Raw genomic sequence first — 461373 nt, forward strand, 5'->3', positions numbered from 1 at the left:
CGTCTGGATCTGCCAGCCAAGTTTAAATATGCTGTCAACGGTTGTCCGCGGAACTGTGCAGAAGCATGTACAAAAGATATCGGTATCGTTGGTAACGACGGAGGCTGGGAAATATTCATCGGTGGTAACGGCGGTATTAAAGCTAGACTGGCTGATTCCTTATGCAAAGTGAAAACAGATGAAGAGTTGATTGAACTGTGCGGCGCCATCATGCAATATTACCGCGAGACAGGTAACTATCTGGAACGGACTTCCGAGTGGGTGGAACGCATGGGTCTGGAGCATATTCGTTCGGTTGTTGTGGATAACCTTGAGGAACGTAAAGCGTTGATGCAGCGGATTGAATTTGCACTTGAGCATGTTGAAGAACCTTGGCAAAAAGCGATTCGCAATGAAGAAGGCCAGAGTAAAATGTTCCATGGCATCGAAGTATCAGCTCGTCCATAAGTAAGCTTGCAGATTAATACTGCCGGAATGTTAAATATAGATAAGGAGTGGTTTAAGATGACGACAAAACAATCAGGCACCTACTTCCCTGCCGGAGTAGTTGAAGAATTCCTGCCACGAATCGGAAGAGTAGTTGAGATTAAGGATCATCAACTTGCTGTCTTTCTTGCATCGGATGGTACCATCTTCGCTGCGGATAATCACAACCCCCATCCTAAGGGTGGGCCGCTGGCTGAAGGCATCGTGTCCGGGCATTATCTGTACGATCCGCTGTATGATTGGAAAATTGACCTGACTACAGGTCTTGTGCAAGCACCGGACGACGGTCAAGTACAGATGTATCCGGTAAAGGTAGAGAACGGCCAGGTTTGGATCGAAATATAGCGAAACGTTCAAAGATTGATGCAAAATAATGGGGGAAACCGTGATGTATACACCAAGTGTTGAGGGAATTATTGAAGCTGCGGTTAAAAAACGGGATCAAATGAACGCAAGCCTGTCACGATATATGGTTGCTGCCTTGATGGCTGGTGCCTATGTAGGGCTTGGCATCGTTCTGATCTTCAGTATTGGTGCTCCGCTCCTAGCGGCACAGTCACCACTGCAAACTATGTTGATGGGTATGTCCTTCGGACTCGCGCTCACGCTGGTTATCTTTGCCGGATCGGAACTGTTTACAGGTAACAATATGTTCTTTACCATGAGTACACTGGCAGGCCGAACCACAGTGAACGAAACGCTGAAGAACTGGGGGCTCGTCTTTGTTGGTAACCTGCTCGGCGCAATTCTATTAAGTCTACTTATAGTCGGTAGCGGCCTGTTCAAAACGGCTACGCCGGAACATCTGTTATTCGTTGTCTCTGCCAAAAAGATGGCGGCACCCATGTCTGAGTTGTTCTTCCGAGGCATTCTCTGTAACTGGCTCGTCTGTCTGGCGATCTGGATGGCAGCTCGCTCCAAAGAAGATATCGCCAAACTTGTTCTCATCTGGTGGTGTCTGTACGCATTTATCGCAAGTGGTTATGAGCACAGTGTTGCCAATATGACTTTGCTGTCTTTATCCTGGTTGCTGCCAAACCGCCCGGATACAATCACGATGGCAGGCTGGTTCCATAACATGATTCCGGTAACGCTTGGTAATATTATCGGCGGTGCCCTCTTTGTTGGAATGGCGTACTGGTATACTTCTCCGGTACGAAAAAAAGCATAATTCTTGATTCAACTGCACTTATGTAGCCTAGAGCACAACATCTACACACACTGAAGCCACGATGGATGCCGAACTCACGTTCAGTCACACATCGTGGCTTTTTATTGTTTGTCGATAACCTGCGTGCTCTCTCGTACGGTTACCTTTAATCCTCCCGTAATCCTCTCGTCCTTCTATAGAGAATTAAAACTTCATTTTACCTTCGTCGCTATCCGCGTTAATCCACAGTTGACATAACTGGCGTATAGTCGACTCATACTCACACTTATACTCAACCAGCAAAGGATGAACGCTTATATGGGAATTCACACGTACTTCAGGTCACTAAACGATCTTGAACGTATTATTCGTACACCTGGCAAATTCAAATTCGAAGAACACAGCGTATCCGCCCATTCCTGGAAAGTGGTACAGTACGCCAAAACGCTCGCAGATATTGAGGAGCAACATGGAGTCACCATCGATTGGAAGAAGTTATACGAAATCACCAGCAGTCATGATTATGGCGAAATCTTCATCGGTGATATCAAAACACCCGTCAAACATTATTCACTGGAGCTGCGTTCGATGCTGCAAAAGGTGGAAGAAGGCATGGTTGAACATTTTATTAATGAAAATATCCCTGAAGAGTTCCAGCCTATTTTCCGCAGACAGCTGCGTGAGGGCAAAGACCAATCGGTTGAAGGACTGATTCTCGAAGTCGCAGACAAGATGGATCAGGTATATGAAGCCTTTGCTGAGCTCCAACGTGGCAATACGGAGAAGGAATTTATCGTTATGTACCGTTATGCCTTGGTCAAAATCAAAAATATCAACCTCCACTGTGTGCAGTATTTCCTGGAACAGATTCTCCCCGACATGATCGAAGAAGGTATCCGCTCCCCGTTTGATATTCGCAAAATAACCGAAGAAGCTCTGGCCCAGTAATCAGCTCAAGTCAACATGGTGCTCATCATCCATGGACAGGGCTTTTTTTCGTTCCTGCAATTGCAGTCGGTACTCGCTAGGGTACATGCCCGTTTTGTTTTTGAAGATCCGGCTGAAATAGTGGGAATCACTATACCCTACCGCTCCACCAATAGTTTTGATATCCATATTCTCGTGCGTGACGAGCATACGTTTTGCTTCATTAATTCGCAGACCTGTCATATATTTTAGCGGAGTCTCACCCGTTACTTTCTTAAAACACTTTCCTAGATAGTCCACACTAAAATGCATCTGTCCCGCCATGTCCTGAAGTGTAATCTCATGCATGTAATTCTGCTTCAAATACAGCTTAACGGCCTCTGCGATATCCTCCGGCTTCACCTGCTCATCCAGCACGGCACTGACATGGGCAAGCGAATCCACTGCACTCCCAAGCTTCAATTCCATTGCATCCAGCAATGTACGAAGCTGTTCTTCCGATAATGGTTTGAGCAGATAATCCTCCACCTTGTAACTGATCGCCTGCCGTGCATATTCGAATTCATGATAACCACTCAGAATGACAATTTTCACATGCGGATAGGCAAAGTACAGATGTTTGGCGAGTTCCAATCCATTCATTACCGGCATCTGTATATCAGTTACAACCAGATCAGGTACGGAATGTTCAATGAGCTGTAACGCTTCCTGACCGTTCCGCGCTTCACCGATCACCTCGAACCGGGTGTCCAACTCTCTGAATTTGCGCGAGACATTCCGGCGAATCAGGGCTTCATCTTCCACAATAATCGTTCTATATTTGATTGTCACGGGTTCAGTCATGCTCCTTTCGAATGGAACCACCTATGGTAATCTGGACACCGCCGCAAGGCTTGTTCGTAATCTGCATGTGGGCTGCCGTGCCATACCATAATTTCAATCGGACCCATATATTCTTGAGTCCCATGCCGTTAATTTCGAGGTCAGGCATACGCTCCCACTCCTGTGACTGTTCAATGTAATGCATGATTTTGGCAAGTGCCTCGGGTTCCATGCCAGGTCCGTTGTCTTCCACGTGGATCTGCCAGGTCTGCTGTAACTCATCCATATCTCCAGTAATATTCAGTTTCCATGGAGGGGTATCACCCAATCCATATTTCATGGCATTTTCGAGTAGTGGTTGTACCATAAGCATCGGAACCTGGATATACTTCATCTCTTCCGGAATATGAAACTCGTAGTGCAGATCATCCTCAAACCTAATCTTCATACACTCCAGATATCGCTCACAATAATTCAATTCTTGAGACAGGGGAACCCCGTTCTTACCCGGAGTAGAAATATAACGCAGCATAGACGCAATATTGGCGCAGAACGCGACAATCTGCTCATTCATGCCTTCTTCCGCCATGATGCTAATATTAGTGATGTTGTTATAGAGAAAATGCGGGTTCATCTGGGATTGCAGCGCCAGTAATCTCGCTTCTGTCTCCTGAGATTTCATCGCCAGCCTGTCCTGAAACGATTGCACAAGCTGTTGATTCAGCCGGATAAACGTATCATTCAGCTCATCCATCTCCCGAATAGAACCGGGATGCTCCAGCTTGAACAACTGACCCGAATCCTGACCCGATACCAGATCATTCTCACCCGTTTTCTGAATAATACGCTGCAAACGATGCAGCGGCAAAGTAACCCGTTTGGAGATCAGATACGAGAGAATCAGAATCAGCATGAGAGTAGTTAACATGGCACCGATAAACATCACAGCCATCCGGTTGAGACTCGCGAAAAGGGACTGTTTGGACTGCATGACAATAGCGGTCCATCCCGTCTCCTGTGACGTCATGTACGTCATCATTTGTTTGGACCGACTCAAAGGATCGATGATCTCCTGCATCGTATCAGGCGGAAATGAAAGATTTTGAATCAAGTCCACATCATCCAAATGGCCTGCTTGAGAAGCATCGGCAGCCGAAGAAAGTGGAAACAACCTTGTATTTTGTTCATCCACTACATAGATCCGAAGATCGTTGTTACTCGCCTGCAATTCATTCAAATGCTGAAACAGGGTTCCGGCATCCTGCAAAATCTCAACGACACCTTGGCTGACATAATTGCCATCTTTGTATACACGGGTAAGCGAAATGTAAGGTTGATCTGATTTTCCCTCACCGGTCGGCATGGGCAAGGCTCCGCCCTCTAACAATTGGATCACTCGCCAGCCACTCCGCTCCCAGGTTTCCTTGTACCACGGTCGCTGAGTCAGGTCTACCGACAGTTGACCGTTGAATGCACCCGCTCCCAACATCTTGCCATTCACGTCATAGATATTGGCCTGCTTGGCTGTATTGGAACTGCTGATGATCGCGAGAATGACGTCAATTAGTGTGGTTGTATCCTTATACAATGCCGGGTCACTCGTCATTGTCTGCTCACTGTCTTCCGCTGGTGCCAAGTAGTGACTGAAGTGTTCTTTGACCAGATTGGAGTACACGATATTCATGGAAAAGTTGTTCATTTTCACCACTTCCTGATCCAGGTTACTGACGATTGATACCCCCAGTTGTCTCTGCTGTTCTTCACTTCGATGACGAATGTCACTTGCGAGAAAAACATACAGAAGCCCCGCCACAATGAGCGAAAAGATAATAAATACCGCAGAGTAATAGGCAAACAGACTTTGCTGAAGCGTTCCAAATCGATATCGCAATCCCCACACACCTCGTCCTATGATGATATCTGTCACACCATTCGAAAATGTCCACCCAACAGAACGCTTTTGTCTATTGAGCACATCCGCTGTTCACAGTAAAGTTATCCACATAAGAATACGCTTACATTAAGCGTTTCGGCAAGTGACAATTTTCTTTATATTCCGGGAGGTTTAATGATGAGAAAACGATTTCTATTTTCGCTTGCAAGTGTGCTCCTGCTCTCCACTCTGCTGCTTGCCGGGTGCAACTCAGGTAAAAGTACGGAAGGTTCGGGTAAGGTGACACTCACGTTTGGAACAAGCCAATCGGGTATTCCGCGTACAGGCATCATGCAGACGATGGCCAAGGAATATGAGCAGGAGACGGGTGTCAAAATTGACTTCCAGGTCGTCCCTGACGCACAGTGGCGTGACCTGATCAAGGTGAAGCTGGCCTCTGGCGAAGCACCTGACATTTTCAATGTCGATGTGGACCCACTGAGCATGCCGGCTAACGTAAGACCGGAGGAAAATGCCATTGACTTGACCAATGAGGAATTCACAGGTCGGATGTCTGAAGAGATTTTGCCAACTGTCAGTCACAATGACAAGGTGTACGGGGTTTCTTTTGCACCAACGAAAATCTGGTATGTGTACTATAACAAACGTATCTTCCAAGAGCTCGGCATAGAGCCTCCTACATCCTATGCCGAATTCAAGGCCATCAGCCAGAAAATTAAGGATAAAGATATTATTCCATTCTATCAAGCACCTGCCAGCGGGTGGTATCAGGTTCTGCCTTTGTTTGAAACGGGGCCCAACTATGAGCAAACAACAGCAGGAACCTACGAGAAGCTGAACAATAATGAGATGAAAGTAGCTGATATGACGCAACTCAAGACGGTCATTGAACAATTGAAGGAATTTGCGGATCTCGGTTATTTCGGCAAAGACTTCTTGTCCAATACGGTAGAAGCGGGCATTGAGTCGTTTGGTCAGGAGAAAGCAGCGATGTTGCTGCGGGTGCCAGGGACGGAGAAGGAAGTTTCCGAAGCGTATCCGGAAATGGAAGACAATATGGGATTCTTCGTCATGCCATGGGGAGATAATCAGACGATTGGTGTGAATCCGGGCGGATCGGCTGCGATGTTTGGTAACAAAAACAGTAAACATCCCGAAGAAGTGCTGAAATTCTTCCGCTGGATTACCGAGCATGATCATCTGCAACGTGTGTTCGATGAAGGTGAAGGCAATCTGACGATCTGCTGGCCGGAAATCGAACCAAAGCTGACACAGGACTATATTGATTATGAGAAAAATCATGAAAAAGGTACGGTTATGCAGGCCGCTGTGAAATATATTGATCCACAATGGATGGATATTGGCAAGGACTTATCAGGCATGTTCGCTGGCGCAATGACACCGGATCAGATTCTGCAAAATATTGATAAACGTCGTGCTGAACAAGCCAAAGTACTGAAAGATGAGAAGTGGCATTAACATCGCATATTGCAGATAAACATAAACGCTGAACAGCGTTACATGCAGCGGGCATTTGCCCGCTTGTGTATTTTGGCAGGAAGGAAAGGTGTTACGGATTATGAATGCAAACAAAATCTATCCCTGGTATTTCTCATCTGGAGCGATTGTATTATATCTGCTGTTCATCGTTGCTCCCGCCCTACTGGGCATCTATTATTCCTTCACCGACTGGAACAGTTATAGTTCGGAGAAGAACTTTATTGGTCTGGAGCATTTCCGTACTATTCTGGCGGGTGATCCGACCTATCTGCTTTTTATCAAAAACACAGTCCTGTTCACCCTCGTTACATCCATCGCCAAGACGGTTCTGGGCCTGTTCCTGGCTCTACTGTTGGTCAGCGGTGTAAAAGCCGCGAATCTGCACCGGATGATTATCTTCTCTCCACAGGTGCTGTCGTTCCTGATTGTTGGGCTTGTGTTCAAAAGTCTACTCGATCCCAACAACGGGTTCGTTAACGTGAACCTACGTTCCATGGGACTAGACGTTCTCGCCCAGAACTGGCTGGGCTCCCTGACCTGGGCCATGCCATCCATTATGGCAGTGGATACGTGGAAAGGCATGGGGTACATCATGGTGCTGTTCATCGCCGGACTGCTCGCGATTCCACGTGATTATTACGAAGCAGCATCCATTGATGGCGCCGGGTTCGGGCAGAAGCTGTTCCGAATTACGATTCCGATGCTGATGCCTACCATTACCATCGCCACGGTGCTTAATATTACATATGGGCTGAGAGTTTTCGATGCCGTATACGTGTTAACCAATGGTGGCCCCGGTAACGCGACAGATGTGATTAACACGGCGGTCTATTCCTCTTTTGCCAAAGGGTATTGGGGACTGGGGAGTGCGCTATCTACCATTCTGTTTGTCATCATGGCAATCATCTCCTTTTTCATCATTCGTTTGATGAACCGAAAGGTGGAATACTGACATGCGATTGAGAAAAAGATTGGCTTCGATCGGGTTAAATGCACTCGCCTGGCTGCTTAGCCTGGTGGTCTTGATTCCTTTTGTGGTCATTGTACTGAATTCATTCAAGTCGGACGCCGAGGCCAAAGTGCTGAAGCTGACGCTGCCCGAGAAGTTTATCTTCGAAAATTACAAAATCGTGTATGAACAGGGACACTTGGGAGGTTCTTTTTTCAACAGTCTGCTGCATTCCGGGGCCTCCTCCCTGTTATTGGTGTTTGTTGTGGCCTTCTCGGCCTTCACGTTATCCCGCAACCATTCGAGGCTCAGCAAGTTTCTGTACTTCTTCCTGATTCTTGGTATCACCCTACCGCTTAACTACATTCCGCTGATGGAAGTCATGAAGTCCATGGGCATGATCAATTCACATGTCGGCATGATTCTGCTCTATACGGCTATGGGTATTCCAATCTCGCTGTTCATTACGTATGCGTTTGTGTCTAACATCCCGAAGGAGCTGGATGAAGCCGCGATCATGGACGGATGTAATGGGATCAAGCTGTTCCTGAGAATCATTGTACCTTTGTTAACCTCGGTGCTGGTAACGGTATTTGTTCTTAATTTCCTGAGTGTCTGGAATGAGTTTACTGCCCCACTCTATATGCTGAATACAGTGGAGATGTGGCCGATGACGCTGGCTGTATATAACTTCTTTGGACAATTCAGTGCCCAGTGGAATCTGGTCAGTGCCGATATCGTGCTTACGTCATTGCCTGTGTTGATTGTGTTCCTCATTGGGCAAAAGTATATTGTAGGAGGACTAACTTCTGGGGCGGTTAAAGGGTAAGCTCCACCGACAATCCAAATACACAAACCCATCTTGTCTAAGTACATCTGCTGACTCCTCAGCACAAAAAAGCCCTTGTCTGCTCATCGTGTGAATAACTTCTTCGTACAGAAGAAGTATCACACGCTGCTGCGGACAAGGGCTTACGCTGTTGGATTCGAATTAATCGTGCGCCAACCCGCCAACATCGGATGGAGCCGCTATATCTGGGCTCTGCTCCAAAGATTTGATCATTTTCAAACGGGATGTGATTATTGCGATCAGAATAACAAACAGACCCGCGATGATAAACAGAAAGGCAATACCTCTGCCTGGCCCAGTTCCAATAATTTGACCAACAGACGAAGCCAGTGCTCCCCCCTCCATCAGTAACGGATTAAACACATGGTCGGCCAGAAAACCAGCCAAACTGTACGCGATAATAAACCCGAGTTGTGACAGAATACCAATGATTCCCCATACCCTGCCCTGCTTATCGTTTGCGATATTGTTTCGCACCAGCACATCTGCGCTCATATTGACAAACGGCAGTGATGACAGGAACAGAAAACCTGCGAAGATAATAAAATAAATGTTGGTGGATATCCCCAGAAGCGAGAAAGACAAGCCGCACAAAATCAGACCCATCACAAGTACACTTGCATATCTCTTTGTTATTGTAAATATGCCGATGCACAAGCTGCTAATCAGCATGCCGATGGCACTAACAGACTGAAACGTTCCAAGTGTCTTTGCATCCGTGAATGACAGAAGCATCGGACCAATGAGTGTCTCCAGGAATCCCAGATAAAAGGTGACAAGTGAAATAATCACCACCAGCAACAGTACTCCCTTGTTGGTTACAACTTCTCTCCAGCCCTCTTGAATATCGGTGATCCAGTTTTTTCCTTCTCGATCCTCTCGCTCCACCTTCATGCTCTTCCGAATAACCAGCACAGCCAGAATGGCAACCAGGAATGTCAGAATATTAATGACCAGAATGACTTCAATGGTTGTTATACTAAGCAGAATGCCCGCAATGATGGGTGAAAACAGAAACTTCGAGGATTCAGCCAGTTGTACAAGACCGCTGCCTTTTGAGAATTGATCCTTATCCAGCAGGTCCGTAGCAGAGGCCTTATATGCCGGGCTCTGCAACGCGGAAAACACCGAACTAAAGGCCACTCCCACATAGATATGCCATAATTGGATATCACCTGTGAGCATAATGGACAGAATGAAAATCAAACCGGCTGCCGACCCCAGGTCGCCGATAATCATCATCGTTCGACGGTCGAATCGGTCTGCCAGTACACCTCCAATAGGTCGAAGCAGGATATTCGGCAGAAACGTGAATAAGGTAATCAATGCAACACTTGTTGCCGTATTCGTTTTTTCGAAGGCATACACCCCCAGGGAGAAGGCTGTAAGTCCAATCCCAATCATGGAGATGAGCTGACCAAACCATACTACCAGAAACTTTTTAAATGATTTTTGAACGGTATGTTCCATGGATGATACTCCTTTCTCGGCTAACCTTGATTCGGAAAATAGAGACGAGTGACGTAGGCGAAGCTTCCTTTTTCTGCTCCCAGCACACGTTCCATAATATGTGTGAATGCTTCAACCTTTTTTTGGAGTTCTTCCTCCTCCCATTGAAAGATGCCTCGATCCAGCAAAAATTGTGAAGATACGAGCAGGAATTCGATGGATTCCTTTGGGTTAGGTGTATGAAATACCCCCTCCTGAATGCCCTGCTCTACCACCTCGGCCAAGATGGGACTTAATCGAATTACCGTCTCTACAAGACTCTTTTGGTGCATCTCCACATTATGAACACTGTGCAATTGCTCGATGAGATCATGTTTTCTGCCGTCAGGCTGATTCTGCGCCATCATGATGCGAAAAATTTTGTCATGGGCGTCCAGTTTGGGGTCGGACACCACGTGCCTGGCTGATGCCTCCCCGCTCAGAATAAAACGCATAACGATGGCGTTCATAACCTCTTCCTTGGACTGAAAATAATAATAAAATGTACCCTTGGCAATGTTGCATGCCTGTAGGATATCCATGACCGTAGCTTTGGTATATCCCTTTGTTACAAACAGAACCTCGGCAGCATCCAAAATCTCGTTCCTGCGTTCTTCCGGGTTTTTTATCAGTCTCATATCCTGGCCTCCGATACGTTCGACCGACTGTCGGTCTATTGTAGTCATGGAGTTCTTTTTTTAGAACCCCATTTCAGTCAACCATTGCGCCAAATGGCTTTCCCTTGTTTTTAGATCCTGACGCTCTCTTGCATATTTTCCAATATTTCTGTCTGCAACCAGCTTACCGTCCATCATAAACAGTACACGTTCCGATCTGGCAGCGACTTTCACATCATGGGTCACCAGCAGAATGGTTGTACCCGTTGCATTAATATCGCCCAGAATATCCATGATCTCATACGTTGATTTGGAATTCAGCGCCCCCGTTGGTTCATCGCCGAATAAAATATCTGGATTATTAATCAGCGCACGGCAGATGGCAATCCGTTGAAGCTGTCCGCCTGAGGCTTGGGTGATGTTATGCCCAGCCAGCTCATCAATCCCCATTTTTTTCATTAATGACATCGCCCGTGTATTAATCGTTTCTCTGCTGCTATTCTTGGCCAGATACGCGGAAAGTACGATATTGTCTAATAGATTCAGATTCTTGAGCAGATGAATATTTTGAAAGATGAATCCCATCTTGGTCAAACGTAGACTTGCCAGATCCCTCTCCTCAAATGCCGATATTTTTTTGCCATTAAAATAGACACTTCCAGCACTAATCTGATCCATACCACTTATGTTGTACAGTAAGGTAGACTTGCCTGAGCCAGATGGCCCCATGATGGAAACAAATTCTCCCTTTTTTAATTGAAGGTTGATATCTTTTAAGATGTTATGTTCTTCATTCTCGCCGATCGCTACGGATTTATTCACGTCTTTAGCCTCAAGTATAGTTGTCATCGTTGATCCTCCCTATTCGACAATCATTTTGGATATGCTCGTTTCCTTGATCGATTGGATGCTAATCCATGCTGTCAGTACAATCGTGCCTGCAAGTAACAATGGACACAAAACATATGCCTGTAACGGGTCAACAACAAAAACAATATTGGAAGCACCGAACGTCGACATAATGGCACTAACTAGCAACGGACCCAGCGTATTGGACAATATCGTTCCAGTAACAACCCCTAAGATTAATATGACAAGTGACATCACGACATACTTGAACTTGATTTTAGACAAGGCAAACCCAAGACTTCTTAGTACAGCAATGTCGTTGTTGTCCTTGGCTACTAACATCTGAAGGAACAGTGCTGTAATTAAAATAGATATGAAGACACCGATGACCAAGGCCAGCATCGTCACCATTTTCAATTGTTGGATGGTTCCGCCTAACGTCTGATCCAGATAACCTTGAAGATCGGTTACTTTGGCTGGCGAGAAAGCCGCCTCATATTCAGCAATTTTGGTAGCCATGTCCCCGCGATTATTCAGATCCATACTGACCACGTACCACAACACACTATCCTTGTTGTAAGGCAATAAGGCCTTCGCCGTTTTCCCACCATTCGTAACGTCCTGGTATATTCCGCTGACCGTCATCATCTGGTCCTTGCCATTAACCAGCAAAGTAAGTTGCTCACCAGTCTTCAGGCGCAGCTCGCTACTGTTGGCATCAGATAACGCAATTTCATTCTCGGTTGTTGGCGCATTACCGCTAACATAAGACAATGGGAAAATACTGAAATCCCCAGTTTCTACACTCAGATTGTCGTAACTTCCTTCCGCATTTTTAATCTTGAACTGGCTTGTTACCAATGGGGAATACGTTTTGATGTCTTTATCATTTTGGATCTGAGCAACCAGATTGTCATAACGCTGCTCCACATCATCTGTGTGCCTCAAGTCAATGCGAATATCACTTTGTCCAACACCCATATAAGAGATAAAACTTGGCGCCTGCAAAGTGTTCAGGAAGTTGACCGGCACAATCATGATAAATGAACTGACTACAAAGACGAATAACAATAATCGGAACATCTTGATTCGCTGTATCACTTCCTTCAGACCAAGAAAGACAGGTACGGAAGACCAGCGATTGCGGGACAAACTAAGCCGGTTTCGAATGATCTGGGTATCTCCCAGGCTCCCGGTACGGAGAGCATCCACCGCGGAGATGGAACGAAAACGCCGCAGTACCGTTCGACAGAACAGAACAACCATGGCAAATATTATTCCAGCGGCTAATAACGGAATCGCGAAATGCAACAGGGTTGCAGGTGCTTTTCCCATATACAACATGATGTTGGAAACAAATAGTCTGTTAACGCCAAGTGATGCAATGTAACCAAGCACGGATGCAAATCCGGCCATAAATACATACTTCATCAGATACAGTCTCTTAATATCCTTCTCTGCGATTCCAATCGCTTTCATGACACTAATCTCACGATAATCCTCTTCGATGGTCGCAAGCATCGTGAATCGGATGCAAAGCATCGCAATCAGAATCAGCACAAGACTGACCAAAATAATAACGGCTGCAATAACTCCGTCGGTCATGGCATTCAATACCTGGAACAGCCCATAGGTTACGACTGGACCCGCGTTGGGAAGTCCGGCATTTTGGTAAGCCTGGGTAAATTCACTTGTCAGTCCGGGATCGGTCAACCGGAATTCAATGAGATACTCCATCTCTCCGACGCTCTGCTTCAGTTCCTGCAAATTCCCTGTACTCACAATAAAACGTTTGGAGTGCACAACCGATGGATTCATCTGAGCATCACGGACAAAATCAACGATGGTGTAAGAACGCTCAAATTGACCATTATCGATCCGAACCTGGTCGCCCACGCTCAATTTTTTTTGCTGCATGTAATATACCGGAACCGCGATCTCGCCATCGTTCACCTGAATAATCTCACTGTCCAGATTCAACAAATAGTCGAAACCCTGATTCTGTGTAACAAAGTCAATGTCCATAACACTGTTCTTTTCGGACTCTGCTCCGAGAAACAGATTAGAGCCGTCAATGTTGACCATTTCCACAATCTGATGCTGCTGGACCATGGCATTTTCTTCAGCCCATGTGTTCACTTTGGCCTGATCGATCTCTCCGGCATGCATTTGCACAAAGTGTGGTGTTTTGGATTCAGAAAATAGATATTGGATGGAACTCGTCAGTTCCATAATCATTCGTGACCCCGAAGATACCAGCAAGGCGGCCAGCAGTACAAAAATAAACAACGCAGCCGTAATCCCTTTTTTTCTCGTTATATCGTTTCTCAGCATTCGTAGCAGCATAAACGAACATGGCTCCTCTCATCTACAAGTTGTTCCTATTTATCTGGAGTCATAAAGCTTGTCAGACAATGCGCCACCGTTGAAGGTTGATGCATCATGAACATGTGAGCACCCTCTTTGATGGTTTGAAGCTTCATGGATGTGCCAAAATATCGGCCCCATCTCAACGCTGATTGAAGGGTAACGGTACGATCCCGTTCTCCCCACAGATACAATACCGGCAATGAGAGCGGCTCATATTCAAGCGTTGCTGCAGATTCCAGCATCCTGAAATCCGCCCGGATGACGGGCAGAAAATAATTCAATAATTCTTTTTCATGTATCAGTTCTTGCGGAAGAGCTTCATAGGAAAACAGATGATCAATCAGATTCTCGTCTGACATCTGATCATAATTCTGCATCCCGCATTCGTCAGGCGTGTTGCAGGCAGATAACACAAGCCGTAGCGTTTTAGCTACATCTGGACGTTCCTGACATAAGCGCTGCGCAACGAAGTAGGCTGTAATTCCTCCCAGACTATGTCCAAATAACAGACTGCCGGGCTGTATAACATCCAGCAGTTTGCTGGTATACAGTTCTACGAGTTGCTGCATATGCTCCAGGGGAGTTTCGGTGTTCAGACCATGACCCGGGGGCGTAAACGCCCAAATTTCCGTGTCAGGAAGGTACGGCACTAGGGGCTGAAAACTGTTGGAGTTGCCACCGAGATAAGGAAAACAGACCATTTGTCTGTTTCCCTCCCCCTTTTGTAGCTGCTCCAAATAGATCGGTTCCATCACTTATCCACCACCATAACCAGGCTTACTTTCTTTCCAGAACATATGCAGGGAATGTCTGAAGTGAAGTATCCACATTTTTACGCTTGAAAATGACATGTATGACAATAGCCGATATTGCAAAAAAGAAGAATTGCATAATTTGAACTTGCGGATTAAAGTAGTACAAATCAATTTGACTTCCTGTGGCTACAAGCCAGAATGCAAGCAGATAAAACAGAAGTGTACCTTTGGTTGCATTGAAGATATAACTTTGGAACACGATAAATGCCATAAGCTGAACAACGTAGTATATGTAAGTGGTTGAGGTGCCAAAAGAGGAAATCAAGTATCCCGGAAGCACCCATAATCCGAACAACAGGCCGGTAATCAGACCACTTGTTATATTATTTTTTAACTTCCCTTGCAAGAATGGAAGCAAAAATCCGATCCAGCCAAACAGCCCACCAATCAGCCCCGTCTCCTTGATCAGATTCACAATCCCCAACCAGATCATTTCAGGTACACTATATGTCAGTTCAGGGACCGGTATGCCGAATAACAAGGAACCAAAGTGCATTGTTGATGCAAAGATGATTGAAATTCCAATAATGAGCGGTATCCAGAACAGGTCCTGTCTGCGCGGAACCAACTTCATAAACATTCCTTTTAATGCTTCCGTTCCGCCCATCACATAACATGTAATTAATCCGGCAATGGAAGGTGAATACAGAGCAACGATCGCAAGTGGATGCATCAAGGTTAACTCACCTGTTATGGGTACAATAAAATCCGCAAAGAACATGAACAAACTTGCGATTCCATAACATGTGCCAAAGGAAATTCCCAAAAACAAATACATATATTTGTTGGACGGGCTGGTTGCCGGACTTGTGACTGGACGAATGGATGCCTGATTAGCTGTAATCATAGTGCCGCCTCCTTCTCAGTCAACTTTCTCTCAATAAGATCATGCAAACGGTTAATCGTGCAGAAATTAGCCAAATCCAGATCTTCATTTGCTATCTCAATCTGGAATCTACGCTCTACAAAGTCCACCAAACGCATCGCAAAGAGCGAATTGACGAACCGCTGCTCAAAATAATTGTCATTATCATTAATTTGAGTGTCCTCATGATCCATGGTGAGGTTGTTCCCGATAAACTCCCGAATTTCCTGACGATAATCCACTGCCCTTCCCCCTTGTTATTGATGTTGCCCCTCGGGCACTAAAACCTCAATGTAATCTGGAAAATCTACAGCCTGCTGCAAATCATGATGAAACAGTACTCTTCCTTCCTGATCTGCAGATTGCTGCTGGAAACCGGCAAAGCGATAGCTGATATTCATCATCCGGTTCCTTCCGGTATCCCTGAAGTCCGCAAGCATCTGTTTGCCCTGCTTCTGAGCTTCACGCATGATATACGTTAGCAGTACACTCCCTGCTCCCCTGGACATCACTCTGCAAGACATCAGAAGCATGTTTAGCCGCCATACCTTCTGCTGCATGTGAATTAGTGCAAGCCCAATTTTGCCATATGTCCCGTATTTGTCTTCGAGTTCACACACCAATAACATATGGTCCTGCGAGGTCATCAGTTGGTGCAGCTCCTCGTAACTGTAGGTAATTCCCGTTGCATTTAGTTGATTGGTGCGAACGGTAAGTTCCTCTGCACGTTGAAGATCATCCTCAGTAGCCTCGTAGATGGAAAATTTCATGCCAAGCGTAGCCAGAAATTGTTCTGAAGGTCCCTCATACTGTTCCTCAGCCTGTTTACGGAGCGTATCCGCCTGGTACATCTGCCTTCTGCACGCAGAGTCGGCTGTAATGAATCGAGGCATCAGCCTTGGGTCATCAAGCATGGTTTCATATTGATCCGCATGAAGTACCTGGATGTCAGCATGTACACTTTGCACTTCTTCCAGTTCAAAAGGTTGATCATCCACAAACAGAATGGCATCCATGCCGATATTAATGTTCTGCTGAATCCGCTGAACAGAGACGGACTTCGCATCCCAATGGATTTCGGGATATAGAAAATATTCGGCGATGCCCAGTTCGTTTAGTTTCGCCCAAGCCAGCTCTGCATCATTTTTACTGGCAACAGAGTGCAAAATACCTCGCTGGTCCAGTTTTTCAATCACCTCCTTTAAGCCCGGCTTCAGTTGCACATCTGCAGATTCAAGCAAAACCCCATCCCATATGGTGTGGTCCAGATCCCAAACGATACACTTGATATCCTTGAGCTTTTCCATGGTCATGCCACCCTTCATCATTAGTAGGCATAGAATCCTTGACCCGTCTTCCGCCCCCACTGTCCTGCATCAACCATTTTCTGCAACATCGGACAGCATCGGAATTTGGGGTCCTGATAGCTGTCGTACAATACTTTCAATGAATGCACGACCGTATCTAGACCAATCAGATCCGCCGTCTCCAGCGGCCCCATCTGATAATTGAAGCCCTTCTTCATAATGGCGTCCACCTGCTCGGGTGTAGCGATTCCATCCTGTACAATGTACGCCGCTTCATTCATTAACAAGTGCGAGAGGCGATTAGAGACAAACCCGGGCAGATCCTCTATGACAACTGGACTTTTATCAAGAGTTTCCAAAAACGCTACCATCTCATGTTCCGTACCCTGTGTTGTATGATGTCCTTTGATCACCTCCACCATGGATTTAACGGGAACCGGATTCATCAGATGCACCCCAATGACTCGACCTGGGTCAGGCAAAAATGAAGCGAGCTTTGTCACGGAAATACAGCTTGTATTTAGCGCAAATAAAACATCCGGACGAACCTTGTGGGATAGTCGTGCATAAACTTCCTTTTTCAACTCCAGGTTCTCGGTTACATTTTCAATAATGATACTTGCCTCTTCCACACCTTCATCTTGTGTCTGGAACGAGATCCGTTCCATGATCTGATCCAGGGGCACCTGACCGTACCCTTGCTTCAGAAAGCAAGCTGAACGATATTCACGACGTATAACATCAGGGGCGTGTTCGATGACCGACGCCGAAATATCCTGCAAAATTACACGATAACCAGCCCTCGCGACATCCAGTGCTGTGGCACATCCCATCACCCCTGCGCCAATGATTGCAATGAGTCGATTATGCATACCTAATCACCTCCTTATTGAGCTACCATCAGATCAGCTCGTCGTAGATCTCTTTCATTTCTGCAAGTGCTGCAGGGACACGCTCACGGAACCAGGCAACATCTTGCATATCAAGCAGGATATTCGGATACATCCGCGAGAGCGTAGATACCAGAACACCGTGCTCAGCAAGCTTGCTATTTAACAAAATATCAAAAGACATCAATTCAAACGTATAATCAGCCGTATCCGTAAGCGGCTCCGTGCAGCAGTGATAAGAAGCACAGCCAGACGGCCCTTGAACAATTAAAGGCAGACCTACCTTCACTGCTTCCTGGCAGAGTATGTCATGCATCATCTCAGCGTGGCGGTTCATGCTGTGCATCGCCTGTCCTCCATTGCGGCCCAACATTTCCAGCGTAGCTTTTACAGCAGCTGTACCTAATGGATAGCCATTAAACGTACCCGCATGAATGACTTTTTTGTCTACAAGCAACTTCATGATATCCGCTCGGCCAACCAGGGCTGACACCGGAACTCCGCCACCCGCGATTGCCTTCCCAAGTGTAGTCAGATCGGGCGTTACACCGAATAACTGTTGGGCACCACCGAGACCCATACGGAATCCTGTTATAATCTCATCAAAAATGAGCACGACCTGGTACTGATCACATAACTGTCTGACTTTTTGCAGATAACCCGGAGCAGGCATGACTCCGCCTCCATTTACACAAACCGGCTCCATGATTACTGCTGCAATGTCGTCTCCATGCTGGCGAAATAGTTCCTCCAGACGGGGTGCGTCATTCCATGGCAAGAGGTAGGATTGAGATTCCATGGCATCCCTTGCCCTCCCCTTTGTTCCTTTCATGTCACCAGGATAGTCTGAAGGTACAGGCAGACCTGTACGTGCAGTCTTGCCACCCATAATATTGTCCGCATTGCCATGATAATGGCCTTCAAAACGTACAAAGCGATTTTTACCTGTCCACGCCCGGGCAAGACGAAGTGCATTCTGGACAATCTCCGTGCCTGATAACCCAAAACGAATCATCTCTGCTGAAGGTACATATTGATGGATCAGTTCCAGAGCCTCTGCATCCAGATCGCAATGACTTACGGAAAGAACACGGTCAATGGTATCCTTCAGACACTCGTTATACTCCTCGTTGCCGTGGCCAACAATGAGGGCACCAAAGCGCGCATATAGATCCAAATACTCGTTGCCGTTCATGTCCGTCACTCTGCTTCGGGAAGCATGCTTGAAATGGAGCGGCGTCTCTTCCCAAGGAAGGTGAAAATTATAGTGCACACCTCCAGGCAGCCATTGTTTCACCCGCTGATTGTACTGCATCATCTCCGTGATCATCCCTTATCGCCTCCCCCACTTGTCTGGTTTACTGCTTCATATAGCTCCAGTAACCTGGACCGATCTTGCGGATCATCCAGCGAATAGGCTGCAGGCAAGGTCTTATTCTCAGCCAGCATATTTCTTACGCTCTGGCCTGGACCGATATCGATCCATACCGTCGCTCCCAGATTTTGAACGCGTGCCAATGCCTGATTCCAACGAATGGGTTGCAAAAGCTGGCTACTCAACAGCTTAGGAATGTCCTCGGCTCCGCGAATGAACTCACCATGTACTGTAGAGCAGATGGGAAACACCGGTGCAGAGAAGGAAATCCCTGCAAGCATCTCTTCAAGCTCAGGCTGAATGAACTGCATCAACTCGCTATGATAAGGTGCATCTGCCTTCATTGGCATCATGCGAAAAGGAATGAATTCCCCACCGTAGCCATCCACCTGATCATCCAGCAGTTGAAGACCCTTCACAGTACCTGCGACGACAAACTGTCCCGGTGAATTATAACCGGAGATCGTCACATACTCGTTCTGACGAATATTCCCGACTAATTCTTCAAGCGCTTCTTGGGTTACATCAACGACAATACCCGCTCTTCCTTTTTGCTCCTGAATGGAGCGATGCATCAATGCACCACGCTGAGCTGTAAAACGGATGCCATCAGCAAATCGCAATGCTCCCGCCGCTACTAAAGCCGAAATCTCACCCAAACTGTGACCTACTGCATAATCTGGAGTCATTCCAGTCCGGCGAACAAATGAGTCAAATAAAACGTAGCTTGCCGTCAGTACAGCAGGCTGAGCATATTCAGAGACCGTCAATTGATCCAGGGTCCCTTCCATAACCAGTGCCTTCAAATCAAATCCGATCACCTCGCTCGCTTCCGCAAAGATCTGATTCGCCTCCGGCTCACTGCCCAACAACTCGCTGCACATTCCGATATACTGGCTTCCCTGGCCGGGAAATAGCGCACAGAACGTCATACGCTACCGCCACGCTTGTAATAGGCTTTTAATCCGTAATGCGAGATCATCTCCTGCTGCATCTGAGAGGAACCTTCAATAATCTCCAGAATTTTGGCTTCCTTATACAGCCTGGCAACAGGATATTGGTTACTAATTCCGTTCGCACCATGAACCTGTAGCGCATCACTTGCAACTTCAACAGCAACTTTGGACGTAAAATATTTGGCGATCGTTGTCTCCATGGCGGCCTGCGGGTCCTTGGCTTCTCTCAGCTCGGCTGCCCGTAAACATAATGCTCGTGCTGCATGGACTTTTGTCACCGCATCTCCAATCATGCCGCGAATCAGCTGAAAATGACTCAGCTTCTGATCAAATTGCTTCCGCTTCCTTGAGTAAGTCACCATGGCATCCAGCGCTTCCTGCGCAATCGCCAACCCTGCCCAGGCAATGCTATATCTGCCCTGGTCCAGCGCCCCGGTTACGATGTACTCAAAACCTTCATTCAGACGTCCAATAATGTGATTCTTTGGTACACGCACCTCATGGAGATCAATCTCAGCTATACCTGTCTCTCCCGCAACCATGACACCTTCAATAGGTTGGGTCTGTACACCCTCAAACTGGCGTTCGACCCAAAAAGCAGTGCTTCGTCCCTGATTCGAGGCAATAATGATAAATACATCTGCCAGATGTCCAAACGTGATCCACTTCTTTTTTCCATTCAAAACATAACAGTCCGATTCTTCTCTCCACTCGGTCTTTACACTTTTGGCATCCGAACCAACTTCCGGTTCAGTCAGGCCAAAGGCAGCGATCCATTCTCCCTTCACCAACTTGGGCAGCCAGGACGATTTTTGCTCAGGCGTTCCGAAACGTACCAAAGTTTCACTTACAAGTGAAGTATGTACCGTTAACAAGCTGCGAACGGCTGGAAGAGCCTTGCCAAATACTTCAGTCAACAGCCCGTACGCCTTAGGGCCGAGACCCATGCCGCCATATTCAGCCGGGATCGAGGCAGCCAAGTAACCTTTTTCAGCCATGGCACGGATCAACGTTCTGGGAATGGCTTGCTGCTCTTGAATTTGTTGAGCATAAGGACGAATTTCACGGGCAGCAAACAATTCAGCTTCATGAATGATCTCTTGCTCTACATCCAATTCAATCATTCGGCAACCCCCTCTTGAAGAAGAGATTCATTGAGATAAGCGGCGAATTCGGCAATTGTTTTGTATTCAAACAACGCAACCGGACTGATGTCAACTTGAAGATGCTTACGCGCACGATTAATGATCTTGAGCGCCTGCACAGATGAGACACCAATTTTCAAAAAATTCATCTCTTCATCGATGTCCTCTGGCTCCTGATTCAACGCTGCAGCAATCTCGCTTTTGAGAAAAAGCTCAATTTCTTCTTTTGTCATATCATGACCTCCGTTCCCTGATTCACATCTATCCAATGTACATACGGCTCGAATGGGTGTGCTGGCAGATGTACGATCTGGCCAGAGCCATTTGGATGTAACTGTTCCCAATCCAGGGCAGCACCACGTACATAAAGCTGTCCCAGCAATAAAGCAAGCTGATCCTCCATGGTAAGTGTCGGCTCGGCAGACAGGCGGATGAAGCTCTCCTTGCCACTGTATTCAAGCTGCTGCACTGTCTGATCTGCAGCAATCATAATTACAATGTCGGCGTTTGGCATCTTGCCAGGTGTGTCTTGCAGACTGTCTAACGTCACTCTGTTGTTCACTGGAGTGGATTGGCTTGCATGAGCGCTGTGATGTTCCTCGCCATCCAGATGTAAACTGGATACAAGTTCCTCTCCTGCAGCTATTCCTCGAATCTCTTGAATGGAAGGGACCAGACGTACAAGTGTCTCAAGCAAAATCACCCAGTAGTTCAAGGTTGATACCGTATCTTCATTAGAATCGTCTGGCCTGATTACCTTACGAGCTTGAGCCTCATCTTCTCCGCGAATCTCATGCCCCCCAACCACAATATTGACACGAGCAGCTCGGTTTCTAGGCTTGAAGCCAAATTCCATCTCTTCGATGTTCCACTCTCCGGTTGAGCTGACAGCTACTGCTGCACGATACCGATAATGTTTTCTATATCTGTTCCGGGTAAAACAAAGATCCTCTAGTGCCAGGTCCGCATGTTTCTTCACATATTGCTCCGTGTTATCAATCAGCTTTTTTAAAGCCTGCTCTGATTTGGCAGAGAACGTTAATAATTGGCCGCGTGCCGGGGCAGCTGCACGGACAGGGGCTTTCCATTCTTCCAGCACAATGTGGGCATTCGTACCTCCCAGGCCAAATGAACTGATGCCTGCCTTCCGTGTTTTTCCTTCAGGTACATCCCACGTTTTATGCTCGCTAACGATATGGAACGGCGATTGCTCCAGTCGGAGGGCCGGATTCGGATTATCCATATGCAGACTTGGTGCCAGTTCCCCATGCTGCATACTGAGAAGAACCTTGGCAAGACTGGCTCCACTGGAGGCTGCAAATAAATGACCAATATTGGTTTTGACTGAACCTAACCCAATCGAATTGTCGCTTGTATATCCCTTTTCCCGGAACAGTCGGAGCAAGGCATTCACCTCAATTGGATCTCCAATCCTTGTCCCCGATCCATGTGCTTCAATATAAGAAATCTCGCTGGGGTTTAGGTTGGCGTCGCGATAAGCGGCACGGAGTACCTCATATTGCCCCTGAGGGTTGGGTGCCATAATGCCCAGGGAATATCCGTCGTTATTCACCGCTGTCCCGCGAATCACACCATAAACATGTTTATTGTTGCGAATTGCCTCTGTTAGCGGCTCCAGATATACAACAACAGCACCTTCTCCCAAGACTGAACCATCTGCTTCCCGGTCAAATACCTTCGTATGTTGAGTGGAAGAACAGATTCCAGCATTGCGTGATAGTTGATGAACATGCGGTGTAGCCAAAATGTTCGCTCCGCCTACAACTGCCCCAGAGATACGCTTGTCCTGAATGGCCGCCACAGCTTGTGTCAGTGCTACCAGAAAAGAAGAACATGCTGTATCTATGGACAGTGCCGGCCCTGTAAAATTGTACATGTGTGAAATGGAGGCCGCTGCAATATTGGACATATTGCCTACCATAGCGTGAGAATGAACAGCCTTTCCAAGACTCCGGTTCATATAATCAATAACCAGATCGAAGTATGTGCTTGGGTTAATCCCTACATACACACCCACATCACGCTTATCCTCATGATCCACGAGCATACCTGCATCCTCCAGCGCCTCATGAGCAACTTCCAGCAGCTTCCGATGTTGCGGATCCATAAATGCAGCTTGTTCAGACGGGATCTCAAAGAACTCATGATCAAACGTATCCGGTTGCTTCAGTTCCCCAATCCAGTCATCCCAACCGGGTTGCTTGGAACGTGTTGCACGCTCTAAGCTAACCCGGTCAACACTATCTAACCCGTTAACCAGATTGCTCCAGAACTGCTCTTGGGTGTCGGCATCAGGCAGACGCAGAGACAGTCCGGTAATAGCAATAGCACGATGTACATTCAGGTGATTATCTGTTGTTTCAACTTGTTCAAAGTCCTTCGTTTCTGCTGGAAGTTCCTGCAGATATTCCACCATCTCACGTACTGTACTGCAAAAAACAAGTAGTTCTTGTCCTAATTCACGTCCCATATGTGCAGACAGCTTGTCAAGTAATTGATAAGAGAGAATGGAATTGCCTCCAAGTGCGAGAAAAGAAGTATCCATCTCAATCTTTCCTGCGGGCAATTGAAGAATTTCGGCCCAGGCTTTACGTACGGTATATTCCAAAGACGATGCGGAAACCGTCTCGTGTCCTTGCTGTTGTGAGTTTTCGCGAATCAGCTCTTCAATGGCCGCGATGTCCTTGGTAAATACTCCACGCTCATATTCGTTTCTCAGCATGAAGCGCTGGACCTTGCCACTCGTCGTTTTGGGAATAACCTTGATTGGGAGAACATGGGTGATCTCAATACCCAATCCAGCCCTCATACGTTGGATCAGATCCTGTCGTACCTCCAGAAACTGTGGAGCGCCCGATTTGTATTTAACAAATACAAGCAGCTCCTCTACTTGTTTGAGGCTGTTAAAGTGCCCGACTACCGTCAGATTGCCTCTCGGAATGCTGCTATTCTGGTACAAAATCTCTTCAAGATCATGCGCATAATGGTTCTGTCCCCGAATAAACACAATGTCCTTGATTCGTCCGCTTACAACAAGGGAACCATCAGCCATATAACCCAAGTCTCCAGTGCGAAGCCACCCATCCACATACATTTCACGATTGATCTCGGGAAGACTGTAATATCCGGAGGTTACCGATTCCCCACGGATCTGGATTTCGCCAACAACCCGCTCATCCAGCACTTCCCCCTGTTCATCCGCAATCCGGATCTGAATCCCTGTCATGGGATATCCTTCATGGACAAATTCGATCACATCCGAAGTATGGCTATCACTGCTAGGCAGCTGGACTGGCACAGCCAGTCCTTCCTGCACCAGTCGCGAACGCGAAATACGTTCAATTCGCGGCTCTTCCCCCAGTCTGGAGGTACATACACCTACTGTCGCTTCTGCCATGCCATACGCAGGAAACATCATATTGGAACGATAGCCACAAGAGCTGAATTTTTTGACAAATCGCTCGATAACAGACGTTGATATAGGCTCTGCACCATTCAAGGTCATACGCAGTGAAGACAGATCAAGCGTTGAGAGCTTGGAATCCGGGATCTTCTGAACCATCCATTCGAAACCGAAATTGGTACAGCAAAACCATTTTCCCTGATGCTCCGTAATCTTGCGCAAGAACAGATAAGGCGACCGTACGAAGGTATAAGGTGACATCACCATGATGTTGGCTCCACTCAGGACGGGTGTCAGATGCTGTCCAAATATCCCCATATCATGCGTATGCGGCAACCAGGTAAACACATTATCTCCTTCTTCAGCTCCAAGAAAAGTCTTGCATGCAATACTGTTGGCGATAATATTGTGATTGGTTAACTGCACACCTTTGGGAATTCCCGTGCTTCCTGATGAGAATTGCAGGAACACAATGTCATCAGGAGAGGTTGGGCATAGATCAGCCATCTGCTGGCCTGCTTGAAGCTGGTTCACGCTAATCAACATAAGACCTTTGAATACCGGACTTTCCGCAAGTTGCTTATACTTGGGCATGTAGGCTTCCTCGACGATAACGACTGGACGCCCGAGTACCTCCCACACTTTCGTGAATTTCTCCAGACCGGCTGAGCCTGGTTCCCAGGCAGCCGGAGGACTAACCGGGGCGACAATAATGCCCCCCAGCATACAAGCCCAAAAGGTACGGTAAAATTCCTGTGACTGGTCAATTTCCAAAATAACAACCTGTCCTTGTTGAATGCCTTTCTCCTGAAGAGACTGCAGGTACTTGCGCGCCTGCATCAGTAATTCAGGATATGATTCAAACTGTTCGTCACCTGAAGAGCTGATATAGGTCATTCCCTTTTCTGGATGAGTATCTGCAATGTAGATTAGCATCTCAGCCACTGTTGAATAATGTTCTGGCACAATCAGCTCGGGTCCTCGCTGTATGGATTTACTGGACATGTTGCACCTCCATTGCCTCATTGTGAACTACCACTCTCACATCGCTACCAAGCTTGTCATCAATCAGCTGTTTCATACGTTTGATGTCCAGACCAGCCTGACAGGCCAGATGTACGTACAGACACTCTTCGTCGTAGCGAATAACCCATTCGAATTGGGCGAGTCCCGAATTCGAATCTTGGTCATCCGACGACTGAGACGACATTGGGATCGCTTCGCTACTGGAGATGAAGCCTTGATAATTAAACAGAATCATCTGACGCGGCTCCTGTTCTGCTTGCCTGTAGGCAGTTCCCAATTGTTCCTGTATGCCATCATATTGTGCCGAGAGGGAAGAATCATGTGTAAGTGCCATAAAGTTAATGCTGTGTTGCTTCGTAAATTCCAGACGTTTCAACAGATCTTCCTGTGTGAATTCACTGTCTACCAGCACTGGAATCAGATCAAGGAATTCTCCCACATAATCGTAGTAGGATTCTTCGCCATACTCCCTTCCGTAATGGACCAGGGCTATTGGCAATTGGCTTATATTCAGATAAGCCGCAATGATGTTGGAAAAAGTTTCAAAGCATGTCCACCAAACCTCTGCAGGCTCCTTCCCTGCAAGGGACAACTCGACAGTCATCGCTGAAGGCGACAATGTTTCTGTTTCCTTCAACTTGTTCATGACGATGGCGTTACATCTCTTCCATGTTTGAAGTGAAAATTGTTTCTCTATTTCATCTTCTGATACCCCTATGGGGCCTTGAGACAGAAAATTTACATAATCCTCATAATTTCGTACTTGGTACAGAAGATCACTCTCGATCTCTATACCTTGCGGTCTATATAATGCCTTCGACTCAAGTTGCTGCTTGATGATCTGGGCACTCATACCATCAAATGCAAGGTGATCAAAACTCCAAATCAGCTTATGCTCCGTGGCTCCTGTACGCAAAATACACAGACGCCAAGGTAGTTCATTCAACGTATACGTTTTGTGTAACAGAGACTGAACCAGTTTGTACTCCAACTGCTCAATCGTAGCCGAAGCATAATGACGAATATCAAGATATGGGATAAGCTGTTGCAGCATGTCCGCCGCTAACGACATATCACATGGATGCCAATACAACTGTTCTTCCTCATATATCATGCTGTGCAGCAACTGATGCCGGGATATAACCCCAAGAATCAGGTTTTTTACAGCTTGTTCATTCAATTCGCCTTCCAGCGTTGTTGTAAATCCGCTTGCTCGTGAAATCGTAGAAGCATGTGCTTGTTGAATTGGAGATAGTGGGAATTGACCCATAGGGGTCATGCCCGCCATAAAAGATGAAACCTGATTGCAGCTGTTTAAGACATGCAGGACCAGGCTGTCCAGTTGTTTCTCATGAAGTGTTATGTCCTGTGGTATGACTATCGGGGACTGAATATGCAGGCTATCTTCGGACCAAACTGACGCCGGAGGATTAATGTCTACCAATTTGGCAAGTCCTCTAACTGTCGGATATTGGAATAATTCGTTCACATTGATGGCAATTCCTTCTTTTGCCAAAATTTGAGTGAATGCAATCGCTTTGAGCGAATGCCCCCCATTTTGAAAGAAGTGATCTTCCACACCAATGCCTGGATTACCCAGAATCTGTCGCATGGCGGCAAGAATGACACGCTCTGTTTTTGTTCGAGGTGAACTCACCTCCAGAGACCTCTGCTGCTCCTCAACCAAATGCTCGGACAATGCCCTTCGGTCCACTTTGCCATTGGCATTAATCGGAAGATGATCCATTCGAATAATGCGTGCAGGCACCATGTACTCTGGCAGCTGCTGGTGAAGTTCTCTTCGAATATACTCAGCATCTGTCCCAGTATCGGTTGTATAAAAAGCGGCAATGTATAGACTTCCTGATGGTTCTGTAACTGTCATGACAAAGGCATCACGAACTCCCGAAAGACGCTCCACGCAGTTGCCTATCTCCGATAACTCAATGCGGAAACCTCTAATTTTGACCTGGAAATCCGAACGTTCAATAAAAATCAGACTACCATCAGCCAGACGTTTGACGATGTCACCTGTCCGATACATTCGTTCTCCCTTGCGGAAGGGATCATCAAGAAAGTGTTTTCGGGTAAGATCCTCACGGTTAAGATATCCAATACCTACCGCATCCCCACTGATATACAGTTCACCTGGAACGTTGGGTGGCACAGGCTTCAGCTCATCATCCAGAACATACAAGGCTGTGTTAGACAGGGGGTAACCTATGGGCAGTGAGCCAGTATAAGGCTCTGTTTGCTGTAATAAGTGGTAGGAGGCAAAAAAGGTTGCTTCCGTTGGCCCATATCCATTTAACAGCCTGCCCGGCCCCACGCATGCAAGCGCTTTGTTGGCATGACTCACCGATGCAGCTTCACCACCAAACATCACTCTACGCACATTCTTCAAACAATCAGCATCCCAATCTACCAGCATATTAAACAAGGATGTCGGAATATAAAATACTGAAATCCGTTGCTGTTGGATGACATCCGCCAAACGAGCCATATCCAAAATGGTCTCTTTTGAGATTAATACAAGAGTAGCGCCATTCATTAATGAAGCAAAAATATCGAAAATGGAACCGTCAAACGCATAGTTAGAAATTTGCAGGATACGATCCTCTGGCACGACGGTGACAAAATTGCTATTTTTCATGACTTTGGTCACATTGCGATGACTCATCACAGTCCCTTTTGGGGTTCCTGTTGACCCTGATGTATAAATGATATAAGCCGGGTCAAGAGCAGTCTTGTTCATATGTTCAACGGACTCCTGCATGTCTCCTGAATCAAATGCTGCCAGTTCATCTGCCGGCACGATACAAGGAACTACAGATTGCCATGTGGAGGCATAAGCCGTTTCAGTCAATAACACAGCCGCATCGCAATCTTGCAAAATAAATTCAATTCTCGATGGCGGCGAAGCCGGGTCGATCGGGACATAACTGCAACCCACTTGGAGTGTAGCAAGAATACTGATCATCTGGTTCGGTCCACGGTCCAGAATGAGAGCAATACTGGAGCCTGATTTCACCCCTTGTCCAAGCAATCTGAACGCCAGCCACTGAACACGTTCATACAGATCCGCATAGCTCCATTCACCGTCTTCCCAGACCAATGCTGTCTTCTGTGCATGCACATGAACTTGTTCCTCGAATAATTGGGAAATGGTCGCATCTCGCGGATACTGGGCGGCATTATCGTTGACTCCGTACAGCAGCCATTCCTCTTCCTCCGGTGTAGTGATCTTAATCTGACCAATTCGTTCAGTATCCCCTGTTGTGATCTGAGACAGGATATACCGGAATTTATCCAGCATCAGTTCCATGGACTCGGCTTTAAACAAATCTGAGCGATAGTCAAGTTCAACCGTGTAACATTGTTTATGTTCGACCAGTGTCCAAGTCAGATCAAATTTGGCATCCACCTTACCTTCGACCCATGGTTCAAGCATCAGTTCCCCGGCTTCAGGATCATCGGTTCCCATATTAATGTAATTTAGCACCACATCAAATAAGGGGTTGCGGCTTAAATCACCGAATAGACCAAGTTGTTCCACTAGTGCTTCATAAGGATATTGTTGATGCTCATAACAGGATAACAGCTTGCCTCGCATCTCATTCAAATACGCCTCTGTGGAGCATTCTCTGTCCATGCTGGTGCGAATGGCAAGCATGTTCACGAACATACCCATAACGTTATTGAGTTCTGGCTTCTCACGCCCCGCAACCGCTGTACCAACGACCAAGTCGTCTTGACCCGTATACTTCCAGATTAATAGATTCAAAGTTGCCATAAACAACATATAGGGTGTAAGCCCTTGTTGAGTACAGAAGTCATTGACCTGTGTGCTTAACGACTCACCAAGTTCAATGGAACGTCTGTCTCCGCTGTAGGATGACGCGCCATGTCTTGGGAAGTCTGTAAGCAATTCAACCGGTGCAGGCATGTCCTCGAATTCCCGTATCCAAAAATCGGCGTCTTTAACAGATTGTCCATGTGACGTAGCTTCATCACGCCATTCCGCATAATCCTTATACTGAATATCAAGAGATTGCAATGTTTCTCCTCTGTACATGCGTGCAAAATCCTGCATCAGGATCGCAATGGAACTCTGATCCGAAATGATATGATGCATGTCGATGAATAAGATGTGTTCCTCTTGAGAAAGGCGAATGAGCTTAACACGAACCAATGGTGCGCTGGTCAGATCAAAAGGCTTGATCCATTCCATGACCTGTTCTAACCCTGCCGTTTCTAATTCCAGCAACTCCACCACGCTTGGAACCTGATCCTCCACAATTTGGAAAAGATCACCGTCAATCATTTCAAATCTGGTACGGAATGCTTCATGTCTCTCTACCAGTGCATCCATTATTAATCTGAATTGCGTAGGGTCAAGTTTTCCCCTTACCCTATAAGAGCTGGCGAGATTGTATGCCGTACTCTCACCTTTCATCCACTCATGCACCACATACATTCTTCGCTGTGCAGAAGTGGTCTTGTATTTCTCTTTCTTAGTTACAGGCAAGATTGGGTCCACTGAATCAGAGTCACTTGTAACCTGATGTTCAGCAATCCATTGAACCATGTGTTCAAATACAGAATGATCAAAAACCTCTTCCAGCCCCAAATTTAATCCAAACATTTCTTTAATCCTCGACGTCAAGGAAATCGCTTTTAATGAATGACCTCCAAGCTCAAAGAAATCATCTTCAAGGCCGACTGCTCCATTACCAAGCAACTCCTGCCACAATTGCGATAATACATGCCTTATCTCATCATCAGTCCGTTGAACCCTGACTTTCCCGGATGGAGATTGGTCTAATGTTGCGATAGAACCCGCTGCAACCTGCGACATACCTGCAAGCTGATACAACGCAACATCATGTTGATGAACAATGGGATCAAAGGAATACGTCGGCAGGGAGATTTTTTGCCTACGGCCCGTTCCGTTTAACTGTTCCCAATCCAACTCCATGCCAGAGCACCAGCAAAAAGCAAGTACTTTCATTAAATACACGTCTGCCTCAAGCAAGCTCTGACGATCTCCAGTAAGAGCAATGATGTTTGGCTCTGAAAATGAATCCGGGGCTGTTTGTTCTGTATCCTGCAGCTGATTCGAAACGATCCACAGCGTATGCCCAGCAGATTCAGAAAGCCTCTTGCGATTTAGCAGCGTAAACAGGAAATTTGGAGATAACAGTGGTGCAATACTCGACGCAAGATCTGTTACAGTTGCATCTGTCATCCTTCCTGTCAAAGCATCTGACAATGCTCCTTCTTCTAGTGACCAATGCTCCAGATTGTATAGAAGCCCCACGGCATGTACTGGATCAAGTGCATCACTAATAACCAACCCCACGAGTTCGCCAACGCCTTGTCCACAGACAGCATCTGGCTTGACACCAAGCTGCATCACGGTTTTATAAAGAGCATATTGCACAACAAAGCACTGCATGCGCTCAAGCCTTGAATCAGTTAACGATCGCCCTATGCCTTGGCGAATGGCATACTGTTCCTTGGACTCAAAGAGGTTCAGTATCTCTTCAAAGTGCTGTTTGAATATCTCTGAGACCTGGCTGCGATACACAGAAGCATATAGTTCCCGAATCTTGCGCGCTTCCCAACTTGCATTTCCGCTGAGATAAAACATGACCTTAGGCTTCCCATTCATCACACTTGCCTGTGTCTCAAACTCCACAGTTTGCTCGATTGACGGAATATAACCGTCTACAACGATTAGTGCTTTACGATGAATGAATCTGCTTCTTCCCTTCTGTAGCGTCCACGCAGCATTGGGCAACTGCTCCGGCAATGCATGGATCGCCTGTAGAACCGAATCGTATGTGCGTTCCAGCGCAGATTCACTCTTGGCTGAGAAGGGCAGCAGCAGCAAAGATTCATAACTCGCTTGGCTCTCCTGGACGGGCGGCTGCTCCAGAATGACGTGAGCATTGGTCCCCCCGATCCCAAACGAACTGACACCTGCTCGCAGGATACGCTTCGCGTCTTCTAATGGCTGTGGCTCCCTGTTGATATAGAAGGGACTATGCTCCAGCTCCAACATCGGATTCGTCCGATTCATGTGAATCTGTGGCGGAACCACCCGGTGATAAAGCGTCAGTACGGTTTTAATAAAACCGGCGACACCTGCTGCCGCATCAAGATGCCCAATATTGGCTTTCACAGAACCTAGAGCACAATAATTTCTACGATCTGTTCCCCATGACTGCCTGAGCGCTTCAATTTCAATCGGGTCCCCCAGTTTGGTTCCTGTTCCATGCGCCTCCAGATAGGAGATCTCTTTTGGAGACACTCCCGAACGATGCAGGGCTGATTGAATAACCTTGACCTGTCCGGCCACACTCGGTGCCGTATATCCAATCTTGTCCATGCCATCATTATTAATTGCTGAACCTTTAATGACTGCATAGATATGATCTCCATCTCTCTGCGCGTCGCGGAGTGACTTGAGCACAACCATTCCGCATCCATTACCAGACACCGTACCAGATGCCTGCTCATCAAACGGTCTGCAATGACCATCCTTTGAATAAATCATGCCTTCATGCCAGTGATAACCTTCTTTGAGCGGATAGGAGATAGAGACACCTCCCGCAAGTGCCACATCACACTCCCCCCGAATCAGCGATTCAGCAGCTTGGTGGATAGCGACCAAAGAAGTCGAACATGCGGTCTGTACGGCCATACTCGGCCCTCTCAGATTTAATTTGTGAGATACTCGGGTTGTAATATAGTCCTTTTCATTTAAAGTCATGGCTTCAAAAGCCTGTAACAAATTACCGGAGCGACCGAGAAATTGCACCATCCATGGTAAGCTCAGTCCACTTCCGGCAAACAATCCTATAGCTCCCTCATAACTGTAAGGATCACACCCGGCATGCTCAAGCGCCTCCCATGAGCACTGATGCAGCAGCCGTATTTGCGGATCCATCATGTTGGATTCCTGATGCGGATATTCGAAAAATCCGGAGTCAAAATACTCAGTATCTTGCAGTACACCTTTGGCCCGTACATAATCGGGATGTTTGAAGTCTTCCGGTCGTACACCCGCAGCGGTTAGATCCTCCTCATTCAGACGGGTGATACCGTCCTTACCTGCCATTAGGTTATCCCAGAACTCCTCAATATTTCTTGAGCCGGGAAAATGCCCTGCCATACCAATGACTGCGATATCCGACGAAGAAGAAATTCTGCTACTGTGTTCTGAAGCAAACGGAATACTCTGTTCCGGTCTGCTCTGATCTGGTCTTCTCTGTTCCACTTTGCTGTGTTCAACTGTGCTCATTACATACTCTTTTGGAGCTGTTGTCGGGTCCGGGTTCGTAACAGGATATCCAGCCGAAGCGATATGTCCGCTCTCCTCTTGTACCTGTTGTGTAACTGTCGGCAGCATCTGCTCAGCCACCAGATGATTGACCAGTGATGCAATGGAGGAATGCTCAAACAATTGCACCAGCGGAACGCTTTTATCCAGATAGGCATTCAGGCGATTATTGATCAGAATAAGCCCCAGTGAATTGCCTCCGATGTCAAAAAAGTGATCATGGATATTAATCGTATCCAGATTCAGTATTTCCTTCCACGTTGCAATGAGCATCTGCTCCAGATCAACTTTTGCCCGCTCCATTCCTTGAATCGATGAGCCATAGACCAGAGCCGGATTAGCCTTCTCTCCCGTTTCAAAATCAGCCAGACGCAGGGCATTGCGATTCAGTTTTCCATTAGGCAGCACAGGCAGATTTTCCAGACGAATCAAGCGAGAAGGCATCATGTACTGTGGAAGCCGCTGCTTTAACCAGGTCCGAAGCTGTACGTCTTCATCTCCCATAACGGAAGGCCCAATCCCAGGCTTCAGACTGTAGAAAAGGATTAATTGCAATGAATGTTGCTCGGCCCCTTCTACCTTAACGACAGCTTCTCTTACACGTTCATAATTCATCGCTGCCTGCTCAATCTCGTTCAGTTCAATCCGGTAGCCACGAATCTTCACCTGCTGATCTAACCGTCCCATTAACTCAACATCCCCATCCGGCAGTATACGGGCCAGATCGCCAGTTCGGTACAAACGGCCTCCCAAAACATTGGGGTTTGCAATGAATCGAGCATCGGTCTCAGCAGCATTGTGCAGATAACCGCGAGATAATCCTTTTCCTGCAATGCACAGCTCTCCATAACTTCCAGGTGGCAGTATTTCACCTTCATCATTCAGAATATAAATCTCTGTATTGGTAATGGGCTTGCCAATGGTAATCGCGGCTGTGTCATTCAATTCTTTTGTCGTTGACCAGATCGTAGTTTCCGTTGGTCCATACATGTTAAAGACTCGAGCGGGCGTAAGCCGCCTCAGATCGGTGAGGAGTCCCACAGGGACATTTTCCCCTCCGGTAAGAACACACCGCAGATTGCCCAGCGCCTGAGCGAATTCTGGATTTTCGACAAATGCCTTAATGCGTGAGACCGTGCTAAGAATGTGCGTAACACCATGTTCACGTATTCGACGTGAAGCAAGAGCCGGGTCAAGTTGCTCCTGCTCATTGGCCAGATACAGCGAATATCCGGTGCATAATGGTGTCCACACTTCAAATCCGAAAATATCAAAAGATATGGTCGTTACACTGATGATGCGATCTGTCTCATGTGCAAAAATATGTCGGTGCCTGATGTCCTCAACAAAATTGACCATCGCCTCATGAGTAATCATGACCCCTTTGGGACGCCCTGTTGATCCTGAGGTAAAAATCACACAGGACAGGTCCGAAGACAGGAGGCTTACGTCCGGGTTAACGGATGAGCGCACATCCTGGGCAGTGGGATCATACACAAATCGCTCTCCGCTAAAAGTCACTGTGCCTTCTTCATCAGGCGTACACAGCAATACGTTCATTCGGCTATCTTCGATCATATTCACGATGCGCTGCGGCGGAAAAGCAGGGTCCAGAGGCACATAAGCCGCCCCAGCTTTCAGCACCGCCAATAGCATAATGATCAACGATTCATCTCGTCTGGATAATATGCCTATAGGTTCATCCCGGCGCACACCTTGATCAATCAGCTTCCAAGCCAGCGTATTAGCTTTTTCATTAAGCTCCTTGTAGGTAAAAGAGGCTCCAGATGATACAAGGAGAGCTTTCTTGTCTGGTGTGTGTTCTGCCTGCAGCTCGAACAGCCGATGCAGACCCACCGCAGAAGTGTAATCCAGACGTGGACCAGCAAGCAGATGGACTGGGTGCTCATGAGAAATGTTTCTCTCAAACAGTTCGCTCAGAGACAGATTAGGCTGTTGTACAACCTCTTGGCAGAGTCCGATAAACTCCTGCATCATACCTTCAACTGTGTCCTGGCGGAACAGATCCAGCGAATATTCGATATATCCTTCAATCACCTGCTTCTCCCTGTTTTCTTGACAGGTCATTAACAGATCATAAGTAGACGTACCCGTCTCCACCGGAAAAGAACTGAATTGCAAACCATGAAGTTCAAGTCCATGCAAGTCCATGTTCTGATAATCAAAACAAACATCAAATACCGGATTTCGGTTCAACTCACGTGTCACGCCCAGTTGTGCCACAAGCTCATTAAACGGATACTCCTGATACGCAAAAGCATCCAGTGTATGTTGTTTGAGTTCACGTAAAAAATCAGTGTACGTACGATCAAACGTTGGAAAATTCCGCATCGCAATCATATTGACAAACATGCCTACCGTCTCTTTCCACTCCTCTTGCATCCTTCCTGCAACAGGCGTTCCTACCACAATGTCCTGCTGACCTGAGCGGTGTGCGAGAAGAAGATTCCACACACTTAGCATTACCATATACATGGATGCTTCGGATGAGGAAGCCAGCTCGTGCAAGTTTTGTGTTAACGAACGATTCAACGTGAAATGGAGACGTCCACCTTGCATGGATCGCTGTGATGGACGTTCATGGTCAAGTGGAAGCTCCAGCACAGGTAAAGAAGGGCCAAGATGGTCCAGCCAGTACGTTTGATGTGAAATGTATTCCTGTGAAGAGAGACGTTGCTGCTGCCATACCGCGTAATCTTTGTACTGCAATCGGACTGCATGCTCTTTGCCAAAATATAAATCATTGAAGTCACGAGTAATGATTTCGACAGATGTACCATCCGCGATAATATGGTGAATATCAAAGAATAGCAGGTGCTTGCGCTCGCCTATCTTAATCAGTTCAACCCGCATAAGCGGAGCACTCCCCAGATCAAAAGGACGAATCAATGTCTCGATCATCGCAGGCAACTCTTGGTCATCTGCCACATGCTGCTCTGCATAGCCCATACTTAAGCGAACCGAAGTTTGGATGATCTGAACGATCTGACCACCCCGTATCTCAAACGATGTTCTGAGCGCCTCATGATGCTGCATCAACTTCTGCAAAGCAGCCTCAACTCTTATACGGTCCAATTCACCTTCAATAATGGTTGCAGACGGTAAGTTGTAGGCCGTATTGCCTGGATCAAGCATCGCTTGTGTGAACATACGCATCTGTGCAGAAGAGATTGGATACGCATCCATAGTGGGTGCAGATTGAATGGTCTGTTGGTCCACTTTTGGTTTCGCCATGACGTAGAGATGCTCCGCCAGTTGAATAGGCGTTGAATGATTGAAAACATCTGCTACCTCAGGCTGAATTCCTAAATGAGACCGGATCCATGCAGACAAGCTGACTGCTTTGAGAGAATCTCCTCCAACCGCAAAGAAATTAACCTCTTCATCTAGATCATCGATGCCAAAAATCGTTCGATATGCGTCCAGGACAATCTGTTTCAGTTGGTCTGAACCACCAGTATAAACTGTCCCTTTTACTAGAGTAGAGCCACTTCCCTTACCCTGATCTGCATGCTGCCTATCATCCCCGGTACCCATTCCTTCCACTGCTGATGAGCCAGAAAGAGAAACACTGACAGGATAGGATTGTTTGTTGAAAACATAAGTAGGCAGAGAGCATTTGCGCCGTACCGCCTGCCCTTTGAGCACCTTCCAGTCCGGTTCAATGCCTTCGCACCATAACTCCGCAAGTCTGCGGTTCACATAGATACTATCCTGCTCCGTTTCCCTTACGTGACGTAGCATATTCAGTACCGTCTGGGAATCTCTTGATTGACTGTGCTGTCTGGCAAAGGAGCTTAGTGTTCGTCCTGCACCTACTTCAATTAATACAGCCCGCTCATCCTTCAACACTTCAGCCAGGTTTGATTCAAACAACACCGGCTGTAAAATATGACGGGACCAATAGTCAGGTTGTGTGATTTCATCTCCAAGCGCCCATGTTCCACTGGTATTGGACAGTAATGGGATCTGTGGCGTATGAAGTGAATGCTCTGCTAAATAACGTCTAAATTCCTCGGCGGCCTGATTCATCATTGGCGTATGGAATGCATGGGAAGTCTTCACACGAATGCACTTCCAGCCCAGTCCTTCAGCCTTGGTTTCCATCCGTGAAATGGCTTCAGCTGTCCCACCAATCACACTGGAACCTGTAGTATTCACCAGGGCAAGCCACACGTCTTCCTCCAGTTGTGACTTCACCTGCTGTGCATCCGCCATAATGGCAAGCATGACCCCGGGTTGTTGTTGCTGCATCAGACGTCCGCGAAGTCGAACTAACTTGACAGCATCTCCAAGTTCGAATACACCCGCTACCGCTGCGGCAGCCAACTCACCAATGCTGTGCCCGATCATGCCATCTGGCTTGATGCCCAGATCCAGCAGCGACTTGGCCAGCGCATAACTTGTCATGAACAGTGCGAATTGGCTGTACTCTGTCTGGTTTATTCGCTCAGGCTGCTGATCTCCGTACACAACGGACAGCATTTCTTCTCGTTCTTCCGCAGGCAGAAGGTCCAATATTTCCTGAATATAACTTCTGAAGATTGGAGCCAGGCCTGTTTGCTCTGTAGATCTGTATAGTTCTGCACCCATTCCCTGATACTGACTGCCCTGTCCGGGGAACATAAAGTATACGGGACGAGTGCCTTGAGCCGAATAGTATACGCGTGCTTTCCCCAGCTCCTGTATCAGCTTGTCCGGATTATCCTTCCATGTCTTATCCAGAGTGAGTGCCTTACGATACGCAAAAACAGATCTTCCTGATTGCAAGGTCCACGCTGCGTTGGATACAGATTGATCCGGCTGCTGAGTCAGATGTTCCATAATCCGTTCAGCGGTGCGGTTCAGCGAGTACTCCGTTTTGGCGGAAAAAAGCAATATATTAACGTCATCATCCGGACTGCACTTCTCCATCTCGGGAGCCTCCTCCAATACCATGTGAGCATTCGTGCCCCCCACACCAAATGAATTGATTCCTGCGCGCATGACTCCAACATTGCCCTGTTTCCAGTCCACCCCTTGTGCATTAACTTTAAAAGGCGTATTCAAAAAATCAATTTTGGGATTAGGCTGCTCATAATTCGCTGTTCCAGGGATATAACCTTGTCCAAGACTGAGCGCTACCTTGATTAAACCAACCACACCTGCGGCTGTATCCATATGTCCCACATTGCCTTTGACCGAACCCAGATAACAAAATTGCTTTTGGTCGGAAGCAAAGGCCCGAGTTAACGAGTTTACTTCAATTGGATCACCAAGCAACGTTCCCGTACCATGCGCTTCGATATAACTCACCGTTTCCGGGTCTACTCCAGCTACCTTATAAGCATCCTGAATGACTTCAGCCTGTCCGCTTACGCTAGGAGCAAGAAAACTGAGTTTCTCTTGTCCGTCATTGTTAATTGCTGAGCCTTTGATGACCCCGTAGATATGATCTCCATCCCGCAGAGCATCGGTTACCCGCTTCAACACCACAATTCCCATACCATTGGAGAAGACGGTTCCACTGGCTGCGGCATCAAATGGACGACAGTGTCCATCTGTGGAGAACATCATGCCATCCTCAAATATGTAACCCCCTTCATTGGGCAACTCCACGGTAATCCCACCAGCCACGGCCACATCACATTCTCCAACGATCAAAGATTGACATGCCAGATGAGGTGTAACCAATGAAGTAGAACATCCCGTCAGAGCGGTGTAGGCCGGCCCTTTTAAGTTAAGCTTATAAGCCATTCGGGTAGCGAGAAAATGATTGGTGCTGAGGGTAAATGCTTCGTATTTACTGCTATAGTTAGCATCGTTAAAAAGCACTTGACGGTACCATTCGAAGTCATCGGACCCGCCAAGGAACACACCCACCTTACCCGCTTCATCCGGTCTGCAGCCCGCATCCTCCAGTGCTTCCCATATTCCCTGATACAAAAGTCTGAATTGGGGAGACATCATTTTGGCTTCACCGGGAGTATAGTCAAAGAATCCTGCATCAAACTCATCGATGCCGTTGGCACGTCCTTTTGCCTTGACATAACGAGGTGAACGCAGCAGCGCTTCCTCCACACCAAGCTCCCTCAATTCATCATCACTATAAAAGTGAATGCTTTCCCGCCGTTCAACAAGGTTACTCCAGAACTCCCTTATATCCTCAGCGCCCGGCACATTCACCGCCATGCCCACAATTGCAATGTCCTCACGCATAATGCCGTCTTTTCGTTGAAACAATTGTTCCCTTTCAGTCGGTATCCGAACTCCCTCATCTTTCGGGCCCAGCGCGGCAAATTGACGCAATGTGGGGCATTCAAAAAAACGAGGAACAGGGAACTCCACATCGGTATAATGCTTTAGTTTATTGTGAGCCTGAATGACAGAAAATGAATTTCCGCCCAATTCAAAGAAATGGTCGTCGCGCCCTACTCTCTCAACTCCGAGCACTTCGGCCCACACTTCGGCTATAACCTTCTCAAGCTCAGAAGACGGGGCGGTATAGAACGTACTGGAAGCGTGAGCATGCGTGATATCTGCCATAAGTGCCTTCCGGTCAATCTTCCCACTGCTATTCAATGGAAATTCGGATTTATGTACAAAAACGGATGGTATCATGTATGCCGGTAACAAACGAGACAGGTGCTCTCTCAATTCGACAGAAGGCAGCTCCTGCTCTGACAGATAGTAGGCATACAGCAAGCCGGACCTACCTTCAAATGATTTCATGACTACCACGGTCTGGATGACACCCGGATAGGATGACAGGGTATTCTCAATTTCGCCTGTCTCCAGTCTGGCTCCCTGAATTTTAACCTGAAAATCAATGCGTCCCAGATATTCGATCATACCGCTTGGGAGTGAACGTACCAGATCCCCTGTGCGGTACATGTACCTGAAATGCTCTGCGTCCTGTCCTTCTTGAAAGAAAGGATTAGGGACAAACTTCTCTCGGGTCATCTGTTCCAGATTCAGATATCCACGTGCAAGCCCAACACCGCTAAGACAAAGCTCCCCTGGAATACCTAACGGCTGAAGCTCATCATGATTTCCGACGACATACCATCTGGACTCATTGAGCGGGTAGCCAATCGGTACATTGCCCAAGCCTTCGTAATGGCTTAACGGATAATGAGAAACCCATATGGTGCATTCGGTTGGACCATAAACATTTTCAAGACTTGCTCTAATGCCTAACCTGTTAAATTTCTCAATGATGTCTGGCGTGACTGCCTCTCCGCCAACAAACATCCATTTCAGCGTTTCCAATGCTGACAGATCGGAGCGAAGCTCCATCGTTTCCAGAAAAAGACGGAATAACGTTGGAACAAAGTTGATGTGCGTAACCTTATGTGATGCCACCGTAGACACAATACGAGCAGGGTCTTTTTCTGCTCCAGGCTCAAGAATACTTAGTGCGCCTTCACCCATGAACCAGCCGAAAAGTTCCGTGGCGGACACATCAAAGGTATATGCCGTTTTCAGCAAGTAAACATCCTGCGCCTGCATTGGAAAACGACGCTCCAGATCAAGCAGTGTATTGACTACGCTATGATTTTCAAGCATGACTCCTTTTGGCTTACCTGTTGATCCGGACGTGTACATGATATAGGCAAGGCTATGCGGATTCAGCGCCTCTTCGAGGTTTGAGACATCCCCCGTATAGGCCTGATCGCCCTCAACGTAGATGTACTGGACATCCAGAGTCTCGTCATCTTTTTCGGGCTGCATAGCCAGCACTATGGATATGTCTGCATCCGATATAATATAGTCCTTTCTGGACAAAGGATAGGAAGGGTCTACAGGTACAAAAGCACATCCGGCTTTTAATACAGCCAATAGGGCAATGACCATATCCGAGGAACGTGGCATCTGCACGCCAACTGCTGCGTTATCGCTTTTTTTACTCGCAACGATCTGCCTAGCCAATTGATTCGCTTTTGCATTGACCTGCGCATAGGTCTGATGCTGCTTGCCTTCCATTAGAGCTACCCGCTCCGGGAAACGTGCTACTTTATCGTGAAATATATCCATAATATGTTGTGGAGTGTAGGGAAAATAAGAAGTTTGATTGAATCGGTACAGTAGGTTTTCTTTCTCATCTTGCATCAGGAGGCTGAACTCACTGATTTTTTGATCAGAATTGGTTACTAGTTGATTCAGCAAATATAGAAATCGTTGGCCCATTCGCTCCATTGAATCTTCACGGAACAAGCTCGGTTTATATTGCAGCTTCAACTGAGCACCTTGCGGTAAACGACTCAACACGACCATCAGATCTCCTGGGAACGTAACCTTATCCTGATCCAGAATACGAGTTCCGAGCATATCTTCCTCATAGGAATCATAAACAAAGGAGATATCAAACAACGATGGTGATCCGGGTTGAGCCTGTAACATACTGTCTCTGACAATGAGGTTATTGGGATATCCGATGTTCCTGTACGTATCCATCCAGGTTGTGGCTACTTGTTGCAGCAGAGGTTTTAGAGTTGATTCGAGGTCAATATGGAATCGCATAGGCAACATATGGACAAAACATCCAATCGTTTCTTCCAAGTCCATACCGGGACGATGAGAATATGGGGAGGCAAAGGTGATATCGTCTGTACCGACATATTTACTCATAAGAATGCCAAAGGCACCCATAAAGAACATAAAAACGGTTACTTCATTATCTTTGGACATCTGTGTAATATCAGCCATTAACGATTCCGAAATATCAAATCGCAGTTCATGACCAATTCCTTCTTGTACAGAACCTGCTGGAAAGTCGTGCTTTAGAGAAAGAGGTTCCGCTCCCTTCATTTTGTTTAACCAGTATTCCCGCTCTTTGGAGTACTTGTTTTCGTGCAGTTTCTTGTTCTCTGCCTCAACATAAGAGATGAATCCTTCATCCAGCTTGACATCCACAGGCTGATCTTCAAGAAGACACGTATATGACTGAATAAGTTTGTTTTTCATCAGTTCAAGCGACATGCCATCACATATTAAATGATGAATACATAAGGTCAGAATATATCGGCTTTTATCCATCTGAACAATCATTATACGGAACAGAGGACCTTTCTCCAGCTCAAAAGGTGTCCCGATGCATTCATCCACCAGTGCTTCTAACTGTTGTTCCTTTGGATTCTCCTGACTCTCGCTACTTAGGTCCCACAAGGCAAGTGAATAATCCATATCTTCATGAACGGATAACACAGGTACATCATTTTGAATCTCAATCCGAGTACGCAACACCACTTGCTCATACATAAGCAATTCGATGGCCCGGCGAAATATCTCCATTTGAAGATGATCAAATTGCATTGAAGCTGAGATGTTATACGAAGTGGGATCATTCACCTGACAATCAAAATAGATTCCCTTTTGTGTTTCGGAAAGTTCAACGGTTTTTTGTACCATCACGACCACACCTCATCGTTTAATTGAGATTCAAGCTGTGTAAGGCAAAAAATCAGTTACAGCTTAGTGCATTACCCAGATTCCACCAGCCAATACGGAGAGCACCGTGATAAACGTTTGATACACCACATCCATAATGAGATTCCCGATACTGTCTCCATCTGCCTTGCGATTTTTAATCATGACATAAGTATGAGACCAAAGACCACTTAATCCGTATATGTACATCGTTACCAATACACCAACCCAAAAGTTCCCCTGGAACCAGATGGCCATAATCCCCATAACTCCAAGCCCTACCTGGGAAAAACCGTATTTAACCTGAAATGGTCCACCAGGCCATCCTAACATTTTGGCTGTCTGATCCGCTCTGGCAATGTTGACAACATAACCAATCACTCCAACCAATCCAAACGTAACCACAAACTGATGAAGCAGCAATACTCTGCTAATCTCGCTCATTTCCCCGGGAAAACCTAACACATATAGGTGTACTCCCCCTGAAATTAGACCTAACAACCATAGAACCAAAAACCACATGCCTGTTCCACTCCCGCCGTTTGTTATTTGGAATCATTTGTAACTAAATGTACAATCTTGTAGTTAAACACATTATATAATCGCTTTTACATTTGTCAATTCATACATAATTTTCTAGTTTGTCGAAGCTTTTGTCATTTTTCTTCTTCTGTACGCAAACAAGAAAACCATATAGTTCCATTTAACTTGAAAATAATAGGAATTTAGCCCTATTATTACATTAAAAGGTTTGAAACCTACTTCTTTTTTAACGCTTCAAAAGAACCACAACTCATTTATTTGACATAGCTGATAGTTCAATTATCATCTGTTTGATCATCTACGATTACAGAACAACAGCAACTATCCATTAAAATATAATATAAAAGAATTGACATCCGATCTCTTTGTAACTATTATAGTTACAACGGTGGTGATTATCCCATGAGACAAATCAGCAGTCGCTTTTCCATTGCGGTGCATACCCTGTCCCTGATCGCTGTTATGCCCAATGAATGCACCGGAGATGTGATCGCGCAGAGTGTGAATACAAATCCCGTGATTATTCGGCGGATTATGTCCAAGCTGAAACAGGCTGGTCTGATTGACGTCAGACCCGGTGTGGGCGGTGCTTCCTTGTTGAAAGATCCGGCGAACATTACCCTTCTTGATGTATATCGAGCGCTTGAGGTCGTGGAGGATGGGGAATTGTTTAACTTTCACAAACATCCGAATCCGAAATGTCCGGTCGGAAACATGATTGAACACACCTTGCGTGCCGAACTCATTGAGGCTCAGACAGCCATGGAACAGCGCTTGAATCGTGTAACCATACAACAGATGATGGATCAGATTCATGTCTCTGAATAAAAAAGCTCATAATGAGCTTTTTTTTAACCCTTTCGTTGTAATCACACCTGTTATAACAATTTTGATTACATCCATATGCAAACAAAACACATATCTAGGAGGAAAAGAAAATGAAAATTTTGGTTACTGGCGCAACAGGTCAATTGGGTTCACTGGTTGTAGAGCCATTGTTAAAAACGGATTCTGCCAAAGGTTTGGCAGTAAGTGTACGTAATCCGGAAAAAGCGGAAGCACTCCGCACTCAAGGGGTTGACGTGCGTCACGGTGATTTCGATCAACCGGAGACGTTGAAGAAAGCTTTTGCCGGTGTAGATCGTCTGTTGCTCATCTCAACTGATGGTGACAATGAAACGCGTATTCGCCAACATCAGGCTGCCATTGACGCTGCCAAGAGCGCAGGTGTGGGATTCATCGCTTATACAAGCGTTGTGAATGCAGAAAAAAATACCCTTTCCCTGGCGGAAGTTCACCGCGCTACAGAAAAAGCTATTCGTGAATCCGGCATTCCGTATTCCTTCCTGCGCAACAACTGGTACCTGGAAAATGAAGCAGGCAGTGTGCAAGCAGCTACGCAAGGTGCACCTTGGGTTCATGCCACCAACAACAGCCAAGTAGGCTGGGCTACCCGCAGTGACTACGCCCATGCTGCAGCAGCTGTACTCGCAGGCGAAGGACATGAGAATACCGTATATGAATTGTCCGGCAAACTACGCACACAAGCTGAACTGGCTGCCATTGTTGGTGAAGTGCTTGGGCAGGAAATCAACGTGCAAAACGTGGACGATGCCGCTTACGCCGACATCATGAAAGGTGCAGGTCTACCAGACTTTGTCGTATCGATGCTTGTTGATATGCAAAGTGCCATCCGTGAAGGCGCATTGGCTGTAGAGAGTGATACTTTAGAGAAATTGCTTGGCCGTCCGGCTCAGCCACTTAGCGAAAGTATTAAAGCAATTGTAGGCAAGTAAGTTTTGAATATGAGAAAGGGACACACCAACAAATGTTGGATGCGTCCCTTTTTTTGGTTTGGTGTAGCTAACGATCAATACAACGATATCCCCGTTGAACGGATGACTGTACACTCAACCCATTCATTGTGACTGCTGTAATTCGAGATAGGTATTTATGTTTTCCACAACAGTTCATCGCTCACTGCTCACTGCTCAACAATATAACGTGCGGGAATGTGATCGGCCAGCCAGATATTTTCGTTTCCATAATAAAAAAGGATTCCGTCTGTGGCCGCTTGAGCAGCATTGATTCTCAAAATGACAGGCTGATCATCCCGTCTTCGTCCCACCTGATTGGCCGTATCGATATCTGCGGACAGATGTACATATTGCCTTTGCCGTGGCTGTAAGCCATGTTCCATAATAGAATGCACTGCGCGTGCCGGGGTCCCATGGTACAGGGTTTCCGGTGGCTCAGCAGATAACTTTGATATCTTATGGGGGGTCGAATGTCCATACAATGCCCGAATGCGGCCAGAACGGATTTCATGTCTCTTTTTCTCCGAGGCTTGAATCATCTGCTCCAGATCAACTTGCGTGACTCCCTTCCACTGCGGACTTTCATGTAAAGCCACCAGCAATTGCGAGATCTCCACCCAACCCTCTTCGTCCAGTTCCAGTTCATACTCCCATGGTGAATGTCGCAGAGCGTATGAGAGTTCCTTGCTTAATTTCATCAGATCCAATGCAATCATCTCCCACATCTAATAAAACCGTCTATTTTTGCGATTGAACCGCGGTTAAAATCTCCTGAATGTTACGTTCCAATCCTTCATCATCTTCCTGATTGAATTGGCGGTGTCCATCAATCCCACGTTGGATAATCGTATTCATCACCGGATGAACCTCACGATCAGAAGCCACCCGAATCAGATCATCGGCAAAATCAACCGCCTGCTGTTCACTGTAATTAAACGGTTTAATCAGCATCCGAATGCTCAAGGCATGGGCCTGCGGCTCCGCCAGCTGATCCCGATGAGTGATGCCATACACCGCGCCAAAACCAAAAGCAGCCATGACCTGACGCTCCAGTTCTGTTGTCTGTTCCAAAGGCGTGCCGATCAGCTCACACATTTTGTCCACCATCTGCTCCAGCTCGTTTGCTGCCGCAGCCAGAATTACGTCATTAATATCGTCAGCGTTGATAAATTCAGTCATATTGGTTTTCTCCATTTCTGCACCGTATTTGATCCATTCTCTCAGACTCTATGAGAACATTGTATCGGAGTTGGGGTGTTCGTTTCAAACCACTCATAGGTCGTCGACACTTCTCTTACTCTTATATTACCCTTATATAAGTGAAGTCGCTTGTGATTCGAAACGATTTTTTGCAAGCCTGAGCGCCTTGTCCTTCTCACCATGATCCATATAATAATGAAACAATATCTCTTCATAACGTTCAGCAAGATACTGGGAACCAAGTTCACGATAATAAGGAAGAATTCGCTCTTCTATCATTTCATAATACGCTTGCTCCTGCCCTTGTAAAATGACAGACTGGAGTTCCAATTCCATATAACTTGCGTCTGAAATAAGTTTAGAATTATGCAAAGCTTCCAAAGACATGTCCAACAGTTTGTTTGCAGGAATGAGGTTCCCTAGCCTATTCGATTCTATGTAATTATTGAGTACCATCAGGTATAACGGTTGTTTCTCCGGAATGATATCAAGCGCTTGCCTGTACCAGTGAGCAGCATCCTCATATTGCTTCCGCCGGTTATATTCATAACCCAGATTGTTCAACAGCTTTGCTTTTCGGTCAGGGAGCCCACAATCATCACTAATTCGAATCAGATTCTCATATCTGCGTTTCGTCTCAGGAAAATCATGATACTCACGGGAATTGAGCTGAACCAGCATAATGGTTTCAGTGTCAATGATCCGCACCATATTGAGCGTTTTCCGAAAATGCTGGATAGCTTTCTCGGCGTAATAGTACGACGTAATGTTCGAATATATCGAGTGATATGCCAGGGACAGATGATAGAAGTACTCATGATTCGTATATTTGGACTGATTAATTGAAGTTAACGTCTGGATGGACTTGCTATAATGTCCTGTAAGGAAATAATAAATCCCCATCACATGGTGATAAAAATAATGTTCATATGAATGCTCCGATTCATCCGGAATCTCAACTTCGGCTATAAGTCTCTCGGCTTCAACGATATTATTCATAAACAAGTAAAATCGGATCTGCAGCAAGTCATAGGATAAACGCAGGTCAGGAATACCTTTTAACGGTTCCACTTCCAACTTGTCTTTGAGACGAATAGCTTCGGCAGTTCTCTGCATAATAATGGACTCTTGCCATGAATCCAGCAGATCATTCATTTGATGATATCTCGCTACTTCCCTTGCCATATCAATACATAGTCGATCACAGAGCATGTCCATAATTTCTTGGGAATACTCTGTCATTCCCCGTTCAATTTTGCTCAGATGTGTGACTGAACAGATTCCTTTCACCAGTTCGCCTTGAGTTCGTTTATTCTTCTCCCGGTAAAATTTAATAATCTTCCCTTCAATCATCACTACACCTCATTTTAATCCATCATTTTATTCCTAATTATAGGGTTCGAATATGGACTCTGCCAGTTATATATTGGAGTCTGATGTACTTGGGAAGAGAATTTTAGAAGCTCACTTAGATAAAAAAACAAAAAAATAAGAGGGCCTCCTAATGCTGGAGGAACCTCTTATCCTTGTACTTCTTATTTCAGCAATGAAAGTAAATTGTGAACCGTTTGGGCCGTTTCGGCACGTGTAGCACTATTTTTCGGTTTGAATTGCCCACCAGTAGAACCGTTCATTACACCAAGCTCGGAAGCTTTTGCCACAGCTTCTTTTGCCCAAGATGCAATGTTTGCTTCATCCGTATAACCGGCAACAGCGGACTGGATATGGTTGGATTGGGATTGATATTCGTATGCTCTCATCATGAGCACTGCCATTTCTTCACGTGAAATAGTTTGGGTCGGAGCAAATTTATCATTCGCTATTCCCTGAACCAGACCTGCTTGATATGCCGCAGCCACGCTGTCTGCATACCAGGCATCCTTACTCACATCACCAAATGGTAATTCGTTACCTTTCACCTCTAAACCAAGGGTTCTCACGATTAAAGCGGCGAATTCGGCACGAGTCGTTTGACCTTGTGGATCAAACGCAGTCTCTGTTTTGCCTGTCAGCACATGTTTCGCCGAAAGAGACTTGATGGCTTCACTTGCCCAATGAGTTGGCGCCACGTCTTCGAAGGATTTATCGTAAGCGAACGGTGCATACGTGCCCATATCAGACAATTGGGAAGTAACGGTACCCTTCTCTTCATCAACGCTCCCACCTGCGTAATCCCATTGATCCGCAGATGAATCTTCATTATACATTCCAATCAGATCGCTGTTTAACCTTCTGTCGTAAAAGAGTGTCAGCGTAACATCTTCAGAAAGCGAGGACAGAGATAATCTCTCACTGGAAACCTGGAGATACAGTTCAACGTCATAAGCAACACCTGCGGTTGTCCATGTGAGACCTTGTTTTGTTTCTGGTGCTTTCACATCTTGTTTCATTATATCCAAAATGATCTTGCCACCAGCAGCACCAGAACCTCCTTTGGTTTGCAGTTCTTTCAATACGCTAGATGGAATGGTGAGTGATAGTACACCTTGCTGAGAAAGTGTGAGTGAATTCGCACCCAACAAATCCCCCGCATTAACAGGCAGCTCAATCTTTTTACCGACTATAATATCCACATTTGCGGTACCGTTTGTCACTGCTTTCAATTCTTTTTCTGTAATGACCTGATTTTGGCTTGGATCTGGGTCTGTGGTTGGTGCAGGTGTTGGGACAGGTGCAGGGGTCGTAGACGATCCGCCGCCACCGTTATTTCCCGAACCGCCCCCATTATTACCAGAACCACCATTGTTCATTTCCTGAATTTTATTGAGGAAGTACCCTAAGTCTTTGTCCCCAATTTGCAAAACAGGCTTCTTGGTAGAATAGTTAGCAGTCATTCCAAAGTTATTCGTAATATAATTCACTTCGGCGTCTCCTACAGAGCCATCCTGGTCAATATCGGCGATTTCATCCGAAGTATGATAATGTTTCGTTACAAGCTCCATGTCATAGATATCGATGACTCCATCCCCATTAATATCTCCTGCATACGTAAAGTCGGACGAGTTCATTTGATTGATGCCATAATATTCGCCATCAATCGTCTTGCTCAGAACCACTGCCAGCTTGGAAGGTAAATGACCCGGAACTCGTGTGTAGATGGTCGTCATTTCTCCTGTTGCCGGAATCCCATCGATAAGGAACTCACCATAATTTTGCACAGTCCCCTCATATTTCTCACCGGAAGCCGTCTCGGCATAAACTTCAATGCCCATTTCCGAATAGTCATTTTCAAAATCCAGATACTCTCCATCGACCATAAAAGCTTCTGGACGTACAAAACCATATGTTCTTGATGATTTGGAGATCACTTCATAACTGTCTGTGTTAAACGCGGTTAATGCCAATTTCTCTTCGTTCTCTTTCATACCAACAGTCGTATATTTCACTTCAAGTAATGGTACGTCGCTTTTCTTAAAATAATATTCATCCTTGGTTACATCAAAGACAACATGGAACAAATCAAGATAACCTGTGATTCCTTCAAAGGACCCACCTGAGATGGATGCCTCAAAGCTGAGTTCTCTTTGGTCCACTACAGGATCACTGAATTTCACTTCGGCACCTGTTGCATCCAGTAATGCCTGCAGTTCAGGCGTGGGTTCAATCCGGTTAAATTGTTTGTAGTCATACATCGATTCCAGAGTAAACGAAATACCGTTCAACTTCTCCACATCGTTCAATTGAATGGTCTGGGTAATGGTATCTCCTTTACGGACTTGGTCTTTGTCATATTTACTGGTCACATAAGGTTTGCCTTCAGAGATAAACCCATAGCGATGGTCCTTAACGGCATTTGCCGCTGTACCCGCATCCAATCCAAAGAGTCGAAGTTCGTAACCATTATCATATTCTTCTTTGGTAATACCAAATGATATGTTTCCATCTTTGGAAACAGACAATTCGCCCGAATAGAAAGGACTGCCATTCTCGTAGAAAATGATACGATTGGAAGATTGATCATACGCAGTGATCCCATTATCAACAAAGGTTTGAACTGTTGAATCGATAGCTGTGCCATCATACCAGACGCCCTGTCCACCTTCCCTTTCCGTGAGCATACTATCATTGAGCTCGTATACGCCAGGCTCTATACCCAAATCAATCTCGGGGGCTGTATTATCCACAACTACCAATGTTTCGTATGAATACTGCTTGGCGTCCGAATCCGTCCCGATGAACTCAAGTGTGTAGCTGCCCTCAGGGACAAATCGCGCAACGTTGGAGATCTCCCCGTTTTCAATCGGAAATGCATAACCTCTAAACACATTCAGCATCAGATATTCCACTCCCGGAAGCATGGACTGCGAATTCAAGGTACCTACAAACCCGATTTCCTCGTTTGTTTCGCGATCCTTCAGTAATACATCCACAGAATCAATGGGACTTCCCAATTGAATAGCACTCAGTGTAATACGATTCAGGAACTGGTGAAATGGAGTATCATTTGTGATGGATGGTGGAATCAATTCCACGGAGTTAATGCCCTTTTCACTAATACGGATGGAGAATGGGATCTGAATATGATCCGCCGCATTTTCCGTATCCAGATATACATATCCTTCATATCGACCACTTGGCGTGTCCTGTGGTATATCCACTGAAACAATCATCTCTTCCGTACTTCCGCCACTTACAGTAATGGATTCTGGAAGATGAACATTTAAGTTCATATCGTTTAACAGCTTCATGGAAGTGTTATATGTTTTGGTACGGTCCCCTTTATTCTCGATCTTAACTGTCCGGCTGTCAGATACGTTTTCCCGGCCGTTTTCTTCCAGATATGCACTATCAAATACGATGGAACCTGTAATTTCATCAATCAGGATGGATTCGTCATTCGAGAAGTGAATCGTTTTATCCTGAACTTTGGCAAATACGGATGTGTGGACTGCCCGGTACGGATCTACTCGGCCTGCACCTACTTCATACACGGAATAATTCCCGTCCAGATCGACAGCCGTATTCATAAGAGCAGTCTTCACATCAAAAGGTGTATATTCTTCATGTGCCTGGAGCATAAGTGCAGCAATACCCGCCATATGCGGGGTTGCCATGGAAGTACCCGAAATTCGTGCATAGGCAATATTATAATTCTCGCCCGTATGATCATTCACAAATACAGGATAGGTTGAAAAAACAGCTACGCCCGGAGCTACGATATCAGGTTTAATATCATCATTCACGGCAGCTGGACCTCGGGAACTGAAATCGGCCAGTTTATTGCCTTCCGTAACGGTTTGGCCTGCTGCGCCAAAGGTGACCGTCACACCGTTCAACTCTTTTAGTTTTTCTCCAAGCTCTCTCATCATTTGGAATGTAGGAATATACCCGTTCATTTCACCCAAATAATTAGGGATTGTTCCTTCAACATTATTATATATAATTGCTGCTGCCGCCCCTGCTTTTCTTGCGTTGACAATCTTGGCATCGAGTGCTATATCTCCCCGAGTGATTAGGGCCACTTTGCCTTGCACATCAATACCTTCAAAATCAAAAGCATTACCAAGCCCTGCATAAACAAGTTCGTAGGTTTTGCCTTCAAGCGTGGTCAGATCGTCAGTAAAATCTTTACCAAACAGAGGTAACACCTCAGTATAAGTTGCAGCAGGTGTTTCTTTCGTTGGTGCTTCTTCTCCTGCTATAGGTGTTTCATCTTCTTCTGCCGGCGCTTCTTCTTCTACTACAGGTGTTTCTTCTGCTGCTGGTGGTGCTTCTGCTTCTGCATCAGGTGCATCTTCTACTGATAGTGGAGTTTCTACATCTGCTGCTGGTGTCTCTTCTCCTGTTGCCGATGCTTCTACATCTGCTGCAGATGGTTCTTCTGCTGTTGGTGGCGCTTCTTCTTCCTCTGCGGGTGCCACTTCTTCCTCTACAGATGTTTCCTCACCCTGAGCAGGTTCTTCTTCTTCCATTACAGGTGTTTCCTCTGTCTCTCCCTCACTTGGATTGTTATACACATCCATAGTCACAGTAGCCGTAGGAAGGGTTAACGGAACATCGGAAGCACCAATCGTAATGGCCAGCGCGCTCGCTCCCGGTGTACCTAAAGTACCTTCATTGGGTCCATCATTACCAGCTGCTACCATACTCACCACGCCTTGCAGCATCGCATTATTCAGTGCGATCGAAGAAGGATCCAGTGGATCATTCGTGGCAGCCCCTAAGGATAGATTGATAACATCAAGTTCATCTTCAATGGCCTTGTCAATTCCGGCAATAATGCCACTCATCTCACCACTTCCACCAGGGCCAAGTACACGGTACACATATAAGTCTACGTCCGGAGCAACACCTTTTACAGCATACCCCACGTCATTTTTGGCCTGCCCAGCGATGGTTCCCGATACGTGTGTTCCATGGGAAGTATAATAATCTTCTGCTAATACACCTTGCTCCTTATAGCCCGAATCTTCCCAATCTTTATAGGTCGTCTCCATCGGGTCAGCATCGTTATCAACAAAGTCCCATCCTTTAACTGTCGTTGGATCTACTTGCTTTGGATCCTCACCCGCATGAGCGCGATACCCTTTATACGCCCCTGTTAAATCTGGATGATTATAATCAATTCCGGTATCCAGTACACCCACTTTGATTCCCTTACCAGTGATGCCCTCTTCATGAAGGTTGTCTATGCCAAGATATGGCACACTATCAGCCATTCGAGGTTGCATTCCGGATGCAGATGCAAATTCACTTGATGTGTCTGTCTCTGGCAGATCAAGTACCACTTCCTGGTCAGCCCATACTTTTTTCACAACCCCGGATTTCATCAAGTCTTCTATGGCTACGCCAGGGACTGTTAACGCAACACCATTTAGTGCGGTTTCATACTCCTGAGTGATTTGGATCGAGGCAGCATCATAAGATAGCCCTCTCTTCTGCTGCAATGACTTAATGTGCTGCTTGAATTGCTGATGATTTTGTTTTACTCTGCTTGCGGCCGTAAGCTCTGACAACTTCTCATTGTTTAATCCAGCCCGTTTCAATGCAACGGCAGCGGGTTCGCTTTTGAATTGGATGATCACTTGGACCAAATCGTTACTTTTGGTATTCACCTTGGGGTCGATAACTTCACCATCCATGACTTGAAGCTGGTTCAAAGCTTGTCTTTCTTCTGGCGTGAGTGATTGTAGAATAGACTTAACGCTTTCACTCTGCTGTAGAGGACCATAAGAGGGCGCCGCGTAAGCAGGTAAGGAGAACATAGAAGACAACATGACTCCTGCTGCTAATAAACCGGATAACCATCGGGTTGATTTTCGTTTCATTTCATACCTCCTGCGATTTACGATCAGATTAGGCTTATCGTATTCCGCAGCGTAGGGGATGTAAATTGGGGTAATTGAGTATGTTAATAGATGAATCAGTTTGTTACCCTTCGGAAAAGTTTACATATAAATAGACCGAATTATCTAATTTAGTGACTTTATTTAACAAATTCAGGATTCTATTCTTTTATTCACAACTTAAACTGATAAACAAGTTTCTTTAGACCTAAAATCACTTTCGAAAATGAAGAGTTTTTTCAAAAATAAATTACTTTTTTTGTTATTTTTTGATTGGATTCAATTTAAAATCTTTATAAAAAACGCAAAAAAGCTCACACAATTGTTCTAAACAGAACGAGGCATGTGAGCTTTTTTAACGTATATCTCGAATGGATGACATTGGTAAACGATGATGTATTCTATAAACTATAAAAGAAACAAGCCAGTTCGCCCCATATGTACGGGTAAGAACTGGCTTGTTTCTATTTTACACCTATTTAACGGTTATGCTTTCATTTAAGCGTATCTACTTTAGTAACATAGGTCATGACTGCTTACGCCGTCTCATGTTGCTTTTTCGACTCCACTTCATAGACCTGCGTATGTTCATTCTCGGCTAAAGACCATTCCACTGTACCTGGCTTGCGCACTTTCCATACCCAGGCTTGAACTCGCAGCGAGCTTCTGACCCAAGCTAAGGAAGCACAGCGTTTCTCAGAACGAACCGTCAACCCCCAATGAATAACACGAGCGAGCCAAGGATTCACATACTCATTATGTGAGCGAACAGATGGCAATTCATCCTGGAACAACCGCTGTTTCACGTCCATAGGAGGTTGCCCGCATGTCCAATAATGGAGCAGAGCTGCCAAACTATAGATGTCCGACATCGGTCCTTGACTGGATTTCTCCGAATAAAACTCTAGCGGAGAATAACCTGCCGATGTAAATATCACCTGTTTCTCTCCAGATTGCATCGGCCAACGGGTAGCTGAGCCAAAGTCCAGAAGTTTGGGTGTACCATCCTCCATAACCATAATGTTGGAAGGTTTCACATCCCGGTGAAGAATGCCTTGCTTATGTATGTAATCCAATGTATCCACCAGTGGAAGCAGCGTCTCCGTTATGAAGGCAGCATCAAGAGCATGATTATGTTCATTCAAATACTCGGTCAATGTGATTCCCGTGCAGTATTCCATAACCAGATACCCCGTACCATTCGCTTCAAAATGATCCAAATACGATACAATATGAGGATGATCCAGTTTCGATAATAGTTCACCTTCGAGCAGAAATGCAGCCAGTAACTCCTGATATTGCCCACCGTATCCTCGTGAAGAGCAGAACACCCCTCGCTTGTCTGCCTGCCGTTCAGCCATTCTCTGTGGAAAAAATTCCTTAATGGCTACTTTGGCACCTGTATTACGATCTCGCCCTGCATATACAATAGCCAACTCACTGCTGGCTAATACCTGCCTTACCTGATATGTATCATTTATAATCACATTGCGCTGCAATGCCATTTTGCAATTGTCTTTTCTCATAACAGACCTCTTTTCAACCTTGTCGATCGGAAGACTTTCCGCGTAAATGCATCACTTGGTTTAACCAGTCAGCAATTCATCGCCAACTATACATATAAACCAAATGATGCAATTTGAAACACCTTAACGCGAAATATTTAAATATTAATGATATCAAGCCTTCTGCGATATACTGCTAATCCCTATCCACACTACTCTATAGAAGAAAAGCATTCTCTTATATAGAGTATCGACAGATGGATGTAATTACTTTATTAAACTGGAGAATAACATTTCTCATCCTTCATTTACAGCTTTTATTAATAATTATTCTGTAAAAAACGCCCGATTTCCTCGTTCATCTGAACCAATACGTCCTGTGAAGGAAAATGTCCTGTATCATACTTGATGGCTTCTACATTCGTAATAATCTTTTGAGCTCGCTCAATACACTTATCCGCTGGGAAAAAGACATCCTTCTCCCCCACCAATAACAAGGTTGGTGACGTGTAGTTCACCAGTTCTTCCCGCTCCGTAAGCTTGGGCAGATCCTGATCTATGCTGACGTATTTAAAAAGTTTGCCGATAATGTTTTTATCCATTTCTTTCATGCAGTTGCATGACATGTTGTCCGTAATTTTTTGCAAAGAAGATGGTGAAGACGTCATACGATACTTGACGAGTGGCAGCGTGATATCCTGAGCTGTTTTAATTTTGGAATTGACCGCAAGACCCGCAGGAGCAACCAATACGGCACACGAGATGCGTTCCGGAATATAGGTAGCCAGTCTGAGGATAATGCCTCCTCCAAACGATGGACCGATAAATGCACTCTTTTCAATATCATAGTGATCTAACAGATCCGATACCCATAATGCCAAGCTATCAAACCGTGTCGAAATACTCGCTTCCTCACTATAACCAGGATGACCAATCGTATCAGGAGCTATAATCCGGTATTCTTTAAATAAAGAAGAGAACCATGACAATGTCATCGGATTCACACAATTACCGCCCTGGAGAATAAATAACGGCTTACCATCTAGAGGACCCGTCAGTAAAACATGCGTCTTTCCAAAACGCGTCTCTACATACTCCCGAGTAAATTTCTCACCCAACTCGTTCAAATAAATCTCATACTCTTCAAGTATGCTGCTCTTGCCTTCTTCACTTCTATAAATGGAACTCATGTCTGCCTCCTGCAATATATACTCAAATACCCCATTCTATTGAATGGACTTGCTAATCAGTGGACCAAAAAGATAAAGAGGGCCTGCAGATGACAGGCTCCTCCATATGTTTAACTAATCATATTCAGATGATTATAGAGCGGAAACTGGAAATTGTAAATAACGATTCTAATAGACCAGAAATAAAGGAGGCATCCTTTGGAAAAATCAATTTCATAACTCACTAAAAATGGATTTTTGTAACTAGATATAGACAAATTAAACCGCATTTATCTATATCTAGCCTTGATTGAAGCAGCGAAAGGTATTATGAAATTGATACGGAAAAATTCCTACTTCCGGCCGTAATCTGCCTTGATTTCGCCCCACTGTTTGGTCTGCCATTTTAGCACTTTATTGCTGTACGTATTCGTCTGGAGCCACTGCTCCGCACGATCAATCATCAGCCAGATCTCTTCCGTGGAGTTGTCCCGTGCTAATGTCGTGGCTACTTTTTTCTGCTTTAGCCATTTCATGGCATTGACCGAGTCGGTATACACCGTTTTGGTACTGCCTTCTTTTTTCAGATGTGCAAGGGCATGTACAATGGCCAAAAATTCGCCCAGATTGTTCGTGCCTTTGGAGATCGGTCCGACGGAGAAAATAACCTCACCGGTGCGGGTGTCTACTCCTTTGTATTCTACAGGTCCGGGGTTACCACGTGTGCCCACATCAACAGAGACGCTGTCGTAATCCACTTCCTCTGACGTTTCCATGCCAGCACTTCTTCCGCTACCAGCCGACTTTGTCTTCGACGCTCCGCCTGCACTTGAACCCCAGTTCCCTTTCCAGCCAGCACGATACGCTTCTTCTGCGGCTGTTTTGGACTCATAGGATTTATATTTTGCTCCAGTATAATGATCCGTCTGCGCTTTGCAATCTGCCCATGTGTTATACACACCCGGCTTCTTGCCTTCCCAGACAACATAATATTTCTGTTTTGCCACTGTAACCCGCTCCTTTGTTCACTTCATCAATACCCTATTGTAAACGATCTGGTGGGCGGAATGAAAGCTATGGATTTGGCCATCTGCATAATTCCTCCAACTCCAGAACAGTCTAAGAAACAAAGCGCATACTGGAATAGAAAGGAATATACGTATGGACTGGATATGGAAATCTGTTTTACTTGTACTTATCGGCATGATTCTGCTGCGAATTGCAGGACGCAAGTCGATCTCACAGATGAGTGTCGCCACAACGGTCATCATGATCTCCATCGGAACAACGATTGTACAACCCATCGCAAATCATGAGCTTGGCAAAGCGATTGGATCAGCATCGGTATTCATTTTGACATTGCTTGTAGTGGAACAACTGCAATTGAAATTTAATATTTTTGAACGGTTAATGAGTGGCAGTTCCAAAATCGTGGTAGAGGACGGAAAGGTCATTATAGCGAATCTGAAACGTATGCGTTATACGATGGATCAGCTTGAGATGCATATGCGACAGCACGGAATTACAAGTGTAGATGATCTGGAGACGGCGACGGTGGAACCCAATGGTCAACTTGGTTATGTCCTGAAACGACATGCTCGTTCCGTAACGATTGGAGATCTGGAAGAGATCCTACGAAGTTATGCAATTACAGGCAGTAGTCCAGCAACGGGAGAACACCCACAACAAGACAACAGCAACAATTCTTCAACGCATAGCGATAATTCCTCAGATATTTTCCAAGAAGTCAGTAAAGGTGCTCATGTTCATCCCGTTGATCCTAAGCTTCAATAGATGCGTCCTCCCCTCTAAAAAAAGACCGCACCTATGAGCTCTTATCAACATCGCTCCAACAGGTACGGTCTATGTTCACTTCAATTGATTATTTCGAAAGATTTCTCCACGTCATCCAAACAAAGATATAGTCCCAATCAACGTGTACTCAGGTAAGCAATGCCTAAGCCGCCCGTAACTGGATTTGTATAGATTTCACAATCGACATCAAATACCTCACCAATCATCTCGCGAGTCAGAATATCAGCCGGTTTGCCATGGACCACAATCTGGCCCTTTTTCACCACATAGAGATAATCGCAATATTCTGCCGCGAGTTCGAGATCATGCAGCGCTGCCAATATGCCAATGCCGAGTCCACGGACAATATTTAGAATCTGAAGCTGGTATTTGATGTCCAGATGGTTCGTCGGCTCGTCCAGGATCAGGAATTGGGGTTGCTGTGCCAAGACACGTGCCAAGACCACACGCTGTTTCTCTCCACCAGACAGAGACACGTAATTGCGGTCTGCATGTCCAGTCAGATGTACTTTTTCCAAAGCCTGCTCGACGATTTCGTGATCCCGTTCATTATCCGTCTCCAGCATTTTTTTGTGTGGGGTACGGCCCATCATGACCATCTCGCGTACTGTAAAATCAAAACTCAATTCATTAAACTGGCCAACAACGCCCATGTGTCTGGATACAAGCTTTGGACTGGATTTGAGAATATCGGTATTGTCCAGAAAAACCTTACCTTGCTGCGGTTTGATCACTTTATAAATGCTCTTGAGCAGCGTTGACTTGCCACAACCATTGGGTCCGATCAGTCCGACGAACTGTTTACCGTTCACCTGTAATGAAATATCTTTGATGATGTCCGTGTTCAGCACAGAGATGGATACATTTTCTACGTTCAGCTTCATGTTTAATTTCCTCCAAAACCGTAGCCTTTTTTGACCAGCATATACATAAACATTGGTGCGCCAATCATGGCCGTAATAATACCGATTGGCAACTCCACGCTGGATATGAGGGATCGTGCAATAACATCCGTCCAGATGAGGAAAATAGCTCCAAACAGCACGGATACAGGCATCACCTTACGATGGTCGGAACCCACGAGACCTCTGACGATATGCGGAATAATGAGGCCGACAAAACCAATCATGCCACAGCTCGCCACCATAACGCCTGTCACCAAAGCGGTTAACAGCATGTACACCCTGCGGTACACACTCAGATTAATGCCCAGCGTAACCGCTGCTTCATCCCCCAATAACATCGTATTAAGAACTCTGGACTGTAAAAGGAAGAATAGAATCGCCACCAGCACGACGATACCCACGAGTGGAAGCTTGTTCCATCCGGAAGCCGCCAGGCTGCCCATGGTCCAGAACGTCACCGTTTTGATGCCATCAGCATTGTTGGCAAAATAAATAATAAAGTTCGAAAAAGCGCTGCATAACGCGTTAATCACCATTCCCGCAAGCACCAGCTTGACCGACGTCATTTTCCCCCGAATCCCTGCCAAAGTCAGGACCAGTAATGACGCACCCATCGCACCGGCAAAGGCCCAGAAAGCCACCCCCGTCTGACCTAGCCACCCAATCGCACCGAATCCAATAAGAATTGCAAAGGTTGCTCCAAGTGAAGCGCCTGAGGATATACCCAGTATGTAAGGATCAGCGAGCGGATTCTGCACAGCAGCCTGCATAACAGCACCGCACAAGGCCAAGCCTGCACCGATAAACATCGCCATCAGCACACGCGGGAAACGAATCTGCCAAATGATATCGGTAAAGGAACCTGCCTCAATGGGTGTTGTCCCCCACTGAAATCCCGTTAATTTGTATAAAAGAATACGATATGACTCCACCAGCGGGATACGAACCTGTCCAATGGAAACTGCAATACCTACGGATATAAGCGTAATCATGATTAAAGCTGCAATCAGTAAAGCAAACCCGGATTTACTATGAATCAGAGACTCTCTTTTCCCCATACGCTGTGTCTGAACCTGAACCGTCTGTGCCATCTCTTCCCCCATCAATTCGCGTAAAATGTAGAACAAATTAAATTTAGCTATTTACAACTTGTTTTCTCGGATTATAATTGAGAATGATTATCTTTGTCAATTTAAAACACATAGAAAAGGGGTTCATCATTTAATGAAATTCACATCCAGAACCATTGGCATCGCTGCTCTAAGTCTCCTGTTACTGCTGCTTGCAGCCTGTTCGAACGCTTCAACTTCTTCCCCTGCCGAAGAAACAACTTCAACTACTAACACGACAGAAACTTCAGCTCCTGCTGAGAATACAAATAAAACGACGTACCCGCTCACCATTGAGAATTTCACGATCTCGGGTGAGGGCGGCGAGTGGAAACCCAAAGTGCAAGTATTCGATAAAGCACCTGAACGTGTTGTTGCGAATACCCAATCTGCGGCTGAGATGCTCATCAAATTAGGTCTGACCGATAAAATGGTCGGTGTTGCTGCTCTATACGGTTCCGTTACACCCGATGTGGCTGATGATTTCGCCAAAATTCCGGTATTGTCCAAGGATTATGTAGGTAAAGAGCTGGTTGTAGGCGCAAGCCCGGATCTGGTACTCGGACGGGGCGACCTTTTCGCTGATGCAGACTGGGGCGTGGGTACCGTCGATGGATTGAATGACATGAATATCCGCACGTTTCTGCAAACGACGAATCACAAAGGCACACTCGAAACCCTCTATAGCGATATTGCACAACTTGGAAAGATCTTCGACGTTCAGGATAATGCCGCAACATTCACCGAAAGTCTGAAGACTCGTGTTGAAGCTATTAAGGCAAGTGTAGCCGATCAGCCTGAGCATAGTTTTGCCTATATCGTACCCGCTACGGAAGACACCATTACGGTAAGCAGCATGCAAAATGATACGTATCAGCTTGATGCACTTGGCCTGTTGAGGCTGAAAAATACGTTTGATGGTGTGCAAGGTGAGGTAAGTGTTGAGCAACTGATCACAGCGAACCCGGACTACCTGCTCTTGTCCGCGTATGCCGGTTCACCGGATATCGATAAGCTGATTCAAAATCTGTATGCCAACCCTGCCCTGCAAAGTATGAACGCAATCAAAAACAAACAGATCTATGTCACAGATTTCAGCCAGTTCTGGGGTTATGGATATCAAATTCTGGACGGTATTGAGAAAATGGGACAGGAAATGAAAGCTAATCCGATGAAGTAATGACTTGAGCCAATGAGCAGGAGAAGACATTCTCCCTGCTCATTTTTTCAGTCCACTTTAGAACATACTAAATTAACGGATAAACTCACAAATTAAATTAAAAATCATGTTAAAACGTCCTTCTTACCTTTAATCCTGTATGCAAAAGTTTGATTTTTTCAGATAAGCTTATATGCATAGTTCTGGATAGGATTAAAATATAAGAAATGAGGTTTTATTCATGACCGCTCACACATCCCTCCCAAACCAAGGGGAGATTCCTTCCATATCTTCAAAACGCCTTCCGTGGGCTGGGCTTCTTGCATTAGCCATGGCGGGATTTATTTGCATCCTCACCGAAAGCCTGCCTGCGGGACTGCTGCCGCAAATTGCAAAAGACTTGGGGATCACAGAAGCCCTCACCGGACAATTGGTGACTCTTTATGCCATTGGATCACTTGTTGCTGCCATTCCCTTGACTGCTGCTACACGCGGATGGAGACGCCGACCTCTACTGTTAGTATGCATTAGTGGTTTTCTTGTCTTTAACACCGTTACCGCCTTATCTTCGGATTATATCCTGACACTTGCTGCTCGTTTCATGGCGGGAGTCTCTGCGGGTGTGTTATGGGGAATGACAGCAGGTTATGCTCGTCGGATGGTCCCGGATTCGTTAAAAGGTAAAGCCATGGCCGTGGCTATGATCGGCACACCGGTAGCATTAGCCCTGGGTGTTCCAATCGGTAGTTTTCTCAGTTCTTATGTCGGCTGGCGCCTCATCTTCGGAATAGTATCTCTTCTAACCGTAGCTTTAATCGTATGGGTTCTCTGGAGAATGCCGGATTTTGCCGGAGAGCCAGCTGGTGAACGTCTTCCGCTGCATAAGGTGTTTTTAATTCCGGGAGTTAGGCCTATTCTGTTTGTTGTTCTGGCCTGGATGCTTGCCCATAACATTCTATATACCTATATTTCTCCCTACCTTGCCCAGACCGTATTTGCTAACAGAGTCGACTTGATTTTGCTCATTTTCGGTTTTACTTCCATTGTTGGAATTTGGTTAACCGGCATGCTCATTGACCGATTTTTGAGGAGATTGGTTATCATTAGCTTGGCATCATTCGCTCTGGCCTCTGTCGTGATGGGAATCGCTACTCATCAACCTGTGATTATTATCCTTGGCATCATGATCTGGGGACTTACGTTTGGCGGAGCCGCGACACTGTTACAGACTGCCATCGCTCAAGCCGGAGGCAAAAGCACAGATGTCGCTCAATCGATGCTGGTTACAGCATGGAATCTGGCGATTGGCGGAGGAGGCATCATCGGGGGCATCCTTCTTGAAGTATTTGGAGCAGGATACCTTTCTGGGGTGCTGTTTATCTTGCTCATTCCTGCGTTGCTTGTAGCTATGCGGGCTTATAGATATGGATTTACCAGAGCAAATTAACAGGAAGGCATTTTGCATGAGTTACACGCAGGAGGAAAGAGGAGTTCACTTGATGTGGACTCCTTTTCTGTTTTTCATTTTATAGTTTTATAGACTGCGGTTTATTCTGCCTGTGCCAACAGATTTGGTCCTTCCACGAGATTCTTATGTGCAATTGGAGAAGACATTGTGATTAAAGTCATATAAGTACCGTACGGATCACACTTGTTCTGAAACTCCTCGAGTCCCTGAATGGTATCTGTGAGGATTTTTAGCAAGTAATTGTACTCCCCGCTTATCCGATAACATTCCACAACTTCAGGTGATGCACGACAGAAATCCAGGAAAGGATAACAATCCCGGGTACGAAAAAGAACATAGGCAGTGCTTTGCTTGCCCAATTTGGAGGGGGAGATTACGGTTCGATATTCCTCGATAATTCCCTTTTCTTCCATTCGTTTGACTCGTTCAGTAACGGCGGGCTGAGATAATCCCACCAATTTGCCTAGTTCGGTCATGGATAATCTCGCCTGATTCTCCAAGTGATACAGAATATGCTGATCTATTTCGTCCATGTGATCCACTCCTTTAAATACATAAGATATATTCAGAAATTACCTTAAGTATATTCGAAAATTCATTATAATGCCTTTAACAAACCATGTATTACAAGATCAATCATTTATATAATAAACACAGTTATCACGAGAAATCAAATACATCAGTTGGTGAGAGGAAGATAAGCATGGGAAAAAAAGACATGACGACATTGCATACTTATGTGGATGAAGCCATTGACCGCGCTCTAAGCGAAAAAAGAATCGTAGGAACAGTTGTACAAGTTGCTTTAAGAGGGGAACTGATATACAGCCGGGCTGCTGGTTTCGCGGACAGGGAGCAAAAACGCACCATGTCGGAAAACGCTCTGTTTCGACTTGCTTCCGTAACCAAACCTATTGTCTCGACAGCAGCTCTGGCATTAATCTCACAAGGAAAGCTGAGTCTGCATGATCCGGTGACACGCTGGCTTCCTGCATTCCGGCCCAAACTTGCCAATGGTCAGGACGCTTTAATATCAGTACATCAGTTGATGACACACACCGCAGGCTTGACATACCGTTTCTTCCAAGAAGATCAGGGAACCTATGAGCTTGCAGGAGTATCGGACGGAATGGATTGGTCTGAAATTAGTCTGGAGGAGAATCTGCAAAGGCTGGCTTCTGCTCCTCTTCTGTATGAGCCTGGAAACATGTGGAGATATTCCATTGCGACAGATGTACTTGGTGCTGTTATCGAAAAGGTAACTGGGATGTCACTACGAGAAGCTGTTCAAATGCTGGTTACTCATCCACTCCACATGTCCGACACTGACTTTGTTGCGGTGGATTCGGAACGATTGACAGCCGCATATGCTAATGGTTCTGAAGAACCACGTCTCCTTCATAAGGAGTTGGAGCAGATTCCTTTTATTGAGGGTACTGCTGGCTTCCGACTGGCACCCAATCGTGCGAATCATACTTCTGCTTACTTATCGGGCGGAGCAGGTATGGTTGGAAGTACCGGAGATTTCCTTACCTTACTTGAAGCATTGCGACAAGGAGGACAGCCTCTCCTTACAGAAGCCGTTGCGGCTGAGATGTCTACAAATCAAATCGGTGATCTCGTGATGCCATACTGGCCAGGCAGAGGGTTTGGCCTTGGTTTTACCGTACTTAAAGATCCTGTCGCAGCCGGTACACCGGAATCCCCGGGTACGTGGCAGATGGGTGGAACTTACGGTCATTCCTGGTTTGTTGATCCAAAAGAAGAACTTAGTGTTGCAGCATTCACCAACACGGCACTTGAAGGGATGTCGGGCCAGTATACCACCGATATCTGTGGTGCAATCTACGCAGGCATTCGTGAAGGCAAAGAGGCTGCAAGAATATAAATACGAATAACCGCCCAATATCATTGGGCGGCTTTATTTGGCAAGGATGGTAAGGTTACTGTCTGTTATTACTCAAATTTTTCTTTTTAAAAAGGTAGATCCCCGCAACAAGAATAAACCACACTGGCGTGACAAAAAGTGCCACACGCGTATCTTCGGCCAATGCCAATACCACCAGCACAAATGCCAGAAAAGCCAAAATTAAATAGTTCGAAAACGGATATAGTGGCAGTTTGAAGCGGCTACGACTCGCCAGTTCCGGCTGAGTACGACGATATCTGAGATGACAGATCACCATGATGCCCCAGACAAAGATGAAACACACGGTCGACACGCTCGTGATCAGCGTAAATACGCCTTCTGGCATGATATAGTTCAGCAGAATCGCGATCAAAATAACAATCGTGGAGAAAAACAGCGCGTTGGAAGGAACCTTCCTGTTATTCAGTCGTGCAAACGATTCGGGTGCGTTGTGATCCTTTGCCATGGAGAACACCATACGACTTGTACTGAAAATGGCACTGTTACACGCTGACGCTGCGGACGTCAGTACCACGAAATTCACAATGCCGGCGGCAGCTGCAATACCCACAGCGGCAAACACTTGTACAAACGGACTTTCAGTAGGCACAATGGCGTTCCACGGGTAAATACTCATAATAATCAACAGTGCGCCAACATAGAAGAGCAGTACCCGGATCGGAATCTGGTTAATTGCTCTCGGAATAACCTTCTCCGGGTTCTCCGTCTCCCCCGCTGTCAGTCCCACCAGTTCCATGCCTACAAAGGCGAATACCACCATCTGGAACGATATGATGAACCCATGCAGTCCATTCGGAAACCATCCCCCATGACTCCACAGATTGGTGAAGCTCGCTGGACCCTGATCCGTCGTAAAACCTTTGAAGATCATATATAAACCAACAACAATGAGTGCCAGAATAGCCACGACCTTAATCAGGGCAAACCAGAATTCCATCTCCCCAAACAACTTGACCGTTGCCAAGTTCATGATTAATAAAATGACTAACGCTATTAACCCTGGCATCCACTGAGGTACATTTGGAAACCAAAACTGTGTATACAATCCAACGGCCGTAATATCAGCCATGGCAATGGAGATCCAGCAGAACCAATAGGTCCAGCCTGTAATAAATGCCGCCATATTTCCCAGGTAATCACGCACAAAATCGACAAAGGAATGATACTGCAAGTTGCTTAACAGCAGCTCCCCCAATGCACGCATGATCAGGAACAATACAACACCCGTAATAATGTAGGCCAGCAAGATGGATGGCCCTGTCAGCTGAATCGTTTTGCCTGCCCCGAGAAACAGACCTGTACCGATCGCACCTCCGATCGCCATCAACTGTACGTGCCTGTTCTTTAATCCCCTTGTTAACGTTTCTTGCTGCATGATCAACCACCACTCTCTTTCTGCAAATGCTCTCTACGATGCAAAATATTATTACTCATCATATAATAATCTGCCCAGAATACATATCCTCTTTTATATATTTTTTTGCACAGCAAAGAGGTCACCTTTGTAAAAGGTAACCTCTTCATATGCTCCTATTTCATGCCCTTGGCTTTTATTAATCTTAAGTTGCATCCGATCCATACTATCATCAGCCTATGTACATTCCTTTGTTATTCTCATACCACGTCATGCTGATAATACATATCTATAGAAGTATTTTAAAATATAAGCCAAGCATAGAGCGGCAACAACTAAAAAGGTAATTGCTAATGAACGTTCGTTTTTCCAAATTCGAATAGCATTAGCAACATTAATTATGAATAATGCAAGCAAGTTAATGGTACCCGAGTTTGATTGAAACGAGTTGAACACGATCATCATAAATCCTACAATCCAGATTAACAAAAACCACAGTGGAGTTTTCTGAAAAAGCTGCTTCATTATGATTTACTCCTTATATATTAAATTGGTCTGTGTACAAGATATTCTTCAACGGGAATGGAAATTCCTTTATTTAGGTCATAACCCCAAATAATTAATACTATTTAGATCCAGTTTTAAGTATCTTCACAGTAAAAAGGGCTCCTGATAAAGGCGCCCTCTGGTCTGTTAATCTATTCCTTTTTCTTTTCCAATCTGTTTTGAGGATATCAATTAGTGTAATTTCATTGCCCTCTTTGTCCGTGCCATTTTCAGAGAGCGCAGTGTATCAAATTTTCGATCTTAATGCATCTCCCTACAAATGCGGAAGGTTCAGAAAGCACCATCTTTTTAACGAAAAGCGCTATCTATCCAACAACTACTTTTGCTTATAAAACTCATGATACAATTTCATTAACGCTCGTTTCTCAATCCGTGATACATAAGAACGTGAGATGCCCAGTTCCTTCGCAATTTCGCGTTGAGTTCGTTCCTCCCCGCCTGCTTCCAGGCCAAATCGACCGATCACTACTTCCTTCTCCCGATCATCCAGAATGTCGAGATTACGATAAATTTTGCTTTTTTCAATCTTCAGCTGCACTTTATCTACAACGTCGTCGGCTTCTGTTCCGAGGATATCGATCAGCGTAATTTCGTTGCCTTCTTTGTCCGTACCAATGGGGTCGTGCAAGGATACGTCTTTGCGTGTTTTCTTCAGGGAACGCAAATGCATAAGTATCTCGTTTTCAATACATCTCGCCGCAAATGTGGCAAGCTTCGTACCTTTGCCTTGTTGAAAGCTTTCGATGGCTTTGATCAAACCAATGGTTCCGATGGAAATCAGGTCTTCCTGATCTTCACCCGTATTGTCGAACTTCTTGACGATATGCGCGACGAGGCGCAGATTGTGTTCAATGAGCAGATTGCGAGAGTGAGCATTGCCTTCAGCCATAAGGCGCAAATGTTTGGCTTCATCACCCTCAGCCAGTGGCTGGGGGAACGCATTATTTTTGACATACGAGACGAGTAACGTTAACTCTTTAATGAATAGAGCAATTGCGGTAAACAATCCGGGCACAGATGACACCTCCTGCAGTTTTACAACGATCTGGCCTGAGCACATGTGGGAACAGGGTCGATCTATTGTATGTAGGCAGTGGCCCAGAAGTGCACGTACACTTGAAAAAGGGGATGATCTTGCGAAGATTTCACAGACTCACAGAAACTATGGAGCCCACCCGCTGAAGCAGGAGAAATTCTTTTTCCACACTTTCGATAAAATACTTCTTTTCACCAAATAGGACAACATCATTCTGGGCTAATGAAACATCGCTTTTAAAATAAATCACATTGTCCGTTTCCCGGAATGCACCTTTGTAATAGAACATCCTATTTCTCTCCTTCATGTATCTACCTATGTAATTAACTACCCGCTCCATGTGGATCTGCTTCCTTTATGCTAACATATTCTCTCTCACTCATCATGTCATATTCGCACACTAACCAACATAAAGCCCCAGCTCTGTGCAGAACAGAACTGAGGCTACATATCGATATGAATTCCTGTTTCTCCTGTCGATTGCTTCAAGAAGCTAATTCAAATTAAATTATTTGAAGATTCGTTGTGAGAACTGATACAGGCCGCTGTTCCAGACAGATGGTTCGTGTCCACCTACATCCAGATAAAAGGTATGCGGAATATTCATGCTGCTCAAGCCGTTTTTGAAGTTCTGGCTGACCCATAACAGACCGTCACTTGATCCACAGGAGATCCACAACAATTTGAGTTGGCTGGCTACTTGTCCCGGGTTGGAAACCAGCTGTGATACAGATTGCGTATTCGGTGCAGCCGAGAAGGCCCCTACCCAAGCGAAGGTATTCAGATTTTTCAATCCGAAGTTAAGCGACTGCCCACCACCCATGGACAGACCGGCCAACGCACGGCTATTCTTGTCTTTGTATACCGGATAATTGGCCTCGATATGAGGAATCAGATCCTTGAGCAGGTCTTGCTCAAACCGTTCAAACGCAGCCACTTTGTCCGGAGCAAAAATGTCACCGACTGGACGGTCGTCCTTCATGGCACGGCCATTCGGCATGACAACGATCATCTGGGACAGCTTGCCTTCCGAATACAGGTTGTCCAAAATGTTCTTGGGTTTCATTGCATTGACCCACTCATGCTCATCCCCGCCGATGCCGTGCAGGAGATACAAGACGTTATACTTTTTATTCGGAGAATATCCTGGCGGTGTATACACGGTCGCTTTCCGTGTATTGCCCACCGTTGTGGAGTAATAGGATATCAGATTGGTATTTCCGTGCGGAATATTGTTTCGATAGCCATCAAAACCCGGTGGTGCAGGCACCACCGGAGTGTTAGCCAGCGCATTGTTTGCGTCATTTCCGGATACATTCATAGATTCATACGCTGTGTTCTGAGCACCAACCTCGCTGGAATCCGTAGCAAAAGCCATTGTTGGGGCAATCATGGCAACGATCATCGAAAGACTTAAAAGGATTGTAATACGTTTTTTCATCTCAATTTCTCCTCTCAATTTTGTCAAACTTAAGTATGCGTTTCTCGAAGTTTCACTGGATTACGCTTGATGCTGAAGTTCAACTTTTTTCTAACGCGGTGAAGCAAGCTTCCTCTCAATCCAATATTGAAAGCCCTTACAACAAACGAGTTAGATCACCTCCCTTCCCTTCAGAAAAACACTGAAACATGTAGATTCCACTCTGTTTTTCCGACATAGAATTACTTATATAGTATATTTAAACTTATTTATCCATTTTTTGCAACAATATTTTCATTTCTAGCGATTCAATTCAATGATCTTATAGCATCAGAGTTTTTCTTCTTTCTTTTTTATTCTCGAATCATAATTAAAAATTGTAAAATACTGTTGTTAAATTGAATATTTTACCTTATTATAGCTTCCATAGGGGGGGTGTCTATGAACAATTTCAATAGATTCATAGTATTTTTCTTCTGAGATATGCTTACGCAAAAGTTTCAACGTTTCGGCTACCAATATCTTTTGCAACTACTTTATTTTCTGGGAGGAAAATGATGATGTTCAATGTACGCTTTTCGATCAAAAAAGCATGGGCTTCATTCCTGGTTATTACATTATTGCTGCCTTTACTTGTGGGGTTATGGCCATCCAATGTCTATGCTGCATCTAACAATGAAGGAAAAATATCCATAACCGCAGATGATGAGTTCACACTTTTTATAAACGGCAGACAGACGGGAAAAGGCACCGACTGGGCCAAAGCCTATACGTTCCCTGTGCCGATTCAATCTGGCATCAATGTGATTGCAGTTCAAGCGAAGGATATAGGCCTCTATGCGGGACTGCTGGCAGACCTTAGCTACGGAGATGAGAATCTGGTTACGGATTTCAACTGGAAAGTATCTGAACGATATATCGAAGGTTGGGAGCAACCCAAATTCGATGATTCGTCATGGTCACGTGCTACTGACTTCGGACGGTATGGCAGTGATCCTTGGAAACAGATTAGTGGCATGCCTGAGGAGACCAGTGCACGCTGGATCTGGGCAGGCAAGACCAATGTGAATGCTCCAGTTTCAGAAGCATATTTTCGAATCTCATTTAACGTCTCCGAAGATGGACTGGCTATTAGCAATCCCATTTCTTCTTCAGGTCAATTCGAGCAAGTCGATTATCAGTTAAAACCAACCCAACCCATGCCTGCTTCCATGGTGAAGAGACTTCCCGTGGTAAATGCCGTCTTTGAAACGGTGGAAGAGAAAGGTTCTATAGAACTTAGCACCCAAGAGGCTGCCCAAATCGGTAATAACCTAGCTCCTGGTCAGATCTTTCTCGATCAGTCCTCTGCCCGGGCTATCAAAGTTACAAGCGTCAATAGAAGCTCTGGTGGTATGCGGGTAGATTACACCACTCCGGGTGTGGAGGAATTGTTCGATTACTATGATATTCCCGAGCAGGAGGTCTCGTTCGAAGAGCGTAATATCGTCATGCCTGATCCTGAGATGGTATTGGATAGCAAGGAATGGCTTGTTCAGGAAACCCCTTCCTTGTTAGAGACCGATATAAATGACGATGCTGAAATGCGACAGTTCAACATCGACAACACGATTCAAAATGATTTGGATGCAAATATGGACATGGTTGCGGATGCGGAAACAATGGATATCGCTTCCACGGATATCGCACCCATGGATCTGAATGATGCGAATTCCATGGACATGAATGATACAAATGATATGGATCTGAATGAAATAAACTCCACGGAATTAACTGATATTAATTCAACGGACATGAATGATGTGATTCGTGCTGCTGGAGCAGGTGATTTTGCCAATTGCAAAAAATCCGGCAATGAGTTTGTCTGTGATTTCAAGAAGGTACTTGTAAATCAACAAAATGCAAACGGTAACAAAGTGTTCGTTGAAGCAGGTGGTAAGCTCACCTTGATTGCACCCAAAGTTACGGGGAAATACGGATTTTGGGGAAAATATGATCTAAAATTTACTGCTGGTGAGAAAGCCAACATCTATATCAAAGGTGATGCCAAGTTCAAAAAAGAAGTCAAAGTTCCAATCATGGGCTTCAACATTGGTGCTGGCAATCTCGGAGCCGTATCTGTCGGCGTTTTTCTGGTCATTGGTATTGACGGCAACGTCACCTTTGAATTTCAGGTCGATCAGGGATACACGGTTACCGCGGGAGTCAAAGGGAAAACACGTGTCTTTATTCCCGTGAAGATCCAGCCTTACAGCAGTGTGAACAGATATCTTACGGTAACCCATAAAATTGAAGGACAGATCACTGCTTGGGCAGGAGCCAAAGCGGAAGTCGGTCTGAAAATTGCCGGCAAAAAAATACTTGAGGTAAGTGTTTTTGCCGGCATTGAAGGCACAGGGAAATGGACAAGCAGCAATAATGTGCCCAGTACCATGTCTCTAAAGATTGATGCTCTCGTCAAAGGAGAAGGAGCTGTATTTAATAAGTCCTTCAAACTCTTCGAGCTGCGCTGGAATTTGGTGAATCTTGTGAAAACCCCTACCAATCCGGGAACCGGACAGAACCTGGCACGAAATGCTGCCATAACGGTAACTTCCACCTATCCCGGGTATTCAGCAGCCCGAATCAATGACGGGGATCGTAACACGGCCTTGGGGGAAAATTATAGCTGGGCCAATAACCGTAATTCCTCACTTCCCCAATATGTCGTCATTGATTTGCCGGCATCGAGTTCAATCCAGCGAATTGATCTGTATACCACCCAGGGATACCCGCTTGCCAATTATGATCTGCAATACTGGAATGGTTCAAATTGGGTGAATCTTGTACAGATTACAGGCAATCAAGAGTTAACGCGTTCACACACATTTTCAGCAGTCAGTACTTCCAAGATCCGTGTCGTAGCGAGTAAAGGTCCTTCCCATCAGCCAACCTATGTGCGAATCAATGAGCTTGAAATCTATTAAAACAGCATACCCAAAAAGCCTCAGCCCCTGGTTACACAGGATGGCTGAGGCTTTCTTGACATCTGTTTAGTGTACGGATACTGGATTAACTACCTCTGCACCCTCGGGTGAAGTCTGTCTGTCTTTCATCAACAGACTGATGAACAAACCCAGCAAACCCAGTGCAGCAATAACTGCGGCATACAATGGCACTGAGATAAGTCCCGTATGCGTAATTGCATACCCACCCATATAGGCACCAGCGGCATTTCCCAGGTTAAATGCCGAATGACTTGAGGTTGTCGCAAGTAGCGGTGCTTCGCGGGTCATATTCATGATTCGAATCTGCAATCCTGGCATAATACCAAAAGCGGCAACCCCCCAGAAAAATATCGTGAGCACTGCCAGATACGGATTCTCCAGCGTCAGCGTGAGCACTGCCAGAAGAACAGCAAGGATACCAAAGTTGACGATTAACGAAGGCATCAGCTTCCAGTCTGCCAGACGGCCGCCAACCAAATTGCCCAAGGTTACACCGAAGCCAAACAACACCAGAATCCAGGTCACACTTTGCTCCGCAAAGCCACTAATATCCACAAGCATCGGCGTAATATAGGTGAAGACTGTAAACAAACTTCCGCACCCCAACGCCCCAATAAGCAGAACCAGCAACACTTGTGGACGAACCAGATTCCGAAATTGCTGTCCGAGGTTCGCTGGTGCTCCTTGCGGAAGGACGGGAATGAAACGAATGATACCAATCAACGAAATGATGCCCAAGATCGTAATCGCCCCGAAAGATGACCGCCATCCAAGCTGTTGCCCGATAAATGTACCAAACGGAACGCCAATGATGTTGGCAATCGTTAGCCCCGCGAGAACAACCGATACCGCTCCTGCCCTTCTCTCTGGCGCAACAAGCCGCGTCGCCATGATTGAACCTACACCAAGGAACGTACCATGAGCAAATGCCGTTAAGATCCGTGCTGAGATTAACAACCCATAGGTGGGAGCAATAACGGACAATGCGTTTCCGATAATGAAAATGCACATCAGCAGCACCAGCAATTTTTTCTGCGGAATCTTGTGTGTAAATACGGTCAAAATCGGCGCACCTACCGCTACACCAAGTGCATATCCCGTAATGAGTTGTCCTGCCTGCGGAATACTTACATTCAGGTCTGTTGCTACATTAGGCAGTAAGCCCATAATAATAAATTCAGTCATACCAATCGCAAAAGCCCCTATCGTCAGGCATAACAGGGATATTGGAAACGCCCCTCGTTTACCTGACGGTGAAAACTGTGGTTGTACTGTGTGTCCAGTCGTGCTCATAGATGTTCTCTTCTCCTGTCTCTTAATCAACGATTTTCTGTCGCCTTCAACCACAAGGCATCTGTTAGTTGTTCGAACGTTTCACGCATAGCCAGCTTGTTCCGCCAGTGTGCCGGAATACCACTCAATCCATAATAAGCACCTGCGATCTGCCCATACACCGCACCTGTAGTGTCCGCATCATCACCCAGATTAACAGCTAACAACGCGCCTTCTTCAAAGCTTGATGACTTATGAAACGCCCATAGTGCTGCTTCAAGTGAACGAACCACATAGCCGCTGCCCTTAATTTCCGGCGGTTCTTTGCTCTGATAGGAACCCATAACAACCTCTTCAATAGCGGGCGAAAAAGCAGGTTCTTCCCTCCACTGTCTGCATGTCTCCGGCATCAGCATGACGCTCTTGTCCGCTCCGCGCAGACCGGCAACAATTATGGCGGCCAGCACTTCACATGCTTCCACGCTTTCTGTTGCAGCATGTGTTGTCCGGGAGCTCAGCCCGGCATAACGAACCGCCTCGTTTGGTTGATTAGCGTAAGCCATCGCGACAGGCGCAAGCCTCATAATAGAGCCATTGCCCGCCGTCATCGGGTCAGTTGATCCGCTGTAAGCTTCTCCAGTTATCTCAAACCTCTCCAAGGCACTTCGCGTGGCCCCGCCGATATCAAAGCAATCGCCTGTGCTGCTCATATACCCGACCTTGTACCAATTGGTGTATCTGCGCATCTGATCCGCAGGATCAAAGTTTTCATTGCGTACCAGACTTTCTGCCAGACACAGAGCCATGGATGTATCATCTGTCCACTGCCCTGCCTCCAGTCCGAATACACCGCCACCCACGATATCCGTTACGGGTTCAAATGTGCCCGGGCTGCTGAATTCCACGGTAGTTCCCAACGCATCACCCACTGCAAGCCCGATGAAGCAGCCATTGAAACGGTCCTTTTGCAACATGCTTGTCTTCCTCCCTTACTCCATATACTTTCACAATCTTTCTTCCATTCTCCCACAGGGTCTGATCTGGCGTAAAGCTAATAAAATCCAATAAATTCAGCTCCATTTCTTCTATTATAAAAGTGTCGAAAGCTGTTGAACGGCCAGAATAGCAAATTTTCATAAAAAAAGTTTTATTTTTTTGAGCTGTAAAAACAGTTTATTCAGTACACCGCTTACATGCAAAAGGGTTAACGGTTTGCAACGTTCATCATTTTCTGAAAACAAATCATACATGTGAAAATTTTCAATGTAAACAATCATAACACGCTTGACCCTTCGGTTTGTCCTATGATACGGTTTTATTAGCTTCAAACGCATACTTTTTCCCAAATTAATATTCATTTTCGGTGTATTGCGTCAACTAATATCCCGCAGGTTAATGAATACAGGGAATGAATTTGCAGAAAATTTTCATTTTTCGTTTTATCCCCAAACTAATTCTGAAACAGGAGGAACAAATTTATGATTAAGGCACTGGTGTTTGATTTCGACGGAACGATTATTGATACAGAGACAGCATGGTATATTGCTTTTCGTGATGCTTACAAGGAACACGGCGTAGATTTAACCCTGGAGATGTATTCACAATGCATCGGTACCAGTCTGAAAACATTTAATCCGTATGAGTACCTCATCACAGATTTGAATCTTCCGATCGATCGGGAAGCGTTCAGGGAATCCGTTCAGTTGCAGCACGCTGCATTGATGAATAAAGAAAAGGTGCGTCCTGGTATTCAGGAATATCTTGAACAAGCACGTGAAGCCGGACTGAAACTGGCTGTAGCATCCAGCTCCAAACGGGAGTGGGTTGAACAGCATCTGGAACAACTGAAACTGAAAGATTATTTTGAAGTTATTCGTACGGCAGATGATGTTGCAAATGTGAAGCCTGACCCGGAACTCTACACTCAAGCGCTTGAAGCCCTTGGAGTAACTGCAGACGAAGCCGTAGCGATTGAGGATTCACCTAACGGCGCGCGTGCAGCTGCTGCGGCTGGTATGCACTGCGTAGTCATCTCGAATACCATCACAGGAACACTGGAATTCGATATGCCTCACCAACGGCTGTCTTGCTTGACCGACCTTACATTTAATGATTTGATTTCGAAGCCACTCGTCACTACCGTCTAAGGTCTGCACGAATTTCGCGATTTAATCCTTAAAGGGGGAGTTCACACATGAAAGCTGTACATTTTGGTGCGGGCAATATAGGCCGCGGTTTTATCGGTCATATGTTGTCCGCTTCCGATTACAAAGTCTGCTTTGTCGCACGTAACCCGAAGAAAATCTCCATGCTTCAAGAGAGACAGGAATATCCGATTACACTTGCCAATAGCGATCAGGACACTACGATTGTCAACAACGTGACGGCTATCAATGTGAGTGAGCAGAATCTGGTTGCTGAAGAGATCGCTTCAGCCGATGTGATCACAACCGCGGTGGGAGTATCTGCACTCGGAGATATCGCCGAACCGATCGCCAAAGGCATTCAACTTCGCATGAAAAACAATAATCAGTCTCCACTGCATATTATCGCTTGCGAGAATGCCATCGGTGGTAGCACCAGGTTGAAGAAACGCATCTATCCGTTTCTGGATGAACAAACTCGCAAAAAAGCCGAACGTTATGTTTCTTTCCCCAATGCAGCTGTGGACCGGATTGTTCCGGCTCAAAACCACAAAGACCCGCTGCAGGTCACTGTTGAACCTTTTTACGAATGGGTCGTTCATCGTCCAGCACTTCTGGATGGATTTAAGAAAATAGATGGCGTCCACTATGTGGATTCGCTTGAACCTTATATCGAGCGTAAAATGTTTACGGTCAATACAGGCCATTGTGTCGCCGCATACTTCGGCTATCTCGAAGGATTCAAGACGATCCGACAGGTGATGAGTAATTCCACCCTGCGGGCCAAAGTGCGCCATGTTATGGAAGAGACCGGTCAGATGCTCATCCAGAAGCACGGATTCAACGCTCTGAAGCATAACAAATATATCGATACCATATTGGAACGCTTCGCCAATCCCAACCTGACGGATCAGGTCACCCGAGTCGGACGTTCCCCCCTTCGCAAGCTTTCGCCTCATGATCGGCTTGTTCGCCCAGCGATGCAGGCCAGTGAATTCGGAATTGAAATTCCTCATTTAACTTCTGCTATGGCGGCCGCAATGCTGTTCAATGACAAGCGCGACGAGGAAGCCATGAAGCTACAACACATGATTCGCGAAGATGGCGTCTCCGCCTTCATCCGTGAACGCATGGGAATTCCCGACGAACATCCCGTTCATCAGAATGTAATCGCCCGTTATCAGGAACTCAGAGGGCGCAAGGCATCGACTATACTAACCTGAGCAAATGATCAGGACATGGGTTCGATCCTGCAAACTGAATAGAAGCACGGTAAAGAAGCCGGGAGGAACCTATGCAGCTGCATCGCTCCTTCCGGCTCTTTGTCTATGCACGACGCGGCGCGACACGGTACATTCTATCTCTATTGTAGTAACGTTAATAAAACAGCGTATCTCCTCTCTCAAGGAAACACGCTGTTTAGGGAATCTTTTTAATTTACTACATCGTTTGGCTCAGCCTTGTGGCTCATCCCTTTTCTACTCATTCATAATGGAATTGAGGGATGCATATGCCATGGGCAGGAAACCTTCCGAAGGTTCACCAATAGGCGCTTGGATGTGGAAAATGAAACCATTGCCATCCAGTTCTTTGACAATAAAGTACTCTGTTTTCTTATCATTCTGGGACATCATATACAATCTTGCATCCTTCATCGGACCGTTGCTGAGTTGTTCAGCCGTTAACTGCTTCACTTCTCCGGTCTCGGACAACTCTTCCTTGGCATCCATCTTCAGCGCATCCAGATTGTAATTCGCCGGCAGCTTCTCAATCTCTACCTCATAATCCGGATCAATCTTCATTGTTAATTCATGGTCTTCGGCGTCAAAAGCCATCGGTTCAAACACATAAAGTGAATAACCTTTCGCTTGTGCCAGTGTTACTGGGCGTTTCTCGGTCATTCCTTCTACCGTCACTTCCAGCTCTGATGTCTTCGGACGATCGGACGTTACTGTACCGCCTGCATTGGAACCGTTATTGTCATCACTCGATTCAATCTTTGCAATCTCTGTAAGTACCAACTGTTTCGTTGTTGCATCAATGGTTTTCTCTACATATTTGAAACGAACGGAATCTTCGTCATCGATATCATCCAGAGACTTTTGCAGATCTTCGCTCACCTGGAATGACATCGGCTTCTCATTCACTCGAATCTCAACGGTATGCGGATCAGCCCATCCAGTCAGAATACCTTCTGCTTCTATTGCAGCACTTTCATTTGATTGTTGCTCCGGTGCTGGTGACTGTTCTTCCGTATTATTCACTGGTGGCTGTGCAGCAGGATTACTGTTCCCACAGGCCACAAGCGAGAATCCCATAAGTAAAACTAGGAGTGATGCACTGACTTTCATTGTATTTCCTTTTCGCATATGAACACCTCCGTTAGCTTATACGCAATGATGCTTGTCCATGTTGCTTCTCATCCATTGGCTTGGCTGTATACTAGTACTTACACGGGAGACAGGCAGCTCAATCATGCAAAATATCTGAATCGTTGCTCAGATCCTCTGCTCAGCTGGCCTGATCCATCTGTACCAGTTTGGCATTGGCTCCGTTAAACGCTTTGGTCTGGAGGTTAAATTGCTTTCGGAATTCAGCAAGCTTCGCATATTCGCTATTCCGTACCCGAATGGCTCGCTTAATCTTAACCAGATTAGGTTCTGCACTTTCTCTCATCAGATCATACAACTGCTCATCGGCACTCAGACTCAACTGATACGAAGCAACAAAGTTTTCCAACGCACGTGCTCTTGCTTCATATTGATCCAGCACCTTTTCAGCCTGTGCCAACGTTTCTTCTTTTTCAAATGATAGTTCTTTCAATGAACCGCGCAGGGCCACCGTCTTCTCGTTGGTCTGTTTCATGGCCTCTTCCGCCTGTTTCAACAACGTTCTTCGTTCATGGATATGATCTGCTGCCTGATCCAGCAGTGCTTCGAGATCACTGTTTTTGTTCTTGCCTTTGTCTAAAATAGACTTGTATAACTTCATATCTTCCTGCTCGTGATTGGTCAGTTTGTTCAAACTCTGATCGATCTCCTGACCGCTGAGCACCAATTGGTTTACCTGATTTGCCGCAGGCTCCTGCGGATCTCCACAACCACTCGCCAACAGAATTAGCAATACACTAACTGCCGCAAGCGCCACTTTTTTACTCGTTAGCACCAAAGTCCTTCCTCTCTTGCATCATCTTGTTGTTATATTACAAGCGGGTATCTCCGCTAAAATTGGCTACCCAGTGTGCATCCGGATCGTATACTTCGAACTCGTAACCCCGATCTTCGAGTAACTTCAGAATGCGTGGTAAAGCCTGAACCGTCTGCTCCCGCTCATGCATCAGAATCACTTCCTTATCCCGATGTACACTTTTGCTCACCCGGGCCACAATCTTGTCCGGCTGACCTGGAAGATTCCAATCGAGTGAATCTGTCGTCCAGTCCCACATTTTGAATCCGGCCGCCGCAATGTCACCTCTGAACTTTTCACCGATCTGTGGACTGCTGCCATAAGGTGCACGAATAAGATGAGGTGTAAAACCAATCAGGTCCTGCACCATCTTCTGCTCTTTCTTGAACTCTTTCACAAAGTTTGCCGAGTTGCCGCTCTTATACAGCTTTTTATAGTTATGCGTCATGCTGTGAAGTCCAGGATAACTGCCTTCCTTCAACAGCCGTTTGACTGCTTCTGGATGCTGATTCAACTGACGTCCGATCATAAAAAAGGTAGCTTTCGCCTCATGCTGCTTCAATATATCCAGCAGTTGTTCCGTATATTCAGTTGGCCCATCATCAAACGTTATGTATGCCAATTTGCGAACCTGGCCCTGAAACCGTGCCGGCTCCTCCTTCGCATCCGGAGTAACTTGTATCATGCCGAGCTTGGCCGGCTGTTCGATTACAGTGATCGGAGGCGGCGCCACAACGCTTTTGATCCAATGCGTCATGCCAAAGAATACATATGTAATACCGGTAACGAACAGTACCAAGAGCATTAGAGCTATGATTACCCTTCCATACCGGATTTTTCTTCGTTTATGTGTTTTCGTGCGACTTGTGCTAGGCGGAATACTGCCACGCTCTCCCGCTCTCTCTTGTTGAACTCTCACTGTCATGCCACTTCCTTACTTTCATTTTTTCCCGATTATTGGTATATTATCTCGTTTCATGTCTCTATATAGAAGATTAATAGAAAAATGGATCGGGAGAATGACAGAATAGTTACAAGCCCGGTTACAATCTACTTATCTCTTCGTTCTCTTTATCTTTCCTGCGGTTGTCTTCTCCTGTATAATGAAGTGATTTACGCTATCAGACTTCAAGAAGGAGCTACACCCATGACAAGCTTGAACCGTGCCGGCAGATCCATCTATCTGTTATTCTTTGTCGGCATTATCGCCATTTCATTCTCTTCGATCTTTGTACGCTGGTCTACCGCAGATGTTGCGGTCATTGCCATGTACCGTCTATTTCTGACCAATCTGCTAATGCTCCCTTTTGTCTGGAAATACAGACATGAGATGATACGCCTGAGCTTACGGCAGTGGGGCTTGCTACTTGCATCCGGTGTGATGCTGGCCCTTCATTTTCTGCTCTGGATGGGTTCGCTACGGCTCACCAGTGTTGCCAGTTCCACAGTTATTCTCGCGCTGGAGCCTATACTGATTCTTGCCGGTTCGGTATGGCTGTTCAAAGCCAAAATTAACCGCATGATGATCATCGGCATGGGCATCGCCCTGCTTGGATCAATCGTCATTGGCGCAGGAGATTTCCAGTTGGCAGGTACTGCCCTGCAAGGTGATGTCCTGTCTTTACTTGGCACAATCGCAGTCGCCGTTCATATGCTGCTGGGTCAATTTTTGCGAGCGGGACTTAGTGCATTTTCGTATAACTTCTGGGTTTTCTTCGTAGCTGCTTGCACGCTGGCGGTATATAATCTGATTATGGGCCACCCGTTCGGGGGTTACGCTGCGTCAGAGTGGGGAATCTTCCTGCTGCTCGCCATTGTGCCGACAATCTTCGGACATTATCTTTTCAACTGGCTGCTTCAATATATGAATGCCACGACGGTATCCATGGGCGTACTTGGGGAACCCGTATTCTCTTCATTACTGGCCTGGATGCTGCTCGGCGAATCCCTCAGTGCATTACAGATGTCTGCCGGGGTCGTCATTATATTCGGGGTATGGATCTTCATTCGATATGGCAAAACCAAACCTCAACCCATTCCTGCTGATGCTCCTATCGCTGGCAAAGGGCCTGTTGAACCTACTACGGTATAACGTATTCATACGTAATGCATAGTTATAAACGACTCTACCACTCTCATAAGGCGGTGTATTTTGATGAAAAATATTGTATCCATGCGCTGGCTGCTCGCCAGAATGTATGAACCGGATGTAGTTATTGCAGATTGCCGATTCTTGCTCGGTCAGCCGGAGGCTGGAAGACAAGCCTATGAAGCTGGACATATTCCAGGAGCTGTCTATCTCGATTTGGAAAAAGATCTGTCTTCTCCTGTGTCTGCGCACGGAGGACGTCACCCGCTTCCTGATCCGGCTGTGCTCGCAAGTCGTCTGTCCAAAGCTGGCATCGGCTCCAATAGTCGTATTGTTGCTTATGACGATCAAGGCGGGATGAATGCATCTCGGCTATGGTGGCTGCTTCGCTATATCGGTCATGAACAAGTGTATATCATGGACGAAGGTTTCTCCGCTTGGAAAAACGCCAAATTTCCGGTGACTACGGATGTGCCGGTTCAGATCCCGTCTTCCTTTGATGTGAACGTACAGCCAGCTATGCTGGCAAGTGTTGAGGATGTTCAGCAGGCTTCGACAAGTGGCAGCTCCGTGTTAATCGACTCCCGTGATGCTCGCCGTTATGCGGGTCTGGAGGAACCGATTGATGCCAAGGCTGGGCATATTCCGGGTGCGGTGAATTATTTTTGGAAAGATGTGTTGGATTGGGATGGACGTTGGACAGATACTGCGGTGTTAGAAGAGCGTTTCAGTAAGCTGGACAAGGATGGTGCGATTATCGTGTATTGCGGCTCCGGCGTATCAGCCTGCCCGAACGTGATTGCACTGGAAGAAGCGGGATATACAAATGTGAAGTTGTATTCTGGAAGTTGGAGCGACTGGATCAGTTATGATGAGAATCCGGTGGCTACCGGGGATGCGGAAGTGCACAAAGACGTATAGCAGTGTATCGATGTTGAATACATCGCCAGGTGGCTTATCTGCCCCGGCGATGTATTTTTCTCTTTTTGGTCAACATCGAGTCAACAATACAACCCTTTAAGTATTTAAAAGCACACAGAAGTAGACATCATGTGGCAGCTTTTTTTGATTCATGATAACAATAAAACCGTGATGGACAACTGTCCACCACGGTTGAATAATGAAATCTATTATTACTTTTTACTCAACGATACATTAGCTGTTAACGTCTTGTCGATCGTCGTCCAGTTTACATAAGCACCTAGTATTTCATTAATAACAGAAACCGGAACTACGGTTTCGCCATTAAAAAGCTTTGGTACGTTACTATTGAACACTAGTTTATCGTTAATTGAATACACATCTGAACCAATTTGAGCACTTATATTTTTCGTACCTAATTGGATTTGCGTTGTACGCGTCTTATTATCCCACACTACTGTACCGCCCAATAGCTCGGAAATTGTTCGAATCGGTACGTAGAACTCATCGTTATGAACAACCGGTTTGATTAACGTACCACCTACGTTCATTGCAACGTCAACATGTTCAAGGAAATCGGTTTTTCGAATGAGTCCATGAACCCCTTTTGTTCGGTCTACGACCTGAGATACTTCATAATCCGTTGCGGCCGATAGGTACGCATAAGCTACACTTCTATCCATATCAAGCTTATCAGATAAGAATTGAATCGATTCACGTACTGATTCTTTCATGGCTTCATCCAAATCAGGGTCCAGTCCAATTGGAATCCAATAATCCTCTGTTTCAGCAAAAGGTTGCGTGAATTCTCCACTGTGTGGTAGTGATGGATCACCTTTCTTTAACACCGTTAACCGAACTGTCCCCCTTAAGGAGGCTTCCAATGCAGTTAACGCTACTTCTCCATCTCCTTGAGCAAAGTGTGGATCTCCAGTATAGAATAGCCCTCCTTTAACTTGAATCGGATAATAAATAGTTGCACCAACACCCAACTCATTAATATCCATATTCCCTCCTGTTTCAATAGGTGGGATAGAACTCACAACTTCACTGGTATTTGGCGCAACCCCCATAACACCTAGAAACGGGTTAATTGGGAAACGTACATTTTTGCCAGCTTTTGTTGGTAATACTCCATACCAATTGCCGTTGATTTCTTCAATAGGCGTAAATATAGATACATTATTATATAATTCCGGTTTTGTTGCGCTAGCTCCCTCTTGTGGGCCTGTATTTTCTGGAAATTCGTTAGGAAGGGCTCCTTTACCATGGCGGTTAGAAATGACACCATACGGAACTCGAGTCTGCAACGAAAGGACTTCTACTTTAAGAACATCTCCTGGCTCCGCTCCCTCAACCGCTACTGGCCCAGTGATAATATGAGGTCCGTCTTTTACATAATGATGCTTAATGCCAGAAGCCGCAATGACCTTCGCATCATCCAACACTCCATCGGGTGAGATACCGAATTTGCCGAAGTACTCCACTGGATTTCTCCCTTGATCCTCGATCAGTCCCTCATGCGATACCGTATCAAATGTTACAGCACTTCCTGATGCTACAGTAAGAATCGGAGAGCTGTCTCGATTAGGCAGTGATCCCCAGCGAATGTTCTCAATCGCAGACGTTACATAATAATCACCTTCTACCTTATCGATGGTTGTTGGTTGCAGCGGCATACTAAAGCCCACTGAAGGTAGAGCAAATGTAAACATACTTATAATCCCTACTGAAACTCCAAATTTCCTAATCGTTCGGTTAATAAACATTACGCTCCCCCTCTGTGCTATGTAATATTCTATAACATGAATAAACACTAACATATAAATACATTTACAACAATATCTTTTTTTGTAAACAAACATGACACAATAGAGATAAATATCAAGAATAAACTTATAAGCATAAATAATACGTCAACATACTTGTCATATGAAAGATATGTAAAACTAAAATACTTCTAGCAAACTTAAGGATCCTTCTTCAGAGATTTGAACAAATGAAATAAGTTTTAGGAAAATTATGTATGTATTTCATGTTTCTGAACCCGCCGCAGGAATACTACTGCACTCCGGTTCAGGCTTAATCACCTGTCCGCACGTGATTGCACTGGAAAAAGCGGGATACTCAAATGTGAAGTTGTATTCCGGAAGCTGGAGTTACTGGATTAGTTATGAGGGGAATCCGGTGGCTATCGGGGAAGAGTAGGTACGGATCACAAGTCTGCAGGATCTCAAAAACAAATACACCGCCATGCAGGCTGATGCCTGGGGCGGTGTATTTTCAGTGCCTGAGCGTCACCCGAGAATACGGGAGAGATAGAGGTATCGTTGGACGCGAAGACTGATCCAACAAGATCTTTTCCCGCTCAATGAAACAGGATCTGCAAAAGAAAATGAGGAGAAGCATTCATGAGTCCATGAATCAAGATAATCACCCATATTTTACGATAGCGGGCCCATAAATAACCAAGAAACAGACCTGTAACCCCATGATTTGCAATTACTGTTGCCACATCAATATCCCAATGACCATTTCCTTGAATGGCGACATGCCAAATGGACCATAGTATTGAAACTAGTAGTATGGCGGGCCATCTTCCAAGCAACGTCTCCAATCGGGTTTGCAGCCATACCCGATAAAAAACTTCCTCCAATACGCTATTGATCATAAAACCAATCAACACCAAGAGAAGTAATTCTGTCATATCGGTTACTACGATTGCTCCTTCTGGTTGTGCAATTGGAGAATAGAACTTTAGATAACCCCAGACCAAAATAACGATTAGTGGTACGATGACGTGTCTGCGAGTGCGAGGTTTTACCGAGATAATGTCTTGATGCCCGCCAGCCATTTTGCGATAAATCAGAAATAAAATCAACGGAGTGAACATTAATGTCGTTAACTTGAACGCCAAATAATATAGCTGGAAATGTAATCCTTGCTGGTCTATCGTTATCAGAGAAACCGTAAATAAAACGCCTGACAGCAATAATACAATCGATTGAACGAACAAGTGATGTTTCTCCATTTGTTGGAAAATCGAGGAATCATGACTTTGATAAGGAATCATATGGATTAGAAAAATACCAAGGAATGCCGGTAACATACTATGCCATATTGGAATCACTTCCTCATGATCAGCCGTGTACCTTATATTCAAATTTCCGGTCCACACTAACCACAATACAGCAGCAAATATAATGATCATACATAATAAGCCGATTACCTTTCCCCATGCTGGAAGCATTACTTTGAATTGCTGATTCATTCCAATTGCACTCCTTTGAGTGGCATGTTGCGTTTGCCCCATTCTTTTTTTAATTCAGTTGAGTTAAATAAATTCTAGCACATCCCTTCTTCATCGTCTATTTATTTCAGTTGAGTTAAATAATATGATATTCTGTGTGTATGCCAAAAATCGTGGACCATGAGAAGATGAAGAATATTATCGCTGAAGCTACTTGGAAAATCATTAGTGAGAAAGGCATTCATCATGCAACGTCAAGAACGATTGCGAAGGAGGCCGGATTATCACAAGGCGCTTTAAGACATTACTTTTCAAAACAAGAGAGTCTATTAGCGTTTGCAATTGAGTTAGTTAAGGAAAAGGTACTTACTCGAATAAAAAATCTGAATGCAAGAGAACTTTCGCCTCAAGAAAGAATTGTTGAATACTTGCTCGAACTAGTCCCGACGGATGAACAAACATTATTGGAAATGGAGGTTTGGTTTGCATTTGTAAGCTATGGAAAAACACAAAAAGGGTTCGACGCCAATTATGAGGACCTGCAAAACGCAATCAAGAACTGCATCATGTACTTGAAAAATGAAGGTCTTCTGCGTACAACCGATGAAGAGAAGGAACAAGAAAAACTGTATGCCTTTATGAATGGGATGGCTCTCAATTTGTATCTAGAGCCGGATAAGATAAATAGAACACGAAGCAAAGAAATGATACAAGACTATATCAATTGGATTATACGTTAAAGGAAAACTTGATGCATAGATCAGGGAGCTAAGTCAGCTGACCCGCGCCAAGCAAAATACACAAGAAAGTCCGGTGGCTACTGGGGAAAAATAAAGACTAAGAGCCCACGTTTTGCGCGGGCTTCTCTTTGCTTTCATTATATTCATGTAGCATTTTAGATGCTTTCATTTTCGACTTCTGTCACGTTCAGATTTAGCTTATGTTTTCGGCATACTTCGTAAAAATCTTTTGAAACAATAGGTTTGAAGATATTTATGTAATCCAGCATAAAAAATTCATGCTCGCCAATTCGCTCTTCATGAAGGCAGATTTGAGATACAACTTTGACGATCTTACGTGGAGGCTGTTGTACAGATGCAGCAATGACCGCTTTGCGCCCATATTCCGAACGTTCATAATCAAAAACATCCAAACGATCAAGCTGATGTGCAGTCCAATAGGTTTTTTCAACCGAACGACCATCGTGGTAACACACCGTTGTCGGAATAAACTGTGTGTTTGTTTTCGTTTCCTCCAATAGCATTTTAAAACGATCTGATACGTGTCTCGTTCCTGTGATCGTCTCAAAATAATCTACGTTCAGGTTACGCACCGTAGGCACTAACTCAACCTCTGCGGTTGTCCCCTCGGGCAACGGATTCTCTATCGCCAAATAATTCATATCTAATTGGGGAGTGAAGGTTGTTCCGCCACTAATAAACCCTCTACGTGGATATTGAGATTCCAGAAAATAATAGTTCAAAGAATGATGTCCCCTTCCGAATGAAGTGCATTTTAATCAATTATACGGGTCAAATAGCGATAAATAAAACACCATGACAAGTTAGATTCATCTTTTGTTGGTGTACTTTTTCATTTTTATAGACTACATAGAGGCCCACATCGAACGATGCGGACCTTCGTTAGGGTTATATTGTTTTAATGAATAGCGTTACTGAGGTTTGTTAAACCTTGTAGTCTTTCATAATCCACCATTTAAGATGTGCTAGATTCGTTAACGCATGGAACGAGGGGGAATCGATAGGAGTGAAGTACCTCCTTCCTTTGCATAGTTATATGGCGAATATCCATTATTTTAATAAATGCCTTGTTCCATAATAAAAGATGTTCATTGAAATGTAAGATGGCTTCCCAGCTTCTTAAAATCATTGGTCATATATTAGTCAATAGAGAGTCAACTTGCATGCAAAATAGGGGCCGGATCACCCACTAACGTGAGTACCCGACCCCTTGCTTTGATATACATATGAATATACAGACCTTAATCAACACTTTAACAGATCGAAAAGAAACAGTCTATATTTTTGGGAAAATGTTCTATATATTTAGGTTGCTGGCCGGTAAAATACAGTTGAAACGGAGTTTAAGTCGATGATGTCCAACAACCATCTTACTCGTGAAGAATTACAGGATTATGTGCAACATGTAATTGGCGCCAGTTACCTCATAACGCAGAGCGCAAGAATACATGGAGGTGCACAAAAAGTCATTTACAAAATTGACTGCACGAATGGTTTTACTTGTATGCTGTACGTTTGGGATATTTCCAGCAACTATTTTCAGGAAGAGATCTTGAATGAACCCACTTTCCACAGTTCCTATGGCAGCGAACTTTTCTCTTTGAATACTCGCTTTCTCGCTCAACATGGAATTCGAACACCAATCTTGTATGATCTAAATAACGATAGAGACCAGCACTCTTATGATTTTGCTCTTGTTGAGTATGTGGATGGACAGAAAGCCGAAGCGCTTTTCCAGCATAGAAATCACAAAGATCGGGATGAGTTGTTTCAACGGATCAGGGATATGTTGTCTAATATGCATGGAATCCAAAGAAACGTTTATGGAAACGCCAACGATTACAGCAAAAAGGCTGGGCCCTGCTACCAAGTTCAGCGGTTAGATGCCGAAACAGCCTTATCCTATGCATCCAAACACATGACAGATATAAGGAAAAATGACGAAAGGTTGCTTGAGAAACTTTACGAATTGGAAGCAGCAATTCAACCTAGAGATCTCTATAGTTTCATTCATGGAGAGTTAGGTCCGGATCATATATGGATAGATCATGCTATGGAACCATGCCTTATTGATATTGAGGGCGCAGGATTCTTCGATCTAGAACATGAGCATAGCTTTCTGGAGTTTCGATTTGGAGACTTTTATCATTACTTAAAAAATAACGATCTCGACCCGGAGCGGATGACATTTTATCGATTTTGCCATCACTTGTCCTTGATATCAGGAGGATTGAAACTGCTTCACAGACAATTCCCCGATCAGCAATTCGCTAGGGGGCTTGCAGAGTATCATGCCAGATGTGCAGTTCAAATGCTTTCATGAATATGGATATAAGCCTGGAAGGAGATTGGCGCATGGAGTTTATTCACGAAGATGAAAAACTTGCAGTCAGCGTTATTCAAGCCATTCACACTGGAGATATTCCAACGTTAGAGCAACTGCTTGCAGAGAATCCGGGATTGGCAAACATAAGAATATTGGAAAGAAAGCCTGACAACGTAGATGCAGACTCTAATATCTCTCGAACGCTGCTGCACGTGGTGACGGATTGGCCGGGGCACTTCCCTAATGGAGCGGATGCCGTGCGAGTATTGACCAAGTTTGGTGCGGAAGTGAACGCTCCTTTTGTCGGTCCAAACATCGAGACACCTTTGCATTGGGCTGCAAGCTCCAATGATGTTCAAGTGCTTGATGCCCTTCTTGATGCTGGCGCAGACATTGAAACGCCTGGCGCGGTGATCGCCGGTGGCACGCCGCTGGACGATGCTATTGCTTTTGCACAATGGGATGCAGCACGGCGCTTGGTTGAGCGCGGCGCGATCTTTGCCCTTTGGCATGCGGCAGCCCTTGGAGATATTCACGCCATACAAGAACATTTTAAAGGAGCCAAACTCCCGGAACGTTATCCTTGGGGAACAAGCATCTCCCCTTCTCCTCCCAATGCAGTAACCGTTGCTTTCTGGTGTGCTTGCCATGGAGGACAAAGAGAAGCAGCCGAGTACCTTCTTGACCAAGGCGCAGAACTGAACTGGATAGCCAGCTGGGATGGAATGACTCCACTAGACACAGCAAAACGCAATTTATCAACTGAACTGATCCCTTGGCTTGAAAGTCAAGGTGCCAAATCCGCTAGCGAGATTCACATGTAGATGAATAGCTAGCATGGAATTGCCAATCGCCAGCAGCTGCGGATACAGTTATGAGGAGAATCCGGTGGCTACTGGGGAAGTGTAGAAGACTCCAACAAATAAACACAACGAAAAGGAAATTGCCACTTGAGCGATGTCCTTTTCGTTGTGTGGTGATTCTAGAACCGTGAGAGGCGACAAGGGTCTAATTCATTTCTTGATTTGCCATCAATAATTTCACTTGCAGCCAGATTCGCAATCAGCGGCGCCAGCGTAATTGCAGAATGCATTACCGTCAGATAAAGTCCATTCATGTGATCATGGAAGCCCACAATCGGATAACCGTCTTCAGGCATGGGTCTCCATCCAACCTTTATGCTCTCCAGTTCCAATTGATTACCGTGCTTGAGACTGCGACGCAATGTGTCGTAAGCTCGCTTACCGACCGCCTGTGGTCCGTTTTCCTCCGACTCGTCGATATAATCTTCCGCAGCCAGCAGCGTATAATCTGTCAGTTGACGCGCTTCAAATTGCGCATTGGAGATTAATGTGTGTATCCGTTTATTAGCAGTTTTCATCCGAATCAGAATCGAAGGTGACGAAGTTATTGGCACGTGACAACCTAACGGGTTACAAAGTTCGGGTGTACCTGTTCCTGCAGCCAATACCACAACATCCGACTCCACAAAACCCTTGGATGTATGAACACCAACCAGATGGGAACCCTCTTGCTTCAGCTGTGTAACGTTGGTGTCGAACTGAATCTTTGCTCCGTACTCTTGCGCTTTGCTCAACAACAGCTCCGTTACCGCAATAGGGTCCACCGCACCTTCTTCGCTGACAAACATGGCTTCATCCGGATATTCCTTCAGATTGGGCTCCAATGCCTCAAGCTGCTCCCGGTTTAATTTTTGAAAGTGTTGCTCCCTTAGAGGCGGAGTGTCCCAAGTTAGCGCGCCATGCCAATGAATTTTCAGTTCGGACAACTCTTGCTGAAGTGTGTGATATTCTTCCACAGCTGCATCGTACAAATGCCAGTATTCAGGAGCCACTCTATGCGTCGTATGTATCCAGGCAAATGATTTTTCTGTGACTTCACGCGCCGCGGCTGAGTGCCGTTCAATAACCGTTACATCTTGATTTCGTTTGGCTAGATGATAGGCCATACACGCCCCAACAATCCCTGCACCAATGATCACAATTTTTTGTTTATTCAAAACTAACTCTCCCTTGTCACCCTATCCCCCCAAGGAATCGATTTTCCGAAGTTCGGATGGGTTTGCTCCTTTTTCGTCTTCTTCGCCGTACAGCTTCTCCATATGCTGCATATGGCCGGCTCCCCAGTCGCTCATTGTCTGGAGCACAGGTTTCATGAGCTGTCCGTACTCCGTAATCGAGTATTCGACCTTAGGCGGAATTTGAGCATATACTTCGCGATGCACAATATCGTGATACTCCAGTTCTTTTAACTGCTGGGTCAGCATTTTTTTCGAAATATCTGGAATGGCTTTTTGTAATTCGCTGAACCGCATTGTACCGTTGCTAAGCAGTCGTAGAAGAATCAAAGATTTCCATTTACCCGTAAGAATATCCAAGGCCGTTCCGAATTTGCAATATACCGTCATTCTTATTCCTCACTTTCTGACCATATCCGGGTATACTTTTGGTTACCTGGTTAGGTTTAAGTGCCTACTTCCAGATTGGGCCTTCTCACCTTAGTATAGAGGCAGATATTAAAATCGAGCAAGTGAGAGGATAAGAAAAGATGAATGTAACGTTATGGATCGTACAACTTATATTGGCGCTAGGTTTCGTATATTCAGGATGGATGAAAACCATTCGTATCGAGTCGTCAAAAAAGACCTGGGCCTGGGTCAATGATGTGCCAAAAAGTCTAGTTATTTGGATCGGTATCGCGGAGCTACTAGGAGCGCTGGGCCTTTTTTTGCCTTGGGCGCTGAACATCACTCCGGTGCTTACGCCGATCGCCGCAATCGCTTTGGCTGTTGTCACACTGCTTGGAATGCTGTTTCATGTTTGGCGTAAAGAGTACCGGGAGCTCAGCGTAAATATCTTTTTTATAGTTCTGGCATTGATCGTAGCCTTTGGAAGACTATAAAGGAAACGGGGAACGTTCTGGAAAGTGACAAAAAGCCACTAATATTATTATATAATAACCTCACCACATAAAAGGCTGGCTTCAACAGCTCATGGAAGGAAGACAACTCTCTATTGAAAGCAACCTTGAATGTACAAGAACACATACTCATCTGGAATTGTGCATCGCTCAAAATCATGGATGTACGACATATTGTCATACAAGCCGACGAGTGCGTACGTCCTTACCTGTTCCCTGCCAGCGCCTTTCTGTACGTAACGAATGGCAATGCAACCGTGATCTTAGACGGAAATGAGCATGCTACCAAACCATTTTATATGCTTCATGGGGGCAAAAACACCCGTCTGGACATCATCCCAACGGACGAATCCTTTCATTATTACCTAATTTTCTACAAAGCCTCCTTAGCGCTATCTGGCAAGCAGCATACACTTCAACAACCGGATCAACCATTGCCATTCCACCTCCAGTACGGTTTTATTCCATATCATCCTGCCATCCTCTACGAAATCACTGAGCGAATGCTGGGCGAGTGGAATAAACCGGGACGCTTGGAGCGACTCCATACCAAAACACTATTCTATCAATTTGTATATGAATTGCTCAGACAAATGGATCAACAGCAGGTAAGCATTGTTAGGCCTAACCTTGCTTCTCAGCTTATTCGCTATATGCAGGAGCACTACGCCAAGCCGCTGACGCGGGAAACCCTCGCTCATACATTCCATTACAGCGTCCCTTATCTGTCCAAGTACTTCCGACGTGAAACTGGCGCAAGTCTAATCGATTACTTAATCGGTATTAGGATGAACAAAGCAGTAACGCTGTTGCAAAAGACCGAGTTATCTCTGCAAGAAGTCGCTGCAAGCGTCGGATATGCTGATGTATCCTATTTTATAAGAATGTTCAAAAAACATACGGGAGTCACACCAAAGCAATTCAAGGATGAGTCCGGACAAGTGACAAAAGGTTCTTATCGTCCTATCCTTAGGCTTCGATCATCCATTGCTCCGCGTAAACTCCGTCGTTATATTGATATCAGAGATGATAATCATTATCAACATAGCGAAAAAGGAGATTTACGGATGTATAGAAGCAAACTACCTGTAGGAATTACCCTACTGTTGTGCCTAACTCTATTGGTTAGCGCATGTTCCAGGCCAGCAAACACGAATGGAAGCACTGGCAGTACGCAAAGTCCAACTGTAGGTGCAGAGAGTAATATCAGTAACACCACAAACGGAAGCTCGGAGATGGTAACCTATTCTGCGGTTAACGGTGAAGTACAAATCCCCAAAAAACCTCAAAGGGTAGTAATGGTTGCAGGAGCCTTTACCGGTCATTTGCTAGCTCTTGGCCTTAAGCCTGTTGGAACTGGTGATGAGTCCTTTAACAGTTATACAGAAGGAAAGCTCGATGACGTTGTCAACATCGGTAACGATGTACCCTACGAGAAAATCATGGAGTTGCAGCCGGATTTAATTGTCGTTTGGAATGACCCTGAAACGATCGAAAAGCTGTCCAAAATTGCGCCGACCGTCGCTGTTGAATATGGAATACCTCTACGGGAGCAATTGATGGATTTTGGCAAGATGACTGGTAGAGAAGAGCAAGCGAAGGCCTGGATCGCAGAGTGGGATGCTAAGATCGCTGAATATAAACCACTCGTGGAGCAAGCGGTAGGTGATCGCACGGTTTCGATTTTTGATACGGGAAGTGCCAAAGAATTTTATGCCTACGGGAGCTTTGGTAGAGGTGGAGATATTATTTATGGAGAGTTTGGCCTGAAGGCACCGCCGATCATTCAGAAGGAAGCCATCGATAGCGGCAAAGGTTGGGCCAAGTTATCACTTGAATTGTTACCACAATATGCAGGAGATTATATCTTTGTAAGTGGATGGACAGGTGATGAGAGTGGGGATTCCGTTTTTGAAGGTCCTATCTGGGATAACCTCCCTGCTGTCCAGAATAATCACGTTTATCGCGAGGAAAGCCGTGGCTTCGTGTTTAGTGACCCAATTTCGTTGGAAGCCCAACTTAAATTTGTCGTAGACAGCCTAACCAAAACAGAGTGAAATTGAGTAGGCCACGGTATGTACGAGGCGAGGAGCAATCCTCGTCTTTTTATGTTTTTGTATAGTCCTTATCTTTCATTTGAAGAGAGTTTGAAAACAAAAGCACACACATAAACAGGGACCTCTCACCATGTTGGCAAGAGTCCCTGTCTTTAAACTTGTTATATAGCCCATTTTCCGTTAAGTGATGGTAAGGCCGCCACTTGCATATCCCGCTACCGTTGTAGCCACATCAATTCCGGCTGTTACTGATGCTGAGAACACCATAAGCAGGCGGTCACCGGCAGATACCGGAATACTCAGTCCTGTAGTCACCCCGCTGGATATTGTGCCCAGTGCCAAAATGCCAGTCAGTGGAGGAGCTAAGGTTACCAATGCACCCGGTACAGCTGTAAAGGAGTTATTAGGTGTAGTGGATCGGAATAATTGTGCAGTTAAGGTTACTGTAGATCCAACCAAACTAAGTCCGGCTGTTGTGCTGAAATAAGCGGCCAGTGAAGTAATCGTTCCTGCACGCGATGCTGAGAAAGCAAAGTTAAGCAATGTGCCTGCAGCGCCTGTGAGATCAATAATTCCTCCGTTAACACTTACTCCGGTAGAACTGTTACCAAAACCAACTAAACTGGAAGTATTCAAAAGTCCACCCAAAACTGTAGTCAACACAACAGGAAGTCCTGATGCATAAGGAATAATTGTTCCAGAACCACTCGCACCCGTAGCCCCGGTTGTACCTGTTGCTCCGGTTACTCCCGTTGTACCTGATGCGCCTGTTGCTCCCGTTACTCCGGTCGTACCTGCTGTGCCTGTTGCTCCCGTTACTCCGGTTGTACCTGCTGTGCCTGTTGCTCCGGTTACTCCCGTTGTACCTGGTGCGCCTGTTTCTCCTGTTGCTCCTGTTGTACCTGCTGTGCCTGTCGCTCCTGTTACACCCGTTGTACCTGCTGTGCCTGTTGCTCCGGTTACTCCCGTTGTACCTGCTGTGCCTGTTGCTCCGGTTACTCCCGTTGTACCTGCTGTGCCTGTTGCTCCGGTTACTCCCGTTGTACCTGCTGTGCCTGTTGCTCCGGTTACTCCCGTTGTACCTGCTGTGCCTGTTGCTCCGGTTACTCCCGTTGTACCTGCTGTGCCTGTTGCTCCGGTTACTCCCGTTGTACCTGCTGTGCCTTGTGCTCCTGTTGCACCTGTCACTCCAGCTGTCCCTGGTGTGCCTGTCGCCCCCGTAGCCCCAGTTGCGCCTGTAGCTCCGTTGATGCTTGGGGTTTCACCCAGCAATTCGGAAGAAACCAAACGATGGGCTGTTACCAATGCGCCTGTGCTGCTCTTACCCCATACGGATACTTGCACAGGATCATTAACCGTCGCTGTTGTTGTAAAAGTAAACTCGAAGGCATCTAAATTGGCAAAATAGTTGTTGGTTACTATTTGATTAGGTGCGATGTCAAAAGACTCACTGACATACAGAACCCTCATTCCACCACTCATGTAATACCCTTGTATTTGTATGGTTGAGGTACTCACATCACTACGGTTATCAATTTTGACTGTAACTGTCTGAGTCGGCCTTACACCGCTAACAGCATTATTTTCTATTGGCCCTGTTGATAAAAAGCTCATCGCTACATCTCCTCTTTTGGGGATTTCTGATCTCCTAGATGTCATTAACTGTTTTTTCGTGCTCCACCACCCGGTGTGCATCTACCAATTGCCCAGAGGCTTGTTTGCCCCACACTGAAATCCCTACTTCCTCCACACCTTCCACGTCTGTTCCAAAAACAAACTCAAAAGCAGCTAAATCTGCAAAATAAGTTCTGGTCACTGCTTCATTAGGAGCAATACTGATTACTTCACTCACATACAGCGTTCTTGTTGTGCTTAGCACATACCCCTGAATGGATACTGTTACAGAGTCCACCTCAGCCCGACTTACCAATCTAATCGTTACCTGTTGGGTCGGTCTAACCCCGGAAACCGGATTGTTTTCAATCGGCCCAGTTGACAAAATAGCCATTTTTCCCATCCCACCTTTATGAACCTCTGACTCTAGCAGTATTTGGCATAAGCTCACTCGATAGTAATATTCAAACACTCAATCAACGGTGTGGACAAAACACAGGGGGCACCCCACCATTATCACTTAACAACCTTCTACGCTCAGGGCTTTAGCTATACAAAAACTGGAATATGTAATGCAATGTCAAAGTTGGTCAGCAAGTAAGAGTAGATTTTGTTATATAACCAGGATCGATTCCCGAAAAAAACGAAATGACCGTCCCCCTGGGAGATTCCAGGGAAACGGTCACAGCTTAAGACGTCTTTTTCTCGTATCTAACTCATGGGGCGAGTAAAGCTATGCTTGAAAGTGTAGTTTTATAGAATACGAGATCGTATTTTACCATCAAGCCCAATGTTAAACACATAGAATAATAATGGTCTTCTTCATCCTCTACTAAAAAATAGAAAAAGATTGTATTATCTTAAAATTGTGATATGATATCGTCAAGTTAATAAACATTTAAAAGAAAATATGAAAAATAATTACATTTAAATGTGACCAAATCTCTTTCTTCGCCAAATTTCAGTGTTCTAACCCATTTTATTGAAAGCGATTACAAAAAGAAACCTGACAGATTATAGCTTTTCTAATCGCACCACAGATGCAGGCTTACTTCGGGTTATAGCCACTCCCCTTGCTGCCGTGACCACATACCCGGTGCACAGGTTGTCTGGCTTAAACCATATATGACAACATGAAGACTTATCCTAACAGCCAACCTAACCATTATTTCAAGAAGGGGGTGACATGAGGAAAATCTTTTCGTTTTTTCGGCATTTCATCATCTCAGCTATTCTGAATTTCAGCTCACCAACTAATCCAATCTCATGGAGGCGAAACGTATGATTCGTAAACCGCTAGTTTTGTTGTTGTCGTGTCTGTTAATCTTTGTCACCCTGCCCATGGAATCAAGCCATGCAGCCAATGCAGCCGTTGCCAAACTTCCTGGAAACTCTAACCCCCTCATCGATCATAAACTGGGAGCCGATCCTTATGTGCTCGTCCATAACAATCGGGTCTATGTCTACATGACAGGTGATGCATATCTGTACAACAGTGACGGCTCTGTCCGAGAGAACCAGTACAGCACGATTGGGAAAATTAACGTCATCTCCTCAGCTGACATGGTGAACTGGACAGACCATGGTTCCATCCCGGTAGCGGGTGCGAATAATGCCAATAATGGACAAGGAATTGCCAAATGGGCTACTCAGTCCTGGGCTCCTGCCATGGCGAAGAAAACCATTGCTGGCAAAGAAAAGTTTTTCCTGTACTTTGCCAACTCGGGTGGAGGTATTGGCGTACTCACGGCTGATTCCCCCATTGGACCGTGGTCCGATCCAATTGGTCGTGCCCTCCTGACTCACGGTACACCGGGTATGTCCGGCGTAACATGGCTCTTTGATCCGGCTGTACTTGTCGATGATGATGGCTCTGCTTACTTGTATGCTGGAGGCGGCATCCCGAACGATACCAACGCTGCTTCCATTGCCAATCCCAAAACAGCTCGGGTCATTCGTCTCGGTGCCGACATGACCAGTGTGGTGGGCAGTGCTGTGACTATTGATTCTCCTTATATGTTCGAAGATTCTGGCATCCACAAGTATAACGGCAAATATTATTACTCCTACTGCATCAACTTCGCGGGAACACACCCCACTGCATATCCAAAAGGTGAGATCGGATACATGGTCAGCGACAGCCCGATGGGGCCTTTCACGTATAAAGGACACTTTCTGAAAAATCCCGGCACGTTCTTCGGTGTAGGCGGCAATAACCACCATGCCGTGTTCCAATTCAACAACGAATGGTATGTGGCGTACCATGCGCAAACGGTAAGCAAGGCATTCCTCGGTGATGGTAAAGGGTACCGTTCCACACATATCAACAAACTGACACATAATGCGGATGGAACAATCCAGGAAGTTCAGGGGAATATGACAGGTGTACCTCAGACCACTAACCTCAACCCGTATGTCCGCGTGGAAGCCGAAACCATTGGCTGGCAAGCAGGAATTAACACTGAACCGAGTCAAGCGAGCGGTGGACCTGTAGCCAATCAGAATGTCACTAATATTCATAACGGGGATTGGATCGCGGTTGGCAATGTTGATTTTGGCTCAGCTGGAGCCTCCAAGTTCAAGGCCAATGTCGCTTCTACCGGAAATGGCAACATCGAGGTTCGACTGGACAGTCCGACAGGCCCACTAGTTGGAACACTTAACGTAAGTTCAACTGGCGGTTCGCAAACTTGGCGCGAGATGGAGACCAATGTTACCAATGCTACAGGGGTGCATCGTTTGTATCTGGTGTTTACAGGCTCGGGCAATGGAAATCTGTTCAAACTGGACTACTGGCAGTTCACATCCGGTTCGGGCGGCAACCCTAACCCAAACCCAAATCCTAATCCCAATCCAAACGTTACGCGTTACGAAGCCGAGAATATGACTCTTGGCGGCCAATACGCTGGCGTAATCAGTTCCCCTTTTAATGGAGTCGCTCTTTACGGGAACAATGACTATGCAGCATACAATCAATATTTTGCATTCCCAACCCATCAATTCTCTGTCCGCGGCGCTTCCAACAACAATAATACAGCTCGTGTTGATCTGGTCATCGGGGGTGTAACCGCTGGTTCTTTCTACTTCACGGGAACGGAGCCGACCGTTCAAACCCTCACCGGCATCACTCACGCTACAGGCAATCAGGAAATCAAGCTGGTCGTAACAACGGATAACGGCACTTGGGATGCTTACATTGATTATCTGGAGTACTCGCTTTAATTCCTAGGACATGATCAATTGGGAGGATAGAATATGTGGAAAAAAATCAGTGCTCTTCTACTCGCTCTTCCTTTGCTTATAACATCATTCCCTTTGACAAGTCCGGCAGCTTCAGCCGCAACGTTCAGCAATCCGGTTATTTACGCGGATGTTCCTGACAGTGACGTCATTCGGGTAGGCAATGCATTTTATATGACAAGCACAACGATGCATATGAATCCGGGAGTCCCGGTCATGAAGTCTTATGATCTGGTCAACTGGAGCATCGTAAACTACGTATACGATACGCTTGGAAACGGGGATATACAGAATCTGAACAATGGACAAAACGAGTATGGGCGTGGTTCCTGGGCGAGCAGTTTGCGGTACAACAACGGTATATATTATGTGGCCTTTGGATCGCTTTCCACGGGCAAGACGTATATTTACCAAACCAGCAATATTGAAACAGGACCATGGACACCTTACACATTGAACAGTTATTACCATGACCCCTCCCTTTTGTTTGACGGGAATCGAACCTTTCTTGTTCATGGCAGTGATAACATCAGTATCGTTGAGCTGACACCTTATGCCAAAGCCGTTAAATCCGGCGGGCTCAATCAGGTCCTGATTCCAAACGCAAGCAGTGTTGCCGGCTCCAACATGATTGTAAAGGCAGAAGGAGCACACATTCAGAAGATCAATGGTATGTACTATGTATTCCTGATTGCCTGGCCTTCGGGTGATGGTCGCATTCAGCTTGCCTATCGTGCAAACACATTGACAGGTCCATACACAGGTAAAGTTGTACTCAGAGACTCGGGAATCGCCCAAGGAGGCATCGTGGATACCGCATCCGGCGCTTGGTACGGCTTGCTGTTTCGTGATAGCGGAGCCATTGGACGCATCCCCTATCTCGTTCCTGTGACGTGGTCTGATAACTGGCCTGTGTTTGGGGTGAACGGCAAGGTTCCCCTTAACATGAATATGCCCGTTGAAGGTCAGCCTGCTGCCAAAATCTACGGGTCCGATGAGTTCAACGCAATCACATCAGGCACACCCTCAGTAACGCAACTGTTAGTGAACGGCGGCTTTGAGGAAAGCAGCATTCAGCCGTGGACCAGCAACAATACGGCGAACATCACCGTAACAAATGCCGAAGCATTCAGCGGTACAAAAAGCCTGCTCGTCAGCGGCAGACAGCAGACAGCAGGCGGAGCCAAACAGATGGTTACAGGCAAGCTGGTACCTGGAGGAACGTACTCTTTTTCGGCAAAGATCAAATACACTACTGGTCCTGCAACCAAAACGTTCAATCTTAGCATCCAGAACGGTGCAAGTTATACCGGAATTACCATTATGGGCAGTGCGACGTTAACCCGTGGACAGTGGGGTACCATTCAAGGTACGTATACCGTTCCGTCAAATGCAGACCTGTCCCAAAGCTTTATTTTTGTGGAAACACCGTATAACTCGAATCCGGACCCGACCAATGATTTGATGGCGTTTTATGTAGATGACGTCTCCCTGACGAGCAATTCATCTTCCGGTACATCCAGTCTCGCTACTTTCTGGCAGTGGAATCATAACCCTGATGTTGCCAACTGGTCCCTGCTCCAGCGGCCCGGTTTCATGCGGTTAACCGCAGGCAAAATCAGCAAAAACCTGTTAGAAGCCCGCAACACGCTGACACAACGAACCTTTGGTCCAAAAAGCACAGGGATGACCGCTTTGGATACAGCCGGCATGAAGGATGGTGATTACGCTGGACTCGCTGCTTTTCAGGCCAGATATGGTTTTGTCGGCGTAAAAATGACGGGCAGCACTAAATCAATCGTTATGGCTAATGCCAGCTCCGGCACCATGACTGAAGTAGCAACTGTGCCATTAAACCAGAACAGAATCTATCTCCGCGTCATCTGTGATTTTACGAACCAAACCGACAAAGCCTACTTTGCTTATAGCCTGAATGGCAGCAACTGGACAACCATTGGCAATACACTTCAAATGTCTTACACCCTGCCACACTTTATGGGATATCGGTTTGCACTATTCAATTATGCAACGAAGTCTACTGGGGGATATGCAGATTTCGATTATTTCCGCGTAGAATAAATGTAGTTTTATTCGGTTATTAATTTTTCACTTATTGATCAGGACCTGGACTTCACTATGTGTGGAGCCAGGTCTTTTTCAGTACATTTTTTATGAAGAGATTCACCTTTTAACTTCAAAAATCCCGGAACAAGTGTTAATTCAACAATTGCGCGAGCTGGAGCGGGACGGCCTTGTCACCAGACATGTCTACCAACAGATGCCTCCCAAAGTAGAATATGGACTTACAGAATATGGCGTTACCGCCAACACCATCGTGGATGTCATGTGTGCTTGGGGGAGGGACAATATTGCTCACAGGCAACAACGGGGCGAAGATATCGTATTGTTGGAGAACAACGATTCCGAATCTTGATTTCACAGTTGCACATTCCCCATACATTATGTAGGACATATGTCTCTTTTTCCACGAAAACGATTAAAAAACCTTTATATTCCAGACAAAATGATCGATATACAAAATGGGGCACCTGAATATCCCGTGTTGAGCATTGGATTCACATCTCACAAAAGCAACATGGGAAACAAAATGATACATACGGTAGCGAGAAAGAGAAGAAGAGAAGCTCTGTCTGGTGAGATGGCAAGGGCTAACAAAGGAGTAGTCATATGAAGGTACGAACGAGTCAAAGAGGAAAAACACGCAACATCTACATGAACTTGCTGTTATCTGTTCTGTTGTTGATTAGCAGCATCCCGCTGTGGCCGGTCTCAAAAGTGAACGCCGCAGATGAGGAACATCATCTGTTATCCCTGAACCGGCCTGTGTACAGTTCCTCATCTCTGGGCGGCAATACGGCAGATCTTGTGGTTGACGGCAACAAAAACAGCCGCTGGGAAAGCATATGGCAGCAAGATCCGCAGTGGATCTATGTTGACTTAGGCACGGTGGCCTCCATCTCGGGCATCTCCATCCAGTGGGAAAATGCGTATGCTTCCGCCTTTGATCTGGAAGTATCCAACGACGAGGTCAACTGGCAGTCTGTTTACTCGACAACGAAGGGGCAAGGCGGCCTGACAGAAATTGAGGTCACAGCGGAGGCACGATATGTGCGCTTGTTCAGTCATCAAAGAGCACAGCCAGCCTATGGCGTCTCTGTATACGAATTCAATGTATATGGGACGGGCGGAGCAAATCCACCTCCCAAACCATTAGCAATGAACCTTGCACTAGGACAACCGGCTACAGCGTCTTCGGAAGAAATTGATGAGCCCAGCCGTTCAGCCGAGGATAAAGCCAAAATGGAAAAAGGGAATTACGAAGCACGGAATGTAACGGATGGCCGTCCGGATACACGCTGGTCTTCCATCTACAAGGATCAGGAATGGATTGTTGTAGACCTTGGACTAATCCGGGAAATCGGGAACGTATCCCTACAATGGGAAAACGCCTTTGGACGTGCATACGATATTCAAGTATCAAATGATGCAGACCAGTGGACTACATTATACCGGGAACTGCACAGCGACGGTGGACGGGATGAGATTCCGGTATACGCCGAAGCACGGTATGTGAAATTAGCCGGACTTGGCAGAGGAACAACCAACGGATACTCCCTGTACGCATTCGACGTCTACGAGTATATCGAAGGCGATGCCAAACCTGTGCATACAATTCCGAATATCCCTGAACCGTCCTCGGTAAAGGTGGGTTCCGGCAGTTACGCTGTAAATGACATCACCATGCTGCAGCCGAAAAACCCGAAAAATCGCACGGCTGACATCACAGCGCCCCTCCCTTCCAATGACTGGTGGCAGTCTATTCTTGTATCCGATCTGGGGGATGGCAACAGTCTGGTCACACTCCCGCTTAAAAGCAGATATACCAAACAAGGACTTCAACTTCTGAATCCCGGAGCTGGTTACGTTTCGGCTGATGGTGGTTCTATGGACGCTGACGGTGAACCGGATCTGATCATGAGCACCAGCAATATGAACCCGGCGGAGGTAAATACCAAGGTGGCGGGATATGGGGATTATTCCGCAACGATCATCATGAGCGATGATGACACAGCCAAAATGAATACCACGTTTGTGAAAGGTTCCCCTTTCCTGTACAACACCTTCGATAACCCGGATACCATTATTGTTCGTTCTCCCAACATCACACGTCTCTTCGATGATCAGAACCGTGAAATTGTTCTGAATGATGGAGAATCTCTGACGGCCGATCATATCGGTGTTGAAGTAACCAATCAGGACAGAGCGCCCACGCCTCAGACCTTTACAAGAAACTACGGGATCTTTGCACCTGAAGGAACCGTATTTATGAAACTTGGCAATACGCTCAAAATCAAGCTGGGCCAGAGCGAAAACTATCTGTCACTGGCTACCCTGCCGTCCGCGGCAGAACTGTCTTATTATTACCAGCATGCCTACGCCTTTGTAACCGATACAACAGTGGACTACAATTATAATGAGAGCACTTCACTGGTAACGACTACCTTCAACTCGGTAACCCGGACGAAGCGGGCAGGCTTTTCCTCCGAGACACTGATGGCCTTGTTGCCGCACCAATGGAAACTAGCGACTACTCCGGTAACGGAGCTTGCTTACCCTTCCATTCGCGGCATGATGAAAGTAAGTGAAGGCAATACGTTTACGACACAGGATCGATTCTATGGCATTATTCCGCAATTTGTGGAGCCAGATGATCCAACCTACTCGCGTGCACAATTAATCAGCTATCTGGATCAGCTTGACGCGGATACCGCAGGCAATCTGATGAGCGAGGATCCTTACTGGCAAGGGAAAAAGCTTCATCCACTTGCACTGGGTGTACTCATCAGCGACCAGATAGGAGATACGGTACGACGAGACAACTATCTGTCCCTGCTTCGAACCATTTTGACAGATTGGTATACCTATTCGCCGGACGAACCTTTGCACTCGTATTATTTTTATTATTCGGATGAATGGGGAACCATCTTCCCTTACGGTAGTGGATTCGGTGTTAATACCGGATTGACAGATCATCATTTCACCTACGGTTATTACGTTTTTGCATCGGCTGTACTGGCCACATATGACAAAACATTCTTGCAAGATTACGGCGATATGGTTGAGCTTCTGATTCGGGACTATGCCAATCCTTCACGAACAGATGATCAGTTTCCATGGCTTCGCAATTTTGATCCGTACGCAGGCCACTCCTGGGCAGGTGGTTACGCCGATAATCGCAGCGGGAATAACCAGGAGGCCGCAGGTGAAGCGCTCTTTAGTTGGGTCGGCCAATATATGTGGGGTGAGGTGACAGGCAACAAAGCCTATCGTGACACCGGGATCTGGGGCTTCATGACCGAAGAGAAAGCTGCCGAGCAATACTGGTTTAACTATGACGGGGATAACTGGCTGGAGGAATACCAACATGCTACGGTAGGTCATGTGTACGGCAGCGCCTACCTGTATGGAACGTACTTCTCTAATGAGGCGGAGCATATTTACGGTATTCACTGGCTGCCGCCAGCAGAATGGATGACCTATTATGGACGTGATCCGCAGAATACTAAGGCTCTCTACAATGGTCTCATTAAGGACCTGGGTGGTCAGCAGGAGCGCACATGGCAGCATATTATCTGGCCATTCCAGTCCATTGGAGACCCGCAAGGTGCTCTAGCCAAATGGAATACGAGCGAGATGCAGCAAAATGAAGTCTTTAACGCGTACTGGTTCATGCACAGCATGGGTTCTACGGGAACACGCACGATGGATATATGGGCAGATGATCCGGCAGCAACCGTGTATGAAAAAGACGGCGTCTATACAGCGCAAATCTGGAATCCGTCCGACACTGTCAAAACAGTTCATTTCTACAATGCCCATGGCGCTTTGGGTTCGGCTACCGTGTATGCCAAAGCGCAAGTAAAGGTTAACCCGCTGGAACATTCCGTCGTTAAACAGCCGGATGCCTCTCAGGGTGTAGTCTATCTCGATCGGAGCCAATGGACCATTACGGCATCCTCCAGTTCGGAGCCGGTAGAGCGCATGGTGGACGGTGATCTGACTACACGCTGGTCATCCGGACAGATTCAGAAGCCCGGCGATTGGCTGCATATCGATCTGGGTAGCGAACAGACTATGGATACGGTATTCATGAACTCCGGCAACAACGGCGGTGATTATGCTCACGGGTACGAAATCTACGTATCCAAAGATAACGAGAACTGGAGCGAGCCTATCGCAGAGGGAGCAGGAACATCTCCAAGTCTGTCCGTTGATTTGGGCATGCAAACCGCCCGTTATGTCAAAATTGTATTGACTTCCTCTGCAGACAGCTGGTGGTCGATCTCTGAACTAAAGCTTGCCCGATTTGGCAAACTTGAAGCAACACCAGAGCTCCCACAGCCCGTACCGCCTCCAGATCGCTCTTCATGGATCGTAACCGCCTCCTCTACTCAAGGAGCAGATGTTACAGCCAATATGCTGGACGGAAGTTCAGATACACTATGGACAAACGGTAGGAAGCAAACCAAAGGACAATGGATTACCATTGACCTCGGCCAGAAGAGTTTTTTCGATGCCATAGAATTGGACCCGGGCCATGCGAAAGAAGACTATCCGAGACAGTATCGGATTTATGTCTCGGATGACGGTGAACACTGGGGCACATCCATTGCGGGCGGCGAAGGCACGCCTGGACGCATGTCCATCACTTTCCCTGAACAGCAAGCACGTTATGTGAGAATGGTGCAGATCGGGGATTCCGATCAATGGTGGACGATCTCCGAGTTGTTTGTTCATCATAATGGAACGGGCAAACAAAAGAGGCTGCTGCCAGATGGCTGGTCCGTGACAGCTTCCTTCGGAGACGATGCAGCGGCTATACTCGACGGCTCGGACCAAACACGCTGGACCTCCGGTCAGACTCAAACAGGCGGCGAATGGATTCAGCTTGATCTGGGAGCCTCGCAGCCAGTGAATCGGATTGTACTGGACAGCGCGCACAGCCGGGAAGACTTTGCTCGCGGTTATGAAATATATACTTCTCTGGATGGAGAGCATTGGGGAAAATCCTTGGCTTCAGGTGAAGGATCAGATGCGCTACTTTCTATCGCTTTTACACCGCATGAGGCACGTTATATTAAGGTCGTACAGACGGGTACCGATTCTCATTGGTGGTCCGTGGCTGAATTAGAGGTCTATACCGCTGATCAGACACCTTGGATATCCGGGGAACAGGATCATCTGCTACCTGCTGAACTGGATCGAACATCATGGACAGCGACTGCCTCCACCTCTGAAGATGTTGCGGCGATGCTCGACGACGATCTGAATTCACGCTGGACCTCTTCATCTGGTCAACATGCCAATCAATGGGTCCAGATTGATCTGGGAAGCAAGCAGAGCTTCAGCCGCTTGACAATGGACTCAGGCAGCAGCAGCAACGATTATGCTCGCAACTTCCAGTTTTTCACTTCTGATGATGGCGAACGTTGGGAAGGGGTTACGGAAGCACTGGGAACAGGACCTGTCATCTCACATAGGTTCTCCAGACAAACGGCGCGATACATCAAAATTGCCTTGACCGCGGACACTCCCGAGTGGTGGTGGTCCATCGCCGAGTTAAAACTTTACCATTAATGTCATCATGATCTCTCCAACCATCTCTCTCCCGTCCTTGCGGGGCAGAGGTGGTTTTTCTTGATAAGGATGAAGCATACCTCATGTAAACTTCATGTTCCATATATCACCTTTATAGTAAGATATAGATTAATGTAAATATTATTAATTTCTAATCGATAAGGAGGGCTTTAATTGAAAAATATAATTGTCTTTGGTGCAAGCAAGGGATTGGGCGATGCATTTGTCAGAGGTGTGCCACAATCCGGTGATAAGGTCTGGGTGGTCTCTCGCAGCAAGCCGGAAAGTCTATCCGTGGAGGATGGCGTCGAGCGAATATGGATTCAGGCTGATCTTTCCGAGCTTCAGGCCGCAGAGCAAGTTGCCAGCCAACTTCAAGGCGAGACGTTGGATGTGCTTATTTATAACGTGGGGATCTGGGAAAAGGAAGGATTTGAAGAGCACTACACGTTTGATAAGGATGAACCCGCAGATATCAGTCAGCTGATCCATGTGAATGTGACTTCTACAATTGTATGTATACAGGCTTTACTGCCTCAGCTCCGCCATTCTGAAGCAGGCAAGATCATCCTGATTGGTTCAACAGCCGGTTTGAGCAATGCAGGCAGCAGCCAGGTTTCTTTTGTCGCCTCCAAATTTGCCATACGGGGTATTACGGAAGCTCTAAGAGAACATACGAGGAATGACCGCATCGCGGTGACATGCATCAACCCGGGAGAACTGGCGGCAGAAATTCCATATGAAGACGGGATGGAACGTGCATTGGCCGAGTATGATGGGACCCGCATTCCCTTGCAGGATATGGTCGCCATCGTTCGATGTATCATCAGCTTGTCCAAAGCGGCCTGCGTAAAAGAGATCAACATGCCTGCATTAACGGATACGAACACCTAGATAGCAATGACATCTACACGCCTCAATCGGTCCGTTCACCGGAGTGCGCTCTGTATACACACGCTGGACAGAAGCCCGTTTAGATTAATACATGCGATAAGTGCGCAATACCTATAGAATTCAGGCGTTCATGCTCAGGGATATTTTCATATAACAAATGGGATTTTCCGGCCTTGTCCAGGTGATCACGCATAGCTGCAATTCGTCCTTTGTTAACATCAATAAAACGAAAATCGATTTGGCGCAAATGCTCCAGCCCGGTTAGTCCAGCAAAAGAATCCGCCTTGAGTGCTGTATTCATCTCTTTCAGTTCAATAGACTCCAAAGCACGGGCTGTCCATAGTAATGTGGTATCCCGTAACGATTTCATATAGTCCAGTTCGAGCTGTCTGAGAGAGGTCAGAAGGGAAAAGTCGCATAACTGCTCCAGCTTGGGCAAGGACAGGTGCAGATATTCCAGCCCGCGCATCTGTTCGAGTCCCTGAATACTCGTCAGTTTGCGAACAGAGCTGAGCTTCAACATCGAGATGGTCGACTGTGTCAATACATCCAGTCCCCCTTTTAACTCACAGTGATCCAGGGATAGATACTGAAGCATAGGCAGTTCCGCCAACACATCAGCACTTTCGACCGTGCAGTTCAGAATGAGCGTATGCAGTTGGAGGCATGCCGCAATGGAAGCAAATCCGTTGAATTTGCCACGCAGTTCAAGAAAGGTTAATCGTTTGTAGTGTTTAATAAAATCGAGCACGGTCGCCTTTGCAGGAGAATTCAATCTTAGAAACTGCAGTTGCTCCATCGCACCCAGAATCGTCAAATCCTGTGCCTGCGAAAGATCAAGCTGCAAGGCAGACACATGTTTCAACTGTGCCAGTCGCCCCAAAAATCCGGATGAATATACCCCTTTAGGGTCCATATGTGATATGTGTAGAATCAGATCCGGCCGGGCAAAGAATACTTTGGCATCGAGCTCGGCAAGGTCCTCGTATGTATCCGCGTCAACGCGAAAATGAACCGTTGCTCTGCGACGCAACAGATGCACCGCCTGGTGCATCTTTTCGGCATTCCATGGAACCCCCTGTATTGAAGCATGCCATAACTCACTCACAGATAATCCCCCTTTTCCATCCATAGTTCCAATTCATTCCATTATAAACAAGATCGCCTGGATGAACCACCACCGATCCCGTTTTTTCATTCCTTTCCTCTTTTTTCATCCCTCCCCTTTCACCCTGCTCATACTCATGCCTTTCCTTTCCGTCGCTTTCAGGATTATTCGACAGAAATCTACATAAAACTATAGATTAAGCCGACATATAACTTAGGCGTTTTGAGCTTTTTATTAATCATCTGGGGAGATGGAATATGTCGAACATGTTGAACAAGTGGGGGAAAACGGGAGCACGGACATCCAGTATGGCAAATACGTTGTCCATTGTGCTGCTGATCATTATCGTAGTTGTCTTTGCCGTGCTGGGAACATTTATGTTTGCAAGCACACGAAACATTCTGGTGAAACAGCAGGAATCCATGCTCCAGACCAAGACACAAGCCATTGTTAGTGAATTTGATGCACTATTCAAGGAAAAGGGCGCACTGGTCAAGCAAATGTCCACCAACACATTATTTCAGCAATACATAGAAACAACAGCATCTGCTGCGGATGCGAAAAGTTCAACCTACGCTGCGGAAACACAGGCGACACTCGCCGCTATCGTTAAGGCAGAGCCTTCGTTTGCCGATGCCTGGGTCGCGGGCCTGGATGGAAAAGGCTTTTGGATTCAAAATGATGGTGTCGTATCTGCACCGGACTTTGATATCCAATCACGTCCATACTACAAGCCGGTTACCGATGCAGACGGACTTTATTTCTCCGATCCGTACATTGATATTGCAGCAGGCGATGTACTCATGGGTATCTTTTATCCAATCAAAGACGAAAACAACACCATGATCGGCTTTGCGGCAGCGGATATTGCATTCAAGGATATCCCGGCGATTATGGAGAGTTATTCCCTTGGAAGCACAGGTTATTCCATGTTGCTATCCAAGAGCGGGGAAATTCTGTACCATCCGGATCAAGAGAAGGTATTGAAGGAGAACATCCTGAACAGTACGGGGGATATGGGAGACATCGGCAAGAAAATGCTTGCGGGTGAAAACGGCGTACAACTTATGAACGACAATGGGGAACGTCGATATATCGGCTACGCTACCAGCAAAGATACGGGATGGTCCGTTGGTCTGACCATATCCGAAGAAGAAGTTCTTGCAGAATTAAAAACATTCACGTGGATTACGCTTGGCGGTTTTGCTGCAGCCACCCTTCTGCTTGTGATTATCTGTTACATTACCCTTCGCCGTCTGTTACGCTCCATACCACAGCTGCTGGCCAAGATTAAACAGATTGAACAAGGTGACCTGACTGTCAAACTGGATATCAAATCTAATAATGAAATTGGACAGATCGCCACCGGCTTGAATTCCATGGTGCAGAAAATTCAGGGCATGCTGCAAATGGTCGGCAGCTCGGCGCAAATCCTGAACCAGTCGTCGAATGATCTGCAAGCCATCTCCTCACGAACGGCTGTGACCATGAATGACACATCAACAGCCATCAACGAGATTGCCAATGCTACAAATTATCAGTCCATCGAAACGGAAAATATCTTACGCAAAACAGGCTCATTATCCAGCCAAATTGATGAAATTGCTACCGATGCGCAGGCTATGGGAACGGTCGTGCAGACATCTGCTGATCAAAGCAGCCAAGGACTTGCGGTCGTGGAACAATTATCGAAATGGTCCGAGGAAAACCACCTGTCCACCCAAGCAATGTCCTCTATTATCCAGGAGATTGACCTGAGTCGGAATGAAATATCCAGTTTTGTGGATACAGTCAAACAGATTGCCTCTCAAACGAACCTGCTCGCCCTGAATGCCTCCATCGAGGCTGCACGTGCTGGCGAACATGGAAGAGGATTTGCCGTCGTTGCCGAAGAGGTCCGCAAACTTGCAGAACAGACGGCTCAGGCAACAGAGGAAATCAACAAAAAGGTGAATGTTATTGAAGAGAAAACAACCCTGTCGGTTGAACATACCATGCGCGGTATGAAGATTGCGGAGGAGAATGCCAAATCCGTAGAAGATACCAAACATGTTTTCTTCAGTATTAACAAAGACCTGAAAGATCTACAGCAACGTATGATGCAGATTACCACTAATACCGCCAATGTACACAAACACAAAGATGAGATATTCCAGGCACTGGAGATTATCTCATCCACCACAGAGGAGAACTCGGCATCGACGGAAGAAGTAAGCGCCAGCACGCAGGATCAGCTGGATAGTATCGAACAGGTAGCGGATCTGTCGAAACAGTTGAACCAGCTATCTGGCAAACTGCAAGACGAACTAAGTCAGTTTAAAGTAAAGTCATGATCCGCAAGCTTTCCCCTGCTCTTCTCTTTTAGTCGCTGTCCATTTATTATTAATGAATATGCGTACGAAGAGGATTGGAGGCTGAATCATCATCATGAACTTTGCCAAACGAATGGATCATTTCAACGAAGGAATTTTCACCAGGTTGCTGGAGATCAAACGCCGCAGACTGGAGAACGGTCAGCCCGTTATTGATCTCAGTGTGGGTACGCCGAATATCCCACCTGCGCAGCATATTATAACTGCACTATGCGAGGCCGCTGCTGATCCGGCTAATTATATATATGCTGTGAATGATCAGAGTGAGTTGCTGCAAGCTACAAGCGATTGGTACAAGCAACGCTATCAGGTCGAGTTAGACCCAGCAACACAGATCTGTTCCTTGCTCGGTTCACAGGAAGGGCTGGCACATATATCCCTCTCCATTGTCGATGAAGGTGATCTGGTGTTAGTCCCTGACCCCTGCTATCCAGTCTTTGCGGATGGACCGTTACTGGCAGGTGCAGAACTGTATTATATGCCGCAAAAAGAAGAAAACGGGTATGTTATTCAGCTTCAGGATATACCGGAAGATATCGCTCATCGAGCAAAATTCATGCTGGTCTCCTATCCTAACAATCCGACAACTGCGATGGCACCGGATCAGTTCTATCTTGACCTGATTGCCTTTGCCAAGAAGTATGATATTATCGTGCTTCACGATAATGCGTACAGCGAGCTCGTGTTTGACGGAAAGTCATGTGGAAGCTTCCTCGCATTCCCTGGCGCCATGGACGTCGGTGTGGAATTCAATTCCCTGTCAAAAACGTACGGACTGGCAGGAGCTCGAATCGGCTTCTGTGTGGGCAATACAACCATGGTCTCCATGCTGAAAAAGCTAAAATCCAATATGGATTACGGGATGTTCCTACCGATCCAAAAAGCAGCAATTGCCGCCATTACCGGAGATCAATCCGAGGTTGAACGGGTCAGAGCAATCTATGAACAGCGAAGAGACATCCTCTGTGATGGATTCAGCAATCTCGGTTGGCCCATCGCTAAACCTGAAGCAACGATGTTCGTCTGGAGCCGGATTCCGGCGCACTACGACAGCTCGGAGCAATTTGCCATGGATCTGGTTACACATGCAGGAGTCATCGCAACGCCAGGCAGTGCCTTTGGACCTTCAGGTGAAGGGTATGTGCGCTTCGCCCTCGTTCAGGATAATGAAATATTGCAACAAGCGGTACAATCCGTCGATGACAGCGGGATTCTGAAATCCAGCTAACGGGAGCACAATTCGAATGTGCTCGAGCCAAAATCCCCTCAAGGTCCACAGGGAGTAAGAGTTTCACGTTTGATAAACGTGGTCTCTACTTCTTGTAGACGTGAGGGGATTTTGTCATTTGGTGCGGGAGTAGACATTCATTGGGTGATTTAAGATTGCGGCTGAATGGTGCCAAGTGACAGCAAAAAGCCTGCTCGGGGAGCAGGCTTTTGGTTTGAACTTTTTATACAGACTTGCGCCAGTTAGAACGATACATCAGATACAGGAAGTACGGTGTTCCGATGATCGCAATGAGTATGCCTGATGGAATCTCTGTTGGCGCCATAACGGTTCTGCCGATTGTATCGGCGAGCACCAGCATGACTGCACCCGCTAATGCGGATAGGAACATGGATCGTCTTAACTTATTCCCCGTCAGTAACCGAACCATATGTGGTGCAATCAGACCGATAAAACCAACGGTTCCTACACAAGCAACCGCACCTGCTGCAAGTAATACACCCACTGTCATGGCCAATAATCGTGTACGACGTACTCCGAGACCAAGCCCGGATGCACTATTGTCGTCGAATACCAGCAGTTCGAATCTGCGTGCCAGCCACCAAGCTACCGGTACCAGAATAACTAAGAATACTCCGATAACCTTCACCTGTTCCCAGGTACGAGCATAGGTGCTTCCTGTCAGCCAGATATATCCGCTGCTACCGTATACCGCACCACGGACAATCAGAATCTGAATACCTGCTCCAGCAATGGCAGACATTGCAATCCCCAGCAACACAACCGCCGAAGGGTTCAGTCCTTTCTTCCAGGCGAGGGAGAACACCACCACTGCAGCAATGGCTGCACCGATGATTGCCGCAATTGGCAGCAAGTATATCGGAAGACCCGGCCATAAGATGATGACCATCATCGCTCCAAGCCCTGCACCTGAGGACACACCAACAATTGAAGCATCTGCCAGCGGGTTACGTACCGCCATCTGAATGAGTACACCACTGATTGCCAGTGCAGCTCCTGCACCTGCGGCAACAAGTGTACGCGGAATCCGAAGCTGAATCAGCGCGGAGAACAGTCCATCCGATTGGAACAGACTTGGTAACCAATCGGCCAGGGGAATTCGCATACCGCCAAACATCGTACTGAGCAAGATAAGCACGACCGTTATGACTGAGAATAATACAGCCATCGGGCCAAATGCAAAGCGACGCGCAGCTCCTCCTGTGCTCATTGAAGTTGACATGCCTGATCCGTTTGCAGCCTTCATGCGTGTAAGAACAAGCCAGATGAGCCACGGTGCACCAATGATCGCCATAACAGCACCCGTTGGCAGTTCCATGCTGGAGTTATGCACCATCTTGGCGAGGACATCTGCTCCAACCAGGAGCGCTGCGCCCCATATGAACACACCGGGTAAAAGTAATCGGTTAGAACGTACACCACTCAATCGAACCAGATGTGGTGCGACCAGTCCCACGAAGCCAATCGGTCCGATTACACTTACAATCACAGCAGCCAGCAATACAGCAAGAATTAACCCTACTGCACGAGCCAATGTAACCTTTTGTCCCAAGGAAGAGGCCGTTGATTCATCCAACTCCAGCATATCCCACTGTCTGGACAGGATTAACGCGAGAAGGGTAATACCAACCACCCAAGGCAAAGCATAAAACACACCACTCCAGTCATTCTGGACAAGTGTTCCGGAGCCCCAAAGGAACAACCCTTGTGTCTCCATGGAGAAAAAAATATGTAATGCACTTGTAAATGAACCAAGCACCATCGATACAATCATACCGGACAACGCAAGTCGAACCGGGCTTGATGTTCGTCCGCCGCCCATGAAATAAGCCGCAAATGCTGCCAGCAAACCACCTAGTGCTGCGAAAAGAAAAGGTGACTGACTTAATAGACCTGGAAAAGCGATAGCTCCCAGCACCACCACAAAGTACGCTCCCGCATTAATGCCCAGCGTATCTGAAGCAGCCAATGGATTACGAGTAATCGTTTGCAGCAAAGCGCCCGCAACAGCCAGTGCGCCACCCGCAAGAATACCAATCACTGTACGCGGCATGCGCAAGTCCCAGACCATATTGTGCTCTAATGAATCCTGTCTGCCTGTAAGAGCGTCCCAAACGACATGCAAAGGAATGGAAGCTTCTCCATAACACAGACTTACAAAAAAAAGCACGATGAGAGCGGTTAGACCGCCCCCATATATGCTTATTGTGCGCCAATTCATAGCTGGCTTAGATCCTTGAACCGAACTCATTTGGTAATCGCCTCGACTACCCCATCAACCAATACTTTGGAGGAGATCGGTCCACCAAATGTCCATGTTGTGCTATCGAGTTGATATGTGCGTTTTTCCTTCACAAAGTTCAGTCCGTTCCATACCGAGTTATCTTTCATGGCTGTGCCAAAGACGTCATCGTCTGGTTGTGTAATATAAATGAAGTTACTGTCCTTCACATCGGTTAAGGATTCAATACCTACTGTAGAGAAGCCATAGTTCTCAACTTTATCCGGCTTCCATTCGTTAACCAGTCCGATTTTGTCCAAAGTACCAATCACAACCGAGTTATCGGTAAACATACGCAGGCTGACTGCATTTTGATATGTGAACGCTTGTGTCAGTGCAAAGTTGAAGTTTTCTTTCCCCGCAGCAGCCAGTTTTTCTTTGGCTTCTACATAGTGCTGATCGAGATTACTCAGAACTTCTTTCGCTTTGTCTTCCTTACCGAGAGCTGTTGCAATGTTATTAAAGATCTCTGTCATCTTGTCATAATCATAGCCGTCACCATCATACGGATCATATTCAATCGTTGGAGCAATCGCGTTAAGCTGATCGTAGACCGCTGTGTTATTATCTGCATTAGCAATGATGAGATCTGGCTTCAATGCAGCAATAGCTTCCAGATTTGGTTCACTGCGTGTTCCGATATCCGTTACACTGTCATCCAGTGCTGCTTCGGATGTTACCCACACTTTATAGTTAGCGTTATCTGCGTTACCTACTGGTTGAACACCCAGGGCAACAACATCTTCCGTATATGTCCATTCAAGCGTAACGACACGTTCTGCTGGCTTGTCCAGCTTAAGCTCTCCACGTTTATGCTTCACGGTAACAGGACCTGCTGTCTCTTCAGCCGGAGCACTACCCGAGTCACTACCTTGACTTGTATCTGTTGTAGTCGTGCTTTTACCACAACCCGCCAAAACCAGCACAAAGGCCAGCATAATCAACAGTCCATTCAACCCTTTTTTCATATCTCTTTTCTCCCCTGTTAATATGTATTTATATGATAACAATTATCATTATCACTATTGGATTATGCCGTAGGAATGGATTTTTGTCAATGGAAAGTACCTTATTCCCATTCTTTTATCAAATAAAAAAGGAAAGGATAGCTCAAAAGCCATCCTTCCCTTCTATTGATTGCTGTTAACTCAACTGCATCGTAGTGATGCATGTATTATCATTTTCGTATGTAGACAATTGCGTCTCTGCAACCTTTCCATCTCCAACAATACGAATCAGATAGGTTCTGTCTCTAGGCACCCAAAAATCCATAAATCCGTTCGCACCAGACTTAATCACTGCATCTTTCATAAAAGTGTTGCCTTGAGAATCGTGAATGGTAACGCTGAATTCCTTATTGCTCATTTCCCCCTGACAACCGGTCAAGCTATGAATTGCACAGGGATGGGTCTGGTCCACATAGGGTGCAATGGAAAGGAAAAATTCGTTCTCAGGCAAATCATATGTAATGGTTTTTTCATCTTGATCGGTGACGATTAACTGTTTAGCATTGATGGAGGCAGATTCCGGTGTCTCTTTGCCTGTGCTGATATCTTCCACCAATTTTCGGATGTTGGGTGCATTGGCTGTACCCGCCTCTTCCTTGCCCGTATTGCTTGCAAACAGATAGGTTCCGATTACAATCACAACTGCAACACTTGCAATGATCCACATTTGTTTTTTCATCTGGAGTCCATCTCCTCGTCCGTTTTGGTTTATTATAAGGGAGAACACAGTGATACGGACAGTTTACGACACCAAAGTCACCATATATTCACATTTTTGTATTGTAGCAAGATTAATCTGCTGCCTGTGCACTGTATCATTGATAAGTAAGGGAGGTTGTGTATATGTTTAAGTCTCCATCTGTATCTGACACCGATCGAAGAGTACACAAATCCAAACTGGCTCTGAAGACAGCCCTTCTGGAATGGATGTCCCGTAAGCCATTAGCCAGTATAACCATCACCGATATTGTCAAATCCGCCGATTTGAACCGCAGCACATTTTACAAGCATTATGTATACAAAGAAGACCTGTTTGATGAATTGTTAAATGACGTGATTGACGATCTAAAATTAGCCTATCGAGCACCCTATCAGCATTTCCGAGATTTCGATATTAAGGACCTTAACGCCTCAGCAATTCAAATTTTTGACCATGTGCTGGCTCATGCTTCCTTCTATACATTGCTGGTTCATTCTAATGTGCTACTGGATTTCAGGGATACGCTCTATATAACACTTAAGAACTTGTATCTGGAGGATGTGACCGATCTGTCGCCTGATCCACGGTTGGATAAGGAACTTCTCGCCTGTTATCAGGCCAATGCCGTTCTTGGGTTAGTTACGGGTTGGGTACAAAGCAACTTCAAATACAGCGCCTCCTATATGGCTGAACAACTGTTGGAATTCACACGTATGAACCGATCCCAAGAGATTTATCGGTCTAATCTCCATTCTGCAACGAGTCCAGCAGGATAAAGTTACGCCATAACTCTGTAGTGGGATCTACTCTTAAAAAGAGGTACTGTCTCTCCTGAAGCTTGAGAGACAGTACCTCTTTAGTATGTCGAAACATTTATTTTAATTAGTTGCTGATCCAGCCACCATCTACAGGCAATTCAACACCTGTTATGAATTTGGATTCATCAGATGCCAAAAACAGGTAGGCGTAAGCAATATCCATAGACTCACCAGCATGTGGAGGCAGTGGAGCAAGATTTTTGTAATTCTCCCCCATCTCCACCTGGGATTTGATGCCTGCTTTCTCCACCATACCCGTAAACACAGCACCCGGATGTACGGAGTTCACACGAATATTGTCTTTGGCAAACCACTGTGCCCCGTGTTTGGTCAATGAACGTACAGATCCCTTGGAAGCACTATAAGCCGCGCCCTGGGCATCCGCTATTCCACCAATGATTGCTGCAATGGAAGAGGTATTAACGATCGAACCTTGTCCATTCTTCTGCATATAAGGAATGACTGCCTTCATGCCGAGCCATACACCTGTACCATTAATGGACATAACCTTGTCCCAGTCCTCTAGCTCAGCTTCCAAAATGCCTTTGGCCATATGAATTCCAGCATTATTGACCAGAATATCTATTTTGCCGTATTTCGATACGGTTTCTTCCACAACAGCGTTCCAGGACTCTGGGCTGGACACATCCAGCTTCAACGCAATGGCTTCACCGCCACCAGCTACGATCTGTTTAACCTGTTCCTCCAAAGCTTCGACTGCCACATCGGTAGCCACTACCTTGGCTCCTTCTTTTGCAAATAATTGAATACCTGCCAATCCCATTCCACTTGCGGCACCGGTTATAATTGCAACTTTTCCAGTTAATCTGCCCATTCATATCATCCTTTCCTATTACGATGAGTGCCTCATTACGACACCCAACCTGTTAACACCTTTAGTATACGGATGAAATGAAAGCTCTTTCAATCAGCAAATAGACAGGCTTTTGTGGGATAACCGATAATGTGTGCTTCCTTTTGTCTGTTATGTCAAAGTTAATCCACAAATCTAAACCAATCTGTTGTTTTCACTCTCATACTGTATTCCATCTCAACGTGCCATAATTCGGTCTGCCATTTCCTCGGCTTGAAGTACCGCAGACAATGGGTCGGAGAGGAAATATCTTTTCCAGTCAAGGCCAATAACACGGCAGTGATCTATCTCGATGGACCCTGCCATGGTTTGCCTGAAGCTTGATCAAGTCCGTGTCTTGGACCATTATCGTGGATTCAGGGTCGTTCTCTCGGCTCGCCGCCGGTTAGATCAAAACATGGAGCGAGCGCTAACGACTCTGAGGCGTCTTATTCAACGATTTGAAGCGCCTACAGAAATCGAAAGAACTTGAGACACTCTATATCCGATTAAAAAGCCGTTTTCAGTGTTTTTATAAGGGGATTTTGGTAGAAAACGTGTCTGATGTTCCTTACAATTTTAAAAAAGGACATGAAGGCCAAATAAGATGTCCTGAGCTCCTTAGAAAATCATCTATCCATTTCGCCAAGATCGGCAGTCTGGTGATTCAAGACTCTTTATCCATCTCGGCGTATCCTTATTGATAATAGTGACATGTTCAAACCAAATAAAACAGCGCCACCTGAATCCCTCTGGTGGGCGCTGTTTGTGTAAACTTTTTTTGAAGCCCGACACAAGTTCGAGGAAATCTCGAACTTGTTCGGGCTCTTCAGATTGCCTTCCATCTGTATAAACCTATCTACGTATTGGAGAGCGCTTTGTTTTTTTCATAAAACCGGGCATTGTGAGAAGATACACCGGCCATATCGGAAGCAGCAGGTTCCAGATACGTCTTGGCACTGTTGACTGCGAGCACCGCATCGTTAAAAGCACCTGCGATCAGTCGAACTTTGCTTCCATAAGTGATAAAGTCACCTGCTCCAAATATGCCTGGAATGTTGGTACGCATGCGCTGATCAACGGATACGCCGTAATCTTCACGCGCCAGTCCCCATTGCACAAGGTTACCAAAATCACGATCATATCCGTGGCTTACGACAACTTCATCCACTTCAACATGTGTGATCTCACCAGTTTCTACATGGGCTAGCTCAACACGATCGATTTTGTCACCTGTACCGTATAAGCGTGAGATGTTAAATGGCGTCATGACGCTCGCTTGAGCTTTCATCTGAGCAACTGGCGACTCGTGTCCGGTAAACTCACGACGTCTGTGTGCTACCGTAACTTCACTTGCGATCTTGCTCATTTCATTCGCCCAGTCGACTGCGGAATCGCCGCCACCCGAGATCAGAACACGCTTCCCGGCAAATCGGGACAAGTCGGTTACGGTATAGTGCAGATTCGTCAGCTCATACCGATTGGCACCCTCGACATCCAGCTTCTGCACCTGAGTCATGCCTCTGCCCGCACATAACAGGATGGTACGTGTGTAGTGACGTTCGCCTGTTTTGGAAATGAGTACAAATACACCATCCTCACGTCGTTCAAGCTCGGCTATTTCCTGCCCAAACACAATCGTTGGATCGAACGTTCTCGCCTGTCTCTCCAGCGATTCAATCAGCTTCTCACAGCGAATCGGATCAACCCCGCCCACATCCCAGATCAGCTTCTCCGGGTACGTACGCATGAATCCACCCAGTTCCTGTTTGGCTTCGATGATCTTGGTACGCATGGCTCTCATACCACTATAAAATGAGGCATACATGCCAGCAGGCCCACCACCTATAATCGTAATATCGTAGATATCCAATTGTGTCTCGGTTGTCATTTAAGGCACCAACTTTTCAACAACATAGTCCATCAATTTTACAGAGCCAATCGGACCCACACCCGATACGAATTGGCTTGTCTTCAACGGGAAGACATGATCATTCTTCACAGCCTCCAGATTCGACCACACTTGGCTTGCTTTCAGATCTTCCATAGATTTCTTCGTGTCATAACCTACGAGGGTCCTGTCTTCCAGGAAAATATAATCCGGATTCATCTCAGGCAAGAATTCCAGTGAGAACTGGCTAAACCAATCTGTAGAGTCTTTGATCGCTTCAGGGCTATTCAGACCCAGGATATCATAGAAGAAAACACTGCTACTTCCTCCTTTGGGACCCATGAAACGGTAACGATTGTGCTCCACCCGGAGAACCAATACGGTCTTGTCTCCCAGGGCTGCCGCAATTTTCTCTTTCGCTTGTGAGGCTTTCTCATCGAATTCAGCCAGTACTTTGGCAGATTCTTCGGTCTTGTCAAATATGGCAGCCAGCTTTGGCATAGCACGCTTCATTTCACTGTTAGCATCCAGTGCCACCGTAGGAGCGATTTTGGACAATTCATCATATACGCCCTGTTCCATACCTTCGCCAGCGGTAAGAATCATATCCGGTGACAACGCAAGCAACTGCTCATAATTATATTGATATTGCTCGACTTCAATGATCTGGACCCCGTGTTCTTTCAAATAATCAGGGCGGTATTCCGCTTCAACTTCTGGAGTTAACAAAACGATTTGGGGTGTAACACCCATTTCAATCAGATACTCGGCATAGATCGAATCAAACACAACCAGATTTTGAGGATGGGTTGGAATCGTTACTTCTCCAAACTGATCCTTCACCACCTTAGTCCCACTTTCAGTCGCTGTTTCTTCTGCAGTACTCGCTGCTCCTTCAGTTGAAGCCCCTGCTGTTCCAGCTGTAGCATTCTCTTCCTTGGTTCCACCGGAACATGCCGCCAACATCATACTGATCACCAACAGCATGATACCCAACCCTTTAAATCTTCGTGACATGATATACTTCGCCCCTTATGTATATTGATAATGATAATTATTATCAAATAGTATCAAATAAGAAGTGTTGCTTCCATAGCATATCGTGCGTATTCAGTTGGATTATTGTGCTCTCTCATGAAAAGATTCCGTAAAATGGCGAATGATCTGATTAAGAATCAGAGTGTGTCCCGTTATTCCGTGACCGTCTACCCACAGGTGAGTATCTACGTAAAATACCCGATTATTTTTCACAGCCTTCAGCTCGTTCCATTGCGGACTCTCCCATAGTTTCCTCATATTCTCTTCAGCACTGAAGTGCTGCATAATCCGCTTCTCCACAAAGAGGTAATCGGGATTGGCTTGTGTGAGCAGTTCAAGCGAACAAGGGTTAAACCATGCTGTACCTGAATCCAGTGCTTGCGGCAGTGTTAATCCAAGCTGTTCATATAACAAGTGTGATACCCCGTGTGAATGCCCACCCAGATATCGATAACCAAACGCTTCTACCCTCAGCAGCATGACAGTGGACGCGGATTGGATGAAGGGTTGCAACTGTCGCTTAGCTACGCTGACTTCGTGTTTCATCTGCTGATGCAGTCTATAAGCCTCATCTTCTTTATAAAACCAGGCTGCCATTTGATTGAGCATTGGTTCTACATCTTGATGAAGTCCGGTTAGAATCGGTGCAATTGTGCGCAACTCCCTTTTGACCTCTTCCGTCAATACGTTTCCTATCAACATCTCCGGTTGAACTTGTCGAACAAGTTCTATCTCCACCTCATACTGTGTTACCTCCAGCATCTGCACTCCATGCGCTATAAATTGTTCATGGTGATGTGGGGACAGCAGGATTGGGGTGACCACTACGGCATGAGGGATGACACCCAGATGAATCATACTTTCTGCACAGATTGGAGAAAGTGATACGATCTTGCGCTGCGTCATCGTTTGCCTATATTTTTTAGGTGATATGCCAGTCAGTTGTTTGAAGCGTCGGCTAAAATAATGAGCATCTTCAAATCCAGACTTTTTGGCAATATCCTGTGAGGTTGCAGCGGTTAATATCAGTTCTTCCTGCGCGCGATAGATCCGGTAGTGGGCCAGATAATCCAGAGGTGGCTTACCATATCGCTCACTAAATTTGCGGGAGTAATGCCATGGACTGATTCCGGCAATCTGAGCTAACTGTGTACGTGTAATGACCTGATCATAATGCTGCTGCATGTAGTCAATGGAGCGAAGTATACCGTGTTCTGGCTTCAACTCGTTATCCGGCTGTTTCCGATATAGATTACTTAACAACTCATATAACAAATGCTGATGGCCAACTCTTTCTGCACTCTGATCCTGTGTATGCACTTCACTCCAATGCTGAATGATACTTGCCAGACTTCCACCGGACAGTTGCACTTTCTGATACGCCTCTCCTGACGGTAACCGCCATTCGAACTTCTCAGCTTCCCGTCTATCATGCAGCACCGAATATGTATCGAACTGAACATGCCAGCCTGCCAGATCCAGGTTGCCACCTTCAATGACCTCCATTACGGAGTTCTCTTCAAGCGCAATTAATTCTCCATAGGAGACGTGAACTCGGTGTCCATTTATATTCCAGATCGCTTTTCCATCAATGATAAATATCAAGGTGTGACTGAAAAAGTGATGCAGCTCGCCTTTCGTTATCCATGCGTTGCTTAGTGCATTCGTTGACTTCCATTGAGCAATCCATTCCATGTTGTCAGACATAGGTTATCCTTTCAAAGGGATTAATAATCCAGATTTATAGTTTTCACTATATCAAAATACATGACAACTCCATAACCAACAAGCTATGGCTTGAATAAAATGGTGGACAGCGATTGTACATTCCATACTTACATTAATCAGAAAAACACAACAAAAAAGCCCGCACCATAAGGTACAAGCTCTTTCTTACAACTTTAATACTACTTTTTCAATTAGTACGTTTTACGTATTACTCAATGCTGGGTTTCGGTGACCCCTGTCCCCGTTTCTGTCCTTTTCCTGCCATCCAATACGTTAGTCCACCTGAGACACCAAACGCAATAACCACACCAATGCAAGTGTGTAACAGATTCAAGCCACCCTCTTCGATGAAGAGCGGGAGGCTGACCAAGCTCGGATTCCCCACCATAGCAAATGCCTTGACAGATAACAATCCGAAATATAGTCCACCCGCAGCTCCACCCAGCATTGCCGCGTAGAAAGAGGATCTTTTTCTCAAGTTGACCGCATACAATGCAGGCTCTACCACTCCAAGGAGGGCTGTTCCAGTAGCCCAGAAAGCCAGGCTTCTGGATGTTGGCTCTTTTGAGCGCAAAGCGTTTGCAAGCGCGGCCCCCGCTTGTCCAACAATCGCCACTAACATGGCAGCAATCACCATAGAACCACCATTCATAACCATTTCATTAATAATGATGGCAATCAGCCAGTAGTGTAATCCTATAATTAACATCAGTGAGAAGACAGCTCCCAGTAACATCACCGACAACACTGGAGCATTAGCTACTAGTGAATTCAATGCCTCCGGCAGATATTCATCAATCCAGGTGCCAACTGGACCAAGTATCATCAATACTAGCGGAACAAGAATCAGTAACGTCAGGAATGGAGCAAACATCCCTTTGGAGAATTTTGGACTCCATCGTTCAACGACTCTTTCCAAGAAGGCGGCTGCACAGATCGTTAAAATGACCCAGATGGGCGTAGAGTAAAAAGCAGGCTGGGACACAAGTGGCATACCCAGGAAATGCACCTCTTGTTCCCCTGACATCAGCATGGTCATCTCCGGATAAAACATGAGTCCGCCAATAGATGCTGCAACATAGATATTGCTCTTCAACCGATACGCTGTGCTGATTGCTACCAATATAGGCAGTACATAAAATACACCGTCTCCAATGATCCTGAAGATCGTAAAGGTCTGGCTGTCCATCAACGCAGAAGAGTCCGCAGAACTGTACGTATCCATTAACGCAATAATGGCGACTATAATTTTAATAACAGCGGCTCCGAGAATCGCAGGCATCAAGGGCCTGAATACATCGGATACAAAATGTAAGATCGAGAACCTGTTCTTCTTCGCGTGTCCCGCTTCCTGCAATGCTGTTCCTTCCTCTTCCCCCACGCCCTGAAGCGCATTGTAGATCAGAGAAGATTCATCTCTAATTACCAGATGACACTGCTCACTTGTTACCCGAATATCTACCACATACTCTGTGGAGGCAAGTACCGACATATTCAATCGGGTACTGTCCTTCAGCGCCAACGTCGTTGTACCCTTATCGTGTTCTACGAGCTTAATGTTCTCCTTGCCACCTGCGAGTTTCAACCAATCTTCAATCTGTGTGTCATGCATTATGTACGATCTCCTCATATTACGGTAAACCCGTGTTTTGTGATGTGTTATGATCTAATATGCCTCTATCTATATACACATTTCCATGAAAAAACTTCAATAGGATAAAAAAACTAATTTCCCTGACATTTCATGTTCATTTATACAAGGTATATGGACCTATGAAAGTCGAAAAAGCAAAAAAGCCTACTTTTATGTAGGCTCTTATCCATCTGTACTTATGAGTCATACTCTTCATACTCACAACCGACATTCGCAGTCATCAGATGATGTTGCACGTAAATATACATCCTCATCCTATGACAGTGCCAACATTGCGTTCATATCTTCTTCTGCCGTTGTAATTAACTTTAGACCAAACATATCTACGAGTACATCCAAGACACCTTCCGATATAAACTCAGGCGGTTTTGGTCCAATACGAATGTCCTGAATGCCAAGGCTGAACAGGCCAAGCAGGATCGCAACTGCTTTTTGCTCAAACCAGGACAGCACAATACTGACAGGTAACTCGTTTACAGTACAGCCAAAAGCATCCGCCAAAGCCATTGCAATTTTCACCGTAGAACCGGAATTGTTGCATTGACCCAGATCGATATAACGCGGTATACCCGTGTCTCCAACCGTACCATAATCCACATCGTTGAAGCGGAACTTACCACAGGATGTCGTCAGGATTACAGTATCATTCGGCAATGATGTCGCGAGTTCACGATAGTAGTTGCCGCCTTTGCCTGGTGCATCACAGCCTGCAATAACGAAGAACCGACGGATATGACCGTCTTTCACCGCTTGAATAATCTCTGGCGCAAGCCCAATCACGGTCTCATGATGGTACCCTGTCGTTAAGACTTGCTCGGACTGTATATCGGCCGCAGGCAGGGACAATGCACGTTCAATCAGAGGTGAGAAGTCATCATCCATAATCTTGGCAACACCCTCCAGACCCGCCACTTCGTATGAGAAAAAGCGGTCTGCATATGTGCCTTTGATCGGCATAACACAGTTCGTCGTTGCGAGAATCGCACCCGGGAATTGTTCGAACAGTCTGCGCTGATCGTACCAGGCTTTACCGATATTACCCTTGAGATGGGCATATTTCTTCAGCGCCGGATAACCGTGTGCAGGCAACATTTCCGAGTGCGTATAGATGTTAATTCCTTTTCCTTCGGTTTGACGCAGCAACTCCTCCAATGCATACAGATTATGCCCTGTCACCACGATGCACTGTCCTTCGATCTGGTTCTGGCTAACCGTAATCGGTTGCGGTACACCAAAGCGGTCCGTGTGCGCACGATCCAACACATCCATAATGCGGATTGCTGCATTACCTACCTTCATCGCCATCTCCAGATGTTCCTGTACATTAAAATTCGAGTTCGTTAATGTCATATATAATGCCTCATGTGTAATCCGATCCACCTCAGGATCAGAATATCCCAACTGGAGTGCATGTGTGGCATAAGCAGCGATGCCTTTTAACGCAAAAATCATCGTATCCTGCAAACTTGCGATTGTTTCGTTTTTGCCGCATACTCCTACCACGGTACACCCGCCACTCGGCGTCTGTTCGCATTGATAACAAAACATATGGTTTCCCCTCCAAACTTAGATTAAACGCAGTTCGTTATGTAATAGCGTAACAGACCTTGATATGAGCTAGTGTGATGGTGCACACAGTTTCTGATCCAACATCTATATATGGTTCTCCAGACTATCATCCAAACTGGAAATAATAACATTCAAAAAAAGGCATATCTCGGATCATTATGAAAAATACTGTGTACAGCTAAAAACGTATAAATCCATAATCTTAAAAAAATACGAAAATGAAACGATTCTAGATTTTGCCCGTAAGGGTAATACACAGAGAAATCTAATATTCAAGGAGCTGGTCAATTGCAACATTACAGACACAGTGCGGAGGAAACCCTTCAGGATGTACAGAGTTCCTCCAAGGGACTTACGACCTCCGAAGCTGCCAAGAGAATTGAAACGGAAGGATATAACGAGTTAAAAGGTAAAGATGCAACACCAGTCTGGACATTGTTCCTCGAAAATTTCAAAGATCCGATGGTCATCGTGCTGCTGATTGCAGCCGCGGTACAGGTTGTACTTGGACATCTGATTGAATCATTGATCATATTCCTGGTTATTTTGCTCAATGCGGTGATCAGTGTAGTGCAGACCAAAAAAGCCGAGAGTTCGCTTGACGCGCTGAAACAAATGTCTGCACCCGAAGCCAAAGTCATTCGTGACGGGCAGAAAAAAACCATTCCAGCGAGGGAACTCGTTCCCGGTGATATTGTTATGCTGGATGCAGGTGATTATGTCCCGGCAGACGGACGTATCCTGGAATCAGGAAGTCTGAAAATCAACGAAGGCATGTTGACCGGAGAATCCGAAGCTGCGGAGAAACACGCCGATACCATCCCGGATGAAGCGCCTATTGGAGATCGTCGCAATATGGCCTTCAGTGGCTCACTGGTCGTATATGGACGGGGCATGCTTGTCATTACAGGTACGGCTCTCAAAACCGAAATCGGCAAAATTGCCGAATTGATTGAAAATGCCGAAGCCAAGAACACCCCATTACAGCGCAAGTTGGAATCATTCAGCAAAAAACTGGGCTTTTTCATCCTGGGCTTGTCGATTCTCATCTTTGGCATTGAAGCGGGTCGTGTATGGTTGACCGAAGGTACGGAGAATATCGGACCATCCATCGTGAATGCACTGATGTTTGCTGTAGCTGTAGCAGTTGCTGCCATTCCTGAGGCGTTATCCTCCATTGTGACTATCGTATTGTCACTAGGAACAAATAAGATGGCCAAACAACATGCGATCATTCGCAGACTGCCTGCCGTTGAGGCGCTCGGCTCTGCCAGTATCATCTGTACGGATAAAACAGGAACGCTAACTCAGAATAAGATGACTGTCGTGGATTATTACATTCCCCATGGCACCAAGGACGAATTCCCGGATGATCCCGATCAGTGGTCGGAAGAGGAACGACGTCTGTTACATATTGCAGTGCTCTGCAATGATTCGAATATTAACCAGGAAGGCAAGGAACTGGGTGACCCAACCGAAGTGGCTCTCATTGCCTTCAGCAACCGGGTGAACAAGGATTACAATGAAATCCGTGACCAGTTCCCGCGTGAAGCTGAGCTTCCTTTTGACTCGGATCGAAAGCTCATGAGTACGGTGCATACCTTCGAGGGACAGACGGCTTTGCTGACCAAGGGTGGACCTGATGTGCTGTTCAGCCGCTGTAGTCATGTATTTATCAACGGTGAGGTTCAGCCCCTCACACCCGAGATTCGCACACAATTTGAAGAAAAAAATGAGGCCTTCTCCAAACGTGCCTTCCGTGTGCTGGCCTACGCGTACAAAAAATTCGATGATAAAAACCAGGTCACCATTGATGACGAGCATGATCTGACACTGGTTGGTTTGACAGCGATGATTGACCCACCGCGTGAAGCGGTATACGGTTCTATTGAAGAGTCCAAAAAAGCGGGCATTCGCACCATCATGATCACTGGAGATCACAAAACAACGGCTCAGGCCATCGGTGTGGATATCGGCCTTGCCGAACCGGATGACCTCGCCATTACCGGAGCCGAACTGGACAAAATGTCTGATGAGGAGCTGGATCAACAACTCGAACATATCTCGGTTTACGCAAGGGTATCTCCTGAAAACAAAATCCGGATTGTTCGTGCTTGGCAGCGTAAAGGCAAAGTGGCAGCCATGACCGGAGATGGAGTTAATGACGCACCTGCGCTGAAACAGGCCGACATCGGCGTAGCGATGGGTAGCGGAACAGATGTCGCCAAGGATGCGGCTGCCATGATTCTGACGGATGATAACTTTGTCTCCATCGTGAATGCGGTCAGTGTTGGACGGATGGTATTTGATAATATCAAAAAAGCCATCGCATACCTGTTCGCTGGTAACCTCGGTGCCATTATCGCCATTTTGTTTGCCTTGATCGTCGGCTGGGTTAATCCGTTTACTGCCCTTCAGCTGCTGTTCATCAATCTGGTGAACGACTCCCTGCCTGCCATTGCTTTGGGTACAGAGAAACCCGAGCCAGATGTCATGCGGCGTAAACCGCGCGATATCAACGAAGGCATCTTCGCAGGCGGAACCCTGCAAGCTGTGATTACACGTGGTGTCCTGATTGGTGCGGCTGTTATTGTGTCCCAATATATCGGACTTGGCATCTCGGAGGAAATCAGTGTGGCTATGGCGTTCACAACCTTGATTCTGGCACGCAGTCTGCAAACTTTTGCAGCACGTTCCAACACACAGACCATCTTCCAAGTAGGCTTTATGACCAATAAATTCGTGCTTGGCTCCATTCTGGTATGTCTGTGTCTCTATGCAATCACACTGATTCCAGGTGTTCGCGGTGTATTCGCAATCCCGGATACATTCGGCTGGAATGAGTTCCTGATTGCAGGCGGACTTGCTCTTGCTGCCGTCATTCTGATGGATGTCATCAAGTGGATTCGTAATCGCGGCAAACAAGTTACTGCGGCGTAATATCTGCAGTTATAACATGCACAAACAGGCGCCCGTTATCGGAGCGCCTGTTTCTGTATCTAATTATCCCTGTTTGATGCCAAAAGCGATCCAGCGTCCATCGATATCCTCGATCACAAACTCCTTGTTATTATAGTCTGTATGATTGAGGGCACGTACGATTTTCACATCTGCGTTGATTAATTCCTGTTGAAGCTCTTCCTGGTTTTGGGTAATAAAATATGCGTCATATCCATAGCCATATAATTCTCTGTTGGGTATAACTTTCTGTCCATTGCTTTGGGTTAAAATAATCTCGGTAAGATCACGATACAGGCAGATGTGAGGTTCCGCGGCATCGAGATATTCGACGACCCGAAAGCCCATCTTTTCTTCATAAAACTGCGCGGTTCGCTTCATATCCAGCGTCGGAAATACGCTATGGGACATTAATAATGCATGAGTCATGGGTATAATCTCCTTCATTTTCAATTCAACATGCTAATTCCTTACATATCTAGTTACCTAACCGCTGATCCATCTGCTTATGTATGTTCAATGATCATTTTAGTTAAATTCAGGAAATCCGTCTATTGTTTATTATTAAAATCTTACTATGCTCATCACATCCGAATCCGAATGAATTAGTATGACATTATTGCCATATGATAAATTTGGGTGTAAAATGATATATTGCTTTTCATCACATATCTATTAAAAGTTCTATCCGAATTCATATTCATACCCAAGACAGGAATGGTACCGTGAAAGATAAAATTGTCATGCCACTCTGGACGTGCTGCTTGTTCATCGTTGTGATGAATACCACCATGTTCAATGTTTCTTTGCCAGTCATTATTCATGATCTGCAGATTACCTCGGACCTGGGGTCTTGGGTCATCTCAAGTTATTCGATTGGTTACGCCCTGTCGACGGTGATCTACAGCCGATTGTCAGACCGTATCCCGGTACGCAAACTGTTAACGGTCGGGCTTCTGATCCTGGGGTTATCTTCATTGCTGGGGTTGTTCGCGCATAACTTCGCTATCTTGTTACTGACACGCATTCTGCAATCTGCGGGTGCAGGAGTTATGGCAGGTCTGGGTCTCGTCATTGCAAGTCGTTACATCCCGGTGGAACGACGCGGAGCTGCCATCGCGCTGATCTCATCAGGTAGCGCCATGGCTTTTGGACTTGGCCCCATTGTCGGCGGACTCATTAGCGAATACTGGGGCTGGAACGGACTTTTTGCCATAACGGTGCTTGTCTTGCTCGCCCTGCCTGTATTGCTCTATTTCCTTCCACGGGAAACAGTCAAAACAGATCAGCCGTTCGATGTTATTGGTGCCATACTAACCGTCATTAATGCCACTACACTTCTCGTCGCGATCACCCAGCAATCCTGGTTATGGTTTGCCGTGGGCGTTATTTCACTTGTTGCACACCTCCTGTATATTCGAAAAGCGAGTCTTCCGTTTGTGAATCCACAAGTATTCCGAACGCCAGGATACACCCGGTTAATCCTTATCGGATTCTGCGTGCTGGTGGTGAATCTGGGAAATCTGTTTTTGATGCCGCTTGTGCTCGCTGATTTATATGGACGCTCTTCGCTCGCCATTGGTTTGCTGATTGCTCCTGGGGCAATTGTTGCAGCATTCTGCACCCGTTTCGTTGGACGCTGGATCGACCGTTATGGCAATATGCGATTTATGATCATTGGACACATCCTGCTCGCAGCGGTACTTGCCTTATTCATGCTCGGACTGGATCAATCCGCCTTGATCATTACCAGTGGTTATCTCTTTTTCTCACCGGCACTGTCAGCCTCCATGGCTTCCCTGAATAATGAAGCGTCACGAGTGCTGCCCAAAGCGCAGATAGGTTCCGGTATGGGCATGTTACAACTGATTCAATTCTTCGGTGGTTCGGTGTCTGTAGCCGTGTGTGGGCTGCTGCTACACAGCATTCCGGGAGTCTCGGTCGAGCAAGCTTATCATGTAGTGTATGCTTGTCTGTTGCTCGTCTGCGTTGTTTCACTCGGGTTAACCGTCTGGCATAGCAGAGCTTCACGCTCAGGCATTAAACCTGTTACATTGGACAATTGATAATTGAGTTTAAAGTTCAGAACAAAAAGGCCCGCACCAAGCGCGAGCCTTTTTTAGTTTGGAACAGAATGCCGTTTTTTTTAAAGTAGATCACTCAATGAACTTGAACTTACCGGTTAATTTCCTGATTTTGTCCTACAGCAGCATGCCAACTATTTCCCGTCCAGTGCAAACTTCCAGGCCTCCATTATGCTAATTGGGGCTTTACTACTGCTCTCGCCGTCACCTTCCTGCGTCCAAAGTGGTGGGTAATACGCAAATACTTGTCCTGTCTGGAGCTGAGACATATCCTCTTGCCAGCCTTTCCAGCGAAAGGTCCGATAGAACTGCTCCAGATCACCATTCGCCAGCCAGTTGATGAAACCTGAATATGCCAGTTCTGTCGATTCCCATTCAAGTGTATCCGGTGCAAAATAATATATGTGTCCCGTGCGGCCATACTTGCCTGTATCCAGTCCGAAGAAACCGCCTGCCGCATCATATGCAACGACCATCATACCTTCCAGCACATCTACCCAAGGTTGCTCACTCACACCATTCCAACTGGTGAGACTCCCCGATGTACTGTCACCACCCGCACCAAGCAGCGTGATCCAGCCATGGTCCAGTACAATACCTTCTGTCTCATAAGCAACAGCCCCCAAATAGGATTTGGTGCTTATTTGCAGACGATAGAGGGTATCCTCTCCAGCCTCTTGTTTTGCTGGAACATACACATATGTATTTTGCCCACTATCCAGGAGTTCCTTGAGTTCTTCCCATGCGTGATTCTCCCGATCTACTAATTCAGCTATCGTTAATGTATTCATGAGCAGTCTCCTCGCTGATTTTATAAGAGCATATCATGGGTTATTAACCCGTTCAAATCTGCTATAATCTATCTTCAAAGCTAAATTCAAGGGGGAAACGATTTGATTCGCGTAGTTATACTTATGATTCCGATTCTGATGGTGCTTGTATCCGGTTGTCAGAATCATACATCTGCCATGAAGGAACCCGTTTCTGTTCAAAAGTCTGATCCCCAGGTCATCCATTACATATCACCCCAAGGAAACGACTCGAATAAAGGAACGATTCAATCTCCGTGGAAAACGTTGCAGCACGCAGCAGATCATGCTTCGCCGGGAAGTACGATCTATTTGCGTGAAGGGGTCTACCATCAGAAAGTCAAAATCACCAAAAGCGGTAATTCTTCCGCTAATCCAACCCTATTTTCAAGTTATCCTCAGGAGCAGGTTATCATTGATGGTAAAGGTTTATCTGTCCGGGGCATTGAAGGGTTGATTGAAATTGAAAATGCCAGTTATATCACGATTCAGAATCTCGAAATTCGTAATTTTACAACCAAACTTGGGGGCCAAGTTCCATCCGGGATCTATGTCCACGGAGCAGGTGAGCATATTCAGCTGTTAGGCAACACCATACACGCGATTGCTAGTTACGCAACTCCTGAAGGTCCCGATTTGCGGGGCAGGGATGCCCATGGTATTGCCATATATGGCACAGAGCACCCTCAAGCTTTACGCCATATCATCATCAAGGATAATGAATTGTATGATCTTACACTCGGTTCAAGCGAGTCACTCGCAGTTAACGGTAATGTTGATACCTTTGCCATACAGGACAATATCATCCATGATTCCGATAATATTGGTATTGATCTGATCGGGTACGAGGGTACGTCCGAGGACGATACATACGATCAGGCTCGGAACGGCATTGTACGAGGCAACGAAGTATACGATATTACGTCCAATAACAACCCCTCCTACGGTAAAGACCTGCCCAATGATACCAACTCGGCGGGCGGCATCTATGTAGATGGCGGGAAAGATCATATCATCGACCAGAACCGGGTATATCGGAGCGACATCGGAATTGAGATTGCCTCTGAGCATGCCGGACGTTCAACCAGCAACATTACCGTGCGTGATAACCTGATTTATTCCAACAGATTGACGGGTATTGCCATGGGAGGTTATGACGAGGAACGAGGAGCTACCGAGGACAGCAAGATTATGTACAATACACTTGTGGGGAATGATACCCTGAATGCAGGCAATGGACAGTTATTCATGCAGTCACGGACAAAGAACAATACGTTCATGCGTAACATTCTCGTATCGGGCAGCTCGGAAGTACTGATATACAACGAATATACTAGCAATACCGGCAATATGTTTGACCATAATGTCTATTACTCACCAGGTGAGCAGGAAGATGCCCTGTGGGTTTGGAAAAATAAAGCCTACTCCGGCATCGCTGCCTACATCAAGGGATCTGGCAATGACGCACACTCCATATATGTGAACCCGGCATTTATGGATGAACCGAGCGAAGATTTTCGTCCTCAGGCGAACTCTCCGGCTAAGGCGTATGGTTACCTTGCTCCGCGATAGATTAACCCTGAGTCTGCCATCTCAACTTAGTCAATCTGTGTCACGCAAATAAAAGGAACCTGTGCATGTGGGATCATCTCCCTCATCATACACAGGCTCCTTTTTGCTTTCTTTTGATGCAATCCAATCCTTAACTTCTCACCATCTGAGCTGCATGTGTCACCCGGTTTCGTCCTCCGGTTTTGGAGGCATACAGGGCGTTGTCCGCTCTTTGGAACAAGGACTTTTCCGTATCTTCCTCTACTACAGTGGCAGCACCGATACTCACAGTAATGTTATATTCACCCCAGTCGGCTGAAGCAACCTGTGAACGATATCGTTCTGCAATACCGATCGCCTGCTCCTCTTCACAATCTGGAAGAATGACAACAAATTCCTCTCCACCGTAACGTGCAACCACATCCGTACTTCGCGATACCGTTTGCAGCAGCCCTGCCAGATTGCCAAGCACCAGATCTCCGATCGGATGTCCGTACGTATCATTAATGCTTTTGAAATGATCAATGTCCACAACCAGAAGGGAGAAATAACGTTGTTTCTCCTGGAACATCATCAAACTTTCAAGCATTTTTTCCTGGAAAAACCTGCGGTTCTTCAATCCTGTCAACAAATCGGTGGAGGCCAGTGTCTCCAACTGATCATTCACTTTGATTAACGCCTGCTCTTTAATTTTATATTCCTCATGCAGTCGTTCAAGCTCCTTGTTCGCTTCTTGCGTCGCTTGATACAACTCTTGTAGCTTCGTTTTGGTATGCAAAATATCCTTCTCATGTTCGATTCGCTTACGCATGACTACAACGACACAATCTACCACGCTTTCTCCGTTACGGGTCTGACGAACACCGTTAAGCAGAACGGGAACAGCCTGCTGATCACGGGTACGGAACGTGAAGTACATCTCGTCCACATGTCCATATAACTGGATGTAGGGATAGAAATACGTATGGAAAAACACCTTGTTGCTTACCGACATGGTGGATTCAATATGTTGCCCTATGAGCTCATCGCGTTCATATCCAAGCATCGTAAGCATAGTTTGATTAATCGACTGTACGACGCCCGAATCAGAGATAGAGAAGTATCCACAGGGAGCCAGATCTAATTGTATATCCATGGAATAACTGCCTTTCTTCCGCGTTTTATGCGCTCGTTAAATAATCCTTAATCATTCGGATGGTTTCTTCCGGTTGACTTAGATGCGGATAATGTCCCTTGGCCGTCATCTGTTGCAATCGGCTATTCTTCAGATGAGCGTGTAAATAATCCCCTACTTCTACCGGGGCAATGCTGTCATCCGAGCACTGAAGAATCAATGTTGGCACAGTTGCCTGCTCCAGATCAATACGACAGTCCGATAAAAACGTCACTTCGGCAAATTGTCTCGCAATATGCGGATCTCTGGAGCAGAAGCTTTTCTCCAACTCTTCCGTCAGCTCTTTCCGTTCCGGATTGTTCATCACAATGGGTGCCAGATAACTCGCCCACCCAATAAAATTCATCTGCATCATCTCAAGTAATTCATCGATATCATTCCGATCGAAACCTCCATAATAATTCGGCAGATCATTCACGTAACGTGGGGAGGGCCCTAACATTATAATTTTTTTGAAATATTTGGGGTTCTGAATTGACGCCAGCATACCAATCATACTACTGACGGAATGCCCGACAAATATGGTGTCCTTTAGTTCGAGCGCTTCCATAACTTCCAGCACATCCTGGGCGTATCCTTGAAGGTTGCTATATTTGATAGCATCATAATAGTTAATTTGAGATTCGCCAGATCCAACATAATCAAACAGCACCACACGGTAGTTCTCCATAAAACCTGGAATAATGTAACGCCACATATCCTGATCGCATCCAAAACCATGAGCAAATACAATCGTTTGGCTACCCGAGCCAAGTACCTTAACATTATTTCTTACAAGTATATCAACCGTCATTACATATCACCTCTCCGAGGTAGTATTCGCTTGAATCATTTTATCTGATTATTATACCGGAAAATGTTGGGATATGAATTAAAAATTATTAATAATTTCTCTCATCCACCAAAAAATCATGAACCCGTGCTCTGAATATGAGCTTTACAATCTGACCATCGTCAGGTAAAATCAGTTCAACATGTCGCGCGACAGAGATCAACATTACGGAGGAAAACCATGAGTACTTCAACACATAGTTCTACACCTCAGCAACTCTGGGGAAGATCATTCCTATTTATCATGTTAGCCAACGCATTATTGTTTATGGCATTTGAAATGTTGCTTCCCACCTTGCCTTTGTTTGTCTCAAGTCTTGGTGGCGAAGCCTCCCAAATTGGGCTTGTTACCGGCGTATTTATGTTTTCTGCCATCTTGATTCGACCCTTCACTTCTGTTTTGGCAGCTCGAATAGATAAAAAATATCTATTGATTATCGGCATCACCATCTGTGCATTAATGACAGGCGCATACTACCTATCGTCAGGTATTTGGATGATTCTTGTATTTCGAGTGATCCACGGATTCGGATTTGGTTTGGCAACGACATATTTTGCAACGATTGCCACTGAAAACATACCAAGAGATCGCCGGGGAGAAGGTATGGGGTATTTCGGCGTAGGGGAGACGGTCGCCATATCCATCGGTCCATTGATTGGAACAAGCCTGTTGTTTAGGTACGACTACCAGAGCCTGTTTATGGGAGGCATGTGCATTTTGCTGTTAGCTCTCCTGATGACTGTGTTTGTATCCAGAAAGCCGAAAACAGGAGGTAGTAGCGAGTCTATACAAACTCATGTCCCTTCGGTGAAACTGATTGAAAAGAAGGTACTCTTCCCTTCCCTTCTCATTATGCTCGTTGGCATTGCAGCGGGTTCAATCATGTCCTTTGTGGCTTTATTTGCCGCCGAAAGAGGGTTCGAGAATATAGCCTGGTTTTTCTTCATCGTTGCCATCGCCAGCTTCGCCGTTCGACTGTTTTCGGGGAAAATGTTTGATCGATGGGGACCAGGTTCCGTGTTGTTACCTTCTGCCGTGTTTGCAATCGCGGGGCTACTGGTTCTGATTATCGCCCAGAGTGATGTGCAATTCCTGATCGCCGGTGCGTTATACGGCTTTGGTTTTGGTGCCATATTCCCGGCGATTCAGACCTGGTGTGTGAATCTTGTAGAAGAACATGAGCACGAAAGTGCGATGGCTTCCTTCTTTAACTTCTTTGATCTCGGAATTGGCGGTGGTTCGTTGATCCTGGGCGTTGTGGCTTCTGCATTTTCCTATACGGTGGTGTATGCTATCTCTATAGGCATTTTTGTGGTATATATCTTGTTATATTTGGTATACTCCCAAAAACAGCAGAGGTATACAGCTCGCCAACTGGAGGTAGACATTGAGTAAAAAACGAATCAAAGAAATTGCCATTCAACATTTTAATCGTCTGGGTTACGAGGGGACCAAGATGGCGCAGATTGCCGAAGAGGCAGGCATTCGCAAACAATCTCTGGCTTATCATTATTCATCCAAAAAAGCGTTATTGCTGGAGTTATATGAGGAAGTTGTGCAGGAGGAACAACAGTTTGTACGCCAATTTTTCAGCGAGTCTGTTACCCAAACTCTGGATCAGCAGCTATATGCCTTTTTGCATGAACACAAAAATCGCTTTCTAACTCATCCAAACGTCGCTTTTATGTATATCCTGTCCTTTATCACACCGCTGGAGGTGCATGATTTTGTGCTGGCCCAGTATCGAACGTACCTCGGGACATTGAAAGAAGAGCTGGCAGCCGTATTTACCAGACATTCCGATATACGCCTGAGTCCGGAAGAAGCCACTGTAGCTTTTGTCACCGTGATGGATGGATTGGATGTACAGCTCGTGTATGAGACACGGCAATCCTATGAACAAGCTTTGGCGATCACCTGGAATGTCTTCTGGTCAGGCATCCAGCGTTAACGGATCAATTACGATCAGACTACACAAATAAGAGGGGCGTCCCTCCAGCCATGTTGATGACTTTTGGGACCGCCCCTCTATTTCTTTATTTCACGGTTAGGATCACACGTTGATAATGCTTCAACTGATGCTCTCCATCATCCTGTACTTCGGCAACGATATGAAGAGTATCACCCGATTTGGCATCGTCAGGAACGGTAAATGTCACCGCTTCGGTGTCACTGCCCTGCAATTTTATCGTATCCACCTGCTCATCCTTGGCAAGCTCACGATGTAATCCAAGCTGCAGATCACCCGCCATTTCAGGCTGAACTTTGTTTGGTGTTACTTTGGAATCTTCATACGTGTCCGCTTCGAAATATCTCCACCACGTATACGTCAGTTGATCTCCATCCGGGTCTGTGCCTTCCGCGTGAAGAGTAACTTCCTCCCCAGGACTAACACTCAGATCCAGCCCTTCCTTAATCGTTAATGACGGATTATGGTTGGCACCTTCGTAAGTGTCTGCAACTGCCCAGTCTGCACGTGCTGCAAAATCATCCTGCACATCGTCAAACCATCTCATCAGAGAGTATTCGGCTTCATAGCGTTTGGTGTAGGGATCGTAATCAAGCACATTGTTTCTAAACAGCTTGTCGTTCACAACCCCAAAGCGTCCACCCCAACCGCCGTAGGAAGGGTCTTCCATACTGCGCAGCCCATTATCAATCAGATAAAAGAAGGAAGGAGAGTCACCCTCGGATATAAAATCGTACTTGTCATATTGTGGATTGTTCTTCAGATACTCAGCACTTCCCCGTTGTTCTTCGGCTAGTTCGCCTTCGATCATTTTACCATCACCCATCGATGCATACATATCCATCAGCTTGCCATGTCCGTTCAGAATATTCTTGACCATCCAGTCGCCATGAAGCTTACTGTTCACTTCTTCGGCATGCATCTTCCATGCATAGGCAAAATGCCAGAAGTTCGATTGATCATTGAGAATTCGGATATCCGGCCAATTCTTCGCAATGTATTCGTTGTAACTGTCATCCTGATCGAGGATGATGTACAGGACCAGTTTGTCACTGACTTTTTTGCGAATCGTATCCCACTCAGCCGTGTCTTTGTACTGTTCCTCAATCGATTTTAGCGCTCTGGCTGTGGTATTGGTGCCCCCCCATGTCTGAACAATCAGGTCTCGGGAATCATCGTCGAGGAAAAGAGTTTCAAGGAATTCGGAACCTTCCGTTTCCTTCTCCATCTCCCCTTTATCGGAAATATTACCGATCTTGGTCATCGCTCGAAGCTGTTCCGGCTCCGGGTACCCATCCGCATGTTTAGACAAGTTCGGGTAGATCTCGCCATAGGCATCAATCATGTCGTATACCCACTGTGTGCCTGTCCAGCGGAATGGTTGGATCCCTGCTTCCTCATCTCCAGCATAATGATATACCGAACTGGTTAGTACAATTCCGGCAAGGTCCATCTCATTCGAATACAAGAGGAAACGAATCACGGAGTTCATATCATCCACTTCACCGTCGGTTGTAATCACTGTTCTGCCTTTGGCAGCTTGGTTGTTTGCAGATTCCTGTGTTTCATTCTCTGTCTGTTCTGTCGGCTGATTCGGTGTGTCACTTGCGGTTTGTGGCGCTTTGGATGCACACCCACTAATCACCAGGATGATACTGAGACAACCTGCGGCAAAACCGTTTAACCATTTTCTCTTGTTCATAATGCTCCCCTTTCTTCTGTACAGCGTGATGTTAGTTGGGTTGAAATAAGTACGTCTTCTGTTTTTCTATCCTTAATATGGACCGTAGAATGCAAAAAAACCCGAACAACATTATGAATGGAACAAAGTCCACGCATAGTGATGTTCAGGTTTTGCCTGCCCGAAGCAGTAACAATCCTTATTTGAGTGAAAGTATATCATGTCCACTCATGAATGTAAACGTATTCAAATGTTTTTTTGAATTTATCTTTGATATAGTATAATGCTTATAGCCAAGAATCAAACGAATCGGCCAGTTATTATATCAATGTTATTAGGAGGACTCAGACATCATGCAACAACTGGATGCGGCCTTGAGCCGTTTTGTGGAACAGCAGGATTTATATAATGAAGCTTATGGACTTTTCAAAAATCATGATCTGCGTCCCCGCGAACAACATCACCAGCCGGAAGTGGATACACGAATACCTCTTTCTCCAGAACTTCAGTATCTGTACAGTCATTATGAAATGATGGATGCGGATGCGGAAGGTACACTCAAAATGAAAAATGCCGCCGTCGAAATCGGTGATGCCGCACTGATTTCCTTTGTTGCACCTGAACATCTGCTTCGTCAGCAACTGGGGTTCCGCTGGATTGGCATGAATGAACCTTATGAGGAGTCCTCCACTTGGCCAAAAAATCACGTCGTCATCGCAAACTTTAACGATGATCCGTTAATCGTAGATACTGAATCGCCGAACTCTCCTGTATATGCGGCTTTTACAGGGGGAGAACCTAATCGCGTCGCTGACTCGCTGTCAGACTTTTTCAGTGCACTAGCCATCCTGATTGAAGCGGCGCGCACCTATGCCGGAGAAGTAAAAGATGAAGAAACTTATGAAACCAAGCCCGAGTATCTGGAGCATGCGGAACCTTTATTGCAAGATCTGTTGGGAGATGAGTATACTGCTCATCTTTTCGAATATCTGTCCTTTTGTTAAAACGGTGAATTAAAGGAATTGGAGGGGCGCCCATATGATCTATGTGGCTTTGTTACGAGGCATTAATGTAGGCGGGAACAATAAAATCAATATGAAACAGCTGAAAGAAACGTTTGAACAAGCAGGCATGCTGGATGTCGTTACCTACATCAATTCTGGCAATATTATTTTTGCCGATCATCAGGAACGTGCCGATGCAAATAGGGAGATATCCCATGTGTTAGAACAGGCCATCGCCGCCGATTTTGGCTTACAGATCAGGGTAATGGTGCGGAATATGGATGAAATCCATAGCGTTATTCAGGCGCTGCCAGAAGAATGGGTTAATGATGACACAGCCAAAAGTGATGTGATGTTCCTATGGGATGAGATCAATGATCCCTCCGTGCTGGACCAACTGCCCATCAAACCGGAAATCGGCACACTAATCTATGTTCCCGGAGCGATTTTATACTCAGTCAGCAGAGAAGATGCATCCAAAAGTGGCATGAACAAGCTTGTGGGATCCAAAGTATATGCCTATATGACGGTTAGAAATGTGAATACCACACGTAAGATTTATGCCCTGATGCAAACAGCAGCAGAGAAATAACTCGGAACCAGCAAAATGAATAGTCAGTTGTGTATCGTCCAATTCATATGAAAAAAAGCATGCAGAAAACATCCTTATGGATGTCTCCTGCATGCTTTATGCCATGTAAGGAAACTATTTTTTCCACTGTGTATTAGTCAATCTGAATGCGTCTGCGAGATTGATCATCACCAGGACGTTTTGGAATCTCGAGCTTCAGCACACCTTCTTCCAATCTGGCCTTAATGTGCTCCTCATCAATATGATCAACATAGAATCGCCGGATAAACTCGCCGGAACGGCGTTCCTGCCGTATGATTCGATTGGAGTCATCCTTCTGCTCCACTATATCATTGCGTTTGGCACGAATAATCAATTCATTACCTTGAACCTGAATGTCTATGTCCTCTTTGGCGATGCCCGGAAGCTCGGCTTCTACCGAATATTTGTCTTCTTCCTCACGAATGTCGGTCCGGAATGGCTGGGAGCCAGTTCCAAAAGGGGAGAGGAATGAGTTCTCAACCATGTCATTGAAGGATTTCAACATGTGTCCGAACGGGTCTTCATTTCGTTTACGAAACGGAATCAGATCAAACATGAAAATCAGCTCCTTTTGTGTGGTTGGTTTATTGGTGTTGCTTACATTGATTATTATAATACCGGTGCAAGTAAGGCTCAAAGTCCGTAAAAGACGAATAAAACCGATTTTCTTTCATCATGGTTCACTATTTTAAAATAGATCCTTTTTTCTTTTATTTTGACCTTATTTGATCTTCTGACTTTGTCTGACTATAACGAATGAATGGGGTCCGTTACAGTATTGGATTCATTTTTCCTCATTCCCAGCATCATGATTGCCAGCAAGACAACCAGAACAGCTACGAGCATAAATGGAACATGTTTGTCCACCTGATAAAGTGTCGTTGTAAGTAAAGGCGTAATGACGGCGGATATCCCCTGAATCGCTGCTACCAATCCCGCTGCACCTCCCTGCTGTTCTTTGCTAACTGCCAGCGAAGCACCTGCCATGAACCCCGGCATCATCAGACCTGCACCCATGCCAAACAGGAAAAACGAGAAATAATACATGGATAACACATTGAAAACCAAAAACAGGATCATGCTTGCGATCAGGAAAAGGGAACCAAGCAAAATCATCGGACGTGGCTGCCATTTCAACCATTTCATCTGAATGACCTGCATGATCAACATCGCTGCTCCAGAGAACATGAGTCCAAACGAAACCATTCGGGCCGTCGCCGCTGAGGATAGAGCCAGTTGATCCTGAAAATAAAATCCCCCGACAACCTGTAGTGTCATGATACCCATCATCGTGACCAAGCCGGCAGCAAGGTACATTCGTAAACCGCGTTGGAACGGGTTGACTTTAGGCGGTTTTGCCTGAATGACCGGTTTGGCTGACGGGATTAACAGCAAGGCAATAATAAACGCAGCTATCGCTATAAAAATGCCGAAATAAAGCGGCCAGAGCAGACCGATAAGGGTAAATGCTCCTGCAATCGCAGGTCCAAATACTAGGCCAAGTCCATTCGCAGCACTGATAATCGCCATCCCGCTTCCCCGCTCCTCCCCTTCTGTCACATCACCCATATAGGCCTGGGCAGAAGAAAGTACGGCCGGAATAAACATGCCAATCAGACTGCGCGTCACAATCAGAAGGGTTAACAGTAGCCCTCCTCCGATCCATGCATTTAATCCCCCGTACAATGCCAGTGCAAATAATGCACAGCTCACAGACATTCCTATGAACCCAATCAATATGATGGGTTTTCTACCCTTCAGATCACTCCATCTGCCCCATACCGGAGCCATGACAGCCATCATAATGGACCCAAGCGAGATAATAAGACCGGAATGACTTTCTTTCATGCCCAACTCGCGAATAAGTGGTGGCATAATGGGTGCAATTAGCATCAGACCCAACATGGCTGCAAATACGCTAAAAAAAATACTTCCTCTGATTCTATTCATGTTTGTACACTCCTCTATATTTCAGTACAGTACCCACTGTACCTGGAGTATACAAGGCTGAATGAATCCCCACTGCCTCTATACGGAACAATTCACGGCAAGCCGGATTTATTAATCTTATTTTAAATAAGATCAACCCTTAAAACTTTACACCAGACCACTACGATTACAGTACCATCTTCCGATCGCTGTTATCACCGGATTTCCGTGATTCCCTTCTATTAAAGGGAGAAATCCGTTGATAAAGGCGAACGCTCCGCTTCTCCAGACTGGTTCTGCACTCTTCGTTCTCGTGTAAAGTTTCTGTTCATCTTATTTAATAAATTTTTTTCATCTCTGAGGGCTTCACGCCGAATTTGCGATAAAATTGCTGCGAAAAGGCACTGACATTACTGTAACCGACCGCAATCGCGGCCTCGGTGACGTTGTTATCCTGATTGCGCAGCAACTTCATGGCGTTGTCGAGACGAACCTGACGCAAATATTCGAACACCGTGCTTCCGAAAAGTGCCTTGAATCCTTTTTTTAATTTAAAATCGTTAAGACCTACCTGTCTGGACAATGCTAGCAAAGATGGAGGATCTACCATACAAGCCTCCATAATCTCCCGTGCCGTATGTAACTTCCGGATGTCCTCTTTGGAGAATCCCGCGGGGATTGGCGCCAGATCAAACAGTTGGATCATAAATCGATTCAAGATCTCCAAGGCTGTTGCTTCCATCATTAAGGATGATCGATAACTATTGTTTAATTCCACAATCAAACTGTCGATCATTGTTCGTATCCGGTTATCCAATTGAAATACAATCGGCTTGAACACTTTTCGTCCCAACACCTGATTAAACGCAATCGACTTGAAACCGCCCAGTTGCGCCGCAGCATAATTGAACAGAGAAACTGGAATCCCCAGCGAAAAGGACGTATACAGTTCCCTTGCCGGAGGATGAAACCACGCTTCGAAATCATGCATAAAAATAAGGGCCCCTTGCCCTATCGATAATGAATAATCCTGACCGGATATATCCACATTTCGCTCTCCTGACAAGGCAAATTGCAATTCCACAATGGGCGTTTCGGACGCAAAATACGTAGGATAAGGCTGATGATATTCAACCTGGGAATATAAAATCTCAATGCCACTGTATGTCGTTACTCTTTTAATATTGCCACTGCCCGCCTTGGGAGAGAGCAGATACGTGTGTTCATCTTGCTGACTGTAAGGCTCCTGGGTCAGGTAATGCTGATATACTACGCCTAATGCATCATCCGTGCGCACGGGTATTCACCTCGCCTATATCTTGATCAGACTTGTCAGTAAAGAAAGCCTGAATTAATTGATAATGATTCTCAATTATAATTTTAGCGTATTTTCTCCCGTTCGACCAGTCCTATATATATGAAGGTTCACTTCTGCTTTTTTCTTCATGTGGCAACATCATTTTATACGCTAACTTACATATCCAATTTGGAAAAATATCTCTTCTCTAACCTTTTACACAAATCGCAGACTTCTCTTACCTTACCTTAACATTAGCTCCCTATACTAAAACAATTGTATAACTCATTACACACGAAACGATAAAGGGGATCTGGAACATTGAAAAAGAGAAATCAATGGCTTGCCGTTCTGTCGATGACTGCCATTCTTACCGCAGGAGCAACCAGCTACACATCCATGATTCATGCCGCTGACGCAACTAAACCCGCCAACGATCATGTCGTACTGCGCACAGCCATCCAAAATATGCAGGGTACGGTCACATGGAACGGAAGCAGTCGCAGTGTTGATATCCAGATCGCAGATACTAAAGTACAACTTCCAATAGGAACGTCTTCAGCCACCATCAACGGTGTGAAAACCCCTTTGGACAGTAAAAGCTACATCACCAAAGGTACAACGTATGTATCTTCCCAAACGCTAAAATTAATTACGGATCAACTGATCCTGAAACAAAATAAAATCGGTTTTGAACAGACCGCATCGTTTCAGATGCCCGGTGGCAAAGCAGAAATATCAGCCTCCACGCCAGATGGACAGCGCCTGCTCGTAACCGAAGCGGACAATGGTAGCATTGCCATACTGGATATTGCTGACTTGAAAAACATTAACGTATTAAAGACAGTCAGCTTCCATGACCTCTCCGCCAAAGCTGAAGTCACAAGCGTAACCGTGTCCAAAGATGGCAAATACGGTCTTGCTGTTATTCGTACAGGGGATACAGACAGTGAAGCAAACAAAGGATTGCTTGCCATTGTCGATCTAACAACCTACAAAACCGTAAAAACGTATGAACTGGGCATTGGTCCTGACTCGATTGCACTGTCACCTGACGGTCTGCATGCGGTGATCGCGATAGAGGATGAGGAGCTGAATACAGCTGCGGATGAAATTGACTATGCCAACACCAAACGTCCGGGTAGCATTATGGTAGTATCTTTTGCTGGCGGGAACGTATTGGAGGGTGAGATCACCAACTTACCGGTCTCTCTGGACAAAGTAAAAGGTGCCATCTATCCTCATGATCCACAACCAGAGTATGTTGCTATTAGTCCAGATAGTAAAACAGCAGCCATCACGCTACAGGAAAACAATGTCGTTGCCATCGTAGATCTGGAGACAAAAAAAATCAGCTCAATCTTCGCTCTGGGTACCACTTCACATCAAGCAGATCTGAAAGATGATGGTATCGTTCAGTTTAAAGAGACATTGACCGCTCGTTATGAACCGGATGGGATTGCTTTCTCGGCAGATGGCAAATACCTGCTGACAGCTAACGAAGGGGATTTGGGCAAGAATGAATTTGAGGATGGTGTAAAAGCAGGCGGACGTAATATTGCTGTCTGGAATTTGCAAGGCCAGCGGATGTACGATAGTCAGAATCTCATTGACGAGGCAACCGCTATGGTCGGCTTGTATCCGGATGATCGCAGTCCCAACAAGGGAAGTGAAGTGGAGAACCTGACCGTTGCTACTGTAGACGGCACTACGTATGCAGCCGTAGCTTCCGAAAGGGCAGATGCCATTTTGTTCTTTGATCTTGCTGATCCGGTCAATCCGGACTACCTGGGTCTGATTCCTACAGCCGGAGAATCACCAGAGGGAATTCATCGTGTTAACGGACGTAGCCTGTTTGTGAGTGCAGATGAAAGCACGGGAACACTTAGTTTTTTTGCCAAGAAATAGTTCGAGTGCCCTCAGTATGTAAAGGCTGAACTGAGCGGTGTCACGTTGTATTGAGTAGGTGGGGCGAAAAGCCCCTATCCTCTCATACTATTGTACGCGCTATTCCACGTACCCACATATAATGCTGCAAAGGTTATCGACGCTTCATATTTTCCAATTCCCGCCTGTTCCGCTCTACTTCCTCTTGTAACACTCGTACTTCCATCCTTAATGCGGATACTTCCTCTTTGACGCCAGACCTCTTCATCCCAAGATAGAAAACCAGATATAATACAACACCAATCATAATAAAGAAAATTAATAGCGTTATAATACCTGCAATACCAAAATTACTAACTCCATCCATAATGTACGTTCTCCCCTTTCCCATATCTTATTAATTTATATTTACAACAATACCATATTTAAGTATAACGAACAGTACAAAAAGCCAAGAGAGCATGCTCCCTTGGCTTTCAATTTATCTATATATACCTTCCTATCCGGTGATCCTTATTCCCAGAAGAAACGCCCTGCGAACACTTTTTCCGTCAACAGTTTATACGTTTCTTCAGGCAATTCTTTTTTCATCTTTGCCATAACGGCTTCTTTGCCTTGGTTATATTGTGTCGACATGCCAATCTCTGCCGTTGTATTGCTCGCATCCAGACGCATGATTGGGGCTTGAGCATCTTTCGTCCAAGGTGTCCATGCCGCTAGATCAGGTGATCCACCCGTACCTGGATTGCCTGTGTACAGGAACTGCTTCAGATATGCTGCCATCGCGGCGGACAACTGATCACGTCCTGGTTTGTTTGTATCGCTAAAGTACCCATCAGGGAAGTAGGCAGCAATTCCGTCTGCGTGTCCTGTATAGAAGTCCATATCCGCACCATGTGGTGCGCCCAGTAACGTGAGCAAACGCTCAGAGATGACCCCAGGTTGTGTGCCCCATGCAAAACGATACGCATATACCGGTGGCTGACCTGCTTCACTGGTCAATTGCTCCGCTACACGCTCTGCATTAAAGCCTGCATAAGCTTCGCTACCGTATTTCAACGCAGCAGCATATTGTTCCGCCTTGGTTTTATCAGTAAACAGAGTCTCATCCGTGATGGATGGAGAGAAGTTTGGATCACCGAAGGCAAAACCGGAGAACTCCGTTTCCAAGCTGCCGAGCAATACCGGTACTTTTTTATAATTGCCATTATTGATGGCGTCAAATCCTTCTTTTGGAATCACTGTGCCATCACGGAATAGATGCGGGAATGGGTCCATACGGATTGCGGTTGCACCAAACGCTGTGACCAGCTTGTCCGCAGGCAGTGCACGCAGGTAACTCTCTCGCTGTGCCTGAGACTGCTTGCCAATCCACGCTTTTGCTTCTTCTGCGGTAGCCGCTTTCCCCTCTTGCACCAGTAGCTTCACAAGTACATCCTCGGATTTTTGCTCGCCTTCTTCTGGTGATGCTGTCGTCAATCCTCCGCTAAAAGCAACTGCTTTTTGATACAATCCTTTGCTAAGTGGCGAGATCAGCGTTGCCAGTACATCACGTGCACCAGCAGATTGTCCGGCCAATGTAACATTGCCTGTATCTCCGCCAAAACCTTCAATATTATCCTGTACCCACTCCAATGCACGGAATGCGTCAAGCAGACCATAGTTACCTGAGTCATCCAGGGCATTGCCTGTTTTCAGCGCTGCATTTTCGAAGAATCCAAGGGCTCCCAAACGGTAATTCACTGAGATGATAATGCTGTTGGTGCTCCGTGCAAGCTGTTCACCCTGAAAATCTTTGCCTGATCCGGTCATATTCCCACCGCCGTGCAGGAACACCATAACCGGAAGTTTCGAACTGGTTGTGTCGGGACGCCAGATATTGAGATACAACGAATCTTCGCTTCCCGCTGTAGTCTTGCCGGAGATCTGCAAGCTGTTCGCTGCAAATTCCTTAGCCGATCTCGTTCCTGTCCATGATTCCGGTTCTTGCGGGGCTTTCCAGCGCAGTTCCCCTACCGGAGGGGCCGCGTAAGGAACACCGAGCCAACCGAGCGTCCCATATTGCTCATAGGTTTTGCCATCAATCGCGCCATACTTGGTCTGTTGCACCGTATGAGGTTGGAACGCCCCAGCTTCTTTATGTTTCAACCAACTCTGCTCCAAAGTTCCACTGCCATTCTTGAGCTGTATCTGCAAAGCCTGTGCGGTTGCCTCTGCCATCAGGCGGTTGGTAAGTTGACTCACTCCCTTCCCTTGAAGCGCCATGATTCCTTTCCCAGCCGCATAGGTGGAAGCCGATCCCTGCTCATAATCCGTACCTGCTTCATATCCAAGCACCTTCAGTAGCATTTCGGCATAACCTTCCGCTGTAAGGGGGGCATTAGGTTCAAACTTCTCCGTTCCTGTTACGATCTCAGACACATATGGATGCTGCTTCAAGTAACCAACGACCGGTTGTAATACTTTGCCTGCCTGAGCCGCATCGTCATACGTTTCCGTTCCCTGATAAGCGAGTGCTTCTTTCTCCAATCCGGACAAACGCAAGTAAAGTATTGCGGCCTGAATGCGTGTGGCCTTTTTGTTCAGATAAGCTGCATTAACACCTTGACCGCTGCCGCGAATAAGCTCGGATTGGATCAGCTTGTCCATCGCTGCTGAAGAAGAAGGTCCTGTATTGCCTGCTGCATAAGCTGGTAGAGCGGATACACATAACCCCAGAATGGTTGCTACAGCAATCGAACGTTTAATGGTTTTCATGTCATAAATCTCCTCGCTGTCGAATAGTGTGTGATGGGATAAGTTCATTGGAATGTCCATTTGAGATGCGTATCTAAGAATCAGTATTCCAATGTCTGGATGAGTCTATATCTCTATTTAGGAAAAAATTAAATCTGCTGCGCTCCTTTCTGTTCGAAATATCTGCTACGGCGCTTGCGGTCATGCCATCAGGCATTTTTTTATATAAAAAAACCTGAACCGAAGGCAAACAGACATCGCTTTAGCGTGGTCTACTGCCCTCAATTCAGGTTTTGCCTGCAATCAGTAACAACCCTGAGGAATGAGGTTCATTCCATATGAAAATGTAAACGCAATCAATCGTTTAATGAACAAAGAACCAACGAATGAACTGACACAGGTATTGCCCTAAACACGGTTACAATCCTGTTGTTATGGTGATGTTAGCACATAATGTAAGCGTTCGCAATATCTTTTTTTAATCGTCACTATATGATCTTTGAACTGTCTCTTAATTCGTCGACTCCTCATTTTGTCCAGTTCACCTGAATTCCAGCATCCATCACTAATCGTAAATTTTACATATAGTTAACCCATTTCATACGTTAGTTTAGCAATTGTTGTATACACTTGGTTTGGGATACCAACTATACATATATTCTAGGAGGATGCATTCATGTTAAACCGGTTTAATGTCCGTGCAGCCAAAATGATGCTCGCGGTGACAACAATTGTTACGGCTACACTCGGAGGTAGCAGTGCAGCATGGGCTGTGGAAGACACCACCTCAACAACATCTGCATCACCGATCAAAAATGTGATCATTCTGATTCCTGACGGTATGGCTAACGATGCTACCGCTCTGGCTCGCTGGTATAAGGGCTCGTCCCTGACACTGGACTCCATGGCAAGCGGCATGGTTCGGACACACTCCGCCGATGCGCCGATTGCCGACTCAGCTCCTGCCGGAACTGCTTTTGCAACAGGTTATAAATCTCATACCGGATTTGTTGGTGTACTGCCGGACAAGGCTACCATGCCTGGGCAAAAGGCTATTGCGCCTGGAGACGAAAGAAAACCGATCGCTTCCGTGCTGGAAGCTTCCAAACTGGCGGGTAAAGCAACTGGCATTATCGCTACATCCGAGATTATGCACGCCACACCAGCGGACTTCTCCTCTCACTATCCGGACCGTAAAAACTACGATGCACTCAGCAAACAACAAGTCTACAATGGTATGGACGTTGTGTTGGGTGGAGGTAGCAAATATCTTGAGCCAGCCGGACGTAAAGACGGCGAGAATCTGATTTCGTCCATTAAGGCACTGGGTTACGATTACGTCACTACACCAGCTGCAATGAAAGCATCCGATTCGAACAAACTGTGGGGTATGTTCGCACCCGCAGGTATGGCTTATAATATGGACCGTGATCCTGCGAAGCAGCCAAGTCTTGCCGAGATGACATCCAAAGCCATTGAAGTTCTGTCCAAAGACAAAGACGGCTTTTTCCTGATGGTCGAAGGCAGTAAAGTGGACTGGGCAGCTCACGCCAATGATCCGATTGGCATTATCAGTGACGTGCTGGCTTTTGATGATGCCGTAAAGGTAGCCATGGATTTTGCCAAAGCCGATGGAGAGACTGCCGTTGTGGCTGTTACGGACCATGGTAATGGTGGACTCACCATTGGTAACAACGCAACTTCCGGCACTTATGACAAAGAGCCGTTGTCCACATTTATCGGACCTTTGAAAAAGGCCAAGCTGACAGGCGAGGGCGTTGAAGCGAAGCTGAATGCCAAGCGTACAAACATCAAAGCAGTGATGAAACAATACTATGGCATTACGGACCTGACTTCCGAGGAGATCGCCACCATTAAAGCGGCCGAGCCGGGCAGTCTTAACTATGCAATCGGTCCAATGATCAGCAAACGCGCAGGGATTGGCTGGACAACCGGTGGTCATACAGGTGGAGATGTTGTGCTGTACACGTATGCTCCGAACAATGACCGTCCATTCGGTGTGATTGATAACACGGATGTCGCCAAATATATGGCACGTGTACTGGATCTGGATCTCGACAGCGTGAGCAAACAATTGTTTGTACCTGCCAAACAGGCATTTACAGCCAAAGGCGCGACGTACAAGCTGGATCTAACCGACACCAAAAATCCGAAGATCCTCGTAACAAAAGGCAACACCAAACTGGAACTGCAAATCTACAAAAATATTGCACTGGTAAACGGCAAAAAGACAGCATTGGAAGGTGTAATTGTTTACAACGGTGTAGAAGCCTTTGTTCCACAAACGGCCGTTGATCTGATTCAATAATTCGTTAGAATGACCGGAGATTACACCATTTGGCTGCCGAATATTTCGGCAGCTATTTTATTGTTTACTGATAAGGAGTAGGTTCCTGCTAACACCTATCGTATAATGAACGTAACAAAAATACATATCATGCAAGAAAAAGGAGAGATTCACCCATGTTGATCAAATTAAACTGGATCACGCTGAGGGTCAGTAATTTGGAAGCTTCGCTCGGGTTCTATCACGACATGCTCGGACTTACCATTCAGCGCAGATTCGAAAGCCGTGGACGGCAGATTGCCATGCTGGGCATGGAAAATGAAGCCAGACTGGAACTGATTGAGGGCAGTGAATCCATTCTTAAAACAGAGGCTGGCGTGTCGATCGGTTATGAGGTGAACTCGCTGGATGAAGCCATGGAACGACTGGCAGAACTGAATATTCCGATTGTGCGTGGCCCCATCCAGCCCAATCCGCATCTGCGGTTTATTTACATTACAGATCCAGATGGCTTTGAGGTGCAACTCGCAGAGCATGTCTAATTAGGCGATTGCGCACAAATGTGCGTATCACAATAACCAGTTGTTAGTGCGTGTTTGCAGTCAAACCAGATGCAAGCTCATACCTGCATCGGGCAGCGTAAGCACGTTTTTGTGTCTGTTTACAGCTTCATGCGGCGCATCAGCGGCACACCTATGCGATTCAACAACCGATCAAGCAGCAGCCAACACCAGCGTCTGCCCCACGAAAGGTGGCGCTCATACACAGCCGAATATTCAAAATCCGCCACAGCACCGCGATTGCGCTTGAACTGCGCAGCCCCGGCGCTCTCATGTAACAGATTGCCGTTCTCGCGGGCCTGTCCGATCAGACAAGCCGATAACATGCGGTATAGTCCGACGGATTGGGGCACCGCCGTATCGTAACCAAACAGCGGCGTAGTCATGATTCCATTTCGGCAGAAATAACCCATCACCGCGTCCAGGCACCCTTCCTTCCGCAGTCCATAGAGTCTGAGTGTTCCTGATGCCATCGCAGCAGCAATGAATCGCTCGGTGAATTGTGGATTGTGATAGGAGTATTTTTCAAGGTATAACAGCTTGTATAACTCCACGATTCGCGGAATATCTGCATCCGTCATATCTGACTCGGAAACGAATTCGTAGTCGTGCTTGGCCAATAACTCGTAATCCCGCTTCAACAGCCAGCGTGACTTCGAGTTGCCAAAATTCGGATCATGCGCATGGTACAGGTAGATTTGTCGGCTCGGAATTAGTCGACACCCCACTTCCGTTAGCCTCGCCGTCAGATCGGGATGAAGTCCAGGGCACAAGGAGCGAAATACAATGACATGCTCAGGGTATCGCTCTTGTACCGCTGCAAGCAAACAAGCCGCCTGTTCACCTGACATGGCTGGATACAGATTGGTGGAGAACAGCCAGTTGTTCACATGCACAACTTTGTTGATCTGTGATTGCTTCATTCCCCAACCTATTAAACTGAGCAGCACAGAAAGACCTTTTTCCAACACAGGCTTCTGCAACATGGTCAATTCCTGCTTGGCGTAACTCACATAATGCGTATATGGCGAACAAACGTAAGCATTATCATACTCTGTATCATTCACCGTCAGCGGAATAACGAGATCATCAATCCGGGCGAGCAACAATGTCGTTTCCACGTTAGACATAAAGCTTTGGGTCCCGTCCAGCATCATAGGTTCCAGATAAGCTCTGGCATATCTGCCATCCTCCGTATCGGGCCAGTCCATGTCATTGAACGATTGCTGATCATAAAAACGTACGCGTGCAGCCCTATTATCATTCCTAACCTCATATGTACTGTCATCACAGTCCAATCTATCTTTCATTCCTTTATCCTTCAACCTTCTACTCCCCCATGAGGTTACATCTTCTTTTAACTACTATTTACAGTTTCAGTTCTACGCTCTTCATACTCTACACATCACTGTATAGGAAAAAAATGTCGGCATCAAGCTGTATTCCAGATAAAAAAAGCCCGTCTAGTACGCTAAATACGTACCGACAGGCCCTCAACTATTAATATTAAAGTTTATTCTCAACGGAAGAAGCCTGATGATCCGAGACTAACTCATTCAGGTCTACAATCAGTTGCTCCAATTCTCCAAAGCTCTCTACCATCTTCTGTGTCAGGTTACGTTGTTCTTCCATGCTCGCCAGAATCTCTTCTGTCGCTGCACTGGATTGCTCCGTTACACTCGAAATCTCGGAAACTTCATTCACAACTCTGGTGGAAGATTTCTTCATTGTAGCCGAACTAGTCTCGATATCTGTCGCTTGATTCAACACATGCTGAGAGTTGCTGTTGATCGTACGGAATACTTCCTCTGCTGTATGGACACTATCTCTTCCTTGTTGTAACGATAGACGAATACGTTCGAATCGATCTGTCAGTGCCTGCGTCTGTCCTTTTAATCGAGACAGGATGGTTCCGATATCACTTGCGGACTGACCCGAGTTCTCTGCCAACTTGCGAACTTCCTCTGATACAACAGCAAACCCGCGTCCATGCTCACCCGCACGAGCGGCTTCAATGGCTGCATTAAGCGCGAGCAGGTTGGTCTGACTCGCAATATCCGCTATGCTGTTCAGCATAAGCGTCATGGATTCACTTTCCTCGTTGAACTTTCGCATGTCATTTGCAGTTGTATTGATCGTTTCATATAGATCTTGCATCTGGATGTTTAGCTGGTCCATCTGTGTGCTTCCAGTTTGCGTGCTCGTTGCCATACTTGCGGACAACTCTTTCATCTGCTGGGAATACGAAGCAACGTCCTTGATATGCTGATCCGATACAGATAAGGATTCCGAGATCTCGGCCACACTGGTCGCCTGGAACTCAACACCTTTTGCAACCTCACTGAACCCAAGCGTCACCTCATTGGTGATAGAGCCGGTCGCATTCACTTTTTCCTTCAATTGATCCGTATAACGTGATAGACCTTCGACCGATTCCTTCACACGCTCCAGCATGGTTTCCACTCTTTGCTTAGAATGCTCCACCTCATTCTGGCGTACTTCACTTTCATGGAAGAGCCTTTGATTCAGCTGTGAGACCAGCATCAGAATGGCCCCCGTGAGAGCGAATAGTCCCACATTAACGATATTGCCTATTAGCTCAACAGAGTCAACGGTATTCATAACAAATAACTGAAGAACACTGTTGATTAGTAATACCGAAAATCCAACCACAAAAAATTTCTTGTTAGGAAATAACAGTAGAACTGCGGTTATAACCAAACTTAAGGCAAAATTGACCGTTCCCCAACCGACATATACTCCACATATTGTAAGTAATACAGTAATCAGCCATGGAATGAGATGAATATGTTTCTTTTTCGCATTAGCGTATGTAATCCAAACTACAAAGACTAGAGCTACTCCATTGGACACAAGTAACTTCGGCATCGTAAAGGCCAGCCCCATACCAATGGCAATAATAATCCACAAAATGATACCGATTAATTTGTTCCTTTTCCAAATAATTTCGTCCATACGATCCATGCATACCCCGTCCTTTTATGTAGGTTAAATGTAAGTTGTAGGGCCTTTCTGTACTACATCTAGTAGTCTTTGGTCCTGCTTATGTGCAAATCGCAAATACGCAGCGCCTTAGCATAGTACATATTAACTTCATAAGTATGAAACCAGCGCTACTTTATGTATATCGGTATTCAACATTTAAAATGAATATGAAATGTAAAATGATATGTAAGCATATCATTTTACAAATAAAAAAAGGCCTGTCTTATGCGTTGTGACGCACAAGACAGGCCTTTTTGGTCATGAATCGATGTGTAGCAGCTCTTACTTTCCGAATACAAGTGTTGTATTGGAGGAGCCTGCATACTTGGTGACGAACTCACGCGCGTAGCTGGCACTTTCTACCTGATAACTGTAATTGGAGCTTGGTCTCCAGTTCGTTTTAGGAGAAATCGGACTATTAAGCGCTGGTGTACTGCCCGTATCCGTAAACTCACCTTTTCCTTTGTCATCCAGGATGCCTCCCTTTTCAGCGCCAGCACCAAAGTAGTTGTTTTCGGAATAAATCCGTGCTTTTTCACCAATTGTGATGGCCTGATTAAAGTTGTTTGCATAATTGTTTTTGAGATGGAAGTAACCATATCTTAAAAGCCCAGGACCACGTACATATAAATTTTCGAAGTAATTGTTGGACATCGTCACATGAGGTACTCCATTGTAACTGCTGTTACCATCATTTGGATGACCGAGGATGACGCCATACTTATGGTTCGCAAATTTGGAATTGCTAATCGTAATATAGTCGGCGCGATCGCCAATATACAGAAGTTTGTCCAGATCACTACCGCCAGAGCTGTAGCTGTGACCAGCAAACGTCACATGATCAATCCAGTAATTGGAGCCTGAAGTGATATACATCTGGATATCATCATTGGCATTAATATTGGAAGCGTGTTCAAAAGTCAGATTCTGAAAAATCACATTGTTTGAACTGCTTGTGGATCTGAAATGAATATTCGTTAATGTATGTTTGCCAAAGGAACCTACAAGTGTCTTGTTCGCTCCGAATTCAACCTTTTGCAGCGTGGAGGAAGAAATATTCTGTTCAACGACGACAATCTTGGCTGTAGAGCCCGCCATATGTGTTCTCAAGTCATTGAGATTACTAACGTAAACCACCTGACCGTTCTTGCCACCTGTCGTAGCTGACTTGGATACACCATTTTCATTCTTGGCACTGCCTGCAAAACCAGTCAACCCGTTCGTACCTGTGTTTGGATAACTGGCCGCACCATATGTAGACGGGGCTGTGGAGACAGTTAACAACAATAGAGTTACAGCGAGTAAAAGCATCGAAAATTTCTTCAAAATTTCACCATCCTTTATAATATTATCCTCAAAGACAACTCGATTATATCGTGTAACTTTGGCTGTGACAATACAAAAATTGCAAAAAGACAATAATTATCATTTTTATGCAACAGCAGATCAGATATAGTGAAAAAACATAAAACCAGGCCATTCGTTCACACAAAATTGAGCCGCTAATTAGCGGCTCTATTAACGAGTACTATGTGATACAACTAGGAACCGATCCGCCCTCGGATCAGATCCTAAAGCCTCTGACGAAAAACCATTCGCTTGCGAATAATAATATGTCACGACTTCTGATAGCTACGGCGGAAGGCGCCAGGTGTGATTCGTTCCAGCTTCTTGAAGATGGCTCCATAATAGCTGGTCGATTCGAAACCGACTTGACGAGCGATATCCTCCATCCCGCGTTGCACATTATCGAGCAGCAGTTCCTTGCTCTTGTTGACTCTTACCTGATTAACATAGCTGATGGGACGAATACCTGTCGTTTTCTTAAACAAATGACAGAAATATTCTGGTGTGACACATATCAATCCAGCAAGCGTTGGCAAAGTAATCTCTTCAGCATAATGTTGTTCAATATAGTCCAGAACCGGCTTTATTCGCTCATACTGCTGTCCGACGGTATCGCTGCCCTCAACAGATACGCGTTGAATAATCTCTGTCAATAAGGTATAGAGGACAGCGGAGCAGGCGTAATTGCTTAATGTCTGCTCTTGTGGTGTTAAGGCAGCTTGCAGCAGCTCCCGCATTCGGGATAGAAGGTATTCAGGTTGTGCAAGCGTGTATACGCATGTGTCGACAATGCCCACGGTTTCAAATAAGTTTGCTGACCCGTTGCCATCGAAAATGATCCAGTCGACTTCCCAACTGTCGGATAGCGCATAGTATTCGTGCTTCTGTCCAGGGAATAACAACATGCCCATACCTGGCTTGACGATATGTTCCGTTTCACTTAACTTGAGCTTACCCACACCGCTGCGGCATTGTATCCACTGATAATCCTCAATGCCTTGGTCTCGGCGGATATGCTCCTGTTCATGATGCAGGCCGATGCCAAGTAAATAAAAAGGGAGCAGCTTGTCTCGGGCAGATAACACCGGAAAATTACGATTGGGATGAGGCATACGACTAACTCTCCTGATCTTAATATTGTTATATTATATTAATTATTTAAGATATTCACTCGAATTAATATAACATATAATCGCAATATATTGATAAATAAAGGAGATCACAGGATGACAATTAAGATCGGAATTGATTATTATCCAGAGCAATGGACCCCGGAGTTATGGGAGAAAGATGCCATACTTATGCAACAGACAGGGGTTGCAGTTGTGCGAATGGCGGAGTTCGCCTGGAGCCGAATGGAACCGACTGAGGGTAATTATCAGTTTGAATGGCTGGATGCGGCTATAGAAGTATTCGCTTCGCGTGGTATGGAAATTGTGTTATGCACTCCCACCAATACCCCGCCAAACTGGATGACAACCCGTTATCCGGATGTGCTGCCCATGGATGAACAACGCCACATCATTCGGCCAGGTGTGCGTGGACATCGTTGCAACAACAGCCCTTCCTTGAGAATGCTGGGCTCCAAATTTGTGGAAGCGATATCACAGCGCTACGGTAAGCATCCCGCCGTTATTGGCTGGCAAATCGATAACGAGATGCACTACCAGGAATGCCATTGTGATACATGTAATCGTTCGTTTGTCGCTTGGCTGCAAAAGCGTTATTCCAATCTGGAGGAGTTGAACCGGGAGTGGGGTACGGTCGTCTGGAGTGGTGAGTACAGCAGCTGGGCTGAGGTAACAACGCCACTCGGTGCCAGCAAACCGATGAATCCTTCTTATCTTCTGGAGTACAAGCGGTTTTGTTCTGACAGCGTAGGCTATCTGCTGGGATGGCAGCTTGAGATTTTACGCCGTAACTGTCCAGATCAATTCGTGACGCATAACATGTGGCAATATCCGAATAGCCTGGACTATTATGATATGCACAACGAATTGGACTTCGTCTCTGTTGATTATTATCCGAATGAGCTGTATCGCGATTATGGCGATCGGTTTCCGAGGAACGGAGCGCTTACGCTGGACTTGGTTCGCGGCATCAAACGCCGGAATTTCTGGGTAATGGAACAGCTCAGCGGAGCGCAGGGCGCCTGGATGCCGATTCAGCGCACCCCGTATCCTGGACTGATCCGAGCTCGCTCCTGGCAGACAATCGCCCGCGGTGCGGATATGGTCGTCCATTTCCGCTGGCGGAGTGCAACCGTCGGAGCGGAACAGTTCTGGCATGGGCTGATCGACCACAGCAATGTTCCTGGACGCAGGTTCAGGGAGTTTGCAGAGCTTACTCGCGAGGTGAACCGGTTAGGAGAAATGCTCGCCGACTCAACCATTGTTACCCAGGTTGCTATTCTGCATTCGCATGATCAGCACACAGCGCTTTCCCTTCAGCCGCAGGCGGAAGGGGGAATGCACTATATAGACAACCTTTCCTCTATGCATAATGCATTTCTGAAAATGGGTGTAGGTACAGACGTTATCAACTGGACTGAGGAGCTCGATGGGTACAAGCTGGTCATTGTCCCTTCCCTCTTCCTGTTAAGTGAAGAAGTAGCACAGCGGCTGGAGCGATTCGCAGCCAAGGGTGGTACGGTTGTCCTTACCAATCGGACTGGCGTGAAGAACATGAGGAATGTATGTGAGATGCTGCCTCTTCCGGGGCTACTGGGTGAAGCGGCGGGTGTTGTCGTAAGTGAATATGATGCCATCGGCAACAGTGAGCATCGGATACGGAACGCGGAGGGCAAGACTTTCGCTGCGAAGCAATGGTGTGATCTACTGGAACTGCGAGGTGCAGAGCCGATCGCCTGGTATGACAACGACTTTTACGAGGGTGTACCGGCGATTACTGTCAATAAGCTTGGTGAAGGTGAAGTGTATTATGTCGGCACTTGGCCGGAGCCATCGTATTTCTATCAGTTGTTTGAAGACATATTGAAGGAAAAAGGGTTGACGCCCGAGATCCAGCTTCCGGAAGGTGTCGAGCTTTCGATTCGAACGAAGGGGGAGCAGAACTTCCTGTTCCTGATCAATTTGACGAATGAGCAACGAGAGATTACGTTGGACGTTCCTTATCATAGCTTGTTGACTAGCGAGAGATTGAATCAGAAGTTGACCCTTCCAGCTCTGGGAGTAGATATTCTAACTGTATAAGATCAGCAGCTTGTCATATTTAAGAAGGGATGTCTCACAAGGCTTACGACCTTGCGGGACATCCCTTCACTTACTTCACTAACGTCTACCAATTCGAATAAGAGTTATTCCAGTTAGTTCATCTTATTTGATTTTGATTTTCAGTTCATCCTTCTTGGCTTCTTGTAAATCATCGTAGACCTTATCTGGTTTGCCACGAAGTATTAATATCATTGACTCCGGATTGTCCAGCAGATTGCTGCTGAAAGAATACATCATTCCGTCTTCCGTTCCGCTCCCGCCTACCATGGATAACTTGGTCTGCTTCCCATTCCTGGAGATCGAAATGATTTCGATAGGCCAAACGATCTCGTTGAGCGACAACTTCGTTTTGTAGTCCATCTCTTGATCAGGTGCATGGACAAATTTGACCCGCGTTACTAGCGGAGACATCTCCACCTCCGACAATAAGACCTCATAGCCTCCAACGGTAAAGGTCCGATTAACGTTGATGATTTCCGTTTTGGGGATAGAGAATTTGGGATCCAGTGCAAAAGAAAGATTCATTTTTTTGGAATATTTATATTTCCGTTCCTTTTCCCCTTTTTCTGAATTTCCCACCACATCTGGAACAACGGAAGAAAGCTGGAACTGAAGATTCACTTGCTCAGGGAGCGGTTTATTTCGATTACGCTCAATTGTATTCCGGCCATAAATGGTATGCTTATCCTTCGAAAAATGCATACCTCCTATATTTCCGTTATCAAGGACATAACCTGTTCTTGCATCCGTCATCTTGGTATTGACTATCGAATAAATCTCTTGCGAAGCATCCGTTCTGGCGGTATACAATACCGTTATCCTGTTCTCATCTGCCAGAACCGCATTCACGGTAAACTGATATATGCCCGATGTAACCGTCCGATCCACGAGTTGCACATAATCATGATTTAGCGTTGAAGTAATCGTGGCACTATCCATATCCGAAGTTAGCAGGCCACGAAAGGGCTCTAGTACACCCCAATGGGTGACAGGCTCAGTATATGTTGCCGGTTGTTGCCCATAGTTTCCAAGCGGGCCCGTAAGAAACCAACCTGCAGCAAGGACCGTGACCAGCACTGCCGTAATCCATTTGACACGAACGATCCTACCTGATCGTCTTGTTCTGGCCTTTGCGATACCACGTTGAATCGCAGCAGTCGTGTCCGCCGGATTCCACTGCTGTTTCTCTCTTTTCACCTGATATGCGTCTGCAAGAAGTGCTTTCTCCTCCGGGTTAGTGGTCATGCCAATCCCTCCTGTTCTTCATCAACTTGCGCAACTGCTGGAGTCCCTTGTGCTGCCAGGTCTTGATCGTCCCTTCTGGTTTGCCAAGGATCGAGGCAATATCCGTCAGTGTCATGTCGTTATAATATTTCAGCAGTAGTACATGGCGATATTTCGGTTTCACCTTTTGCAAAAGAGATTCCATAGCGATTCGATTATCGTCAACACTAATCATCCAAGATGCCGGAATGCTGTCCTCCATATCCTCCTTCGCCAGAGGTGTCGCCCGCTTGCGGCGCCTCTGTTCATCGATGCAGACATAGATGAGAATCCGAATGATCCACGACTTGAACGCCTTCTCATTATTCAGCGTACGACGTTTGATCCAAGCCCGGCACGTCATCTCCTGCACAGCTTCCAGCGCATCTTGCCGGTTACGCAGGTAGCTATAGGCAATAGAAATGAGCGTATCTTGATGTTCCATAATGGATTGCACAAATGCCGTCTCGTCTTCGGTCTGCACATAGATCCTCTGGTTTATCTCTGCTTTTGTTTCCACCCCGCATCCCTCCTTCTCTCTCTTTCTGTGGTATAAGACGGGTGAGTGAAGCAAACGGTTTTTATTCATCAAAAAAAGCTCCGCCATCATCATGAGGGAGCTTGATTACATAGCACTTCTGCCGCAGGTATACTGAATTACGTACACGCATGACAATCCAAGATCAACTAACTTACAAGTTGCCGGTAACTTCGATCCCGTCAGCCAATTGCAGATGGTTCCTCACCCAAGCTGTGAACTGATTCAAAAACATCCGGAATTCCGGCTCTGCAACCACCTGTTGATCCAACTCTGATAAAATCCCCACCCACACTTCCTTTGTAATCGGATTCTCCCAGCAGGGATCAAATGTCTTCATCTCTTCTCCAGTTCGCGGGTCAGTTAAGGGAAATGCGCGATCCAATGCAGGACGAATGTAGTCAAAGTCTTCATTATATATGAACAGCATGTCTTCCATCTCTACTTCAACCGATTCTTCTATGTATAAAGGGGATAAAACAAAACCCACATTCCGCTGTGGACCTTGATACTGATAGATGAGCGCAGGAATTGTTTTCTTTGATTTTTTAGCCATATATGCTCCTCCTGTTTCAGGCAAATCTTCTACCGATCAGAGTTCAAACCAGATTAATCCACCACCAACCTGCCTGCCTTCTTGCTCCATCTGTTGCATCCAGCTCCGCCCCTCTTCACCCCAGATATGGAACAAACAGTAGATATACAATTCCCCATCCACAATCTCTTCTAAACCAGAGGCCTCTTCTATGCACACTTCAAGAGCTATAGGCCAGGAAGGATCTTCACGTTCCAATACAAAGCCTTTGGTTTGGTGTTCCAAACTATACATGTCGGTAAACGTTAATGCACCTGCCAGACGCTTCACAACTTCAGGTAAAATCACAGGCTCTGTTGCTCTGATTCCATATTCCCAGCCCATATGTACAACCTCCTTCAGACTTCGTTCGCTTCAGAATTTTGCTTTTGTTCGTGCATTTGATGAATCGAACGATCCAACCACAACTCATACCAGTCCAGAAAATGCAGTCGATTCGTATTACCCCAATACTGATCAGGATATATTCCATTTCGGTTAGCCCGGTCATCAACCCAGATTTCTCCGTAGGAAGCTCCTTTAACGATCAGATTCATGGAGATGCCACACCCAAAATCACTGATGCGCAGCATGCCTGCTGACCATTTTGGATCAAGATATTCGTGTTCCATCACTTCCCATTCCTCTTCTTCCTTGCTGTCATCAAACCAATCATAGTTCCAGTTCCATGCTTCCGTGAATTGAAAAGGGTCCGAGATTTCATTCAGCTCATCATCATAACCAAGCACAGCGTATACGCCGTCATCCGGGTTTTCCAGACCATAATAAGGTCCTGCACCACCCGCTCCCATATGAAGAAGCCATACCTTATACTCCTCCGGCAACTCAATTCGCCATTTCTGTTCAAATTGCGCGATATCCTCCTGCGTCCATACAGGTGCCATTTCATATTCATGGTTTTCTGCACCAAACAGCTCCAGATCCGGGTCCAGACTTCGGAGAGTGATCAACTTTTCACGCATACGCTCCAGTTGCACTTTGTACATGGCTTCCCTACCTCCCTTCTTTACTCTGTTAAGTTTGTTCGACGGGGTACCCGCGTTGCTGCAACTCACCCAGTGTGGCTGCCACATCTCGCTCAGGACACAACTGCTTAATCAGTCTGGCGGTCACCGGTTTTCCTTCATATACTTCAGCTACGGCTTCCAACGGCAGATCCGGCAAGTCATAGTACCCTTTGGCCCAATCAGCGTAATCTTCCGGGTTTTTTTCCAAATATCCCAGTAAAAATTCTGCGCCACCTCTGGCGTCCGCTTTGTCTTCCTTGGCCATCGCCATCTGAATCCAGTTACCAACCTTCCATGGCAAGTCGTTCCCTTCCTGCCATAGGCAAAAGGTCACATCCTCCATATCCAACGTTTCCTCATGATCTCGCAGTACAGCCATCAAGGCCTCCGGCACTTCATCGTACATGCCCGGATAGATTTCTCCGTCCTCACGAGCATGTGGGCTCAAGGGTGACTCATGATCAAATCCTTTGATCAACGTGCCTGAGTTCGTAAACAAGACATGCAGATGATCACCTGCGCCGTTATTGATGTTTCCCCATGCCAGACCTGGCTGAATTTTATCTTCATAATGATGAACGCGTAGCCATTCTTCCTCCGAAAAAATGATATCCAAAGCAGCGAGTATTCTCATCCGTTTACGCAGGGCATCTGCATTCATCATCGTTATCTCGTTCCATTCCTGCATATGAATCCCTCCTGTTCGTATATGTACACTATATCCGGATTAATTCATCCAGCGTGTTATTTCCCTGAATACTTGGTGTCATGACAATGGTGATCCGACTGGCTTCTCTGGAGACGATACACGCATAATTTCCCGGCTTTAACTGAAACAGAACCCCTTCACACGTCTCATCCGGCTCCAATTCACCGCCAGTGACATCATCCGCCGCTCCCAGATAGACGTGCCCAGACGGAACTTGCAGATGATACACCTTTTCCCGTTCCGCTGCGTGATCTGGATCTGAATCCTCCTCCACATCCTCCAGGCTCCATTCCACCTCATACACTCCATCCGCACCCAGATTCAAGAACAGACAATGACCTGCATTCACCTCAGCCAGCTCATCCACTGGAATGGACCACCAGTCCGAAGTATCCTCAAGCCGATGTTTTAACGCTGCCAGATCATACAGGCACAATGTTGCCGTATCTGTAACCATTTGAAATGTTCCTCTCATATTCACCCGTCCCTTCTGTCTGATCCAAGTCTGACCTCAGAAATATATTCCATCATTATATCAAGCCTGATGCACGTGTAAAAGGAACCCACGGACCATCTCTGCTTGCGCAACTCTTCATTTCTCGCTCCAAATGGTCGATATAAGCATAACTGACTTTTTTTGAACCTGATGGAGGAAGCCAAGCCATGTCAATTAACAATAGAAAAGAACCCTTTCGATACACATTGAAGGAACCGATCCACTTTGAGATCTATATTCTCAGCATCAACGGGGTTAACGCACCAGCCAAGCCCATTCAGGCTGAACTCTGTGACATCAGTCGATCCGGCTGTCAGCTGTCATTTCCGCTATCCCTTCCTGTAGAGAATAACGATATTCGGATTGGAATGAATATGCTGCTCTTTGAAGACCCTCTATATATGGAAGGCACTCTCCGTTGGGGTCAAGAAAAAAATACCTCATGGCACTATGGTGTTCAACTCGAAATGCAGGATGGGAACCAGGACCGTCTATCTAGAGAGATGCGAATGCTTGCAGGACAAGGCAAAATTATCGTGAAATAGCCATATAGCCTGATAACAAAAAACAAAAAAACAGCCCAATCAAATTGGACTGTCGCAAGTGAAACTCTTTATGCCGCTTTACTTACTGTCGCTGGTTGTTCCATTTTGGACCAGTTCACGGTTTTTTCAAGAACCAGTGAGACCAATACCCCAATGACGAGACCATTACTTATGATCGGAATGAGGTACATGGGCAAGGTTTGAAAGGCCTCAGCAGGAATATTCATGACTGCAACTCCCGTGAGGACCGGCAGCGCTACACGATAGATCGTTTTAGAATTAAACGTTGTACCTTCAAGCGTTCTTAGTGCCGTGCCGAACATCTGAAGATAAGCCACGAACAAAACCGCACTGCCGACGCTTGGTGGTATTTGTGCAAAAAATGCTGTCACTGAAGGTGTAAGACCTATCACACATAACATCCCCGCTCCAATTATCAAGGCAGCACGACGCAGAATGCGAGTACTCTCCAGGAATCCGATCGATGATGCAAATAAACCAAAGGGCAGCACACCTACACAGGCTGACAACATCGTGAACAGACCCGTTAGTGCATAGGAATGCCTATACTGACGGCTTGTTGTTTCTGTCCGGTATAGTTTCTCAACTGTGCTTAATGTGGTGATCGAATTCGTCATGTTCACCAACCCCACGAAAAATGCAGTAATGACAATACCCGGTTCCCATCTGGGTGCTCCCCACGGAAACAGTTCGAGTCCAGCCGGGGCCTGATTAGGCTGTCCGCTATGCTGTCCAGGAAACAATAGACTATAAGCGATCCAGCCTGCCACAATCCCAATCAGGATCGCGTAGTTCCCCAATTTCCCCCTACCCTTTAATTGAATCCATGCCACCAAAAATGCAATGACAACGGACAATGCGGCAACAGGCAGATCGAATCGGCCAAACTCCGTATATCCAATCATACCTTTGAAAAAATTCATGGTTAATTGAATCGTCATTAAGAACAACATGGCACTCTTCACCATAGGTGTGAACAGCTTTTGCAGCACTTGCGCTGCTCCCAGCCAACCCAGAATCACCATCGTTAATCCCGCTAACAGAAAACCTGCAGCCAGCCCACCGCCAATACGCTCCAGACTCATACCGGCCGATGAAGCAGATACCGTCAAACTTAGCGTCAATCCCCACCATAATCCTGACGGACCATCCATAATCGCATATCGATGACCAAATACGGCTTGAAGAATGCACACTGCTCCGGTAAGGATAAATGCGTGCTGCATGGAGGCAGCGATGGCATCCGGAGACAGATGAAAATTATGTCCAATGGATAGCGGAACAACAACGGTATTGGTAAACAGGAAGAAAAACCACTGTATACCTGCCAAAATCAGTGATGATACGTCCTTCATATTCTTTTGTAAAAAATGCTCTTGATGTCTGTTCATTCGTTTGGAATATCCTTTCACTGTCTGTTTCATAAATGTATAAGTCTCTTCAGGCTTGGGTTAGTAGTCGTTCCATCTCGGCATACCGATTCCGGCTCGCATGTGCAAGCGGTGTAATCCCGTCCCGATCCGCGATCTTTGGATCTGCACCATATTGCAAAAGCAAGGCAACAATCTGCTGGTGACGCGGCCCACCATCTCCCAAAATGACCGCTTCCAGCAAGGCTGTCCACCCCAGGTTGTTGATATGGTTCACATCCACATCACTGCGTGTCAGCAGAAGCTCCACAATGTCCACGTGGCCCCGATCCGCTGCTGGGATAAGGGCTGTGCCGCCAAAACGATTCGTTAACCTCGTATCTGCACCTGCTGTGATCGCCAATTCGACCATGTCATACATACCCTCAGCACTCGCGTATAACAGCAGGTTGTCCAATCGTGCATCCCGAAGATTAATGTCGGCTCCGGCGTCCACTAACATCCTTGCCGTGTCTATCTTGTTACCGTGCACCGCAGCCAGCAGAGGTGTTCGCCCCAATGCATCCCGTTCATTCAACCGGCTACCCTGTTGTGTGATAAATCGAATGACCTCATCGGTATGGCCCGCTTGAGCAGCATCATGTATTGTTCTAACCACGTTGTTTTATCCTCCAATTCAAGGTCTTTCTCATGCAGTAATATTCATATAGAAACCAAACCCTGTTAGTCAGGTATGCAAATCTAATGTATGGTAACATAAGATCGTAGTATATTAAAAATACATGTTTTGTTGCCTTTCCATACGAATTACATATACATTGCAGGCGAAGGAGAACAACCACTTGGATATCAAACAATGTCGCTATTTCATTGCCATTGCTGAGGAGAAACAGATTACAGCAGCAGCCCGAAGACTTCACATGGCTCAGCCACCCTTAAGTCAGCAGCTTAAGTTAATGGAGGAAGAGCTTGGCGTAATTTTGTTTGAACGCAAAGGGCGCATGATGGAGCTAACGCAGGCGGGTCGCAGCTTCTATGATTATGCAGTTACCTTGACCAAATATATGGAGGAAGCTGTAATGGAGATGCAAAGTTTCCGTCACGGCATACGGGGCAAACTCGCCATCGGCATCAATACCATATCGGATCGCCTGATCCCGCAAGCACTGCAACAGTTTCGCACCACACATCCACAGGTTACCTATAAAATTCAACAAAATGAATCTGCGCAATTATGCCGATTGCTGGAAGATGGCAAAGTTGAACTTGCCTGTGTACGCATGCCTGTACAGACTGAACGTTATGAGGTGCTGCATCTGCCACAGGAGCCCCTTTTCTATATTTCTTCAACACCGCTTGATAGTCCGACAGAGATGGGACCAGGAGTGGAGATGGGGACTTATTTTGAGCAGCTTACAGGTATCCCCCTACTGCTTCCAAGTACAGAGGGACTCGGCATGTTCGAGTTGATTCTGGACAAGTTCCGGGAGCATCAGGTTACCCCCTCCATCATGGGTGAGTGCTCAGACATTAATATGTTGCTCGAGCTGGTCCGACTCGGCTTCGCCAGTTCCATCGTGCCTCACACGGTACTACAGCTATATCACGAGCACCCATTCCACGTATATCGTATCCAGGATCAGCATTCCACGGTTGGCTCGGCGCTGGTCTGGTTGCAGAACCGTTATCTGTCCAAGCCTGCACAACACTTTGTACAACTGGTTCAGGGAATGCTTCCCGTGGTGTAAAAGGCTATAAGCAAAAAACAGCAGCTTTACCGGATTACATTCCGGTGAAGCTGCTGTTTCATTTTATGGTTAAGCTTTAGCTGTGAACAACAAGTCTTTTTCTTTGATCGTAGTGCGACCAGCAGACTCAATGGACTCATACTGATGCATGTTTGTAATAATGACTGGTGTAATCGTTGTGTAACCGGCTTTTTCGATCTGTTCCCGGTCAAACTCCATCAGTACATCACCTACAGATACCTTTGCACCTGCTTGAACTTTAGGAGAGAAGAACTGACCTTTCAACTTCACTGTATCAATCCCGATATGAATCAACATTTCTGCGCCTGTATCACTTACCAGACCAATGGCATGTCCACTCTTCGATAACGAGAACACGGTTCCGTTGATCGGAGATACGACGCGGCCTTCAGATGGTTGAATCGCGAATCCTTTACCCATAATCTCTTCAGAGAACGCAGGGTCTGGAACTTCGCTCAGCGGTTTAACTTCACCTGTGATCGGGCTGAATACTTGCTCATCTTGCGCTTTTGCTTCTTCAGTTACAGCAGCAGAAGTTGTTGCTGCTGGTGTTGCCGGCTCAGCTGCTGGTGCAGCTACTGGCTCCGATGCATTTTCTTCTTGGAACCCAAGAATGTACGTCAGTACTGCCGCAGCTACGATGGCAATCAAACCACCAGCCAGAGCATAGAGCAGTGTGCTAATTGCTGGACTGATAAACGCTGCCACACTCGGCAGACCTGCAAGTCCTGTAATAACGTACGATTTAACATTGAAGATACCCATGAACCCACCAGCAATCGCTCCCCCGATAAGGGCTGCAATAAACGGTTTTTTGAACTTCATGTTGATACCATACATCGCTGGTTCCGTAATCCCCATGATAGCCGTAAGACCTGTGGAATATGCGAGGGATTTGGTTTTGCTATTTCTCGATCTGAGACCTACACCAAATGCTGCACCACCTTGTGCCAAGTTAGCTGCAAACATCAGTGGAATGATAAAGTCGTAACCCAGTGTTGTCATTGAACCAACAACGATTGGCAGCAACGCATAGTGCATACCTGTAATGATCAGCAGTGACATCGTACCACCAATCAGGATACTTGCGAAGATGGACATGTTATCGAACAACCATGAAATACCACCGGACAAACCATTACCAAGAACCGTACCCAATGGACCTACTGTCATCAACGTCAGTGGAACCATAATTAACAGGGTTACTGTTGGAACAACCAAGAGTTTAAGTGAAGCATGTGTTACACGATCAACGGCTTTCTCTACATATGAAGCAATCCAAACTGCCAGAACAATCGGAATAACTGTAGAAGAATACGTTGCCGCTATGACTGTAATCCCCATAAATGATGAGTTGTGACCATCCGCCAGCAGTGCTGTAATGGTCGGATGCATAATCCCTGCTGCGAGCGCTGCGGCAATATACATATTGCTACCCAGTTTACGGGCAGCACTGATTGCCAGAATGATCGGCAGGAAGTAGAATGCACCGTCACCAATCGCCGACAAAATGATATAGGTTGAACTAGTGTCGGACAACCACCCAAGTGCGACAAAGATGGCCACGATACCTTTGATCATACCTGCACCCGTAATTGCAGGCAGGATTGGTGTAAACATACCTGAGATGAAGTCGAACAGCGCACTTATCGGATTTCTCTTTTTCTTCTCCCCAGTTGAAGCGTTTGAGGTTGCATTATCTGCGGTTGGTGATTTGGACATGTTGCCAACGAGTGCGTTATACACGATAGGCACATCGTTACCGATGATAACCTGGAACTGCCCACCGTTCTCCATCACGCCCATAACGCCTGGTGTATTTTTTAGCGTCGCTTTGTCCGCTTTTTGGTTGTCATTCAGGTTAAATCTGAGTCTTGTCATACAGTGTGTGACTTGATCAATATTCTCTTCGCCACCAACAAGCTTCAAAATATCCTTGGACAATTGTTGTTTATCCATTGTGTTTTGCTCCTTTTATGTGTAATGAAGGTTAAAAAAAAACCTAAACACTGAATAATGACAAAGCAGAAAAGCTTATCATTATTCAACGTTTAGGTTTTGCCTTTTTAGCAGTAACAATCCCAACTTTATTCAATTGTTTGTTCATTTCTGACAACTCGTTCAATATGAATGGTCAGATACAGTATTTCTTCCTTGGACAACACCCGATTATAAATCTTACGCGTATAGTCACTGATCCTTACGGCACATGCATGTGCTTCCGGATACTGCTTGCTCACCAAGTCATGAAGCGGGTTATCTTCTTCTTTATCTTCAATCGCCGTTCCTTGCAATACACGTTGGGCAAAGAACTTCAGATGAGTTAAAAACCGATAATAACTCAATGAATCTTCATCAAGTTCAATCACAAAGCTACGTCTTACGATGTTAAGTATGTCCTTAACGATGTTCGTAATACTGATCGTTTCCCTCATCTCACCGTTCATCTGGGCATTAACCAGATGCATTGCAATGAATGCGCATTCGTCTTCGGGTAGCAGGACACCTAACGTTTCCTCAATAATCTGTAGCGCCTTGAGTCCAATGGCATATTCCTTCCGGTACATGCGCTTGATCTCCCAGAACAATGCGTTACGGATCTGCAATCCTTGACGATGTCGATCAATGGCAAAATGAATATGATCCGTCAGTGAAATGTAGATGCTTTCATGCAGCTTCTCACCTAACACCGTCTCGGCATAACGGATAATCTCATCCGAGCACTCGACATATTCAACCGGGATATCAGACAGAAGTGTTTTAAGTTTCTGTGATACTTCCTTACTTTCAAGCGAGAATATTTTTTCGACGAGACTCTCGTCAATCGATTCACCAGTATGCTTTTTGAAGGCAATTCCACGTCCCATAACGACCAGTTCGTTTCCTCCCGGATCAATTACGGTAACTACGTTGTTGTTCAGCACCTTCTCAATTTTCATTTCTTCACATCACCTTGCACCGTCAAAGTAGTAAAAGGCAAAACCAAAGCAGGTCACGAAATATGCCCCGCTTCTGGTTTTGCCTGATTGAACAGTAACAATCCAGTATTCATTAGCCTTAGGCCCATCTTACCATATAATTATCCATATGACAATGTTTTTGTGAAAGCGGTTAATGTGCGTTAATGTGACATCAGAAGGTGCTTGCACAACTATGCTTATAGAACTAGTATTTACTCGTTGTTATTCTTAAGACTTGCGCCATTTGTACTAATAACTTCCTTGTACCAATGGAATGATTTTTTCTTGTAACGATCCAATGTTCCTGAACCGTCATTGTTGCGGTCTACATAGATGAAACCATAACGTTTCTTCATCTCTGCCGTTGAAGCACTTACCAGGTCAATACAGCCCCATGACGTATAACCCATCACTTCTACGCCATCCTCAAGAGCTTCGCCCACCTGTACCAGATGGTCATTCAAGTATTGAATACGGTAATCATCGTTCACCGTTTTATTGCCATTTTCGTCCGTAATCAGCTCATCGACTGCGCCCAAACCATTTTCGACAATAAACAATGGTTTTTGATAACGGTCCCAGTATTTGTTCAAGGTTACGCGCAGTCCTTGCGGATCGATCTGCCAGCCCCACTCACTCGCTTTCAGATAAGGGTTTTGCACACCTGCGAACAGGTTTCCTTTTCCTTCGATACGTTTCTCGGGATCACCAGTCTCACAGATACTTACATAATAACTGAACGAGATAAAGTCTACGGTATGCTTCAGAATTTCAGCATCGCCATCTTCAAACTTAATATTGATATTATTCGCTTTGAAATAACGATTAATGTATTTCGGATAATACCCACGTGCATGGATATCAGCAAAGATATCATTGCGCTGTTCCGCATGCATCGCTGCAACCACATCATCCGGGTTCGGAGTTAACGGATACGTAGGCATGCTCAGTACCATACAGCCGATTTTGGCTTCAGGCATAATTTCATGACCCAGTTTCACAGCCAGGGCACTGGCTACCAATTCATGATGAATTGCTTGGTACAGATCCTGTTTGGACAGTTCTGCTTTTGGTGTATAGATGCCGCCACTCATGAATGGCTCCTCCAGGATGGAGTTGATTTCATTAAACGTCAGCCAATATTTCACTTTGCCTTTGAAACGGTTGAACAGCACTGTTACATAACGCTCGTAGAAATCGATCATTTTACGGTTAACCCAGCCATCATATGTTTTGGACAAATGCAGCGGTGTCTCATAATGAGAGATCGTTACGAGTGGTTCAATCCCGTATTTGTGGCACTCATCGAACAGGTCATCATAGAATTGCAGACCTTTCTCATTTGGCTCCAATTCATCACCTTTAGGGAAGATACGGGACCAAGCGATAGATGTACGGAACACTTTGAAGCCCATTTCAGCAAACAGTTTAACATCCTCTTTGTAGCGGTTGTAGAAATCGATACCGATCAGTTTCAGGTTATCTTCTGTAGGTGCTTCCGTTCTAGGCGTTGTAATCCCGTGTGGCATTACATCTTGAACAGACAGGCCTTTACCATCTGTATTATAAGCTCCTTCAAGTTGGTTGGCTGCTACAGCGCCGCCCCATAGGAAGTCTTTCGGAAATGGTGTTGTCATGTCAATCATTCCTCTCATTATTTATCATTATAAAGTTGTTTATTGAACTTAGTTTGTTGGCAATTGTTCCAATCGTTGCAGAATCAGCTCCAGCTGAGCACCTGTAACCGACTTCGATGACTCAAATTGATCTTTGGACATACCGGACATAATACCGGCTTTGGCACTATTTTGAACGGCTTCATAAGCCCAATGCTTATCATTCAAATCCTTGAACAATACTACAGTTGACTCGTCTGCATCATTCCAGCCGCGACTCGTCAAAATATGGTCTACGATCACTGCCATCTGTACACGTGTTACTTCCTCTCCCGAGGCAAATATCTGATTGCTGACACCTTTCATCAATCCTGCCTTAGTCACTGTTGCGATGGCCTGACGAGCCCATTCAGGAGCAGAATCTGTGTACGGGTAAGCAGATTCGGATACTTCAGGAAGATTTAACTTGTCGGCAAGCACGAGGGCGATCTGCGCTCTTGTCACAGGCACAGTCGGTTTTGTTTCCTGCTCTATGTTACCTCCATCCTGTTCCCCTGAAGTACCTTTGCTTAGTTGGAACAGGTCGGCAAGTACTTCTTTATTGTCAAAAGCCGGTATCCATGACCAATGCTTCATGCCACCATACAGTCTTTGGCTATCCATGTATGCATCGTCATACAGCGTCATATTGACATGCTTGGCTCCAAGCTCAGTCAAAGCCTGATAAGCCAAAGAGCTTGTCCGGCTGTCAGTGGTTGGATCATTTTTGGCATGCATAATCCATACTGGGACATCCACAATATCTTTCAGTTCTTTTTTGAATGCTTCTACAGATCCGGTATAATCCGCTACCGTATCCTTGGCCGCTACAATAAACGCTCCAGCAAACAGATCAGGATATTGTGTCAAGAAACGGAAGGCACCACCACCGCCACTGGAAACACCAGACAGATAGATCCGATTCGGATCAACTTCACCTTCAGCAACCAGCTTCTGGATTAACTCATATTGTGCAACAAAATATGCTTTCATTTTAGCCAGTTGTTCAGGGTTATCGTAAATTTTGAAACTGTAATTCTCGGGATACTGTACAGCAAGCACGGAAGTATCATACCCCGATTCTGTCCAGACTACTGCTCCACGATTAGCCGTAAGATGACTTCTACCATCCGTACCTACTTCTCCCCCGCCATGAAGCCATACGACAAGCGGTTGTGCGTTGGTGGAAGGACTACGCTTCAGACGGTAAGACAACGCTTCACCGTTGCTGCCCGTGTACGTACCTTTTTCAAAATCATCGACGGTTCGGGTAACAACCTTATCCACATTGGTCTCATCAAAAGATAGCTCTGGATACGTTTTGTTCGTAACCTTAAATTTTGAAATCATACCTCCAGGATATTTAAACGGCTCGACCTCCATATGGATGGTATGATCCTGAATCGTCAATTTTATCCCGTCATCTTCATACTCATTCTGTATGATCTCTTCCGCTTCATTTAAAGGATAGCCATCATAATTGCCAGTAATTTCGAAGTCTGAAGCTTTCAGATTCTGATATTTCTCCGGATTTGCTACAGTAATGTCAAAGGACTCTACCATCTCTCCAGGATCACCAACATAGGTATTGGCCTGGATTCGAGTAACCTGGTTGCTTTCCGCACCAACGGTTGCTGGCCAGATCACACTCAGACTTAGTGTCAGGGCAAGCATCCATCCCATACTTTTTGTGTTCATGTTCCATCTTTTCAAAAGATATCCCTCCATATGTAATGTTTGCAGCACATAAAAAAGCGGACAAACGCTAATCAGCAGGCCCTCAGGAACATTAAATTCCATTAAACACTAACTGTTATATCAGGTTTGCCCGCTCAGAAAATGTGAGAACTACAGTTGCTCACCATTACTGGAGATTACGTTTTTGTACCAGTCGAATGAATCCTTTTTGGAACGTTTGAGTGTTCCGTTACCTTCGTCATCCAGATCCACGTAGATGAAACCATAACGTTTGGACATTTCGGAAGTGGACATGCTCACAAGGTCAATCGGGCCCCATGCTGTAAATCCAATCAGATCGACGCCATCTTTGATGGCTTCTTTCATTTGTTCGATGTGTTTTTTCAGGTAATCCACACGATAGGAGTCATGGATCGAACCGTCTTCTTCAACACGGTCATATGCACCCAGACCATTTTCTACGATGAACAATGGTTTCTGGTAACGATCCCAGAAGTTGTTCAAGGTTACGCGCAGACCGATCGGATCGATCTCCCAGCCCCAGTCGGATGCTTCCAGATAAGGGTTTTTCACGCCGCCAGTCAGGTTACCCGATGTTTCTTCCTTGTCTGCAGATGCAGATTTGGTTACGGACATGTAGTAGCTGAAGGAGATGAAATCAACGGTATTGTTCAGCAAGATCTCGTCATCGCCTGCTTCTTTTTGGATCACGATGTCGTTTTCTTCAAAATAACGAGCCATGTAGTTCGGGTATTTACCACGAGCATGCATGTCCGTGAAGAAGAGGTTAATCTGATTCTCGTGTTGAGCCAGACGAACATCTACCGGATTACATGTTGCTGCATAAGTTTCCATACGAGCAAGCATACAACCCACTTGGGATCCAGGCATAATCTCGTGAGCAAGCTTCGTTACCAATGCACTTGCTACAAATTGGTGATGCAGCGCTTGATAAGTGGTTTGCAGTTTGTTGTCCACTTTATCGATCAGAATGCCGCCGCCAGTGTATGGGCTGAACAGCATTACGTTAATTTCATTAAACGTCAGCCAGTATTTCACTTTATTTTTATAACGGTTGAACACCGTTTCTGCATATCGAACATAGTGCTGGATTACTTCACGGCCAGCCCAACCGTTATATTTTTGCGTCAAGCCAAGCGGTGTCTCATAGTGAGACAATGTAACGAGCGGCTCGATGCCATATTTCAACAATTCGTCGAATACTTCATCATAGAATTTCAAGCCTGCTTCATTTGGCTCTTGATCATAACCGTTCGGGAAAATACGTGCCCAGTGAATGGACAAACGGAATACTTTGAAGCCCATTTCAGCGAACAATGCAATATCTTCTCTAAAGTGATGGTAGAAATCGATACCAAAACGTTTCGGGAAACGTTCTTCAAATTTGCCGGAGAGGATCTCTTCGATTCGGGAAGAGGAAATTTCCATAGCATGTCCGCCTGTACGCTTCTCTTTGGGAACATGAGCGATCATGTCCGCTGTGGAGAGGCCTTTGCCGTCCTTATCGAATGCACCCTCCAATTGATTGGCAGCTGTAGCGCCGCCCCATAGGAAGTTTTCGGGGAATCCTTTTTTTGCCGTGGTCATGAACAACAACCTCTTTTCGAAATTTATTTTGGTTTTTCCAGGTAAAAAATGGTGTGATTTAGAGCAGAAAACAAGAAAAACCTAAACTCAAGGTAAAATAGCACCAAAAAAAGGAGCTTTCATTTCACCATCAGTTTAGGTTTTGCCTGTCTTCACAGTTACAATCCATCAAAAGATGTTATTGCATATTCTGTTGTGTTTGCTCTTGTAATGTAAGCGTAACATATCTATTTTGCAAAATCAACTTCACTGGATCATATGATCGTTCACACACTCTCACCATCGAAAAAATTAACGCGGCATACGCATAATCGCTGCCCTTAATGCCTGCGCTCCTTCCTCCGTTTCCAGGTAAACAGCGGGACTTTGGTCCCCTAAAGCCGGGATATCTTTCGCCATCCATTCAAAAGCGTACTCCCCCATTTCACACAAAAGCACCCGACTTATATCTGCCGGAATCCCTTGTAATCGCGCACGTTCTACCCACGCAGGGTCCATCTGTTGTCCAAGTTCTTCGAACAATTCGGAAAATGAGTCCCAGCTTGCCTGATTAAACTCCTTTAAATAGATACCTTTCATACTCATGTAATTTCACTCCCTGGATTGCAATTAATAACACCGAAGTCCTATCTGACACAATTCATCCTTAAGCCGCTTGAATCCGTTTCTGTAACAGGTAGACTTAATTTTAAATGTTTTTCGGGGGAAAGAACAGTCAAGGAGGATTCAATAATGACTCAGGAAGAAAACACATCCGGTTGGGATGCGATTGATCAATCCATGCGTGAATTGTATGGGGAACAAGAGCCAAAACACTACGGCACTGCCCTTCCATATATGCTAGGCGGCCCTGATCCACTTGATGGTATCAGCGTTTATGAGGTGAACACACCTATGCCTCACTGGCATTTTGTTACCTACGGTTTCTCTGAATTATATGAAAAAGAGATGCAGGATGCATCCAAGAGCGGGTATGGATTTGAGCTCACCTTTCGGCTTACACGCAGTGAAGCAGAGACTGATCCGCCAGCCTGGGCGATGAATCTGCTACAGAATGTAGGACGATACGTGTTCAACAGCGGAAATATCTTTCAGCCAGGAGATTACATGGACGCCAATGGCCCCATCTGTCTGGAATCCGATACTTTGCTGACAGCTCTCTCGTTTATTGAAGACCCGGATCTACCCGCGATCTCTACGCCTAATGGTTCAGTGCAATTTATTCAGATGGTTGGCATTACAGGTCGGGAACTGGAAATGATTCAAAGTTGGAATGCTCGTGGCTTCCTGTCTGCCTCCTCCATGTTCATGCCCAAATATGTGACGGATCTGATGAGAAATTCGTACGCAGATATTCCTTCGGTTATACAAGCGGTTGAGGATGGAATGGAGCAGGACGGGTCCAGCACAGCATTTTTATTCATACAACAACTGGCTTGGGAATCTCCTCGCAAAAAATTGCTGCAAAAATCGGTTCCGGCCAAACTCCAGCTTGGAGCCAAACAAGCCGTACTAGTTGGCACCATCCTTCGTAGCCGAATTTCGAAAGGTGCCTCTCTATCCTTGATCGGACCGGATACTAATATTCTGTTCGAAGCAGGAGAACATCCAGCCGTATTGGAGTCGGACAGACAAGTTACCCTGACGGTGAACAAACAAATTGTTGATGAGCTGGCAGAGAACCTTCGCCCGTTTGAAGGAACATTCGAGATAACTTCATTGGATCATATTCTCGTTCAGATTGTTAGAACAGAAATCAAGGACCAGGAAGGACACGTCATTCAAACGATTGGATGAGAACTGTGCAGCAAGGAGGAAACAACATGCCTGCCATTACATTTGCCTCACGACACGAAGAGTCTCCGACTTGCTCACATACAGCAGGAACGGCTCCGTTCGACTATTTACCAAAATCCAGTCTGGACAGGCTTCGTAAAATCAATCATTTCCTGATTCATGCATTCCAGAACAGTATCTCGGTTATCCAAGAGAATTTAACGGGCACTTATCTTTTTTTACTCACAGATAGCAACGGTGTGCTCCTCTCGATGAATTACAGTTCAGATCTTAAAGCTGTAGTAGAAGATTCCCCCATTCGTCCGGGCATGTTCTTCACTGCACAGAGCTGTGGAGTTAACGCCATATCTGTAACGATGGACAGCAACGAGCCTGTAGTGCTGCTGCCCGAGCAGCATGAAAGTCCTTATTTTCAAAGCTGGCATTGTTACGCCGCACCTCTGTTCATGGGATCGCAACATGTAGGTTATCTGGATGTGTCCACCATTAATGCAGATATGCAAGGTGAACTGATTGCCATTGCCAAGTTAATTCCAGCGTACATGCAGAACTGTTGCCAGAGTCAACAGACTGCTGAAGTGTGCGACAAACCGGCGGTGGAGTTCACCGAGCGTCAGTTAACCATTCTGGAGATGATAGCCGGAGGCCTCACGGTAAAAGCCATTGCTTTGAAATTAAAGATCAAGGAATGCACCGTGAATCATCACAAAAAAGTGATTTTTAACAAATTAGGTGTGCAATCCAGCACAGAAGCTGTTTCAATTGCCAGCCGAATGTCTTATGTATAGAAGACCCCTATAGATTCCTATAGGTAGTATATGAGAACGTTTGTGCTACAATTTAGGAAGCAGGCAACATGTAGAGAGAGAAACAAACACACACATTTCAGGAGGGTAATATGACAATTCCAAAAAAAGCTTCTTTATTCGCCATGCTCATTATGATTATGCTGGTTGCAGCCGCTTGCGGTGACAAAGCAGATAACACAGCCGAAACAGAAGAGACTACCCCGACAGAAACAACGACTGGTACTGATTCTGATACAGCGAATACAGAAGAAACAGAGAACACAGAACCAGCAAGCGAAGAGCCCAAAGAAACTGATAATTCCCAAGACGTTGAGCTGGGGACTACGGAAAAAGGTTCTTACACCAATGACTATTTTGGCGTATCTCTGAAATTCCCGGAAGCATGGGAGTTCCAGGATGCTGCAGGCATGAATGAGCTGACAAGTGCTTCATCCGAAGCGATTGCTGGTGATGATGAAACGAAGAAAAAACAAATTGAACTGTCTCAGACCAAAACATTGAATCTGCTTATGGCTTCAAAGTACCCATTGGACGGAGGTCAAGTTGGCCCTTCCGCTATGGCCATTGCTGAGAAAGTAAGCTTGTTGCAAGGCATCCGTACAGGTAAAGACTACCTGGAAGCAACCAAAAAATTCATGGTGGATAGCCAGTTCCCTTACGATTATAAGGAAATGACAACGGAAACCATCGGTGGTAAAGAGATGGATCTGATGCAAATCACGATGGATCCAGGTGACGGTTCAACCGTTACTCAAGATTACTATAGTACAATTATTGAAGGATATGCTTTCAACTTCATATTCACTTACGTGGATGATAAGACCAAAGCCGAGATTGATACCATCAAGAAATCGGTTCAATTCAAATAATCGCTTTTGATTACTGCCATTATACGAAGAACATATAACTAAACCCCGATAACGATCTGTGGAGATCATCGTCGGGGTTCTTTTGTCGTTGAAACAGACTATATATTTCACTATCTAACTAGATATGGCTACCCAGTGCCCTTCCGTGACTTCTACCCACTTGGAATGTTCGAGATTATAACGGTCCTCTACTTCAACATTCTCTCTTGTTGTTTCTTTCACAACATGTCTCTTTTTCTTCGCTTCTACCGCCGGATCAGGCACGGGAATAGCAGATAGCAAAGCCTTGGTGTAGGCATGTTGCGGGTTGGAATAGAGTTCTTCACTCTTTGCAAGCTCCACAATTTTCCCATTATACATCACAGCCACTCGGTCACTGATATGTTTAACCATGGACAAGTCATGCGCGATGAAGAGATACGTCAATCCGAGTCGCTGCTGCAACTCTTCAAGCAATTGTACGATTTGAGCCTGTATCGACACATCCAGTGCAGACAACGGCTCATCACATACGATGAATTCAGGTTCCACAGCCAGAGCTCGTGCAATACCGATCCGCTGTCTCTGTCCACCCGAGAATTCATGTGGATAACGCTGCGCATGGGTAGGATCAAGACCCACCATCTCCAGTAGTTCCTCTACCCGCTTCTCCCGCTGAGATGCTGTACCTGCAAGTTGATGAATATCAAGGGCTTCTCCAATGATATCCATAATCCTCATTTTGGGATTCAGAGATGCATAAGGGTCCTGGAAAATAATCTGCATATGTCTGCGCATCGTTTTCATCTCCGAAGCCGACAAGCGATTGAGCGGGACTCCTTTAAACAGTACATCTCCACCTGTTGGCTCATGCAATCGCAGAATCGCACGGCCCGTGGTTGATTTTCCGCTACCGGATTCCCCTACAACCCCAAGCGTCTCTCCTTGACGAATATGAAAGCTAATATCATTCACGGCCTTTAAGGTATTGCCTTTCCCCAGATTAAAATGTTGTCTGAGTGATTTCACCTCAAGCAACGGCTGATCATCCTCCAAATCTCTCGGGACCAACGATACCGGTTTGGGCTTTTTCTTCTGATCCAAACGTGGTAATGCATTCAGAAGTCTGATGGTATACGGGTGTTTGGGATTAGCAAAAATCTCTGTTGTTGTCCCAGTTTCCACAATCTGTCCTTCTTTCATAACAACAACCCGATCACACATGCCTGCTACTACGCCCAAATCATGCGTGATCAGGATAATCGATGTGCCCAGTTGGTCCTGCATATCTTTCATCAAATTCAGAATCTGAGCTTGAATTGTAACGTCCAGTGCGGTTGTCGGCTCATCGGCAATGAGCAATTCAGGACGACAAGCAAGTGCAATACCAATCATGACCCGCTGACGCATGCCTCCGGAGAATTCGTGTGGATATTGGTTGTAGCGTATTTCACTGCGAGTTATCCCCACCCGCTCCATCATGGCAATCGCCTGTTTCTTGGCTTCCCTTTTGGATACCTTCTGGTGTTTGATCAGACTCTCGGAGATCTGTTTCCCTACTTTAATGGTCGGATTAAGAGAACTCATCGGGTCTTGAAAGATCATGCCCATATCACGCCCACGAATGCTCTCCATCTCTTTCTGCGTTTTATTCGCCAGATCGACCCCTTTGAACAGAATCTCTCCATTTTTCATCTGTGAAGGCGGCGATGCAAGCAGCCTCATAATGGAACGTGCGGTTACACTCTTGCCACTGCCCGATTCGCCTACAATGCCTAGTGTCTCTCCTTTGCGCACTTCAAAACTTACCTCTCGTACTGCATGAAACTCACTCTCTCCAGAATGAAAAGAGACCGATAGATCATTAACTTTCAATAAAGGTTCCATGTTATCACCAGCTCTCATCCGTATTTCACATTCACTTATCTCATATGTATACCATTTAATTCCTTGACAATTGTTTAGACCCTAAATAATATATACTATATCAATCGGAATAATGCAATTTAAACCTGAATGAAAGGAGGCACGCTTGGTTTGAATCTTGCAGAAAGCAGCAGACTCTCGCGGTTGGTGCACAATTTAAGTTTTATTTATGGCAAAATGCTGCTTCATCCTTCCTACCGATATGTTCTGTTCATTCTTGGATTACCGATCAATCTGGTCGTGTTTCTAATATGGCGTTCGAATCGAAAAAATGACGGCTGGGTAGCTGCCATGCAGACGGCTGAGCAAGAACTGCTCGCTTCTTCCTATCGGAACAAGATGAAGTTGGAAGTCGAAGAACAGCTGCGACGCAAACATCGTTTTTTCCAGCAGCAGGTCAGTGAGGAAGAATTCAGACGTCAGACCGAGGAATGGTTGGAAGAAACGGTTCAGAAAGAGTTGAAGGAGCGGACTTCTCGCATACTTCAGGAACAGGGAAGTCAACGTCTTACGATGGCCGATACATTCCACACCCTTATCGACAAACCGTGGTTTTTCGCGATATCCATTATTCCTGGCTGTCTGATGTATGGCATCCTCTTTTTGTATGGAAATCCTTATCTAAAGTACATATTTGAAAGAATACTGATGACGGTATTTGTCATTCTGGGCGTAGCCACACTCGTATTTACGATTTTGTATATGTCTCCGTTCAACCCGGCAGCTAACATTCTCGGAGAGACAGCAACGCAGGAACAGATTGCAGCATTCAATCAGGTGTATGGCTTGGATCAGCCTTATCTCACACAGCTCTGGAACAATATTAAGGGAGTTGCTCTCTTCGATCTTGGCAAGTCTTTTGCAGGAAATGAAGACGTAACAGCAACGATTGCAAGGAAGTTTCCAATTACATTGACGCTGGCGGTTATCTCCCTGCTGCTAGCACTCGTCATCGCATTGCCCATCGGTATCATCTCAGCGATTAAGCCTAATTCATGGTTCGATTATACGTTTATGTTCATCGCTCTGATTGGATTATCGATCCCGAATTTCTGGCAAGGACTTATTTTCATTCTGAACTTTTCGATCAAATTACAGTGGCTTCCCGCTACCTTCAACCCGCAGAACTGGCTGTCGATCATTATGCCAACCATTGTGCTGGGCACAGGACTTACGGCTGCGGTGGCACGGATGACCCGGTCTTCTACACTGGAAGTCATTCATGAGGATTATGTGATGACCGCCCGCGCCAAGGGGTTAAGCGAACGTCAGGTCATGCTGAAACACGCTGTACGTAATGCATTGATTCCAATCGTAACTGTGGTTGGACTTCAATTCGGAGCCATGCTTGGCGGGGCAGCAGTGACGGAGAAAGTGTTTAATATCAGCGGTCTCGGCAGCTATATTGTGGATAAACAATTCATCCCCGATATTCCGAGTATCATGGGCGGAGTAATCTACACAGCAATTACGATCTCCATTATCAATGTAGCGGTTGATCTGCTGTACGCTTTTATTGATCCAAGAGTGCGCTCCAAGATGAAACAATATTAAAGTGTGTGTTGAACTACCTCTTAAAGCAGGTGTATTATGACAAACTCGTCCTTAACACAAGAAATGCGTTTCCGGCTTAAGTCTTCTCGAGAATACAGTCAGGCAAGCTTCGCTTGGATCACGTCCCTTCTCTTGACTGCCCTGTTGCTGTTCAACAGTTATGACTGGAACGGGCAGACGTTCAAACCATTTCTGCTAACGATACTTGGTATCTATGTATTCTTCACACTGGTCCAAAGTGTCATCACCCTTCGGATTCGAAAAGACTTGATCCGTACGGGTACGATCTCTACTTTGACCCGCAGGTTAGCCTGGGTTCAGCTACTTGCCATCATTTCTGGCAATATATTTATCGTAACGGCAGCCTTTCATCTGATTCGAAAAGCCAGGAATGTGGAGTACACCTTTGCGGTATATATGCTGTTAACCCAGCTGTTCGTCATCGGTGTATCTGCGTTAAATGTTTTCAAACCTTATGTGGCTGATAACTTTTTGCCAGCCATGGCGGTGCTCATATTTATTCTGGTCATCGACCTGGTCGTACTGATTATCGTATCCCGATATAACGCGACTTCTATCCTCCCTCGCTGGATGATCGGTGTCAGTGTAGTACTGATTCTGACCTCGATCACAGGCAATGTATTTGCTCTATTGCTCGGCATCTCCATTATTGGGCGCATTCGCAGACAGGGGAAACAAAAATCAAACTTCTGGAATGATCTGTGGGAGCGACTTGCTCCAAATATGACTGCCATGTCCGGTTTGTTTTTTATCATTTTTCTGTTCTCGATATCGATTTGCAGCTTTTTGACCTTTGACTACAGCATGGCTGTGGAAAATAACTACTCGGCGCTGCTCCAACCGCCTTCCCTTGCGTATCCCTTGGGAACGGACGACTTCGGACGATGTTTATTTTCCCGGATTGTATTCGGTGCCCGGATCTCCTTGATCGTAGGATGCATGTCGACCATCATTCCTGTGTTGATCGGTGGAGTCCTCGGAGCATTCTCCGGCTTCTACGGAAGGCATACGGATAACATCATTATGCGGCTGCTCGATATTCTCTATGCGATTCCGGGAATTCTGCTTGCCATTGCCATTATTGCAGCGTTTGGAGCCAATACGATCAATCTCATTCTGGCGCTGAGTCTGGGTTCGATCCCAACTTACGCCCGTACCATGAGAGCCAGTGTGCTCTATGTATCTACTTTTGAATTTGTGGAAGCTGCACGTGCACTGGGATACAACAATCGTACGATTATTTTCAAACACATTATTCCCAACTCCCTTGCGCCCATGATTATCAAGTCCACACTCACGATTGGTGGAGCGGTTATTGCTACCAGCAGTTTGAGTTATCTGGGACTCGGCGTGGAGCCGCATATTCCGGAATGGGGTAACATTCTGAAGCTCGGCAGTACATACCTGGAGACCCACTCTTATCTGGCAATTTATCCAGGCTTGGCTATTATTCTGCTGGTTCTTTCGTTTAACTTTCTCGGTGACGGTCTGCGTGATGCGCTTGATCCCAAGCTGGAAAAGGCATAACTGATTCGTTATTGAAATGAATGATATAGAAAAAAAATTCACACATCACACATTCAAGATATGGAGGGTAATCCCATGAAAAAACGTACACTGATCTCATTACTATTAATTCTCGTCATTGTGATTTCCGGCTGCAGTGTAAAAACGAAAACCGAATCCCAGGCGGAGACCACACCAGCGGATACAACAGAAACTGCACAAAAACCGGCAGACATTGAACTGCTCGCCATGAGTTCTTCCGAAAATGATGTAAACATTGTGCGCGACCAGCTGACTAAAAACGGCTTCAATGTGAAGCTGAACCTTCAGCCGGATTACGGCAGCTTCAAATCCCAGCAGGATGCAGGGAATTATGACATTGCCTTGTCCAGCTGGACAACGGTAACGGGAAATCCCGATTATGCGGTGCGCTCCCTTTTCAAAACAGGTGGAGATTACAGTATCCTTGCCGATGGGGAACTTGATAAGCTCATCGATCAGGCAGCTACTCAAACTCCAGATGAGTACAAAGACACGTACAAACAATTGGAAGATCGCTTGGTAACGGATCAGGCGTATATCGCTCCTTTGTACATTTCCCTGAAAAGTCAGGCTGTGAACCAAGACATTCTGAATGTCGACACCGTTCGTCTCTCCAAATCCCGCGCCATGGCTTGGGAACCGATTGAGTTCAAGGACAGCTCCAAAAATGCCAAAGATCCGTTGATTCTGACGCAAAGTGCATCCGTACTGACTTCCCTTGATCCAATCAAAGGAAACGACGGCTCCATCAACCAGTTGAACACCAATATGTATGTACGTCTCGTTAACTTGACGGATGACGATCAGCTGACAGCAGATGGATCACTGTCCCATAATTTCAGTATTGCTGAAGGTAATTCGGACTACTACTTCATTCTCAGAGACGATATCAACTTTGCGAAGATTGATAACAAAAAAGCCGTAGATACAGGAGAACGTGTCGGTGCAGATGATGTGATCTTCTCCCTGGATCGTGCTAAAAATAAAGATTCCGTTCCGGATCACCGGACGTACAGTCTGCATGAACACATCAAAGAAGCTGAGGTTGTAACGGATCTGAGTGCATTACAATCCATCAAACAATCCAGTGGTAATGGCACAATCCTCGAAGCATTGGAACAAGGATTGGGCAGCAAAATTACAGAACTCGTGACGGACAAAACCAAAGCAGATAATAGCGCAGGTAAATATCAGGTCGTTAAACTGACCACAACTGAACCTTTCCCGCAAGTTCTGAACTACCTAGCTCACCAATCTGCGGGTATCGTGTCCAAAAAACAGGTGGAGAGCATCAACACATATGATGTAGCTTCCTTTGACGTCAACAAAGATATTCCTTACGGTGATCAGAACACGGTGACTGAAGGCGCAGCATACAATAACACCCTTTATACTAGCGGACCTTATATTTTGTCTTATAAAAATGACTATGAAGGTGTATTCTTAAAAAATCCGGCCTACCGTAAAGGCACGAAAGATGAGCCAAAAATTGCTCAGGTTAACGTCCGATTCATCGCGGATGCAGACAGTGCCCTCTCTGCTCTTCGCAGCAGTGAAATTCACTTATACTACGGTGTACCTGAAACCAAGTATGACATCATCGAAAATGACAGCAAACTGAAACTGCAAAGTCTGCCAAGTAACGCTGTCTCCTATCTGTTGTTTAATACGGCCAATCGTGAAGTTGCCAAGAGCAGTGACCTGAGAAAAGCCGTGCTGTACTCCATTAATCAGGATGAGATTTTGAGCTTCTACAAGAACAACAAACTCAAAGCATACTCTACAGTAAGCCCGCTCGTTCAGACCGGGAATGAATTGAAAGCTGATCCTGCAAAAGTAAAAGAATTCTTGAGTAACTACAACGCCTCCAAGTAAACGCATAACAAAAAAAAGGTTGTCACCAGGATCATCTATTTGATCCTGATGGCAGCCTTTTTTATTCTTCCAGCACACGGCAATCTGCCAGAACATCGGGGTAGTTTCGCATGCTGTCCGCATCAGTAATTTTACGAATAACTTTGCACGGTACGCCTGCTGCAAAAGAATGCGGTGGAATATCACGAGTCACCACGCTACCTGCTCCAATGACACAGCCGTCTCCAATCGTTACGCCCCCGCACACTGTGACGTTTGCCGAGATCCATACATCGTTACCAATCGTGACCGGTTTGGCATAACATAGCGACTTCACATCACCGTTCTGGTCCACCATCTGTCTCCGCTCGCTGGCAATCATGGGGTGAATGGGGGTAACAATCGTGACATTGGGTCCAAAACTGGTATAGTCTCCGATCGTCACTTGTGCGTCGTCTTGTACCGTCAGATTGTAATTACCGAAGAAATGCTCGCCTATCCGGGTATGCACACCATAATGAAAGAAGATGGGGCCTTGCATGAATCCGCCTTCTCCAATCTCTCCCAGTAGCTGTTGCAATATCTGATTCCTTTCCTCAGTCTGTTCTTCAAAGGTCTGACTGTAACGCTGACTGAGATTATGGGCCCGCCTTTTGATGACCTTTAATTCGGGATCACTTGGACTGAACAACACGCCCTTCATGATTCTCTCTTCTTCACGCATCATAAATCCTCCTCTACAAGAGTAGCTTATAAAATAAAAGCCACAGACATGAACTGTGGGTTATAAGGCTTCTGATAAAATGCCTGACTTCAACGCCTGAAGCACCATTCCTCGTAACCCAGCATCAAAATCATGTTGGAACGAATCCTGATGTACAATCTCGGGCAATGACGGCATGGGGTGATCCTTCCCGTACTGCTTCCACGCCAAATCCAGCTCTTCTCTCTCCACCCGTTCCTGATAAATGACAATCTGGTGCGGGGCAACGACGGCATTAATCGTTTGCAAGATATGACATACCTGCACTACAAAATCATCTTTGCTCATGTCACGTTTCCAATCAGGTGAATAAGGAAGATACTTGATCTCACCAAACATCCCGTTTTTCCCACGGATCATCTGTCCATTCAACATCATGCCCATACCCGGCGGGTATCGGTTCGGAAAATAAATTCCCGCTACACTCCGTTCCTTCATATCCGCATGCTGTGTGCAGTATCCGCTAATCGCTGCATTAACATCATTCTCCACGAGAACGTTCAATTGAAACTCGCTCTCGATCTCCCGTATCAGATGTGAATGGATAAGCTCTTCATGACTGCTCACCGTGATGTCCCCATCCACCGCTTGCCCCGGAATACCGATGCCGATCATATCAATGGAGGGATATTCCTTAATGAAACGCGCGATAAGTTGCAGCATATGCTGTTTATCAAAAGCAGGCAAGATGCGCTCTTCCTTCAACACAACCTTATTCTCCAGATTCATGACCGTCGCCGAAATCAACTCCTGGCCTTTCATCTCTTTGATGTAAAGAACCAAAGCAAGCTTGAAGTTATAATTATATCGATATGCCTGAGCAGGACGACCGCCGTTAGAGGGAACCACTTTATCCTGGAACAACTCTCCGCCATCACATAATTCCTGAATCAGCGCATTAATGGTAACAACACTAAGATTGGTTAATAAAGCTAATTGCGGTTTGGTCGCCGTCTCAATCTGCTGCATGACTTCACGCACATTATTCAAATTGATGTATTTCATCATTGTAGCGTTGGCTTTTTTCATAACCCTCTCGTTTCTACTCTGGTTCAATTGAGCCAAAGCAATGGTATGGATGTCATTCACACCATATCATAACATAATGCCTTACTCGAACACATGAGTTCCATCGTGCTGGAAAAGGATCGAAATCGGCCGAACTACTTTGTTCACTCAAACAAATCATCCATCGATTTCACAGGCTTCACTTCAATCGGTTGCTTTGACAAGACCATACTTGCATAGGTACCTGCCCATATTATAACTGCCATAATAACGTAGACCATCCATACTTACCTCCCTGTTTCATGCGGATTATGATTTTGCGATACTTACCACATGTGACTATTCCTCTAGTTAATAAACAAACTTTATAAAGTATATTACGTAAGTATGCGAGGATAATAGTTCTTTGTCAATATGATTTAGATTTATCCGAGCCCTTTTCAGTCCAAGGAACATGTGGACAACAAGACTACAACAACGCGTATTATCTCGATGCCCATAAAAAATAACTGCCGAAAGAATCATTCAACGATTCTTTCGGCAGCCGTTTGTTCAATATACAAGCAGTTTATTTTGAATATATTCGTTGTACCCCGGGCAATAAGGTCACAACTTGAATACCCACTCCCCATGCAAAATAGACCAAGTGAATGATAGAGACATCCTGAATCCAGTACACCTGCACCATAATCCAGATGATGAGAGCAAACCCCGTATACAACGAAAAAGTCCAAGCCCAATAGCGGTCAGGATAGAGATTCAGTCTCTCACCCAGCCCCCAATGAACGTAGCGGATGAGCGAAATAGCAATCATTGTAGGCATCACGCCAAGAACCAGCAATAAGATGATCCCCGGGAACAAAAAACTGGAAAACGGGGAATTCCCCAACAAAGATGCGGGCAAATTCACCATACTTCCGGATGGGTCTATGATTAAAATGCCGCCTCCAACAATCGCCCCAATCCCCAGCATTCCATGCATCAACATAAGTAACCACGATCTGCCTATACGCTGCTTCATCATGAATGGCTCCTTCCGTTCTCTCGTTACTCAACCTCATATATGGACGATTATGCTCAAACCCTTTAGTACCATTCTCACACATGCCTCGTATTGTTCCTGTGCTTCTTTTCACTATATAGATCTCGAAAATCATTCATAATGGAAAAACTTGATAAAAGAACGTACGTTCGGTATAATGAAATTATCCTGAATAAGCGAGAGGCAGATATGGACGACAAATTTATTAAGGAATTACGCGAGATTAGTCGGGATGACAGACGAAGATCGGAATTTATGATTCAAGGTTTGAAGGAAACACTGCAAGAACGCAAAGAAGAAGGCATACTTAAGCGCTGGATACGGCGTAAGAAAACAGAGAAAAAAATCTCTCAAAGATTTAATCAAGATCCTCACTCGGATCAAAAGTAACAACATAAAAAGGAGGCGGAATACGCCTCCCTTGCTATTTACATATTTGAATTATTTAGAATTCATTAGTTGTGACTTAACCCATAAGTTTGCCAAAGCACACATTTATACTTCTAAATAAATCAAATCCTAGCTGAACTTGGTTCCTCATAAGCTTACTTGCCTCTTGCCAGTTAGCTAAATGAAAAAAGAGCAGCCTGCCATCCTGCAGTCTGCCCCGTGCTTTATGAACTAACGTTTCCCGTTAGCTTATAAGTAAGGGTCTCTATAGCTCTTTTACCATCTTCACAACTTCAATTTCATAATTTAAATGCTTATAGAAATTTACGGCACGAAGGTTATTGTTAAAGACATTCAGTATAAGCTGTCGATAGCCTTTTTGCCTTGACCACTCTTCTGCTTTGGTCATGAGTCCCTTGCCGACCCCTTTTCCTTCTCCTTGTGGAGAAACCGCAATCGCCACAATATAACCTTGTTCTATATCGTTCAATTTATCTTTATGCGGCTGTACTTCAAGGAAACCCAGTAGCTCTCCTGTTTCATCTTCCGCCACAAAAATCTCCGTACCAGGAGAAAGATTGTCTACTGATTCTTGGGCTAGGCTGAGCTGTGATTCTTCCATTTTGTCTGGATCACGCCAGCTCATCAGCTCAAAGTCCATAAATCGTAAAGCCAGACTTACAATGAAATCTTTATCGGACTCTTGAAAAGCTCTAATCTGCATACACTTACCCCTTATATATAATATAAATTATGGAATACCTGTTCTAATCTTAAAATTAATGCCGTTATTTCTCCCAAAGCTCGACCAGTCGACCTTCAGGAACTTCATTCAAAATAAACTTTCCAAATTCACTAATCTCTTTTTTCTTTGCAAGAAGTACACTAATCTGTTCAAGATGCTTCATAGTCTCGTTTAGATTATGTACTTGGAAATTTAACATCACTTGTTGTTCTGTTGGAAAATAACTGTCATTCTCGATAAAGACTGTACCTTTTTTTATAACTTCAAGATTCTTAGTTCTCCAAAATACTCCTCCGAAACCTTATATCATCGTATCTAACTCCTGTCTATCATCAAATTTTTAGCTAGCCGATTACATTAAATATTCGAGGTTTAAATTAAAATACCTTTTTCAACTATTCTGCCCCTTAGCTGAAAAACAGCCGACTATTTAGCCGGCTGTCTGCTTGAGTATCATTCTGAGTTCTGTGCCTGATTTAACTATTTCAGCTTTTGATCTACCCCGTTTTACGGCAAAATGGCAAAAGACCGAACTGGAAAACCAGAAGCTCTCTCCGCTTTGGGTACAATGTTGAAGATTACCGCGCCTTTAGCCGGCACCTGATCCAGGTTTGTTAACAGCTCGACCTGGTATGTATCCTGGGCAAGTACATAATATTCTGCCAGAAGTGCTCCATTCTTCTGATAATCCACGGCTGAATCCGTGTCAAAGGTTTCATGCCCAATGGCTTGCACTTTTCTTTCCTCAAATAAAAACATGAGCGCACGAACCGACCATCCAGGTGCATGACTGTTGCCCTCCGCATCCTTGTTATCAAATGTTTCATGGTTAGGCCAGCGTTTGCTCCAATCGGTACGTAAGGCTACAAAGCTTCCAGCTTCAATCACGCCATGCTGTCTTTCAAATTCAAGAATATGCTCCACATCCAGTGTAAAGTCCGGATTGTTCTCTACTTCGGCGGACTGGTCAATGACCACAAGTGGCAATACAAGCTCCTTCAAACCTAGTTCATCCAGATACCGGGTATCCCGAACGAAGTGGATCGGCGCATCAAGATGTGTCCCGTATTGACCGGGGAACTTGAAGCTCTGGGCAAAGAAACCTTGATCGTGATCAAACAGTGTATCGAATTGTGCTGCCTCAAAAGCTGAAAAATGTGGAGAGCCTGGACCAAACGTATGGGTCAGATCCACCCATTTCTTTTCTTTTAACAATTGAATGGCTTGAATGAGTTCGTTGGACATCCTAATCACCTCATGCACAAAATGGAATAAATTTCTCCTATTATATCTTATTCCACTACAATTGGGGAGCAGTCCCTATATTGGTTCTTAGGGCTGTTAATTTTCAAATTTAAAAACTTCACTGACCGTAGATGTCAGTGAAGTTAATTTATAATACAAGAGTAATCCATTCAATCATGAAAACAAAAGGAGCATGTATGATGCAAACGAAGAACGTATATCTATATGTATTTGATACGATGGCAGACTGGGAGATAGGATATCTAACTGCTGAATTGAACTCGGGAAGGTATTTCAGGAAAGAGATCCAGCCTTTACAGGTCGTAACCGTAGGCGTGGATAAACATCCAGTAACTACCATGGGCGGATTGAACATCCTTCCTCATATTTCTATTGATGAATGTACATTGAAAGGTGACGACCTCATCATTCTTCCAGGAGGAAACACCTGGATGGACACCATCCATGATCCCCTATTGAACAAAGTTGCTGCCTCTATAGAAGAGGGTACGGTTATTGCGGCGATTTGCGGTGCGACAGTTGCACTTGCAAAAATAGGGATACTGGATTCCAGACAGCATACAAGCAATGATTTAGAATACCTGAAGATGATATGCCCAGATTATACTGGAGAAACCTATTATGTAACGGAGCCTGCAGTAACCGATGGAAATCTAGTTACTGCATCGGGAATAGCTCCGTTAGAATTTACAATGCATGTGTTGAAGCTGTTGAATGTCTTTGCACCAGAAACATTACAGGCCTGGTACAATCTATATCAGACTCATGAGTCCAAATACTTCTACGAGTTAATGAATTCTATTGCACCTGAATAACCAGTTTCCCGCGGGTATGATGGGTTTCACTCTTCTCATGTGCTTCCCTTACTCCCTGTTGAGTTAGCGGGTACGTTCCATCAATAATCGATTTGAGCTTGCCTTCCGCAGCCAGTTCAGCCAGCTGATCCAGTTGATCCCCTTTGGGCTCCATCATGAAGACGTTGGCCGTTACTCCGGCTTCCTTGGCAAGCTTCTCATCCGGTTGTTCCACTAAGGATACCAGATGCCCGCCAGACTTTAACACCTTGAAGCTATTGCGCTGAATATCACCGCCCATGGTGTCCAGCACAACATCATAACCGGAGAGAATCTCCGAGAAATCTTCTTTTTTATAGTTGATAAAATGATCCACACCCAACGAGCGAAGCAACGCTTCGTTTGATTCACTTGCCGTGGAAGCCACTTCAGCGCCGAGGGACTTGGCGATCTGAATGGCATACGTTCCCACACCACCTGCACCAGCATGAATGAGTACCTTCTGCCCTTTGCCTAAACGTCCGTGATCCACAAGTGCCTGCCATGCCGTCATCGCCGCTAGCGGGATCGCTGCTGCTTCCTCGAAACTCAGTTGCTCCGGTATACGGGCAATAATATCCGCATCAACAGCAACATATTCTGCATAGGTTCCGAATTGACGCGGACGCGCAAATACCCGATCACCTTCTCTGAACCTCGTGACATTTGAGCCTGCTTCAGCCACAATACCGGCAACATCGCCGCCCAGAATCAACGGAAAATTCTCCGCTGCTTCTTTCATATAACCTTGTCTGATTTTGAAGTCTACCGGATTCACCGACGTGGCATACGTTTGGATTAATACCTGATTCACTCCACATGTTGGCTTGGCTACTTCTTGTTCCTTCAATTGTTCCGCTCCACCAAATTCCTTAATCACAATTGCTTTCATTAGAAATCCCAGCCTTTCCATTGATTATCGTTATACTCTCTCTCCCTTCATTACCCTTTCCCGGCGATCACTTGACCTATTCATTCAAAATTCACAGCAATCTGGGATTCACAAGCCCGTTCAACAATCGTGATATAATGTCGATTATCGATTACGTTAAATCTTAACCCAATAACTGAACAAGCGGGGTAACACGATGGAAGTAAAAGTAAGTACATTACATGCATTTTCGGACAAGGCTCATGGCGGAAACCCCGCAGGTGTTGTTTTACAAGCAGCGCATTTGTCTGAAACCCAGATGCAGGAGATTGCCAGACAAGTCGGTTTTTCAGAGACTGCGTTTGTCATGCCGTCGGATCAGGCTGATTTCAAAGTGCGTTATTTCACCCCAAGTGATGAAGTTGATCTATGTGGACATGCCACAATTGCATTATTTTATCTAATGAAGACACAGCAGCTCGTTAATGTTGGTACATATACACTGGAGACACTGGCCGGAATTCTTAAAGTTGATATCGAAGTCAATGGAGAAGTCTATCTGTCTCAGACGTTGCCGGAGTTTGGGGAGATCGTGGATCGACAGCAGATTGCCGATTCGTTACGTATTTCTAAGGAAGATTTGCATTCCGAGCTACCTGTGCAGATTGTGTCTACCGGGCTACCCGATATCATGATAGCCGTTAAAGATGTTGATATTCTGACCAAAATCGACCCTGACTTCCAGCGTATCACTGAAATAAGCAAGGCTCATCATGCCGTAGGTTATCATGTGTTTACACTCGAATCAGATGCTGAGGACGTTCTGGCAGAATGCCGTAATTTTGCACCGCTTTATGATATACCGGAAGAGAGCGCAACGGGCACATCCAATGGTGCCATGCTCTGTTATTTATCCCAGTACAACCAGCTTACAGATCCTCACCTTCACACGTACACGATCAGACAAGGTTATACCATGAACCGCCCCTCTGAGATCCGAGCCAGATTAACACTGGACAGCTCTAATGAAATCACACAGATTCAGGTTGGCGGTAATGCAATTCATATCGAAAACATTCAAATACACCTCCCTTAATGGGAGGTGTTTTACGTACGTAGGATATAGAATTATGTAATTGAAGCAATATCATGATCTTAAATCATTGAATTTGTTGTAAAAATCGTAGTACCGCTACCTCCAACTGGTTCAGTCCTGGCTGCTCTATAGGAAAATGACCTGCCCCTTCCAAGATCACACATTCCTTGTCCACCACCAGACGATCAAAAAAAGATTGGCTGAACCTGATCGGTGTCATGGGATCCAGTTCAGGGTGAACCAACAGGACCGGACACTGGCTGAACTGTTCCGGGCTTACCTCCGGTTTTTTATTAAGGAATGTTCTTAATAATTCCAACGGAATACGTGTAGCTGCCGCTTGTGGATCATCCATAATAAGCCGGGTTAAGTCCTTGTTATTAGTAATCAGTTGCATTCGGGATACCTGTTTGACCGAAATACGTACATGATCCAGCAAACCTGGGAACAGATCCATCATCCGTTTTCCCACCCGGCTCACCAGACGATTCGGTGCAAGTTGATCACGCATTTCCTGATTACTCGTGTCTACAAATGTAGTTGCGATCAAACCCTTAACACGCTTACTGCGTGCACTGGTGTGATAGGCAAGCATCCCTCCGATGCTACTTCCCAATACAACGATTGGCTTGCCATCTTTTTTGTGTTCCCGTTCTATGAGTGACACAAGCAGCTCTATCCAAAGTTCGTAGTTAATACGTGTACCAGACATTGCGTAACTTAACCCATACGGCGGAAGATCTGGCGATACCACCTCGTATCCATGTCGCTGCAACATGCGGGCATACGGAGCGAGCAACCTGCCATTGCCTCCCGCACCATGAATGAACAGAATTTTGATTGAAGACTCCGGCGCAGGCAAGCGATCGATATGCAGATGAACCCCATTTGACTCCCACCATTCTTCCTCAGGAGCTGTATGCTCCCCTAACCTCACTTCTTCCGGGAAAAAGCCCTGATACTGTTTCCAATAGGGATGTGTTGTCTGATATGAAGGCAAACTTTTTTTCATACGTTACATTCTCCTCTTTTTGTATACAAAAAAAAGCCGTACAGTGTACGACTTTTCGTTAAGAATACGTCTATGACCATACTTCTTTTTATAACAACTCCGTATATCTGTCAATCGGGAAACTGTACATTGCCCGGTACGATATAGGCACCACCTGACCCATCATTAGGCAGAGCCGGGATCGTGTCATTTAATACCTGACCGCGAATATCGGTAATACGAACGTTTAATTTTTCTTTGCCCAGTCCAGTTCCGAGGAAATGATTATAGTCTTGCTTTTCAAGATTGAGCCACGTGCCATCCTTCTGTTTCACTTCGAACTTCAGCACCGGATATTTGTGATTACGAACCTGAATGGCTGCCCACCACTGACTGCTGCCTTCCTTGATCCGATAGGAGACGTTGCCTTGAATTGGAGCTTTGACCACTTTCCAGCTGATATCGATTTTACCTGCCTTTGGGTCACCGATCAGGTTAAAGGCATTCGGTGAGAGATCCAGCGCTCCGCTGGCGCCTTCTGGATAGAGGTCTGTTACATAGACGGTTGTTTTGCCTTTAGGACCCTGCACCTCGAGATAGGCTCCCGCTAAAGCGGCTTTGACACCGTTATAATTGAGTTGGAACGGATTAAGTGCAGTAATCTTCATGTCTGCCGGGATGGGATCAAGCAACACTGCACCTCCCGAGTAACCTGAGCCTGTATACGTCGCGTAACCCTGATATGTATCGTTCCATGCGGCAGATGCAGGCAGAGCAAATAATACGAGACTGAGCAACATCCCTGTACCGGCCCATTTTAACCGTTGAAATCTACTTTTCTTGTTCATGAGCTATTCCTCCTCGTTCGTTCTCGTGTACATAGTGCGTTCAACTGCTAGATTTGAATATAACATTATTTTACATAATAACTTCTTATTTTCAATCCCTCTCTACCAAATCACATCTATAGTCCTGCCTCTGGACTTGAACATTCACGACCACGCACAAGATATGGATACATACCATAATTTGGTGGAATAGGTATAATAACAAGGCTGTATTCGATGGGTTCCCCGTAATAAAAAAACGCCACACCCCGGAGTAATTTCGCTCTCCAAATGGTGTGGCGCCTATTAAACACTACGGTCAGAATACCCTATCTGTCCTAGGACAGACAGCGTTTGACTCAACCCGTTTCCCTTCGTTTCATCCGCTTCCTTAGCCGCGCATACGATGCGTAAATCCGCGGAGATTCTTTGGTCAGGATAGGCCCCAGCACAGCCAGAATTAACACATACAACACGGCAAACGATTGGATGGATGCCATCAGCCCTCCGGCCTTGCCGATGTTCGCCATGATAATGGAGAATTCGCCCCGGGAGACCAGGGTAAAGCCCACATTCAACGAGGCCTTAGGGCTCATTCCAGCCAGTCTGCCAGCGATCATACCTGCACCATAGTTACTGGCAATCGTCAGAATAACGGCAATAATCGTCATCCCAACAGCTCCGCCAAGTGAAGCCGGCTCGATGGTCAGGCCAAAACTGAAGAAGAAAATTGCACCAAAAAAATCTTTGAAAGGCATGATCTGATGTTCAATCCGACTCACATGTCTTGATTCGCCCAAGACAAGCCCCATCATCAACGCTCCAATAGCTTCCGCTACGTGCAGCGTCTCCGAGAAACCTGCTACCAGGAAGAGCAGTGTCATGACGGTAAGCAGAAACAACTCTGATGACTTGATATTCAGTGCCTTATCAATATATTTGATGCTTTTCCTGCCAATAATCAGGAACAGCACAATAAACAGCAGGGCAGACAGCGATACTAACAGAACACTTAAGAATGAAGTTGCCCCGCTGAGCACAAGCCCGGTCAGGATGGAGATATGAATCGCGATGAACAAGTCATCAAACATGATCATGCCCATAATAATCTCTGTTTCAGGGTTTGCCGTGCGTTTCAGATCAACGAGCACTTTAGCTACAATGGCTGTAGAAGAGCTGGTCATGATTCCGCAGACAACAAGTGTCTCCTGAAGGGGCAGATCCATGAACCACCCCAACAGCAATCCAGAGACAAAATTCAGGCCCACATAGAACATGCCCCCGGTCAGAATGGCTTTGCCAGACTTTAATAACCGGGAGACCGAGAACTCCAAACCCAGATAAAATAGCAGAAACAAAATGCCAAGCCTGCCCATAAATTCAATAAAGGTCGAACTTTCGATAAAACGTAAATCCACTATGCCAATCTGTGGTGCATGTGGTCCAACAGCCATACCAATCAGGATATAGAAAGGAATGACCGAAAATCGTAATCGTGAAGATATCAGCCCAGTAAGTGTAATCAGCGCAACGGCAATTCCCACTTCGAATATGAGCATATCCATAGGCTAAGTCCGTCCATCAGTTAACAATTGTTTGAGATGTTTGATCTGATTCCGTTCACCGGCAACTACAATTGTAGCTCCAGCGGTAAAAGCATAATCCGGGCCTGGATTAAAATGCTTCTCCTTATCCTTGGTCACAACAGCGAGAATTACGGCGCCCGTGGCCTGACGGATATCTAGTTCACCAATCGTCATGCCTACGCTTGCGGCGTGAGGCTCAATCCGTAGCCATTCAATTAACAGCCCTTCAAGCATCACTTCACGCTCATCCTGAAACTTCGGTTTATAGGTCATACCACCAACAATAGCGGCTACCGCCCGGGCTTCATCGTCGTCCAGGGTGACAAGAGATACCATATCACCCACCTCTTCAGGTGTATCCCCTGACTCCATATGGAACAGGTCACGTCGCTCGTCGTTATGAATCACAATGACCAAATGCTCACCACTACGGGTATGCAGCCAGTATTTACGTCCAATCCCTGGTAAGTCCGTCTCTTTAAAGTGCATGATCTGCACCCCCTAAGACAGCCCCGTTTAAGGTGTCGCTCCTCAGCTCGATCCCCGTGATGCGTATCCTCATGGAACCTGATGGTGTATGAACAGACCTAACTTCCCCTACACTGCCAAGCAGTAATTGACTCCCTACTGGAGAGAGGAAGGAAATACGCCCCTCATCAGGATTGGTATCCTCTGGCATGACAATCATGAACGAATCCGATGTATGAAAATCGATATATTCAAAATCAATATGACTGCCGATCAATACCGCCGAGTCCAGATCTTCATCCGGGCCCAGGAGCAGTTTTTCCACATACTCCTTATATGCCGACAATTGTTTTTCCAATTGTATCCGCTCTGGATCACGCACGTCGAAATAGGCGTCGAGAAATGTTCTTTTCTCTTCACCGAATGTAAATAGCTGGCTCACCAGCTTCTCTCTGCAATTATGGCGGGAAGTCCTATGGTTCATAATAGATTTCACCCCCTATACAAGCCTTGTTCTCCATGTTGATTGGCATGTTTCTCTTCATCATCTTGTTTTCCTCCTTTTTATTTTAAAAAGACCCCGGGATACGAGACCTTCTTACCATCTTACCAAAACTAATATTTTAATCCAGTATATTCGTCTAACTTGCTTTTTTATTATCATTTGTGGTCATATCTTCCATTTAATAACTTAATTCTTCACATCATATGGTAGATCCATAGAACATTTTAATTACTGCATAAAAAACATTTTATGAATTTTCATCTCGTATTTTTATTTGCTTTCCTGTATATTTAACTACAAACTTTTATTCAATTTATGCAAATAAGCCTCTACAGACTTTAACACAATAAAGGAGTGCATCGAAAAAGTGTCCACGATAACAAAAGAAACTACAGAGTCCGTTCAAGTTACTGCCGCAGAATATGTTCATTCCGTTTACGAGTCGGTTGTCGCCAGAAATCCGCACGAAGATGAGTTCCATCAGGCTGTCAAAGAAATTCTGGATTCCCTTATTCCTGTTATTGAAGCACACCCTAAGTATAAGAACCATAGTCTGTTGGAACAGCTTGTTGAACCTGAACGTGTAATCACATTCCGTGTCCCATGGGTAGATGATCAGGGCAAAGTTCAGGTTAACCGTGGATTCCGTGTGCAATTCAACAGTGCCATTGGCCCTTACAAAGGCGGACTTCGCTTCCATCCTTCTGTATACTCGGGCATCATCAAGTTCCTTGGCTTCGAACAGATCTTCAAAAATGCTTTGACCGGTCTGCCCATTGGCGGTGGTAAAGGCGGTTCTGACTTCGATCCCAAAGGAAAATCGGATCTGGAAGTCATGCGTTTCACGCAAAGCTTCATGACTGAACTTTACAAATATATCGGTTCCGATACCGATGTACCAGCAGGTGACATTGGTGTAGGTGCACGGGAAATTGGTTACATGTTCGGCCAATACAAACGTATCCATGGCGGACATGTGGCAGGCGTATTGACAGGTAAAGGACTGCTGTACGGAGGAAGCTTGGCACGTAAGGAAGCGACTGGCTTCGGCTGTGTGTACTTCGTGAAGGAGATGCTGCAATCCAAGGGACTCAGCTTCCAAGACAGCACAGTCGTTGTCTCTGGCTCTGGTAATGTGTCCATCTATGCCATTCAGAAGGCACAGGAGCTTGGAGCTACAGTTGTGGCGTGTAGTGACTCAGGTGGCTACATACACGATCCACAAGGCATCAACCTGGATACCGTGAAACGTCTGAAAGAGGTTGATCGTCTTCGCATCAGCGAATACATCAAAGAACACCCGCATGCTACATATACTGAAGGCTGTGAAGGCATCTGGTCCATCCCTTGTGATATTGCTCTTCCATGTGCAACGCAAAATGAGATCGATGAAGAAGCTGCGGCCCTTCTAATCAAAGGTGGCGTGAAGGCCATTGGCGAAGGCGCCAATATGCCTTCCACCCTGGCTGCCATTGACGTCTTCCACGGTGCAGGCGTGCTGTTCGGTCCAGCCAAAGCGGCTAATGCCGGCGGTGTAGCCGTGTCTGCTCTTGAAATGTCACAGAACAGCATGCGGTTGTCCTGGTCATTTGAAGAAGTAGACGCCAAGCTGCATGACATCATGAAGAACATCTACACCAGCTGTGTAGAAGCTGCTGAAGAGTATGGCTGTGAAGGCAACCTCGTAGCCGGAGCGAATATCGCCGGTTTCCTCAAGGTAGCGGATTCCATGATCGCTCAAGGTGTAGTTTAATTTAATACGTGATTCTCCACGATCAAAGGGCGTTCCCATCCATTTGGGTAACTGCCCTTTTTTCCTTGTCTTCAATTGCTCTAATCGCAAGGCAATGGTAAAGTGGTACTGACGTAATTCCATCTATTTGTACTATTATAAGGAAGTGTTTACATTGTCTAACCAACCATTTGTCAGCACTGCGAGTCCTCATCTTAGCGCAGACTGTGAGCAATGTTTTGGCCTGTGCTGTGTTGCCTTGCCCTATGGCAAGTCATCTGACTTTGCTTTTGATAAAGCCAGCGGCACACCCTGTCCCAATCTGCGCACGGACAATCGCTGCGGTATCCATACTCAGCTTCGGCAGAAAGGGTTCAAAGGTTGCACGGTATACGACTGTTTCGGAGCTGGACAGAAGCTGTCCCAAGTGACCTACGCGGGCAAAGATTGGCGTGATCATCCAGAGTCTGCAAACGAGATGTTCGATTGTCTGCCTGCCTTGCGACAACTTCACGAGTTGCTCAGTTATATGAAGGAAATGATGATGAGACCGGAGACGTCATCCCTTCACTCGTCATTTGGTGAGTTATATGAGGAGATTGAGCGCTTGAGCAATCTGGAGCCTGCGGCACTCCTCCGTCTGGACATCGCCAATTATCGGTCCAGTGTGAATCAACTCTTGGTCCAGGCAAGTGAGATGGTGCGCGCGAATGTGCCACCCACCGCTCATGGACAAGGGAAGTCGAAGAAGAGTAAAAAACGTACCGGAAGTGACTTTTTTGGTGCCAATTTAAAAGGGGCTGACCTGCGGGGCGCAAGCTTCCGAGGGGCTTTAATGATCGCAGCCGATCTCCGAAATGCAGATACACGAAATGCGGATTGGATTGGCGCGGACTTGCGGGATACGGATCTGGGCGATGCAGACCTGAGAGGTGGCATCTTCCTGACGCAATCCCAGATTAATGCAGCCAAAGGTAATGTGAATACCAAGTTGCCGGATCATCTTAACATTCCCTCACACTGGGTGTAGGGTGCCATTTCCACAAGAACACGAGCAGGGATACAGGCAGGATAGTACCTGCCATTCATATGAATGTATGAATCGTATACAGAACAGCAAAAAAAACAGCTCGTCCTATACATCCAAGGACGAGCTGTTTCTATAAAATCACTGGAACGAATCAGAATTATAACAAGTCGCGGCGGAGATCTTCAGCCGATTTTGGAGACAAGTGACCGAGCGGAATATCAAATACCGTTTTCGCTCCCTTATGTCCTTCCACGCTCAAGCGTTGTGCGGCTCTTGCATACGCTACAAGTACGCTTGCTGTAAATTCAGGATTGCTGTCGAGTTTCAGACCAAATTCAATAATTTGCTTTTGACCTGCACCCGTAACCCCACTGCGAATAACAAATCCACCATGCGGCATACCTTCATGCTCGGATTTCAATTCTTCTTCGCTAATGAATGTTACAGTTGTATCGTAATCTGCAAAATAGTTAGGCATCGACACAATCGTCTCACGGATCTCATCCTGATTAGCACCATCTTCTGCTACCACATAACATTGACGCAGATGTTTCTCACGTGTAGACAGCTCTGGTGTCTCCCCTGCACGAATGCGGTTGATCACCTCTTCAACAGGTACAGTATACTGTACACCAGCCTTAACGCCTGGAACACGACGAATAGCATCCGAGTGGCCTTGGCTCACACCTTTGCCCCAGAACGTGTACTCTTTTCCTTCTGGCAGGATGGACTGTGCAAGCAGACGGTTCATGGAGAACAAGCCTGGGTCCCAACCTGTGGAAATGACACTTACGTGACCGCCAAGCTCTGCCGCAGCATTAACTTCTTTGTAGAATTCAGGAATCTTCGCATGTGTATCGAAGCTATCTACCGTATTGAACAACTTGGCGATGGCTGGTGTCTGCTCTGGAAGGTCGGTTGCAGAACCACCACAGAGGATCATAACATCAATCTTGCCTATGTATTGCTCCGCTGCAGAGATATGCTCAAAACGTACTTCTGTGCTTTCAGCGACCATCTGCTCCGGATTACGACGTGTAAACACAGCAATCAGTTCCATATCCTCGTTTTGGGAAATGGCTTTCTCTACACCTTTACCCAAGTTACCGTAACCAACAATACCCACTCTAATCATGTTCAATCCTCTCCTGTCTTCTTCTATAGTTGTCTATTACTCTGTTTATAATGATATAACATACCATGTAACCTGTCAGGTTTCCAGTTCGAAATAAAAATACCTTGCAGCGGTGCAGCAATAATGCGGCTCCGTATGCAAGGTATTTTGGCGTTCATTCGTTATTTTAGGAAGAAAAAAGCAGGAAAGAAAAATAGCCCTTATCTTCTGCTTATGATTCTGTCCAGGTCAACGTCAGTTCAATGACGCCTTCCTGTCCCGCCAATGTTCCACCGATCAGGGACCAGACATCCTGTGTCTCCGGGTCGGTTCCCTGAATAATAATATTTTTGTCATCGATCGTCTGACCTGCATCCGTCAACTTTTTGGCGTTGAAGTAATCTTTATACAGCTGGGATACGGTTTTCATATCTTGTTCAGTGGAGAAAATCACCATCGCCGATTGCTTGCCTTCATTCTCACCAGAATTGGCTAAACGAATTGTTGCATCTTCCGGCAATGGGAAATCACTTGGCAAGTTCTCCGGCAACTCATTGGTTCCAGCAGACGTTTCTTCACCACTATCCGAGTCCGAGTCGGTTGGTGCAGTCGTACCCTCCGTTTCGGTCACTGCACTTGTTGTTGCTTCGCTTGCACCTTCATCAGTCGCTTGTTCACCAGTTCCGGAGGAAACTTCAGTGTCCACCTTCTCCGTATCACTCGGTTCGTCTGCCGCGCTACTGCAAGCACTCAAGGCCACTACCATCGCCAGTGCCGCACAAGCCAATACATATTTCCTTCTCTTTACCATCCGTTACCACTCCTTCATCTTCATTTTATGTGCTAATAACGTTCAAACGGCTGGATCACAGGCACCGCATGAACGTTATTCTTAACCCATATCACAGATACAGATAATACACTTAAAGACAATAGACAACTGGCTACAAGAATGGACAGGAAGCGGGTGATTACTTTAAACTTTTTCATCCATCCCTCCTCCTCATCCTGTTCATCATGTGTTTGTGGAATCATGTTACTCATAGGTCACTGGACGGTGTCACTAATTTCATGATCTCGGCGGCGACAATATCCGGTTGACTGTTGTGGATACTGTGTGTCGCTTGTGGAACTGTCAGCTGTGTTCCGTGTCTTGACCATGAAGCAAAATTCGCTTGGTCGGCCTGCCATGCATGACTGTCCTCATCCAACTCCTCCGAACCGGCTGTGAGGATCGTCAGGGGAAAGCCAAACTTCGTTTTGTTCTCAAGCACACACGCTGCATTTGTTCTGGAATTCCGAACCTCTTCCATGACATTGTCATTGTACGCATGTCTCAGCGTGGATATCGTGACGGCTTTTTTCATCGGTTCCGTTACCAGACTTGGGTCAATGACCAGAGATGCCATCATGCGATCCGATTGCAGCAATGTTCGTGCGATGCCTGTTTTCACCAGAAAACGGGACCCATCCATCATCCATTCCGGTGTATTCAGATCCGTACGACTGTAATACTCTGGGCTTCCGCCATCGATCATGACCATGCCAGCCACTTCATCAGGATACCTTTGCGCAAACCGCAGTGTCTCCAGCGCACCCAGGGAGTGACCGACCATGATGTAAGGTGGACGTTGACCGGATGTTCGCAGCAATTGGTGGATCTCTTCCGAGATGGTATCAACATCACGAGGGTCATCCGTATAGTCGCTGTATCCATACCCGAACCGATCATATACCGCAATTTTCACCTGTGATTTCAACTTGTCATATAGCGGACTGAAATCCACATACGGATTGGGTGTACCCCAGCCTGAGGCAAACACCACGGTTACCTCTCCTTTGCCGGCGGTGTAGAGGTGCATGTTGCGACCACTCACTTCATAATACTTGCCTGGCGGGGGATAGGACTTCATATCCTGCGTGGATTGATACGCTTCATACGCTGTACCTGCCAGCAGCAAAAGTCCTGTGGCAAGCATGATGCCTCCCAGCACTTTTAACCCTCTCCGTAACCCCTTCTTCATCTTCTCTACCCCTTACCCCAAAGGTTCATCTATATATGTATGCTTCAATCGTACCCAAGAAATAGCGGGATTGAAACAATCCCGAGTCCAGTTCTTTCCCCAACCAAAGTCCAGTGTCCCTCCCCTACCTGTGACGCAAAAAAAAACTGCAAATCTCCCATTCAGGAAACTTGCAGTTCATCTATACTTGTATTCTAAAACTCTTACCTCAATCTATCTCACAACGATCCTTACCTATAGTTGCAACGTAAGACCCACCGGGCAATGATCACTGCCCATCACATGACAGTCGATATGCGCATCTGCCACCTTAGGTGCCAATTGATTGGATACTAGAAAATAATCAATGCGCCAGCCCACGTTCCGTTCTCTAACCTTCGGCATATAAGACCACCAGCTGTATACATCCGTACGATCCGGATAGAGATGGCGGAAGCTGTCTACATACCCGGAAGCAAGCAAATCGGTCATCTTGCCACGCTCTTCAAGGGTAAATCCGGAATTGCCCAGATTGGGCTTCGGATTCTTCAGGTCAATCTCCTGATGAGCCACATTCAGGTCACCACAGACGATAACCGGCTTAGTCTGCTCCAATTGTAGAATGTACCCCCGGAATCGATCCTCCCATTCCAGACGGTAAGGCAGCCGGGTCAGATCCCGCTTCGCGTTAGGGGTATAGACGTTCACCAGATAAAACTCATCATACTCCAGTGTAATCATCCGTCCTTCCGGCTCACTGTCCTCCTCCATCCCATAACGAACGGATAAAGGTTTAATTCGGCTAAATACAGCCGTACCGGAATATCCTTTTTTGATTGCATAATTCCAATATTGATAAACATCTTCCCCCAGGTCCATCTCAATCTGTCCGGCTTGTAATTTGGTCTCCTGAAGGCAGAAAATGTCTGCCTGACTCTCCTGATAATAATCCATGAATCCTTTGGTAACACATGCCCTTAAGCCATTCACATTCCAGGACACCAGCTTCATATCCTCATCTCCTCACATCTCTCCAATATAGCACGGGCTCATTCAGAGGGACAAGCCTTACGGCTCTGGAATGAGATGGAGTCATTGGAATCCTTATGGGGCTAGCTTGCCTATATTTCGCTTCGTAACTTAGAGAACACCGCAAGGTCAATATATCTGCCTTTCTCAAACTCATGCTGCCGCAGTACACCTTCCTGTTGGAAATCAAGTTTATGTAACAGGTGAATTGACGCCTCGTTCTCCGGTTCAACCTTTGCTTCGATCTTGTTGAGCTGCATGCTTGTGAATCCAAAATGTAACACAGCACGGGCCACTTCCGTCATAACACCGCGGCCCCAGAAAGAGGAACGCAAATCGTATCCAATCTCTGCACGGTTATGTACATCTTCATAGTTCAGGAACCCACAGGTTCCGATCACTTTACGAGTTTCACGGTCTTCAATCATCCAGCGTAATCCCGTGTTTTCCTTGAAAATCTTCGTATACCAATTCATCTCACCCTGTGCATCCTCCACGGATTCAAAGGGAGTGAATGGCATATATTGAACCACAGCTTCATCGGAATATAACGCGAGCAGATCATGGCTGTCTCCAGCCTCAGCTGACCGGAGGATAAATCGTTCTGTCTGAATTAATGGAAATAGATCAAACCTAAATTGCTCACTCATGCGAGGTCTCCTTTGCAACATTCATTGTAGAAGTCCATTTTACTACACTTGCCTTCATCAAGCTTTTACTATTAATATGTTCTATTAAGGCATTACTGTAGAAAAGGATACATAGGAGAGGACGTGCTATTATCACACAATCATATGACGTTATTATCGTTGGAGCCGGCTCCATGGGTATGAGTGCTGGGTATTATCTATCGCGCAGTGGATGCAAAACTTTATTAATCGATGCCTTTGATCCTCCGCATACGGAAGGAAGTCATCACGGGGATAGCAGACTGATGCGCCATGTGTACAGTGGTGGGCCTGACTATATTGCCATGGCATTACTTGCACAGAAGTTATGGCACGAGCTGGAGGAAACGACCGGAGACCAACTGTTTGTTCCTTCCGGTGTAATAAATGTGGTTGATCCGGAGATTCATTCCTTCCACAACCGATTGAGCCATGCAGATGATGCAGGTATTCGGTATGAAACGTTGCACGCAGCCGAGGTGATGAAACGCTGGCCAGGTATTACAGTACCTGAACATTACGAGGGCATGTATGAGCCTGATGCGGGTTATCTGTATAGTGAACCCTGTATTCGTGCCTTTCGCAAGGCAGCCGAGGCTCATGGTGCCACCTTGTTAACACACACACGGGTGGAGCATATCGAATACGGACCACATTCCGTCGCAGTTCAGACTTCAAATGGTGAGACCTACCACGCGAATCAAATCATCCTGAGCGCTGGTGCCTGGTTTCAGACATTAAAACCTTTCGTGGATCTCCCCATCCAGGCAGTGCGTAAAACGGTTGGATGGTTTGATGCACCAGAAGCTTTGTATGGCGAGGCACACTTCCCCGGTTTTACACTGGCGGGAAAAGAAGGTACATATTATGGATTTCCAAGCATTGGCGGATCAGGTCTGAAGATGGGTCGTCATGATACGGGTCAGGTGTGGACACCAGGAAGTACAATGGCTCCTTTTGGTACGGAAGAAACGGACGAGGGGGATCTGCGCAGGCTGCTCGAACTTCATATGCCTCAGGCAGCAGGAGCATTGAAGCGTGGTAGTGTATGCAAGTATGAATTCACTTCGGATGAAGATTTTATCATCGACCGACACCCTGCCCATGAACGTGTGTGGCTCGCAGGCGGTTTCTCCGGTCATGGCTTCAAGTTTGCAAGTGCCATTGGGCAGATTCTATCCGACTTGGTGCAAACGGGGCACACCGATCAGGATATTAGCAGGTTCGCCCTATCCCGTTTTCGTTAAGTACCAGCTGGGTGGATGAATATATGTATGTATGTCTAAAATAGCTACTTTCCTTGAGGGTGCAGTGTTGCTTAGAGCACTGCACCTCCAAGAAAAAAGGACACGTAATAACGTTTAATTCATGCGTACTCACACTAATTAACTTTGACTAGGCTCCATTGCTGATTGGCCCCGCCATTGTCGGCCCACTGAATGGTTGAGGCACCCGCGGTTAGAGACCCTTGATTGATGTCAACCGTCAGGCCACTGTTTCGATTCGCAAGTACCACATATCCTCCCACATCAATTGGCAGCCATTGCTGATTGTTGCCCCCGTTATCCTGCCACTGAATCAGAGCGGCTCCGCCTTGTGTGGAACCCGAATTCACATCCAGCAAAAGCCCACTGCCCACATTGCGGATGTTGTAATATCCGTTACCTGCGGACTCCAGCTTCCACTGCTGGTTGGCTGCTCCATTATCATTCCACTGAATGATTGTTGCCCCACCCGTAGAAGAAGCACCGTTAACATCGAGTGCAAGTCCACTATTGCGGTTGATTAATTTGTAGATGGCCCCGGATTCATATCCTGTACCGCCATTGTAAGTTGCACCGGAAATGACGTAGGTTGTGACCGAATTGGCCTTTGCCGTAGCGGTAAAGGTTTTGTTTTGCACCGAAATATTGGTCAGTTGCTGCAACTTCTCCGTTGAAGAGGTCCGATATACTTGAGCAGACGTGCCTGTGTTCGTAAAACGACTGAGATCATAGGTTACCGTTGTATCCGTCGATTCCGAATTGGTTGTAACCAGTACTACTTTGCCGGAAGCTGCATCATAGGCTGCAAGGGTATTGGCATCACTCATGCCGATAATCTTGTACCCAGGACGAATAAATTTGCTGTAATTGCCCATGACATAATATTTTTGGTTCACGGTGTAACTGGTCGTTTGTGTATTGTTCAACACGTTCTTGAAAAATCCCCATCCTTCTGCACTATCGACGGCTTGCCAATACACCCATCCACTTGCGCCCATATTGCGAATATCCTTGAGGATGGTACGTGACATGGTAAGTCCACTTGCATCCCCGTCTCCATATTCCGAGGTCCACAGATGTTTGCCCGCAGACGTCGCTGTGTTGCGCAAAGCAGTACGATTGCTTCCGCCATACGTATGAGTGTTGATCTGAGTGATCGCTGATTTAACCGCATTACTGTAGCTGTTGAACGACACATTGGTATCATCGATACTGTATTCTTCCGGTGCGCTCAGCTTTGTGGACAGGCCCTTTGCATTCAACGAAGCTTGTACCTGACTCAGAATTGTGTTCTGATCCGCCCGGTCAAAGTGCATGCCCTCCTGGTCATTGCCCTGCTTCCACCATGTCGAGATCGGTTCATTCAGCGGAGTTACACTATCAAATGTGATCCCCCAGTTATCCCGAAAATGCTTCACAACCTCAGTTAAGTAATCGGCAAAATCATCGTAGTAATCGGGCTTGAGGTTGTTACCACCATTGGCCGAACCGGACACATTACCACTGATCGTCATCCAGTAAGGTGCGGAATTCGCAAAAGCTTCGATGACATTCACGCCTTGCGCTTTGGCAGCTTGCAGCATATAACGCTGGTTCGCATCTGCATTCCAGTCATACACACCGGGAGAAGGCTGGTAACCAGGAACGGCTTTGCGATATTCAAGGATATTGGACGCTGGATTATCCCCGCCTCCAATGTTGTACCGCAGAATATTCAGCCCCAGTCCGGTATTTGCATTGAACATTTTCTCCACATACTCATCCCGATTGGAATATTCTCCAACCACTTTGCCCCACCACGCGAGGGATGTTCCCCAGCCTTCCATCGTCTGATATTGCTTCGATGGATCGGCAACAGCCGTGTAGGCTCCCGCAGCAGATACCTCTGTTCCCAGACCCAAACTGCCTGTTAGCAGGCTTCCTGCCAGCAACAGCGAGCTCATTCGTTTTAACCACTTCATCCGCTTCACTCCTTATCATTTTTCAAAACACGAACACCCATTATTGCCCGATCTCTCGGAAGGTCGCGTCTGACTTATCGAGTGCGGTAACGACAGCTTCCAATTTCAGTACGTTATTATAATGTCTCAGGTACAGGTTCGGATTACTAAACGAGGTATACGATGTCCAACTAGCATTAGCAAGTCCATTTACACGTTTGAACGTGGCGTCATTTCGGAATGTAGTGCTGCCGTCATTTTTCACGAGTGTGATGCTGCCATTATTATTGCGCAGGAAATAACCCGGATAATTCATGGACTCAAACGAAATGCCTGTTGCATTTGACAGCCCAGGAACGATACGGAATTGTGCATCTTCCGCCGGACTGACATTGGCATCAATCCGTGCCTGATAGTTGTAATGACGAATGAAGCTGCCTGGTACATTGAATGACTCCAACTTGCGGATATCCCCCGGTTGTCCGGACTCTTTCAATACGGTCATATGCCGGACGAGTCCGGTAAGACCTGCAATCTCTTGTTTGGCACCCCAAGTCTGGAAGTTATCAGCAGAGTCGCTGTAATAATATTTTTGTGTTGCATAGCCGTCAAAGTAGATTCGCCATGAACCATTATCCAGCTGAACAAGCGCCGGACCTTCCACCCAAGAACCCCAACCTGCCCAATCCCCTGTACCTTTAAAGGTATAAGGACCCGTTAGCGAGGTTGCTGTCGCATATTCAATGTATTTGGTGGTCTCGTTCTTGGTAAAAGCATGATAGGTTGAGCCTGTCTTCACGATAAAAGTGTCGATATAATTGGGAGCAATGCCTGCCAGTTCAGTAGGTGCAGACCATGAGGTAGATGTTAGATTGCTGCCTGAAGCTGTGAGTACATAAGGTTTGAAATTCTGATAGTTGCCTGGTGAGAGGGACACGATAATGTTCAGACTGCCGTTGCTGTCTTTGAACCATTCTGGTGCCCAGGTGTGTGCAATTGTGGTAGGTGTGGATAATGTAATATTACGGACAAATGTCCAGTTTACCTTATCCGGGCTGGAGGCGATGCCAATGGTGTTACCCGACCAGTTCGTGGTGTAAACAACGTAATATAGACCATCTGTGTGCTTCATGATGCTGGGATCGCGGATCAGATCGGCCGGAGGTGTATAGGCTGGCCCTTTTAGCAAACCATAGTGGGTTGCATTATACGATTCATAGATGTACATATTGGACTCACTTGTGTTCGTAAAAGCGGATATCGTATATACACTTGTCGCTGCTCTGGCTGTATTGGGGAATAACATTGTTAATAGAAGTAATGTTCCGAGCAGCAGAATCATTCCACCCTTGAAACCTTTGGACTTTCCTACTCTTACTCCTACTCCTCCTATTCCCTCTTCCTTCTTCGTCAACATTGGGTCATCTCCTTATCCATGAGTGATGAACAGAGGAATACCTCACTGTATTACCAAAGACAAAGCGTACCTGGGACTGCCACTGATGAGCAATACCTCACAACTACCTGTTCAAATTCCAATTACATGAAGCATCACTCCCTTCACAGATCATGGATGAACACTCTTTATATATGTAAACGGTTACAATTAATTAAACTACAAGTGTTACCTTAGTTCGTTGTACCAACCTGATCACCACAGCTCCCCCATTCCCTTAGCTAATTCACTCACAAGACTGAATCCAAAGATTCACAAGCTCGAGTTATTTGACTAAGAAAATGAGGTAGTGTGACTGTAGTAAAAAAGGTGAAATGCTGCGCCCAACTCGAACTATCTCGATCCAGTTATTGTTCTCAACCATAGTTGGATCGGTAAGACAGCTATCGATCCATACATGAACTATTCCACCACAACCCACGGATAACGGGATAATGCGCCCAACAGGAATCGTACCCGTTCTGGTGTTCTGCCTTCTTCATCGAACAAAAGTAATTCATTCTCTTCCTGTAGCCATGCTACTGGAATTTTGTAATCCTCTTGCGGACCAATCTGCCAGTAACGGCCCAGATGATGTCCGTTTAAGTGAATGGTTCCTTTGCTCATTCCGGTCAGGCGAAGCATCAGGTTCACCTTATGGTGCTCGGAAATAGAAGGTTTCGCGAAACGCCAGCGGTACCAGACCGGCTGACCATACGATCCTCGGACTGGAGTATGATTGGATACAGGGTGAAATTTCTCACTCAATGTAGCACTATTGACCGATTCATTCGTGGTGTCGGGCACCAGATTGGCAGTACAATTGCCACCTGCGGCGATACCAGGCTGTCCTGCACGCTGGATTGACCCCTGTGCTCCAGGATGGATCGATTCCTGTCCTACCTCGTAGCTCTCCCATTGTTGCGGAAGCAATGCATCCGTCCCTGCCATACGCCAATCCTTCAGTTCTCCCTGACTCGGATATGTGATCAGTTCCAGTCGATTCAGCGAAGAGCGGCTATACGGCATTTCCAGTGTATTTGTCTCTCCGGTCTTGATATACAAGGATATGTCTAACGTCTGGAAGGCAAACCAATCCTGATATCCTTCCATCGGAACTTCGATGCCATTGATACAAAGACCTTTGCTCAAGGCACCCACAAGAATCGCCCGATCCATGCTATCCAGTGTAAAGCTTCTGCTCAGCAGTGGAGATTCTTGGAGAGAGTTCACCTCATCGAGATGCACAAGTCCACGCTCCATACGCCAATCCCGACGAATATCCTGAACCTTGCCATCCAGATACACAGCACCAGCCAGACCTTTGCTCTCACCCAAATACGGGGAGAAGTTCAATCTGCCCATATGCTGTACCAGAATCTGAAGTGTATTCTTCCCTTTGGCCACCTGCAACTGCACACCTGCTGCCCCTACCTGACGAACCAGTGCCTGCTGAACACCATTAACGATGATTCTGGCAGTATCCTGGATATCCGGCAAAATGAGGTTAGTGACCCCTTCGGTTGGACTCTCGAAATCACATTCGTACAATAGATAACCAAAATCTTGTCCGTATCGGGAAAAGTCTTCTGGTTGTCCACTCGCCGGACGCTGCTTCGCAGTTAACGTAACACGTGACAGCTCAGGAGAATCAGACAATGTCGGCGCACTCGGTAATGTCCACGGAAGCTGCTGCTGTTTGCCTGCAATAGGCTTCTCGCTGGTATAGAACTCGTGACCTGTTAACGTCCGTTCTCCATCGGTCCAGTCACCAAGCAGCGTAATTGTGCGATCTGGGTCAGTAATCATACCCTTGACCTGACCAGTTGGCAATACGTCCACGTCATCGAAACCGATCACATAACGTAGTCTCTTCTGATCTGTTGCTTCCAATCGCCATGTTCGATTCATCGTCTCTTGATCCAGAATGACGAAACGGATCGGTGTGCCGTTTGCTTCCAATTGGATCATTCCCGGCTCTTGGAAATGGAACAAATCGAAGCGGTATACGTTCCTGGCTGAATCATGTTCGACCAGCACTTGCACTGTACTGCCCGTGACGTTTAATACCTCGGCTTCCAGTTCAACAACAGAACGCTGCCCGGCAGCCGCCACGATGAACAGAGTCAATTCTCCATTTATCATTTCATTGCCCGTAATCATCGTACCCGCAGTCAGGTATACGTGTTCAGCAATCTGTACTCGATCCAGCAAAGGAACAATCTGTCCTGGATTCAGCGATACGGGAAGAGTACGGCCTTCCTCCAAAGTAATGTGCATCGTCTCGCGTTCATCCTTGTGACTCTCCAGGAACCAAATCTTCTGGTTGTCAGCCTGTCTGCCTCGTACAGATATGCCTTCAGGATGACGTACAACGATCTGTTCTTCTGGAATTTCCTCTGTTTCCATCAGAAGGGCCCCGAAAGCATGGACGAAATAGGACAAATTCTTGGTTACTGCATATTTCGGTGTCACCCGTCCATATTCGTTCAGCGGTGCATCATAGTCATAGGACGTAATCATGAAGATGTCACTGCTACCCATCGTTCTGCCGCCATATCCACCAAAGTTCGTGCCACCATAGAACATGTAGTTACTGATTCCGGTATACCCGGCGCGCAGGATTTCCATGATACGTCTCTCTAGTAAAGGGGCTGTCTTCTGAATGGCTGAAGGTCCTCCCCAATTCTCAAACCATCCGGTCCAGAATTCCGTGACCATCTTCGGGGTGTCCGGCTGTTTGGCTCGGAGTTTCTCATAATGCCCGTCAGCACCTGACCAGAAATTAGCCCCTTCGATCGTGCCTTCCGCCCCGCCAACGCAAGTGATCAGTGTAGCGTCAATGCCACGTTGCAACAATCCATCTCTCAGCGTATTCATATGGTCACTTGCAGCAGCGTCATCCATCAGATACCCGTATTCATTTTCCACCTGAACCAGAATGACCGTGCCCCCGGCGGATAACTGGCGCTCCCGAATAATCGGCACAAGCTGGTCAAAATACAAATTGACATAGTGCAGATACGTCTCATTGTTTTCCCGGAATTTTACGCCGTCCTTCGTACCAAGCCAGTATGGAAAGCCGCCAAAATCCCATTCTGCACAGATAAACGGACCCGGACGCGCGATGACCCACATGCCCAGTTCTGCGCACAAATCCAGAAATGCTCCGCAATCGTTGTCCCCTTCAAAGGACCACTGTCCTTCTTCCGGTTCATGCACATTCCACGCAAAGTAAGTGTCGATGCAGTTCATACCTGCCAGCTTCGCCTTCAGCAGAACCTCACGCCATTCCTCCTTCGGCATACGGAAATAATGGATCGTGGCACTGTTCAGAAATACACGCTCTCCGTTTAGGAAAAAGCTGCGTGCATCGTATGTTAATTCTGATAGAACACCATTCTCAGCCCTTGCGATGTTCTTCTCCTGTTCCTGCAGCAAAAGGGATGCTTTCTTTGTCAAAGTTATCCCCTCCTTCTCTTTATTTAGGTTCATATGTCCTGTAACTAATTTAAGGTGAACCATATCCGTTAAACTAAAAGCCATTTACACGGGTACTACGATTACAGAACAACTTTCCGATCGCTGTTATCCCCAGATTTTTTTGATTCCCTTTTCTCAAAGGGAAAATCCGGGGATAAAGGCGCACGCTCCGCTTCTTCAGGTCCTTTCTGTCCTCTCCGTTCGGTGTAAATGTTTAGTTCAATTTATATAGGTTCATATGTCCTGTAATCTTTTAAAAATATGAGTTCAACTAATGAATATTTACACTGCACACTTCGATGACAGAACAACCTTCCGATCGCTGTTATCCCCAGATTTTTTTGATTCCCTTTTCTCAAAGGGAAAATCCGGGGATAAAGGCGCACGCTCCGCTTCTTCAAGTTATTTCTGTCCTCTTCGTTTCTGTGTAAATGATTAGTTCAATTTATATTGTTCATATTCACACCAGCACTCAGATGACCGAACAACCTTCCGAGTACTATTATCAGTTCCCCTGCAACGTCACGTCTTCCAGTACAACCGTTGTGATGGAATTGTCGGCCGTAGGCACTTCAAGTCCGTTGGCATACACCGGGATGTCTTCAAGCTGTTCCATGTTCCGTTCCGGTGAAGTTTGATACACCTGAGCGGTGGATGATTTTCCATATGCATACCCTTCCAGTTCAAACGCCGTTGTACCCGCTGACAATTCGTTACGAATCACCAGCACCAGTCTCTGACGTTCCGCGTCATAGGCAGCCAGTGTGCGTCCACCATCCGTTGGAATAATCGTCGCGCCGGGACGAATAAACTTTGTGAACTGGGCCATGCCGTAATACTGTTTGGTCATCTCGTACTGCTCTTCTCCGTTGAAATTGGCATGAATGAATCCCCAATTGTTATTGGCGCCTTCATCTTCAACGGCCTGCCAGTATACCCAGGCGGATGGCTGCATGATTTTCAGATCAAACATGATCCGCTCCGCCAACTCCTGCACCGAGGTCATATCCTCATGACTGTGCGGCTCGCTGCCGCCGGTTCCGTACTCCGACATCCACAGCTTCTTGCCCTGGCGTTCTGCCAATGTGCGCAGCTCTTCCATTTTGCTACCATTATAGGAGTGGGTATTGATCTGCTGGATTACGTCCAGCGTGTCCTGATCATAGAGGTTGAAATTAAACACCGTCTCATCAATGCTGTTATCGTCCGCGGCACTAATGACGGTTCCATCCAGTCCTTTGCTCTTCAACGATGCAGCAACTTTCTTGATAATCTCGGCCTGTTTCTCATTCGTAAAATGACTGCCTTCCTGCATATTGCCCTTCTTCCACCAGTCGGAGGAAGGTTCATTGAGTGGATTCAGTGTGCGGAAGGTGATCCCCCACTCGTCCCGATAATGCTTCACGACTTCAGTCAAATAATCGGCAAACGCATCATACTGGTCGTCACGCAGATTATTGCTGCCATCCACAGCTCCGGTAACGGATCCACTGATCGTCATCCAGTAAGGTGGTGAATTGGAGAATGCTTCGGCAATGTTCACACCACGCTCCATCGAACCTTGTAATACAGCCCGCTGACCTGCATCAGCATCCCAGTCCCACTCTCCAGGTTCAGGCTGGAAGCCAGGTACATCCCCGCCGGGACGAAGGGCTTTCATCTCCGGATTTTCCTCACCGCCAATATTGTAACGAACGATGTTCAGACCTAATCCTTTCTCCGGGTCAAAGACCAGATCCATCACTTCACTAACCTTCGCCTGATCCTTCCATCCGCCAAGATCGTTGGCCCACCAGGCAAGTGACGTACCCCAACCTTCAAAATGATCATAGGATTGGTCCAGCTTCAGACGTACCGGTTCCCCTTGGAACTCAAGTGTTTTGGATGATTCATTGGCAAAATGATTGATAACAATTCCTCCTCCTGCCAGCAGCGCAATCAGAGCGACACCCATGAGGATATAACTCCGTTTGCCTCTGCTGCGTTGTTCTTTATGCGCCATGGGCTATACAATCCTTTCTCCATGTACGTTGATTACTCCATTGACCTTGAACATCAAGTTCAGCACATACAACCACTACAGACACTTCGGTTACTTGATTCCGCTGCTTCCGCCGCTAATGTTGGCTTCATAGACATAACGCTGTCCGAACAGATATACCAGCACCATCGGAATGGTGAGGAACAGGGAAGCAATCATCACAAGGTTCCATGGCGGCATCTGTCCGCCACCTACCGTAGTCAACAGCTGCACCCCAAGTGCCAGCGGCATTTTCTCCGGATCATTGATATAGATGAGCGGCCCCATGAAGTTGCCCCAGTTATAGGAGAATGAGAAGATCGCAATGGCCGCTAGTATCGGATAAGTCAGTGGCATGATGATCTTCCAGTAGATTCCCGGGTGCCCCATACCGTCGATCATGGCGGCTTCATCCAGTGATTTTGGAATACTCATGACGAACTGCCGAATCAGGAATACGTTGAACGCTCCGGCGAAGAAACTCGGTATGATCAGCGGGTAAAATGTATTAATCCAGTCCAGGTGACGGAAGATGATAAACTGCGGTACCATCGTCACCTCACCCGGAATCATCATCGTACTGAGCAACACAATAAACAGGAAACGGCTGCCTTTTGCCTTGATTCGGGCAAAGCCGTAGGATACGATCGAAGCTGATAATACCGATCCGACAATCGTAAAAACGGTTATGATGACCGAGTTTTTGAGATACGTGCCAAGATTGTTATTCGTGAAGATCGTATAAAAGTTCGACCATTGGAACTCCATTGGTACGAAGGTAAAAGCTGATTTGACGGTTGTTGCGTCACTTGCCAGTGCAATAGAGATCATGTACAGGAAAGGCGAAGCAAGCAGCACCCCGACCAGAATCAGAAAAATATAGGATATCGTCTTCTCCACAGTGGATGGATTACTCATTGGCTTTTCCCTCCTCGTAGTGCACCCATAGCGCCGATGAACGGAATACAACGAGTGTCAACGCCATGATGATGATGAATAGTACCCAGGCAATCGCCGATGCATATCCCATTTTGTAGAATTGGAACGCATTCTGGAACAAATAGGGAACAACCATCTGGCTTGAATTGTCAGGTCCCCCGGCAGTTACGATGAATACCTGCGCGAAGGTCTGGAGCGCTCCAATCATGCCAGTCACGAGATTGAAGAAAATGACGGGAGTTAGCATTGGGAATGTAATATGGAAGAACGATTGTGTACTCTTCGCTCCATCAATGGCAGCGGCCTCGTACAGCTCCTGCGGAATGCCTTTCATCCCTGCAAGCAGCAATACCACGCCACCACCTACACCCCATAAGGACATGAGAATCAATGCAGGCTTAACCCAGTTCGGATCAAGAAGCCAGGCGGGACCCTGAATACCGAAGATCGCAAGTGCCTGGTTGATCAACCCTTCCGTCGGTGCAAGCAAGTGGATGAAGAGCAATGAACTCGCAACCACCGGAACAACCGACGGCAGATAGAACAGAATACGGAAGAAGGTGATCCCTTTGATTTTTTTGTTGAGGTAATATGCAATCCAGAGCGAGATCGACATGCCCAGCGGAATGGATATTAGCGCATAGAAGAATGTATTGCCGACGGATTTCCAGAAGATCGGATCATCGGTCAGTAATGTTTTGTAGTTGTCGATACCGATGAATTCAGGGGACTGGAACAGATCCCAATTCGTGAAGCTCATATAGATGGAAAACAGGATCGGACCCAGGGTCAGCCCCAGAAACCCGATCAGCCAAGGCGAGATGAAGATGTAGAACCATTTCCCGTCCTTTTTTCTCACGTTAAGCCCTCCCATGACGCAGAGAGCAGATGGAACCCGCATTCACGCCGATTCCACCTGTCCTGCTGTCGCTGCTATTTGTGCATGTTCAGAAAAATCCTCTATTTGTAGAGTCTTTCCAGTCCACTCTGAATTTCGGTTACGGTATCATCAAGCGAGGCTTTGTTGTTGAAGTAGACACCCAGCTTATCGTTAATGAGCTTCATCATTTCGTTCCATTGCGGGTTGAATGGTTCCGCATAGATCGTTGATTCACTGAACGCAGCCATGTTGATTTTTTTGCCGCCATATTCTGCGTTCAGGAATTCATCACTGGAAAGACCTGCTTTGGTTGCAGGAGCATCCTGACCGGCTTTGACCATTGGCATCTGTGCTTCCGGTGTGGTCAGTGCTTCAATTACTTTGAATGCTTCTTCCTTGTGTTTGGAAGCGTTGGTAATCGTTAACCCGTTAAAGAATGCGTTTGTTTCGCCCCATACCGGAGAGATATCCCAATTAATGCCTTCCACCTTGGCAAGTGAACCGATGTTCCAGAACCCTGTCGTTTCCATGGCGATCTTGCCTTGCGCGAACAGCGGATCGGCTCCGATATTCCCCATGTCGGCAATCTCGGTTGGCGTTGGTCCCGCACCGTGTGTGAAGGTCAGATCATTCATGAATTGTAATGCTTTCCGCACAGGCTCTGTATTAAAGGTTGGTTTGCCACTCTCATCGAACAGTGAGCCACCGTTCTGGTAGATCAGCTGCATCCATTGCGGCCACCAGCTGCCAGGGTAGTAACCCCATTGAGTCGTCTTGCCGTTCTCCTTCACCGTCAGCTTCTGAGCTGCCGCCATCAGATCGTCCTGCGTCCAATCTTTGGTTGGATATTCCACCCCAGCCTTGTCGAACAGATCTTTGTTATAAAAGAGGACCATCGCGCCTGCCCGATCCGGCAAACCAAATTGTTTGCCATCATACTTCATCAGGTTGGCAATATCATCGGAATAACGCTCGGACATGTTCACATTGTTCGCCTGAATCATGTCATCCAGGGGTATAATCTGATTCTTGGAGGCGTAAGCCTGATAGTTCTCGGCAATCATCATGATGTCCGGTGCCGTTCCTCCGGCGATCATGGTCTGTACCTTCTGGTCATAATCCCCTGCAACCACGTTCAGCTTCACGTTAATATCGGGATACGTCTGCTTCACAATGTCGAGTCGTTCCTGATAAATTTTCTTCTCATCCTCTGAGCCCCAGATTGTCATGCTCAAATCAACCTTGCCACCGGACTCACTGGAAGAACCGTTTTTACTCCCACTGCTACAGGCTGTCAGACCCATTACCATGACCAGCATCAATAACGAAATGACCTTTAAACTTCTTCTCATACGTTACGCCCCCTTGATATAATGAATGGATGACTACACTGAAACCCGTTTCATGAAATGGGTTTCATTAAGCTGAAACATAAAACCCGTTCCACTTTATGAAAGGGGTTTCATTCACGCACTCATTATATTTCACCCTTCGAGGAAATGTCAACGCTTTCTTTTCCAATTACAGGCCCCTTTATCTTGCAGCAGGTCCTGTACTTTGACGCACAATCAGCTCCGGTTGCAGAATGATCTGCTTCTTCGGTTTGCCTTGGTTAATCAACTCATGCAGCACATCCACAGCCTGTTTGCCAAGCTGATACGTGTTCTGGGATACAGTTGTCAGTTCCGGTATAACGGCACTGGCGAGCGGCGTATCATCAAAACCTACAATGGATATATCTTTCGGAATCGAGAGCCCATGCTCAATCGTCGACTTGATCGCACCAATCGCTGTGTTGTCATTCACGCAGATGACTGCGGTGGGTGGATTGTCACGATCCAGCAGTTTGGACATCTCCCGTTTGCCGTCGTCGATGGAGAAGCTGCCGAGCAGTTGCCGTTCTTTTGGTATTTCGAGCCCATGCTCCCGAAGTTTCTTCTGCACAGCTCTGACCTTGACCATGGTGGTGGACAACTCTTTCAGACCGCCAACAAAGGCGATATCGCGATGCCCCAGTTCAAGCAAATGCTCAGCTGCAAGGGCTGCCCCTGCACCTTCATCCGTGTATACCCGGTGGAACCCACCTTTGGCAATATTGCCATTGACCAGCACGATCGGCATACGTTTGCCCATATCAATCAATTCCTGAGCCATGTCATCCGGACAGACCTGCATGTTAATACGCCCGCCGAGAAAAATAATCCCGTCTACCCGCTTCTCTCGCAGGATGGACAAATATTCAGATTCCCTGTTGTAGTCGCCTGCGGTATTGCACAGAAAGAACGTATACCCCAATCCGCGAGCCTCATTCTCCGCGCCCCAGAACACTTCCGGGAAGAAGGGATTGGTAATGTCCGGCAGGATGATGGCAATGGTGCCCGTCTCTTTTTTGATCAGACTGCGCGCCTGCGCGTTGGGCTGAAACTGGTGTTTTTCAATGATGGACATAATCTTCTCTCGGGTGCTTGCACGCACAGGTGCCGTATCATTCAGTACCCGGGAGACCGTCGCTACAGATACATTTGCTTCTTTGGCGATGTCGTATATCGTGATCGGTGTCATAGCGGAACCTTCCTTTTTCTCTAATTTTCCCTATTTTCCCTGCTTATCATACCAGATAAGGAATGGCGATGAAATGGGTTTCATTGATGGGCGAATGATTTCACACTGAACCCATAGAAATTCCGGGTATAACATTCATACGTAAATTGTTCGTTGCATTACGCATTAGCGTCAATATTTTTACAGGACATGTTTGCTTTTCTTTATTTCACCTTCTAATCTGCGTTTATGGTCCATATATTAAATTGTAAGCGAATTCATTGGAGATTAGAGGAGTGTGAACGACGTCATGATCATTCAAGTCAGTCCGCTGGCAGAAGCAAGACTTACTGAAAAGCTGGGAGATCGACCAGGCTATTTCAAATTGTTTTATGATACCGATGGATGCGGTTGTGACGGAATTGCGGTACTTCTGATCTTAAACGAGCCGGATAGCGATGATGTTACCGTAGAAGCGGGGTCGCTTCCCTTTGTAATCAACAAACAGCAGCAGATTTACTTTGAACCGTCTCTGCGTCTGCAATCCGAGCACAGTTTCCCTTCGTTTCGATTGAGCAGTGATTCCATGATCTATGGCAGTAACGTCAAAGTCCATGATTTACGAGATACCGCAGACGTAGCCCCTCAGCCCACTGGATGGTTTGTACGATAAACGTTGAATTTGCACTATAATCAAAACCTCCCAAGCCCAGATGTCATGTGGGACGGGAGGTTTTTTATCAATTTTAATGAGTTTATTAGGCACTATTCTTGTAAACATTTCATGTGAGCTAACGTTTGCTGTCAGTTCAATATTACTAAAATTACTTCACAACAATTTCAATCGGATTCATGGTTAAAGAGATATCCGCGGTCATATCCACAATGAGATTTTGTTTCCCTTTCTTGGTTACCATAAATTCATCTTCAACCTCAACCACTTGACCTGATTTAAATTCAGTTACATATCCCACATCCGTATAATTACGCTCCTCGCCACTACCGGAGAAGGAGAAACGAATTATAGGTTTTCCATGGGAAACTTCAACGGGTTTCATACCTGTATATTTTAATGTTCCTTTTACTTTCAATGTCTCACCCGTACTTAAAACTGTTGGTGTTGTGACTTCGAGAATAAAATCAGTTGCTACTACACGTTCAGTAACATTATCCTCATTTTTATCGGTTGATGAACACCCAGCTATTGTCATGGATACCGCTAATACCAACATTAAGATGTTATTACTCATTTTAATAATTTGATCTCACCTCTCTCATACTCTAACGAATGATGTATAGAAAGGGTTGCTCAATTTGTTCCTTGATTTTCCTGAATCATAGCTTACTGTTAGTTCAATCCTGTATCACACGAATTCAATTAACTTCTTATCTATTTCTGCGATATCACCAATTTCTGATGTACCATCCCAAAGTACAATTGAAGAAGCTTCATCGTTTTCAACAAAATCATCAAGTTGGCACAATTCACCCATGAACAGAGCTCCATACTCCATCCGCTCGGGTCCATGAAAACTTGGCTGGAGTCTGAACTTCATTAGCCCTTTGAATTCAGCCGAATTAATATTTTGATTGGTTTCCTCAAACAATTCTCTAATTACACATTGCTTTGCATTCTCTCCAGCTTCAATAATACCACCTGGAAGTTCCCAGTTGTTTCTCCACTTATTATGCATGAATAGATACTTCCCTTCGCACTTCACCACAATTAGAGCATGTGTTAGTGGAGCATCCAGTGTGCTTGTAATGACCTTATCGTACTCGATACGAATAAATTCCAAAAAAATGTTACCTCTTGAATCTGTCATGATTGCCATTTTTACTCCTCCATTTCTTTTGTAACAAAAATAAAAAAACGCGCTAGACCTAAGTCCTGCGCGTCATATATCACAGGATGGGAAGCGCGAATAGCGTTAACCCACCCCCAATTTTTCAGGAATGTATTAACACTTTTCATAATGGTGTGATTGTTTTAATTCTTGAATTAACATCGGCCATTCTCCTAATCATCAATATATGGAAATAATACCCACCTTAGTGCTTTAGAGTCAAGTATATAATTTCGCTCATTTACCAACTTCCGTCTAATAAAGTATTCACCTTTGATTCATGGTCTCTCTGTGCGCCGTTTTGAAATTTGATGTGAAAGAAGAAGGGAATAAGTAGAATAATATTGAACAACTACATAATCATTAAAATAATCGATGAACATATAAATGAGGTTGGCAAAATGAATAATGATAGAAACTGGACAGTTTTATTTATTGGTGGAGCATCAGGAATAGGTAAATCAAGTATTGCTTATGAGATTGCTCGATATTATGGTGTGAATGTCTTGGAAGTAGATGATGTTCACCTATCCGTAAAAACAGTTACAACAAAGGAGCATTTTCCTGTAATTCATTATTGGGATTCTGATATAGATGGGAAATACTTTGGAGTTGACGGCACGGTAAACTGGCTGATTGATGTCAGCAAAGAAATGGTTCCAGTATTAAAAGAGCTTGTACACCGGCATATTGAAGATAAATTACCTATCATTATTGAAGGCGATTTTATCTATCCCGAATTAACATTATCTTTCGATAACCCACAGGTGAAATCAATATTTGTACATGAATCAGATAAAAATCAAATAGTGCAGAATTTTTTAGCAAGAGAAGGTGGCAAATTACAACATGATAGAGCTGAAGTAAGTATTTCATATGGAGATTGGATAGCAGATACCTGTAAGAGGAATGGAATTGAATTGATTGAATCAAGACCTTGGAATACTACTTTAAAAAGAGCAATAAAGTGCTTATTGTAGCTCTATGGAAATTAATGGAACTTATTGAACTAAACTGCCCATTAGTTGAATAAAAGCAGCCAATCAAAAATGATCGGCTGCTTTCTTTGTTTTTTTCAGCTAACGTTCCCGCTAGCTTAAGAGTAATTCACTTTTTTAATTGAGTCATCTTTTTCAGGAGTACCGCAGTGCAAACAGATATAACACTGGCTAAGTATAAAAGAGCATATGCTATGGCAGCATAATATGTAAGTTCAGCTTCAATATCGGAGCTTGTAAGAAGCAGAATAATGGAGAAGCCAACAACAAAAACTACAGTACCTAACAGAACATTTTTAATTCCTTCTTTCACATACTCACCTCCCAGGGATTTTTGACAGTTCCCGACCTGCTATTTTAGCATTTATAATTTTTCCTCCCTTAGGCTATTCTCGATTGTGATCTAGCCCTTTCCCAAAACAAGTCTTTTGGTTGTATGATTCGAAAAATTCGGAATGAATATCCAGTGTTTTAATAGTGAGTAGATATCCATTTATCGTGTTAGTAATCATTTCAATTTCAGATACATTGTATGAAGTTATATCCATTTTCGAAATGATCACTTGCTTACTAAGCACTTTTGATAAAGAAGAGGTAATTTGTTTCTTTATATCGTCATTTAAACTTTCAAACTGGAGTACAAGGTTTTCAAGGTCATCCTTGCTATCTTTCATAAAACTGTGGGATTGGATAGCACTATGCTTTGGAGATGAAGACTTGATAGCATAAATCTCAATGATGTCATCTATATTAAATTTAAAGTTTATACCTTCTTCTGTTTCAACAATTAGGTAGCCTTCCTTTAATCCTTTAGCAACACCACGGAAAAATTCATCTCGATTATTAACTTTAAATACTACAGAATGTTGTTCTTTAACTGTCATCTCAATAAATTGTCTCTTATTCATCATATTATGCAATGTGCTCCCCTCCCTTTTAAAGATAAAGTATTCTATATGAGATGGTATATTATTCCATTGTCCTTACACTAACCTGCCCGTTAGTTCAATAAGTTAGATGAACAGTATCGTCCGGGTCTGCACCAGCTGATCCCCATAGTTCCCCTTCAACGCGATAACCGCCACCACTCCATTGAAGCAAGTAGTCTCCAGTACTCATACCCTGTGTGAAACCTTCTTTACTATCTATCCAATCCAAAGATTCCCCGGGAGCAATCGTTCTAGCGAAATACAATTTACTAGTATCTAAGTGCGTTAAACTAACATTGACTTCATGGCTACTATTGTTTTTCATAAGCAGTTTTATATGTACAAATTCCGGATTTACGGAAAAGGGTTGCTGTACCGTTGCGCCTCCAGAAGCAATATAGTGGGAGGGCTTGCTCTCTTGTTCGCTTAAAGAATTAGAAAGGGTTGTACTTTCGGACTTGCTTGATAATACACCAGATTTTGGAGTAGACATATTCTCATGAGTTGGACTTGTTGTATCACAGGCAGTCACGGTCGCTGTTGTTAAAGCTAATGCTACAACAGTAAAAAACAGTCTCTTTTTTTTCATTACTTCATTCCTCGTATTCTTTTATTAGTTATTCTAAAAACCTATAAAAATTCCTCGTTATGAACAACGCTATCAATCAATAAAAGTTACACCTGTAATTCACAAGATGGCATTGAGTTACCTGCCCGTTGCTGAACAAAAGCAGCCGATCAGGTTGATCGACTGCTGTCTGAGATTTATTGAGTTACCGTATAGTGTAACTAATGACGACTAATATAATTTGACACTTCAGTATCATCGAAAACCGAAATGCTTTTCAACTTCCAATAACATCTGATCTTTATTGGACTGAGATGTTCTCATAAACCATTTTAATTGATACTGCTCTGCTTGTTGCAGGTAATGATTCGATGCTCGAACCACCGTGTTTAATGTTTCGTCCCGTGCACGTTGTGGATCTGATAAATTAGGGAACACATCCTCCATGCCTCTCAGATGATCTCGATCCAGATACTCCGCTCGAATTAGGTCATCTTCTGCAAACATATAAACAACGCGATTGGGGTTAACAATCTCCCTTAGATAAGCAGGTTCCATAAAAGTATCTACTACGATTGGCTTCTCTTTCCCCATCTGTAACAAATCCAAAATAATAAACTCAACGCTTTCATCAAACACTGAATTTAACCAGTGACTTCTATCGTTCCCACGCCCTAAAAAGAACCATTCCCAATCAATGAAGTGTCGTAAAATTGCTGGATGATCCTGCGGATTAGCCTTTTTTTGATAATCGAAAGTGTGGTCATCGGAGGAATAATAATTCAGTTCCCATTTTGAAGAAAGTAAATTAGTCATCGTGCTCTTTCCGCCGCAAGGGCCTCCACATATCCAATAAACGTGATCTAGATATTCTCTTAATAGTCGGTCTGAAATTTTCATTATATAAATATCCCCCTTGTCTAAGATTATTTCTCAAAAGGGAGCACGTCTATTCTTGTTTGCACTAAATGTCCAGGTCGCTGGCATTCCCACACCGCCTTTCCGATCTTAATTTCCGATAAATTTATTCCTCGGAATCGCTTTTTATAAAGTAATTACCGTGAGAAAAAATCTGTTTGGTATCAGCAGTTAAATGATCTAAGTTATCCACCGTTTCCTTCTCGGAAATGAAGGCATCTTTCTCGGTTACCCTATTAAATGTTCCAAAAGATGTCGTTATACTACTGACATTTTCTAGAGCTCTATTAATTTCCTCTTCTGATAATTTTACTGCAGGACCAAAATCCGGATAGTTTGGATTATCCGCTTTAGCATCATCATAATAATTACTCGCATAAATACTCAAAGCAGTCACTGCAGAAACAGTCATTATAAATGCCGTACTGATAAAGAATTTTTTCATTGGAGATCACCCCTCAATCGTTTCTATAATGTGTGTGCATTCATAAATTCTTTGCCTTCAAGTTCAACTGGGCCTTTGTTTTAGTAGATACCAGACACAACAACTAATGATCTGTATACTGCAAAGCGTGAATCGGTGTACCTTTAGTGACTTCACCTGTCACCGTATTGATTTCTAGTGGCTCTACTAAAACCTTCCATCCATTTTCATTTTTGAAAATTTCATACGGGAGTGGTGGTGACTGTTCGTAGTCTTGTCCTGCATACTTTTGAACCACATAAAGTTGAACTTCATCCGTGTTGATTTGTTTGCTTTCCACAATTTCATACCCTGTAGTTGGATTGGTTTTAAAATCCTTCACATATCCTTCTTCACGACTTTTCTCATCCAAATAATTTGTATCTTTAGAATAGAACATCATTCCTTCTACATCCCTAGCAATGTAAGCCTGAAAGTACTCCGTTGCTGCTTCCATCGGAGTTTGGGCTACGACTCTTTCCGCAGTAGTAGTCGATGCTACTAAAATAGAACCAGCAACAACACCAGCAAGTAAAAGCGATACTATTCTTTTTCCTTTCATGGATTGAGGACTCCTTTTTTTTGTGAGAGAGTTGGTAATAATGATCAAATTTTATATAGACCTACTTAGTATAACGCATTGAATTATTGGAAAGTTTTTATATTTATGAGAAATTTGTTTACATCTATCTTTTAGCCGCTTTATCCAAACTCTTCTTTACGCCTACCTCACTTAATGTTAGATTTTATAACATATCATTATGAAAGCGAGTGGGTTGAAGATGGATCTGCAACAGTTATTGACTATCCCCATTCTCTCGAAAGCAAAGGTTATTGCCGGACATCGTGGCCTTGATCGCTTGGTGCAATCGATTAATATTATGGACGCACCAGATATTGTACAATTCCTGAAGTCGGGAGATATGCTGCTGACAAACGGTTATATCCTGAAAGACCGCCCTGATGCTCATCTTGGATTCATTACAGACATGCATGCAATTGGTTGTGCAGCGCTTGCTGTCAAGACACAGCGTTTCTCTCTTGAATTATCTCCGCAATTGCTTGAAACAGCCGACAGACTGGGCTTCCCGATCATCGAACTGTCTGAGATAGACAATACACTTGGTGAAATATTTCAACATTCGATCAGTGCCATCCTTCAGAACAAAACCCATGAGCTACACTACGCCTTATCTATTCACAAGCAATTTTCCACGATGGTGATGCAGGGAAAAGGCATACCCTCCATCGTAGATACGTTGTCTCAATTACTATCCTCACCTGTACTTCTGCTTGGTTCGAAGAAGCAGATTACGGCAAGCTCCCATTATGCACAACAGATGGATCACCAGTCTCTCGCCGCGCCCTTACTGACATTTATAGATGAGCATCCTTCCTTCCAAACCGCAATCTCGATCTGCCTGCTTACTGCTGATAAATATCGACACGCCGAGCTTCATCCCATTTTCACGGATCGGCACGAGGGCTATTTAATCGCACTATATGACAGTTCCGCAAGCTCTAAGCTCTCCACTCTGGCACTGGAGCAAGCCGTTAATGTGATCGGCCTGGAGTTAACCAAGAACCAAGCCGTCAAAGAGCGTTCCCGCCGTTACAAAAATGAATATTTCTCCGATCTCATTCAGGGTTTCATTCGTTCGGAACAAGAAGCGCTGCATCGCGGCAAGAAATATGGGCTGCAAGCCAAAGGAAGTTCCGTTCTGATCATTGCCAAAAAGGATGAATCCTTAGCGGGCATACCTAAACAGAACTCTACTTCCTCCGGGGAAGAGCGATTAATCTCGGAACGAGACGCTAATTATGAGCTGATTAAACAGGAATTCGCCAGATTGGATCTCTCCTTTGTCATGTTCACTAAGAACGACCAGTTCGGCATACTCGTTTTTTTGGCTGAATCGTCTTGGGACGAACACACCGTTGTTCAGCAGCTTGAGCGGATGGCGAGTAATCTGTATACAGAGTCGCAGCTCAGCCTATCCTTCGGCATAGGTAATTCCTACACCAATGTATTGGATATTGGACTCTCCTATAAAGAAGCAGTCAAGGCGCTCCAATCCGGTTATCAGATGCGAAAGACACGCTTCGCTCATTCCTATCAAACCATGGATATAAGCCGTCTGCTGCGCATGATCCCCCACGATGAGATGCTGCAGTTCCATCAAGAAACCTTTAAGCCCTTCAACGACCGAGATCCAAACGAGCGTAACGAGCTGATGAAAACCTTGTCCTCCTTCTATGAGAATCATTGCCAGATCGTTGATACAGCCAAAGAGCTGTTCGTACATCGCAATACAGTGATCTATAGGTTGGAGAAATGCGAGAAACTAACCGGCAGGAACATTAAGGACCCGATGGAGAGCCTGCGCTTTCGACTTGCCTTCGCACTTGAGTCCCTTTTGAATGTTAATCCAGCCCCTAGTGAAACTAATCATACGTCTTAAATCGAGAACGTGTCATGTTTAATGACACGTTCTTTAATTTTTCTTTTCATATTCAATTCATGTTCAATCTTCATTTGTGCATTTTAACTGATTTAATTCTATTTTTATGTTCAGAGTAACTAATGACAATTATGCAAACAGTCTATATGATTAGGAATATATTCATTAATGTCATGTTAATTAACATCAAATTACATCAAGAAACGAAAAAACATCAGGCTGTAGGAAAGGGGCTACCTATCATGGCTATACAGATACAAGGCGTATCCAAATCATTTGTCAGTGCAACTGGAGAAGATATTCAGGTCCTGGCTGAGGTTTCAATGCAAATCAAGAAACAGGAGTTCTTCAGTATCGTGGGACCGAGCGGGTGTGGCAAAAGTACGATTTTCAATATTATCGCAGGTCTGCTTAAGCCAACAAATGGCAAGGTTATCGTCTGTGGCGAAGAGATCGATCAGACCACCGGGCATGTCGGCTATATGATGCAGAAGGATCTGCTGCTTCCTTGGAGAAGCATCCTGGATAATGTCACGTTAGGCTTGGAAGTGAAGGGCATGTCCAAAAAGGATCGCGGCGATATTGCCATGGATTATCTGGATCGTTATGGCCTGGCCTCATTCGCAGAAGCCTATCCCTCCACACTATCAGGCGGTATGCGCCAACGTGTAGCCCTCATACGTACCCTCGTTACCCAGCCCGATATTATATTACTGGACGAACCCTTCTCCGCACTTGATTATCAGACCCGACTCATTCTGGAAGATGAAATCTTGTCCATTCTCAAATCCGAGGGCAAGACAGGCGTTCTGATCACGCATGACATTGAGGAGGCCATCGCCATCTCCGACCGTATTGCCGTTATGAGTAAACGACCAACAACTGTGAAGCAGGTGTATGACATTGGTCTCGCCTCGCAATATGGCTCAGCACTGAAAGCCCGCTCCGACCAGAAGTTCAAACAATATTTTGAATCGATCTGGTCAGAGCTTGATATCCAAATGGGGAGGATCAGCTAATGAAGAGCACATCACCTGAAATTACCCTTGCCGGAAAGCCTGCTGGAGTTACGAAGAGCAAGAGCAAACGCAGACAGTCCACCTTCTCCAAAGAATGGCTGATGACGATGCTGTGGCGGTTCATTATTGTAGCGGTCATCCTGGTGATCTGGGAATCCGCTGTTCGCTTGAAACTCGTTAACGGATTCCTCATGGGATCACCAAGCGCCATTCTTGATGCCGCCATCACCATGGCTAGCTCAGGACAACTGCTTACAGACGCGTTTGCAACGGTAAATGCCACCGTTATCGGCTTTGTAGCCGGAAGCTTAATTGGCTCATTGGCAGGACTACTCATGTGGTATTCCAAGTCCGTTGCCCGTGTGCTCGATCCATTCATTGTAGCGATGAACGGTATTCCGAAGATCGCACTTGCTCCCATGATTATCATCTGGTTTGGTTCAGGCATCTTCTCCAAGATTGCTCTGGCCTCCGTAGCAACATTTATCGTAGCGCTATTATCCGCCTACCAAGCGACTCATCAAATCGACGAATCCCAGATTAATCTGATGAAATCCTTCGGTGCGAAGAAATCACAAATTTTCCGCAAAATTATCGTTCCTTCCTCTCTGCCATGGATCATCTCGGCCTTCCGGATCAATATCGGTTTGGCATTGGTGTCTGTCGTAGGTGGAGAATTCATCTCTTCTGACAAAGGACTTGGACACATGGTATTCGTCGAAGGTAACCTGTTCAACCTTCCGGCCGTATGGGTCGGCGTGTTCATGCTTATGCTGGTCGCCATGCTCCTCTACACCTGTGTCGGTTATATCGAATCCCGTCTCCTTCCATGGAATGACAACAAGACCAGCAGCAAATCCACATCTGTATAGCTGACCTACAACGATTAAAGGGGACTGATGACTAATGCGTACATTCAAAAAGATAGCTTTTCTAGCAACCATGACGGTTATATTGACTTCACTGCTCAGTGCATGCGGCAGCAATGCCACAACTCCTGCGAGTGGCGCAGGTGCATCTGATAGCGGGAGGCAAGCAAATACGCAGGTAGACAAAATTATGGTCTCCGAGGTGTATCACAACCTGCTCTACCTTCCCTTGTATGTAGCGAACAACCAAGGTTTTCTAGAGGAGAATCGCATTGAGCTATCTTCCATCCGTGCTGCCGGAAGTGGCCCAACAGCATTGTCTTCGGTGATCTCAGGCGAGTCTGCATTCTCCTTCCACGGTCCTGAGCATGTCGCATTTGCTAATGCAAAGGGCGGAGATGCTCGCTCACTGGTCCTTCTATCCGGCAGTGCTCCAGTATGGGCAGTTGCGCGAGAAGGAGTAACCGTGAACTCGACAGCGGATTTCAAAGGTAAAACCATCGTTGTGGGCTTGGCACCTACAAGCTCGAACAGCTTACTGCGGAAACTATTCGCTGACAATAACATCGATATCGACAAGGATGTGACGATCACTGAGGTTCAGAATGGCTCCGAGCTTGGTGCTGTATTAGCCGGCAAAGCCGACATTGCCATCGTTTACGAGCCGCAGCTGGATCAAGGCATTGCTGAGGGACTGCATATTGTCCATGATTTTACGAAGGATTATCCTGACTTTGCCTTTGCAACCATGAATACAACTGCAAGTTTCATTGAAAAGAATCCTGATCTCACCCAGCGCTTTGTCACCTCTATTGAGCAAGCTCTGGACTACATTCAATCGAATCCTGAAGGCGCAAAAGCAGTTGCCGTGAAGGAATTTCCGAATCTGGACAAAAACGTCGTGGAGCAAGCGGTACAACGCATGATCGACAGCAAGGTATATCCTGCGGAGGGGCTCATCAATGAATCAGCCTTCGAGACCGCAATCGACATGCAACGCTTCATCGGCAATCTGAAGGAAGACCTCGCTTACGAGGAGATTATCGATTCAAGCTTCACCACCAAATAGAGAGAGAAAGGGTGATTACTCTGAACCAGGACGACTATCTCACACACCGCCGTACAGAAAGCGCCAAATATGCGGACGGAGTTATTACAAGCGAGGAGCTTGCCCTATTTACAGCAGACTTGGAGCTGATTCGAAACTTCAAGTTGCCAGAAGAAGTAGGGCCCAATCCCCCGCATAGGAGCGTGCCTCTGCGATGATTACGAAACCACTTAACGAGCTGACGATTGCTGAAGCCGCAACACTGATTAAAAATAAGTTGATATCTCCTGTCGAGCTTACAAAATCCTATTTGAATCGCATTGAGAAAGTAGAGCCTTCTGTGCAAGCCTTTGTTACGGTCACCGCCGAACAGGCTTTGCAGGCCGCAAGAGAGTCTGAACAAAAACTGATGAATGGCGAATATCTCGGTCCTCTGCATGGTATTCCCTATGGAGCCAAAGACATTATCCATACCGCTGGCATACGCACCTCCGCTGGATCAAGTACCTTTCCAGACTTCGTACCCGGAACGAATGCAACAGTGATTGATAAGTTGCAAGCTGCAGGAGCTATCCTGCTCGGCAAGACAACAACGACGGAATACGCCTTTCAGGGAGGAGAACCACCAACCCGCAACCCATGGAATATAGAACATACCCCGGGCGGTTCCAGCTCCGGCTCTGCCGCTGCAGTAGCGGCTGGCATGGCTTCCTTCACACTCGGGACACAGACCTTTGGATCTCTGCTTAGACCCGCAGCTTACAACGGATTAACCTGTATGAAACCCACTTACGGCAGGGTTAGCCGTAATGGTGTCATCACAGCCAGTTGGAGCCTGGATCATATTGGCGCCTTCACTCGATCGGCACAAGATAACGCAATCGTTCTGGAAGCAATGGTCGGACAAGATGAGCTGGACCCCTTCACGCTCCCTCATGGCAAGCCAGACTTAACAAGTGCTCTTGAGCATCCTATTTCAGAAATGGTGATCGGGCTACCGAGCAGCTTCTTCCTAACCGATGAACCGGCGATCTTGTTAGCAGTGGAGTCAGCAATCGCTGTACTTGAGAGGCTGGGCATGCAATGGAAGAAAGTTGACCTGCCTTCTTATATGAAAGAGACCGTTGCTGCTCATCGTACGGTGATGCGGGCAGAAGCTGCCGCCTTCCATCAGGAACGCTTCGCGGAAGCCTCTGATCGTTACGGTCACACGATGCGGGAGCAGCTTGAACTCGGTTACCAGACGAGTGCCGTTGATTATTTGCAGGCACAACGCATCCGAACGATATTCCGGAGCGAGATGATGATGCTTTTCGATGAAGTGGATGTGTTATTAACTCCATCAACACCTTATGTGGCCCCATATGGCTACAAGACAGGCAGCCCAATTTTCAACGGACCGTTCACCAATACAGGTCTACCGTCCATCACCGTACCCATCGGGTTCGATACCACCTCAGGGAAACAATTGCCTATCGGCATGCAGCTTGCTGGTCCACTCATGCGAGAAGACCGCCTGTTGTCCATCGCTCATCATTACCAGCAGGCTACGAACTGGCATCAGTTAACACCAAATATACACACTTATTAGGAAAGGAATGACAGCTACGATGTCTACCATCATACATGCAAGTGCAGCACCCAAGTTCCCGCTTCCTTTCTCCCATGCTGTCCGCGCAGGAGATTTCCTCTACGTCGCAGGTCAGGTAGGTGTCGATCCACAGACGCTTGAGCCCATTGGCGGCATTAAGGAGCAGACGGAGCAGTGCATTCGTAATATTGAGGTGATCCTGCAAGAAGCCGGACTTACACTCGATCATATTGTGAAGGTAACCACTCATCTGGCCCGAGTCGAGGATCAACCCGAATACAACGAAGTGTATGCGCGAATGATTAAACAACCCTATCCCGCCCGTATTACCGTATTCAGCGGTTTAGGCCCTTATTTAATTGAAATGGAAGTGCTGGCGTATGCGCCTTCCATTCGAGGAGAGTAACACATCACCAAAGAGCACCTGTAGCCATAGATGGGTACAGGTGCTCTTTTTGTTCTAGAAACCCGGTTCTCTTTTGAGAAAAGGGTTTCTTTTCGTATTCCTATTTTGTTTTGAAGCGAGATGCTTCTTCGGCAAGTTGTTTGGTCAGTCCATCAATTCTCTGCACCATATCTGTCAAATGTTCCGTCATGCCGGACTGTTCCTGCATTGTTGCTGTGACTTCCTCAACAGAAGCCGACACCTCTTCACCGGAAGCAGACAAGTTCTGTGCCGCCCCAATGACGTCATCCTTATCACGTTCAATGGATTCGATCTCTGTGGCAATAGCTTGAACCTGGCTCATCATCTCATTCATATTCTCGGTGACAAAATTGAATGTCTCCTTGGTCTGGCTAACGCTGCTCTTATGCTGTTCCGCAATTGCTTCAATAGCCTGAACACTTCGGTTATTCTGCTCCACGTGATCAATGGTCTGCATCACAATTCGGTTGATATCCTCCGATTGAGCTGTCGTCTGCTCTGCCAGCTTGCGAATCTCAGAAGCAACGACTGCGAAGCCACGTCCCTGATCACCAGCTCTCGCCGCCTCGATCGAAGCATTCAAAGCAAGTAATTTCGTCTGATTTGCGATTTCGGCAATCGTACCTGTAATCTGGTGAATGCCCGAGGAGCTTTCGGCGAGTTGCACTGTAATTTTGGAGATGTTGCCAACTTCAATCTCGTTCTGCCCGTTCACCGCAATGAGTGCATCAATAACTTCATGATTATTTTTGAATGCATCCGTAATTTCATCTGCCTTGAACTTCACTGCCTGCGACATTCCATTCACGTTGGCAATCTTGTTACCAACATTCATGAATTTGTCCACAATGGCTTCCGTATCGTTCGCCTGGGACTCCATCGCTCGTGAAATCTCAAATGCTGTTGTCGTTGTTTCGGCAATCGTGGTCGAAGTTTGCTGAGTGGACTGTTCCAGCTCGGATGTACTTGTTTTCAGGATGCCGATGGAATGGTTCATGCTGGAGATCAGCTGTTTATTGCCTGCTGCCATGGTATTGAAGCTGTCCACCAATTGTTTGAATTCTCCGCTATATTTACCTTGAGCCTGCACCGTCAGATCACCGTCAGCAAGCTGTCTGAACAACACAGTTAGTCTGGTAATTGGTCTGGTTACCAGCAAAGAGATCAGAATACCCGCTACGACGGAAACCGCAATAGCACTAAACAGAACAATATACATCTGTTTTGCCATCGCACGCAAAGGCTTCTGCACATCACTCAGTTTATCTTCAACAACGACGGTCCAGTCCGATCTTGGGATTTTGGAGTAATACGCCACTTTCTCATCTGTGCTAATATCCCCTTGCTGTAGTTCAGCGCCAGGAGCAAGATCTACCAATGATTGGTATTCGCCGGACTCCATCTTCTGGCCTGCCAACTTCTCATCCGCTGAATCATAGATGACCGTACCTACACGGTCCAGAATGATCACTTTTCCCTCATCATTTATATTGATATTTTGTAGCTGATTAACGAAGAACGAGGTGGATGCCGCAGATACGAGCACTCCCTGTACTTCTTGATTCTCATTGTAGATTGGCATGGCAAAAGCCGTACCAAGTTGTCCTGAGGACTTGGCTACAATCCCTTCACTAATCACGTTTTTACCCTGAATTGCTTCTTGAAAATATGCCCGATCTCCACGTTCCGCCTTGATAACTGCCGGATCATTCGCTGCAATAATAATGCCATTCCGATCCAACAAAATCAGACTGTTGTTACCTTCCATACCTGCCAGACTGTCCGCGAGAATACCACTCGCCTTATCCAGCAGCTCATTGTTTTCCGAGAAGAAGTTCTCACCTTCCTGTCCATCCGTATTCCGAATCTCCAGCAAATCCTGGAAGGTCCGATGTGTTGTGATCAAAAAGGTGGATTGTTCTTCCAAACTTAGTGAAGCATACAGACCTGCCCCCACCCGGTCCGAGGTTGCTTTAATCTCATCTTTGCTTTTGTCGAGTGTGATGACAGCCGCTACAGTGTAGGATACTACTGCAGTTACCGCCAGTACGATACACACCAGCAGACTGATCATAAGTGGCAGTTTGACTCTGAACGACATGTTGCGCATGCGTTCTCTTGCCTTGCTAAATACCATGATTACATTCACCATCCATTTTCATTTTCATCATTATGAAGTCCAAATTCTATGTATCTACTTTATATCGGTCGATATCAAATAATCTGTAAGCTGTTTCCCCAGTTATTCTAGGTCAAAGGCCACTGCAAACGATTGGAAAATGAAGACTTTGGGTTAATACAAAATATGACATCAACATCGTATAATATATGAAATACATATCGTGCAGGAAGAGGGACAACGCATTGAATCCGAAAATGCCTACTTTATTAAATGTCGAATAGGAGAAGTGATATGGCAAAAACAGCATTACCTACGCTATTAAATGTCGTGCGCATTTTATTGAGTGTAAAACTGATCTACGTAATTGTGTCCTTTATCGTGTTCCTCATTGACTTCAACCAGAACATGGAGACCTATCTGGGTTTCTTACGCAAAGGAGATGATCTGGCTTACGCCTCTGGCGTAATCTTAGCCAGAATGTTGTTTATCATCGGTCCCAGCCTGCTTGCTGTTATATTCATCACCAAAAGAAAGTTCAAGCTCACCGTGACGTTTCTGAGTCTGGCGCTATTCGTTGCCATTCCGAATGAGAGTAACCTGTTCACCCTGATTCATCTCTTCGCCCTGCTCATCGTGCTCTTGCATCGTCCAAGCAAGATGTATCTGAAACGAAAGGATACCCCTGTCAATGTAGCCGTAGTTGAACCGAAGAATTAATTCGAAAAGGGGATCACATGATATTGAAGTCCAGATACACGGTGGAGCGCATAAGATATGATGTCATAATAAAAAAACAAGGACGTTCCTTAGTATTAAAGGAAGGTCCTTGTTTAATGTGACTCATTATACAAAGTGATTGTGAGATTTACAATTACAGTGCAGCTTGATAAATTTGTACTACATCTTCACGCTGCAAGTTTTTGAAGAATCCGAACGGACCAAATCGCATCGCTTTATCAGCCATTATATCAATCTGACTGTCGTCGATGTCATAGTCCGCCAGACGGCTAGGGGCACCAATCGAAGTCCAGAATGTACGCAGCGCTTCAATGCCTTCTTCAGCCACTTGTTTGTCCGACTTTCCAGTAGGATTAATATCAAATACATTAATGGCCATACGTTTGAATCGATCTACATCCACATCCAGATTATGCTTCATCCAGTGTGGGAAGAGGATTGCAAGACCTCCCCCATGCGGAATGTCGTACACAGCCGATACAGCATGTTCTATATTGTGAGAAGCCCAATCTCCGGCAAGACCCATATTCAGGACATCGTTAAGCGCCATTGTTCCGCAGTAGAGAATGGTTTCACGCAGTTCATAGTTTTCTGGATCTTTAATCAGACGAGGGGCCGTATCAATGACGGTACGAAGAATCGTCTCACAGAATCCAAGCTGAACCGGTGTATTCGTATCCAGATGGAAATAATGTTCAAACACATGAGACATCATGTCCACCATGCCGTATACAGTCTGATCCAGTGGTACGGTGTATGTGTACTCCGGATCAAGAATGGAGAACGCCGGGAAAGAATACTCGCTAAACCATGCCCATTTTTCCTGTGTGTCCTGATTGGTTATTACTGAACCATTGTTCATCTCGGAGCCTGTCGCTGCCATCGTTAGAATTGTCCCCAGTGGAAGGCCGCCTTCTGGGGTTGCTTCGCGCACAACAACATCCCACATGTCTCCATCGTATTTGGCTCCTACTGCGATGGCTTTCCCGCAGTCAAGCACACTGCCGCCGCCAACCGCAAGAACCAGATCAATGTTATGTGTTCTGCATAGTTCTACACCCTTATGAACCGTAGACAGACGAGGGTTCGGTTCCACACCAGCCAGTTCCGTAACCTCTGCTCCGATCTCATTCAACTGGCTGATTACCTGATCGTACAGCCCGCTACGTTTGATGCTTCCACCACCATATACAAGCAAAATACGTTTTCCGTATTTTGGAACTTCGGTTTGTAGTGCTTGAAGTTGCCCTTTGCCAAAAATCAGCCGGGTCGGATTATAAAACTGAAAAGATCTCATAACGTATGTTCCTCCAAAGAAATCTGAAATTTTGTGCATCCACCATTATAGTTCTCTTTATTCGCAAAAACAAATACAGGCAAGAAGGAGATAACAAATGAGTATGGAGTCTGTCATGGCTAAACACTGTTTTCCTGAACAAAAAAAGCTCCTGCCAGCAAAGTGGCAGGAGCTTACGTGACAGGGATTAAGCATGAACATCACATGATTCATGCTTTCATGACAGGCATGCTATACGTCCCCTCAGATATTAATAATTCGGTACTTAGGTTCTACCCCAGATCGGCAATCCGCTGTCCAATACGCGGAAACAGCCCGAAGGCATTCTCATAGAAGACTTTATCATGATGCTGTTCCGGTACAAGTCGGCGGACAAATTCGGCATACAGATCGATGGGCGCAAGCGGCCAGTCGGTGCCAAACAGCATTTTCTCGTAATGATCCGAATAGACCAAGGCCCGGCGGAAATGATCCATGAACAAAGGCTCGTTCATGAACCGTTCAAAATGGGGCCGATCCCCCACCACAAGACCAGACAAATCCGCATACACGTTAGGATTCTTCGCCACCACTTCAGCTGCATCCATCACCCAGGGATCACCCAGATGACAGATCATGAAGTTCACACCACGTTGCTGCAAGGCTAATTCATCCACCGTCAACGGATGAGAATATTTGAGCAATCCATTCATGGAGTACGTGTCACCCGTATGAATCACGACAGGCAGGTTGTACTTGGCTGCGAGTTCATAGACTGGGGTATAGATTTTGTCGTACACATAGTGATGATAGTATCCAGCATAGAGTTTGATTCCGGCTACCTCAGGGGATTGCAGTCTCGCTTCAATCCGGTCCAGTTCGTCCTGAGCGTTTTCACCGTCTAGCGCATTGGGATTGATCCCCACGCATTCCATGAGGAATGAGGGAACCTTCTCTTCCAAATCAAGTCCCATCGGGTTAGGTGAACTGGAATCCGGGAACGCTCCCTTCGTCTGCTCCGTAACCCCCATTCCGATACCCATAATGACGTCGTTTTTATCAAACTCCGCTTTAAGACCAGCGGCAGAGTAATCCACTTTAGACAGATCAATCGCTGTTCGGTGAAAGCTGTCGATGTCCGACAGGTGAATATGAATATCAATGATCGGCATGTGAAGCCTCCTTTTCATCGGTAGAAGTTGCAAAATTAAGTTTGAGAAGGTCCTGCACATCCGGTGAACTTAGCGGGATTGGTCCCAGAACCAGATACGTCGGCTCCGTCCAGACCGTCTCCCCCTGCTGGAGTGTCAGATGATGATGAACATTCAGACCAGTCACCTGATTATTGGCAAACCCCCATGCACTCTGATTCGGGTAACGATGTACCGCATGCAGCATGTTTTCACGCGAAACCGATCCTACTCGCAAAAGGTCTTCAAGTGGAAGGCCCACATCCACCTTGCCCAGCGGGAATCGATCTTTACCCGGTTGTTCTATCCAACCTTCCGCGAAGACAGATGAAGGCCGGAGGAAACGTTCCTCCGCAAGCGAGTAATCCGTCAGCGTCAGGCCACTTTCGTTTGTCACGGCAAGCAGCGTGCATAGCACAGGAACACCGGGCAGCATCAGATAATGCTGGTGGATCGTGATTCCCCGATTCGCTTTATGCTTCTCAATCCGGGTGGTCAGCTTTATACCCTTCCAGACGTTGCTGTATTGATCCTTCTGCTCTGTCCAGGAAGCGGCTCTCTGTTCCAACTGGCGGCTGAAACCATTCATGCCTGGAACCCCCACACCCAATCCGCCGTACCACGGATTCCACCACGAGCGTGGAGCCGGTTCAGGGTACGAGCTATCCAGCCATTCTTCTCCTGCATATTTCAGGGAGTGTACTACACTCCCGAATTCAGGAGCAACAGCGATCGACAACACCCCATTGTCTACGCTGTACAAAGGTCCAGATGAACCTTCTTCAATCATCTGCTTCACCTCTGTTCCGCTCTGTGGGAACCAAAGGGCAGTTCGCTCCTGAATCCGATCTTCGCCCCGGTATAGCCCACGAACTTTCCAACCACTCGCGTGCTGGTCTCGGTCCGCTTCGTCTGGTGAGAATGTCAGCTTGGCTGAGTTTAGATTCTGCTCCGGATTGAATTCCTTCGCATTGGCCATAACCTCCGGTTTGCCACCCTGCTGCACATATAGCTCCAGCTTGCCCGCAAGCGGAACCAGTTTGTGTTCACTCAACGTTGCTTGCAGCACGTCCGGGGCAAATGGATTCCCCTCACTCAGTGTCAGATCCAGATGACTGTCCAGCAACGGAATGACCGGGTTACGCTGCTTCCGTGCAAACGCACGGAAATCCGACCATTTGGCAAACGTGTTCAAAGCATATACAGTTGCTTTTGTCCGCACAACGGCTCCTGCGGGAATACGGCCAAGCTCATGCTGAAACCCCAGCGTGTATTCCGGGCGAAGCAACTTCAGAGAAGGGTCCCAATATATACCGCTGGCACCATACTCCTCCTTACAGAACAGCCAGTTCTCCGTGATTTGGGCGCTGTCCCAATGGCTCGGATCGCCAGCGTAAGAATCCCCCATATCCACAAAACGATCTTGGTACGGGAGAATTAACCTGCTACCATAGAACCCAAAGTTATTCATTAGATACAGGTCCTCTTCCCAGGTGGTGTCTCGTGTATTCTCAACCTCGTGGTGGAATTCGGCGACTCCATTCGCAGACAGCTTGACCACGGACTTAATTTGCAAGCCAGGGAAATCCTCTGAGTCATACAGTGCTTCAAGAACCTGACGTTCCCCTTCGGGATAAATATTCACTTCTTTTGCTTGTTTCTTGGATAACTCTTCGGCAAAAGGCTTACCCAGCTTCGGATAAGTCCACCAGAATGAATGACGGGAACCGGGATATTCAATCCACATGTTATTATCTTGCTTGCTCATATGAATAGAGAATGCACCATTAACAGCCACCCATTGATCCTCAATCTGCCCGCCATATTTACCTTCGATTCCCTTCATCAGTACAGAAATTTTGCTTGTAAAAGAGATCGCATGGTTCCCCACTGGGACTGCCGTCACTTCTACTTCTTGGGAATATAGACCATATGAACGCAAGGTGAACCGTACTGGCACAGACACTTTGCCTTTGGCTGGCACCGTAAAGCGCACCGCACGCTCCGCCCATTCAAGGAATTCATCCTCAGGCAGGTCTAAGCTGAACTCCGTTTCGGCATCCACATTATTTTCCACGTTCAGAACCAACTCAGCCGGGACGCCTGGATAAAGCTCCTTCACAGGCAGGATAGTCTTGATCTTGGCCGGGAATTTCGGGGCAATACCTAACCTGAACTCCGCTTTCTTACCGCCGATCAACCAGGTGCTGGCAACCACGGGATGAGTCTTATTGTTATTCTGTTCCTCTGTAATTGGATCAACGTGAAACTCACCTTCCACGATGATGGTTTCTCCCGGAGCCACTGCTCGTGCAACGTCCAGCGCAAATCGAATGTTTTTGTTATCCTCACCCTTGATCTCGACTGCCAGTTCGGACGCAGAAGTGTTCTTAATGCGATAGCGAACCTTATAGCTGGAACCGAAAACCAGATCATGATCGTCGACCTCTGTTGAGATCTCGTAATCCGGTGTTTCGAGGGCAGTCAGCCCGCGACCCGACTTTTCAAATTCAGCCCGCAGGGAGACATCTCCCTTTTTCCACGTGTAGTCAAAGAAATCAAAACCGCGCTCCCGTCGGCCATCCGGCTCGATCACGAGTTCACGCGTGCTGTCTGCATACCAATCCAACTCCTCAAAATAAGGAGCGAGTGCTTCGGTCTGCAAGATGGTAGGGATGAAATTCATCAGATGCACATTATCATCTTTTTTCTCCCAGAAGAATCCGCATTTCTTGTACATCGGTACAGCCTTCGTATTGCCTGCCCACGTGAACAGATCCAGGCGGGGCCATCCGGCCTCTACGGTCTTGCGCACAGCATTCAGGATCAGATTACGTCCGACCTTATAACCGTGATAGTCGGGGCGTACGTTAAGCAGTGGTACATATAGCGCTCTCTCGTCATAGCGGTAATGAGCAAAACTGCAGAAGCCAACAACCTCTTGCTCATGAACAGCTAGAAACACATAAAGATTGGACGAACTCTCCATCTCGCGGCGAACTGTTTCCTCTGTTCTAAGATTGGTGCCGCCTCCCCAGCTTTCATTACTACGGTTCCACATATCCGCGAGTGCGGCAGCATAAGAGGGATCGTATTCAATAATATGGATTTGATCGATAATCGAAGTTATAGTCATGTTCTGATCTCCTTCTCTTTATGTACAGGATGGTCTTTGTGAACTTTCGATATGGCCTTTGCCCGATAGCCGCAGAGATAATACAGGCCATGTTTGAAGAAGCTAGCGATAGTCTTATCATACTATAAATGGAAGCATTTTCAGAGAATTAAAAATCTTTCTTTCCAACTTATATGTGCCTTTCGGAAGCTCTTGTTAGAAGCGTCAAGGATGGACGAATCTATTTAGGCATGAAAGAAAAAATCCACGTCTTTTAGTTAGACGTGGATTTAGGAATATGATCAGCTACTAATTTTCAATTATGCCAATATAGAACGGACATTGCGTAGAACTGATTTCATAAATTCAGAGGTTGGTTCGGCATGCCCCGCAATTTGGATACGTCGTTGCCGCACATCAAGACTCTTCAACTGATCCGTCAAAACAACACCTGAAAATGGCAGCTCTTCTGGTAGTGTAACTTCAAAAGGATAATCCTTGGCTTGGCTCGTTATGGGACATACAACGGCAAAACCCGTTATTTCATTGAATTCAAGTTCCGATAGAACAATAGCCGGTCGTCTCCCGGCTTGCTCGTGACCCGCTTGAGGATCAAAGTCAAGCCATATCAGATCGCCTCGTTTGGGAATAATCAAAGTAACTCGTTCCCTTCAGTACCAAAGTCTATTTCTTCATGTCTTGTATCCTGTTTCACTTTAGAGAGCAAAGTCTTTAGATGGTTACGTAGTTCCTCATTGGACTCTACAGGCTTGGTTTTTGGACGCAACAACAATTCATTATCTTCTGTCACCAAAATCTCAATTTCCGAGCCTTCTTCCAGATTAAGACGCTTAAGCAATTGGTTAGGAATGCGAATTGCACTGCTATTTCCCCATTTGCTAAGTGTGGCTGTAGTCATGGCAATCCCACGCCTTTCGTTTGATTGATGCTCCAATTATACCTCACCTCCCTACAGTTGTATATCTATATGATATACATGAAACAATAAAAGGATACATTGTATTCAACCATAAAATAATGATTGTACAGCCTATGATTACGAATAGATATACCATTGCTATAAAGCAAAATGAGCATATAAAAACCCTCGTTTGGTCGAAACGAGGTTTCCCAGTCAGATCATCCCCAACAATGAAAAACAGCTGTAAGCCTTAGACGAAAAAAATGAAGTCCAGACTGCCCCTGTTTTATGGAGCTATAGTCCCTCGGTAGCTTACCCTTGTATAATGTGCCTTGATCTCGACTGCCAGTTCGGACGCAGAAGTGTTCTTAATGCGATAGCGAACCTTATAGCTGGAACCGAAAACCAGATCATGATCATCGACCTCTGTAGAGATTTCGTAATCCGGTGTTTCGAGGGCAGTCAGCCCGCAACCCGACTTTTCAAATTCAGCCCGCAGGGAGACATCTCCCTTTTTCCACGTATAGTCAAAGAAATCAAAACCACACTGCCGTCGGCCATCCGGCCTCCACGGTCTTGCGCACAGCAGATTAAGAGGGATCGTATTCAATAATATGGATCTGGTTGATAATCGAAGTTACGGTCATGTTCTGATCTCCTTCTCTTTATGTACAGGATGGTGAAGAAGCTAGTGATAGTCTTATCATACTATATTGGAAGCATTTTCAGAGCATTATATCATTGCTTCGGTATCCAGTTCTGTATGAAGTGTCAATGAATCCATGCAACCCTTATGTACGGGTAAACATATTGCCGCAGTGTGTCCTGAAATGGACATTCATGTGAACTTTGACAAGCTCTATTCGCTATTGTTACTCTTTGTACAGGAGTGTTTCTTTTATATATAAAAAAAGATAGATTCATGGAGGGAAAGCATGACAGAATGGATCACGCAATTTATACTCTTTTTTAAAGATTTGTCATACGCAGGTCTCGTTATTGCCTTGTCGTTTGAATTCGTACCCGCTGAACTTGTACTGCCCATGGCGGGATATTGGGTGTATCTTGGGGATATGAAGCTTTGGCTAGCAATTCTGGCGGGTACCGTAGGCGGAACGTTTGGACCTCTGACGTTGTATGCCCTGGGACGATACGGCGGCAGACCCATGGTCGAAAAATACGGTAAGTATTTCTTGATTCGCCCCCACCATCTGGACGCTTCCGATAAGTTCTTCGAGAAATATGGCAGCGGGGTAGCTTTCTATGGACGTTTTGTACCAGGTATTCGGACCGTGATCTCGATTCCTTGCGGTATGGCGAAAATGAATGTGTTTAAATTCAGTATCTTTACATTCTTGGCCATGCTTCCGATTACTTCATTGTACATTTACTTAGGATTTAAATTAGGCTCTCAATGGGAGCATGTGGACGAGATTGTTAAGCCTTATATCGTTCCGGCAGCGGTGGTTTTCTTAGGTGCCTTTGGATTGTATGTGCTTTTGAAACGTTGGAAAAGAAGAACGGCTTTGAACAAGTCATAGGCTTGTTGAGGAAATGCAGACTGTATAGTAGAGTGGCTGGTATATGATGAAAAAAGTCCTTACTCTACATGACCTGTGGTTATGATTTGTTAAGATACTAGTGATAGATGATATACCGTACTAATCTACTCGTATATTCATAAGCAAAGCCCCACGGATCATGGCGATCAGTGGGGCTTTATCATTTCAATTGATTTCTAAATCAGTTCCTGCCTTCTTTTCAAATACACATACAACACTACGCCAGATGCCGCACAGATCACAGCACATAAACCAATGAATCCATATCCCGCCTGAAGTCCGCGCAGCAGCCCCAACTGAGTCGTTGAACCGTACAGATTCTTCACACCTTCAATCACCCAACCAATTACATAGTTACCGATGACACTACCAACCCCCATCAAGGTAACCGTGAACGTAATCGCGGTGTCACTGCCGTTTGGATATCTGCGTGCGATAAACGCCATAACTGTTGGATAGATCATCGCAATACCTGCGCCAGATATCGCAAAGAAAATCGCAAGACGCTCTCCCCCTGCAAGCGCCACGAACGTACATACTCCCGAGAAAGCCGAGAACAGAATCAGTGACAATACAAATCCGATCCGGTCCGTCAATGGTCCAAGCAGCAAGCGTCCCAGCGAGAATGTGAGGAAGAACGCAGATAATAACCCGGAGGCTTTGACCGTGTCCCACGTGTAGGCTTTTTCCAGGAAATTAACCAGCCAACCCCCAACCGCCAGCTCCGATACCACGCCAAAAGAAAGAATGAGCACCATCAGCCAAAGGGCAGGATCACGTGTTAACGTCTTCAGTGAAGTCCGATCCTCATGAGGAAGGTCATCCCCCGGAAACTTGCTGCGCAACGCCGCAATGATCGGCAGCAGACAGAGTGACAACATCACCAGATACATGCCGCGCCAGTCCAGTTCGTGTCCAAACACGCGCAAAGACATCACACCTGTCGCCAATAAAGGCGCCACCGTTGAACTCAGCCCATAGAAGAAGTGGGACAGGTTCATCATCGTACCTGTGTTTTTCACAAAGATCCGCGCACCCAGAATCGCCAAAGCAATCTCCAGCATGCCGTTACCGATGTACATGAAGAAGTATGAAGAAGCAAAGAGTGGATAGTTATGAGACATGTAAATGAACACACCCGATAAGATCATCGATGCAAACGATATGATGCTAACCGCCTTGATGCCCCATTTGCGAACCAGAATAGCCGTGAAGGAGCAGGCGATCAGGTAGCCTAGTGCGTTCAGGGACAATAACGTCCCGAGCTGTTTCTCATCCAGATTAAAGTCGAATTGAATGCGCGGAATGGCCGGCCCCTTAATATTTTCTGATATGCCAAATACGATAAATCCAAGAAAAATCGTTGCCAGTTGCATGGCGTACAGCTTGTTGAACTTTCGTTTGTTCCCTTGCGTACCTGCTTGCTGATTCAATACAAGTTCCTCCATTGTGTCTATATAAGTTGAAACAAGGGTCATAAACTGGACACTCCAATGACAGAATAACCTTCCAATCGCTGTTATCCCCAGATTTTTTGAATTCCCTTCTCCAAAGGGAAAATCCGGTGATAAAGGCGACCGCTTCGCTTTTTCAGGTTTTTTCTGTCCTCTCCGTTACCTGTTTAATGAAATAGTTCACTTATATAAAAGGGTTATTACAACTCAGTGATCTGATGAAAGATCATTCTTCTGATTGACGTTCAGTTCCTTTACCACTGCTTCTCAACCACCTGAATGCGGTAAGTTAGGCTCTCCAACGTAACAGCGACCAGCCCGGTCACATATTCGCGTCGTGTGTCTCTTTGGATGATCAACTCCGGCAAATGCTCCTGTGGGATCAGGTGATCCAGACAGCCTTGTAACAGGTCATCCCGCATAGCCGGGTCCATAGTATCGCCCGTAACGACAATCGCTGCCGGGTTGATAATTGCAATGATGGAAATCAGCGTCTTTGTGACGAGTTCCTGCAACCCTTCCGTCGTTTCCAACATTCGCAACTGCTCTTCCCGTGACACGCCAAAAGGTAAGAAGGACACCTCGCCCCCAAATTGCGTGTTCCCGGTCAGCGGACGACCATCAATAATAAAACCTGCACCCGGAAAATGGTTCTCCGGAAACGTAACTACCGCAAAGTTCTTCTCTTCCTCAAATTGCTGCTGGTTGTAAAGTCCGTAAACGGTCAAGTTCATGTCGTTGCCAATGACCACTTCCACGTCTTCATATTGCTCCTTAAGCCTTGGGCCGAGTGGCTGATACATCAGCTCCGGTACATCGCAAATTCCAATCACGCCGTTGTGCGCCACCCCAGGTATGCCGATCCCAATCGCCTGTACATTGTGGTATGGTTCGATCAGATTTGCAATCAGATCCTCTACCACCGGGACATTGATCTCATTTAACAAGAGTGTCTGTTCGTCCGCCATTTCCCCGTTTAGATTGGCATATGTATGTGTAATCGAGTGAACGCCGCCCTCTGTCCGAATAATCAGGCACAATACACTGGCGTAATCCGCGTTGAATTGATACCGACTCGCAGGTCTTCCCCCACTCGATTCATCCGGGCCCAGATCGATAATCTCACCTGTTTGGAGTAATTCATTCAGGATCGTACCGCATGTCGCAACGCTGAGTTTCGTCAGGTTTGCAATCGAAGCCTTCGTGCCTACGCCCATGGATCGGAGTGTATTCTTCACCAGTTCAACGTTAATGCGCTTCACCTGCTGGGTGTTGTGTGATGTGGGTAGCATAGTTAGTTGTATGCCTCCTTTCGTTCATTTCGAACCATTCAATGAATGTTTTTAAAAGTATTTTAATAATTGAAGTGTAGGGGGAATTGGGAGGAAAGTCAATGCTTAATTCAGAGCGAAAAACGTTTGGATGGACAGACAAAAAGACAGTGCAAGATCATCTTGTGTGACCCTGCACTGTCCTTTAGTTAAAGTGGTTTTATGTAGACTGGCTCATTTGATTTGCCAAGATGCTCTTCTCCAGTCGAACTTCAAATAACTTTCGATTCAAATCCTGTTCCATGGCATGTAGGTGATATGCTGCTTGTTTCACGGTATCCATCTCTAGCACACCTGCCTGCTTTGCGATGATGTCCATGGCATCTAGGATGAGTTTGTTGCATGTGATGAGTTGATCAACGTAATCGTCTTCCTGTTGGGCTAGTTGTGTGTACTGCAAAGTTAAGTCGTCGCTGTTGGTACTTGTCATGTCATCACTCCTTTGTTTAAAGAGGTTAACACAACGAAGAAAAAAGTGTGGTACGCAACAACGTAACAATATTAAACAAGTTTTATATTCACTTCACATTAAATATTTTATTCTTTTTAATAATTGAATTTATTATAGAAATTTCTCCTGGGTTATAATTCTGCATACTCAAATGTTCTGTGTCTTTAATTAGAGTTTCTCTTCCTAAACTTGAGTAATAATTGTTAGAACTTATATATTCAATATTATCTTTAGGTACTAAAAGCTTACCTACGTCAAATATATTTGTTGAATTTGAAATTAAATAGCTCTTCTCTAAATCTATATGTAATATTTGCTTATTGGAAAAAATCATTCCACTTTTCAGTTTAATGTCAAAAGATATCTTTGAGTGACCAAGATACTTAAATAAATTTTTTATCCTTAGAAGCAATAGAAAGTATACCACTGTGAGAACTAATAAGAAGAAAATTGTAGAGAGATCAAACTTTTTAATTGACAAAATTATTTCAGTAGATTCAACATAATCTAAACCAAGTTCAGTACCTTGGGTAATTAAAGTCCTATTAATTAACCAACCATAAAATATGGAATAGTGAACCATATAAATAATGATTAAAGACATAAATGCTGGTATTACTATTTTCCTTCTGGATGCCGTATTTTTTCTGTGAGTCCAGTTACTTATAATACTTTGAACTCTTTGAAAAGAGAACAGTTGTACAATAGAAAACAATAAGAACAAATAACTGAGTGTTGAAGGGACTTTTCTAAATATATACATGATCTCGTTGTTTATCCAATTAAGAAAGACAGAAGTAAGAAGAACAGAGTAGCCTCCACAAATTACAACTAATAAAAATGATAGATATAAGAATCTTAGTAACTTCATCCCACTACTCATATACTGTAGTTCCTCAAGCGAAACAAAAAAACGCAATGGATTTTTTTTGAGCTTAGAATATGTAGCAACTAAAGAGAGAATAACTGTGCCCACAAATCCCGATAAAGCAATAGCAGGATTATATAATGCCTCCATATATGATTTAGCACCTCGTTCTTTTTTTAGAATTAATATGATACCATTTCCGTTCTGTTTTGAAGTGAATAGGAATTTGTGACTATTCACTTCACTTTCAATGCTCCGATTTTGATAATCTGACTTTTATAATTGGTCTAGTAATTTAAAGAGATCTTGAATATGTGCAGTATAAGTTGTTTCATATGAACCCATCGAAAACGTGTCTTTCCAAGGCATATCTCTCTTTTTAATATTATCTTTATTAGCTATCCAGTAATTTTTAAGCTCTTCTTTATTCAAGACTTTTGTAAATTGATCTATTGAAGGAATTTCACTAGACACGTAACTGGACTTAGGATCATAGTTTATAAAAAGGAAAAATAAAAAGTAATCATACCCTTTGGAATCTAAACTAGAATTAAAACAAATATCAAATAGATACTTATTAACTGCAGTGTGAATCGAGCCTTGATCTTCATATCCTGATTCATCATAGAAACCACAGCCAAGTCCATCTGATTGGTCCTTACAACCTAATTGATAAAGAATATAATGAAGAAGTCTCGGTTTCATTCCCATAACTTTTTTATTAAGTTCTTCTTCTTTAATTTTTGATTTAATATATTCGTACTCTTCTCCACATAAATCGCTACCTGAGAGATTAATTACATCTTCGAAGATATTCCTCGATTCATTGATATATTGCTTCTTAAACATATTAAACACTACTTGCGAAATTTCTCTCATTTCTCCAATAGTTACATCCTTTACATCACCTTCAACAGGATTATTGTTCTTCCCATGTGTAGATAACGACCTTAAGAGAGTGTAAAAATCACCTCTTCTTCCAGAATTACAATTAGAACGAAATTGTAATAAATCGTGCAGCCCCAAAACTCCTTTTTCTGACTTAAACAGTGTATCCAATATACCTATTTCAGAAAAATCTTTCTCACCAAAAATCCACTCAGCAATTCTCTTTACATCACTCTTAGTTTCTCTGTTTAGATTCGCTTTCTCTTCTAGCCAACCAACATCATTTAATAGTTTTGCTATAAAAAAAGGATACATAAAATTTCTGAGTCCATCGCTCGTAGAATCAATTTCTAAAATAGAATGTTTTGGTAGTATCTCTAATAAATATAATATAATCTCCTTAACTTTTTCAGGAGAAAAAGTGACATACGGCTCATTAACAATGATACTCCATAATTGTTTATTATTGAATTCAGGATTAACAAATAGTTGTTTTTCTAATACCTCTGATATTTTTACTTTCTCTTTGAATATTTGATTTTTCAAAGTTACATAAAATTTATAATGATCATTTTCAGACGTAATAGTTGATTTTACAATAAGATCTAGATATCTATTTAGATTCCTACGATGCTTATTAAAACAAGCATACGAAGAATGAGCTTCATTTGAGAGACTAGGAAATTTATTTTTTTGCAGTCTCTCTTTAGTATCAAACACTTTATTAAGTATAAATTTTTGATTTGAATTTAGAGTCTGTACATAATCTGTGTATCTTGTTGAATTTTTGTAATCAGAGCTTGGCGATTTCCCTTCGTCCATAGGGTAGTAATCATCGTATTTTGTGACGACTGAGAAATACCCAAAATTCCTACCATTTTCCGAGTCATATATCTTCCTAAAAATATTTGGATAATTAACATATATTATTATCAAGTGAATTAAATCATACTTATTAAAGTCCATTACAGTATAATCAACTTTATCTAATTCTAGTAACAATATGGTGTTAACTAATCTTTTAATTTTTCTTGCATTCCCCACGAAAGAAACATATTGATCGTACTCTTTGGAATTAAATATATCTTTCAGCCCTTCAGATGCCACCGACACTAAATCGGCGTTTCCTAATTTAATTCTTGAAGCAGCTTTGTTCTTATAATCAGTGAAGTAATTTAAAAGCAATGAAGGATCTAGAAATAAACTATACTTTATGTTTATAAATTTTTCTAAAAACTCTATAGTTTTCTCCGCATCTAATTTTTGATTTTCATTAATAGAAATATTCTCAGTATCGTAGCATAGTATGTAGGTCATATTGGGAAGGACGAATGATTTTTTTATTACATATAAAACTTCCTTAACACTAGAAAAATTAAGTCTGTCCAGATCATCTACTATAATGATAATTTTACGATCCATTCCTTTCAAAAAATCCTCTAACTTTTCTAAGGTCTTATCTATTGATAAGTTGTCAGAAGGAATACCGAATCTTACTCCAAAAATTGAAAAGGTCGTTTTCGAATCATTCAGAATTTTTAGATATCTAGCAAATAATGTTTCGAGTTCTGGAGCAAAGAAGTTTCCTCTTATCACCTTTATAAGCCCATCTACAAACTTATTTAGAATATTATCATTACTCTCAAATTTCATAACATCAAATTTATATATTATGATTTTTTCTTTATGATCCTTCTCCCAATTTTCCACACACAGATTAATGAAAGTTGACTTCCCAGTCCCCCATGGTGCATCTACTCCAAAGACGAGACTTTCATATGATCCGTAATTAAAAACCCTATCAGAAAATTTCCTTGCTAAATCTGCAAATTCAAATGCATCTTCTTTTTGTGTTATAACTTCCAAATCACTCATAAAACCAGATTTATTCTCAGCTTTCTTTATACGTTTAGTTTGATTTTTTTTCACATTGTTTGCTACAAAAAAAACTATGGGCAGAATTAGTAATAAAAACATATGAAACCATTGTAGTTTTACAAGCTTATTATTTAAAAATAAAATCCCAATTCCATTTATTGATATTAATACAAATATTCCTGTAAAAAGAATGATTAATAAATCTAAACGTTTACTATCAATTACAAACTTAAGTTTTCTAAGAATATTATTATTTTTTATAACAAAAAAAACTACAACCAAATAACATAAAAGAATTACAAAAAAGTAGGTCAATTTACCATTTTGCAATGAAATGTTATAAAAAGATTTGAATAATACGCTTACAATCAAACTTGTTTCTGACATGAGAACCCCTAAAATGAAGACTTTAATTAGTGTGTAATAATTAGATTTCAATACAATCACTCACTTCATCACGGATTCTATTTCCTCTTTTAATATATAATAAATCATACCCCTTGATTACACTAATTCACTCAAAAATTGTTAATTAAACAACAAGCTTAGTATATCATAGTAAACATGTCTACTGTAGGTGAAATAAGCCATATAAATCACTTTTGTTTTACTCATTTGACATTCCCCTCAAAAAGGTCTACCCTAATAACGAATCATTCATTCACTATTAAGGAGACGTTTCCGATGGTGCAAGCCAAGAAAGACGAAGTCAGGAAAGAGATTGAATATGCGGCGCTCAAGGTCTTTTTTGAAAAGGGCTATGTGGATGCCAAGATGAGCGATATCGCAAATGAGATCAATATTTCCGTGGGCAATATCTATACTTATTTCAAGAACAAGAAAGAACTCTTCTACGCCGTCGTGCCACCGGATCTGGTGGATTATTTGAAAAATGTGCTGGTGGAGACGATTCACTTTGATAATCAGACCCTGTTCGAGGAAACGGATAGCGAGCAAAAGTCGGCGCTGTTGCAGGAACAGGTGGATGTGTTACGTAAATACCGGAATCAGATTGTCATCATCTTTGAAAAGAATAAAGGCACCATCTACAACAACGCCAAGAATGAGCTTGTCGAGCTGATGATCGATACCAAGAAGGCCTATCTCAAAAATCAATATAAACGGTATGAGATTGGCACCGAAGAGAACTTGATCTTGTTGAACATCCTCGCGCACAACGTGATCGACATGAACCTGGATCTATTGAAGCGGGATATGAGGGAGGACAGCCGGAAGCAAATATTCGAAGCGTTGTATGTATACAGACTGTACGGTATGAAGAGTCTCAACGAATAACGCTCCACCTCATCACTTATGCTGGTTAGACAAAGCGTGCAGATCAGATCAATTTCACTTGGTTTGCACGCAAAAAAATATCTAACATTAAGTCGCTTTATTTTTTTGTTTCAATAATGAATAAATAATTCATTATTGAAACAAGCATCTTCGTTACCCTAACTACTCACCTCACCCACATTCTAAGGAGGAACACAACATGAACACCGCTTACGCATTAAAAAATGTCAATCTGATCCATGGCGACTCAAGCCGCAATCTGCAAAAAAACATGACGATTCTCGTCAATGAACAAGGACTTATTCAGGATATCGGCCGAGATAACGATTTGCATATCCCAAGTCACTACACAACCATCGACCTCTCAGGAAAATACGTAATGCCAGGACTGATCAATGCACACGTGCACCTCTTTGCAGATGGAAAACCGTTCAGTCTCTCGGTCAGTGAAGGCTTGTTGCAGTTTGCCTATGATCGAATATTGAACACGAAGTTTGGCAGAAACGTTTTGAAAAAACGCATGAAACGCAATGCACTGACCGCACTCCATGCGGGTGTAACAACGATGCGCAGTGTGGGGGAATTCTTTTACACGGATGTCCAGCTGCGGGATGAGATTAATAACGGCGACTTTGTCGGCCCCAATCTGCTCGTCTCCGGGTTTTTCCTAAGTGTCACGGGTGGGCACGGTGCTCCATTTCTGGCTCTGGTTGGTGACTCTCCGTGGGAAGCACGAAAAAATGTACGCATTAATGTGAAACACGGCGTGGATCTGATCAAAATCTGTGTGACGGGTGGTGTGACGGATGCGAAAATAGTCGGCTAGGCTGGCCGTTTACAGATGACGGTGGACGAAGTTGCGGCGATCTGCGATGAAGCGCATAAGATTGGTTTGCGGGTGGTAGCGCATGTGGAGAGCACGGAAGGCGTACGGGTTGCGTTACAAGGTGGCGTCGATACCATTGAGCACGGTTCGGAGATGGATGACGAAATCATTCGTTTGTACAAAAATAATCCCAATGCCTTGAATGGCTACACCGCACTCATCCCCACCCTGCAAGCCGCTTATCCCTCCGCTTCACTGGATACGAGCGTAACGAAGGTAAGTGCAACGGTAAAAGAGAATTCCAGACTCGTCTACGATTCAATGCTCAAGGGCGTAATACAAGCGATCGAAAACGACATCACCATCGGGATTGGCACCGATGCCGCTATGCCTTACGTGACTCACTATGATATGTGGAGAGAGATGGACCACTACATGAGACAGGCCAACCTGAACAACAAACAGGTCATCGACATGGTGACTCGAACCAATGCAAAGATCCTCGGTGTTGACGATGTTACAGGGACGGTGGATATCGGAAAACATGCCGATCTGATTATCATGGAGCAAAATCCACTGGAACATATCGAGGCCTTGTCAGACATCTCTATGGTCATGGTCAAAGGAAATCTAATTCAAACACCATCTGTCACAAGAATCAAAGAAGTCGACGATGTTCTAAACTCAGTTTGGTGAATTCAGGAGTGAAATCATGCGCGGAAGTACCCTTGGAACATTTTTTATAATTCCTTTTTTTGAATTTAAGACAATCCCAATAGCTACAGGTTTGTAACCCATTATAGAAAGCACCTACGAAGACAGGATAATATACCCTGAAACCGTAGGTGCTTTTGGTTAAACAAAACTTCAATTTAACCCTCAGCATGCTTACTTTTGTAAATTGAAGATGAGTTCTTCGTTGAATGGAGTGCCTGTGGAGTATAAATCATTTCAAGCTCTGTCTTTTTCTTACCCACATGTACACTACTATTGAGCCTACTAAAGCAATGACCAAACTTATTATTGTTATACTCATATAATTATTCGTAGACATACCGGAGTTGATGACTGGATAGCCACCCGCACCATCTACTTCTGGATCAACCCCTTGGGATTGCACATCTTTTAGGAAATCAATCGTCTTGGAGGAATCCCATAGCTGATTATTATCCATACCTCCCATGAGTGATTTTTTCTCAGTAGGTACATCTGGTATATTTACTTCTTTACCATTGATCTTCACGGCCAAATAACGGATATTTCCGTCCTTGATTAATACCGGATTAAGCGTATCCACGTCAGTAGATAGGGATTTTGTCATCGTATTTAAGGACGCATCCAACCTGGAGGCATCTCCTCCTGCAAGAACCACTCTGAACTCACCTTCGAATTGTTCTATACTAAGAAATGACTTTCCAACACCGCCCGATTGCACAATAAAGTCATACTGTCCTGTCGGCTTAGACACATCGATCAGACTGTCAGATACTTTTTCAAACTTCTCAGAGTCGAATAAGTATACTTCGAAACCAGGGCCTAAGGTGACAGACTTAACTTCTTCTTCATTTTTATAACCATATCCACTAGGATCGTCTAATACCATTTTTTTAAATTCATCCAATCCTTGTCCTTTGGCAAAGGTCTGTACATCTTCAGGCACATTGCTGGCATAACTACTTGGAGCCATAGTGTAACTGACCAATAGACCCATACATATCACCATTAAAATTCTCATATATTTCATGATTATAGACCTCCTCAGCTAATCCTTATTGATAATGCCAAAAGTCTTTAAGTCCCCATCTCCACGTTCTTTCTGCTCCCGTACCTCCATTAAATTTCGAGAATTCCATTGAAGTTTTCACACCATCCCAAGGATCCAGATAATGCATATAATAAGTATATGTTGGAGTATTACTGTAGCCATAAATAGCAACTGCATGACCAACAAGGGCCGTAGGACTATTCCATTTCCAACTCACATATACGGGGCGCCCTCCATCAATCTGACTTTTCACTTGGGCAACATTTAAATTACCTGAGTAATAATTAGAAGATACTCCATAGTCATGCATTCCACTTTGGGCTTCTACTGTTGATGCCGATACATTTGTACAAGAACTGGTTGACTTCACTGTCTTAACGAAATCGCATTGATATACATTTTTGCTAGCCATGAATTTAAGAACACTTGAACTAACTGCTGCCCAACACCATTCACTCTTCTCTTGCTTTGCAATAGGATATGATGGCAAATCAGTAGAAGCAGCATATGCTTGTGACACAAAAGAGAGTGTGAATATTAGTGCAAATACGGAGAATAAAAAAGTTCTTCGAGATTTCATTTTAAACCTTCCCCCTCATCTCATTAGAATTGAATAAATTTGTTAAAGTGTGCTTATCTACCTCAATCTTTTTTGTTCCCCTCCAATCCAAACCCTCCATATTCATGTTACCTATACTGTATATAACGAGTTATTAATCATAAATGTTTCCTTTTTTTAAAATATTTTCAATTAAAGTTCAAAAAAGTAGCGCAAAGCTTATCCATCATTTGAGGTTTGTTGCAGTGTGCCTATGATCGGATATAGGATACCAAGTTCAGCAAAAATATTTTGAAAAAAGAATGAAACATAACGCACTGACTGTACTCCATGTGGGTGTGACAACGATGCTCCGTTTGAGAGAATTCTTTTACCTGACGTGCAGCTGTGGGATGAGATTAACAACGATGATTTGTCAGATCCAATCTGATCATCTCCGGTATTTTCCTAATTGTCACGGATGAACATGGTGTTCCTTATCTAGAACTGTTGAGCGACTCCCCATGGAAAGCATGGAAGACGTAAGGGTTGCGTTACAAGTTGGTGTCGATACCATTGGGCACGGTTCCGAAATGGACGACGAAATCATTCGTTGGTACCAAAATAAATTCAACGTCGTTCTTCTTCCTGACCTTAGGCGGGATCATTGGGCAACTGATTAATTTCGAGAACCTTTTGTCCAACATCATGACCAAATCCTCGTCCAATGGCTTAAATGAAGGGTTAACGGTTGCCATCTCATTTTTGTGCGTGGGATCGATCCCGATTCTGGGGCCACTACAAAGTGCATTACAGGGGGATAACACCTTTTTTGCAAATTAATACGATTTTCTCGGGCATTACGTCATTGATTCTGGCATCCACCTTCGGGATCGGCATCATCTTCTCAGCGTTCATTCTGTTGGTCATCGAAGTGCTGGTCTTCTTCTCGGCTGATTTCTTATCCGTCTTCATGACGACAAACATCATGAACGAAATTACTCTGATTGGTGGCATCCTGGCGCTTTGTACCGGATTAAACATCTTGAAGATTACGAAGATCAAAGTGTTAAACCTGTTTCCTGCCTTATTTATTCCAATCTTTCTGCTGTAGCTTCAGCATACTGAGGTCTTTTATGTCCAACCTGAGACTGAGAACAAATTCAATCTGGCGTACGATTTGAATCAATGACGAGTCACGTAAGATAGAATTATGAGTTTATGAACAATAATTACATCAAGACATTGAACCAGAGGAGACATATCCTATGAATAAAATGAAGAAAACAGGTTTGTGGCTAGGCGTCACGACCCTAACACTATCACTCGCAGTTCTTTACATTCCAACATGGACGCCAAAAATAAAAGGCCCAAACCCTATTCATGTATTGGGACAAGTTGAAATCAACGGCACGGGACATGAAATCATGATCAGAGGACAGGATCTGGACAACCCAGTTATCCTTTATTTACACGGTGGACCGGGTGCATCTGAACTTCCGTACGCGAAAAAGTACCAAGATTTATTAGAATCTCAGTTTACGATTGTGAACTATGATCAGAGAGCAAGCGGCAAATCCTATCATTTTTTCGAGGACTATTCCAATCTCTCAGCTGATGTGCTGGTTGAGGATGCACTGGCCGTCACGGATTATATTACTAAACGTCTGGGGAAGAAAAAGGTGATCCTGATTGGTCATTCGTACGGAACATACATAGGAACTCTTGCTGCGCATCGAGCACCCGATAAATATGAAGCCTACATTGGAATAGGGCAGATGGCAGATACACAACAGAGCGAGATGGACGGATGGAATTACGTTATGGAGCAAGCCCAGCTGGCTGATAATGATGAAGACGTAAACCAGTTGAAGCAGATCTATGAACCGATCAAACAAGGACAGGCATTCACGCCGCGAGATATCGTTAAACGTTATGGGGGCGCTTCGAGGTTGATGGACAGCCCGGACACCAGCTTTCTCGGAATGACGTTCAGCCATGAATATAATATGCTGGATACCATTCGTTATAATAAAGGGATCATTTATTCGCAAGAAATACTGATAAGTGAAGCCATGAGCCGTCCTTTGCCTTCCTTGATTACGAAACTGGACCTGCCCTTTTATTTTGTCATGGGAGATTACGACTTTATGACTTCATCCCATGCCGCCAAGGTGTTTTTTGACCAGATTGAAGGAAATCAAAAGGAATTCATTGCCTATAAGAACTCGGCCCATTACCCACATTACGAAGAGAAGCAAAGATTCTTTGAGTGGATGGTAGATACCTTTATCAAGCAATAACCTTAATCATTCAATCCTTTGCCCTCCAGGATTGGCTGCATGTACTTCTCGATTCGCGACACTTTTGTTTTGGATTGCTTCGGTTGTGAAAAATAATAGAGATATGCCCGCTGACGTCCGGGTGTCAGTGCTTCAAATGCATCTCGGAAAGCAGGATTTTCATCGAATTGCTGCTGAAGTTCCTCAGGAACGCTATATTCGGCAGTTTTTTTCATTTCCACTTGCAGTCCAGCCTGTTCCACTTCAATCGCTTGCTGGATATAGGCTCTAATCATAGCCTCCTGCTCCACAATCTGCTCCAGACTGGTGAAGCGAAGCTGGCGTTCTGCCTGTACATTCTCCGTTTGTTGGACCAAAATGCCGTGCGTATCCTTCAGCAGAGCACCTTTGAAAAATAGAATGGCTACGTACTCTTTGAATCCATGGATTAAAACGATGTTTTTCCCATCCAGCATGTAACAAGGATGCATCCATTTCATATCTTCTGTGAGTTCAAAATCCCTAATAATCTCTCTCAGCTTTGTGGACTCTTCCCTCCACGTTTTGAGTTTCTTTAGATAGCCGTCAACTTTGCGATTCCCACTTGTATCCGTCATGGAGAAATACCTCTCTTTTTCTCATGGTTTTATAGGTTCAATTGTACTGGTTTTCAGTGGATTGTACAGCGTTGCTTACAGAGCTTTTATTGACTTTTCCACTTGAATTTAAACCTTAATAACAACAAAGACCATCCTGTTAGATGGCCTATATTTTAATCCAATCTCATCTAATAAGTTTCAATCGACAGTTTACCATACCCATAGTAAAATAATGGAATGTCTATTGCCATAATTCCAACATACGAAAGGATGATTTAAATGAGAGAGTACACAGTTATTCCAGGTCCAAAAAATGTTCAAGTAAACCGAGGTGATACTCAGGCTGCTGTTAATTTATTTGCGGATATCATTAATCACAAAGCACAATCTGGATGGACCTATCAATCGATGGAGTCGCTATCCGTCACTGAGAAGCCCGGTTGTCTCCAGCAACCTGTTACAACGCATCATTATATGCTTATTTTCTACAGAGAGATTTAATAATAGTACAACAATCATGAGAAACTCAGAATCTGAGGAACTGATATTTAATAACATGCCATCCGAAGAAGAACTTATTAGACTCTTACATACACATCATGAAGAAAACGACCCTCGAAGCAGTTTCTATATAAGAACTCATGTTATTCCAGAAATCGATTGGTTGAAGTCTTTGCTTAACGTTACACTTGCATTATTCGCAGGTCTAATCATCTCTATGATATGTTTCTATCTCTTGAATCCATTCATTCCAGTATATGCTTTGCTGAGTGCCCAGATTGTTTTCATAGCAAGTATGTTATTCATAGTTCTACGACGTGTTAGAGCAATCCTGATATGGAGTATTAGAATTTATCAACGTTTTGCCCCCATTGAAGTGAGGAACAAATGTCGTTTTGAACCAAGCTGTTCTGTGTATATGATTCAAGCTATTGAGAAATACGGGGCGATTAAAGGTCTTTCCTTGGGCATTCATCGTCTTCGCAAATGTAATATCAACGGTGGAGGATATGATTATCCATAAAGCCAAAAGGTCCATAGACAATCTATGGGCCTTTTGCTTTGGTTAACATTTCTGGCTTAAGCTAATACCGAGCAGTGGCTGTATCTCTTCTTCCAACATGGAGGAAGCTATCATCCTGAAGTCATCAACCCCAATTTCAAAATGACCTTTACGAAATGGAAACCCCCAATTGCGATTCCCGCGTGTAAAAGTGAGTTGGTCTAACAACGTTGCGATCTTTACATCTCGACACGGTAGATAACGGAGATCTCGGCGAAAGGGTATAAAGGATTCCGACATCTGATATTGGTATATCCTGTCGTCGATAATTTGACCAATAGCGGTAAAAGCCTGAAGTGGTTGCCCTGTTGATATGTCTGTACGTGGAGAGTAGTATATCATCCAGTCACCCGCGGACATCTGTCGCAAAAGTGCTGACTTGCCATGGCACAATTGCGCAAACCCTCCCTCTACGGCTACATTTACATGAGAAGCAGATACAACGCCAACCCAATATCTGCTGTCCTGATTTGGTTTCATGGATACATCCCATTCCCTTCTCTCATTTACATTTCCAGATTCGATTTCAATCGATCCAATTGCAAAAAATGATGTCTGTAGTGCATCTCTATCAACAAAAACCACTCTTGAGCATTTAGAGCGCCAAGCCTTGGATGATGTATTTTGTTATTTACCGATGCTTGGTATACAAGAGGTTCTGTACTCCTCATCCGGTCCACGACCATGTGAAGCCCATCAATCAAGGACTCCATGCTCTCGGGTGGTTGCGGGGTATACTGGGGGGAAGCAGGAACCTTAATTGGAACGGGAGGGAATTGTCCTAATTCAAACACTTGCCTACCCAGTTCTGTTTTTTCCTCACCCGAGTTTAAAGTCGAATCCTTGCTGCTCAAACACTGCTCAATATTATGCAGATGCATAAAAAGCGCTGATTGAATCAAATGTACATACATCTGTCCAATGGACCATTTCTCTTCACTTTGTTTTTTAAGTAAGCTAGACATATCCAAATTTTTCAGTTCTGCCAAATATCGTTCTACTGCCGTTTCAAATGATTTCAACACTTCCGTTGTACTTCTCATCCTTCAACCCACTCCTCTTGATCTGTGATATATCAAAGTATAAAAAAACACTACTGACAGGTGTATGTCAGTAGTGTTTTAAGATGTTTTTGGCTACTTCCTTCATTCGGAAGCGTAAAGACTCTGGCTCCAAGACCTCGATATCTCCACCCCAACCAAGTAAATAATGCAATATTTCCTCCGGATAGCGAACACGAAAATGAAAAACAACACCCTCCTCTTGCTCCTCAAATGCATCCATATAAAAATGCAGAGCCTCCATAATTTTGTCAGCAATTTCAGGTTTAGCCCGGATTAATACTTGTTCGTTACGGTCCTCAGGAGGTCGATAACTGTTTAGATCAAAATCCGGTGGCAAAAGGAATCGATCCTCCAGCACGGAAAGTTCAGTCATCCGTGACAAACGAAAATGACGAATGTCTTGTCGCATATCACAACGTGCAATTAACATCCAATTCTCCTGAACCAGTGAGAGGCCATAAGGTGAAACCTCACGCATGTTATACCGATGCCCATCCGTTCCCGGCATTTTTTTCAGGTACATAAAGCTGATTTTATGTTGATCCAGAATGGCATTACGTATCTGGTTAAGGTATGTTTTCACCCGCGCTCGGGTTAAAGGTTCAACCGTATGAAGCAGTCGCATCGTTTCCCGAACACGTGTGGATTCATTACGAACGGATTCTGGTAAGATTGCTTCAATTTTTCGTTGAGCCGACTTAGCCTCCATCGCGTATTCTGTATCCATTCTCTGTTCGATAAAATCAGCTCCCATGAGCAGGGATACGGCTTCTTCTGCGGTGAAGCTTACCGGGGGCAGAAAATATCCTTCCATGAGAGAATACCCATGACCCGGAGCACCCATGATCGGAACGCCAGCTTCGCTTAACGCCTGAATATCTCGATATATCGTACGTACACTTGTCTCAAATTGAGCTGCTAAATCTTCTGCTCGTAACATCTTTCTTCGCTGCAATTCAAGCGTAATCGCAAGCTGCCGCTCCGTTTTGTTCATTTTCTAGCCCCCACCGTTTCATCATCCAAACCTAACTTATTCTAACACAGTAACTTGTCTTTTCGTTTCGTGAATTAAAGCAATGGCAAGTCTCAAATATCATCCAAGATGAGATATTCTTAATCCCCAAAAAAACTGATACCCCAAAAGGATATCAGTTTTTTGTCTACTTTATATCTACTTTATATACGGTTAATTCTCTTCTTTACCTCTTACACGTACATGGCCAGCAACAAGTTGTAGATCATCGTCGCAGCTTCCGCTCGAGTCGTTTCACTTCCTGCACGAACCGTATGGTCCGTATATCCACTCACAATCTTGGCCTGCACCGCTGTATCCAGTGCTTCTTGTGCCCAAGATGGCGTCTGCGATGCATCGGTGAAGCTTGGTTTAACGGATGTATTACCAGACATTCCGGCTTGTGCATCTAAACTTACTTTCAGTGCATTTGCCATCATGACAGCCATCTCGGCACGGGTAATGGTGCGATCAGGCTTAAATGTGTTATTACCATAGCCTTTCACGACTCCGGCTTGCACGGCTGCGGCAATATCACCTTTTGCCCAGTCTGGCAGACTACCTTGATCTGCAAATGTCAGATCCGACTCCACGGACTTCAATGCCAGTGCCTTACTGAGCAACGTAACAAACTCTGCCCGTGTGATCTTCTTCGAGGGTTGGAACGTACCATCTGTGTAACCTTGAATCACGTTCATGCCCAACAAACGATCTGCGTAGTCTGAAGCCCAGTGTCCATTCAGGTCAGACAGATTCACCGGTGTGTAACTGGACACAACGAATGTACCCAGATGATTAACATTGGCCGTTATGCTTCCTGCTGCATTCATCTTGCCACCGATAAATACCCAGCTCTGACGAGCTTCATTATAATAGTAGATCGCAGGTTGGGTGCCGTTAGGCAGATCTGCCGAATCCACATTCAGGCTCAATGCCGCCTGATCATTCAATGTTCTTCCGCCACTGCGGCTGATCTGTACAGCTTGTCCAAGTACATTCAGGGAAGCTGTATTCTGCAACTTGTCCTTGGCAACCACAGACACTTGCAGTGTATCCTTGGAACCAATGGCTCCCGATGGAACATTGAATTGCACGATGTCTTTCAAACTCGTTTGGACCGGCTGATTCGCTTCCACCTCTACCTTCACTTCAGTGGATGAATCTGACCCCGTTTCCGGATTGGTTGGTGTGGTTGGAACGGTAGGCGTTGTTGGCACACTTGGTGTGTTTCCTCCAGAATTCCCACCAGAGTTGCCTCCATTACCTCCACCTGAACCCCCGCCACCATTGCCTGAGCGGGCTTGTACAGTCACGGTACGGATAACTTCCTGTGCAGCATTACCAGCGATATCCTTCACGTTATACCGTAGGGTGTAGATTCCTGCTGCTTGTGTGTTCACCGTGCCATCCACCTGTACGGAACCACGGATGCCGACATTATCAGAAGCCTGTGCTCCAGGCTCGTTGTACGTATCTCCCACGTTCAGCGTCATCTGGCTGCTACCTTGCAGGGTGATGACGGGAATCTCACGGTCTATTTTAATGACCAGAGGTAAAGTATACGTTTGTTCCAGATCGTCTGTTGCTCGGAATAAAAGGTTGTGCTCTCCAGGCTCCGTTACCTCCAAAGGTGTATTCTCTGTATAAAGTTCGTACGTCTGCCCTCCATCACGGGACAACTCGATAATCGCGGAAGTAGCAGGCGCGTATACTGCGCTGGTTACACTAACCGTTACGGACTGGTTCGTCCATGTATCCGTGTGATACGGCTGGCCGTCAGCGGTAGTTATGTTGCTTTTTAATACCAACACCTGATTATTCTTGCCTTCCACAATGACAGTGAACGTTTTGGGTTGTGACTCCGTGCCACGTTGCACAGTTGCCGTCAGTTCCAATCGCTCATTATTGTCCGGTTGCGTTAGCAGCTTGCCCTCGTCATTCATTAGTTCCGGGTTGGAGCTGGACCAGCTAATGGTTGCACCATGTTTTCCTTCAACAGGAAGGGTAAGGTCGGAAGTGACCGCGTTCAGATCGCCCAGATCGATTGCTTGAAGCGTATCGGTTACCGCCTGTACATCACTGTAAGGTGTGGCACTCATGAAGATTGGGTTGGAGTAGAACCACAGATCGCGATAGTTGCTATCGTTAATTTGATTAAAACGGGTCGTTGCATCAGCTGTCGTATTTTTTGGATCAAGTTGTGGTTCACCGTCTACAGTCTCACCTGTCACGTTCATGCCCAGATTCGTACCGCGCAGGCGGAAATACTTGTCCTGGTCTGTGGCTTTGATCTTGTACGTGATGACATTATAACCTTCGGCATCTGTCGTCCAATCGTTGGATGTGAAGGTAGCCAGTACTTTGGTAGAATCGTTGGTGTCTTTGGTATATGCGACTGTACCCTTCTGGGCCTTGGCTGTCACATCCCCAGCGATGAGATCAACGTGATCCACCACGGGTACTTGTCCAGCGGACGTACCACTGTTGATTGGATTTTCATAGTTGTTGCTCGTCGTTGGACTCTTGAAGCGAATCTTCAGCTCTACTTCATCGCCTTGGGTCACATGAAGGTCTCCGCCCATCTCAACCTGAGCACCCGCTCCGGAAGCTGTAAAGTCCACTGCGTTGATCAGGTCGCCGAATACGGAAAATGATTTTCCCGAACGCAGTCCATCCAGTACTGCCTGCATGCCTGTACCCTCAACCCACGAATAGGTCTTAGCATATTCGCCAGGAAAATAACCACTGGAATTCGTACCAATTGTCTTGAAGTGGTAGTCCGAATTGCCATAGTTCCAGAAGTGACGTCCTTCTCCCAGCAATGCATCCCATAGTCCGCCAACCTTGGCGACTATATAGTCTACACCGCCGTATGTACGGTATTTGTATCCATCATCTGCGGTCGGATTAGCTACATTGTAGCTTGTGTTGTACCCTCCACGATCCGGTTCCATCTGGTTACCCAACATGCCTTCGATACCAAATACCACTTGTGGAGCCAGATCGTTGAACTCACGGAAGTCCGCGACGGTATATTTGTTTTTGCCGCGTGAAGGGTGGTTGATCATCGCATAACTTGTCGTTGGATAGTTCGTTGCGAGCCAATTGATGGCGGTTAGGGCATCCTGATGAGTCGTGTACGCACGCCCTCCGTTCTGATCCCATTTGGTTACGTCCGCCGCATTAAACAGGTTCGCTGCGCGATTCGTGAAACGGTATTCGAATTCCTTGGCAGCGTTCAGCGCTTCGGTTGAGTTAGGCTCATCCGTAAGAATCCCCACCCCAACATGTTCATGTGTCGGCATGTCCCATTCGAAACCGGAAAAGATCGTTTTACCTGCGTATTTGCCTGCATCCTGAAGTGCCTTGATCTGTGGTACCTGATATTCATTCATCCCTTGAGACATGGGGATTGACCCACTTGGAATGTCTACGCCGTTGTGATCTCGCTTGGATAACCGCAAATGATCCGTAAGCGCGATCCAGTCCAGACCATATTTGGTTAAACCCGCATCGAGCACGTTCTCCAGTGAAACCTGTGCATCATCAGACTCAAACGTATGTACATGCAAATCTCCCGTTTGCCAAGAACCTGTTGCCGAGCTGTTGACTGGCGAGCTATCTCCCGCATCTGCATACGTTATCGCAGCAGGGAAAGCTCCCATGACCATCCCTGTAGCCAAGGGTATAAGTGTAAGCATAGCGAGCACTTTCTTGCCTTTATTAATGAACAAAATCATCCCACCACCCGTTCTAAGTTGTTGTGTCGGGAGTAAATATAAGAGACTTTCGGGGGCAGGGTCAACGGCCTGGAAGTATGTATTTAAAATTTTACATATACCTGCATTCTTTCATATTCCGTTAAAGGTTTTTCTAACTTATCCTAACGAAGTTATACTCTATACTGCTCCATATTGGGGGAGTGAATCTAGGGATAACGCTGCAAATAGGAGGTGATACAAAATTCAGAGATTGTTCACGATTCAGGAAAGTTCCACCACTGCTGTGGATCATTAGGAGGAGAACTAGCGTAGGAGGAATGATGAAGTGGAGAAGATAGTGGGTTTTGTAAAAAAAATCAGGATTGCGTATACGCTGAGCATAGAAAAAAAGCACCCACGAACTACAGGCATAATATGCCCTGAAGCCGTAGGTACTTTGGATTGAGCAGGATTTTGATTCAGCCTTTACATCTTTACTTTTGTGAACTGGGAACGAGTTATTTGTGAAATCCGACCTATCTCCACTTTATAATTAAACTGGAAAAATACGATATATAAACCGATAATGTTGAAGATGGCTAACAACGCAAAGATCATTATTCATTGAAGGAGTTGCACACTTTTGAAAAGATTCTATCTAGGTTTTGGATTAACGATCACCATGATCATTGGACTATTATCAAGCTCTACTCCAACAGAAGCAGCATCGAAGAAAGTAAACTTAAAATTGTCAGATGGAGCGACGTACTATGGTGAAGTTTTAAACGGGAAACCTCATGGTAAAGGAACCGCAAGATGGGGAGAAACCGAAGTTTACTCTGGAGATTGGGTGAGTGGTACGCGGCAAGGAAAAGGCAAGTATACATATACATTAGTTGAAGGTGGAGGTGTCCCCTTTGAGGATTACAATGAATCTAATATGGGCCATGGAACAGGTGAATTCACTACAAAAACCTACACCGGATCATGGATTAATGATACATATCATGGTAAAGGAAAAGAAATTACGCAATGGTTAGAAGTACAGTATCTTACTTCTGATGGCAAGGTTTACCCTGTACATGACCGTTACAACAACACCATTAACGATGGAACATTCAATCAGGGCAAAATGTCTCAGGGATATTACGCAATCCACTCTTCAGATACTGTCTCACTAGGATATACTGATCGTACAACTACGATTGCTCTCAAAAATGATTATTTCAACGAAAAGTTAACTGGGGATAAGGACTTTTTTGACACGATTATCAATTATAAAAAGAAACACGGTTCTTCTGAAAAATATATTGGGATTAAACCATCCGAATTCTCCAAAGGTACATTAACTAGTGGCAAATTCACGGGGGTTACGCATCTAATCGATTATAGTAATTCAGTTAGTTATTCTAAACAAGTCATAATGAACGATAACGTATTAAAAGAGAATCACATAACATCTGCCGTCTTTAATAAGGATCGCAAGAAAATCATTCATGAATTCCTGCAAGCTATTAGGCCCTATTCAGTCAAAATCAATACCATCTCTGACGAGATTATGTCATTAAAAGACATTAACTATGAGGGAATGATCCCTAGGTAGTGGAGGTCACAAAATGAGAAAAAGGCGATGGATTGTGAGCATAGTCATTTTGATTATCATACTTTTCATGAGCGAATTGATGATGTTGTCCTCAGGAAAGGTTGGCGTTCTCAACATAACGCAGAGAGTTATTTCAGGTGCACCTCATGTTATCGTTCAAGGGCAGACACTGTCTTACCAAGGTAAGGTTCATTGGGAGGATATCCAAAGTAGTATCGAAGAATATTCCGCAAGCGATGAAGGAACGGTCTTGTATAAAGCACTAGGCACCCCTGTCCCACCACCTTGGATATATGTGAGAAAAGGAAACCATCAGGGTTTCCGATATAAAATCCCGCAGCTTCCCTGGAAACTATAAAATGATCTGGGAACTTCACGAGCGGACATCACCAGATGTCCGCTTTTGCTATGAATTTGTAGACTACCTCGCTCAATGGTGACATCTCCTATGGTTCAGGTATCAAATACAATCCACTATTGTTCCTCTCACTTTTCTTCCAATCCGTTAAACTGCCTGAGCATGGCGGTGAAACTCTCCAGTTCCTTATCATCCCACCTGGATATACGGTCATAAAAAGCTGACTCCTTCTCCTTGAGCGCAGCGATCGTCGATTGTTGACCAAGTTCCGTAAGAGACAGTAACACCCCGCGCCGATCCTTGGGGTCTTGCTCTTTGCTAACATATCCTGACTTTTCGAGTTGTTTGATTAATCGGCTGACCGAGCTGCGGTCCATTGCATTTGCTTCTGCCAAAGCCGCGGCACTTGTTGGGCCATAGGAGTAGAGCCACCGTACCAGTTGAAAAGCGGCAGGTTGCAGGTTCGCATCAAAACGCTCGGCAGATCGAACGTTAAGCGCATGCGATGCACTGATCAGTGCATGAATCTGCTCACCCAGCGCTAGCTCGAGGGTTGCTCTATCTTTGGTTTTGACTGGATTTTCACTCATTATTGTAAACTCCCTCTCCTCGATACATGAAAGTAGACTCCTGAAATATAGTTGACAAATATCAATTAATATTTATAGTTGATTTATGTCCATTATATAATTCCGAATCTATTCGTGTCAAAAGGAGATCTTCTCATGAAAACTAAACATCCCATTATTGTAATTACCGGAGCAACAAGCGGTTTAGGGCAGCTTGCAGCCATGGAACTCGCCAAACGCGGGGCACATCTTATACTTACAGCCCGAAGCAAGGAACGTGCCGAGGCTACCAGGTACAAAATCAAGGAGATCATGCCTTCTGCCAAAATCGAATTTTTCTATGGAGACTTGTCCTTACTGAGTGATGTAAAACGTATTGGGCTGGAGATTGCAGCCGCTTATCCGCGTATAGACGTACTTTTGAATAATGCCGGACTTCATGCTTTTGAACAGAGAGTCACGTCCGAAGGATATGCCGAGATGATTGCCGTCAACTATTTGGCACCTTGGCTGTTAACGCACACATTGCAATCTTCCCTGATTCAGTCGGGCCATGCCCGTGTCGTCAATGTTGCATCTGAAGCTTCGCGAAATCACGGCACACTGGTATTGCCAGATAACTTAACGGATATCACTCCTTTTACTGCACGTGGTTCCTCTCCAATCTATGGCAAAACCAAACTGCTCAATATTATGTTTACTGGGGAACTAGCCAGACAATGGCGTGGAACCGGAATTCGCGTAAATGCCTTGAATCCTGGCTTTAATGTTACGGGTCTTGGACGAGAGCTATGGTTTGCAAGTGTGCTTGAACGCATGTTAACCTTTTTGCATATCGGCGACCCGCGCCGGGGTGCGGATATCATTACTCGGTTGGCTGTGGATTCGAAGTATGGCGAGGTTTCGGGAGGATATTTCAATGTGGGAACTGGAGCATCTATTGTTCCTATACATCCTGGCGGAGATGAGGCCATGCAAAACAGACTGTGGGTGGTTACGACACAACTGATGAAAGATCACGGCTTGCTGGATTAATCGAAAAAGAACAGGGGGTGTTCCATAAGCCAGAAACATAGCTAGGACCCCCCCCCTCTTTTTTTCAGTAACTTAGATTGTGGCAAATACCTTGTCGAAACCTGCTTTCGACTTAGCCAATATTTCACTCGAACTCAGAGTTGGCGCTGGAGCCAGTACTTCCTGAGCCACCACACCATTATAACCAATCGCCTGCAGATTTCTCAGAAATCCACCCAGATCAATGACCCCTTCGCCGGGATACAAACGCTCATAATCCAGCAATTCTTCAATGGGCAGATCATAAGCATCATTAATATGAACATGAACAACCTGTTCTTTCTTCAGCTTCAACAGATCTTCCATCGGTAAACCATTTGTATGCCAGTGATAGGAATCTACGAGTAAACCTGCGTTAGGCGCATGGATCGTCTCGATCCAGTCCAGCGTATCTTCCACACGCCAGATAAACGGATTCTTCCACTGCGTCCGCAAATGGTGGCAGCCAACAAACTCCAGACCCAACTTAATCCCGTAAGCGTCCAAGATATCTGCGCAGAGTCTCAAGCGTTTCGTAGCCGCTGCCATAAATTGCGCTGCCGGTTGATCCGTTGAGGGTAAAATATACGTGCAACAGCTGTAACAGTCCAGCGAAGCAGAAGCTTCTGCCATAGCGACCAACGATTGCAATCCCTCACGAAACTGCTCATCTGTCGTCCGCCACTCTACCGTCAGACCAGATGAACCGATGATCACCTGATTGCTTTCCAACAGATGTTGCGCTTGTTCTTTACCATACGTTTCAATCAATGAGAGCGGATTCAAATCTACAGATCCGAATCCGTGCTTGGCCGCATCTATGATATATTGTTCATCAGACTCGATGTTGCCCAGTCCCGCATTCGTTAACCCTCTAATCATCCCAATCTCCTCCTGTGACTCGTCTGGAATTGCAGCTTGTGTATCATTTTCTTTATCATTTTATAATAGCAGTACTCTCCGAAAAAGAAACCATCAAAAAAGAGCCGCAACAACGTTACATTAACGTCATTACCGCTCTAACATCTCTATCTCACACGCTCTAACGTATATCGATTACGCGGAATCTCAAGACCCAGATTCTCCCTTAGCGTCTCATGTTCATACTCCGTGCGGAACAGCCCTCGTTCTTGCAGAACCGGAACAACTAGCTCTACAAAATCTTCCAAGCCATTGGGCACCACGGTACGAACATTGAATCCGTCTGCCGCTTCGCCTTCAAACCATTCCTGAATCCGATCTGCGATCTGATCCGGTGTACCAATGAACGATGTACGTGGAGTGGATGCCAGCAATGCCACTTGACGCAAGGTCAGCCTTTGTTCTCGTGCCTGCTGCTTGATTTTGTCTGTTGTACTGCGGAAGCTGTTGCTGCCAATCTCCCCAATCTCAGGGAAAGGCTCATCCAGCGGGTACTGGGAGAAGTCATAATGATCGAAGTACCGCCCCAGATAATTCAACGCCTGATCAATATTCACCAGTTCGGCAATTTCCTGATATTTCTGCTCCGCCTCTTCCGCTGTTCTACCCACAATCGGGCCGATGCCCGGGAAGATCAGGATATCCTCTGCCTTGCGTCCATAAGCCACCGCTCTTGCTTTCACATCGCGGTAGAACTCCCTTGCTTCCTCCAGCGTCTCATGTCCTGTGTAGACGGCATCCGTCGATCGGGCGGCCAGATCTTTACCAGATTCAGATGAGCCCGCCTGGAAAATGACCGGATGCCCCTGCTTCGAACGCCCCACATTAAGCGGACCCTGTACCGAGAAGTGCGTTCCTTTGTGATTCAGCGTATGTAGCTTGGCAGGATCGAAAAATACGCCCTGCTCTTTGTCTCCGATAAAGGCATCGTCCTCCCAGGAATTCCACAGGCCTTTGACCACATTCAAATGTTCTTCCGCAATTTCGTAGCGTAGCGCATGGTTCGGATGTTCGCCTTTGCCAAAGTTAAGGGCCGATCCTTCCAGAGGTGAAGTAACCACATTCCATCCGGCTCTCCCACCGCTTAATTGATCTAACGAAGCAAATTGCCGCGCAACCGTGAAGGGTTCACTATAGGAAGTAGACAATGTAGCAACCAGCCCGATGTGGGAAGTTGCCCCGACGAGTGCGGACAGAAGCGTCAAAGGTTCGAAGCGATTGAGAAAATGAGGATTGGACTTCTCGTTGATGAAGAGGCCATCTGCAATAAAGAGCAGATCAAACTTCCCTTTTTCCGCGATACGCACCTGCTTCTTGTAGAATTCCAGGCTAACGCTCGCGTTAATGGGAATATCCGGGTGACGCCAAAAGGAAATGCTGTTACCCACTCCGTTCAGATTAGCTCCCAACTTCAATTGTCGTTGCGACATATATATTCCTCCCTATGTTGTGGTGATGACACTGCCCAAGCCGCTCCAAGCAATACAATGCCTGTGAAGAGAAAAATAAACGGAATACCGATCCATCCACCGAGCAAACCACCGATTAACGGTCCGAGTACAATACCGAACTGACTCGCCGTCTGACTCAGACTGACAGCCCTCCCACGAAAATCGTGATCAGCATACTTGATGATCAGCGCATTAAGCGCCGGATAAACCGCGGCAAAGAACAAACCATAAACAAATCGCAAGCTGCCAAAATAAATCAGATTATTTGCTGTCATTTGCAGCAGACTGCCAATTCCGCCGCCAATCAGACCGATAAACAGTGTTTTCTCGTATCCGATCCTTCCACCAATCTTCCCCCATCGCGGCCCCATAATGACGGTTGCCACACCAATCGCCGAGAAAACAATCCCTGCACTAAGTGTTGCACTGCCAACATCTCCGCCAATCTGAACCACATAGAGCGTCAGCACCGGTTCGATGATGAGCACGGAGGTCGAGACTAGGAGAATCAAACCGTAGATTCGCATCAAGCCGGGCGTGGAAGCCGCTCTTTTCAAATCCCCTATGATCCTTGTTGGAACGATCGTACGAGCTTGTCGTGACTCCTTAACACCGAGAACCATCAGAGCCGCGAGTAACGTAATCACGGCCGATGCAATGAAACATCCCCGCAGTCCGATCCAGTGACTCAACACACCACCGGCCAGAGGACCAAGAATCCCACCCGCAGCGCTGGCCGTGGAGATCACACCAAGTGCATAACCCACCTGTTTCTCCGGAGTATTGGTGCCAATCAGTGTAATCGAGGCGGGATGAAAACCAGCCATGAGTCCCTGAAAGACCCTCACCGCGATAAACGTATACGGATCGTAAACAAAGAAGTTAGCCAGATGTGCAATACCTAGCCCCACTCCGGAACGGACGAGCATCAGTTTGCTGCCATATTTATCAGCCAGCGATCCCCAGAAAGGTGCGCATAATCCACTGATCAGAAAGCTGATGGAGATCGAAATACCAGACCAAGCTTCCAGACCGCTCTGGATACCAAGATCATTTTGCAGGAATATAGGAAAGAACGGAACGGATAGCGAGTACGCCATATGATTAAAAAACAGGCCGAACCACAGAATATACAGATTCCTCTTCCATTGTGGCATCTTGGCATTCTCCATACTATATAATTCCTATTTAAAAAGTAGGTTATTATCCATATTAGGGTAACGTTATCGGAAAGTATAATAGAAAAGTTCAATAGACCCATTCAAGAATTAAATGAATGGGTCTATCTTATCGGCGATACATCGTATTGGTTATTGTCCTAACTGTGATTGATACTCGTATTCGAATACATGTTTCATAATAGCCAATTCCATATTTTTCAATTCAATGATTTTATCAAGCATGACATCATACTTTTTGTATACACCCTGCTCCATGATGAATTCATTCATATACATGACCAGATTACGGAGTTTCAAAGCTTCGCTTACCAGTTCTTCCAATCGGATTTTTAACGAAGGATCGGGGAGAAAGTCAAGTATGGCTTGAGCAAGCAGTTGTTTATGTTCGTAAAGCAGGTGAAAAGGATGTATAGCAAACGGCTGATTTTGCATCCCTTTCTTCTGCATCCCCAGCATATCAATCATCTTATCGTATATTTCACTTCCAAGATAACGGTGATCCTTTCTCAGAATACTGCGAACTTGATTAGTCTCTCCTACGTATTCTTTCAAAATATTCATTAGATCCTCTTTGGAAAACTGGAGAACCGTTTCATAATAATATTCACTGGGTTCCTTATACTCATCTGTCTTTTCAATGGCCCATATTCCGTTTAGGTAATCCGTAGACCATTCAGCATCGAAATTCGAATCTTGAATAACAGTAATCTCATCATAGGGAAGCCATTTCTCACCGTAGAATCCATCCCAAAAATCATGGCACAAAAACTCTTTACGATCCAAATCAAATCCAGAGATGAATACCTCATGTTTACCACCGCCAGGAATATTTCTCAGGAAATAAATATAATTATTCTTTTGAATTAGTTCCACTATAAAATCTTGCAGTTCCCACTGTTTTAAAATCATATCTCTATCGTACACCCTTGTAATCAACATAGGGCATGTCGACATTTTGAATTTGTGCCAAGGATAATATTGTGAACAGACGTCCAATCCATAGCCCCCTTCATCATTGTGACTCAGGATGACCAATAGAAAATTATGATAAATCCAGCTACGTGAACGCTTGTCCAAATCTAGCATCGAAAAGAGACTCGCATGATGTGGGTAGGTAGTCATTAAAGGCTCGTTCATTTGCAATTTTTTAATCATGACTGATCTCCAATCCTGAGCAATTTATTAAGTTATGCTTCTCCAGTTCATGAATGGCTTCCAGCTTGCTTGTGAATTTTCTCCACTGATTATGTGTCATATTCTCCCGATATACCGCCTTCGCCAGCACGTTACGTAACTCACTCCACTGATCCTGTATTGCCTGAGCAGCAGAAACAAGATCGGTATGATGTTCATATAACCGTTGCATACGATAGGTTTCGACCTTTTTGGCATTCACAATGTCTACAATGGATTGTAGAACAAGTTCAGCATAGGCCATATCAGGTGAATCTTCTTCATTGAACTGATACGTCTTCTGTATGAAGGACAGAAGATGACTCAGTTCCTGATTAATCTCCCCTGGTGTAACGCGTACATGATCAATAAACATGTCACGCAGTTCTCCCAACATTATATTGTTTCTTTCATGTTCGACAGTTTCACAAGCTGAAAATGCGTAGAACGTGGGTACTTCTTCTTCCTCCATGAAAAGCCGTACGAATCCTTCGTAAGCTTGTACAATATCATTCATAGGCATCTCCATCGGTTGATACGTGAGATTGTCCCGGTGATCATGTTCTATTACATGGAACACTTGCCGCTGGAGATCATACCCATAGATTAATAAGGAATGAGGCCAGTGGGTACGTAAATACATGTCTTTGCGCAAGGACTCGTAATAACAGTCAACTCGGATAATTACTGGGCGGTTCAAATTAACCGCTTCTATAATCTCTTTTTGTACATCCTCGCTGTAGGTCTTCGTTTCATAAGTTAGCCCCATACGCTCAATTAGCTGGGCATCTGATAATACAGCTTGATACTCTAATCGGAGTATGCCCTGATGTTCATCGAATCTATAGTGCATTCGGTCATTGATCATCACAGGCAGTACACCAATAGAATAGAGGTTTAATACGGGAAAAAGTGAATTATAGAAGCAGTTTTTGTAGAAAACATCATTAAACGCCTCTATTCCTGCGATGATAACTATTGGCCTATGGGAATGATGTAAGATAAGGTGATCCGCTTCCGCTGTTGCCCCGACTTCTTCGGTAAATTGCTCCATTGCACCATCTGTCTCTGGCATATCCTGCTCTTCAAGAAGTATCTCTTTTTCAGAGTTATACTTATCCGCTTCATACCCCTTGTTTCCAAGCACTTCAGCCAGTGATGCAATGGTCTCATGCCGCATCACTTCATCAACAGTAAGCGGAATACTCTGCCTCTCCATATTCGCCTCAAGTTTGATGACATTCAGTGAATGCCCTCCAATTTCGAAGAAGCGGGCATGAACGTCTATCTCTTTCAATTGCAATAGATCCGACCACAATTCGGCGAGCACCTGCTCTAATGCATTGCGTGGAAGTGTAATATCCGTCCCTTCTCCCTGTAAGAGCAAGGGATCTGGAAGAGCCTTTCGGTCCAACTTCCCATTGGCCGTATATGGCATATGATCCAACATGGTGTATCTGGAGGGCAGCATATATTCAGGCAATTCTGTCAGCAAAAAAGATCGCAATTGCTCCTGATTGATACTTTGGCTCTCCGTTACTGTGTAATAGGCACATAACAGGGACTGCCCATCCTGATCTGACCGAACTGTGACCGCAGCAGCCGAGATAGCCGGGTACTGGAGCAACCTGTTCTCGATCTCCCCAAGTTCGATCCGATAACCACGTATTTTCACTTGAAAATCTGAACGACCCAGATACTCCAGATCTCCATTCGCATTGAGTCGTGCGAGATCTCCTGTTTTATACATATAAGCGCCTTCATGAAAAGGATCTTTTACAAACCTCTCGGTCGTAAGCTCAGGTCTGTTCCAATAACCTCTGGCTACTCCATCTCCTGCGATGCATAACTCTCCCATTGCCCCGATTGGCATATGCCGATGCCGCTTATCCAGAATATAAATACGGGTATTGGCAATCGGATGACCAATCGAAATTGTCGAGGTAGGTGAAAGTTCCTTAATGCTCGACCATATTGTTGTTTCTGTGGGACCATACATATTGTAGATGCGGGCAGAGGTCATCCCCGTGATCTCCTCATACAAGGCATACGGTAGAGCCTCCCCTCCGATCATCAATATTTGAATTACGCTCCATACCGGTGAATCTACTGTAAGTCCAATCTGAAGCATTCGCAGTCGAGAAGGAGTTATTTGTATTAATTCAATGTTATGAGTAACAATTAGATGCGCAATACGGCTTGGACTTAACTGATCCTCCTCTACTGCCATTATCAGTGTTAACCCGTTAGCGAGTGCCCCAAGCGTTTCCAGTACAAAGATATCAAAGGAGAATGTTGTGAGGGCGAGAATTCGTTTGCCAGTTTCAAAAGGAATGCTGCGGGATACACCTTCCACAAAGTTTCTTAGTGCCCGATGTTCAATCATGACCCCTTTTGGCCTGCCTGTAGATCCGGAAGTATATATCAAATAAGCCAACTGCTCCGACGAAACAACTGGCAGTGAGATATGTTGGTCATCCCATTCTTCCAAGTGAGAAATATCGATTATTGGGCCTGTGTATATGAGTGAGCCGATCAGATCGGGCTTCGTTAGCAAAATCTCAGTCTGGCTATCCTCCAGCATGAACTGCAAACGATTATTTGCATATGCGGGGTCCATCGGCATGTAAGCAGCCCCCGCCTTAAGTACACCCAGCATAGCCAAGAGCATGTCTTCCGATCGGGTTAACAGAATTCCTACAACGGCACCTGATCTTACTCCCTGAGCTAACAGGTATTTCGCAAGTTGATCTGATTTGCAATCTAAGCTTTGATAGGTAAGAATATGATCTCCGCAGATCACTGCGGGAATATCCGGCTGTTGTGCAGACCAAGACTGAATCATCTGGATGATTGAACGAACTTCAGGAAAACGTATCTCCGTATCATTCAGATGTTGAATAACCTGGTCTTCCTTGAGCGAGAGCATCTTTATATGATGTAATCCCTCATCTGGATGGGCTGTACACATTGAGAGCACACGCATCACATGGTCTACAATCTGTTCAATGGTTGCTGGAGAATATAATGTGGCATTGTAATTCATGCGCAACGCCAGCCCCACTTTAGACATTTGAAGTGAAAATACCATATCGGCTAGGGGGCCTGTTTCCTGTAAATTCGCCTGCATATTGTCCATACGAACCACAGTGGCCACCCTTGGCAAGTCTGTCCCTTCATGACCAAGCAATTCAAGAATTTTCTCCAGCGAAAGATGGTTATACTTTTTGGCTGCACCCACAAGGGTCCTGAGTTGAAGAACAAGCTCCTTAAAAGAACACTCTTCACCAAAATTGATGCGAATAGCACGTAGTTGACTTGAATTTGCTGCACCAGACGAAGCGGTAATACCTACAGTTATATCGTCATTGTCCAGATAACGGTGTAACACATATGTGACACCTGCCAGAAGAAGAATAAATGCCCCAGCTTCGGTGTTCCCGGAGATACGAAAGATTTGTTCTGAAACAGGTTGAGGAAATGCAAATTGCATCTCCTCAAACACTTGCTCACCCCATGTTCCCCTCGTTTTTTCACCAGGGAACATGCTGAATTGAAGGTCCCCCGAGAGATGGTTTAGCCAATATTGCTTCTCCTCTTCGAACTTTCGGCTCGATAATAGCAAATTTTGCATGAATGTACCTGGCTCTGCTGACAATTAGCACGCCTCCCATTCTCTTTGGGATCAAGAATAATCAGATCAGGTTGAGACCTTTTTTCTTTGCCATCTTTTCTACCTTGCGCAGCATAACGATTGAGATGATTGTATACGAAATGGCAAAAAAGATGAGGATGCACCATTCCATCCAGATCGGTGCAAGGGGCACCCAATCTGTTTTGAAACTGTAATAACGCACCATATCATACCCCCAGGTATAAGGCAGGAGATATGCGATCCAACGAACGACTGCAGGAAACTGGTCCACTGGGAAATAAGCACCTGCTACAAATTCAAACATGATAAACAAAATACCCACAATGGATGAGACCTGGCGGTACAGAATCCCCAGTAGTGCAATCATGACGCCAAGCGCCATTAACGCAACGATGACCACAAGACAGGTGACTAGAATCATCATGGATTCAGCAAAGTTGAGACCTGCGTACAGAACAAGCAGGATATACATCGGTATGAACACAATGACATTCATTAATGCACTGGCTACAACCGTCCCCACATAATACGCATAGCGAGAGATTGGATTGCAGTACAGATACTCCAAAGTGCCGTTATGGAGATCATTCGTCACGGCACCGAGCGGAGCGTTTAACGCTACTCCATAGAACAGCCATACAAGGATTGCACCCAGATAAAAGATAAACAGGTTATCTCCTTGAAGTACATTCTCTCCCTCGTATACAACAAACGTGGACATCAGCAGGAAAAAGAGTACTCGTAGACCCAACTGTAGGAAGTTACCGAAGAAGTTGGGCAGATACCTTACAGCAATCTGCAATTCCTTCACGGTTGTTGCCCACACGACGGTGAAAAATCCGGTAGGTTTACCTATGGCTTGCAGCTTTAGGGTTTCCTGACCTGTCCCGGTTTTAGCGTATTCGATACTCACTGTTCTCTGCCTCCTGCCAATGTGTACTCTAAATTCTCGTCAGACTTCACATAGAGCTGAACAAACAAATCTTCAAGTGTTAGTTGTCTATGCTGAATGGTCGTATGGATATTGCCTTCTTTTAATTCACTAATAACCGCACCCATCCCGTCGTACAGGTTCGTGATTCCGAAGGAAACCGTGTCTTCCTCCTCACGAATAATAGTGGAAGTTACCTCCGGCAGAGCAGTGATTCGCTCCTGAATGGAAGGGGGCAAGTCTGCTCTGGGAATGTCGATGAATTCGACTGCGCCCAGATTGGATTTTAGTTCGGCAATTGTACCTGTTTTAAGGAGCGTTCCTTTGCGCATCAGGGACACACGGTCCGTCATGTCCTCTACCTCAGTCAGAATGTGAGAGGTCAGAATAATGGATTTCCCCTCATCCCGTACATAACTTTTAATGAACTCACGTACACGTCTGGAGATCACGGGGTCCAGGCCCTTGGTCGGCTCATCCAGATATATCACTTCAGGATCATGCAGCAGGGCTCGCATAATGACAACGGTTTGCTTTTGGCCTCCCGATAATTGCATAAATTGCTTGTTCAGATGTTCCGAGAAATCCAGATACGTACTTAATTTGTCAATCTGGTTTGAAATCTCTTGTTTGCTAAGTCCGGTAAGTCTTCCAAAGAATATCAAGTTCTCTCGAACCGTTAATCTCGCATAAGCAGAGCGTTCAGTATCTTGACCCACGTATCCGATTAGTCTTCTGATGATGTTCGCATCGGTATCCAAATCGTAGCCGCCGATATTGACAATTCCAGAGTCCTTGGTCAACAGAGTCGCCAGGACTTTAATAAATGTTGTTTTACCTGAACCGTTGGTTCCCAGAATTGTGTGGATCTCACCCTTGCGAAGCTCAAAGGACATGTTATCTAACGCTAGGTGTTTACCATAGGACTTCGTGACGTTCTCAGCGGATAGCACTCTCACTTGTTCTCCCCCTTTATGTATTGCCTGTATTGCTGAATTCATGGGAGGGCGAATACGCTATTGCAGCGCATTTCGCCCCTAATGTAATCACTTTACGCCGACAGCTTCGTGTACCAGATACTCCGCCAGTTCGTAGTGATGTCCAGTATCATCAATGATATGATTCATCCACTGATTTCTTTCTTTAACAGGTAACTTTTTGGTTTCAAAGATGCCCTTGAGCAGTTCCAACGCTTCTATCATTTGCTCTTTTGAGGGTTTGTCCCCCGCATTTTCAACCTGCTCCTGAATTGCCTGGATTCGTTTGTAACGCTGAACAACACCTTGTTGATACTCTGCTTCATCCCAATTCTGGTTCGGCGTTGCCACTGCAATTGCTAAACATTTAGTTATGACTGTGGGTACTCCTTTTTTCTTCTTGCCATCCGATTGAAACATGCTGATCAATTTTTGACGTTCCGCTTTTTCGCCAAAACAGAGCGAATTGATATCAGGACAGTTCGTTTTGGTCAATTTGTTCAGTACATTTTTGGGTCCCATTTCGATGGCAAGTGTGACACCAAAACGCTCAAGGTATTGAAGAATCCGTGTCCATTGCACAGGTTTGACCATCTGATCTGTCAGCAATCCCGGAATTCGCTCGACATCACCATAGGGTTGACCTGTAACATTGGATAGTACCGGCCATTTGAACATATTGTACGAATACTTTGCCAGTTCTTGGCCGAGCCGCTCTGCATCTTCCGCCATCAGCGAACTATGAATGGGTGCACTGGACATTAGGGGAGTAACCTGACCATCGGCATCCAATACGGCTGCTTCGATCTCCTCCAGTACGTATTGATGACCGGATACGGCAGCTTGTGTTGGCGAATTATAACAGGAGACTACAGCTACACCCTGCTCGCCGCTGTATTGTTCACAGAGTTGCTCCACGATGGATGCGTCAATACCGTCCATAATGGTCATGGATCCTGTGCCCCGATCAATATGAATCTGCATCATCGCACCGCGCAATTTGGTGATTCGAACAGCATCGGAAAATGTCATGGCGCCTGAACATACCAACGCCGAATATTCACCCATACTGTGACCTGCGCAGAACTGTGGTCGAATCCCCACTTCTTCCATATACACTCTGAAAGCCGCTACATTCGTTGCCAGAAGAGCAGGTTGCATGTTCTCATTCTGATTCAGTTCAGATAGACTTCCTTCAAAACATAGTTTTGCCAGATCCACACCTGCAACGTCACTCGCTTCCTCGTACGTTTGCTTGGCAATGCTATATTGATCATAGAAACTCTTTCCCATACCTACATACTGAGAACCTTGTCCCGGAAACAGCAGTGCTATTTTTTCCATGTCGTAACCTCCATTAATAGGGTTGGTGTATTAATTATTAATAATGTTCAGTTCCACATATGAAGGAATTTTCTGAATATAGCTCATGTCGTGTTCAAAAATGACAAGGTCCTCTTCCTGATGGATTTCTTTGAATCCGCCAAATTTATAGGTCAGATACATCATCCGATTACGATCGGTCATTTTGAATTCAGCCCGTATCTTGACCCCGGCTTCTTTCGCCTGTTCCAGGATATAATTCATGAGAATCGTGCCTACCCCTCGCGACATTACACGGCAAGACATCAACAGCAGCTTCACGGTCCAGTACTCCTCTTCCATCTCAAGCAAAGCGAGTCCAATTTTTCCATATGCTCCATACTTGTCTTCCAGTCCTGTAATGAGAAGTTTGTGATTAGGAGATTGACTGAGTTGTTCCAGATCTTCATAGGAATAGGTATACCCTGTGGTGTTCAGCTGATGAGTCCGCACCGTCAACTCTTCAGCACGCTGCAGATCATCTCCCTTGAGAGGAGATATCGTGAATGTCATGCCAAGTGAAGCCAGAAAGTCATCTTTGGGACCTGTGAATTCATCTTCCGCCTTATTACGGATCTCATCGCTTTTGTACATTAAACGGCGAAGTTTGGAGTCCTCCGTAATAAAACGGGGATTCATCATCTCCATGTCGGGAATGTCCAGGTACTGGGCAGCATCTATGCATCGAACTTCAGCATGCTCAAACTGTACCTCTTCCAGCTCAAACATCTGATCATCCACAAAAGCAACCGTATTCGCTCCGATATTAATGGAAGTTATGATGGATTGAATCGAGCTCGACTTGGAATTCCAGTGAATCTGGGGATATAGGAAGTATTCATGAATTCCGAATTCCTCAAGCTTCTCCATGGCTGTCTGATGGTCATTTTTACTGGCGATGGATTGCAGAACCCCACGCTCGTCCAGTGTCCGAATCACATCAATAATTCCCTCTCTCAAGACAACATTCTCATCTTCCAGAAGGACACCTTCCCAGATTGTATTATCCAGATCCCAGACGACCAGCTTCACCTTCTCTTGCTTTTGTTTGTCCATTACCGAACTTACCGATGGATCACCCATACCTGAACCCCTCCTTGGCATATTGTTCCAAACTATTGCTTTAAGCCCGTCAGGCAGTCTATGCTGTCTTTCGTTCAATCAGTTCATTAATCTTGTTCAACGTACGGAAGTTGCTCAGATCCATATCCTGGGTCTCAATCCGAATGTTGAATTCTTTCTCCAGAAACATCACCATCTGCATCGCAAACAGGGAATTGGCAAAACCCAATTCAAAAATATCCTCATCATCCTGAATTTCACGTTTGCGATAGAAACGACTCAGAAATGTTTTTACTTTGACCTTGGACTCCATGCACAGTCACCTCGTATAATTTATAGTCGATACACTTACAGAATCACGTGCTCAAAGAAGCCTTGACCGCTTTTTGCTCCTAACAATCCGGCATCCACCATCTTGCGAAGCAAGGGACATACTCTGTATTTCGGGTCCTGATAACTCTCATAGAGTACATCCAATGAATGAACCACAGTATCCAAACCAATCAAATCCGCTGTGTGAAGTGGGCCCATCTTATGTCCGAAACATTTTACGAATATGTCATCCACCTCTTCCGGTGAAGCTACCTGATCCTGAACGACAAAGGCAGCTTCATTCATGAGAAGATGGGATATTCGGTTAGATACAAAACCGGGAAGATCTTGTACCAGTATGGCTTCTTTGCCCATGGTATGGAGCAGGGATCTGGTCGCTTCAATCGTTGTATCCGAAGTGTGATAACCCTGAATAGCTTCGACTACGGGCTTTAACGGGACCGGATTCATAAAATGTACACCGATGACCTTGTCAGGCCGTTTGGTGATGGAACCAACTTTTGTAATCGAAATGCATGATGTATTGACCAAATAAATACAAGAATCGGGGCAATAGTTTTCAAGCTGTGCATAGACTTCTTTTTTCACATCCCATTGCTCAGGCACGTTCTCAATAATGAAATCAGCATCGCTGAGCGAATCGTAATGTGTCGTAAACTCCACACGTGAGAGCACCGTTTCCGGGTCTTCGGCCTCGGTATCCTTGTTGTAGAATCCCGAAAATCGGATATTGGTAAACAAGGCTGTTCTCGCCTGATCCAAAACTTCATCACTCACATCGATCAAAACCACGTTGTGCCGGGACTGGGCAAGGCTCTGCGCAACCCCTTTTCCCATGACGCCTGCTCCAATTACACCAACCTTCATTCCTATCAACGCCCCTCTGTGATCTGGCTAGAAATTGAAATTCACTTCTTCATCTACAGCTTCATCCGTGATATCCGTGACACGATCAACTTCAATATCATAGATCAATGTATCCGGCTGCTCTGAAACTATCTCAAGAATTTTCACAAAATCTTTGGCGATATATTCAGCTGTGCCAGGCAAGAACAAGCTTGTATTATATTCCAGAATAAACTCGATCGTACCGTCCCGCTCAATCGCATCCAGTGCCAGATCAAACCTTGAAACTCCACTGTCATAATCGATTAATGTGCCTTTGAAAGCCTCAATCTCTCCGGTGTACATCCCAACATTTTGCAGTGCAAAATACACATCAAACAGCGGATTTCTGCTCGGATCACGTGTACTATTCACAAGCTGTACAATTCGGTCGAATTGACAGTCCTGATGTGCAAAAGCCGATAACGTACGCTGCTTCACGTCCAGAAGCAACTCCCTGAATGAGTCATCTGACACAGGTTCGTTTCTCAGGACAATTGTATTTACAAACATGCCAATGGTGGCATCAAAGTTACCCTGCTGGCGACCCGTTACAGGCGAACCGATGAGTATATCACTCTGGTTCGTGTATTTATGCAATAGGACATTTAAGGCGGATAAGAGTAACATGTATAGCGTGGTTCCTGTACGTGCTCCGAGCTTGCCTATACGTGCAGTGAGTGCTTCGTCAGCATAAAAAGTCATTTTGGCTCCATCATAGGTTTTTCGATCAGGTCGTGAAAAGTCTGTTGGAAGTTGCAGTGTCGGCAATGGTCCTTTCAGCGTTTCCAGCCAGAAGGCTTCCTGTGATTTAATCGAATCCGATTGCTGATACTGATTGCTCCACTCCGAGTAATCCCTATACTGATAAGGAATATTCGGTAGTGGTGAACCACTGTACATTGACGTGATTTCGTGCATCATATTGTCCATCGACATGCCATCTGTAACCAAGTGATGCACATCGAACATCAACAGATAGCGACCGTCATCCAACGAACCAACAATCATGCGGATCAACGGTGCCGCTTCCAGATCAAACGGTCGGACAAACCGCTTCACTACATCTTCCACTGCTTCCGTTCCACGAATGACATCTGGCAACATTTCAATTGAAAAATCCACGTTCTCGTGAATTCTCTGAATCGGCTCTCCTTGTTCCCAGTGAAATGATGTACGGAACGATTCATGGCGCTGAATCAGAGTGTTCATATAACCGTTCAACGTCAATGGGTCAAAATTCCCCTCCATAATCAACGCTTTGTTCAGGTTATAACTGATGTTGTCCGGGTCCTGAGTGCAAAGGTAGAATATCCTTTTTTGAGCTGATGAAAGTGGATATTTTTCTTTGGCTTCTGCATGAGGAATGGACTGTTGTCCGACTGTTGCACTCTCCACATCGACCAAAGATTGCAGGTGAACTCCCAGTCCCCAGATCGTCGGATATTGCAGCACATCCGACGGATTAACCTGTATCCCCGTTTCCCTGTATATATCCGATGCCATCTTGAGCCCAATAATGGAATCTCCACCATATTCGTAAAAATCATCATACAGATCCATTTCTGTCAGTCCCAAATGAAGTGACCAGATCCGGGATAACATCTGTTCCATGGCTGTATATTGACCATCATTGCGGCCGTGTAATGAGACTTCTTTGTTCAGCGTTGCCTTTCTCATCTCCACTTCAGCAATCACGCTGGCACTTTGATCCTGAATCGTGTTGTATACTTCCTCCGACATCATCATTGGCATATCACCTACGTAGGCCATATATTCCGAGTCATAATTCAGTTCACCGATGATAGATCGATGCACTTTACGCTGAAAAGCCTGGTCAAAGGCCTTTAATGCAGACTTTGTTAAAACAGACTTGAATACCATGTCATCATTTACGCCAAAATCTTTGGCCATCCCGGTCTCTTTCCAGGCCACCCAATTGATCGTTAACGTTCGTCCGCCCCTGCGATTGCGATACGCTGCATAAGCATCCAGATAACTATTCGCTGCTGAATAATCTCCTTGACCCGGAGAGCTGAATAATGTTGAAGTGGTTGAGAACAGAACAAGAAAATCAAGAGAGTCTTGGGCTGTTGCCTGATCCATATTCCAGGTTCCCTGGACTTTCGGAAGCAACACACGGTTAAAGGTCTCCGCATCCTTGGATGCAAGGAACCCCTCACCGGCTACCCCTGCACCATGAACAATGCCATCCACTTTGCCGTACTGCTCTCTGATGTTCTCCATGAGTCTTGATACTTGTTGAAGATCACCTGTATCCACGCTGTAGAGACCTACTGTGGAACCTTTGGTCTCAATCGAATGTATCCATTTAATTTTGTTGCATTGCTCCAGATCCTTGTTATCCTCCAAAATGGCTGGCCATGTTTCCCGATCAGGGAAATCCGATCTGCCTGCAAGAATCAAGGTAACGTTGTGTCTGTTGGCAAAATGTTCTGTGAATGCTCGGCCAATGCCGCCCATTCCACCAGTGATGAGATAGACCCCTTGCTCCTTAATGGTTACTTCAGAGAGCTCAGCTCCCAACAGATCTGTCTTCCTAAACTCTTCCACATATCGTTGACCCTTCCGATAAGCAGTGGAGTAGAAAACATCATCTGCATTCATTGCATTGAGCAAAATAGGAATAGCGGTGTCATCATCTATATCCATGACTTTGCATTCCAGCTGAGGATGCTCTTGTCCAATCGCTTTGCCCAGGCCAAACATCGTTGCATATTCAGGAGCAAGATGTGATTCGTGGCCGCTAACTTCGTGAACGTACTGGGATAACAGAACAATGCGCATTCGATTTCGCAATCCTGCACCTGCAATGGCTTTTGTAAGGTAAAACAAGCTATGCACACCTCGGCATAAGGCATCCTCCAGTTCCTTCGGACTCTCAGGTGCTGTATGACCATTTATGGTAAAGGTATGAATAATCTGATCTATTCTGTGGTTCTTCGTAGCCTTCAATAATTGCAGATACTGCTCCTCCGAACCATCGATCTGATATTGAACCGGAGAGATCTTCGCATATGTTGCACCAAGAGTAACTTCAATTACATGTGCTCCACGTTCAGTAAGTTCCCGGGAGAGACTGTCACATAACGGAATTGTCCCCTTCAAAAGCAAGACGGTTTGCGGATTCGGAATGAGCCGCTCAGGATTACTCGCTTCCACCCAGCCAATGGTGTAATGCATCGTTGGTTCTTCCTTCTGCACAACGGATGGTTGAACCGCAACTCGTTCGGGAATATCAATCCAGCAACGATTGCGCTCGTAAGGATACGTTGGAAGATGGAGCCGGAAGGTTTCCTCTTCTGCGTACAATCTGGACCAGTCAATATCGGCCCCCTGTGTATAAAGAATCGATATTTCCTCCAAGTGCTGATCTTCCCATCCGTGCTCGTTAATGAGCTTCAGTACCCTGTCTGCTTGCTCGTTTAATTCACGAAGTTTTTGTTCCGTCAATTCGCCAACACCCGGCTCCTTCGTCTCAGGAACCATTCGATGTTCAGATGCATAAGCAACGGGCGGTTTAATCTCGCTAAACGGGCACCCACGCAGCTTGTCCAATCGGGATACCAGCTCTTCTTTGTCTTTAAAAGGAATGGCGATACGCAACTTGTAGTGTCCTCTTCCCTGAGCAGCTGTTCCGCACAGGCTTAACAAATCCAGTTCATCGTAACTATCGAGATAATCATGATAAGCTGCGATCAATCTGGATAGAGAGTCTTTACTTTTGGCGGAAAGAGGCAAAATATAAGGTCTGCGTTCCTCTGCTTGGACAAATGTCTGCACTGGGGCCTCTTCCAGGATAACGTGACAATTGGTTCCACTAATCCCGAAGGCGCTAATCCCACAACGTCGCGGTCCTTCCTCTGAATGCCACGTACGAAGACGGGTATTCACGAAGACCGGTGAATTGGAAAATTCAATCATTCGATTAGGTCGATTAAAGTACAGTGTGGGAGGAAGCTTTTTCTCACGCAGCGCCATGACCGCCTTCACCAAACTAATCACTCCAGCAGCCTCCGAAGAATGCCCCAAGTTGGTCTTGATGGAACTCACCGCACAGAACTGCTTGCGATCTGTGTAGCTCGACAGTGCATCGGATATGCCCTTAATTTCAATCGGATCTCCCAATGTCGTGCCCGTGCCATGTGTTTCAATGTAGGTGATTGTCTCCGGTTCGACTCCTGCATCCTCCAAAGCAGATATAATAACCTCTGTTTGAGATGCCGGATTAGGTGCCGTGATGCCTATTGAACTGCCATCCTGATTCACAGCCCCGCCTTTAATTACAGCATGGATCGAATCATGGTCATCCAATGCCTGCTGAAGTGATTTCAGCAGTACCACTGCAACCCCTTCTCCAATACCTGCTCCATCTGCTTCATCATCAAAAGCTTTGGAGCGATGATCTGTAGACTCAATGCCAAGTTTCATATTTTCATCATCCACCGGACACAGATTAATCTTGATTCCGCCAGCCAGTGCATAATCACATTGTCCGCTACGAATAGCTTTGCAAGCCATGTCTACAGACACCAATGAAGATGAACAGGCCGTATCAATAACCATGCTTGGGCCTTTTAGATCCAATAAATATGAGATCCGGGCAGACATCATTGCTGTCAGATTACCCACCATGGAGCTTGATCCGCTCCCAGGATAAACTTCATATAAGAGACGTGCATACAGATCTCGCAAGGTTGCCGCATATCCCAGATATACGCCTGTTTTACTACCGCTCAATCTGGTGCCGCCATACCCTGCATCCTCAATTGCAGTCCACGCAGCTTCAAGAAATAATCGCTGATTGGGATCCATTAGACTTGCTTCCTTGGGCGATAACCGAAAGAAACCTGCATCAAACTTGTCTATGTCTTCCAGATACGCGTTCTCGTTGTATTTCATCTGTGTCTGGTCATGACCTGTGAACGCAAAATGCTTGTCAATATCCACTTTTCTCGATTCCGGAAACGACCGAACCAGATCCGTGCCGTTGACGAGATGCGCCCACAGCTCCTCAGGTGTGGAAGCAAGCGGCACATTCACAGCCATGCCGATAATCGCAATATCTCCATCTCGTTCCGCCGCAGTACGCTTCTTGAGATGCATCGCTGGAGAAGAACGCTGTTCCTCCTTCTTGTTTTTTCCACCGATAAATTTTGCGAGATGATGTACATTCGAGTATTCGAACAGGTCCGTAACATTAATGGCTCCTGGAAAAATTCGCTCAATCTCACTCTGAATTTTCATTAGCAGAATAGAGTCCGCACCTAGCTCAAAGAAGTTGTCGTGAATATCAATTTGATCAAAACCTAATATTTTTCTGCAACATTCGGCCACACGTTTTTCCGTATCACTAAACTCTTCGTTGAGACTTCCTGTCAGACTTACTTCTCCTGCTGGATTTGTTGTTACACTCTTTGCTTTGTTCGCTTTTTCCTGCTTCTTTTTTTCCTTAAATAGTTCAATTTGCGCAGTCAGCACAGGAGAGAGCATCACCCCTGATTTTTCGAGCAGGAAGACTCCACCGTTCTCATAATTGAGATAACCTACAAGTGCTCTCGGTACATTATGGGATAACACCTGCTCAAACCCTTCAAGAGCCTTACCCGTTGGCAACGTCTTAAAAATGGTATCGATTGTGAAACCACCTTCAAGGGCCATACCGGTTTCTTTCCAGGTCGTCCAGTTCACCACATGTGTCCTTCTGCCGAGCTTGTTCCGATATTCCCCGTAGGCATCCAGATAAGCATTGGCTGCGGTATAATCTCCTTGAACGGCTCCGCTAAACATCGTTGCTACCGAAGAAAACAGAATAAAGAAGTCCAGATCATCCGAATGGGTAACTTCATCCAAAATACGTGTACCCATCACCTTCGGATTGAAAATGCTTTTAAACTGGTCATCCGTACGATTCATCAACAGGTCGGATCTTCCGATTCCCGCGCCATGGATAACCCCCCGGATCTTCCCATGACGTTGACGCAGCTCTTCTACAATTGGAACTACCTCTTCTTTTTTGGAAATGTCAGCGCTGTATATTTCAACGGTAGCTCCCATATTTTCAATATCAAGAACTCCCTGAATCTTTCGGCATAACGACTGATCCTGCTTTGCTTCCAAAATTGCTTCCCATGTTCTCCGGGGTGGAAAGGCAGTACGATTAATCCAGGCCAGATGTACCTTGTCCCTGCCAGCCAAATATTTGGATACTTCAATCCCGATACCTCCGGCTCCACCAGAGACAAGATATATCCCTTCTGAATGAAGAGCCGGAAATTGTCCATTGTTACTGTCCGACTCTGCAACAGGCTGGAGTGTACCGAATGACTGAATATACCGTTTTCCGTCTCGAATGGCGGTAAGGAATTGATCTGTTTTTCTGAAAACAGACTCTGCACTCCCCTTGCTCCATAGCGTATCTTCCAGATCGATAACTCGACATTGTATGTTCAGATGCTCCTTACGTATGACCTTGGCAAGACCTTCTAGGGGTGCGAGTTCGGGTCTAAGAATCTGTTCTTTGCCTGTGACATGATGGACGCATTGGGTCAAAATCACCATATCCATATCATAATCAATACCATGTCTGGTCAATGAACGAACCAGATACAGCAGGCTGTAAACGCCGCGTTCCTGTGATTCATTCAACTCCACCAGATTCTGAACAGAAGTGTCCGAAGCAAAGGTAGGTGCGTAGATGACCTGTGACCATGATTTTGAATCCAAAGCATTGACTAAAGAATCAAAATCGACCTCTTTGGAACCAATTCGAAAATCAGTATCGTTCCTCTGTTCATAGTAATCTCCCGGGCAAACCTTAATGACGTCCTTACCCGATTGTTGCAAAAGCAATGCAAGGTCAGCCCCACCTTTGTCATCAGCCGTAAAGAGTACAACTCTCTCGCTTGAATGAACTTCGTTATCCTCGTAATCTCCCTCAAGCTCATGCCACGTGAGAGAAAACAATCCGTTATCATGGTGGACAATTTCTTCTGCAGGCCTGCTTCCCATGTCAATCCAGCATTTCTGCGAATCAAAAGGATAACCCGCCAGAGGTACGGTCTTCGTAGACTTGCCCTCATAAAGACGCCACCAGTCCACGGATGCTCCTTGCACGTAAAGAGTACACAGTCGCCCCCAGTCGAATGTAGCCTCATTCATCTGGTTCAATTCTTGCCGGACCTCTTCGCTTAACGCACGAACGTTTTTCTGAGTAATATCATGTACCCCTGAAACTTCCCTATTGTCGCTGATCAGTCGGTGTTCCCCATAATGAAACCAAGGTGCTGTGAACGTATGAATGTCTCCAGATATAACCTGGGTCAGCTTAATGCGCAAATCCTCCAAATGTTCAGCCAAAATGATCACTCGGTGAGCATAATGTCCACGACATGCATTGGCTGTTCGACACACATCCAGTAATGAATACCTGTCGGGGAAGGTAGATACTCCGTCCAGATACTGTTTCATGAGAACTTGAATTCCATGATCTGATCCCGCAGACAACGTGAATGGATGAACACCCGTATGCCCATCATGCGTAACGGTCAAAGTGGCCTGTACAGGAGCTTCTTCCAGCACCATATGACAATTTGTTCCGCTCAAACCAAATGTACTTATCCCGCATCTACGCGGATCAGCACCTCGCTCCCACTCTCTTAACCTTGTATTGACATAGACGGGTGAATTCCCGAAATCAATATTCAGGTTTGGATAATTAAAATGAAGGGAAGGCGGGAGTTTCCGATGATACAATGATAAAAGTCCTTTAATCAGACTGGCCATACCTGCTGTTTCATACAGATGCCCAACATTGGTTTTGACCGAACCAATTGCACAAAATTGCTTTTTATTCGTATATTTTCGAAAAGCACGTTCCAGCCCCTGAATCTCGATAGGGTCACCCAGATTCGTTCCTGTTCCATGGGTTTCAATATAGGCCAAGGATTCCGGGTGGATGCCTGCTCGCTTCCACGCTTCCTCGATTACTTCGGATTGAGCAACCGGATTGGGGGCCGTGATGCCCATGGACGTTCCATCCTGATTCAAAGCGATGCCTTTGATTACACCATAGATGTGGTCTCCATCCTTCTGAGCTTGACGAAGCGGCTTCAAAATTACTGCAGCCACACCTTCACCCATACCGGACCCATCTGCTTCTTTATCAAAAGCTCTTGTCCGGTAGTCGGTGGATTCAATCCCAATCTTCAGAAAATCATTGTCCACTGGCAAAATATCCAGCTTAACTCCTCCGGCAATCGCCATGTTGCAATCCCCGTTCATCAGCGATTTACAAGCCAGATAAACGGATACCAACGAGGACGAACAAGCCGTATCCACTACCATAGTCGGGCCTTTTAGATTAAGCAGATACGAGATGCGGGTAGGAAGCATTGACGCGATATTTCCAGTCATCGCAATAGACAACTCTTCCGGATTGGTATCCTTGATCATTTCCTTATAGTTGTTACTATTGGCAAATCCGGTAAAGACGCCGGTATTACTTCCTGCAAGCCTTTGCCCGCCGTAACCGGCATCTTCGATGGCATGCCATGCTGTTTGCAAAAATAAACGATGACAAGGGTCCATCAGACTGGCCTCTTTTGGCGAGAGACGGAAGAACTTATAATCGAATTGATCCACTTCATCCAGAAAAGCTCCATCCAGATATTGAAGGAATTCGTCTGAATATCCGCTTAGTTTGAGGTACTCATCCGTTACAGATTTTCGATCAGATGGATAATCACCTATGCAATCAATCCCCTGCTCAACAATGTGCCAGTATTCCTCCGGACGATTCGCATGGGGAAATTTAAGGCTCATGCCTATGACTGCTATATCCTCTTGATGATTTGCTTCTTCCTGCTTCAGCAGATTGATGACCTGAATCCCCGTCACTTTGTCAATTTTGCCGGAGGCTATGTTTTCAACAACATGTTTGTAGACTTTCTCCACAAGCTCACTCCCCTGGCCGTATTTCATCCAAACGATGAAGAATGTCTTCGACAGATACTTCCCCGTCCTGCAACTTGTCCAGCATATGGCTTAATGAGTCATTCCAATCTCCGTCCTGCTCTTCTGATGCGGATGTTATCGGTGCAGCTTGCAGGATATGTTGCTCATTTCCTGCAATGTAATTGCTGAGTTTGTCTACGGTTGTATATTCAAACAGATCTACCAGTTTGATCTTATTGGGGAAATGCCGATCCAATAACTCATGCATCTGGCCCAACATGATCGAATCTCCCCCTAATTCGAAGAAACTGTCATAAATATTGATTTCACTGAACCCTAGTACCGAACCGAAGATTTTGGCAATCAGATCCTCAGCATCGCTATATGCTCCTTCTCCTGTCCTGCCATCCAGAGTAACTTCTGCATAACCGGTCTGGTTCTGAGTTTCAGGAAACACAGTTTTCTCATCAGTAGCCAAGGATCTCAGGTCATCAGATAGTCTCACAGCAACACTTGACATCATGCCAAGCAATTTGCTTTCACGATTGATCTCGCCGACGATTACCCGATTCAAGTTCATTCCCATCGCACGATCCAGCCATGCAATGCCCTGCTCCGTAGGAATGGCAGAGAATACGCCATCCACATTGATGCCGTAACGAACGCCCATCCCCGTATCTCGCCATGTGTTCCAATTCATAGTTAGGGTTCGTTTCCCGAGCTTGCTTCGATATGCAGCAAACGCATCCAGGTATGCATTGGCAGCAGCATAGTCCCCCTGACCCGGAGCAGCAAACACCGAAGAGATCGTGGAGAAGAGCAGGAAGAAGTCAAGATTATCCTCAAGCGTGACCTGATCAAGCGCCCATGTTCCATGGACTTTGGGACCTATCACCGCTGAGAACTGTTCCTCCGTCTTGCGCATCAGCATGCCTTCACCAGGTACACCGGCACTGTGGACTACGCCACGAATGGGACCGCAGGTATGTCGAAGTTCATCAAATACCTCACGTAGCCTATCCAGATGCCCGATATCCACTTGATAAAAGGAACATGATGTTCCCTTCTTCTCCAAATCCGTGACGCGGTTTATCGTCTCGCACACTTCCCTGTCTCTGTTCTGATCAAGCCATTCAGTCCACTGGTCACGCGGCGGAAAAGGTGAACGGGCAAGCAAAGCAACATGTCCTGCTCCCTTGTCAGCCAAGTACTGGGCAACTTCCAGTCCAATGCCTTTCGTGCCGCCGGTAATCACGTATACACCGTCATTTTGAATTGCTGGCGCATGGCCGATCACCGTCGTATCGTTCAAAGTCTCGAACTGCTCCTCATAACGGGTACCTTCCCGGTAAGCAACAAGATACAAATCAGACTTTCGGCCGATCTCTTGTAACACATCTTCAGCAGAGACAACATCATCAACGTCCAGAAATTTGCAGGATATGCCCATCAATTCCTGACCTACAACTCGTCCCATTCCCATAAAAGGAGCTTGTTGTGGCTGAAGGACACGTTCATTACCTGTCACTTCGTTCACATAATCAGATACCAGCGTAAGGCTCAGCCCGCGTTCATAACCCACATGTGCCAGCGCCTGTGTAAGATACATCAGGCTGCGAGCCCCACGTTGCTGGGTCACCTCTAATTGTTCGATACTCTCGGGAAATACTGCTTGCTCAGTCGTTGACATATGGATAATATGTGTGAATTGATACTCGGATTGAAGATCTGTTAACAAATCCTCATACGCCTCTTTATTTGAATCAACGCCATACCATCCATTACCTGGAGTAGAATCCTTTTGAAGTCCAATTTCTACTCTTACAACCTTCCGACCCGCAGCTAGTAATCTCTCATAGATCGATGCCGAAAGAGCGGTTTTTCCTGTGAACAATAACACATCTCCAGATTCGGAGGACATCCATGATGTCCCATCGTTGGATGGCGTGTTAACCCAACGAATAACATGAAATGGTTGTTCCATACGTTCCACTTTTACAGGGGCGACGTCGGGTATGTCCAGCCAGTGTGTCTTACGCTCGAAAGCATACACCGGGAGCCGCACTTTACGAGTTGCCTGTCCGTCATTCCATAATAATGGTGGCAAATCTGCGCCCGCCGAATACAACTCACTAATTTTGACCTGCATGGATTCGTCCCTGTACAAGCCGTCCCTCCACGCTAATGCCACTTCTTGAATTTCGGTGTTCAAACTTTCCTTCTGAACCAGAGTAAGATCATCTGGACGTCTAATCCCATCCGTACCTGATACCAATCGGTGTTCTCCATAACGATAGAAAATCTTGCCGGTGTCGCCAAGATCAGACTCCCAAAAGTAGAGCCGGTTCAATTCATTCAAACGGGAAACAAGTTCTATTGTTGTATTCACTGCAAAAATTAATCGATGCGGATAATGACTGCGACCAGCCTGGACCGTGTAACAAATATCCTGCAGATCCATTGGTAATAATTGCGGACCATATGCAACGTACCTCGTAACAAGTTGCTGCAAGCTCTCACGTGATTTGGCTGAAAGCATGAACAACTGTGGCCCAACGTGAGGAACATGGTCAGACAGTTCTTTATGGATATAGTCTGCCGGTGGCTCTTCCAACACAATATGGGCATTGGTTCCGCTCATGCCAAACGCACTGACGCCAGCTCGCCGCGGATGGCCTTCAACCTCCCACTTACGAGTAACGGTGTTGACGTATATGGCAGAATCGTAAAACGGGATATTTTCATTGGGTCGATTAAAGTGAATCGTTGCAGGCAATTCCTTGTTTTTAAGTGCCAACGCAGTTTTGATCAACCCGACAATTCCCGCTGCTTCAAGCAGATGACCCATATTGGCTTTGACAGATCCAATCGCACAGAAATTTCGTTTGTCGGTGAACATACGAAATGCATTCGTCAAACTGTTTACTTCAATCGGATCCCCTAAAGGTGTACCCGTCCCGTGAGCTTCCACATAACCAATGGTCGCAGGATCAATGCCAGCATCATCCCATGCCTTGCGAATCACGTCTTCCTGAGCCGCCGGATTTGGTGCTGTCATCCCGGCAGAACTGCCATCCTGATTGGATGCTGATCCCTTAATGACCGCATAGATTTGGTCGCCATCCTGTTTAGCTTTTTCGAGTGGTTTGAGCATGATTACACCGATGCCTTCGCCAAATCCCGTTCCTTCGGATTCCTCATCAAATGCACGCGTGATTCCATCCATGGATTCCATGCCTATTCCCATGCGTGTATTCGTGTGATGAATTGGCATGGTATGGATTTTAATCCCACCAGCTATGGCCATTTCACATTTGCCGCTACGAATCGATTGACATGCAGCATCTACAGCAACGAGGGATGATGAACAGGCTGTATCTACGACCATCGATGGCCCCTTCAAGTCCAGCATATAAGATACTCTTCCAGAGGTAACTGCTGCTGTGTTGCCCACCATAGCGCTGGATAGCAGAGTCGGATTGGTTTCATAAATGAGTCGTGAATACATATCGCGAATATTCGGCGAGTATCCAACAAACACCCCGGTATAACTTCCACTAATGTTTTCTACACAACCGGCATCTTCAACTGCTTCCCAGCATGCCTGCAGGAAAAGACGCTGATGTGGGTCCATCAGGCTTGCTTCCTTGGGAGACAAACGGAAAAAGGTACTATCGAACTTATCAATCTCATCAATATAGGACCCTTCCACAAGAGCAACGCTGCCCTCAGGAAACTGTTTATATCGAATATAGCGATCAATGGCATCCTTTCGTTCTGCAGACAATGCGGTCCTGCAATCCAACCCGTTACGAATATTGTCCCAGAATTCATCAGTATTGTTGGCGTTAGGCAGTTTGACGGAAATACCAATAATGGCTATGTCCTGTTCCGTTCCTTTCATCGGTGTATGATGTGTCATGTTGTTGCTTCCCTGGCGTTTATCTACCAGAAAACGGGCCAGTTTATACACTGTTGCGTGCTCAAACAAATCCGTAATCATAAGCGAACCTGGATCAAGCAGTTCCAATCTGGCATGCATCGTTTTTAACAAGAGTGAATCGGCTCCCAGTTCAAAGAAATTTTCATGGATGTTAATTTCCTCGAAACCCAATACCTGTCTGCAGACATCAGCGACACGTCGTTCCGCTTCGGTGTAATCCTCTTTTTCTTTTCCCGTTAGGATCACCTGACCCGTGCCATGTTGTGAAAGTGATCGGGTAGAAGCCCTTTCTGCTATAGACCTGGTCGTAGACTTCATTCTCTTCAATCGTTCGAGCAAATGTGGAGCAACCCGAATCCCTGAACGTTCGAGTAAACGAATGCCCCCACCATCTATGTTTAATTCCCCGATAATAACGCGGTCTACTTTTCGAGTAACAACGTCTGCGAGAGTATGGATCGCCTGTTGAGGTAAAATGGCCTTAAATATAGTATCCGCCGTAAAACCCGAACGTGCTGCCATTCCCCGCTCCCTCCAGGTCACCCAGTTAATCGCGAGTGTGTGAAGTCCCTGCTTGGTTCGTTGTGCAGCGAACGTATCCAGGTAGGCATTGGCTGCAACATAATCTCCCATAGTCAACGTGCTAAATGTTGTAGCGACAGAAGAACATAACAGCATAAAATCAGGCTGATCTTGTCGGGTAAGTTGATCAAGCAGCCATGTCCCCCTGATCTTGGGAGCCAACGTGCGCTTGACGTCATCTTCACTCTTCTGATCGGTAGACAGATCACTTCCCGTTCCTGCACAATGCACAATTCCACGTATAGAACCAGCCGTTTGTCTGATAACATCCAACGTATGGGTAAGACGCATTTCATCGGATACATCTACGCTAAAATAAGTTACCATTGCTCCGAGACTTTCCATGGCATCTATTTCACGAATAATCTGCTGAACAGCCGCCTGGTCTTTCCCATCCTTACGAAGCAGCGGCCATTGCTCTCTGTTGGGTAATTCAGTCCGTCCCAGTAGGACAATTCTTACCTTTGTCTGACCAGCCATCCATCTCCCAATCTCTGAACCTATCCCCCCTGCTCCACCCGTTATGATGTATACTCCATCTTCAACCAGTTGCCAGTCGCTATTTTCCTGAGTCTCTGTGTTCCATTCATCCAGCTGTTCAACATAACGAATACCATTCCGATAGGCAAAATTCTCGTTGGAGATGCCTATGCCACCAACTAACTCCGGAATAGATTCAAGTGAACTATGTCCATCTCTGTCAATGCACTGACACCGGATATGCGGATATTCCTTTCCTATAACCTTAGCCCAGCCGATCAAGGCAGCGTGCTCAGGATACAGTTCCACTTCTTCCCCCGTCACTTGATAAGCAGTTGTCGTAGCAATTGATATGTCTACAGGGCCAGACACTGCTCTCTGCACCAGAGATTTGACCAGTCTGAACAGACTCAGAGGACCCTCTATTTCCGCCTGAGAAAGATCCGCCAGATTATGCACCTGCATTCTGGGCGTTGAACTCAGTAGATGAATAACACGGGTTATATCATTGAAAGGCAATGCACCAAGCAGATGAACATAAACATCTTCTGAAGAAAGTTGCACTAGACCTGAGAGTCCTTCCATAACGGCAACATCTCCGTCAAATGTCACGGATACCAGCTTTCGTCCCAGATTACGCAAGGTGGTTTCAAGCCTTTCGCCTTCAAGGTCTTTATCTTTTCGCAATATCAGGGTTATCCCATCATCAATTGGCTGCTGCTCCTCATCGGGTATGGATGGTTCCAAAGAATCCGCGATCCAGCGCGTTCTATACATGCTCCGATACATGTCATCTGTCTGGCGTTGATCCATGTCCGATTTCCAGTCCAGCCAGCATATGTTCGGTTCAAACTGGTATGACGGAAGTGGAATCCTGCGCACAGACTTTTCTCTGTACAGATCTTCCCAACTCACATCGGCTCCCTGAACATACAAATCACAAATGGCCTCCAACAGCACTTCCCTCGGATGAACATGAGGTTCAGAAAGCCATACTTGGGCCTTCTGTCCAAGTAGTCTGACCTCCTGCTCCGTGATTTCCCCTGTACTTCGCGTGGACTCCCCTGCACCGGCTGTTATTATCCGATGTATGCCTGTGTGTACTCCGTTTATCTCGAGATCAGGACCACCATTTACGTCTGATACAAGCTTCAATTTTCTTTCCAAATCCTTGCGATCACTGTAAGTGATCGCAAGCCTTTGAGTGTAGTGCCCTCTTCCGGTATTAGCCGAAAATGATAGATCTGCCAGCGAAAGTTCAGGATCTGAAACGAGCAAGGCCTGATACGCTTGCACCAGCTTTGTTAAGCTGGCAGCACTTTTGGCAGAGATCGTTAAAATTTGCATATCCGGGGTCACTGCGGTATCTGGCCTGTGATAACGTGGCGGCTCTTCAACTACAATGTGACTATTGGTTCCACTTAGACCAAACGCGCTGACACCACATCTGCGTGGAGCTCCTTCGGCATGCCATATTCTAGGGCGTGTGTTGAGATAGACTGGAGAATCTTCAAAGTTGATTTTTGAGTTTTGACGCTGAAAATGAAGTGTGGGTGGCATCATGCCTTCACGCATCCCCATAATGACCTTGAAAAGCGAAGCCATGCCAGCTACACAATCCAAGTGGCCCACATTTGTTTTCACTGAACCGATAGCACAGAATTGTTTCTTGTTCGTAAACTTTTGGAACGCTCTGCGAATGGCCTCAAACTCAATGGGATCTCCCATATCTGTTCCTGTACCATGTGTTTCAATATAATTAAGCGTCTCCGGGTTAATCCCCGCATTTTTCCATGCTTTCACCAGCAAATCTGTCTGTGAAGCGGTATTCGGCGCTGTGATGCCTACGGAAGTTCCATCCTGATTCACAGCACTTCCTTTGATGACTGCATAAATATGGTCTCGATCCCTGAGTGCTTTGTTCAAAGGTTTGAGTATAATAGCGGCAGCGCCTTCACCCCAGACCGTCCCATCCGAATCTGCATCAAATGCCTTTACTTTGCCATCTGGCGCTTCCACACCAAGCTTGTTCCCTTCATCGAGGGGAAACAAACGTATCTTTACGCCACCAGCGACAGCCAGATCACAATCCCCGTTTCGAATGGCCTGGGACGCGAGATGGATGGCTACGAGAGAAGATGAACATGCTGTATCAAGACAAAGGCTCGGCCCCTTCAGATCCAGCAAGTAAGAAATCCGGCTAGCCAGAATGGAGGCCAGATTACCTGGAACTGCACTGGGATCTGCCTGAGGTTCCAAGTCAGTGATTAATCTTTTGTAGTCATATACTTCATCGTTTCGAAACCCAACGTACACACCTGTGTTGCTTCCTTTAAGCTTCCCGCCCCCATATCCCGAATTCTCAATGGCATGCCAAGCCGTTTCAAGAAACAACCGCTGATTGGGGTCCATGAGAGAAGCTTCACGGGGAGACAGGTTGAAGAAACGATAATCGAATCGGTCAATATGATTCAAAAACCCTGCTTTGGTATACGTGACCGACTCTCCCCGTGTCTTCATATAATAATCTGTGAAAGATTGTCGTTCTGCGGGAAAATCGCTGATACTGTCCACACCGTTAACCAGATTGCTCCAATATGCCTCGAGTTCCTCTGCACCAGGGAATCTGCCGGACATTCCAATAATGGCAATGTCCTTAGTCGAAACACTTTCGATATCGACCGATTCTGCCCCGGATTCCAGGAGATCATCCAGTTTAATACTTCCCATTAATCCTTTTCTCATTTTGCTCTCCTTTACAGTCGGCTTGAGATCATTCGAGTATCGGGTTCAGTAGTTTAAAGTAGAGTTGCAAGAGTGACTCGACCTTGCTCTTCCGCCATTTCATTGAACGGAATCCACATACAAAGTGCAGGCTGTCCTCCTGATGAACCACTTGTAACGTTAAGTCGTACAGTTCAGACACCGGTACTCCCGAAGCAACTGCACCAGCGTTATAGAACAAAGGTAATGTTCCTGTACCGGGCTCCTGCAAGAGTGTACTAACATGTTTGGTGTGGAAGGTCTCTCTGCCATCTTGACCCTTGGATTGATGGATAAGCTGGAATAATTCATTAAATTGTTCCAACGAGCCGAAGTCCAGATCAAATACTTGAATATAATCGGACTGCCCAATGGCTGCATGCACACTTATCCGATCACGGTTGGAGGCCTGTGCGAGAAGGTACGCAAAGCCGGCAAATAAAATATCATCCACCTCCACGTCCCACCTGCTGGCAGCATTCACCACACGATCATAGAGTTCTGCCGATAAGGCAAACTGCAACTCTTCTGTTTCGTTTGATGTTGAATCTCCTTCCACGAAATAATCCATGGACAAGGGAATGCGGGAGCGGGATACATGGATTACATCCATCTCGTCCAACTGATTCTCGATAAATGCGGTAATATCCGAAATAGTTGGCAAATTAAACATGTCGGTTATCTTCACAATTCCCGGATATTGGTCATCAAGTCTGGCATGTGCTTTGATCATCAGAACAGAATCGCCGCCGATCTCAAAGAAATGCTGATTCACACCAATGTGAGCATTGCCAAGTACTTCGCTCCATATCTGTACCAATAGTTTCTCAATATCATTGGCGGGAGCCTTGTATTGGACCTGAGCTGTGTGTAGAGCTGTTGGTTCAGGTAATGCGTTACGATTGATTTTTCCATTTGCTGTTAGAGGGATGGCTTCCAATCGGATAAAGAATGAAGGCACCATGTACTCCGGCAATCTGGATATCAGAAACTCTCGCAATTCCGCAATGGAAACTTCTTGATCAGAGACATAATAGGCACACAGATATTTTTTCTTTTGCTCGTTCTGCCTGTCCATTACATACACACGCTTCAAGGCGTGGTGCTGAATGAATATGGCTTCAATTTCACCGAGTTCCACGCGATGCCCCCTGATTTTGATCTGGTTGTCCTTTCTGCCCAAAAATTCAATGTATCCCTCTTTGCGCATGACGCCATGGTCTCCCGTTCTATACAACCGACCAAGGAGCGGATGCTGAATGAATGCTTTCTCCGTTTTATCCAAGTCATTCACATATTGATGTGCAAGACCTACTCCGCCGATAAATATCTCACCTGGAACATCAACCGGACATGGACGCAGTTTATAATCGAGCACATGGAATGTTTGATTCGCCAACGGATACCCGTAAGGGATACTTTTCCACGCATCAGATATTGAATTAATAGGGTAATAAATGGACCAAATACTAGCCTCTGTTGCACCACCGAGACTCACAATGCTTGCATCAGGACACAGATTTCTGACTTTTCCCGGTAACGATAGAGGTATCCAGTCACCGCTGAGCAGTATAAGACGAAGACTGCTTTGATGGTTACCCTCGTTTGTAATGCTTACTGCTCTTTCTATATCAGAACTTTGGATATTTAACTTAGCCAGCGGAGCGGTCTGTGCACCCAGGACTGCTACGGAACGTTCCGATAATAGGGATGGGTCAGCAGCCAATGGGTTTTCGCCATAGGATACCGATACGCTTGGACTTTGTCTGATATAATTTCTGCTGCTCCATTCTTCCGTAGAAGCTATATCATCGTCTGGCTTCAATCCTGCTTCCACCGTGTGAAGCCAGATCTGATTTTCATTTAAATTGAATAACGGTTTCACTTTCTCAAAAGGCATATCTCCGATCGAACACATTCCAATGCCCAACATCTCTCCAACACTGTTTAGTGTGGATACCATAATTCCGGTATCAATAAGGGAGTATAAATAACCTTGCGCGCCATATTTCGGCATGGTTGCTTCCGCGTTGTAAATGAAGAAAACAGTAAACGCTGAAGACTGATAAATGGACCTGTTCGTGTAATAGTGCATTTCATCAGTGAATGACTGATTCCCATGAACGAGGCGTACCGTGTAATCCACTGGACTAAAGTAGTACAAGCCCGCCTCCATTCCCGCAACTCTTCCTTCCTTCACATACACAAACACATCTATCGGATATAGCCCTCCCGCAGAAGGATAGTAATACCGAATTTCCTGTCCTTGATCATACTGACCCAGTACTCCCATCAGATCGGAGAACTGTTTCATGGTGACAGGCTGATCCTCCTTAAAGGAACGATGAGAACGTCGCTTGGAGATGAAATCAGGATATTCAACACCACGCTCCAGTGAGACCTCAAGTGTGGTGTTCTCACCGAAATTACGATGCAACTGTATTTTTTTAAATTCCTCGTATGCCTGTGCATCGTATGCCACCTTTTCGTCATACGGATTGCGGAATAACTGCGTCTGCTTCTTGAAAATTTCCGCTGGCTCCATAAGTCCGCTGACCAAAGCACGTTTACGAATGAGCAGTTCCATGAGCGAATTCACTTCACTAACAGGTACATTCGGGAAGAAAGAAGCAATCTCGGATTGACGGATCCCCTTTTGTGCCAGGAAATACAGTTCAGGGAACATACCTTTTGCATATGCAGGGCATTTGAACTCATCCACGTAGATATGCTTTCCATCCATTCGCCACAGCGTGGAGAATGACCAATGGTACACCGATTCTACTGACTCTTTCTCCACAGCCAGTTGGGTTGACGCCTGAATCTCTTCATCACTTGCCCAACGGTAGCTTCGTCCAGCATCGGATTCCAGTCGATCCATGAACATATCCATAATCGCTGGAACCGAATTCCAGATTGTAACCTGATGGCGATCAACGGCCTCTTTCATCATTCGGATATCTCTTTGGTCGGATACAATTACGAGAGCTGCACCCGAGGAAAGCGCACCGAACACGTCATATACGGATAAATCGAAACACATGGAAGATACGCCAAGCATGCGATCCTTCTCATGAACACCGAACTTTCTGTTCATATCCTGAATCGTATTCGTTACAGCCCCATGAGTAATGGCAACACCCTTCGGTCTACCCGTACTTCCTGAGGTATAGATTACATATGCAATATCATCAGGTGTTCCAGATGGCTCACCTTCGAGTAGAGGATAACCTGAAGCCGAGACCTGATCATAGGCATCCACGTCCAATACAATTTGGCAATCACTATTCTTAAGCATGTAAGCTTGCCGATCTTCAGGATAATCCGGATCAAGTGGTACATATGCCGCACCAGTGCGAAGTATAGCCATTACATTTACAATGGTCTCCATACGGCGCCTTGCTACAACGCCAACTCGATCCCCTCGCCCGATCTCCTGTTCAAGTAAATATCCTGCCAGTTGACCAGATCTTCGGTCCAGCTCCGAATACGTCATCCGCTCATCCTCAAACAACAATGCATCCTGATCTGGATAATGTTTGGCCATACGATCAAACAAATGTTGCAATGTTGTTGGCATGATATTTTCTTCTGATTGGTTATACCTTTCCAAAATGCTGCGATCGACTGAAGGAATGTCAGGCCCCGTAATCGTTTCTCCTACAATTAGGCCATCCAGCAGTGCAATATATTGCGCAAACATCGTTTCGACCACCTGTTGGTCAAACAAGTCATCCACGTAATCCCAGGTTAGCGTTAGCTGCCCTCCCGCATCCGAAGCCTGATGATCCAGATATACCTGCGATGTTTGGCTGACCCCAGTTCGAACCTTTCCAATCAGTCCCTGAGTTGCTTCAGATGTCTCACGTTCATTAAAGATCATACTTGTGAAGACAATTGGCATTACGGTCTTGTTCCCCATTTGATGATGCTTGGAGAGATCACGTATGAATTCGATGCCTTCATAATGCCTGTGCTCCAGCGCCTCCAGTATACTGTCCTGAACATGACGCACATGACCCATAAAATCATTCCCCGAAGCCATATCCACATCAATTAAAATCATGGAAGTAAAGTCCCCAATGATATCCTGTATGCTTGGGTGGAATGGATAACGATTGAAGACTGTCAGATTCAGTGCAATCTTCTGTTGATTGCTCCAGTACGATAAGATCTGGGCATAGGCTGCACAGAGAAGCGCTGAAGGTGTTAGCCCATGTCCATTAGCAATCTTTTTCAATATCTCCCAACGCTGTGGTTCAAACACTTCATTAAGTCGCTTGAATTTTGGTTCGCTGATCTGTGCAGGATCTGTCTTCAATGGGAGTGCAGGTGCTGCTGGGAACTCCTCTACTCGGGCAAGCCAGTATTGTTTGTCAGCCAGGTACGTATTCGATTTACGGAATTCATTGTAAGCAAGAATATAATCGCGGAATGTAAATGGATTAGGCTCCGGATCAATCTCGGGATGATGATAGAATTTCAGTAGATCATTATTGAAGATCTGTATGCTTGCCCCATCAGCAATGAGCAGATCATATCCAAACAACAGCAGATGTGTATTTTCAGATATTTTTTTCGCACGTATCTCAAATAATGGCCATTGCTCCAATTCAAAAATATGATGAGACATGCGTTCTCTTTCGGCTATGATCACCCGTTCCATCTCGTCAGGACTCAAACCACTGATATCTTCAATATCCATCCGGTATACCGGTACATGTGGCAGGATTCGTTGCTCTCCGGTAGGCAGGATAATTGCCCGCAACATAGGATGATGTTCAATCAGCTTGATTAGTGCTTCATTGAAGCGCGTCATCTCCAGTTGAGTTTCGAATTCGAGGTACCCGTGTGTCGAAGTGCCTCCCATTTCAAAAGCCTGACTTCTTCCTGCGACATAAGCCATCTGTACCTCGGTCAGCGGGAATGGTCGGCCTTCAGGATCAGGGCATGGATCATACTGCGGATAATGAATTGTTCCCACTGACTCTTCATTTTCCACAGAGCTCTTAAGCAAAGCCGCCAGTTCATAAATATCTCTCAGGGCCATAAATTCCTTGAAGCTGAGACGTTGATTGAATTCCTGCCCAATCCGATTCACCAGCTGCACCATTAGAATTGAATTGATCCCCATCTGGAAAAAGCTGTCGTGAGTTCCTATTCCATTCATACCAAATACGGATTCACAGAGTCCAATCAGCTTCTGCTCCGTTGGGCTTTCTGTTCCTGCAAGTGCACTGGACTGTTGTCCAAAAGTTGGTTCCGGTAACGCTTTCCGATCAATCTTTCCATTGGGTGTAAGTGGAAATTCAGGCAACTGGATTAAATGCTGAGGAACCATGTAATCCGGAAGTGCTTTTGCCAAAAGACGCTTCATCTCCAATTCGTCATAGCTGCGCTCCGCTGAGTAATAGGCTACCAGTACCTTGGTCCCTTGCATGTCCACTTTATCTATAACGACAGCCTGCTTCACGCTAGGAACTGTAGATAATCGGCTTTCAATTTCTCCAAGTTCAACCCGATACCCCCTGATTTTCACTTGGGAATCCCGTCTGCCAAGGAATTCAATGTACCCTTCTCTTCGCAAGACTCCAAAATCACCTGTGCGGTATAAACGTCCCAATTCCGGATGATTAAAAAATGCATTGTCGGTCCTCACCGGATCATTAAAGTATCCTTGAGCCAATCCTGCTCCACCGATACAGAGCTCACCAATGACATCGACTGGACTCAGGCAACCCGTGTAGTCAAGCGTATAGAATGTCTGATTCGCAAGTGGTCTTCCATACGGGATGCTCTTCCAATCAGACTTGACAGTATCAATGGGATAATAGATAGACCAAATGGATGCCTCTGTCGCACCTCCCAAGCTGATAACCTGTGCCGAAGGAAAACGCCCATGTACTTGCTCTGGCAATTTCTTTGGTATCCAGTCCCCACTGAGCAGGATGAGTCTTAATTGTTCATTGGTTTGATCGGTTACGTAATCTGCCATCAGTTGCATAATGGCTGGAACTGAATTCCAGATGGTTACTTTATGCTGTTGTATCGCGTCGTACATGTCATGAATATCACGCTGGTCAGCAATGATCACAAGTGCTGCACCCGTCGCAAGTGCACCGAAAATATCATAGACTGACAGATCAAAGCACATTGAAGAGATACCAAGCATCCGATCTTGATCCGTCACTTCAAACTTCATATTGATATCCCGAATGGTATTCATTGCCGGGCCATGGGCAGTAGCTGCCCCTTTTGGAGTTCCCGTGCTGCCAGACGTGTAAATAATGTAGGCAAGATCGTCAGGTGCTGCGTTATTTTCCAGTGGCTCCACCGGCAATTCAGCCAGTCCCTCAAACGTATAAAGTTCGGGTAATAACAGCATTTTGCAGTTACTATTTTGTAAAATGTATTGCTGACGATCTTCAGGATAATCGGGATCAACAGGCACGTATACCGCTCCTGCTTTGAGAATGCCGATGGTATTCACAATTGTCTCCATACCACGTTTGGCTAACAACCCCACCCGGTCTCCCCGTGTTATTCCTTGTTGCGTCAAGTAATGAGCGAGCTGATTGGAGAGTTCATCCAGCTGTTGGTAAGTCATTTGCTGATTACCGTAAATCAATGCTGTCTGATAAGGAGTCTTGGTCGCCTGCTCCATAAAAGACCCATGCAGTGTAGATATAGGAAATGATTGTGCTGTTGCATTAAATGCATTCCAGATGGCCTTATCCTGTTCAGGCAAACCTGGTAAAAACTCGATATTCTCTTGCTCACACAGATGAGTAATTATCGCTGTATAATCATCGAACATGGCGGAAAGTGTATCGTAATGAAAAAGATCCTGAATATAGTCCCAGTTAATGGTCAGTCTCCCGTCAGTCTCCATTACCTGATTATCAAGGTAGACTTGGGAGGTCTGACTGATACCCATTTTCAAATCTCCGATATGCTGCCAGCTTCCAATGGCATCCACAAATAATGTGCTGGTATATACAATCGGCATAATGGCGGAAGTACCTGCTTCTCGATGACGGGCCAGTTCTCGAATGAACTCCACGCCGTCATAATGTCGATGTTCCAACATATTGAGCATGCCACTCTGCACGTCTCTTGCTTGTTCCCAAAAAGGTTTGTTTTTTTGTTCGTTAATTTCGAGCAACATGATGGATGTAAAATCACCGATAATTTGATCGGTTTCTTCATGAAATGGAAAGCGGTTGAACGCCGCCAGATTGATGGCAAGTCGATCCTGATTGCTCCAACGGGCCAAAACTCGAGCAAAGGCAGTACACAGAAGCGCGGAAGGTGTTACATTTTTTTGCTGCGCCTTATGCTTTAATTGCTCCCACGGATCTTGTTCCAATACCCAGCTTAGCCGTGAAAATTGCGGTTTCTTGATATGTCTGGGCTCCTGCTTCAGCGGAAGTGCTGGAGCGGAAGGGAATGTGTCCAACTGATCCATCCAGTACTTCTTGTCACGTGCGTACATCTCACTCTTTTTCAGTTCTCTGTATGCCATCATATAATCCTTGAACGAAAACTTGAGTACAGGAAGTTCCTTTTCCGGCTCACGGCAATAATGCACCAGGTCCTCTCCAAGAATCTGGATACTCGCACTATCACAGATCAGCAGATCATAACCGAATAACAGGTAATGCCGTGTATCATCTATTTTAAAAGCTTTGAATTCAAACAGCGGCCATTGGCTCGGCTCAAACACATGATGGGACATTCGATCCCGTTCCACCTCAATGTGTTTCCACTTTTCCTGCTCATTCAGATGGCACACGTCAACGATTTCCAGTTTATAGTCTGGTACCTGTGGCAATATTCGTTGCATGCCCTCAGGCAATATGACTGCTCGCAGCATTGGATGGCGCTGAATCACTTTTTGCAATGCAGTTTGGAAATGCGTCATGTTCAATTTGGTTTCCAATTCCAGATAATAGTGAGTGGATGTTCCCCCCATTTCAAACCGCTCGTCTCGACCTAACAGATAAGCCATCTGTACTTCTGTCAAAGGGAAGTCCTCATACAGGGTCGCCGGTTCCGGCTCTTGCTGGGGATACTCGGATATCGCTCCAGTTTCCTTGAGTGCACCAATCAGATGAATTGCAAGCTTTGCCAGATTCATACCTTCAAAGAACGTGTGGTAGTTTAGGTGAACATGGTAGCGTACCCGTATCTCAGTAATAATGCGCATCATTGATATTGAATCAACGCCGAGTTCAAACAAGTTGTCGTATACATCTAACCCGGTAAACCCGAGAACATGTCCCACCAGTTGGGCAAGTTCCTTCTCCGTAGTTGTATATATACCGTTATCTCGTCCGTGCAGTTCAACCTTCTGCTCATATTCAGTTCTCGTCAGCTGGTTGTTATGATAATTCAAATGATTACGTTCCTGTTGAATTCGAGCTGTCATGGCTTCCGAAAATTGGATAACTCTTGACGACTCTAACAACGGTAGGAGTTCACTCGCATAATTGGGCTCACCGATCAACACTCGGCGTATACGACGGCTCAATACCATGTCAAAAGCACTGATCGCTTGATGAGTCGCTAACGTCTTGAATGCTGTATCCACATTCAGACCAAATCTGGCAGCCATTCCGGTTTCCTTCCAGGCAGGCCAGTTAATGGTTAGCGTTCGGCCCGACCCATTTGCACGGTAAGACGCAAAGCTATCCAGAAAACAGTTTGCAGCAACATAATCGCTCTGCCCCGGTTCGCCTAACATGGATATGCCAGAAGAAAACATAACGAAGAAATCGAGCGGTTCCTGCGCTGTTACTTGATTCAGAACCCAGGTTCCCTGAACCTTCGGTCTCAGAACCTCTTGGAATGCAGTCTCTTCCTTACGGATAATCAAGCCGTCATTGGCAACACCAGCGCTATTAATTACCCCATGGATTTGCCCATATTTTGTCCTTAACCCCTGCACAACCTGAGTCATCTGCTCCAGATCGGAGATGTCTGCACTGATTAATTCAACACTTGATCCTCCGGCTTCAAGCTCCATAATGGTTTTCATTCGTTCAATCATTTCCATGGATATTATCTTTGGATCTTCTTCTTGAATAAGCTTGTCCCACACAGTGCGATCAGGCATCGCCGTACGACTGATTAGTGCCAGACGAATGCTGCGTTCATCAGCCAGATGCTTCGCGAACTGCAAGCCAATTCCGCCTGTTCCACCAGCAATAAGATATAAACCGTTCTCACGAATAGTCACTTCCTCATGACTGGCTTCCAGAATGTTAGCAATATCCAATTCTTCAACGTATGACTGATTATGGCGATACGCCACTTGGAAACGGTCATGGGAGCTATTCAATTCTGCATAGATCGTATCCGCATCGGTATCTGAATCCACATCAATGAATCGGCAGGATATTTCCGGATACTCCTGTTCAATGACTTTTGCGAATCCGTTAAGCGTTGCATTTTCCGGTCGTACCTGACTTTCATACCCCGTAACTGCATTCGCTAGGGAGGATATGAATTGAAGCTGAAGTCCCTCTGTCACATGATGATGTAGAATCGCACGGGTCAAGTAGAATGCACTCTGAATTCCACGGTCCTGGCTTAACTTCAATTGTTCCTCGCTTTGTAAATAATCATCTGAATCATTCTCTGCCAGAGTAAACCCGTGAATAATGCGGGTTAGCCCCTGACCCTTCATATCATCCAATAACTGAATGTAATCACTTTCATCACCACGAATCACATAGTGCGAATCATCATACTTCTCATAACGATCCCCCCAGGCTACCTGAATGACTCGTGCTTCGAGCTCACGCTCCAATCGGACCGTCAAGGCAGCACTGACTTGATCGTTTCCGCGGAAGAGAAGTACGGCGCCTTTCATTTTTGAGACGACAGAATCTCGAGATACGGGCGTGTATCGTTGCCATACAGCTTGATAAAACATGCCCTCTGCCTGTACCTTTTCCGATCTTCTGTTACGTTTTGGAATGTCGATCCAACATCTGTGCGTCTGAAATGCGTAAGATGGCAAACTGACCTTGAATACATTCTGATTCGCATAGAGCGCTTCCCAGTCAGCATCGCCCCCAGAGACATAGAATGAAGCAGCCTGATGTAACGCATTGATGTCTTGCTGCCCACTGTTCATGAATTTTCCAAGAGCTTGTCCCAGCGATACGCTCATCTCATGCCTGGATGAGAGCGACATTCTGAATTCCTGATCCGCTGCCTCCTCATCTTGAACCAGCTTGTGAAAACCGGTATAGATGTGCGAACCATGTGAAGTACCAAATAGCTGTTTTGAACGCTCCAACTGAGTAAGTTTCTGATGCAAATCGATGTTGCTGTTCATTATGATTGCTACCCGATATGGAAATTTTCCTCTTCCCGTGTTGGCGGTATAACATATATCTTGTAATGTTGGCAGTTCATTTTTTTCAAGAAAATAGATATACTTACTGATCATCTGACGTAGCGATTCCTCAGACTTGGCGGACAACGTCAGAATGGATGGACCTGTTACAGAAGTGTTCGCTTGATTCGCTGCAGTTGCCCGATCAGGTGCTTCCTCAAGCACGAGATGACAATTGGTTCCCCCAATGCCAAAAGAGCTGATACCACACCGTCTTGGAGTTGTTCCATCCGTGTTCCACTCTCGTAGTGTAGTATTTACGTAAACGGGTGATCCACTGAAGTCAATCGCTCTGTTTGGCTTTTCAAAGTTCAAAGTTGGAGGGAGTTTTTTATTTTTCAGCGCCAGAATTGCTTTAATTAAGCCAGCAGTTCCAGCTGCTTCGTACAGATGACCGATATTGGTTTTAACCGAACCGATCGCACAAAATTGTTTCTTGGAAGTATATTTCTTAAACGCGTTCTGAATTCCCTTAATCTCAATGGGATCTCCCAATTCTGTCCCCGTACCATGCGGTTCGAAGTACGAGATCGTTTCGGGATCAATGTTACCGTCCTCCCACGCTTTTACAATCAACTCAGCCTGAGTGGATGGGTTTGGTACAGTTAATCCGCCAGAACTTCCATCCTGATTGACGGCCAAACCTTTAATTACCGCGTAGATCTGATCCCCATCACGCATTGCAGCGTCTAGTGGTTTCAGCAATAAAGCAGTGACTCCTTCGCCCATTCCCGCCCCATTTGCAGAATCATCAAATGTTTTGGTCCGGTAGTCTGGAGATTCCATCCCGATTTTCTCATTCTGATTCTCGCGTGTCATGAGATGAAGTTTCACACCGCCCGCGATTGCCATATCACATTCCTTGTTCCGGATAGCCTGGCATGCCATGGCGACAGCTACGAGCGAAGAGGAACACGCTGTATCAACAACAATACTGGGTCCCTTCAGATTCAGAAGATACGAGATTCGATTGGATAATATGGAAGCCAAATTTCCAACGATGGACAGTGCACTTGTCTGCATCGTTTCGGTAATATATCGCATATACATATCTTTGATATTGTTGGAAAAGCCTACATAGACACCTGTATTGGTGCCCGATAATTTATCGTTACCGTATCCTGCATCCTCCATGGCATCCCATGCCGTCTCCATAAACAAACGCTGATTAACATCCGTTAAACTGGCTTCTTTGGGAGGCAAACGAAAGAATTCATGGTCGAATTGGTCAATATTGTCCAGGTACGCCGCTTCGTAATATTGAATATCTCCCTCAGGAATATCCATATAAGAGAGAATAGCGTCCATATCCGATTTTCGTGTCTTGGGAATGGGACGTATGCAATCTACACCACTCTGGATATTATCCCAGTAGTCATCCAGTGTTTCCATATTGGGCAACTTGGCTGAAATACCGATGATGGCGATATCCTTGATGGGTTTCTTTTCCCCTTCTTTTAGCATTTTCACGATCTGAGCCGCCGTTGTTTTGTTCATCTTCTGGTCCTTGACACTCTCTACCAGGAGCTTCAGAATTTTCTCCACGCTTCACGTCCCCCTACATCTTTTGAAGGTTGATGATTGCTTCATCCAGATCCATTGCTCCACGTTCGATCTCATCGAACAGATTCTCAAGATCTGTATCCAGTTCCTCTTCGAAAGTTTCCTTTTGAGGAGACTGGTGAGGCTTCTGCTTTTCTGTGGTGCTCATATAAGTAGTTAGTCTGGAGATACTTGGATATTCAAACAGATCGGTCAGTATGAGTTTTCCAGGGTAAGTTTTATCCAATTTCAAGAAAATCTGCTTAATCATAATAGAGTCTGCACCGAGTTCGAAAAAGCTGTCATGTACATTCATCTCTTTAATGCCTAAATATGGTCCAACTATATTCGCAATAGTCCGGTCCATCTCCACGGAAGATTCTAATTCAAGTTCATACTCTTCCGTTGGGATCTGAACAGTAGAAGCGGATTCCTTCTTCATTGATATTTGCTTTGCTCTCTCCGGTATTTTCATCAATTTTTGTAACCTTTGTCCGATATTGGCATCAAGATGAAAGTGGTAGTTATTCAAAATGTTTAAATAGGGTGAATCCCAGTTCATTTCCCCCACCAGCAAACGGTCGGTCTGTTTTCCCATTATTTCGAACAATCGATCCAATGCCCAATCTTTAGGCATCGCTTTGAATAAGGTGTCAAAATCAAACCCGGCTCTGGAAGCCATGCCTACCTCTTTCCAGGTAGTCCAATTCAGCGATATCGTACGCATCCCTTTGCGGTTCCGCATCGGGGCATAGGCATCCTGATATGCATTCGCGGCGGCATAAGCAGCCTGTCCAGTAGAACCAAATAACGTAGCGACGGACGAGAACATGACTAGAAAATCCGGCTGATCTTCGGCTGTTAGCTGATCCAGCAGATGAGTCCCCTTCACTTTCGGAGCCAGCATTGCTGTAAACTCTTCCTCGGTCATCTGGTCAGCATGTTGTGTACTCCCAACGCCTGCTGCATGGATGATGCCACGTATACATCCAAAACGACTTCTTAATTGTTCAATGGCTTGACTTAACTGATCTGCATCGGCAACATCAGCTCCGAGATACATCAACTGTCCGGCCCGTTTCTCCATATCAAGTAACCGAAGAAGCTTACTTTTTAGATCTGGTGAAGTATTTTTCGCATTTAGAATGATGTCCCAATTGTGACGTTTGGGCAGTGCCGTTCTTGCAATCAAAGCCAGATTCATACGTCCAAATGATAGCAAGCGTTCAGCAATCTCCATCCCCAGACCACCAAGTCCACCTGTAATAATGTATACGCCGTCTTCTTTCCAGTTCATATCAACATCAGGCAAGGAACCCACATCAGCAGGTGCGAATTCAGCTTGATATGCTTGTCCATTTCTAATCGCCAAAGACTTCTTCTCCAACGGCCCCAAAATGTAACGCAAATACTGAGAGATATCCCAATCTTGGTCAACATCTATACAGAAGCATTCGAGATTCTGAATCTCACGCTGTACCGTATGTCCGAAAGCCAGCATCGCCGAATTCTCCGGATACAGAACCTTCTCGTCACCCGTCACTTCATTAGCAAAGCTTGTCACCAAAATCATCTCAACCTGCTCTGCAAAGACGTGTGAGCATGCCTTGGTAAGTCTCCATACAGACATAAGACCTTTGTCCAGCCTGTTTTCCTTATTTTCTAAATGGTCAAGTGATGCTAAATGCACGATCCGATAGGGACCTCCAAAGGACACTTCCAGCAAAAGTTTGATATAATCACTCTCGTTATTTCGAATTACATATGTCTGTGCATCCTGTTGAAGGTAAGATGTTCCCAATATCACTTCGATAACTGCTACTCCAGCTTCACGAATTTGGTTCACCAACTGGGTTGCATGTAGCTGTGTATCATTTCGTATTAATAAAACACGTTCAACATTATGGATGCTGGATGAGTTAATCTTGCCGATCTCGCTCCAAGGCTTCCATGACAATGAATAATACATCGCTTCTTCCTCAGTCTGTACTGAATTATCGGGGTTAGTATCAATCCAGCACTTACTCTCCTCAAATGAATATGTGGGCAAGCTCAACTTGTTATAGGTCACATCTGGATAGATTCTTGACCAATTGATCTGAGCACCGCCTTGATAATGTGTGCACAACTCCTCTAGCACGGTTGCTCTATCACATCCTTCGATATGCCAGTTCGAGATAAGTTCTTCTATAGTGAATAACTGATTTCTTTTCCTAAATGTATCTTGTTCATATTTACCGGTCTTGGGTTCTGCAAGAAAGTCGTTTAAATGCTGCAGCAATTGATTCAACGAACTGACCACCCACACCGCTCGGTGTGCATGATGCTGTCTTCCAGTAGCTGCTGTGCAGCATACATCCCTCACATCGGCCTTCGGGTTCTCATTGATCCACTTCACATATGATTGCACCTGACGGGAGAGATTTCCGGATGATACACTTGAGATCAAAAAGGGATAACGGTCATCGCGCCCCAATTCCACTGATATGTTCGGAGCTTCTTCCAGTACAACATGACAATTGGTGCCACTTAACCCAAATGAACTGACTCCACATCTTCGAGGAGTGGCCGCTTCCCACTCCCTTGAAATGACATTGACATAGACTGGTGATGTATCAAATTCAAATTTTGGGTTTGGCTTATTAAAATGAAGTGTAGAGGGAATACGTTTGGATCTGAGTGCCATAATCGCCTTCAGCAGACCCGCTAATCCTGCACTGTCGTACAAATGGCCCACATTGGACTTAACCGATCCTATGGCACAGAATTGTTTTCTGTCCGTAAATCTGCGAAAAGCCGATTGGATTCCTTCCAGTTCAATCGGGTCCCCAATGAGCGTACCTGTCCCATGTGCTTCCAGATAGGAAAGACTCTCTGGATGAATTCCAGCATCACGCCAAGCATGAGTCAGTACTTTTTCATGAGCTACCGCATTGGGCGTTGTGATCCCTGCCGAATACCCATTCTGATTCACAGCTGTGCCTTTTATGACTGCATACACATGATCATGATCCCGCAATGCCTGTTCCACAGGTTTAAGTACAACACTTACTACACCCTCACCCATTCCTGATCCATCCGCATCTTCATCAAAGGTTCTTGTTGTTCCATCACTGGATTCAATACCGATTTTGTAATACTCTTTATCCAGTGGAATCATATTCAGCCTGATCCCTCCAGCGATAGCCATATCACAACTTCCTTCACGTAATGCACGTACTGCCATATCCAGAGCAACCAGCGAAGAGGAGCATGCTGTGTCTACAACCATAGCCGGCCCCGTCAGATTAAGTAGATACGCAATTCTTGCAGGAATGATGGACGAAAGATTACCTACGGTGGCGATTGGTAACATGTCCGGGCTTAATTCCTCGACCATCTGTTTGTACTTGTAACCTTCTTGATCTCCGATTACCCCCACGTACACCCCTGTTGAACTTCCAGCCAAACGGTCACCACCATAACCTGCATCCTCAACCGCACGCCATACCGTTTGCAAAAACAATCGTTGGACCGGACTCATCAGCTTGGCTTCCTGTGCACTCATACGGAAGAAGGAATAATCAAATTCATCGATTTCGTCCAGATAAGCTCCGTTCAAATAACGTACATGCTCCAATGAACCTTGCTTGTGAAGCAAGTATTGATCCAACTGGCCCTTTCGATGATTGGGCAATTCCCGTATGCAATCAATTCCATAATCAAGCATCTTCCAAAATTCATCCAGCGACTCTCCGGTCGGCAACTTCGCACCGATACCTATAACAGCTATATCATGTCTATTATCCGTTGTTATATCCATTTCAGTAGTAGTGTCCTGGTCATCTTCTTCTTCCCATTGCTCTCTGTCGAACAATTGATCAAGCATGGCCGTCCCCCTATGAAATTTCATTTCAATTCCGGTTGTACCAATAGTTGAAGTCCTCTCACATAATTGGCAATAAGACGTTTCACACGGCTCTGTTTTAATTTACGTCCATTAAAACGACAATTGCACTGCAGAATATCACCTTCGTCAGACACTAGGATAATCAGATCGTAATAGTTCAGTACATCGTCCGATGCCTTGAACAGATGCTGTTCACCATATAAAGGAATAATTGCCCACTCCGTGCTGCTTGTTCTGATCTGGCTCATCTGCTCGACGGGAAACGCTCGATCCGAAGGCATGGTTATGATCTGTTGATGAACATTTTGAAAGAGCTCTTTCATTGTCTTGTATTGATCGAAATTCAATCGTACAGGTGTGATCATTCTCGCTGTACCATAGGATACGTGCATATCAATAGAGGGTTGTTCTGACAACGTGTGTAACAAGTAAGCATACATAGCTGATGCCAACACATGAATACTGATCGCTTCGGATTGTGCAATCAGTCGCATATCCTGTACCAATGAAGCTGGGAGAGTGAATTGATACGACAAGGCTTCGTAACCTCGATCCGTATGGAAAAAGCTCCGATCCATCCGTACAGGCTCCATTTCCACTCTGTCTTGTCTGATCAGATTCGCCCATGAGACAATAGAGGTATGTGAATACAAGCTGGAAATTGCCATTTTGTCTGGAAATGCATCATCGATTGCCTCATGAATCTGCGTTACTTTTAGCGAATCGAATCCAGCTTCAGCCAGGTTATCCGTTACTCCGACATTCCTAAGTCCCGCTACGGACTCAACAATCTCAATCAGCTTTTGTTCGATATGATCACGAGCTGGTTGTACTTCTTTGTTCTCCTGGATATGGCTTAACATGCTCTGAATGGATTGTTCGATTTCACTAAATTCTCCTGTTTCGTACCGCTCCTGAAGCCTGTAACGTTGAAATTTTCCACTCGTCGTTTTAGGAATTTGCTTAATGGGCAGCACGGACTTGAGTTCAATCCCCATCCGCTGCTGAATATGTGCTTTGGCTTCTCCAACTCTTGGAATAAAAGATGGCAAGTCCTTTTTATACAGTACAAACATTACAACGCTTTCCGATCCTGTAAGTGGATTGGAGACACCACATACAGCGACTTTCCCCAGATCAAACTGCTCCAGTTCCTCCGTTACACGTTCAATATCATGCGGATATACGTTTTGACCATTGATAAAGATAATGTCCTTGATTCTGCCCGTAATGACTATTGCGCCATCATTCATAAATCCAATATCTCCAGTACGAATCCATCCATCGGCTGTACTAGCTTTTTCCGTAGCTGCTGCATTGTTGTAATAACCGCTTGTTACACTCAATCCTTTAATTTGAATACTGCCCAGCACCAATTCCTCGACCGGCTTATCATAATCATCACATATTCGTACATCACAGTATTGAACCGGCTTGCCTACTTCCACAAAAGAAACAGCATGTTCTGAGCCCGGTTCAACTTCTATGAATGGTTTCCCGGTCTCCAAATATCTTCTGTCCAGTACATAACAAGTCAAATCACCGACGTTACCAAAGGAAACACCAACGGTTGCTTCGGCCAAGCCGTACGCCGTCAGCATTGTATTGGAAGCCAACCCATAAGGACTCATCGCCTCCAGAAAATTGAAACAAAGTGCCGGAGATATCGGCTCAGCACCGTTCATAATAAAACGTACCGAAGACAAATCGGTTGATGCAAAGGTTAGTGGATTATATGAATCCAGAAAATATTTATAAGCAAAATTCGGAGCATATAGTTGGGTGACACGGTGTTCAGAAGTTTTGGTTAACCATAATGTAGGGTGACGGATGAATAAGGAAGTCGGCATAATAAACTGTTGCAGACCTTGGAAGGTACTTGTAAGATGAAACGCAATCAGACCCATATCATGGGTCAGGGGTAACCAACTCAAAGAACGGTCATTAGAGGAGATTTGGGTTGCTATATTCATAGCTTGTATATTTATCATGACATTGCGGTGTGTAATTACTACACCCTTGGTTTGTCCTGTAGAACCTGAAGAAAATTGGATAAAGGCTATGTCATCCGGCTGGATGCTAGCTTCAATTCCCTCAACAATAGGTTCCTCTCGTACGTTCGAGATGTCCTGTACTACGAAGATTCGGGCATGCATTTCACGGACAACCTCTTCCAATCCATTCTTCCGGGCAAACTTGTCCAAGCTTTCCGTGAGATCCTGATCAGCAGCAATAAACGGATGATTCAACGTTTTCCACACATTGTAAAGCTTCATTCTTTGCTCCTGATTTCCGCCTACGGTTATCGGAACCGGTATGATTTTTCCAAGCGTGCAAGCCCAAAAGGTGACAATAAACTCTTCTTCCGAGTTCAGTTGGAAGATCAATTCATTACCCGGCTGCATCCCAAATGCTTGAAGTTCTCCTAATCGGATTTTGGCTGATTGCAGAAGGGATTGGTACGATACAACCTTTTCTTCTTTGCTGCCATTCAGAAAAGTAATACCTCTGTCTGTGACTGAACCAAGGGAGTTAAATAATTGAGCCAAGTTATCCATGCTCATAACTGGAACACACTCCTTGTCAACTAGATTACGTAAGGTTGCAGCTTTTCATTTATAATTCTCGTTGTTTCCTGAATATTATCCTGGATATAGAAGTGTCCTCCATCCAATTTGACAATGTCACATTGTGAACCAGCGTACTTTTTCCATCCGATCAGATCGCTAGATTTCACTCGGGTATCGCTTCTGCCAGTTAACACGGTAATATCACTCTGAACCTTGAAAGGCTTGGGCTGAAAACGATAGAGTTCGACAATCCTGAAATCGGCTCTAAGTACAGGTGCAAATAACGAAAAGAGCTCTTTATTGGTAAAGACCTCATCCGACGTTCCACCCATGTTCTGAATCGTCTCTCTGAACTCTTCGTCTGGCAATGCGTGAATATTCTCATCCTTGAAAATATGTGGTGCACGATTGCCTGAAAGCATCATATGTTCAGGCAATTGTTTCGTTGACTGTGCAAGTCGGTAATATAGTTCGAGCGCCATCCAGCTTCCCATGCTATGTCCGAAAATAGCATAAGGCCCATGAATTAGTGAGGAAACCGTGGGGTAGATATCTTCAATCGCTTCTTCAAAGCTTTCATAGAATGGTTCCCCCACCCGAGCGCCTCTTCCTTTTAATTCGATCGGTATTACGTCAATAAAAGGGCTTAAAGATGATTTCCAGCGATGAAAAATCATGGCTGATCCACCTGCATGAGGCAAACAAAAAAGTTGAATTTTCTTCATTAGCCCTATCATTCCTCGTATTCTTATTTTTATCGTAATTTATCATTTTACGTAAAAAAATACAATATTTTCTGTGTTATTGAATACATTATGTAGATTGAATAGATAGGGGCAAATCTCCCTTGTTGCTTCTGAATTGATTGCGATGTTCGGTCGGACTTTTGCCCACTTTTTTCTTGTACATTGCACTAAATTGTGTACTAGAACTGTACCCTAGCTTCGTCGTAATTTCAGAGATTGGAAGATCCGTCTTGGTTACGTACTCCTGTGCCTTATCCACCCGAATCTGCTGTAGGTACTTCAGTGGCGAAACATTGAAAACCTTAGAAAACAGATTACACAGATACACAGGATTATAACCAACCATATCCGCCAGAAATTGCAGAGTAATTGGCTTCTCATAATTGTTTTGGATATACTTGCATATCATGACCAAGTTCCGTTTGACCGAGTCCTCCCGATCCGTTTCCGGTCGCATCATATTAGCGAGATTCGTCTGATAGTAACTGGAGTATACTTCAAGAAAATCTCTTTCAGCTATTTCAATGTCCTCTCTACTCTCTACCGTTCGGTTCAACAGACTTACAGCAAGATCATAGTGTTTACTACCATTCTCACTTAATATGTGACAGCTTGGCAGTCGCTCAAGCAGATCCGATCCAAAAATAATACCTCTCATTTTCAGAACAGGTTTATCGTAATTTTGCAGTCTTATTTTATTTGCCAGCAGCACAGCCCCTGCTTTAACCTGCACCGTTTTGCTAAACACACTGATTTCCAATGCATCCATAACCTCAAATATGGCAATCTGTCTTCTGAGAGACAAGTCAAATAGATGTTTTTTTTCACGGACGACCATATCATAAGAAACAACAGAACGTAGTTGGAAATCCATTATCGTTAACCTCCTGATTGTTTTACGGACGGTTTTGACAAGTACGGTGCTATACATTCATTCCTAATCTTGATCTAAGTTGTGTTGAATTTTTTAAGCTGATTACGAATGTAATCCAATAAATCTTTTTTTTCCTCAGGTGGTATCCACTCCGTTAGTCTGGCTGCAGCAATGGGAAGAACCCATCGATGTATCTCGCGAATGTCCATGCCCGAGAGAGACAAGTAATACTCGATATACGCTTTACTCATCCTGCTTTTGATTATCTTCAGCAGAACTTTCATCATCAATGGAGCGCCTTTGGGCAAATTTCCGTATTTTAATAACACTAGCGTCCTTGCCACATCTGCTGCTGGACAGCCCGATGCGCCTGTCATCCAGTCTATGATCCAGGATTCTTTGCCTGTAATCACATTATTGGGATGGAAATCCCCATGACATAGAGATCTGCCTTCCGGCAAACTATGTACATAGTCCATGATCTGTTGCTTCTCAATGTCCGATAGATCACTTGCGTTTGATATATTCTTCTCTAATACAGTCTTATGCTTTTGTTGAATCCGTTCACCCGATTGCTGGTGTATTTGATGATGAAGTGCTGCCATCTGCCTTGCTCTGCGCTCAATGGACCATGGTTTAATAATCATCTCTTCCAAAAGTGTCCTTCCACTAGCCAACTCAAATATGATACCTTTACGATTATTGATCGTCACCATATCAATTGTTTGTGGGCATTTAACTCCAAGTTCCAAAACGATTCGAGTATTATCAAACTCATGCTGAATCGCTTCCGCAGAGAAATCTTCTCTGAAAAGTTTCAAAATTGAAGTTTCACCATGTCTGAATATTTCCGCTGTCTGTCCCTGCCCAATCCGTTTCAATCCTAATCAACTCCGTATCTTTCCTAAATCAATTATGGTAAAACATCAAAGAACCTAATGATCAAGCCCTTTTTTCATAGCATAATGAATGATCCTGCCTAATGCAAAAAAAGGGCTCTTCCTTAGGTCCTGCAATGCAAAATCTAAACGTTTCGATTCGCGCTATCCTTAACTTTTTCCGCTTTATTTGAACGTCTCATTTCACGGCGGTGTGTTACAACCTCCTGTGTTGCGATTAAAATCTCATGCATTTGAGTCGTGCCTTCGATAATTTCATTGATCCGGGCATCCCGATAATATCTCTCTACGGGATAGTCTCGATGGCAACCATTGGCACCATGAATCTGCACCGCATCACTCGCAACTTTATTCACCATGGTTGAAGCAAAGTATTTGGCAGTCCAAGTTTCCATAATGCTCTCTGGATCACCCACATCTCTTAAATATCCTGCTCTGTAACACAGCATCCGTGCCGCTTTCATATTTACTGACATTTCAGTGATCATTTTTTGTATCATTTGATTCTCGCGTATAGCTCTTCCGAATTGGATTCTGGAATTGGCATAATGTACCGATGCATCCAGACATGCCTTGGCTAAACCTACACAGCCACAAGCGATCGTGTATCTTCCATAATCCAGACAAGGTAGAGCAACATGTGATAACCCTGTACCGACTTGACCCAGGAGGTTTTCCTTCGGAATACGACAAGAATCCATTTTCAGTTCAGCAATCATCGATGCTCTCGCTCCAAGTAACCCGCTCATAGGTTCAACGCTGAACCCAATGGAATCTCTCTCCACAATAAACGCTGTCGGCTTGTTCTCACATTGGGCAAGAATCAAAAATACGTCTGCAAGCTGCCCCATGGTGATCCATTTTTTATGACCGTTAAGTATGTATTCGTCTCCGTCTAATACGGCCGTTGTTTCAATACTTTTGGCATCGCTTCCAACACTCGGTTCTGTCAATCCGAATGAACCCAAAGTTGTTCCCGTAGCTAATGCAGGCAACCAGTACTGTCTTTGTTGCTCCGTTCCCCAACGCAAGATCGCTAAACCCACCATCCCCTGAACGGTTAACAAACTTCTGACAGAGGAGCACCCACGTCCAACCTCTTCATTAAGAATCCCGATAGTGATATTGTCCAGTTCCATCCCGCCATATTCTTTTGGCAACATGGAGCCCAGATAACCAGCCTCTGTTATTTTCGCAAGGAGTTCCGGGTGAATTCGTTCTTCGCTGTCATTTAAACTAGCATATGGAATAATCTCGCTGTCTACAAAATCCTTGAATTGTTCCTGCCACATCAATTGCTCCGCATTCAGTTCAACTTTCATCACATATCACTCCTGATTTTGAGGTTATAAGTCCAATAAACGGAATTCGATGCTGTGATTGTCTGATATGAGCTTGTGTCGTCATTTTCCCTTTATGACTCATTGGGAATCTCATAATTGATGCACTTACGCAAACTGTCTTTCAGATGTTGCAATGTTGTGAAGTTCTCCAATTCAAGATACTCATCGTCCATCTCAATATTGAATTCGTTCTCCAAGGCAATGATCAGTTTGATAAATGAAATGGAGTTTAATCCAAGAACTCTTAAATCCTCATCCAACGCACTTACATCCAGCTTTTGTTCAGAAAACATTTCCACGACCTGATAGAAGTGAATATCAAACTGATCATAAGCCACAGGATATTCTTGCAAAAAAGATTCCTCCTCGATGTGAGACATGTAATCTTTGAAAATCCATTTTTGTGACACCATTTCTGTGATCAGAATCTGTTCGAACGTTTGCCTAAGAGTATAGGAATCGGAACAAAAAAGTCCTACATTTTGTAAATATTCCATATATTCTCTGACTTCGATACTATCATAATCTTCCTGAGTCAAGCAATCACTATTGCCATGTATTCACAAATATTTAATAGGTTTCCACCTTCGAGATGATATCCCTATCTTGCGACAAGGATTCATTCTCTCAAAGGTGCTTTGACATAAATACATCGACCTCATCTTCACTGTCCAATATAAATCCAAATCGTTCATACAATCGCCGAGCAGGGCTTCCCTGCAAAACATTTAACATAACACGTTTCCCCTGAACTTCATCCTGTTCCAGCAGCATGTTCAGTACCTGAGTTCCTATTCTCTGGCCTTGATAATTGGGATGTATATAGAAATGTTCCAATAGATATGCCTCAGACTTGGGCTTCAAAGCTACACAACCTACCATTGAACCCTCCACTTCAATAATCTGTGTCTGGGCAGGATTGAATGTATTCCGGAAACGTTCACGCACCTTCACATCATCGTACCTTCCCAGTCTCGTTAGATCATCGTATAATACCAAGGCTCGCAAATCAGCGAGTTGCTCTTGGTCTGCCTGTACAGCTTGACGCATTGTTATTGGGTTCATTTGTTGAATTCCTTTCCAGTGGAGACACGTTAATTTTTGAATGTCATATCGCACTATAGAACACTAAAAATCATACCTTTGGCAGCTCACTTGAGCAATATCGGATTTTAGAATGTACTATATTTTTCAAACCTATTGAACTCCTCAAAAAAAATAAAAAAGCCCAAAAAGGATGGTGCAGTCTTGCTTATACCAATAAGCGAACCTGCAGCCATCCCTTCTGGGATGTAGATTATTATTGAAAACTATGAAACATGTGAAGCTTGTGCTGCATGTTGCAATGCTTCCAGACCCAGTGCTAACGCACCACACAGGCCTGCATGCTGGCCCAATCCGGGCTGCACAATATATTGGTCGATATGTTGCGTGATTGGGGCTGCATTTACATAACCATTGAGATTCCGCACTACCTGCTCCCGAATCATAGGAAACAGATGATCTTGCTGCATCACACCACCACCCAAGATGATCTTCTGCGGCGAATGAAGCAGGATGGCCGTTGTAATCGACTCCGCAATGTAAAAGGATTCGATCTCCCACGCCGGATGATCTGCCGGCAGTTCACTGCCAGGGATCTGCCAACGGGCTTCAATGGCTGGTCCTGCAGCCATACCCTCCAGACAATCGCCATGATACGGGCATAATCCGGCAAAGTGATCGTCTGGATGGCGTCTTGTGCGAATATGTCCACCCTCGGGATGTAACAATCCGTGGACTCGTTGGCCCCCTGCCACAAGTCCGACACCAACTCCTGTGCCAATCGTGTAATATACACAGTTATCCAGCCCTTGAGCCACTCCCCAAGTCACTTCACCGAGCGCGGCAGCATTCACATCTGTATCCCATCCAAAAGGAACCGAAAATTCATGCTTCAAGGTTCCAACCACATTACAGTTTCCCCACCCAGCCTTAGGTGTGGTCGTAATATAACCATAGGTGGGACTATCCAGTTGCAGATCAATCGGACCAAAGGAGCCGACCCCTATGGCTTCCACATCTTTATCCCTGAAATAGTCGATCACCTTGGCAAGAGTGGTCTCCGGATGTTCTGTTGGAAAGCTGATCCGATCTTCAATCTGTCCATGTTCATTACCTACACCACATACAAACTTTGTTCCGCCCGCTTCTATGGCTCCAATGCGCATCATTCTGGGCTCCTTTCCTTCATTACAATTAACCTTTAGCCTTGGTTGATGATATCTCATAGATATGAAGTGAAGAGAAGACCAGATCTGTATTTTCGGCATGAGCAGAGATGCCTTGGCAATCCGCATCCGGATAGATCAGATCCGTAATAACCGCCTGACCATCATTTGCAAATACCTCCACAGATGAATGATCTACAAAGATACGCAAACTTTGATTTCCGTTCACTTCTTTTAACTCAGCTGTATGACGGCTCAGGAAAAGTTCATGAAAATTGCCGATGCCCGATCGACTACGATCAACGTACACTTCACTTCGGATCGAGTCTACACCAACGACCGTCTCGTGATCTGCGCCGCTTCTTAGTGCAAAATGGAACGACTGATCCTGAGTCCACTCTGCATGGATCTCATAGTTCACGAGTTGCAAAGCGTTCAACTGCTCACTCACTTGCTGAATCGAAGCATCCTGTAGGGAAATTACTGGAGTACGGGCTTGCTCAAGTTCACGTGCAGGACGTTGAATCAATATAACTTCTCCCGCTCTTGTCTCCAGTGTCAACTCCCGGGCAATGGTCATTGCTCCACGGTAATCATTGGTTGGCGTCTGGTTGGCATACATCCAGTTGCTCATCCAGCCGATAATGAGGCGTCTTCCATCTTCCTCAGGAACGTCAGACCAACTAACTCCTGCGTAGTTATCCCGACCATAATCAATCCAGCGAATCGTCTGGGATGCCTCGTCTGGGACAAATGTAGTTCCATCAAAATCTCCGGTAAAATATTGTGTTCTGGAGCCTTCAATAAAAGCAGGATCTGCACCGATGCTAACGAGCATCACCCATTTCTCCTGCCCTGAATCTCCATCCACTGCAAGCGGGAACAGGTCGGGGCATTCCCACACGCCATCGTGAGAACCAATCCCGGCGCCAAATTCACTTCCTAACGTCCAATCCTTCAGATTGGGAGAACGATACAGACATACCGTTTGACCACAAGCGATAATCATAACCCACTCCTTGGTCTGCTCATGCCAGAACACTTTGGGATCACGGAAATCAATAAAGGACTCATGCTTTAATACCGGATTACCCTCGTACTTGGTCCAGGTTCTGCCGTTGTCTTTGCTATACGCCAGACTCTGGGTTTGTATGGCATCATGGTTTTCAATTTCAAGATGATGGGTGAAAATAGCAACCAACCCTGGCTCACCCTCAAAGAATCCGCTCGTATTATTCCAATCCACTACGGCACTTCCCGAGAATATAGTGCCATTCTCATCGGGGAGTAAAGCAATCGGAAGTTCCTCCCAGGAGATCAGGTCCCTGCTCACTGCATGGCCCCAATGCATGGGCCCCCATGTGGTTCCATGTGGGTGATGCTGATAGAACAAGTGATACTCCCCATTGAAAAACACCATGCCGTTTGGGTCGTTCATCCACTTCTCTTTCGGTGAAAAATGGTATTCATTTCTGTAATCTTGTTTAAGAATTGTCGACATTATGGTTTCTCCTCCGTACTTTTCTTTATTTGTTATTACGGTCATATCCCGCTTGTTTAATCTGTAGCCATTCTTGCAATCCAAGACGATCCAGCTCTTTCAAGTAAGCATCCCATTCCTGATCTATTTTCCCGTTCTGATACCATTCTGTACGCAGACGTAACACGTAGGCGAAGAGATCGGTCTCAATCGTGGACAATCGATCCAGTTCATCAATGGAGAAGAACACACTTGGATATACGTTCTCTGCTTTCATATGCGGAACCATAACTTTGTCGAGAAGTTCCATCCGCCAAGCCGCATCTTCCGGTTTGGTTGTGTATTTGTCATAATAACTGTCGAGAATGGCTAATGGTCCGGCGATACTGGTTTTTTGTCTAAGTTCCACAGGTGCAGATCCTTCCAGTGGAAGATGCTTCAGCATCCCTTTGGCTTCATCGAATTCAAAAATATTTTGCTGACTCTCGTCTCCATAGGTACCCCAGTTGTTCTGCACAGATTGGAGCGGATCGTACAGTTGGTCTACCCACTTCGCTGTAGATTCCAGGTTTTTATTGCTGCTGGTAATGACCATGCGACCACGATCAAGTCCTATTCCGTTTGTTCTTGTGACATTGACCTCTCCGTTAGGCCCGGCAACCGGAGGCAGAACATCATACGTATCATTCATGCCTGTAATGTTAGCCTTATCCCATGTGAAGTACATGCCGTACTTATTATCCTTGCCTTTCGCAAGATACGTGTTCCAATCCTGCTGGTACGATTCGACATCGATCAGCCCTTCCTTAACCAGCTCATGAATGTATTTAACCGCTTCCTTGTAGCCTTCATCAGCTGCCGTGAAGACCACTTTCCCATCATTGGTTACCACGGTATGATCCCAGTTCTCTCCGAGTCCAAATGCCGCAAAGAGAAATGTCAGATCTTCTCCGCCCGGTTTGTTAATGAAAGATAACGGAATTTCGTCGGCCTTACCATTGCCATTTGGATCTTGAGTTTTGAACGCGATCAATACTTCTTTCAGTTCTTCGGTTGTCGTTGGCATCTTCAGTCCAAGCTTGTTCAACCATTCCACATTAATCCAAGGCAAGTTATCCACTGCCTGAATCCGTTGTTTGCCACTTCCGAGTTCTTCAATCCATGGGAATGAATAGATATGTCCATCTGGAGCCGTGATCATGCTCTTGTATTCGGGAGCTTCCTCCAGCACCTTTTTCAGATTGGGCATGTGTTGTTCAATCATGTCCTCGAGTGGAATGATCGCCCCGTCCTTCGCCAGTTTCAGGAGATCATAATCCCCGTAACCTGCATCAAAAATGGCATCCGGCAAATCACCGCTGGCAACCGCCAGATTTCTTTTTTCTGCAAACACATCACTCGTATAGTTCTTCCAGTTGATATGCACATTGGTTTTCTCTTCGAGACGCTTGTTAATCAGCTTGTCGTTTGGATCAGCGGGAGCCAGCGGAGAGCTCTGTGTTATAAAATTCAATGTCACCTTGCCATCAGGGGATTGCGCCTCACTTGCCGCGCCGCCTCCACCTCCGCCACAGGCGGTTAGAAAGAGCATTACAGATAACATGGAAATGGACGCCGTTGTAACGGCTTTTCTGGACTTGTTTACTTTTTTCATAATAATGACCTCCATGAGTTGGATTGGATCAACTTACTGTATCGCAGGCTGTTCACTATTTGAGGGAACCGACCATGACACCTTTTTCGAAATACTTCTGGAAGAACGGATACATGATGATGAGTGGCAGACTCGAAATGACAATCGCTGAGTATTTAATCATCTCGGAGAGCCGTTTCAGTTCTGCCATCGCGAGCTGATCACTGATCATGCCCGGTGCAGCCTGATTCTGAATCAGAATGGAACGCAGAACGAGCTGTAACGGATGCAGGTTCGGATTATCGAGATAGATCATTGCATCAAAATAGGAATTCCATTGCCCAACGAACGCATAAAGTGCGAGTACAAAAATGATCGGTTTCGACAACGGAATGACGATCTGGAAGAAAATCTTCATCTCAGAGGCGCCATCCACGTTTGCAGCTTCTTTCAGTTCTCGAGGAACTCCTTTGAAAAAGGTTCTGGAGAGAATGATGTTCCAGACGTTAACGGCTCCAGGGATGATGATCGCCCACACCGTATCAAGCATGCCGAGATTACGTATGAGTAGATAAGTAGGGATTAATCCCCCGCCGAAGAACATGGTAATGATAAAGATAATCATGAAAAATCCACGTCCCGCGAGCCTATCATCCGACAATGCATAACCTGCAAATATGGATACGGTCACGGTGATCAATGCAAAGGAAACCGAGTACAATACCGCATTTGCAAACCCCCGGATCATGGCTGGATTGGACAAAATCATCTGATATCCGTCCAGACTCCAGTCCGATACATTAAAGGACAGTCCACGATTCAGTAACACCGTGGGGTCCATGAATGAGGCGATAACAATATAAATCAGGGGAACAACCACAACCAGTACAGCACAGGTGAGAAAGATGGCATTGAGTGTGAGGATCAACCGATCCATTCCCGTGTGTTTAACAACCATGGATAATACTCCTTTCCTAATAGAGGCCTTCGCCTTCATTCAATTTCTTCACAATCAGGTTCACCGTCACCAGCAAAATCACATTGATAACCGAGTTGAACAATCCAACTGCCGCAGAATAAGCGTAATCTCCAGACTGTAGTCCCACCTTGTAGACATACGTGGCAATAATCTCGGAGGAAGGCAGGTTCATGGACGTCTGCATCAGATAGGCCTTCTCAAATCCAATGGACATAATCCCGCCAGCTGCAAGGATAAAGACGATGGCCATAATCGGACGAATCGTTGGAAGGTCAATGTGGCGAATACGCTGAAGGAGATTCGCTCCATCCAGATTAGCCGCATTGTGAAGCTCCGGATCAACATTGGCCAAAGCCGCGACGTATATGATGGAAGCCCAGCCCGCTCCGGTCCAGATATCGGACAAAATGTAGATCCAGCGGAAATATTCCGGTTCAGACATGAACATGATCGGCTGACCTGTAATCCATGTGGCTAATTGATTAATCGGCCCTGTCGGTGAGAGGAAGATGAACAGCATACCCACAACAACGACAACCGAGATGAAATTGGGTGCGTACAGAAACAATTGAATATTTTTCTTGATGCCAGCTTTGCGTACCTGATTCAGCATGAGTGCCAGTAAGATGGGCACCGGGAAACTGAATATCAATCCCAAAAAGCTGAGTTTAAGCGTATTCATTAAAATGATATCGAAATTGGGTGAAGCTATAAATTTCTCAAAATGCTTCAGTCCTACCCAATCACTACCCATGATGCCTTTGATCGGACTGAAATCCTTAAACGCAATGATGGCTCCGTACATCGGAATGTACTTGAAGATAAGAGTCAAAATTAAGGCTGGTGCAAGCAACATATATAAAAAGTAATTTTTTTTGAGCTGCTGTAACCTATGACCGCTTGTCGTCCTCACTTTCAGTACCCTTCCTTCGCCCTTTTTGCTGTCGGCTATGTTATCCAACACGATACCCCCGTTCATTCTAGAAGTTGACAATTGTTTTCAGTAAGGGCTTTCAATATTTACAATTGCCTATTTGATAATTTACAATTTATCAGGTTTCAACGGATTTAGTCAATACGTTTTGTAAAAAAATATTTGTGCATTTGATCATTTCATCTTTGCATTAATGTAACTAAAGAGGATTAATTTTGCATATATACAGCTCTGAATCGTTAATAGCCGCATAGATATTTCTATATCATGACTGTAATAAATCATCATTGTTACACTAGTTAACGAAACTTCTGGAACAATTATGAAAATAGAATTCAACTATCTAAATGTAAATATAATTGTGCATTTGTAAAACAGAGATTGCTATTTGTCCCGTTCTATTATACATTTGACTTAGAGAAGAATATGGATGACTATTGAGGATTAGAGGTGAAGCATTAGATGGCAAAGGAAAAAGTCACGATACAAGACATCGCTGATGCTTTGGGGATCTCCAGGAATACGGCTTCCAAAGCATTAAATGATAGCGGAAACATCCCGGATGAAACCCGAAATCGTGTAATTAAAAAAGCAATTGAACTTAAATATAAACAGTTTGCCTATATGGACAATGAGCATGTTCTAACCAAGGCTCCGGGTAATATCGCCCTGTTAACTGAAAACCTGCCTAATACATCTCACTTTGGTTCGTTGTTAATCAGTGGTCTGGAGAAAAGAATCAGTGCGGAGGGATACAATCTCTCGATTCATATCGTGCGTGAAGACGATCAAGATACACTTACACTTCCCAACAATTTTGATATAGCCAAAGTAGACGGCATCATTTGCATTGAATTATTTGATCTGGAATATACACAGCTGATTACCGATCTGGGCATTCCCACCATCTTTATCGATTGCGCTTCCAACATATGTTATCCCGAATTCCAAGCAGATCTGCTACTCATGGAGAATGAACATAGCATCTATCAGTTAACCACAAAATTAATTGAGAGCGGCTACACAAGTATTGGATTCGTCGGAGATTACAATCACTGCAAGAGCTTTAATGAACGATGGGTTGGATATCAGCGTGCTATGCTGGAGGCGGGGTTGCAGGTCGACCTGTCCCATTGCATCGTAGATAATGATCGCCTGTGTTTCTCCAAGCCAGGATGGTTGAACCAGCGAGTGGCAGAGCTGGCCTCCCTACCTTCCGCTTACGTATGCGCTAATGACTTTATAGCAGTTGATCTGATTAGAGCGTTAAAAGACAGAAATGTCGCTGTGCCACAGGATATTGCGATATGCGGATTCGATAATGCACCCCAATCTCGAATTATTGAGCCAGCATTAACGACGGTTCATATTTATAGCAATGAGATGGGCATTAAAACTGCGGAGATGCTGTTAGCCCGGATTAATAGCCCGACACAGCCATATCAGGTCTCCCACATTGTGACCAAACCCATCATCAGGGAGTCCACACCAGCAATCATGGCCGATCATTCTCAGATGGTTCATAGTTCTGCAAAATAAAAAAAACGTATGTCTCACGAGTAACAGCTCGTGAAGCATACGTTTTTTTGTGGTTTCGATTGGGTTGGATGAAAACTCTATCCTATCCATCGCGGCCTAAATAAAAATCATCTCGCGATTAGATCTCTTTCAAGATGCCTTTTACAAGTCCGATAAAGGTTGTTTTCACTTGCGCAGCCACTTCAATAACTTCATCATGACTTAACGGCTGATCCAAAATACCACATGCCATGTTGGTCAGACAGGAAATGCCCAGTACCTTCATACCGCCATGAATGGCAACAATGGCTTCAGGTACCGTGGACATCCCCACTGCATCCGCACCCATCGTACGAATCATGCGAATCTCCGCTGGTGTCTCATATGCCGGGCCACTCCACCATGCATAGACACCTTGCTGCAAGCCAACATTCTGCTCTTCTGCAACCTTAAGGGCAATACTGCGCAGTTCACGATTGTATACCTGTGATACGTCTGGGAAACGAACACCCAGTTCGGCGTTATTCGGCCCCATCAACGGGTTATTGCCTACAAGGTTAATATGATCTGTAATGAGCATCAGTTGACCCGGCTCAAAGCTGGTGTTGATGGCTCCGCAGGCATTGGTGATAAGCAATTGCTCGACACCCAGCGCCTTCATGATCCGAACGGGGAAAGTCACTTCGTCCAATGTAAAACCTTCATAATAATGAAGGCGGCCTTTCATCGCTACAACCGTTTTGCCCATCAGTTCACCAATAACCAATTCATTGGCATGACCGATAGCCTCCGATTGAGCGAAATACGGAATATCTGTATACGGAATAACGGTCGCATTTTCAATCTCGTCCGCGAGCGCTCCCAGTCCAGAACCCAGAATCATGCCTACGGCAGGTTTGGTATGGATTCGGTTTAATATGTAATCTCTTGCTTCCTGAATATGTGCGGATTGATGCATAATGATATCCTCCTGATGATCTGAATTGAGTTAACGAAAACTGAGTTAATGAGGTGTTACTCATCAAGTGTAATGAACAATGGTCATGATGTAAATGGAAGCTGTTCTATATACAATAAAAAAACGACCCTATGCTCCAGAATCGTTTAAAAACATGGACATACCCTAATCCAATGTATATTTGTTTCTACTTTTCATGTAATCGATTGTCATGATCAGTAACAGCATCAATGTAGCAAACATCAGCGGTTTGGCAAAAGTACCTTCTTCAAAAATATAAAAACTTAATATAAAATTTCCGGCAAAAGTAATTAAATAGTTTCGGATGCAATCCATCTTCTCATCTCATTTCAGGAAAGAATTTGGTTCACCATTTCTTCAACCCTATCACACAATCCCATTTAATACCATATTTTTATCATCCACACAAATCAACACCTCTATCATGCACGAGATAGCTGCACTGTATAATCTATATTGACTACAGCAAAAATCGGCCACATCGTGACCGATTCTCTCCACTTCCCTGATGTTCAGGACATAGGGTTAATGATACGCCAAAATGATTCCTTAGGCTGCAACTGCTGATCAAAAACAAAGGGCCAATTTTTGCGTCCGCGTACCGGGAAATGGTCGAGCCAGGTATAATTGTCGGCCACTCCCCAGAATGTCACAGAGGTAATAGATGATTTGTATTCACGGAACAAATTGAAGATTTCTTCATATCGACGCTCCTGTAGCTCAGCCATCTCCGAAGTTGGCGCGGTGAGGTCCGTTCGACGATCCTCATGACGAAACACGGACATATCCAGCTCCGTAACATGCAACTGCACATCCAGTGAAGCATAACGCTCAATAGCCATTCGGATCTCCTCAATCGAAGGACCATGAATATTCCAATGCCCCTGCAACCCAATCCCGTGTACAGGCGCTCCCTTGTCCAGCAAAGAACGAACCAGATTGTAGATCTTCTCCCGTTTGACCGGATCCGTCTCATTGTAATCATTATAGAAAAGAAGCGCATTTGGATCAGCTTCATGAGCCATACTGAACGCTTGCAGCAAATAATCTTCCCCCACCAGCTCTAACCACTTCGTGTCCCGCATGAACAGGTCGGTCTTATCTTCAACAGCTTCATTGACAACATCCCACGCATATATTTGCCCCTTATACCGACCTACTACCGTATCAATATGTTGCTTCAATCGAGATAATAACAGCTCTCTGGAAGCGGGAGCACCTGGGGTATCCTCAAAGACCCATTTCGATGTTTGATTATGCCAGACCAAAGTATGTCCGCGGACCCCAATCCCTTGGGCAACAGCAAAATCAACAATTTTATCCGCCGCCTCAAAAGTATAACGATCCTCTTCCGGGTGAATTTCTTCGAATTTCATCTGATTTTCAGCCGTGATACTATTGAAGTGTTTGGCGATGAAATCCCCTTCGGACTGCAACATTCTGGTATGTACAGCAGCACCTATTTTGAACGTATTAGCGTACGTAGCATGTAGTGATGGAATTTCAGTTGGCATTTACAATTCCTCCCTGCCAGTTTTTATCCATCATATCGTTTGTTGAATACGCTTACAATGAACAAATTATACTTCTTCCCCCTCATATTTAACTATTTATGATCCTCGGCCCTGTTTGCACAACAAAAACACCTCCACGTATGTCCGACTGCTCATCTAAACAGAACATTTTTCGGAAGGTGTTTTGTGATCGTGATGTTCAATTAAATTCAACTCATATACAAAGAGGATATGAAGCCTTACAGCTTGTCCACCTGTAACAAGGTCACCTGTTTCACTGTGCATGCCGGGTTAATTTGCTCCTCGGACAGAATGTTCAGCTTGATCAGACTTTTTAGCTTATGGCTGTCTACCTTGGACAACAATCGCCAGATGTCCGGGTCTGGAAGAGAAGTATACAGCTTCTGATCATCATATTCTTTGCGGTTCTGAAGTACTGTTTTCACGGTGTAACCACCAACCTGAGTCTCATACACCCCTTGTTCTGCACAATACGCGACAATCTCATCTCGTAGTACAGACAACTGCTGCTCAATATCTTTTTGCTGCTGTTTCAGTTCAAAGTAAGTTTGCACTTTCTGCTCCATATCAATCACGCTCCTCTACTATCATAGGTATGCGAGGATCGCTAGTTTAGGACTGACTGTTTATTTTATTCGAAAAAAGTGGTCTTTCTATTACTTAATTGTATACTGTCGTCATTGTGTATCCCCGTATTACGATTACAGCAGATGTTCATTCAAATACGGATTATGGACAGCCATGCTGTGAACCCTTTCCATTACATCTGGCCCCATGGGGACATCCCCAACGCGCTTTAACAGAATCCAGCGAAGACAAGCTACAGCTTCAAAAACCTGCTCCTCTTCCAGCGTGTACGTATAACTTGCAAAACGTGCAAATTGAGCGCGATACATCTCGCCATAACTTTCCCCATTATAGATGGTGATCAGAAACACAGACCATGCCATATCGTACCTTGGATCACCATACTGCCCATTAGTCCAATCGATGATGGTGTACTGGTCGTCCATCTCAAGAATGTTTCCCAGATTATAATCGCCATGAATCAAGCGGTCCTGTCTGATCTGGACCTGCTGGATCAAGTTTGCCAGAAGATCATTTATATCGTCATGTAATTCAATTTGAGGAAAAAAGTATTGAACAAAATCGTACCTGAATATGTATACTTCATCTGCTCCAGTACCCACTTCATTCACCGGATAACGATGGACCTCCATTAATCGCTCAGCCAAATGTGTCAGTGTGGTATGTGTTAATTGGGTAATCCGCTCTCCATCATAGCTCGTTAACAGCACTTGATTCTCTTGCTCGTCTAATCCCCAACCGTAGGGTTTGGAAACACGAATTCCACTTTGATAAAGCTTGGACAATAGTCGATATTGTTTGGCGATATCCGGTTTGGAATCCTTGTCCCAGACTTTCAAGACGTACCGCTGATCTCCCATTTCGATTTTCATCACAGTTGCTTCTAGTCCAGGTGACAAGGGAATGATCTGATACTCCTGTTTAATCACCTGCTGGATACGTTCATCCAGTTCTACCCAATTCACCTGGCTAAGTTGAATCGTCATCGTTCTCCTCCTTCCATGATACACAAGATTAGATTATAATCGTTTATCAAATACCTTCTGCCATTTCTTCTCTTCATATCCGATAGCTATATAAAACCGATGTGCAGATTCCCTTTTTCCGTTACAACGTACCCGAATGTTATCAAAGCCGTTAACCCGAGCCCATTCCTCGCATTCGCTCATGATTGTCTTACCAATCCCCATCCCTTGATGAATCCCATCCACAACTAGTCCACCAATCTCGGCAAAAGATGGACTCTCAATGGAATGTCTTCCCTGTACATGGCCCCAGCCTACGACCCTCGAATCAATCTCAGCTACACATACATAATGGTCTGGTAAGGAAGAGAGAAGAGTTAGTCTCTCCTTGATTTCTTCAGTTGTGCTGACATAACCCAGTTGATGAGATAATTGGCTCATCACTTCGCCATCCTGAATCGTAGCTCTCCTGCAATGAATCATCACTTCTCCTCCGTTCATTCATGTCATGCCGCTCTCTCCCTGTTAGTCAGGTATAATCAGGCCTTTGCCAATGACATTGGCGGATACTGGCTGTTTGCCCAATTCTCTGGCCCATACCGACAGCTGTCCCATATGGTGAATCTCATGGGCGATCACATGTCGCATAACTTCTCCCCATGAATCTGTACTGGCCTTGCCAGCTGAGCGATGATCAATATAAGCTCTTTTTTCAATACTCGAGTCCCATGCTGTAACAAATGCCTCCACATCAGGACGTAACTTGCGATCGAGTTGCCTTACCGCCTCAAGATTCTGGTAGTTTGCAAAATCTTCTGCATCATCCGGTTTGCCCTGAAGCAGCTGAAGCCAGCTCCACTCTACATCAATGATATGAAATAATGTTTGTAATATGTTGCCTACTCCGCCCGTACGAGGCCGAAGCAATTCTTCAAGCGGTACATCTTCACACCAGACATACCATTGCTCACGCACCATCCAGTTATAACGAAAGAATGTTTCCATTGGTATATTCCCCTTTATCGATGTTTTTCATAGAGATTTGATCAATTCTGTATGGGCAAAGGTATCCTCCGAATGTTCAAGATCACCATAAATTCTACTAATCTGATTGAATCCGGATTTGATCCAGAAGCGTAATGCAGTCCAATTTTTGAGCGCTACGTTGATTCGAATTTCCTTGTAACCAAGCTCGGAGATGTGAAGAGTCAGTGCCTGAATTAATTCTTGTCCATATCCCTGCTTCTGGATCTCGCTCTGGATATATAAAAATTCGAGATAGATTGAATCCTCGGAGGGATACCCATGGTACACACTTAACAAACCAATATAGCGGTCATCCTCATTTGTGCGAATGGATTGAATTCGATAATTCTCCAGTCTGCCTCCCGGCGGAAGGTGGCCTTCTTCAAAACATTCTTTCACATAGTTCCGATCATGCTCTTGTCCATCCCATTGATGCAAGTACCTACTGGTCTCATATATGGACTCGAGTTCAGGAATATCGGATTCTTCCACATTCGAGACAATAAGTCGGTCTGACTTCCATTCTACTGGAAGTTGCTTCATCGTAATCACTCCATCTTTATATCTATATAAATTAAACTATTGAATATTTACACTTACCACTCCGATGACAGAACAACCTTCCGATCGCTGTTATCCCCAAATTTTTTTGATTCATTTTATAATGGGAAACTCCGGAGATAAGCCTATGCTTCCGATGCAGCTTTCTTTCAGAAAGCTATTAGGCGAACACTTCGCTTCTTCAGTTTTTTTCTGTCCTCTCCGTTTCGTGTAAATATTCAGTTCAATTTATTTAGTTATTTTCTTTTTTATATACAAGATTACATGAATTCCTGCATAAATAAACAGAACATTGAACAAATATAGAAGTACATTTAAATAGATGCCAGATATAAACCAGATTGTTCCCTCAGAATTAGCATAATGATAATCCGTAAAGAATCGGAGCGGGAAACCATACTCTGTTCGGAACGGTCCATCTTCAGTATGTAAAGTTCCAGGAATACATAGGATGGCTAATACAGCAAGCCAGGCTGATAGATTCATTATTCTTTTGTTAATCGTCAATACATCTCCCCCTTATTCAACACTAACGGTATCTTCACCAAAATATGTCCCTTCCAACTTTTGATCCAAAAAGTCTCTTAAGTCCTTTTGATCAAGTATATATTTCGAACTTCTATTAAATCTGCTTTTTGTGGATACAATAATCTGTTTCCGATTGTATTGAATTTTAATTTCAGCCTTATGCTTTAATTTCAAAGCAATTCCTGCACTAATGCTTCCTGTGACATCATCTACTGGTATTTTGGCTGATTCGGGGGCTGCATTCAGCCAGCCGACTATACGGCTAATGTCTTCTTTACTTAACGTAACATTGTCAATGCTAGTATGTGCTCCACCGTCGCCTGTCCTAGTGTACACGACAATGCTCATCTCTGTGCTTATCACTCGATTTCTTGAAATAGGCTTATTTGGATCTGGATTACTCGTGATTTGAAAATACAAAAACAGGATTGCCGCACCTATGAAAAACCAGAATCGCCTACGTTTTCCTAGCATTACAGCGCATTCTCCGTATCCACCACGTTGGCAAACAGTCTCAGTACCGTATTGTGATGTACAATAATCTGCTCTGCTTGAAGCGTCTTTGAATTCCATGTGCTGTGCGCATCTTGAACCAGATTGACCGTGTATCCCAGACTGAACGCTCTGCGGCAAGTCGTGTCTACACATACCTCAGTCTGCATACCCGCGAGAATCAACTCCGTCACTCCATCTTCTTGCAATTTCAGATGCAGATTGGTTTTGTGAAACGAATCCGGTGTCTCTTTTTCGATAACGAGGTCACCAGCTATAGGTGCAATGGACGGATGGATATCCCACCCCGGTGTTCCTCGTTCCAGTGGACTGCCTGCCCCTTCGCTGTGCTGGATATATATGATGGAATGCCCTGCTTCACGGGCTCTGGCAATTAACACCTGGATCTTCTGAAGCAATCGTTCCCCCTGATATACGGGATCTGCTTCATCAAACATCGCTACCTGTACGTCAATGATTAGAAGTGCACAATGCGTTGTCATTTTGCTTTCCTCCTGACAAATCAATTTAATTCAACTCTTTTTTCTTCGTACCTTTAACAAAACTTCCAATCCCATATCAATCAGTACAAATAGGATAGCGGCAAGAACGCCAAATAAGGTCAGAACTAACGTCTCTTTGAAATCCAAGATTGCTTCTCCTGCGCCCATGACCAGATAATAGATGTACATGCCTAAAACTCCAGCACATGCATAGCCTAATATCCTCGTACTTAGATACAACACATGATTAGGGAATTGTATGCGGCTGAGCAGATAGTCTAGCAATATCGATAAAGGTAGCCCGATCAACAGGATCAAGGGAGTCGCGTATATTCGGATAAATAAGAATGTAAAAATCAAAACTGTAGGATTCATTCATCGATATGAGACTCGCAGCCAAAGTAAAACAAATGATAGTTAGAACGGTTGTTATCAGCTTTCTTCCCATGTTCATCTCATCACTCCAATACAGTTATCTCTATTCATTGGATGTGCTCATGCGTCAGATTTTGCCGGCTGCCATCCGATTTCTTGAGACCAACGATGTGCTCTCTGTAATATGCTCCACACCATTGGTCCTTTTCCTTCAACATATTTGGGACGCTGATCTTTATACAATGACATGAGTCTGTGCTTTTCTTCTGCATATTTCAAACAATCTTCTGGATGCTCCCTTAAATAGTCTCTGAACAGCAAGGTCATCTGCTCGGAGAAACTGCCTACCTGTCTAACGTGTATATGTATCCTTCTGCTTCCGGGTTCTTCACGAAAGTAACGTTTAGTTTTATCTGAATTTTCTGCTCTGAATACAAATCCGACGGTTTCGATCTCACGTTTGTAGTCCAACAAATTTTCATACTGGGAAACAGATATTTGTATATCTATGATGGGTTTGGCATCTATTCCAACAATTGAAGTGGACCCAACATGGTCAATCCGCACGGCCTTTTCTCCTAACGCTTCTCTTAATTTCGAACCCGTTTCGAGAAACAAATCACGCCATGCCGGATCATACTTTGCAATTCTCCATTGATCCTCCATACAACTCCTCCTTGGTTATCCAATCAAGCTATATATTTAAATAACACGTTCTTTTAACCTTTTGTTACATGTAGATTATTTAGTGATGCCATATAGATAACAGCAGCTTTTTCCAAGTTTAAATCTTTATTGGCATTTATTAATATATCTATATTTTTACACAAATTAAAAAAAAGAGAAGGACCCTTAGGCCCTCCCCTTAACTTCTTAATGATAATCACACTTGAAATTTGTAAACTCAGCTGAAGTATCTTGCCCACTCGCGTATAACCCAATAAGTACGCCTGTAAAACCTCCTGCCACCTCCGAGGATAGGTATCTCGTCTGTGCCGTGCCTAACAGAATCTCTTCACCATCTGCTTGAAACAGGAAACTGTAGCGTTCCTGGCTTGAGCGGATCACCAGTGTTGCATGCTGTTTATTTCCCAGATCCACTTCATGTTCTCTCGATTTGATATCACCGATATTTAGACGCTCGATCACCTTATAGCCGTCCTGCTCCTGACGAATAGCCACTTCATAATGATGATTCTCATCCATGTAGATCGTGATCCCGGCTTCTCCACTCGTCAGACTAACATCGACAGAAATCGTAGCATTAAAGTCTTTTTGACGTAGCCCGATGAAGGTTGGGGATGCCGGAACGTCCAGCGTGACATCGGTTCCTGTTAGCGTAAGCTTATCTGATTCGAGCTGATAATACTCTGTATTTGGATGACGAAGGTAACACCAGTCGAGGTTCCAGTCTGTATTTGCAAACGTATAATGCTTCTTATCTTGCTGGATCACCGTAACTGGGATACGATTGGTCTCAAAACTCGTCAGCGTTGTGCCTTCATGCCCGGCTGTAAACCATCCGTCTTCACCAAACGTAATTGGAGTCAAGAACACCTCACGACCCAGATGATGGTACGTAGCCCATCTGCCGATCTGTCGGAATCCCAAGTGAAAGAGCCACCAGTTCCCCAGATCATCCTGAACCAGATCACCATGCCCGACACCCTGGAGCTCATACCCACCCAGATTGCGATTCGTTAGAACCGGATTGTGCACGTAGGCTTCGAACGGTCCCGAAGAAGAAGTCCCCCGAGCATACGTAACCATATGACCATATTCGGTGCCGCCTTCAGCTGCAAGCAGATAATAATAACCGTTCATTTTATAGAGATGCGGGCTTTCCAGATATCGTCCACCTGTTCCGTTCCATATCGAACGACTTGGGCTAAGTTTGCGGCCAGTTTCAATTTCAAGCTCGCACTGAACAATTCCGCCAACGCCTTCATCATCCACCCCGTTACTCATAAACAAGGTTTTTCCATCTTCAAAATACAAATCCGGATCAATTCCCCCTTGATCCACATAGATAGGCTCAGACCATTCTCCGTAGATATTATCCGTCCAGACATAGAAATTCTGATGCGTCGTATCATTCGTTGTGACCATATAAAAACGCCCGTTATTGTGCCTGATGGTTGGGGCAAATACACCCCCGGAGCTATTCACCGTCTCGAGCTGAATCTGGCTTTTATGAGTCAGGCAGTGACCAATCTGTTTCCAATTCAGCAGATCCTTGCTTTCAAAGAGCGGTACGCACGGAAAATATTGAAAAGAACTACACACCATATAGTAGGTATTGTGCACCTTAATCACACTAGGGTCTGGATAAAAACCTTTTACAACAGGGTTATTGTATTTCATTACTCCACTCCATCTCTTATCATAAAATTCACAAATATAAGAATTCAACTTCGTAACAACTACAAAAATTAAACACCATCGGGCATTAACTTGCAATGAATCTGGATTGCATCTTGGAGTTAATTTTATTAAATTAATATATATGTGATTTTAGAATATTGAGTGTAGGGAGTTGTACAGATGATCAAAGCAAATGGAGAGCCCCAGTTCCTTCCTTTATATGAGGCGCTGGCAAGTGAGGTCAGATGGAGAATCATGGATATGATTGCAGATCGCGAAATGAATGTGAAGGATATTGCGGTAGTATTAGAGCTTAGCCCCTCCATTGTCACGATGCATATTCGCAAACTGGAGGATGCGGGTCTAATTGGTAGCAGGCGAGTTCGGATCAACGGAGGGACGCACAAATTATGTTACCTCAAACAAAATCAGATTGAAATCGAGCTGCCATCCGCAAGCCAAACTTCACGAACCAGAGAACAGACGATAGCCGTGGGGCACTACACTGCTTTTGATATTCATCCTACTTGTGGGCTAGGGACACTTGAGAAAGAAATCGGCGTATGGGATGATCCCCGTTACTTCCTTGATCCCGAGCGGGTACACGCCGCTATCCTGTGGTTTGGGAAGGGCTATGTTGAATATAAAACACCGAACTTTGTCCTTCCTGACCAGACAACCGATGCTATTGAAATTTCGATGGAACTGGCGTCTGAAGCTCCGGGATTGCGAGATCATTGGCCTTCCGATATTCGTTTCACCTTCAACGGCGTTTCTCTCGGAACGTGGACAAGCCCTGCCGACTTTGGCAGAGCAGCACGCGGCAAATATACACCAGAATGGTGGCATCGCAATGTGAATCAGTATGGATTGTTGAAGACTATTCGTATCGATGCCTACGGTACCTATATGGATGGTGAGCGGATGTCAGACATTACTCTCAAAGATGTCAAACTAGGCGAACCGTTCTGGACGCTACGTTTCACGGTTGACGAAGAAAGCCCCAACGTAGGGGGATTAACGATCTATGGTGCCGGTTTTGGTAACCATGATCAGGATATTGTTATTCGTGTATTGGGTTAAAGTGGCTAGCTGCGCTGCCCAAGAATCCTCCCTTTCCTGACCTACAGGAGAGGGAGTCATCCAAATGCTGCTCCTCAGCTAATTTTGAAACACAAGCCTAATCAATCTTTACCCTCGTTCTTTCAACAGGTCCTTAATTTCCCTTAACTCTGATAATATTTCTTTGGTGTGCTGGCTATTTTTGGAGTTATCTATTCCAACTTTCACAACATAAATACCGAGGAACAGATACACCACCAACATAATGATCATTCCCATGTATATCTCTCCTTTCGAAAGTAGCAGCACATTGCTACGAACGTTTACTATCCTCTCTCTCCAACTGATTGCCATGGAATGCCTTCAAAATAAATGGCAACCTTCATTGTGATTCCTCCTCAGGAATATACATCGTCTGAATCTCCTGCACACCCGGAATAAATCCCAGATTCAGATACACGGACTCCGCATCATTTCCTTGCATCACATACAATCGTAGAACGGGATACTTACCCTTAAGTTCATTTAATGCTCTCTGTAACATCAGTGTAGCAAGCCCTCTTCCTCTATATGCCGGCCGAACCCCTATGCTATATACAGCAGCCTGATTATCTTGCAAGCACAAGCGACAATTTGCAATAAGCTGTCCCGTTTCCTTGTCATATACAAGCGTGGACGCTTCGGTCAGAATTTCATTGGTATAATTAGGGTCATCACTTGGTATAAAATCTGCAAGAGTGGTATGTTTTCTTCGTGTAGCTTCAAGACTTCCTGCAAAACTCTCCAGGTCACATTGAGCAATCTCATCTTCATTCACATATTTTTTGGTGCCGGTTTCACTTTCAATAATCTCTGGACTCTTCACGGTTACCCTGTTGTCCCATTCGACTTCAAAATGATCTGTAGGCCGCTGCATCCAGCGACATCTAAACTCCACTGGCCAGAATCCAGCTCGTGCGTATAGATCAACTTGGTCTGGAAGAATCTCAAAGGTCAGAATGCGTTTGGTGCGATCCGACCACTGTAATAATTTATGCTTCAGAAGCTTCAATACATCAAAGCACTGCTGGAATGGCGGGACAAAAAACAAATGATACATCCGGTTAGGCTCCATTCTCACGCCACCTATTTTGCTTTCCCCTTTGTAAATCCAGTACGCACTGATCTTGGAAGAACTGAACTCTTCTTCCCTGAAAAATCCGACATAACGCATATCATAATAAACCGTGCAATATAATCCCCATTCGGCAAAATCTGCTTTGCGAATCGAATATTCATCCGACAGATCATATTGAAGAATATCTGTAGACCACTCAGTTAAACCCATACGTAATTCCTCCTCAGTTTTAATTAAATGCCAAGCAATCAAATCATTTTTCTATACGCCACCCCGTGAACATCAAAATACCAATTTCCCGTTAATTCTTCTTCTCCGTGGATTACATCCGCATTGGTCAGCAAATGATACTCACCTGCGAGAATTTCCGTCCGATCAGGCTGATCGGTTTCCAATATCAGTTGGTCAATCAATTGCCGCGCGATTCTTTGGTACATATCCATCACAGCCAACAATTCTTCCGTGATTTCCTGGGCTATCGCCTTCACACCTTCATATCCTTATCCGGGTATCCAATTTCTGCAATTTCACCTTCGATATCACTTAATTTCAGTTCATCATTTAATTGCTGTAGTAAGACCTCATCGATCGGCTTCATATCAAATACCTGTTCAACCAGTTTGATATCCAACGCTATCTCGTAGTAATCCTGTGCCCAAGCATGATAATATTTCGCGCCGCCTACCAAAATCTCTAACAGTTCGTATTCATGATCCCCAAGCTCCGTGCCCGCAGACCACCCTTCCTGATCCGCCACACTCCAGATACAGAACGTCGTCTGATCCATTACAAATGCCGGCTCTACCACAAAAGTATTAAATGCTTCTGGAACGCTTTTTACCACCTCACTCCTATCAACCTTATGCTGAAGTGTATACTCTTTATCAAAGCCTTTAATAATTAGCCCATTCGGACTGAATATTGCAAAATAATGATCTCCTTGCCCATTTCTCATGGATGCCATTTGCTCATTCGTGTCCCACTGGGAATTATACGAGTAATACCTGTACTCCCATTCCGGCATCAAAATGGCATCCAGCATAGCTGCTGCCTTTAGAATCTGTTTGCATTCACTAATGTGAGGAAGTTTATCAAAAAAATTAAGATTACCCATCGTGTGATATTGCCTCCTTCACCCTTTCAAATGGAATAATTAGTTGCCCGACCTTGCGGTTAGCAAGGATATAATAACGTATCCAAAAAGTTGAACCGCAAATACAATGACAACAAACTCAACCATTATGCTGTTCGCTGCATTAAAATCATTCACAAGATCCACGAAGATCTTCCCAGGTTGGGATAATATATCCCACGAATTCCACCGATTAAATCTACCAATGTAAACCCCTATACTGCTCAATAGCAAAATAACACCGACAACCATCATGCTAATGTACTTATTTATTAATTTGTTTAACATGCCATGGATTTGAATGATTGAACAAGTTGAGAGCAGCAATCCGATGATCGCTACGGCAAACGTCAGGGTGAGTCCATACCAAAAATCAATATTAACCCAAAATCTAACCTCCCCTTGAGCATCAAAATATCTGAATGAATGCAGAATCTCCGTAAAAAGGTAGGCCGCATTGGGCAGAAAAAAGAGCCATACTCCACACATCAGCCCCATACATATCATGCTCGTTGTGGTTAATTTCTTATTGAATATGTATCTAATGCAGGATGAGATGATAAATGGTACCCATGCCAGGAACATATCCCAACTTAAAAATCGATACATATTTGTATCTGATTGGGCACGTAAATACATCACAACACCTAGACAACATAAAGTAGCCACGAGCAAGGTAACGATGAGTCGGAGATCTTGAACTGGATGTTTGTTATCTTTCATTTCTTTGCTTCTACTTCCTTTTCCTTGATGAATGTTATAAGTTATAAATACTTTTTAAATGCCTTGCTGGATTCTCCGTTGTACCCCAATTTCGTATAAAAGTGATGTGCTTCGTTTCTGGATGATCCGCTCGTAAGAAACACCTTCACACAATTTTTCTGCACACACACTTGCTCTACATATTTCATCAATTCAGTACCATATCCCTCGCTCTGCACATGTTCCGTAATGATAACCCGCTCAACTACGCCGAATGGTCTATTTTCCACCAAAGCATCCAGACAAATATGTAAATGAGCCGTGCCAATTACCTGATTACCCATTTCATACACAAACAAGAAACTGTTTGGGTTATTCCGAACCTCTTCAATCCGTTCTGCCAGTACCTTCGTGTTTAAGTTGTTCGGCAATAATTCTTTATACAGCCTTTCAATAACCGCTGCATCTCTAGCTTCTGCCTCTCTTATCATCAAGCTTCCCCTCCCTGTTACCTCACTTGATAACTTAAAAATGATATCACCGTTGTCCTCGAATTCACCCGTGTCCTGAAATCCGCAACTTTTATACAGCGCATTTGCCGCAATGTTATGTGGAACATGGGATACCCTGATTTGCTGGCAGTCTTTTCTCTCTTGCAACATACGAACCACTTCTTGAATGGCAAGTTTGCCATAACCCTTCCCCTGGTACTTCTCATCAATCATGAAGCGCAGAATCCAGTAATACCCGTCATTGTAGATCTCATTATCAAATAAAATAAAACCGACCATCTGATCCTCTGCCAAAATACCGTATGGTTTGGACGTAATCTCCTTCGTTGCATGAATCAATGAATCCGCATTGCTTGCAACCAAATCCAGCTGATCTTGCCGTGGTTTAAGGTGGATGCACTCGAGTTCATTTTCTTTGGTTATAGGTTCTAGGCTTACTTTCTTCACATCCACAATCCTCTCTCCTTGCAGCTTATTTACTAGATTTTCTTGATCAATATAATCTCCAAAGGTTGTGTATCCAACAACAGAGCCCCTGCATCAACATACCCCAGCTTTCGATAGAAATGTTGGGCATGTTCGTCTGATTGTGTTGAAGTCATCACCGTATCAAAGCCTTGTTGCTTCATTAAATTTTCCCAGTGATGCACCACTTTTTTGCCATATCCGCCGTTTCGATAGGGTTCATCAATCCAGATCATATTCATGAAGGGAAGGTTATCCCAAAAGTAACCGTACCTCATCCATCCAACTCTTGATCCCTCGTCCTCGTCCCATAGGATGAATATTTCTTTCTCACTAATCTTCGTTTTCACAAGTGGCTGATGGATATGCCGATCTCTTTCAATGATGTAGTCGTAGTCAGCTTCCGTTGCATACTCAATCTTCATTTGTAATACTCCCTTCATTAACTACGTCCATCATAACCCAAAATGTGGTATATGCGAACAGTTCTTTCCTCTTTTTCTCCCATGCCAAAAAACCACGGTTTCCCGTGGCTGCACTCGCTCTATTTTCCTCAATCCGCTGTTGATCCGCTGACCAATTGCCCCTTGTACCATACGGCCTGCCGCGCAGATCGCCGCGCAACGGCTTCCGCCGAACAACTCGCATGCACCAATACAAAACTCGCGGTGTCGCCTACCTTCGGCCAGACTTGTTCGCCTTGTGAATCCAGCGGTGTAATCCCGCCTGTTACCCATGCCAAAGATTGAGACAAGGACAGTTCGTCGCTATATCCGTACAGTTCTGCGAATCGTCCCGCTTTTTCAAGCATATCCCCATTGCCAAAAGGAGACCAATGATCCGTCAGGCTGTCTGTGGCCAGCTTCACGTTCACACCCATACGGTGGAGCATGGGAAGAGGCATCATCGTTCTGCCAATGGGCACCGTGGAAGCAATGCTCATCCCAAGCGAGGCCATTCGCTGCGCCATATCTTCTGCTTCCTGCTGCTCTGCGCGGGCGAACCAGAACGCATGACTTACCGTAACTTTACCCTGAAGCCCTGCTGCTTCGGTCAGATTTGCGAGTTCCAGCAGCGTTTGTTTGCCAGCCTGCCCGCCATCATGCAGATGAATATCGATGCCCGCCTGATGCTGAACAGCCAGTTCAACCATGGCGTTCAGTGATTTCTCGATCTGTTCGTCCACCGTATGAGGATCAAGTCCGCCCACATGCGTTGCACCTTCCTTCATCGCTTGGCCCATAAGCTCCACTGAATGGGAGCGAAGCAGTCCATGCTGCGGGAAAGCCACGATCTCCGAAGAGATTTTGCCCGAAAATGATTCCAGAGCCTGTCGCGTCGCTTCCAGTCTTTTCAAGCCACTGACGGGTTCAATATTGCAATGACTACGTACATGAGTGGAGCCGTACCCCTGGATCAAGGTCAGAATACTCTCCGCTTGACGCTTGGCATCTGGTAGCAACTTGGGCAACAGAACCTTCTCTTCTTCAATACGTTCGAAAATACTGGAGATACGCTTAACGGCTGTCCACGGCCCATCGTAGTAGGTTTTATCCAGATGAATATGTGCCTCCTCGAACGAAGGCAACAGCAGAAGTCCCTTGCCATCTACTTGTGGTAGATCGCTAGACAATGGGTTGTTTCCTTCCACAATCTCCGCGATCACCCCATCTTCAATCCGCAGATGAGCGGGGCTTGTCCGTGTCCCCGTCACCTGTTCCCCTTCCCGAACATAACTCCGCTCCAAAGTCACATTGGTTAACCAGTAGGCCTGCTTCAACATGTCATCCCCCTTTTCTCACCCGGCATTAGGTCCCCCGGATACCCATTGATCTATGATCCATGGTACCATACGGTTTCACCGGGCAAAAATACGTAAAACGTTGGTGTTCCATATGCGGAACGTTTGTATTACTCTACCTAATACATGTAAAAAAACAGGCACAATACGTGCCTGCCCCGTCCACTCGCCTTAATCTTCTTGATTACGCGAGTTTATTAAAAATGAAACCGCGCATGCCCTCCATCGGTCACACCTTCAATCCGTTCGATATCCAGCAGTCTGCGCTTCATCTCCAAACCTCCGCGGAACCCTGTCAGCTTGCGATTAGCCCCGATAATGCGGTGGCATGGTAGCAGAACCGGAATCGGATTAGCCCCATTTGCAGCCCCAACTGCTCGCACAGCTGAAGGTCTTCCAATCGCAGCAGCTATATCACCATAGGTCCGGATTTCACCATAAGGCACACGCCCTAGCTCTCTCCATACCTCCTGTTGGAAGTTCGTTCCGATCAAGTCCAGTGGGATAGCATCTGTATAAGCCATGGGTTCTCCTGCAAAATAGGACTGCAACCAATCCATCATACCTGTTTGTTTCAGAGCATCCTCGTTCTCTTCCAGTTCCACGCCAGGTGCAACTTTCTGTATCCAGCCGTTCCAATCTTCCAATGTTTCGTTTGGCATGACCACTCGGCACAATCCCTGTTCCGTAGCGAGCAGCACCCATGGACGACCGTCCAACTGCATCGTGGTGTACATCAACTTTTTTCTCATTCGTTTATCGCCCTCTCCCCGGTGGAATGCTTAATGCTAGAACTAGGAGGTAATCTGCTTCTTCACCTTACGTTTCATACTGCGGATCATTTGCTTGCTCTCTGGATCCACGCGATAAGATTCCGTGATTTTCTGAAGTGCCTTATTATACGTAAAATCGTCCAGGGTATTATGGTTCAGATAACGCATAGTCACCTCAGGTTGTTTCACATAAGCCATTGAGATGGCCCAAGCCACTGCCATTTTCACATAATACGCCTCGTGCCTAATCTGATCCAATGCGGATAGAACCTGATCGATATATCGCTCATTCAGATAAAAATTCAACAGCATTACCACACCAAACCGGATTTCATATTCCTGATCAGATCTCAGATACGGTTGCAAGAACGCCCACATGGGCTCCGAATGGACCTTCGTATATTTCAGTCCCGCACAGAAGCTGTCACACACCGACCAGTTGTCAATCTTCGGTACAAATGTTTCAATAGCCTTTAACAGCTCGTCCAGATCAGCCTGTACATGTCCAATGACCATCGCTTGCAACATCACTTCTTCAAAATATTCATCCTCTGCCGTTTCCAGATACGTGCGCCAGTCCCCGGCGGCAAGTTGCTTGGCAATTTTTCGTAAGGCTGGCAACCTTACACCAAGTACATTCGTGATGTTGGGAATAAGTGCGGCCGAGAATTTTTGATACTCCGGCTCAACCATGCTGAGCAATTGTGTTCTGATATCTACTTCCACTAGCGCATGTCCTCCTCGTCTGTTGCTGTACAACAAGTATATCCTTGAAGCGGCTGTTTGTAAGCCCATATCGAATAGGTGAGCAAGATTACAATATTATTTTTGGCGCTCCCTTTTTCCCTTCGTTGTTTGACTTTCAACCCATTCCGTTTAAAAATATGAAGTTGACCATTCAGAAAGGAGTGTCGATATGAACAGACCTCATACCAAGAAAGATTTCTCCGTGGAGGAGATCACCGAACAACTCGTGCAACATGTACAATCCCGGAACCTTCCCGATTTCTATAAATTGGTGAAAGAACTGCATCCCTACGACCTCTCACTTGTATATAAAAAGTTCCCTGAAGCAGAAACCAATCGGTTTCTGCTCCTGTTCAAACCTGATGCTCTGGCGGATCTCGCCGAGACCTTGAAGCTACACGAACAGATTCAACTGTTTGAACGACTTGGGCCGGAACGAACACTTGAAGTCATGCAGCAGATGGACAAAAGTGATCTGATTCGGTTCATGCACGATTTGCCCGCCAAACGCAGAGAAGAATTGCTGTCCAATATGAATCTGGATCACTCTGCCATTATCCGATCCGTGCTTAATTACCCGCCGGAAACGGCAGGACGCATCATGACAGATCAATATCGGACCCTGCTCGCTCATGAGACAGCCAAGGAAGCCTTACGACAATCACAAGGTACCATGCATATCTCAGCCTCCAGTTATCTCTATGTAACCGATAATGAAGGCAAACTGGTCGGTGTCGTGAGTTATCGATCCCTTGCCTTGGCTGACGATAAGACCCAGGTTGAAGAACTGATGACCCGGCGGGTGATCCATGCAACGGTAGATATGGACCAGGAAGAAGCAGCACAGCTTCTACAGCGTTATGAGTTTATTGCACTTCCGGTGGTGGATGAAAATCACAGATTATGCGGTATCATTCAGATGGATGATGTCATCGATATTATTATGGATGAAGCCAGTGAAGATTTGGCCAAGATGGGGGGCGGTAGCAAGGATATCGACTTTGATACCAAACCACTCGTGGCCGTCAGACGCAGGCTTCCCTGGCTCATCTTGCTTCTATTGATTGGTCTAATCTCGGGAAGTATTGTGGATTTCTTTGAGGATACACTCAATCAGGTTGTGGCATTGGCATTTTTCATGCCGATGATCGCAGGTATGACCGGTAACACAGGAACGCAGTCTCTGGCTGTTGTGGTACGCGGACTGATCGGACGCAAACTCGACAAAGCCACCGTACTCGCACTGATTGGTCGGGAGATCAAGGTAGGCATAATGATTGGCTTGGTATGTGGATTACTGATTACTGTCATCGCTTATTTCTGGCAAGGGGACTGGCTGCTGGGTGCCATTATTGGGGTATCTCTGTTCCTCACTCTGGTCATTGGTACACTGACCGGTACATGCATCCCGCTTCTGCTTAGTCGTTTCAAAGTCGACCCGGCTGTTGCCTCTGGCCCGTTAATCACCACATTGAATGATATCTTGTCCCTGTTTATCTATTTTGGCATCGCCACACGTTTCCTCGATGCCTTAATGTAACTAAGTCGTGCATACAGCAAAACAGACCTGATCTTGAGATCAAGGTCTGTTTTTTTCATTTTACCAAGTGTTACGCTGATCTTTTATTTTTATTATAGATATCAAACGCTACCGCGAGCAGCAGTACCAATCCCTTAATTCCCTGTTGCCAGTCAATACCGAGACCAATCAGGGACATCCCGTTATTCAGCACACCCATAACTAAACCACCGATGATGGCACCAAATACCGTACCTATGCCCCCTGAAGCGGAAGCACCACCGATGAAGCAGGCCGCAATGGCATCCAGCTCGAAGTTGGTACCCGCTCTTGGCGTAGCTGCATTCAGACGTGCGGCGAAGATCAACCCGGATACCGCGGCAAGTGTACCCATGTTCACGAAAACCCAGAAGGTTACCTTTTTTGTTTTGACTCCGGACAGACCTGCGGCCTTCTCATTACCTCCAAGCGCATACACATGCCGTCCCATGACAGTACGATTCATAACGAAGGAGTACACAACGATCAGGACAAACAGCAGGACCAGGATATTCGGAATACCTGCATAACTTGCGAGTACAAACGTAAACAGATTTGTCACAACAGCCACCACAATCAACTTGAGCAAAAACAGTCCCTGTGACACGACCTCGAATCCATATTTTCGCTGGGAACGGCGTTCCCGCAGTTCATTGACAATGTACCAGACGGTGAGCACAAGACCCACAATGATAGATACCAGACCAAAACCTGAGAATTGAATGTCCGCCAGGAAGCCAGAGCTTATTTTCTGGAATCCACCTGGGAAAGGAGAGATCGATTGCCCCTCCAGCACGATCATCGTTAAGCCGCGGAATAGCAGCATCCCTGCCAGCGTCACGATAAATGCCGGAATCCGCACATAGGCGATCCAGAAGCCCTGCCATGCACCGATCAAAGCGCCAACCAGCAAGGAAGCGATGACCGCAAGCCAAGCCGGAAGCTGCCAATCAACCATCATAATCGCGGCAACGGCACCAACAAAGGCTGCAATGGAACCAACAGACAGGTCAATATGCCCGGTAATGATGACCAGCACCATTCCGATTGCCAGCACCAAAATGTAACTGTTCTGCAAAATCAAATTTGTAATATTAATCGGCTTGAGCAACAGCCCGCCTGTAAGTACCTCGAACAAAAGCATAATCACTACCAAGGCAATAATCATACCGTATTGACGGATATTATTTTTGAACAGTTTTGTTATCATTTCCATGCTTGCCGCCTCCAGACTTGGTCATATATCTCATCAACGTTTCCTGTGATGCTTGCTCCCGGCTGACTTCACCGGTGATTCGCCCGGCATTCATCACATAGATCCGGTCACACAGGCCAAGAACCTCCGGAAGCTCGGATGAGATTACCAGTACGCCCTTGCCTTCAGCAGCAAGCCGATGAATGATCGTATAGATTTCGAATTTCGCTCCCACATCGATACCGCGGGTAGGTTCATCCAGGATAAGAATATCTGGTCCGGCAAAAATCCATTTGCTGAGCACCACTTTTTGCTGGTTGCCTCCACTCAGATTACCGGTCTTCTGCAAAATACTTGGTGCTTTGATGTTCATGCTTTTCTTCATCTTTTCCGCCACCAGTACTTCTTCACGCTCGTTCACTACTGCGTTTCGCGTCAGCTTGCTCAGACCCGTTAAGGAAATATTGCGCTTGATGTCATCCATCAGAATGAGTCCGTATTCCTTGCGGTCTTCTGTCACATAAGCAAACCCATTCTGAATAGCCTCTGTGACGGTATTGTTGTGGATCGGTTTACCATTCTTAATGAGTTGACCCGAAATATTCCGGCCATAGGATTTGCCAAATATACTCATGGCAAGTTCGGTACGCCCAGCGCCCATCAGCCCGGCAATACCTACAATCTCACCACGTCTGATATTCATATGGATCTGATCCAGTACCTTCCGCTCGGCATGATGTTCGTGATATACCGTCCAGTCCTTTACCTCAAGGATAACTTCACCAATGGTCGCATGACGCTCCGGATAACGGCTAGTGAGATCACGTCCTACCATTCCGCTAATAATCCGGTCCTCCGTCACTTTTTCCTTCTTCATATCCAACGTCTCAATTGTCTTGCCATCCCGTAAAATAGTCACCGAATCGGATACCTTGGATACCTCATTCAGCTTGTGTGAGATCAGGATACAGGCGATGCCCTGTTTCTTGAATTCCAGCATCAACTGCAGCAGATTTTCACTGTCGTCCTCGTTCAGTGCAGCGGTTGGCTCATCCAGAATAAGCAGCCGCACCTTTTTGGAGAGCGCTTTCGCAATTTCGACCAGTTGCTGCTTGCCTACCCCGATGCTGGATACCAGCGTGTTTGGATTTTCGCTCAGTCCCACCTTCGAGAGCAGTTCTCGTGTACCTACAAAAGTTTCCTTCCAGTTGACAATTCCTCTGCTGGCACGCTCATTGCCCAAATATATATTTTCCGCGATTGAAAGGTAGGGAATCAGGGCCAACTCCTGATGGATAATGACGATTCCCAGATCCTCGCTCTGCTTAATATCCTTGAACTCACAATTTTTGCCCTGAAATAAAATGTCGCCTTCATACGTGCCATGTGGATATACACCACTCAGTACCTTCATCAACGTAGATTTACCTGCGCCATTTTCACCACATATGGAATGAATTTCGCCTTCACGGACTTTCAGATTGACATTTTCCAGCGCTTTGACGCCAGGAAAGGTTTTGGTGATGTTTTTCATTTCCAGAATGATTCCGGCCATGGGATGTGCTCCTTTCATTTATTATTTCAGTCCGATTTCTTCCTTCGTGTAATACTGTGTACCAACGATATCCTGCTCCACATTTGTACGGTCCACCGAGATGGGATCCAAGAGATACGCCGGAACAACCTCAATTCCGTTGTTATATGATGTTTTGTCATTAACTTCCGCCTGTTTTCCTTGCAAAATACTATTGGCCATCTCTACCGTCTTCTCCGCTAGCTTCCGTGTATCCTTGAACACCGTCTGCGTCTGTTCCCCGGCCACAATGGACTTGATCGAGGCAAGTTCGGCATCCTGTCCTGTAATAACGGGCAGCGGTTTGTTCGAAGTACCATAACCAATCCCTTTCAAGGATGAGATGATACCAATACTGATTCCATCATAAGGAGATAATACTGCATCCAGGTTATCACCCGAGTAATAAGCACTCAGCAGGTTATCCATCCGTGACTGGGCCAGTGCCCCGTCCCAGCGCAAGGTCGCAATCTGGGCCATCGTCATCTGCTTGCTCCGTACCACCAGTTTGCCGGAATCGATGTACGGCTTCAGCACAGACATCGCACCGTCGAAGAAGAAATAGGCGTTATTATCATCAGGAGAGCCACCAAACAGCTCAATGTTATAAGGTCCTTTTCCATCCTTGAGCCCAAGCTTTTGTTCGATGTAGGAGGCTTGAAGCACACCCACCTTAAAATTGTCGAACGTGGCGTAATAGGTTAGATATGGCGTATTTCGAATGAGCCGATCATACGAGATCACTTGTATCCCTTCGTCATGCGCTTTCTTGATTACATCCGTTAATGTGTTGCCATCCACGGACGCAATCACCATCACATCCACACCTTTGGTGATCATGTTTTCAATCTGTGAAATCTGATTCTCGACCACATCCTCAGCGTACTGAAGATCGGTTTTGTACCCCTGGTCCTGAAACAGACGGACCATGTTCTCCCCGTCTCCCACCCATCGTTCTGATGATTTGGTTGGCATCGATATACCGACATATCCCTTTTCTTTGCTGCCTGGGCCACTCTCTGCCAGATTGCAGGCCGAGAGCATCAAGGTCATCACCAGAAGCCAGATGAGCATTGCTCCTTTTTTCATATGAAGTTCCCCTTTCCTCACGTCATACGGTTCTGAATGAGTTATAAGATAACGCTTACAATACATATAGTGCATCCTGTTGCTTGCTGTTCCTGTCTGAGACTAATGGTAGCATTGGAGATGCCGCAAGGTCTTTGCACGTTTTGAACCTTTTTTATAAAAATTTAACTTTTGATGGAAACGCTTAAAGTACAAGTTTGATCCACGAGATACCATTCCAGAGTCAAAAAAAAGGATATGCTCCACTTCGCTTCACACGAAGTAGAACACATCCATCTCATTTATCACATGTCTAAGTGAACAACTGTAATACGATATTTAATTCGCAGAAGGATGATAGGCTGTCCCCCCGTTTTTTCGATACTGCACAGGCGAAATGCCCATTGTTTTCTTAAATGCAGTGCTGAAATAATGTTGGGTATCATAACCTACACGCTCAGCTATGGTGTGGATCGGCAGTGTTGTTGAATCTAATAACTGTATAGCCTTGCGAATGCGAGCATGCGTGACAAGCGTGACAAAGGAATCATTCAGCTCTTTCTTCAGCACACGACTAAGATATACGGCAGATACTTGTAGACGGGAAGCAAGCGATTCCAGGGTCAGTTCCCGCTCGGCATATTCTTCGTGAATAAGTTGTCTTGCCCGGCGAACCAGAGGCGACAACTGTACTTCCCCGAATACCCTTTCACGGCAATGACGGTACGTATCCGGCGTTTCTTCCAGTGTCCCTGCATGTGTCTCCACATGAGCATGAATGGCAATATTCAGGCAAGAACTAATCTGCTGTTCCAGAAGGGACTCTATTTCTTCAGGGGCTTCCTGCCACAGACACATGCCGATCAACCCGCTTACGTCCCGAAACAGGACATGTGGCACGTCCCCCAGCAGTTCACTGATTATATTTTCCACTGCAAACAGAAATAACTGACGATCATTCTCTCTCAGTATCGTCTGACGAGCTTCAGCGGCAGGCCAGCGTACGACCCCGATCTGCACAGGTGGGACGGCGGGCAGCCGTAAAAACACAAGCTGCTCCGTCAGATCCCTCCCTTCAGCCTGCCCCTCCAGCCACTCCAGCATAAATCGCTGGCGAAGCAACGGGATATTACGTTCAATCTGATGAGCTGCCTGTTGTACATATGCCGTCCTCTGGTGCTCTTCAGTAAGTCGCTGATGCAATCGCTCAAGTGCAGCATATAATTGTTCTGCTTGCACAGGTTTCAAAATGTAATCCTCTACGCCAAGACGAACCGCCTCCTGCGCATATGCAAATTCATCATGTCCCGAGATGATCAGGTAACGACAGCAAGGGCACTTCTGCTGAAGAGCACGGATTAGTTCGATTCCGTTCAGGAATGGCATATTCATATCAACGAGAACAATATCCACACCCAAGTCAGCCGCCCGTTCCAGCGCTTCCTCGCCATCTTCCGCTTCACCAACAACCTCCATCCCGAGAGTTATCCAGTCAATGGCATCCCGAATCCCCTCACGAATGATCGGTTCATCATCAGCGATGAGCACGCGGTATTTCTTCGCCACATCGCTATCCGGCGTAATCTCCATTACTGTAGTCAATGCGGATGTCTCATCTGTTTCAGTGGAAGTTGTCACGGCCGATTTCATGAATTTTCCCATTCACTCTCCTGCCTCTCTTCGTTATTGAATTGCTTGGTTGGTGGGAGCTCTCGCATCAACGGATGAATGATGGTCACACTCGTTCCTTCACCTTCCTGGCTCTCCAGCACAATTCCGTACTCATCACCAAAGGACAGCCGAAGACGGGCCTGCACATTCAACATTCCATAACTTTTGCCTGTCATCCCAGGCGAAGACGCTTCCAAACTTGCCAACGGAGCTTCGAGCAACTGCTGCATCTCGGCAAGCCGTTCGATGGACATGCCTGCTCCATTATCATGAATGGTCAGCAGCAGTCTGTTATGTTCCAATCTGGCCTCCACCCTAATGTGTCCCGGCCCACGCCTGCCCTTGATTCCATGATAGATTGCATTCTCTATTAGCGGCTGAAGCAGCAGCTTTAACACAAAAAGGTCCCGCATTTCCTCTGGAATATTCAATGTATACTGAAGACGATCGCGGTATCGTGTCTGCTGAATTTGCAGATAGCTGGTCATATGCTCAATCTCCGAATGCAGCGGAATGTAATCCTGTCCTTTACTAAGCCCTATGCGAAATAATCGAGATAACGCGCCAACCATGCCGGATACATCTTCTGCACCCTCTTTGCGTGCCATCCAATGAATCGTATCCAAGGTATTGTACAAAAAGTGTGGTTTGATATGCTCCTGCAAACTTCGCATTTCAGCGTCGCGCTTCTGCCGCTCCCGCAATTCATTAAGTGATATCAGTTGTCGAATCTGTACCAGCATTCGGTTATAACTGTTGCCAAGCATGCCAATCTCGTCAGCCCGGTCGCTCCAGCGGCCTGGTCTGAGATTGCCGGTCTCCGCCCTGCGCATATAGGACATGAGCCGGAAAATGGGCTGAGCAATGGAACGGGAGAACCATAAAGAGGCGCTCAGGCCAAACAAACACACCACAAATACAAAGCTAACCACGTAAAACTGGATTTGGCGTACTTCGGATATCGAGTCTCTTGTGGGAAATACCCCTACCGTTCTCCAACCCGTAAAGGTAGACGACTGATACATGAATAATAACGTTCCACCTTCTGTATCGGCGGTAAACGTTCCACTCTCACCGGAGGGGAACCAGTCTGTGGGAATGTGTTCTATTAGCGGATGCTCCGGCTTGTATACACTTTGACCTTCTGCATCCGTCACCATCACATAACCGGATTTCCCCAAGGTTACATTACGGGCAGCCTGAGAGACCGACCTTAGTTTAAGATCAATCATAATAACCCCCCGCACACGTCCTGACGCTTCATCCGTTATGGAACGTGCAACCGATACAATCTCATCATCCTTGTACCGTACATGTGTCGTGAGATTACGCTCTTTCGACTGACCCAATACCATGAAGATGCCCGGATTGGCCGAAGCTTTTTGATACCAATTTTCCTGGATCAGGCTCTGCTCCGTTCGGGGATACATCTCGTTGCTAATATAGTCACCACTTCCATTGACAAGAACAATCCCGGCGATTTCAGGATACAACGTTGTGAATCCCTGCAAGGTTTGTTTGATGCCATATAACCGATTTTGCTCCGTTTCGGCATTGGTGTCCATGTTCATCGGTTCGATACCTGCTTCATCATTCAGTGGCATTTTGTCGTTCATAAAAGCATCAATATCCGGGTCAAATGCAATCAGATAGGTCATATTCTGCAAATTCTCCATTTTGCTGTTCAGAGCTTCATTCACTTTGCCAATCAGTTGCATGGTATGCCCTTCAACCTGTCGTTCAACAACCCGCTCCACCGTCCAGTTCACAAGCAACCCAAGCCCTACGGAAGGTACAATGGCGAATAACAGAAAAAGCAGCATCAGCTGGTACCGAAGGGGCATATTACGCAAGCGCAAACGCCGAATCCCGTTCCTGAAAGTGGAGAGAATTGTTCTCCTGCTCCAAGGCCTTGGACTCTTGAAATCCCCCTTGTTATTTGGCATAGTAATCATCCACATCCGAGCGTGTCACCACAGAGATCCCTGTGTCCACCATCACGGGAAGCGGTGCATTTTCACCGGATGAGGATGGGGCAGGAACCGTTAACTGGTGATGCAGATGGAACAGATACTGGAGTGACCAATATCCCATATTCCAGGTTCCCTGTGCAATTGTAGCTGAGATCGTACCGTTCTTGATCATATCCAATGTAGTCTTATTTGTATCAAACGAAATAATCTGCAATGGATGTCTGTCCCCGGCAGTTTGAGCGGCTTCCCCCGCTCCTGCCCCTCCGGTAGCTTCAGTCACAAAAATTCCCGCCAGCTCGGGATGTTCCTTCATCATTCTGATTGTTTCGTCTCTGGATACCATCGCATCACCGTGTCCGTCTGCAACTTCAACAATCTGCATGGAAGGGTATCTCTCCTTGATCGTATCGCGGAAACCCTTCGTGCGCTCTTCATGATTTTGTTGTCCGGGCAAGGTTAATACCGCGACCTCTCCCTCACGACCCAGCAGTTCAGCCATTTTATCGGCAGCCATTACACCCGACTTGTAATTATCTGTCCCAAGAAAAGAATAGGCCTGGCTATCGGGTGCATCCGCGTCAAATAATACAACAGGGATATCTGCGTCGATTGCCTTGTTAATCGCTGGAACTAACGATTGAGGATCGATTGCAGATATAGCAATGCCCGCGGGTTTACGAGCGATAGCCTGCTCGATCACCATGGTCTGCTCCTTCGCATCATACCGGGTAGCCCCGCGATATTCTACGGTCACGCCAAGTGCATCCGCGGCATCCTCGAAACCTTTGAGCGGGCTCTTCCAATACTCCAGCCCGGACTGGAATGTAATCATGATATACGTCTCTCCGATATCACCGCGCAGCCCACGGTCCTCCCACGAACTGTTTACTTGACTGGTGTATTCGAATCTCAATACATACAACGCAAATGCTGAGATTAGCAAAATGTAAACAAGCAGCATTTTTTTCATTCCGTTCACTTCCTCAAGTCGTCTGATCACCTTGTACATCGTCTAAATTGTAAACGCAATCATTCAAAAAGAAAACTCCCCCTTAGTTTTTATAAGCACGCTCCTGTTGCCAACCGTGTACCTGCTGCAATAATGTACTATATGGTTTCTCCCTCTGGACGTATGATCATGGGACTAAACTACAACCAGAGGAGAGCATCATCCTTATGAATCTTGCATCTTTTTTAATCTACTGCATCGTCGTAACATTTACCCCCGGCCCCAGCAATATCGTAATTCTTTCTTCTACACAGATAGTTGGCGCACGAAAAACAATGCACTATGTATGGGGAGCTACGCTGGCATTTGGTCTGCTGCTTACCGCCTCAGCTTTTCTTAATCAGCTTCTTGCGGGAGTGTTACCCGGAATTCTGAAGGTGATGCAGATTGTCGGCGGCCTGTACATGGTGTATCTGGCGTACCAGATCTACAAGATGGGTACCACCGAGGATGCACCGAAACAAGTTACCGGATTCTGGAACGGTTTCATCATGCAATTTGTGAATCCAAAGGTCGTCTTGTTTACTTTCACTGTCATTCCAAGTTATGTATTGCCCTTTTATCAAAGTTTATTTTCTTCGTTCCTGTTCGTGCTGCTCATTACCTTCATTGGTTTTCTGGCCTATTCCAGTTGGGTTGTTTTTGGCACGGTTTTCAGAACGTTGCTAAATCGCCACCAAAAATTACTGAGTATTCTCATGGCACTTTTTTTGTTATACTCAGCCATTATAGTATCCGGATTAATCTAAAGCTTGGGAGGTGTGCTGCATGGAACGGTTTAACTATAAAAAGTCGCAAGACGTGCTGGCACTATCCGCCAGCTTTACTGATTTTGCATACAAAAAACATTGCCATGAAGAGTATGCAGTTGGCGTAACCCTGCGTGGCATTCAACAATATAACCTGGACGGACAATATCAGGCGTCTCACCAAAATGGTGTCATGTTGTTTAACCGTGAACAGTCCCATGATGGAAGCTCCTATGATAAGGCTGGCATTGACTATGTGATGCTGTATTTGAAGCCGGAATTGGTAGAGGAGATTATCGGCAAAAAGGAATTGCGTTTTGGAAGTCCCATCGTCTATGATCCCGAGCTTGCACGTAAGATCCTGATGCTGAACGATGCCGTTCAACTCAGACAGGACGAAGCCGAGTGCAGCGAACGGGTCTTCGATCTCGTTCACCTGCTGGCTCAGAAGGAAATGGACACCAAGCTCTGGTTGCCTCAGGACAACCTGGTCCGCAAAGCCAAGGAGATCATGTTTTGCAGCACCGAAGATGTGCTCAAGTTGGACAACCTGAGCTCCGAATTTGGCATGTCCAAGTTTCAATTTATCCGTGAATTCAAAGCACAAGCAGGCATATCCCCTTACCAGTTTTTCTTAAACTGCAAAGTAGAGCGTGCCCGTCAATCCATCGAAATGCAGAAGGACGTATATACTGCTGTTGCCGATTGCGGATTTGTCGATCTGACCCATCTAAACCGACATTTCAAACGGGTATTTGGTGTCACAGCTTATGAATACATGTTGCAGCTAAACTAGCTGCATCGGATCGATAATCTCGACTCCAATTGGATACAATTTTGACGCCACTCCTGAAAATCCCCGTATAGAACGTAAATGTTTCTTAACGTTCTGTACGGGGATTAGCTTTTTTTCCGTTGGGCAATCAGATTCTTTTCTTTCGTCTCCAGGTCCACACGACTGCCAACGCTGCCAATACAATGACTCCGCCATATAAGATGAGATAGAGAGGCCCACTTCGCCCACCACCATCATTGGTTTCTCCAAAATCTTCTTTACTTACAAGCTTGCCCGCGCCCAGCAATTTCAGATCGTCTCCGGCTTGTTCAATTGGAACATTGCGACTGCACAGATTCGTATGAAGCTTATGATCCACTTCATATTGATAAGCATAGATCAGGTAGGATTGATTCTTTTCAAATTGAATGCCACAGGATTCAGATCCACCGTCACTCGCGAGGATTTTCATCTTTTTGGCATTAACCCCCTTCCATGCAGTATCTACATCAAAGGTATACTCTCTTAATAAGCCATCATGCTTCGACTGTTGAGAACGTCCCTTCTCCACCACTTCTCCTGTAAATACAGTTGTGTTTGTCTTCAATCTCTCCTGAACATCACTCTCGACACAACTGCAAGCATACACTCTCTCTCCTGGAAATAGAGCTAACCCAGACGTAACCAACAGTAAGATCAACATGCACATCACCAAACGTCGTTTCATTCCGACCGCTCCCCTCCTACATTCTCTGCTTGAATAAGCGTTGTTAAGGTTACATATTTTTATTGCTGCTATATTTATTGTAAAATTATAGCACAATACAAATATCGTTATGTCCGACATACACAAGGACACAACATACGAAATCAACCATCACGGAGGAACTCAACATTTGATGCACAACTGGAAAAAGAATATCTCCTTCCCGCTGCTCGTTGCAGCGTTATGCATGATCGCCTTTATAAGCATCGCCCTGTCCATCAGCGACAACCAGATTCATCGATTTGATGACACGCTGATCGGCTGGATTCAGGGGTTGGAATCCCCTGGTATGACACAATTCATGCACCTTTTTACCTGGATCGGCAGCGAAATGCCAGTGGTCTTCATTACCATCATCGCCATGATTGTGTTGTACGTTTGCCTGCGACACAAACGCGAACTGCTCTTTCTGGCTTGTGTGCTTGCAGGTTCAACCCTGTTAAATGCATTGCTCAAACTGGTATTCCAGCGTGCCAGACCTACCATTAACCGGATTATCGAAGTGAGCGGCTATAGCTTCCCCAGTGGGCATTCTATGGCAGCATTTAGCCTGTACGGTGGACTGGCCTTTCTAATCTGGAAACATGTACCCACCGTAACAGGACGTGTGCTGATGATTGTTGCCAGCGCCGTATTTATACTGACCATTGGTATAAGTCGTATCTACTTGGGGGTGCATTATCCAAGTGATATCGTAGGCGGATACTTCTTGAGTGGTTGCTGGCTCTCCACATGCATATGGTTTTATCGGCGGCATTTGGAGCGCATGTCCCATCTGCAAAGCAGAAGGTTGGCCTAGGCGGCCCGCTATGGAACTACACAAAGAAATACCCGGCTTTCCTTAACTGAAGGATAGCCGGGTATTTTTTATATTCATATATAGTAGTCCTGAACGAGTTCAGGACTACATGGACCGCTTGTCCCATTTATGGGAACAGGCGGGTCTGGTTATTTTTAAGCCAATTTATAACTCTTCACCATTGGATTCAATGACTTTTTTGTACCAGTGGAAACTCTTCTTCGGTGTTCTGCTCAAGTCTCCGTTACCGTCGTTGTCCTTGTTGACATGAATGAAGCCATAACGCTTCTTCATCTCTCCAGTGGATGCACTAACCAGGTCGATACATCCCCACATGGTGTAGGCAATCAGATCTACGCCGTCAGCTACCGCTTCTTTCATCTGTTCAATGTGACCTTTCAGATAATCAATGCGATAGTCATCTTGAATGGAGCCGTCTTCCTCTACCACATCAACAGCACCCAGACCGTTCTCAACCACCATCAGTGGAATCTGATAACGATCATACAGATGATTCAGCGTGTAACGCAGTCCTTTTGGATCGATCTGCCAGCCCCAGTCGGAAGCTTCGAGATATGGATTTTTGATACCGCCCAGCAGATTACCTTCTGCTCTCTCGAGGGACTCGTCCGCACTTTCAACCAAAGACATATAATAACTGAAGGAATAGAAGTCTACGCAGCCTTCACGCAAAGTCTGCTCGTCTCCCGGTTGCATCTCGATCTGGATACCTTCTTCGGCGAAGAAACGTTTGGCGAATCCAGGATACGCTCCACGAACCTGTACATCACCGCAGATCATATTAGAGATTTGGTCTTTCTTCTGTGCAAGCAACATGTCGTCCGGGTTACATGTGTTTGGATAGGTGGTCATGAAAGCGACCATACAGCCAATTTTGAAATCAGGGTTGATCTCATGTCCCAGCTTCACCGCTTTGGCACTCGCAACGAATTGGTGATGTAATGCCTGGAAACGAGTCTGTGGATCATCCACTCCGTCGACCAGTGTCTCTTTGCCTTCAAACAGAATACCTGCAGCCATATATGCACCCATCGGCATCGTCAGACAGTTAATTTCGTTGAACGTCAGCCAGTATTTGACCTGATCCTTGTAACGGTTGAAGAGGGTTGTACAATAACGGATATAACAGTCGATGACTTCACGGGAAGCCCAGCCGTTATACTTCTGTGTCAGACCGAATGGCGTTTCATAATGGGAGATCGTTACGAGCGGCTCAATATTGTACTTTTTCAACTCGGCAAAAACATTATCGTAGAACTGCAATCCCTCTTCGTTTGGCTCCAGATCATAACCGTTTGGATAGATCCGGGACCAGTTGATGGACATGCGGAACATTTTGAAGCCCATCTCTGCCATCATGGCAATATCTTCTTTGTAATGTCCATAAAAATCAACCGCTTCATGGCTCGGATAATACGTGCCCTCTTCCAATACAGGCGTAATCCGGCGTGGGGTCGTGTGGGTTCCCCCTGTCATCATGTCAGACGTGCTCGGCCCTTTGCCACCTTGATTCCATCCACCCTCGAATTGATTGGCAGCCGTTGCGCCACCCCAGTAAAATCCTTCTTTCATTGTCATGACCAGTTCCTCCTTAATAATTAACTCATTTCGGTATAAAGTGCTTGATATTATGCGAGTAGCCGTTCCGGTCACGAATCGTTCTTCTGATCGCTGTTATCCTCGGATTTCTTTTATTCCCATTTCTAAATGGAAAAATCTCATGATAAATGCGAACACTTCGTTTCTTCAGAATCGATATCGTCCCCTTCACTACTCCCCAATAAATGAAGAACAAATTATAAATCTGAGTCAAAATGTCTTGGTAAGACTTTTACACCAGTGTACCACCCATACCCTGACACCTGTTGTCATGGTATAATCAGAGCATGGAAAATAACCGACTATTTCGAATGTTGCTTTTGTTATTGGAGAAAAAGAAAGCCACTGCACCAGAACTCGCCCGTATGTTCGAGATTTCTGTACGTACGGTGTACCGCGATATCGACCGGCTGAGCGCTGCGGGCATTCCCGTCTATACAACGACCGGCAAGCATGGCGGTATTCATCTTATGGACAACTATGTCATGGACAAGTCTCTGTTGTCTGAAGAAGACCAGAATGAAATTTTGATGGGACTATACAGCATCAGTGCGATCCCACATCTTAACAGTGCCCATATGCTACAACGGCTAACCGCCCTTTTTGATCACAAGCTGGATTGGATCGAATTCAATTTCTCACCATGGGGCAGCATCCCTCTGCAGGAGAGAGAACTGTTCAATCAGGTGAAGCAGGCTATATTAACGAATCAACTGATTACGTTTCATTATGTTAATTCGGATGGTGAGAAGAGCATTCCGACCGTGGAGCCACAGAGACTTATATTCAAAAACAGTACGTGGTACTTCAAAGGATATATCCATGATGACCCTGATCGGAAAGAATTCGAGACATTTAAGATGAAACGGATCACCCAGTTGACTTTTCTGGCGAGAAAACACGATCACTCTGTTACTGCCGGATCAAACGACCCTGAATCAGAAGCAGCTCCTGTCCTGACTCCTCTTACACTCTCGTTCTCCAGCAATATTGCATACCGAGTGTATGATTTTTTCGAACCCACCCTCATTAAAAAAGAGCCTGATGGCAGGCTCCGTGTTTCTCTCGAACTGAATGTAGGGGAATGGCTCTACTCCTTCCTGCTGTCGTTTGGTTCCGAGCTGACCGTAATCGAGCCTGTTCATGTTGGACAGGAATTGCTCAGACGTCATATCAAAGCCGTTGAACATTTGCAGAACGTCATGAACAAACTTCCCAACAATGAATGATATAATATAGACCTATACAACTTTTGATCACAGCTGACTCTCCGTCATCCATCTGACCGAAGGAGGTTTATCCATGCAAGACATTAGACGCAACAATGTGGAACGTTTCAAAGGTTTTGGTACGTTATACGATCAGAACCGACCAGCTGCTCCCACTGAGGTGGTGGATATTCTAACGACATATCTTGGCAGCACACCGCGTATGGTCGCAGATATAGGCTGTGGCACCGGCTTATCCTCGTGGATCTGGCTTAATGAAGCTGAACGTATCATCGGCTTTGAACCCAGCGATGACATGAGGTCTGTAGCTGAATCCAAGTGGGAATCTGCCGGGAAGCCGGATAACCTGCGGTTTGTGTCCGGCTTGTCTCACGACCTCGGACTACCAGATGGCAGTGTGGATGTGCTGACCTGCTCGCAATCGTTTCACTGGATGGAGCCGCAACCCACACTACGCGAGTTTGCACGTGTACTTCGTACAGGGGGCATATTTGCAGCCTACGATTGCGACTGGCCGCCAATGTTAGACTGGCAGTTAGAACAAGCCTATCTGCAGCTGAATAAGGAAGCAGATCAACGAGCAGCCAGTCTGGCTCCCCAGGATAGTCAGGCACACAAATGGAGCAAGGATGGGCATTTGCAGCAGATTCAGCAGTCCGGGCTATTCCGATATGTCCGGGAAATCGTATTTCATCACCACGAGACATTCACAGCCGATCGATATGTCAATCTCGCCCTGAGCCAAGGCGGCCTGCAAACGGCGTTGAAGCTCGGAGCGGATGATCTATTAACAGCTGCTGACGAGTTCAGAGCGCTGGCTAATCGTGTATTTGATGGAGAATCCAGAAAAGTACTCTTTTCTTATCGCATGCGCCTTGGTATTGTTTGAAAACCGTCCGTTGCTTGCATCTCTCATACATACCAAATGAAATAGGGAGGTCCTACACGTCATAAACATGACCTGTAGGACCTCCTTTTGTCTACATCCTCAAGAAGAGAATAAGTCACTTAATTGTCGTTCCTGTACATTCAATGCCAACACCAATTTTGTTGGGTCTTGTCTTGAATAGATGACGTTAATGATATGACCTTGCTGCACCTGCGGCAGGGCAGATGACAAAATCTCTTTTTGCGTTGTTACATTGAAGGTTTCACCGTTCGTTTTCGTTATGCTGAGTTTGAGCTGAAGCTTGATCTTGTTACTGCCTCCACTTCCAAGTGGAGTGACATCAAGGATCTTGGCCATCGCTTTTTCCCCTGTTCTTGCAATATCCATCATTTCAGGTGATACCCCTTGCTGTACCATCTTTTCATCCAACAATTGCTGCATATCCTCCTGTGATAATTGCCCCTTCAGATCAAGTCCTACCTTGCGCTCATCCTTTACGGAGACCACTAACGGAATGAAACTGCCCGGCTGAAACTGTGCCATGGAGGTCAGTGGAATGACGCTTTTCATCTCCGTATCGTATTTCTCCCTCCCCTTACGCGAAACCGTCAGACCCAATCGAACCTCAGGCTGTTCATTAATATACGTCCCCGTCTGTTGTATAGTCTTAATGACCCCAACTGCTGGTAAACCTGTCTTCACTCGACCTACGCCAAAAATATTGCTCAAAATCGCAGGAACAAAGATCAGTGCAAACCCGGCAAAGATCGCCGGAGTGTACCACCATGCCTGCATAATCATAAACGGATCATTCCACAGCTGCTGTGCCAGAAATGGGGAGAACCCCACCCCGAATACAGTTAATACGCCAATGAATCTCAGGAAACCTACCATATGATCCACCCTTTCTTAATCCTTCTCTTAATATCTCTATCAACACCTCGAATAATATATCTATTATTCGTTGTTATACGCATTATTCAAATAGAGTATCACTGTGCTATAACCAAATACCTTCTAGATGGACATTAGCCCCATGTAGATCAACTCGGACGGATTTGCTGGATTTTGACCTAGTCCCACTCGATCACCTACTCGTGGAATCTGCATTTTGGACACCAGTGTCTCTAATGTTCGCTGATACTGGTTGCCATTCGTTTCTGTCACATCCAATACAAGCACAACAATCGGATCAAAGTTGATCAGTTTGCCTGTATCGGTGATTGTCACCACCGTAGCCGTAGCTGTTAAAGGCAGAGAACCACTTGCCGCCAACTGTGCCTGCTTTGCCGAATCCAGACTTTGGTTGATGGCCTCCCGATGTTCCTTTGATACAAAACCTTTCATCATCATGCCAGTGAGTCCTTTATTCATCATTTTATCCGCTTTAGCAATCGCATCTTCCTGTTTGTTCTTTTTACCGAACCATCCCATATCAAGCACCTCATTTGTTTTATTTGTTTTTATTTATGATTATAGTTAAATTATAAACACCGTGACTTGTCCTTGAATACCCTTCTGGCGGCATACAAAAAAAACGAAAAATCCGGCAATTGAATTACGGGATAATCGTTTCTTTGGTAAGGAAGTATGCTAATTCCGCAAAAAAAGATCTGCTAATCCGATCTTCATTTCACGATTGACGGCCATATTTTGTGCCGAGTGCTTTGGCAATGCACAAAATCATGCCTTAATCAGGCTATTGCAAGCCGATTCTCACTCTATTTTTTGCGTAACAGATAGACCAGCTTCCGATAATACATCGCGGCTTCTTTGTATTTACGCTGATCCTCAGATACTACGGCCATCCCTTCATATAACGGTTCAAGCCGCATGACATGCTGCGCGGATTCAAAATAAGGCAGACACGCAAGTGCCCGCTCCATGAAAACTTCGCGATCTCCATGCGCAAGAGCCAGATGGCTCTGGTAAAAGGTTGCGCTCATCTGCTGGTCCTGTGTTGTTGCACATTTCAAAAGTTGATCTACACTCTGCGCGAGCACGCCCCAGTTCTTCCGTGCCAGAGCTACTTCGCATCGATACACACTGACGAGCGGCTGCATTGCGAGCTGTGTTTCTTCCGTTTCCTGCTGCAATAGCGATTCAAATCGTTCAATCTCCGCCTGTGCCTGATCCAGTTCACCTGTCATCGTTAACATGACAATCCGATTGTTGGCAATCGCCGTCACCAGATCTCCCTGGTTGCCCGCATACACGAGGTTTGCCTCCGCCATCGTTAATGCCGAGAGTGCCTCCTGAACCAGCCCCATCGCGAAGCAATAACCACTATATGCCACATATAACCCGGACAACCGATGGAACATTCGCTGATCATAGACATGACGCATTGTAAGCTCGAATACCTGTTTTGCCTCTTCATACTGTTTGACCTGGATGTAGGCTTCCATCTTGATATTTTGCACAGACAGCCAGAATTCACTGCCAGGAAGCGCCAGCTCACTGAGCCTGGTTGCATGAGTTAGTACATCCACAAAAGCCATTTTGGAGCGATAATATTGTATTTTATAGAATAAAAGTGCTTTGACTAACGGACGCGGCAAATCGATATCGTCTGGACGACCGTATTTCTCCAAGTAAAAATTGAGGTAGGACGTATGTATATACTCATGAGCCGTTGCATCGTTTAATTGCTGATAATAGACCGCCTTCATCAAGGCCGTTGTCAGCTCAACGGTCAGCGTGTCATCCCGATCTGCCAGTGCATGCACCGTATCTTCGGATATCGCCGACGCTGGAACAGACATTTGTTCAAAAACGACCTCTGCCCGTTCAATTGTATCCTCGTCCTGAGCCGCAGCTTTTAGAATATAGGTAGGGGATACCCCAAGACGCCCGGCGATGGCTTCTGCCAAGTCCTCAGGTAGCGGATAACGATCCGCCAGGATATTGGCAAAGTGGGCCTGCGTGACTAGACCTTCCACAAGGTCTTTACGGGAGATTTGTTTTCTTTTGCTTAGCAGTTCAATGCGTTCCTTCAGCATGGTATCCCTGTCCTTTCTATCCTCACAAGCGAGTACATTCTATTCACATCATCGCAAAATTAGAGATATAACGCCACCCTTCCGGCGAAATCAAACGAAACGGTTTCCGTTTCCGAGGTAATTGTTTTACAATAAGAAAGTATGTGTAAGAGCATTTTATCGAAATGCTGAAACATGAGCTGAATATGAAAGGATGCAAATAAATGATTATTAAACCAAGAACACGTGGTTTTATTTGTACCACTTCCCATCCTGTAGGTTGCGCTGCGCAAGTGCAGGAACAGATTGATTATGTGAAATCCCAGCCTAAGCTGAAAGGACCGCGTAATGTGCTCGTGATCGGTGCTTCCACTGGATACGGTCTGGCGTCACGCGTTGTTTCTGCCTTTGGAGCTGGAGCGAATACAGTCGGCATTTATCGTCCAAGCAGTTCCACAGAGAAACGTACGGCGTCAGCAGGTTGGTACAACTCCGCTGCATTCGAAAAAGCCGCTGAGGAAGCAGGCCTGAAATCGTACAGCATTACAGGGGATGCATTCGCAAACGAAACACGAGACAAAGCCGTTGAACTGATTCGCAGTGAACTCGGTCAAGTAGATCTGGTCGTATACAGCGTAGCCTCGGCACGCCGTACTGATCCAAACACGGGTGAAGTATTCAACTCTGTACTGAAGCCTATCGGACAATCCTACACGAACAAAACAGTAAACTTCCACACAGGCGAAATCAGCTCCGTTACCCTTGAACCGGCAAACGAAGAGGAAATTCGTCAGACGGTAACTGTTATGGGTGGAGATGATTGGGAACTGTGGATGGATGCCCTGCAACAAGGCGGCGTGCTTGCTGACGATGCAACAACCATCGCTTTCTCTTACATCGGTCCTGAACTTACTCATGCCATTTATCGTGATGGTTCCATCGGTCAAGCCAAGAATCATCTGGAAGCGACAGCACACAAGCTGAATGATCGTCTGAGTGCCAAAGGTGGACGTGCGTACGTAACTGTAGCCAAAGCGTTGGTGACTCAATCCAGCTCCGCGATTCCAGTAGTGCCGTTGTATATCTCAGCATTGTACAAAGTCATGAAAGAAAAAGGCTTGCACGAAGGCTGCATCGAGCAATTGCAACGTTTGTTTGCTGATCGCCTGTATGCGGGGGGAGAAGTTCCAACCGATGCCGAAGGTCGCATTCGTATTGACGATTGGGAGATGAGAGCTGACGTTCAGGAAGAAGTGGCGAAGCTCTGGAATGAGTTGACCACAGAGAACATCTACGATCTGTCCGATCTGGAAGGTTACCGTCGCGAATTCTTCCAGCTGTTTGGTTTTGAAACCGATGGTGTGGATTATGAAGCAGATGTTGATCCCAACGTTGAAATGCCTCATCTGGTGAACTAAAGAAGTTTTGGCGTGGACGTGAGCTTAGGTTTTTTGTTTTCGTTAGCACTTCTGATGTCATGCTCTTAAGATATGTTTTTAAAATCAATGAAGGAGGAGCCGTTTGGTTCCCCCTTTTTTGTCCTTTTTAGATCTGTTCATCCATTCCAATCTCCGTACTCTCACACTCTTTCGTGTATCCCCTAATCAAATCGATTTAAGCATCTTTTTCAGCTCTTTTGGTACCGTCTTCTCAATAGAGATAGAACGCGCTCCATGCATGGACGCAAAGAATTGAAGCCCCTCCCGAAAATCCGTGATCCATTCCTCCAGAGGTGGAGCAGTAGCCTCCATCGATAACAAACGAACGGTGAGTACTCCTGTTTTGCGATCAAGTCGTGGGTCCATACGTCCAATCAAGCGATCACCGTGAAGAATAGGCATGGCATAATAACCGTAGGTTCTTTTCACCTCTGGCGTGTAAATCTCCCATTTATAATGAAAATCAAATAAATCGACAATACGTTCTCTTCTCCATAACAGGTTATCCAGCGGCGGCAGGAAACGTACCGGGCCTGACGGATCATAGTCGGCCTTGGCTGTCTCCAAATTCAACAGCATTTCTTCATCTTCTGTACGAATATAATAAGGCGTGGCCACGTCCTCCACCTTAAGTGGGATCATTCGCCCATCTGACACACGGGCAGCAATATCGGCGCGTCGTTCAGCCGCTGTAGATTTTAACCAACCCAGACGGGGATCACGGGCATCTACGACACGATACGCATGAATGTATTTATCCAGCAGAGCCTGTCTCTGGGCCAACACATCGATGTCTTCTTTCATCGTAAGTCCCTGTTGTTGCAATCCGGATTCGGTAATATGAAAATAACGTTCATTCCCCTGCCGCGCCACCACACGAATCACAGCGGAGTCCAACAGTAGATTCAGAGCAAGTGTGGTATCCTTGGTCTTCGGCACATCTGCACTGTCCCAATAACCACTTACCCGTTCAACAGCACGAAAGGCTCTGGAAGGTAAAGGTCCTTCTTCCTTCAAACGTTGTAACACATGCTGCACTGTCTTCTCCAGACCTTGTAAGGACGGAGCCAGACGCTCCCTTAATCGGGCACGCACAGGTTCAAAGAGAGCATAGTCTTCCATTGGAATGACACAGGCAGCATTTGCAAAATATTCAAACACCTTGTGATCACTCAGCAGCGTATTTAAGCTGTCAGCATTATAACCAGGGTCACGAGCCCCCAGCACCAAATGCTGGTTTCCAGTTACAGCAGCCACAGGATCGATCTGCACGCAACCAAGGGAGCGGATCAGACTCATAACCTGTTCGGGTCCCGAAGGTAAGGAAACTGCGGGCCAACGTCCCAGTAAATCTTGCGTTTGTAGCAAAAAACGCCGAACGATTTTTTTATTCATGTGCAGCGTTGTTGTCATATGTATAGGTTCTTCCCTTCATTTAGTGTATAAAATTCTATCGTCCTACTTATCCAGCAATCCGCGCCTCACAGACAAAATAAAAAGAAGCACCACCATCCTGGATGATCTGCTTCTTGTGTTTGACCTTTTGCAATTTTTCCTGCTTCGTAGGTATGAGGCGTACATGCTGGGATAACGCACCATAATCTCCGTTAACTCTTCGGCTCTGTTCCGAGCACCACTTGCCTGACCGCTCTGCTTTGCGTAATGCTTTTTGTGTTTGTGTACGTGCCATAATGGATCACACACTCCTTTGGTTGATATACACTCAATATATCATGTGCAGCTACGCAAGTGAAGGTGCTTCCTACTGGAATGGGCATATACCTCATTAAAAAGGCTTCCACCTAAATACTTAGCGGGATTGCCGCTTTCGCCGGGACTGCCACGTCTCAATTGGTTCGTGGTCATCTTCTTCGATCAGTTCCAGTGCTTCTTCCACTCTTCTGGCTTTGAATAACAGAATTAATTCCATCAGGTCTTCCCGGTCCAGCAGCTTCACTCCATTAACCGCTGCAAGCGTCCGACAGGCTTCGGTGTAACGGGCGGACGTTAATACAATCGACCGGTCGGCTTCATAATAACGCATCGATGTATATATCTCCTGCACAGCACTCAATCCTACGGGATGGTTCGCACCATATCGCTTCGCTTGTATCACACTTCGTCTGCCGAGTCTATCAACAAACACCAGATCTGCCCCAAAATCCCGGCTGCTTGTGGTTTTATGTACCTTGCTATAACCAAGCTGCTGAAATAAATGATACAAATACAATTCGAATTCCGATCCATCCTGCATTTTATCAATATCCTTGATCGTAATCTTGCGCGGGTTTGCTTCACTTCGTATACGCTGCCCTCGCCGAATGAATCGTCGAATAACCCAGGCCACGAGCAACAATAAGACGATAGCGCCAATAACCACCGTGCTCATATTTTCATTCCAGTTCATATCTGTTCTCCTTGTCCGCTTCTCTATTCTTTCTGGCTGCTGTCTGTATTATATCAGTTTAACTAATGAATCTTTACACTGGCACTTCGGTGACAGAACAACCTTCCGATCGCTGTTATCCCCAGATTTTTTGATCCCTTCATGAAAAGGGGAAATCCGGGGATAAAGGCGAACGCTTTGCTTCTTCAGGTTATTTCTGCCCTCTCCGTTATCGTGAAAATGTTTAGTTGAACTGATATAGCCAGCATCACCGCAATAAATATAGCAGACTTATCTCTTAAGCGGAAGAAAATGAATGCCCTATAACCGTTACACTTCGTCAAACAATTATTATACTAAAGGCTCTAATCAGGTAGCCGATCTCGTCCCGTCCCTCCTGAATATCAATCAGGTCAAAGCACTCATTGTTCAACCTTGTCCATATGTTTCGACAATTTGCGAATCCGGTAATAATAGAATCTGAGAATGATATAGATCAACGGCGAAGACGCTACGACACTGCCCTATTGAATGTCCAAAATCTTAATATGTACATGATTTCCCAATTCGTTTGGTAAAAACAAAAGAGCCACGTAGTCGCAGCTCTCTACTCTTTTGGTATCGTCCTTCACTTCTTCACATTGAGGAGAGCATGAACTCCAGCGTATATGAATGAAACATTCAGCAGATGAAAAATGTCATTCACATATACAATTGGAAAGGAAGCAGATCGTATCCTCAGGTATCTCATAGTGATAATCAGTAAAGAATCGCAATGAAAAACCATACTCTGTTCGAAAAAAGGCCGCCCGTATAGGAATTTTCCAACAAATAACATAACAGCCAATACAGCAAGCCAGGCTGCAAAATTTATTCAGAATCAGTCAAGGTACTAGGGCATAGAAATTTTGGAATTCGAGTCTCTCTGGATTGTCCGATGGCTTAATATAATTGGTAAACATTGATTTTTAATTATTCTACTATTTTTATTTTTTCTTTAGAATCACCGCAAAGGAATCACTGTCCACTTTGTATTCTCCGCCATTAACATCTGCGTACACCTTTTCGAGAGTAAATCCAGACTCATTCACTTCTTTTTCTAAACTTTCAACAGTAAAATGTTGATTCCAGTAGTTATAATTGACTATTTCACCATCAGCAAAAACTAGAACATTTTTTGACAAAGTAACATTATTTGGGTATTTCATTGAAGCGTATAAGGTTAAATGTTTCCTATCCGAAAATGGACTATCTTTTCTAGATAAGCCCCACATAAAATTTTGTTCGAATTTTTCATAACTAGTCTCTGATAACACATCCAATAGAACTATTCCTCCAGATTTTAAACCACGATGGACATTGCTAAGTATTTTTTTTCTATTCTCTGGACTAAAGACACTATATATTTGATAAATGAGTAGAGCTACATCAAACTCATTTTCAATCTCAATGTTAGTAATATCTTCAATCCTGTAATCTATCGATAAATCCTTTTTTTGTGCTTCATTAGCTGCGTATTCAATTGATTTTTTATTAAAATCCACACCAACAACCTCATATCCCTTAATAGCTAATTTTTGGGAATAGAGGCCTGGGCCACAACCTAAATCAATTACTTTTTTAAGTTTTGCTAATGGTGCAATTTCACTAATAAAATCAACAGTTTCATCAATAAAGCTGCTCTCCCTGCTACCCCCAGGAATATTCTCATCAAAATGAGCTTTCAAAACAAGATCAGTCCGATCAGAGTCAAGCCAGATTTGTACCGTTCCTTCCTCAAATGGCTCAGGCATTTTTGCTATTTCTAATAATTTTTCCATCATTTCCCCACCTTTATTGAGTTTTGATAGTTTGTGTGTAATCTAAAATGGTATGTTGCTTAGCTGAAGATCAGCTAAGCAACCAGTAAGTATCACTTTGTATACCGAATAGCAAAGTCGTATAATTGCATAAATTTTCAAAAGTCTAACTCTATGTTTAATTTCATATTCAGGGTGATCTCTTTTAACAATGGTTACTTATTGTCGAGTTAAAAATTGTCACTGTCCATGTTGTTGTTATTGTTGCATCCACGGCTTGGCCTTTACCCTCTTTGTCATGCGCTAATTTTTGTAATTCCAATACGGCGTTCATTGTCTTCACCTCCTTTACTTAATTGAGATCATTCTTTTAACAATGGTTACTTATTGTCGAGTTAAAAATTGTCACTGTCCATGTTGTTGTTATTGTTGCATCCACGGCTTGGCCTTTACCCTCTTTGTCATGCGCTAATTTTTGCAATTCCAATACGGCGTTCATTGTCTTCACCTCCTTTACTTAATTGAGATCATTCTTTTAACAATGGTTACTTATTGTCGAGTTAAAAATTGTCACTGTCCATGTTGTTGTTATTGTTGCATCCACGGCTTGGCCTTTACCCTCTTTGTCATGCGCTAATTTTTGCAATTCCAATACGGCGTTCATTGTCTTCACCTCCTTTACTTAATTGAGATTATTCTTTTAACAATAGTTACTTATTGTCGAGGTAAAAAATGTTACTGTCCATGTTGTTGTTATTGTTGCATCCACGGCTTGGCCTTTACCCTCTTTGTCATGCGCTAATTTTTGCAATTCCAATACGGCGTTCATTGTCTTCACCTCCTTTATTTAATAAAAGCATACTTTTAGCAATTGTCACATGCTGAAGTCGGAAAAAGTGTTACTATAATCGTTGTTACTTGCATCTATTGCTTGACTTTCACCATCTGTGTCATACCCTAATTTTATTTAACTAGTTATTGATAGATCCTTTGCTATTGTCCTTGTTAGAAATTCATCTGAATTAACCAGCGGTAACCAATAGAGGGGGTTATCTTTGATGATCCCCATTAATGCTAATATAATTCCTGAACTTCCTGTATAAACATCATCAGATAATCTATAAGAAAATTGACCTGGATATACGCAATATTCATTTTTATCAATTAAAAAGATATGAAGTAGATTCAATACCTCTTTAAGAACTTCTTCACGTTTCTCCCCATGTTTTAATAGTGAAGGTAGCAAAAGAAAACTGCCCGCCCCATCGAATAAGCCTCCACTAATTGTGGAACAGATCCGTGATAATTTTGTAATCGCATTCATTTCTTCTTTATAAAAATCTTGTCCACTTACATGGTTTAAAAACCATATTGAAATACCAATTCCAATAGATCCTCCAGAGAGATATGGCAATAAGCGATTTCTATCATCCAATGTTTGTAAAGATCTCGTTGATTCATCAAATGTTGTCTGTTCTAAATCTTCCTGTATTAACTGTTTTGCTTTTTCTAAATACAGATTATCATTGGTGGCTGCAAACATTGCGGAATAGAAGAGGGATACACCTGATAACCCATCAATTGCGCCTATACCTACTGCCATCCAGTCATTAGTGCTTAACCGCCCATCGTTATCTCGATTCATTTCAACTAACTCTTCAACTTCCTTTGCAAACTTCAAATATTCATAGTTTCCTGTCTCGAGATACAAACTAATGACGAATAAACCGATTCCTGAAAGACCTGAGCGTAAAGAAATATTCGTTTCGTTCATATTACCTCTCATATTTTTCAATTCATTTAAGACAACTTCCTCATGACCTGTATCATATAGCAAAGCCAATATTCCTGTTTTTCCAGTAAATAATCCATTGCCTTCAATTTGAGATAAGTGATCCAATAAAAAGCCTTCAATCCACTTATTCACTTCTACAATACTGGTATTATTTTTAGTAAGCGTAAACGCAGCACCACTTCCCCCAGTTAAAAAGTTAAATTCTCCCCCGCTCATCTCAAACTGACGAATATCACCGTTAATGAACCTTTTATCATTTGTTAAATTACTTTCAATGCCTTTTATTAACTTATTCGTAATAGAAGATATGTTGAAGTCACTTGATTTATCAGCAAGGTTAATTTCTTTAGGGAAATACTCCTGATATTCTCTTATTCTTTTGTCGCAGCGATCTTGTAAATCTACAATAAATTGATAAAATGAATCTTCATAAATCTCTTTTATCCATCTAAAGTGATTAGATTGCAGATACTCGTCTAAAACTTCCGAAGATAGGACTGGAAGCGCCAAATACCTTATCAATTTCTTCAACCCAAACCAGTCCCTCGCGCCACTAACCTTCATTTCCTGCGAAGCAAATCCAATTGTCATCATATTGGGTTTGTCTTCAGAGTTTACAGGCATAGCTGTTTCAAAATCGATTAACTTTACGGTTAAGTCTTCGGATACCATTATATTCGCTGGTTGGAAATCACCCATAGCTATTTCGTTAGTATGCATCTGGTCTATCAGAGTAAAAAGCTGTAACAGTATCTTTTTAACATTTTCAGCGTGATTTCTCATACTTTCACTATCTCTGAAAAATGGGAAGTTTTGAGCAAGCCAATGCCTTAAATCTCCTCCTTCGATGAATTCCTCCACCAAAAAGTAATGTTCCCATTCTTGAAAATACTCTATCAAACTAACAACGCCGGGTACATCTTTAAGTTTTACTAAGGCATCATATTCCTTTATTTGCCTTGATAAGGAATCATTAGCTGCCCCATCCAAACCTGCATTTGGCCTAGCTTCCTTGATGATCACTCTCAAGTTATCTTTCTTTCGAATGGCACGGTATACCCCACCCGCGTTACTATAGCTAAGTGCGGTTTCAATCTCATACCGCTCTAAATTGCTATCCCCCTTAGTTTCTACGTCATCAGAATTATTTAACGTATTTAGATAATCGTCGAAACCCTTCACAAAGTCAGGAACCTGGTAAAAGGGAGTTCTTTCATCTTTAATTAAATTGCCTTGTCCACCCTTAATACAATGTTCACCGTATTCATTATATATACTTTTAAATCCTCCATATCTGTAAAACACATTGCTGTTTTTCCATCTCTTATCACTAAGTATATATGGCCCTTTTTTAAACTCCTGGGTTGCTAAAGATATCATTTCTAACAATTTGATAAAGACCTCATTATTCACAGGGTATATTGTTATAAATTTTCCAGAAGAAGCACGATTAGCATTCTTCGAATTCACCTTGATAAAACTTTGCCTATCCTTAAGGTGCTTGAACTCAATCCTCTCATCTATACATAACCTAGAAACCTTATCTAGTATGCTTTGTGATTCTTCAATTAAAGCTGTAACATGAATTTTCCATCCCTGATCTGGGAGTCGTGAACCCTTAACATGATAGTGCTTCCAAACCGAGTTAGTTTCTGAAATAACAGCATATAGTTCAGGAATGTCATTAAGTTCATACGTATTAGTGTCTCCTCTTGATTTTAGTTTTCCGTAATATTCAGAATTCGGTTTCAAGTACTGATGGTACAGCATATTACCTTCCATAAAAATTCCTCCTAGTGTTATCTTATGACTCCATTTGCATATTTTCATGGACTTAAGAACTTACATAGAATTTCTTTATAGCCCATTATAGTTGTTATGAGAATAAAAAAGTTGAATCAGCCTTCTTTAAAAGGATGGGACCTCTGCTTCCCGCATCCTAATGCAAGGCTATGATGATTATGTGCCGCAAGCGTGGTACTACTGAAAGTCTTTTCGCGGTCACATAAACCATCAAGATAAGTTTTTCACACCTCAACATACTCTTGCTCTTCATTTGGTTACATAACAATATGATCATGAAAATATTTAACTACTTTATAATTAGAACTAAAATTCCTTTTTTTGGTATATAAAAACAGCGGAAAATAAAGATACAATATAGGCTATAACACCAATTATTAAGTAAATGATCGGAACATATAGATCTAGATCATTCGAATTCGACAGTGTTAATAGTTTTGCCAGATAACCAACTATGTCTTGTGAAACGATAGTAACTAGAATCGCCCCTCCTACACTTCCCATTGTGATAGAATCAGATTTTTCCGGACCAAAGATATAGTAGAGGGGAAAATTTATCGCACCAGTAAAAAGAACTGCAAAAGTCCCAAAAAAGATAGAGTTGAATTTACCATCTATTTGTGTGTCTGAAATTAGATCATATATATAAAAGATGCCATACGATAATAGAACTCCGTAAATTACGACCAAAAAATAGAAGAGGTAGTGACTTTGTACAATATTACTTCTACTAACTGGTAAAGTAAGCACATATTTATCATAACCAGACTTACCTTCAAACTTTATTACGTCAAGTGCAGACATTACCATAAGCAAGATATTTAACATGGCAACTAAACGGTGCATTGAAGCATCTGCAAAAGTCAGAATGATTCCTGACAATAAAATGGCTAGTCCCGTGTACAAAAAAGAACTTCGATAAACTAAGTAGTAACTTGTCAATAATAACCCTTTCATTTATTCATTACTCCTTGTCAGTAATAAACTAATTTCTTCCATGGAAATGGGTTTAGTCACAATTTCATTGGGTAACTTTTGTTTATCTGATACAAGTACATTATAATATGAATCACGGTTTCTTTTAGCTACCACTATATCTTGGTTAAGTGAGTTTAGTGTCTTCTCATCAATATCTACAATCGCATAATTTTCAAAAACCTGATCTTTCTCTTCATTTAGCAAAATTTCGCCCTCCTTTATAATGACAAGATGGCTAGCTATTTTCTCAATATCACTCATGATATGAGAGGAAAGTAATATCCCTCCATTTCCTTTACTCGCAAAATTTTTTAATTCATATAACATTTCCTCCCTTGATGAGGAGTCAAGTCCTCCTGTCGCTTCATCTAGTAGTAATAGTTTCGCATTATGCGACAACGCAACAGCTACTGACAGTTTCATAGACATCCCACGTGAGAATTTATCCACTTTTTTATCGATAGGTAGAGAGAAAGAAAGAATTAATCGATTAAAATTGTCCTGGTCCCATGAGTCAAACATTTTGTTAAACACTTTATTCAGTTGTTTTATAGTAAGATGTGCCGGTAAATTTGCAGCATCAAATACGACTCCAATCTTCTCTTTGATCTTGGGATGTTTATTTATATTTTCTTCACCAAATATTTTAACTGTACCGGCATCTTTAGAAACTAATCCCAGCACTATTTTAAATGTTGTTGATTTGCCTGCACCGTTATCACCAATGAAACCAACAATTGATCCCGACGGGACATTAAATGAAATATTCTTTAAGACAACTTTGTCATCATATGATTTCCCAAGATTTTTGATTTCTAAAAGACTTGACATTCTCTCACTCCTTATTTGATTGAATGGATTACTGGCCTTTCGGCAAAATCCCCCCACCCTAGATTTAAGTTTGTTGAATTTTTATTTACTTTCTACTATAAGTGTTGTTCTTGCTTCATCAGAAAAGTGTAAATGCAGCACATCTTCAAGATCATATCTGGTTAGGTTTTCAAGTGTTGGCAATACGTCAAATAAATCCATCTCATTAAAACGATAACGCGTAAATTGGTTAGCGATAAATTGAGGCGAATTAATGGCACTTAAGAAGCTACCAATCTCTTTCTTAATTACACGTTCTGCAGCTTCTTTATTTATCGGTTCCTTTTTAAATCTATCAATGGTTTCGGATATGATATTTATCACTTCTTCAGGTGCTTGGCTATTACCACCAATAATTGAGAACCCAAAACCCTTTTCGTTTGTATAATCAAAGGTAAACGTCTTATCCAAATAACCACTATCATACATTTTCCCATAAGCGTCAGAACTACTTCCGAACATCAACTCGAGCAAAACATTTAATGATGACTCATATTTAAGCAGCTCTTGACCTTGTCTTGTCGGGTTAGATTCTTTATATCCAATAAAAACTTTAGGTATTTGGACTGGCAGTTTTATTACACTTGAACTTCTATTCACTTTGACATCTTCTTCAGGGAAAATACGTTGAATCTCTTCAGGTTCCGGAAATTTTTTTTGCTCTTGATTGTTTCGAATAAGCCTTATTATTTCTTCAGGAACCACAGGTCCAATTACGAAAAACAACATATTGTCAGGGTGATAGAACGTATTATAACAAGAGTATAAATCCTCTTTCTTAATTTGATTAATAGAAGAGATTGTTCCTGCCAAATCCATTTTCACTGGATGACTTTTATACAAATTTTCTAAAATTCCAAATCGCGCACGCCAGTCAGGATTATCGTCATACATTTTTATTTCCTGTTCAATGATCCCTTTTTCCTTTTCTATCGTTTCATCTGTAAAATATGGCTCTTGAACAAAGTCCAGCAGAGTTGTAAGATTCTCATTGATATTAGATGTAGCTGATAATGTATAAGCCGTGCGAGTAAAACTTGTAAATGCATTAACAAAGGCTCCTTGCTTTGCAAATGTATGAAAAACATCGCACTTCTCACAATCAAACATCTTATGTTCTAAGAAATGAGCTAGCCCAGCTGGAAATGGAGTGGAATCATCTTTTCCTAAAGGTGAAAAATTGTTGTCTACTGAACCGTATTTCGTTGTGAATGTCGCAACGGTTTTATGAAAGCCTTTCTTAGGAAGTATGTAAACTTCAAGGCCATTGACGAGCTTTTCATGATATATGGTTTCTCCTAATTTCTCATAAATTATGGGCTTCAAATGATTTACTCCTCTCTATTTAAGAAGTAGACAGTATCCAACACCCACTTATTAGCAGCGCGTATGACATCGTTTTTTGATACCCTACTAATTCGTGTAATCTGATCATTTATTTCATTAGACAATCCACTATCCACAGATTGAATAACTATGTCCATTATTCCTAGAGGAGAATCACGGGCTTCCAGTAACTGGTTAATCAACATCGCTTTACCTTGTTCCACTTCGGCTTCAGTAAAGTCGCCTTTTTTCATTGCATATTCTTGTTCTCTTATAATTTCAACCGCACGTTCATAATGATCAAAATCAATTCCTGCCATTACTACTAATAAGCCTTTATTGCTTTCTATTTGTGAATGGGCATAATAAGCGAGACTTTCCTTTACCCGTATATTCATAAATAACTTGGAAGATGGAAATCTGCCAAAAATTGCATTCGTCACTCTTGTAGCTTCATAATCCCTATCTTGTATTGTCGAGAAAATCCGATAACCTAAAAGAAGCGTTCCTTGTTTTACATCCATTTTATCTTGAATACAATTCACACTATTCACACTTTTTTTATCTGATGAAATCCTCTTTACAGGTTTGTTGTTATGTTGTTCAGAAAAAACGTCCTGGACAATTAATTTAGTCTCATTCTCGTTAAAGGCACCCACGATGAATAAGTCAAAGCGATCATTTTGAAGTAGATCTTCATATGCTTGGTAAATTGCTACAGAATCGAGAGAATCGATATCTTCTTCTCTCCCGAATGCTGGAAATTGGTAAGGTTCACCTTTAAACATCTCTTCTATCAAACGAACATGGGCGTATAACATTTTCTCATTATACATTGAAGCAATTTTTTGCTTTAATGAGCGTTTTTCTTGTTCTACAATTAAAGAATGAAATACTCCATCTTCAAGTAATGGGCTATAAACAATTTCATGCAACAGATCCAGGGATGATTTCAGTAAAGAAGCAGAATCATCAAGAAATTTATCCGCTGGAATCTCCATTCTAAAAAAAACAATATGATCTTCTCCTTTTTTTTGTACATCCAAAAAAAGAGTTGCTCCATACATCCCATCAAGTTTTTGTTGTATTAGCTTACGATTCGGGTAATTTATTGACCCCCCATTCAAAATATGGGGAATTAATGCTCTTGCAGTAGTTACTCCCTCTTGAAGAGATGCTTTCATCGTCAACATTATACTCATCGTCTTAAATTTATCTGTGTTATATAGGTGAAGCTGTAGTCCATTTATTTCATTGGAACTTATATGTATATCTTTCAACTCAAATCTCCTCCCTTTTATATCCTTTCTTTATAGGATAATTCAGTATAATTCTTCTACTATAAACCTCCAAAAATAACTATATTCCCTTATATGTATATTTAAATGTAAGTGATACGAAGCTATATTATTCATATATTTCCCATTATTGTATCACAACTTCATTTTTTTCTCTACCATAATTGCCAATATAATCAAAATAAAGAAACAAAGAGCAGACATCCCTTTATCCATTTGAATTGACTTTGGAATATCTGTCCTAATTTATCCGAAGTAATTAGGGTTTATGATCGCAGAGGGAGCGACACCCCATCTAGAAACCAATACAATTGGTATGTGAAGCGACTTGAATTGGAGAATGGGGTGTGAAAAAGCGAAGGGAGATCTTTGATTAGGAGTTCTTAGTAGAAATGGAAATGCGTAATCAGACTTTTAACCATATTATAATCACGAGCGTATCCAAATAAAATAAAACAAGCTGACTCCAATCGTACCGGAACCAGCTTAGCATCTTTTTCAATGAACACATCAGTACTGCCAATCCTCTGCCTTATTTTTTTACAAACATTGTTGATATCATGTCTCCTACTGCTTGAATCAGCATTGCAACAACAAAAATGATCAGAGTTAAATTAAACAACGGAAAGGAATAAGGGGCAACCCATTCTGTAAGTAACCTTGATTCCAAAACCTCTCTTCTTATCTCGGCAAATAAGCCACTATCGTTTAAGCGGGGCTCCAAGAAAGTACCATCAATAGCAATAAAGATCAATTGAACAAGGATAAATATTCCAATCGTGATTATCCAGCGTTTTGTCCGATTAGTATGAAGTTTTTTGGGGGCATATGACATTTTACATCTTCTCCTTTTCGCGATCAATTTTGAATCATCATTAAAGCATACATATTGCTGATAATTACCTACTTTATTAATGGCCATCGAAGAGTATTTTACATGTAATCCCTGATACTTATAATTAATATATATAGCAAAGATACATTATATACCATATTATATACAAAAATATAGTGAATTCATATATTCAACTCCAAATAATCCAAATTATATAATTAAGCAAACCAATTCCCCCTTGTGGTTCTTAACTGTATACTCAGGAAATAGAGACAAGAAGCCAGAGATTATACACCAATTCATATGCACTTGATTTACCCATAAGGTCCCGATAATCTGATCTCCGACTTCATAAACGAACACGAAACTTTTGGGATTACTCCTCAAATCGAAGCGAAGTATTCAGTAATATCTAACATTGTACATCTCATTATCAAATAATATAAAATCTAGCATGCGACCTTAGGCAAAATTTCGTATGACTTTGACTGCATCTCATTCTATGCCTTATTCTCTATTCATATAAGTAATCGTTTTTCATTGGAGGCGCTGAATAACATTTGTTACAGCCCATTCTTCTCAAAGGACTTCTTCGTTCTATTCATTTCTTCCATGGATAAAAGGTTACAAACACTCGGGTTGAATTCCCCTTCGTTTAAATGGTAAAATTCAACAATCGGTTCTATTTTGAACCGAAGAAGAAAGGTGGTTTATCACTTGCATACATTGACCAAACACAAGTCCAAAACATGGGCTGCCCTCATTCTCAGCGGCATGCTCCTCTTCACCATGAATACAACAGGTTACGCCGCTGCTTCAACCGAATCCATGCCCAAACCGGCGTGGACGTCATCGTCCCTGATGTTATCTGAGGCTAATACAGAGAAAGATGTCCTGATCAAGGGAATTCATGCCGTGCCATCCAAAAATCTTGTATATGTACATGCCTCCCAGCCCGTGACCAAAACAAGCAGCAAAACAACACTCGACTGGCAACTGGACTCTCTCCAAGCATTCGATGTTACGACTGGACAATTGAAGTGGAATACGATATTCCATGAGAAAAGTGGTCCTTATACCACCTACTCTGATTCGGTATATGCCAGCAACGGTACAGCTTATGTATATATGGAATATTCGGACAAAACTAAAAAATTGTACTCATTCAATACATCCGGTAAAACCAACTGGGTCAAAACGGTGAATTCACCTGCAAGCATATCCCTATTGGATAACGATACGCTGATGGTTGCTTCAAGTCAGGGCGTGCAATCAAATGGTTCGATTCGCTCCGCCATCTCGTTATATGACAAAAAGGGCAGGCTGATTACTGAAAAGACCATCAACGGTAACGTGCTTAAGGCTGACCATGGTCGAATTGTAGTGGATGCCAGTAAACAAACCAAGGTAGGAAACTTCTGGCAGCAAGCTGCGAATCCCAAAGTAGAGATCTATGATCGTACGTTGAATCGTCTGTCCTTCTATCAATTCCCTGCCAATGCAAATACATTAGGAGATGGCGGCGGTGAATCGCTGGCCATTCTCGACGATGGTTCCATCATTATGCGTGCCAATTTTGAGAACACAGGTAACCGACTGATGGGCTTTGGCATCGATGGCAAGCTTGCTTGGGGACGTGCCATTGCTGGTGATGCCTACATTCAGACGGCTGGCAACGGTTATACAGTCTTTACAGGGCAGAAGCTGGAACTGTACACGATGAAAGGCAAAGTGACTGAGCGTACATTCAAGGACGCACAGCCTGCACTTATGCGTGTTGACCAGACACAGGATGGTCAGTATCAGCTTGATTTTGCCAAAACAGGATACATTCTTGATCCACAGACGCTGGAAGACGTGCATATCTACACGACCAGTGCCTCGGTTCCTTCATTAGAAGGTGTTTCAACCTATGTCGATGATGTCATCTATTCCATGAACAATGAGACATTGTCCAAATATGTATTAAAGGCTACTGCAAAATAATGAACGGAGCGCTTCTGTATGACCGTCTAAACGGTTGACAGGGCGCTCTTTTATTTCAAATTCGCCTGGCTCCCCTTACTTGTCATTTCTTCTCATCCTGTTATACTGGTAACGTTCTCTTGCTTCACCCTAATCTTGATAGGCAAAAGGAGCTTAACCTTCCTATGATTATTCAGTTCATTCGATACAGATAACTTGGGGCATAGCTCTAAAACCTCTTTTTTTGAATTTCGTGCAGAGGTCTATTTGTTATGCCCTTTTCTTCAGTTATCCAAATCTGAATGAATGGGGTGTTATTCCATGTCAGTCCATCGCAGAGAACGTAGCGCTGCGCTTATTAATCCATACATCCATATGTTGAACTGTCCCATCTGTCATAGCCCTATGGCAACCATTAACTCAGGGAGCATTCAATGTGTGTCCAGGCATAGCTTTGATTTTGCAAGACAAGGCTATATCAATTTCATGACACGTTTTTTCAAGGGCAACTATGACAAACGTTTATTTACAGCCAAAAGGAATATTTTATCGGGAACCGGTATTTATGCTCCTTTGACCGAAGTACTACGCAGGTGGATCGCACGTTATTCCGTTGACATCAACTATCCCGTGCATATTCTGGATGCAGGCACAGGAGAGGGAACATTTCTGCAGCAGATTACGCAGAATACTCCAGCCGTTGGCTGGGGCATCGATATTGCCAAAGAAGGCATTGCCATGGCTTCCTCTGCCTACAACCAGCAAATCTGGTTTGTCGGCGATCTGGCATGCAGTCCGTTTGCAGAAGGTCAGCTGGACATCATCCTGAATATATTTTCTCCTTCCAACTATGAAGAGTTTGGACGAATTCTGAAGGATGGGGGATGGATCATCAAAGTCATCCCCCGTGAACAATATTTAATTGAACTGAGAGAAATGCTGTTCCTGAATCGACCTGATCGAGCAGACGGCCGGGAACTTACGCTGGACCGATTCCGCAAACATCATCATCTCATCGCCAGCATTCCGCTGACCTACACGCTGCCCGTCACCGAAAACATGCTGGATTCACTCGTTCATATGACACCACTTTCCTGGCATCGGTCGGGATCATCCCTGGTGAGCATTCAAGCTTCCTTGTTGAAGATTACCATTGACGTAGAAATACTGGTGGGAACAATCAGATAACCATTATGGCTGATTTCAGCCGCCATACAGCCAAAAAGCCGGGCGAGTTCCAACTGGAACTTTCCCGGCTTTTCATGTGATCTGATGCATTATTTCCAATTCTCGTCTATAAATTCGTCCCGTCCGGATAACGCACGGTCTTCCTTATAATGTTTTTCGTTTTTCTTGTGGTAATCCTGATGATAATCTTCAGCCGGATAGAATATAGCTGCATCGCGAATTTCCGTAACAATCGGTTGACTGAATCGTCCGCTGGCTGCCAGTTCCTGTTTGGACTGTTCAGCAAGCTCACGTTGACGTTCATTATGCACAAAGATCGCCGTACGATACTGTGTCCCCCGATCCTGGAACTGGCCTCCGTCATCCGTCGGATCAATCTGTGGCCAGTACAGCTCCAGCAGTCGTTCATAAGGGAATACATCTGGATCAAATGTAATTTCAACCACTTCGACATGACCGGTCTCTCCGGTTTTGACCTGCTCATATGTTGGATTCTCGATGTGACCGCCAGCATAACCCGATATAATGCCATGAATGCCCGGTTGTTCTTCAAACGGTGTAACCATACACCAGAAACATCCGCCGGCGAATGTAGCTTTTTCCATTCCGTTCATCCCCTCTTATCTAAACTACCTTTTACACTTACCACTCCGATGACAGAACAACCTTCTGATCGCTGTTATCCCCAGATTTTTTACATTTGGCTTTACAAGGAGAAAATCTGGTGATAAAGGCGAGTGTATGCTTTCGAAGCAGCTTTCTTACAGAAAGCTTTTAGCTCCGCTTCTTCAGGTTATTTCTGTCCTCTACGTTCTCGTGTAAATGTTTAGTCCAATTTATATAGATAGCTTAATACGCTTATCTTTATATATTTTAAAACAACAAGAGGTTGATTGAAAGCCATGGTTATGGCTCTCAATCAACCTCTTCATTGGTAATGCATTTAGCTGACAACTAATTCAAGAAATTATCTTGATTAAGTTACCCGCGACTACGTCCCATCGAACGGAAGATCAAGCTTACGATGGCTACAAGAACGATCGCACCGATCAATGCAGGCACAATGTAGAATCCGCCCATCTCAGGACCCATATCGCCCAAGATTACTCCACCTAACCATCCACCGATAAAACCAGCAATGATGTTACCAATAACACCACCTGGAATGTCACGACCAACGATCAAACCTGCCAACCATCCAATGATACCACCGATAATTAATGACCATAACCAACCCATATCATTCACCTCTAATTAAAGTTTTTGTTGTCTGTCTACTATTAACCGCTACAGAAGCATTTAAACAATTGGCATAAAAATTTTTGCATATTACCTTTTGTCCCCATGCATCTTTCTCTGCAAAACAAGCCTTAGTCAGGTATGGAAACAGATCGCGTTACTTTCCGGCATCTCACCAGCTCAGGGCTGCGTTATGTACCTCCCGAAAGTCATTGTATGTTAGAGCAGACAAGGTTAGTATCACCAATTGAGGTAGGATTATTTATAAAATTGCGTCATATTATAAGATTGATGGGTTAGGTCTGATCAATAAAAGCCTGCACGGCCCTTACCTGGCTGTGCCAGCCAAGTATGTTTATGGCTCTTGTCCAGCTCGCCACGCATCGACTGAATGACTTTCACAATGTCTGTCTGTCCATTCTGATGCCATTCCAGCGCAGCACTGACATATAACTCACCTAGCTGTGCAAGAGAAAACGTGTCGGTCAGACGAGCTGCTTCTACTGTGCCTTCTTCACCCGCAAATACGGTGAAGCCTCGTTGGCGCAAGTATTGCAGGCGCAGCGCTTCATCTGGCAGCGGAATTTCGTAAGCTCGGTCAAACCGCCCAGCACGGTTCATGAGGCCAGGATCTATTTTCTCCGGATAATTCGTTGTCCCAATCAGGAAAATTCCTTCTTTTGACGTAGCTCCATCCAATGTATTCAGGAAAAAGGAACGGACTTCATCCGGCATCGAATCGATGTCCTCAATGATCAATACCATCGGTGCCAACCGCTTGGCAGCCTCGAACACTTCACGCACCGATTCACTGTTGGTATACTCCGTAATCTGCCAATACGCAGCCGGGCCCGGGATACTTCCCGCAATGGATTTCACCAACGTGGTCTTACCATTCCCCGGATGCCCATACAATAAAATGCCTCTTTTGTACGGAATATCATAATCTCTGTAAAAGGAACGATCCGCTTCGAAGAACTGATCCAGCGAGCGGAAAATATCCTGCTTGATCTGTGCAGAGAGAACAACATCCTCTCTTCCCACGGAGCGAGTGATGGATTCGACATGACGATCGCTACCATTACGGGCATCGGTGTAGACCGTTACTTTTTTCATATTTTGCTGACGTTCCCGTTCCCGGACACTTCCCAGAAATTGCTTCATCTCCTCATCACCGATGGCAAAGACAAAGTCTTCACTGTAGATCCCGTTCTCTCGGAAAAATGGAACCCGCACAAGTGCTACGCCCCATTTCGGATAAGCAAATACGTTATTGCGAATGGAGTAATGCACACCATAAGTGGGTACATCTCCATCATCGTCGTAATGCAACGTCTGAAGTTCCAGATCCTCGAATATGCGGGCTACCAACTCCACTTCGTCACTGCCATTTTGCAGATCTTCCCGGAGTAACTCCCAGTATTCATTGTTCGGATCAGAACTGGCATAAAGCTTGTACTCAACTCCATAGCGCTGAAGGAGCGCCTCACTGATTCCACGAATCAGCCTTGAATAGATGGCGTACCCTTCCACTCGAATTCGGGTATCATGTTGTTCGTCATAGGTATAGATCGCCTGGGTTGGATCTGTTTGTTTTTCGTTTATTGTCATTATTTCGCTCCCTTTACCGCTACAAGCGGTTTGCATTTGGCTACAACTTGAGCCAGGCCTGCGCCGGTAACACTGTCTATAATTTCATCTACATTTTTATAAGCCTGAGGTGATTCATCAATAATGGATTCAAGTGAGCGTTGATTTACCACGATCTCATCTTCTGTACCCACACCCAGTGCCGTAGCAAAATCTTCCACGCTAATCAATCGTTTCGTTGCCGTCCGTGAACGGATCCGACCCGCACCGTGACATATTGAATAATAATTATCAGCACCCTGCGGCTGACCTACCATGATGTATGAAGCAGTTCCCATAGACCCCGGAATAAGTGCCGGATGTCCAGTTGACAGATAAGGCTTTGGATTGTCCGGGTGACCTGCCGGCAACGCACGTGTCGCACCTTTGCGATGCACAAAAACAGAACCTTGGTCTGCGTGAGATTCCTCCCAGGCATAGTTGTGCATCAGATCGTATAACGTACGAAATTCACATTTGGAGCCAAACACATCCCGGAATGCTTCGCGAATAGCATACGCAATCAGATGACGATTGACAACAGCGTAATTCAATGCAGAATACATCATGTTCACATAATGACGACCTTCCGCATGCTCCAGTGGAGCAAATACCAGTCTGGGATCGGATGTACCCAGGTTAAGCCGCTGCATGACTTTGGCAATCGCTGACGAACTCGTCTGACTTACATAACCACCCCATGCACGAGAGCCGGAATGAATCATGACCACGACCTGTCCATCATACAATCCCCAAGCTTCGGCGATTTCACGATTCTCTTCAGCGATCTCAATCGCCTGGATCTCGGCAAAATGATTCCCCCCACCCAGTGTTCCAAGCTGACGATGCGAACGATGCCATGTCATATCAGGAACGTGGTTTAACACATCCTCATCGTAACTGAACTTGCTGCTTTCCACATGTGTCATCGCGGTTGATTTTTTCGGTGTATAGCTGTCTGGAATATACTTTTTGGGTAAACCATGCAGGCCTTTACGAACAATATGCTCCAGTCTGATATCCGAGTAATGACCTCGCTGGTTCGCCTCCATCGGCAATACTTTCTCAATGGCCTTGACGAGTTTGCGGCGAAGCTTGATGTCTTTCAATTCGTCCTTGTGCAAGTTTGTCATATGCACTCGCATGCCACAGCCGATGTCACTGCCCACGATGGAGGGAGAAACGTATCCGCTCTGTGCATCCCACACGGCTGTCGTTCCAATGCACGTACCTACCCCGACGTGTACGTCTGGCGTGTAACTCATATAAGAGATTCCCGGAATCTGCAGATTATTGTTTGCCATCTCGAATACCTTGTAATCGAGCGAGGAGAAGAGCTGTTGCGCCGCATATACGGTTAGGTCGCCTGCAGGCAATTTTACTTCATGCCGGTAGCTACCTGCCATTTCATTTGGATTAGTAAATAAATTAAATTCTGTATTCATAAAAGTGTATTATTCCTTCCTGTACGTTCAGCAAATTCGGTTTGCTGATTCATCTGTAAAATAAAACTAAAAAAAGCCATAGGCTAGTCGCCCATGACTTCTACTGAATGACAATAACGGAGAACAGAACAGCATAAACATGCTGTGTGTCTGTCATCCATCGCTATAATATAAGCGAAGAACGCATATCGATTTTAAAACCTGCTAAACGATATGCCTATCCCCTATGTCGACCGTATGAGGCCAATGAAACGATGAGCCGGATATGCTATTATGTCTACGTTGCGCCCTGTTTGAATCAAATCATAACCAAGCATCATGTCTCTCGGCCTCCCTTCGTTAATGTTAGTCTTATATTAAGGGGACTAGAATTCATGTGTCAACCCTTTTCTTGGAAATTGGATAATGGTCTAGATTGCATATGTAAACAAAAACAGGAGATTGTCCTAGGACAATCTCCTGTTTTCCAAATAATAATGATGTTGTTAGCGTAACATGATTATTACAGTCCTGCTTGTTTTTCCAACTCTTCAACCGGATTTTCGTCTTCTTTTTCAGGAACTTTGGAAGACAGGAACCAACCACATACCGCAATGGTGATCAGTACAATATAGAATCCAAATTTCCAAATTTTATTTTCCGGGAAATGCTCATCCAGAACACCCAATGAAGGGTGTGCGAGTGTAATAACCGCCAGCTTAACCCCTACCCAACCTACGATTACAAAGGCCGCAACTTCAAGTCCTGGACGGGAATGAAGCAATTTCACAAAGTATGAGGCTGCAAAACGCATGATCACAAGCCCGATGAATCCACCGAGGAAGATAACGATAAACTGTCCACCGTCGAGTCCGCCAATTGGAGGCAATCCACTTGGTGGCAACGCCACAGCCAAAGCAACAGCAGCCAGAATGGAATCAACTGCAAATGCGATATCCGCTACTTCGACCTTGAAAACGGTCATCCAGAAACCGGATTGTTTTTTCGGTTTCTTCGGCGTTGAATCAGCTGCTTCATCTGTTTTATTGCGACTACCCAGTATCTTTTTAACGATGTGGTTAATCGAAATATACAGGAGATACAGGGCACCGATCGCCTGCACCTGCCATACATCGACGAGGAAAGAGATCAGGAACAACGAACCTAAACGGAAAACAAATGCACCCATCAGACCATAGAACAACGCTTTTTTGCGCTTATCTTCAGGCAAGTGTTTAACCATGATTGCGAGTACCAATGCATTATCTGCTGCGAGTAATCCTTCAAGGACCACTAAGACAGCAAGCACCCACCCATATTCTAATAATAATGAAACATCCAACATTGACTCCTCCTTAATATTCTTATGATGTACAAAAAAAAGGACCTTTACCATCACTGGTAAGGTCCTTTTATATCCACAAAAAGAGACCTTTACCGAGCATGAAAACTTGGTAAAGGTCTCGCTAACAACAAAATTGCTGCCAATAAAGCCGGGGATATAATCCCGAACTGACGACTTTACTGTAAAAGCTACTCCCCTTTAACAGGAATATGTAGTTTTAGTTGGAACGGGTTGTTTAACCTGTACTCATCATATTTCATAACGTTAAATAAAGTCAAGCTTTATTTAGTTGCCGATACAACTTACGGAATACGACAACATCATAGATCATATTCCCCAGTGGAATGAAAGAAACAAAGAACAGAGCAATTGGACGACGCAGACGCCATTTCTGTGAGGTGTACATAGTCACCATAAATAACAAATACATTAAAAACAAAAAACCGTACAGATTCCCAAACCACGTGACAGCCTGCGGCATAACCCCGGCATCTCTCAACGGAAAAGCAACAAACAGTAACAACACGTACGAAATGCCCTGCAACCACAACATTAGCCGGAAGCGCCCCAGCGTAGAATGTAACATTATTTTCCTCCTGCTTTTATACATGTAACGAATTCAATTGTTCCCGTACAGTATATCACAAAAGCTGAATATCTCGCTTAATGCCATGCAGCAGAATATTCCTGCACACTTATATGGGTGGTTCACCTACCATTTCGCAGGAGCCAAATGCCTCAGCTTCTCATAAGATATATGACGAAGATTGTTACAGATGTCGGACAAGGAGGAGCCGGATCATGAAAATAGCTATGGTTGCACCCGAGAAATTGCCTTTGCCCGGTAATGGTTCCGTGGAAATCTGTATCCTGGGCATCGCTCGTGAACTAGCCCAACGCCATCAGGTAACCATTATAAGTCGTCAAATGCAAGGTCTCGCCGCCACAGAACAGATCGATGGGATCACCATTCAACGTGTCCCTGCAACGAGTCCTGTCATGTACACCAAAGCAGTCATACGTTTGTTATCCCAACAACCCTATGATGTAATTCAAGTGGATAACAGGCCACGAAGTATGGCTACCATCAAACGAGCTTTTCCACGCACTCCCGTTGTACTCTATCTTCACTCATTAACGTTTGCTCAGCCCGGGCCTTCCAAACTCACATTAATGAAAAAAGCTGATTGGATTGCCGTCAACAGTCATTCCCTGCGACAAAGGTTAGGCCGCAGATTTCCGTTGGTAAAACACCGAATGAGTGTTGTTCCATTGGGTGCAGATCTAAGCCGCTTCAGGCCTGTTGAATCCAGAGAAGAACAGATTCATCTGCGTACACAATTTGGAGTAACTAAACCATTCTCTATTCTGTATGTCGGCAGGCTGATCCCTGGAAAAGGTGTAGACGTATTAATTCGTGCGACTGCCCTCCTTCAGCAACAGATACCTGTTCAACTGGTTGTTGCAGGCAAAGGACCTCCGTATTACATGCGTAAACTTCGCGAACTTGCCCAAAAACAAAAAGTCCATGTTTCCTTCCGTGGTCAGTTAAACCATGAGCATATCGATCAGTTGTATCGGGCAGTTGATTGTCTGGTCTGTCCGTCTCAAGAACATGAAGCTTTTGGCCTGGTTAATGTTGAGGCGATGGCTTCAGGATTACCCGTTATTGCTTCGGATAACGGAGGTATCCGTGAGATTATTGAATCAGGTATCAATGGATACCTTGTCACCGCTTATAAGCGTCCCCAACGTTTCACCTCTTACCTGTACAAACTTGCAAGCAATCCCACTTTTGCCGAGAAGTTAGGAAAGGCTGGCCGAGACAGCGCAAGGGCATATTTCAGTTGGGCAAGAACAGCCATGCATCTGGAAGCGACCTATACCAGGCTCATCCGTAAATGAGCCTTCTTTTGTTACGATGATCAAGCTTTTTCACGAAATTGCCATCCCTTAATCAAAGAATCCATCTGCGGAACAGGAATGTGACTCATCTCAATTAACTCCATAATCACCATATCTCTCATCATGAATCGTACTTTGGCACACGTGAGTTGATGAAATACATCGTAGAATGCCGTCCCGGCCCAACATCCATGAGGTACGATCAGGGGATCATTAACGATATAACCTACGGCTCCAATCGGGGGAATAACAACCTTAATTGCTTGATGATCCAAACGATTATCTGGATCTTTGACGAGATACACGGTATCCCCCACATGTAGAGCCTGTACTCCATGGTAGTGGTCCATCCCATACATAGCTGCGAATAATTTGGTGCTCATATTACCTGCTCCTTTTTCCTGTATTTCTCCATGATTAAAATTTTTACAAAGATACATCGGTTTCATAATGTTCCAACCACTCTACAAGTTGCCTGCGTATCTCTCTACGAAACTCACGAGGTTCAAGTACCTCTGCCTCGGGCCCAAATTGATACAACCATTTCAAAAATTCTCTGCTGCTATTCAGTGTCACTTCAAATAACAATCCCCCATCGGACATATTCGTCATTCGCGGGCGAACAAACATTTCTTCTTCTTTTATGTAGGGGGCCACTTTCTCAGAGAATCTTACCTTGAAATGGATATTTTCGTCGCCACGGTCAATAGACCATGTGTTCTTCATATACTGCGTTATGTTGAAATCACCCTTGTCGAAACCGGCATTTGTTCGTGTCACATCCAAAAAACGGCTGATCCGAAACAATCGAACTTTCTGCAGCAAATGGCAGTATCCAATCAAATAAAAACGTTGATCACGTGGAATGAGATAATAGGGATCGATATCCCGGACTGTGATCTCATTTCTTGTCAGCGTATGATATTGAGTACGAATGGTTTGCTGGCTTAGAATAGATTCGATAATGGGAATCAGCAAATTAGGGTCTTTTCCTTCCTCGCGATAAGCTGGCGTGCCCATCCGAATAATTCCCGCAATATTCTCTACAATGTCACTGTTTCTTGATTTTAATTTGGTATGAGCCGACATGACCTTGTCAAACGCTGAATCAAACTCAGCAGGTAACTTGGAGGTATCAACTACGGACGGCAGCATGGAGAAGACCATCGCTTCCTGTTCAGTAAAATCTAATGGATACATCGCAAACTCACCAATAAATCGGTAACCCTTGCCGTATCCTTCATTCATAATCGGGGCGACCCTATCCAAAATCCGGAGATCACGATAAATCGTGCGTACAGTCGTACCGCATTTCAGCGCCAACTCCTTGGCCGAAATTCCAGGATTTGCTTGTATAGCCTGAAGTATACGCAGCAGACGAATTAATTTCTCTGTCATGTAGTTTCTCCCCTTCGATATTTTATCGGCAAGGAAAACTAGTTCCTTTAGTACAGAACTAAATCTTTAGTCCCAATATTATTTTCGCAATTTCACCATTTTTGTATAGTCCAATTGCACTCTTACCCCCTTTTAATATACATTCTCTTACTCGCTTGCGTAAAACATTAACCCAAAAGACCTTAAACCTAAGCCTGAAAGCCTATACAATTTTCTAAAAATAATACAAAAAAAGCCCTGATCTCCACAAAGAGACAAGGCTTTTCTCGGAATTACTAATTATGCAACTGTAATAATTGATTCATCACATTTGCCATATGCTCACAGAGTTCAGCAATGTCCCCCATCTGATCTTCATTCACACTGCGGTCAAAATAAACGTGAGCCGTGACGTTATACATGATTGGCTGTTCATCAAAGATAAACTTGATGTTCTGGCACATCCTTTGCTCAGGCCAGCTCTTCTGTAATATCGGACGAATAACCGGGCACTGCTTCTCAGGATCCTTCACAACCATACTGAACCGTAGCTCCAAGCGGCAACCGGGACTCGCACCAGGCGTCTCCAGGATCTCCGCTGCAAGCTCCTCAAGGGAACTGCTTAATACAACTTCCCCTGTTACTTCCGGGCGATCCCTGAGACAGAATTGTAATGTGAATTCTCTGGACATCACTGCCATCTCCAGCCGATCTTTACGCCCCGTAATCTGAATACGTTCGTCCAGGTTATCCATATCATAGAGATAATTCTCAAACCCAACTTTCAGATTGTCATACACTGTTGGATCAAACATTGAATTAAACCTACTTTCTTACCCTTTAACATGTATTGTAGTACATTCTCATTTTTCATGCGAACGATGTGCCTATTGAACTCTCTTGCTCGGAAAATAAAAAAAGCCCAGTCACTAGGACTGGGCTTTGGTTAAGCATGAGATCTGGCAAGATCCCGTAGCTTGGCTTATTCTTCTGTAGCTTTTTCTTCAGCTGCCGGCTCAGCTTCCTCAGCAGAGGCCGTTGGCTCTTCCTCAGCCGCTTGTGGCGGCATGACGGAAGCGATGATGGATTCAGGTGATGTTACGAGTGTCAAACCTTTATCGAGTTTGATATCCGCAGCAGTCAAGCGATCGCCGATGTCCAATCCGCTCACATCCACTTCAATGGACGTTGGCAGATCCGCAGGCAATCCTTCTACTTCCAGCTGTGTCTCCTGTGTCTGGAATACACCGCCAGCTTTCGAGCCGGCCGCTGTACCTTGGAAGTCGATCGATACACTTACGCTGATCGGCTTGTTCTTGGAAATTTGCAAAAAGTCTACGTGCAGCAAACGTCCGTTACGCTCTTGCTGATCCTTGATCAGCACCGGGAGCGTTTTACCGCCCTCAACATTCAGGTTGAACATTTCGGAGCGGCCTGTGCGTGCCACTTTCAGCATTTCTTTTTCATCTACATGTATTGAAGCACCTTCAAGTCCCGGGCCGTAAACGACTGCGGGAACTCGTCCGCCTTGTCTTAACAGGCGCAGTGCTGCACCTTTCTTTTCCGTTCTTGGCGTTGCTGTAAGTTGAGCCATTTTTCCGTTGGATTTCATGATTGAACATCCTCCTTCAAGGGATCACTACATTATATTTGTTGGAAAGCGCTGAAGCGTCGCTTATAGACCATAATTGGTCTTTTTTCCTTTGGCCGAATCGTGGGCCATATCTATATTTACCCCAATGATAGAGGATCTCAAACACGAAACAGGACAATTAATTATTTTTTGGCAAGTTATGCGGCTTCTAATCAGACCAAAAAAGCAGTCGGAATCTCTTCCAACTGCTGGTTTAACAAGGTTTTGACGAACTACATTCGACGTTATACATAAAGAAACTATGCGCTATTACGATCCTCTGTTTTTTCACTTTCACGAATGATCTGCATCTCGTCTGATCCGCTACGGACAATAATGTGTACATCCCCGTCTTCAGGTACAATGTCCACGTAACGGTCTCCGCACGTATCTTTAGCTTCCCATTCGTTCAATCGAATGATCAATCCCAGGTGATGCAGACCCGGAGCAACGCGGAAGCGGGCTTCGGCGGCATTACCGACTTGTTCCAGCCGTACGGCTCCGTCCTCCATACCTGTGCCCCATACCCAGACATCCCAACCTTCATAATGCTGGTCTTCCCGTTCGTATCGAAGCGTGACGGTTCGCGAAATCTGTTTATGAATCGTTACGCCAAGCGTTGCCCGGATTCCTCCAGCTTCAGCAATAATATGGGTTACTCCTGGTGTCATCGCACGTACGATCCCTGCTGCACTCACCGCTGCAAGTTCTGGATGAGAAGAGCTCCAGCGTATATTCGAATCCTGAAGCGGCTGACCAAATTGATCCAGAACCAAGGCACGGAAGCGACTGATTCGAGTCATGTACATGACAGGTTCGCCCACAATTTCAATTCGTTCAGCATGACGATAATCAACTTGTAACATACAGCTTGCCGTTATGTCCCCACAGTGGACTGTAATCGAAGCTTCCCCTCGTTCCAGTGCATGGATTGTTCCATCAGGCTGGATCTGAATAATATCCGGATCAGAAGAAGTCCAGGTAACTGGAGCTTTTTCCACCACATTGCCAATGCTGTCCCGTACGATCGCTCGCAGTTGAGTGGTCTCCTTCGGACTATATACCTGGCGAGGAAAACTAATCTCCACTGTTGATGGTTCAGCGCCTCCAGCATGCTCTGTGTCATACAGTACCATTAAAGACCATCGTTCTACCTGAACAGTACCACGAACAGTCTCGATCACGTCTGTGCCTGCCTGATGATCATTGACTACAACATGCCAGTCCCCTTCCCCCAGGTCAACATGCTGCTCATGTTCCGTTCCGTTATAGATGACCATAATCTGATTCCAGGTGTCCTGATTCGCACCATTCTGAAGTATAAAGGCAACTACGTTGCCATCCGCACGAAAAACACGAAGGTGATTTCGTACCTGTTCAGCATCAATCATCCGAAAAGCGGGATGGGTTCGCCGCAAATGAATAAGACCACGATAGTAGTCAAACACCGGTCTGAACCGTGATTTGTTGGCCCATGTGATGGCGTTCACCGCATCCCCGCTCCGATAACTGTTATGATCACCGGCTTTGGATCTGAGCATCTCATCCCCTGAATGCAGAAACGGAATTCCCTGAGAAGTAAGCAGAATGCCGGAGGACAGTAACGAGCGACGAACCATCTCATGATTCAAAACATCATCTGCATCCACATACCGATATGGATCTGCTGCTTTTACCGCGGACTCAGCACTCCCTCCACCCACGGGCTGTCCGTCCTTCCATACGGGAAATCCTAACTCATGTCTAAGGTTCATTGTTGTCGCAATTTTATCCCACAGATTGAGATTGTCATGGGCAGTTACATAATTGACAACTTCCACAGGTGAAGATGTGAAATCATCCAGTGCTCCCGCTAATCCCCTAATAAGCTCATATTCCTGCCCTCCGGCACCCGTGACAAACCCTCTGCCACTACCATCACTATCACCCTTGATTGCACTGCGAAAATGATCATTAAATACTGCAAACCCCTGACCTCGCTGGGTTCCTTTTAACGTTTTGCGGTCCAAAGGTGAATCTCCACCCATCCAGGGTTCCCCATAGATCAGAAACGCCGGATCGATCTGTTCCTTCAATTCGCGTGTCAATTCATTCATCGTTTCCGTATCAATCAGGGCCATAAGGTCAAATCGAAATCCGTCCACATGATATTCTTCTGCCCAATATCGGAGAGAATCCAAAATATACTTTCGCACCATTGGACGTTCTGTTGCCAATTCATTGCCTACACCAGAACCATTACTGAGGGTGCCATCCTCCCGATAACGGTAATAATAGCCTGGTACAATCCGTTCAAAAGGTCCCTCTTCCACGCTATACGTGTGATTATAGACAACATCGAGTACAACGCGAATGCCTTGTCTGTGCAGCGATTGAACGAGTGATTTGAGCTCCCGAATTCGAACTGCAGGATCACAAGGGTCGGTAGCATACGAACCTTCGGGAACGTTATAATGCTGGGGATCATACCCCCAGTTGTATGGTGCTCTGACATTTGAACCCACTTCTGCCGTAGCAAGTTCATTCACCGTCTGATAATCCGCCACAGGCAGAAGATGTACATGAGTAACTCCCAGTTCGGCAAGATGGTCTACGCCAATACTATTGCCTGCTCTATCCGTCAGACCGGATGCCGTGAATGCCAGATATTTTCCCTTATACGGAATATCTGCATGTGGGTCTGAGGAGAAATCACGGACATGCAACTCATATAACACGGCATCAACAGGACGCAGAAAAGCAGGTTTGACATCCAGGTCCCAATCGACCGGATTGGTGGTCTCCGGATCTATAATAGCCGTTCGTTGCCCATTAGCTGTTACCGCTCTGGCATAAGGATCAACAACTACTTCAATCCGCTGATCATCATGGATAATTCGGTACATATAATAATGTCCTGCCCAATCGCCGCTGAGCTTCAGACTCCATATTCCGTCCGCATCACGTGTCAAGAAATGTTCCTGCCCATTTTCATGATCTTGTACTTTACCACTATCGTTGTAATGCCCTTCATCGTCAAAAATCAATATATAAACCTGTTGTGCCGTAGGTGCCCACAATTTAAAAGTACTTGCTGCACGAGTATATGTTAAGCCAAGATCGTTGCCTTCGTAACGAAAAGAAGTCCATTCCGGCATCGTTCCCACCGCCTTTATATCCATTGATTTCGTGTTGTCCCGATGTTACGGAGTGGGACGTTGTTTGTCAACCCGGGGTTGTCTGTACTCATCAATATCGGTCCAATTTGCATATTCAATTAGCAATCGCTTTCAAAATATAGGATATGAAAACAAGCGCCATAGATTGACAGCATTTGTACCTGTCCCGACAAAAAAAGTTTGGAATATACGAGAATAAATTGCAGGATGTCATTTGGTTGAGATTAAAATGCACCAACAGGTGCACAGTATAAAAAAGCTCCAGACATGACAATGTATAGCCCTGCGACCAAGGCATTGGTTTCTGACGCATCAACAAATCCCCTTTTCTTACGGGAAAGGGGGATTTGTTTTATCTCAATTTATTTGATTAGATTTGATTGGATATCTAGAACGTGGCCTTGTTATCGATTTTACTAATGCTTTGTTGGTACCCTTCAATTCTTGGCAAGCATTGCGTTCATTAGGAATTCGAATACATCACCGTTAGGGATATCGCATTCACATTTACCTTTCCATCCTGTATGGTGCGTATCGTATCAACGCCTGCTTGTCCTTTTTCTACAATCACATTCCATGTCCCTGTGGGGACAGATATGTCACGGTTTTCTTTTGCCGCGTTATAGATGACAACAATACGTTCCCATGAATCGCTGGCTGCTGTACCGTTCAGTTCATACGCTAACAGCCCATTACCTTTTTCGATTAAACGAACATGCTTCTCGATCTCTTCCCGTGTACGAAGCCGAAAGGCTGGATGTTCTCGCCGAAGACGGATCAGCCCACGATAATAATCAAATACCGGCTTGAACAGCTGCTTTTGCTCCCAATGTATGGCATTGACTACGTCTCCACTCTGGTGGCTGTTGGCGTCCCCATATTTGCTGCGAAGCAGCTCATCTCCAGCCGCGATCAGGGGAATACCCTGGGAGGTTAGAACGATACCATTGGCAAGCAGACAACGCCTAACGGTCTCATTCTCCAGAATGTGTTCCGGATCGATCTGCAGGTACGGCTTAGCCTTCTCTACGGCCTCTTCCACACTCTGGCATCCACGAATACTTCCATCCTCGTCATAGGTGAGGAAATTCAAGGTATCGTGGAGTCCTTGTGTACGTGCGACTTTGTCCCACAGGTTGAGATTATCATGTACTGTTACATAGTTAATCGTCTCGGATGGACCATCCGTAAAATCCTGAATGGCTCCCCGGACCCCAGTCCACAATTCGTCTTCTTTCCCGTCCGCGCCCGTCGCAAATCCCGTACCCATGCCATCGCTGTCTCCCTTGATCACTCCGCGAAAATTATCGTTAAACACAGCAAAACCCGCCCCGCGCTGCGTTCCTTTTAGGGTCATATCATCTCCAAGCGGCGAATCCAGTGCGCCCCATGGTTCACCATATAACAATATGGATGGGGATACTTCGGCGTGTAACTCCGCTGCAAGCTGTTTCATCGTAGTTGTGTCGATCAGACCCATCAGGTCAAATCGAAAACCGTCCACATGGTACTCCTCTGCCCAGTAACGGACCGAGTCGATGATAAACTTGCGAACCATGGTGCGTTCAGTAGCCACCTCATTGCCCGTACCTGAACCATTGCTGTAGGTCCCATCGGCGTTTTGACGATAGTAGTACCCTGGAGCAAGTTTTTCAAAAGAGCTGCCTGCCGTATCAAACGTATGATTATATACCACATCCATAATGACACCTATTCCCTTGTTATGAAGGGCAAGCACAATGGATTTGAACTCACGAATTCGTGTCTCCGGATCATCTGCACGTGATGCATAGGAACCTTCCGGTACATTGTAATGGAGCGGATCATATCCCCAGTTATAGTTGGAGGCATCAGACGTATCACCATCCACCCTGGATTCATCCACCGTCGCAAAATCAAATACTGGGAGCAGATGCACATGGGTAATCCCGAGTTCAACCAAATGATCGATCCCCAGTGTGTTGCCCTCCGAATCACGCAGACCCGTCTCGGTAAAAGCCATGTATTTGCCTTTATTCGTTATACCAGATGATGGGTGAATGGAAAAATCACGTACATGCAGTTCGTACAGGACTGCATCTACAGAACTGGTCAATTCCGGGCGAATATCCTCACTCCATCCCTTCGGATGTGTCTGCTCCAGTCTCACAATTACACCCATTTCTCCATTCATGGTCACTGCTCGGGCGTAGGGATCTACAGCAGTAGTTGAATGTCCATCTTCGAAAGTAGGCTTGTACATGTAACGGTAGCTACTTAAATCACCTTCCAGTTCCATAACCCAGATGCCTTGTTCTTTCTTTTGCATAGGTAGCGCCTGCTGTTTCCGTTGATTGGGCTCTTCCTCCGGGCTCCCCCCTGTCAAAGGTGGGTACAAAAGTAGTTCCATCTGAACAGCTAACGGTGACCAGACTTTGAAGTGACAGGTTTGTGCTCCAAATGTGACACCTAAATCTCTTCCTTTGTATGTATCTTCTGAAATCAATAGTTCCTGCTTATCCTCTTCAATCATATGTGTTGTTCCCCTCTCGTTGAGAAAATTGATGAACATGGATGGTACGAGTGCTCCTTACCCTTTATACCCGTTCTGCTACCCAACCATAATCCGAATTACACAAAAGAAGACAAACGTCATGTAGATTCACATGACGCCTGCCTTCTTTATGGGTAAAACGATATCTCCCTAATGCGGTACCTGGGATTGGAAATCATTCCGGCTGGATTGATCGGCGTGGTACAAAACCACGTCCCCATCTTGCATCGGCCAGCTTTTTCCCTGACCATCTACCGGGCTGTTATCAAAACCTTCCATTTGCCATTGATTCATCAACGGTGCATGAATATATTGCAGATGCGGTGCACTCGTATTGCCACTGCGCAATGTTTCGATATTGAAGTTAACCACAATGTAACCGTCCCTCAGAAATACCATTGCCTTCTCATCCAACTGGTTTTGTCTGGAAAGCGACTCGAGATCGGTTCCTTTGGGTACAGCATATACATCTGCTGGCAAGCTATATTCCCCATACCAGCGCTGAATCGCTGCATTCGCCCGATCCACATTAACACTGGAGGGAATATCTGCTTTTGGGCCAATGAGTGTACGGATCTGTGAAGGAAGAATCATCCAGTCATAACGACCTACCCACGTTTTATGATGAGAGGTCTGATCCACGAAACGAACCATATGTTCCGCCATTGTACCCTGATTGCGTTCCTCCGCCGACAGTTCATAGGTATACTGATAACGCGCTGTATCACCTAACTCCGTACCGGGGACATTCCGCAACCGTGAGTTCAGGACAACAAAGCGTTTTTCTAAATCTTGTGCCGATCCGATACGAATGAGTCGTTCCTGTCCTCGATGGTAGTATAAATCCACTTCTTGCCGGGTGGTGCCATCTTTACTCACAAAAGAGAACGTCGGCGTGATTCGGATACCATCCTGTTTCCCAAACATATTACCCTTGGTTTTCAGATCAAACTTGAAATGGTAACCCGTCTTCACTGCAGCATTTCGGAACCCCTGTACCGGATGACTACCGGGACGAATAGGCAGGACATAGGGAGCCAAATTACCTCGGGGATCTCCGTCTATACTGTTTCCTCCGATCCAGTAGCTCACACCCGTTGGTTCGGGGCTGCCCATCCGCTTACGGAACACGTTCTCCCAGTTGTAGTCTGAAATATCGGTGATGTGAAAATCATACAATCGTCCGATAACCTCTACAGCAACGGTATCTGCTGCGACATGATGGGTCAGATTGGTGTTGGCATCCTGTTGTTCTGTGAAGTTTGCAGGTGCATTTTCGGCGATATTTCGAAACTCGACCTGGTAATTCCCTTCATCTACCCATACAGGGAGATAAAAAGGAGTGTCCATCTGATTTACCGGAATATCCACCCATGTCATGGCCGGAATAAACTGACTTCTGGAACCGTTATAGACATCAAATGGGAAACGAACCTGTTTGATCCGGAAATATTTCGCATAATCATGGTTTCCATAACCAGGGTAACTCGCTACATCCAGATGCTGCCCTGAAGTTGGGATGCGTACAATAAACGGACGCTCTAAAATAAGTGCAGCTCTTGTCGGATCAGGCGTGGTCTTCTGGTTATGCGGCTGATCATCTGACACCCAGGCATAGTTCACAACTGGAGTATGTACTGTCACCGAGTTGATGCCCAGAATGGGGAACTTCTGATCCTGACCTCCGTTAACATTACCAGGGAGCAGTCCATACGTTATCTCACCCGTGGTTGGCTGGTTAGCTTTGTTCATCAATGTGTTCTTGATCGTCAGACGGTTCTGGTACAGAACAATATCCCCAATCATGCCAGGCTGGGGGATACTTCCCGGTTGCGGAGCGGTTTTGGTCACAGGAGCAGGATCCATAATTGTCGCTCCATTAAAGGTTACCTTGTCGTTATTAACGGTGTTCTCTCTAACTTCCGCTTCAGCTTCAGATTGAAACAATGACGTTTCATCTGGCGTAGAGGGTTCAGTAGAACCACCCGGAACCCCTTTGATGCCAAGATCAATTTCTCGACATGGCGCAGGTTTCACATGATTGGTAACCGCAGTATCCATAGCCGATTGCAAAGTCGGTGCTGTATATGCATTGGGCGTCAGGGTCACGGTGTCGCCATAACCGCCTAGCGCATAGTTAGATACCTTGGCCTCATTTAACTTGTATACCTCCAGGTTATCGATCTGCCAATAGCTATATGTCCGTGTTACTTGCATGGTTTTATCCCCAGGCACATCACGTTCTCTTGGCTGAGGAGGTGTCCCTGGATCACCCTCACCACTAGATGCTCTTCCTGGGATCGTCCAGGTTTTATGATAAACCCTTTTCACTTTAACGGTGTAAGTGACCGTTCCTGTCATGTTAACCCAACGGTGCTGAAACAGATATTCCTTGGCCAAGATATTGGCATAGAGATCTTCCGAAGTTGGAATACCACGGGTAACATCGAACTTCTCAGATCCCCGCTCGTCTGCCTTCAACACACCCCGAACAGACGGGTCCATAACCGATGCTTCAATAACCGTACCTCTACTCGGTGGGCTGATGGTCACAGGGCAAGTGTTCGCAGGGTCACCCCCCGGATCACCATCATTACCACCTTCTCCATTATCCGTGCAGTCCTTCACTTCAAGCACCTGAGTCCCTTGTTCATCCAGTTGCTGAGCAGAATCAAGAAAATGAGCTTTGATGGTAGTGCTACCCACGATCCCTTTTGTCGTGATTTTGCCATCAGCGCCGATTGTTGCCACAGCCGGATTCGAGCTTTGCCACGTCAATTTGGGATGAGCCGTCAGTTTATGAACAGAGCGATCCAGTTTGGTTAGAACTGCTTCTGCCTGTAGTGATGTCGTATTGGCTTTACAAGCATTCGGCAAATTCACCACGAGTCCTGGCTCAGACGTAACGGTTATGGTGGCTGTATCCGAGATCAGATATGTACCATTGTTCCAGATTGCACGCACAGTGACCGTGCCCGGACTTTCGGCCGTTAACATCCCTGTTTTCAACTCTATACTCGCAATTGTCTCGTCAGAAGAAAACCATTTGATCTCTGCTTCCCTGCGGGATACGTCAATGCCCCCACCAAAAGCTGTCGCACCATAACCTTTCGTCTTAACCTTGGCTTCCATCTGCTGGGTTTTCCCTATGGTAAGGGTTGAATCTGGGGTTACATCGATTTCTTTTTCTTCAACCAGATCACCTTCCCAGATGATGTCCATGGGCGTAAAATAAGAAGCATTATATTTAGGACAGCCCGCCGTTGTTTGCCCACCATTTGCGAATGGACTCTTCTCGGTTGGTATATGGTACCCTCCAGTAATTGTTCTTATTGCAACAATTGTTGAAGGAAAAGGTGGGGTAGGGTCTCCCACACCAGTATATGAATCTTGATCTGCTCTCCCCTGATAATTAACATCATGGATTCGGACATTAAAAATACTTGAGTCATCGACTCGTCTGGAATTATAATCAGGCCAGTTTTCTGCAGGCCATCTACTGAAATCTACACTATCCGGAACTTCTGTAGCAGCAGGAAATGGACTGGAACAACTCCCTGCATTATTCGCATAAGTTGGTCCCCCAGCATGGTCAGCTCTAAATTGTCCGCTATCCACTTGGTACCAATATACCCCTGGCCTCCCTACAGTAGGAGTGGCTAATATTGTAACCTTCCGAGGGTTTTTCATAGATTTAGGTCCATACTCATCTGTAGCAGCATGAACAACGTTCATAGGTAAGTACAAAGCTAACAATAATAATATTTGTGAGATAAATATACTCACTAAAATAATAGTAGAAAAATAATTAAGCTTTTTCATTACAACTTGCTCACCATCCTGATAAGGCTACCTTTGAATTTTAAATTCTCCTTCTGCATCTGATTTCAAAAAATAAGACCAAGATTTATTCCTTAAAGTCGATGTAGTCCAAAATCTTTTCTGTAATCCTTTTTTTATAAGTTCTCCTGAGTCCATAGGAATTGTCACATTACTTTGTTTCTTAGCCAAGTCTAAATCAAGACGATTAAATTGTATTAACGAATCCGATAGACCTTGGTTAAATGTAATTAAATTCGAGGCTTCTAAGTTAGATGTAAATGACACATCTGCAAAAGTCCTATAGGAGCCACTTGCGTACTTATCCGGAAGAAAGAGCTTCGCGTAAATACCCTTCGACTTATTTTGAGTAGCGTCTACAACGATAAAACGATGAATTTTTAATACACCGGATTTATTGCTTAAATTGATATTCCCTTTGGATAAATCGGATATCATGATCGAACCTGAACTATACTTATAATTACTAATGGTCGTTAAATTCGTACCCGTCGTGCCGACCTCTCTCATCTCATTCAGGTCGCTGTACTTCCCGGCATCCGTGCCCTCTACGTCCATATAACGCAGTAAAATGGCCGATACTTCTGCACGAGTGGTTGAATCCGCGGGTTTTAATGTGCCATCCTGGAATCCACCGACAATACCTGTCCCACGAACGAGAGCAAGATACGGAATCTGCTCAGCACGAATGGTGCCGCGGTTCACTTCCGGTGTAGGAAGTAGCGTATTTTTTGTATCGTTAAAAGCATCCTGAAAACTGGTTCCGGACTTGATCAGTCCATTTGCAATCCATTTCATCATCTCGTAACGTGTCAGTTCCGCATTTGGATTGAACCCTTTGGCATAATCATCAGCGTTAATGAACCCTTGTCCGACAAGCTGGCTAACCGCCGCTTCCGACCAATGTCCCTTGAGATCAGCAAAGGGATTCTGTCCCTCTACCTTCTCCAGTCCAGTCGCGCGGGCGAGTATGGTCGCATATTCCCCACGCGTGATTTTGCCATTGGGACGAAACGTTCCGTCCTGGTAACCTGAGATCAGATTTTTTTCATAAGCTTTGGCAATTGTCGCTTGAGCCCAGTGGCCCTTGATATCCTTGAACTTGCTAAGGGCAGTATCACTTGTTCCCGATGCAGCATTCGCTGTTGACGTCAAATGTACGGGTCCAACGAGCAATAGTGTTCCTACCAATACAGCTGTCGTTAACAACCCGACGATCCAACCGTTCCGTTTTTTCTTCTTCTCGTGTCCTTTGATCTGCTTCTTCAATCTACTCACGCTCCTATGTACCTTAGTATGGGGATGCTTTGCTTGGTCAACCTAGTCACTTCTCTTCATAACCAAAACCTAAATTTGCCATAATAATCAATATTCTACCATGTTGTACTAGGCTATTGGTATTATTTTTCGTCCATCCCCATCACGTTAAGGCGTGCGCCCCTCCTTCCAGAGACCCACTTCATTCGCCTAAAACACAAAAAAAGGCCATGAATCCGCAGATTCATAGCCTTATGCTTTAAGGGTGTGGTCTTTCTTATGATATTGAAAAATGAACTCACTCATAGAATAAACCATATCATTCCATTTGATCAACCTTTTTTATTTCCCCCAGCTTTATTTTCCGTTTAATTCTTTGTAGGATGCTTCCAATTCCGTGATCAATTGATCACCACCGGCTTTTCTCCAGCTTGCGATTTCCTGCTCCCAACCTGCATCATCGATTTTACCCATAATGTACTTGGTCTGCGCATCCCAGATCATCTGATCCAGCTCCTGACCACGCTCGGTATAGATTGCCGAAGACAAGGTGAGTGCCGGATTGGCGATGGCGTATTGCTCATTCTCACGCGCCATCTTTGTACCTTTCATACCAATGGGAACATCAACCAGTTCAGGTACATTATAACCTTCAATGCTTAACAGATTATCTCGATATGGCTTCACTTCACGCTGATAAGCGTCAAAATCTTTGAGTTCGGTTTTCCCATCAGCAGTCTTGCTGTAGTGCACATCGAGCAATCCACGGAGCTGCAACGCACTTAATTCCTCATCCATCAACTGATCCAGGAACGTGAGAACCTGCTTCAATTGCTCCTCATCCGTAACGGATGCCTTCGGGATGACCAGCATTCCGTAGTTCCCTGGTTCTCCGGCGATGCGAATACCATCGGTTCCCTGGAACGGAGCCACATCAATTTCTCCATCCGGAGCGTTAGGTGTAAGCCGCTGCTGAGAGGACTTTCCGTTCTGAGCCACACCGTTAAGCTTCATGCCAACTAAGCCGGAATCCATTTTTTTGTCCGCATCAGAAGGGTCCAAGGCAGGGAAATCACTATTAATCAGTCCCTCGCTGAACAGTCGCTTGAAGAGCTTCATTGTATCCACATATTCGGTGGTCAAGAACTCCGGGGTCAGTTTCCCGGCATCATCCACACCCCATTTGTTGACGCCCCCAATACTTACAGCAATCCGCGTCAGTGGGGACGAGACACCCTCATTATACTTTTTGAAAAGCAGTGCACCGTACGTATCTTCCTTACCATTCCCGTCAGGGTCATCCTTACGAATAGAGCGCATCACTTCATACCAGTCATCCAGCGTTTTTGGTATATCCAGCTTCAACGTATCAAACCAGTCCTTGCGATATACGATCGCAGTCCGTCCAATATCCCGGAAGTTCGGAATACCGTAGACCTTGCCTTCAATTTTGATATTGTTAAAATAAGCTTCAGATTGGGCAGACAGGTTCTTATAATCCTTCAAGTAAGGCCCCAGTTCCCAGAACAGTCCCGTTTTGGCGGCATTAAATGTGGTCGGTACATAATTCACACGCATAATGGTCGGCATCTCGCCTGAAGCAACCATAACATTCACCTTATCATCAAAAGCAGACTGCGGAATCCACTGTACATTGACATCCGTATTTGTATATTCCTCAATCTTCTTTTCAATCCCGTTCTCCTTGGCCGGTATATCTCCTACCTGCATTAAAGAGATGGAAATGGGAAGTTTACCTTCCCCTGCAGCAGGTGCTTTTTCTCCCCCGCAACCTGCAAGCAATCCAGCGGACATTGCACCAATTACAACGATTCCGCCTAAACGGGACATTGGACCTTTTGGACTCATGAACCATCTCTCCTTTTGGATAAGGTTATGTACATAGACCACTCCGATGACAGAACAACCTTCAGATCGCTGTTATCCCCAGATTTTTTGATTCCCTTTTAAAAAGGGGAAAATCCGGGGATAAAGGCGAACGCTTCGCTTCCTCAGATTATTTCTGCCCTCTCCGTTCTCATGTACATGTTAGTTGGACTTGTAAAGTTCAATCTCCACTCCCGCCAAAATGAACGGAGCGACCGACTTTGGATCATTGATCCGAATGGACTCAGTCACATAATACTCATAGGACCCGTCACGATACGGGCTTCCTCCAAGACCGGCTCCGCCATTACACTGCGTCAAGGACAGCACGCCTTCACGGTCCGTTTGCAGCAGATGCTGTAGCAGACCCTGATACCCTTTTTCCGCAACCGCTTTGAACTTGCCACTCAGATATCCTTTACGCACACCTTTGGCCATTGCATAGACAAACATCGAGGTCCCGGAAGCCTCCAGATAGTTCCGCTCACGTCCCGGTTGATCCAACAAATGTGGCCATAGTCCGGTCTGCTGATCCTGCACATGCACTAGTGCGTTGGCTACCCGTTCGAAGATACCCACAATCTGCCCGCGCTGCGGATGATCTACCGGCAGATAATCCAAGGTATCCACAACCGCCATCACATACCAGCCCATCGCCCGACTCCAGACATGTGGTGAACATCCCGTCTCACCCGAACTCCAGCGCTGCTCTTTGCTCTCATCCCAGGCATGGTACAAGAGACCACTACGCGGATCACGTGTACGTTGCTCCACCAGCAAGAGCTGCAGAGCCGCCTTGTCAAACCACTTCTCTTCACCCGTCACTGCGCCATACTGGGTCAGATACGGAGTAGCCATGTACAATCCATCCAGCCACATCTGGAAAGGGTAAATCTTTTTGTGCCAGAACCCGCCTTCACTCGTATGTGGCTGTCCCTTAAGCTGAGTCATCAGCAACTCCGCAGCTTTGCGATACTTCTCTTCTCCCGTTTTCTCGTGCAACAGAAATAGTGATTTCCCCTGATTGATCTGATCCAGATTATATTCCTCGATCGTATAGGAGCGAATGGAGCCATCTTCCTGAACAAAATGATCCATCAGCTCACGGATATAGTCAAAATATTTTTGCTCCCCCGTGTGCGTATACAGCTCCTCCAGCGCTTTCAGTAAGCAGCCGTTCTCATAATGCCAAGTGGCGTACAACTCATGGTTGCGATAACTTTCCATGAATTGCTGTGCCATGCGCACCGATGTGAGTTGAAGTGTTTCCTTCATGATCAAGCCTCCGCTTCCGGCTCTTTATTGAGCCTGTTTTTTGTAATCTTCGGCATATTCCTCACGAATCTTGTTTCCACCAGCATTGCCCCAATTCTCGATTTCCTTTTCCCAGCCACTTTGATCGATCTTGCCCATAATGTATTTGGTTTGTGCATCGGCAATCACCTGATCCAGATCCGCCCCACGGTCACCATACGTTGGAGAATATAACGTCAGCGCAGGGTTTGGCACAGCGTGCTCCGCCAGTTCCTTGGCAAGTGCCGTACCTTTTTCACCCAGTTCGGTATCCTTCAATTTCGGTACGTTATACCCTTCGACATAAGGAAGATTATCACGGTAAGGTTTCACTTCACGCTGGAATGCATCGAAGTCACTCATCTCCACCTGATCTTCGCCCACTTTGGTGTAATGTTTGTCTTCCATACCACGCATCAACAGGGTCGCCATCTCAGGGTCCATCAGTTTATCCAGGAAGGAGAGCAGGTTTTTGAGTTCTTCTTCCGATTTCACCGTTGACTTAGGGAATGCCAGAATGCCGGAGTTACCCGTCTGTCCTGCAACACGATCTCCGTTCGCTCCAAGCAACCCAGCGATATCTACCACACCATCCGGATTGTTTTTGGACAGACGTTCTTGCTGACTTTTTCCGTTCTGAGCAACACCAACACGGATACCAACAACACCAGAATCATACTTTTTCTCCGCTTCCGTAGAGTCGAATACAGCAAAGTCTTGGTTCAGCAGTTTCTCATCGTACAAACGTTTCAGCAGATCCAGCACCTGCATATATTCCGGTGTCATGAATTCCGGCGTGAAGCTGCCATCATCTTCGACCTTCCACTTGTTAGGTGCACCAAAACTTACGCCAAGGCGCGTCGTGAAGGAATATTGATCCTCATTATATTTTTTGAAAAGCATCAGTCCAAACGTATTATCCTGACCATCTCCATCCGGATCGGAGGTTGCCAGTGTTTTGATCGTTTCATACCATTCATCCGGTGTGGCTGGCACCTTGAGATTCAGCTTCTCGAACCAGTCCTTGCGATAGATCACTGTAGCCCGCGCAATATCGGAGAAAACAGGAACCCCGTAGATTTTGCCCTCTACCTTGATGTTGTCAAAAAAACGTTCGTTCTGTGCCGACAGATTTTTGTAATCTTTCAGCAAAGGTCCCACTTCCCAGAACACGTCATTACGCATCGCGCTGGTCACGGTAGGGTTATACTGCACTTTCACAATTTTTGGCATATCACTTGAAGCGATCATCACGTTAATTTTGTCATTGTAGGCCGAAGCCGGAATCCACTGGATATCCAGTTTGGTATTGGTATACGCTTCAATCTTTTGCTGAACTTCATTACCTTTGCTTGGCACATCACCCACCTGTGCAATGGCTATGGACACATTTTGTACGCCGCCCTCGGCAGCCTGACCCTCGTCTGATCCGCATCCTGCCAGCAAACCTGTCACCAGTGCCAGTGTGCTCAAGACAGCTACGGCTTTCTTTTTTGTTGCTTTCATAACATGAAAACCTCCCTTTTTTATGCAGTCATAGTGAACTGACTTTGAACCATGTGCCGACTCAACCTTTCACCGAACCCAGCATCACGCCTTTTGCAAAGTGCTTTTGCAGGAATGGATATACCAGCATAATCGGGATCGTGGAGAACACGATAACGGCCATGCGAATGGTAAGCGGCTGGATCTCGGTCTCTTCGATACTTGTGTCTCCGATTCGGCTCTGTGCCAGAATGACAATCTCACGTAGCCAGACTTGGACAGGCCACTTCTCACTATCGTTGATATAGATAACAGCGCTGAAGAAACTGTTCCAGTGGGCCACCGCGTAAAAGAGTGAAAATGTCGCCATGGCTGGCATGGACAATGGCAGTACAATCCGGAACAATACGCTGACATCGTTACATCCATCAATTTTGGCTGCATCCTCCAGTTCATCGGGAATGGCTTGGAAGAAGTTTTTCAGTACAATCAAGTTAAATGCACTAATAGCAGTAGGTAACATCAGTGACCACAACGTATCCGTCAGGTGCAAGGATTTCACGACAAAGTATGTTGGAATCATCCCTCCACTGAAGAGCATCGTGAACAATACACCGAGCAAAATGGGCTGGCGTCCACGCAAATATCTTCTGGAGAGCGGATACGCCATAAGTGATGTAAACAGCAGGTTAATGAAGGTACCGATCACGGTAATATAGACCGATACACCCAGACTCCGAATCAAAGTATCTGTAGAGAAAATGTAACGGTACGCAGCCAGAGAGAACTCTTTTGGAAAAAGAATGAATCCTCCCTTAGCCACTTCATGCGGACTGGTAAACGAGACGGCCAAAATATAAATGAACGGGATGACCGTCACGATTCCAATCAACAGCAGCAATCCATGATTGAGAAAATCAAAGATCCGGTTGCCCCACGTTTTATCCTGTTGCATCTTAATGTTCACTCCTGTCTGGTGAAGAACGTCTACACCCGAGGGTTAGTAGACGCCTTCCTCCCCGAATTTTTTGGCCAGCGTATTGGCACCAAGAACAAGCGCCAGCCCGACAACCGATTTGAACAACCCGACAGCAGCGCTGTAACTGTACTGTGCCTGGGTAAGACCCTTCGTGTACACGTAGGTATCAAATACCTCGCCCACATCCCGATTTGTCGGAGTTAGCATCAGGAAGATCTGTTCAAAGCCTGTATCCAGGAAATTGCCCAGACGCAGAATGAGCAAAATGACGATGGTACTGCGAATGGCCGGCAACGTAATGTGCCAGGTTTGGCGCCACCGATTGGCACCATCAATCCGTGCAGCTTCATAGAGCTGTGTATCCACACCGGAAAGCGCCGCCAGGAAGATAATTGTGCCCCAACCAACTTCTTTCCAGATGGATTGTCCAACAATCATCGTTCGGAACCAACCGGGTTCAAGCAGGAACGCCACTTTTTGTCCAGTCAGGTTATAGAGCAATTCATTAATCGCACCACCCTCAGTTGTGAACAGCATGTAGAACACACCGACAACAACAACCCAGGAAACAAAGTGTGGAACATAAACAAGAGTTTGTACAAATCGTTTGAAGCGTTCACGGCGAACTTCATTCATCATGAGTGCCAGTACAATTGGCAGTGGGAAAAAGAACACGATGTTATAAATGGCAAGTAAAAACGTATTTCGAAATAATGTCCAGAACTGCGGTTCTCCGAAGAAACGCTGGAAATGTTTGAACCCTACCCAGTCACTTCCCAAGATGCCCTTGTAAGGCGTGTAATCCTGAAAAGCCATCGTGATGCCATACATGGGTATGTATTTGAAAATAACAAAGTAAAGCACACCCGGTATTAACATGATATACAGCCACCGGTTTTTGATAATGTCCCTCCACAGCAGGTTTTTGTCACTGCGGGTAGCGGGCCGTGTTCGAGCCGCCGTTTCGGCTTTCATATTGTCTTCCTCCCCACATTGGAAACGATTACAAAATATCACTTCCTGAATTCATGTCTTCATTGTGGAGGATAAACGAATGACTGGCTATCGTCTCGTTTTAGCCTTTTGTTTTTCCTTATGTAGCAAGGGTTTAGCTCATTTATATCACAGAGTTCAAAGGCGCAATGAACTGCTTTCAACCTCTATATTCCTGTCTTAACTTCATAGAGAAAAGTGGTCTTCTTCCTTCATCCAAACATAAAAAAGCCTGCCTGCCATGGCGGGCAGAGCAGGTTTGTTTTATCGCTGCTGCTCCCGGTACTTGCCGGGGGTGGTTCCTGTGATTTTGCGAAATGTACGGATAAATGCGGTTGGGTTGGTATAGTTTAATTTCTCGGCAATCTCCGATATTTTAAGATTTGTTGTTTGCAGCCATGTCTTTGCTTTTTCCATACGATACTCTGCGAGATATTCCGTAAAATTGACTCCTGCTTCCTTCTTGAATACCCGACTTAGGTAAACAGGGTGAAAATTAAGCTCAGCGGCACAGGCTTCCAGCGATAATTCACGATCATAACGTTCCTCAATCAAACGAATCATACGTCTCGCAATATTCATGTATTGGGACTCTTCCTGCTCTCGCCAGAAACGGATGACGGGCAAGAACAGCCGCTTGCGGAACCAATTGGTCATTTCGTCCAATGTGGACAACTTCAGCAAATGTGACATCGATGCTTTTTCACCCAGTACTTCAGCTACATCCCCGCCCTGCTCCTGCACAAGCTGATATACACGAGACAATAACTGAACCATAATGACGGGGTATTCACTGAAATGAAGCTTTTTGTCTGCAAGCAGTCCCAAATATTGCTTAAAGTAGGCGTCCGTTTTCTCTTCATCTCCTTGCTTGAGCGCAGAAGCGAGCTGATCCTCGATCATACGTAACTGGGTATACAACGCGGCCTCCATCTGACCACGTGGCTGAATATCCTCGTAATGCAAAATAATACGGCTGCCCAGACTTACCCTGCCCTGCAGAGCTTCTCGGCTCTCTTGAACCGCTCTTGGCGTATCTCCGATACAAGCGTAAGAACGACTGATGCCAATACTTACGGGCAGATTCAGGTAGGTCACGACACGTTCGCGAATCCAGTCTGCCTGGGTATGCATCCATTCCTTCAGCTGCACCTCATCCGTGAGTTCGGAGGCAAGAACGGTGACCTGAGCATCATCCAGCATGACTGGGGTGAACCGAACTGCCGAAGGGAGGAGCTCACCTACCATATTGTTGACAGCAAACAGCAGCAGATCGCGATCCTGTTCCTCATATCGGGTCCCTTCCAAGGTATCGATCTGGAGCATGAGTACACCAAGACTCGCCCACCCTGTCGGGAAATCGTACAATTCTCCCTGATATCTGAAATCTTCTTCCGAGATTTTACCTGTCAGCAGTTTGGTCATAAAAAACTCCTGGAGGTGCACGTGCTGCCCCTTCATCTGCTCACGCATCGTTTTCTCCGAACTGAACAAGGTTGACAATTGCTCCTCAATATAGATAAATTCATCCTGACGACGTCCTGACGGAGCAACTGGGGAATCCAACCCCTTCGTAAATTGCAGCAGTCTGGAGATCGGGGAGTACATCCGCCGACTGCCGTATATGGCGAACAATCCCGTTACACATAACATGACCAGTGTAGCGATACCGGTAACCAATGCAATTTTCTGTGACTGGGCCGTAATCTGTCCAAGAGATACAACGGACACGTATAACCAGCCATTGAGCGGAGATTGCCTATAGCTAACCGCCACTTGATTACCTTCCACCTCCGCACTGAAGAAACCCTCTGGCTGGCCCGTCGTTTGCACCATTTCCTGAATTTCCTTATTCAGCCCGTCATATTTCCCGCCTTGCTGCATATCGTTCAGAAAATACTTCTGCTCCCGATCCAGAACGTACATATCTCCAGAATTCGTATTTCGGCTCAAGTATGTACTCAGTTCCGTATCGGCGATATCAATTACAAGAAATCCCTTTGGTTTCACATTGGTTGGTATCATCGGGATTTTGAATACCATACTGACCACATTATCCGATGATATAAGAGCAGGTGCCTGTTCGGGTGTTAGTTCACCCATACCTGCTGACACAGGTACACTTTCTTTGGCTGAACTGGCATTCTGAGTGACCCAGAACAGGCTGTTGGTATAACTTAGGTAGGAGCCAATTCGGTCTCGAATGCTGAAATCATCCAATTTGCCAAAAGAACGCATCGAAACGACCCAATCTTCATCCAGATTAACCAGATAGGCTTGGTCAATGTTCGTAACCGCTTGCAAGTTGTTAAAACCGGAGGTCAGATCACGAATCTCCTGAAACTCGCTGCTGTCTAGTGGTTTCTTCATCGCTTGTAGTACCAAGGGCGAATTAACATACTGGATGGAGGATAATTGCAGGCTGCGCAGAACTTGTTCCACCCTCATTTGGGTCTGATGCAATATCTGAAGATTGCTCTCACGCACTTTCTGTTCAATGTCACGTGATGCAATCGTATACGAGACCGAACCAATAACAATGACCGGAAGGGCTCCGAGGATCAGGGTAAAACAGAGCAAACGCAGTAAATACTTCGGCAAGAAGAGCATCCTCCTTTATACGTATGTTTATTAAAATAAATCGCTTTCATTGGATTAATTTACTATTGTTATTTTAAAACCCATTCTTATTCAAGTCCACTCATTTATTCTAAAGGTTGACTTCAAACCAATTTCCAGTTTATATTGGTTGCATATTCCTCAATCAAAGGAGAGATTTTTAATGTCGGTGAATGTTCTTAACTAACCAAGTTTCATATTCAGGAGTTTGGCCTTTCATTGCGCTTGTGCCCATATGGCATACGTGTATTTCATGATGCGCCAGATCCCTGTACTTAGTTAAGAACAGCGGATATCATAAATCGCCTCCGGGATTGTAATTGTCCGGGTCTATTTCCGCGCTGTGTTCAGCGCGGATTTTTTAATATAGACCTGTAGTGGACTTGGCTTTCCCATACGTTTAGGGCGGAGAATGACGTTTGTTCATTCTCCGCCCTTTTTGCGTTTTCCAGGAATATGTTTCAGCGCGTCAACTGAAATCCCAATTCAAAGTCAAGGAGAGATTACGCATGAATGAGAACACATTAAACAGTTTGGGCTATCCACAAATTCAAAAAAACGTTGCAGACTGCGCCCTGTCTTATCTGGGCAAACGTTATGCCAGAGAACTAAAACCGATGGTAGATGCTCACCTTATTCAGATTCGTCTGGAAGAAACAGCAGAAGCGGCTGCGTTGATTCGCTTCGGGGCCAGCATCCCCCTCCCTTCACTCGACGGAATGGAAACCATTATGGATCTGCTTGGCACCGGTTATCTATTCAGTGAACGCGATTTCAGTCATCTCGCTCAGTTCCTGCGGAGCTGTGCACAACTCATGAAATACATGGAGGGTAAATCTGGGGCCGCTCCCACCGTCAGTCGTTATGCAGCATCCATGATTCTGATCGAACCTTTGCTGAGTGAGATCGAGCGCTGCATCCATAGTGGACGCATTCAGGATCAGGCGAGCAAGGAACTGATTCGAATTCGTAAAAAAATAACGGTGAATGCGGAACGCATGAAACGAAAACTTGATTCTCTAGTGAGTAAACATCGCTCCATTATGCAGGAACATGTCATCAGCCAACGGGGAGGAAGAACGGTTCTGCCCATTAAGAAAGAGTTCCGTAAACAGGTGAAAGGCAGTGTTCTGGATGAATCCGGAAGCGGGCAAACCGTATATATCGAACCTGTTGAATTAGTAAGTTTACAGATGGAATTGGCCGCTCTACAAGCGGAGGAGTCCCGAGAGGAGATGAGAATTCTCGGTGATTTAACCTCCCTGGCCGAATCGTATAACCGTGAAATCGCTCTGAACACCGAAACGGTAGGTGTGCTGGACTTCCTGTTTGCCAAAGCCAAATATGCGGCCACCATGGATGGGCGTACCGTTCGAGTCAATACACAGGGCCACATTAACCTTCAACGTGCACGTCATCCGTTCATGGGTTCTTCCATGGTTCCCCTTGATTTTGCAATCGGCAAAACGTACTCGTCGCTCATTATAACGGGCCCGAATACCGGGGGTAAAACGGTCGCACTCAAAACACTTGGTTTGTTAACCCTGATGATGCAATCCGGTTTGCTTATTCCGGTAGAGGATGGTGGCGAGATGGCCGTTTATAACGAGGTAGCGGTTGATATTGGTGACGGACAGAGTATGGAACAAGCGCTCAGTACATTCTCTGCACATATTCGCAATATGATTGGCATACTGGAACAGGCTGATACCTCAACTCTGGTGCTCATTGATGAGATGGCTTCCGGCACAGATCCCGGTGAAGGTGTTGGACTTTCTATCGCCATGCTGGAGGAACTTCACAGCCGCGGAGCAACCGTTGTGGCGACAACACATTTTGGTGAGATCAAACATTTTGCAGCTGCCACGCCAGGATTCGAAAATGCCCGTATGGAATTTGACACCGTTTCTCTCCAGCCGCTGTATCGATTGCGTATCGGAGAAGCTGGTGAAAGTTACGCCTATTCCATCGCATTGAAGCTAGGCATGCCACAGCGAATTATCGAGCGATCCAAGTCCCTGTCAGATCAAAGCATTTCAAGAGATCGTACATTCGTGTTCACGTCACCTCCTTTGGAAACTCCGGCCCTGACGCCTGCTCGTTCTGGTACAGAATCAGTCAGCCCAGCAGAGTTATCCAGGAGGAACCAGTCGAAGCAGTCAAAGGATTCAATCGCTCTCCACAAAAAGACAACAACCAGAGAGTCTGATTCTCCTGCTCCTGCCAAAACGTTTCGCAAAGGAGATCGGGTGTATGCGGCCTATCTTAATCAGTCAGGTATCGTCTGTGATGTGGAGGATAGCCGTGGAAATATCGGGGTCATGCTACGTGGACGCAAAGTCAAAATTCATAAGAAACGCCTGACCCTGCATATATCTGCCAATGAACTTTATCCGGGTGACGATTATGACTTGGACATTGTGCTAGAAACAAAGGAAAATCGAAAGAAACGTAAGTTGATGGAACGCAAACATGTGGAAGGCCTCCAAATTGAATTGCCGCCTGAAGAATAGCCGATGGAGAAACAGATGTGGTGAACTGGAAGTCATATATACAGAGTGAAATCCATAATCACCAGCACATTTCTGTTATACTGGGACCAGTATGTTCAACTTCAGCTCGTAGCTATTGTACAGGGAGGGAAGACCGAATGTCTGCAGAACAAGACGATCAAGAGCACATCCATATCGATGTTCTTGTCTGCCCATTATGTGGGGAAGCTAATCGCTGTTCCTATGCCGCAGGACATCCTCATTCGGAATGCTGGTGTAACCGGGCTACTTTCCCCGAAGGTGTATTTGACCGTATTCCGGCAGAGCAGCGCCGAAAATCGTGCATATGTCAACGCTGTTTGGATGACTATGCCAATAAAAGCCAACCAAAAGAAGAGCCACACAGTTAACAACTGTATGGCTCTTCTTCATTATGTCTCATCTATACTATTAGCTTACAGCCATTGCTCTTACATTTGGTTATACTGGGCAACAGCCTGTTCAAGCACCGGATGATGCTCATCCATGGACGTATAATGGTGGAGCGCAGCTGTTATCCCCTTCTGGCGGATCATGTCCTGTAGTTCAACTGCTTCCGGATCATCGGAGACATCGAACTTGCAGGCTGCTGCCATGCCCATAGCCAGATAGGTCGTATCAGTTCCATCCGCATATGCCTGAAGGGCCGGGCGAACCAGACGATCATTCGGAGACAACTTACGCAGCGGGGAACGACCAACACGAGTAACCTCATCGGTAAGATACGGGTTGACAAACCGTCCCAATATTTTGACAATATACTGCTCATGTTCTTCCGGGTTGAATGCAAAACGTTTCACCAGAACTTTTCCAGTTTCCTGCAAAGCACCGTAGACAATGGATTTCACCTTTTCATCAGCAATAGCCTTCTGAATCGTGTCATACCCGTGCACATTACCTATATATGCTGCAACGCAGTGTCCTGTATTAACAGTGAACAGCTTCCGTTCGATATACGGCTCCAGATCATCGACATATACAATGCCCTCAATCGGTTTGAATGCTGGAGCCATCTGGGAACGATCCACCACCCACTCGTAAAAAGGCTCCACCTGTACATGCAGAGGATCTTCATGATGCTGAATAGGTACAATCCGGTCTACGGCCGAGTCTGGAAAATAGACAAACTGATCTGCAAGGGAACGTACCTCTTCATTAAGCAGAGCATATACATGCTCTTTCAATTGCGAACTGGCTCCAATGGCGTTCTCGCAAGCGATAATGTGAAGCGGGTTTTGTGCCGGACCCGAATTCAACCTTTTCTCAAGTCCCTTTGCAATACCTGGTGCAATATGTTTCAGCACGCCTACGCCCACCGCCGTTGTAATCAGATCCGCTTCCACCACGGTTTGGGCAACCGTCTCCAGCTGGGTTCCATCGATTGCATTTACACCTGTGACAGTCTCCTGATCCTTGCTCTCGTTGGCCAGTTCCACCGTATACTGCCCCCGTTGCTGGAGAGCTGTTACCAAGGTCTGATTCACGTCAGAGAAAATCACCTCATACCCTGCACGGGAGAGAATCAATCCGATAAACCCGCGTCCAATGTTACCTGCGCCAAAGTGTAAGGCCTTCATAGCTCCATTTCACTTTCCAGAATAGCAATAACTTCTTCGGCTGTTTTCGCCAGACGCAGGGCCTCCATATTCTCATCCTCAGCACAGATCACCGCGATGCTAGTCAAGATCTCCATATGTTCCCCGCCTTGAGCCGCGATACCAATGACCATATAAGCCTTTTCTTCGCCAAAATCAACACCCTGTGGATACTGAATGACAGAGATACCTGTGGATAAAATGAAAGCTTTGGACTCCTTTGTACCATGCGGAATAGCCAGGCCGTTCCCTACATAGGTCGAGACAATCTCTTCCCGTTCAATCATCTTCTCAATGTAATCAGCGGTAATATGTCCCGCATCCTTCAGAATCTGTCCTGCCATGCGAATCGCTTCGTATTTGTCCTGAGCCGTCGCATTCATGATGACTTTATCTGTTGTTAACATACTCATAATGGTTGACCTCCAATTTCGGTTTTACTGCGATAAAATCCAACAAGTTCCTGGGACAGGTAATGAATGAGTTCATCCCTGATTCCCTTTTCCAGCAATGTAATCATTTCTTCCTGTAATAACAGGGCGCTGATCTCACTGAGAACCTCCAGGCTTTCCTTGGATAATTCTCGGGGACCAAGCATCAAGAGGACATGGGTAACTCCTGCGGGATCATCCGGCGTACAGAGGAGTGGCTCAGTGAGCTGAAACAAGCTAATGGACGGCCTGTAGATTCCCTCACTGCGTGTATGAAACAGCGCAAGTCTTGTACCGGGAATCTTCTGACTCCCCACTGCTTCACGTGCCTCCAACCGTTTTGCGATCTCCCCCGGTTCCTTCAGCACACCAGATCCATGGAGTACGTTGCACATCGCATATACGGTTTTATAGAAACCGATATCTTGGTTATCCAGCGGATACACCTGAAACTTGCCAATAATTCGGACGATTTCAACTAAAATAGCTTCCAGTCCATCCGGGTCCGAGTAACGACTTGTCGTCTGAACCTCTGCTTCACGGGGTTTATTATGCTGTCGTTGTAATGTTGTTGTTCGGATAAAATGACGCAGACGCTCGCTCTCTTCTGCCGTAAGCAGTGGACTCACTTTGTAATACTGATGCTCATCCATCGGCAGATCAACAGTGGATAACACCAGATCATATTGATCTGTAGGCATCCGGGCAGCTTCATACCAGGACACGCTGTCCATGATCCGAATCTCGGGAATCTCCTTGGACAGTCGGCTGGAGAGCATACGTGATGAGCCGATTCCGCTTGTACACACGATGATCGCCCTGATCTCCCGTTTCAATGCACGTAACCTCTCGATGGAAGCCCCAAAATGCATGACCAAGAAACCAATTTCTTCATCCGGAACTTCTGTGCCTGGCCAAGCTTGATGCACGGATTGTTTGACCTCTTCGAAGAGGGAATCATAATCCTTGCGAATCTGCTGCAGTAGCGGATTACGAATCATCTGTTGCCCTTCAATTCGCTCCATGACAGGTTGCATATGACCAAGCAGACCTTCACGAAGCAAACGATCCTCATGAAAGGCGTAATGTGTTCTCGCCTGCATCTGATCAATCAGTGAATGTACCCTGTCCAGTAAAATCAAATCATCTATTGGCAACAGCCGCGAAGAATGAATCCGCTGCTCTGTCTCAACTAATAGTCTGTGAAAATAAGCTTGCTCATCTTGGGAGAATGTCAGCCCCAGCTGGGTCGATAACACACCACACAAGCGGGAAGCCATATAAGGTGGAACCTTCATCTCATCCTGCTCTGCGACTTCATCTCCCTTGTTCTCCAGGGGAGGTATACGGCCAATGCCAAAGCCTTTACGAATACGTACAACCGCTACGGATAATTGAATCAGCAACTTCATGTATTGGCGTTCCGGGATGTTCTCCAGCCATTCGATATCTGGTTGCCATAACGCATTTTCGACCGTAAGTACATCACCATGTCCAATCATATCCAACAATTTTTGGTTTACGATGGAGCCCCCTTGTTCAGGTTGTCTTCCGAACAGGTCGGATTCATCCAAAAATTCGAGAGCAAGTGCAGCTATGGCTGTGCGATGAATCGTCTCACTTCCGTTAATCTTGACGCCATATCCACGTCTGCGAACCAGCTTTAGTCCCGCCTGACGAATCCGTGACTCCAGATCGTCCAGATCAGTGGTTACGGTGGATACGGTCACTTTCAGATCCGAAGCCAAGGCGAGTAACTTTACAGGCTCCGGTTCATCCAGCAGGATGCAAAGCATGAAGAGCTTACGCTCTTCTGGCGTAAACTCTACATATTCTTTACCCTCTAGTTGCTGGCGCAATACAGCCAGATCATCGGAACTGGCATCGATTCGGATACCGGTTCCTGATTTTTTTTCCAGCTTCATACCCAAAGGTTCAAGCCATTGTTCAATCATTTGCAGCTCCCGGTGAACCGTTCGGGTACTGACCTTTACTTCAACGGCGATTTCGCCGGCTGTTACTTCATGTGGATGCTCTAGCAGGAACTCCACGATTTCACGTTGTCTTTTGGTAATACTCATATCTCAGCCTCCGGCTCAGGGAAAACAAATGCGTGCAATTACTTTAGACGTTCAACGAGCGCATCGTATTCCGGGCTTTTTAGGAAGTTGTCGATGGATATATGTTCTGCATTCGGTGCAACGGAGCGGGCACGATCGGTCAATACTTGTTGTGTGATCACCACGTCTGCATCCGGCGGGATATCACTGATAGCCGTATTGGTCACCGTAACGTCAATCCCCTCTGCTTTCATCTTCTTGCGTAGAATGGAAGCACCCATGGCACTTGACCCCATGCCTGCATCACAGGAGAAGACAATTTTCTTCACGTCTGTTTTGACTGTAGAAGAAGCCATATCTGCGGCTCTGTCTGCTTCACGTTGATTAGCCGTAATACCAGCGTTTGGCACGGTTCCTTGACTCTTCATGTCTTTCATCCGACTGGATGCGGACTCCAGATCTTCGTCCTTTTGTTTACCCGTTTTCAGCAACACTGCTGCAACCAGGAAAGAAACGACGGCTGCTACAAGCACCCCTGCGAACATCGGCAGGTATCCACCTTTTGGTGTTAAGAAGAAATACGCGATAATACTACCCGGTGATGGTGCTGAAACAAGTCCTGCTCCGGTGAGCATGAATGTTAATGTACCTGCGACGCCACCCGCAATTGCAGCAAGAATCAGAATCGGTCTCATCAGAATGTAAGGGAAGTAGATCTCATGAATTCCCCCGAAGAAATGAATGATTACGGCACCCGGTGCAGAAGATTTGGCCATTCCGCGTCCGAAGAAACAGTAAGCAAGTAAGATACCAAGTCCCGGACCCGGGTTTGATTCAAGCATGTATAATACGGATTTTCCTAATTCTCTCGCTTGATCTGTTGCAATTGGTGTAAGAATCCCGTGGTTGATTGCATTGTTCAGGAACAATACTTTACCTGGTTCAATGATTAGGTTGACCAGCGGCAGCAAACCAAGATTCATTAAGCCCTGTACACCGGCAGATAATACTTTGCTAATCGCTTCTACAGCAGGCCCGATGCCCAGTAGCGCAAAAATCCCCAAGATCCCGCCAATAATACCGGCTGAGAAGTTGTTAACAAGCATTTCAAATCCGGCTTTAACTTTACCTTCAATGGATTTATCAAACTTTTTAATGATCCATGCTGCCAGTGGTCCGGCAATCATGGCACCGAGGAACATCGGAATATCACTACCCACGATGACCCCGATGGTCATAATGGCACCCACGACACCACCACGCTGACCATGCACCATCGTACCCCCGGTGTAACCAATTAACAGTGGCAGCAAATATTTGATCATCGGATCGACTAGCTGCGCAAGCGTCTCGTTAGGGAACCAGCCTGTTGGAATGAACAGAGCCGTAATTAATCCCCAGGCGATGAACGCTCCCATATTCGGCATGACCATACCACTCAGGAATCGGCCAAAACGCTGAACACCTACCCGTAGCCCACCTTTGGAATTGGACGATTGGTCCAAATTACTCATTGTATTATCCTCCTTGGATCAAGTGATTATGATTTATGAAAGGGGTATCATTTCTCCCCTGCTGTAATCCTAAGCGAGAATGCTCTCCTGTTCAATGAAATGAAAGCGTACTTTCGTCATGAACAATGATGACAACATTAGGTTATGTAATCGTTTTACTTGATGCATAATGGCTGAACCCATTGGTACACAAGGATTTTCTTGCCTATGACTTTTGTCATTTCCAAAATCATTTTCTAAACTATAGCTTGGTCCAATCAGGTGATTTACATCCACAATCTGCTTCAATCCACATTCAAAACCATTCTTGGAAAGCACAAAAAACCTGTGCAAGCATCCGGCTCACACAGGTCGAAACAATATGAAGCTCATATCATTTAATTATAAAATATATGTTAATAAGTACAAGTTCGTTGATACTATTCTTCCGTATGTTTCCGATACGCGTCTGCATTCATCAATGTAGACAATGCTGCTGTCAGATCTCCCTCAACACGGATCTCAATCATCCAGCCTTCCTCGTAAGGAGAGCTGTTCACAAGTTCAGGGGAGTCCTGCAACGAATCATTCACTGCAATAATTGAACCTGTGACGGGAGAGAACAAGTCCGAAACCGTTTTGACCGATTCGATCGTTCCAATGCTGTCCTCTGCTTTTACATTGGTTTCAAGGTCAGGCAATTCCACAAACACAATGTCACCCAGCTGATGCTGCGCGAACTCGGTAATGCCAATACGTACAGTATCCTCCCCTACGGTTTGCACCCATTCGTGCTCTTCACTGTACAGGAAATCACTTTTCAATTCGCTCATCGATATCCGCCTCGCTTTTCATTAAATGAGTGCATGCGTTCTTTGACCTTAACCTTTTTCCCAGAACATAGCGTATGACATTTTTGAATCAAATGTCAAGATACCTCACAATTTATTTGCTGAACACCTCTAAATCCTGTAACCGGATTACACTCTTTCTTCATATACTGGTGAATATTAGAATAGTAAGCGTAGTCTTTTTAAATACACGAACAATAAAATAAAAACTAAATTAAATATTCGGTTTTAAATCATTATCTATGATATCGTTCTTGACATCGGTAGTGGATTCACGTTTTAATGAGAGGAGTAAATGTGTTTATTGGACTATGTTATACCCGCGGATGAATGTAAAGGGAGAGATTACCCGTGACACCCGATTCGGGATGTACATGAGGTAACGCCGAAGGAGTAAACCACCGATAAGCGGGGGTGAATCTCTCAGGCAAAAGGACTTTTACGGGACGCAACTCTGGAGAGCATCTATTCGCCCTGTGCGGCGTTATGATCACCCAAGGGGAAACCTGCTGCACAACGTAGCGGGGTAACTCTCAGGTACAAGGGACAGAGCCTTAGAATACAGCGTGCTACTTGGCATGCCGATTCTTTGGCCTGTCCTTTTCCTTTTTCCCAAAAAACGAAAAACAGGATGTAGAATGGCGCTGCCATAGCTGCCTTACCATACTTATGTGATGAAAATATCTAGCTGAAAATTTAAAAATACCCTGGTTCATTGATCCACGATTGTATATCCGGCCGTCTGACGGCCCATGACGAGGTGATTTGATGTCTGATTTGCTTAGAACACCACTCTTCCCACTATATCAGCAATATGAAGGCGTACGGTGCATTGATTTTGGAGGCTGGGAGCTTCCCGTACAATTTAGCGGAATCCAGAAAGAACATGAAGCAGTACGCGAGCGTGCTGGACTGTTTGATGTATCCCATATGGGCGAATTCACTGTACAGGGTGAGCAGGCTGAAGTTTTTTTGCAGCAAATGATGACTAATGATGTGACCACGCTGGTTCCCGGTCAAGCCCAGTACACCCTGATGTGTTATCCAGATGGCGGTGTGGTGGATGATCTGCTCGTGTATAAGCTGGAAGATCAGCATTATATGCTTGTGGTTAACGCCTCCAACATCGACAAGGATTGGGCGTGGCTGCAAGAGCACTTGATCCCCGGCGTAAGCATGACCAACGATTCGGAGCAGACGGCGCTACTCGCCTTGCAAGGTCCACTGGCTGTAGACATTATCGGGAAAGTTACAGATACGGATGTAAGCTCGATTGAACCGTTTCGTTTTGTGCAGGATGCTGAAGTATGTGGAGTAAAATTACTGTTGTCCCGTACCGGTTATACCGGTGAAGATGGCTTTGAGCTATATGTTCCTGCAGATCAGGCCGCTGTGGTCTGGAATGGGTTAATGCAAGCCGGTGAAGGTCACGGACTTGTACCGACAGGCCTCGGTGCTCGGGATACACTGCGCTTTGAAGCAAAGCTCCCTCTGTATGGACAGGAATTGTCGGCAACCATCTCTCCGCTCGAAGCTGGCGTAGGTATGTTTGTGAAGCTGAATGCCGGACCTTTTATCGGACACGAAGCCTTGTTACAGCAAAAAAATGACGGGCCCGCCCGCAAACTGGTCGGCATCGAAGTGTTGGAGCGCGGTATTCCTCGCCCGCACTATCCGATTTACGCCGAAGGCGTACAGATTGGTGAAGTGACAACAGGCACGCAATCACCTACATTGAAGCGTAATCTGGGGCTTGCCCTCATCGACAGCAAATACGCTGCGCTGGGAACCCCGCTTGAGATTGAGATCCGCGGCAAGAAACTGAAAGCGGAGGTCGTGAAGACCCCTTTTCATAAACGGACACGTACGTCGAAGACACCTACTCAAGGAGCTGATCAAGCATGAGCAAGCACCGTTACATTCCCATGACTGAGCAAGATCAGAGCGCCATGCTCGCAACCATCGGTGTGGATACGCTGGAAGATCTGTTTCAGGACATTCCGCAGGAGATTCGTTATCAGGGCGAGCTGCCCGTATCCTCCAAACTTGATGAATATGCGCTGACACGTCATATGTCCAAACAAGCCGGCGCCAACGCCAATTTCGAAACACACGCCAGTTTCCTCGGCGCAGGCATATACGATCATCATGTTCCTTCCGTCATCAATCATGTCATTTCCCGTTCCGAGTTCTACACTGCCTACACACCTTATCAGCCTGAGATCAGCCAAGGTGAACTACAGGCCATTTTCGAGTTTCAGTCCTACATCTGTGAATTAACCGGTATGGCTGTAGCCAATGCCAGCATGTATGACGGTGCAACGGCCTTTGCGGAAGCGGGTAATTTGGCCGCAGCAGCAACACGTCGCAAACAGCTCATCGTATCCCGTACCGTTCATCCGGAAGCCCGTCAGGTATTACAGGCATATGCGCACGGATTAAGTCTGGAGATTGTTGAGATTGGTTATAAGGATGGCGTCACTGATTGGGATGCCCTGCAAGCCGCCATATCGGACGATACCGCTGCTGTCATGATCCAGAGTCCGAACTTCTTTGGTGCTGTGGAAAATGTGAAGCAGGCTGCCGACCTCGTGCATGCGCACAAGGGCCTGCTCGTTGTAAGTACCAACCCGCTATCGCTGGGTCTGCTGGAAGCCCCAGGCAAGCTGGGTGCCGACATCGTTGTTGGCGATGCGCAGCCCCTCGGCATCGCCGCTTCACTCGGCGGCCCAACATGCGGATATTTCGCTGTATCCCAGCCTCATATGCGCCGAATTCCTGGCCGAATCGTAGGCCAGACCACGGATCGAAACGGCAAGCGTGGTTTTGTACTCACACTGCAAGCACGTGAACAGCACATCCGCCGCGAAAAGGCGACATCCAACATCTGTTCCAACCAAGCTTTGCTTGCACTCAGCGCATCTGTGTATATGTCCATCATGGGTAAACAGGGCATGATCGATGTCGCGGATCTGAATTTGCAAAAGAGTCATTACACCCTCAATACATTAACTGCGATTCCTGGAGTTAGCCTTACTTTTAATGCACCAACATTTAATGAATTTGTGATTAAGCTTCCTGAAGGAACCGATGTGGATACACTTCAACTGAAACTGCTGGATGCCGGCTTTATTGGTGGTTACGAACTCGGACGTGATTATCCGGAGCTTGCCGGACATATGCTGATTGCTGTTACCGAACGGCGTAGTAAGGAAGAAATTGACGAATTCGCACGAGCATTGGAGGGATCGCTGTGACTCAGGAAACGACGACGACGACAACGACAACATCGGTACAAGGACAATCGGAAACAGGTACCTCTGTCTCCACTTCGGTTCAACCTGAGACGGATACAACATTTAGTGCACAGACCTTATCTCCTGCTCCGGAACAATCATTGATTTTTGAACTCAGTAGCCCGGGGCGTGTCGCTTATTCCTTGCCAGAATGTGACGTTCCTCGTCAAGCTACCGATACGTTGATTCCCCGGGAAATGCTCCGTTCGGAAGCAGCGGCACTGCCGGAAGTGTTCGAGGTAGATGTTATTCGACACTATACTGCGTTGTCCCGCCGCAACTTCGGCGTAGATAACGGATTCTATCCACTTGGCTCTTGTACGATGAAATACAATCCAAAGATTAATGAGGATGTTGCCCGTTATAACGGTTTTGCCAAAATCCATCCGTACCAGCATGAATCCAGCATTCAAGGTGCACTAGAACTGTTATATACGTTGCAAAACGACCTTGCAGGTCTGACAGGTATGGACGCTGTGACCTTGCAACCAGCAGCTGGTGCCCATGGAGAATGGACTGGACTTATGATGATTCGTGCCTACCACGAAGGTCGTGGCGAACAACGTACCAAAGTCATCGTGCCCGATTCTTCGCATGGTACCAACCCGGCAAGTGCAACCGTTGCAGGATTTGAAACTGTGACGATTCCATCCCGCGCAGACGGACTGGTCGATCTGGACGCACTCCGTGCAGCAGTCGGTTCGGATACGGCAGCATTGATGCTGACAAACCCGAATACACTTGGTCTGTTTGAGAAAGACATTCAGGAGATTGCATCCATCGTACACCAGGCTGGTGGCTTGTTGTATTACGACGGAGCCAACTCCAATGCCATTATGGGCATTACCCGTCCAGGTGATATGGGCTTTGACGTGGTGCATCTGAACTTGCACAAAACGATGAGTACGCCTCATGGCGGTGGTGGACCAGGTGCCGGACCAGTTGGTGTGAAGAATCGCCTGATTCCATTCCTGCCTAAACCAATGGTGATCAAGAATGATGATGGTATGTATGCATTCGATCGTGAAGGCGATCAATCCATTGGCCGGGTGAAAGCCTACTACGGCAACTTCGGTATTCTGGTACGTGCCTATGCCTACATTCGCACCTATGGACCGGAAGGGTTACGCCGCGTCTCTGAATGTGCGGTACTGAATGCCAACTATATGATGGCCCGTCTTGCACCTTACTACGAGATTCCGTATCCGGGTGTATGCAAACATGAATTCGTCATGTCTGGTCGGGGTTTGAAGCAATACGGTGTGCGCACACTTGATGTTGCCAAGCGATTGCTTGATTTTGGATATCACCCACCTACGGTGTACTTCCCGCTCAACGTGGAGGAATGCATCATGATCGAGCCCACAGAAACCGAAAGTAAAGAAACGTTGGATGGATTCATTGATACGATGATACGGATTGCCAAAGAAGCGGAAGAGACACCAGAATTGGTACTCAACGCACCTTACGGAACACCGGTCACTCGTCTGGATGAAACCACCGCCGCTCGCAAACCTGTACTGAATTGTGCTTGCAGTTAAGCACTAAGTGTATTACTAATCATGCTCTTGCTGATGTTAACTACACCAGTAAGAGCATTTTTTTGGCTAGACATTACAGGACCTTTCTCCTCGTACTCCCCTTCTAATTCCTATACGTTCGAGCAACAAAAAAAGCCAGTACCCGCTGTAACAGCGGATACCGGCAAAATCGCTGCATCAATGCAGCTCATTATCGGAAAAAGAAAAACCTCAAATCCGGAGGAAACCCCGGCAAAATTACGCTTGAATGCTTTGAACCAATTCAACGACTTGTTCAGCCGTTTGCATATCCAGAGCTTTAGCAGCCAGTTCCTGCATATCCGCACGGGACAGCTTGGTAATCTGACTACGAGCTGGCAGAATGGAGGTTGCGCTCATGCTGAACTCATCCAATCCAAGACCAAGCAGCAATGGAATTGCCGTTTCGTCTCCTGCCATCTCACCACACATGCCAACCCATTTGCCTTCACGATGCGCTGCATCGATAACCATTTTAACCAAACGCAAAATGGCTGGGTTGTAAGGCTGGTACAGATAAGCCACTCGTTCGTTCATGCGGTCAGCAGCCATCGTGTATTGAATCAGATCGTTCGTTCCGATACTGAAGAAATCCACTTCTTTGGCAAATTGATCCGCCAGAACTGCAGTCGAAGGAATTTCGACCATGATTCCGAGTTGAATGCTGTCAGAAACAGCAATACCTTCAGCAACCAGCTTCTCTTTCTCTTCGAGCAAGACAGCTTTTGCTTCACGGAATTCACCGAGTGTTGCGATCATTGGGAACATGACACGCAGGTTTCCATGTACGCTTGCACGCAGCAATGCACGCAATTGTGTACGGAAGATATCCAGACGGTCCAAACACAGACGAACTGCGCGGAAGCCGAGGAATGGATTCATTTCTTTTGGCAGATCCAGGTATGGAAGCTCTTTGTCTCCACCGATGTCGAGTGTACGAACAACGACAGGTTTGCCTTCCATTTTTTCCAGTACCGCTTTGTAAGCATTATACTGAATGTCTTCGGAAGGAAGCTTGTCTCTGCCCATGTACAAGAACTCGGTACGGTACAGGCCTACAGCCTCGCCGCCGTTTTCCAGAACACCCGTTACGTCATTTGGTGTACCAATGTTAGCTGCAAGTTCAACATGAACGTTGTCCACCGTTACCGTTGGCTCATCACGAAGTTTTCTCCACTCTGCACGTTGTGCATCATACTGTTCCTGTTTGGCACGGTATTCAGCAATAACTTCATCAGTAGGGTTAACCAGTACGTGACCATCCAGACCGTCAACAATAATCATATCGCCTTGTTTCGCTTGAGCCAAGATGTCCTTGGTTCCAACAACAGCCGGAATCTCAAGAGAGCGAGCCATAATTGCCGAGTGAGAAGTACGTCCACCAATGTTGGTTGCAAAACCTTTAACAAATTGGCGGTTCAATTGAGCCGTGTCGGAAGGTGTTAGATCCTCCGCAAGCACAATCACTTCTTCATTGATCTCAGCCGGACTCATGAAGTCGATACCAAGCAAGTGATTTAGCACACGTTTGGTAACGTCACGCATATCTGCAGCACGTTCCTGCAGGTAAGCACTCTTCATGTTCTCAAACATGGAGATAAATTGCGATGCCGTTTCGTTCAAAGCAAATTCTGCATTGATCATGTCATCCGCAATTCTAGCTTTAACCGGATCAATTAGTTCCGGGTCATTCAGAATGAGCAAATGCGAAGCAAAAATCTCTGCTTTTTTCTCGCCAAGCTCTTGTAAAGTACGCTCTTTGATCGCCTCAAGCTCAGCCTGGGATTTACCCAGAGCTGAGTCGAGTTTCGCGATCTCTGCGTCAACGTCGTTAATTTGGCGTTTTTCTACAGAGTAGTCAGGATGCTCCAAGATAAACGCCTTGGCGATAGCAATACCCGCCGAAGCCGCGATCCCGGAGACATTAAGCATTAATTTCGCCCAACCCTTCGTTAACCATAACGTCAGTCAAAGCTTGAAGAGCTTCAGCTTCGCCTTCGCCTTCAACGATGATGCTGATAGTGTCGCCTTGTTCCAATCCGAGGGAAAGAACACCCAGGATGGATTTCAAAGTTACTTTTTTACCGTTAGCTTCTGCAAAGGATTCTGCACCTTTGAATTTGTTTGCTGTATTAACCAGGGCTGTCGCCGGACGTGCGTGGATACCATCTTCATCTGTAATTCTGAATGTTTGTTGCATTACAATCATCTCACTTTCAGTAGTTTGGTTTAGGCATTGCATATATTTACACTTGCTTGCCATCGTCGTAACACTTCTTATTTTATCTCAATGATTGGCTGTTCGCCAACTTTCAGCACTCCACTCTTCTTCAGAGTTACTGTGGAGCCCTCTGGCAGGTTAGTGAAAATAACTGGTGAAATGATCGAAGGAGCATTTGCTTTGACATACTCCAGATCCACTTCCATAATCGGCTGACCTGCCGATACCAGATCACCTTCCTGTACCAGTACGTTAAAGCCTTGACCTTTCAGCTTCACCGTATTAACACCTATATGAACAAGCACTTCCTTACCACCATCGGACATGATGCCCACGGCATGTTTGCTTGGAAATACATTAAACACTTTACCATACACAGGAGAAGTTATCGTACCATCATGTGGCAAAATTGCGAATCCATCACCTGTCATTTTCTCAGCAAAGACCGGATCAGGTACGTTTGTAATGTCCAGCAATTCACCATTGACTGGCATGACGATATCCTCAGCAACGATGCGCTCGCCCTGCTCACCTTGTGCCTTCTCCTCTTCAGGAGTTGGTTTGGCAGCTGCTGGCGTTGGTGCTGGAGTTCGTCCTGCAATAATATCCTGCATCTGAGATTTGATCGTGTCGGAACGTGTTCCGAAGATGGCTTGAACATTATTACCCACTTCAAGTACACCAGATGCACCCAATTGTTTCAAACGATCTTTTTTCACATTGGATTTCTCATTAACTTCAATCCGCAAACGAGTAATACAAGCGTCCAGATGTTTGATATTTTCCTTGCCACCGAAAGCTTCGAGAATGTTATGTGGCAGGTCATCCGTTGAACCAGAGCCTCCGCCAGATTCGGTTTCAGGCGTTGCATCTTCACGTCCTGGTGTTTTGAGATTGAATTTGCGAATGATAAACCGGAAACCGAAGTAATAGATCACCGCAAGAACCAATCCGACAATAATAACGTCCCACCAAGGTGTACGGTTCGGAATAATCCCGAAGATCAGGAAGTCAATGAACCCACCGGAGAAGGTCATACCGATCTTTACACCCAGAATTTGCATGGTCATGAAAGACAAACCTGCAAAGATACAGTGTACTGCAAACAGGATTGGTGCTACAAACAGGAACGAGAACTCAAGTGGCTCTGTAATCCCTGTCAGGAACGAGGTCAGCGCAGCTGAACCCATGATCCCTGCAACATACTTTTTGTGCTCCGGTCTTGCTTCATGGTACATCGCAAGTGCCGCTGCTGGCAAACCGAACATCATGAACGGGAATTTACCAACTTGGAATGTTCCTGCTGTGAGAGCAACGCCATCACGTAACTGGCTGAAGAAAATCTTCTGATCCCCACGAATAACATCTCCGGCTTTATTCACATACTCACCAAACTCAAACCAGAATGGGGAGTAGAAAATGTGATGCAAACCGAACGGAATCAATGACCGTTCCACAACTCCGAAGATGAATGCCGACAAGGTCGGACTTGTATCTACCATGAAGTGAGATACAGCATTCAGTCCATTTTGAATCGGAGGCCAGATAATCACCAGAAGCAACCCGATTACAAGGGATACTACCGATGTGATAATCGGAACGAAACGTTTACCTGCAAAGAAACCGAGGTAAGACGGCAGTTCGATTTTGAAAAACCGATTGTAACACAGCGCGGCGGCAATACCTATGATAATACCTCCGAACACGCCTGTACTTAATGTTGGGATACCCAAGATGCTGGCATAACCCGGTACTTCACCGATCATTGCCGGAGTAACACCTACCGCAGATCCTAATGTAACATTCATGACCAGGTAACCGATGATCGCTGCAAGACCTGCAACGCCTTCGCCACCAGCCAATCCGACAGCTACACCGACGGCGAACAACAATGCCAGATTATCAAATACGATCTGACCTGCGTTCATCATAATTGTTGCGATCGAGTTCACCCAAGGGGTGTCGAGCGCCGTTACATACTGCAAGAAATCTGGATTAACCAGCATGTTACCGATTCCAAGCAGCAAACCTGCCGCAGGTAGAATGGCTACAGGCAACATGAGAGCTTTACCTACTCTTTGCAATACACCAAAAAGCTTTTTGAACATCGCGTCGTTTCTCCCTTTCGTCTAATTTATATGTTGTGATGCAAGCAAGGGAACACAAAAAAAGGCATGAATTAATAAAGTAAACTGTGCCAACCTTGGGGTATAGCATACCCTGTACAAGGAAAGAACAATCACACTTTAATTAACTCATGCCTGATCGAGTCAGTAACACGTCGCTTATGTTTATTCAGTTGCTTGATTACGGAAACCATTGTAGCACCAGTTCTAATCTATTGCAAGCCTTTACACCAAAAAAATAAATTCCGCATTCCATCACTGGAATGATCTCACTTATTCTCTTCTTCCTTCCGCTGATTCAGCCTTTGCAGATGAATGGTCAGATAACCTACCTCTGCAGGATAAACCGGCAGTTTCAGTCTTTTCTCCATTACTTTGGTCAGTTTCCATGCAAGCGAGTACATTTCGGGATACTCCAACTTAAGCAGGGAATCCAACTTATGAAGCTCTTCCACTTTGTCTCCACGGCGAACACGCTCAAGGGCGAACCGAAGATGAGTCAGCAAACGAGAGTAATCAAGCGATTCCGTTTCAAACGAATAATCGAGTTGATCAGACACCAGGTTCACCAAATCAGTGATCAATTGCGAATGTTCACGTACCTGGGATATATTTTGATTGGTCATTGCGCTATAGATATGGAGGGCAACAAAACCAATTTCATCCATCCCCAGATCTACACCCATTTTCTCTTTGATCAGACGAACAGCGTATTCTCCCATTCGATATTCTTCAGGGTAAATCTCGCGGGTTTCATATAAAAATGGATTTTGTATGATAATGCCCTGCTCCTTGCGTTTTAACGCGAAAGAAATGTGATCGGTTAATGCAATATGGATATGTTCATTCAGAGGAACGTCCGTACGCTCTGCAATATACGTAATAACTTCGTTAATAATCTCGATCAGTGCTTCATCCACCTGTGGAAGAAGCTGTTTGTACTGCTCTTGCTCCTGCTGGTTTTTCAAAATGAACATTTTCTCCACAGCCATCAATGGAATGTGATCACTCGGTTTTCGGTTAAAGCCAATGCCTTTACCAATAACAACGACTTCCCCGTGTTCTGGATGCTGTGCAATGATTACATTATTATTTAGCGCTTTATCTACATGCAAGCTGCTCATTGTTTGCACCTCTTTTTCACACCATCTTAGGTGTGATTAAGTCACACCCTGTTACGAACGAAAAGACACCCGGAGCGGGCAAACCGCGCCGGACGTCTCGCTTAAAAAGTAACAAAAATTCGCCTTAAGGTCAATAGAGCAACCATGCAAGATTCGAAGTGCTTCTTACTCGTCAACTCCAGCTCTTTCCACAATCTTGTCGATTATCGAAGGAGTTGTAACAGCCTCGCTCTGTTGAATGGCAACTGGCGCAGGTGTTTTAGACTTCGTAAGGCCTTTAATCAGCTGCTCTACATCGATGCCGGATACACTTTTGAGCATCTCTGGAGCGGTCGCCATAAGTTCAGTAACATAGTTACTCACTCGTGCTGCACCTTCACCTTTACCTGTATCTACCACCGTCAGTTTATCAATGGATGCAATTGGCTCTGCAATTTTACCAGCCAGTTCAGGCAGCATTTTGACAATGATATCGAGTACAGCTGCTTCGCCAAACTTCTGGAACGCTTCGGCCAGTTTTTCTTTTGCTTCTGCTTCTGCAAGACCACGCAAACGAATAACTTCTGCATCTGCTGTACCTTTGGCAAGTTCCGCATCCGCCATGGCCTGACCTTCAAGTCGCTTCTGTTCAGCTGTTGCTTTGGCATGTGTTTCGATGGAATACTGTACTGCATCAGCTTCACGCATTCTTTTGGCTTTATCCGCTTCGGCAGCCTGCTCTACCGCATAACGATCCGCTTCTGCCTTTTTCTTCACTTCAGCATCGTATTGTTTCTCACGTACGACGATTTCTTTTTCCTGGAGGTCAATCTCACGTTCTTTACGAACGAGTTCAACCTTCATTTCTTCCTCCACCACGGTCTGTCTCGCGCGCGCTTCATGGATATGGTAAGCCTGGTCGGCTTCCGCTTTGGCTGTATCCTGATCCCGCTTAAACGTGGCTACTTTCAGTTCCTTCTCTTTGGCTGCCTCAGCGATATTGGTATCACGCAGCAACTCTGCTTTTTGACCCTGCTCTTCTGCATTGGCCTTCTGAATACGTGCATCACGCATCGCTTCCGCTTCAGCTATCTCGGCATCACGCTTCACAGCAGCAATTCTCGGTTTACCGAGAGCATCCAAGTAGCCCTGTTTATCACGAACATCCTTGATGGTAAATGAGACAATTTGAAGGCCCATTTTCTTCAGATCTCTAGCTGCTACGCCTTGAACCTCTTGCGCAAACCGATCCCGGTTCCGGTATACTTCTTCCACCGTCATTGTACCGAGGATGGCCCGCAAATGCCCCTCCAGTACCTCCTGTGCTTCGCTTCTCAGCGCTTCTACAGGTTTACCGATGAATTGCTCAGCTGCCGTAGCAACGTCTTCTACAGCGCCTCCAACCTTGATAATAGCTACACCGTCAGCAATAACCGGAACCCCTTGCTCCGTGTATACTTCAGGTGTGGAGACATCCAGCTTGTGGGACAATAAGGAGATAAACTCAGATTGCTGGAATACCGGCAGGATAAATGCACCGCCACCACGAACAATCTTAATTTTTCGGCCAGAATCATCATCGGAGATATTTTTGCTACCCAAGAATGATCCCGTAACGATCATCGCTTCATCCGGTCCAACCGTTTTGTATCTCGCCCAGAAAGCCAGACCTAAAATTAGAATGACACCGACTACAACTATAGGAATCAACAAAACATCCCAATTCAAATTTTCCATTCCACATCTCTCCCCTTATTCATTCATGATGAGTGCTTAATCTACTTAGTTGATAAGAATACTTTATAAATCTTTAAGTACATTTTCATCCCATTCCGACACACGCAGTACACCATCTACAACATCCACCACAACAACACGGGCTCCCGCCGCAATGGGGAGGTGTTCAAAACTGGATGCCGTTTGAATCGTACTACCGGATGCAAAACGAATCATTACTTCGCCAAAACCTTTTTCCGGCACCGGAATGGTAATTTCCCCAATTTTCCCAGATAACTCTTTCATTGAAAATGCAATCGAGACATCGCTGTTACGCATCGGTTTGATATATGCGAAGAATACCAGCATGGCTGCAGCAATACCTATAAGCAGGGATAATATTAGACCCGACATCGCACTTAATGAACTATAACGTGTCAGCAAAATACCTGCCCCACCGAAGGTTGTAATGGAACCAGCTAACACAACGGGTTTGAAAAAATCAAGACCTGGCATTTCGAAGGCTCCGTCCAGCAAGCCGTCAATCAAGTCACCCAGCACAAGGCTGACAACCGCAAATATCGCCCCTCCGATTAGACACCCCCAATAAATTGTTTCCATCCCCTGTTCCTCCTCTCTCTGCCGCAAATTCATCCTAACTGAGCATTCCACATGTAAATAAATACGTAGCAAGGGGGGAAATGTTTCAAAATCTTTCCTCAATTGTATTCTGAACCCGATAATGGGGATTATCACGACATTCTGTTCGCCTTGCTTCAAGTTCCTCCATTATTCACGTGTACAGCCGAATACACGAAAAAACCGCAAGCCCCCATGAAGGAGACTTGCGGTTATTGGACAACAGAATGTGTCCTTTCACTTTGCAGTGATTATAGAATTACAGAGAAGCCTTGTAGATGGATACAACATCTTCCCGTTGCAGTTTCTTGAAATTACCGAATGGGCCAAACAGCATCGCTTTGTCAGCCATTACGTCGATCTGGCTGTCATCGATATCGTAATCTGCCAAACGGTTAGGTGCACCAATGGATGTCCAGAATTTGCTGAGCGCATCGATACCTTCTTCAGCAATCTGTCTGTCCGACTTGCCTTCAGGGTTCACTTCGAATACATTAATTGCCAGACGTTTGAATCGATCCACATTCACGTCCAGGTTATGTTTCATCCAGTGTGGGAACAAGATTGCAAGTCCACCGCCGTGTGGGATATCATACACTGCGGAAACCGCATGTTCAATATTATGTGTTGCCCAATCTCCTGCGAGACCCATATTCAGTACGCCATTCAGTGCCATTGTTCCGCAATACAGAATTGTTTCGCGCAGTTCATAGTTCTCCAGGTCTTCAACCAGACGTGGCGCTGCTTCCATGACAGTACGCAGAATCGTCTCACAGAAGCCGAGTTGAACCGGTGTATTGGCATCCAGATGGAAGTAATGCTCCAATACGTGGGACATCATATCCACCATGCCGTATACCGTTTGGTCCAGCGGAACAGTGTATGTATTCACCGGATCCAGGATAGAGAATGCAGGGAATGAGTATGCGCTACCCCAGCCCAATTTTTCTTGTGTATCCTGATTCGTAATAACCGAACCGGAGTTCATTTCCGAACCCGTTGCTGCCATCGTCAATACCGTACCCAGTGGAAGAGCGTCCTGTGCAACGGCTTTGCGCTGAGCAAAATCCCACATATCGCCATCATATTTGGCACCTACAGCGATAGCTTTGGAGCAGTCTAGTACACTACCTCCACCTACAGCGAGGATCAGGTCGATGTTATTTGTTTTACAGAGGTCTACCCCTTTATGCACCGTAGAAAGACGCGGGTTAGGTTCCACACCTGCCAGCTCAGTCACTTCTGCTCCAGCTTCCTTAAGCAAACCGATTACTTGATCGTACAGACCACTGCGTTTGATACTGCCGCCACCATATACAAGCAGAACCCGTTTACCGTATTTCGGCACTTCTGTTTTCAATGCTTCCAGTTGTCCTTTGCCGAAAATCAGCCGGGTTGGATTATAGAATTGGAAAGATCTCATATCTATTGTCGCCTCCAATGGAGTTTAGAATTTTTAGTGCAACTCCAATTATAGTACCCTGTTTATAGAAAAACAAATCGATAGTCACTCACTTTATAACAACCCGTTAATCTCCAAATGAGCTCGAAACATCTCGCTCGTTGAAGGCAAATTGTCAGCATCTACCCATGTTTCTGAGGCCCATAATCCAGCCTGTTTGAATGCCCGCGGACAATGGATAAAACACTCTTCCACATCTACAATGACAGCCGCACCTATGGTTTTACCACTCCAGCCCATACTGGCGATGAATTCCTCATCCTTAGTAATGGATGCTGTGCCATTAATACGCAACACTTCATTCATACCCGGAATCAAAAAGAGCATACCAATACCAGGGTTCGACAACATGTTCAACAACGAGTCTATCCGCCGATTGCCTGGGCGTTCGGGATAAACGAGCCGATATGTATCATAGACTTTCACAAATCCTGCTCCATCACCCCGAGGTGACACATCACTTTTTCCATCACGATCGGAGGTGGAGAGGAAAAATAATGGTGACATGGATATAAAGTTCTGAACATGTGAATCCACAAATGAAATTGCCTTGTTACGCACATGTTCATGCGGTTCACCCACCATGCCTTGCAGTTCCTCAGCATCTGTAATAAACGGAATATTCAATGCCTTCTTTTCCAATTATTCGTCCCCGTTTCTTCATTGAGTTATGTATTCAATGGCTTTCCACCATTATACATGCGGGAACTGACATCTTCCATTTCTGAGAACGAATATGAGTGCCGTCATTCAAATACCGCGCCCCCATGTCCCCTCGGGTCACCTATTGAAGATTCAGTATTGTTAATCTCATCGAACAGTTGTACTGTAACCAAAAGAACTTCAAAATTCTTAAAATAAATATTAAGGAGGTTATTGGATTGAAAAAAGCAAGCATCTTCGTCTTTGCTCTGTTAATGTTCCTCGTACCCTGGGGACAGATGGTTATGTATGCTGAGCCGAATAAAGAAAAAGACTTCATAACGAGCGCTAATGCTCATGGAATCACAATAAACGACTATGTAGGCACTTCGAAAGATGTCATTATTCCCGAAACCATTGGCGGTCAACCAGTTACTTCTATTGGTGAAAAAGCATTTTACAGCGATCATTTGACTTCTGTAGTTATTCCGCATACCGTCTTCACTATTGGAGAAAGGGCATTTGAAATCAATCAACTGACTTCTATCGTCATTCCAGAGACTGTCACGACTATTGGAGACTTGGCATTTGCATACAACCGGCTGACCTCTGTCGTCATTCCAGACAGTGTATCCACAATTGGGAACTCCACATTCACTAACAACCAACTGGCCTCTGTCGTTATTCCCGAGACTGTTATGTCGATCGGAAATAGTGCATTTACAAACAATAAACTGACTACTGTCGTTATCCCAGAGAATGTCTCAACTATTGGATACTGGGCATTTGCATCTAACCAGCTGACTTCCATTGTTATTCCAAATCGTGTCTCTTCCATTGGACATGCTACATTTATGGACAATCAACTGACTTCTGTCGTCATTCCGGATAGTGTCTCCTCTATCGGGCCGATGGCATTTGCGGACAATCGGTTGGCGACTGTCTTCATTCCAGCTAGTGTCTTGTCAATTGGTTTCTCAGCGTTTGATGGAAACTCATCCCTTATTATTACGGGTTTTGATCCTTCAGAGGCTCAAGATTTCGCTTACTGGGATGACATTCCCTTTCAAAAACTGAATGTGATCGTCTCCTTTGACTCCATTGGAGGGAACCCGGTTGCAGTCACTCAAGCCACTTATGGGCAAACCATTGTACCTCCCACTCAGCCTACCAAGGACGAGTTTTTGTTTGAAGGCTGGTACATGGATTCGGTATACTCCCTTCCCTGGGATTTTGCCAGAGATACCGTGACTGAGGACATCACGCTGTACGCCAAGTGGACGAGTTCAGTGACAACTGCGTCCAAATATACGAATAAGGAAGATCCCATTTCCGCTTTGACCGTCTCTTTTGACTCTCAAGGCGGAAGCCCCGTTTCCTCTACTATTACTAGGAATAATCAAGCAATAGCGCCTCCCACTCAGCCCAGCAAGAGCGGGTTTTCATTTGATGGATGGTACATAGATTCGGCATTATCTCTTCCCTGGAATTTTGACCGAGATACCGTAAGTCGGGACATAACGCTATATGCCAAATGGGTAAAGACTGATAGCTCTGAAAACCATGGTGGCAGTCCTTCTTTCTGGACCAGTAGCTCTATTACTGACGCATCATCCCAGGAACCTGATACAGGAACGGAACTTAAAACCGAACCTAAACTTAAAGTTGAACCTAAACCTAAAGAACCAACAACACCTTTGACCCCAGTTGTGTTCAGTGATATTTCAACCCACTGGGCACGCTTGATGATTGAAAATATCGCTGCACGTGGTCTGATAAAGGGATATCCCGATGCCACATTCAGGCCTAACCAGCCAATCTTGCGTAAACACATGGCTCGTATAATCAACGGAGCGTTTGAGCTACCGATAATCCGAAAGGCTGCTCCCTTTGAAGATGTAGAGCCCACACATCCCTACTTTGATGCTATATCTCGACTACAAGAAGTCGGCCTTATTGATGGATTCCATATTTCGAACGGCTTAAATGATTTCTTCCATCCGGATGCGGTACTTACACGTGCTGAGGCAGCAAAAATTCTGGTACTCGCGCTGGACCTGCCGCTGATCCAAACGAGTTCTTTTGAGGATGTGCCCTCCTCCCACTGGGCTCACGACTACATAGCCACACTGGCCGAGACTCGAATGGTTGTGGGATATCACGGACAGTTCAGGCCAGATGACTCCCTAACCCGAGCCGAGCTGGCTGCCCTGATCTATCGTTCAATTCCAACAGAACAAACGACTGGCTCACAACTCCGTTAAAAATCATATTCAAAAAAACACCAGCCCTTGTATTATGGGCTGGTGTTCATCGTTCTACATGTCTATTCAGTATATCCCATGCTGCTTACAAAACGACGGAAAGCCTGGCGTCCTGCTTCATCATATTTGTAGACCCCTGCATGTTCCAGAATCTCGGCAAATTTCAAGCCAACTTCCTGCTGTACAATGGCAACGGCTTGTTCTTTGTCCAGGTTAGGACCAAACCGTTCAATCAATTCTTCCGCCCAGCCCAGATGTTTGTTCAACACATGATCAGAAGCTTTGGCGGCTTCAGCAAGTTTATCATTTCCAGCGAGGATATCCGCGATACTGTCCAGCTCTTCTTTCAAACGACCTGGCAGGATGGCAAGCCCCATCACTTCGATCAGACCAATGTTTTCTTTTTTCAAATGGTGCATCTCACGGTGCGGATGGAAAATCCCTTCAGGATGCACATCATTCGTGCGGTTGTTACGCAAGACGAGATCCATCTCATACCCACCGTCTGCACTGCGACGAACGATTGGTGTTACCGTATTGTGTGGTACTTGTTCCCCGTCCACTTCACTGCATGCTTCGATATCCACAGCAGAATCACTGTAGACCTTCCACGCTTCATATACGGCGTTACCCGCTTCTAGCAACTCTGCAGGATCGTGTGAAGCCAAACGCATTACGGACATTGGCCATTTCACAAGACTCAATGTAAGTCCAGGTGCATCCGCATGGCGGAAGACCGCCTCAGGCTGTGCATTTTGAATCGCGAATGTATGACGTCCGCCCTGGAAATGGTCATGTGTCAGAATTGATCCACCTACGATCGGCAAATCTGCATTAGATCCGATAAAGTAATGCGGATACTCCCCGACAAAGGCAAGTAGTCTGCGCAGTGTATCCTTCGTCAGCTTCATCGGCACATGATCATGATGGAAAATGATGCAGTGCTCGTTGTAGTACACATACGGCGAGTATTGGAACAACCACGGCTCGCTGTTAAGTTCCAGCGGAATAACTCTCAGATTCTGGCGGGCCGGGTGATTCACCCGACCAGCGTAACCTACATTTTCACGACACAGCTGGCATTTAGGATATACCGGCGGCGGAAGCAATTTCGCCATGGCAATCTCTTTTGGACTTTTCTCCGGTTTTGACAGGTTGATAGTAATCTCCATGTCTCCATAGGCCGTGTCCTGTGTCCAGTAGACGTTCTTCGAGATCCGATCCATACGGATGTAGTTGGAGTTAATCGACAAGTCATAGAATTGAGATGTGGCCGCCTCAATGCCTTCCGTCTGCTCCGTGTGGCGGAATGCGCGTACCACTTCGGATGGGCGTGCCATCAAATGACCCATGATTTTGGCATCCAGCAAATCACGGAATGTATCACTATTTTCAGGAATGAGTCCAATGGAAAATCCATAATCGATCAACGTATCCAGCATAGCCTGTGGGCCATCGGGCACATTCATGTCCAACTCGCCGGCATAAGGCTCTGAGAATCCGAATTGTTCCAGCAAGAGGTTGCGGCTGTAATCCCAATCCGCTTCCTCGATTAATTGTTTCTGCAAGGCAAATGCAACCAGACGTTCAATGGCATGCAGTGCTTCCTGCTGCTCCGGTGTCCGCTCTGTGGCACCTGCTGCAATATGAGTCTGTGACATAAGGTGTTCGCCTCCTAGTTTTTTCCGTAGCCGTCAGGACGTGATTGGTGCCAGCTCCAAGCGCTTTGAATGACATCTTCCAGATTGGTCCATTTTGGATTCCAGCCCAGGACAGATCTCGCTTTTGCAGATGAAGCTACCAGCACAGCCGGATCACCTGCACGACGTGGCTCCTGTACAACCGGGATATCGAGGCCAGTCACTTTTTTGGCTGTTTCGATCACTTGTTTCACTGAGAATCCTGTACCGTTACCAAGGTTAAACACATTACTGTTCTCACCTTTACGAAGATAATCTACTGCACGCAGATGTGCATCAGCCAAGTCGCTCACGTGGATATAGTCACGGATACATGTGCCATCTTCTGTTGCATAGTCGTCACCAAACACGGCGATGTGCGGGCGTTGTTTCAAAGCCGTTTGCAGCACCAGTGGAATCAGGTGACTCTCTGGTTGGTGATCTTCACCAATTTTACCGCTGTCATGTGCACCGGCTGCATTGAAGTAACGCAGGGAAACGTATTTGATATCTTGAACTTTATCGAACCATGACATCATGCGTTCCATCATCAGCTTTGTTTCGCCGTATACGTTGGTTGGTTCTGTACGATCGCTCTCTTCGATTGGCACTTTCTCAGGCTCACCGTAGGTAGCTGCTGTAGAGGAGAAGACGATGCGGCGTACGTTCGCTGCATTCATCGCTTCCAACAGACAGAGTGTACCAAACACGTTGTTGTCATAATATTTAACCGGGTCTTTCATACTCTCGCCTACGAGTGAGTTGGCTGCAAAGTGAATGACTGCATCGATTGGATTCTCAGCGAACAGCTTCGCCAGAATTTCTTTGTCACGCAGATCCCCTTCATACAACTTACCGCCGAGCAACGCTTCACGATGCCCTGTCTGCAAGTTATCCAGTACAACAACTTCTTCTCCACGTTCCAACAATGCTGCTACTGTATGAGAACCAATATACCCTGCTCCACCTGTCACCAAAATTGCCATTTTACTTCGCCTCCTTCAATTCTTTAACACCGTCGCCTACACCGCATACATAGAAATCACCTTTGAGATTGGTACGCGCTTCATATGCAGCGCCCACTTCGCTTACAAAACGTTCGACATCATCTTCATGCACAAGTGATACGGTACAACCGCCAAATCCTGCACCAGTCATCCGGGCACCAAGCGTGCCTGGAATCCGCTGAGCTTCTTCAACCATAACGTCCAGCTCATCACAGCTTACTTCGTACAAGTCACGAAGCGATTCATGAGAAGCGTTCATCAGCTTGCCGAAGGTTTCCAGATCGTTACCCTGCAATGCTTCGACCGATGCGAGTACACGCGCGTTCTCTTCCACAACATGTTGTGCACGCTGTCTTACTTTCTCATCCTTGATCTGATCCTGTAATGTTACGAACTGCTCTGGCGTCAATTGAGCCAGGTAATTCAGTGCAGGCAGCTGTTCCTTCAAGATGGCAAGTGCCTGCTCGCATTGGGAGCGACGTTCATTGTAAGCCGAATCCACCAGACCGCGGCGTTTGTTCGTGTTACCGATGACCAATTTGTAGGAGCCTGTACGGAAAGGAACCTTTTCATACTCCAGTGTGTCACACATCAGCAGAATCGCGTGATCTTGTGCACCGTTAGCGACAGCGAACTGATCCATGATTCCACAGTTGACACCTACGAACTCATTTTCCGCTTTCTGGGACAAAAGCGCCAGTTGAACCGTATCAATATCTGCTACGCCCTCCAGAGACTGAATCGCAAATCCGGTGAGTACCTCCAGTGATGCAGACGATGAAAGTCCTGCCCCGTTCGGAATCTCCCCGTGGTACAGGAAGTCATACCCTTTTGTTACATTCACGCCCTTGCCTTGCAGTTCAACCATGACACCAACAGGATAGTCGGTCCATTCTCCGGTTTTTTCCTTACCGATGGAGGAAGTGTCTAGTCCCCCTTCATAAGACATGTTCGTGGAAGCCAGTTGCAACTTGTTGTCCTGACGCTCACGAATGATCAATGTTGTTCCGAATTCAAGTGCTGCCGGAAGCACGTATCCACCGTTATAGTCAATGTGCTCACCGATCAGATTCACACGCCCCGGGGCATGAAACACACGGATGTCCGCTCCACTCTCTCCGTACTTCTCAATAAACTTTTGTTTCAATTCAGTTACGTTCATTGCTGGTGCACCTCGCCTCGTTGTTGTGGTTTTCTTAATGTTATTATATAAGAAAGCGGTGCCTCATGTAATGCAACCATGTGTGTTTCATATGGATAAATGTGACCTTAAGGCTTATAATGATCGGAGCATCCCAGAAAGAAGGAAATGACCATGGCAGATCACTCAAACTCGAAGAAAGACTCCCTTGCACCTTCTATAGAGAAAATTCAGGAACCACCTTCCGGTAAAAGCGGAGCACTCAGTTATTCGGTTGCCTCCAATCCCGTCTATTATGAACAAGGAGCGCTGCATGTCCTGTTTGCCGGGGCAAGCCAGACACTTCCCGGTCACGCCCTCGGACCCAAACTGTTTGATTATTATCTGCTGCACTATGTAGAAAAAGGAGCTGGTACGTTCCGTACCGAACTGCACACCTACGAGTTATCCGAAGGTGATTGTTTCCTCATTCATCCCGGGCAGCTGGTAAGCTACCAGTCACATGCCCGCAACCCATGGCAATATCGCTGGATTGCCTTCACAGGCAGCCAGGCTGGCCAACATGCCGAGGAGGCGGGATTCCGCCCCGAGAAGTCCGTTTTTCATGCTGGACCATCCTGTGGAATATCCGATTGGCTATCCGTGATGCAGGATGCTTTTGCCGAGCGCAAAGAAAGCTCCCATTTCACATCACTGGGTACGTTATATATGATTCTAGCCGAAGCACAGAATCACCTTTCGCAGGGTCAAACCTTAATTCCCGGTGAATCCTCCATCCGACGTACGGTGAAACAGATGATTCAATATATGTCTACCCAATATGCCTACCCTGTCTCCATTGAACAAATGTCTGCGAGTCTTGGATACAACCGCGCGTATCTATCCCGTATTTTCAAACAGGAAACCGGTCTTTCCCCAGTCACCTATCTGCTAAAACTACGGATCGACAAGTCGCGCCAACTCCTGAGAGAACGCCCGGATCTGTCCATCGAACAGGTATCTGCATCGGTTGGACTGCCAGACGCACTATATTTCTCCAAACAGTTCAAACGATTTCACGGTGAAGCGCCTAGCTTGTATCGAGAGAAAATACTGTCCCGTCCACTACATCAGGGGTTACAGCAGAATGCTCAACAAATCAAACGGTGAGCAACACAACGGACGGAACACGTACGACAAAAAAAGGTGCATTCCGCCATTATGGCTAAGATGCACCTTTTACACTTTATTTATTTGTCATCAGGCTCCGGAGACAGGATGGATTCAATCCGTTCCAATTCCTCTGTAGAGAAATCCAATTGGCTGAGTGCAGCCACATTCTCTTCAATCTGGGAAGGACGACTTGCGCCAATAAGCGCGGAAGTTACCCTGCCATTACGCAGCACCCATGAGAGTGAAAATTGGGCCAAACTCTGACCACGGGCTGCTGCAATCTGGTTCAGCGCACGCACTTTGCGGAGCGTCTCTGGAGAGATGTTGTTTTCATTCAGGAATACCGACGGTCCTTTGGCACGTGAGTCTTCCGGGATACCATTCAAGTATTTGTTCGTGAGCACACCTTGTGCCAATGGACAGAATGCAATACTGCCTGTTCCATACTCATCCAGCACGTCCTGCAAACCATCTTCAATCCAGCGGTCCAGCAGCGAGTATTTCGGTTGATGGATTAACAGGGGCGTACCCAGACCTTTCAGAATTTCGGCAGCCTGTCTCGTCTGCTCTGCGGGATAGTTGGAGATCCCTACATAAAGGGCTTTGCCCGAGCGAACAATATGATCCAGTGCCATCATCGTTTCTTCCAAAGGCGTTTCGGGATCATAACGATGTGAATAGAAAATATCTACATAATCCAGGCCCATACGCTTCAAGCTCTGATTCAGACTGGATACCAGATTTTTGCGTGAACCCCACTCGCCATACGGCCCGGGCCACATATAATACCCCGCTTTGGTGGAGATCACCAGTTCATCACGATAAGGTTTCAGATCCTGGGCCAGTACCTGTCCAAATAACTGCTCTGCCGAACCTGCCGGTGGGCCATAATTGTTGGCAAGATCAAAATGTGTAATGCCCAGATCAAATGATCGGGTAATCATATTACGGCCATTCTCAGCGTTATTAATACCGCCAAAATTATGCCACAGCCCCAGTGAAATCGCTGGCAGTTTCAAACCTGAACGTCCAACGCGGTTATATTTCATCGTTTCATAGCGAGTATCGCTTGCTACGTAGACCATTATGAATCCCTTCTTTCCCCAGGTTCCGCCTCTTGTATCCGGTCTATACCGGATAATGCGGTTATTCAGTACGTACGTTTAACCAAGAATCTGGTCCACATTATTCATTACCTCGCCAATCGGCTCTGTAATCAGCAAATCAGCCCTGCTGTCGTAAGCGGTAGGTGTAGCGTTGAGCAGAACGGTATGTTTTCCCTGAAAATACGTAATTAACTGGGCCGCCGGATATACCGTCAGTGACGTGCCTCCCACGAGTAACAGATCTCCAGAAGACAGTGCATCAATGGAACGATACAATGTCGTCTGATCCAGCTCCTCTTCGTACAGCACCACATCCGGTTTGATCACACCACCACATGTGGTACAGCGAGGCACGGTATATTGGGACTGTATAATATCATTTAGCGTATAAAACTGCTTGCAATCCATGCAGGCATTACGATGAATTGAACCGTGAAGTTCAAAAACATTGCTGCTACCTGCCTTCTGATGTAGTCCGTCGATATTTTGCGTGATCACTGCCTGAAGTTTTCCCGCCTGCTCCAGACGGGCCAATAGTCGATGACACCCATTTGGTTCCGCATCTGGATGAAGCATTTTTCCACGATAAAAATCATAAAAAATATCAGCATGTTGATCAAAAAAATGCCGGCTTAATAACTCTTCCGGTGGATAAGGCGAATGCTGCTCCGTCTGATACAGACCCGCAGCCGAGCGGAAGTCGGGAATCCCGCTTTCCGTTGAAGTCCCTGCCCCTCCGAAAAAAACAATCCGGGAGCTTTCCTGAATCCAGGCAGCCAGTTGTTCTGTTGCGTTCATCCTCTCTCCTCCTTTTATTTACTATATAAATTGAACTAAAGAATATTTACACTGACCACTCCGAGGACAGAACAACCTTCCGATCGCTGTTATCCACAGATTTTTTTTGATTCCTTTCCTAAGGGGAAAATCCGAGGATAAAGGCGAACACTCCGTTTCTTCAGGTTATTTCTGTCCTCTCCATTTCGTGTAAATGTTAGTTCAATTTATATAGTCCAATCAGGTCAGGGTGACTTATAAAATCACGCTTATCTCATTATAATGACGAATAATGGCATGGGCATCAACCAGGTGAGATCCTTGATCTAACTGCGGACAGTAACCGAGGGTATAGGATACCTCTGCGTGACGCCCCATCTGCATATCCCCATTGCTGTCTCCAATTACAACGGCCTCCGCAGGATCGATATGTAATTCACGGCAAGCCAAGAGTGCTGCTTCTCCATCTGGTTTGCCCTGGGTCACCCGATCACAGCCCACAATGGAGGTGAAAAAGGAACGGATCCCCATCCAATCCAGATGTGTTTCTGCTGCCGCTGTACTGTCTGAAGTGACGACTGCCAGAGGTATGTCTGCTGCCCTGCAACTCTGTAAGAAAGCAAGTAATCCTGGCATCGGTTCAGCCGATTTGCGCTCTCTTACCGATTTCATGGCCACACTTGAAAATTGGCGTATCGTTGTGATCGCTTCATTCCATGGCATGCCTGCTGCATATAACTGCCCGGCAAGCAATCCCGTGCACTCATCCACAGTCGCAATGGCAAGTGGACCTTGCGGATCATAGCCGACAATGTGACCTTCTGCATTATGAATAGTGCCCAGGACGTGCTCCCGTTCAACCGTAAATGAAGCTCCAAGCTCATTCATACGTGCTTGTAACTGACTCAGCAACGTCTCTGCCCACGGCCCCCATAACTGGAGGAATTCCAGCAGTGTTCCATCTTTATCGAACAGGATAGCTTTACATGGGATCTGCGCTCCATTCACTTGAAGCATGGTCATCCATATCACCTCCATCAAGTTATGCTATAAATGCATTCAACCCTTAATGCAGAATAATCAAAATCTACTTGATGGTACTTAACCAAGCCAGTACCGTCTTGACCGTCTGATTCAGCTGTTCTTCTCCACTCACTTCCGCCTCGCCATCTCCTTTTTGATGACCATAATCACCGAACTGGGCGTGGTTACCACCTTCAATGGTGTAATATACCGTGTCTTCTGGAAGATACATTCGTCCACTCTGATACTTCGTAGCATTCACGACCTCATCTTTAGTACCCAGAATAGATAAAGCAGGTATTCCAAGTGACTTTGCGCTTCCTTTTTCATCCGGGTAAGATGCCAAGAAGAAGATCCCGTGAAGTGCATCTGGATGTGCGGCTACATAACGTGCAGCCATGGACCCGCCGAGAGAGTGTCCACCCATAACAAATTGTTCTTCTGGATATGCGGCCAGAATCTCATCTGCCAAGTTTGGCTTAAGCACTGCCAGGTTAACTGGCATCTTGGCAATAATCGTGTGATGACCCGCAGCAGCCAGCTCATGCGCAAGTGGTGCATAACTTTCCGGTTTTACCAGTCCACCAGGATAGAAAAGTACACTTTTCCCCGTCGGTTTGTCTGGCACAAAATCAATCCAGTTCTCTTGTTCACTCACCGTCACCGGATTGGCTGTTTCCATAGCCGTTTGGGCTGTTTCCTGTGGACCGTATGGTGTGAATAATTTCCACGCAACAAATCCACATCCAATGACAATGAGCGCCAGAAGTACGAGCAGGAATTTCCCGATGCCCCTCTTCTTGCGCCCTGTATTATACCGATTTCTCAACATTAATCACCTTTCTTCACTTCCGCAGGTGCCGCGGCTCACAGAATTGGGAGCCTTCGTCCATCAGGCTCCCCTCTTCTACGAATTAAAAATATTATTCAGCCTTGGCCTTGCGGTAAGCATCCATATATTGTTCCGCTTTGCGACGGACATGACTCAGGTCACCCGTCTTCACAGCTTCCGCTGTCAAGTCGGAGCCGATCCCTACAGCGACTGCTCCACCCTTGATCCAATCCCCCAGATTAGACAAGGATACCCCGCCAGTTGGCATAAAATTCGCCTGCGGCATAGGGCCCTTCATCGTTTTGATAATCGAAGGATCGTACAGATTACCCGGGAACAACTTCACAATGTCCACACCGAGTTCCAATGCGCGTTGAACATCAGCAATCGTCATCACACCAGGCAGAATTGGAATTCGATACAGGTTGCAGATCTGCACGGTATCCGGGTTCAGGGAAGGTCCGACTACAAACTCGGCACCCGACATGATGGCCGCTCTTGCCGTTTGCGGTTCAAGCACCGTTCCCGCACCAATAATCGCGAATTTCTCTGGATCTTGTGTGTTCCAATGGTATACACGGCTTAATTTTTCAATGGCTTTGAGGGCACTGGGTACTGTCATCGTAATCTCGATAACTTTAATGCCACCCGCAATCGCTTGCTCGGCCATGGCAATGACTTGATCCGCAGAATCTGCACGCAGAACTGCCACAACCCCATTGTCCGTAATCTTTTGCAACAGCTGAAGCTTCTTCATTTCATTCTCTCCCTTGTCAATGTGGTGGTTGTGTATACAAGCCTTACATTTAAGAACGAAGATGAGCCATATATGATTTAGAGCGACTAACGCTCAACATGGGCAACGTTGTTCAGCTTGGCCTCGACCTGCCCCCACGTCGGGAGCGCCTCCCAATCGCCAACAGCCTGTATAACCATGGAGCCGGTCAAATTGCCGAGACGGGTTGCTTCCTGCGGGGAGTATCCTTTTAATAAACCCGATAAAAATCCCGCACAGAAACCATCTCCTGCTCCTACCGTATCCAGAACATAATCCGCCTTAAAGTACGGAACTTCCGTTAGGGTACCATTCGCCAATACATAGGTCAAATCAGGGCCACCCTTCACGATGCACACAGCATTCATGGCAGATAAACGCTCAAGTACTTTTTGATCATTTTCTTCGTTATATAGAAGTTTCATCTCGTCCAGACCCGGTAAAAAGTAGTCTGCCAGTTCAGCTAAACGCAGTAAAACTGGACGGGCCTCATCCGCAGACCATAGTTTGAGACGCAGATTTGGATCAAAGCTTACTTTCACCCCTGCCTGTTTGGCAATATGTATGGCAGCTTCTACCGTAGCAAGTCCGGAGGGGCTTATCGCTGCCGTTATCCCCGTAACGTGCAATATCTTCGCCCCGGCAATATAGTCGGGATCCAGATCATCAGGTGTGATCGCACTTGCAGCAGATAGCTTCCTATAATAATGCACCGAAGCTTTCCCGGAAGCGTTCTCACGAATCATCAAACCAGTGGGCTCGTCATCACTTAAACGTACTCGGGATACATCTACGCCTTCACCGCGAATGGCTTTCAGAATCATACTGCCCATCGGATCATTGCCCAAGCGTCCAAACCAACCACTGGTATGCCCCAGGCGGGATACACCAATAGCCAGATTGCTCTCAGCACCCCCGAAAGACTTGTCCAGTGTGGCTGCATATTCCAGCCCTCTTGTATCCTTGGCAGTCAGCAAACCCATACTCTCCCCAAACGTAATAATTTCCGGGCTTGGATAGGGACTCGTTGACATGATTTCTTCCCTCCTTATAGTTACATTCCCTCATCTTCTTTTTCTATTGTCATCCTCTATGCAACCGTTGTCAATCCCGTTGCGTTCATTTTGTTGTCACAGCTTTGATAAAAGATAACGCTTACTAATGTGAATTAAATCACAATAGATAATGAACATCCATATTACCCTTATTACAGATGCAAATGACCTTGCAAACAGGGTCTATAAGGGGGCTACACCATGAAAAATCAGACACTGATCCGGGATGATCAGGAATCTTTCTTTTACAATCTGCGCTTTATGCTTATCGTCTGTGTCCTAGCTGGTAATGCACTTGAACCACTCATTACACGTTTTGCAGGAGCGGAAGCTCTGTTCCTGTGGATATATACGTTTCACATGCCACTCTTTGTATGGGTAACCGGGTATTTTGCGACACACTCACTCCAGGGTGAATCTGGGCGAAACGTCCTGAAGCAGATTGCACTACAGTATGTACTGTTTCAGTCCTTATACGCATTGATGGACTTCACCGTATTCCACACACCCCATATGCGGCTATCCTTCTTTGCACCTTACTTGCTGTTATGGTTTCTCGCGAGTCATTTCTGTTGGCGACTGTTGCTTCGTCTGACGATTTCCTGGAAACCGATATATCGGCTGATTGGATCCGTTGCGCTCGGTATAATTGCCGGGTATTTGCCCATCGACGGGTTCTGGCTCAGCTTCAGCCGTACGTTTGTTTTTCTGCCGTTTTTTGTCATCGGTTATGACTATGGAGCAACCATCCGTTCACGTTTATTATCCGGTTGGGGGCGAAAAACCGCAGCCATCTTCTCTGCAGCACTGTTGGTATGGATCGGGTATGGGGGTTTGAATATTTCATCCGGATGGTTACTCGGAAGCATGACGTACGCCGAATTGGGTCACCACGAATGGTATGCCGGCATCTTCCGGGTGGGTGTCTACTTGCTGGAAATCGCATCTGCAGCACTGTTCTTGGCTTGGGTACCTTCCTTGACTTCCAGACTGACGGACCTTGGACGACGCACACTCTATGTGTTCCTGCTGCATGGGTTTCTCGTTCGTCTCGCAATCTGGTCCGGAGTCTACAGTTATATGGGAAGCTCGGCGTATATTCCAGTCATACTTGTCATTGCCATACTCTTCGCAGTCACACTGGCTCTGCCGGCTGTACGTCACACGTTCAAACCCGTAATTGAACCAGATATATCCCGATTTTCTTTCAATCGACATGAGGTGTTTAAACGGTCGGCCTAATTCTCTGACGGATCTCTTCACCATCGATTCTATCCTAGTGAATTGTTTCAGGCTGGAAATAAGGTGGTAAATTAGGGATACGCGCTACAAAAAACAACTTATCGTTGTAAGGAGTGATTTGTAATGGCACGTCAACAGACGTCAGAACACAAGATGAGCCGTGAGGAAGCTGGCAGATTAGGTGGCAAAGCGACTTCCAAGAACCATGACCGAAGCTTCTACCAGATGATTGGAAAAAAAGGTGGAGAAGCGACTTCAGATGCCCATGACACTGACTTTTACAAGCAGATTGGTCGCAAGGGCGGCGAAGCAACCTCCGAAACTCATAATAAGGAATTCTATCGTGAGATTGGACGCAAAGGCGGAAGCAACTAATTAATTCCGCTCGCCACATCGAAACATGATCATAGCTTTCCCGTAAATCAAGAAGTCTAATTCCATGAAAATGGTTTGAGGCTTCTTTCTATTGATTGTAGAAATATGACGACGGTTGTGATAGACTCAATAGAAAAACCGGGTGTTCACGGGTTTAAAGCAGCAAAGAATTTCACAAACTACGGGGAGCTCGACACCGGCATGCCGGTCCTTTTTTTTAGAGTACGGATGAAATTAAACGACAGATGCACTGCCATTTACTTTTCCATTCATGTTGCTCAATATTATATATTTGGGGGGAATACACCATGTCAGCCAAGAAGATGCGTTCCGATATGATCAAAAAAGGTTTTGACCGTGCACCACACCGGAGTTTGCTCCGCGCAGCGGGCGTTAAAGAAGAGGATTTCGGCAAGCCGTTTATTGCCGTATGTAACTCATACATCGATATCGTGCCCGGCCACGTCCACCTTCAGGAATTCGGTAAAATTGTAAAGGATGCTATTCGTGAAGCCGGTGGCGTTCCATTCGAATTCAACACCATCGGAGTAGATGATGGTATTGCCATGGGACACATTGGTATGCGTTACTCGCTGCCAAGCCGTGACATTATCGCGGATTCCGTGGAAACCGTTGTATCTGCACACTGGTTCGACGGCATGGTATGTATCCCGAACTGTGACAAAATTACACCAGGCATGATGATGGGTGCGCTTCGCGTAAACATCCCTACCCTGTTCGTAAGTGGTGGACCAATGAAAGCTGGTCGTGACAGCAATGGTAAAGCTCTTTCCCTGACTTCCGTATTTGAAGGTGTAGGTGCTTACCAAGCAGGTAAAATCGATGATAAGAGCTTGCTTGAACTTGAACAGTTCGGCTGTCCAACATGTGGATCATGTTCCGGTATGTTTACTGCAAACTCCATGAACTGTCTGGCAGAAGCGATGGGACTGGCTATGCCAGGTAACGGAACCATCCTTGCCGTTGCTCCTGAGCGTCGTGAGTTTGTTAAACAATCCGCTACCCAATTGATGGAACTCATCAAAATGGACTTGAAACCACGTGATATCGTAACTGTAGAAGCGATCGATAATGCGTTTGCACTGGATATGGCGATGGGCGGATCTACGAATACAGTACTGCACACGCTGGCACTGGCTCATGAAGCAGGTATCGAGTATCCAATCGAACGTATTAATGAAGTAGCTAACCGCGTTCCACATCTGGCGAAACTTGCACCTGCTTCCGATCTCCACATCGAAGACGTTCACAATGCAGGCGGCGTAAGCGCAGTGCTGAACGAATTGCTCAAGAAACCAGGCGCAATTCATGGAGACTGCATTACGGTAACAGGTAAAACAATCCGTGAGAACGTTGAAGGAAAAGAAATTCAGGATACAAATGTCATTCATCACCTGGATAACCCGCATTCCGAAAAAGGCGGCCTGGCTGTATTGTTTGGTAACCTTGCACCACAAGGCGCTATCATCAAAGTTGGTGCAGTTGATGCTTCGGTTGGCGGATACCACAAAGGTCCTGCCATCTGCTTTGACTCCCAGGAGCAAGCGCTCGAAGGTATTGCTAACGGCAAAGTAAAAGAAGGACATGTTGTTGTTATCCGTTATGAAGGACCAAAAGGCGGACCAGGTATGCCTGAGATGCTGGCTCCTACTTCCCAGATCGTAGGTATGGGATTGGGTGCCAAAGTTGGTCTGATCACCGATGGACGCTTCTCTGGAGCATCCCGCGGAATCAGTATCGGACATATCTCTCCGGAAGCAGCTGAGGGTGGTCCAATCGCCTTTGTTGAAGAAGGAGACATCATCGAGCTGGATCTGAACAACCGTATCATCGAATTGCACATCAGTGACGAAGAGTTTGAACGTCGTCGCGCAGGTTGGAAAGGCTTTGAACCGAAAGTAAAAACCGGTTACCTGGCTCGTTATTCCAAACTGGTTACCAATGCAAGCAACGGTGGCGTACTGAGTATCTAATTCACTAATAAATAAAGGGTTGCTCTTCTGCCAAATCTGGCGAAGGGCAACCCTTTTCTTTTGCTGGTTGGTGTTATCAGTCCGTTTAGTTCCGCTCTGGCAGTATCTCTTGTTCAATTAACAACGATTCATCTCTGGATTCTTCTACCGTTGCTGCTACCTGCATCGTATGTTGACCGTAACGTTCCAATAATAGATCCAGTGGCATGGCAATCATCTTGGGTACCAGTTGTTCAGTACGCTGTTTCAAACGTTTGGTTCCTGCCGGGTGGATTACACTTAACAGCAGCTTCAAGTATACTTTGGATGCAGCACTGAACGGTCCAGGAGGCAATTCTTGTATGGTAAATCCGAATTTTTCTGGGCCTCTGTTAATCATACTCACACCGTATATGGCCTTGGCAGAGCGTAACTCGGGTTCGTGTGCCACCATGCGTGCCAAATCAGGCAATTGCTGTTCCATCGTCCTAATCATGCGAATAGCCAAATGCATACTGGAACGTGACGTCACTCCAAGTTCAAACAACTTCTGATTGTCAAAATGTAGTTCTATCACCGGATCTCCATTTTGAATGACATGGCCATCATTCATCTCCACCCGTGCTCCGTGATATACACGTGATCTGAAGTGCAGCATTGGGTCCTCTGGCGAAGCCGTCCGTAGATGGTATACCCAGTGGAACAACTTCTCCCAGCCCAACCATAAGGCAACAACGATTCGTTTCCATAGCTTCAATGGTGTCTGTAATTGCGTTTTGTTCTGAGATTCGCTCACTATGATACCTCCCATCAACGTATCAACGCGTACGCTTTGCAGGCCTAGCCGTTCAGCTTCCTGCAAGACGACTTCCAGCGCCTGAAGCATCTGCTCCGGCGCGTGTGCATCAGCACCAAGGGTCGTTCCTCGATCATGCAACAGCATGACCTCTCCGCCTCTCAGTTCCTTCAGCATCCGTTCGGTCAATCTCTGGGCACCTACTCGGCTTCTCCAGTCTTCAAACATGGAGGACCACAGTACAATTTTTCGTTCTTTCTTGCTGAAAAAATCAAACAAATTCATAATCCCCCACGGTGGACGATAATAACAAGTCTTCACGCCGGTTACTTCATGAATAATCTGACCTGTTCGCTGAATCTGATCTCGAACGGTACGTGGCCGCATGAGCCAGTTCGTCTTGTGAATATAATTATGAATGCCAATAAGATGACCTTCCTCATGTATGCGCTGTATGAGTTCAGGATGACTCGCTGCATGTTCTCCAACGACAAAAAATGTGGCTTTTGCTTGATGCTGACGAAGCAGATCGAGCAGTCTTGGCGTATAATGTGGATCTGGTCCATCGTCAAACGTTAATGCAAATTGTGTATCACTTCTTCCCCGTCGAAATACACGAAAACCAAAAAGCCTACTGATCAAACTTGGAATAAAGGCGTAAAAAGATGAAAGATACAATAACCACAGTAAAATACTATGAAGTATCGTTGTCATGTTGCAAGCTCCCCACTTCTCCTGCTGAATTACGGTGCACTATGGCACTATCTAAAATAAACCGCCTTTAATTTTATCATAGTTCAGACTTTTCTTGAATCCTGTTTTCCCAAAAAGATAGCTATCGTGTACAATAAATACAATCTAATTATTGCCATCAAAGGAGCCATGTCCATGCTACCGCTTTACAAAAAATACGGGCGAACTGTCTTTGACATCGCATTGCTCGTATTAACCGTGTATGTGATCATGTACGGTTTCAGTCAATTATACCATGTGGCTGCACCGGTCTTTCTATCATTCATTGTGTATTGGATGATTGAACCGCTGGCTAAATTTTTACATCGCAAAGGATTGCCCAAGACACTTGGAGCCGCCATCTCCGTCTTGTTGTTTCTTGCATTAATTGTCGCTGCCTTTTTTGGGGTAGGCTTGATTATCATTTCACAAATTTCCAATCTTCAAGATAATTTCCCCGTATACATTGAAATGATACAACGTGAATTCACCAATCTTGTTTTATTCATTCAGGACAAGTCAGACGCTCTCCCTGATGGAGTTATGGAAAAAGCGAATGATTATTTTGCAACACTGACCGGGTTCCTGTCCAAATGGGTAACTAGCGGAGCGCAATTCGTAGTAGGTTTCCTCAGTTCATTCTCTTCGTTTATTACGAACTTCGGAATTGCGATTATTCTGGCATTTTTCCTCAGTATCGAGATTGAATCCTGGCGCAAGTTCGCCCGTGCGAAAACGCCCAAAACATTAAAGTTAGCTATTGAATTCATGCGTAATCACGTGTTCAAAACAATCCGCTCGTATCTGAAGGCACAGATGATCATGATGCTCATTACGTTTGTATTGATTTATGCAGGTTTGTTGATTTTGGGAACCTCTAATGCCTTTACCATTGCAGCAGTCTGTGCGGTTTTTGATCTGGTACCCTTGCTTGGCGTTCCTGTTGTATTTATTCCATGGATCGTCTACTTATTCATTATTGGCAATAGTAGCCTGGCGATTGGCCTGATTGTGATTCTGGCAGTAACGATGCTGACACGGCAGTTGCTGGAACCAAAAATATCGGGTAACTCGATTGGTGTATCTTCGGCGTACTTGATGCTTTCGTTTATGCTGATCTCCCTTTCGATCTTTGGCCTGGCTGGTGTAGTGTTATCTCCAGTGCTTCTGATCCTTCTGAAAGAACTGTTACAACAAGGATACTTGCAAAAGTGGATTCACCTGCCAAAAGATGAATTTGAATCCTCTCCATTGGTCATGGACCCACCCGTTAGTAAGGCCTCAGCGAATTCTGCCGAGTCTACTGTACACCGTCCCATTCCTGCGAAGGATCATGAGGACTCCGCCAAATAGTCCATCACCTTCCTGAAGAGAGCCGTCGCCTGATGTTGGCTGTCAGGAGAGACATTTTGAACAAGAACAGCTACAGCATATTGGGGTTGTTCTACCGGTCCATAACCAATGAACCATTGATTGTTGCGCTTCTCTCCATGTTTCTGTACCTGAGCTGTACCTGACTTCCCTGCAACATGCCACCGCGCACGCTGCAGGGATTTTCCTGTTCCCTCACGAACTACCTTATTCATCCAGGATAACAGTTTATGCGCTGTTGCGGGAGCAATCTGTCCTGATGCTGAAGGTGAATCATGCAAGGGCATTTCCAACATGGTGCCACCATCCGCATATCGGATGCGCTTAACGAGACGTGGGGCACTAACCTTTCCATCATGTAACAGTGTAACGATCAGATTGGCAGCTTGCAGCGGTGTGACCAAGACATCTCGCTGACCAATTGCTGTCTGTATTTTTGCACCTTCATCAGCAGAAGAAACAGCCTCTGTTCTCACACGCCCGTGATCCTCATGATCAAAGTGTCGTAACACAGGCATTCCTGCCATCTGCTTCCCTTCCCAGCCAATCGGACGCGCGAGTCCCAGACGATCAGCCGTGTTCTCCAGTTGTTCCATACTCAGCCTGCGCGCCGTTTCTGCGAATACGATGTTGCAAGACTCAGCGAATCCTTGCTCCAGATTCAAGTCTCCATGACCATGCTCCTTCCAGCAAGACAACCCATATCTTCCGTACTCACCACCACAATGGAATTCTTCTCCGTTAGAAACCGCACGATACTCCAATGCGGCAGACGCAGTGACAATTTTGAAAATAGAACCCGGTACGGCTCCCTGTATTGCACGATTCCTCCAGGCCGATTTTTTAGGGTCCACATGTTGTGGCTGATAGAAAGGGCGGGAGATCATGGCGCGAACATCTGCGTTAGCGGCATCTAACACAACAATGGCCCCTTCTTGTAATCCAGATTCTTGCGTCAACCCCTCCAACCCACGCTGTAACTCAGCATCTACTGTGGTTTCTACACGTAAAGGATAATGGCTATTGGCCGGTGCAATGACGTGCGGCTGAATATCAGGGATAATCTCCCCACCACCCGAAACCATGCGTGATACAAGCGTAGGACCAATTCCCCTTAACAGGGGTTCAAGTGTCCTCTCCAGTCCAGCTGCTCCTGATTTCATGGCAAATGGCTGTTTCACTTCATCCTGATGCCCAGTCAGAATTTTGGAGGACTCAGGCTGTTCAGCCAGATAACCCATCCACTGCATTCCTGTATGCCCCTGAAGGTACCTTGTCATCATCGGATAGATGCCCGCTCCTTGCAGGTGCAAACTACGTAGGCGCTCCACCTGAGCAGCGGTCAAATGAACAGGCTGATGTGTACCTGCTGTCCAAAAATGAGGTATACTTTCCTGATTCCATTCCTTCTTCAATTGATCCGGATCGGTATGTAATATAGCTGCCAACTGTATCATCTCGGAGCCTTCTAATGCCCCATCCTTGCGTAATTTCTCTAATGGACTTGCCTTTGGAAAAAGAACCAGTCCCCATTGCAGCTTACCGGTCAACGCCTCACCCTTGTAATCCGTAAATTGTCCCCGCCCCGGGTCAAGTATCACCCCGCGTTCACGCTGCAATACAGACATTTCACGTACCGTTCGGTGAAATCCAGGCATCGTCTGATTCACCTGAACGATCTGAACCCATCCCAATCGTAATATAAGCAATCCAAAGACAAGAGTTAGAAGAATACAAGTTATATAGATTCGCCGTTTCGCAAGGAGATGCATCCCAATCTCACCTTTTGTCGTTTTGACATATTATTGCTGATATGGCTTGGAATTATCCGGTAAACAAAAAGAAAACCTGTCCCATGTGCGGGACAGGTTCTCCTCATTTCAACCTTGGCTTGTTACACCGTAAAGCGTGACAAAGTTTCTTTCAGTTCAGTAGAAACATTCTCCAGTTTGCCAGACAGATTGACCAGCTGGTTACTGATATTTTGCTGTTCACTGCTCAAGGAAGCTACTTCTTGGGACGTTGCAGAAGATTCTTCAGCTACAGCGCTGACATTGCTCATGGCTTCAGACAACGTACCTTGAGATTTGTTCAAATCTCCAATAGAACCTGTCACCATGCCCAGACGTTCCACAAAGGCACCCATCTGTTCCTGTACGGAAGCAAAGATGACGTTGGTGTCTTTAACCGCATCCATCTGTTCCTTGAATAAAGGATAAGCTGCCGACAAAGCATCCACGGTCTCATTCATTTCAGTCATGATTTTGTCTGTAATCTCTCCAACCATCTCAATGGATTGTCTGGATTGAGCCGCGAGCTGACGAACCTCATCAGCCACCACCATGAATCCGCGTCCGGCAGCACCGGCACGTGCTGCTTCAATGGTTGCATTCAGGGAAAGGATATTTGTCTGTTTCGTTATGTTTTGCAGCACTTCAAGCACTTTCAGAACAGAAGACGTACTCTCTTTCAGTGAATCAACCTTATTCACCAGTGCACCAATCATTTCTTCTGTCTTCTGCGTTTTGGTCATCAACTGATTCAGATGTTGTGTTCCTGTCTGACTGGACTTCTCTACATGACGAGCAGAATCACCCATCTGTTCATTAGCAGCGATTACACTCTGCATCTGACGAGAGATATTGTCAGTTAATTCATTGCCACGTTCCGCTTCGGTTGCCAAACTGCCCGCACCGCCTGCGATTTCTTCTGTAGCTACAGCAATCTCCGAAGCAGACACAGCCGTTTTCTTGGATGCACTGCTCAGCTCAGAGGCCGTATCCAATACTTCCTGTGCAGAACGATTGGTTTGTTCAACCAGCTTAGTGATCTGCTCCATCATCAGATTGAAGGCGGTCGAGAGCTGACCAATTTCATCTTGGGAGCTATATGGTGTACGAACTTTAAGATTACCTTTCGCACCTTCCTGCATCAGGTCTTTCAATTTGCCAAGTGGACGAGCGATCATACGCACCATCCAGATCCCGATCAATACTGCAATCCCCGCATCAATCAGCGCCATCCACAGGGTCAGAGTCAGAATACCTTTTGCGTCCTGAACCAAAACAGAGGTAGGTATCATACCAACCAGTATCCAATTGGATGTGTCCATCGTACTGTATACAGCCAGCATTTCCGTAGATTTGCCATCTACCGTATACTCCGTATTCGTACTACCTGCTGGTTCGGTCAACTCTTTGACAAATGCAAGCT

The 461373-nt window shown here is 45.4% G+C and carries 354 protein-coding genes, 2 pseudogenes and 1 riboswitch (2 of these 357 only partly in view); of the genes and pseudogenes, 98 read left to right on the forward strand and 258 right to left on the reverse strand.

The genetic code is table 11. The annotated features are described in order from the left end of the window. From nirB to EL84_RS27945, 4 genes are all read left to right on the forward strand, one after another. Window positions 1–447, forward strand: partial view of a nitrite reductase large subunit NirB gene (gene nirB, locus EL84_RS27930; RefSeq protein ID WP_047843816.1) — the 3' portion only. The gene continues 1983 nt to the left of window position 1, outside the view; 447 of the gene's 2430 nt are visible here — the last part of the coding sequence; its start codon lies off the left edge, out of view; the stop codon is at window positions 445–447. A 57-nt stretch (window positions 448–504) separates the two neighbouring features. Further along, window positions 505–831 (forward strand): nitrite reductase small subunit NirD, encoded by a 327-nt coding sequence (nirD, locus tag EL84_RS27935; RefSeq protein ID WP_036668536.1) that lies wholly within the window; start codon window positions 505–507, stop codon window positions 829–831. Window positions 832–874: 43 nt separating this feature from the next. Continuing rightward, window positions 875–1657 (forward strand): formate/nitrite transporter family protein, encoded by a 783-nt coding sequence (locus EL84_RS27940; protein ID WP_047843817.1) that lies wholly within the window; start codon window positions 875–877, stop codon window positions 1655–1657. Between the two features lie 297 nt (window positions 1658–1954). Next, window positions 1955–2584: a YfbR-like 5'-deoxynucleotidase gene (locus EL84_RS27945; protein WP_047843818.1), complete on the forward strand. Its 630-nt coding sequence runs from the start codon at window positions 1955–1957 to the stop codon at window positions 2582–2584. Here EL84_RS27945 and EL84_RS27950 read toward each other — a convergent pair whose 3' ends face one another. Continuing rightward, entirely contained in the window at window positions 2585–3394 is an 810-nt protein-coding gene (locus EL84_RS27950; protein ID WP_036668535.1) for a response regulator transcription factor, read from the reverse strand. Between the two features lie 4 nt (window positions 3395–3398). Continuing rightward, the gene (locus EL84_RS27955; protein WP_047843820.1) at window positions 3399–5276 is read right to left on the reverse strand and encodes a sensor histidine kinase; all 1878 of its coding nucleotides are present in this window, start codon (window positions 5274–5276) and stop codon (window positions 3399–3401) included. 177 nt (window positions 5277–5453) lie between these two features. Between EL84_RS27955 and EL84_RS27960 the strand changes: the two genes are divergently transcribed. The 3 genes from EL84_RS27960 (at window position 5454) to EL84_RS27970 (ending at window position 8557) form a co-directional block, all read left to right on the forward strand. After that, complete coding sequence (locus EL84_RS27960) at window positions 5454–6758, forward strand: ABC transporter substrate-binding protein (RefSeq protein ID WP_235431596.1); 1305 nt, start codon at window positions 5454–5456, stop codon at window positions 6756–6758. A gap of 100 nt (window positions 6759–6858) precedes the next feature. Then, window positions 6859–7731: a carbohydrate ABC transporter permease gene (locus EL84_RS27965; protein ID WP_047843822.1), complete on the forward strand. Its 873-nt coding sequence runs from the start codon at window positions 6859–6861 to the stop codon at window positions 7729–7731. Between the two features lies 1 nt (window position 7732). Continuing rightward, a complete protein-coding gene (locus tag EL84_RS27970; RefSeq protein WP_036668529.1) occupies window positions 7733–8557 on the forward strand; it encodes a carbohydrate ABC transporter permease in 825 nt (274 codons plus the stop codon). 162 nt (window positions 8558–8719) lie between these two features. On the opposite strand, the gene EL84_RS27975 is transcribed toward EL84_RS27970, so the two are convergent. From EL84_RS27975 to EL84_RS28050, 16 genes are all read right to left on the reverse strand, one after another. Further along, window positions 8720–10048, reverse strand: a complete 1329-nt coding sequence (locus EL84_RS27975) for an MFS transporter (protein WP_036615192.1) — start codon at window positions 10046–10048, stop codon at window positions 8720–8722. Between the two features lie 20 nt (window positions 10049–10068). Then, a complete protein-coding gene (locus tag EL84_RS27980) occupies window positions 10069–10704 on the reverse strand; it encodes a TetR/AcrR family transcriptional regulator (RefSeq protein WP_047843823.1) in 636 nt (211 codons plus the stop codon). Window positions 10705–10764: 60 nt separating this feature from the next. Then, window positions 10765–11532, reverse strand: a complete 768-nt coding sequence (locus EL84_RS27985; protein WP_047843824.1) for an ABC transporter ATP-binding protein — start codon at window positions 11530–11532, stop codon at window positions 10765–10767. Window positions 11533–11544: 12 nt separating this feature from the next. Then, complete coding sequence (locus tag EL84_RS27990; RefSeq protein ID WP_047843825.1) at window positions 11545–13878, reverse strand: ABC transporter permease; 2334 nt, start codon at window positions 13876–13878, stop codon at window positions 11545–11547. A gap of 35 nt (window positions 13879–13913) precedes the next feature. Continuing rightward, window positions 13914–14654, reverse strand: coding sequence for a thioesterase II family protein (locus tag EL84_RS27995; protein WP_047843826.1), 741 nt, complete (start codon window positions 14652–14654; stop codon window positions 13914–13916). A 25-nt stretch (window positions 14655–14679) separates the two neighbouring features. Continuing rightward, window positions 14680–15564: a hypothetical protein gene (locus tag EL84_RS32345; RefSeq protein WP_179086485.1), complete on the reverse strand. Its 885-nt coding sequence runs from the start codon at window positions 15562–15564 to the stop codon at window positions 14680–14682. After that, window positions 15561–15824, reverse strand: coding sequence for an acyl carrier protein (locus EL84_RS28005; protein WP_017687156.1), 264 nt, complete (start codon window positions 15822–15824; stop codon window positions 15561–15563). Before EL84_RS28005 ends, EL84_RS32345 begins: the two co-directional genes overlap by 4 nt. Window positions 15825–15839: 15 nt before the next feature. After that, window positions 15840–16889: an HAD-IIIC family phosphatase gene (locus EL84_RS28010; RefSeq protein WP_047844447.1), complete on the reverse strand. Its 1050-nt coding sequence runs from the start codon at window positions 16887–16889 to the stop codon at window positions 15840–15842. Window positions 16890–16909: 20 nt separating this feature from the next. After that, on the reverse strand, window positions 16910–17761 hold the full coding sequence (locus EL84_RS28015; RefSeq protein ID WP_047843827.1) for a 3-hydroxyacyl-CoA dehydrogenase family protein: 852 nt from the start codon (window positions 17759–17761) through the stop codon (window positions 16910–16912). A 28-nt stretch (window positions 17762–17789) separates the two neighbouring features. Next, entirely contained in the window at window positions 17790–19109 is a 1320-nt protein-coding gene (locus tag EL84_RS28020; protein ID WP_047843828.1) for an aspartate aminotransferase family protein, read from the reverse strand. Next, window positions 19106–20086, reverse strand: a complete 981-nt coding sequence (locus tag EL84_RS28025) for an ACP S-malonyltransferase (RefSeq protein ID WP_047843829.1) — start codon at window positions 20084–20086, stop codon at window positions 19106–19108. The genes EL84_RS28020 and EL84_RS28025 overlap by 4 nt, the downstream gene beginning before the upstream one ends. Beyond that, complete coding sequence (locus EL84_RS28030) at window positions 20083–21234, reverse strand: acyl-CoA dehydrogenase family protein (protein WP_047843830.1); 1152 nt, start codon at window positions 21232–21234, stop codon at window positions 20083–20085. Before EL84_RS28030 ends, EL84_RS28025 begins: the two co-directional genes overlap by 4 nt. After that, window positions 21231–21488: an acyl carrier protein gene (locus EL84_RS28035; protein WP_036668520.1), complete on the reverse strand. Its 258-nt coding sequence runs from the start codon at window positions 21486–21488 to the stop codon at window positions 21231–21233. Before EL84_RS28035 ends, EL84_RS28030 begins: the two co-directional genes overlap by 4 nt. Further along, window positions 21485–25684, reverse strand: a complete 4200-nt coding sequence (locus EL84_RS28040; protein ID WP_047843831.1) for a beta-ketoacyl synthase N-terminal-like domain-containing protein — start codon at window positions 25682–25684, stop codon at window positions 21485–21487. Before EL84_RS28040 ends, EL84_RS28035 begins: the two co-directional genes overlap by 4 nt. Then, window positions 25674–42464, reverse strand: coding sequence for a hybrid non-ribosomal peptide synthetase/type I polyketide synthase (locus EL84_RS28045; RefSeq protein WP_047843832.1), 16791 nt, complete (start codon window positions 42462–42464; stop codon window positions 25674–25676). Before EL84_RS28045 ends, EL84_RS28040 begins: the two co-directional genes overlap by 11 nt. Window positions 42465–42527: 63 nt before the next feature. Continuing rightward, the gene (locus EL84_RS28050) at window positions 42528–43004 is read right to left on the reverse strand and encodes a DUF6790 family protein (RefSeq protein WP_026080959.1); all 477 of its coding nucleotides are present in this window, start codon (window positions 43002–43004) and stop codon (window positions 42528–42530) included. 423 nt (window positions 43005–43427) lie between these two features. Here EL84_RS28050 and EL84_RS28055 point away from each other — a divergent pair, with 423 nt between their 5' ends. Together EL84_RS28055 and EL84_RS28060 are read left to right on the forward strand one after the other, a co-directional pair. Continuing rightward, a complete protein-coding gene (locus EL84_RS28055; RefSeq protein ID WP_047843833.1) occupies window positions 43428–43853 on the forward strand; it encodes an Rrf2 family transcriptional regulator in 426 nt (141 codons plus the stop codon). 110 nt (window positions 43854–43963) lie between these two features. After that, complete coding sequence (locus EL84_RS28060; protein WP_047843834.1) at window positions 43964–44821, forward strand: SDR family oxidoreductase; 858 nt, start codon at window positions 43964–43966, stop codon at window positions 44819–44821. Between the two features lie 188 nt (window positions 44822–45009). Here EL84_RS28060 and EL84_RS28065 read toward each other — a convergent pair whose 3' ends face one another. The 7 genes from EL84_RS28065 to rnhA all read right to left on the reverse strand — a co-directional run bounded on the left by EL84_RS28065 (window position 45010) and on the right by rnhA (window position 57009). Then, complete coding sequence (locus tag EL84_RS28065; RefSeq protein WP_047844448.1) at window positions 45010–45549, reverse strand: RNA 2'-phosphotransferase; 540 nt, start codon at window positions 45547–45549, stop codon at window positions 45010–45012. Between the two features lie 31 nt (window positions 45550–45580). Continuing rightward, window positions 45581–46021 (reverse strand): Imm48 family immunity protein, encoded by a 441-nt coding sequence (gene imm48 / locus EL84_RS28070; protein ID WP_053061631.1) that lies wholly within the window; start codon window positions 46019–46021, stop codon window positions 45581–45583. 132 nt (window positions 46022–46153) lie between these two features. Further along, window positions 46154–47395 carry a hypothetical protein gene (locus tag EL84_RS28075; protein ID WP_047843835.1) on the reverse strand — a complete coding sequence of 414 codons (1242 nt, stop codon included), beginning with the start codon at window positions 47393–47395 and terminating at the stop codon, window positions 46154–46156. Window positions 47396–47577: 182 nt separating this feature from the next. Further along, entirely contained in the window at window positions 47578–53310 is a 5733-nt protein-coding gene (locus EL84_RS31000; protein WP_053061632.1) for a S8 family serine peptidase, read from the reverse strand. 554 nt (window positions 53311–53864) lie between these two features. After that, window positions 53865–54854, reverse strand: a complete 990-nt coding sequence (locus EL84_RS28085; RefSeq protein WP_047843836.1) for a serine/threonine protein kinase — start codon at window positions 54852–54854, stop codon at window positions 53865–53867. 299 nt (window positions 54855–55153) lie between these two features. After that, entirely contained in the window at window positions 55154–56023 is an 870-nt protein-coding gene (locus EL84_RS28090; RefSeq protein ID WP_036668513.1) for an alpha/beta fold hydrolase, read from the reverse strand. A 332-nt stretch (window positions 56024–56355) separates the two neighbouring features. Beyond that, window positions 56356–57009 (reverse strand): ribonuclease H, encoded by a 654-nt coding sequence (rnhA, locus tag EL84_RS28095; protein ID WP_047843837.1) that lies wholly within the window; start codon window positions 57007–57009, stop codon window positions 56356–56358. Between the two features lie 154 nt (window positions 57010–57163). Between rnhA and EL84_RS28100 the strand changes: the two genes are divergently transcribed. Beyond that, complete coding sequence (locus EL84_RS28100; protein WP_047843838.1) at window positions 57164–57796, forward strand: DUF421 domain-containing protein; 633 nt, start codon at window positions 57164–57166, stop codon at window positions 57794–57796. 137 nt (window positions 57797–57933) lie between these two features. Here EL84_RS28100 and EL84_RS28105 read toward each other — a convergent pair whose 3' ends face one another. Both EL84_RS28105 and EL84_RS28110 read right to left on the reverse strand, forming a co-directional pair. Then, the gene (locus tag EL84_RS28105) at window positions 57934–58701 is read right to left on the reverse strand and encodes an ABC transporter ATP-binding protein (RefSeq protein WP_047843839.1); all 768 of its coding nucleotides are present in this window, start codon (window positions 58699–58701) and stop codon (window positions 57934–57936) included. Window positions 58702–58703: 2 nt separating this feature from the next. Then, complete coding sequence (locus EL84_RS28110; RefSeq protein WP_047844451.1) at window positions 58704–59780, reverse strand: FecCD family ABC transporter permease; 1077 nt, start codon at window positions 59778–59780, stop codon at window positions 58704–58706. Window positions 59781–59946: 166 nt separating this feature from the next. Here EL84_RS28110 and EL84_RS28115 point away from each other — a divergent pair, with 166 nt between their 5' ends. Further along, complete coding sequence (locus EL84_RS28115) at window positions 59947–61011, forward strand: ABC transporter substrate-binding protein (RefSeq protein ID WP_053061633.1); 1065 nt, start codon at window positions 59947–59949, stop codon at window positions 61009–61011. Window positions 61012–61231: 220 nt separating this feature from the next. Continuing rightward, a complete protein-coding gene (locus tag EL84_RS28120; RefSeq protein WP_047843840.1) occupies window positions 61232–62437 on the forward strand; it encodes an MFS transporter in 1206 nt (401 codons plus the stop codon). Between the two features lie 101 nt (window positions 62438–62538). On the opposite strand, the gene EL84_RS28125 is transcribed toward EL84_RS28120, so the two are convergent. Further along, complete coding sequence (locus EL84_RS28125; RefSeq protein WP_017687134.1) at window positions 62539–62991, reverse strand: Lrp/AsnC family transcriptional regulator; 453 nt, start codon at window positions 62989–62991, stop codon at window positions 62539–62541. Between the two features lie 170 nt (window positions 62992–63161). On the opposite strand from EL84_RS28125, the gene EL84_RS28130 reads away from it, so the two are divergent. Continuing rightward, a complete protein-coding gene (locus EL84_RS28130; protein WP_047843841.1) occupies window positions 63162–64346 on the forward strand; it encodes a serine hydrolase domain-containing protein in 1185 nt (394 codons plus the stop codon). A gap of 55 nt (window positions 64347–64401) precedes the next feature. On the opposite strand, the gene EL84_RS28135 is transcribed toward EL84_RS28130, so the two are convergent. The 4 genes from EL84_RS28135 to EL84_RS28155 form a co-directional block, all read right to left on the reverse strand. Further along, window positions 64402–65763, reverse strand: a complete 1362-nt coding sequence (locus tag EL84_RS28135; protein ID WP_047843842.1) for an amino acid permease — start codon at window positions 65761–65763, stop codon at window positions 64402–64404. 862 nt (window positions 65764–66625) lie between these two features. Next, window positions 66626–67324, reverse strand: coding sequence for an RNA polymerase sporulation sigma factor SigK (sigK, locus tag EL84_RS28145; protein ID WP_047843844.1), 699 nt, complete (start codon window positions 67322–67324; stop codon window positions 66626–66628). 130 nt (window positions 67325–67454) lie between these two features. Beyond that, a complete protein-coding gene (locus EL84_RS28150; RefSeq protein WP_036615241.1) occupies window positions 67455–67634 on the reverse strand; it encodes a hypothetical protein in 180 nt (59 codons plus the stop codon). Window positions 67635–67853: 219 nt separating this feature from the next. Beyond that, window positions 67854–68666, reverse strand: coding sequence for an alpha/beta hydrolase (locus tag EL84_RS28155; protein ID WP_370511457.1), 813 nt, complete (start codon window positions 68664–68666; stop codon window positions 67854–67856). A 653-nt stretch (window positions 68667–69319) separates the two neighbouring features. On the opposite strand from EL84_RS28155, the gene EL84_RS28160 reads away from it, so the two are divergent. After that, complete coding sequence (locus tag EL84_RS28160; protein ID WP_161799450.1) at window positions 69320–71731, forward strand: hypothetical protein; 2412 nt, start codon at window positions 69320–69322, stop codon at window positions 71729–71731. Between the two features lie 66 nt (window positions 71732–71797). On the opposite strand, the gene EL84_RS28165 is transcribed toward EL84_RS28160, so the two are convergent. Together EL84_RS28165 and EL84_RS28170 are read right to left on the reverse strand one after the other, a co-directional pair. After that, the gene (locus EL84_RS28165; RefSeq protein ID WP_047843846.1) at window positions 71798–73045 is read right to left on the reverse strand and encodes an MFS transporter; all 1248 of its coding nucleotides are present in this window, start codon (window positions 73043–73045) and stop codon (window positions 71798–71800) included. 26 nt (window positions 73046–73071) lie between these two features. Beyond that, on the reverse strand, window positions 73072–73998 hold the full coding sequence (locus EL84_RS28170; RefSeq protein ID WP_047843847.1) for an ADP-ribosylglycohydrolase family protein: 927 nt from the start codon (window positions 73996–73998) through the stop codon (window positions 73072–73074). 504 nt (window positions 73999–74502) lie between these two features. On the opposite strand from EL84_RS28170, the gene EL84_RS28175 reads away from it, so the two are divergent. Then, complete coding sequence (locus tag EL84_RS28175; RefSeq protein ID WP_047843848.1) at window positions 74503–75171, forward strand: HAD family hydrolase; 669 nt, start codon at window positions 74503–74505, stop codon at window positions 75169–75171. Between the two features lie 47 nt (window positions 75172–75218). Continuing rightward, window positions 75219–76391 carry a mannitol-1-phosphate 5-dehydrogenase gene (locus EL84_RS28180; protein WP_047843849.1) on the forward strand — a complete coding sequence of 391 codons (1173 nt, stop codon included), beginning with the start codon at window positions 75219–75221 and terminating at the stop codon, window positions 76389–76391. 255 nt (window positions 76392–76646) lie between these two features. On the opposite strand, the gene EL84_RS28185 is transcribed toward EL84_RS28180, so the two are convergent. The 3 genes from EL84_RS28185 to EL84_RS28195 form a co-directional block, all read right to left on the reverse strand. Continuing rightward, the gene (locus tag EL84_RS28185) at window positions 76647–77537 is read right to left on the reverse strand and encodes a hypothetical protein (protein WP_047843850.1); all 891 of its coding nucleotides are present in this window, start codon (window positions 77535–77537) and stop codon (window positions 76647–76649) included. Between the two features lie 142 nt (window positions 77538–77679). Then, window positions 77680–78333 (reverse strand): YkyA family protein, encoded by a 654-nt coding sequence (locus EL84_RS28190; RefSeq protein ID WP_047843851.1) that lies wholly within the window; start codon window positions 78331–78333, stop codon window positions 77680–77682. Between the two features lie 37 nt (window positions 78334–78370). After that, complete coding sequence (locus tag EL84_RS28195) at window positions 78371–79273, reverse strand: polysaccharide deacetylase family protein (protein WP_235431597.1); 903 nt, start codon at window positions 79271–79273, stop codon at window positions 78371–78373. Window positions 79274–79501: 228 nt separating this feature from the next. On the opposite strand from EL84_RS28195, the gene EL84_RS28200 reads away from it, so the two are divergent. Together EL84_RS28200 and EL84_RS28205 are read left to right on the forward strand one after the other, a co-directional pair. Then, window positions 79502–80446, forward strand: a complete 945-nt coding sequence (locus tag EL84_RS28200) for a DMT family transporter (RefSeq protein ID WP_047843853.1) — start codon at window positions 79502–79504, stop codon at window positions 80444–80446. A gap of 63 nt (window positions 80447–80509) precedes the next feature. Continuing rightward, on the forward strand, window positions 80510–81364 hold the full coding sequence (locus EL84_RS28205) for a sulfurtransferase (protein WP_047843854.1): 855 nt from the start codon (window positions 80510–80512) through the stop codon (window positions 81362–81364). Between the two features lie 212 nt (window positions 81365–81576). Here the strand turns inward: EL84_RS28205 and EL84_RS28210 are convergent, their stop codons facing one another. Together EL84_RS28210 and EL84_RS28220 are read right to left on the reverse strand one after the other, a co-directional pair. Beyond that, entirely contained in the window at window positions 81577–83133 is a 1557-nt protein-coding gene (locus tag EL84_RS28210; RefSeq protein ID WP_053061634.1) for an acetamidase/formamidase family protein, read from the reverse strand. A 599-nt stretch (window positions 83134–83732) separates the two neighbouring features. Next, a complete protein-coding gene (locus EL84_RS28220; protein ID WP_047843856.1) occupies window positions 83733–84635 on the reverse strand; it encodes a CPBP family intramembrane glutamic endopeptidase in 903 nt (300 codons plus the stop codon). 140 nt (window positions 84636–84775) lie between these two features. Here EL84_RS28220 and EL84_RS28225 point away from each other — a divergent pair, with 140 nt between their 5' ends. Continuing rightward, window positions 84776–85354 (forward strand): TetR/AcrR family transcriptional regulator, encoded by a 579-nt coding sequence (locus EL84_RS28225; protein ID WP_047843857.1) that lies wholly within the window; start codon window positions 84776–84778, stop codon window positions 85352–85354. A 155-nt stretch (window positions 85355–85509) separates the two neighbouring features. Here the strand turns inward: EL84_RS28225 and EL84_RS28230 are convergent, their stop codons facing one another. Beyond that, window positions 85510–86097, reverse strand: a complete 588-nt coding sequence (locus EL84_RS28230; RefSeq protein WP_047843858.1) for an imm11 family protein — start codon at window positions 86095–86097, stop codon at window positions 85510–85512. A gap of 629 nt (window positions 86098–86726) precedes the next feature. On the opposite strand from EL84_RS28230, the gene EL84_RS28235 reads away from it, so the two are divergent. After that, window positions 86727–87698 (forward strand): phosphotransferase, encoded by a 972-nt coding sequence (locus tag EL84_RS28235; protein WP_082219148.1) that lies wholly within the window; start codon window positions 86727–86729, stop codon window positions 87696–87698. A 32-nt stretch (window positions 87699–87730) separates the two neighbouring features. Next, window positions 87731–88525 (forward strand): ankyrin repeat domain-containing protein, encoded by a 795-nt coding sequence (locus EL84_RS28240; RefSeq protein ID WP_047843859.1) that lies wholly within the window; start codon window positions 87731–87733, stop codon window positions 88523–88525. Window positions 88526–88683: 158 nt separating this feature from the next. Here the strand turns inward: EL84_RS28240 and EL84_RS28245 are convergent, their stop codons facing one another. Together EL84_RS28245 and EL84_RS28250 are read right to left on the reverse strand one after the other, a co-directional pair. Continuing rightward, window positions 88684–89721: an NAD(P)/FAD-dependent oxidoreductase gene (locus EL84_RS28245; RefSeq protein WP_047843860.1), complete on the reverse strand. Its 1038-nt coding sequence runs from the start codon at window positions 89719–89721 to the stop codon at window positions 88684–88686. A gap of 21 nt (window positions 89722–89742) precedes the next feature. Continuing rightward, on the reverse strand, window positions 89743–90129 hold the full coding sequence (locus EL84_RS28250) for a winged helix-turn-helix transcriptional regulator (protein ID WP_047843861.1): 387 nt from the start codon (window positions 90127–90129) through the stop codon (window positions 89743–89745). A 140-nt stretch (window positions 90130–90269) separates the two neighbouring features. Between EL84_RS28250 and EL84_RS28255 the strand changes: the two genes are divergently transcribed. After that, entirely contained in the window at window positions 90270–90623 is a 354-nt protein-coding gene (locus tag EL84_RS28255; RefSeq protein WP_036668488.1) for a DoxX family protein, read from the forward strand. Window positions 90624–90736: 113 nt separating this feature from the next. Then, window positions 90737–92698, forward strand: a complete 1962-nt coding sequence (locus EL84_RS28260; RefSeq protein WP_051449582.1) for an AraC family transcriptional regulator — start codon at window positions 90737–90739, stop codon at window positions 92696–92698. 180 nt (window positions 92699–92878) lie between these two features. Here EL84_RS28260 and EL84_RS28265 read toward each other — a convergent pair whose 3' ends face one another. Beyond that, entirely contained in the window at window positions 92879–94312 is a 1434-nt protein-coding gene (locus EL84_RS28265) for an exosporium glycoprotein BclB-related protein (protein WP_047843862.1), read from the reverse strand. A 34-nt stretch (window positions 94313–94346) separates the two neighbouring features. After that, entirely contained in the window at window positions 94347–94706 is a 360-nt protein-coding gene (locus EL84_RS28270) for a hypothetical protein (protein ID WP_036617491.1), read from the reverse strand. Window positions 94707–95593: 887 nt separating this feature from the next. On the opposite strand from EL84_RS28270, the gene EL84_RS28275 reads away from it, so the two are divergent. From EL84_RS28275 to EL84_RS28295, 5 genes are all read left to right on the forward strand, one after another. Further along, window positions 95594–97534, forward strand: a complete 1941-nt coding sequence (locus tag EL84_RS28275) for a carbohydrate-binding protein (protein WP_047843863.1) — start codon at window positions 95594–95596, stop codon at window positions 97532–97534. 33 nt (window positions 97535–97567) lie between these two features. Further along, a complete protein-coding gene (locus tag EL84_RS28280) occupies window positions 97568–99631 on the forward strand; it encodes a family 43 glycosylhydrolase (RefSeq protein WP_047843864.1) in 2064 nt (687 codons plus the stop codon). Window positions 99632–99665: 34 nt separating this feature from the next. After that, window positions 99666–99986, forward strand: coding sequence for a winged helix-turn-helix transcriptional regulator (locus EL84_RS28285; protein WP_268794703.1), 321 nt, complete (start codon window positions 99666–99668; stop codon window positions 99984–99986). A gap of 254 nt (window positions 99987–100240) precedes the next feature. Next, window positions 100241–105211 (forward strand): discoidin domain-containing protein, encoded by a 4971-nt coding sequence (locus EL84_RS28290; protein ID WP_047843866.1) that lies wholly within the window; start codon window positions 100241–100243, stop codon window positions 105209–105211. 174 nt (window positions 105212–105385) lie between these two features. Continuing rightward, complete coding sequence (locus EL84_RS28295) at window positions 105386–106105, forward strand: SDR family oxidoreductase (RefSeq protein ID WP_047843867.1); 720 nt, start codon at window positions 105386–105388, stop codon at window positions 106103–106105. 79 nt (window positions 106106–106184) lie between these two features. On the opposite strand, the gene EL84_RS28300 is transcribed toward EL84_RS28295, so the two are convergent. Further along, a complete protein-coding gene (locus tag EL84_RS28300) occupies window positions 106185–107213 on the reverse strand; it encodes a hypothetical protein (protein ID WP_047843868.1) in 1029 nt (342 codons plus the stop codon). Between the two features lie 257 nt (window positions 107214–107470). On the opposite strand from EL84_RS28300, the gene EL84_RS28305 reads away from it, so the two are divergent. Further along, window positions 107471–109546, forward strand: a complete 2076-nt coding sequence (locus EL84_RS28305) for a methyl-accepting chemotaxis protein (RefSeq protein WP_200904548.1) — start codon at window positions 107471–107473, stop codon at window positions 109544–109546. 94 nt (window positions 109547–109640) lie between these two features. After that, window positions 109641–110813: an aminotransferase class I/II-fold pyridoxal phosphate-dependent enzyme gene (locus EL84_RS28310; RefSeq protein WP_047843869.1), complete on the forward strand. Its 1173-nt coding sequence runs from the start codon at window positions 109641–109643 to the stop codon at window positions 110811–110813. 223 nt (window positions 110814–111036) lie between these two features. Here EL84_RS28310 and EL84_RS28315 read toward each other — a convergent pair whose 3' ends face one another. The 3 genes from EL84_RS28315 to EL84_RS28325 all read right to left on the reverse strand — a co-directional run bounded on the left by EL84_RS28315 (window position 111037) and on the right by EL84_RS28325 (window position 114801). Then, window positions 111037–113085, reverse strand: a complete 2049-nt coding sequence (locus EL84_RS28315) for an iron ABC transporter permease (protein WP_047843870.1) — start codon at window positions 113083–113085, stop codon at window positions 111037–111039. After that, a complete protein-coding gene (locus tag EL84_RS28320) occupies window positions 113082–114083 on the reverse strand; it encodes an ABC transporter substrate-binding protein (RefSeq protein ID WP_047843871.1) in 1002 nt (333 codons plus the stop codon). Before EL84_RS28320 ends, EL84_RS28315 begins: the two co-directional genes overlap by 4 nt. A gap of 175 nt (window positions 114084–114258) precedes the next feature. Further along, window positions 114259–114801 (reverse strand): CueP family metal-binding protein, encoded by a 543-nt coding sequence (locus EL84_RS28325; RefSeq protein WP_047843872.1) that lies wholly within the window; start codon window positions 114799–114801, stop codon window positions 114259–114261. Between the two features lie 164 nt (window positions 114802–114965). Between EL84_RS28325 and EL84_RS28330 the strand changes: the two genes are divergently transcribed. Continuing rightward, window positions 114966–115598: a TetR/AcrR family transcriptional regulator gene (locus tag EL84_RS28330; protein ID WP_047843873.1), complete on the forward strand. Its 633-nt coding sequence runs from the start codon at window positions 114966–114968 to the stop codon at window positions 115596–115598. 106 nt (window positions 115599–115704) lie between these two features. Here EL84_RS28330 and EL84_RS28335 read toward each other — a convergent pair whose 3' ends face one another. The 6 genes from EL84_RS28335 to hcp all read right to left on the reverse strand — a co-directional run bounded on the left by EL84_RS28335 (window position 115705) and on the right by hcp (window position 124352). Then, a complete protein-coding gene (locus EL84_RS28335; protein ID WP_047843874.1) occupies window positions 115705–116475 on the reverse strand; it encodes an SDR family NAD(P)-dependent oxidoreductase in 771 nt (256 codons plus the stop codon). An 877-nt stretch (window positions 116476–117352) separates the two neighbouring features. Then, the gene (locus EL84_RS28340; protein ID WP_047843875.1) at window positions 117353–118384 is read right to left on the reverse strand and encodes an NAD(P)/FAD-dependent oxidoreductase; all 1032 of its coding nucleotides are present in this window, start codon (window positions 118382–118384) and stop codon (window positions 117353–117355) included. Next, the gene (locus EL84_RS28345) at window positions 118385–119401 is read right to left on the reverse strand and encodes an ABC transporter substrate-binding protein (RefSeq protein ID WP_047843876.1); all 1017 of its coding nucleotides are present in this window, start codon (window positions 119399–119401) and stop codon (window positions 118385–118387) included. It abuts the gene before it with no gap. Window positions 119402–119503: 102 nt separating this feature from the next. Beyond that, a complete protein-coding gene (locus EL84_RS28350) occupies window positions 119504–121129 on the reverse strand; it encodes an AraC family transcriptional regulator (protein WP_047843877.1) in 1626 nt (541 codons plus the stop codon). Between the two features lie 229 nt (window positions 121130–121358). Next, the gene (locus EL84_RS28355; protein ID WP_047843878.1) at window positions 121359–122762 is read right to left on the reverse strand and encodes a PTS transporter subunit EIIC; all 1404 of its coding nucleotides are present in this window, start codon (window positions 122760–122762) and stop codon (window positions 121359–121361) included. 297 nt (window positions 122763–123059) lie between these two features. Next, window positions 123060–124352 carry a hydroxylamine reductase gene (hcp, locus tag EL84_RS28360; protein ID WP_047843879.1) on the reverse strand — a complete coding sequence of 431 codons (1293 nt, stop codon included), beginning with the start codon at window positions 124350–124352 and terminating at the stop codon, window positions 123060–123062. 309 nt (window positions 124353–124661) lie between these two features. Here hcp and EL84_RS28365 point away from each other — a divergent pair, with 309 nt between their 5' ends. Further along, window positions 124662–127313: a cation-translocating P-type ATPase gene (locus EL84_RS28365; protein ID WP_047843880.1), complete on the forward strand. Its 2652-nt coding sequence runs from the start codon at window positions 124662–124664 to the stop codon at window positions 127311–127313. 63 nt (window positions 127314–127376) lie between these two features. Here the strand turns inward: EL84_RS28365 and EL84_RS28370 are convergent, their stop codons facing one another. Next, the gene (locus tag EL84_RS28370; protein WP_200904549.1) at window positions 127377–127760 is read right to left on the reverse strand and encodes a VOC family protein; all 384 of its coding nucleotides are present in this window, start codon (window positions 127758–127760) and stop codon (window positions 127377–127379) included. Between the two features lie 296 nt (window positions 127761–128056). Here EL84_RS28370 and EL84_RS28375 point away from each other — a divergent pair, with 296 nt between their 5' ends. Then, window positions 128057–129397 carry an MFS transporter gene (locus EL84_RS28375; RefSeq protein WP_053061635.1) on the forward strand — a complete coding sequence of 447 codons (1341 nt, stop codon included), beginning with the start codon at window positions 128057–128059 and terminating at the stop codon, window positions 129395–129397. A gap of 152 nt (window positions 129398–129549) precedes the next feature. Here the strand turns inward: EL84_RS28375 and EL84_RS28380 are convergent, their stop codons facing one another. Continuing rightward, complete coding sequence (locus tag EL84_RS28380; protein WP_036668639.1) at window positions 129550–130206, reverse strand: DUF2625 domain-containing protein; 657 nt, start codon at window positions 130204–130206, stop codon at window positions 129550–129552. 102 nt (window positions 130207–130308) lie between these two features. Here EL84_RS28380 and EL84_RS28385 point away from each other — a divergent pair, with 102 nt between their 5' ends. Continuing rightward, a complete protein-coding gene (locus EL84_RS28385) occupies window positions 130309–131796 on the forward strand; it encodes a DUF1565 domain-containing protein (protein ID WP_053061636.1) in 1488 nt (495 codons plus the stop codon). 130 nt (window positions 131797–131926) lie between these two features. Here EL84_RS28385 and EL84_RS28390 read toward each other — a convergent pair whose 3' ends face one another. Together EL84_RS28390 and EL84_RS28395 are read right to left on the reverse strand one after the other, a co-directional pair. Then, the gene (locus tag EL84_RS28390) at window positions 131927–132910 is read right to left on the reverse strand and encodes a sensor domain-containing diguanylate cyclase (protein WP_036668641.1); all 984 of its coding nucleotides are present in this window, start codon (window positions 132908–132910) and stop codon (window positions 131927–131929) included. A 25-nt stretch (window positions 132911–132935) separates the two neighbouring features. Next, entirely contained in the window at window positions 132936–133742 is an 807-nt protein-coding gene (locus tag EL84_RS28395) for an alpha/beta fold hydrolase (protein WP_036617433.1), read from the reverse strand. Window positions 133743–133961: 219 nt separating this feature from the next. Between EL84_RS28395 and EL84_RS28400 the strand changes: the two genes are divergently transcribed. Together EL84_RS28400 and EL84_RS28405 are read left to right on the forward strand one after the other, a co-directional pair. After that, entirely contained in the window at window positions 133962–135176 is a 1215-nt protein-coding gene (locus tag EL84_RS28400) for an MFS transporter (RefSeq protein ID WP_047843881.1), read from the forward strand. After that, window positions 135169–135732, forward strand: a complete 564-nt coding sequence (locus EL84_RS28405) for a TetR/AcrR family transcriptional regulator (RefSeq protein WP_047843882.1) — start codon at window positions 135169–135171, stop codon at window positions 135730–135732. Before EL84_RS28400 ends, EL84_RS28405 begins: the two co-directional genes overlap by 8 nt. A gap of 85 nt (window positions 135733–135817) precedes the next feature. Here EL84_RS28405 and EL84_RS28410 read toward each other — a convergent pair whose 3' ends face one another. Continuing rightward, the gene (locus EL84_RS28410) at window positions 135818–137452 is read right to left on the reverse strand and encodes a DUF1593 domain-containing protein (RefSeq protein ID WP_047843883.1); all 1635 of its coding nucleotides are present in this window, start codon (window positions 137450–137452) and stop codon (window positions 135818–135820) included. 332 nt (window positions 137453–137784) lie between these two features. Between EL84_RS28410 and EL84_RS28415 the strand changes: the two genes are divergently transcribed. Both EL84_RS28415 and EL84_RS28420 read left to right on the forward strand, forming a co-directional pair. Beyond that, window positions 137785–138435: a hypothetical protein gene (locus EL84_RS28415; RefSeq protein WP_047843884.1), complete on the forward strand. Its 651-nt coding sequence runs from the start codon at window positions 137785–137787 to the stop codon at window positions 138433–138435. 34 nt (window positions 138436–138469) lie between these two features. After that, window positions 138470–139027 (forward strand): DUF1697 domain-containing protein, encoded by a 558-nt coding sequence (locus EL84_RS28420; protein WP_047843885.1) that lies wholly within the window; start codon window positions 138470–138472, stop codon window positions 139025–139027. A gap of 133 nt (window positions 139028–139160) precedes the next feature. Here EL84_RS28420 and EL84_RS28425 read toward each other — a convergent pair whose 3' ends face one another. The 3 genes from EL84_RS28425 to EL84_RS28435 all read right to left on the reverse strand — a co-directional run bounded on the left by EL84_RS28425 (window position 139161) and on the right by EL84_RS28435 (window position 142274). Beyond that, window positions 139161–139604 carry an Hsp20/alpha crystallin family protein gene (locus EL84_RS28425; protein WP_047843886.1) on the reverse strand — a complete coding sequence of 148 codons (444 nt, stop codon included), beginning with the start codon at window positions 139602–139604 and terminating at the stop codon, window positions 139161–139163. A 191-nt stretch (window positions 139605–139795) separates the two neighbouring features. Beyond that, window positions 139796–140998 (reverse strand): MFS transporter, encoded by a 1203-nt coding sequence (locus EL84_RS28430; RefSeq protein WP_047843887.1) that lies wholly within the window; start codon window positions 140996–140998, stop codon window positions 139796–139798. A gap of 316 nt (window positions 140999–141314) precedes the next feature. Beyond that, on the reverse strand, window positions 141315–142274 hold the full coding sequence (locus tag EL84_RS28435) for a helix-turn-helix transcriptional regulator (RefSeq protein ID WP_047843888.1): 960 nt from the start codon (window positions 142272–142274) through the stop codon (window positions 141315–141317). Between the two features lie 321 nt (window positions 142275–142595). Between EL84_RS28435 and EL84_RS28440 the strand changes: the two genes are divergently transcribed. Further along, window positions 142596–144182, forward strand: a complete 1587-nt coding sequence (locus EL84_RS28440) for a choice-of-anchor I domain-containing protein (protein WP_047843889.1) — start codon at window positions 142596–142598, stop codon at window positions 144180–144182. A gap of 133 nt (window positions 144183–144315) precedes the next feature. Here the strand turns inward: EL84_RS28440 and EL84_RS28445 are convergent, their stop codons facing one another. Both EL84_RS28445 and EL84_RS28450 read right to left on the reverse strand, forming a co-directional pair. Next, window positions 144316–144528: a hypothetical protein gene (locus EL84_RS28445; protein ID WP_047843890.1), complete on the reverse strand. Its 213-nt coding sequence runs from the start codon at window positions 144526–144528 to the stop codon at window positions 144316–144318. A gap of 146 nt (window positions 144529–144674) precedes the next feature. Continuing rightward, window positions 144675–146918 (reverse strand): carboxylesterase/lipase family protein, encoded by a 2244-nt coding sequence (locus EL84_RS28450; protein WP_047843891.1) that lies wholly within the window; start codon window positions 146916–146918, stop codon window positions 144675–144677. Window positions 146919–147573: 655 nt separating this feature from the next. Between EL84_RS28450 and EL84_RS28455 the strand changes: the two genes are divergently transcribed. Together EL84_RS28455 and EL84_RS28460 are read left to right on the forward strand one after the other, a co-directional pair. Continuing rightward, complete coding sequence (locus EL84_RS28455) at window positions 147574–149226, forward strand: alkaline phosphatase (RefSeq protein ID WP_047843892.1); 1653 nt, start codon at window positions 147574–147576, stop codon at window positions 149224–149226. Between the two features lie 155 nt (window positions 149227–149381). After that, window positions 149382–149747 (forward strand): VOC family protein, encoded by a 366-nt coding sequence (locus EL84_RS28460; protein WP_047843893.1) that lies wholly within the window; start codon window positions 149382–149384, stop codon window positions 149745–149747. Between the two features lie 119 nt (window positions 149748–149866). On the opposite strand, the gene EL84_RS28465 is transcribed toward EL84_RS28460, so the two are convergent. The 4 genes from EL84_RS28465 to EL84_RS28480 all read right to left on the reverse strand — a co-directional run bounded on the left by EL84_RS28465 (window position 149867) and on the right by EL84_RS28480 (window position 155230). Continuing rightward, window positions 149867–151075, reverse strand: coding sequence for a GNAT family N-acetyltransferase (locus EL84_RS28465; RefSeq protein ID WP_235431598.1), 1209 nt, complete (start codon window positions 151073–151075; stop codon window positions 149867–149869). A 196-nt stretch (window positions 151076–151271) separates the two neighbouring features. Beyond that, a complete protein-coding gene (locus EL84_RS28470; RefSeq protein WP_047843894.1) occupies window positions 151272–152750 on the reverse strand; it encodes a methyl-accepting chemotaxis protein in 1479 nt (492 codons plus the stop codon). 303 nt (window positions 152751–153053) lie between these two features. Further along, window positions 153054–154097, reverse strand: a complete 1044-nt coding sequence (locus tag EL84_RS28475; protein ID WP_047843895.1) for a pectate lyase — start codon at window positions 154095–154097, stop codon at window positions 153054–153056. Between the two features lie 290 nt (window positions 154098–154387). After that, window positions 154388–155230 (reverse strand): AraC family transcriptional regulator, encoded by an 843-nt coding sequence (locus EL84_RS28480; protein WP_047843896.1) that lies wholly within the window; start codon window positions 155228–155230, stop codon window positions 154388–154390. A 114-nt stretch (window positions 155231–155344) separates the two neighbouring features. Here EL84_RS28480 and EL84_RS28485 point away from each other — a divergent pair, with 114 nt between their 5' ends. Continuing rightward, entirely contained in the window at window positions 155345–157330 is a 1986-nt protein-coding gene (locus EL84_RS28485; protein ID WP_082219153.1) for a beta-galactosidase, read from the forward strand. A 123-nt stretch (window positions 157331–157453) separates the two neighbouring features. On the opposite strand, the gene EL84_RS28490 is transcribed toward EL84_RS28485, so the two are convergent. The 7 genes from EL84_RS28490 to EL84_RS28520 form a co-directional block, all read right to left on the reverse strand. After that, entirely contained in the window at window positions 157454–158596 is a 1143-nt protein-coding gene (locus EL84_RS28490) for a DUF4179 domain-containing protein (protein ID WP_047843897.1), read from the reverse strand. Beyond that, window positions 158586–159134 carry a sigma-70 family RNA polymerase sigma factor gene (locus EL84_RS28495; RefSeq protein ID WP_235431599.1) on the reverse strand — a complete coding sequence of 183 codons (549 nt, stop codon included), beginning with the start codon at window positions 159132–159134 and terminating at the stop codon, window positions 158586–158588. The genes EL84_RS28490 and EL84_RS28495 overlap by 11 nt, the downstream gene beginning before the upstream one ends. Window positions 159135–159306: 172 nt before the next feature. Continuing rightward, window positions 159307–159708, reverse strand: coding sequence for a hypothetical protein (locus tag EL84_RS28500; RefSeq protein WP_047843898.1), 402 nt, complete (start codon window positions 159706–159708; stop codon window positions 159307–159309). Between the two features lie 36 nt (window positions 159709–159744). Then, on the reverse strand, window positions 159745–160071 hold the full coding sequence (locus EL84_RS28505) for a hypothetical protein (RefSeq protein ID WP_047843899.1): 327 nt from the start codon (window positions 160069–160071) through the stop codon (window positions 159745–159747). A gap of 14 nt (window positions 160072–160085) precedes the next feature. Beyond that, window positions 160086–160733, reverse strand: a complete 648-nt coding sequence (locus EL84_RS28510; protein WP_047843900.1) for an SMI1/KNR4 family protein — start codon at window positions 160731–160733, stop codon at window positions 160086–160088. Window positions 160734–160761: 28 nt separating this feature from the next. Further along, window positions 160762–161442, reverse strand: coding sequence for a hypothetical protein (locus tag EL84_RS28515; RefSeq protein ID WP_047843901.1), 681 nt, complete (start codon window positions 161440–161442; stop codon window positions 160762–160764). 28 nt (window positions 161443–161470) lie between these two features. Then, the gene (locus EL84_RS28520) at window positions 161471–161938 is read right to left on the reverse strand and encodes a DUF6386 family protein (protein ID WP_036617374.1); all 468 of its coding nucleotides are present in this window, start codon (window positions 161936–161938) and stop codon (window positions 161471–161473) included. Window positions 161939–162126: 188 nt separating this feature from the next. Between EL84_RS28520 and EL84_RS28525 the strand changes: the two genes are divergently transcribed. Continuing rightward, window positions 162127–162504 carry a PilZ domain-containing protein gene (locus EL84_RS28525; RefSeq protein ID WP_036617371.1) on the forward strand — a complete coding sequence of 126 codons (378 nt, stop codon included), beginning with the start codon at window positions 162127–162129 and terminating at the stop codon, window positions 162502–162504. Between the two features lie 68 nt (window positions 162505–162572). Here EL84_RS28525 and EL84_RS28530 read toward each other — a convergent pair whose 3' ends face one another. Together EL84_RS28530 and EL84_RS28535 are read right to left on the reverse strand one after the other, a co-directional pair. Continuing rightward, window positions 162573–163916 (reverse strand): uracil/xanthine transporter, encoded by a 1344-nt coding sequence (locus tag EL84_RS28530; RefSeq protein ID WP_235431600.1) that lies wholly within the window; start codon window positions 163914–163916, stop codon window positions 162573–162575. Between the two features lie 49 nt (window positions 163917–163965). After that, window positions 163966–164553, reverse strand: coding sequence for an ankyrin repeat domain-containing protein (locus EL84_RS28535; RefSeq protein ID WP_036668679.1), 588 nt, complete (start codon window positions 164551–164553; stop codon window positions 163966–163968). A 184-nt stretch (window positions 164554–164737) separates the two neighbouring features. Here EL84_RS28535 and EL84_RS28540 point away from each other — a divergent pair, with 184 nt between their 5' ends. Next, window positions 164738–165643, forward strand: a complete 906-nt coding sequence (locus tag EL84_RS28540; protein ID WP_036668680.1) for a LysR family transcriptional regulator — start codon at window positions 164738–164740, stop codon at window positions 165641–165643. Window positions 165644–165712: 69 nt separating this feature from the next. Here EL84_RS28540 and EL84_RS28545 read toward each other — a convergent pair whose 3' ends face one another. From EL84_RS28545 to EL84_RS28570, 6 genes are all read right to left on the reverse strand, one after another. Further along, window positions 165713–167623: a beta-glucoside-specific PTS transporter subunit IIABC gene (locus EL84_RS28545; protein WP_047843902.1), complete on the reverse strand. Its 1911-nt coding sequence runs from the start codon at window positions 167621–167623 to the stop codon at window positions 165713–165715. A 128-nt stretch (window positions 167624–167751) separates the two neighbouring features. After that, the gene (gene licT, locus EL84_RS28550; protein ID WP_036668684.1) at window positions 167752–168603 is read right to left on the reverse strand and encodes a BglG family transcription antiterminator LicT; all 852 of its coding nucleotides are present in this window, start codon (window positions 168601–168603) and stop codon (window positions 167752–167754) included. A gap of 233 nt (window positions 168604–168836) precedes the next feature. Continuing rightward, entirely contained in the window at window positions 168837–170261 is a 1425-nt protein-coding gene (locus EL84_RS28555; RefSeq protein ID WP_036617361.1) for a glycoside hydrolase family 1 protein, read from the reverse strand. A 48-nt stretch (window positions 170262–170309) separates the two neighbouring features. Continuing rightward, a complete protein-coding gene (locus EL84_RS28560; protein WP_047843903.1) occupies window positions 170310–171992 on the reverse strand; it encodes an S-layer homology domain-containing protein in 1683 nt (560 codons plus the stop codon). Between the two features lie 135 nt (window positions 171993–172127). Continuing rightward, the gene (locus EL84_RS28565) at window positions 172128–173585 is read right to left on the reverse strand and encodes a glycoside hydrolase family 1 protein (protein ID WP_036668687.1); all 1458 of its coding nucleotides are present in this window, start codon (window positions 173583–173585) and stop codon (window positions 172128–172130) included. Window positions 173586–173876: 291 nt separating this feature from the next. After that, window positions 173877–174170, reverse strand: coding sequence for an antitoxin Xre/MbcA/ParS toxin-binding domain-containing protein (locus tag EL84_RS28570; RefSeq protein ID WP_053061637.1), 294 nt, complete (start codon window positions 174168–174170; stop codon window positions 173877–173879). Window positions 174171–174317: 147 nt separating this feature from the next. Between EL84_RS28570 and EL84_RS28575 the strand changes: the two genes are divergently transcribed. The 3 genes from EL84_RS28575 (at window position 174318) to EL84_RS28585 (ending at window position 177060) form a co-directional block, all read left to right on the forward strand. Next, window positions 174318–175382: a suppressor of fused domain protein gene (locus EL84_RS28575; RefSeq protein WP_047843904.1), complete on the forward strand. Its 1065-nt coding sequence runs from the start codon at window positions 174318–174320 to the stop codon at window positions 175380–175382. Between the two features lie 26 nt (window positions 175383–175408). Then, window positions 175409–176170: a LuxR C-terminal-related transcriptional regulator gene (locus tag EL84_RS28580; RefSeq protein WP_047843905.1), complete on the forward strand. Its 762-nt coding sequence runs from the start codon at window positions 175409–175411 to the stop codon at window positions 176168–176170. A 110-nt stretch (window positions 176171–176280) separates the two neighbouring features. After that, a complete protein-coding gene (locus EL84_RS28585; RefSeq protein WP_047843906.1) occupies window positions 176281–177060 on the forward strand; it encodes a hypothetical protein in 780 nt (259 codons plus the stop codon). 114 nt (window positions 177061–177174) lie between these two features. On the opposite strand, the gene EL84_RS28590 is transcribed toward EL84_RS28585, so the two are convergent. Beyond that, window positions 177175–178926 carry an ABC transporter ATP-binding protein gene (locus EL84_RS28590; protein ID WP_047843907.1) on the reverse strand — a complete coding sequence of 584 codons (1752 nt, stop codon included), beginning with the start codon at window positions 178924–178926 and terminating at the stop codon, window positions 177175–177177. A gap of 150 nt (window positions 178927–179076) precedes the next feature. Between EL84_RS28590 and EL84_RS28595 the strand changes: the two genes are divergently transcribed. From EL84_RS28595 to EL84_RS28605, 3 genes are all read left to right on the forward strand, one after another. Beyond that, on the forward strand, window positions 179077–180519 hold the full coding sequence (locus EL84_RS28595; protein WP_235431601.1) for an ABC transporter permease subunit: 1443 nt from the start codon (window positions 179077–179079) through the stop codon (window positions 180517–180519). Window positions 180520–180555: 36 nt separating this feature from the next. Beyond that, window positions 180556–182067: an ABC transporter permease gene (locus EL84_RS28600; protein WP_047843909.1), complete on the forward strand. Its 1512-nt coding sequence runs from the start codon at window positions 180556–180558 to the stop codon at window positions 182065–182067. 75 nt (window positions 182068–182142) lie between these two features. Beyond that, window positions 182143–183963, forward strand: a complete 1821-nt coding sequence (locus EL84_RS28605; protein WP_047843910.1) for an ABC transporter substrate-binding protein — start codon at window positions 182143–182145, stop codon at window positions 183961–183963. Window positions 183964–184024: 61 nt separating this feature from the next. Here EL84_RS28605 and EL84_RS28610 read toward each other — a convergent pair whose 3' ends face one another. From EL84_RS28610 to EL84_RS28620, 3 genes are all read right to left on the reverse strand, one after another. Then, window positions 184025–184669, reverse strand: coding sequence for a sugar O-acetyltransferase (locus EL84_RS28610; protein ID WP_235431602.1), 645 nt, complete (start codon window positions 184667–184669; stop codon window positions 184025–184027). 57 nt (window positions 184670–184726) lie between these two features. After that, the gene (locus EL84_RS28615; RefSeq protein ID WP_047843912.1) at window positions 184727–185734 is read right to left on the reverse strand and encodes an ROK family protein; all 1008 of its coding nucleotides are present in this window, start codon (window positions 185732–185734) and stop codon (window positions 184727–184729) included. Window positions 185735–186281: 547 nt separating this feature from the next. Continuing rightward, window positions 186282–186737, reverse strand: coding sequence for a hypothetical protein (locus tag EL84_RS28620; protein WP_143760394.1), 456 nt, complete (start codon window positions 186735–186737; stop codon window positions 186282–186284). Window positions 186738–186944: 207 nt separating this feature from the next. On the opposite strand from EL84_RS28620, the gene EL84_RS28625 reads away from it, so the two are divergent. After that, a complete protein-coding gene (locus tag EL84_RS28625) occupies window positions 186945–187145 on the forward strand; it encodes a hypothetical protein (RefSeq protein ID WP_026080945.1) in 201 nt (66 codons plus the stop codon). Window positions 187146–187410: 265 nt separating this feature from the next. Here EL84_RS28625 and EL84_RS28630 read toward each other — a convergent pair whose 3' ends face one another. The 3 genes from EL84_RS28630 to EL84_RS28640 form a co-directional block, all read right to left on the reverse strand. Beyond that, window positions 187411–187869, reverse strand: a complete 459-nt coding sequence (locus tag EL84_RS28630; RefSeq protein WP_047843914.1) for a GNAT family N-acetyltransferase — start codon at window positions 187867–187869, stop codon at window positions 187411–187413. A gap of 64 nt (window positions 187870–187933) precedes the next feature. Beyond that, complete coding sequence (locus EL84_RS28635) at window positions 187934–188149, reverse strand: hypothetical protein (protein ID WP_051447475.1); 216 nt, start codon at window positions 188147–188149, stop codon at window positions 187934–187936. A gap of 248 nt (window positions 188150–188397) precedes the next feature. Further along, entirely contained in the window at window positions 188398–189135 is a 738-nt protein-coding gene (locus EL84_RS28640) for a cyclase family protein (protein WP_047843915.1), read from the reverse strand. A gap of 200 nt (window positions 189136–189335) precedes the next feature. Here EL84_RS28640 and EL84_RS28645 point away from each other — a divergent pair, with 200 nt between their 5' ends. Continuing rightward, window positions 189336–189971, forward strand: a complete 636-nt coding sequence (locus EL84_RS28645) for a type 1 glutamine amidotransferase family protein (protein WP_047843916.1) — start codon at window positions 189336–189338, stop codon at window positions 189969–189971. Here the strand turns inward: EL84_RS28645 and EL84_RS28650 are convergent. Then, on the reverse strand, window positions 189955–190881 hold the full coding sequence (locus EL84_RS28650) for an NADP-dependent oxidoreductase (RefSeq protein WP_047844465.1): 927 nt from the start codon (window positions 190879–190881) through the stop codon (window positions 189955–189957). The two genes, EL84_RS28645 and EL84_RS28650, sit on opposite strands and share 17 nt — an antisense overlap. Before the next feature lie 196 nt (window positions 190882–191077). On the opposite strand from EL84_RS28650, the gene EL84_RS28655 reads away from it, so the two are divergent. Beyond that, the gene (locus EL84_RS28655) at window positions 191078–191956 is read left to right on the forward strand and encodes a PhzF family phenazine biosynthesis protein (protein WP_047843917.1); all 879 of its coding nucleotides are present in this window, start codon (window positions 191078–191080) and stop codon (window positions 191954–191956) included. A 64-nt stretch (window positions 191957–192020) separates the two neighbouring features. On the opposite strand, the gene EL84_RS28660 is transcribed toward EL84_RS28655, so the two are convergent. The 5 genes from EL84_RS28660 to EL84_RS32680 form a co-directional block, all read right to left on the reverse strand. Next, window positions 192021–192968 (reverse strand): alpha/beta hydrolase, encoded by a 948-nt coding sequence (locus EL84_RS28660; RefSeq protein WP_047843918.1) that lies wholly within the window; start codon window positions 192966–192968, stop codon window positions 192021–192023. Between the two features lie 110 nt (window positions 192969–193078). Beyond that, window positions 193079–193795 carry an expansin EXLX1 family cellulose-binding protein gene (locus tag EL84_RS28665; RefSeq protein ID WP_036668609.1) on the reverse strand — a complete coding sequence of 239 codons (717 nt, stop codon included), beginning with the start codon at window positions 193793–193795 and terminating at the stop codon, window positions 193079–193081. A 338-nt stretch (window positions 193796–194133) separates the two neighbouring features. Further along, window positions 194134–195339, reverse strand: a complete 1206-nt coding sequence (locus EL84_RS28670) for a cation:proton antiporter (RefSeq protein WP_047843919.1) — start codon at window positions 195337–195339, stop codon at window positions 194134–194136. A gap of 3 nt (window positions 195340–195342) precedes the next feature. Continuing rightward, a complete protein-coding gene (locus tag EL84_RS28675; RefSeq protein WP_036617317.1) occupies window positions 195343–195849 on the reverse strand; it encodes a cation:proton antiporter regulatory subunit in 507 nt (168 codons plus the stop codon). Further along, window positions 195839–196312: a GreA/GreB family elongation factor gene (locus EL84_RS32680; protein WP_053061638.1), complete on the reverse strand. Its 474-nt coding sequence runs from the start codon at window positions 196310–196312 to the stop codon at window positions 195839–195841. The genes EL84_RS28675 and EL84_RS32680 overlap by 11 nt, the downstream gene beginning before the upstream one ends. Before the next feature lie 388 nt (window positions 196313–196700). Between EL84_RS32680 and gdhA the strand changes: the two genes are divergently transcribed. Then, entirely contained in the window at window positions 196701–198086 is a 1386-nt protein-coding gene (gene gdhA, locus EL84_RS28685) for an NADP-specific glutamate dehydrogenase (RefSeq protein ID WP_200904550.1), read from the forward strand. 154 nt (window positions 198087–198240) lie between these two features. Then, window positions 198241–199095, forward strand: coding sequence for a pentapeptide repeat-containing protein (locus tag EL84_RS28690; RefSeq protein WP_047843920.1), 855 nt, complete (start codon window positions 198241–198243; stop codon window positions 199093–199095). Between the two features lie 157 nt (window positions 199096–199252). Here the strand turns inward: EL84_RS28690 and EL84_RS28695 are convergent, their stop codons facing one another. From EL84_RS28695 to EL84_RS28715, 6 genes are all read right to left on the reverse strand, one after another. Continuing rightward, on the reverse strand, window positions 199253–200230 hold the full coding sequence (locus tag EL84_RS28695; RefSeq protein ID WP_414855722.1) for a diaminopimelate dehydrogenase: 978 nt from the start codon (window positions 200228–200230) through the stop codon (window positions 199253–199255). 211 nt (window positions 200231–200441) lie between these two features. Further along, complete coding sequence (locus EL84_RS28700; RefSeq protein WP_047843922.1) at window positions 200442–201020, reverse strand: hypothetical protein; 579 nt, start codon at window positions 201018–201020, stop codon at window positions 200442–200444. A 32-nt stretch (window positions 201021–201052) separates the two neighbouring features. Then, complete coding sequence (locus EL84_RS32085) at window positions 201053–201199, reverse strand: hypothetical protein (protein ID WP_161799451.1); 147 nt, start codon at window positions 201197–201199, stop codon at window positions 201053–201055. Between the two features lie 50 nt (window positions 201200–201249). Further along, on the reverse strand, window positions 201250–202233 hold the full coding sequence (locus EL84_RS28705) for an alpha/beta hydrolase (protein ID WP_047843923.1): 984 nt from the start codon (window positions 202231–202233) through the stop codon (window positions 201250–201252). Between the two features lie 234 nt (window positions 202234–202467). Further along, a complete protein-coding gene (locus EL84_RS28710) occupies window positions 202468–203223 on the reverse strand; it encodes an exodeoxyribonuclease III (RefSeq protein WP_036617303.1) in 756 nt (251 codons plus the stop codon). Window positions 203224–203333: 110 nt separating this feature from the next. Further along, window positions 203334–203891 carry a GNAT family N-acetyltransferase gene (locus EL84_RS28715; protein ID WP_047843924.1) on the reverse strand — a complete coding sequence of 186 codons (558 nt, stop codon included), beginning with the start codon at window positions 203889–203891 and terminating at the stop codon, window positions 203334–203336. Between the two features lie 131 nt (window positions 203892–204022). On the opposite strand from EL84_RS28715, the gene solA reads away from it, so the two are divergent. Continuing rightward, window positions 204023–205156: an N-methyl-L-tryptophan oxidase gene (solA, locus tag EL84_RS28720; protein WP_152683082.1), complete on the forward strand. Its 1134-nt coding sequence runs from the start codon at window positions 204023–204025 to the stop codon at window positions 205154–205156. A gap of 134 nt (window positions 205157–205290) precedes the next feature. Here the strand turns inward: solA and EL84_RS28725 are convergent, their stop codons facing one another. The 8 genes from EL84_RS28725 to EL84_RS28760 form a co-directional block, all read right to left on the reverse strand. Further along, on the reverse strand, window positions 205291–207135 hold the full coding sequence (locus tag EL84_RS28725) for an RICIN domain-containing protein (RefSeq protein WP_053061639.1): 1845 nt from the start codon (window positions 207133–207135) through the stop codon (window positions 205291–205293). A gap of 40 nt (window positions 207136–207175) precedes the next feature. Next, window positions 207176–208531, reverse strand: coding sequence for a glycoside hydrolase family 43 protein (locus tag EL84_RS28730; RefSeq protein ID WP_152683083.1), 1356 nt, complete (start codon window positions 208529–208531; stop codon window positions 207176–207178). 441 nt (window positions 208532–208972) lie between these two features. Then, the gene (locus EL84_RS28735; protein WP_047843926.1) at window positions 208973–212011 is read right to left on the reverse strand and encodes a beta-galactosidase; all 3039 of its coding nucleotides are present in this window, start codon (window positions 212009–212011) and stop codon (window positions 208973–208975) included. A 526-nt stretch (window positions 212012–212537) separates the two neighbouring features. Then, window positions 212538–214034, reverse strand: a complete 1497-nt coding sequence (locus EL84_RS28740; RefSeq protein WP_082219158.1) for a glycoside hydrolase family 30 protein — start codon at window positions 214032–214034, stop codon at window positions 212538–212540. A 90-nt stretch (window positions 214035–214124) separates the two neighbouring features. Beyond that, window positions 214125–214970, reverse strand: a complete 846-nt coding sequence (locus EL84_RS28745; protein WP_047843927.1) for a carbohydrate ABC transporter permease — start codon at window positions 214968–214970, stop codon at window positions 214125–214127. Next, window positions 214963–215850, reverse strand: a complete 888-nt coding sequence (locus tag EL84_RS28750) for a carbohydrate ABC transporter permease (protein ID WP_036668619.1) — start codon at window positions 215848–215850, stop codon at window positions 214963–214965. Before EL84_RS28750 ends, EL84_RS28745 begins: the two co-directional genes overlap by 8 nt. 101 nt (window positions 215851–215951) lie before the next feature. Beyond that, window positions 215952–217223, reverse strand: a complete 1272-nt coding sequence (locus EL84_RS28755; RefSeq protein ID WP_047843928.1) for an ABC transporter substrate-binding protein — start codon at window positions 217221–217223, stop codon at window positions 215952–215954. Between the two features lie 181 nt (window positions 217224–217404). Beyond that, complete coding sequence (locus EL84_RS28760; protein WP_036617286.1) at window positions 217405–218433, reverse strand: LacI family DNA-binding transcriptional regulator; 1029 nt, start codon at window positions 218431–218433, stop codon at window positions 217405–217407. A 289-nt stretch (window positions 218434–218722) separates the two neighbouring features. Between EL84_RS28760 and EL84_RS28765 the strand changes: the two genes are divergently transcribed. Then, complete coding sequence (locus tag EL84_RS28765) at window positions 218723–219085, forward strand: iron-sulfur cluster biosynthesis family protein (RefSeq protein ID WP_017687018.1); 363 nt, start codon at window positions 218723–218725, stop codon at window positions 219083–219085. A 151-nt stretch (window positions 219086–219236) separates the two neighbouring features. Here EL84_RS28765 and EL84_RS28770 read toward each other — a convergent pair whose 3' ends face one another. Both EL84_RS28770 and EL84_RS28775 read right to left on the reverse strand, forming a co-directional pair. After that, on the reverse strand, window positions 219237–219662 hold the full coding sequence (locus tag EL84_RS28770; protein WP_161799452.1) for a hypothetical protein: 426 nt from the start codon (window positions 219660–219662) through the stop codon (window positions 219237–219239). A 114-nt stretch (window positions 219663–219776) separates the two neighbouring features. Continuing rightward, on the reverse strand, window positions 219777–220247 hold the full coding sequence (locus tag EL84_RS28775) for an NUDIX domain-containing protein (protein WP_047843930.1): 471 nt from the start codon (window positions 220245–220247) through the stop codon (window positions 219777–219779). Between the two features lie 413 nt (window positions 220248–220660). On the opposite strand from EL84_RS28775, the gene EL84_RS28780 reads away from it, so the two are divergent. After that, on the forward strand, window positions 220661–221239 hold the full coding sequence (locus EL84_RS28780) for a hypothetical protein (protein ID WP_047843931.1): 579 nt from the start codon (window positions 220661–220663) through the stop codon (window positions 221237–221239). A 127-nt stretch (window positions 221240–221366) separates the two neighbouring features. Here EL84_RS28780 and EL84_RS28785 read toward each other — a convergent pair whose 3' ends face one another. The 6 genes from EL84_RS28785 to EL84_RS28810 form a co-directional block, all read right to left on the reverse strand. After that, the gene (locus tag EL84_RS28785) at window positions 221367–221570 is read right to left on the reverse strand and encodes a hypothetical protein (RefSeq protein WP_047843932.1); all 204 of its coding nucleotides are present in this window, start codon (window positions 221568–221570) and stop codon (window positions 221367–221369) included. A 73-nt stretch (window positions 221571–221643) separates the two neighbouring features. Continuing rightward, complete coding sequence (locus tag EL84_RS28790) at window positions 221644–222177, reverse strand: hypothetical protein (RefSeq protein WP_047843933.1); 534 nt, start codon at window positions 222175–222177, stop codon at window positions 221644–221646. Between the two features lie 85 nt (window positions 222178–222262). Next, window positions 222263–222775 (reverse strand): hypothetical protein, encoded by a 513-nt coding sequence (locus tag EL84_RS32685; RefSeq protein ID WP_053061640.1) that lies wholly within the window; start codon window positions 222773–222775, stop codon window positions 222263–222265. A gap of 234 nt (window positions 222776–223009) precedes the next feature. After that, window positions 223010–223654 (reverse strand): hypothetical protein, encoded by a 645-nt coding sequence (locus EL84_RS28800; RefSeq protein ID WP_047843934.1) that lies wholly within the window; start codon window positions 223652–223654, stop codon window positions 223010–223012. 124 nt (window positions 223655–223778) lie between these two features. Continuing rightward, on the reverse strand, window positions 223779–224117 hold the full coding sequence (locus EL84_RS28805) for a hypothetical protein (RefSeq protein WP_047843935.1): 339 nt from the start codon (window positions 224115–224117) through the stop codon (window positions 223779–223781). 103 nt (window positions 224118–224220) lie between these two features. Next, window positions 224221–224697 (reverse strand): hypothetical protein, encoded by a 477-nt coding sequence (locus tag EL84_RS28810; RefSeq protein WP_047843936.1) that lies wholly within the window; start codon window positions 224695–224697, stop codon window positions 224221–224223. A 220-nt stretch (window positions 224698–224917) separates the two neighbouring features. Here EL84_RS28810 and EL84_RS28815 point away from each other — a divergent pair, with 220 nt between their 5' ends. From EL84_RS28815 to EL84_RS28845, 6 genes are all read left to right on the forward strand, one after another. Then, window positions 224918–226597, forward strand: a complete 1680-nt coding sequence (locus EL84_RS28815; RefSeq protein WP_047843937.1) for a PucR family transcriptional regulator — start codon at window positions 224918–224920, stop codon at window positions 226595–226597. Between the two features lie 242 nt (window positions 226598–226839). Next, complete coding sequence (locus EL84_RS28820) at window positions 226840–227616, forward strand: ABC transporter ATP-binding protein (RefSeq protein ID WP_036617567.1); 777 nt, start codon at window positions 226840–226842, stop codon at window positions 227614–227616. Continuing rightward, a complete protein-coding gene (locus EL84_RS28825) occupies window positions 227616–228488 on the forward strand; it encodes an ABC transporter permease (RefSeq protein WP_047843938.1) in 873 nt (290 codons plus the stop codon). The genes EL84_RS28820 and EL84_RS28825 overlap by 1 nt, the downstream gene beginning before the upstream one ends. 34 nt (window positions 228489–228522) lie before the next feature. After that, window positions 228523–229554, forward strand: coding sequence for an ABC transporter substrate-binding protein (locus EL84_RS28830; protein ID WP_047843939.1), 1032 nt, complete (start codon window positions 228523–228525; stop codon window positions 229552–229554). Between the two features lie 193 nt (window positions 229555–229747). Beyond that, the gene (locus tag EL84_RS28840) at window positions 229748–231124 is read left to right on the forward strand and encodes an amidase (protein ID WP_047843940.1); all 1377 of its coding nucleotides are present in this window, start codon (window positions 229748–229750) and stop codon (window positions 231122–231124) included. 19 nt (window positions 231125–231143) lie between these two features. Continuing rightward, window positions 231144–231530, forward strand: a complete 387-nt coding sequence (locus EL84_RS28845) for a RidA family protein (protein WP_047843941.1) — start codon at window positions 231144–231146, stop codon at window positions 231528–231530. 100 nt (window positions 231531–231630) lie between these two features. Here the strand turns inward: EL84_RS28845 and EL84_RS28850 are convergent, their stop codons facing one another. Beyond that, the gene (locus tag EL84_RS28850; protein ID WP_053061641.1) at window positions 231631–233688 is read right to left on the reverse strand and encodes a methyl-accepting chemotaxis protein; all 2058 of its coding nucleotides are present in this window, start codon (window positions 233686–233688) and stop codon (window positions 231631–231633) included. 276 nt (window positions 233689–233964) lie between these two features. Here EL84_RS28850 and EL84_RS28855 point away from each other — a divergent pair, with 276 nt between their 5' ends. Continuing rightward, a complete protein-coding gene (locus EL84_RS28855; RefSeq protein WP_047843942.1) occupies window positions 233965–234390 on the forward strand; it encodes a hypothetical protein in 426 nt (141 codons plus the stop codon). Window positions 234391–234544: 154 nt separating this feature from the next. Here EL84_RS28855 and EL84_RS28860 read toward each other — a convergent pair whose 3' ends face one another. The 6 genes from EL84_RS28860 to EL84_RS31910 form a co-directional block, all read right to left on the reverse strand. Continuing rightward, window positions 234545–235708, reverse strand: a complete 1164-nt coding sequence (locus tag EL84_RS28860) for an iron-containing alcohol dehydrogenase (RefSeq protein WP_047843943.1) — start codon at window positions 235706–235708, stop codon at window positions 234545–234547. A gap of 272 nt (window positions 235709–235980) precedes the next feature. Next, window positions 235981–236859: an amidohydrolase family protein gene (locus EL84_RS28865; protein WP_047843944.1), complete on the reverse strand. Its 879-nt coding sequence runs from the start codon at window positions 236857–236859 to the stop codon at window positions 235981–235983. Beyond that, window positions 236846–240013, reverse strand: coding sequence for a GNAT family N-acetyltransferase (locus EL84_RS28870; RefSeq protein WP_047843945.1), 3168 nt, complete (start codon window positions 240011–240013; stop codon window positions 236846–236848). The genes EL84_RS28865 and EL84_RS28870 overlap by 14 nt, the downstream gene beginning before the upstream one ends. Before the next feature lie 299 nt (window positions 240014–240312). After that, a complete protein-coding gene (locus EL84_RS28875) occupies window positions 240313–240648 on the reverse strand; it encodes a type II toxin-antitoxin system PemK/MazF family toxin (protein ID WP_017687002.1) in 336 nt (111 codons plus the stop codon). After that, entirely contained in the window at window positions 240645–240947 is a 303-nt protein-coding gene (locus EL84_RS28880) for an AbrB/MazE/SpoVT family DNA-binding domain-containing protein (protein ID WP_017687001.1), read from the reverse strand. Before EL84_RS28880 ends, EL84_RS28875 begins: the two co-directional genes overlap by 4 nt. A gap of 253 nt (window positions 240948–241200) precedes the next feature. Continuing rightward, window positions 241201–241524, reverse strand: a complete 324-nt coding sequence (locus EL84_RS31910; protein WP_152683085.1) for a hypothetical protein — start codon at window positions 241522–241524, stop codon at window positions 241201–241203. A 325-nt stretch (window positions 241525–241849) separates the two neighbouring features. Between EL84_RS31910 and EL84_RS28885 the strand changes: the two genes are divergently transcribed. After that, window positions 241850–242455, forward strand: a complete 606-nt coding sequence (locus EL84_RS28885) for a DedA family protein (RefSeq protein ID WP_047843946.1) — start codon at window positions 241850–241852, stop codon at window positions 242453–242455. A 197-nt stretch (window positions 242456–242652) separates the two neighbouring features. On the opposite strand, the gene EL84_RS28890 is transcribed toward EL84_RS28885, so the two are convergent. The 5 genes from EL84_RS28890 to EL84_RS28910 all read right to left on the reverse strand — a co-directional run bounded on the left by EL84_RS28890 (window position 242653) and on the right by EL84_RS28910 (window position 249733). Continuing rightward, entirely contained in the window at window positions 242653–243852 is a 1200-nt protein-coding gene (locus EL84_RS28890) for an MFS transporter (protein ID WP_152683110.1), read from the reverse strand. Between the two features lie 332 nt (window positions 243853–244184). After that, window positions 244185–245222 carry an ROK family protein gene (locus EL84_RS28895; RefSeq protein ID WP_047843947.1) on the reverse strand — a complete coding sequence of 346 codons (1038 nt, stop codon included), beginning with the start codon at window positions 245220–245222 and terminating at the stop codon, window positions 244185–244187. Window positions 245223–245421: 199 nt separating this feature from the next. Beyond that, window positions 245422–245691, reverse strand: coding sequence for a hypothetical protein (locus EL84_RS28900; RefSeq protein WP_047843948.1), 270 nt, complete (start codon window positions 245689–245691; stop codon window positions 245422–245424). 88 nt (window positions 245692–245779) lie between these two features. Further along, complete coding sequence (locus EL84_RS28905) at window positions 245780–246730, reverse strand: hypothetical protein (RefSeq protein WP_152683086.1); 951 nt, start codon at window positions 246728–246730, stop codon at window positions 245780–245782. A gap of 126 nt (window positions 246731–246856) precedes the next feature. Continuing rightward, a complete protein-coding gene (locus EL84_RS28910) occupies window positions 246857–249733 on the reverse strand; it encodes a P-loop NTPase fold protein (protein WP_082219161.1) in 2877 nt (958 codons plus the stop codon). Window positions 249734–250030: 297 nt separating this feature from the next. On the opposite strand from EL84_RS28910, the gene EL84_RS28915 reads away from it, so the two are divergent. Then, the gene (locus EL84_RS28915) at window positions 250031–250642 is read left to right on the forward strand and encodes a TetR/AcrR family transcriptional regulator (RefSeq protein ID WP_047843951.1); all 612 of its coding nucleotides are present in this window, start codon (window positions 250031–250033) and stop codon (window positions 250640–250642) included. 379 nt (window positions 250643–251021) lie between these two features. Beyond that, window positions 251022–252164, forward strand: a pseudogene (locus EL84_RS31550) (metal-dependent hydrolase family protein). Between the two features lie 250 nt (window positions 252165–252414). Here EL84_RS31550 and EL84_RS28930 read toward each other — a convergent pair. Next, window positions 252415–253212 carry a hypothetical protein gene (locus EL84_RS28930; protein ID WP_047843953.1) on the reverse strand — a complete coding sequence of 266 codons (798 nt, stop codon included), beginning with the start codon at window positions 253210–253212 and terminating at the stop codon, window positions 252415–252417. Window positions 253213–253237: 25 nt separating this feature from the next. Continuing rightward, a complete protein-coding gene (locus EL84_RS28935; RefSeq protein ID WP_047843954.1) occupies window positions 253238–253813 on the reverse strand; it encodes a papain-like cysteine protease family protein in 576 nt (191 codons plus the stop codon). 507 nt (window positions 253814–254320) lie between these two features. On the opposite strand from EL84_RS28935, the gene EL84_RS32795 reads away from it, so the two are divergent. The 3 genes from EL84_RS32795 to EL84_RS28945 all read left to right on the forward strand — a co-directional run bounded on the left by EL84_RS32795 (window position 254321) and on the right by EL84_RS28945 (window position 256074). Beyond that, complete coding sequence (locus tag EL84_RS32795) at window positions 254321–254614, forward strand: DUF554 family protein (RefSeq protein WP_053061642.1); 294 nt, start codon at window positions 254321–254323, stop codon at window positions 254612–254614. Then, a complete protein-coding gene (locus EL84_RS32800; RefSeq protein ID WP_053061643.1) occupies window positions 254604–254885 on the forward strand; it encodes a DUF554 family protein in 282 nt (93 codons plus the stop codon). The genes EL84_RS32795 and EL84_RS32800 overlap by 11 nt, the downstream gene beginning before the upstream one ends. 154 nt (window positions 254886–255039) lie before the next feature. Then, window positions 255040–256074, forward strand: a complete 1035-nt coding sequence (locus EL84_RS28945; RefSeq protein WP_047843955.1) for an alpha/beta fold hydrolase — start codon at window positions 255040–255042, stop codon at window positions 256072–256074. A 2-nt stretch (window positions 256075–256076) separates the two neighbouring features. On the opposite strand, the gene EL84_RS28950 is transcribed toward EL84_RS28945, so the two are convergent. Next, window positions 256077–256670 (reverse strand): YdeI/OmpD-associated family protein, encoded by a 594-nt coding sequence (locus EL84_RS28950; RefSeq protein WP_047843956.1) that lies wholly within the window; start codon window positions 256668–256670, stop codon window positions 256077–256079. A 261-nt stretch (window positions 256671–256931) separates the two neighbouring features. On the opposite strand from EL84_RS28950, the gene EL84_RS28955 reads away from it, so the two are divergent. Together EL84_RS28955 and yidD are read left to right on the forward strand one after the other, a co-directional pair. Continuing rightward, entirely contained in the window at window positions 256932–257153 is a 222-nt protein-coding gene (locus tag EL84_RS28955) for a hypothetical protein (RefSeq protein WP_047843957.1), read from the forward strand. A 295-nt stretch (window positions 257154–257448) separates the two neighbouring features. Beyond that, on the forward strand, window positions 257449–257676 hold the full coding sequence (gene yidD, locus EL84_RS28960) for a membrane protein insertion efficiency factor YidD (protein WP_036617551.1): 228 nt from the start codon (window positions 257449–257451) through the stop codon (window positions 257674–257676). A 42-nt stretch (window positions 257677–257718) separates the two neighbouring features. Here yidD and EL84_RS28965 read toward each other — a convergent pair whose 3' ends face one another. The 4 genes from EL84_RS28965 to EL84_RS31555 form a co-directional block, all read right to left on the reverse strand. After that, window positions 257719–258195 (reverse strand): EVE domain-containing protein, encoded by a 477-nt coding sequence (locus EL84_RS28965; protein ID WP_047843958.1) that lies wholly within the window; start codon window positions 258193–258195, stop codon window positions 257719–257721. A 26-nt stretch (window positions 258196–258221) separates the two neighbouring features. Beyond that, window positions 258222–258758 (reverse strand): DinB family protein, encoded by a 537-nt coding sequence (locus EL84_RS28970; protein WP_047843959.1) that lies wholly within the window; start codon window positions 258756–258758, stop codon window positions 258222–258224. A 67-nt stretch (window positions 258759–258825) separates the two neighbouring features. Beyond that, entirely contained in the window at window positions 258826–259773 is a 948-nt protein-coding gene (locus EL84_RS28975) for a helix-turn-helix transcriptional regulator (RefSeq protein ID WP_047843960.1), read from the reverse strand. 212 nt (window positions 259774–259985) lie between these two features. Beyond that, window positions 259986–263525, reverse strand: a complete 3540-nt coding sequence (locus tag EL84_RS31555) for an S-layer homology domain-containing protein (RefSeq protein ID WP_200904551.1) — start codon at window positions 263523–263525, stop codon at window positions 259986–259988. Window positions 263526–264135: 610 nt separating this feature from the next. On the opposite strand from EL84_RS31555, the gene EL84_RS31025 reads away from it, so the two are divergent. Continuing rightward, window positions 264136–265095, forward strand: a complete 960-nt coding sequence (locus EL84_RS31025) for a hypothetical protein (RefSeq protein WP_053061644.1) — start codon at window positions 264136–264138, stop codon at window positions 265093–265095. Between the two features lie 486 nt (window positions 265096–265581). Here the strand turns inward: EL84_RS31025 and EL84_RS28995 are convergent, their stop codons facing one another. Continuing rightward, window positions 265582–266043 carry a MarR family winged helix-turn-helix transcriptional regulator gene (locus EL84_RS28995; RefSeq protein WP_047843962.1) on the reverse strand — a complete coding sequence of 154 codons (462 nt, stop codon included), beginning with the start codon at window positions 266041–266043 and terminating at the stop codon, window positions 265582–265584. A 135-nt stretch (window positions 266044–266178) separates the two neighbouring features. On the opposite strand from EL84_RS28995, the gene EL84_RS29000 reads away from it, so the two are divergent. Then, the gene (locus EL84_RS29000; protein ID WP_047843963.1) at window positions 266179–267057 is read left to right on the forward strand and encodes an SDR family NAD(P)-dependent oxidoreductase; all 879 of its coding nucleotides are present in this window, start codon (window positions 266179–266181) and stop codon (window positions 267055–267057) included. Between the two features lie 72 nt (window positions 267058–267129). Here EL84_RS29000 and EL84_RS29005 read toward each other — a convergent pair whose 3' ends face one another. From EL84_RS29005 to EL84_RS29140, 27 genes are all read right to left on the reverse strand, one after another. Then, window positions 267130–267957 carry a sugar phosphate isomerase/epimerase family protein gene (locus EL84_RS29005; RefSeq protein WP_047843964.1) on the reverse strand — a complete coding sequence of 276 codons (828 nt, stop codon included), beginning with the start codon at window positions 267955–267957 and terminating at the stop codon, window positions 267130–267132. Window positions 267958–268103: 146 nt separating this feature from the next. Next, the gene (locus EL84_RS29010; RefSeq protein ID WP_047843965.1) at window positions 268104–269426 is read right to left on the reverse strand and encodes an LLM class flavin-dependent oxidoreductase; all 1323 of its coding nucleotides are present in this window, start codon (window positions 269424–269426) and stop codon (window positions 268104–268106) included. Next, window positions 269408–270604, reverse strand: a complete 1197-nt coding sequence (locus tag EL84_RS29015) for an MFS transporter (protein WP_053061683.1) — start codon at window positions 270602–270604, stop codon at window positions 269408–269410. The genes EL84_RS29010 and EL84_RS29015 overlap by 19 nt, the downstream gene beginning before the upstream one ends. A gap of 153 nt (window positions 270605–270757) precedes the next feature. Further along, the gene (locus EL84_RS29020) at window positions 270758–271537 is read right to left on the reverse strand and encodes a hypothetical protein (protein ID WP_161799453.1); all 780 of its coding nucleotides are present in this window, start codon (window positions 271535–271537) and stop codon (window positions 270758–270760) included. A gap of 238 nt (window positions 271538–271775) precedes the next feature. Then, window positions 271776–275459 carry a non-ribosomal peptide synthetase gene (locus tag EL84_RS29025; protein WP_047843968.1) on the reverse strand — a complete coding sequence of 1228 codons (3684 nt, stop codon included), beginning with the start codon at window positions 275457–275459 and terminating at the stop codon, window positions 271776–271778. A gap of 37 nt (window positions 275460–275496) precedes the next feature. Continuing rightward, on the reverse strand, window positions 275497–276369 hold the full coding sequence (locus EL84_RS29030; protein WP_047843969.1) for an ABC transporter permease: 873 nt from the start codon (window positions 276367–276369) through the stop codon (window positions 275497–275499). Beyond that, the gene (locus tag EL84_RS29035; protein ID WP_017686951.1) at window positions 276366–277346 is read right to left on the reverse strand and encodes an ABC transporter ATP-binding protein; all 981 of its coding nucleotides are present in this window, start codon (window positions 277344–277346) and stop codon (window positions 276366–276368) included. Before EL84_RS29035 ends, EL84_RS29030 begins: the two co-directional genes overlap by 4 nt. A gap of 87 nt (window positions 277347–277433) precedes the next feature. Further along, entirely contained in the window at window positions 277434–278708 is a 1275-nt protein-coding gene (gene fabD / locus EL84_RS29040; RefSeq protein WP_047843970.1) for an ACP S-malonyltransferase, read from the reverse strand. A 30-nt stretch (window positions 278709–278738) separates the two neighbouring features. After that, entirely contained in the window at window positions 278739–279809 is a 1071-nt protein-coding gene (locus EL84_RS29045; protein ID WP_047843971.1) for an HAD-IIIC family phosphatase, read from the reverse strand. Between the two features lie 58 nt (window positions 279810–279867). Next, window positions 279868–280101 (reverse strand): acyl carrier protein, encoded by a 234-nt coding sequence (locus EL84_RS29050; protein WP_017686948.1) that lies wholly within the window; start codon window positions 280099–280101, stop codon window positions 279868–279870. A 35-nt stretch (window positions 280102–280136) separates the two neighbouring features. Then, window positions 280137–280988 (reverse strand): 3-hydroxyacyl-CoA dehydrogenase family protein, encoded by an 852-nt coding sequence (locus EL84_RS29055; protein ID WP_047843972.1) that lies wholly within the window; start codon window positions 280986–280988, stop codon window positions 280137–280139. A 27-nt stretch (window positions 280989–281015) separates the two neighbouring features. Next, window positions 281016–289982, reverse strand: a complete 8967-nt coding sequence (locus EL84_RS29060) for an SDR family NAD(P)-dependent oxidoreductase (protein WP_047843973.1) — start codon at window positions 289980–289982, stop codon at window positions 281016–281018. Between the two features lie 4 nt (window positions 289983–289986). Beyond that, window positions 289987–297732 (reverse strand): SDR family NAD(P)-dependent oxidoreductase, encoded by a 7746-nt coding sequence (locus EL84_RS31030; protein ID WP_053061645.1) that lies wholly within the window; start codon window positions 297730–297732, stop codon window positions 289987–289989. Between the two features lie 28 nt (window positions 297733–297760). Next, a complete protein-coding gene (locus EL84_RS29075; protein ID WP_047843974.1) occupies window positions 297761–309703 on the reverse strand; it encodes a non-ribosomal peptide synthetase in 11943 nt (3980 codons plus the stop codon). Window positions 309704–309716: 13 nt separating this feature from the next. Next, on the reverse strand, window positions 309717–313568 hold the full coding sequence (locus EL84_RS31035) for a type I polyketide synthase (protein ID WP_053061646.1): 3852 nt from the start codon (window positions 313566–313568) through the stop codon (window positions 309717–309719). A 20-nt stretch (window positions 313569–313588) separates the two neighbouring features. Further along, window positions 313589–316153 carry a non-ribosomal peptide synthetase gene (locus EL84_RS29085; protein ID WP_053061647.1) on the reverse strand — a complete coding sequence of 855 codons (2565 nt, stop codon included), beginning with the start codon at window positions 316151–316153 and terminating at the stop codon, window positions 313589–313591. A gap of 23 nt (window positions 316154–316176) precedes the next feature. Continuing rightward, the gene (locus tag EL84_RS29090; protein WP_047843975.1) at window positions 316177–316884 is read right to left on the reverse strand and encodes a thioesterase II family protein; all 708 of its coding nucleotides are present in this window, start codon (window positions 316882–316884) and stop codon (window positions 316177–316179) included. A gap of 88 nt (window positions 316885–316972) precedes the next feature. Further along, on the reverse strand, window positions 316973–317779 hold the full coding sequence (locus EL84_RS31040) for a helix-turn-helix domain-containing protein (RefSeq protein ID WP_053061648.1): 807 nt from the start codon (window positions 317777–317779) through the stop codon (window positions 316973–316975). A 74-nt stretch (window positions 317780–317853) separates the two neighbouring features. Next, window positions 317854–318660, reverse strand: coding sequence for a phosphotransferase family protein (locus EL84_RS29100; protein WP_047843976.1), 807 nt, complete (start codon window positions 318658–318660; stop codon window positions 317854–317856). 143 nt (window positions 318661–318803) lie between these two features. Continuing rightward, the gene (locus EL84_RS29105; RefSeq protein ID WP_047843977.1) at window positions 318804–320000 is read right to left on the reverse strand and encodes an acyl-CoA dehydrogenase family protein; all 1197 of its coding nucleotides are present in this window, start codon (window positions 319998–320000) and stop codon (window positions 318804–318806) included. Window positions 320001–320092: 92 nt separating this feature from the next. Further along, window positions 320093–320374 (reverse strand): acyl carrier protein, encoded by a 282-nt coding sequence (locus tag EL84_RS31045; RefSeq protein WP_076252870.1) that lies wholly within the window; start codon window positions 320372–320374, stop codon window positions 320093–320095. A 274-nt stretch (window positions 320375–320648) separates the two neighbouring features. Then, window positions 320649–321086, reverse strand: coding sequence for a GNAT family N-acetyltransferase (locus EL84_RS29115; RefSeq protein ID WP_047843978.1), 438 nt, complete (start codon window positions 321084–321086; stop codon window positions 320649–320651). 245 nt (window positions 321087–321331) lie between these two features. Further along, entirely contained in the window at window positions 321332–322231 is a 900-nt protein-coding gene (locus tag EL84_RS29120) for an ROK family protein (protein ID WP_047843979.1), read from the reverse strand. A gap of 28 nt (window positions 322232–322259) precedes the next feature. Further along, a complete protein-coding gene (locus tag EL84_RS29125) occupies window positions 322260–323732 on the reverse strand; it encodes a glycoside hydrolase family 32 protein (RefSeq protein WP_047843980.1) in 1473 nt (490 codons plus the stop codon). 25 nt (window positions 323733–323757) lie between these two features. Further along, entirely contained in the window at window positions 323758–325365 is a 1608-nt protein-coding gene (locus EL84_RS29130; RefSeq protein WP_152683088.1) for an ABC transporter substrate-binding protein, read from the reverse strand. 55 nt (window positions 325366–325420) lie between these two features. Next, on the reverse strand, window positions 325421–326302 hold the full coding sequence (locus EL84_RS29135) for a carbohydrate ABC transporter permease (protein WP_036617174.1): 882 nt from the start codon (window positions 326300–326302) through the stop codon (window positions 325421–325423). Window positions 326303–326318: 16 nt separating this feature from the next. After that, window positions 326319–327179 carry an ABC transporter permease gene (locus EL84_RS29140; RefSeq protein WP_223200008.1) on the reverse strand — a complete coding sequence of 287 codons (861 nt, stop codon included), beginning with the start codon at window positions 327177–327179 and terminating at the stop codon, window positions 326319–326321. Between the two features lie 540 nt (window positions 327180–327719). On the opposite strand from EL84_RS29140, the gene EL84_RS29145 reads away from it, so the two are divergent. Then, window positions 327720–328796, forward strand: a complete 1077-nt coding sequence (locus EL84_RS29145; RefSeq protein ID WP_047843982.1) for a LacI family DNA-binding transcriptional regulator — start codon at window positions 327720–327722, stop codon at window positions 328794–328796. Between the two features lie 118 nt (window positions 328797–328914). Here the strand turns inward: EL84_RS29145 and EL84_RS29150 are convergent, their stop codons facing one another. From EL84_RS29150 to EL84_RS29210, 13 genes are all read right to left on the reverse strand, one after another. Next, window positions 328915–329733 carry a purine-nucleoside phosphorylase gene (locus tag EL84_RS29150; RefSeq protein WP_036617166.1) on the reverse strand — a complete coding sequence of 273 codons (819 nt, stop codon included), beginning with the start codon at window positions 329731–329733 and terminating at the stop codon, window positions 328915–328917. 165 nt (window positions 329734–329898) lie between these two features. Next, on the reverse strand, window positions 329899–330069 hold the full coding sequence (locus tag EL84_RS32090) for a hypothetical protein (protein WP_161799454.1): 171 nt from the start codon (window positions 330067–330069) through the stop codon (window positions 329899–329901). Window positions 330070–330266: 197 nt separating this feature from the next. Next, on the reverse strand, window positions 330267–331268 hold the full coding sequence (locus EL84_RS29155) for an endo-1,4-beta-xylanase (protein WP_047843983.1): 1002 nt from the start codon (window positions 331266–331268) through the stop codon (window positions 330267–330269). 239 nt (window positions 331269–331507) lie between these two features. Beyond that, entirely contained in the window at window positions 331508–331855 is a 348-nt protein-coding gene (locus tag EL84_RS29160) for a hypothetical protein (protein WP_082219168.1), read from the reverse strand. Between the two features lie 135 nt (window positions 331856–331990). Continuing rightward, entirely contained in the window at window positions 331991–332863 is an 873-nt protein-coding gene (locus tag EL84_RS29165) for an aminoglycoside phosphotransferase family protein (RefSeq protein WP_047843984.1), read from the reverse strand. Between the two features lie 33 nt (window positions 332864–332896). Further along, window positions 332897–333325, reverse strand: a complete 429-nt coding sequence (locus tag EL84_RS29170) for a GNAT family N-acetyltransferase (RefSeq protein WP_053061650.1) — start codon at window positions 333323–333325, stop codon at window positions 332897–332899. 42 nt (window positions 333326–333367) lie between these two features. Then, window positions 333368–333847: a DinB family protein gene (locus EL84_RS29175; RefSeq protein ID WP_047843986.1), complete on the reverse strand. Its 480-nt coding sequence runs from the start codon at window positions 333845–333847 to the stop codon at window positions 333368–333370. Window positions 333848–333874: 27 nt separating this feature from the next. Further along, window positions 333875–334411 (reverse strand): GNAT family N-acetyltransferase, encoded by a 537-nt coding sequence (locus tag EL84_RS29180; RefSeq protein ID WP_047843987.1) that lies wholly within the window; start codon window positions 334409–334411, stop codon window positions 333875–333877. Window positions 334412–334948: 537 nt separating this feature from the next. Next, window positions 334949–335431 carry a hypothetical protein gene (locus tag EL84_RS29190; protein ID WP_053061651.1) on the reverse strand — a complete coding sequence of 161 codons (483 nt, stop codon included), beginning with the start codon at window positions 335429–335431 and terminating at the stop codon, window positions 334949–334951. Next, complete coding sequence (locus EL84_RS29195) at window positions 335431–335952, reverse strand: cysteine hydrolase family protein (protein ID WP_047843989.1); 522 nt, start codon at window positions 335950–335952, stop codon at window positions 335431–335433. The genes EL84_RS29190 and EL84_RS29195 overlap by 1 nt, the downstream gene beginning before the upstream one ends. A gap of 30 nt (window positions 335953–335982) precedes the next feature. Beyond that, a complete protein-coding gene (locus EL84_RS32095; RefSeq protein ID WP_161799455.1) occupies window positions 335983–336141 on the reverse strand; it encodes a hypothetical protein in 159 nt (52 codons plus the stop codon). A gap of 306 nt (window positions 336142–336447) precedes the next feature. After that, window positions 336448–336993 (reverse strand): GrpB family protein, encoded by a 546-nt coding sequence (locus tag EL84_RS29205; protein ID WP_047843991.1) that lies wholly within the window; start codon window positions 336991–336993, stop codon window positions 336448–336450. A 207-nt stretch (window positions 336994–337200) separates the two neighbouring features. Beyond that, window positions 337201–338691, reverse strand: coding sequence for a glycoside hydrolase family 43 protein (locus tag EL84_RS29210; RefSeq protein ID WP_047843992.1), 1491 nt, complete (start codon window positions 338689–338691; stop codon window positions 337201–337203). A 180-nt stretch (window positions 338692–338871) separates the two neighbouring features. Between EL84_RS29210 and EL84_RS29215 the strand changes: the two genes are divergently transcribed. Continuing rightward, window positions 338872–339774 (forward strand): ArsR/SmtB family transcription factor, encoded by a 903-nt coding sequence (locus EL84_RS29215; RefSeq protein WP_047843993.1) that lies wholly within the window; start codon window positions 338872–338874, stop codon window positions 339772–339774. Between the two features lie 108 nt (window positions 339775–339882). Here the strand turns inward: EL84_RS29215 and EL84_RS32350 are convergent, their stop codons facing one another. The 10 genes from EL84_RS32350 to EL84_RS29260 all read right to left on the reverse strand — a co-directional run bounded on the left by EL84_RS32350 (window position 339883) and on the right by EL84_RS29260 (window position 346981). After that, window positions 339883–340032, reverse strand: a complete 150-nt coding sequence (locus tag EL84_RS32350; RefSeq protein ID WP_165790026.1) for a hypothetical protein — start codon at window positions 340030–340032, stop codon at window positions 339883–339885. Window positions 340033–340135: 103 nt separating this feature from the next. Then, on the reverse strand, window positions 340136–341080 hold the full coding sequence (locus EL84_RS29220) for a GNAT family N-acetyltransferase (RefSeq protein ID WP_047843994.1): 945 nt from the start codon (window positions 341078–341080) through the stop codon (window positions 340136–340138). 38 nt (window positions 341081–341118) lie between these two features. Continuing rightward, the gene (locus EL84_RS29225) at window positions 341119–341358 is read right to left on the reverse strand and encodes a hypothetical protein (protein WP_047843995.1); all 240 of its coding nucleotides are present in this window, start codon (window positions 341356–341358) and stop codon (window positions 341119–341121) included. Then, window positions 341355–341984: a hypothetical protein gene (locus EL84_RS29230; protein WP_047843996.1), complete on the reverse strand. Its 630-nt coding sequence runs from the start codon at window positions 341982–341984 to the stop codon at window positions 341355–341357. Before EL84_RS29230 ends, EL84_RS29225 begins: the two co-directional genes overlap by 4 nt. Before the next feature lie 39 nt (window positions 341985–342023). Beyond that, a complete protein-coding gene (locus tag EL84_RS29235; RefSeq protein WP_047843997.1) occupies window positions 342024–342725 on the reverse strand; it encodes a DUF1361 domain-containing protein in 702 nt (233 codons plus the stop codon). Between the two features lie 41 nt (window positions 342726–342766). Beyond that, window positions 342767–343669: a GNAT family N-acetyltransferase gene (locus tag EL84_RS31560; protein ID WP_082219169.1), complete on the reverse strand. Its 903-nt coding sequence runs from the start codon at window positions 343667–343669 to the stop codon at window positions 342767–342769. Between the two features lie 26 nt (window positions 343670–343695). Continuing rightward, window positions 343696–344106 (reverse strand): GNAT family N-acetyltransferase, encoded by a 411-nt coding sequence (locus EL84_RS29245; protein ID WP_047843998.1) that lies wholly within the window; start codon window positions 344104–344106, stop codon window positions 343696–343698. A 128-nt stretch (window positions 344107–344234) separates the two neighbouring features. Then, complete coding sequence (locus tag EL84_RS29250; protein ID WP_047843999.1) at window positions 344235–345464, reverse strand: amidohydrolase; 1230 nt, start codon at window positions 345462–345464, stop codon at window positions 344235–344237. 215 nt (window positions 345465–345679) lie between these two features. Next, window positions 345680–346234, reverse strand: a complete 555-nt coding sequence (locus tag EL84_RS29255; RefSeq protein ID WP_047844000.1) for a methylated-DNA--[protein]-cysteine S-methyltransferase — start codon at window positions 346232–346234, stop codon at window positions 345680–345682. Between the two features lie 42 nt (window positions 346235–346276). Then, window positions 346277–346981 carry a DNA alkylation repair protein gene (locus tag EL84_RS29260; RefSeq protein WP_047844001.1) on the reverse strand — a complete coding sequence of 235 codons (705 nt, stop codon included), beginning with the start codon at window positions 346979–346981 and terminating at the stop codon, window positions 346277–346279. A 190-nt stretch (window positions 346982–347171) separates the two neighbouring features. On the opposite strand from EL84_RS29260, the gene mgtE reads away from it, so the two are divergent. Then, entirely contained in the window at window positions 347172–348542 is a 1371-nt protein-coding gene (gene mgtE / locus EL84_RS29265; RefSeq protein WP_047844002.1) for a magnesium transporter, read from the forward strand. A 70-nt stretch (window positions 348543–348612) separates the two neighbouring features. On the opposite strand, the gene mmsB is transcribed toward mgtE, so the two are convergent. The 6 genes from mmsB to EL84_RS29295 form a co-directional block, all read right to left on the reverse strand. After that, complete coding sequence (gene mmsB / locus EL84_RS29270; RefSeq protein WP_036674453.1) at window positions 348613–349776, reverse strand: multiple monosaccharide ABC transporter permease; 1164 nt, start codon at window positions 349774–349776, stop codon at window positions 348613–348615. After that, window positions 349745–351310: a multiple monosaccharide ABC transporter ATP-binding protein gene (gene mmsA, locus EL84_RS29275; RefSeq protein WP_047844003.1), complete on the reverse strand. Its 1566-nt coding sequence runs from the start codon at window positions 351308–351310 to the stop codon at window positions 349745–349747. Before mmsA ends, mmsB begins: the two co-directional genes overlap by 32 nt. A gap of 21 nt (window positions 351311–351331) precedes the next feature. Then, a complete protein-coding gene (chvE, locus tag EL84_RS29280) occupies window positions 351332–352417 on the reverse strand; it encodes a multiple monosaccharide ABC transporter substrate-binding protein (protein ID WP_047844004.1) in 1086 nt (361 codons plus the stop codon). A gap of 318 nt (window positions 352418–352735) precedes the next feature. Next, a complete protein-coding gene (locus tag EL84_RS29285) occupies window positions 352736–354034 on the reverse strand; it encodes a response regulator (protein ID WP_047844487.1) in 1299 nt (432 codons plus the stop codon). An 8-nt stretch (window positions 354035–354042) separates the two neighbouring features. Then, on the reverse strand, window positions 354043–355911 hold the full coding sequence (locus EL84_RS29290; protein ID WP_047844005.1) for a sensor histidine kinase: 1869 nt from the start codon (window positions 355909–355911) through the stop codon (window positions 354043–354045). A 91-nt stretch (window positions 355912–356002) separates the two neighbouring features. After that, window positions 356003–357010, reverse strand: a complete 1008-nt coding sequence (locus EL84_RS29295) for a substrate-binding domain-containing protein (RefSeq protein ID WP_036674465.1) — start codon at window positions 357008–357010, stop codon at window positions 356003–356005. A gap of 206 nt (window positions 357011–357216) precedes the next feature. Here EL84_RS29295 and EL84_RS29300 point away from each other — a divergent pair, with 206 nt between their 5' ends. Continuing rightward, window positions 357217–357798, forward strand: coding sequence for a LysE family translocator (locus tag EL84_RS29300; protein WP_047844006.1), 582 nt, complete (start codon window positions 357217–357219; stop codon window positions 357796–357798). A gap of 19 nt (window positions 357799–357817) precedes the next feature. Beyond that, complete coding sequence (locus tag EL84_RS29305) at window positions 357818–358594, forward strand: AraC family transcriptional regulator (RefSeq protein ID WP_047844007.1); 777 nt, start codon at window positions 357818–357820, stop codon at window positions 358592–358594. A gap of 127 nt (window positions 358595–358721) precedes the next feature. Here the strand turns inward: EL84_RS29305 and EL84_RS29310 are convergent, their stop codons facing one another. Continuing rightward, complete coding sequence (locus EL84_RS29310; RefSeq protein ID WP_047844008.1) at window positions 358722–359300, reverse strand: hypothetical protein; 579 nt, start codon at window positions 359298–359300, stop codon at window positions 358722–358724. Between the two features lie 172 nt (window positions 359301–359472). Between EL84_RS29310 and EL84_RS29315 the strand changes: the two genes are divergently transcribed. Further along, entirely contained in the window at window positions 359473–360138 is a 666-nt protein-coding gene (locus EL84_RS29315; protein ID WP_047844009.1) for a phosphatase PAP2 family protein, read from the forward strand. Between the two features lie 165 nt (window positions 360139–360303). Here EL84_RS29315 and EL84_RS29320 read toward each other — a convergent pair whose 3' ends face one another. Further along, a complete protein-coding gene (locus tag EL84_RS29320; RefSeq protein ID WP_047844010.1) occupies window positions 360304–361737 on the reverse strand; it encodes a glycoside hydrolase family 1 protein in 1434 nt (477 codons plus the stop codon). A gap of 308 nt (window positions 361738–362045) precedes the next feature. Between EL84_RS29320 and EL84_RS29325 the strand changes: the two genes are divergently transcribed. Next, a complete protein-coding gene (locus EL84_RS29325) occupies window positions 362046–362987 on the forward strand; it encodes a helix-turn-helix transcriptional regulator (protein WP_047844011.1) in 942 nt (313 codons plus the stop codon). Window positions 362988–363060: 73 nt separating this feature from the next. Then, window positions 363061–363876 (forward strand): class I SAM-dependent methyltransferase, encoded by an 816-nt coding sequence (locus tag EL84_RS29330; RefSeq protein WP_036674482.1) that lies wholly within the window; start codon window positions 363061–363063, stop codon window positions 363874–363876. Window positions 363877–363975: 99 nt separating this feature from the next. Here EL84_RS29330 and EL84_RS29335 read toward each other — a convergent pair whose 3' ends face one another. The 3 genes from EL84_RS29335 to EL84_RS29345 all read right to left on the reverse strand — a co-directional run bounded on the left by EL84_RS29335 (window position 363976) and on the right by EL84_RS29345 (window position 366878). Next, a complete protein-coding gene (locus EL84_RS29335; RefSeq protein WP_047844488.1) occupies window positions 363976–364770 on the reverse strand; it encodes a hypothetical protein in 795 nt (264 codons plus the stop codon). Window positions 364771–364893: 123 nt separating this feature from the next. Further along, window positions 364894–365310 carry a hypothetical protein gene (locus EL84_RS29340; protein WP_047844012.1) on the reverse strand — a complete coding sequence of 139 codons (417 nt, stop codon included), beginning with the start codon at window positions 365308–365310 and terminating at the stop codon, window positions 364894–364896. 287 nt (window positions 365311–365597) lie between these two features. Next, window positions 365598–366878, reverse strand: coding sequence for a hypothetical protein (locus EL84_RS29345; protein WP_047844013.1), 1281 nt, complete (start codon window positions 366876–366878; stop codon window positions 365598–365600). A 203-nt stretch (window positions 366879–367081) separates the two neighbouring features. Here EL84_RS29345 and fabV point away from each other — a divergent pair, with 203 nt between their 5' ends. Further along, a complete protein-coding gene (gene fabV / locus EL84_RS29350; protein WP_047844014.1) occupies window positions 367082–368275 on the forward strand; it encodes an enoyl-ACP reductase FabV in 1194 nt (397 codons plus the stop codon). 186 nt (window positions 368276–368461) lie between these two features. Here fabV and EL84_RS29355 read toward each other — a convergent pair whose 3' ends face one another. From EL84_RS29355 to EL84_RS29400, 14 genes are all read right to left on the reverse strand, one after another. Next, window positions 368462–369709 carry a DNA glycosylase AlkZ-like family protein gene (locus tag EL84_RS29355; protein ID WP_047844015.1) on the reverse strand — a complete coding sequence of 416 codons (1248 nt, stop codon included), beginning with the start codon at window positions 369707–369709 and terminating at the stop codon, window positions 368462–368464. 49 nt (window positions 369710–369758) lie between these two features. Continuing rightward, a complete protein-coding gene (locus EL84_RS29360; RefSeq protein WP_047844016.1) occupies window positions 369759–369986 on the reverse strand; it encodes a hypothetical protein in 228 nt (75 codons plus the stop codon). A 120-nt stretch (window positions 369987–370106) separates the two neighbouring features. Next, the gene (locus EL84_RS29365) at window positions 370107–370703 is read right to left on the reverse strand and encodes a restriction endonuclease (RefSeq protein WP_047844017.1); all 597 of its coding nucleotides are present in this window, start codon (window positions 370701–370703) and stop codon (window positions 370107–370109) included. Window positions 370704–371668: 965 nt separating this feature from the next. Continuing rightward, window positions 371669–372505 carry a class I SAM-dependent methyltransferase gene (locus EL84_RS29370; protein ID WP_082219171.1) on the reverse strand — a complete coding sequence of 279 codons (837 nt, stop codon included), beginning with the start codon at window positions 372503–372505 and terminating at the stop codon, window positions 371669–371671. A gap of 181 nt (window positions 372506–372686) precedes the next feature. Then, window positions 372687–372815: a class III lanthipeptide gene (locus EL84_RS32355; protein ID WP_200904552.1), complete on the reverse strand. Its 129-nt coding sequence runs from the start codon at window positions 372813–372815 to the stop codon at window positions 372687–372689. 36 nt (window positions 372816–372851) lie between these two features. Next, window positions 372852–372980: a class III lanthipeptide gene (locus tag EL84_RS32360; protein WP_200904552.1), complete on the reverse strand. Its 129-nt coding sequence runs from the start codon at window positions 372978–372980 to the stop codon at window positions 372852–372854. 36 nt (window positions 372981–373016) lie between these two features. Next, window positions 373017–373145: a class III lanthipeptide gene (locus EL84_RS32365; RefSeq protein ID WP_200904552.1), complete on the reverse strand. Its 129-nt coding sequence runs from the start codon at window positions 373143–373145 to the stop codon at window positions 373017–373019. 36 nt (window positions 373146–373181) lie between these two features. After that, entirely contained in the window at window positions 373182–373310 is a 129-nt protein-coding gene (locus tag EL84_RS32370; RefSeq protein WP_200904553.1) for a class III lanthipeptide, read from the reverse strand. 138 nt (window positions 373311–373448) lie between these two features. Then, window positions 373449–376058, reverse strand: coding sequence for a class III lanthionine synthetase LanKC (lanKC, locus tag EL84_RS29375; RefSeq protein ID WP_047844018.1), 2610 nt, complete (start codon window positions 376056–376058; stop codon window positions 373449–373451). A gap of 327 nt (window positions 376059–376385) precedes the next feature. Continuing rightward, window positions 376386–377036, reverse strand: coding sequence for an ABC-2 transporter permease (locus tag EL84_RS29380; protein ID WP_047844019.1), 651 nt, complete (start codon window positions 377034–377036; stop codon window positions 376386–376388). Beyond that, complete coding sequence (locus EL84_RS29385) at window positions 377037–377888, reverse strand: ABC transporter ATP-binding protein (RefSeq protein WP_047844020.1); 852 nt, start codon at window positions 377886–377888, stop codon at window positions 377037–377039. Window positions 377889–377969: 81 nt separating this feature from the next. Continuing rightward, on the reverse strand, window positions 377970–379253 hold the full coding sequence (gene yfmH, locus EL84_RS29390; protein ID WP_047844021.1) for an EF-P 5-aminopentanol modification-associated protein YfmH: 1284 nt from the start codon (window positions 379251–379253) through the stop codon (window positions 377970–377972). Window positions 379254–379258: 5 nt separating this feature from the next. Beyond that, window positions 379259–380533, reverse strand: coding sequence for an EF-P 5-aminopentanol modification-associated protein YfmF (yfmF, locus tag EL84_RS29395; protein WP_047844022.1), 1275 nt, complete (start codon window positions 380531–380533; stop codon window positions 379259–379261). Window positions 380534–381083: 550 nt separating this feature from the next. Then, window positions 381084–381386 carry a YfzA family protein gene (locus EL84_RS29400; protein ID WP_047844023.1) on the reverse strand — a complete coding sequence of 101 codons (303 nt, stop codon included), beginning with the start codon at window positions 381384–381386 and terminating at the stop codon, window positions 381084–381086. A gap of 717 nt (window positions 381387–382103) precedes the next feature. On the opposite strand from EL84_RS29400, the gene EL84_RS29405 reads away from it, so the two are divergent. Next, window positions 382104–383372, forward strand: coding sequence for a hypothetical protein (locus EL84_RS29405; RefSeq protein ID WP_047844024.1), 1269 nt, complete (start codon window positions 382104–382106; stop codon window positions 383370–383372). 354 nt (window positions 383373–383726) lie between these two features. Further along, window positions 383727–384539 (forward strand): putative RNA methyltransferase, encoded by an 813-nt coding sequence (locus EL84_RS29410; RefSeq protein ID WP_414855727.1) that lies wholly within the window; start codon window positions 383727–383729, stop codon window positions 384537–384539. Between the two features lie 89 nt (window positions 384540–384628). Here the strand turns inward: EL84_RS29410 and msrA are convergent, their stop codons facing one another. From msrA to EL84_RS29440, 6 genes are all read right to left on the reverse strand, one after another. Beyond that, on the reverse strand, window positions 384629–385144 hold the full coding sequence (gene msrA / locus EL84_RS29415; RefSeq protein WP_047844026.1) for a peptide-methionine (S)-S-oxide reductase MsrA: 516 nt from the start codon (window positions 385142–385144) through the stop codon (window positions 384629–384631). A gap of 376 nt (window positions 385145–385520) precedes the next feature. Beyond that, window positions 385521–385778, reverse strand: coding sequence for a GlsB/YeaQ/YmgE family stress response membrane protein (locus EL84_RS29420; RefSeq protein ID WP_017686880.1), 258 nt, complete (start codon window positions 385776–385778; stop codon window positions 385521–385523). A gap of 306 nt (window positions 385779–386084) precedes the next feature. Continuing rightward, complete coding sequence (locus EL84_RS29425) at window positions 386085–387389, reverse strand: AAA family ATPase (protein WP_047844027.1); 1305 nt, start codon at window positions 387387–387389, stop codon at window positions 386085–386087. Beyond that, window positions 387389–388813, reverse strand: coding sequence for an RtcB family protein (locus tag EL84_RS29430; RefSeq protein WP_152683111.1), 1425 nt, complete (start codon window positions 388811–388813; stop codon window positions 387389–387391). The genes EL84_RS29425 and EL84_RS29430 overlap by 1 nt, the downstream gene beginning before the upstream one ends. Window positions 388814–389354: 541 nt before the next feature. Further along, window positions 389355–390176, reverse strand: coding sequence for a TerC family protein (locus tag EL84_RS29435; protein WP_082219174.1), 822 nt, complete (start codon window positions 390174–390176; stop codon window positions 389355–389357). 274 nt (window positions 390177–390450) lie between these two features. Further along, entirely contained in the window at window positions 390451–390762 is a 312-nt protein-coding gene (locus EL84_RS29440; RefSeq protein WP_036617062.1) for a DUF3817 domain-containing protein, read from the reverse strand. A gap of 215 nt (window positions 390763–390977) precedes the next feature. On the opposite strand from EL84_RS29440, the gene EL84_RS29445 reads away from it, so the two are divergent. Then, window positions 390978–392081, forward strand: a complete 1104-nt coding sequence (locus EL84_RS29445; RefSeq protein ID WP_047844029.1) for a glycosyltransferase family 4 protein — start codon at window positions 390978–390980, stop codon at window positions 392079–392081. 20 nt (window positions 392082–392101) lie between these two features. On the opposite strand, the gene EL84_RS29450 is transcribed toward EL84_RS29445, so the two are convergent. From EL84_RS29450 to EL84_RS29515, 14 genes are all read right to left on the reverse strand, one after another. Further along, window positions 392102–392464 carry an HIRAN domain-containing protein gene (locus EL84_RS29450; RefSeq protein ID WP_047844030.1) on the reverse strand — a complete coding sequence of 121 codons (363 nt, stop codon included), beginning with the start codon at window positions 392462–392464 and terminating at the stop codon, window positions 392102–392104. Window positions 392465–392507: 43 nt separating this feature from the next. Continuing rightward, entirely contained in the window at window positions 392508–393479 is a 972-nt protein-coding gene (locus tag EL84_RS29455) for a helix-turn-helix transcriptional regulator (RefSeq protein WP_047844031.1), read from the reverse strand. 275 nt (window positions 393480–393754) lie between these two features. Then, window positions 393755–394273 (reverse strand): hypothetical protein, encoded by a 519-nt coding sequence (locus EL84_RS29460; RefSeq protein ID WP_047844032.1) that lies wholly within the window; start codon window positions 394271–394273, stop codon window positions 393755–393757. Window positions 394274–394440: 167 nt separating this feature from the next. Next, window positions 394441–395070 carry a 50S ribosomal protein L25 gene (locus EL84_RS29465; RefSeq protein WP_036674494.1) on the reverse strand — a complete coding sequence of 210 codons (630 nt, stop codon included), beginning with the start codon at window positions 395068–395070 and terminating at the stop codon, window positions 394441–394443. A gap of 281 nt (window positions 395071–395351) precedes the next feature. After that, window positions 395352–398228 (reverse strand): type I pullulanase, encoded by a 2877-nt coding sequence (pulA, locus tag EL84_RS29470; RefSeq protein WP_047844033.1) that lies wholly within the window; start codon window positions 398226–398228, stop codon window positions 395352–395354. 484 nt (window positions 398229–398712) lie between these two features. Beyond that, window positions 398713–400761, reverse strand: coding sequence for a type I pullulanase (gene pulA / locus EL84_RS29475; protein WP_047844034.1), 2049 nt, complete (start codon window positions 400759–400761; stop codon window positions 398713–398715). A 171-nt stretch (window positions 400762–400932) separates the two neighbouring features. Further along, a complete protein-coding gene (locus EL84_RS29480) occupies window positions 400933–404517 on the reverse strand; it encodes a DUF5704 domain-containing protein (RefSeq protein WP_235431603.1) in 3585 nt (1194 codons plus the stop codon). Window positions 404518–404631: 114 nt separating this feature from the next. Next, window positions 404632–405891: an S-layer homology domain-containing protein gene (locus EL84_RS29485; protein WP_047844036.1), complete on the reverse strand. Its 1260-nt coding sequence runs from the start codon at window positions 405889–405891 to the stop codon at window positions 404632–404634. A gap of 345 nt (window positions 405892–406236) precedes the next feature. Next, window positions 406237–407748: an extracellular solute-binding protein gene (locus EL84_RS29490; protein ID WP_053061655.1), complete on the reverse strand. Its 1512-nt coding sequence runs from the start codon at window positions 407746–407748 to the stop codon at window positions 406237–406239. A gap of 180 nt (window positions 407749–407928) precedes the next feature. Then, window positions 407929–409041 carry a glycoside hydrolase family 105 protein gene (locus tag EL84_RS29495; RefSeq protein WP_053061656.1) on the reverse strand — a complete coding sequence of 371 codons (1113 nt, stop codon included), beginning with the start codon at window positions 409039–409041 and terminating at the stop codon, window positions 407929–407931. 24 nt (window positions 409042–409065) lie between these two features. After that, window positions 409066–410565: an extracellular solute-binding protein gene (locus EL84_RS29500; protein ID WP_036674498.1), complete on the reverse strand. Its 1500-nt coding sequence runs from the start codon at window positions 410563–410565 to the stop codon at window positions 409066–409068. A 61-nt stretch (window positions 410566–410626) separates the two neighbouring features. Further along, window positions 410627–411499 carry a carbohydrate ABC transporter permease gene (locus tag EL84_RS29505; RefSeq protein ID WP_036617041.1) on the reverse strand — a complete coding sequence of 291 codons (873 nt, stop codon included), beginning with the start codon at window positions 411497–411499 and terminating at the stop codon, window positions 410627–410629. Window positions 411500–411544: 45 nt separating this feature from the next. After that, entirely contained in the window at window positions 411545–412498 is a 954-nt protein-coding gene (locus EL84_RS29510; RefSeq protein ID WP_017686861.1) for an ABC transporter permease, read from the reverse strand. 282 nt (window positions 412499–412780) lie between these two features. Then, window positions 412781–415117 (reverse strand): AraC family transcriptional regulator, encoded by a 2337-nt coding sequence (locus tag EL84_RS29515; RefSeq protein ID WP_161799456.1) that lies wholly within the window; start codon window positions 415115–415117, stop codon window positions 412781–412783. Window positions 415118–415644: 527 nt separating this feature from the next. On the opposite strand from EL84_RS29515, the gene EL84_RS29520 reads away from it, so the two are divergent. Together EL84_RS29520 and EL84_RS29525 are read left to right on the forward strand one after the other, a co-directional pair. Continuing rightward, window positions 415645–417648 (forward strand): endonuclease MutS2, encoded by a 2004-nt coding sequence (locus EL84_RS29520; protein WP_047844038.1) that lies wholly within the window; start codon window positions 415645–415647, stop codon window positions 417646–417648. Window positions 417649–417785: 137 nt separating this feature from the next. Beyond that, the gene (locus EL84_RS29525; RefSeq protein WP_047844039.1) at window positions 417786–418037 is read left to right on the forward strand and encodes a cysteine-rich CWC family protein; all 252 of its coding nucleotides are present in this window, start codon (window positions 417786–417788) and stop codon (window positions 418035–418037) included. Window positions 418038–418097: 60 nt separating this feature from the next. On the opposite strand, the gene EL84_RS29530 is transcribed toward EL84_RS29525, so the two are convergent. From EL84_RS29530 to gcvH, 5 genes are all read right to left on the reverse strand, one after another. Then, the gene (locus EL84_RS29530; protein ID WP_047844040.1) at window positions 418098–419243 is read right to left on the reverse strand and encodes a mannitol-1-phosphate 5-dehydrogenase; all 1146 of its coding nucleotides are present in this window, start codon (window positions 419241–419243) and stop codon (window positions 418098–418100) included. Continuing rightward, window positions 419240–419674: a PTS sugar transporter subunit IIA gene (locus EL84_RS29535; RefSeq protein WP_017686856.1), complete on the reverse strand. Its 435-nt coding sequence runs from the start codon at window positions 419672–419674 to the stop codon at window positions 419240–419242. Before EL84_RS29535 ends, EL84_RS29530 begins: the two co-directional genes overlap by 4 nt. Beyond that, window positions 419671–421773, reverse strand: coding sequence for a BglG family transcription antiterminator (locus tag EL84_RS29540; RefSeq protein WP_047844041.1), 2103 nt, complete (start codon window positions 421771–421773; stop codon window positions 419671–419673). The genes EL84_RS29535 and EL84_RS29540 overlap by 4 nt, the downstream gene beginning before the upstream one ends. Window positions 421774–421811: 38 nt before the next feature. Continuing rightward, window positions 421812–423266, reverse strand: coding sequence for a PTS mannitol transporter subunit IICB (locus tag EL84_RS29545; RefSeq protein WP_036617026.1), 1455 nt, complete (start codon window positions 423264–423266; stop codon window positions 421812–421814). 419 nt (window positions 423267–423685) lie between these two features. Then, on the reverse strand, window positions 423686–424078 hold the full coding sequence (gene gcvH, locus EL84_RS29550; protein ID WP_047844042.1) for a glycine cleavage system protein GcvH: 393 nt from the start codon (window positions 424076–424078) through the stop codon (window positions 423686–423688). Between the two features lie 344 nt (window positions 424079–424422). Next, window positions 424423–424545, forward strand: a riboswitch (glycine riboswitch). A gap of 319 nt (window positions 424546–424864) precedes the next feature. Between gcvH and gcvT the strand changes: the two genes are divergently transcribed. From gcvT to gcvPB, 3 genes are all read left to right on the forward strand, one after another. Continuing rightward, window positions 424865–426001, forward strand: a complete 1137-nt coding sequence (gcvT, locus tag EL84_RS29555) for a glycine cleavage system aminomethyltransferase GcvT (protein WP_047844043.1) — start codon at window positions 424865–424867, stop codon at window positions 425999–426001. Beyond that, complete coding sequence (gcvPA, locus tag EL84_RS29560) at window positions 425998–427353, forward strand: aminomethyl-transferring glycine dehydrogenase subunit GcvPA (RefSeq protein ID WP_047844044.1); 1356 nt, start codon at window positions 425998–426000, stop codon at window positions 427351–427353. Before gcvT ends, gcvPA begins: the two co-directional genes overlap by 4 nt. 140 nt (window positions 427354–427493) lie before the next feature. Next, complete coding sequence (gene gcvPB / locus EL84_RS29565) at window positions 427494–428933, forward strand: aminomethyl-transferring glycine dehydrogenase subunit GcvPB (protein ID WP_047844492.1); 1440 nt, start codon at window positions 427494–427496, stop codon at window positions 428931–428933. Window positions 428934–429170: 237 nt separating this feature from the next. Here the strand turns inward: gcvPB and ptsP are convergent, their stop codons facing one another. The 8 genes from ptsP to EL84_RS29605 form a co-directional block, all read right to left on the reverse strand. After that, window positions 429171–430883 (reverse strand): phosphoenolpyruvate--protein phosphotransferase, encoded by a 1713-nt coding sequence (ptsP, locus tag EL84_RS29570; protein WP_047844045.1) that lies wholly within the window; start codon window positions 430881–430883, stop codon window positions 429171–429173. Further along, a complete protein-coding gene (locus EL84_RS29575) occupies window positions 430876–431151 on the reverse strand; it encodes an HPr family phosphocarrier protein (protein ID WP_036617010.1) in 276 nt (91 codons plus the stop codon). The genes ptsP and EL84_RS29575 overlap by 8 nt, the downstream gene beginning before the upstream one ends. A 77-nt stretch (window positions 431152–431228) precedes the next feature. Next, window positions 431229–433280, reverse strand: a complete 2052-nt coding sequence (ptsG, locus tag EL84_RS29580) for a glucose-specific PTS transporter subunit IIBC (RefSeq protein ID WP_036617007.1) — start codon at window positions 433278–433280, stop codon at window positions 431229–431231. Between the two features lie 287 nt (window positions 433281–433567). Further along, a complete protein-coding gene (gene glcT, locus EL84_RS29585) occupies window positions 433568–434422 on the reverse strand; it encodes a glucose PTS transporter transcription antiterminator GlcT (protein WP_047844046.1) in 855 nt (284 codons plus the stop codon). Window positions 434423–434587: 165 nt separating this feature from the next. After that, window positions 434588–436138, reverse strand: coding sequence for a flotillin family protein (locus tag EL84_RS29590; protein WP_047844047.1), 1551 nt, complete (start codon window positions 436136–436138; stop codon window positions 434588–434590). A 63-nt stretch (window positions 436139–436201) separates the two neighbouring features. Continuing rightward, window positions 436202–436738, reverse strand: coding sequence for a membrane protease regulatory membrane protein (locus EL84_RS29595; protein ID WP_047844048.1), 537 nt, complete (start codon window positions 436736–436738; stop codon window positions 436202–436204). Window positions 436739–437015: 277 nt separating this feature from the next. Further along, window positions 437016–438179, reverse strand: coding sequence for an iron-containing alcohol dehydrogenase (locus EL84_RS29600; RefSeq protein ID WP_047844049.1), 1164 nt, complete (start codon window positions 438177–438179; stop codon window positions 437016–437018). A gap of 93 nt (window positions 438180–438272) precedes the next feature. Then, the gene (locus tag EL84_RS29605) at window positions 438273–438860 is read right to left on the reverse strand and encodes an MSMEG_1061 family FMN-dependent PPOX-type flavoprotein (protein WP_235431604.1); all 588 of its coding nucleotides are present in this window, start codon (window positions 438858–438860) and stop codon (window positions 438273–438275) included. Between the two features lie 239 nt (window positions 438861–439099). Between EL84_RS29605 and EL84_RS31050 the strand changes: the two genes are divergently transcribed. Beyond that, complete coding sequence (locus tag EL84_RS31050; RefSeq protein WP_053061657.1) at window positions 439100–441124, forward strand: leucine-rich repeat protein; 2025 nt, start codon at window positions 439100–439102, stop codon at window positions 441122–441124. Window positions 441125–441186: 62 nt separating this feature from the next. Here EL84_RS31050 and EL84_RS29615 read toward each other — a convergent pair whose 3' ends face one another. The 3 genes from EL84_RS29615 to EL84_RS29625 are packed head-to-tail and all read right to left on the reverse strand — an operon-like array spanning window position 441187 to window position 444972. After that, complete coding sequence (locus EL84_RS29615; protein ID WP_047844050.1) at window positions 441187–442785, reverse strand: UDP-glucose--hexose-1-phosphate uridylyltransferase; 1599 nt, start codon at window positions 442783–442785, stop codon at window positions 441187–441189. A 14-nt stretch (window positions 442786–442799) separates the two neighbouring features. Continuing rightward, a complete protein-coding gene (gene galE, locus EL84_RS29620) occupies window positions 442800–443789 on the reverse strand; it encodes a UDP-glucose 4-epimerase GalE (RefSeq protein WP_047844051.1) in 990 nt (329 codons plus the stop codon). A gap of 1 nt (window position 443790) precedes the next feature. Next, the gene (locus EL84_RS29625; RefSeq protein ID WP_047844052.1) at window positions 443791–444972 is read right to left on the reverse strand and encodes a galactokinase; all 1182 of its coding nucleotides are present in this window, start codon (window positions 444970–444972) and stop codon (window positions 443791–443793) included. A gap of 153 nt (window positions 444973–445125) precedes the next feature. On the opposite strand from EL84_RS29625, the gene EL84_RS29630 reads away from it, so the two are divergent. Next, window positions 445126–446100 carry an AraC family transcriptional regulator gene (locus tag EL84_RS29630; protein WP_235431605.1) on the forward strand — a complete coding sequence of 325 codons (975 nt, stop codon included), beginning with the start codon at window positions 445126–445128 and terminating at the stop codon, window positions 446098–446100. Between the two features lie 80 nt (window positions 446101–446180). Here the strand turns inward: EL84_RS29630 and mgrA are convergent, their stop codons facing one another. The 6 genes from mgrA to EL84_RS29660 all read right to left on the reverse strand — a co-directional run bounded on the left by mgrA (window position 446181) and on the right by EL84_RS29660 (window position 451650). Beyond that, window positions 446181–447188 (reverse strand): L-glyceraldehyde 3-phosphate reductase, encoded by a 1008-nt coding sequence (mgrA, locus tag EL84_RS29635; RefSeq protein ID WP_036616991.1) that lies wholly within the window; start codon window positions 447186–447188, stop codon window positions 446181–446183. Between the two features lie 78 nt (window positions 447189–447266). After that, entirely contained in the window at window positions 447267–448007 is a 741-nt protein-coding gene (locus EL84_RS29640) for an NAD-dependent protein deacylase (RefSeq protein ID WP_047844053.1), read from the reverse strand. Between the two features lie 234 nt (window positions 448008–448241). Next, a complete protein-coding gene (locus EL84_RS29645) occupies window positions 448242–449009 on the reverse strand; it encodes an HAD family hydrolase (RefSeq protein ID WP_047844054.1) in 768 nt (255 codons plus the stop codon). 64 nt (window positions 449010–449073) lie between these two features. Continuing rightward, window positions 449074–449841 (reverse strand): alpha/beta fold hydrolase, encoded by a 768-nt coding sequence (locus EL84_RS29650; RefSeq protein ID WP_047844055.1) that lies wholly within the window; start codon window positions 449839–449841, stop codon window positions 449074–449076. 91 nt (window positions 449842–449932) lie between these two features. After that, window positions 449933–450598 carry a bifunctional 2-keto-4-hydroxyglutarate aldolase/2-keto-3-deoxy-6-phosphogluconate aldolase gene (locus tag EL84_RS29655; protein WP_047844056.1) on the reverse strand — a complete coding sequence of 222 codons (666 nt, stop codon included), beginning with the start codon at window positions 450596–450598 and terminating at the stop codon, window positions 449933–449935. An 86-nt stretch (window positions 450599–450684) separates the two neighbouring features. Further along, window positions 450685–451650, reverse strand: a complete 966-nt coding sequence (locus EL84_RS29660) for a sugar kinase (RefSeq protein ID WP_047844057.1) — start codon at window positions 451648–451650, stop codon at window positions 450685–450687. Between the two features lie 222 nt (window positions 451651–451872). Between EL84_RS29660 and EL84_RS29665 the strand changes: the two genes are divergently transcribed. From EL84_RS29665 to ilvD, 3 genes and pseudogenes are all read left to right on the forward strand, one after another. After that, on the forward strand, window positions 451873–452913 hold the full coding sequence (locus EL84_RS29665) for an acyltransferase family protein (protein ID WP_047844058.1): 1041 nt from the start codon (window positions 451873–451875) through the stop codon (window positions 452911–452913). A gap of 123 nt (window positions 452914–453036) precedes the next feature. Then, window positions 453037–453279, forward strand: a pseudogene (locus EL84_RS29670) (KGG domain-containing protein); the annotation flags it as partial. Window positions 453280–453596: 317 nt separating this feature from the next. Continuing rightward, window positions 453597–455282: a dihydroxy-acid dehydratase gene (ilvD, locus tag EL84_RS29675; protein WP_036616973.1), complete on the forward strand. Its 1686-nt coding sequence runs from the start codon at window positions 453597–453599 to the stop codon at window positions 455280–455282. An 85-nt stretch (window positions 455283–455367) separates the two neighbouring features. Here the strand turns inward: ilvD and EL84_RS29680 are convergent, their stop codons facing one another. After that, window positions 455368–456771, reverse strand: coding sequence for a polysaccharide deacetylase family protein (locus EL84_RS29680; RefSeq protein ID WP_047844060.1), 1404 nt, complete (start codon window positions 456769–456771; stop codon window positions 455368–455370). A gap of 174 nt (window positions 456772–456945) precedes the next feature. Between EL84_RS29680 and EL84_RS29685 the strand changes: the two genes are divergently transcribed. After that, window positions 456946–458142: an AI-2E family transporter gene (locus EL84_RS29685; protein ID WP_047844061.1), complete on the forward strand. Its 1197-nt coding sequence runs from the start codon at window positions 456946–456948 to the stop codon at window positions 458140–458142. On the opposite strand, the gene EL84_RS29690 is transcribed toward EL84_RS29685, so the two are convergent. Beyond that, entirely contained in the window at window positions 458121–459932 is a 1812-nt protein-coding gene (locus EL84_RS29690; RefSeq protein ID WP_047844062.1) for a peptidoglycan D,D-transpeptidase FtsI family protein, read from the reverse strand. The genes EL84_RS29685 and EL84_RS29690 overlap by 22 nt on opposite strands. 122 nt (window positions 459933–460054) lie before the next feature. Beyond that, a protein-coding gene (locus EL84_RS29695) for a methyl-accepting chemotaxis protein (protein WP_047844063.1) crosses the window boundary here: on the reverse strand, window positions 460055–461373 show its 3' portion. 970 nt of this gene lie beyond the right edge of the window; only the last 1319 of its 2289 coding nucleotides appear in the window; its start codon lies off the right edge, out of view; the stop codon is at window positions 460055–460057.

Origin of the sequence: Paenibacillus sp. VT-400 (assembly GCF_001029205.1) — a bacterium.
GTDB classification, from domain to species: domain Bacteria; phylum Bacillota; class Bacilli; order Paenibacillales; family Paenibacillaceae; genus Paenibacillus; species Paenibacillus amylolyticus.

Coding starts and splice junctions, on each gene's coding strand:
- EL84_RS28335 (WP_047843874.1), bottom strand. CDS start 116,475: ATGGGCAGATTAACTGGAAAAGTTGCAATTATAACCGGTGCCGCAAGT.
- EL84_RS28130 (WP_047843841.1), top strand. CDS start 63,162: ATGGGAAAAAAAGACATGACGACATTGCATACTTATGTGGATGAAGCC.
- EL84_RS29295 (WP_036674465.1), bottom strand. CDS start 357,010: ATGAAAAAAATGCTGCTTGTTTACATTTTGCTAATCTCAGCATTTGCG.
- EL84_RS29255 (WP_047844000.1), bottom strand. CDS start 346,234: ATGAGAAAAAAGTTGATGTACACCACGATGCAGTTGGACGGTCGTCCA.
- EL84_RS28180 (WP_047843849.1), top strand. CDS start 75,219: ATGAAAGCTGTACATTTTGGTGCGGGCAATATAGGCCGCGGTTTTATC.
- EL84_RS28470 (WP_047843894.1), bottom strand. CDS start 152,750: ATGGATCGTATGGACGAAATTATTTGGAAAAGGAACAAATTAATCGGT.
- EL84_RS28845 (WP_047843941.1), top strand. CDS start 231,144: ATGTCTACCATCATACATGCAAGTGCAGCACCCAAGTTCCCGCTTCCT.
- EL84_RS29535 (WP_017686856.1), bottom strand. CDS start 419,674: ATGAGTATGTTAACAACAGATAAAGTCATCATGAATGCGACGGCTCAG.
- EL84_RS31000 (WP_053061632.1), bottom strand. CDS start 53,310: ATGAAACGAAAATCAACCCGATGGTTATCCGGTTTATTAGCAGCAGGA.
- EL84_RS28525 (WP_036617371.1), top strand. CDS start 162,127: ATGTCAATTAACAATAGAAAAGAACCCTTTCGATACACATTGAAGGAA.
- EL84_RS28410 (WP_047843883.1), bottom strand. CDS start 137,452: ATGAACAAGAGAAAATGGTTAAACGGTTTTGCCGCAGGTTGTCTCAGT.
- EL84_RS29595 (WP_047844048.1), bottom strand. CDS start 436,738: ATGGAAACAATTTATTGGGGGTGTCTAATCGGAGGGGCGATATTTGCG.
- EL84_RS29125 (WP_047843980.1), bottom strand. CDS start 323,732: ATGTCGACAATTCTTAAACAAGATTACAGAAATGAATACCATTTTTCA.
- gcvPA (WP_047844044.1), top strand. CDS start 425,998: ATGAGCAAGCACCGTTACATTCCCATGACTGAGCAAGATCAGAGCGCC.
- EL84_RS27975 (WP_036615192.1), bottom strand. CDS start 10,048: ATGGAACATACCGTTCAAAAATCATTTAAAAAGTTTCTGGTAGTATGG.
- EL84_RS29090 (WP_047843975.1), bottom strand. CDS start 316,884: ATGAAGAAAATTCAACTTTTTTGTTTGCCTCATGCAGGTGGATCAGCC.
- EL84_RS28775 (WP_047843930.1), bottom strand. CDS start 220,247: ATGGCAATCATGACAGATTCAAGAGGTAACATTTTTTTGGAATTTATT.
- EL84_RS28420 (WP_047843885.1), top strand. CDS start 138,470: ATGATCTATGTGGCTTTGTTACGAGGCATTAATGTAGGCGGGAACAAT.
- EL84_RS29520 (WP_047844038.1), top strand. CDS start 415,645: ATGAATGAGAACACATTAAACAGTTTGGGCTATCCACAAATTCAAAAA.
- EL84_RS28645 (WP_047843916.1), top strand. CDS start 189,336: ATGCAAACGAAGAACGTATATCTATATGTATTTGATACGATGGCAGAC.
- EL84_RS28780 (WP_047843931.1), top strand. CDS start 220,661: ATGAATAATGATAGAAACTGGACAGTTTTATTTATTGGTGGAGCATCA.
- EL84_RS28455 (WP_047843892.1), top strand. CDS start 147,574: ATGTTAAACCGGTTTAATGTCCGTGCAGCCAAAATGATGCTCGCGGTG.
- EL84_RS29315 (WP_047844009.1), top strand. CDS start 359,473: ATGCACAACTGGAAAAAGAATATCTCCTTCCCGCTGCTCGTTGCAGCG.
- EL84_RS28765 (WP_017687018.1), top strand. CDS start 218,723: ATGATCATTCAAGTCAGTCCGCTGGCAGAAGCAAGACTTACTGAAAAG.
- EL84_RS29220 (WP_047843994.1), bottom strand. CDS start 341,080: ATGGGTTTAACTGAGTGGTCTACAGATATTCTTCAATATGATCTGTCG.
- EL84_RS28135 (WP_047843842.1), bottom strand. CDS start 65,763: ATGCAGCAAGAAACGTTAACAAGGGGATTAAAGAACAGGCACGTACAG.
- EL84_RS29690 (WP_047844062.1), bottom strand. CDS start 459,932: ATGCATCTCCTTGCGAAACGGCGAATCTATATAACTTGTATTCTTCTA.
- EL84_RS28850 (WP_053061641.1), bottom strand. CDS start 233,688: ATGGTATTTAGCAAGGCAAGAGAACGCATGCGCAACATGTCGTTCAGA.
- EL84_RS28585 (WP_047843906.1), top strand. CDS start 176,281: ATGACAATTCCAAAAAAAGCTTCTTTATTCGCCATGCTCATTATGATT.
- EL84_RS28655 (WP_047843917.1), top strand. CDS start 191,078: ATGGAAGTAAAAGTAAGTACATTACATGCATTTTCGGACAAGGCTCAT.
- EL84_RS32085 (WP_161799451.1), bottom strand. CDS start 201,199: ATGAAAAAGTTTAAAGTAATCACCCGCTTCCTGTCCATTCTTGTAGCC.
- EL84_RS28910 (WP_082219161.1), bottom strand. CDS start 249,733: ATGTCAGAAACAAGTTTGATTGTAAGCGTATTATTCAAATCTTTTTAT.
- pulA (WP_047844034.1), bottom strand. CDS start 400,761: ATGATTGAAGAGGATAAGCAGGAACTATTGATTTCAGAAGATACATAC.
- EL84_RS32370 (WP_200904553.1), bottom strand. CDS start 373,310: ATGAACGCCGTATTGGAATTGCAAAAATTAGCGCATGACAAAGAGGGT.
- EL84_RS28890 (WP_152683110.1), bottom strand. CDS start 243,852: ATGCAACTGGCAACGATTTTTCTTGGATTTATCGTATTTGGCATATCA.
- EL84_RS28860 (WP_047843943.1), bottom strand. CDS start 235,708: ATGAGATCTTTTCAGTTTTATAATCCGACCCGGCTGATTTTTGGCAAA.
- EL84_RS27970 (WP_036668529.1), top strand. CDS start 7,733: ATGCGATTGAGAAAAAGATTGGCTTCGATCGGGTTAAATGCACTCGCC.
- EL84_RS28305 (WP_200904548.1), top strand. CDS start 107,471: ATGTCGAACATGTTGAACAAGTGGGGGAAAACGGGAGCACGGACATCC.
- EL84_RS28055 (WP_047843833.1), top strand. CDS start 43,428: ATGAGACAAATCAGCAGTCGCTTTTCCATTGCGGTGCATACCCTGTCC.
- ptsP (WP_047844045.1), bottom strand. CDS start 430,883: ATGCTTAATGTCTCCGGGATCGCGGCTTCGGCGGGTATTGCTATCGCC.
- chvE (WP_047844004.1), bottom strand. CDS start 352,417: ATGAAAAAAGGAGCAATGCTCATCTGGCTTCTGGTGATGACCTTGATG.
- EL84_RS31040 (WP_053061648.1), bottom strand. CDS start 317,779: ATGGATTTCCAACTACGTTCTGTTGTTTCTTATGATATGGTCGTCCGT.
- gcvH (WP_047844042.1), bottom strand. CDS start 424,078: ATGAGCGAATTGAAAAGTGATTTCCTGTACAGTGAAGAGCACGAATGG.
- EL84_RS28800 (WP_047843934.1), bottom strand. CDS start 223,654: ATGAAAATTTCAGACCGACTATTAAGAGAATATCTAGATCACGTTTAT.
- EL84_RS28995 (WP_047843962.1), bottom strand. CDS start 266,043: ATGAGTGAAAATCCAGTCAAAACCAAAGATAGAGCAACCCTCGAGCTA.
- EL84_RS28580 (WP_047843905.1), top strand. CDS start 175,409: ATGCCTGCCATTACATTTGCCTCACGACACGAAGAGTCTCCGACTTGC.
- EL84_RS28225 (WP_047843857.1), top strand. CDS start 84,776: ATGCCAAAAATCGTGGACCATGAGAAGATGAAGAATATTATCGCTGAA.
- EL84_RS29685 (WP_047844061.1), top strand. CDS start 456,946: ATGCTACCGCTTTACAAAAAATACGGGCGAACTGTCTTTGACATCGCA.
- EL84_RS28310 (WP_047843869.1), top strand. CDS start 109,641: ATGAACTTTGCCAAACGAATGGATCATTTCAACGAAGGAATTTTCACC.
- EL84_RS29190 (WP_053061651.1), bottom strand. CDS start 335,431: ATGCTAGGAAAACGTAGGCGATTCTGGTTTTTCATAGGTGCGGCAATC.
- EL84_RS28725 (WP_053061639.1), bottom strand. CDS start 207,135: ATGAAGTGGTTAAAACGAATGAGCTCGCTGTTGCTGGCAGGAAGCCTG.
- EL84_RS29335 (WP_047844488.1), bottom strand. CDS start 364,770: ATGGTAGGTTTCCTGAGATTCATTGGCGTATTAACTGTATTCGGGGTG.
- EL84_RS28085 (WP_047843836.1), bottom strand. CDS start 54,854: ATGAGAAAAGACAATTGCAAAATGGCATTGCAGCGCAATGTGATTATA.
- EL84_RS28010 (WP_047844447.1), bottom strand. CDS start 16,889: ATGGAAAAGCTCAAGGATATCAAGTGTATCGTTTGGGATCTGGACCAC.
- EL84_RS29430 (WP_152683111.1), bottom strand. CDS start 388,813: ATGGCAGGTAGCTACCGGCATGAAGTAAAATTGCCTGCAGGCGACCTA.
- EL84_RS28755 (WP_047843928.1), bottom strand. CDS start 217,223: ATGAGAAGAAGTTTAAAGGTCATTTCGTTATTGATGCTGGTCATGGTA.
- EL84_RS27945 (WP_047843818.1), top strand. CDS start 1,955: ATGGGAATTCACACGTACTTCAGGTCACTAAACGATCTTGAACGTATT.
- EL84_RS28565 (WP_036668687.1), bottom strand. CDS start 173,585: ATGACCACGGCAAAAAAAGGATTCCCCGAAAACTTCCTATGGGGCGGC.
- EL84_RS29305 (WP_047844007.1), top strand. CDS start 357,818: ATGGAACGGTTTAACTATAAAAAGTCGCAAGACGTGCTGGCACTATCC.
- EL84_RS29465 (WP_036674494.1), bottom strand. CDS start 395,070: ATGAAATCCAACGGAAAAATGGCTCAACTTACAGCAACGCCAAGAACG.
- EL84_RS29455 (WP_047844031.1), bottom strand. CDS start 393,479: ATGACAGAGAAATTAATTCGTCTGCTGCGTATACTTCAGGCTATACAA.
- EL84_RS28460 (WP_047843893.1), top strand. CDS start 149,382: ATGTTGATCAAATTAAACTGGATCACGCTGAGGGTCAGTAATTTGGAA.
- EL84_RS29120 (WP_047843979.1), bottom strand. CDS start 322,231: ATGCGCATTGGAGCCATAGAAGCGGGCGGAACAAAGTTTGTATGTGGT.
- EL84_RS29480 (WP_235431603.1), bottom strand. CDS start 404,517: ATGAACGTTGTTCATGCTGCTACAGATGAGTATGGACCTAAATCTATG.
- msrA (WP_047844026.1), bottom strand. CDS start 385,144: ATGGAAAAAGCTACATTCGCCGGCGGATGTTTCTGGTGTATGGTTACA.
- EL84_RS29055 (WP_047843972.1), bottom strand. CDS start 280,988: ATGAAGGTTGGTGTAATTGGAGCAGGCGTCATGGGAAAAGGGGTTGCG.
- EL84_RS28035 (WP_036668520.1), bottom strand. CDS start 21,488: ATGACAAAAGAAGAAATTGAGCTTTTTCTCAAAAGCGAGATTGCTGCA.
- EL84_RS28805 (WP_047843935.1), bottom strand. CDS start 224,117: ATGAAAAAATTCTTTATCAGTACGGCATTTATAATGACTGTTTCTGCA.
- EL84_RS28955 (WP_047843957.1), top strand. CDS start 256,932: ATGAGAGAGTACACAGTTATTCCAGGTCCAAAAAATGTTCAAGTAAAC.
- EL84_RS28885 (WP_047843946.1), top strand. CDS start 241,850: ATGACAGAATGGATCACGCAATTTATACTCTTTTTTAAAGATTTGTCA.
- EL84_RS29005 (WP_047843964.1), bottom strand. CDS start 267,957: ATGATTAGAGGGTTAACGAATGCGGGACTGGGCAACATCGAGTCTGAT.
- fabV (WP_047844014.1), top strand. CDS start 367,082: ATGATTATTAAACCAAGAACACGTGGTTTTATTTGTACCACTTCCCAT.
- EL84_RS28185 (WP_047843850.1), bottom strand. CDS start 77,537: ATGCGAAAAGGAAATACAATGAAAGTCAGTGCATCACTCCTAGTTTTA.
- lanKC (WP_047844018.1), bottom strand. CDS start 376,058: ATGGAAGGTAATATGCTGTACCATCAGTACTTGAAACCGAATTCTGAA.
- EL84_RS28815 (WP_047843937.1), top strand. CDS start 224,918: ATGGATCTGCAACAGTTATTGACTATCCCCATTCTCTCGAAAGCAAAG.
- EL84_RS28575 (WP_047843904.1), top strand. CDS start 174,318: ATGACTCAGGAAGAAAACACATCCGGTTGGGATGCGATTGATCAATCC.
- EL84_RS28025 (WP_047843829.1), bottom strand. CDS start 20,086: ATGACGTTCTGTGCGCTATTTCCCGGCCAGGGAAGCCAGTATATCGGA.
- EL84_RS29250 (WP_047843999.1), bottom strand. CDS start 345,464: ATGTTGAAGCAGGCCTACTGGTTAACCAATGTGACTTTGGAGCGGAGT.
- EL84_RS28665 (WP_036668609.1), bottom strand. CDS start 193,795: ATGAACAAGAAAAGTAGATTTCAACGGTTAAAATGGGCCGGTACAGGG.
- EL84_RS28105 (WP_047843839.1), bottom strand. CDS start 58,701: ATGAAGCTGAACGTAGAAAATGTATCCATCTCTGTGCTGAACACGGAC.
- EL84_RS29045 (WP_047843971.1), bottom strand. CDS start 279,809: ATGGGTGATCCATCGGTAAGTTCGGTAATGGACAAACAAAAGCAAGAG.
- EL84_RS29115 (WP_047843978.1), bottom strand. CDS start 321,086: ATGAACCCAATAACAATGCGTCAAGCTGTACAGGCAGACCAAGAGCAA.
- EL84_RS28040 (WP_047843831.1), bottom strand. CDS start 25,684: ATGTCCAGTAAATCCATACAGCGAGGACCCGAGCTGATTGTGCCAGAA.
- EL84_RS28200 (WP_047843853.1), top strand. CDS start 79,502: ATGACAAGCTTGAACCGTGCCGGCAGATCCATCTATCTGTTATTCTTT.
- EL84_RS28485 (WP_082219153.1), top strand. CDS start 155,345: ATGACAATTAAGATCGGAATTGATTATTATCCAGAGCAATGGACCCCG.
- EL84_RS28650 (WP_047844465.1), bottom strand. CDS start 190,881: ATGAAAGCAATTGTGATTAAGGAATTTGGTGGAGCGGAACAATTGAAG.
- imm48 (WP_053061631.1), bottom strand. CDS start 46,021: ATGACTGAATTTATCAACGCTGACGATATTAATGACGTAATTCTGGCT.
- EL84_RS29420 (WP_017686880.1), bottom strand. CDS start 385,778: ATGGGTTGGTTATGGTCATTAATTATCGGTGGTATCATTGGATGGTTG.
- EL84_RS28490 (WP_047843897.1), bottom strand. CDS start 158,596: ATGACCACTAACCCGGAGGAGAAAGCACTTCTTGCAGACGCATATCAG.
- EL84_RS29645 (WP_047844054.1), bottom strand. CDS start 449,009: ATGACCATGCTTCAAGTGAATGGAGCGCAGATCCCATGTAAAGCTATC.
- yidD (WP_036617551.1), top strand. CDS start 257,449: ATGTTATTCATAGTTCTACGACGTGTTAGAGCAATCCTGATATGGAGT.
- EL84_RS28325 (WP_047843872.1), bottom strand. CDS start 114,801: ATGAAAAAACAAATGTGGATCATTGCAAGTGTTGCAGTTGTGATTGTA.
- EL84_RS29660 (WP_047844057.1), bottom strand. CDS start 451,650: ATGTCAACGAGTCCCTATCCAAGCCCGGAAATTATTACGTTTGGGGAG.
- EL84_RS28160 (WP_161799450.1), top strand. CDS start 69,320: ATGATGATGTTCAATGTACGCTTTTCGATCAAAAAAGCATGGGCTTCA.
- EL84_RS28390 (WP_036668641.1), bottom strand. CDS start 132,910: ATGGATATACAATTAGATCTGGCTCCCTGTGGATACTTCTCTATCTCT.
- EL84_RS28155 (WP_370511457.1), bottom strand. CDS start 68,666: ATGAATGTATCCGGAAATGACGCAAACAATGCGCTGGCTAACACTCCG.
- EL84_RS29500 (WP_036674498.1), bottom strand. CDS start 410,565: ATGAAAGCAACAAAAAAGAAAGCCGTAGCTGTCTTGAGCACACTGGCA.
- EL84_RS29615 (WP_047844050.1), bottom strand. CDS start 442,785: ATGTCACAGACTCATATTGCAGCAGGTGCCACAGAGCGGACACCGGAG.
- ilvD (WP_036616973.1), top strand. CDS start 453,597: ATGTCAGCCAAGAAGATGCGTTCCGATATGATCAAAAAAGGTTTTGAC.
- EL84_RS29245 (WP_047843998.1), bottom strand. CDS start 344,106: ATGAAGATTGAGTATGCAACGGAAGCTGACTACGACTACATCATTGAA.
- EL84_RS27995 (WP_047843826.1), bottom strand. CDS start 14,654: ATGGAACCGATCTATTTGGAGCAGCTACAAAAGGGGGAGGGAAACAGA.
- EL84_RS29205 (WP_047843991.1), bottom strand. CDS start 336,993: ATGGAGGATCAATGGAGAATTGCAAAGTATGATCCGGCATGGCGTGAT.
- EL84_RS28830 (WP_047843939.1), top strand. CDS start 228,523: ATGCGTACATTCAAAAAGATAGCTTTTCTAGCAACCATGACGGTTATA.
- EL84_RS28235 (WP_082219148.1), top strand. CDS start 86,727: ATGATGTCCAACAACCATCTTACTCGTGAAGAATTACAGGATTATGTG.
- EL84_RS28120 (WP_047843840.1), top strand. CDS start 61,232: ATGACCGCTCACACATCCCTCCCAAACCAAGGGGAGATTCCTTCCATA.
- EL84_RS29290 (WP_047844005.1), bottom strand. CDS start 355,911: ATGCCCCTTCGGTACCAGCTGATGCTGCTTTTTCTGTTATTCGCCATT.
- EL84_RS29155 (WP_047843983.1), bottom strand. CDS start 331,268: ATGCCAACTGAAATTCCATCACTACATGCTACGTACGCTAATACGTTC.
- EL84_RS28620 (WP_143760394.1), bottom strand. CDS start 186,737: ATGATGAAGCAGCGTATAGGCAGATCGTGGTTACTTATGTTGATGCAT.
- mmsB (WP_036674453.1), bottom strand. CDS start 349,776: ATGGAAATGATAACAAAACTGTTCAAAAATAATATCCGTCAATACGGT.
- EL84_RS29195 (WP_047843989.1), bottom strand. CDS start 335,952: ATGACAACGCATTGTGCACTTCTAATCATTGACGTACAGGTAGCGATG.
- EL84_RS29425 (WP_047844027.1), bottom strand. CDS start 387,389: ATGACAATAAACGAAAAACAAACAGATCCAACCCAGGCGATCTATACC.
- EL84_RS28950 (WP_047843956.1), bottom strand. CDS start 256,670: ATGACGGATACAAGTGGGAATCGCAAAGTTGACGGCTATCTAAAGAAA.
- EL84_RS29655 (WP_047844056.1), bottom strand. CDS start 450,598: ATGAAGAAGCTTCAGCTGTTGCAAAAGATTACGGACAATGGGGTTGTG.
- EL84_RS29510 (WP_017686861.1), bottom strand. CDS start 412,498: ATGAAAGCCGAAACGGCGGCTCGAACACGGCCCGCTACCCGCAGTGAC.
- EL84_RS29505 (WP_036617041.1), bottom strand. CDS start 411,499: ATGCAACAGGATAAAACGTGGGGCAACCGGATCTTTGATTTTCTCAAT.
- EL84_RS28430 (WP_047843887.1), bottom strand. CDS start 140,998: ATGAATAGAATCAGAGGAAGTATTTTTTTTAGCGTATTTGCAGCCATG.
- EL84_RS29170 (WP_053061650.1), bottom strand. CDS start 333,325: ATGATTCATTGCAGGAGAGCTACGATTCAGGATGGCGAAGTGATGAGC.
- licT (WP_036668684.1), bottom strand. CDS start 168,603: ATGAAAATTGAGAAGGTGCTGAACAACAACGTAGTTACCGTAATTGAT.
- EL84_RS28945 (WP_047843955.1), top strand. CDS start 255,040: ATGAATAAAATGAAGAAAACAGGTTTGTGGCTAGGCGTCACGACCCTA.
- EL84_RS29020 (WP_161799453.1), bottom strand. CDS start 271,537: ATGATTTTAAAACAGTGGGAACTGCAAGATTTTATAGTGGAACTAATT.
- EL84_RS29525 (WP_047844039.1), top strand. CDS start 417,786: ATGTCTGCAGAACAAGACGATCAAGAGCACATCCATATCGATGTTCTT.
- EL84_RS29105 (WP_047843977.1), bottom strand. CDS start 320,000: ATGAAAGTTGAACTGAATGCGGAGCAATTGATGTGGCAGGAACAATTC.
- EL84_RS29625 (WP_047844052.1), bottom strand. CDS start 444,972: ATGAACGTAACTGAATTGAAACAAAAGTTTATTGAGAAGTACGGAGAG.
- EL84_RS28520 (WP_036617374.1), bottom strand. CDS start 161,938: ATGAGAGGAACATTTCAAATGGTTACAGATACGGCAACATTGTGCCTG.
- EL84_RS28660 (WP_047843918.1), bottom strand. CDS start 192,968: ATGAAAAAAAGTTTGCCTTCATATCAGACAACACATCCCTATTGGAAA.
- EL84_RS29325 (WP_047844011.1), top strand. CDS start 362,046: ATGGAAAATAACCGACTATTTCGAATGTTGCTTTTGTTATTGGAGAAA.
- EL84_RS27960 (WP_235431596.1), top strand. CDS start 5,454: ATGATGAGAAAACGATTTCTATTTTCGCTTGCAAGTGTGCTCCTGCTC.
- EL84_RS29230 (WP_047843996.1), bottom strand. CDS start 341,984: ATGGGTAATCTTAATTTTTTTGATAAACTTCCTCACATTAGTGAATGC.
- gcvT (WP_047844043.1), top strand. CDS start 424,865: ATGTCTGATTTGCTTAGAACACCACTCTTCCCACTATATCAGCAATAT.
- pulA (WP_047844033.1), bottom strand. CDS start 398,228: ATGCCGGAATGGACTTCTTTTCGTTACGAAGGCAACGATCTTGGCTTA.
- EL84_RS28610 (WP_235431602.1), bottom strand. CDS start 184,669: ATGATGCGTGAAGAAGAGAGAATCATGAAGGGCGTGTTGTTCAGTCCA.
- EL84_RS29180 (WP_047843987.1), bottom strand. CDS start 334,411: ATGAAGCAACTTCCAGTAGAATGGAAGTCAGACCGACTTATTGTCTCG.
- EL84_RS28825 (WP_047843938.1), top strand. CDS start 227,616: ATGAAGAGCACATCACCTGAAATTACCCTTGCCGGAAAGCCTGCTGGA.
- EL84_RS28050 (WP_026080959.1), bottom strand. CDS start 43,004: ATGTGGTTTTTGGTTCTATGGTTGTTAGGTCTAATTTCAGGGGGAGTA.
- EL84_RS28760 (WP_036617286.1), bottom strand. CDS start 218,433: ATGACACCGATCACGATATACGACATCGCCAAAGAAGCAAATGTATCT.
- EL84_RS28810 (WP_047843936.1), bottom strand. CDS start 224,697: ATGAAAGGAAAAAGAATAGTATCGCTTTTACTTGCTGGTGTTGTTGCT.
- EL84_RS29370 (WP_082219171.1), bottom strand. CDS start 372,505: ATGATGGAAAAATTATTAGAAATAGCAAAAATGCCTGAGCCATTTGAG.
- EL84_RS32365 (WP_200904552.1), bottom strand. CDS start 373,145: ATGAACGCCGTATTGGAATTGCAAAAATTAGCGCATGACAAAGAGGGT.
- EL84_RS27990 (WP_047843825.1), bottom strand. CDS start 13,878: ATGCTGCTACGAATGCTGAGAAACGATATAACGAGAAAAAAAGGGATT.
- EL84_RS27940 (WP_047843817.1), top strand. CDS start 875: ATGTATACACCAAGTGTTGAGGGAATTATTGAAGCTGCGGTTAAAAAA.
- EL84_RS29360 (WP_047844016.1), bottom strand. CDS start 369,986: ATGGCACGTACACAAACACAAAAAGCATTACGCAAAGCAGAGCGGTCA.
- EL84_RS32360 (WP_200904552.1), bottom strand. CDS start 372,980: ATGAACGCCGTATTGGAATTGCAAAAATTAGCGCATGACAAAGAGGGT.
- EL84_RS28600 (WP_047843909.1), top strand. CDS start 180,556: ATGACAAACTCGTCCTTAACACAAGAAATGCGTTTCCGGCTTAAGTCT.
- EL84_RS28450 (WP_047843891.1), bottom strand. CDS start 146,918: ATGAAAACCATTAAACGTTCGATTGCTGTAGCAACCATTCTGGGGTTA.
- EL84_RS29320 (WP_047844010.1), bottom strand. CDS start 361,737: ATGACAATGAAAGAAGGATTTTACTGGGGTGGCGCAACGGCTGCCAAT.
- EL84_RS28020 (WP_047843828.1), bottom strand. CDS start 19,109: ATGATCACGGAGATGATGCAGTACAATCAGCGGGTGAAACAATGGCTG.
- EL84_RS28100 (WP_047843838.1), top strand. CDS start 57,164: ATGGACTGGATATGGAAATCTGTTTTACTTGTACTTATCGGCATGATT.
- EL84_RS29450 (WP_047844030.1), bottom strand. CDS start 392,464: ATGAGCACCAAATTATTCGCAGCTATGTATGGGATGGACCACTACCAT.
- EL84_RS28640 (WP_047843915.1), bottom strand. CDS start 189,135: ATGTCCAACGAACTCATTCAAGCCATTCAATTGTTAAAAGAAAAGAAA.
- EL84_RS28175 (WP_047843848.1), top strand. CDS start 74,503: ATGATTAAGGCACTGGTGTTTGATTTCGACGGAACGATTATTGATACA.
- EL84_RS27965 (WP_047843822.1), top strand. CDS start 6,859: ATGAATGCAAACAAAATCTATCCCTGGTATTTCTCATCTGGAGCGATT.
- EL84_RS28425 (WP_047843886.1), bottom strand. CDS start 139,604: ATGTTTGATCTGATTCCGTTTCGTAAACGAAATGAAGACCCGTTCGGA.
- EL84_RS28740 (WP_082219158.1), bottom strand. CDS start 214,034: ATGGCGCATAAAGAACAACGCAGCAGAGGCAAACGGAGTTATATCCTC.
- EL84_RS29340 (WP_047844012.1), bottom strand. CDS start 365,310: ATGGGATGGTTCGGTAAAAAGAACAAACAGGAAGATGCGATTGCTAAA.
- EL84_RS29545 (WP_036617026.1), bottom strand. CDS start 423,266: ATGAGTAATTTGGACCAATCGTCCAATTCCAAAGGTGGGCTACGGGTA.
- EL84_RS28630 (WP_047843914.1), bottom strand. CDS start 187,869: ATGCAGATTAGAGCTTTTCAAGAGTCCGATAAAGATTTCATTGTAAGT.
- EL84_RS29085 (WP_053061647.1), bottom strand. CDS start 316,153: ATGAGCATGGATAACTTGGCTCAATTATTTAACTCCCTTGGTTCAGTC.
- EL84_RS28445 (WP_047843890.1), bottom strand. CDS start 144,528: ATGGATGGAGTTAGTAATTTTGGTATTGCAGGTATTATAACGCTATTA.
- EL84_RS28770 (WP_161799452.1), bottom strand. CDS start 219,662: ATGAGTAATAACATCTTAATGTTGGTATTAGCGGTATCCATGACAATA.
- EL84_RS28205 (WP_047843854.1), top strand. CDS start 80,510: ATGAAAAATATTGTATCCATGCGCTGGCTGCTCGCCAGAATGTATGAA.
- EL84_RS28975 (WP_047843960.1), bottom strand. CDS start 259,773: ATGAACAAAACGGAGCGGCAGCTTGCGATTACGCTTGAATTGCAGCGA.
- EL84_RS28210 (WP_053061634.1), bottom strand. CDS start 83,133: ATGTTTATTAACCGAACGATTAGGAAATTTGGAGTTTCAGTAGGGATT.
- EL84_RS28615 (WP_047843912.1), bottom strand. CDS start 185,734: ATGAAAAAAGCCAACGCTACAATGATGAAATACATCAATTTGAATAAT.
- EL84_RS29010 (WP_047843965.1), bottom strand. CDS start 269,426: ATGTCGCAACGACAATTGAAGTTGGGAGCTAATCTGAACGGAGTGGGT.
- EL84_RS29680 (WP_047844060.1), bottom strand. CDS start 456,771: ATGACAACGATACTTCATAGTATTTTACTGTGGTTATTGTATCTTTCA.
- EL84_RS29540 (WP_047844041.1), bottom strand. CDS start 421,773: ATGAGTATTACCAAAAGACAACGTGAAATCGTGGAGTTCCTGCTAGAG.
- EL84_RS29015 (WP_053061683.1), bottom strand. CDS start 270,604: ATGCCACAATGGAAGAGGAATCTGTATATTCTGTGGTTCGGCCTGTTT.
- EL84_RS29530 (WP_047844040.1), bottom strand. CDS start 419,243: ATGAAGGCCTTACACTTTGGCGCAGGTAACATTGGACGCGGGTTTATC.
- EL84_RS32685 (WP_053061640.1), bottom strand. CDS start 222,775: ATGAAAAAAAAGAGACTGTTTTTTACTGTTGTAGCATTAGCTTTAACA.
- EL84_RS28670 (WP_047843919.1), bottom strand. CDS start 195,339: ATGGATATGCTCATATTCGAAGTGGGAATTGCCGTTGCGCTGATTACA.
- EL84_RS28255 (WP_036668488.1), top strand. CDS start 90,270: ATGAATGTAACGTTATGGATCGTACAACTTATATTGGCGCTAGGTTTC.
- mgrA (WP_036616991.1), bottom strand. CDS start 447,188: ATGGTCTACGTAGCAAGCGATACTCGCTATGAAACGATGAAATATAAC.
- EL84_RS29380 (WP_047844019.1), bottom strand. CDS start 377,036: ATGAAAGGGTTATTATTGACAAGTTACTACTTAGTTTATCGAAGTTCT.
- EL84_RS29665 (WP_047844058.1), top strand. CDS start 451,873: ATGAAAAATCAGACACTGATCCGGGATGATCAGGAATCTTTCTTTTAC.
- EL84_RS27985 (WP_047843824.1), bottom strand. CDS start 11,532: ATGACAACTATACTTGAGGCTAAAGACGTGAATAAATCCGTAGCGATC.
- EL84_RS28820 (WP_036617567.1), top strand. CDS start 226,840: ATGGCTATACAGATACAAGGCGTATCCAAATCATTTGTCAGTGCAACT.
- EL84_RS28370 (WP_200904549.1), bottom strand. CDS start 127,760: ATGACTCATGCATTATTAATGTCCCATAGCGTATTTCCGACGCTGGAT.
- EL84_RS28320 (WP_047843871.1), bottom strand. CDS start 114,083: ATGAAAAAAGGGTTGAATGGACTGTTGATTATGCTGGCCTTTGTGCTG.
- EL84_RS28730 (WP_152683083.1), bottom strand. CDS start 208,531: ATGTTGACGAAGAAGGAAGAGGGAATAGGAGGAGTAGGAGTAAGAGTA.
- EL84_RS28855 (WP_047843942.1), top strand. CDS start 233,965: ATGGCAAAAACAGCATTACCTACGCTATTAAATGTCGTGCGCATTTTA.
- EL84_RS28165 (WP_047843846.1), bottom strand. CDS start 73,045: ATGAGCACGACTGGACACACAGTACAACCACAGTTTTCACCGTCAGGT.
- EL84_RS29235 (WP_047843997.1), bottom strand. CDS start 342,725: ATGAAAGATAACAAACATCCAGTTCAAGATCTCCGACTCATCGTTACC.
- EL84_RS28900 (WP_047843948.1), bottom strand. CDS start 245,691: ATGACAAGTACCAACAGCGACGACTTAACTTTGCAGTACACACAACTA.
- EL84_RS32355 (WP_200904552.1), bottom strand. CDS start 372,815: ATGAACGCCGTATTGGAATTACAAAAATTAGCGCATGACAAAGAGGGT.
- EL84_RS28870 (WP_047843945.1), bottom strand. CDS start 240,013: ATGACTATAACTTCGATTATCGATCAAATCCATATTATTGAATACGAT.
- EL84_RS28030 (WP_047843830.1), bottom strand. CDS start 21,234: ATGATTGAATTGGATGTAGAGCAAGAGATCATTCATGAAGCTGAATTG.
- EL84_RS29400 (WP_047844023.1), bottom strand. CDS start 381,386: ATGTCATATGCCCCCAAAAAACTTCATACTAATCGGACAAAACGCTGG.
- EL84_RS29650 (WP_047844055.1), bottom strand. CDS start 449,841: ATGTTGAGAAATCGGTATAATACAGGGCGCAAGAAGAGGGGCATCGGG.
- EL84_RS28170 (WP_047843847.1), bottom strand. CDS start 73,998: ATGTTGCAAAAGGACCGTTTCAATGGCTGCTTCATCGGGCTTGCAGTG.
- EL84_RS28555 (WP_036617361.1), bottom strand. CDS start 170,261: ATGACAACACCATTTCCGAAAGACTTCCTATGGGGCGGCGCTGTAGCA.
- EL84_RS28905 (WP_152683086.1), bottom strand. CDS start 246,730: ATGGAGGCATTATATAATCCTGCTATTGCTTTATCGGGATTTGTGGGC.
- EL84_RS28290 (WP_047843866.1), top strand. CDS start 100,241: ATGAAGGTACGAACGAGTCAAAGAGGAAAAACACGCAACATCTACATG.
- EL84_RS28505 (WP_047843899.1), bottom strand. CDS start 160,071: ATGGGCTGGGAATATGGAATCAGAGCAACAGAGCCTGTGATTTTACCT.
- EL84_RS28015 (WP_047843827.1), bottom strand. CDS start 17,761: ATGCATAATCGACTCATTGCAATCATTGGCGCAGGGGTGATGGGATGT.
- EL84_RS29445 (WP_047844029.1), top strand. CDS start 390,978: ATGAAAATAGCTATGGTTGCACCCGAGAAATTGCCTTTGCCCGGTAAT.
- EL84_RS28915 (WP_047843951.1), top strand. CDS start 250,031: ATGGTGCAAGCCAAGAAAGACGAAGTCAGGAAAGAGATTGAATATGCG.
- EL84_RS28355 (WP_047843878.1), bottom strand. CDS start 122,762: ATGCATGACACACAGATTGAAGATTGGTTGAAACTCGCAGGTGGCAAG.
- EL84_RS28865 (WP_047843944.1), bottom strand. CDS start 236,859: ATGCCGATCATTGATATTCATATTCACCTGTCGGACATCGACAGCTTT.
- EL84_RS28605 (WP_047843910.1), top strand. CDS start 182,143: ATGAAAAAACGTACACTGATCTCATTACTATTAATTCTCGTCATTGTG.
- EL84_RS29495 (WP_053061656.1), bottom strand. CDS start 409,041: ATGAAGGAAACACTTCAACTCACATCGGTGCGCATGGCACAGCAATTC.
- EL84_RS28510 (WP_047843900.1), bottom strand. CDS start 160,733: ATGTACAAAGTGCAACTGGAGCGTATGCGTGAAAAGTTGATCACTCTC.
- EL84_RS28415 (WP_047843884.1), top strand. CDS start 137,785: ATGCAACAACTGGATGCGGCCTTGAGCCGTTTTGTGGAACAGCAGGAT.
- EL84_RS28380 (WP_036668639.1), bottom strand. CDS start 130,206: ATGAATACATTAACGATAGCTGAATTAGTAGATCGGGAGAATCACGCA.
- EL84_RS28705 (WP_047843923.1), bottom strand. CDS start 202,233: ATGAAGAAGGGGTTACGGAGAGGGTTAAAAGTGCTGGGAGGCATCATG.
- EL84_RS29210 (WP_047843992.1), bottom strand. CDS start 338,691: ATGAAATACAATAACCCTGTTGTAAAAGGTTTTTATCCAGACCCTAGT.
- EL84_RS28220 (WP_047843856.1), bottom strand. CDS start 84,635: ATGAATCAGCAATTCAAAGTAATGCTTCCAGCATGGGGAAAGGTAATC.
- EL84_RS29050 (WP_017686948.1), bottom strand. CDS start 280,101: ATGGAGTCCAAGGTCAAAGTAAAAACATTTCTGAGTCGTTTCTATCGC.
- EL84_RS32090 (WP_161799454.1), bottom strand. CDS start 330,069: ATGGATTGCATCCGAAACTATTTAATTACTTTTGCCGGAAATTTTATA.
- EL84_RS28895 (WP_047843947.1), bottom strand. CDS start 245,222: ATGCTACCCACATCACACAACACCCAGCAGGTGAAGCGCATTAACGTT.
- EL84_RS28060 (WP_047843834.1), top strand. CDS start 43,964: ATGAAAATTTTGGTTACTGGCGCAACAGGTCAATTGGGTTCACTGGTT.
- EL84_RS28150 (WP_036615241.1), bottom strand. CDS start 67,634: ATGTTCTATTACAAAGGTGCATTCCGGGAAACGGACAATGTGATTTAT.
- EL84_RS29600 (WP_047844049.1), bottom strand. CDS start 438,179: ATGAGATCTTTCCAATTCTATAATCCAACCCGGCTGATTTTCGGCAAA.
- EL84_RS29160 (WP_082219168.1), bottom strand. CDS start 331,855: ATGGAGCAGAAAGTGCAAACTTACTTTGAACTGAAACAGCAGCAAAAA.
- EL84_RS28480 (WP_047843896.1), bottom strand. CDS start 155,230: ATGCCTCATCCCAATCGTAATTTTCCGGTGTTATCTGCCCGAGACAAG.
- EL84_RS28625 (WP_026080945.1), top strand. CDS start 186,945: ATGGACGACAAATTTATTAAGGAATTACGCGAGATTAGTCGGGATGAC.
- nirD (WP_036668536.1), top strand. CDS start 505: ATGACGACAAAACAATCAGGCACCTACTTCCCTGCCGGAGTAGTTGAA.
- EL84_RS29145 (WP_047843982.1), top strand. CDS start 327,720: ATGGCAAAGGAAAAAGTCACGATACAAGACATCGCTGATGCTTTGGGG.
- EL84_RS28465 (WP_235431598.1), bottom strand. CDS start 151,075: ATGAAAGATAGATTGGACTGTGATGACAGTACATATGAGGTTAGGAAT.
- EL84_RS29385 (WP_047844020.1), bottom strand. CDS start 377,888: ATGTCAAGTCTTTTAGAAATCAAAAATCTTGGGAAATCATATGATGAC.
- EL84_RS28045 (WP_047843832.1), bottom strand. CDS start 42,464: ATGGTACAAAAAACCGTTGAACTTTCCGAAACACAAAAGGGAATCTAT.
- EL84_RS28695 (WP_414855722.1), bottom strand. CDS start 200,230: ATGATTAGAGTGGGTATTGTTGGTTACGGTAACTTGGGTAAAGGTGTA.
- EL84_RS31030 (WP_053061645.1), bottom strand. CDS start 297,732: ATGAGAAAAGGATTAATGGGAAGTATTAAACTGGATGATCTCCTGGAA.
- EL84_RS32345 (WP_179086485.1), bottom strand. CDS start 15,564: ATGATTACAGCTAATCAGGCATCCATTCGTCCAGTCACAAGTCCGGCA.
- hcp (WP_047843879.1), bottom strand. CDS start 124,352: ATGTTTTGTTATCAATGCGAACAGACGCCGAGTGGCGGGTGTACCGTG.
- EL84_RS29165 (WP_047843984.1), bottom strand. CDS start 332,863: ATGACGATTCAACTTAGCCAGGTGAATTGGGTAGAACTGGATGAACGT.
- EL84_RS28710 (WP_036617303.1), bottom strand. CDS start 203,223: ATGAAGCTGGTGTCCTGGAATGTGAATGGCTTAAGGGCATGTGTTACC.
- EL84_RS29345 (WP_047844013.1), bottom strand. CDS start 366,878: ATGCTGAAGGAACGCATTGAACTGCTAAGCAAAAGAAAACAAATCTCC.
- EL84_RS32680 (WP_053061638.1), bottom strand. CDS start 196,312: ATGAACCATAGGACTTCCCGCCATAATTGCAGAGAGAAGCTGGTGAGC.
- EL84_RS28840 (WP_047843940.1), top strand. CDS start 229,748: ATGATTACGAAACCACTTAACGAGCTGACGATTGCTGAAGCCGCAACA.
- EL84_RS28570 (WP_053061637.1), bottom strand. CDS start 174,170: ATGAGTATGAAAGGTATCTATTTAAAGGAGTTTAATCAGGCAAGCTGG.
- EL84_RS28935 (WP_047843954.1), bottom strand. CDS start 253,813: ATGAAATCTCGAAGAACTTTTTTATTCTCCGTATTTGCACTAATATTC.
- EL84_RS28930 (WP_047843953.1), bottom strand. CDS start 253,212: ATGAAATATATGAGAATTTTAATGGTGATATGTATGGGTCTATTGGTC.
- EL84_RS28345 (WP_047843876.1), bottom strand. CDS start 119,401: ATGTCACGAAGATTTAAAGGGTTGGGTATCATGCTGTTGGTGATCAGT.
- EL84_RS28965 (WP_047843958.1), bottom strand. CDS start 258,195: ATGAAACCAAATCAGGACAGCAGATATTGGGTTGGCGTTGTATCTGCT.
- EL84_RS28315 (WP_047843870.1), bottom strand. CDS start 113,085: ATGAGTTCGGTTCAAGGATCTAAGCCAGCTATGAATTGGCGCACAATA.
- EL84_RS28115 (WP_053061633.1), top strand. CDS start 59,947: ATGAAATTCACATCCAGAACCATTGGCATCGCTGCTCTAAGTCTCCTG.
- EL84_RS28515 (WP_047843901.1), bottom strand. CDS start 161,442: ATGCAGGAATGGAACGAGATAACGATGATGAATGCAGATGCCCTGCGT.
- EL84_RS27980 (WP_047843823.1), bottom strand. CDS start 10,704: ATGAGACTGATAAAAAACCCGGAAGAACGCAGGAACGAGATTTTGGAT.
- EL84_RS28280 (WP_047843864.1), top strand. CDS start 97,568: ATGTGGAAAAAAATCAGTGCTCTTCTACTCGCTCTTCCTTTGCTTATA.
- ptsG (WP_036617007.1), bottom strand. CDS start 433,280: ATGTTCAAAAAGCTTTTTGGTGTATTGCAAAGAGTAGGTAAAGCTCTC.
- EL84_RS29630 (WP_235431605.1), top strand. CDS start 445,126: ATGGCAGATCACTCAAACTCGAAGAAAGACTCCCTTGCACCTTCTATA.
- fabD (WP_047843970.1), bottom strand. CDS start 278,708: ATGGAAAAAATAGCACTGCTGTTTCCGGGACAAGGTTCTCAGTATGTA.
- EL84_RS29435 (WP_082219174.1), bottom strand. CDS start 390,176: ATGTTGGATGTTTCATTATTATTAGAATATGGGTGGGTGCTTGCTGTC.
- EL84_RS28715 (WP_047843924.1), bottom strand. CDS start 203,891: ATGAGTGAGCAATTTAGGTTTGATCTATTTCCATTAATTCAGACAGAA.
- EL84_RS28675 (WP_036617317.1), bottom strand. CDS start 195,849: ATGCACTTTAAAGAGACGGACTTACCAGGGATTGGACGTAAATACTGG.
- EL84_RS32350 (WP_165790026.1), bottom strand. CDS start 340,032: ATGGGAATGATCATTATGTTGGTGGTGTATCTGTTCCTCGGTATTTAT.
- EL84_RS28330 (WP_047843873.1), top strand. CDS start 114,966: ATGTTTAAGTCTCCATCTGTATCTGACACCGATCGAAGAGTACACAAA.
- EL84_RS28500 (WP_047843898.1), bottom strand. CDS start 159,708: ATGGCTAAAAAATCAAAGAAAACAATTCCTGCGCTCATCTATCAGTAT.
- EL84_RS29135 (WP_036617174.1), bottom strand. CDS start 326,302: ATGGTTGTTAAACACACGGGAATGGATCGGTTGATCCTCACACTCAAT.
- EL84_RS28075 (WP_047843835.1), bottom strand. CDS start 47,395: ATGATTGAAGGGAAGATTATTAAATTTTACCGGGAGAAGAATAAACGA.
- EL84_RS29355 (WP_047844015.1), bottom strand. CDS start 369,709: ATGACAACAACGCTGCACATGAATAAAAAAATCGTTCGGCGTTTTTTG.
- EL84_RS29150 (WP_036617166.1), bottom strand. CDS start 329,733: ATGCATCAATCCGCACATATTCAGGAAGCAAGAGATTACATATTAAAC.
- EL84_RS32095 (WP_161799455.1), bottom strand. CDS start 336,141: ATGTACATCTATTATCTGGTCATGGGCGCAGGAGAAGCAATCTTGGAT.
- EL84_RS29590 (WP_047844047.1), bottom strand. CDS start 436,138: ATGGAAAATTTGAATTGGGATGTTTTGTTGATTCCTATAGTTGTAGTC.
- EL84_RS29130 (WP_152683088.1), bottom strand. CDS start 325,365: ATGAAAAAAGTAAACAAGTCCAGAAAAGCCGTTACAACGGCGTCCATT.
- EL84_RS29410 (WP_414855727.1), top strand. CDS start 383,727: ATGTTGAACTGTCCCATCTGTCATAGCCCTATGGCAACCATTAACTCA.
- EL84_RS28545 (WP_047843902.1), bottom strand. CDS start 167,623: ATGGATAAACAACAATTGTCCAAGGATATTTTGAAGCTTGTTGGTGGC.
- EL84_RS29000 (WP_047843963.1), top strand. CDS start 266,179: ATGAAAACTAAACATCCCATTATTGTAATTACCGGAGCAACAAGCGGT.
- EL84_RS28590 (WP_047843907.1), bottom strand. CDS start 178,926: ATGGAACCTTTATTGAAAGTTAATGATCTATCGGTCTCTTTTCATTCT.
- EL84_RS29640 (WP_047844053.1), bottom strand. CDS start 448,007: ATGAACGCAACAGAACAACTGGCTGCCTGGATTCAGGAAAGCTCCCGG.
- EL84_RS28090 (WP_036668513.1), bottom strand. CDS start 56,023: ATGAGTTCCATTTATAGAAGTGAAGAAGGCAAGAGCAGCATACTTGAA.
- EL84_RS28125 (WP_017687134.1), bottom strand. CDS start 62,991: ATGGACGAAATAGATCAGCATATTCTGTATCACTTGGAGAATCAGGCG.
- EL84_RS28350 (WP_047843877.1), bottom strand. CDS start 121,129: ATGTCTGACAACATGGAATGGATTGCTCAATGGAAGTCAACGAATGCA.
- EL84_RS28240 (WP_047843859.1), top strand. CDS start 87,731: ATGGAGTTTATTCACGAAGATGAAAAACTTGCAGTCAGCGTTATTCAA.
- galE (WP_047844051.1), bottom strand. CDS start 443,789: ATGGCAATTTTGGTGACAGGTGGAGCAGGGTATATTGGTTCTCATACA.
- EL84_RS31035 (WP_053061646.1), bottom strand. CDS start 313,568: ATGCTTGATCAATTGTTCGACAGAGAGCAATGGGAAGAAGAAGATGAC.
- EL84_RS29310 (WP_047844008.1), bottom strand. CDS start 359,300: ATGAAACGACGTTTGGTGATGTGCATGTTGATCTTACTGTTGGTTACG.
- EL84_RS29300 (WP_047844006.1), top strand. CDS start 357,217: ATGAATCTTGCATCTTTTTTAATCTACTGCATCGTCGTAACATTTACC.
- EL84_RS29460 (WP_047844032.1), bottom strand. CDS start 394,273: ATGTTTGATCCAACAGTGTATGACAATCTGAAAGTTGGGTTTGAGAAT.
- EL84_RS28395 (WP_036617433.1), bottom strand. CDS start 133,742: ATGACGGTTGATATACTTGTAAGAAATAATGTTAAGGTACTTGGCTCG.
- EL84_RS29365 (WP_047844017.1), bottom strand. CDS start 370,703: ATGAACTGGAATGAAAATATGAGCACGGTGGTTATTGGCGCTATCGTC.
- EL84_RS29140 (WP_223200008.1), bottom strand. CDS start 327,179: ATGTTGCTTGCACCAGCCTTAATTTTGACTCTTATCTTCAAGTACATT.
- EL84_RS29215 (WP_047843993.1), top strand. CDS start 338,872: ATGATCAAAGCAAATGGAGAGCCCCAGTTCCTTCCTTTATATGAGGCG.
- EL84_RS28700 (WP_047843922.1), bottom strand. CDS start 201,020: ATGGTAAAGAGAAGGAAATATGTATTGGCTTGTGCGGCACTGGCGATG.
- mgtE (WP_047844002.1), top strand. CDS start 347,172: ATGAACAGACCTCATACCAAGAAAGATTTCTCCGTGGAGGAGATCACC.
- glcT (WP_047844046.1), bottom strand. CDS start 434,422: ATGAGCAGCTTGCATGTAGATAAAGCGCTAAATAATAATGTAATCATT.
- EL84_RS28745 (WP_047843927.1), bottom strand. CDS start 214,970: ATGAGTAATCCATCCACTGTGGAGAAGACGATATCCTATATTTTTCTG.
- EL84_RS29330 (WP_036674482.1), top strand. CDS start 363,061: ATGCAAGACATTAGACGCAACAATGTGGAACGTTTCAAAGGTTTTGGT.
- EL84_RS28340 (WP_047843875.1), bottom strand. CDS start 118,384: ATGACAACCGAGACACAATTGGATATCTACGATATTACGATTATAGGT.
- EL84_RS28400 (WP_047843881.1), top strand. CDS start 133,962: ATGAGTACTTCAACACATAGTTCTACACCTCAGCAACTCTGGGGAAGA.
- EL84_RS28970 (WP_047843959.1), bottom strand. CDS start 258,758: ATGAGAAGTACAACGGAAGTGTTGAAATCATTTGAAACGGCAGTAGAA.
- EL84_RS28270 (WP_036617491.1), bottom strand. CDS start 94,706: ATGGCTATTTTGTCAACTGGGCCGATTGAAAACAATCCGGTTTCCGGG.
- EL84_RS28530 (WP_235431600.1), bottom strand. CDS start 163,916: ATGAACAGACATCAAGAGCATTTTTTACAAAAGAATATGAAGGACGTA.
- EL84_RS28250 (WP_047843861.1), bottom strand. CDS start 90,129: ATGACGGTATATTGCAAATTCGGAACGGCCTTGGATATTCTTACGGGT.
- EL84_RS29440 (WP_036617062.1), bottom strand. CDS start 390,762: ATGTTACATTCTACGCTGGGGCGCTTCCGGCTAATGTTGTGGTTGCAG.
- EL84_RS28275 (WP_047843863.1), top strand. CDS start 95,594: ATGATTCGTAAACCGCTAGTTTTGTTGTTGTCGTGTCTGTTAATCTTT.
- EL84_RS29175 (WP_047843986.1), bottom strand. CDS start 333,847: ATGGAAACATTCTTTCGTTATAACTGGATGGTGCGTGAGCAATGGTAT.
- mmsA (WP_047844003.1), bottom strand. CDS start 351,310: ATGGCCGGAATCATTCTGGAAATGAAAAACATCACCAAAACCTTTCCT.
- EL84_RS28265 (WP_047843862.1), bottom strand. CDS start 94,312: ATGAGCTTTTTATCAACAGGGCCAATAGAAAATAATGCTGTTAGCGGT.
- EL84_RS28110 (WP_047844451.1), bottom strand. CDS start 59,780: ATGGGGAAAAGAGAGTCTCTGATTCATAGTAAATCCGGGTTTGCTTTA.
- EL84_RS29490 (WP_053061655.1), bottom strand. CDS start 407,748: ATGAGTCCAAAAGGTCCAATGTCCCGTTTAGGCGGAATCGTTGTAATT.
- EL84_RS29575 (WP_036617010.1), bottom strand. CDS start 431,151: ATGCAACAAACATTCAGAATTACAGATGAAGATGGTATCCACGCACGT.